The following is a 364,067-nucleotide window of genomic DNA, read 5'->3' as shown; positions in this document are numbered from 1 at the left end:
GCCGTCCACCGGATGCCCTTGACAGGGCACCGCTTAGCTTGGCGTTAGGCTCTATAAGGAGGTTGAGTGGATAAGGTTGACCAGTACAAACAGAGCATCGGTAAGTTCGTATTTAGTGAGCTTGTCATTTTTATGTCGCAGGTCTTGGTTTTTTTCATGGTTGCAGTTTTCACGTCAAACTTTTTGAACAGTGAAGAGAAACTTGTAGAATTTGCTAATCAAAAAATAAACGATGGATCTCTCACTGAAGTAGGGCTGACGTTTTTAGCAATTCTGGTAGTTATTGGGCTGTTCTCTGCGCTAGGCCGAATATTCGATAATAAATATGTCGAGTTTTACGTTAATGAAGTTCTATGTGAAATGCCAAAGACTATTTATGTCTTCGGATCATCTGCCACGGGAACGATGTTGGCGATTTCTTTGTTTATCTATAGGAATCCCGCAGAAGGCGCTTCAGCACAAGGATTTGCTGCGCTCTCATTTCTTTTTGCTTTCATGATGTTTTTGTATGGGGTCGCTTTCAGTTATGCATTTAAGCGGAAAACTCACATTTTAAAAAAGCCTAACAAACCAATGCAGCAGACCGCTGACGCGGCAGCTGATTGAGGCGTTAAGAACAAGAAAACAATATATGGCATCAGGAACATCAAATAAACTAACAGGACAGATTGGCGAACATCTGGTTTCGGCAGTACTGGGTACGTTAGGTTATTATGCTTCTCCGTATTCTGGGAATGTGCCTGGGTTTGATGTTACAGCAGTACATTCCGAGTCATTAAAGTCTTTTCCTGTTCAGGTTAAAGCGAGTACTAAGGGAGCTCTGGTTCAGTCCACAATCGATAAGTGGTGTAATCACAGTATTGATGAGAATAACCGTCAAACACTGGGCGAATTAACACCTCTCAAGCACCCCGATTTGATCTGGATTTTGGTGCGGCTGCCTGACTCAGAAGTCAGTGGATCTAGATTCTTTATCTGTACTGAGCGTGACATACAGAAAAAAATTGTCGATAGGTACGTAGCGTTCATGGAAAAGCACGACTACCGCCGCCCTGGAGGCGGGGATTCACCACAAGCGATACTCAATATCAAAGACGTCGCTGAGTTTGAGAATAACTGGGAAATTCTTTCGGGTTACCAATAACCATGGTTATAAAAGGGCTTCCATGAAAATAGTCTGTGAAACGAAGCGCCTAACTGTCAGGCAGTTTGAGTTCAGCGATGCTGCCTTTGTTATTCAGTTACTCAACGATGACCTATTTATACGGTTCATAGGCGATAAAAACGTTCGTACGCAAGAAGATGCAATTAATTATCTTAAAACGGGACCTATGGCTAGTTATGAGCAGCACGGCTTCAGTCTCAACTTGGTTTGCCTAAAAGAAAACTACACGCCAATTGGCATGTGTGGCTTATTGAAGCGAGACGAATTAGAAAGTCCGGATTTAGGCTACGCTTTTTTACCAGAATACAGCGGCAAAGGTTATGCGAGAGAGGCTGCGGAAAATGCCTTAAAAACCGTTATGAAAACCTGTTCACTCGACAAAGTTGTTGCTGTCACTCATCCCGACAACGTTAGATCAAACAAGCTGCTGGAAACTATTGGTTTCAGATTCAAAGAGACAATAGAATGGTACGGTTCTCAGAATAATTTATACGAATACCTAGGCTGAAAGGCGGCTTCTAATGTACGGCTCACTTTTACTACTCCACATTCTTGCGGCAACCATCTGGACAGGCGGACACATTGTTTTGGCATTCGCTATATTACCCAGAGTCTTGAGAGAGCGCTCTCCTCAGCTACTTTTAAACTTTGAGTCCGCGTACGAAAAAATAGGCATGCCCGCACTCATTGTTCAGATCATTACCGGGGTAATGCTGGCGTACAGGCTACTGCCAGATGTCAGTCAGTGGTTCAATACCAGTAACCCCGTCGCTTATCCAATAATGGCAAAGCTGGGTTTGCTGGCGCTAACAGCTGGTTTTGCTATTAGCGCAAGGTTTCGAGTCATTCCGAACCTTTCACCTGCGAACCTAAACCTCATGGCCTGGCACATTGTGTCAGTCACGGTTATTTCCATCCTATTCGTTGTTGTCGGTGTGTCTTTCCGCACTGGTTGGTTTTATTGAGCGCTTTGCCCCCCCCCAACTCTGGTTGTACCACCAACACTTTCAAGTCTACAATGCTGTTAACTATTCGTTGGGAGCGGGCATTATGGACTTTTCCTACAGTGCGAAAACAAAGGACTATTTGGCGCGGCTTGACGCGTTTATGCGCGAGCATACTGAGCCGTATGAAGACCAGTATCAAAAAGAGAATTATCGGCTGAACAGCACGCCGAACTGGCGCGAGTGGCAGGTGCCGCCGAGGGTGGCTGAGCTTAAGCAGTTAGCGAAAGAGCAGGGACTTTGGAACCTGTTTTTGCCGGACGACGAACTGGGTGCTGGCTTAACGACGCTGGAATACGCACCGCTGGCGGAGCGCATGGGTCGCAGCTTGTTAGCGCCTGAGGTGTTCAACTGTAACGCTCCCGACACCGGCAATATGGAAGTGCTGTATCACTTTGGTGATGACCCGCAGCAAGAGCAGTGGTTAACGCCGCTTTTAAACGGCGACATTCGCTCGGTGTTTTGTATGACCGAACCCGATGTCGCGTCCTCCGATGCTACCAATATGCAAACGACCATTGTTGCCGACGGCTCAGACTGGGTTATTAATGGTCGTAAGTGGTGGAGTACCGGTTTAGGCCACCCTGACGCCGAAATTGCCATTGTTATGGGGTTGACCGACGAAGACGCTGAAAAACATCATCGTCACTCTATGGTATTGGTGCCGCTAAACACTCCGGGCGTTAATATAGAGCGCATGCTGCCGGCGTTAGGCGAGTACGACGCGCCTTATGGTCATGGTGAGGTGGTGTTCGACAACGTGCGCGTTCCCAAAGAGAACATTATTGTCGGCCCCGGTGCGGGTTTTAAAATTGCGCAGGGGCGTTTAGGCCCCGGGCGTATTCATCACTGTATGCGGGCTATTGGTGCGGCAGAGCGGGCGCTGGAATTATTCATTGAGCGCGGTACGTCACGCATCGCTTTCGGCGAACCGTTATTGAAGCTGGGCGGTAACAGTGAACGGTTGGCAGACTTGCGTGTTGCGATTGATCAAGCGCGTTTACTGACCCTGCACGCGGCCTGGCAAATTGACAACATTGGCGCCATGAAAGCCATAAAAGAAATATCGGCCATTAAGCTGGTGGCGCCTAACGTATTGCAGAAAGTGGTAGATGAAACCATGCAGCTGTTTGGTGGCGCTTCTATGTGTCACGACACGCCGTTACCTGGGTTATTAACTGTGGCTCGTTCACTACGTATTGCCGATGGACCCGATGCGGTTCACCGTGCGACCATTGCAAAATCAGAATTGAAACAATGGAAAGGGCGTATTAATGACTGACGCGTCAACAATAACGGATCAAGCTAGCGAGGTTCGCGAAGAGGAAGCGCTGCCGGTTGAAGCACTGGACAACTGGCTGGCTGAGAACATAGGAAACGAGCTGCCGGAAAGCCGAGGTGAGCTCAGAGTTACGCAGTACACCGGCGGTGTGTCAAACTGGACGTATCGTTTGGACTATGATGGTTTAGCGTTAGTGTTGCGTCGCCCGCCGGAGGGCACAAAAGCAAAGTCAGCCCATGACATGGGGCGCGAGTACCGCCTGCAAAAACGTTTGCGTCCGGCGTTTCCTTATGTGCCGCGTATGCTGGCGCATTGTAAGGACGAGTCGGTTATTGGTGCTGAGTTTTACGTTATGGAACACATTACCGGCATTATTCCACGCCGCCGTTTCCCTAAAGAGCTGGACTTAACTGCTGAGCAGGCTCGTCAGCTTTGTACGAACGCACTCGACAAGCTTATTGAATTGCATAATGTCGACTTAGACAGCACAAGGCTTCGTAAAATAGCCAAAGGTAAGGGTTATACCGAGCGTCAGGTCAATGGCTGGTGCAGCCGTTATGAAAAGGCGAAAACCTGGAATGTGTTTGGTGCTAAGTCAGTCATGCGCTGGCTACAAGAAAATCAGCCAGAGAACGAAAAAATATGCCTGGTTCATAACGACTTTCGGTTAGATAACCTGATTCTGAATCCTGAAGACCCAACCGATATTATCGGTATTCTCGACTGGGAGCTGGCGACCCTAGGCAACCCGTTAATGGACTTGGGTAATTCGCTGGCGTACTGGATAGAAGCGGGCGATGACAAAGTGGCGCGCGCGACCAAACGCCAACCCAGCGACTACCCGGGCATGCTAACGCGAAAAGAAATTATCGATTATTACTGCGAACGTACCGGCACCAAGGTCGAAGACTTTGCCTTTTATGAGGTGTTTGGCTTGTTCCGTTTGGCGGTTATTGCGCAGCAAATTTACTATCGGTATCACCATAAACAAACCACGAACAAAGCCTTTAAGAACTTCTGGTTTTTGGTGAACTATTTGCTGTGGCGCTGCCGTCGCCGTATCGCAAAAGCGTAACGAATTATAATAAAAAGAGAGCTCAATAATGCCGCAAGAACGGAAAACCATTTTAATTACCGGTGCCAGCTCAGGTTTAGGGCAGGGTATGGCACGTGAGTTTGCTGCTGAAGGCAAAAATTTGTGTCTGTGCGCCCGCCGGTTAGATCGCTTAGAAGCGCTCAAAAACGAACTGGAAGACAAGCATTCAGGCATAACCGTCAGCATTAAAACGTTGGACGTAAACGCCCACGAAGACGTATTTCGAGTGTTTCAGGAGTTTAGACAAGAGCAGGGCCAAATTGACCGCTTTATTATTAACGCAGGCATGGGCAAAGGTGCGGCGTTAGGTACGGGTTACTTTGAGGCCAATAAAGCCACGGCAGAAACCAACTTTGTGGCGGCGTTGGCGCAATGCGAAGCGGCTATGGAAATTCTGCGCGAGCAAAAGGGCGGGCACTTGGTGACTATTTCTTCCATGAGTGCGTTCCGTGGTATGCCACGTGCCATGACGGTGTATGCAGCAACCAAGGCGGGACTGGCGTCGTTAACCGAGGGCATTCGTGCGGATTTAATGAAAACTTATGGCAGTAACAGCCCGATAAAAGTGTCGACCATTTATCCGGGGTACATTCGCTCTGAAATCAATGAAAAAGTGAAAAACACACCCTTTATGGTCGATACGGAAACGGGGTGTCGGTTACTTGCAAAGGCCATTAATAAAGAGCCAGTAAAAGCCTATGTCCCTTACTGGCCCTGGGCGTTAATGGCATTCCTAATGAAACGTCTGCCATTGAAATGGGTGTTGAAGCTGGCTTAACTCTCGGTTATTCACCAGAACAATCGGCGTCGCCGGCGGTAGACACTTGTACCGACAGTGACTGACTTACTCCGTTGGCGTCGTTATATAAAAATACCGGTTCCACTAAGTTCATATTGCCGCGGTCGCCGTCGTGGTTAATGTCCAGTTGTTGCTCGCTCAGCGTTAATTTCATGCAGCCGTCGTGCTCGGTTGTCAGTATACGCTGCCACTTTTCGACACGCGGCTCATAAAGCCATACTTCATGCCCTTGCCACTGTTTGTCGCTACCGCGCTTACACCAGTAGGTATGCGCTTCTAACGAGCCGTCGCCATTATTCACCAACTGTTGAATGTCGCAGTCTTCGTCGGTCGGCAAGTCGGGCTGCATGGTGGTTTTTTGATAAATAACTGCGCTACCGAGAATAACCCCAACGGTAATAATAATGGCGGCAATTGGTAGCAGAATTCGTTTTAACATATGGCCTCAGAAGCTGATACAGTATAGAGTCATTACAGTAAAACGATTAGTATAAAGCGATTAACAACAAGAACAACTATAAGAACAAACGCGGGGGTATATATGTGGCAAAGGGTACTGGCTCTTCTAATACTAATAGCCGGGCTGCTAATGGCGGTGTTGGGAGTTGTCAGCGACAATGACACCAATGTCCGACTGGCCGGTGCGGCATTGATGTTGGTGGGCATTATTTGGCTGTACCGCCAACCAACGCTCAGCTCGCTGGACACAAAAGGCCAGACAGCGCCGTTGAAATGGTATCAGTCACCTATTTTGTGGATACCCATTATCGCGATTATTATTTTTATTATCAGCCTCTTTGTATAAGAGTCTTAGAACATCGGGAATTATTCATGGATTTAAAAAAACGGATTGTCATTTTAGCCGGCGCAGTGGGCTTATTCTTTTACTCAGCTACTCAAGAGCAGCTCATTAGTGTTATCGCAGACTACAATCTGGGTTGGTATCAGCTGGGCTTACCTATTGCCTGGGGTGTGGTACTTGGCGGTGTGTGTGCGCTGCTGAAATTCCGTTGGTTGCTCTCGTGGTTACCGCCGGTGGTGCTAGTTGCTAGCGCGATAACCACCATGGGCATTATTGGTGGTGTGGCAGTTTATGTGAAGCACCAGCTGTTTGTGCTGGCGTTACCGCCGCTGCAGTTAGGCGCTGTCGGTATTGGCTTGTATTTGTTTGCTGTCAGTTTGACGCGTTTACTGGGCGACATTGAAGCACGCAGTTCAGAGAAAGAGAAAAAGTCGTAAATAAAGAGTCCTTAATGAAGAAAGTAACGCTTAACGCAGACATTGGTGAAAGCTTCGGTGCCTGGAAAATGGGTGCCGACGAACTCATTATGCCGCACATCGATTGTGCGAATATTGCCTGTGGCTTTCATGCGTCTGACCCGTTAACCATGAAGAATACGGTGCGTTTGGCGAAGGAGTATGGTGTTAAAATTGGTGCGCACCCAGCATATCCTGACCTGGTCGGTTTTGGGCGTCGGCACATGGCCTGTAAGCCGGAAGAGGTGACGGCGATGGTGCAGTATCAGCTGGGCGCCTTGCAGGGTATTTGTGCTGGTGAGCGTACCAAAGTGGAATACGTAAAGCCACACGGTGCACTGTATAACGACATGCTGAACGACGGCCCGCTGTTCGATGCTGTATGTCAGGCAATTACGGCATTACAAGGTAATGACGAGTTGCCGCTTATGATGATGGCTACGCCGGAAAACCATGCCTGGAAAGAACGTGCCGCACAGTTTGGTGTGACCCTGTGGTTTGAGGGCTTTGCAGACCGCGCCTACGATGACAATGGAAAGCTGCGTTCGCGCAAGCACGACGATGCCGTACACAGCGATACAGATGCAATGCTGGAGCAGGCACAATCGTTTACTGAAGGTAAGTCGATTACCAGTGTTAACGGTACGTCACTGAGTATTCAAATTGATTCGTTATGTGTGCATGGTGACAACCCAAGAGCCATTGAAACCGTGAAACAGTTGAGACAGATAGTAAAAGGAAGTGATGAGTAACGCAGAAAGCGATTTTCCAAAAATAGTCACCGCCGGCGCTGACGCCATTTTGGTGTATCTGGGCGAAGGCATTGATCCAAAAGTTAACGACAGGGTCATGGCGTTAACAACTCGCGTTGGCGAGTCATTAGGTGACAAACTATACGATCTGGTTCCTTCCTACAACTCAGTAATGATTTACTACAACGTACTGTCACTTTCTGAGAACGAGCTACGTGAACAGGTACGAGAGCTTATTGATGAGCTAGCGCAAAATGGGTTTGCAGACAGCGCCTCTGCAGAGAGCACGCTGCATACCATTGACGTTTATTACGACGCCAGCGTTGGACCTGACTTGGAGCGCGCGGCCGAGCAAACCTCCTTGTCAATTGACGACATTATTCAATTACACACCGAGCAAGAGTATCGGGTGTATGCGATGGGCTTTGCGCCGGGCTTTGCGTATTTAGGCGAACTACCCGAAAAGCTGCGGCTGCCCCGTTTAGATAACCCAAGAACCAAGATTCCAGCGGGCAGTGTGGCCATAGCTGAAGCGCAAACGGCCGTGTACCCGTCAGCGTCACCAGGTGGCTGGAACATTATTGGCCGCACGGCAGAAACCTTATATGACCCTAAGGCCGATAACATTAGCCCGATGAAAGTGGGTGACAGAGTGCAGTTTAAAGCAGTGTCGAAAGACGAATTTGAGCAAGCCGGTGGCTCGCTGGAGTCGTTGTCATGATGAAAGTTCTTGATGCAGGTATGAAAACGGTTGTGCAGGATTTTGGCCGTTTTGGTTATTTGTCCAAAGGCTTAACCCGTGGTGGTCCAGTGGACGAGAATGCGTTTTTATGGGCAAATCGATTACTGGATAATCATTTTAATGCCACTCAGTTGGAAATTACTCTAGGTGGTCTGGAAGTTGAATTTCAGCAAGACGGTTGTTTTGCCCTGACCGGCGCTGATGCCGATGCACACCTGGACGATGAACCGCTAACCCTGTGGCAAAATTTTGAAGTGAAAGCTGGTCAGCGTTTGAAGATAGGTTACGCGAAAGCTGGTTTACGCTTGTATCTGGCGGTGCAGGGTGGCTTTCAAGTTGAGTCGAAATGGGGCAGTTGCGCTACTGTGGAGCGCGACAGTGTGGGCGGGTTGTCAGGTGACGGTTCGGCGTTACAAAGCGGCGATACCCTGCGTTTTCACTGTGATACACCGCAGCCTTCACGGCGTGTGAGCTGGGCTTACCGCAGTGACTACACAAAAACACCCGTGCTGGGGCTTATCCCGGGCTACCAGTATGACGACTTCCCAATGTCGGCGCGTGAAGCCTTTTGCTATGAAGATTTTGAAGTCAGTAAAGACAGTAACCGCATGGGGATTCGTTTAGCTGGTAAATCGCTGGAAACGCCGAAAAAGGGCTTGGTCTCCGAGGGGATTAACATTGGCTCGGTGCAGGTGCCCTCAGACGGACAGCCCATTATTATGATGCACGATAGGCAAACGCTGGGTGGTTACCCCAAGTTGGGTGTTATTAACCCGGTCGACTTAGGAAAGTTGGCGCAATTACAGCCGGGCCAAAAAGTGCGTTTCACTCGTGTAGATGCGTCGGTCGCACAACAGCAATTACGCCGCTTTTATCAGTTTTTTAATGTGCGTCTGCCTTGTCAGGGCGGCGATAACCTGCGATCATAGCGCCTTTCTAATTTCCCGTGTTCATTCTGTAGCGGAGACAACAATTTAATGGCTGATACCGATTCTCGTCCCAGTAACTTTATTCGCCAAATCATCGATAAAGATTTGGCCAGTGGTAAACACTCAACGGTGCATACCCGTTTTCCGCCGGAGCCGAATGGTTTCCTGCATATTGGTCATGCCAAATCAATCGTGCTGAACTTTGGCATTGCGGAAGACTACAACGGTACGTGTAACTTACGTTTTGACGATACCAACCCTTTGAAAGAGAAGGTCGACTACGTTAATTCGATTAAGCAGGACGTTGAGTGGCTTGGGTATCAGTGGGAAGGCGAGCCGCGTTATTCGTCAAATTATTTTGATCAGCTACATGCCTATGCGGTAGAGCTTATCGAGAAAGGATTGGCCTATGTCGACTTCTCGTCGCAGGAAGACATGCGCGAAATGCGTGGCACTTTGAAAGAACCGGGTAAAAACAGTCCGTATCGTGATACTTCAGTGGATGAGAACCTGAAGCACTTTGCCGACATGACCGCAGGTAAATATGAAGAAGGTAAAGCGGCGCTGCGTGCCAAAATCGATATGAGCTCGCCGTTTATGTGTATGCGTGACCCGGTAATTTACCGTGTACGTTTTGCGCATCACCACCAAACGGGCGACAAGTGGTGCGTTTACCCAATGTACGACTTTACCCACTGCATTTCCGATGCGCTGGAAGGCATTACGCATTCTTTATGTACTTTGGAGTTTCAGGACAATCGCCGTTTGTACGACTGGGTACTGGACAACATCAGCATTGACTGCCACCCGCAGCAAATTGAGTTTTCACGCCTAAATCTGCAGTACACGGTAATGAGTAAGCGCATTATTAATACGTTGGTGGAGGAAGGCAAAGTCACTGGATGGGACGACCCGCGTGTTGCCAGTATTGCTGGCTTGCGCCGCCGTGGTTACACACCAGAGTCTATTCGTGAGTTCTGCCGTCGTATTGGTGTCACGAAAATGGATAACCAGGTTGAAATGAGCATGCTCGAAGCCTGTATCCGTGACGACTTAAACGAAAATGCGCCGCGTGCAATGGCAGTGATGGATCCGGTAAAAATCGTTATTGAAAACTACCCGGAAGACCAAACCGAGTCGCTGAATGCGCCAAACCACCCGAATAAACCAGAAATGGGCGAGCGTGACGTTACGTTCAGCCGCGAACTTTGGATAGAGCGCGAAGACTTCCGTGAATCAGCGAATAAGAAGTTCAAACGCCTGGTGTTGGATAAGGAAGTGCGCTTAAGAAATGCGTACGTTATTCGAGCGGATAGAGTTGAAAAGGACGCTGACGGCAACATCACGACCATTTACTGTCACTACGACGCTGATACGCTGGGCAAAGATCCTGCCGACGGTCGTAAGGTCAAAGGTGTCATTCACTGGGTGTCGGCAGAAACGGCGAAGGAAGCGGAGTTCCGTGTGTACGATCGCTTGTTTCAGGTGCCAAACCCTGCCGCCGAGGAAGACTTGTTCTCGACACTGAACCCAGAGTCTTTGATCATAAAGAAAGGTTTTGTGGAAGCGAACCTGGCGAACGCAAAACTGGGTGAAAACTTCCAGTTTGAACGCTTGGGGTACTACTGCTTAGACACAGACGCTGAAAAAGAAGGGCGCCTTATTTTCAACCAGACGGTCGGTTTACGCGACAGCTGGGCGAAAATAGAGCAGCAACAAACTACTGAATCGTAAATTGGTCCAGTAGCTTAGCGCCGTATAAACGAGAGGGGGTGTAAAAGCCCCCTGTGTGTTTCTGGCTTAAGGTATGTACGGCCAACTCAACAGCACCTTCGGCTGTTAACGAGTATCCATTTTTCACTTTCACTCGCAACTCTTTTGTATTGCCGCGATCATCAGAAATTTCTCCCCAAACATAGGTTGGGTTGTCTTTTCGTTCTTTCTCTTCCGGGCCGGCTGGCTGAGATTCGAGCTTTTGCTTCAGTTTTCGCTGTACCCACTTCCAGTTAAAGACAAAGCGGAACCAGTTCATACGGCGCATTTTTTTAACTAAACGCGGGCTGGCTGGAATGTACACTTCAATGTTGGGAATATCAGTGGTGTAATAAGCGGTTGAAACGTCGCCCCACGGAATGGTCATGGCGCACTTTTTACCATTACCAAAGTCTATCCATTGTGAATGCCAGGCGTGCGGTACATCGATAATTTGTCCGTTTACACGAGCAGCGCCGCCGCGACCTAAGCGTTCAATACTGGTTTTAGCCGTACCCCGGCTCATGCGAGAACCTGAATCGAACCCTAGTTTTAGATGCGTCGCTTCCGGCATTTGTGCGTTCAATCGCGCTGCTACACAGTCGGTAGGAATAACGTCGAAGCCCACTCCGGGACACAACACAATACCCGCTGCTTTGGCCTTTTGATGCTTGGAATGCGCATACTCAAATACGTCAATTTCCCCGGTTATATCGAGATAGTGTGTTTGGGTATCAATGCATGCTTGAATAAGCGGGGCGGCAGTTTTGCTAAATGGACCGGCGCAGTTCAGAACTAAGTCGACATCGGTCAGTTGGCTTTTAACTGTGTCGATGTTGTCGAGTGAAAAATTGCGGTATTCAAATTCGAGGTGACGCGCCACTGGCTCCAGTGACGCTTCATTACGACCGGCGAGAATTGGGTGATACCCGCGTCGCTTGGCTTGATGTGCGATGAGCTTTCCTGAATACCCGTAGGCACCATAAATGAGCCATCGCAATGCCATGCTATTCCGCCTCGATTGCCAGTTTGTACTCGCAATTTTCGCCACGCTGGCACTCACCGTATAAATACAAGCTGTGGTTGGTCAGCGTTAGCTTATTAGCCGCGGCTACTTTCTCCTGACGCTCCTCTATGACGTCGTCTTCAAATTCGAAGACATGGCCACAGGTTAGACACACTAGATGATCGTGGTGCTCTTTAGCGCTCAACTCGAACACCGAACGACCGCCTTCAAAATGATGGCGAGTAATAATGCCCGCGTCGTCAAACTGGTTTAGAACACGATAAACCGTGGCCAAGCCGATTTCGTCTTTTTGTTCAAGCAGGATTTTGTACACGTCCTCAGCGCTGATATGCTGATTCTCTGGTTTTTTCAGAATCTCCAGAATTTTCATTCGCGGAGATGTGACTTTTAAACCTGCTTTTTTTAACTGTTCGTCGTTACTCGCCATAATTATTCTTAATCTCAGTCAAACTTAGTTAACAGCATACCCTGTATTAACTGTCATTTGCCAGTTCTGCCAGGCACATTTCTTCGTAGACTTGCTGACACCATTTAGTGACGCGCTCTTTAGTCAGTTCTGGCTGACGGTCTTCGTCAATACCCAGGCCGACAAAATGATCGTCATCGACCAAGCCTTTAGAGTCTTCAAAGTTGTAGCCTTCGGTTGGCCAGTGACCAATAATGATGCCGCCTTTGGCTTCAACAATGTCACGCACCATACCCATAGCGTCAAGAAAGTATTCTGCGTAGTCTTCCTGATCGCCACAACCAAAAATACCGATTAATTTGTCGGTAAAGTCGATTTCTTCCAACTCTGGGAAAAAGTCGTCCCAGTCGCACTGAGCTTCGCCGTAGTACCACGTTGGGATACCGAACAGCAGTAAATCGTAACTGGCAATGTCTTCTTTGCTGGATTTAGCGATGTCTTTTACATCGACCAGCTTTTTTCCAAGCTCTTTTTGAATCATCTGAGCGACAGCTTCTGTGTTGCCTGTGTCGCTACCAAAGAAAATTCCAACCGTTGCCATAAATTATTTTCACCTGTTTATACGAATCAACAATACTGAATGAATTATCGCGTCTTATAACTCACGAACCGCATTCAGTGACGTAAATAATTTTTAAATACCTGACTCCCACAGGACTTGAATAATGCCTTTGGCAATAAAGCCAAAGCAGCCCAGAAATAGCACTAACCAAACAATAATTTGGCCAAACCTGGGTACCGAGGAGCGTTTTAAAACGTCGCGTATCGCCAGACCAATTAGCAAGAAGAGAATTCCCAGCGTGATATTAGTGCCAAGAATTTCCAGTTGTTCATAATATTCAGCCAACATACAACTACTCCTTGCTGGAATCTGCGACTATTACGGGACTTGTTTTAAGCCGCCGTAGAATAGCATAAAGTCGGTAAATTAGCGACCTCAGGCGGTTAGAAAGTCACGCACTAAACGGTTAAATATACGTGGTTTTTCGGCGTGCAACCAATGACCTGTGTCATCAATGACTTTAACGGCCGCTTTAGAAAAACGTTTTTTCACGGCGCCTTCGTGTTTCTCTGTCAGATAATTCGAGTTTCCGCCTTTAATAAAAAGTGCTTTTCCATCGTACGTCTTTTCACTCACCGCACCGGATATTTCGCTATAGCACTCTTTAAGTGCGTCCAGATTCAAGCGCCACTGATAGCCGTCGTCGGTACGTTTTAAGTTTTTCAGCAGAAACTGGCGTACGCCTTTTTCGGCAATGGCGTCGGCTAGTTGCTTGTCAGCGTCACCACGGCTTTTAACCTGAGAAAGGTCAAGCGCACAAAGCGCCTCCATAATGCGGTCATGGGTGCCTTCATAAGCCGCAGGGGATATATCGGCGAACACCGCTGACAAAACTCGTTTGGGAGCGCTCATAGCAACTTCCATAGCAATTTTGCCACCCATCGAGTGACCAACTAAATGAAACGAATCTAAGTTAAGGTCATCCGCAAGCGCAATAATGTCATCAGCCATGCTGGGGTAGGTCATGTCGTTGCTGTGAAATGAATCGCCGTGGTTTCTGACGTCTGGCAACACGCAGTAAAAATCAGGCTCAAGGTCACGTGCCAAACGCTTCAGGTTGTCTTTGTCGCCGAACAGTCCGTGAATGATAATGACTGCGGGGTTCTTAGCGTCGCCCAGCGTTTCATGATTCAATTGTTTAGAGTCTGCCATCGAGTCGCCTTTAGTGATAAACTTTGCGGTCTATTTTCAAGGCTTTGTGATGCCGATGCAAGCGACAAAGCCATACCTAATGGTTTATTAGAGGTCGGTCATAAATAATGAAACGGATAGACATTGACGACGATTTGTACACCTACATAGCAAGCCACACTCAGGAAATTGGTGAGAGCGCTTCCGATATTTTGCGGCGTTTACTGGATGTTGAAAAGGCCAGTAAGCCTGTGCCTTCCAAGCCGGAAAAGGCGAAAGTTGATAACGTGTTTAATCGCTTAAATGAGCAGGACGTGCGTATTCAAAAAAGTGTGGTTGCCCGCTTTTTATACATATTAAGCATGCTGTACAAAAGTCACAGTGACCGTTTTGCGGAGGTGCTGAACATACGTGGTCGTGACCGTCAGTACTTTGCGCGCAGTGAAGACGCGCTGCTGAGCACCGGTAACAGCACCAATCCTAAGCAAATACCCGATGCGCCGTTTTGGGTGATAACCAACACCAATACGACCAAGAAAAAATCAATGCTGACGCAGGTAGCAAAAGCATTAGGCTACAGCTCTGCCGATGCAGAAAAAATAAGGGATTTTTTATAATGGCACATTCATCGCGCGCCGGGCAGTTGGCGCAAGCTAGTGATTTAACCAATATTGCACAGTTGACCAGTGCTTACTATGTGTACGAACCTGACGCTCGTAAAGCTGACCAGAAAGTCAGCTTTGGAACGTCCGGACACCGTGGCAGCTCACTGAAGCGCTCATTTAACGAAGCGCATATTTTAGCGATAGCACAAGCGATTTGTGCCTACCGTGAAGAGCAGGACATTACCGGACCGATATTGGTGGCCAAAGACACGCACGCGCTGTCAGAGTCGGCTTACTTAAGTGCGCTGGATGTGTTTTTAGGTAATGGTCTGGAAGTGCATGTTCAGGCAGAGCACGACTATACGCCAACTCCGGTGCTGAGTCGCGCGGTCATTCAGTGGAATAAGAAAAACAGTGCAAAGGCCGATGGTGTGGTTATCACGCCGTCGCATAATCCGCCACAAGACGGCGGCTTCAAATATAACCCTCCTCACGGCGGGCCTGCTGGTGGCGAGGCCACAAGAGCGATTGAAAAATATGCGAACGCGCTGCTGTCATCCGGTCTTATTGGCGTGAACACGTGCGAAAGCGAAGATGTTCTCGAGCATCCCGCGCTGACATTTGTGGATTGGCGTAAAGACTACATTGAGCATTTAACTGACTGCGTTGATATGGACGCAATTGGCAAAGCTAACTTAACGCTTGGCGTTGATGCGATGGGCGGCTCCGGCGCAAAATACTGGCTGCAAATTGCTGAGCATTATGGCCTGAATATCGACGTGAAAAATGCGGTAGTGGATGCCACTTTTTCTTTTATGTCGCTCGACAAAGACGAGAAAATTCGTATGGACTGCTCGTCACCTCATGCCATGGCTTCGTTGCTGGAGCTAAAAGACAAATACGACTTAGCCATGGGCAACGACCCGGACTATGACCGCCACGGTATTGTGACCCCAACACATGGCTTAATGAATCCGAACCATTATTTATCGGTCGCTATCGATTATTTGTGTAAACACCGCTCGTGGGCTGCCGAGGCCGCTATTGGTAAGACGCTGGTATCCAGCGCAATGATTGACCGCGTTGTTGCTGCGAATGACCGTAACCTGACGGAAGTACCGGTTGGTTTTAAATGGTTCGCAGAAGGATTAGCCAACCAGAGCATTGCGTTTGCGGGCGAGGAAAGTGCCGGGGCAACCATGTTGGATCGCAACGGTGATACCTGGACAACCGACAAAGACGGCATTGTTTTAGCCTTGCTGGCCGCTGAAATTCTGGCAACCACCGGCAAAAACCCCAGTCAGTACTATGATGAATTGTGCGAGCTGCATGGTACGTCTTTTTATCGCCGCGTTGACACCGCGTCGTCTACTGAAATGAACCAGGGCTTTAAAGGTATCCGTGCCTATAAAGTGAAGTTACCGGAGCTTGCTGGCGAAGCCGTGACCGATATTACCACCAAAGCCAAAGGGAACGACGCACAGTTTGGCGGCATTAAAGTGACCACAGAGAACGGTTGGTTTGCAGCGCGACCGTCAGGCACTGAGCCGGTTTATAAGATCTACGCTGAGAGCTTTGTCAGTGACGAGCATTTAGACGCGATACTCCAGCAAGCCGCTGAATGGGTCAACGACTTACTGGCTACAAAATAACCTTCCGACTAGCGGAGGATAGCGTTACTTTCGATTTCGCTATCCTCTTCTTCCTCGTCCTCTTCTGGACTTTCAGGCGCTTCTTCCGCCATTGAGGTCAGTAGCTCGTCAGAGGTTTGTGACGGAGCCAAAATAGCAAAGTTGCTGTGCAACTGGTCTTCTGCTTTTGCGCGGCGAGTGACGCGGTACAGCGTATACAAGCACACCAGAGCGGTAAGACTGGCCAACAATAAGAAGAAGAAATTAATTGCGCCAAACTGCATAAGTGCGGCAACGGCTGGTGCCCCAATGATAGAGCCCGCGCCACCAATTTTGATAATGGCTCCAGTGGCCCCAACCATTTGATCTTTTTCCAGATAGTCATTGGTGTGTGCCATGCCGAGCGAGTAAAGCGGCAAGATAAAGGCGCCCAACAGCCCAACGGCTATGTAAATTAAAATAGCGTTAGAGGCGCCAAGCTGAGAAAGCAGTACAGCTATAGCGGTACCACCAGCGGCACAAATGGCAATAACGAAACGGCGATCAATGCGGTCAGACAGCAAGCCGAAAGGCGTTTGTGATATAAGTCCGCCCAAAATAAAGGCCGCCATAAATAGAGTAATTTGGAAGACACTCAAGCCAATATAAGACGCGTACATGGGACCAATACCGTAGAACATTGCGTAGCAGGCTTGCATGATAAAGGCGTTTACCACCCCTAACGGAACCGTTTTTAATAACAGGGAAACCGGTACTTTTTTGTTTTCATGAGTGGTCGGTTCAACAGTTACGCTGACCAAAATAGGGATAAGCGCCAAGTTAATGAGTAGGGCCACAATAGCAAAGGCGACAAAGCCTGCCGGATCGGCAACGCCCAGTATGAGCTGACCGGCAATTAAGCCGCTGTAAATAATGACTAAATAGATAGAAAGCAGCGTGCCGCGGCTTTTGTTGTCGGCCATGGTATTCAACCAGCTTTCTACAATCACAAAAATGCCGGAGATAGCAAAGCCGGTGATGAAGCGCATAACAAACCAAACAATAGGGTCTACCCAAATTGCCTGGACTAAGATACTTGCTGCTGCGAGTGCCGCTAGGCCACCTAACGATCGGATATAGCCAACACGACGAATGTCTTTAGGGGCACGGGTTGACCCAAACAGGTAGCCAATGAAATAGGCTGACATGATAAAACCGGTTACCAGTGTGCCGAAGTCCTCAATAGTGGCACGTAAACTTAACAGGGTACTGGTCATCCCTACTACAACACCAATGAGACTGATGCTGGTAAGCAGTGAGCTGATTCCCCGAAGTTGTTGTTTTAACATGTCTTTACCGCTGTTTTTGAATTTAGGGCAATAATAGCGTCAGTTGCCTTTTTTTCATAGGGAAGATTCCCACAAGCTTATCCACAAGTTGTTACTTGCTGTTCTGGTTTTGGCTGTTTAATATGCTCTCAAAGTCTCATTAGGATGATGTCATGTCACGGTTGCTAAGTCGCTTTGCGTTTATTGCGTCAATTACATTGCTGACAATGCTATACAACGGCGCTGCTCAGGCAAAGCTGGTTGATAACCTGTACTCGGCAGAGGTGGAAGTTGCTTCACAAAGCAACGCCCATCGCCAGCAAGCCATTCGGGAAGCCTTTGAACGGGTTATTTTGAAAGTAACCGGACAACCGGAATCTATTGAGCATGAAGCTGTTGAGCGAGCATTACGTAGTGTCGGCAATTACCTGATTCAGTATGGCTATAGTGACAATCAGGGGCAGCGTACATTAAGCGCGACGTTTGATGGTACGAAAATTCGTTCGTTGTTGGCAGAACACCAGTTACCTTATTGGGGCAGTCGCCGGCCAGAGCTTTTAATGTGGATAGCAGCTGAGAATGACGACGGACGTCGCGTTATTTTGGACAGCTTTGGGCAATCGGTTTTTGAACAGCAGCTTGAATTCTATTCGCGTCAATTCAGTTTGCCTATTCGTCGGCCGTTAATGGATTTAACGGACTCTTTTACTATTTCCGCTATGGATGTTTGGGCGCGATTTATGCAACCAATAAAAGACACATCCAAGCGCTATGGTACTGACGGTATTTTCGTTGGAAAAATCACCCATAATGCTGAAAGTGAAGAGCCATGGCAGCTGGACTGGTCGGTAGAGGTCGGTGACAAACGCTTATACGGTCAGGTTTCAGCGACCAGTAAAGACTGGCTGGCGGAGCCGCTTATGCAACAGCTGATGGCTAAACTGTCTTCCATATACAGTGTCACGGCGTCAGAGGACAGCGTCAGTCAAACTATGACTATAAAAGTAGAAGGGTTGAATAAGCTTCAGCACGTTTTAGCACTGGAATCGTTTCTGAGAAGTGTTGTGTCGGTTGAGGATGTTGCCTTAAAGCACTATTCGCAGGATCTGTCTGAGTTCGACATTGTTATTAACGGTTCGCTCGATCATGTTATTCAGGCGATAAATCTTGATGGTCGCTTGCAGATTCGAGACATGGGGCCGTTTGTGAGTATGAGTGAAAACCAGGTGCAAACTTATGAATGGCGTGGGGACAATTAATGCCGCCGCAGCAGTTGCCATTAGCCGTTCAACTTCCTGACGATGAAACCTTTGAGACGTTTCATGAGGGCGATAACCGTACTGCTCTAAAATGGCTGCGAGTGCTGCCGGAAAAGCAAGCGCCATTGAACGTAAACGAGCAACTGACCTGGCTTTCGGGTCCTGAGGGCGTTGGTAAAAGCCACTTATTGCATAGCTTAGTCGGTGCCTCTTCTGAAACCAGTCGTGTTTTTTACCTTCCCTTAAAAGAATTGAGTGACGTAGAGCCAGCGGCGGTGCTGCAAGGTGCTGAGCAAGCCAGTATTATCTGCCTGGATGACATCGATAGGGTGACTGAGGACGAAAGCTGGTGTTATGAATTATTTACACTGATTAACCGAGTGACCGATAGCGAATACAGTCGGCTGGTGATGACGGCGAAACAATCGGCGTTAAAAACCGCGGTAAGTTTGCCGGACTTACAGTCTCGTTTTCAATGGGCAACCGCCTTTCAACTGCAGCCACTAACTGATAAGGACAAAGCTCAGGTGTTGTCGTTAAGGGCGCAGTTCCGAGGGCTTGAGTTACCGGATGATGTAGCGGCTTTTATGATTCAACGCTTAGGCCGCTCGATGCGAGAGTTGATGAGCACGCTGAATGAGCTGGATAAGGCGTCGATTACTTATCAACGCCGGTTAACCATTCCTTTTATTAAAAAAGTCCTCTCCGTTTAGTCCTGATCTTTCAGTTTTTTTAGGCCCAAGCCTAATTCACGTCCTTTATAGCGCGCGAATCCTGTTGCCCCAATGAATGCGCCTACTGCAAAAAGTAGCTCTAATGCCGCCCAGATGCGTTCATCAGGATGGGTCCACAGGGTGGTTAACGCATGTAAAAAATACAGCATTAAAATGAAGTTAGCCCAGGCGTGAGTGTAAGGCTTACCTCGAATAAGGCCGGGTAACGGAAATAACAATGGCAATACCCAAAACAATAAAGATAAGATTGTGGGTAAAGAAGCCGGCGCGGAATCGGGCAGGCTGTGCCAAAGCAATACTAAAATCAGTAGTGGCCAGTAACATAAATGAGTTAATACTCGATAAAACTGTGGCGATTTTGGCATTTATCAATCCTAAGACATTAACTTTTGAGCGGCAGAGGCAACGCGTTTACCCAGAGCAACAGCCAATTGACGTTCGTGGTCGGTGAGCTTGCCGGAATGGTCAACATGGCTGGCACCATAAGGTGACCCGCCGGAATCCGTTTGGTGTAATGCCGGTTCAGAGTAGGGCAGGCCGACTAATAGCATGCCATGATGCAACAATGGCAAAGCAAGGCTCAGTAACGTTGACTCCTGGCCGCCATGCAATGAACTGGACGAGGTAAACACCGCGCCTGGCTTGTCGGCTAACGTTGCTGACAGCCATTGTGCTGAGGTGCTTTCCCAAAATTTCTGTAAACCAGAAGCCATATGCCCGAATCGTGTCGGGCTGCCGAGAATAAGTGCATCGCACTGCTCAAGGTCTTTTGTGTTGACCTCTAAATCACGCTCACTGGCGGCGTCACTGGCGGTATTAACCGTTCTCAGCAATGCCTCTCCGCCTGCACTGGCAACGCCTTCTGCAATGGCATCGGCCAACTGCTGAGTTGCGCCACCGCGGCTGTAATAGAGGATTAAAACTTGCGTCATTAAAGAATATCCAGCACAGATTCAGGGGGACGACCAATTGCGGCTTTGTCGCCTTTTATGACTATAGGGCGCTCAATGAGTTTAGGGTTATTGACCATGGCCGTTATCAATTCGTTTTCGTCGCTGACGCCGGCGAGCCCAAGCTCCTTATAGATAGCTTCCTTTTTGCGCATCAGTTCGTCTGCAGAAAGACCAAGTTTATTTAAAATGTCCTTCAACTCCGCAGCGTTTGGCGGGGTTTTGAGGTATTCGACAACTTCTGGTTCAATAGACTTCTCTTTGAGAAGCTCAAGGGTTTGTCTTGATTTTGAACAACGTGGGTTATGATAAATTGTTACTTCGCTCATTTTTGTCGTACCTTGTAGTCTCTCGTAATCCACTAATACTAACTAAACGGGGTTAAGAATGAAACTCGCGGTCATCGCTTTCGCTGCTTCTTTTATGCTGTTGGGCTGCTCTGAGCAGGCCAATGTCACGACTGATAATGGAAAAACCTACGACTGGTCGTCGATGAATGGAAAGACAGTCGTGGTGAATTATTTTGCCGAGTGGTGTGCGCCTTGTTTAAGGGAATTGCCGGAGCTTAACGAGTTTCATCACCAAAAAACTGATAATGTCGAACTGATTGGTGTGAGTTTTGATCCAATGTCGAATGAAGACTTAGCTGCATTGAAAGAAAAGCACGGCATAGAGTTTCCGCTCGTGTTAACTCAGCCTGCTCCTGCTTTCCCTTTTGAGCGTCCCAATATGTTGCCGGCAACTTACGTGATTCGGGCTGATGGCAGTGTCGATGGCCCTCTAATGGGCGAGCAGACGCTGGACTCGCTTAATAACGCTGTGGGTGCCGAATAAAGTTACATCATGTTGCGGGCTTGGTTTTCCATTGCTCGTAGCTGATCGATACGGGCATTGATGCGCTTACGGGTGACGTCATTGTCGGTGTGGTTATGCGCTGTATGCAGCTGGTTAATGGCCAGTGAGAAATTCCCTCTTAATGCCAACGCTTCAGCACGTGTTTCATACATGGCTGCTCGCTTGCCGCTTTTTTCATAGACTCGGGTCAGTAAGTCCAGCGCGAGTGGGTGATTCGGATTTTGCAGCAGAAATTCGCGCAACAGCTTTTCAGCCAATTTACCGTTACCGGAGGTAAGTGCCGCATTAGCGAAGTTAATGGTAATAACCGGTTCGGTTGGCTGACGAATGTATTTGCTTTCTAACCAATCCATAACGTATTGATAGTTTTCCTGCCCCAGTAAAATATCGGTTTGAACGTCAATATAAAATGGGTTGCTGGGGTCGTCCCGGAGCAGCGCTTCCATGTGCTCTGAGGCGGTATTTAACTGACCGCGATCCAAAGCAATAATAGCCAAGCCGTAAGCACCAGCGCGTTGCGTAACTGGGTTGTTACTTTCAGCCATATCCTGAAAATCGGATACGGAAGGGTTTTGGGTGTAACGCGCTTGTACACGTGCCTTAGCCAGAGCAAATTCAAGACTCGGCTTAACGTCGACACGGCGCATAGATTCAGCGCGCGCACGGGTATCGGCAATACGGGACTCAGGCAGCGGGTGCGTCATTAACATTTCAGGAGGTTTGCTGACGTAGCGGTATTTCTCCGCCAAGCGGCCGAAAAAGTCGGGTGCCCCCATCGGATCAAAGCCGGCTGCCAGCAACACCGATAAGCCAATACGGTCCGCTTCTTTTTCATAAAGTCGTGTGTAATTAATTTGTGACTGGCTGGTAGCACCCAGTGTGGTATACAGACCGGCCATACCGGCTTCTGGATTTGCCATACCTAATAGAATGGAGCCAATAACACCGGCAATGGTCATAGGCATATTTTGTTGCTGCTCCTGCATGCGCCGAACAATGTGGCGCTGCGTTACGTGAGCCACTTCGTGTCCCAATACGGCAGCAAGTTCTGACTCGGTGCGAGCTTCTTCTATAAGTCCCGTATGAACACCGACATACCCACCCATAAAGGCGAATGCATTAATTTGCTTATTACGTATCCAGAAAAAGTTAAAGGGATATTTGACGCCGCTGCTGTGACGAACCAAACGTTGTCCCAGGTTGCTTAAGTAGCTATCAAGTACCGGATCGTAAAGAATGGGGGCTTGTGCTCTTACCTGACGCATGTAAAAGTCGCCAACCACTTGTTCGCGTTCAATACTCAGAAAGGCTGCACCGGTTGTGCCTATTTCCGGAAGTCTGCGGCTGTCTTGTGCGCCGTATGCATATGCAGTAAAAAAGGTAGTAACAGCGACAACAGCAGGCAGCAAAGTTTTTAGCAACGTTTTATACATCGACGACTCAATTAATGAAGTTACAAATACTCAGGTTTTGTCACTGATAAGAGTGATTTTCTCATCTTTAGTTCCTTTTTACTCTATGGGGTTATGGAAAGATTGCAAGGACTGATATTATCCTTGTAAGAATCTCCGGGAGATAACAGTTCATGTTTGATTACATAAAGCAGTGGTATCAACGTAAGTTTGCCGATCCTAACGCAGTCACCTTATTCCTGTTGCTGGTGGTGACAGTCGTTGTCATTGTTCTGTTTGGTAACTTACTGGCGCCGCTGATTGTTGCTATTGCGCTGGCTTACTTACTAGACTGGCCGGTAACCCGCCTCATGTATATGGGCATGTCCCGCCTAAGCGCGACTGTTATTACGTTTGTGGCGTTTCTGGCGCTGGCCATTACTGTGCTGTTAACACTGGTTCCGGTAATTTGGCAGCAAAGTATGACTCTTATTCAAGAATTGCCAAATATGATAGGCAACTTACAGATATGGCTGCATAAACTGCCGGAAATGTTTCCAAGCGTTATTGATGAAAGCCAAATTAATGAGCTGACGCAGTCTCTGAAAAACCGTGTTGTTGGCTTTGGGGAAAGTTTGGTGACCGTGTCGCTGACGTCCTTGGTAAACCTGATGGCGATGCTGGTGTATTTAATTGTCGTACCCTTGCTTATTTTCTTCATGCTGAAAGATCGCGACGTGCTAATGGCTAATTTCAGTAAGCTATTGCCATCTAACCGCGCGCTTATTACTCAGGTTGGGCAGGAAATGAATCTGCAAATCATGAATTATATTCGCGGTAAAGTGATTGAAATAATCGTGGTTGCGATAGTGTCTTTTGTGACTTTCAGTCTGTTTGGGCTTCAGTACGCCTTGCTATTAGCTATTTTGGTCGGCTTTTCGGTGCTTATTCCTTACATTGGTGCGGCGGTGGTCACTATTCCCGTTGTGTTAGTAGCATTGTTCCAGTTTGGGCCTACGGCACCGTTTGTGTGGGTGACGGTTGCTTATCTCGTTATCCAGGCGCTTGACGGTAATTTATTAGTACCTCTGCTATTCTCCGAAGCCGTTAGCCTAAACCCGGTCTATATTATCGCTGCGGTATTGATATTCGGTGGTATTTGGGGGTTCTGGGGCGTGTTCTTTGCTATTCCGTTGGCAAGTCTGGTCAAGGCGGTCATTACTGCATGGGATACTGGAGCGAGCGGTATAGAGTCACCAGCAGAAGAAACAAAAAAAGCCTCGTCATAATGGACGAGGCTTTTTTGTTTAATGCGGTCGAACTTAGCCTCTCAGGTGATCTAAGACCACGTCATGGTGTTCTTTGGTTTTGAACTTATTGAAGACCTTTGAAATGGTTCCGTCTTGTTCAACCAAAAAGCTAATACGATGAATGCCGTCGTATTCTTTGCCCATAAATTTCTTTAGACCCCAAACACCGAAATCTTCGGCGACTTTATGATCCTCATCGCTAAGCAAGGTGAAGTTCAATTCGTCACGTTCAGTGAACTTAGCTAAACGTTTAGGTGCGTCAGGGCTAATACCCACGGAAACAACGTTATGCTTTGCCAGCTCATCGCGTTGATCTCGCAGGTTTTGTGCCTGCACGGTACAGCCTGGTGTCATGGCTTTCGGGTAAAAGTAAACCAGTACACGATGCTCTTTCAGTAAGTCTTTTAACGATACTTCGTTTTCATTTGCGTCTAGTAGCGTGAACTCAGGCGCTTTGTCGCCCGCTTGTAATGTATTCATGACTGTCTCCTTAGTCTTCCAGTAAATGAATAGGGGTATCTTAACCAACAGCTTATACGTTAGGAAAGCTTAGTCCGGTTTTTCTTCGGTTTACGGAACCTTCTGACTAAGATACGTTCCTATCTCTTGTGTTTCGTTAGGGCTGGCATTAACATTGGTGCCCAAAATTAAGGACTTGGAGAAGGTATGCTGAAAGGCAGTATCGTTGCACTGGTCACTCCTTTTACCAAATACGGTAATGTGGACTACAGCGAACTTGAGTTTCTGGTAGAACAACATATAAAAGCAGGAACCGACGCTATTGTTGCCGTGGGAACAACCGGCGAGTCAACGACGTTAACCCACGAAGAGCATATTAATGTGGTCAATGCAGTAGTGGAGCTGAGCGCTGGGCGTATTAGCGTTATTGCCGGGAACGGCTCTAACTCAACCAGTGAAGCCGTGCAATTGACTGAAAAGATGACTCAAGCCGGCGTTGATGGCTTTTTAAATGTCACTCCTTATTACAATAAGCCTTCTATGGCCGGGCTGATAGCGCACTTCGAGGCCTGTGCCGATGTCACTGATAAACCTCAAATCCTTTATAACGTACCGGGTAGAACCTGCTCGGACATGACGCCGGATATTATCGAAAAGCTGGCACAAATCCCTGGTATTGTCGGTGTGAAAGAAGCGACCGGTGATGTCAGTCGAGTTGCTGAGCTGAAAAAGCGCTGCGGCGACGACTTTATTTTATTAAGTGGCGACGACCCGACGTCTCGTGAGTTCATGTTTGCAGGGGGCCATGGTGTTATCAGTGTTACCGCCAACATTGCACCTGAGCAGATCAAAGCGATGGTCGATGCCGCGGTAAATGGTGATACAGATACGGCAAATAAAATTGATGAGCAACTTGCCCCCTTACATGAAATGCTCTTTATTGAGTCGAACCCTATACCAGTAAAGTGGGCGTTAGCGCTCATGGGATGGTGTAGTGCTAATTATCGTCTCCCCTTAACTCCACCAGAAGAGGCTAACCAAGCCATTATCGAAGCGGTGTTGGAAAAAGCTAACCTTATAAATACTCAGGAGTCATAATGAAATTGTCCTACCTTGCCCTGGCACTAACCGCAGCAACGCTGGCTGGTTGTTCCGCGGCGGATAGAGAAAGAGCCAGTGGTGGTTTTGATTACGTCAATATTCAACCGACTGATACATTGACGCTGCCCGGCGATCTTGAACGTCCTGAACGAGATTCCGAATACGTTGTCCCTCAAACCGACGTGAAAAATGCGCCGCTTGGTCAGCGCGTTAATATTACGGCTCCTCAGCAAGTGCGTCCGTTAGGCTTAGGTAGCCGCGTACTTGAAACTGAAACAGAAACACGCGTGTATTTCGATATTGTCGAAGGTATGGGTGATTCTGTGACGGAATTTGTAGAAGCGGCGGTTAAAACCGTACTTGAGCGCCGCGGTATTAGCTATGAAGTGCAGAGTAAAGGTCATTGGCTAACAGAAACCATGAGTCTTCAACAGACACTAGACGGTGAAGGTGGTTTCCTTGGCTTTGGTGGTGAGGAAGATCAACTGCAGGAGCGTACTTTCCGTTACGAAATTATTCAGGAAACTGAATCGCATAAGCGTACAACGTCGCTGCGAGTAGCAATTGATGACTTTACTCAACGTGTCGATGGTCGCACGGTAGACGTTGCGCCTGTTGTCAGAAATAATCTTGAAACGGAACTGTTGAATGTATTTATTTCTGAAGTGAACCGTAAACAGCAGCAAGCGGTCGCGCAAATGAAGGCCGAAGGCATTGATACGCAGTTAATTCAGTCTGATGCCGGAGAGAATATACTGTTGGTTGAAGACGACTTTGAACAAGCATGGCCATTAGTGAACTTGGCGCTACAAAGCATAGGCTTTGAAGTGGAAGATTTAAACCGTGAAACTGGCACCTATTTTGTCAGCTACAGCGAGCCTGACAGCGGCTTCTTGTTTATTGGTGGCGATGACTACGAAGCGTTGGATATTGAAGAAGGCGAATACGAGTTTAGATTGCTTGAGTCTGGAGATAATACTGCTGTACGTGTCTATCAAGATGATACAATGGTCTCTAAGCAATGGCTGGAAAGCATTTACGAAAACTTCCGAGCAGCTGTTAAACAGCAAAGTAAACTGTAATTAAGTGCGAGTGAAATAATCAATGGAAAAGCGCAGTGAGTTGTACCGGGGTAAGGCGAAAACGGTTTACCACACCGATGATCCAGATCGTCTTATTCTGGAGTTTCGTAACGATACATCGGCTTTTGACGGTGAAAAGGTTGAGCAGCTTGCCGACAAAGGCAAGGTGAACAATAAGTTTAACCACTTTATTATGAGCAAGCTGGAAGAAGCAGGAATTCCAACTCAGTTGGATGAATGTATCAGTGACACCGAATCGGTGGTGAAAAAGCTCGACATGATTCCGGTCGAATGTGTGGTGCGCAACTACGCTGCGGGCTCTTTGGTTAAACGTTTAGGCGTTAAAGAGGGGATGGAGTTGAACCCGCCGACCTTCGAGTTTTTCCTGAAAAATGACGCATTGCACGATCCAATGATAAACGAATACCACATTCAGGCATTCGGTTGGGCTAAGGCTGAGCAAATTGAAAAAATGAAAGAACTGACGTTTAAAGTCAACGATGTTCTGAAAAAGCTATTTGCCGATGCAGGTCTGCTATTGGTCGACTACAAGCTGGAATTTGGTGTGTTCAACGGCGAAATCATGTTAGGTGACGAGTTCAGTCCTGATGGTTGTCGTTTGTGGGACGCAGAGACTCGTGAAAAGCTCGATAAGGATCGTTTCCGCCAAGGTCTTGGTGGTGTCGTCGAAGCTTACCGGGAAGTCGCTAAGCGATTAGGCGCAGATATTTAATCCGGCTTATCGTTATGGTCCGTTTCAGAGTCGTCTTTTTTCTCTGACGACTTTGTACCGGGCCATTTAAATTTAGCACTGTATTTTAAGACCATCAGATTACTGACAATTACGCCTATGACTAGGGCGATTAGTAACCACACCAGATGTTCGTCCATCCCTCATCCTCTGTTATTGTATCGATATATTGTTTTTTTATCGTTGGCAAGTTATCCAGAATACACGGTTTGCCTTCAATATCGAGTGCACTAATAGTGGCTTCCAGAGCGTCCAATGACAGCAGCTTGAGACACTGACTAGACACTGGCCGGTAACTTAAATGCCAGGGCTCTTGTGCAACACCGCCCTGATAACGGGCATAAGGAAAGAAGAAGCCGTATTCATGGGCATGTTGTGTTAGCCATTGCCACAAAGTATAGCAAGGTCCGGACTCATTGACGTATTCGCCTGGCACCAACTCCAGTTTAAGGCTTTTGTCAGCATCAAAAGGGCGTGGGTCGTATACGTCGAGGTCGCTTCCCCAGTGATGACGACTACCACCGGGCAGCGCTGACCAATGCAGTATTGCCCACAGTTTTTCAATGTCGTTCAAGGCATTAACGTCAATAATCTCGCCATTTTTATCGCGTAAACTCAACTCGCCTCGCCATTTTCGGTTCCATATCGACAGCTGGCGGTCTAGTGAACGAAAACCTGACGCAATACGGATATCAACCCCGTTACCTAAGGCCGCCTGCTTAAGCTTCATGTAGGCTCGGGCGGTCTGCTCTTCCAAACGTTGGCTTTCTATGTCAATTAAATGCGATTCGGTGGCTCCGGTAATGTGCCTGAGACTTAACACAGTAAATTCTCCATACAACGCAGATAAACAGTACTGAGTTTGTCTAAGTCGTCTGCCTTCACCCGTTCATTGACTTTGTGAATGGTGGCGTTAACCGGTCCCAGCTCGACAAGCTGTGCCCCGGTTGGTGCAATAAAACGGCCGTCAGAGGTGCCTCCGCCAGTTGATAACTCTGTCTCGAAACCGCATTCAGTCGCTATCGCTTGGGTGACCGCTTCGATTAAGCTGCCCGACTCGGTTAAAAAAGGTGGACCGTTAAGTTTCCATTTTAGTGAGTATTTTAATTGATGCTTATCCAGGATTGCTTCAGTGCGCTGCTTCAACTCTTCAGCCGTGACCTCGGTGGAAAAGCGAAAGTTAAATTGAGTGTCAATGCGACCTGGTATGACGTTACCTGCCCCGGTTCCAGCGTTGATATTAGATACCTGAAAGGTGGTGGGTGGGAAACTGGCGTTGCCTTCGTCCCATTGCTCGTTGACCAGGTCAGTTAGCGCAGGAGCAACGTTATGCACCGGATTTTCAGCCAGGTGTGGATAAGCAACATGTCCCTGAATACCAAACACCGTTAAGTCACCGGTTAGGCTGCCACGACGCCCGTTTTTAACCACATCACCGAGCTTTTCCGTACTCGACGGCTCACCAACAATACACCATTCAATTGGTTCATTACGCTCTTGCAAGGTCTCGACGACTCGTTTGGTGCCGTTAATAAAGGGGCCTTCCTCGTCACTGGTAATAAGAAAAGCGATGTCGGCATCAACATCGGGATATTTTGTGATAAACGCTTCAGTCGCCGTAACCATGGCGGCTAAACTGCCTTTCATGTCGGCAGCACCGCGACCATATAAATAGCCATCATGGATAGTGGGTTCAAACGGCGGAAATTGCCAGTCATTAACATCACCTGGTGGCACTACATCGGTGTGTCCGGCAAAGCAAAACACCTTACGACCCTGACCTCGACGGGCCCACAAATTGGTGGTGTCTTCAAACACCATGGTTTCCAATTCAAAGCCTAGTGCCGCCAGGCGTTCGCCTATGACTTGCTGGCAACCTTCGTCTTCTGGTGTGACTGAAGGGCGGGCAATGAGCTCTTTGGCTAACGAAAGTGTTTCTGAGCTCATAAGTAGCGGTCACTCCACTCGGTTTCTTTAAATCCGCAGTGATAGCCTTCGTTGTCTTTTACTAGCGGGCGTTTGAATAACGTCGGTTGTTCAGCGACTAATTCCGCTAACGCGTCATGATTGCTTAGCGTTTTCTGGTCATCTGATAGGTTACGCCAACTGGTGCTGCGCTTATTAATTAGTCGGTCGGCGGGTAATTCGCTCAGCCAATTCAGAACCGTTTCTTTTTGCAGTGGTTGCTCACGAACATCAATAAACTGATAGTTAACGCTGTGCTTATCTAACCACTTCAGCGATTTTTTAACAGTGTCACAGTTTTTAATTCCGTAAATGGTCAACATTCTAATTTTACTCCGGTTCTTCATTTAGACAGGTTTCATTGGCTACAACACGTCCCGTTTGTTGCCAGTGTATCGGTAATTCACAAGCTTGTTCAGTTAATGCCGATAATAACACGCTTAGCCCCTGGTGTGACTGGGGTAAACTGCGTAGCCGGGGTAAATTTACAGACATTAACGGTGTGCCTTGCTCCACTTGTTTAGCGTGTCGACAGAGCACTTTTAGAGCATCATGCGTCAGGTATTGTTCGCCAGAGCCCCAAATGAGCTGCAAAGAAAAATGTTCGTTGATTTTAATGGCAATGTAATCGCCGCTCTGGCTTAAGTGCAGTAATTCGCCAGATACTGGCGCATACAAGGTACTGCCTGTTATGCTGAGTTGCAGACCACTGCCAAGCAGTTCGCTTCCGGCAATAGCTGAGGTTGAATGAGCTAACTGAACCCGCCCGGTTATTGGTGCGTATATCAATGGAAGCTGAGGTTGGGGCACTGGGTTTGAGCCTCTTATGGTGTTAATTTTAAGAGTATAGTGACAAAGCACGGGTAGCTTATCAACTGTATCCACATTATCTGTGGATATCTTTGTGCACTACACGGTTGTAACAGTGCAAGTTAATGAAAAATAAGGGTTATTTCTAGAGGTTGAATATCGTACAGCAATCAGTAAATTGATCATTTATGCAGCGTTTTCAGGAGTTATCCAGTTGAGTCAATCGTTTTTTCAAACACTTCGTGACGGAAAAGCCTATTCCGAAAAATGGCCTCACCACTCTGTGGTGGCGGCAATGACGGAATCCAGGGTGATTCCTATGACCCGCAAAGGGGTAAAGTGGGTGCCCGGCATAGCGGTGATTAATGCGGTGTTAACTTGGCAGTTTTTGCCGCAGGAACAGCTGGCAACCGGTATTATGCTGTCACTGATCATGTTGAGTTTACCCTTGCAGGGAATCTATTGGTTAGGTTGGCGTTCACAACAACAGCTGAAGCCGCAGCTGAAACGTTGGTATTTTGAACTTAGGAAGAAGCTTGAGGCGCAAGGCATTGCGGTTAAAACGGCCAATAACAAAGCGCCTCGGTATATGGACTTAGCGATTGTGTTGCGGCAGGCACTTGATCAGCTCCCGCCGCATGAGCATTAACGTTAAACCTTGAAAGTCGACCAAACCGGTGCGTGATCTGACGGTTTTTCAATACCTCTTAACTCGTAGTCAATACCAGTGTCTTCGCATTTTTTTGCCAGGCACTCGGTGGCTAAGATTAAGTCAATGCGCAGACCGCGATTGTCGTCAAAACCACGAGAACGATAGTCAAACCAGCTAAATTCGTTGTCCGTGTCCGGGTTCAGCAAACGGTAAGTATCCTGAAAGCCCCAGTTCATCAGTGTTTGAATCCACTCGCGCTCCTCTGGTAAGAAGCTGCATTTGCCGGTTCGCAGCCATCGCTTGGCATTGTTGTCGCCAATACCAATGTCATGATCAATACGCGAAATGTTCATATCGCCCATAACAATCACCGGGTCGTCGGCAGAAAGCTCTGTATTCAGGTAATTCATTAAATCCTGATAAAACTTCTCTTTTGCCGGGAACTTGGTGGGATGGTCACGACTTTCTCCCTGTGGAAAGTAACCATTCAATACGCGCACGCGTTGACCACTATCGAGTGGGTAGTCACCCATAATCATACGGCGCTGTGCATCTTCGTCGTCCGTTGGATAGCCGAACTGTGGGTTTTCCAATGGCTTTTTACTGAGCATAGCGACGCCATAGTGACCCTTTTGGCCGTGATAAATGACGTGGTAACCCATTGCCTCGACGTCAGCCAGAGGAAATTGGTCGTCATGAACTTTGGTTTCTTGAAGGCCGATGATATCAGGCTGGTGTTTATCGATAACGGCCTGAAGCTGGTGCAAACGTGCGCGAATGCCGTTGATATTGAATGAGATTACTTTCATTAAATGTCCTGTCGTCATGCTATTTTGCCAAAAGCATAACATAAGCCGGGAAAAACTTGGGATGCGAAAATATAAGAAAATTCGTATACTCGAGCGGGCGTTAGGTAGGGAGAATAAGACGTGCAGCAGCTACTTAATAATTTAGGAATGATGATTCGTCCGCATTTTTATGAAATTGCGATGATGATTGTGGCCACGTTGCTGGTCATTTACGGTAATGAAATTAATAAAATGGTAAAACGCCAGGTGGCGCATTGGCATTTCATACTCAGAACTTTAGTATTTGTGGTGGTGTGTGCCTTTGGTTATGGTTGGTTGCTAGTTTGGTTTACGCCGGTTTTAGCCAGCTGGCTGCATCAAATACCGCTTCAATTTGTTGCCGTCAGTGCTATAGGCATTGTCTTTTTACTGGGTATTCTTGCCGAACGGAAAAAACAACTATAAATCAGGGACAGTAGTATGAGCGACTGGATAGATATTAAGGCCGGTGCGCACGCGTATCAGCACATTCAGGAAAAACAACTTACCGCTGACGACATAGGCTTGTTGTTGGGGGCCTCTGGCGGGCCAAAGTGGTTTGTGTTGCAGGGCATCGACCGCTGGATGTTTGGTGACTTTTTTAAAGGCAATGACAAACCGTTGAATACGCTGGGAACGTCGGCAGGCGCTTGGCGTTTTGCTGCGCTTGGTCAGCACGATCCCGTCGCTGCCAGTGATTTGTTTTGTCAGTTGTACAGCACACAAACCTACAGTGAAAAGCCGGACCGAGCGGAAATTACCAGCGAAGCCAAAATACTGCTCGATAAATACATTTCTGACAAAGCCGTTGAAGAGATATTGGGGCAGTCGGCGTTTCGGCACCATTTCATAGTGGCTCGTTGTCGTGGCTGGACCGCATCCGAATCACGGCGCCAAATTGTTGGGTTGCTAAACTCGGCGATAGCTAATGGCATTAATCGACGTTGGCTAGGGCGTTATTATGAACGTGTTATTTTCCATCACCCGGACTCTGACGCAGCATTTACGAGAGACTGGAATGATTTGCCCACCACTCGGGTTGCTTTGAGCCAGGAGAACTTCCAGCCCGCTATTTTGGCGACTGGCTCAATTCCTTTAGTGCTCGATGGAGTTAAGGACATTCCTGGTGCGCCTAAAGGCATTTACCGTGACGGCGGTGTCACTGACTACCACTTCGATCTCGACTTCAGCAATGTCGACGGTTTGGTGCTATACCCGCACTTTAATCGCGACGTTATTCCGGGCTGGTTCGATAAACGACTTACCTGGCGTCGGACTACTGGCAAGAAGTGGCCTAATGTCATTTTTATTAGTCCGTCAGAAGCGTTTATAAAATCGTTACCTTACGGAAAAATTCCGGATAGAACCGACTTTGCTAATTTAGATGCAGAAACACGGATGAACTACTGGCGTAAAGCAATTGACGCTGGACGTCGAATGGGTGACCAATTACAAGACTGGGTAGAAAACGGCACGTTAAGAGAAAAAGTAAAGCTGTGGACGCCGTAGTGTATTGCTAGCTTAGAGTCCATGAGTGTCAAAACTGGCATCGCATAACTGCTCAAAACGCTCTGCGGCTAGGCGCCGGGCGCTATTAAGTTGCTTCGCTGTTAATTGGTGGATCAGTGACTGCAGCAGTTCACTTGCGCCTTCCTCACCCGCATTTTCAGCTAATGTCAGCCAGCAACACGCGTGAAAAGTGCTGTGCGGTAAATCGCGGCCTTGCATAAACATTTGCCCCAAATACAGCATGGCTTTGCTGTGTCCGAACAGTGCGGCGCGGCGGAAATGCTTAGCGGCTTCAAACGCCTGACCCTCTTTCATTAAATCGGCTGCTCGCACGTAGTGGTGTTTAGCAAAGCGCTGCCAGTATTCAGGACCGCGAACTGTGGGTTTGTTTTTAGCGGGCAGGCGAGTTTTGGCCAGCTCAATGAGCTGATCAACCTGTTGTAATAGTGCATTTTGCCATTCGTTGACGTTCGCCTGACTCATCCGGAATTGGTTATTTATGTTATTGTTGGCGTCAGTGTACACTATGTTTTTCAGTGGGCAAACTGCCTGACTCATAAGGACTATTCTCGCTTTCATGAAAACGCCAATTTCAAACGATAACCTTGCTGCACTGTTGAACGCAGGGACGCGGCTGAGTCTTTTTATCTGGGAAGACGTGCCCGGCTGGCCGGTGTTATTTGTTTCTGACAACGTTGAATCTTTATTGGGCTATCCTAAAAGCCGGCTGGTAAGCCGGGAAATTGAGTATAAGTCACTGGTGCACGAGGAAGATTTGCCACGGGTTTTGAAAGAAGTTGAACGGCTTACAAGCCTTGAATCAGGCGAGTCTATTACGCATGAAGACTATCGTTTGAAGCATGCACAGGGACACGACATTTGGGTGTCTGATACTACGGTTGTGATGACCGATGATAATGGCATTAATTACTTGTACGGTTACCTTATTGATATTACTGAGCGTAAACAATTAGAACTGGCGTTAGAAACAGAACGCAACCGCTTAAAGCTGCTATTGGATGCAACACGCTTAGGTACCTGGGAGTGGAACCCGCAAACCGGTGTGACTCTGTATAACGAACGCTGGGCGCAGATGTTTGGGTGGGAGTTACACGAGCTGGAAGCGCACGTAGCCAACTGGTCCAGTATTTTGCATCCGGACGATTATGAGCGGGTGTGGGAGTCGATTAAAAATCATCTTGACGGGGTAACGCCTTATTACGAGAGCGAACACCGTATTCGCCACAGAAACGGCAGCTGGGTGTATGTATTGGACCGGGGGAAGGTTATAGAGCACGACGAAAATGGCAGAGCGACACGTTTCACCGGAACGGTTACTGACTTGACCGAGCAAAAACGGTCAGAGCTTGATGCCAAACGCGCAGCGCACGCTAAAAATGTGTTTTTGGCGAATATGTCTCATGAAATAAGAACACCGCTGCACGGAATTTTGGGCGTGACTTCGGTTTTGGAAGCGTCTGAGCTTGATAGTAAGCAAAGTGAGCTGGTCGAGACGATAAAAGACAGTGGCGATTACCTGCTGACCACCTTGAACGACATTCTGGACTTGACCAAAGCAGAAGAAGGACAGTTAAAGCTGGTACTGGGCTCTCACTCACCGAAAAAAGTGCTTGAACACATTGCGCACTTATTTGAAAAGCCAATAACCGATAAGGGCGTCAAGTTTACTTTGAATATAGCCGATGACATTCCGGCAGTGACACAGATGGATCAGTCGCGTACAGCTCAGGTTGTCAGTAACTTGGTTAACAATGCGATGAAGTTTACTGAAACCGGTGAAATTAGTCTTTCGGCTCGCTGGAACGAAGAGTCGAGTTATGCGGGCGAACTCATTATAGAAGTTAAAGATACCGGCTTGGGCATAGAAGATACACAACGTATTTGGCAATTGTTCGAGCAGGAACAATACGGACTGAACAGGCCAAAAGGTGGTAGTGGTTTGGGTCTGGCTATTGTTCGTAGCCTTGTGCAATTGCTTGATGGCACCATCAGAGTGGATAGCGTGCCGGGTGAGGGGTCTTGCTTTACTGTTGAACTGCCCATGAGAACACAAAGTGGGGCTAGTGCTCATGCGCTTAAAAAAGAGTTACCGAATTTATCCACGCACCGGGTGTTGGTTGTTGATGACAATAGAGTTAACCAATTAATTATTAAAGAAATGCTGAGATCGCTAGGGCAAAAAGTGGAAATTGTCAGTGATGCTAAGCAGGCGTTTAAATTGTTTGCGACACATTCGTACGATGCACTCTTTATGGATGTACACATGCCGGGGATTGATGGGATGCAGGCGACACAGAAATTGCGGGGGATGAATATTAGGCAACCTTATATCGTGGCGCTAACCGCGGATGCTTTCCCGGAAACACGCAAGCAAGCGATGAACGCCGGTATGGATGATTATGTCACTAAACCCTTTGTTAAAATGGATATTGCGCAGGCCCTTAAGCGTTACGAAGCTCGTCAGAACTCGCACTTGCACAAACGTTTGCGATAGTATGTGCATCACTTTTAAGTCAGAACAGATAATAGGATCGCCGAATGGAGTTTAACAGTCGTTCTTACGTCGTATCTAAAGAGCTGGCGACAGCCGTCAATGCAGCAGTAACATTGGAGAAGCCTTTACTATTAAAAGGCGAGCCAGGTACCGGAAAAACACGTTTGGCTGAAGAGTTGGCCGATGCTTTAAATACCGAATTACTAACATGGTCTATCAAATCAACGACCAAAGCTCAGCAAGGGCTGTATGAATACGATGCAGTATCACGTTTGCGCGACAGCCAGTTAGGCAGCGACAAGGTTCACGATATTAGCAACTATATTCGCCCGGGAAAGTTGTGGCAGGCATTTACCGCTGACAGACGTCCTGTGCTGTTAATTGATGAAATTGATAAAGCCGACGTGGAGTTTCCTAACGACCTACTGCATGAGTTGGACCAAATGGCTTTTCATGTTTATGAAACTGGCGAGCAGGTTAAGGCCAGGGTGCGACCGATTGTACTCATCACCTCTAACAACGAAAAAGCGTTGCCGGATGCGTTTCTGAGACGCTGTTTCTTCCATTATATTCAGTTCCCTGATGAGGCAACGCTAAAACAAATTGTCGATGTGCATTATCCGGACATCCAAAAAGAGCTGATAGATGCGGCTTTGTCGCTATTTTTTGACTTGCGTGAAGTGCCGGGGCTTAAGAAAAAACCGTCAACGTCTGAGTTGCTCGACTGGCTGCGCCTGCTGCTGACGGAAGATATCAATGCTGAACAATTACAGCAAAGTCAGCAAACTGGCGACCTCTTACCGTTGTCTGGGGCGTTATTGAAACACGAGCAGGACATTGAACGAGTCACTGAACTTGCCCGCATGAAACGCCGGTAGTTGCCATGTTTGTTGAGTTTTTCCAAACATTACGACGTCATGGTTTAAAAACCAGCATTACCGAATGGCTGGATTTACTGGCGGCCATGAAAGCTAATTTATCGTTTGCTGATGTTGATCAGTTTTACCATTTGTCGCGATTAATACTGGTAAAAGACGAGTCTTACTACGATAAGTTTGACCGGGCGTTCGGCGAGTACGTCGAAAAGGTGTCAAAAACTGATGTTGCTGAAAAAATCCCGAACGACTGGCTTGAAAACGCGTTAAAGCGAGAGCTCAGTGAAGAAGAAAAGCAGAAAATTCAGCAGCTGGGCAGTTTGGAAGAGTTGATTAACACCTTTCATGAACGCTTGAAAGAGCAGCAAAAACGGCATCAGGGTGGCTCAAAATGGATAGGTACCGGGGGCACGTCTCCGTTTGGCGCTTATGGATATCACCCTGGCGGTATTCGCATTGGTCAGGAGGGCAATCGTAATCGCAGTGCCTCCAAGGTCTGGGACAGGCGTGAATTTAAAGACTTAGATCGAAATGCCAGATTAGAGCAACGAGGGTTTCAGGTCGCGTTGCGTAAACTCAGGCAGTTTGCTCGCACCGGCGCCGCATCAGAGCTTGATTTGGATGAAACCATTGCTGCAACGTCAAGAAAAGGCGGTTTACTTGATTTAAAGTGGCGGGCAGAGCGTCACAATGCCGTTAAAATTATATTGCTGTTGGATGTTGGCGGCTCAATGGATGACTACATTTATCAATGTGAACAGCTATTTACCGCATTGAAAAATGAGTTTAAGCATTTAGAACTGTTTTATTTTCATAACTGCGTGTACGAAGGGGTATGGCGCGCGAGCAGTCGCCGCCGGGAAGAGCAAATTCCGACCCAACAGCTGATACAAACGTACGGTGAGGATTATAAGCTGTTGTTTGTGGGGGATGCCACCATGGGCCCGTACGAAATAGCTTACCCGGGCGGCAGTGTCGAGCACTGGAATGAAGAGCCGGGCCAGGCATGGCTGGAGCGTTTAACTCGACATTTTGATAAAGTGGCTTGGCTGAATCCGCAACCTAAACAATACTGGCAGTACTATATGTCGGTTCAAATGATTAACGACTTAATGGCTGGTCGCATGTACCCGCTGACCATTGAAGGACTTGAAGAGGCGATGGAAAAGCTACGATGACATCAAAGGTTAACGTTGCACAGGTAAGTCAGTTTCAGCTGCTGTCAGATGCGCACCAGGCGTTGATCGAGCGGGTGAAATTGCTGCGTTCCGCAAAGAAACATATTGCGATGCAATACTACCTGTGGCGGCCGGACACCAGTGGGTTAACCCTCTTGAAGGAACTGCTGAATGCGGTAGAACGGGGAGTGACTGTCGACTTACTGCTGGATGATCATCACAGCAGACCCATAGAACCATTGTTGCGTGACTTATCCCGCCGTAGCAACTTTAACGTGAAGTTTTTCAATCCGTTTCGACATCGTCGCTGGCGCTGGGTGAATTGGCTGACCGATTTCAAGCGTATGAACCGACGTATGCATAACAAGGCGTTGGTTATTGACCAGCAAATAGCGATAGTGGGCGGGCGTAACGTTGGTGATGAGTACTTCGGAACTCATGCCGGTCAGCTTTTTTCTGATTTGGATGTTATTGCCCGAGGTCCGGTGGTCGCTAAAGTGCTGGAAGATTGGCGTCATTATTGGCAATGCGCTCTGTCTAAATCGGTTGGTTTGATAAAGCGAACTCATCGCAGTCGACTGTTTGAAGAAATATGGAAAGTGTTTGAGTCCAAGCCGGAAACGCAAGATTTAAACAAGTATGTGTTGTCGGACGAACAGTTAAATGATGATACCAAAGCATTGCCTGAATTTTCAGCATCAGCGCAGGTCGTCAGTGATGACCCCTTAAAAGCGGACTTGACCTCAAAACCTAAACGTTCGTTAACGCAGCAAATAGCCAAAACCATCGGCTCTGCGACTCAGTCTATCTTGTTAGTCTCGCCATATTTTGTCCCCACGGCAACCGGTGTAAAAGAATTAGAAAGCTTAGCTGAGCAAGGTGTTGAAGTACGTGTTTTGACAAACTCATTAGCCGTTACCGACGTGCCGGCCGTGCATGCAGGATATCAGCGCCGTCGTCGTCGTTTGTTGTTGGCAGGCATTAAATTGTTTGAGTTACGCCGAACGGAAGAGAAAAAACTACGAAAAGACATGAAACCTTACTTTCGCCGCTCTGCGTCAAGTCTGCATGCCAAAACAGTTACTGTAGACGGCAGCAAAGTCTTCGTAGGTTCATTTAATTTCGATCCACGATCAGCGCAGATCAATACAGAATCCGGAATTATTATTGAGTCGGTCGCTATGGCACAGCGTATTAACTCAATGTTTGATCATGAGCTTCCTATGCGTGCTTATGAAGCAAGATTGAACCGTTTTTATAAACTGTATTGGTTGGATAAAAGCCAAATTCCGGCGCAAAAGCTCTATAAAGAGCCCGGCGCTGGTATTGGCAGACGCTTAACGGTTTGGTTGACTGCGCGTCTGCCGGTGGACCATTTACTCTAAAGCCGTTCGGCTATCCAGCGTCTGACTTTTTGTTCCAGAATGACAAGTGGCACAGCGCCGTCTTCTAAAATGACCCGGTGAAACGCCTTAATATCAAATTTGTCGCCGAGTTTGCTTTCGGCACGGCGGCGTAACTCGCTGATTTTTAGTTCACCCACTTTATAGGCCAGTGCTTGCCCTGGTAATGCCATGAAACGTTCTGCTTCCGAAACAGCACGTGCTTCGGCAACTGGTGCATTTTCGTACATGTAGTCGAGCACTTGCTGACGCGACCAGCCTTTGGAATGAATACCGGTATCGACAACTAATCGAATAGAGCGCCACAATTCAGCAGCGAGTTGGCCAAAGCGTTGGTATGGGTCATCGTATAGGCCTAAATCGTAACCGAGTGCCTCAGAATACAGTCCCCAGCCCTCGGTATAAGCGGTTTCTCGACCGTACTTACGAAACTCGGGTAAGTCTTCAAGCTCCTGTTGAATGGAAATTTGGAAGTGGTGACCCGGCGCTGCTTCATGCAAAAACAGGGCGGTTTTGGCCCAGTTAGGGCGTGACCCTAAATCATAGGTGTTCAGGTAAAATATTGCCGGGCGTGACTCATCTGCAGGCGCTGATTGATAAGAACCTGAACTGGCTGACTGCTCACGAAATTCTTCAACTTTTCTGACTTCGTAGTCGGCTTTCGGAAAAATATTGAAAAGCTTACTAACACGTTCATCAACTGTGCTGCGTAATGCTCGGTAGTCCTCGACCATTGCTTCACGACTTTCGTAAATAAACTGAGGGTCGTTGGTCATAAAGTCAAAGAATTGTGACAGGTCACCGTCGAATTCAATTTCCTCCATAATGTCTCGCATTTGTGAATGAATGCGCGCCACTTCGCTTTTTCCTATTTTATGAATGCGGTCGGCGTTAAGTTGCGTTGACGTATTGGCCTCTATCTTATGTTGGTACCAGGCATCGCCGCCGGGTAATTGGCCAAGACCGAAAGTTTCGGTGCGAGTATGAGGTAAATAGTCATCTTCCAAATAAGTGGCTAACATTTTGTAGGCAGGTATTACGGCATCGCTTAATACCTGTTTATAGCGCTGCTTTATTGCCTCTGCTTCTGAGCCTGAAATAGTCTCAGGCATATTGGCTATGGGCGTCCAAAAGAGAGTGTTCTCCACATTATTATCAATATGTGCCGTAATTTGCGGTATGGCCTTTTCAATTAATACGCGCGGTTGAACAATGTCTTTCTCCACGCCTTTTTTCATGTTGGCAATGGCTTGCTCGAATAGGCGCGGAATTTGTTCCATTCGCGAGGCCCAATTTTCATAGTCCTGAACCGTTTTAAACGGTTGCGCCGACTCACCGGATCCCAGCATGGCTAAACGACCCGCCAGATTATAAAACTGGTTAATTGGAATAAGGTGCTCCGGGTACTGCAGCCCTTCAAGCTCTAACTCCATTTTACGTTTGAAAATGTCGTAGCTGATGCGTTGGCTGCGTGAGAGTTGCTCGGCATTAATGCCGGATATTTTATCCAGGAAGCGTTGGTTTAACTTACGTTGCTTTTCAATGTGTTGTTCGGACAAGTAATTGGGCAGCAGGTCGTTATAGCGCTTGTCGCCAATGTATGTCGCTAGTAGCGGGTTAAGCTTCAGGTTCTGCTCAAAGTAGTCGTTGTAAATGGCATCAAGCTGTTCAGAGACGGACGATTGCTTAATAACGGAACCGGCGTTTTCCGAGCCTGAGTTGTTTGTCGCTTCGCCACAACCGCCTAGAAGTAAAGAAATAGAAACCGCAATCAGTGTCTTTTTCATCGTTGAACCTTTCATTGTCGTTATTGTTGCTAAAATACTAGGTGTTTGGCTGCTATGGTGCAATCCAAAAGGCAAAACGAACAGTAGAAGTAATACACCGTTTCAAGAAGGAGTTTTTATGACTAAGGCATACGCAGCGGAATCTGAACAGTCAGGTTTAGCCCCTTATGGTATTGAGCGTCGTGAATTGAGAAGTGACGACGTTGCTATTGATATTCTTTATTGTGGTGTGTGTCACACCGACATTCACTATGCTGAAAATGACTGGGGCGGCACCATCTACCCGGTGGTTCCGGGTCATGAAATTATTGGCCGTGTGACCTCTGTTGGTAAAGACGTTAACAACTACAAAGAAGGTGACTTGGTTGGTGTTGGCTGTATGGTCGATTCTTGCCGCAAATGCAGTTCTTGCGATCAGGGCCTAGAGCAGTACTGCTTAAACGGCATGGTGCCAACCTATAACGGTGAAGACCTGCACGATAAAAGCATTACCTATGGCGGCTATTCCGAAAAAATTGTGGTCAGCGATCGTTTCGTGGTGCGCGTGCCTGAGAAACTGGATGCGGCAAAAGCGGCTCCCCTGTTATGTGCGGGCATTACTACCTACTCACCGCTGCGTCATTTTGGCGTGAAAGAAGGCCATAAAGTTGGTGTTATTGGTATGGGTGGCTTAGGTCACATGGGTGTAAAATTTGCCAAAGCCATGGGGGCTGAAGTCACTATTTTTACTCGCTCGGAGAGCAAGGTCAGCGAAGCAAAAAAGCAAGGCGCCGACCATGTCATTATATCGACCGATGAAAAGCAAATGGAAGCGGCGGCGGAAACGTTCGATTTCTTGTTAGATACGGTACCTGTTCAGCATGACTTAAATCCGTACATTAACTGCCTGAAAGTCGACGGCACGCATATTCTGGTTGGCTTATTGGAGCCAGTTGATCCTGCTTTGCAGGCTGGGCAACTAGTAATGAAGCGTCGAGTTTTAGCTGGCTCGCTCATTGGTGGTATTCCTGAAACTCAGGAAATGCTCGACTTTTGTGCCGAGCATGACATTCACTGCGACGTTGAAATGCTAGATATCAAAAACATCAATGACGCGTTCAAACGCATGAAGAAAGGCGATGTGAAGTATCGTTTTGTCATTGATATGGACACGTTAAAACAGTCGTAGATTGAATTTAAACCACAATTTGTGGTTTACTAACGTCTGGAAGAGGTGCGGTACTCAGGCAGCTTAGCAAGCATCTACCAAAGAGCTAAGCGAGGGGAGTAACCGCCGAGGCGCAAGTGCATGGAATGGCTTGCGTCGGCCGTCGAGTTTGAACACTTGCGGCTGTCACCGCTAGGTGGAGAGCTTCTGGAGACCCTCCTTTTTAAGCTCTCTGAACGTTGTTGTATTCAGTTCAGGGGAAACTATGTTACCCATTCATGTTGCAAAGTTCGGCGGCACCAGTATGGCTGATGCCGAATCGATACAAGCTTGTGTCGAGGTTGTCGAACGCCAGAACAACCCAAGTCTGGTTGTGGTCAGTGCCTGTGCCGGTGTCACCAACCGTTTAGTGGCAATAAGCTATTCTCATACGCAAACAGAACGGCAACGCTTGTTCGATGAGATTGTCGATATTCATTGCCAGGCGGCGTCCGCATTACCTAAAGAAAATGCGGTGCATCATCATCTCGCGCAGTTGCATCAGCTGTTACACATGTTGGTTCAACAAGCGCCTGATACACTGGAGAGTCATCAACGACAAAAGCGGGATGAGTTGTTAAGTTTTGGTGAGCGTTGTTCGTCGCGATTGTTTGCGGCGTACTGGTCACAAACGGCGGCAGACGTTGAAGTTGCTGATGCGCGCTCTTTGTTAGTCACTAATAGTCATTTTGGTAATGCGTTCCCCGATATAGGAAAGACCCGAGAGCACTGTGCAGATTTACGGGAACAGTTAAGTCAAGGCGCCAGAGTGGTGACTCAGGGCTTTATTGGTTCCAGCGAGGAAGGCAATACTACTACCTTAGGACGCGGTGGCAGTGACTACAGTGCAGCAATACTGGCGTCCGCGCTGGACGCGGAGCAGTTGAATATCTGGACGGATGTGGCTGGCATTTACACAACTGATCCGCGTATTTGCTCAGAGGCGAGACCTTTAGAGCAAATTAGCTTTGCCGAGGCGGCAGAATTGGCGACCTTTGGTGCAAAAGTGCTGCATCCGAAGAGTCTAAAACCGGCTATTGAAAGCGGCATTAAGGTCTTTGTGGGTCATAGTCGTTACCCGGAAAAAGGCGGCACGCTTATTTTGCCTGAGCCCGATGAACGACCCTCTATTCGTGCACTGGCGCGACGTAAAAATCAGACACTGTTGACGGTGAATAGTGTCGATATGTTGCATGCAACTGGCTTTTTAGCACGTCTATTTGACATTCTGGCACGCTATGACATTAGTGTCGATTTGGTGACAACCTCTGAGGTCAGCATTGCATTAACTCTTGACGAAGAAGGGTCTCAGGCAAATGGATTGTCAATGTTACCGGAGGCTATGCTGGATGAGTTGCGGGAATTTGCGACCGTAACGATTGAACAGGGTCTGAGTCTAATTGCGGTCATTGGCAACGATATTGGTCACTTTGGCGATATTTCTCCCTGGGTGTTAGAGGCTGCATCGCCGGTGCCTATACGCTTAATTTGTCAGGGAGCCAGTCGGCATAACCTGTGCTTTTTGGTTGCTGACGAACAGGCGGAAAACATCATTAAAAAACTTCATGCAAAACTATGACGGTAGTGCCTACTTCGGTTTATAATGCTCGCCAATTTTTGGGCAATTAAAGACAAAGAGCGAGTCGTTCAATGGAGCTGTGGCAAGCCATCATACTAGGGATAGTGCAGGGCATTACCGAGTTTTTACCCATTTCCAGTTCAGCGCATTTAATTCTCATGCCAGTGCTGACCGGCTGGGATGATCAGGGTGTTGGGTTTGATTTATCAGTGCATGTAGGAACCTTGCTGGCGGTGATTCTCTATTTCCGTAAAGACGTTACTGCATTGTTTACGGACGGGCTTCGTTCAATTCCTGCTCGCCAAAATGTCGGACAAAGCAAATTGGGTTGGATGGTCGTTATTGCCACCGTTCCGGCCTGCGTTTTCGGCGTACTGCTGCTTGACTATATTGACACAGTATTACGAGCGGTGTGGGTGATTATCACGACCACGGTGGTGTTTGCAGTGCTACTTGCTGTTGCTGACCGTTGGGGACGCGGCCGTCGCCAGCTTGATGCTATTGGCCTGAAAGATGCCATTATTGTCGGTCTGGCTCAGGCCGTTGCGCTTATTCCCGGCACGTCGCGCTCCGGGGCGACCATTACTGCCGGATTATTCATGGGGCTTGATCGCGAAACGGCTTCAAAGTTTTCCTTTTTTATGGCCATCCCCATTACCACAGCGGCCGCTTTAATTAAGCTGCTTAGCATCTACAGCGAAGGGATAGCTGTTGACTGGCATGGCTTTATTGTGGGTGGCGTGGCTTCGTTTGTAACGGCAATTACAGCCATTCACTTCTTTTTGAAGTGGCTTAATGATTTTGGCATGTGGCCATATGTTATTTACCGTTTGGTGCTTGCGGCTGTCCTATTTTGGGTGTTTGTGTAAACCATGTACGAGAACCTAAAAAAACAATTATTTGAGCTTAAAAGCAATCGTATTTTTGAGTTTGCGGTTATTGCTGTCATTATCATTTCTGCACTGGAAATTGGTGCGAAAACTTATGAACTTCCGGGCGTCGCTAATAACCTATTGTTGGGCTTGGACTGGTTTATTACCGTCTTTTTTGTGGTGGAAATTAGCATTCGCTTTATTGCTGACCATGACAAAAAGAACTTTTTTAAAAATGGCTGGAATGTTTTCGATACCTTAGTTGTTGTGGTCAGCCTGATACCAATAAATGATTCAGAACTGGCGCTTTTAGCCCGCTTAGTGCGAATATTCCGAGTGCTTCGGATGATTTCCATTATCCCTGAGCTTCGCACCCTTATTACCTCTCTTTTGAAAGCTCTACCGCAAATGGGTTATGTGGTTTTGCTGATGTTTATCATCTTCTATATTTACGCCGCAGTTGGAAGTTACCTGTTTGCAGATATTAACCCGTTTTTATGGGATAACATTGCGACGTCTATGTTAACGCTTTTTAGGGTCATGACGTTTGAAGACTGGACAGATATTCAATACGAAACCATGGAAGTGTATCCATGGAGCTGGCTGTTTTATATGACGTTTATATTCCTGACCGCTTTTGCTTTTTTGAATATGGTTATTGGTATTGTTGTTAATGTCATGGACAAAGAGAGTCAGGCTGAAGCAGAAGAACTGCGCCAGCAGCTTGAGGAAGAGCAGGGGCCTGAGCCGACCATGCGTGAACTGCAGGATGAGATTCGCGAGCTTAAATTGCTATTGCAGGCTCAACGGCAGAACACTGAGTAAGTTATGCAAATCGGCGGCTGCAAAATTGAAATTACCCGCAAGCGCATAAAACATCTTTATTTAAGGATGAAAGAACCTGGCTGTGTTCAGGTCTCGGCGCCAAAGCATTGGCCGGGAGGTTATATTCAGTCAATTTTAGAAGCGAGAAGTGATTGGATAAAAGAGCAGCAACAAAAGCTATTGCAGCGGCAATTAGCAACCCCTCGGTTTCAATCCTATGAAGATCATGCAGAGGTATTTTTTGAAGGGCAAAGCTATCGCTTGAATGCGGTACTTAAAAGCGCCTTTCCTCACCTTGGCGCAGTGACGCTTTGCCAAAAGAACAAGACATTAACCTTAAGCCTGTCTGATCCTTCGAACTTAGATGCCCGTAAAAAACAGTTAGATAAATGGCTTCGCGCTCAGTTAAAAGGGCGTATTACGCAGCTACTGGAACAGTGGCAACCCATTATGGAGGTTGCCGCCAGTGACTTTGGTGTGAGAAAAATGAAGACTCGCTGGGGCAGCTGCAACATTCGTACTCATAAGATCTGGTTAAATTTCGACTTGATTGCGAAAGCGCCGGAAAGCTTGGAGTACGTGGTCGTGCACGAACTCACACACTTATATGAGCGTTACCATAATAAGCGGTTTTACAGCCTTATGGATCATTATCTACCCGACTGGCGAGAACGAAAACAGCGGCTCAATAGTTAGCGAAGATCTTGCCCTAGCTGATTTTGCGCGATAAGTCTGAAAACATAAGCGACTTTAAATAAGCCCGCTAAAATAACTTGAGATAAGTGCAAAAATACCAGCAGCATAAGTGGCAGGTTTTCTTCCTGAAACCAGGCCAAATAAAACACAACAATTGAAAGTAGTAAGAACACCACCATAGAGGTGTTAGAGGTTTTTTAACAGTGTTAGAGGTTTCATAATAAACATTCCTAATGCATGTTTAATAAGTGCATTTTATATGCATCTTTAATATAGATCAAGAAAAGTGTTCAAGGAGCAGGCAATGCGGTATTTACATACCATGGTTAGAGTGCACGATTTGGAGCGTTCATTGCACTTCTATTGCAATTTACTCGGCATGAAAGAAGTGTCGCGCAAGGAAGTTGAGAAGGGGCGGTTTACCCTAGTTTACCTTGCCGCAGAAGATGATTATGAACGTGCTGAAAGCGAACGTTCTCCTGAACTGGAGCTGACCTATAACTGGGATCCTGAAACGTATAGCGGTGGTCGTAATTTCGGACACTTAGCGTTCGAGGTAGATAATATTTATGATCTTTGCCAGAAGTTGAAGGATAACGGGGTTATTATTAATCGTCCCCCGCGCGACGGTCACATGGCGTTTGTCCGTTCACCCGATAATATTTCTATCGAACTACTCCAAAAAGGCGAAAGCCTTCCGGAACAAGAACCCTGGGCGTCAATGGAGAATATCGGTACATGGTAATTGAGGGCTAAATCGCCTATAATCTTGCCACCTTTTTTTGCATATTTACTTTAGGTCCAACGAATAGGAATGACTATGTCGACTGATAAAGCAAAGATTATTTACACTGAAACGGACGAGGCGCCACGCTTGGCGACATACTCGTTATTACCGATTATTGAAGCTTTCACAAAAGCGGCCGGTGTTTCAGTGGAGACCCGCGATATTTCTTTGGCTGGTCGTATTATTTCGCAGTTTCCGGAGTACCTGACCGAAGAACAACGTCAGTCAGACGCTTTAGCTGAGCTGGGCGAAATGGCGAAAACTGCAGAAGCAAACATTATTAAGCTGCCAAACATTAGTGCGTCTATTCCACAAATGACGGCATGTATTAAAGAGCTACAGGAACAAGGTTACAAACTGCCGGACTTTCCGTTTGACCCGCAAACAGACGAAGAAAAAGACGTTCGTGCACGTTACGACAAAGTAAAAGGCAGTGCGGTAAACCCAGTGTTGCGTGAAGGTAACTCTGACCGCCGTGCACCAAGTGCAGTAAAAAATTATGCGAAAAAGAACCCACATCGTATGGGGGAGTGGTCAAAAGACTCGAAGTCTCACGTTGCGCACATGAGCGATGGCGACTTTTACAGCAGTGAAAAATCAATGACATCGGCTACCGATGACAGCTTCAAAATTGTTTTAGAAGCGAATGGTGAGCAAAAAGTACTGAAAGAGTCTGTGCCTGTGTTAGCAGGTGAAGTGGTTGATGCAGCCACTATGAACAAAAAGCAATTGCAGGCGTTCTTTGAAAAGGAAACCGCTGCGGCAAAAGAAGAAGGCGTTTTACTGTCTCTGCACTTAAAAGCGACCATGATGAAAGTGTCTGACCCAATCATGTTTGGTCATGCGGTACGTGTTTTCTTTAAAGACGTTCTTGAAAAGCATGCCGACGTGATGAAAGACATTGAATTTGACGCCAGCAACGGTATTGGCGATTTGTATAACAAGCTTGAGAAATTGGATGCAGATAAGCGCGCTGAGATTGAGGCTGACCTAGAAGCGGTTTACTCAAGCCAGCCTGAGTTAGCCATGGTTAACTCGCACAAAGGTATTACGAACCTGCACGTTCCAAGTGACGTTATTATTGATGCGTCTATGCCTGCGATGATCCGTGATTCGGGCAAAATGTGGGACAAAAACGATAGCCGTCAAGATGCTAAAGCAATGATTCCTGATCGCTGCTATGCCGGCCTTTATCAAGAAACCATTAACTTCTGCAAAGAAAATGGCGCTTTTGATCCATCGACTATGGGTACCGTACCTAATGTTGGTCTAATGGCACAAAAAGCGGAAGAGTATGGTTCGCATGACAAGACGTTTGAAATTCCAGCTGACGGTGTTGTAAAAGTGCTGAATAAGGCCGGTGATGTTGTGTTCGAACATAACGTTGAGGAAGGTGATATCTGGCGTATGTGTCAGGTAAAAGACGCTCCTATTCGCGACTGGGTGAAACTGGCAGTGACCCGTTCACGCTTAAGCGGCATGCCTGCGGTATTCTGGTTGGACAGCAACCGTGCGCACGACGCTCAGTTAATTAAGAAAGTCGAAGAGTACTTAAAAGAGCACGACACTGACGGTCTTGATATCCAAATTATGGCGCCGGTAGAAGCAACTCGCCACACACTACAGCGTGTGAAAGAAGGCAAAGATACCATTTCTGTAACCGGTAACGTTCTGCGTGACTACCTGACCGACTTATTCCCAATTCTGGAGCTGGGTACGTCAGCGAAAATGTTGTCAATTGTGCCTCTGATGAATGGTGGTGGTCTATTTGAAACAGGCGCTGGCGGTTCTGCACCGAAGCACGTTCAGCAGTTTGTGGAAGAAAACCACTTACGTTGGGACTCTTTAGGTGAGTTCCTGGCGTTAGCGGCCTCTCTTGAACACTTAAGCCGTACGTTTGATAACAAGCGTGCACAAGTTCTGGCTGACAGTCTTGACGTTGCAACGGCTAAGTTCTTAGACGAGAACAAGTCACCGTCGCGTAAAGCTGGTGAAATTGATAACCGCGGTTCTCATTTCTATCTGGCCATGTACTGGGCAGAAGCGTTGGCGAATCAAAACGACGATGCTGAACTGAAAGAACGTTTCAGTAAGCTGTCTGACAAACTGTCTGGTAATGAGCAAGCCATTATTGATGAACTGAACGGCGTTCAGGGCGTGAAAGTGGACATTGGCGGTTACTACCAGCCAAACCCAGAGAAAGTGTCTGCAGCAATGCGTCCTTGCTCTGTATTGAATGAAACCTTAGCTAGCTTATAATTGAGCAGTCTAAGCTAATAAAAAAGCAGGCTTTGGCCTGCTTTTTTTATGCCTATAATTTGTCAATTCGACTTCCGGGAGAAAGAATAGTGACCAATGGCAATTACTTAATAAACTTATACGAACGCTGTTTAAAAATGCCGTTTGGGCGCAAGATATTCTCAACCATGTTTGCCCGAAAAGCGCCTTATTTTGCAACCATTAAGCCGCTTATTACTGAATTAAAACCTAATTTTTGTCAGTTGAGGTTTAAAAAACGCAAAGCGGTACAAAACCATATAGGTACCGTCCATGCAATTGCGGTGTGTAATGGCTTGGAAATGGCCATGGGCGCGGTTGCGGAGGCCTCTATTCCTAAGCATCTGCGCTGGATACCCAAGGGGATGAATGTTCAGTATTTAGCAAAGACTAACAGTGATGTGACTATAGAGGCGAGGGCATCAGAGCAGACCTGGCAAGTGGGTGAGCAGCCCATAGTGGTAGAAGCAAAACGAGATGATGGTACTGTCGTTGCGGCAGGCGAGATCGTTATCTACGTGTCGGAAAAGCCTAAGAAATAAATCGGACATAATAAGAAGGGACCCGAAAGGTCCCTTTTTTACATGCTAAATGATTAGCCTCTATTAAGGCTTGCTAACAGGTTCGTTAGCATCAATAACTGCACCTGGGTGCTCGTCTTCGCCATCGTCCGGCGCTAGCTTTTCCCACTTGCGGGTAAACAGGGCCAGTACGAATACCGCCGCACCAACGCTCACACCGAACACAAAGATAGTCCAGTAAAGCTCAGGCATCGCCTGTGGGTTGTTCGGGTCAAGACCACCAGCCAACAAGCCGGCAACAACGTTACCGATAGAGTAGGTGAGTACGAAGATACCCATCATCTGGCCTGCCATGCGCTTCGGTGACAACTTACTCACAGCACTCAGGGCAACTGGGCTTAAGCACAGCTCACCAACGGTATGAATAAAGTACACCGCAACCAACCAATATGGCGCCACTTTAAGTCCGCTAGCTGCTGCCTGGGACGCAAAGAACATGACAATAAATCCCGTCGCCATAATGATAAGGCCTATCGCACTCTTAAAACCGTACGATGGGTTGATCATGCGCTTGCTTAGGTTAATCCATAGCGCGGCAAAAAACGGCGACATGATGACCAGGAATATCGAGTTCAGTGACTGGAACCAAGTGGTTGGGATTTCAAAGTCACCGACCATACGGTCGGTTAAGTCGCGGGCAAACAGGTTGAATGAAGAACCTGCTTGTTCAAAGCCTGCCCAGAACATAGTTGACGCAATACACACCAGGAATAAAGCGCCCAGGCGCTTCATTTCGTCTCGAGTAAGCTTCCCGAAGATAAAAACGGACAGGTAGTACAGGAAAAATATAACCGTAAAGATAATGGCAACGTTTTCGGCAACGACGGTTGGATCAATCGTGACGTAGTCATTCAAGGCTAAAAAGGTATAAACCGCTAAACCCGCTAGTAATAGCCAAATGATGCTCCAGCTACGCTTAGTCGCTTTTGGCCCCATTGGTTTAGGTGGTTTCTCACCAACGCCTTTCAACTTAGGTTGAGTCAGTTTGTACTGAATAAGACCGAATGCCATACCAACAGCTGCTGCACCAAAGCCCCAATGGTAACCTGCATTTTCCATGAGGTAACCGGTGACGAAGTAACCGATGATTGAACCAATATTGATACCCATGTAATACAGGGTATAGCCGCCATCTCGACGGTCATCATCGGAGCTGTACAGTTGCCCGACCATAGCGGTAATGTTTGGTTTCAATAAGCCTGTACCAAGTACCACTAAAATCATGCCAACGAAGAAGCCGGCTTCACTAGGAATGGCCAAAACAATGTGGCCAAGCATAATGATGATACCGCCGTACCAAGTGGCGCGTTGACCACCTAACAAGCGGTCAGCGATCCAACCACCCGGCAAGCCCATGAAATAGACAGCGCCGGTGTATAGACCGTAAATAGCCGTTGCAGAGGCAACGGTTATCGCGAGGCCACCTTCTTGCAAACTGGCGGTCATGAATAAAACGAGCAGCGCGCGCATGCCGTAGTAACTCATGCGCTCCCACATTTCGGTAAAGAACAGGGTTTGTAATCCCCCTGGCTGTCCGAAAAAGCTTGAGTCTTTATCGACTATATTCTTAGGATCCATTCTTGTTATCCATTTTGTTATTTAACATCAAATAGTTATGTCTATTTTTAGCTTATTCGACTAAAGTCGGAGTCGAAAAAGGTGGCAATACTTTACTAGTGGTCGCCATATAATGGAACCGAAAACGACGAATTCGTTAGTTTTCACGATGCGTCGCCCGGTATTCCTTTGCGTAATTTGACGGGTTCTCGTTTAGAGCGGCGTTTTCTAACTTTTATATTTAGCATTTCTACCGTAAGCGAGAACGCCATAGCGAAGTAAACGTAGCCTTTTGGTACGTGGAAACCAAAACCTTCACCTACCAGTGTCATACCAATAAGAATCAAAAAGCTCAGCGCAAGCATTTTAATCGTTGGGTGTTGGTCGACAAATTCACTCACCGATTTGGCGGCGAGCAGCATAACGCCGACGGAAATAACAACAGCGATAACCATGACGGATAAATGTTCAGCTAAACCAACTGCTGTAATGACAGAGTCAAGGGAAAAAACAATATCCAGAATGGATATTTGAACGATGATGGATACAAAAGACGCTGAAACGATGGCTGTCTTTGTCTCGTCAGGCCCCTCAAGCGAGTGGTGAATTTCTAACGTCGACTTTCCTAAGAGAAAAAGCCCCCCGAGTAAGAGAATCAAGTCTCTTCCGGATATTTCTTCTGAAAACACAGTGAAGAGCGGTTCGGTTAGAGTCATCACCCAAGTAAGAGAAAAGAGCAGTAACAAGCGCGAGACCATTGCTAATACGAGACCAAGGGTTCTTGCTTTATCTCTTTGAGATTCCGGTAAGCGACCAACCAGTATTGAAATAAAGATGATATTATCAATACCCAGCACTATTTCCAGGGCAGTTAAAGTAGCAAGAGCTATCCAAGCCTCTGGCATTGTTACCCATTCAAACATAAAAGCACCCGAGAGAGTTGTTATTTGAAGTGCTTACTATGCTTACGAAAGTCGGGTTCTGCAACTGGCTTACTGAATAAATAGCCCTGAAAGTAATCACAGCCAAGTGAAGAGAGGTAGTCAAAATGCTTCTCTGTTTCAACGCCCTCAGCCACTACTTTAAGACCCAGGTTATGTGCCAACTGAACAATCGTTTGAACAATGGCTTCTTTCTGTACGGACTGAAACATATCACGTACGAAAGACACATCGATTTTGAGCACATCGAACGGCAGCTTCATTAAGTAGGATAGTGATGAATAGCCTGTTCCAAAATCGTCTAGCGCAAATTGGATACCCAGCTGCTTCAACTCCTTAATTTTATGAATAACGTCATCCAGGTTTTGCATTAGTACGCTTTCTGTCAATTCAAGCTTAAGTTGACCAGCAGGCACTTCATATTGTTTTAGCAGAGAGTTTAATTTGTCGACAAAATCCATTTGCTGGAATTGTGGGGCACTGACGTTAATTGAAAGTACCAAGTCGGTTAGCCCTAATTGTTGCCACTGACGTATAATCTGGCAGGCTTGTTCATTAATTAAGTCACCCAAGCCGATAATAAGTCCAGTTTCCTCCGCCAGTGGAATAAACTCTGCTGGCGACACCATGCCTCGTTCACTATGATGCCAGCGAATCAGTGCTTCTGCGCCAATGACTTGACGGTTTGTATCAAGTTGGGGTTGTAAATACAGTTCCAGCCCATCGCGTGTTTCTATAGCCTGGCGCAATTCTGCTTCAAGTTTCACGCGCTTTTCTATCGCGTCGGCCATTTCAGGATGATACAAGCGAATTTCACCCATACCATTACGTTTTGCCTCTGCTAAGGCCAGCGCAGCCTGAACAAGAATGTTCTCAGACGACTTTTTAAAACTATCAACAACAGTGACACCAAAACTCATTGAGCATTGGTGACGGTAGTCTTTGAGGGAGTAGGGGGCTTGCAATTCTTGTTGCAACGTTTTGGCCATACTGAGCGCGTGAGACTGCGCTTGTACTGGATTGTTACTTTTCTGTACCCGGGCGACCACGGCAAATTCGTTGGAACTGGGGCGAGCTACCATGTGTACGTTTAATGCAACACGCTCTAGTCGGTGAGTAACGGACTGCAATAATAAATCACCTAACGTCGGTCCAAGCGTGTTATTCAGCACTTTAAACTTATCGATATCGAGTAAGAACAGGACTAAGTGTTCGTTTTCCGGCGTTTCCTGCTGTTGTTGCGATAAGTAATCAAGCAATGAGCGGCGGTTTGGAAGGCCGGTTAATGTATCATTAAAGGCTAACTCCCGAATACGCTTATCTGACTGCTTGATAGCCCGGTAGTTGTGTTGGAAACGCTTATCGATAACGGATGATACCCAGGAAATCAGTGCGATCAGAGTGACAGCAACGACGATGGCGTAGATCAGCCATAAATGTTGATGTTGAGAATCGATTGGCAGAATTTCCGTAGAGGCCGTCGGATAAAAGCGAGCGGCCAACATGGCGGCGTAATGCATGCCACTAATTGCTGCAGCGATAATCAATGCGGTAACAAACTGGATTTTACGGAATTCGCTTTTTGCACCTCGAATTGCGCTCGAGCGGCTGTAGGTGCTCATGGCGAATACGCCCAGAACGACTGCAATGAGAATTGAGGCGGCGAACCATACCGGTGAGTAGAGCAGTTCGGCGTTCAGCTGCATGGCTTCCATCCCCATGTAGTGCATTAGGCCAATGCCTGCGCCTAAAATTGTGCCGGAGAGAATGTTTGTTTTTAAAGAGACCCGAGCCCGCGCTTTTTTGAAGTTTGCCAACCTGTCTTCTGACAGGTGGAGTGAATACGCGTAATAATTGCCGATAACAGCAGGAACAATAGACGCCAAGGTTAGTCCCACGCTGTGAGAAACCATAACAGGTAACTGAAAAGCAATCATGCCTATAAAATGCATGCTCCATACGCCAATACCGGCGACTATTGCCGTAATCAGAGTCCAGGTTTTTTGTTGACTGACAGAGCGGTGCCGGTGCGCCCGTTCAAAAATCTTTAATGCGGTAAATGACGCGATAAAGGCAACGAGGTAAGACAAAACAACCAGCCAGTGATTGTAATTGCCGGGGAGTGGAGCCTGTGCGTATTGCCCCAAATCAAAAAAGTTCATTAAAACGTCATTCATAAAAGCATCTTATCAGATCATTGGAAGGCTTTGACACGCTTAAATTACGAAAAATTAAGCCATTTAAATTGTCGACAATATCAATCAAACCGAATTGAAAAATGCAGTTATTTCGACTACCCTAGTTGTATTGTCGACAACCAAGACGTTTTTATTAATTAAAATAACCTATGCAGAGCTTTTACGATCAGCCGTACTCATTCAGATCACCCGTCACGTCAGCCGATCGTGTTTTAGTTGCGGTGCAAAAAGCCATTGTTGAAGGCGATATTGCCGCAGGTAGCAAAATCAGCGAAGCGGGCCTTGCTAAACAGTTTAATGTGAGTAGGGCGCCACTGCGTGAAGCACTGGCGCGGTTAGAACGCTGTCATTTGGTGGAACGTACTCCAAACGCCGGCGCTCGCGTTGTCACGCTGACCTACGAAGGCCTAATTGCCTTGTACCAAATACGGGAAGAGCTGGAAGGGTTAGCCTGTCGGCTTGCGGCAGAGCAAATGGCTAATGATGAAATTGAGGCGCTGTCTAAGTTGTTAGAACAGCACTTGGAAAGCCAGCGAGTGCGCGAGGGCGAAAGCTATTATCAAGAAGCGGGCGACGTCGACTTTCATTACCGCATTATTCTTGCCAGCAAAAACCAATACTTAATTAACATGTTGTGTGACGAGCTGTATTTTTTGGTTCGCATGTATCGTGTGCAGTTGGGAATGAACGGGCCGCGGGTGTCGCGGGCCTTTGACGAGCATAAAGCCATTATTACTGCCATTGCTAACCGCGATGGTGAACTTGCCGATTTGTTGATGCGCCGACATATCAGTGCGTCACGAAAAAATATCGAAACAAAACTACAAGCACATAAGGAAGTATCATGAGTCATTTACAAAGCCCAGGCGCTAAATTGCGCCAAGCCGTAGCCGACGAGAGTCCACTACAAATTGTCGGTACCATTAATGCTTACACCGCCATGATGGCAGAAAAGGTGGGTCATAAAGCGCTTTATCTGTCCGGTGCCGGTGTTGCTAACGCTTCGTTTGGCTTACCTGACTTGGGTATGACTTCATTGAACGACGTGTGTGAAGACATTCGCCGTATTACCGGTGCCAGCGACTTGCCACTTTTAGTTGATGCTGATACCGGTTGGGGCGGCGCATTCAACATCGCCCGCACGGTTAAAGAAATGAGCCGCGCTGGTGCTGCTGGCTTCCATATCGAAGATCAGGTCGCGCAAAAGCGTTGTGGTCACCGTCCTAATAAAGAAATTGTCAGCCAGCAGGAAATGGTTGACCGCGTTAAAGCGGCTGTTGACGCGCGTATCGATGAGCAGTTCTACATCATGGCGCGTACGGACGCGTTCCAACAGGAAGGTATCGATGCGGCAATTGAGCGCGCACAAGCTTGTGTTGATGTTGGTGCGGATGCCATTTTTGCTGAAGCGGTGCACACGCTGGAGCACTATAAAGCCTTTACAGACGCATTAGACGTGCCGGTACTGGCTAACATTACTGAGTTTGGTGCTACGCCACTGTTCAATAAACAAGAGTTGGCCGATGTCGGCGTTGAGATTGTGCTTTATCCATTAAGCGCGTTCCGAGCAATGAACAAAGCCGCACTGAACGTCTACAATAGTATTTTAGAAAACGGTGACCAAAAAGCGGTTGTCGATGACATGCAAACCCGTGCGGAATTGTATGACTTTTTGAACTATCACGATTTCGAAGAAAAACTCGACCAATTATTTAAGAAGTAAAAATTTCACATCGGCCTGACGTAATAACGTCAGACTACAGGGTGTTGGTAGCCTGATGCTATTGCATCAGGTGAGATACGGAACAATTTAACAAAATTAAGAAGGGAAAAATCATGGCAGAGAAGAAACTAAGTGGCGCAGGCTTGCGCGGACAATCAGCCGGCGAAACGGCATTATGTACTGTTGGTAAAAGTGGTTCAGGTTTAACCTACCGTGGTTATGACATCAAAGAGCTGGCTGAAAAAGTCAGCTTTGAAGAAGTGGCGTACCTGTTGGCCAAAGGCGAGTTGCCAACCCAGTCACAGCTGGATGATTACCGCAAGCGCCTGAAGTCACTGCGTGTGTTGCCACAGGAAGTGAAAGACGTCTTGGAGCGCATTCCAAAATCAGCGCACCCAATGGACGTTATGCGTACCGGTTGCTCAATGCTGGGTAACCTGGAAACGGAAGAAAGCTTTGACGAAGCCGATGATCATATTGAACGCTTCTTAGCAACCTTCCCGGGTATCGTGCTTTATTGGTATCGTTTCACTCACGACGGCGTTCGTATCGATACGGACTCAGAAGAAGAATCTATCGGCGCGCATTTCTTACGTTTATTGCACGACAAAAAGCCATCGCAATTGCATGCTGATGTAATGAACACGTCATTAATTCTATACGCAGAACACGAATTTAATGCATCAACCTTTACGGCGCGTGTTTGTGCTTCAACACTGTCTGACATTCACTCGTGCGTAACCGGCGCGATTGGTTCACTGCGTGGCCCACTGCACGGCGGTGCGAACGAAGCAGCAATGGAGCTTATCGAAGACATGAAAGACGCGGAAGATGCCGAGCAAACGTTGATGGGCATGTTAGAGCGCAAAGAAAAAATCATGGGCTTCGGTCATGCCATCTACAAAGAGTTTGATCCCCGTAACGACATCATCAAAGCATGGTCTAAGAAACTGTCTGAAGAAGTCGGTGACAGCCGTCTGTATGACGTGTCTGTGCGTTGTGAGGAAGTCATGTGGCGCGAGAAGAAACTATTCCCGAATGCAGACTTTTTCCATGCGTCGGCTTATAACTACATGGGCATTCCAACCAAACTGTTTACCCCAATCTTTGTTATGTCGCGGGTAACCGGCTGGACAGCACACGTTAAAGAACAACGTGCGAATAACCGTATTATTCGTCCGTCGGCGGACTACACTGGTCCAGAGGCACGTCCAGTACCTGCAATTGGTGACCGTTAATATGAATAATGAGTATCGCAAAAAGTTAGACGGCACGACGCTCGAGTATTTTGATACTCGGGCTGCCGTTGAAGATATTGAACCCGGCGCTTATGACAAACTGCCGTACACTTCACGGGTATTGGCAGAAAACTTAGTTCGTCGTTGTCCGCCTGAGATTCTGACCCAGTCGCTAGAGCAACTAATTTACGGCAAAAAAGAGCACGATTTTCCGTGGTTTCCGGCGCGTGTGGTTTGCCATGACATTTTGGGGCAGACAGCATTGGTCGACTTAGCCGGCCTGCGTGATGCGATTGCAGAGAAGGGCGGTGACCCGGCCAAAGTTAATCCGGTGGTGCCAACTCAGCTTATTGTCGACCATTCATTGGCGGTTGAACACGCTGGTTTTGAAAAGGACGCGTTTGAAAAAAACCGTGCTATTGAAGACCGTCGTAACGACGACCGTTTCCACTTTATTAACTGGACCAAAACGGCTTTTAAAAATGTTGACGTGATTCCACCCGGTAACGGAATTATGCACCAGATTAACCTGGAGAAAATGTCGCCAGTGGTGCAGGTTCGTGACAATGTGGCCTTTGTTGATACCTGTGTTGGTACTGACAGTCACACGCCAATGGTAGACGCTTTAGGCGTTATTTCTGTCGGTGTCGGTGGTCTTGAAGCAGAAAGTGTCATGTTAGGCCGTGCCTCTTATATGCGTCTGCCGGATATCGTAGGTGTTGAGTTGAGCGGCAAACTGCGTCCGGGCATTACCGGTACTGATTTGGTTTTAGCGCTGACTGAATTCTTGCGTCGCGAACGTGTGGTTGGTGCTTACCTTGAGTTCTTCGGTGAAGGCGCAGAAGCATTGACCGTTGGCGACCGTGCGACGATTTCGAACATGACGCCGGAGTACGGTGCAACCGCGGCGATGTTCTATATCGATGATCAAACCATCGATTACTTAAAACTGACCGGCCGTGATGATGACCAGGTCGAATTGGTTGAGAAGTTCGCCAAAGAAACCGGCTTGTGGGGCGACAGTCTGAAAACCGCAGAGTACGGTCGTGTCTTACGTTTTGACTTATCTAAAGTCGAACGTAACTTAGCTGGACCGTCTAACCCGCACGCTTTGCTACCAGCAGCAGAGCTTTCTGAGCGCGGCGTAGCTAAGCATATTGAAGACCCTGAAAACGGTAAAATGCCGGATGGCGCAGTCATTATTGCGGCGATTACCAGTTGTACCAATACCAGTAACCCTCGCAATATGATTGCAGCTGGCTTAATTGCGCGTAACGCTAATAAACTAGGCTTAACGCGTAAGCCTTGGGTTAAATCGTCTCTGGCGCCTGGCTCCAAAACCGTCAAAATGTACCTGGAAGAGGCTGACTTATTGCCGGAACTGGAAGATTTAGGTTTTGGTGTGGTGGCGTTTGCTTGTACCACTTGTAACGGCATGAGCGGTGCGTTGGATCCGAAAATTCAGCAAGAGATCATCGATCGTGACCTGTTCTCAACCGCTGTATTGTCGGGTAACCGCAACTTCGACGGACGTATTCATCCGTATGCTAAGCAGGCTTTCCTGGCTTCGCCTCCGTTGGTTGTAGCTTATGCGATTGCGGGTACCATCCGCTTTGATATTGAAAAAGACGTATTGGGTATTGATCCGGACGGCAACCCTGTAACGCTGAAAGACATTTGGCCAAGTGATGAAGAAATTGACGCTATTGTTAAGCAGAGCGTTAAGCCAGAGCAGTTCCGCAAGGTTTACGACCCTATGTTTAACTTGAGCGTTGATTATGGTGAGAAGAACAACCCATTGTATGACTGGCGTGAAATGAGTACCTATATTCGCCGCCCGCCATACTGGGAAGGTGCATTGGCGGCCGAAAATACGCTTACCGGACTGCGTCCGCTGGCGGTATTGGGTGATAACATCACAACCGATCATTTATCGCCGTCAAACGCTATTATGGCGGACAGTGCAGCGGGTGAGTACCTGGCGAAAATGGGCGTACCGGAAGAGGATTTTAACTCTTATGCAACGCACCGGGGTGATCACCTCACTGCGCAACGCGCCACCTTCGCGAATCCAAAACTGTTTAACGAAATGGTGCGTGACGATAATGGCGACATTATTCAGGGCTCGCTGGCACGCATTGAGCCGGAAGGCAAGGTTGTGCGTATGTGGGAAGCGATTGAGCACTACATGACGAATAAACAACCACTGATTATCGTTGCGGGTGCGGATTATGGTCAGGGCTCATCGCGTGACTGGGCTGCTAAAGGTGTTCGCTTAGCTGGAGTTGAAGTGATTGTTGCCGAAGGCTTCGAGCGCATTCACCGCACTAACCTTATTGGTATGGGCGTATTGCCGTTGCAGTTTGAAGAAGGCACCACACGTAAGACGCTGAATATTGATGGCACTGAAACCTTTGACGTGAAAGGGACACCAGCGCCGGGAGCGGTTTTGGAACTGACCATTCACCGTAAAGATGGTTCTTCACAGCAAGTTCCGGTTATTTGTCGTCTGGACACAAAAGAGGAAGTCTCTATTTACGAGGCTGGTGGTGTATTACAGCGCTTTGCGCAAGACTTTTTAGAAGCGGAAGCAAGCTAAGGAGTTTGAGCTATGGCGTTTAAACCACAAATTAAAATTCCCGCCACCTACATGCGTGGCGGGACCTCGAAAGGTGTGTTTTTCCGTTTGCAGGACTTGCCCGAAGCTGCACAGCAACCCGGCGCAGTCCGCGATGCAATTTTACTGCGTGTTATTGGTAGCCCCGATCCTTATGCTAAGCACACTGACGGCATGGGCGGTGCGACGTCGAGCACCAGTAAAACGGTCATCGTTTCTAAGAGCGAACGGCCGGATCATGATGTTGATTACCTGTTTGGTCAGGTGTCGATTGATAAGCCATTCGTCGACTGGAGTGGTAACTGCGGTAACTTATCGTCAGCGGTAGGCCCTTTTGCCATTGCGAATGGTTTGGTAGCGCCTGAACGCATCCCCGAAAACGGTATTTGCGAAGTCCGTATTTGGCAGGCGAATATTGGCAAAACGATTGTCAATAAAGTGCCTATGGTCAATGGTGAAGTGCAGGAGACGGGAGACTTTATTCTCGACGGCGTCACTTTCCCGTCGGCTGAAGTGCCCGTAGAATTTATGGATCCGTCTGCTGATGGTGAATCGATGTTTCCTACCGGTAATCTGATTGATGACCTAGAGGTTCCCGGTATTGGCACGTTAAAAGCAACGCTGATTAATGCGGGAATCCCAACCATTTTTCTGAATGCGGAAGAAATTGGCTACGACGGTACCGAATTACAGGAAGCCATTAATGGCGACTCTGCGGCTTTGGAGCGTTTCGAAACTATTCGTGCGTACGGTGCCTTAAAAATGGGGCTGATTGACGACGTTTCAGAAGCAGCTAATCGCCAGCATACGCCGAAAGTGGCGTTTGTCGCGTCGCCGAAAGACTATATCGCTTCCAGTGGTAAGAAGATTAGAGGGACTGAGGTCGATTTACTGGTACGTGCGATGTCGATGGGGAAACTGCATCATGCCATGATGGGCACGGCAGCAGTGGCTATTGGAACCGCCGCAGCAATTCCCGGCACGACTGTAAACCTTGCGGCGGGTGGCAATGACCGTACCATGGTTAATTTTGGTCACCCTTCAGGTACCTTACAGGTAGGCGCTGAGTGCAACCAGGTTAACGGTCAATGGACCGCCATAAAAGCCATTATGAGCCGTAGCGCGCGGGTCTTAATGGAAGGCAATGTCCGTATTCCGGGTGACGTTCTTTAAATGGAACAAACCACGCAAGTCAAACTGCTTAAAGTTGCCATGATTACAGGTATCAGCCTGATTTTATTAGGTCACGTGGTGTTGGTAGTGACCTTTGGTAATGATGATATTGATTTTCGTGGTTATATTTTGGGGGCAGCGATGAATGCAATAGGTATTATTTTATCGCTGCCCACCAAAATTTATCTCACCTTAGTGCTTATGGAAAAGGAAGAGCGAGATAATAAAAATACGCATTGGAGTGATCGTTAATAAAAAAGGTCGTCAAAGTATGACGACCTTTTGTGCAGACTAGGAAATCATTCACCTATATGTTTATCAAAAAACGTTTCCAACTTTTTATATAGCTCAAATTTATTGCCTTCTTTTTGGAATCCATGTCCTTCGTCTTCTTTGACGAACGTTTGGTAAGGCTTATTTACACGGTCTAATGCTTGAGTGAGTGCATTATAATGTTCAATTGGAACACGAACATCTTTTTCTCCGTGTACAAGTAAAATATCAGCTTTCATCTTCTCAACTAGGTTAACAGGGGAGTTCGCTTTTAATACCTCCATGTCAGTGCCAAGAACTCGCTCTAAATATTTTTCACCTGATTGGTTGCGTGAAATATCACCGGCATCATACATTAGAGGAAGTGAATATACGCCTACATAACCAACTCCGCACTGGTATAAATCAGGCTCTTTAGCTATCCCCATCATGGCTGAATAACCACCATAACTACCGCCATAAATACAAATGCGTTCGGGATCCGCATAACCTTGTTCAATAGCCCATAGGGTGGCATCAGTTACGTCATCTTGCATTGAACGCCCCCATTCTCCATAACCGGCTTGGAGAAATTCAGAACCATAACCTCCAGAGCCTCTGAAGTTAACTTGTAAAACTGCATAACCTCTATTAGCAAAAAACTGGTTTTCTGCGCTAAACCCCCACATGTCACGAGGACCATGTGGACCACCGTGAACATTAACGATCATTGGCAATTTGTCGCCTTTCTCAGCCCCTTTGGGTAACGTGATGTATCCTGGCAGCTCAAGCCCATCACGCGCAGTAATTGTAAATGGGCGCATTGGAGCTAATTGATTAGGGTCGAGCTTTTTATTAGGTGCAGCGATAAAACTGGCTTTCATGGTTTTTGTATTAAATAAAAAGTAAGAACCTGGATTAGTGTCCGAGCGGACATACACGACGGCAAGTTCTCCGTCTTTTGCACTACTGGTAATGGAGACACGTTGTCCGGGAAATGCGTTATCAAGGTTTTTCATTAACGCTGTACTTTCGCTATTGTCAGTGTACACCCGCTTGATTTTATCGGGCATAAAGTCAAAACCAATAATATCGCCTTTGACATCAAGTACTGGCGATAATACATCGGATGATGAATTTTTTGTTAAACGCTCGATGTTGTCGGTCTGAGTATCAAACTGATAAACCTCAGCAACTTTGCTTTCAAAATCAGTACCGAAGTAGGCATAACGGTTATCAGGAGAGAAACCATAAAAATTCAGTGTCTGACCGTCTTCGTAACCTTCGAGCTCTAACTTCTTCCATTCTCCTCCAGTAACGGGTTTAAAGTAAATACTTAAGTCCCCTTTACCATAAGCATCTTCGTCATCCTCTTCATAGGCGAAACTAAGGCGAAGGTTACCATCGTTATCCGCAATGAGTTGATCTGCCTTGGGTGGTTGTTCGCCCATATAATAGGAGCGTGCTGAGTTTACGTTAATTCGGTGGGCTTTGGCTTCACCGCGGTCAGAATAATGGTATTTGTTAATCATGATGTGATCAGGGTCATTTGGCATCATGCTTAACAATGAGTAACCTGATACTCCCCAACTAAACAATTCACGACGATGGCTTCCATCCGCGTTTATTGCATAAAGGTTTGGTGGCTGTTCTTGCTCATCCCAAAGGCCAACGCGCTTGCGACTTTCGAAGATAAAACGTTCATCAGTTACCCAGTTTATTTTACTAAAACGTTGATACTGTCCTAATTCAAAACTTGCGGTTAACTCATTGTCAGACCGTCGAATAACCATTAACTGATCGCGATCTCCTGCGTCGGCTTTTATCGCATAATAAGTGCCTTCTGGAGAAATAACCACATCAGTATAAAGGGTATTAGAGAAGAAATCTTCAACAGGGATTTCAGGGACTGAATCAGCTGAATTTTGTGCTATTACTTCAGCTGACGGTAACGCTAAAGTTATTGACAAGCCAAGCATAAAAGCTGACTTTTGCTTTTTACTCAATAAATCGCTCTGCTTAAATAGTGATAGGAGCATGGTGGTTTACCCGATTTTAATTTGTAGTTTTTATAAAATAATGTGCTTTTCCTTTTCTATTATGTCAGTTCTTCACATTAGCTTTAAACGCAAAATGTTACAAATTGTTGCCATTTTGTTGCATTGATAATTTTAATCAGCATAGCCCCATGGCGTAGGCGGTGTATCAACTGTTTCTGTTAAATCAAAATCAACCCGAAACTCTCTGCCTTCGCGAATTAAGCGGTAAGTAAAAGTGTCGTCATGAATATACATTTGCCAAATATTCGTGTTCGATTGAGGTACTCCGAGTTCAATAAATAATTCCTTTGAATAGGCGTCAGCAGGGAAAGACTGAGCAGTTGGGTAACCCTTATCTATCGTATGTCCCCCGTACATCGTTAACGGATCATAATTTCCGTCCGGTTTGCGATGGTCATGCTTAAGGCTAATACCAGAGCCTGTTTGGGTTAGAATCCAAGTACGTGAATGGTCACTTCCAACGTGAAAAGGAATTTCTATTTTTGCGTCGCCGCATTTGCGCACGTGCATAATGAGTGGGCCTTCAAAACCGTCGCTGGCCGGCGTATCAACAGTCACCTCACCAGCGTATGAATTCCCGCAATGTTCATTAATGGCCGCAAAAAATTCAGCCTGGGCTTGGGTTGTCACCTGTGGCGCCGGTTTTATAACTTGAGCAGAGCTAAAAGGAACAAAGCTTGCGACGGCAATTGACGTAAGAAAAACAATATTCTTCATTTTTAGACCATTGGATAATGTTTAATTTTGAATTATATGAGAAAGTAAAACCTGACACGAATCAAAGGCACATGCCAGTATTTTTACGTAAACTTATGATACCAAGTGCAGTAACCGAAATTTCCGATCTCCAACATATTCTGGATAGTCTCGACGCTCTCAGATAAAAGTAGTCTAGGGCAGCCAAATATCTCCAATGGCGGTTTCTGGCGAAAAGTGATGCGCAATTTGTGCTTGCAGCAACTCACCACAGGCAAGCGCGTCTGTCATGGCATCATGGGGAGCATAAAAGGGCAGGTTATAGCGCTGCCGACTGTCAGCTAAACGGATAGATACGGGCTTTTTACCGGTTATTTTTTCCCATAAACTGCGCTTTTGGCGATGGAAGCGTGCTTCAATTTCCATTGTGTCGATAACTGGAAAATGAATGGTCTCGTTTAAACGCTCTTCAAAGGCCCCTTGTAAAAAGGGGCGCTCAATACCGTTGTAGTGAACCACCCATACCTTGCCGGCGACAGCCTCTAGAAGTGGGTCAATGACTTGGGCTAAATCCGGTGCTCGCTCTATTTCACTGTGCGTTATGCCGTGAATAGTGACCGATTCTTCGGTTAATAACCGTCGGGGTTTTACCACCCATTGCCTGGCCTGACTCATGTCGATTCGTCCCAGTGTCATAGGAATAACCGCGATACTAATAATGCCGTGCTTGTCAGGATCAAGACCGGTCGTTTCGAAGTCAACAGCAACCATCGGCACGTCTTTAATTGGTGTTTCAGCCGCAGCAATTGCGGCTTCGTAGTAGCGCTTAAGGGCGGGGTGCTTTGCTTTCTCCGCAAGTTCCTGAAATCGCTTTGGCCAGTTTACCGTGCTTCTTCTCTGCTTATTCTCGGCGTCTGGTGGCAAATACAGCATAATTAGCCTCCAGAGTATTTATAACGCAGGTATTTCTGCGCATTACTGAGAATTTGGAAAGCGTCTTTCAAGTTTTTACGCTCAAAGTCAGAAAGGTCTTCAGGTGCCACATTGTTATCTGGCGTATCACCTGCCTCCAGAGCTAACGCCTGATGACGAATTCGAACCATAGAAATTAATTCCAATGCATCTCGTAAATCAGGGCCGCGACCTTTGGGTAAGATATTGGCATCAATAATTTCTTCGAGACGGGCAAACGAGTTTTGCCGTTGTGCACCAATAGCTAAAGCGTGCACACGAATTAAGTCCGCTACCGGCCCCGTGCCGCGACGCTTTGTGTTTATACTGTCACGGTGCTTACCGTCTTTTTCCATAACAAAGTCTTTAAAAAAGCCGAGTGGGGGAGTACGGTTTAGTGCATTGCGAGCCATCGATCCTAAAAAACGCTTATGTTTCGGCGCCTTCTTTCGAATGAGCTGGTTTAACTCTTTTGCAAAACGCATCTCACCACTGACGCCATCTAAGTCGAAGAAAATGGACGAATGCAGAAGCTTTTCTGGTGACGGGTTTTCTATCCAGTCGGTAAAATATTCTTTCCATTTTGATAATGGCTGACGCCAATTACGATTGGTTGCCATTATATCGCCTGTGCAATAAGTGTAACCACAGGCGTTTAACCCATCAGAAACAAACTGCGCAATATTTAAAAAATATTTGTCATGTAATTTAGGCTCAAAACTGTCATCCAGAACCATTGCATTGTCCTGGTCGGTCACAACGGTTTGTTCATCGCGAGCCATGGAGCCGAGAGCCAAGAAACAATAAGGTACAGGAGGCGGGCCATACTTTTCCTCAGCCAATTCTAATAAGCGTTGTTTAAAGCTGCGCCCAATGGTTGCCATAGCTGACCCAATAATTCGAGAGTTCGCGTCTTCTTCAACCATGCGCACAAAACTTTTGTGTACATCCGGCACTAATTGGGAAAGTTCTTCAATACTGGTTTGTTTAAAAATACTCGACACAATGTACAGACTGCTTTGTGATTCATGTCTCGCTACGTCTGACAAAGCAATAACACCTATGACTTTGGACTGACGTAATACCGGTAAGTGGTGTAAGTTGGTGCGTAGCATCGTCAAGAACGCTTCAAAAACCCGATTATTATGCTGAACAAAAACTAAATTTTCCGACATAATGTCGGCCACTGGATCGGAGGCGTCTTTGTCCACTGCAAGCACGCGTTTTCGCAAATCTTTGTCGGTTATTATTCCGGTGGGGATATCCCGTTTTTCATCGTCATAAATGAGTAAAGACGAGACCTTCTCATCTGTCATTAGGCAAGCGGCTTCACGTATTGATGCACTTTTATTAATCGCGATTGGCTCGCGCGTAATTAACGTTTCCACCCGAGCGGACAACGTACGATTGCGGCTTTCATGTGTTTTTACCGCGTGACTGACCCGACGTTGCTCTTCAACTTCAACGGCGTCGGCAAAAGCATCGTATTCATCATAAAAACGATTGAATAAATCGCCCGGGATATAGTAGAGCAAAGTGTCTTCAATGGTTTTTACGGGAAAGCGGACTCGGCCTTTGCGAAGTAAGCCGGCTTCTCCAAAAAAACCGCCTTCATCTAAGCGGTTAAACAACGAGCCGTCTTTGTGATAAGTCTCTATAGAGCCACTTCTGACAACGTGAAGTGCATCAATGTGTTGATTAAATTCAAGGATTTGAGTGTCCGCTTTAAAGTAAGCAACAGAGGTGTTTTGTGCCGCTAATTGAAGTTCTTCTTCCGGTAGCTCGTTAAAAGGAGAGTACTTGCGTAAGAAGTTCAGTATTTCTACGTGCTCAGCTTCCATATAAGCACCTTAAAAGGTGAGCGACACCCAGAGGCGCCGCTCGTGGTCGATTATTTTGTGGTTTTACCAACTCGTGGTTCAGAGCGCAAGCCCTGGACTAGCGCAACACACGCCGCGAGTAGAACGATCGTAAATGGAAGTCCCGCTGATACCGCCATCGCCTGCAAGGCAACAAGGCCACCGCCAAGGATTAGAGCAATAGCGACTAATCCTTCAAAAGTACACCAGAATACTTTCTGAGTGGTTGGTGCGTGAACTTTACCGCCCGCACTGATGGTATCAATAACCAATGAGCCAGAGTCAGATGACGTAATGAAGAACACCATGACAAGGACAATGGCTACGAAGGATGTGATGCCCGTCCAGGGCAGGCCTTCCAACATCACAAACAGTTGTAATGATAAGTCAACTTCTGCGACCTTTTCTGCACCGGCAAGGAATTGCTCAATAGCCGCGGTACCAAATACGCTCATCCAGAATACACAGGCAAGCGAAGGAATGAGCAGTACTGAAATTAAGAACTCACGTACTGTACGACCTCTTGAAACGCGGGCAATGAACATGCCGACAAACGGTGACCATGCTATCCACCAAGCCCAATAGAATGAAGTCCAGCCTTGTGAGTAGTTTAAGTCCTCGCGACCAACAGGGTTAGACAGTGCAGGTAAGTTCACAACGTAGTTATACAGGTTATCGACGAAACCAGTCAGAATAGCAACCGTTGGCCCCACTATAATAACAAAGAGCATTAACAGTGCGGCGAGTGTCATATTGATTTGCGATAAACGCTGAACACCAGATTCAAGGCCGGCTAAAACAGAGACTAAAGCGACAGCGGTAATACCGATAACCAGCAACACTTGCGTTGTACTGCCCTGGTCCCAACCGAATAAAAAGTTAAAGCCGGAAGCCGCTTGAGAGGCGCCTAAACCCAGTGATGTAGCTAAGCCGAACAACGTAGCCAAAATGGCAATGATGTCAATGATATGGCCTGGCCAGCCCCAAACACGCTCTCCCAAAATGGGGTAGAAAATAGAGCGAATGGTTAATGGTAATCCCTTATTAAAAGAGAACAGTGCCAAGCCTAAAGCCAGAACTGCGTATATGGCCCAAGGGTGTAAAGCCCAATGGAAAATGGTTGCAGCCATACCAAGGGCAATGGCTTTTTCTTCATTTCCTCCGGCAGCGCCAAGCGGCGCCCAGTCGGTGCGAATACCATCCGCGTTAACTTCCGTTCCGCCAAGAGCGGTACTGAAGTGCGTTATAGGCTCGGACACACCATAAAACATGAGTCCAATACCCATGCCTGCCGCAAATAACATTGAGAACCAGCCCAGGTAAGAGAAGTCAGGTTTTGCTTCTGTACCCCCAATTCGGACTCTTCCTAATGGGGAAAATACTAAGAACAAACAAAGTAAGACAAATATGTTTGCAGCCCCAATAAAGAACCAGTCTAAATTCGCTGTTAACCAGTTTTTCGTGCTGGTAAATATTGGCTCTGCCTGATTCTGAAATGCTAACGTAATAAATACGAAAGCGATAATGGCTAGCCCTGAAATAGCAAAAACGCGGTTATGAAAATCAAGCCCGAATGGACCTACTTTCATGACCACGTTGTCTTGTCCAATTTGGTAGTCCGTATTTATGGGGTTAACTTCCCCGTCTGGAATCATTGGGTCTGACGCTTGGCGCTCTCGTTCTACATCTTTGTCGCCGCGCAGTACCTCTTCTTCTTTTTTTTTGGTCATTTAGCTTCCCCTTTATTAAAAATAGGCGCTATTACGCATTTGAATTTAAAGCTTTATTTTTAAATTCATGAGTAGAGTATAGAAGCTACGGAGAATTCTTAAAGTTAGATCGGTAGGAAATTAGAATTGTTTTTCAAATAACTGATAAACAAAGAAGCAAATGACTGGCGTATAAGCACATATACGCCAGTTTGTCGGTTATTTAGAAGCTGTAACGAACGCTCGCACCGATAGTGTCGATATCCTGATCAATTTCATCTAAATCATACAGTTTATAACCAACCCCCAGCGATAAGTTGCTCGTTAGGTGAAAAAAAGCTGACGCGTCATAACGAATAGCGTTTTCATCTTCAATATCCAGATAGTCAGCTTTGACAGAGAGTTCGAAAAAGTCGGTTATCATAGAGCGTATACCTAGCCCTGCACCATAGCCAGATTCGTCAAATGACTCTGAGCCAATAGCATCGATAGAGCCGACAAGTTCAAGCTTCTCATAGGTTACGGTCGCGAAAATGTCGGTCGAGTCGGTAATACCATGATTGAAACCCAAACCTGCATTCAGTGAATCTAAATCCACGTCACCAAAGTCTGACTCGTCGCCAACTGAGTCGAAGTTGGCTAAAACAAAAACTGAGTCACTGAGTGAAAGCGAGCCAGACACAGCATAACCGTCCATTGATATGTCTTCATCAAGTGGCGTTTCAATGTCCGTTTCGATATAGGTCGCCTGAATTTTATCCCAGTTAGGAGAGTCCGCTAAAGCGCCTGTTGAAGTTCCAATTAAAGCGAGTGCAATGATTGTCTTTTTCATGATGCTTCCTTACTGTTTGGTTTCTATACATGTTGCTTTTCCTTTCACATCAATAACGCTATAGCCTAGGTAGCAAAGCTTCAACGGTATTTACGAAACCTTTAATCGAGGCGATTTATAAGGGAAATTAAAGCGGCTTCTGCGACACGTTTTATGTTATCGCGATCCTCGCTGTCACTGACTTCGTAAGTCACTGCGTGAGCCGCGAACTTGTCAGTAATAAACTGTTTGAACACACCGCTTTCAGGGTGCGCGCCAGGTTGATAATCAAGCTCCACAGAGTCGACCATCTCAGCGATTTCTTCAATCCAGTTATAGACTCGCTGAGGGTTTCTTAAGGGCACACCAGAGCTGGGTTCGTAGTCTTTAGGTATCGTATAAAAAACATTGCGATGAGTAGAATGAAAGTCAATGGCAAACTCAATTCGACCGCCGTCGTTAGTTAACTTTGTTAGGTATTTAGCCAGGGCTTGGGTCTCTGGAAGCGTTTGGTTCTTCCAGTCCCTGTTCATATCAACACCAGCAGCGGTTAAGCGCCAATTGCCGTGATAAACCCCATCGGGATTCATATTAGGGACGAGTAAAATGTTGTATTGCTTACGAAAGTCAGAAACGTATTTTTCATCACTAAATAGCAACTCACCAAAATGGAGAAGGGCTATTGCGCCAGTGACTTCTGGAGGGTGTTGACGACCAATCAGTATCAGCCATTTATTACTTGAAGTAACCGTATGCTCTAATGCTGCCAGGTTTCTTCCTTCGCTGGATACCCCCAGAGAGATAACCTTTGAGCGTTCAGGCTCTTTAATTAAACTACTTAACCACTCTATATAGTGGACGTTATCGATGATTTCCTGTCCGGCAATAATTTCTTTTTCTTTTGCTGGCAGAGTGACTTCAAACTTTAGCCATCCGTCACCTTCTGAGAAAGGGATAGGGTGCCACATGTCTTCGCCTATACTGCTGCGTTTCGGTTTATATCTTGAAATGCCTTTGTCGGCAAATAAGGTAATAGTAAAGGTTCTGCTCTCATCGACCATGTTTTCAACAGCAAATGCGTACCAGGGACTGGGGTTAATATCTTCTTTTTCCGGTTTCAAATAAAGCTTAAATTCACCGTCCTGCTCTTGTTCGCAATGATGCAAACGTCCTGCAGAAAAGTCAGTAGTAAATTCGACTTGCGAGAATGAGCAGCCATCAGGATTATTTGGTTTTTCATCCAGAGGCTGCTGAAGCGTTAACTGACTGAATAATGCAACGCTGGCTAAAGAGAGCATTTATTCCTCTAAAATGCCCAGGACAAGGTTGCGTAAGTGTAACGTCCGCGATTTGAATGGACGTCTGAGAAATAACCAAAGCTTTCATCGGCAATAGGCGGTTTCTTGTTGGCTATGTTTCGGGCCCCTAATCGGATACTGAGCCCGTCGAGAGATCTTTGACTGAAGTGGTAGTCGAGATAAATGTCGGTTGTGGTCCAACTGTCTATCGGCATCATATCTCCTTCAGATGTAGTCACGCTGGTTTCGTAAAAGTCGTCAATATAGTTGACTCGAATGCCGGCACCCCAGTTCCCCAGGTCCCAATCGAGGCGAGTGAACGCACGCCACTTGGGGTTACCGTTCATTTGCCTTAAATCACCAGCGCCAACAACAGGTATGTCAATGGGTACAGCAGGGTTCCCATTTTTCTGAGCCTCCAGAACAATGGCACTGATAGGGTCCGGGGTTTGCATAAATTTACGTAAATGGGCAGCATTTATAGAGAAGTCAAAAAGGCCGTAATTATCACTGTTCACCTGATAACTAACACTAATATCCGTTCCGGAAATTTCTCTAACTTCAAGGTTGTCGTATTGATTATTAACATAAACGACTTCTAATTCGTCGTTGCGAATAACTGCTGGATTTGAGTCACCTTGAGAACGAAGCAACGAATCGTAAAGCAGGTGAGTTTGACTATTTAGAATACCCACGACACCTTCTTGCTCAATGCGCCATCTGTCGACAGTAATGAGGAAGTTTTCGAATGGAGTAATAGCAATACCGAAATTGTATATTTCATCATCTTCCGGGCTGAGTTCGCTGTTACCGCCTCGTACCTCAGTTATGCTGTATCTATCGTCTATGACAGGGTCGGTTCGACTGTTTGTACGCGAGACACTTTCTTCGACGACCTGAGGCAGATTGGGGGCTCTGAAACCACCAGAATAAGAAGCTCTCAATTGGAGCCAATCGACAGGAAGCCAACTTAGAGCCAGTTTAGGCTTGGTCACGCTGCCAACGTCGGAAAAACGTTCATAGCGTAACGCCAGTTGCATATCGAATGTTTCATGCAAGGGGACAAGCAGTTCAGTATAGGCTGAGAATACATTACGACTGCCTTGTGCGTCGGGTGTCGAGCTGCTTCCAAGAACGTCTGAGTCTGTCATCAGTTCGCCCGTTATCTGATCATAGAATGGTGTTGAGCCATCCAGAAGGGGATGTCTGTCGTCAGCGTATGACTCATAGCGATACTCAACTCCCGCTGCAAGTCCAATGTCTCCGGCATACCAGTTGGCAAGCGTTGGGTTTGATAGTTTAAAGTCCCATTGAGCAAGTTCAGTGGAGCTATCCCGGGTTATGTTGTCGGTTAAGTTTGCTATTACGTCAGGCGCGTTGTAGGCAGTAGTTCCGCTGTTTAGGTTATTCGGATCCCCACCAATAAATGGATTATACGCCTCTTCTGGATTGCTTGAGTTTATTGCTTGCTGTAAAGCGCTGACGCGTATCCTGTTATAACCGGTATCCAGAGTATCCGCTCTGGAATAAAGCAAGGCTGATTCCCACTCCCAGGTTTTTGCGTAACCACGCAGTCCCGCTAACAGGCGGTAGCTTGAATCTTCAACTTCAATCCTTCGTGGACCGACATCCATAGGTCGAATATTGCGTAATGTAACGGTTTCGCCAAACGGGTTGTATGCAGCATCTTCACTAATGGTAAAGCGCTGTGCGGTTAAGTTTGCATTTTGTTCTCTGCGACGTTTTGATATTGCCTCGTAGTAAAGTGCTTCGCCGAACAATTCGAGGTTTGGGCTAAGTGAGTGGGTGTAGTAAGCGAATAAGTTTATGCGGTCAACTGCAGAGGTCATGCTTTGATCCTGAAGTGCTGAATCGTAACGCATTTCTCGTGGAATAGACCCTTCCGCGGCACAGACGCCTTCAGAAATAACCTGGAAACAATCTCCCATGGACTCAGGGCGAATATGGAAGCGACCAATGTTTTCGCCGTCAAAAATTGCCCAGGGACTAGAAAGAGAGCGGTTATCTAACTGTGTATCGCCAATAAACTCTGTAGGGACTCTCTCATTAAAACGGCGATCTTCGCTTGCCGAATAAGAGCGTTCGTTAGCACCAATTTCATCTCGGGTATAATAGGCAAATGAGAGGCTTAAATGGCTTTTATTATCATTGAAATAAAAGCCTGTCGAACCGCTAGCCAAATATTGTTGCATTGAGGTTCCTTCAGCATTACCGGCGTTTAGCTTTAATTCTGACTGGGTTACTTCCTTTTTGAGAACATAATTAACAACGCCAGCAACGGCATCAGTGCCATAAAGCGCGGATGCCCCGTCTCTTAATACTTCTAGTCGACGTAACCCCGATACCGGCAAAGTGTTTGAATTGACCGTTGCAACTGGAACGAAGTTTTCGGTTTGAGTCCCAGGGTGTAAAACTAAGCGACGGCCGTTTAGAAGGGTTAGCGTATTACCAGTACCTATGCCTCTTAAATTGATGGAAGCCACGTCGCCGCGGGCGTCATTAACGCCACCAATGGCCCGTTCGTTGTTAAAGCTAATGTCTCCTATTTGAGGCACTGAGCGTAATAACTCGTCCCCGGTTACTGCTCCGGTATTGGTTATGTCGTCGGCATTGAGGACTGTAACCGGCAGTCTTCCGGCAGCTTGCGCACCTCTAATATTACTGCCTACGACAGTAATTTTTTCCATGGACTCTGTTTGATCAGGGCTGGGTTGAGGTGGTTCTTCTGCTTCACGTTGGATAATAAATGTATTTTCAGACTGACGTATAACCTCAAGGTCGGTTCCTGTTAGTAAACGCTCTAGTGCCTCTAGAGGTACAAAGTCCCCCTCTAAGGGCGTAGCACTGTAACCATCAACAACCTCTGGAGAAAATATAACTTGCGTGCCTGTTTGCTCGGCGAGATCAAGTAACGACGCGCTTAACGGTTGTTCTGCAAGCGATATTGACTGGACGGGGTCTTGAGGAATAATCGGCGCTGCTTGAGCTGGTAGGGAAATACAGCTTAACGCCGCGCAGGTACAAAGTGCGATGTAACTTTGTTTATGCTTAATCATAATCAGTACCTTTTTATTTATTGAAGGTTTACTGCGTCTTTAAAGGCATATACGCACTGAACTTGAATGTCCTCCATTATTTTTTGGAAAGCTCAATAGCATGCTCTGTTTCGTGAACTTTAACTGGAAGAGTTGCTGTGATGGCGTTTAAAACACTATCATCGTCACTCAGCCGGAATACGCCACTAATGCGGAATTGCTCTTGTTGAGCAAAAACCATTTGAATTTGTTTCGTGCGATAGCGATTCAATTCCGCGATGACTTCACTTAAAGGGGCATTATCAAACCTAAGAACGCCTTTAATCCAACCCGGCTGCTGATTGTTTCTGTTTGCGCGAGTTAATGAGATTTTTTTGTGTTTGTTCTCGTACGTTGCGATATCACCTGATGTTAATAGGCGAATGGTTTTGTTTGTGTTGGTTTTAAGGGTATCAAATTCAACGACACCCTCTATAACCGATATTTTTAGTGAGTCTTCAGCGGTGTTCTTACGAACAGTGAAGCGAGTGCCCAGAACGGTTATTCTTTGTTCCCCGGTGTTAATAATGAAAGGTCTGGAATTTTCCTTTTGAATGTCAAAGAACACTTCACCCCGGTGCAGTTCAACCAAACGTTGTTCACTGGTTAGCATAACGGAAATTTCGCTATCGGTATTTAAAGTAACCGTTGAACCATCCGGCAAGTCAACCTGACGAACTTCACCTACGCTGGACTGAAAGGCTTTAGTCATGATGATTGGGTTGTGAACCTTATTTGTTAAAAGCTGGTTCCTCTTAACTTCTTGAGAAGCGGGTGAAAAATAGGGAAGGGCGTTTATTAAAAAGTAGACAGTGATAGCGGTTATAAGAATAGATGCAGCGAATGAGAAAGATCGTTTTAAATGAGAAGCACGTTTAGTTGAACGGTATGCCACTTCACTGTGTTGCCAAATTGCGAGTATCGCATTGAATTCTCGCTTATGAGAGATGTCTTCATTAAGCCACTTTTGTATCTCGCGCTCTTCACTGGCGGTTAACTCACCGGAAAATAACCGCGTGACATAGTAGGCGGCTTGTTTTTGCACTTTCTCGTCACGGTTCATAACTTAATCTCACCATTTGCCGACTCAAGACCTTCCGTTGCCTTCCTTATTTCACGTAAAGCGGAGGAAATGTATTTTTCTACGGTGCTAACTGAAACATCCAGTTGATCACTTATTTCTCTGTAACTCATTCCGTTAATTCTACTCAATAAAAACGCTTGCCTGTGTTCTTGCTTCAGGTGACCTAAAGCTAGCTCAATACGCTCTAATATGGCTTTGTTGGTATAAGCACGCTCAGGTGATGTTAAGTCTGTAAAGTGAAGTTCTTCAATTTGAGAAATGTGGTCTGACGCGCGCCGTGAAGCACTCCGACGAGCTCTATCAATAATGACGTGATTAGCAATTTGTAGTAGGTAGTTTTTTACTGTGGACATTCTGCCTGACAATCGTTTGTGAAGATCTGAGATTTGACTAAGCTTCACATAAATTTCCTGCATAACGTCATCATCTTCCTCAAATTGGCCTGTTCTAACGCGAACAAAGCGGCGCAAAGTAATATCGTACTCATTGACGAGTCTCTCGATGAGTTTATTACTTGCTGTTGGTGAAAATGCCGCTTTATGTTTAAACAAAATGACGAGATGCCTTATTTATTAAACGTGCTATCTATAGATATATACGCAGCCTGATACTTTTACCTCCACATTTATTTTTTCTTAACAATTGGAAGAATTTCAGGGATAAATAAGAACCTTCCGATTAACCCAATCTATTTTTCGAATCTATTTGAACCTACCGAAATTGTTGGTTTGGTCTATTATTATTTGCGCCCAAACTGGTGTTTAACAAAAAGGTAATAAACCATGTTTATGAAAACACTTCCTTTACTTTCTGCGGTATCAATTGCGGTATCGTTGTCAGTGGCTTCTGGTGTTGCTAGTGCACAGGACAATATGTCTTACGATGTGAACAAGCCAGAGCCTAAATCCAATGAATTCTGGTGGCCTAACAAGTTGAATCTTGAGCCATTGCGTCAGCACAGTCCTGAGTCAGACCCTTACGGTGACGACTTTGATTATGCTGAAGCCTTTAGCAAACTTGACCTTGAGCAGGTTAAAAAAGACATTGAAGAATTAATGACGTCTGACCAAGACTGGTGGCCAGCTGATTATGGACATTACGGTCCTTTCTTTATTCGTATGGCTTGGCACGGTGCTGGTACTTATCGCGTGCAAGATGGTCGTGGTGGTGCAGCTGGCGCTCAACAACGGTTTGAACCTCTAAACAGCTGGCCGGACAATGTCAGCTTAGACAAAGCGCGCCGTTTATTATGGCCTGTGAAACAAAAATACGGTCGCAGCTTATCGTGGGCTGACTTAATGGTGTTAACAGGAAACGTCGCTTTAGAGTCGATGGGTTTTGAAACCTATGGCTTTGCTGGTGGCCGGGAAGATGCATGGGAGCCTGATATTGTTTACTGGGGACCAGAGACTGAATGGCTTGGCGGCGACAAACGCTACAAAGGCGATCGCAAGCTGGAAAACCCATTAGCAGCAGTACAGATGGGACTCATTTACGTAAACCCAGAAGGTCCTAACGGTAAACCTGACCCGTTATTAGCGGCAAAAGACATTCGCGATACCTTTGGCCGTATGGCTATGAACGACGAAGAAACCGTGGCGCTTATTGCCGGTGGTCACACTTTTGGTAAAGCGCACGGTGCGCACAAGCCTGAAGAGTGTCTAGAAGCTGAGCCTGCGGCAGCTCCTGTTGAACAGCAAGGTCTTGGCTGGAAAAATAAGTGTGGTAAGGGTAATGCGGAAGACACTATTACCAGCGGCTTAGAAGGTGCGTGGTCGGTAAACCCAACCGCATGGACGACGCAATACCTCGACAACCTGTTTGGCTTTGAGTGGGAACAAACTAAGAGTCCGGCGGGCGCTATTCAGTGGATTCCTGTTGATGGCCAGGCGTCTAACTTGGTGCCGGATGCGCACGTAGAAGGTAAACGTCATGCGCCGATTATGTTTACTACGGACTTGTCACTGAAGTTTGACCCTGAGTATCGCAAAATAGCGAAACGCTTCCATGAGAATCCGGAAGAGTTTGAAAAGGCGTTTGCAAAAGCCTGGTTTAAACTGACTCACCGTGACATGGGGCCGAACCAGCGTTACTTAGGTGACATGGCACCAACAGAAGATTTGATTTGGCAGGATCCTATTCCAGATGCTGATTTCGAACTGATTGACTCAAACGATGTAGCTGAGTTGAAAGAAGCATTACTGGATTCAGGTCTGACGGTTCAGCAGTTAGTTCGTACAGCTTGGGCGTCGGCTTCAAGCTTCCGCGGAACGGACATGCGTGGCGGTGCAAATGGCGCACGTATTGCGTTAGAGCCGCAAATTAACTGGGAAGCGAACAACCCGGAAGAGCTAAAAGAGGTTCTGGCAACACTGAAAGAAGTGCACGAGGACTTTAATGATGACCTGTCAGGCGACAAGTACGTGTCACTGGCTGACGTTATTGTGTTGGGCGGTGCCGCAGCTATTGAGAAAGCGGCTGCAGACGCGGGCTACGATGTAACAGTGCCATTCGAGCCGGGTCGTACTGATGCCACTCAGGAAATGACCGATGTCAATTCGTTCTCTTTCCTGGAGCCAAAAGCTGATGCATTTCGCAACTACTTTGGTGAAGGCAACCGCTTGTCACCAGCTCAGATGATGGTTGATAAAGCCGACCAATTAACTCTGACGGTACCTGAAATGACAGTCCTGATTGGTGGTTTACGCACCATTGGAGCGAATTACGACGGCTCTGAGCACGGCGTATTAACTGACCAACCCGGTACGTTGAATAATGACTTCTTTGTTAACCTGCTAACGATGGATAACGAGTGGAAGAAATCAGAAGACAACGAAGCGGTGTATGAAGGTTATGATCGCGAAACGGGCGAACTGAAGTTCACAGCAAGCCCGGTTGATCTTATCTTTGGTTCAAACTCTGAACTGCGTGCAGTCTCTGAAGTCTACGCAATGAGCGATGCTAACGAGAAGTTCGTCAACGATTTTGTTCAGGCATGGACAAAAGTGATGCAGCTAGACCGTTTTGACCTGCAATAAGTTAGGTTACATTGGTGAAATAAAAAGCGGCGCTATGAGTTAGCGCCGCTTTTTTTATGGTTCTTGCCAATACCAGCGCTAATAGTCAGTTGTAAGGCTTCTGCCGGCTTCATGTCGAGTGATTCAACACAGTCTTTCGGCACCATAATCATGTAACCACCAACGTTGTAACTCATCGGCAAAAAGACGGCGACTTGTTCGTCATCGAGAATTTCCGATAGCTTGTCGTCGCTAGCACCTGCTTTTTTCGTCACAATGCCTATTAGTTTTGTATTGCTGTTTGGTAATGTCACCATCACAACGGACTCATCGGCAAAGTCCTTACCTGACATCATTTCAAAAACGTCATTAACCGTGCCGTATAAGCTTCGCAGCAGCGGCATTTTGTTCATGAGTTTGCCCGGCAACTGCCAAATAGAATTGAACAGGTTCCAACGAGAACTAAAGCCAACGAGTAGGGCAAGTACTAAGAAACTTATAAACGCGAGACCTGGGAAATAGTAAGCGTCACCACCGAGCGCCATCCAAACCGGTTTTAGGGACTGCTCAATGGTGACCAGCAACCAGCGAATGAGGTAAACGGTAATGACTATCGGCAGTAAGATTGCCAAGCCCTTCAGAAAGTAATTCAGTATTTTTTTCATAAGCCTGCTTTTTTATGAGGTTCGGATACAAGCTTAGCGTTTTTTTACCGTTCGTGAAATTCTTTACGGTTTGTTAATGTAAGAGGAGATTAATACACAACTGATAAAAGGGACGGGCTACGCGTTAGCGCTGTTCAGCGGAAATAACGAACTTAGATAAATTTATTATGGTATAGCATCTTTCAGCGCCGGACGGTTACTGATAGCCCGCACGTAAAGTGCGGGCAATTCATGAACAAGATGGTGGTATAACATCTATTACTAATATTACAGTTTAACCAGCAACTTCCCTTTATTGTCCCCGGTTAGGAACAGGTTTAAGCCTTCAATAGCAGATTCGAGCCCTTCCAGCGTATGCGAGCGGTATTTGATTTTGCCGCCCATGACATACGGGGTCAGTTTTTCCAGTAGACTAGGCACTTCATGGAAGTGATCGGGCATGGTGAACCCCTGAATTGTTAGGCGCTTTTTAATTATGGGGATCCAGCTTGGGCCGGGCGCTGGTTCAGCTTTGTCGTAGTCGGCTATCATGCCGCAGACCACAATACGACCGTGGGCATTCATGCGCTGCATGACGTGATGCTGAATAGGGCCGCCGGTGTTCTCAAAGTACAAGTCAATGCCTTCGGGCGTTAGCTCTTTCAGTTCGGCGTCTAAGTCGTCGGTTTTGTAGTTTATAGCGCCGTCAAAGCCTAATTCGTTGGTTATCCATTCGGCTTTTTCGTCGCTGCCGACCACGCCAATTACCCGCAAGCCGTCAGCTTTAGCCAGCTGCCCGACAATGGATCCCACAGAGCCAGCTGCACCGGTGACTACCAGGGTTTCACCAGATTTTGGTTTGCCGACGTTGAATAAACCTTGGGTGGCGGTTAAACCAGGTAGGGCAAACACGGAAAGTACCATTTCGTCGGGCACGTCAGCTTGTACTTTATTAATGCCTTGGCCGTCGCTTAGCGCGTATTCTTGCCAGCCCATCATGCCCATCACACGGTCGCCTTTGGAGAAATCCGGATGCTTGCTTTCCACGACTTCACCAACGCCCGAGCTGCGCATGACAGTATTGAGCTCAACCGGTGGGATGTAACTTTCGGTATCCGGGCTCATCCAACCGAACATTGCGGGGTCGAGCGACATGTGAGTTTGCTTAATTAAAAACTGACCGTCGTTAACTGTTGGTAGTTCTTTTTCCACCACTTCAAAAATATCGGCACTGACAGGGCCCGGGTTTGGGCGCTTGACCAGGTTAATCGCTTTGTAAGTTGTCATGTTGTTCCTTATTACGTCTTTATTGTGTCCCATTAGCTTAACGCTGAGGCTTGCCTAGGTAAAAGGAAAATAAACGGGTGTTTGAATTGATTGAACTCTGTTTAGAAAAAATGATTTAGCAGGAGAAGTCCGACATTGCCCGAGGTTATTACTGTTTGTTTGAATAGAAACGTTAAAAATGAATTTAAAAGAAGCCTGATGGTAAAGCTTAGAAAAGTGGTGCGTCCTAGTAGACTCGAACTACCGACCTCTGCCATGTCAAGGCAGCGCTCTAACCAACTGAGCTAAGGACGCACATTTTGAGGTGTGTCGTGAAGACGGGCGGTATATTAGTTATTTGCGGCCGCTCGTGCAAGTCATTTTTTGCAAAAAGTCACTGTTTGTCGAATTTCTAGTCAGGCGCAGGGGTGAAATTACACGCGCTGTAAAAACGCTGCCAGGGGCGAACAAAATGAACAGTGGCATCGGTCAATACTTTGCTGAGCTTACCGAGCTCTGCAATATAGTCTTTCAGCGCTGGCTGCGGAGCTATTCCTTGTAAGTTTTCAAGGGTCATTAAGAGCCGCTGATGTTGCTCAATCACTTCGGCAATGTCGCCCTGCATTTCTTTTATGTATATGTGGTTAAACGCGTCGCGCAATTGCTCGGCTTTTTTTGGAACGTTTCCATTACGGCAGTGCAGGAACTCTGGAATTTCCGGTAACTGTTCACGCATGGCCTCTAGCTTGTGTGCATAGTCCAGCATGGTTCTGAATAAGTCGGGTAAATAGTTACTGCGTTCAAGTCGGCCCAGCATTTTTATCATCTCGGACGGATCATCCGCTTCTTTTGTGTAATTCCAACGCTCTAAAATTCGGGTGAAGCGCTCTAGCGCGTTAACGGCATAGTTGTACTCGGTGACATGAATTTGTGGCAGAGAATTGTTGCCAATAGACAGCGCTTTACGCAGGCCTTCTTCGTAGGCAAAGGCATTGGCGAGGCTGGCATTTAACTGCGACTGTTTGTGTGTTAACGCTTCTTCTAACTGGGGTTTAATATCGCCAGACTCAGGGTGTTCAATGCACTCTTTTAGTGCTTGTATCATGGTTAAGTCGGCATGATACCTGCTGAAGCCGTCTTTTAATTTGCCCAGCGAGCTGTTGTTTTCAGCAATTTCCTGACCCAGCCTACAATGATTCAAGCGCATACTGTCCATAAGACCAAGGCTGGTGCGCGAGGTGTCACGTTTTAGTTCACTTTTTGCCGGATACTGAAGTTCTGGCTTTTCAGGTGTTATAGAACGCGCAGGTAACTCGAGTGTTTGGTGTACTTCACTATGTAGCGTGTCTGCGTATTCGGTTAAGCCGGGTTTGTCGGAGCAGGCGGCCATACTCAGTGCGCTAAAGGCAATGAGTGCATAGCCAACGGGCTTAAAAATAAGTACACTTCGAGTCATTTCTCCGGTTCCTTGTCACACGGGTGGTTCATGTTTACAGGTATTGTTCAAACACAAGCTACGATATTTTCAGTCTCTGACCAAACTTCTTTTCGACATATTGCGGTCGAAACTGAACCTAAATTCTTAAAAGACTTAGCTATTGGTGCCAGTATAGCGATTAACGGTTGCTGTTTAACGGTCGTTGAATTCGGTGACAGACAGGTGCATTTTGATGTTATCGATGAAACCCTGCGTCTAACCAACTTAGGCAAGTTGAAAGAAGGTGACAAGGTTAATTTCGAGCGTTCACTGCGGGTTGGTGATGAAATCGGCGGCCACGGTGTGTCTGGACATATTCACTGTAAGGGCGAAGTAACTGAAGTTCAGCTGTCAGAAAACAATTGCGCGATGTGGATACAAATACCGGAAAAGCACAGTCGCTACCTGTTTGATAAGGGGTTTATCAGCGTCAACGGTGCCAGTTTGACCATTGGTCAGGTTGAAAACAATCGCTTTTCCTTACACCTTATTCCAGAAACCTTACGCATTACCAATTTAGGTGAATGCGAAGCTGGCTCAGAGGTCAACATTGAGCTTGACCAGCAGACGATAACAACGGTTGATACGGTAGAGCGAGTGTTGGCGAAACGTCAGTAAAATTGCTCATCGTTACCGTCGACTTTAATGCGCGCCTGTTGGTTAATTTCATCGACTTGTAATTGCACATGAATGAGATCACCACAGGCCGAGCACTCTTCCTGATAGTCCTGGTTTCCCTCTGACGCATCAACATCCAAAAAGGTATTGTGGCCACAATGCGGGCATTTCACGGGGACGCTTTTTAAATTCTCTTCGTTCATACAGAGCTCCTTATTTTCTTTTACTATAGAAATAAAATAGCTATTCCGCCTAATGATACCAAGGCACCAGTGGCTGAGCGCACGGTAATACGTTGTTTTTTCAGTAAAGAAATCGGTATTAAAAAGAGAGGCGCGGTAGAGAGCAGTGTTTGGGTGAGGCCCGGGTTGATATTGGCAATAGATACCTGTTGTAACCAAATAGCCAGGAAGGTGCCAAAAACAATGGCGCCTAGCAGTGGCAAGGGGTTAATGGTGCGAAACTGTTTGATGATAGCTTTGTAGGCTCCTTGTTTTGACAGGCCGACAATGGCAGCAAGTAAAATAGAGCCTGCAGCAAGTCGAACAAAGGCCGCGTCAATGGCATTCATTTGCTCGCTTTGTAATACGGAAAAAGCCATGACCAGTCCGGTTGCCTGACACAATGCCGCGCCGCACCCGAAAAAAATCCCTGACAAGGAAAGAGCCGGCTGTTTGTCTGGTGCTTTTTCAGTAACCACCCATAGCACGCCACTTAACGTGATAACAGCGCCGGTTATTTCAATGGTAGAGAGGCTATCGGTTAAAAATACCCAGGCCATAAAAGCAGCCAGCGGCGGAGCTAAATATTCAAGCAGCATCGCGTGCCAGGGCCCGAGTCTGCGTAACGCAGCAAAATGACAGCTGTCACCAATAGTAATACCTATAACGCCGCTTAGCGCTAATACCCAGAAACCGGAGCTTACGACCAGAGAATTACCCAGCAACAAACTAACAATAAATAACAGGGGGGTAGCAATAACGCCTTTAACCAAGTTCATTTGTAGTGGCGAAAAATGACTACCCGCACGGTGATATAAAATCGTAGCGACCGCCCAAAAGCTAGCGGCCAGTAAGGCGGCAAGTTGTCCGGTTATTTCGGCCGTAAACTCTGACATTGAAAGGCTCTAAGGTTGCTCAAAAGTAAGCGGTCGATTATAGTAGCGTCTTGCGTTCGATGGTACCGAACGCACCAAATTTCAATAAATAGAGCATGTGGCACTTGGTAGGTGTCACCACTGGATAGGAAGGAAGTTTCATGCCTGTAATTACTCTCCCTGACGGAAGTCAACGCGAATTTGATAAACCGGTTTCAATCATGGATATCGCTATGGATATCGGGCCTGGTCTGGCGAAAGCGACTGTTGCTGGTCGCATCGACGGTGAGTTGGCCGACGCCTGCGATATGATTGAACACGACGCTAAAGTAGAAATTGTCACACCGAAAGACGATGACGGCGTGCATATTATTCGTCACTCGTGCGCGCATTTAATGGGTCACGCGGTTAAGCAGCTGTGGCCGGACGCGAAAATGGCGATTGGTCCGGTTATCGACAACGGTTTTTACTATGATATCGACGTTGACCATACCTTCACCGACGAAGATTTAGAGAAAATTGAAAAGCGGATGAAGGAGTTGGCGAAAACCAACTACCAAGTCATTAAAAAGAACGTCAGTTGGAAAGAGGCGCGTGAAACCTTCGTAGACCGCCACGAACCCTACAAAACTGAGATTTTAGACGAGAATATTCCAACCGACTCTCGTCCGGCGCTTTATCATCACGAAGAATACATTGATATGTGCCGCGGTCCGCATGTGCCTAGCATGAAGTTCTGCGAGCACTTTAAAGTGATGAAAATGGCCGGTGCGTATTGGCGCGGCAACTCTGATAACAAAATGTTGCAGCGTATTTACGGCACAGCCTGGGCAGACAAAAAACAATTAAAAGCCTATTTGAAGCGCCTGGAAGAAGCAGAAAAGCGCGACCATCGTAAAATTGGTAAGAACCAGGACTTATTCCATTGGCAGGAAGAAGCGCCGGGTATGGTGTTCTGGCACCACAATGGTTGGACTATTTTCCGTGAACTCGAAGACTTTGTGCGCGAGAAACTGCGTGAGTACGACTATCAGGAAGTAAAAGGTCCAATGATGATGGACCGTGTGCTGTGGGAAAAATCAGGCCACTGGGAGAAGTTCTCTGATTTGATGTTCACGACCGCTTCAGAAAACCGTGAATATGCCGTTAAGCCTATGAACTGCCCGGGGCACGTACAAATATTTAACCAGGGTTTGAAGTCTTACCGTGATTTACCGTTGCGCATGGCAGAATTTGGATCGTGCCATCGAAATGAACCTTCTGGGGCATTGCATGGTCTGATGCGTGTACGTGGCTTTACTCAGGATGACGCGCACGTTTTCTGTACTGAAGACCAAGTGCAGCCTGAGGTCGCAGCCTGTATTAAGATGGTTTACGAGACCTATGAAACCTTTGGTTTCGACAAAATCGACGTAAAACTGTCAACGCGTCCTGAAAAGCGTTTAGGCGACGATGCAACCTGGGATCGCAGTGAAAAAGCCTTGGCCGACGCACTGAAAGCGCACGATATCGACTTTGAATACCTGCCAGGCGAGGGCGCATTCTACGGTCCGAAAATTGAATTTACTTTGTTCGATTGCTTAGGCCGTGCTTGGCAGTGCGGGACGATTCAGCTGGACTTTGCACTACCAGGCCGCTTAGGCGCTACCTACGTGGGTGAAGACAACGAGCGTCATACTCCGGTGATGATTCACCGTGCTATTCTGGGCTCGCTGGAACGCTTTATGGGTATTCTTATTGAAGAATACGCCGGACATTTCCCGGTTTGGTTAGCACCGACACAGGTTGTTTTGATGAATATCACCGATAATCAGAGCGATTATGTGAAAAAGGTGGTAAAATCACTGAATGAAAAGGGAATTCGTGCCACGGCTGACTTGAGAAATGAGAAGATTGGCTTTAAAATCCGTGAGCATACTCTTAAACGAGTTCCTTATTTGCTGGTTGTCGGCGATAAAGAAGTCGAAGCTGGCGAGGTTGCGGTTCGTACTCGTAGCGGTGAAGACCTGGGTAAACTGGCTCTGGAAGACTTCATTGCAAAAATTGAAGACGAAGTACGTACACGCAAAATTTAATAATTAGTTGGAGGAATAAACCATTAAAGGCGGAAAAAGAACTCAAAAAGCTGCAGATAAAAACCGTATCAACGACCAAATTACGGGCGTTGATGAAGTTCGCTTAATCGGAACCGATGGTGAACAAGCTGGTGTCGTCAGTATTAACGAGGCTCTTGATGCAGCAGCAGAAGCTGGTGTTGATTTGGTGGAAATGAGCCCTAACGCGGAGCCACCTGTCTGCCGCTTAATGGATTACGGCAAGTTCCTCTTCGAGAAGAGTAAAGAACAGAAAGAGCAAAAGAAAAAGCAGAAACAGATTCAGGTTAAGGAAGTTAAATTCCGACCTGGCACAGATGAGGGCGACTACCAGGTAAAACTGCGCAACCTGCGTCGCTTCCTCGAGGGAGGTGACAAAACTAAAGTCACTATCCGTTTCCGTGGCCGGGAAATGGCACACCAAGAGTTGGGTATTGAATTGCTAAACCGTGTTAAAGCGGACTTAGAAGAAATCTCAACTGTTGAGTCGTTCCCTAAAAGGGCCGAAGGTCGTCAGATGATTATGGTTCTGGCACCGGTTAAGAAGTGATCGTGGTTTACAAGTAGGCAGCTTGCTGTCTCACCCTTTCACACTTTCAATCAACAATGCGGAGTTTAATTTCATGCCAAAAATGAAATCAAACAAAGGCGCTTCTAAGCGCTTCAAAAAGACTGCTTCAGGCGGTTATAAGTGCAAGCAATCTCACTTGCGTCACATTCTGACTAAGAAAACTCCTAAGCGTAAGCGTCAGCTGCGTGCTAAGAGCATGGTCCACGAAGCGGACATTAAATTAGTCGATCGTATGTTACCGTACGCATAAGAGGAGATTAGCAAATGGCACGAGTAAAACGTGGTGTAATCGCGAGAGCGCGTCACAAGAAAGTCCTGAAGCAGGCGAAAGGTTATTATGGTGCCCGTAGTCGCGTTTATCGCGTTGCGGTACAGGCAGTCACTAAAGCAGGTCAATATGCATACCGTGACCGTCGCAACAAGAAACGTCAATTCCGTCAATTATGGATTGTGCGTATCAACGCTGCGGCACGTCAAAACGGTTTGTCTTACAGCCGCTTTATCAACGGCCTTAAGAAAGCATCAGTAGAAATCGATCGCAAGATCCTTGCTGATATCGCAGTTCACGATCAAAACGGCTTTGCTGCTTTGGTTGAGAAAGCGAAAGGCGCACTGTAAACAACGACTTTTTAAGTTCGTTTAAACAGATTTCAAAGGGAGCCATTAGGCTCCCTTTTTTGATCGTTTTTCTGATAGAATAACGCCTTTAAAAATCACGCTATAAAAGCCTATTGTCAGTGTTGAGGGAAACAATGCAATTAGAGGAAATCGTCGCACAAGCCGAAGCGGCCATCGCCAATGCGGATAACCCGCAAGCGTTGGATGACGTTCGTGTTCAATACATGGGGAAAAAAGGCCAATTAACAGAGCTGTTAAAAGGCTTAGGAAAACTTGACCCGTCAGAGCGTCGCGAAGCCGGCCAAAAAATTAACGAAGCTAAGCAACAGGTTCAAACCAGCATCAATTCGCGCAAAGAGTTGCTAAAAGCCGAAGAGCTAAAAGCCAAGCTAGAGGCAGAGCGTATTGATGTCACATTGCCTGGACGCAACTCTGCGGTTGGTGGTGTCCACCCGGTTACGCAGACTATTCGCCGTATTGAACAGTTCTTTGGTGATTTGGGCTTTAGTGTTAAAGAAGGTCCTGAAGTGGAAGACGGTTTCCATAACTTCGATGCATTGAACATTCCGGCGAACCATCCGGCTCGTGCAGACCACGATACCTTCTATTTTACTCCCTCAACGATGCTGCGTACTCAGACTTCGGGTGTTCAAATTCGTACCATGGAAGTGGAAAAGCCGCCATTGCGTATTATTTCGCCTGGTCGCGTTTATCGTAACGACTACGATCAGACCCACACCCCAATGTTTCATCAGGTCGAAGGCTTGATGGTAGACACTGACGTATCCTTTACGCAGTTAAAAGGCATTTTAGAAGATTTCCTGACTCACTTTTTTGAAGAGTCATTGCAAGTGCGTTTCCGTCCGTCGTACTTCCCATTTACAGAGCCTTCAGCAGAAGTGGATGTCATGGGTAAAGACGGTAAATGGTTAGAAGTACTGGGCTGCGGCATGGTGCATCCTAACGTGTTGAAAGCGGTTGGCATTGACCCGGAAAAATACACCGGCTTTGCCTTTGGTATGGGCGTTGAGCGCCTAACCATGTTGCGCTACGGCGTAACCGACCTGCGTGCGTTTTTCGAAAACGACTTACGTTTCTTAAAACAATTCAACTAATCCAGAATTCAGAAGGCATTTGCAGCATGAAATTAAGTGAACAGTGGTTAAGAGAGTGGGTTAACCCAGCCGTAGACAGCAACGAGCTTAGCGAGCAGCTGAGCATGGCTGGCCTTGAAGTCGACGGCGTCGAGCCAGTTGCAGCAGACTTCCATACAGTTGTGGTGGGTGAAGTGGTCGAGTGTGGCCCTCATCCCGATGCGGACAAGTTGCAGGTTACCAAAGTGAACACCAACGACGGCGAGTTGCTAGACATTGTGTGTGGTGCGCCAAACTGTCGTCAGGGTATTAAGGTGGTTGTCGCTAAGGTTGGCGCAGTTCTGCCGGGCGACTTCAAAATTAAAAAAGCGAAACTACGTGGGCATCCGTCACACGGTATGCTTTGCTCGTTCAAAGAGCTGGGCTTAATTGACGACCATGAAGGTATTATCGAGTTGCCGGAAGATGCCCCAGTAGGCAAAGATTACCGAGAGTATTTAGGCCTTGAAGACCACAGCATTGATATCGATTTAACACCAAACCGCGGTGACTGTTTGAGTGTTCGTGGTATTGCTCGTGAGCTGGGTGTATTGAATCGAATGGATGTTAACGAGCCTGAAATTAAGGACGTTGCAGCCAAAGTTGATGAGCAAAAGGCGATTCATTTAGACGCACCGGAGCAGTGCCCACGTTATTTAGGTCGTGTTATTAAAGGCATTGATGTGTCACGCCCAACACCTATCTGGATGAGTGAAAAGCTGCGTCGTAGTGGCATCCGTAGTATTGACCCTGTGGTCGATATTACCAACTACGTACTGCTCGAGTTGGGGCACCCAATGCACGCGTTCGACTTAGATACACTGGAGGGTGATATCCACGTGCGCTTGGCGGCGGCTAAAGAAAAGCTGACGCTGCTAGATGGTGAAGAAGTTGAGCTGGATGAAGACGTCTTAGTGATAGCCGACGAACAAAAAGCATTGGCAATGGCTGGTGTCTACGGCGGTAAAGACAGTGGTGTGACCGTTGAAAGCAAAAACCTTTTCTTAGAAAGTGCGTTCTTTGCACCGGACGCAATTTTAGGTAAAGCGCGTCGTTTTGGTCTGCATACGGATGCTTCTCATCGCTACGAGCGTGGTGTTGACCCTCAATTGCAACGCACGGCTATGGAACGTGCAACGCAGTTATTGCTGGAGATTTGTGGCGGCGAAGCAGGGCCGGTTACTGAAGCCGTTTCTGAAACGCATCTTCCCGAGCGTGCGAACGTCAAGCTACGCAGCGCTCGTTTGGCCAAAGTGCTGGGCGTGCAAATTGCCGATGACGAAGTAACAGAAATTCTTCAGCGTCTGGGTCTGGAAGCAACCTATAACAGCGGCGAATGGCAGGTTCAGGTTCCGTCATACCGTTTCGACATCGCCATTGAAGAAGACTTAATTGAAGAAGTGGCGCGTGTGTACGGTTACAATGCGATTAAGGCAGCGGCGCCGGCGGCACAGCTTCGCATGACTGATCGCAAAGAAGCTTCGGTTAGCCGCCATACTTTAACGAATGCGCTGGTTGAGCGAGGTTATCAGGAAGCCATTACTTACAGCTTTGTTGATCCGAAGCATCAGGCCATGTTGTTTAACGAAACCGCAGCATTAACCTTGCCGCACCCAATTTCGGTCGATATGTCGTCTATGCGTGTCAGCTTGTGGCCTGGGTTGGCGGGTGCTGTTGCGCACAACCAGAAACGTCAGCAGGCGGTATTGGCGTTTGTCGAAACAGGCTTACGTTTTATTCCAGATGAAAGCGCTGAGAACGGCGTTCGTCAGGAGCCGGTGCTTGGCGGTATTCGTGCCGGAAAAGCACATACTGAACACTGGTCGGAAGGTGAGCGTGCGGTCGACTTTTTCGATGTAAAAGGCGACGTTGAAGCTTTATTGGAAAAGACAGGCGAGGCGCATTTATTCCGCTTTGTGGCTGACCAGCACGATGCTTTGCACCCAGGGCAGTCTGCGGCAATTTATAAAGGTGAGCGTAAAGTCGGTTTCATGGGCGCTTTGCACCCGCAGCATGAAAAGGCGCTAGGCTTAAATCAGCGTGCTTTTGTGTTTGAAATTGAGCTGGACGCGATAGCTGTACGTCGTATTCCGGCAGCCCAGCCTGTGTCGCGTTATCCGAGTATTCGTCGTGACTTAGCCGTTATCGTTGATAAGCATATTGCGGCGGGTGAACTCTTAGCTGCGATGGAAAATATTGGCGTAAAACAGTTAGTTGACCTAAACTTATTTGACGTATACGAAGGTGACGGTGTGCCAGAGAACAAACGTAGTTTAGCATTGTCTGTAACATTACAGGATGCAGACAAGACGTTAGAAGAGGTCGACGTTACCGAAATAATGACTCAATTTGTAGAAACCTTAGAAAGTGAGTTTAATGCAACACTGAGGGATTAAACTATGGCGCTAACCAAAGCAGAATTGGCGGAAGTCCTGTTCGAGAAACACGGTATTAGTAAACAAGACGCTAAAGCGCTTGTTGAAGAATTTTTTGAGGAAATACGCGCTGCTTTGGAGAGTGGTGAGCAGGTCAAATTATCAGGTTTTGGTAACTTTGAGCTGCGAACTAAAGGCCAACGTCCGGGAAGAAACCCTAAAACGGGTGAAGAAATCCCAATTAAAGCTCGCCGTGTGGTGAGCTTTAAACCAGGGCAGAAATTTAAGAGTCGTGTAGAAAATGCAGAGCCTGAGTAAAATCAGGCTCTTTTTTATTGCAGCGCTTAAGCTCTAAAGAATAAGCTGCTGAATGGGTTAAGTAACCGACTGATGCCTGAGGTGAAATGCAGTGGGGCATCCAGAGTTGCTAACGTCAGACAGTCTTGCTCTTGAGTTTCAGGTGTATGTGTTTTTGATGGATCAAGCAACACAAAGTCACCGTCTTTATACTCATCTTTTTCGTCATTAAACACACCATCCAACACCAGTGTTGCTTCCTGACCCTTGTGTGTATGCTCAGGAACTTTGGCACCAGGCGCCATATAAATTAGGTTCGTCTGGTTACCATTTTCAAGCGTCAGCGGCGCTCGCCATAGTTTCCCAACCAATTTTGACCAGTCGCCAATACGGTGACTATTGTGCGCCAAGGTTCTCGGTAGTGTGAAACGGCGACCTTCAAGATATAAGATATCGTTAGGCTCGTTTTCTACTTTGTTGCAAACCGAAGACTGAAAAATAGCTTCGAGCATTTGGTCACACTGACTTTTGGTCATCGCGTGGTTAGCCACATTGACAATAGTGTCCAGGTTATCCTCACACAATTTCTGTTCAATGTCGCACACCGTTCGACGACACGCCTTACACATATCGACGTGAGTCCCTACGACTATCGTCATGGCTGCACTTAAATCACCTGCAGCGTATTGGTATAAAAGGGCTTCGCCCGGGTGCGATTTAATCATCATTGACTATCAACTCTTTTAATTTCTTAAGTGCTAAACGAGTTCGGGACTTGATAGTCCCTAAAGGCACGCCAAGAGCATCAGAAACTTCCTGCTGTGACTTACCTTCAATGTAAATTTTTTCAATGACAATACGTTGAGCGTCTGGAAGTTGCGCATAATATTGCGAAATTTCCTGCATCAACACGTCGTTGTCCAAACTGTAACCATCGTCTAAATTGTCGTTCTGCTCTGACAAAATAGGCCAAAGTTCATCGGCACTGATGTCATCTTTACGTTTTTTGTTTTTACGTAAAAGATCAAAACGAATATTACGAGCAATGGTAAATATCCAAGTTGACGGTGAACCTTTATCTGGCTTAAACAAATGCGCTTTATGCCAAACATTCGTCATGGTTTCCTGAACGAGATCCATGGCGGTTTGTTCGTTGCCAAATTGCCGTGTTGCGTAAGATTGCAGTTTGGGCGCGAAATGTCGAAACAGTTCACTGAAAGCCGCTCGGCTTCGAGTTTCAGCTATACTTGCAAGCAGTTCGGCTGCGCGTTCTGCAGCGTCTGTTTGGGTGGTATTCATAGACCCCCGAGTCGATGTTCTTCCTGACACCATCTGCATAATTAGACCTGCTATCTTTCCACAATGTACCAATTAATACTTAAGCTCCGAATATTCGGATCACTCGATGACAGAAATTTATTTATTTGCCCATTAAGTTTAGCAAATATTCCTGCGTTTTTAGACAACTTTCCTCTTTTATTAAAGATTGTTTCGTGTCTGTGTCGAGTGGGAGAATTTCAAGCCAGCGCGAGCAAAGCCAGTCAAGCCTGTCGTAGCTTAAATCTGGCAGTAATTCAGAGAGCTCAGGATAGGTTTCATAAGCTTCCTGAAGCTTTTCTTTTAGGTTTATACAAGAGTCCGGCAAAGCTGCTTGTGGCCAAGCTGGTAAGTGTTCAATGTTGCCAACTCTCAAATTATCAGACTCTAACCAATGGCCAAGAATGCGAACTCGGCTCTGACCTTCGACAGTAATACCAAGCAAACCGTCGTCGCGTGGCTCAAAATCGATGATTTTTACCGAAGTGCCATAAGGACGAATGTAGTCGTCTTCCGCCGGTGACTTGTCGTTATCAAACATGGCTATGACAAACTCCGCGTCGCGTTGCAATGAGTCCTTAACCAAACGAATGTAGCGAGGCTCAAATATACGCAGCTTCATACGCCCCTCAGGTAATACTTGAGAGGTGAGGGGAAAAATCGGTAACTGCTCAGACAACGACATAACACCTCTTTCCGCTGAACTCGTGTTAATTACCCTCTTCTACGTGCGTTAAATCAAAGTTGGATCTATTTTTGTTACAAGAAACGAAACTATTTTTTACAAAGCGCCGTAAATTAAACCAGCACAATACTGGAATGACGTTATAAGAGGGAAGCACAGTGCGTTTAAAAGTTGGTATTAGCTCTTGCCTTATGGGCGATGAGGTTCGCTTTGATGGCGGTCATAAGCGCTCTGCGTTTGCGACCGATGAGCTGACTCGTCATATTGATTTAGTTCGTTTTTGTCCCGAAGTCGGCATTGGCATGCCAGTGCCCAGACCCACGATTCGATTGGAAAAGCACGCTAACGACGGCAGCGAGACCGTTGAAGCGGTCGTACCGAAAACTGGTGAAATAGTCACAACGAAGCTGTCTGACTTTGCTGATAAAATTCAGATTAAGGCAAAAGATCTGAGTGGCTACATTCTTTGCGCAAAGTCACCCAGTTGTGGAATGGAGCGTGTGAAGCTTTATGATCCCGACACAGGACATGCCCGCAAAGAAGCTACTGGTATTTTTGCTTCTCGTCTGCAAGAAAATAACCCGGCCATGCCACTAGAGGAAGACGGTCGTTTAAATGATCCGCATCTGCGTGAAAATTTTATTATGCGGGTTTATGTCTACGGTCAGTGGAAGCAAATAGAGGACACGCCAACGAAGAATAACCTGTTGAGCTTCCATAGTTCCTGCAAACTGTTGCTGTTAGCACACAACCAGCAACGTTATAGAGAGTTGGGCAAGCGTCTGGGCGAAGCCGAAATTGTCGATGCTGAGTTTGCTACGCAGTATATTCGGAACGTCATGGAGGCATTATCGGAACCAGCATCGCGTCGTAACCACACCAATGTGTTACAACATATTCAAGGGTATTTTAAAGGCGACTTAGACCCCCAACAACGTGAAGAACTCAGCGATATTATTTTGCAGTATCACGATGGCATTCTACCGTTAATGTCACCGCTAACGCTTATAAAGCACTATCTACGTGAGTTTCCGAAAGCGTATCTCGATAACCAATGGTACCTGAACCCGTATCCGGTCGATTTGAAACTTCGTTATGGTCTATAAAGGGCAGAACCAATGAAAAAGGCAATTTGGTTTCGAAGCGACTTACGTACGTTAGATAACGAAGCATTATATTTGGCGACCCAGTCAGAGGTAGCTCCTGAAGCGATTTTTCTGGTGTGTGAGGACACCTGGCAGTGTCACCATTGGGCACCAATTAAGCAGGACTTTTTGTGGCGTACTCTCGAAGTGCTCAACGAAAAGTTGGCGGCATTGGGTATAAAACTCCATATTAAAAATATTGGTAAGTTTTCAAAAGCAGGTGGTGCGCTTCGCGAATTTTGTAAAACGCATAATATCAATAAGCTGTATTTTAATGCCGAATATGCGCTGGATGAAAAAAATCGCGATAGGGCGGTAACCGCGGTTTTAGAAAATGACGGTGTCGAGGTGAGTAAGCACCATGGCAACCTGCTTATTAAGCCGGGAATGGTGAAAACTCAGCAGGGTGAGTACTATAAAAAGTTCACGCCTTTTAACAAGCGTTGGCGAGCGATTTTAGCTCAAGAAACAGACGTCACACCGCTTAAACCGAACCCTTTCCCGAACATTAACCCCGAACCTTTACCGAACGTTTCGCTGAAAGCTCAGGACTCATCAGATTATCCAGCTAGCGAAGAGGCGGCTTTAAGTAAGCTGGGGCAGTTTGTAGGGCATTCGGTAGAAGTTTACCAGGCTGGTCGCGACCGACCTGATCAAAACCACACCTCTGAGCTTTCTGCCTATCTTGCGATTGGCGCGATTTCACCAGTAACTGCAGCCAGAGCATTGCAGCAGTTCTCGCCGGAATTTCCGTACGGGTTACCGGAAGGTCCCGATACCTGGCTTACCGAACTGGCCTGGCGCGAGTTTTATCAACACTTAATAGACTTTGAGCCGAGACTGTCGAAAGGGGAAAGCTTCCAGCGAGAAACGGACAGTATTCAATGGCGCGATGACGAAAAAGGGTTTATCGCATGGAGCGAAGGAAAGACCGGGTACCCGATTGTTGATGCGGGTATGCGTCAGCTGAATGAAACTGGCTGGATGCATAACCGCTTACGCATGATAACGGCTAACTTTTTGGTTAAAGACTTACTCATTGATTGGCGTAAAGGCGAAGCTTATTTCATGCAAAATCTAATAGACGGAAGCTTTCCGGCGAATAATGGAGGCTGGCAGTGGAGCGCCTCTGTGGGTACTGACGCGGTGCCTTATTTTCGAGTGTTTAACCCGGTTAGGCAGAGCGAAAAGTTTGATCCGCAGGGGGCCTATATTCGTAAATGGGTGAAAGAGCTCGATAGTGTGCCAGATAAGCACATCCATTGGCCACATGAGTGGCTCAAGAATATGAGTAATACTGAGTATTATCCGCCGATCGTCGAGCACAAAGCGGCTCGCGAACGTTTTTTAACAACCTTTAAGCAGGTGAAACATGGATAACAAAGAGTTGGTCGACGCATTAAAGTCTTTTTACGACGAATTAAAAACCGACAACCTTGATGACATGGACGATATGTATCACGACGAGGTCAGTTTCACTGACCCGATTCATCAGGTTGTTGGACTAGAGGACTTAAAAAAATACTTTAAAGGCACAATGGAGAACGTTGAGTACTGTCATTTCACATTTGATGATGAGTGCGTGAGCGAAGAAAGAGCCTATTTGTCGTGGCAGATGCGCTACTCACATCCCAAAATTGGCAATGGTATGGAAGTTATTCTGCCGGGCGTTTCTTATATTAGCTTCGAAGACGGCAAAATTCGTGAGCAGCGCGACTATTATGACTTGGGTGCAATGCTTTATGAACACGTGCCGTTGGTTGGCTACGTTATTGATAAAATTAAAAGCAGGTTGGTCAGCGAATGAGCATTCTAATTACCGGCGCGTCGTCAGGTATCGGCCGTCAACTGGCATTGGACTACGCTGCAAGAAGTGAACACGTTATCGTGTGTGGACGTAATCAGGAGGCACTGGAAGAAGTACAGTCTAAATACCCTGAGTTTATCGACACATTGGCGTTTGATATTACCGATAAGAACGCGACAATTGAGGCTTTGAGTAGTGTTGAGACGTTGAACCGCGTTATTTTGTGTGCTGGTGTCTGTGAGTATTTGGACACTAACAGCTTCGACGCAGATATGTTTGAGCGCGTATTCCGGGTGAACGTATTTGGCACCATGAATTGCGTGGAAGCGGCGTTACCGAAAATGGGGCAGGGCTCAAAGCTTGTCATTGTGGATAGTTTGGCACGGCTGCTGCCCTTCACCAAAGCGCAGGCTTACGGTGGCTCGAAAGCGGCCATGCACTACATTACGCGCAGCCTGGAAGTGGATCTGAAAAAACGCGGTATTCGAGTGCAAAGTGTTTCCCCCGGTTTTGTTAAAACACCGATGACCGACGCAAACGACTTTGAAATGCCAATGCGCGTTACCGTAGAAACCGCATCGAAAGCCATTATTAACGGCATTGACAAAAACAAAAGAGATATCGCATTTCCGAAGCTTTTCAGTGGTATGCTCAAGTTTATGGGACTTCTTCCGGAAGGCATGCAAGTGAAGCTTTCCGAATACATGGCAAGGAAGCAGTAAATGAAAATAGCAGTTATAGGTAGTGGTATTGCAGGGCTAACCTGCGCCTATTATTTAAGTCGAGAACATGAAGTAAGTGTGTTTGAGAAGCGAGACCGCATTGGCGGGCACACCTGTACTAATGACGTAAAAATCAATAATACGATGTACGCGGTGGATACTGGTTTTATTGTCTTTAATGACAAGACATATCCACGTTTTAAGCGTTTATTGCGTGAGTTAAAAGTGGCATGGCGAGACACCGAAATGAGTTTCAGTGTGACTGACCCCGAATCGGGGCTTGAATACAACGGTCACAATTTAAACACGCTGTTTGCGCAACGCAGTAACCTTTTCAGCCCTAAGTTTTACCGTCTGGTGTCGGGTATATTGGCTTTTAACAAAGCAGCCAAAAAAGCGTATGGGCAAGACAGCGAGACGCTGGATCAAGTCACTTTGGGTGAGTTTTTAAGAAAAAACGATATTCCACAGGCGGTGTCGGACTATTATCTGCTACCCATGGTGTCAGCCATTTGGTCGTCCACATTGGCAGACGCAGAAGCGTTCCCGTTAGGCTTTTTTCTGCGCTTTTTTAATAACCATGGTTTGTTAAACGTGAGCGACAGACCGCAATGGCATACGCTTGTTGGCGGTTCAAAAGCCTATATTCCCATGCTTACAGAGCCTTATGCGGAGCGTATACACCTGGGCAGCGAAATTACCGCGGTCACGCGTCAGTCCGATCAGGTGACGTTGACGTTTTCTGACGGCAAGCAACAGTTTTTCGATGAGGTTGTTTTTGCTTGTCACAGCGATCAGACATTGCAATTACTGGGCGACGCAACTGATGATGAAAAGGCGATTCTCGGTGGTATTCCTTATCAACCGAATGAAGTGGTGTTGCATACAGATACCACTTTATTACCGAAGAAAAAGCGCGCATGGGCAAGCTGGAACTATTTGCTGAGAACCGATGAGGGTGCAGAGCAGCAACCCAGCTCGGTGACCTACAACATGAATATTCTTCAGGGCATTCAGTGTGAGGATACTTTGTGCGTAACGCTCAATAACACGGCAATGATAGACCCTGAAAAAATCATAAAAACCATGACGTTTGACCATCCACAATATTCAGTGTCGTCAATGAAAGCTCGCGGGCAGCGTGACAGAATTTGTGGTAAGCGCAATACGCATTTTTGTGGCGCATACTGGTACAACGGGTTTCACGAAGACGGGGTACGCAGCGCCATCGATGTTGTTAACCGCTTGAATAGCGAGCAGGTTCCCAACCAATGAAAAGTGGCATTTATTGGGGGGATTTATTCCACGCCCGATACAAACCTAAAAAGCATGAGTTCCATTATAAATTCTTTCAGTGGGCAATTGATCTGTCGGAGCTGAAAGAAGCTCATCAGTTGAGTCGTTGGTTTTCGTGTAAAGGTTTTGCTCCGCTGTGGTTTCGCCGAAAAGACTACCTTAAAAAAGAGCCAGGCACCTTACATGAGGCAGCGCTGTCTAAAATGTCAGCGCTGGCGGGAAGAAAGCTAGATGGCCGGGTTATGTTTGTCGGCAACATTCGAACCTTCGGTTTGTTTTTCAGCCCGGTTAACCTTTACTTTTTAGATCAGCAGGGCACTTATACCTATATGCTGGCTGAAGTCAGCAATACCCCCTGGCTGCAGAGGCATTATTATTTAGTCGATTTAAGCGAAAAGGAACCCACAAGCCAAAAGGTGTTTCATGTATCGCCTTTTAACCCCATCGATATGACCTACCACTGGCGCATTCTGCCGCCTGCAGAAAAATTGTTTGTGCAAATAAGTGCGCATCAGAAAGAAAAGGACTTCGTGGCTGGTATGAATTTATTACGTTCACCGCTAAACCAAGAAAGTATCCACAGCGTATTAAAGAAAACGCCTGTTATGGCTTTGAAAATAATCGGCGGTATTTATTGGGAAGCGTTAAAGCTATTTATAAAGCGGGTACCGTTCTACGGTCATCCAGGAAAATAATCTTAGTAAAGGAAAGTATTATGCCTGGCAGTGAAGTGGCATTGGAAACTCAAGTTCAGCGCGGGTTTTGGAATAATCAATTTCGCAACGTGGCGTTTACGTTATTACGCCATTTAAAAAAAGGCGAGTTGGTTATCGCTGAAAACGGACGTACGATAGAGCGTTTTGGTGAGAAAAACGCTGACTTAAGCGCGACAATTAACGTGCTGTCCGCGGACTTTTATCGCCGCTTAGTGACCGGTGGAAGCATAGGTGCGGCCGAGCTTTATACTGATAGGAGTTGGGAAACCGATGACTTAACGTCCGTTATTCGCGTGTTTGCCCGTAACCTGCCCGCACTGGACAAGCTTGAAACGCGACTCGCGTGGCTGACGTATCCGTTCAATAAGTACCAACATTGGTCAAACAGAAACCATAAGTCACAAGCAAAGAAAAACATTTCGGCTCACTATGACTTGGGTAACGAACTGTACACTCGTTTTCTAGATGACGCGATGCAGTACTCCAGTGCGTTGTTTTCAAGTGAAGAAGACACCTTAGATACCGCGCAGCAAAACAAAATGAAACGTCTGTGCGACGCTTTAGAGCTGACAAAAGACGATCATTTACTGGAAGTTGGTACCGGCTGGGGCGGTTTGGCCGTTTTTGCGGCCAAAAACTACGGTTGCAAAGTAACCACCACGACCATTTCAGAAGAGCAGTTCCAGTATGCAAAAGCTCGAGTTGAGAAAGAAGGCTTAGAAAAGCAAGTGACTTTGCTCAAAAGCGATTATAGGGACTTAAAAGGCCAGTACGACAAGTTAGTGTCGGTTGAAATGATAGAGGCGGTCGGTAAGCAGTATTTGCCAACCTTCTTCAAAACTTGCAACCGATTATTAAAGCCCCACGGTAAAATGGCGTTGCAGGCCATTACCATAGCGGACCAGCGTGAGAAAGCGTATGCCCGCTCTGTCGACTTTATTCAGAAGCACATATTCCCGGGTGGCTTTCTACCGTCGCTAAGCCAGATGACTCAGTTGTTTAAAAAGCATACCAATATGGTGGTCAGAGATACGTTTGACTTTGGTCTAAGCTACGCGAAAACGCTGAATATCTGGGCGGAGAACTTTAATGCAAAGGCAGATGAGTTAGCCAAGTTTGGTTATGACGAGCGTTTCTCAAGACTGTGGAACTATTACTTTAGTTATTGCGAAGGTGGCTTCTTGGAAAAACGCGTGTCGGTGGTACAAGTTGTTGCGGACAAGAGTCAGCTTTAATCAAGACCTGGGCGGAAGGTATTTATGCACAAGATTATTAGTTTTGTTTTGTTCAATGGTATTTGGTTCAGCGCGGTTGTTGGGCGTGGCGATTACCTTTGGCTGACAGTCGCGTTAGTGCTGATACAAGTCGTCTATAGCTTACGTATTGGCAATACTCACTGGACAGTTATGGCTCGCCTGTTTGCGGTGGGCCTTTTATTGGAAGCTATTAGCATTAGTTTGGGAGTCATTGATTTTGAAGGCGGTTATTTCCCGCTATGGCTGGCTTTATTGTGGCTTGGTTTCGCAGCTATGGCACCAGTTGCACTTGACTGGCTGGCAAAAAAGACGTGGCTGGCGTTGATCGCGGGCGCGGTTTCAGGGCCCGTGACTTATATGACCGGCGTTCAGTTCGGTGCCGCCGCTATTGAGTCAACGCTGGTAACGGTTGTGACCTATGCCGCTGTATGGTCATTGATGATGGGCTACTTCGTCTATCTTATGACATCTAAGCCTAATGAACGTAAGGAGATATTGCCATGAAACGTTATCTGACAGCGGCATTGACGCTGATATTAAGTGCCGTGAATGCTTCTGCGTTGGCGGCCAGTTGCGAGGCGTCGGTGCCCGGGGATTTTTCTAAAGTCGGAGAAACCCGGCTCAGTGTTCTGTTTTGGGATGTCTATGATGCGACGCTTTATAGCCCATCGGGTGCGTATGAAAAAAGTGAACGTCAGGCGCTTAAGCTGAATTATTTGCGAGATATTGACGCTGATGAGCTCATCGAAACGACCGAAGAAGAGTGGCAAAAGTTAGAGCTGGACGCTTCAGAGCATGACGAATGGTTAGCAAAATTAAAGACTATCTGGCCTGACATTAAAGAAGGTGACTGTCTGCTCCTGGTGGAAAGTGATAACGGCTATGCCGAGTTCTATCAAGGCGAAGAATTGTTAGGCACAGTTGAGAGCCAGGCGTTTACCGATCAGTTTTTAGCGATATGGTTGTCTCCGGAAAGTCGCTTCAAAGAAGAGCGTAACGAACTTGTGGGAGCGAAATAATGGTTAAGTTAATAAAAGTACTTGTTCTGGTCAGTGTTGCTACCTTGTTAGCCGCTTGCTCAACTAGCATAGACACTTACAAGTCAGCCAAGCCTGTCTTAAAGCTCGAAGATTTTTTCAAAGGCGACTTAGTGGCTTATGGCATGGTTCAGGACTACAGCGGTGAAGTGATACAACGCTTCACTGTTGAAATGACTGGAACCTGGGACGGTAACGAAGGAAAGCTGGACGAATATTTTACCTACGCCGACGGCCGTGAACAGCGTCGTATTTGGTACATTACCAAAACCGGTGAAAATAGTTATGAAGGGCGAGCCGATGACGTTGAAGGCGTGGCAAAAGGTACAACCGCAGGTAACGTTCTTAACTGGGAGTATCAGTTAGAAGTACAAATGGACGGCGAGCCTCTGGTACTGACTTTAGATGACTGGCTGTATTTGGTTGATGAAGATAATATGATCAACCGTACCAACATGTATAAGTGGGGCATTCCGGTTGGTGAAATCACGCTTTATATTGGTAAAAAATAAAGGTTAAGAAACCCTGTCATAAGCCGATAACAAACGTATAATGCACGTGAGTGTTAAACTGTAATCTGGGAATCGGCTGTGGCAATTAATTATCCGTCATTTACCTACAATAACCCGCGTATTCAGGGACAAACAGTATTTATCAAGCGAGGTCCTCATCAGGGCAAGCTTGGCATTATTGCTAAGGTCATGGATAACGAGCGTTATTTAGTGTCACAGGCAGACTTTGGCTCTGAGCAAGTCATTTTCAAACGCAGCGACTTTTTGGTGCATCGTTACCGAAAAATTAAGGTGCCGATTGACCGTGTGGCGGGCAAAAATCCAGACGTTCTGTAATAGACAATGCATTAAATAATAAAAAAGCGACATTGAATGTCGCTTTTTTATTGGATTAGAGGGCTGTGTTTATGCGCTACCACGGGGGAGACGGCAGTCAGTGCCTTTGTCATCTAACTTCTGTTTCCACAGTTCTTTCGCAGTTAAGCCACCAGAGTTTGATTTTTTAACAGCAGGCTTTTTCGCGGCCGCTTTTTTAGGCGCCTCTTTCTTAGTAGCGCTTTTCTTAGGGGCTGTTTTTTTGCTTTCAGGCTTAGTTTCCGTCTTTTTCGCCGTTGCCTTTTTAGGCGCTGCTTTCTCAGCTTTAGCCGATTTGCCTTTTGCTAACGCTTTGGCTTCTTCGTCAAGCTGAGCCAAGCGGACGTTTTTGCCACCATCAACGCTGTACCAACCGTTGCTTGCTTCAATTTTTGGCTTTTTACCATGAGCTTTTTCGTAAGCTTCGGTATATTCCGCCAGTACCTTTTCTTTATCCAGTTTGCTCATGCAAATTTTCCTTTATTCAAGGGTTACTTTAAAACTCTGCTTAAAAAAGCTTCACACTTTGTTTATACCGTTTTTTCGGATTATTGTCTAATTTACGTTAATATAACGTTTTTTCAGGCCTTTTAAGCGAGAAAGCAGTATGACAGTTAAGCGTTCTGAACTTCACCAGTATTTAAATTCGTATTTAAACAGTGGAGCAATAAAAGATTATTGCCCAAACGGGTTACAGGTTGAGGGTACCGAATCTATTGGTAAAGTCATTACTGGAGTGACAGCGTGTCAGGCGCTCATAGATAAGGCCGTGGAAGAGCAGGCCGATGCTATTCTCGTGCATCATGGTTATTTCTGGAAGGGAGAACCTGAGCCTATCACCGGCATGAAAAAAAACCGTATAAAGCAATTGCTGAAGCACGACATTAACTTGTTTGCCTATCACTTACCGCTCGATGTTCATTCTGAGGTAGGTAATAACGCTCAGTTAGCAAAGCTGATGGGGTGGCAAATGGATGGGCCGGTCGACTCGAGTGACCCGGCGTGCCCTTTAGTGATTGGTTCGGTAAGTGAATCAATGACAGGGCAGCTATTCGCAAATGAACTTGAGAGCAAATTACAACGCCCACTCACGTGCTGGGTAGAGCCGACTCGCCCTATTCAGACATTAGCTTGGTGTACCGGCGGTGGGCAAGGCTTTATCGACAGGGCCGCCGCATTGGGCGTCGACGCTTTTATTACTGGCGAGGTCTCAGAGCCGACAATTCATAGCGCTCGCGAGCAGGGTATTGGTTTTTATGCCGCAGGGCATCATGCCACTGAGCGTTATGGCGCGAAAGCACTGGGTGAACATCTTGCTGGCAAGTTTGGTTTGGATGTACGCTTTATCGATATAGACAGTCCGGCCTAGGCGATGCATGAATGAACAACGAAAAACGCCAACGTGGCGACTTTAGTGGTATTAGCAAAAAGTTTTCTAAGAACATTTATGACAGCACAAAAGGGCGCTTGAGAATGGCGGTTCTTAAAAGAGATTTGCAGCCTTTTTTGAGCGGTCAGACGCGTAGCGTGTTGGATGTCGGCGCGGGTCTTGGTCAGGCGAACGAGTGGTTTTTAGAAAGAGGCTTCGATGTGTTGCATACGGACATTTCTGAAGAAATGGTTGAAGCCGCTCGGTTGCGTCATGAAGAGCTCGGGTTAGCCGCTAACTGCCGCTACCAAACTGCCGATTTAGCGACGTTAGCAAGTAATGATAGCCAATTTCCAATAGTGCTTTGCCACGCAGTTTTGGAATGGGTGCCAGATGCCGAAACAGCATTGACTCAATTGAATGCGTTGCTAGAGCCGGGCGGTACACTTTCACTGATGTTTTACAACCGTAATGCCAAACTGTTTGCTAATGCGGTTTACGGTAACTTTGATTATATCGAGCGAGGCTTAAAGGTTAAAAAAACGGTGCGGTTAAGTCCACAGAACCCGTTGGTACCGAAAGACGTTGAAAACATCGTGCATAAGCTTGGGCTGGAAGTGACCCAAAAAACCGGGGTTCGTTGCTTTCATGACTACTTGAGAAACCTTGATGATCAGCAGCGTTTCGACGAGCTGCTCGCCATCGAGTTGAAATATAACCAGCAACCCCCTTATCGCGACTTAGGGCGCTACCAACATTGGTTGATAAAAAAACCGGAGAACGAACAATGACAAAACAGTGCGCATTTATTGGTTTAGGTGTTATGGGCTACCCTATGGCGGGCCATTTGCAAAAGCAGGGCTTTGATACGTGTGTGTATAACCGTACGGAAAGCAAAGCGAAAGCCTGGGTAAACGAGTACCAGGGGTGCTATGGTGAAACACCGGCACAAGCGGTTAAAAGTGCGGATGTTGTTTTGGTTTGCGTTGGCAACGATGACGATGTGCGCAGTGTATTTTATGGAGACGATGGTATTTTAGCTGGCTTAAAAAATGGCGCTATTGTTATTGACCATACCACCGCGTCGGCAGAGTTGGCTCGAGAGCTTAACGAAGCGGTTGCCCAACAAGGTGGTCACTTTATGGACGCGCCGGTATCTGGTGGACAAGCTGGTGCTGAAAATGGCGTGTTAACGGCAATGATTGGCGGTGAACAGGCGGTTTTTGATGCAGCCAGCGATGTATTGGCGTGTTATAGCAAAACACGTGAATTAATGGGCGACGCTGGAGCCGGGCAATTAGCTAAAATGGTGAACCAAATTTGTATTGCCGGCGTGGTTCAAGGCTTGTCCGAAGGTTTACAGTTAGCGCGCAAAGTAGGGCTAGATCCTGACAAACTTATTGCTGCAATAAGTCAAGGCGCTGCGGGCTCCTGGCAAATGGAGAACCGTTATAAAACGATGTGGAATAACGAATATGAGCATGGCTTTGCGGTAGACTGGATGCGCAAAGACCTAAAAATTGCGTTGAACGAAGCCGACAGACAAGGTCTCTCCATGCCATTAACTGCATTAGTCGATCAGTTTTACGCTGACGTCCAGAAGATGGGCGGCAACCGCTGGGACACCTCAAGCCTGTTGGCCCGCCTGGAAAAATAAAATAACCGCGGTAGCCTGATGCTATTGCATCAGGTGAGATGCTGAAGGTTAGGACCTGACGTAATAACGTCAGGCTACAGCACACAGGCGGTAGCCTGATGCTACTGCATCAGGTGAGGTGTCAAAAAAGAGCATCTGGCAATAAAAAAGGAGACTCATGAGAGTCTCCTTTTATGATGGTTTGCCGCCTGTTTCGACTTATCTAAAGCCTTTACGGCGCAGAGCGTTAGTAGTGAACTCGTCACGGCTTACTTCAATATCCCACTCCATATATGGGTCTTCTTCGTTACCCAAGCCAAGCGAGATGTAACGACCAGAGTTTAAGTCGTACAGTGCTTCGGCAGCCATCCATGGTACGTCTTGGTTATAGAACTGAGTATTCAGAGCTTCACCAACACGCCATAGCTCGCCACGACCGTCATAATGGTCGATGATAGACGCTGTCCAGCTATCTTCGTCAATGTACATAGTACGTTTTGAGTAGATGTGGCGTTCGCCTTCTTTCAGGCTGCCTTCAACGACCCAGACACGGTGTTTTTCGTAACGAATAAGATCCTGGTTCATATGACCAGCCTGAATGATATCTTCATAATTTAATTCAGGGTTCATGATCTTAAAGTTGTTGTAAGGGATATAAATCTCTTTTTTACCCTTAAGCTCCCAGTTGTACTTGTCAGGAGCACCGTTGTACATATCAAGGTTATCTGAGGTACGCAGACCATCGGACGCGGTACCCGGACCGTCATAAGCTACGTTAGGCGCGCGACGAACGCGGCGTTGACCTGCGTTATAAATCCACGCACGACGACCTTCTTTAACCTGGTTAATGGTTTCGTGAACCAACAGAACGGTACCGGTTAAGCGCGAAGGTGCTTCAACTTCCTGCATAAAGTAAAACAGGATGTTGTCGTCAGCTTCCTGGCGACCTGTTTCTAAGTATTCAGGAAATGCCAGTGTTTCTTTCAGCTCAACGGTTACGTAATCACCATTCGCCAATACTGGAAATTGTGCAATGTTACGTGTTACTGCACCACCGCGATAACGAGTAATATGGTTCCAAACAACCTCTAAACCGTTCTGAGGAATAGGGAACGGAATGGTGGTGTCGAAGTTTTCCAGGCCGTTACCGCCTGCAACCATTTCTGCGTTTTCAGCATTTGACTTGATTTTTGGCCACAACTCGTCGGGGTAAGTCGCCGTACGGTGTGTCGGGTAAACATGCATTTTATAGTCCGGATACTTCTCGAACATTGCAACCTGACCCGGCGTTAAGTTGTCTTTGTACTCAGCCAGGTTATCTTTAGTAATCGTGAATAGTGGCTTCTCGTCAGCAAACGGGTCATTACCGCGAACAACTTCTACGGAGTGATCAGAGTAACCACCGTCCCATGCGGGGATAGAACCGTCGGCATTTGCTGCCTTCTCAGCACCAATAGGGGTTAAGTCTTGACCAAGCCGTGCGGCTTCTTCAGGTGATACTTTAGCCGCAACGCTCGCGGAAATCACCGACATGGCGAAAACGCCAGCTTTTAGCATCAGTTTATTCATTATGATTTTCCTTGTTGTTCTACTTTCCAACATCACTTTGCCAGAGGACTGACCTCTCAGGCAATACTTTAACGAAAAAAAGCACGAAATTAACGAAAAAAGGTTTTCAAATTATCTTGAGCTTATACAATCCTATGACATTTTGAGTACCCAGGAGGTTCCATGCGTTCGTCTTTTGCCCTGTCCGGGCTGTTGTTGGGGGCGTTTTTTAGCACCGCGGTATATGCCCAGGACGGCGATACAACAACAAACACTGACTACGAAGTTATCAGTGCACCAGCGCTGTCGTCTGACGAAATACGAAGTGAAGTACTTATTGAAATTGCTTCTAATGGTCAACAACTTGTTGCTGTTGGCGCACACGGGAATGTGATTCGTCAGGACAGTGATGGCAATTGGGTGCAGGCAGATGTTGATAGCAGCGTACTCATTACCAGTGTTGATTTTGCGAACGCTGAAAAGGGTTGGGCGACGGGGCATCATGGTGTCATTTTAACAACTGAAGATGGCGGCCAAAGCTGGACACGTCAATTAGATGGTTTTCAATTAATGGAGTTGGAAAAGGCGTTTTATCAGAAAAAAGTGTCAGCTCTTCAAGCTCAAATTGAAAAAGAAGAAGATCCAGAGGTTATCGGCGAACTGGAGTGGCAGCTGGAAGAAGCTCAGTTTCAAATCAGTAATATTGAAGTGGCAGAGGAAGAAGGTCCCAGCAAACCATTTTTAGACATACTGGCACTCAATGAACAAACGGCGTTTGCTATCGGCGCTTACGGAACCTTCCTGAAAACCACTGATGGTGGAGCAAACTGGCAGGTTATTTCCGACAAGCTGGACAACCCCGGTGGTTATCATTTAAATGCCATTATTGCTCGTGGCGATGACTTTTTCATTGTTGGCGAAGCAGGACTGTTATTTAGCAGTGACGATAAAGGCGAAAACTGGACGCGTTTAGAGTCGCCCTACAGGGGCTCGCTATTTGGCGCACATTTAGATAATGCGGATAACTTATGGATTTATGGTCTTCGTGGGAACGCTTATGTTTCGTCGGACAAAGGTCAGTCTTTTGAGCAAATTGAAACGGGCACTGGCGTTAACCTGTCTGCTGGTGTTGCAACGGAGTCGGGCGATCAGCTCATTGTCGGACATTCTGGAACGATTTTAAAAGTTGATGCCGAGCTTAATGTTGAGGCGCTCAGACACCCTAGTGGCTCCGTAATGACAGACATTGTCGTCGTTAACGACGGAGAGTGGTTAATGACGGGACGTAGCGGGTTATTACATTGGCCGGCTAAAGTGACTGAGGACGAAGCGTTGGCATCTCAACAAGGAGCGCAGTAACAATGGATAATCCAATATCGAAAAAGCCGGCGGGAATTATCGAGAAGTTACTTTTCGGATTTCGTGCGCCCTGGCTGGTTATATTCTTACTGATTACCGTTTTTCTTGGTTACAACGCGGCGCAGGTTCGTCCCGATGCCAGCCTGACCAAGATGATTCCAACGCATCATCCGTTTATTCAAAACTATTTTGAGTATCAGGATGACCTTGCCAGCTTAGGTAACGTTGTCCGTATTGCTGTTGAGCATAAAAACGGTGATATTTTTGACGCCGAGTTTCAAAAGAAACTGCAGGAAATTACGGATGAGGTCTTTTTTATTCCGGGCGTTAATCGTTCAGGCTTAAGAAGTTTATGGACGCCTAATGTCCGCTGGATGGAAGTGACCGAAGAAGGCTTTGTGGGTGGCCCGGTTATTCCGGACAGTTATGATGGCAGCGAGGAGTCGCTAGAGAAGCTACGAACTAACGTTCTGCGCTCTGGTGAAGTCGGTAACCTCGTTGCAAATAACTTTGAATCAACCATCATTTATGTACCACTTGATGAAGTTAATCCGGAAACGGGCAAAAAGCTCGACTATCAGGAGTTTTCAGAAAAGCTGGAAACCTTGGTCCGCGAAAAATACCAAAGTGAAGACATTGCTATTCACATTACCGGCTTCGCCAAGCTCATTGGTGATCTCATTGAAGGCGCTGAGCAGGTCGGTTTGTTCTTCTTGCTGGCTATTGCTATTACGTTAGCGATGCTTTATGCCTACAGTCGCTGCTGGCGAAGTACTTTTACAGTACTTGGCTGCTCTATTATCGCGGTACTTTGGCAGCTGGGCATTATTAAGCTGATAGGCAGTGGTATTAACCCCTATTCGATGCTGGTACCATTCCTGGTCTTTGCGATAGGAGTATCGCACGGTGTTCAGGTTATCAATGCGATTAGTCATAACCGCGTTGCCGGTTTTGACAAGCTTGAATCTGCCAAGCTAGCGTTCCGCGGGCTTTATGTTGCGGGTCTAACGGCACTGGCAAGTGACGCCATTGGCTTTACCACACTCATGGTTATTGACATAGAAGTCATTAAAGAGCTGGCGATTGCCGCAAGTATTGGTGTTGCGGTTGTCGTGTTGACTAACTTGGGTCTACTGCCAATTTTAATGTCGTACCTGGGCACTTCTAAAAATGGCGTAGAGTATGAGAAGCGCATAGAAGGCGAACGTCACCCCATATTTGAGTTGTTTGCTAAGTTCACTCAACCTAAATGGGCTTATTCCGCAGTAGCCGTTGCATTAGCAATGTTGGCCTGGGGCTTAATTAATAGCCAGAACATGGAGATTGGCGACCTTGATAAAGGGGCGCCAGAGTTGCGTCCTGACAGTCGTTACAATCAGGATAACGCCTTTATTGTCGACAACTACAGCTCAAGTACTGATATCTTTGTTGTTATGGCAGCGTCAGCGCCAGAGCAATGCATTGCTTATGACAATCTGGAGCTAATGGAGCGCTTTAGTTGGCACATGGAAAACACCCCGGGTGTGCAAGACGTTAAATCCGTCGTCTACGTGTCAAAGATGGGCATGTTCGGTATTAATGAGGGGAACCTGAAGTGGTTCAGTCTGAACCGCAACAAATATGTTATTAACGCATCATTAAGCCGCATTCCTGATGGTTTAATTAATAACGATTGCTCAATGGCGCCTATCATCATTTATCTGGATGATCACAAAGCAAAAACTCTGCAAACCGTTGTCGACTCAGTGGAAAGCTTCAATAACCGTTACCAACAGGAAGGGCTAGATTTGCTCATGGCTGCCGGTAACTCGGGTATTGAAGCGGCAACGAACGATGTTATCTCCAAAGCTCAGAACAAAATGCTGTTGTGGGTGTATGGTGTGGTTATTGTGCTTTGTTTCATCAGTTTCCGCAGCTTAAGAGCTGTTGCCTGTATTATTTTACCGTTGGCGTTTACCACCGTCATGAGTCAAGGCTTAATGGCCGTGCTGGGCATTGGCATTAAAGTCGCAACTTTACCGGTTATTGCCTTGGGTGTCGGTATTGGTGTCGACTACGGCATTTATATTTACAGTAAAGTGAAAGAAGGCTTACAGCAGGGAATGTCACTGCAGGACACCTATAAATATTCGCTGGATAATACGGGTAAGGCCGTTGGTTTTACGGGGCTTACTCTGGCAATAGGTGTGGCAACCTGGATATTCTCGCCCATTAAATTCCAGGCGGATATGGGCATACTGCTGACCTTCATGTTCCTTTGGAATATGTTGGGTGCGCTCATTCTTATTCCGGCATTGGCGCGTTTATTCCGAGTAGGCAGTAAAAACGAGCAGTAACTTCGGTTAACGGAAAAATGGTGGAAAAAACTAAGCGTCGGCTTTTATTAAGTCGGCGCTTTTTTCTGCAATGGCGATAGTGGGGGCGTTGGTGTTACCGCTAATAACCGTGGGCATAATTGACGCATCGACGACCCGTAAATGCTTAATGCCATGTACTTTCAGCGACGCATCGACAACGGCTTCTGAATCATTGTCAGGACCCATCTTACACGTGCCGACTGGGTGGTAAATAAGCCCTGTCCTCGACTTAATTTCTTCAAGTAGTAGCGAATCGTTTGTCGCCCCTTCGGTTGGAAATAAACGCCCACCATTGTGTTTTGCGAGCGCTGGTTGTTTCATTATCTCAAAGGCTTTTTTTATTCCATGTAACAGCGCTTGTTGATCGTCTTTTTCTTTTAAAAAGCCATAAGTTATTGTCGGCTTTCCCATTGGACTATCTGGACTTAACTGAACCTGGCCACGAGACTTAGGTCGAAGCAGGCAGACGTGACAGGTGAAGCCGTTGACTAGCGTGGGTAGCCAGTCATAACCACTGTCATTGAACATTACGGGCAGTAAATGGACTTGTATGTCGGGCTCGTTAACCGCCTCTGATGAGCGATAAAAGGCGCCAACTTCAGCAATCGAATGCGCCAATTGGCCTTTACCGGTAAACAGGTATTTTAAGAAAGGCACCGAAAGCTTCAGTAAATTCCAGGGCGTCAGAGTCAATCCGTCTTTGGCTTTGTTTTTGTAATGCAGACTGATGTCGACGTGCTCTTGTAAGTTTTTACCTACACCGGGTAACTCATGAACGAGGTTAATACCTGCATTCTCTATTTCATTAGCCGGACCAACACCAGAGCGCAGTAGAATCTGCGGTGAGTTAAAAGCGCCAGCGCTTAAAATAACCTCTTTATTCGCCATTGTGATATAAGACTGACCAGACCTTTGATAAGCAATGCCAGTGGCGGTTTTGCCACAGAATAAAACACGTTCAGTTAGGCAGCCAGTTAACACTGTTAGATTCGCTCTGTGTAACGCGGGTTTTAGGTAAGCGTGATAGGCACTGCAACGCTTACCATCTTTCATCGTAAACTGATAAGGGCCATGACCCTCGAATTGCGAGCCGTTAAAGTCAGTATTTTGAGGTAGACCGTATTCCTCACAGGCGCTTAGAAATTGCCTTGAAACGGAGTAGTAAGGTATTACGTCAGAAACATGCAACGGGCCACTGGCGCCATGGTAGGTGTTAGCGCCACGACTGTTGCTTTCACTTTTGATAAAGTAGGGCATTAAGTCGCTATAACTCCAGCCGCTGTTGCCTAAAGCGGCCCAGTGATCATAGTCGGATGCAAGGCCGCGAGTGTATATCATGGCATTGATTCCACTACTGCCACCGAGCATTTTTCCGCGCGGTGTATAACTGCCTTTAGGCGTGGTTAAATGCGGCTCTTTTTCGGCGCGGTACAACCAATTAAATTTGCGGCTGTGCATAAAGCGGGCAAACCCCGATGGCATGTCAGAAAACAGCCCACCATGAGATGTTCCGGCCTCTAATAGCAAAACGCTGCATTTACCGCTTTCAGTAAGCCTATTGGCGAGCGTACAGCCGGCAGAGCCGGCTCCGACAATAATGTAGTCGTATGACTTTTGAGTGTTAGAGTGAGGCGACGTAGTCATACAATGATTTTAAAAGGCGCAACTTGTGGGCGTCTTCCTGATGCTGGTTAGCCAACTCTTCCAGGCGCAACGCAAAAGCGTCCGCAGAGAGCATCCCTTGCGGCGGGTCAATGAGACGTTGCTGACAGAACTGACGCCACTGATTCAGTTCCTTGTCTGTTAAAGTTGAAGGATAGTTACGGGCCCGGTACCGTAGCAATAACTTCTCCATGCGAGAGTCTTCAAAAGCCAAATCTAACCCGGCCAGCTGTTGTGGCTCAGACGTCCTAATAATCTCCATGTGTTTTTTGTCTTGCGGTGAGAAAAAGCCGTCGTAAATTTGGTGGTCAACATCGGCTCTCGGTGCGAACGCTTTCGTTTGTTCGAACACCTGCATCAGTTTGTCTCTGAACTCACTGTTTTCTTGTAACCATTGCGCATTCTGAGCTACCGCATTCATGTCGAGTTCGGCTTTCTTTGAAGCATCATCAGAAATTGTTTTGATGGGTGCAAGAAACGGGCTGCGACCTAAATGAATATTCTGAAGACCACTTTTTTGTTCACCTTGGGCTTCAAGCTCTTTTCGGTTGGTGTAAGTCAGCTCAACAAGTTCATCGACTGATTTATCGGCAAAGAGCTTAGGATCAATGCGCAAGTCCCAGGCAATAACATTACTGTTTTGTTTGGGGTGAAAGCCCAGGGGCAATATTGCGGACAAGTACCGGTTTACGGTGCCGTAAAAGCCGCTGACGTGTGCTAGAGGTTCAGGTACTTGCCAGTTAAAAAGGTTAAGCAGCTTTTGCTTACGGCGAATACTGTAAGCCCACTGCCATAACTTTGGCTGCTTTTCTTTAATGAGTTTAGCCAGCCCAATGGTCGCGTAGACGTCGGACATTGCATCGTGCGCTTGGCCGTGTTCAATGTTATTAGCGACACTTAAATGCTCGAGTTTCAAGCTGGGCTGACCGTCCTCATTGTCTGGCCAGTTAATACCTTCAGGCCGTAATGCGAAGCAGGCTCGGGTGACATCAATTAAGTCCCATCGGGAATTACCATTTTGCCAGCTGTATTCATAAGGGTCATAGAAGTTGCGATAGAACAGGGAGCGGGTTACTTCGTCGTCAAAGCGAATATTGTTGTAACCAATAATGGTGGTGTTGGGCTTTTGAAACTCTTCGGCAATGGCTTTACTGAACGCCGCCTCACTAACACCCTGTTTTAGCGCCAACTGCGGCGTTATTCCGGTAACTAAGGTTGCCTCAGGGTTCGGCAGAAAATCAGGCGTGGGCTGCACATACAGCGTTAACGGGCGGCCAACCACATTAAAGTCAGTGTCGGTGCGAAGCCCCGCAAATTGCGCCGGACGGTCAACTAATGGATTGGCTCCCCAAGTTTCATAGTCGTGCCAGTAAAAGGTCTCTTGTTCGTTTTGTGCCATAACCTAAGCTTACGCTGCTCTATAGAAAAGAAAAACTATAGCATGAGCTTGTCCGCGAATTCAGCCATTATTAACGGTTTGCTTGAGCTTATGACTAAGCGTCCAAAAGCTACTCATGTATAGGTATCTGAGCTACTAATTATTCTCTTTAGTTTGCGTTATCTCAAAATGTTACACTTGAAAGGATCTTACTACCTGAACGACTGAATGAAGCTTTTTAATTTACAGCGCAGAATTAGCTTGGCCATAGTATTGGCAATTCTCACCTCTGGCATTGTTGTTTCAGTGACCGTTGCTTATCCTTTAGTGACGGAGCTCTATCAGCAAACGATTCGTTTAACGCGAAGCTCGGTAGATTTAAAAGCGTTTAATATTCAACAGGTTTATGACCACCAGTTGGCGGTTGCTAAGCAAGTTAGCAGCCGTTCCAGAATAGCCTATAAGCTCAAAGAATTAGCAGACGAAGCAACAACTCGAAAAGAAGCGCAAGCATTTATAGAGCCAAAATTAAAACATGCCATGTCGGTAGAGAACGATATTTTTGCCATTATTGAGCTCGACGCTGACGGCAAGCTACTGGTGACAATCAATGAAAGTAGCGCTTCCTTACCGCTGGTAAAAAGCACTGACGCCGTATTTAACTTTATCGAAATTCAAACGCCTGACGTGTCTGCGTATATGACAAGTCGTTTTATTACGCCAATCAAGATGGGTGACAGAGTTGTTGGGTATAGCATTGTATTTTTCAAACCGAAACAGTGGGTAACTGCTTTAGACTACCTACCGTCGGCTGAAACATGTTTCATTAACGACAAAACAAAAGAGCGGATAGCGTTAGCCGGACAAAAGCTGATAGCGTCGAAACAAGAAGCTTGTTTACGGGGGAGAGGTAAGGTCGAAGAGCTTCGCCCCAATGACGCTTATTTAGTGACGTTGGGTTCTGGTGATCGTTTTGTCAGTTACGACAGAGATATTACTATTGATGATTGGAAGTTGATGCTAAACATACCTGTGCCGGTTATGTTTAAAGACGTTATTAATAAAGCGGTTTGGGGCGGCTTGGCATTACTTGGCTTGAGCTTGTTCTTTAGTTGGCTCGGTATTCGAATTATAAAACCCTTAACCCGGAAGTTAATAGAACAAACTTCGCAAATAGCGCAGTCTGCCAATGAGCTAAAAGTGTCTAATCTAGCGTTTGAGCAAAGTGAAGGCTTATTGGTGATAACAACGGCCGACTTGACTATTTACCGTGCGAACAGGAGTTTTGCGGCACTTCTTAATAGACGCCCTCAAAAGTTATATAAACAACCGCTAATCCATTTGTTAGATCCTGAATTTTGTAATCCTAAGGCTTTTTCTGAACAGCTGATAAAGGACAGTGTTTGGCAGGGTGAGGTTTGGTTGAAACAAGATGGTGCTGACTCGTTACCTTGTTTGCTGACTGCATCTCCCGTTCGTGATGAAGACGGCCATTTAAATTACTATGTCATGACATTCACTGATATCAGTGAGCGTTTAGCCGAAGAGGATGCATTAACCGAACAGGTGAACCATGATGAGCTGACCCACTTATTCAATCGCTCGGCCTTTGACCGCCATTTGGAGAAATACCTTCAGCAAGCGAAGGTCGGTAATCGTCGTTTCGCTATTTTGTTTATGGACTTAGACAAATTTAAACCGGTGAATGATACCTACGGGCACGATGCAGGTGATGAGTTACTCTGTCAGGTTGCAAACCGAATGGAAAATAGCCTGCGTAAGAGCGATATGATTGCAAGGCGTGGCGGCGATGAATTCGTTGTGTGTACCAGCTTTTTAGACGAGCCTCAGGACGAAGCCCTTCGAATTGCGTCAAAGATACACAGTGAAATGAACCGTCCTTTTGTATTGAAACAGGCGCAAGTGACTATTGGTATTTCCATTGGAATTGCGATTTATCCTGAACATGGCAATTCAGCAGAGCTGCTTCTTAAAGCCGCAGATAAAGCGATGTATCAGGTCAAAGAGCGGCAGCGCAACAGTATTTTAATAGCAGAAAGTGATAAGTTGTACCCATAGCTTACGGGTATCGCAAGCTATGGGAAAAGTCTATACCCGCTCATAATCCTCAATAATCAAGTCGTAAGCTTTTTTCAATTTTTCTGTCAGAGATCGGTTGTCGTCGTGACGAAAGGCAAGTTCTGCGTGTGGCAATATCCGTTCGCCTACGCGACGGGCAATGGCGTCTTCTAACTGCTGCTGGTCGCCCGATGAGGCCTCGGTTGGTACTTCAACGGTAATGTCGCCTTTTGAACCAATGTGCTCATAGTTAACACGATAAGTTGGCATAATCCCTCCATCAATCGCATTGCTAAATGCGTGTTTATCCCCTCTAATAAGACTAGACGAAATACAATAAAAAGCAGGGGACATGAGTTATGAAAAAAATATTTATCTTATCGGTACTGGCTGGCGCACTGATTGGATCAGCGCCGTTGCAGGCGGATGACCACGGTGCTGAATACGCAATGGCGATTCACGGTGGTGCCGGAACCATTACGCGTGCGAATTTAACGGATGAACAAGAGCAAGCCTACAAAGACAAACTGAACGAAGCGTTAGAGGCCGGTCGGGCAGTATTGAAAGACGGAGGTGACAGCACCACTGCGGTTATTGCGGCTATCCAAGTGATGGAAGAGTCCCCTTTGTTTAACTCGGGCAAGGGCGCTGTTTATACCTGGGACGGTGAACACGAACTGGATGCGTCATTAATGGAAGGCGAAAAGGGTAACGCGGGCGCAGTCGCTGGTGTAAAAACCGTGAAAAGTCCTATTGAACTGGCACGTGAGGTGATGGAAGAGTCGGTACACGTCATGCTCAGTGGCGAAGGCGCTGAACAATTTGCCAAACAGCAAGGTTTAGAGCTGGTCGATAACAGCTATTTTAATACGGAACGTCGCTATCAACAGCTGTTAAAAGCCAAAGAAAAAATTAAGGCAAGTGAGCAGCCAGAGCAGCAAGCCTGGGAGTATCTCGATTTAGATTATAAATACGGTACGGTTGGCGCTGTAGCGGTCGATAAAAACGGTTTATTAAGCGCCGGTACGTCAACAGGCGGCATGACGGCGAAGCGTTATGGTAGAATAGGTGATTCCCCTATTATTGGTGCTGGCACTTGGGCGGATAACGACAGTTGTGCGGTATCCGCTACTGGGCACGGTGAGTATTTTATTCGCTTTCACGTGGCAGCAGATATTTGTTCGCGGGTTAAGTACAAAGGCCTCTCGGTCAGTGAAGCCGGCGACGAAGTCATTCATGGCGTGCTGGAGCAAGCCGGAGGTACCGGTGGCGTGATTATTATTGATGCCGAGGGCAATGTGGCCATGCCGTTCAATACCGAAGGTATGTATCGTGGCTACTTTAAAGGCGACGGTAACACGCACATTGCTATTTATAACGAGGAAGAATAAGTTCGGAGTTTATGAGTCGTAACAAAACGAATACCAACCCTTTCGTTAAAAAATATCAGTCTCAATTAGAGCAATGTACGTACCAAAAGGCCGCGCAACTGCGCGGTCGTTTGCGTGGGCTGGTGAAAATAAAAGATGAAAAGAAGCAGCAAAAAGTGCTCAGAGCCATCGAGGCCGACATTGAGCAGGCGGAGCTGAATTACTTACAGCGCTGTGAGCAGTCTTTTCATATTGAATACCCTGAAAATTTACCGGTTGCACAGCAGCGAGATGATATAAAAAAAACCATTGAGGACAATCAGGTGGTGGTTGTCGCTGGTGAAACCGGATCGGGTAAAACGACTCAGCTACCGAAAATGCTGTTGGAGCTTGGTTATGGTCGCCAAGGTGTCATAGGTCATACACAGCCAAGACGTTTAGCGGCCCGAAGTGTTGCCGCGCGCATTGGCGACGAGCTTCAGGATTACGCTAAACAGCAAGTCGGTTACAAAATTCGCTTTCAGGATGAAACGGCACCGACGACTGCTGTGAAGCTAATGACCGATGGTATGTTGCTTTCCGAGCTGCAGCAGGATCCGTTATTACTGCAATACGACGCGATTATTATCGATGAGGCGCACGAACGCTCGTTAAATATCGACTTTTTGCTGGGTGTTTTACACACCTTGCTGCCCAAACGTCCGGACTTAAAAGTTGTTATTACTTCCGCAACTATCGAGACAGAACGCTTTTCTAAACACTTCCATGACGCACCGGTGTTAACGGTTAGCGGTCGGACTTATCCGGTGGAAGTGCGTTATCGCGACCCGTCAGAAGGAAATAAAACCTCTGAAACGGATATTTTGCAAGGTGTTTGCGATGCGGTAGAAGAGCTGCAAAGTGAAGGGGACGGCGATATTCTCATTTTTGCCAGTGGAGAGCGGGAAATTCGTGATTATGCCGACGCTATTGGTGATTTAAAACTGAGAAACACCGAAATACTGCCGCTTTATGCCCGGTTGTCCTCTCACGAGCAAAACCGAGTGTTTCAATCACATTCTCAGCGCCGTATTGTCATTGCTACCAATGTGGCGGAAACGTCATTGACGGTGCCGGGCATTCGCTATGTTATCGACCCGGGAACAGTACGGATTAGTCGTTACAGCTACCGAACTAAGGTTCAGCGCTTGCCGATTGAGCCAATCTCTCAAGCCAGCGCGAATCAGCGTAAAGGCCGTTGTGGACGTATTGGCCCGGGCATTTGTATTCGCTTGTACAGTGAGGATGATTTTTTACAGCGCCCGGAATATACCGACCCGGAGATACTACGGACGAACTTAGCTGCCGTTATTCTTCAAATGTCGACGTTGCGCCTCGGCGATATTCGAGACTTTCCGTTTGTGCAAAAGCCGGATGAACGCTTTGTTAAAGACGGTTTGAATTTGTTGGAAGAGCTCAATGCCATAGAGCCGGGTAAAAAGCGGGAAAAGCCAAGGCTCACTGAAATAGGGCGGCAGCTTTCTCGTTTACCGTTAGACCCGCGGTTGGCGCGAATGGTGTTGGCAGCAAAACAGTATGGCTGTGTGCGGGAAATGCTGGTGATAACAGCCGCTTTGAGCATACAGGATCCGCGTGAGCGGCCGCATGAGTTTAAACAAAAAGCCGATGAGTGGCATCAGCGGTTCCATGACAAGCAGTCCGACTTCATGGCGTATCTGAACCTATGGAATTACATAAAAGACAAGCAAAAAGAGCTGTCAGGTAATCAGCTTCGCAAACAGGTAGGCCGGGAGTTTATTCATTTTATGCGGTTGCGTGAATGGCAGGACATTTACACGCAAAGTCGCCAGACGGTGCGGGAACTGGGTTTTTCCATTAATGAAGAGCCAGCAACTTATGAACAAGTGCATCGCGCGCTCATTTCTGGCTTGGTGTCGCAAGTGGGGATGAAAGAAGACCGGCATGAATATCAGGGTACGCGGCAAACTAAGTTTCATATTTTTCCAGGCTCAGGACTTTTTGGTAAACCGCCTAAATGGGTGGTTACCGCTGAACTTGTCGAAACCTCGAAGCTGTATGCGCGTATTAATGCGGATATAGACCCTTTATGGGTGGAGGAGGCAGCTTCTCACTTGGTGAAGAAAAGCTATTTAGAGCCGCACTTTGAGAAGAAAAAAGGCAGTGTGGTGGCAGACGAGCAGGTCACTATGCTGGGGCTGGTGCTGGTACCCAGACGCCGAGTGCAGTATGGACCGGTGGCGCCAACTAAGGCGCGAGAGATATTCATCCGCGAGGGCTTGGTCAACAACCAGCTGCAGCGTAAATTACCGTTTATCCAGCACAACTTGAAACTCATTCAAGATGTTCAGGCTCTAGAAGCCAAGTCACGGCGTCGCGATATTCTGGTGGACGAGGAAGTGCTTTTTGAAGCGTACGAACGGCGCATTCCCGATGGCATTTACAATGAGAAACTATTAGCTGGCTGGTGGCATAAAGCCGCCAAGGAAGAGCCGAAGCTATTGTTTTTTGAACGAGATGATCTTATTGCCGGTGAGACAGAGCACATTACCGAGAACGATTATCCGGAGTTCTGGCGACAGGGTAACTTGCGTTTGCCGCTAACCTATCACTTTGAGCCCAATGCGGTTGATGATGGTGTCAGTGTCAATATTCCATTAGGGGTGCTTAATCAGGTAAAACCAGAAGGCTTTGATTGGCATATACCGGCACTGCGCGAAGAGCGCATTGCTCACTTAATTAAGTCACTACCTAAGGCGTTGCGCAGAAACTTTGTGCCTGCCCCTAACTTTGCTGGCGCCATAATGGCCGACGTTGAGCCCTTTGAAATGTCGTTGTTAGAAGCCATGACACACAAACTTCGCCGTATGACCGGTGTAACCGTACCGGACGACAGTTGGGACGAAAGCAGCTTACCATTGCATTTGCGCATGAATTTTAAAGTGTTAGATAGCAAAAAGCTCATAAAGCAGGGCAGAGATTTACAACGTTTACAAGACGAGCTGTCCGGGAAAGTTCAGCAACGTCTGGAAAAGGCCGCCGGTGATGACATCAGCCGCGATGATGTTGAAAGCTGGGACTTTGACGATTTGCCGGAGGTGGTGACAGAAGCACAACAGGGGTTTGAAATAAAAGCTTATCCTGGCTTAGCGATTAAAGGTAGCCGTGAGGTTGCGTTGCAGTTGTTTGACTCGAAAGAGGAAGCCGAACAGCAACACCGACAGGGTCTGCGTCGACTATTGTTAAAGCAAATTCCGTCGCCAGTAAAGCATTTGCAAAAATCGCTATCGAATAAAGCGAAGCTGGCGATGTACTTTAACCCCTGGGGTAAGGTAGAAACTCTAATTGAAGACTGTATTGCCGCAGCGGTTGATGCGGTGATTGACGAGCAACTTGAAGCGGGAAATAGGCTAAGAGACGAACAAGGTTTTGAACGCTTAAAAGAGCAAGTACGAGGCGAATTGAACGAACGAGTTGAACAGATAGCGCTTAGGGTTGAACAATGCCTGACACATTCGCAGGATGTTCGAAAAGCGCTGAAAGGTAAAATTCCGCTCGATCAAATTCAGTCGCGAGGCGACATTCAGGAACAGCTGGATAACTTAATTTTTCCGGGCTTTGTCGCGAGATTTGGTGAACGACGGCTCGAGGATATTGTGCGCTACTTAAAGGCCATGCAACGCCGTCTGGAAAAACTGCCGGTGGATCCCAATAAAGATCGCTTAATGACCATAGCGCTCAGTAATTTACAGGAAGCGTATAGTGCGGTCTTAAAACGTTATAAAACCGGCGCTTTGATTCCTGAAGATGTAGCTGAAATTCGCTGGATGATAGAGGAGCTGAGAGTTTCGTTCTTTGCTCAGACGTTAGGAACGAAATATCCAGTGTCTGAGAAGCGAGTGAAGCAGGCCATAGAGGCGATCAAAAAAGGCGGCTGAAATAAGCCGCCTTTCTCAAGCTAACGCTCGAAATATTAAGCCGTGTATAGGCCTAAGTTCTCTTTTGCGTATGCTTCAAACTCAGTGAAGCCGCCAACGTGTGACTCGTCAACAAAAATTTGAGGTACTGTGTGTACCGGCTTTCCAACCGTTTTTTCTAAGTCCGCTTTAGAAATGCCTTCTGCGTGAATATCAACGTAGCGATAATCGAAGTCATCGCGGTCTGCTTTTAACTGTTCGGCAACTTCTTTTGCGCGTACGCAGAACGGGCAGCCAGGGCGTCCAAAAATTACTGTAAACATGAAATACCTCTTCCTTAATCAGTGTTATCGGGAATTATCCATTTTTTAGGCATAAAAACAAATGGCTCTTACCGATGACTGTAATCGATTCTGTGAATAGCCAATACGCTCTGTGCTAGTGTTCAATATCCAGGTCGGATTCCGGTACGCAACAGCAGAGCAAAATATCGCCCTTTCGAACGTAAGCTAACGGCTCAGTGGTATAACGTACTTGACCAGAATTTAGTTTAGTCCGGCATGCACCACAAAATCCACTACGACAATGGTAGTGCATTTCCAGCTGGTGTTTTTCCAGTGTCTCCAGCAACGTTCCTTCAGTCGCGTCAACGGCAAGCTCAGGCCCACCGTTAACTTTGACGTTAAAGGTTTTAGTCATAGCTTAGAGATCAAAGTCCCCAAGATCGGAGGCGTTAACTTCGCTATCAATTTGGCCAACCAGGTAAGAGGTAATTTCCGCTTCCTGAGGAGCCACCTGCACGTTGTCAGAAACCAAATACTTGTTCATCCACGGCAGCGGGTTAGAGCGCATATTTTCGAAAGGAGCGTCAAAGCCAATTGCCTGCATACGTAGGTTGGCGATGTACTCAACGTACTGACATAACATGCTCTCGTTCAGACCAATCATTGATCCGTCTTTGAACAGGTAGTGAGCCCATTGCTTTTCCTGCTTCACTGCGGTCATGAAAATTTCATAAGCTTCGTCACGCAGCTCTTCGGCAATTTCTTTCATTTCTGGGTCGTCTTCGCCGTACTGCCATAAGTTCAGAATATGCTGAGTTGAAGTTAAATGGACGTTTTCATCGCGTGCAATCAGCTTAATGATTTTGGCGTTACCTTCCATGAGCTCACGCTCAGCGAATGCGAAAGTACAGGCAAAGCTGACATAGAAACGAATGGCTTCCAGTGCGTTCACCGAGTTAATGCACAAGAACAGTTTCTTTTTAATTTCGCGCTGAGTCACATTGTACGTTTCACCGTCGATCGTTACTTCACCTTCACCGTGGGTTTGCCACAGCTGTGTGTAGAAAATAAGGTCGTCGTAGTATTGCGAAATATCGTTCGCACGAATTTTAATTTGCTCGTTAATAACGATGTCTTCAAACACTTCGCTTGGGTCAGTAAACAAGTTACGCAAAATATGCGTGTATGAGCGAGAGTGAATGGTCTCAAAGAATGACCAGGTCTCAATCCAGGTTTCTAACTCTGGAATCGACACAATCGGTAACAACGCAATATTTGGTGAACGACCCTGAATAGAATCCAGCAGTGTTTGATATTTCAGGTTTGAAATAAACACGTGCTTTTCGCTGTCAGTGAGTTTATTAAAGTCGACTCGGTCACGGCTTACGTCAATTTCTTCAGGGCGCCAGAAAAAGCTAATTTGTTTTTCTATAAGCTTTTCAAAAATACTGTGTTTTTGTTGATCGTATCGAGCCACGTTAACCGAGTTACCTAAAAACATAGGTTCGGTTAACGGGTTCGTTTGTTCCTGGTTAAACGTTGAGTACGACATTTCGCAAAATCCTTCTTTTAAATTTTACAAGCGCCGCCGGCACAGTCGTCATCTTCTTCAATGATGACTTCAGATGGCTGTGCACCAGGCTTTTCTGCTGTTTTACGGGCTGCGATATCTGATTGATTATCGGCCGCACCGTCACGCGTGTTGTGATAATAGAGGGTCTTAACGCCCAGCTTGTAAGATGTCAGCAGGTCTTGTAACAACTGTTTCATCGGTACTTTACCCGCATCGAACTTGCCTGGATCGTAGTTGGTGTTGGCAGAAATAGTTTGGTCGACAAACTTCTGCATAATACCGACTAACTCTAAGTAACCTTTATTATTCGGAATTTGCCACAGCAGTTCATATTTATCTTTCAGGGTTTCGTAGTCCGGAACTACTTGCTTAGTAACACCATCTTTTGACGCTTTTACGCTGACAAAACCGCGCGGTGGCTCGATGCCATTGGTCGCATTTGAAATTTGCGAAGACGTTTCAGATGGCATAAGCGCTGAAAGGGTAGAGTTGCGCATACCGTGCTGCTTAATATCAGCGCGCAGTTGATCCCAGTCGAGATGCAGAGGCTCATTACAAACACTGTCCAGCTCTTTCTTATAAGTATCTGTCGGCATAATGCCTTGCGAGTAGGTAGTCTCGTTAAACTTCGGACAGGCCCCTTTTTCTTTTGCCAGGTTCATTGAGGCTTTCATCAGGTAATACTGTATAGCTTCGAAGGTTTTGTGAACCAGACTGTTCGCCGAGCCGTCAGAGTATTTAACACCGTGCTTAGCCAAGTAATAAGCGAAGTTAATGACACCAATACCTAAAGTACGACGGTTCATAGTCGCATTATACGCTGCTGGAACTGGGTATTCCTGATAATCCAGTAGGCTGTCGAGCGCACGAACGGCTAAGTCAGCCAGTTCTTCAAACTCGCCTAAGTCGTTAATTTTACCCAGGTTGAATGCTGACAGGGTACACAGCGCGATTTCACCTTCTTCGTCATTGACGTGTTGTAACGGCTTAGTTGGCAGAGCAATTTCCAGACACAGATTGCTTTGACGAATAGGCGCAACTTTCGAGTCAAACGGGCTATGGGTATTGCAGTGGTCAACGTTTTGCACATAAATACGACCTGTGCTGGCACGCTCCTGCATAAACAGGCTGAATAGCTCAATGGCTTTAATGCGTTTTTTACGAATGCTTTCGTCTTGCTCGTACTGAACATAGAGTTGTTCGAACTTCTCTTGATCTTCGAAGAAAGCGTCGTACAGGCCCGGTACGTCAGACGGGCTGAATAGCGTAATGTAGTCGTCTTTAATTAAGCGTTGATACATTAAGCGGTTGAATTGAACTCCGTAGTCCAAATGACGAACACGGTTTTCTTCAACACCACGGTTGTTCTTAAGCACCAGCAAGCTTTCTACTTCTAAATGCCACAGTGGGTAGAACAGGGTTGCTGCGCCACCACGAACACCGCCTTGCGAACAGCTCTTAACCGCTGTCTGGAAGTATTTGTAAAAAGGAATACAGCCAGTATGGAAAGCCTCACCATTACGAATTGGGCTGCCCAGCGCACGAATGCGACCGGCATTAATACCGATACCGGCGCGTTGAGAAACGTACTTCACAATGGCGCTGGCTGTTGCATTGATAGAATCCAGGCTGTCGCCAGTTTCAATTAATACGCATGAGCTGAACTGACGGGTTGGCGTACGAACGCCAGACATAATTGGCGTTGGTAGTGAAATTTTAAACTCAGACGTCGCATCATAGAAACGCTTGATGTAATCCATGCGAGTTGCTTTCGGATAGTTCGCGAATAAGCAGGCAGCGACTAAAATGTATAAGAACTGGGCGCTTTCATAAATATCGCCAGTCACACGGTTCTGCACTAAATATTTATTTTCAAGCTGCTTGACCGCTGCATAGGAGAAATTCATGTCGCGCCAGTGGTCGACAATCTCGTCCATCTGATCAAACTCAGCTTCGCTGTAGTCTTCCAGCAAGTGCTCGTCATAACGGTGCTCTGCCACCATTTTCTTGACGTGATCGAATAAACGAGGGGGTTCAAATTTCCCGTAAGCACGCTTACGTAAATGAAAGATAGCCAGACGCGCGGCCATGTACTGATAGTCAGGAGCTTCTTCCGAGATTAAATCAGCTGCAGCCTTAATAATGGTCTCGTGAATGTCTTCGGTTTTAATGCCATCGTAAAACTGAATATGAGACTTAATTTCGACTTGAGAAGCGGAAACATTATGCAGGCCTTCCGCTGCCCACATGATCACTCGATGGATTTTATCTAGGTTTAGCGGCTCACGCTCTCCGCTACGTTTGGTGACATACAGTTGCTCGTTCATTTTGCGCCGACTCTTAGCTTTTTGTTATAGAGGTGTACCCACAAGATATTGTGGTCATTAGTTATACAGAGTGAAATTCACACAATATCTAGTGTCTTTGATTTTTCAGTATGCTAGGTCTTAGTCAGACTTTGATCAAGCGAATTTATCGAGAAAATGAAAAGAAATTTGACGTTTAATTGTTGATTTTTTTCTAGCCTTTAATAGACGTGAGTTTGCGAGGACCTCGGCTTTTTATAACTTTTTTGTCTTTAAAAATGGGTTAATAGATCAAGGTTGTGGTAGTCCAATAATATCCAGTAATTCTAATGGTGTGCTAATTCCATAGTCGGCTTTCCAATCGGCTGGTGAGTCACTGTCGCTAATATACCCATAATGAGCCAGTACCGTTGTCATTTCAGCGTTACGGCCAGCCTGAATGTCTCGTTCAGCGTCACCCACGTAGATACAGCTTGTAGGATTAACCCCCAACTGCTCTGCGGCAAGAAGTAAGGGCGCAGGGTCGGGTTTTGATACACTTAGAGTGTCTCCGCAAACAACTGATTCAAAGACATCAAACTCGGGAAAGCTAGGCAGTAATTCTTGGGTCAACTGCTTAGGTTTGTTAGTAACAATTGCTACTTTTACTTGAGCTTGAATCAGAGCATTGAGTAGCGGTACAACACCTTCGTACACATGGGTCTTAGCGGCAATACTGTTCGAATAGGCGTCCAAAAAAGCTTTCCGTAACTCGCTTTCATGGGTCTGCAGCTCTTCTGAAAAGGCTAGCTTTAGCAAACCTCTGGAACCATGGGAGGCAACTGGCGTGTAAATGTCTTCATGAACAGGTTCTTTAGCATATAAAGCGCACACATTATTTAGTGCCGCGCCGAGATCAGGAGCTGTGTTCAGCAAGGTGCCATCGAGATCGAATAGCACGCCTTCGGGAAGCTTGGGGTTATTAGCGAGATTTTTCATGAGCTAGGTCAGAGGCTTTTGTAAAACAGTAATGTAATTCACGTCTATGTCGGTTTCTGACAAAGTGAATCCTTTTAATGGATGGAAAATTAATCCATTAATATCAATCTCATTAAGTCCGGCTTCATCGGTCATACGAAGAAGTTCCGACGGCTTAATAAAACGCTGATGCTGGTGTGTGCCTTTGGGCACCCAACCCAGTATATGTTCAGCAGCCAAAATACCCAGCAGCCAGGACTTAACGTTACGGTTTAGGGTTGAGAAAAACACTAAACCGCCGGGGTTAACCGCTTTTGCGCAGGCATTAACTATAGAGGCTGGGTCAGGCACGTGTTCCAGCATTTCTAAACAGGTTACCGCATCATACTGACTTTCATGTTCGGCCGCGTGATTTTCAACGGCGACACATTGATAATCGACAGAAATGTCGCTTTCCAATGCATGCAGACGAGCAATTTTTAGTGACTCTTCGGCTAAATCGATACCGGTAACTTTGGCGCCACGCTCTGCCATAGCTTCGCTGAGCAGACCACCACCACAACCAACATCGAGAATGTTTTTGCCAAATAAGCCATTAGCGTGTTGCTCAATAAAAGACAGCCGAACCGGGTTAATTTCGTGCAAAGGTTTGAATTCGCCTTCCGGGTCCCACCAACGCGAGGCTAGGGCCGAGAACTTAGCGATTTCTTCTAAATCGACGTTTTTTTGTTCAGTATTTTTGTTTTCTTGAGTCATGGAGTGCACTGTTGTGAGCGATAAATAACGCGGCTAGTCTACCCTAGCTAAAGAATAAGAAAAAGAGGGTGCGAGACTCGTTTCGGATGGGTACAATGACTGCATCAAAATAACAAAGATATGCGGATTTTTATTTTAGGGACTGAACTATGAGCGATCTAGCCAGAGAAGTGTCACCGGTTAATATCGAAGATGAATTAAAAAGCTCTTATCTCGATTATGCGATGAGCGTTATCGTCGGGCGTGCATTGCCTGACGTCAGGGACGGATTAAAACCGGTACACCGACGTGTCTTATTCGCAATGAACGAGTTGCGTAACGACTACAACAAACCCTATAAAAAGTCAGCGCGTGTGGTCGGTGACGTTATCGGTAAATATCACCCGCACGGTGACAGCGCGGTGTATGACACTATTGTTCGTATGGCGCAGGACTTTTCATTGCGTTACATGCTGGTTGACGGGCAGGGTAACTTTGGTTCGGTCGATGGCGACTCAGCAGCGGCGATGCGTTACACCGAAATTCGCATGGCTAAAATCTCTCACCAGTTACTGGCCGATTTAGACAAGGAAACCGTCGACTTTGTCGATAACTATGACGGTACTGAACGCATTCCTGACGTACTGCCAACACGTGTTCCTAACCTTTTGGTTAACGGTTCTTCCGGTATCGCGGTTGGTATGGCGACCAATATTCCGCCGCATAACCTGACTGAGGTCATTAACGGCTCTCTGGCGATGATCGACAACCCAGATATCGATGTTGATGGGTTAATGGAATACATCCCGGGTCCGGACTTCCCAACGGCTGCCACCATTTCAGGCCGGAGCGGCATTGTAGAAGCGTACAAAACGGGTCGTGGTCGCATTCACTTGCGTGCTAAAGCGGAAGTAGAAGTTGACGAAAAAACCGGCAAAGAAACCATTGTTGTTACGGAAATTCCGTATCAAGTGAACAAAGCGCGCTTAATTGAAAAAATTGCTGAACTAGTAAAAGAGAAGCGCGTTGAAGGTATTAGCGCCTTGCGCGACGAGTCTGACAAAGACGGTATGCGCATTGTCATTGAAATACGCCGTGGTGATGTTGGCGAGGTGGTACTGAATCACTTATACGCAAACACCCAATTACAAGTGGTGTTTGGTATTAACATGGTGGCGCTGGATAAAAATCAGCCGCGTCTATTTAATTTGCGCGACATGCTGGATTGCTTTATCCGTCACCGTCGCGAAGTTGTAACTCGCCGCTCGGTTTACGAGTTACGTAAGGCGCGTGAACGTGCTCATATCTTGGAAGGTCTGGCGATATCGCTGGCGAATATAGATGAAGTTATTGAGTTAATTCGTCGCTCTCCAACACCTGCGGAAGCGAAAGCCGGGCTTATTTCCCGTGCCTGGAAACTGGGTGACGTTGCTGCCATGCTGGAAACGGCTGGTGTTGATGCGGCACGTCCGGATCACTTGCCGGAAGAGTACGGCATTAAAGGTGACAACTATCATCTGACCGAAGCACAAGCGCAAGCCATTCTTGATTTACGTTTACACAAACTCACAGGCTTAGAGCACGAGAAAATTCTTGATGAATACAAAGGTCTGTTAGAGCAAATCGCTGAACTATTGCACATTTTGCGTAGCTCAGAGCGTCTAATGGAAGTGATTCGCGAAGAGCTTGTTGAAATTCGTGATAACTTTGGTGACGAACGTAAGACAGATATTACTGCTGCAGCGCACGACATCAGCATGGAAGACCTGATTAATGAAGAAGATGTTGTGTTGACGCTCTCTCATGAAGGTTATGTGAAATATCAGCCGCTGACTGAGTACGAAGCACAGCGCCGTGGCGGTAAAGGTAAAGCCGCAACGAAAATGAAGGACGAAGACTTCATTGAACGTCTGTGGGTTGCGAATACGCACGACACCATTTTGTGCTTCTCGACTCGTGGTCGTATTTACTGGATGAAGGTGTATCAGTTGCCGTTAGCAAGCCGAGCATCGCGCGGTAAGCCGATTGTTAACTTGCTGCCTCTTGAAGAGGATGAACGCATTACCGCTATTCTGCCAACCCGCGACTATCCGGAAGACAAGTTCGTGGTTATGGCAACGAAGAACGGCACGATTAAGAAGACACCATTGCCTGAGTATTCTCGCCCACGTAATGGTGGAATCATTGCTCTTAACCTGGTGGAAGGCGACGAGCTTATCGGTGTTGATATTACTGACGGTAATGGCGACATCATGTTGTTCTCAGATGCGGGTAAAGTGGTTCGCTTTGCGGAAGAGCAGGTTCGCTCTATGGGTCGCACTGCAACGGGTGTTCGCGGTATTCGTTTGGAAGAAGGCCAGCGTGTGGTGTCACTTATAGTGCCGCGTGAGTACGAAGACCAGGAAGCGGCCGTTCTGACGGTTACAGAGAATGGTTATGGTAAGCGTACGCCATTGAGTGAATACCCAGCTAAGAGCCGTGCAACCAAAGGTGTGGTTTCTATTAAAGTGAGTGAGCGAAATGGCTCGGTTGTCGGTGCGATGGAAGTTATCGATGGCAACGAAATTATGCTTATCAGTAATAAAGGCACATTGGTTAGAACTCGCGTCAACGAAGTATCTACGGTTGGTCGTAACACGCAAGGTGTCCGCCTAATTCGCACTGGTGATGACGAAAAAGTTGTCGGCTTGCAGCGCATTGATGAAATTGATGAAGACGAAGAGCTGATTGAAGGTGACGTTGTTGCCGATAATGGCGAAGAAGACGGAGCCAACCAAGAAGGAGCTTCTGAAGAATAATGAGTGACGTATTTAACTTTTCAGCAGGACCGGCAATGTTGCCGGTCGATGTTTTAAAGCAAGCTCAGAAAGAACTTCTCAACTGGAATAACCAAGGCGTTTCTGTGATGGAAATGTCGCACCGTGACCCGGCGTATGTGCGCATGGCACGAGAGGCTGAGCAAGACTTACGTGACTTACTGGATGTTCCGGATGACTACGATGTCTTGTTTTTACAAGGCGGTGGTCGCGGCCAGTTTTCCGCAGTACCGCAGAATATTGCCGCGCCTGATTCAACGGTCGATTACCTGGATACCGGTATTTGGTCGGGTTTTGCTATACGCGAGGCTGAAAAGTTTGTTGCTAAAGTTAACGTGGCAGGCCAGGTGAAAGAGGGCGTTAAAGGTAAAGAGATTGAGTCTCCGGATGATTGGCAGTTGTCTGACAATGCAGCGTATTTTCATTATTGCCCCAATGAAACCGTGGACGGTATTGCACTTCACGATATTCCTAATGTTAATGCGCCCATTGTGGCAGACATGTCGTCAAATATACTATCAGAGCCGCTGGACGTATCTAAATTTGGTGTTATTTACGCTGGTGCGCAAAAGAATATTGGTCCGTCAGGCTTCGCTATTGCCATCGTAAAACGAGACTTGCTGGGGTCACCACAGAAGCAGGTTTCATCGATTATGGACTATCAGTTACAGGCGAAAGACGGGTCTATGTATAACACGCCTAACACTTTTGCCTGGTATTTAGCTGGGTTGGTGTTCAAATGGCTTAAGGCGCAAGGTGGTTTGTCCGAAATGGGTCGAATCAACCATGAAAAGGCGCAGTTATTGTATGACTTTATCGACAAGTCTGACTTTTATCGAAATACCGTTAACCCGCAATATCGCTCTATTATGAACGTGCCTTTCCAGCTTGCTGATGACAAATTGGATGCTGAGTTTTTAGCTCAGGCCGAAGCCGCAGGTTTCAAAGGCTTGAAAGGGCACCGTTTTGTGGGTGGCATGCGAGCAAGTATTTATAATGCAATGCCGATAGGCGGTGTTAAAGCGTTACTGAGTTTTATGGCGGATTTTGAGAGAAGTCAAAGCTAGAATCAAAATAGAGTTAAGTTCCAAAAATAATAAAACAAAAGGCTTACGAGAATTATGAGTAATTTTGATGCATTGTCATTGGTTAACCCTGGTGTAAAACAGCTTCGACCTTATCAGGCGGGCAAACCGGTGTCTGAATTGCAGCGCGAACTGGGTTTAAAGCACGTCGTCAAATTAGCGTCAAACGAGAATCCATTAGGTTTGAGCGAGAAAGTCAAAACCGCACTGGAAGCCGAGCTTAATGACTTAGTGCGTTATCCGGACGCGAACGGGTATTACCTGAAAAGCCGCCTGGCTGAACTGAACTCAGTGACAACGCAACAAATTACTTTAGGCAATGGCTCTAATGACGTGTTGGAAATTCTGGCGCGTACGTTCGTATCTGACCAGGACGAAGTCATTTTCTCACAGCATGCGTTTGTCGTTTATCCGTTAGTTACCCAGGCCATTGGAGCAAAACCTGTTGCAGTACCCGCGGTTGATTACGGGCACGATCTTGACGGTATGGCGGCTGCTATAACCAGCAAGACCAAGATGATTTTCATCGCTAACCCAAATAACCCAACGGGCACTTTTTTAACGACCGCGTCAATTAAAGCGTTTTTGGACAAAGTGCCTCAAAATGTCATTATTGTGTTAGATGAAGCCTATTATGAGTACGTACCTGAAGCAGAACGGGCGCCATCGGTTGAGTGGATTAAGGAGTATCCCAACCTTGTAGTAAGCCGCACGTTTTCAAAAGCCTACGGGTTGGCTGGATTACGCGCAGGTTATGCAGTAAGCCATGAAAACATTGCTGATGTATTAAACCGTATTCGTCAGCCATTTAATATGAATTCACTGTCCTTAAAAGCGGCAGAAGTCGTGTTGGATGATCATGCTTACTTGCAAAAAGCCGTCGAGATTAATGCCCATGGCATGAAACAGCTAACTAACTTTTGTGAGAGCGCAGGCTTAAACTATATTCCGTCTTACGGCAACTTCCTGACCATTGAAGTCGGTCCGGATGCGGAGAAACTGTACGATGAGCTTCTGCACGAAGGCGTGATTGTTCGTCCGGTTACTGGCTATGAGCTGCCGAACCATTTACGTGTCAGTATTGGTTTACCAGAAGAAAACGATGCGTTTATTAAGGCGATGAAAAAGCTGCGTGGCTGAATCGATTTTCCTTGAATCCCGGAGTCAATGCAGCGGAACCGTTGTGCTTCCGGGCTCTAAAAGTATTGCCAACAGGGCGTTGTTAATGTCAGCGCTCTGCTCTGAACCTGTCCGGTTACACAATTTACTCAACAGCGAAGATACTGAACACATGCTCAATGCCTTGGTAGCCTTGGGTGTTCAGTGTGAAAAAGTCGATAATACGATGGTGGTTACCGGGCTTTCCGGGCGTTGGAAGCCTACCGAAACATCGTTGCCTTTAGGTAATGCTGGAACCGCCATGCGACCGCTAATAGCGGTGCTTGCTGCTACGTTAAACGTCAATCAACAAGTTGAGCTGACAGGCGATGCCCGTATGCAGGAACGTCCCGTTCAACACCTGGTTGAAGCGTTGCAAGCGCAAGGCGCAGGGGTAATCTATCAAAAGACATCCGGTTTTCCCCCCGTTCTAATTAAATCGGGTCTGAACGCTGGTGATTTCTTTATTGACGGTTCCGTTTCTAGCCAATTTATTTCCGCGTTGCTCATGGCATTACCGCTGCTAAAAGGCGACTCCACCTTAACTTTGGTGGGCGAGGTGGTGTCGAAACCTTATATCGAACTCACGTTAAAAATGTTAGCTGACTTTGGTGTTGTGATTGAGCGCGCTTCTGAAAATTGCTTTCACATAGAAGGGAGGCAGTCGTATATGTCGCCCGGAGACTATCATGTTGAAGGCGACGCTAGCGGTGCTTCCTATTGGATGGCTGCGGCATTGCTCGGTGGGGGACCGGTTACTATCGAAGGTGTCGGCGCTGCGTCTATTCAGGGTGATAAAGCGTTTGCAGAAGTCATTCAGGCAATGGGTGGTAACGTTGACATGGGTCAGCATCAAATAACAGTAACAGGCTCAGGACATATTAAAGGTATTGAGCAAGACTTTAATGCTATTCCTGACGCTGCTATGACGGTTGCCCCGTTAGCGCTATTTGCCGATAAACCAACCATTATTCGCAACGTTGCTAACTGGCGTGTAAAGGAAACAGACCGATTATCGGCAATGGCGACAGAGTTACGAAAGCTGGGTGCAGAGATAGAAGAAGGTGCCGATTATATAAAAATACACCCGGTTCAGCATTGGCAAAGCGCTGAAATAGACACCTATAAAGACCATCGGATGGCCATGTGTTTCTCATTGGTCGCTTTTTCTCCCGTTGGTATCACTATTAATGATCCTGACTGTTGTCGTAAAACGTACCCTACTTATTTCCAAGAGTTTTCACGAATCTGTCAAAGTTACTGATTAAACTCAGCCTTCCTGTTATTTCGTGCTCCTGATTAATGCAATTTTTTCACAAATGCGTATAATTGCGCCGCTAAAAGCTGCAATACGCAGAGCAAATTGAGGATTTTATGGCAACGCATATCCCCGTCATTACAATTGATGGTCCTAGTGGTGCAGGGAAAGGCACTATCAGTCGGTTACTCGCAGAAAAGCTGGGGTGGCACTTGCTCGACAGCGGTGCAATTTACCGCGTTTTGGCCTTGGCTGCGATACATCACGACTTCACGCCGGAGGATGAGGAAAGCCTGGTGGCTTTAGCCGCTCATTTGGATGTAAAATTTGAAGCCGACGAAGAAAAGTCACTGACACATATTATTTTGGAAGGCGAAGACGTTACGTTAACGATACGCACGGAAGAAGTCGGTAATATGGCGTCGAAGATTGCCGCGCTCCCGCGTGTACGCGAGGCGCTATTGCGTCGTCAACGTGGCTTTAAGGAATTGCCAGGCTTAGTCGCTGATGGTCGCGATATGGGAACAGTGGTGTTCACTGACGCCGATGCAAAAGTGTTTTTAACTGCGTCTGCCGAAGAACGTGCCCAAAGACGCTTTGATCAATTGAAGGAAAAGGGCTTTGATGCTAATATTGATCAATTAGTAAACGAAATTAAAGAACGCGATGATCGCGATATGAATCGCTCTGTGGCGCCATTGAAGCCCGCGGAGGATTCTTTGTATTTGGATTCTACTGATACGCCGATTAAAGACGTATTGGAACAAGTATTGACGTTTGCCCACAGCAAACTCTCAGAAACTAGCTAGGGCTTGGCCCTAATTAGGGGTTCACAGTAAGGATACAGGTGAACATTTTTAATAACCCCGCTGCATATGGAATTTCAGTGGACGTCATTTATTAAGCGAAGTTAATTATTATGTCAGAAAATTTTGCACAGCTGTTTGAAGAAAGCCTGAAAGAAGTCGAAACTCGTCCGGGCTCCATCGTAAAAGGCACAATCGTTGCTATCGAAAAAGACTTAGTATTAGTTGATGCAGGTCTTAAATCTGAAAGTGCGATTCCTGCAGAACAATTCCGCAATGCTGAAGGTGAGCTTGAAATCAACGTCGGTGACGAAGTTGATGTAGCCCTTGACGCTGTTGAGGACGGCTTCGGTGAAACGATTCTTTCACGTGAAAAAGCGAAGCGCTATGAAGCTTGGCTGCAGCTGGAAAAAGCACACGAAGAAAACGCAACGGTTACCGGTTACATCTCTGGTAAAGTTAAAGGCGGCTTCACGGTTGACCTTGGCGGCGTTCGTGCGTTCTTACCTGGTTCATTGGTTGACGTACGTCCAGTACGTGAAACGACTCACCTTGAGAACAAAGACTTAGAATTCAAAGTTATCAAGCTTGATCAGAAGCGCAACAACGTTGTTGTTTCTCGTCGTGCTGTTATCGAGAAAGAAAACAGTGCAGAGCGCGAAGAGCTGCTTGAGAACTTGCAAGAAGGTCAGGAAGTACAAGGTATTGTTAAGAACCTGACTGACTACGGCGCATTCGTAGATTTAGGCGGCGTAGACGGCCTATTGCACATCACCGATATGGCTTGGAAACGTGTTAAACACCCAAGCGAAATCGTGAACGTTGGCGATGAAATCACAGTTAAAGTATTGAAGTTTGACCGTGAGCGCACTCGTGTATCTCTTGGCCTGAAACAATTAGGCGAAGATCCATGGGCAGATATCGCAAACCGTTACCCAGAAGGTCACCGTTTAACTGGTCGTGTTACGAACTTGACTGATTACGGCTGCTTCGTAGAAATCGAAGAGGGTGTTGAAGGTCTTGTTCACGTTTCTGAAATGGACTGGACTAACAAAAACGTTCATCCTTCTAAAGTGGTTAACCTTGATGACACTGTTGAAGTTATGGTTCTGGAAATTGACGAAGAACGTCGTCGTATTTCTCTTGGCCTTAAACAGTGCAAACCTAACCCTTGGGAAGAGTTTGCTAAGAACCACAATAAAGGCGAGAAAGTTACTGGTAAAATCAAGTCAATCACTGACTTCGGTATCTTCATTGGCCTGGACGGTGGCATCGACGGCTTGGTTCACTTGTCAGACATCAGCTGGAACACTCCAGGTGAAGAAGCGGTTCGCGACTATAAGAAAGGCGAAGAAGTTACCGCTGTTGTCATGCAGGTTGACGCAGAGCGTGAGCGTATCTCTCTAGGTATCAAGCAATTAGAAGAAGATCCGTTTAACAATTACCTGGCAGCTAACAAAAAAGGTGCTATTGTTGAAGGTACAGTAACTGAAGTTGACGCTAAAGGTGCTAAAGTTGAGTTAGCAGAAAGCGTTGAAGGTTACGTACGTGCAGCAGACATCGCACGCGACCGCGTTGAAGATGCAAGCACTGAATTAAGCGTTGGTGATAAGATCGAAGCTCGCTTTATGGGCGTTGACCGCAAAAACCGCACTCTGAGCCTGTCTATCAAAGCGAAAGACGAAGCTGAAGAGAAAGAAGCGGTAGAAAGCGTTAACAAACAGCAAGATAGCTCTGGTATCAACAGTGCTATGGCTGACGCGTTCAAAGCGGCAAAAACTGACGACTAAGACAGTTTTTAGTCGGAATAAACGGCTTTATCAGGAGGTAAGTTATGACAAAATCAGAGCTAATTGAACGGTTAACTTTGAAGCATGAGTTGCCTCCTAAGCAAGTTGAAGCTTCTGTTAAAGAAATTCTCGAACAAATGGTGCAGTCCTTGTCTCAAGGAAAGCGCGTTGAAATTCGCGGTTTTGGAAGCTTCTCTTTGCATTATCGTGCGCCACGTGTTGGCCGAAACCCGAAAACCGGGGAGCCGGTGAACTTAGATGGGAAATACGTTCCTCATTTTAAAGCCGGCAAGGAGTTGCGTGAGCGCGTCGATTTATAAAGTGGTTTTTACGCTCGATTGATAAAAACGGCATGCTATACTGGCATGCCGTTTTTTTATAAATAACAGGTAAGCGAACATGCTCAGGAAGTTGCTTATTCTTATTCCCGTTTTGGCTATATTCCTTTTAGCCTTAGCGTTCGGAGCCCAAAATACGCAAGTCATTAATGTCAATTTATTGGTTCTGAATGCCGACATGACTGTTGCGTCGTTATTGGCAATCTTCTTTGGTAGCGGTGTATTAGTCGGATTACTGGCGATGTTTTTATCCAATTTATATTGGCGTTATCGCTGTCGAAAGCTCTCAAAGCTGTTGTCTAAACAGCAAAGTAAGTGAGACAGCGCTGAATGTTAGAGCTTCTTTTCTTACTTCTTCCAATTGCTGCCGCCTATGGTTGGTTCATGGGGCGCAACAGCGTGCGTACAGAAGAAAGGAAAGAGCAAAAGCGATTTTCAAAACAATACGCAACCGGTATTAATTTACTGCTCTCTGATCAGCCCGATAAAGCGGTCGATTTATTCGTCGAGTTGCTTGATGTCGATAGTGAAACCATAGAGACACACTGGACGTTGGGTAAGCTATTTCGTCGTCGGGGTGAAGTAGAGCGGGCTATTAAAATACATAAGAACCTGACATCATTACCTAATTTGTCTGAAACCGACCGCCTTACTGCTATGTACGAGTTAGGTAAAGATTATTTGGCGGCGGGTATCTATGATCGCGCAGAAAAAATGTTTCATGGCTTACAAAGCAATAAGCTTTTTAAAGAACGTAGCCAAAAGCATTTGCTCGAGCTGTATGAAGCCACCCATGAGTGGGATAAAGCCATTATTGTTGCGTTAAAGCTGATAAAGCAGGATGCATCGGTAAAAGTAACGTTGGGACAGTTATATTGCGAGGTGGCTGAAACTGTCGACCCGATTTCGGGTAAAATAAAATACTTCAATAAAGCCTTAAAGCAAGATTCTGGGTGTGTTCGGGCATCGTTATCGTTGGGGAAAATCTATCTGGAGCAGGGCGAGAATATCCTAGCGATAGAGCATCTAACGAGAATAATTGAACAAGACAAGGCATACGTTTGCGAAACTATTCCGTTATTAGAGAAAGCATTTGCAGCTAAGAAAAACAGTCACGGCTTTGTCGACTACTTGCATACCTGTGTGGAACAGGAAGCGGGTATTACTGCGGTTATCAAGTTGTCGGAAAAAATGGCTGAATCGCAAAGTATCGAAGATGCCGAAAGCTTCATGGCGACTGCGCTAGAGAAACATCCAACGATGCGCGGGTTCCACCATTTGATGGGGCTTCATATACAGGCAGCCGACGTAGGCAGCGCCAGAGACAGCCTTAAACGATTGCAAAGAATGGTGCACGAACACATAGTGCAGCGACCAAATTATAAGTGTTATCACTGTGGTTTTTCAGGACACACACTGTATTGGCAGTGTCCGTCATGTAAAAGCTGGTCAACAACAAAACCGATATTTGGATTAGATGGTGAATAGTCGAATGGAATTACCGAAAGTTTATGTCGCTCTCGATTACCAAAATGCGTCCGATGCAGATGTATTAATTAACCAGCTTGCTCCCGGAAAAGTGGGTTTAAAGGTTGGGAAAGAGTTGTTTACATCTGCGGGTCCGGAGTGGGTGAGAGGGCTTGTACAAAAAGGCTTTTCTATTTTTTTAGATTTAAAGTTTCATGATATTCCTAATACAGTCGCGAAAGCCGTTACAGCGGCGGCCAAGCTTGGTGTTGATGTTGTTAACGTTCATGCCAGTGGCGGTAGCCGCATGATGAAGTCGGCTGCAGAAGCGTTAAAAGATTTAGAAGCTCAGCCGTTGTTAATCGGTGTTACGGTATTGACCAGTATGGACGACGATGATTTAAAAGAGTTGGGCATTTCTAAGACAGTTACTGAGCAAGTTGAATACTTAGCGAACTTGGCCAAATCATCAGGCTTGCAAGGAGTGGTTTGCTCCGCTCAGGAAGCAAAAATGTTGAAAGCAGCTTGCGGTAAGGACTTTAAACTTATGACCCCTGGCATTCGTCCTGAAGGCAGCAATAAAGATGACCAGCGTCGCACGATGACGCCTCCTGAAGCAGTCTCGGCGGGAGTTGATTACATGGTGATAGGGCGACCTATTACACAGTCCCCAGACCCGGCAAAAGCGGTGGACGATATACTTGCGAGTATAGCTTAGTGACTTATCAAGCTGTCTTATAAGTCGTAATTTGAATTAGCCTCAACAAAAAGCGTTTATAGTATGGCCACTGCAGTGACGCAGTGGTTTTCAAAAAGGATGAACATACTATGAAATTAAAAATGCTACCAATTGTTGTGGCTTCATTTATTGGTTTTTCAGTTCAGGCAGTACCAATTGTTTCTCCCTCGCCAATTGCTTTGCAAGCAGAAGCTCAAACCGGCGTAAACATTAATACCGCTTCGGCTCAGGAAATAGCGTCAGCATTGGTCGGTATTGGTGTTAAAAAAGCAGAAAAGCTGATTGAAATGCGAGAGCAGCTTGGCGGGTTTACCGAGTTAGAGCAGTTATTAGATGTAAAAGGGATAGGCTTGAAAACGCTTGAGAAGAATCGAGCCAATATTCGTTTGAATTAGTGATAATGAAGAGAATAAAAAAGCCAGTAAACAGGGAGTGTTTACTGGCTTTTTTGTGTTAGTCACACTTTGTCATTTCAGAAAATGAACGTGAGCGGGCATTTGCATAGCCTGCAGTTTGTTCATCTTTCACGAACGCTAAGCGTGTTTCCTTTGAGGCAACGTTTAGTGCCTGAAAAGGAGCCTGTCTTTCAACGGCTGAGGCTTTAGTCATTGGAGAAAATGCAGAGCCGCTCAACTTACGTGCCGGAATAATAGGCGCATCGTCTTGCTCTTTATTTTCACGGTTTTGCTTGCGTTGTTGACCAGCTGCCCTTTGATGTCTTGGGGAGCGACGCGCTCGGCTGCGTGCTTTTTTCTCTTCGGCATCACCTTTAGGCGTATTCTCAGCAGACTCTGTTGAGTCACCTTTCAATGGCGCTTCTTTCTCAGAGTCAGTTGTTTCTGACTCAGTCACATCTTTTGACTCAGAAGCATCTGTCTGTTCGCTGCCAGTTTCAGGCGTTTGATCAGTCATTTCCTGAACATCAGGCTCTGGAGTCGATTCGGCTTTAGTCGCGACTTCTTCCGGAGTAGAGTTTTCCTCTGTTTGTTCGTCGGACTCTTTGCCGGGTTCAGCAGTCGCTTCTTCAGCGGGCTTCTGCTCATTTACTGGCAGGTGCTCGTTGTTTTCAACAAGTTCCGCCGCTGCCTTCATACGAGGATCTAGTGCTCGTTGTTGAGTCGCTTCGCTACCGCCTTTTTCAGACTCAGCATTTTTCTTAATACTAGTTGAATCGGCTTTTTGTTCAGGCGCTTGGCGAGTCTCATCGCTTTTAACCGCCGGTTCTTCTTGCTTTGCCGAAGACGATTGCACTTGTTGCTCTAAACCTCTCTCATCTCCTTTTACGCGAACGGACTTATCCATCGGTTTACGTTGACGACGAGGTTTCACTTCGTGTGCTTTCTCCGCAACAGCTTGCGGCTGAGCGTTTTGCTCAGCCGTTTGTTGCTGATTTTGAGCACTAGCATTTTGAGTATTCTGTTGATTACGATTGCGGCCACCGCGACGGCGGCGATCATTTCTGTTGCGGTTCGGCTTATTATTGGTCCCTTTTGCGTCATCCGTATTTTTATCGGATTTAGCAGAGTCTTCAGCTGCCTTGTCGGCTGCATTATTACGACCTTGCTGTAGGCGGTTAGCAGGGCGACGGCCTCGGCCACGTCGGTTATTGTTGTTGCGACGTTGGTTAGGGCGACGTTGATTTGAACTCTGCTTATTCTTGTCGTTCTCTTCTTCGCTTTCAAAAAGCTTGCTTAACCAAGTTGATAAGCGCTTCAATAAAGAAGGCTTTTCAGGTTGTTTCGGCGCCGGTGCTGGAGAAGGTGCGGCATTTGGCGCCTGCAGACCTTTAAGAGCTGGCTCATCAAATTTAGCCGACTCTTGGGTTAACGTAATAGAAACCGGTGATTCGTGTTGCTCAGGCTTCTGAACCAATTCAAAGCTGGCCGCTTCCGGCACTTCATCATCGCGAATACGCATTACTTCAAAGTGTGGCGTTTCTAAATGATGATTTGGAATAATAACGATTTTAACGTCATGGCGTTTTTCAATATGGTTCAGCGACTGACGTTTCTCATTCAACAAATAGGTAGCAACGTCAACGGGCACCTGCGCATGAACTTGTATCGTGTTGTCTTTCAGCGCCTCTTCTTCAATAAGACGCAAAATAGACAGTGCTAAAGAGTCGCTAGAACGAATGGTCCCCTGGCCGTTACAGCGTGGACAAACGTTATTGGCAGACTCACCCAGCGACGGGCGTAATCGTTGGCGCGACATCTCCATTAAGCCAAAGCGAGAAATACGAGCCACCTGAATGCGTGCACGATCTTGCGCAAGGCTGTCACGTAAACGATTTTCGACATCACGTTGGTGTCTGGCTGGTGTCATGTCAATAAAGTCAATAACGACCAGGCCACCTACATCACGAAGTCTCAGTTGACGAGCAATTTCTTCTGCCGCTTCCAGGTTTGTCTGCAAAGCGGTTTCTTCAATGTCACCGCCCTTGGTCGCACGAGATGAGTTGATGTCAATTGAGGTTAGAGCTTCCGTAGGATCGATAACGATTGACCCACCTGAAGGTAGGCGAACTTCACGTTGGAACGCTGACTCAATTTGGCTCTCTATTTGGTAATGGCTGAATAAAGGGACATCGCCTTCATATTGCTTAACGCGCTGCAAGAAGTCAGGGCGAATAATTTGAATATGATTACGCACCTGTTCGTAGACTTTCGGGCTATCGATAAGCACTTCGCCAATGTCACGGCGTAAATAGTCACGAAGGGCGCGGAAAATGACATTACTTTCCTGATGAATCAAGAATGGAGCAGGGCGCTCGGTAGCCGCTTTGCTAATGGCTTCCCAGTGATGAATAAGAACATTTAAGTCCCATTCTAATTCTTCTTTTGATTTGCCAACGCCTGCGGTACGGACGATAAGACCCATTTCTTTCGGGACATTAATTTCCGATAAAGCTTCTTTTAAAGCTGAACGCTCGTCACCTTCTATACGGCGAGAAATACCGCCTGCACGAGGGTTGTTAGGCATTAATACCAGATAGCTGCCCGCCAAAGAAATGAAGGTAGTTAGTGCTGCACCTTTTTGGCCACGCTCTTCTTTATCAATTTGAACGATAACTTCCTGACCTTCAGAAACAACGTCTTTAATGTTTGGACGCCCCTGGAAGGTATAGCCTTCAGGAAAATAGGTTTTGGCAATTTCTTTTAATGGAAGGAAGCCGTGACGCTCTGCGCCATAGTCGACAAAAGCAGCTTCTAGGCTAGGCTCTATGCGGGTTATTTTACCTTTGTAGATATTTGCTTTTTTCTGTTCATGTCCCGGGCTTTCAATGTCCAGGTCGTAAAGGCGCTGGCCATCTACCAGTGCTACACGCAACTCTTCTAATTGCGTGGCATTTATTAGCATTCTTTTCATTACTGTGACTCAATGTTTTCGGGCCACAATATGACACACGCACTCTGGTGTCCGTGCGATTATCGAATTCGTCTGTTGTACAGGCTTATGACCTGTGCCACCCGTTATTGAAACGTGTGGTTAAAATGATTTTGACTGTGCCGATAACACCATTATGTCCGGTGTCATATTGTCGCTATATTATACGTCTGCAATCGCTCTTTCTTTTGAGCGAGGTTCTCTGTTCTTTTTCCGTGCCATCAACATCTCGGATTTTGTTTATTGTCTTTGAAAGACTTTTCAACCGTACGCTGATGTGGATAATGCGTCGCTCTGTTGACACGATTGCGCGAATTAGTTTCTCTGTCTGCCATCCACGATGGACTTTGACACTTAATTATTTCACGAAAAACGCCGAAAATACAAGCGCTAATTTCACTGAATATTACTAGGAAGCGTGCTAAAATACCGCCATGAAAAGCATTCAACAAAAAGTCCGCTGGCATACTGTTCTGACCGATGAATCGGGTCAGCGTTTGGACAATTTCCTTATTGCACAGTTAAACAAAGTACCAAAGTCGTTGGTTTATCGAATTATTCGCAAAGGCGAGGTGCGTGTTAATAAAAAGCGTGCGAAGCCAGATTATAAAATTAACAGTGGTGACTTAATTCGAATTCCTCCAGTTAAAGTCGCTGAAAAAGCGCCTTTGCCGTCGGCTAAGCTCGATAAAATAGCGAAACTTGAAGCGCATATCCTTTATGAAGATGCATCTTTGATAGTAGTTAATAAGCCATCAGGTCTCGCTGTTCATGGTGGTTCAGGTTTAAATTTCGGGCTTATTGAGGGGCTAAGGGCACTGCGACCTAAAGATAAACATCTGGAGCTGGTTCACAGAATCGACCGCGATACCAGTGGCATTTTGCTCGTCGCAAAAAAGCGTTCAGTATTGAAGGCGCTGCATGAACAACTGCGTAACAAAGAAATGAATAAGCAGTATTTAGCATTGGTTCGTGGTCAGTGGCAGAAGCGGGTAAGGTTAATTGAAGCGCCATTGCAGAAAAACACACTGCTATCTGGTGAGCGAATAGTTCGGGTGAGTGCGGAAGGGAAACCGTCACAAACGCGCTTTAGAATTGAACAACGCTATGCTGAAGGGACACTTATTGAGGCATCACCATTAACAGGCCGTACACATCAAATTCGTGTGCATTGCCTGCATGCGGGCCATCCTATCGCTAAAGATCCTAAGTATGGTGACAATGACTTTGATGAGTTAATCGCGTCGAAAGGGCTCACTCGATTGTTTCTACATGCCTGGAAACTTTCGTTTAAGCATCCGGAAACCGGCAAAGATGTCCAGTTTGAAGCTCCCTTAGATGAAAACTTAACCGTTACGTTGTCCCAATTAACAAAGCAATAATGCGGTAATCAACTGAGTAGTAGTCATGTCGCAATTTAAATTCATTATTTTTGACTGGGACGGCACCTTAATGGACTCCATCGGACGCATTGTTTCTTCAATGCAACGAACCGCAGAGTACGTTGGCTTAACACCGCCGTCTGAGCAAGCAACAAAAGACATTATTGGGTTAAGTTTGGAGCCTGCCATTGAAGCCTTATTTGGGAAATTGAATTCAGTGCAAAAACAACGATTTTTAGATCGTTACAAAGATGAGTATGTGACGTTAAATACGGTAGCATCGCCTTTATTCGATGATGCAATTACGTCATTGGAGCGGTTGAAAGAACGCAATTTGAAACTTGCAGTAGCGACAGGAAAAGCGCGCAGAGGTTTGGATCGAGTTTGGCAGGAAACAAATATGGCGTCTTTCTTTCCTTATTCACGATGCGCTAATGAATCAAAAGGCAAACCCAACCCAGACATGCTGCTTGAACTTATGGATGAGGCCGGACACAGCCCCAAGGACACCGTTATGGTCGGTGACTCAATTCATGACATAAAAATGGGCTCTGCCGCAGGTGTGTTTCCAATCGGTGTGACGATGGGCGCCCATCAAGCGGAGCAACTAGAAGCGGCCGGAGCAAAGTATATTGCGTCATCTTTAACGGAACTTTCGAACTTTATATTAAAGGAGAGGTTATGACACTCCCACTGGTGCTTGGCTCAGGTTCAAAATATCGTCGGGCGATAATGGATAAGCTGCATTTAATTTATAATGTCGTGAAGCCTGATATTGATGAGTCAGCGGTTAATGAAGAGCAACCAGAGCAGCTGGTCGGACGCCTAGCAGAAGAAAAAGCGCAAGCGGTAGCTAAAAAGCTCAACGGAGAGCCGGCTATTATTATCGGCTCTGACCAAGTGGCCGTATGTGATGGTAATATTCTTGGGAAACCCGGAACCACACAGAAAGCCATTGAGCAATTACAGAGCTTCGTTGGTAAAACAGTTACTTTTTACACCGGACTTGCGGTGTTAAATTCAAAAACATCGCAGTGCGAAGTCCGTATTGAGCCTTTCTTCGTGACATTTCGGGGCAACCTTACTGACAGAGAGATTGCGCGCTATGTCGAGCTTGAACAGCCGCTGGACTGTGCTGGCAGCTTTAAAAGTGAAGGGTTAGGCGTAAGTCTTTTTAGTCAAATGAAAGGGAATGATCCCAATACGTTGATAGGACTTCCCACTATTGCGCTGTTGGATATGCTAAGATCTCAAGGGATTAACCCATTGAACTAATTATTGAAGATAATAGGCGTTCAAGCCCGATTTATCTTGTCACTTGACACCAACTTAAGGTAACATTCGCGCGCTATGCAAAAGGTTCGTATTCCCGTAACGGTAGACCCCGTAAAATGTGCCAATAAAAAGGTGACTTACGAGGGCTTAGTACCAGCTAAAACGTTAACCCGGTTTCAGGAGTTACTCGTAGAGTCATGTCCTGATCCTGACGTTAAGGTTGAATTTGGTATTGATGAACAAGGCATAAGCTATTTTGCAGGTGACGCAAAAGTACAGATTCAGGTGCTTTGCGAACGCTGCAATACGCCTTTAACAGTTGATATTTGTGCGCAATTTGCGTATGCTCCTGTCACTAAGCGGCAGGTGGCCGATGATTTCCCGGAAAGCTATGAAGCTATCGAGGTGAATGAGTTTGGTGAGGTCAATCTGCATGGGCTTATTGAAGATGAATTAATTCTGGCAATGCCTTTAGTACCCAAGCACGATGCTAAATCTTGTCAGGTAGACCGTGATGCGATGACATGGGGTGAAATCGACGAGTCTGAGAAAGACGAATCTGATAACCCGTTTGCCGTATTACAAGAATTAAAGCGTAAATAATCAGGAGATAGCGTAAATGGCTGTTCAAAAAAGTAAGAAAAGTCGTTCAAGACGCGACATGCGTCGTTCACACGATGCGATAGACGGCCCAACACTGTCGGTTGACTCAACTACTGGTGAGACTCATCGTCGTCACCACGTAACAGCCGACGGTTATTATAAAGGTCGCAAGGTCGTTAACAAGTAAGACAGGCTATGCCTGAGCTTAATATAGCGATTGATGCAATGGGGGGCGATAATGGCCCCTCTATTGTTATTGAAGCTCTGGAACGAGCTGTTTCAACTTACCCCAATACTCACTTCACAGTTTTTGGTCACGAAGACCAAATTAACCCGCTCTTAAAGCAATACAAGCTTAATGAAAGCACTGCTGTCAGCTTTGTTCATGCTGAACAAACCATTCTCATGGATGACAAACCCGGTCAGTCGTTACGTAGCAAGCCGAATTCGTCTATGCGTCTTGCCCTACAAGCACTTGCCAATGAGCAATGCCATGCAATGGTTTGTGGTGGTAATACTGGCGCCTTAATGACTAATGCGTATTTTACGGTGAAAACCTTACCCGGGGTTTTAAGGCCTGCCCTCATGACGGCGATTCCTAATCAGGTTGGGGGAAAGTCGTTTTTATTGGATTTGGGTGCAAACGCCAGCTGCGATTCCGACACCTTATTTCAGTTTGGTGTAATGGGAGCGGTTGCCGCGGAGCATTTACTGGGTATAGAAAGACCGAAAATCAGCCTGTTAAACATGGGCGAGGAAGATATTAAAGGCAGCGATGTTGTCCGCAATGCCGCCGCTAGGTTGAGTCAGTGCGAAGGGTTGAACTATAACGGCTTTATTGAAGGCAACCACTTATTCAGCGGTCGTTCAGACGTTATCGTTTGCGATGGCTTTGTCGGTAACATTGCGTTGAAAAGCTGCGAAGGCTTAGCAACCTTTATTATAGAGCAAATGAGAGAGACGCTGAATTCTCATTGGCTCTATCGTTTTTTCTTCAAGTTTCTGCAACGACGTACCCACAAGTCCTGGGACAGGCTGAAGCCCGACCACTACAACGGAGCAAGTTTGATAGGATTGCGCCATGTGGTTATTAAAAGCCACGGAAGTGCCAATGCGGAAGCATTCTACAGTGCAATTCAACAAGCTGTAGCGGAGGCGCACGAGCAGCTTCCTGACCGAATTAAGAACAGGGTCGAAGCGGTCTTATCTGAACAGCCTTAAAACGCAGAGTTGTTATGACATACTCAAGAATCGTTGGTACCGGTCACTATTTACCGGAGCAACGTCTTACAAACAATGACCTTGCCAGCCGTGTTGATACCTCAGACGAATGGATTACGGAACGCACAGGTATCAAGGAACGCCGTATTGCGTCTTCTACTGAGTCGGCGGCAACGCTGGGCGCCGAAGCAGCCAAACAAGCATTACTAAGTAGCCAATTAAACGCTCATGACATCGACGTTATTGTGGTTGCGACAACCTCTGCGGAGCATGCGTTTCCAAGCGCCGCTTGTGAAATCCAGCGTATGCTAAATGTGACCAATATTCCTGCTTTTGACGTTGGCGCGGCGTGTTCCGGCTTTATTTTTGCGCTGTCAGTGGCCGACAACTTTATAAAAACCGGTCAATATAAGCGTGCGCTGGTGATAGGCACCGATGTACTTGCCAGACTTTGTGATCCGAACGACAGAAATACATTGGTATTGTTCGGTGACGGTGCTGGAGCGGTTATATTAGAAGAGAGTCATGAGCCTGGTGTTATTTCTACTCATTTATACAGCGCAGGTGAGTACAGCCATTTACTGGGCGCCAAGCAGGCAAGCCGAATAAAAGAATTCGAAAACGATGCCTGGATGTACATGAAAGGCAACGAAGTGTTCAAAGTTGCGGTGGCTAAATTAAGCAGTCTGGTGACGGACACGTTAGCGGCAAATGATATGTCGCCTGAAGACTTAGATTGGTTAGTACCGCATCAGGCGAATCTACGCATTATTAAAGCAACCGCAAAAAAATTAAAGATGTCGATGGAACAAGTGGTGATTACTTTAGACAAAACCGGTAATACCTCTGCCGCATCGGTACCAATTGCGTTAGACTGGGCGGTTAAAGATGGTCGAGTGAAACGTGGACATAATTTGTTATTAGAAGCCTTTGGTGGCGGATTCGCCTGGGGCTCAGCATTAATTCGATATTAAGAGGGTAGTTATGACAACGGCGTTATTTTTCCCGGGACAAGGCTCTCAGAGCGTTGGTATGCTTGGCGAGTTAGCCGATGAGTTCGCAATAATAAAGGAGACTTTCGCACAAGCAAGCGACGCGCTTGGCTATGATTTGTGGGAACTTGTGCAGCAAGATCCCAACAATCAGCTTAATGATACGCAATTTACTCAGCCCGCATTATTAACCGCTAGCGTAGCCTTGTATCGCGTAGCTAAAGATAAAGGCTTAGGTGATAATGTCGTTATGGCAGGTCATAGTCTTGGGGAATATTCAGCTTTGGTTTGTGCCGACGCCATTGACTTTAAAGATGCGGTTAAACTCGTCGAAGCTCGCGGCAAGTTTATGCAGGAATCTGTTGCTGAAGGCGAAGGTGCTATGGCAGCGGTTATCGGTTTAGACGACGATGTTATTAAGCAAATCTGTGAAGAGCAGACCCAAGGCGAGGTTGTTACTCCGGTGAACTACAATTCGCCTGGTCAGGTGGTTATAGCGGGTCATGCCTCAGCGGTTTCCCGTGCAGGAGAAGCACTAAAAGAAGCCGGTGCTAAGCGGGTATTGCCACTTCCTGTCAGTGTGCCGTCTCATTGTGCATTAATGAAGCCGGCGGCGGATAAGTTAAAAGCGGAACTTGAGAAAATAACCATCAAGTCGCCTATTGTGGATGTGATCAACAATGTTGATGTGAATATCGAAACAGACGCAGCTGCTATAAAAGATGCATTAGTCCGACAACTTTATTGTCCGGTGCGCTGGACTGAGTCTGTTGAAAAAGCCGCAGAAATGGGCGTGGAAAGCGCGTTTGAAGTGGGTCCGGGGAAAGTATTAACGGGCTTAAATAAGCGTATAACAAAATCATTTAGTTGTTCAGCACTGAACACCGCTGATGCATTGAATTCAATTTAGAAGGTGAGTAATTCATGAGCTTTGAGAATAAAGTTGCTTTAGTAACAGGTGCAAGTCGAGGAATTGGTAAAGCGATTGCGCAGCAGCTCGTTAAAGAGGGCGCTAAAGTAATCGGTACTGCGACTTCTGATAAAGGCGCTTTAGCGATTTCTGATTATTTGGGCGACAACGGTAAGGGTATGGCGTTGGATGTAACCGATGCAGATAGTGTGCAGGAAACGGTCAAGTCCCTTGAAAAAGAGTTTGGCAGCATCGATATCCTGGTTAATAACGCCGGTATCACCCGTGATAATTTAATGATGCGTATGAAAGATGACGAGTGGAACTCTGTTATCGATACCAACTTAACGGCTATTTTCCGTGTTTGTAAGGCGGTGGTTCGCGGCATGATGAAACGTCGTCATGGTCGCATTATTAATATCAGTTCGGTTGTTGGCACGACAGGCAACCCCGGTCAAGTCAACTACTGTGCAGCAAAAGCTGGGCTCGTCGGCTTCAGTAAGTCGCTGGCCAAAGAGGTGGCTGCACGCGGAATAACCGTGAACTGTGTGTCGCCAGGGTTTATTGATACCGACATGACAAAGGCCTTAACGGAGGAGCAAAAAGAAAGTATTTTTGCTAATATTCCTGCTGCAAGACTGGGTAAACCCGATGAAATTGCGTCTGCAGTGACATTTTTGGCGTCCGATGGCGCAGCTTATATTACGGGTGAAACCATTCACGTTAATGGCGGAATGGCGATGGTTTAAGTGGTCAGCGGTACGACCTCTTAATTTTATCCGAATTTTTACTTTATTAATGAGGCTGGTTTCACTAAACTACGGCCAACTTTCACTCTCGCGACGACTATTTGAGGGATTTTATAAATGAGTACTATCGAAGAACGCGTAAAGAAAATCATTGTTGAACAACTGGGTGTTAAAGAAGAAGAAGTTAAGCCTGAAGCGTCATTTGAAAATGACCTGGGTGCTGACTCTTTGGACACAGTTGAGTTGGTAATGGCTTTGGAAGAAGAATTTGAAACTGAAATTCCTGATGAAGAAGCTGAAAAAATCAAAACTGTTCAAGCAGCAATTGATTACGTAAATAATCACTCTGACGATTAATTTTTCAGAGAATTATTGAGACAATAGGCGGAACTTTGGTTCCGCCTATTTTCGTTATGACATTGATAAAACAGTTTTTTAATACTCAAGCCACTGATATTGGTGCTCTTGACCGAGGGCTTCAGTTTGGTGATGGTCATTTCACCACACTTCGTATTCTTAATGCTGCTCCCGAACATTTAGAGGCCCACCTTGCCCGATTAGCTCATGCGAATAAGACTCTTCGCATTTACCATTCGACCTTTACGACCTTAAGAAATCGACTGACAGAACTGGCGAAAGACGTTGAACAAGGAGTGTGTAAGGTTATTGTTACTCGTGGCAATAGTGCTCAAGGCTATGGGTATGATCATCGCATAGAAGCGAACGAATACATTCAGATCAGTACGTTACCGGAACCTCAGAACCCACTTGACGTAGGGCTTGCTAACGTGACTTTAGCCGAGCAAACCGTTCTGGCAGGGCTTAAAACACTTAATCGTTTAGAACAGGTGTTGCTGAGTGCTGAGAAATCAGAAAAGGGCCTTGATGATTTAGTCGTCTGTACCAATGACGGACGTGTTATAGAGGCTGTGCAGGGAAACCTTTTTTGGAAGAAGCGTGGGCGCTGGCAGACACCCTCACTAACGTCGGCTGGTATAGACGGAGTCATGCGACAACACATCATTAACAGTAACGCTCTTGGCAACCTCGATATAAAAGAGGGAAGAGTGGCCGATCTTGAACAGGCTGAGCAAATTTTCGTTTGTAACAGTGTCCGTGGTGCTGTCCCTGTTCGCTCATTTAATGGTAAAGTATTTGAAGATCTTCCGTTACCTGAGAAAGTAAAACGCCTGGCTTTATGACTTTGCTAAAACGTTTGTTTGTTATTGCTTTTTTCTTTGTTGTCATTGGTGCAGGCGCGCTTAGCTATGGTTATTACTATTTGTCTCAGCCCTTTACCAGTAGTTCAGTAAATGAGCCGTTAATACTGGAGTTTCCCAAAGGCAAACATGCTCGGTATGTCATTACACAAGTCAGTGAGCATTACGCTTTGGGTGAGTCCATATTGGATAATAAACAGCTGCGTTATGGTTTTAGTCGGCTATTGGGCGGTGTTAGCCATTTGCGGGCGGGGGTTTATGAGGTTAAGCCGGAACATAATTGGTTTGACGTCTGGTCCATGGTTTCAAACGGTGACGAGCTTCAATTTTCAGTCACTCTTGTAGAAGGTCATACATTGCAACAATGGTTGTTCACGCTCAATTCGGCGCCTTACTTGAGTGGCGACGCAAAATCTGCAGCGAATGCCTTACAAGAAAGTCTTGGACCAACCGTTGATTCTTTAGAAGGTCTATTATTGCCGGAAACCTATACTTACCGAGCCTACTCGACGGTTTCCGGTATTTTAAAAAATGCTTATGAGTCAATGCAAAAAACGTTAGCCGACGTTTGGAGCAATCGCTCTGAAGCTTGTCCGGTAGAATCTCCTTATGAGCTGCTGATTTTAGCGTCAATAATAGAAAAAGAGACAGGTATCTCGGGTGAAAGAAGTTTGGTTGCCAGCGTTTTTGCTAATCGTTTGGCTATTGGTATGCGGCTGCAGTCCGATCCAACTACAATTTATGGCATTGAGGATTTTGACGGCAACTTGACCCGTGCACATTTGCGTGAGAAAACGGTCTATAACACCTATCGAATTAATGGCTTACCTCCGACCCCCATTGCTATGCCAGGCAAGGCGTCACTCGAGGCAGCCGCTAACCCAGATGACTCGCCGTTTTATTACTTTGTCGCTGATGACACTGGTGGTCACGTATTTTCAGAAACGCTGGAAGAGCATAATAAAGCGGTGCGCCGCTACCAACTAAATAAAGAGTGAATATGAAAGGGAAGTTTGTTGTTATTGAAGGCCTGGAAGGGGCAGGTAAAAGCTCTGCTATTGCGAATGTCATTACTCATTTGCAAGCGAAAGGTATTCAGACAGAAGCGGTTCGAGAGCCAGGTGGAACTCCTCTAGCCGAGTCTTTGCGGGACTTGGTTAAGAAAAAATGGGATGAAACCGTAGTGCCGACAACTGAGTTGCTGCTAATGTACGCCAGTCGAGTTCAGTTGGTGGAGAATATTATTAAGCCTCACTTGATGGATGGAACATGGGTTATTGGCGACAGGCACGATTTATCCTCCCGGGCCTATCAAGGGGGCGGTCGCCAGCTTGGAGATGATTTATTGCAAAAGCTTAGAGCGATAACATTGGGAAACTTCTACCCGGACTTGACCATTTTATTGGACGTTGACGAGGAAGCTGGTTTAAAGCGTGCGCGTGAGCGAGGGCAGCTGGATAGAATTGAAGAAGAAGATTTGGCGTTTTTTAAACGAACTCGACAAGCCTACTTAAACATTGCAGCGAAAGACCCTTCTGTTTTTGTAATTGATGCAAACCAACCGATGTTAAAAGTTCACGAAGCTATTCTACGAACTCTAGAGGAGAACTTGTTTTAATGGCGGCTCCCTGGCTACGAGATGCATGGTTACGGTTAGTCAATGCTTATGAAAGCAATAGACTGGCTCATGCTTACTATTTAAAGCACAACCTGGCACACGGCAGTAACAGCTTCATTGAGCAGTTCACCAAGTATTTGCTGTGCCAGTCGAAAGGGAAAAGTGCTTGTAACCAATGTAAATCGTGCTTGCTGTATGCTGCGGGAAACCATCCGGATACATGGACACTTGATGGTGACGAAACCAGTCGGATAGGTGTTGATGAAATTCGGGGCCTGCAAAAAAACATTGTCAATAAAGCAAATCAGGGGGGCTTTAAAGTTGCGGTAATTTTGCAAGCTGAGAAAATGACTGAGCAGGCATCTAACGCGTTGCTAAAAGTGCTGGAAGAGCCACCAGAAGACACCTGCTGGTTGGTATCAACAAAACAACCTGAACAACTATTGCCAACCCTGCGAAGCCGTATGCAATGGTTAAACATCCCTTACCCCGAGGCGGCACAAACGGAAGAGCAAAACGCACAGGCAGCCGAATTATTTGATGCGTTGCATAAACTAGCGCCGTTACCCGAGCTAAAGGACAAAGCAATGGCTGCTGACTGGTTGATGCTCTCTGAGCGCTTGGTTTCTGATATGTTAGCTGAGTTAAATCGCCTCCCGGAAGAGCGTTTTTACTTTCCTGGCTTACTCGATAACGACAAGAGATTGGTAGAGTGCTCATGGCTGGATGCGCGCCATTTAAGCGAATGGGTATCAGAATGCCGACAGTTACGTCAGATATATCAGGGCTCACCAGGCATTAATTTACCGTTATTATTAACCCTTGCCTGGAGCCGCTGGTCAAACTTTCTTTTAGGTGAGGAATAAGGCTCCAGATTTTATAAAAGGGGTCTTATGTCTAAATCGGTTCGCATTGATATTGATTCAGTTCGTGAATTAGCGGCACGAACGGTGCCTTTCTTTAAATATACCTCAATTTTAGTGACAGAGCTTGATGATGGCGATTACGTATTAGGCAAGAGCGTTGATGTTGAGCTGTTTTTACCTGACATAGCGGCATCGCCGTTTCATTTCAGTGCCCAGGTATCCTGGCTGTTTGATGACAAATCTTTTCCTTATGTTATAAGCCTATTACCGCAAGACATCGCCACCGGGCATCGACTGAGTTACCTGACTAACCAGTACAAAGCCGAATATGGTAAACTCTTTGATTCGTTAATAAATTCTTGCGCAACTTAATTGCAACGGAGCATTGGATGTTTGTTGATTCGCATTGCCATTTAGATCGTATTGACCCGAACAAAGTGGGGACGGACTTGGCCGGCTTAGTAGAGAACGCCCGCAAAAATAACGTTGAGCACATGTTGTGTGTTTGTGTAACGCTGGATGAGTATCCTAAGATGCGTGACACGGTATCAGCGTATGACAATGTTTCGTTATCCTGTGGCGTGCATCCGCTTTATGTTAATGAAGAGAGTCATAACGCCGATGAAATGACGGCAACGTTAACTGAACTTGCCAGTGAGCCGAAAGTGGTGGCGATTGGCGAAACTGGTCTCGACTATTTCTATGATCCGGACTCAAAAGTAAAGCAGCAGAACAACTTTGAGCAACATATTGCCGTAGCAGGGGAGTTGAATAAACCCCTTATTATTCATACTCGTGACGCACGCGAAGATACTCTGGCAATGTTAAAGCAGGGTCATGCCGACAAGCCCGGTGGCGTCCTGCACTGTTTTACTGAATCTTATGAGATGGCAAAAGAAGCCATCGACGCGTTGGACTTTTATATTTCTATTTCCGGCATTGCGTCTTTTCGAAGTGCATCGGAGCTACGCGATACCGTCAAAGCGTTACCACTTGATAAGCTGCTCATTGAAACCGACAGCCCATGGTTAGCACCGGTACCTCATCGTGGAAAAGTGAACCAGCCTGCTTATGTAACTGAGGTTGCTAAATGCGTTGCTGACGTTAAAGGTATGACGCTTGAAGAGGTCGCCAGAGTCACGACTGAGAACTTTTATAAGCTGTTCAAAGCCTCTTAATGAGCTGTGTGTAACTTGTGAGTAAAAGAGGTTTAGTACTTCAAAAACATTAAGTTAAAAGAAACTGTAAAAAAATTAGACATCCATCAATTATTGTCTACACTAGAAATTGTTGGATGAATTTTAAGCAGGATAAATGAGACTGTTTTATCATGAGTTAGCGCACGGCTCATCCCATGAGCCATTCCCCTATACCCGGAACAATCTGGATTGGTTCCGGGTTTTTTTTATCCAAAATAAACGTAAAAAGCGATCAATCAACCGACCGATTCCGTAGCTGTTTGAGTAAGCCTTTGAATTAAGGAGTGATAATGTCTACGACTGTTGAACAAAACAAACGTCCAGATTACGACAGGGTTATCGTCGATATTGCCGACTATGTCATGAACTATAAAGTCACCAGCGAAGAAGCCTGGAGCACAGCCCGGTATTGTTTGATGGATACGTTGGGGTGTGGAATGTTGGCATTAGGCTATCCCGAATGTGCGAAGCATTTAGGCCCTATGGTTCAGGGAACGTCAGTGCCTAATGGAGCCCGGGTTCCCGGAACTCAGTTCACATTAGATCCGGTTAAAGCTGCCTGGGACATTGGTTGTATAGTTCGCTGGTTAGACTTTAACGACACATGGCTGGCGGCGGAGTGGGGTCATCCGTCGGACAATTTGGGTGGTATATTAGCGACAGCTGACTTTATTTCTCAGCAACGCCGAAGTCGGGGACTTGAGCCTCTGACAATAAAGAACGTTCTGGAAGGAATGATTAAAGCGCATGAGATTCAGGGAAACCTGGCGATTGAGAACAGCTTTAATCGGGTTGGGCTCGACCATGTTGTACTGGTAAAAGTCGCTTCAACTGCGGTGGTCAGTTGGTTAATGGGCGCAAGCAAAGAGCAAATTATGGCCGCGCTGTCTCAGGCTTGGGTAGACGGTCAGTCGCTGAGAACCTATCGTCACGCCCCAAATGCAGGGTCGCGTAAGTCGTGGGCTGCGGGCGACGCAACGTCACGAGCCGTTCGACTGGCAGACATTACCCAACGAGGAGAAATGGGTATTCCCGGCGCTTTAACAGCACCGCAGTGGGGCTTTTACGATGTGCTGTTCAGTAAAACGAATAGAGATCAGAAACTTAAGGATAAAAAAGACAGAGAGTTTAAGTTTCAGCGTGACTACGGCAGCTATGTTATGGAAAACATTTTATTCAAGTTGTCTTTCCCAGCTGAGTTTCATGCCCAAACAGCCTGTGAAGCTGCCGTAAAACTTCACTCTGATGTGAAAGGTCGAATTGACGACATAGAAAAGATCGTGATTACCACGCATGAGTCAGCGATTCGTATTATTTCTAAAGAAGGTAAGCTTGCTAATCCCGCGGATCGGGATCATTGCTTGCAGTATATGACTGCTGTTCCTCTCATTTGGGGCGAGTTGAATGCGGATCATTATGAAGACAACTTTCATAGTGCACACCCAGAAATTGACGAGCTTAGGGAGAAAATGTTTGTTGAAGAGGACGAGCAGTACAGCAAAGATTATCTCAATCCGGACAAACGCTCTATTGCGAACGCGGTGCAGGTGTTTTTTAAAGACGGCAGTAAAACAGAAAAGGTGGCTGTCGAATATCCGATTGGTCATCGTAAACGCCGTGACGAGGGCATACCGGTTTTAAAAGAGAAGTTTAAAAGCAGCTTGAAAAAACGCTTTCCAGCCAGTCATGCGGATGAAATATTTTCACTCTGTACGACCGACGAAACGACGTTTGATCAATTAGCTGTGGATACTTTCATGGACAAATGGGTCATTTAGTTACTTAGGCGTTATCAAGAGCCGGGCGGTGCAATTAAGAAGCACCGCCCGGTTAGCTATTAGCCTTGCCAAATAATCAGGAGAATAAGGACTGGGCAAACAAACTTTACGTACCAGGGCCAAACTTTCCAGAATAGACTTTTATCAATATCCGGAGAGCCTTGTTTCAAGGCTTTCAATAGGTGGTTTTGACGTAAAACCCAGGTCAGCATAACAGCAAAAACAAGAGCCATTATTGGCTGCATATAAACTGTGCTAAAGGTGACAACGGCACCAAAAAGCGACTCGAAATTATAGATAATCGTAGTAGAAATCGCCGTAACCACCAGTGTTACTATCCATACGCCGGAACTTCTGTCGCAGCGGGCTTCTTCACGTAATGCATTAACCGGCGCTTCCAGCATTGAAATAGACGACGTAATAGCGGCAATAACCATGAGTAAGAAAAAGCCAAAGGATACAAATAAACCAGCAGTACCAAGGGTATCAAACATGGCTGGCAATACAGTGAATACGAGTGTGTCCGCTGAAAGTAAGGTACCGTCATCGGCGTATATTTGAACGCCATTGGACTGAGCCACGAACATAGCCGGTAGAATTAAAAGCCCCGCTAAAAACGCTACGCTGGTATCGATACCTGCCACCCAGGCAGCCGTTTTAGGAATATTTTCTTTGTTTGATAGATAAGCGCCGTAGGTCATCATGACACATACGCCCAATGACAACGAGAAAAAGGCCTGACCCATGGCGCGTATAATGAGTTGTGGGTCGCTAATTTGAGAGAAGTCTGGAACTAAATACATTTTGAGGCCATCGATAGCCCCGTCTTGGGTCAAAATGTACGCTGACATGCCAATAAGCAAAACAAACAACATCGGCATGAGCCGACGTGACCAGCGCTCAATGCCATTATTCACGCCTGAGCGCACAACATAGACGGTCAGCAGCATGAAAAATATCATGGTGGCCATGTTGCGAGCTTCCGAAAACTCGACAAACCAGGCTGCAGTCGAGGGCAACCCGACAAAGATAAGTAATGGCGATATCATGTATGAGATCAGCCAACCCGAAACAATCGCATAAAAGCTTAAAATTAAACTTAGCACGACAAGACCAACAACGCCGGCGATAGCACCGGTTCCCCGGAAAAAAGCTTTGTCAGACAGATTTCTTAGCGCTTCAATCGGGTTGTTCTGTCGAATACGACCGATGGTGACTTCTGCCACAAGCATAGGGTAAGCAAGAATCGCGATCATAACGAGGTAAACCAACAAGAACGCACCGCCACCATTACTGGCTGCCTGCGTTGGAAAGCCCCAAATATTGCCTACTCCAACAGCGGAGCCGGCAGCAGCGAGAATAAAGCCTAATCGCGAGGCAAAAGCCGGAGACGTATTTTTAGCCATGATATTGTTATTATTATTGATTAAAGTCAGTGCTCGATTATGGCGGAGTTAATTCGCCGCGTAAATTCTTCTGTAACAGTTTTTGAATCTCGCTATGAGAAATGTCTTGCGAAAGCAGATAATGCAACTTGGTCAATGCTGCTTCAATGGTCATATCAGAGCCGGATACTAAGCCGAGCTTAGCCAATGCATTACCCGTCGCATAACCATCCATGTCGACCCGGCCCTTAAAGCATTGGGTGCAGTTTAAAATGGTAATACCGTTATCAATACCGCGCTTTAATACAGAAAGTAGAGCATCGTTTTGCGGCGCATTGCCGACACCATAACTTTGTAAAATAAGCGCTTTTACTGGTTGTTTTAACTGATTGTCGATAATGTCTGGTGAAATACCGGGGTAAAGCATCACGACACCAATAGGCTGAGGAGTCATTTCTACAACATTAAGTTTTCGCGGGGGCTCTTGTGTTTCGGTTAACTGACCTGCATTAAGACGAATTTGTATACCCGCTTCCAGCAGTGAAGGGAAATTAGGGGACGAAAACGCATTAAAGCCGTTAGCATCAGACTTAGTCGACCGGTTGCCACGGAACAGTGTGTTGTTGAAGAACAAGCCAACTTCGGGAATAGGGTAGTTAGCCGCAACATATAGCGCATTCAGCAAGTTAGTTTGACCGTCTGAGCGCAGTGCGGCCAAAGGAATTTGAGAACCAGTAACGATGACCGGTTTCGCTAGGTTTTGTAGCATGAACGACAGTGCAGAGGCGGTATAAGCCATGGTGTCAGTACCATGCAAAATCACGAAACCGTCATATTCAGCGTAGTTGTTTTCAATATCGCGAGCTATGGTGACCCAATCTGCCGGGGTCATATTTGATGAGTCCATTAAAGGACAGTATTCGTGGATAACAAATTCCGGCATTTCTTCCCTGAAAAATTCCGGCATTTTTTGTACACAATCACTTAAGTGCCCCGCGACCGGAACGTATCCCTGTTCCGATTTTTTCATACCTATGGTTCCGCCAGTATAAGCGACATATATCTTTTTACGAGGCACTTGCGTCTCCTGTCGACATTCTTATGAACGAATGTCGATTATTCTAACGCGGTTGTGGACACAGTGCACAGTAAGAGTAAATGTTTTTCGGATCGTTGAAGTTTCTCAGCACGGCTGTTTCAGACTGTACGTCACTGAATAACTTCAATAGCCAGTCACTGCTGTTATCACGGCTTACTTTAGGTAACAGGTCGCTTGCAGCACTATTGCTGAATAACTCAGCCAAAAATTGCTCTTGCGGAGACAGCTTTTGCTTAACAATAGTCACATCGTAGTCTTCAATAGCGGCTAACTCAGCGGCCAGTTTAATGGCGTCGTCATAGTCACCTAACGTATCAACCAAACCACGCTTCATTGCTTGACGGCCCGTCCAGATACGTCCTTGTGCAATCTCGTGAACGTCGTCTTTACTCATATTACGAGCATTGGCGACCAGGCTTAAGAAGTTGTCGTAAGTGTTTTCAACGGACTTCTGAATCATTGTTTGCTGGTAGTCAGTCATTTCTTCCAGCGGGTTTATGGATTCAATTTCTGTGGTGCTGACAGAGTCGCTATGGATACCAATCGCAGCCAGGCTGTCCTCGAGGTTCATTAATAACCCAAATACACCGATAGAGCCGGTAATGGTCGTAGGGGAGGCAACGATCTTGTCTGCATCGGCAGCAATCCAGTAACCGCCTGACGCTGCGACGGAGCTCATTGATGCCACCACAGGTATACCGTCTTCTTTTGCCTGCAACAACTCCTGACGAATAATTTCAGAGGCAAACGCACTACCGCCCGGACTATCAATGCGAAGTACAATGGCTTTGGTATTTTCATCAGTGCGTGCATCGCGAATCAGCTTAGCGGTGCTGTCGCCACCAATCATGCCGGCTTTTTGTGAGCCATCCACTATTTGTCCGCGCGCCACAACAACGCTTACTTTTGGTTTATCTTTCGCTTTTGGTGCTGGCATCGGCGGTTTTTGTGCGGTTAGATAGTTATCAAAAGTAATGTGTTTGAAGGTTTCTTTTTCTTCATCTAAACCAGCCAGGTTAATGAGCTCGTTACGAACTTCAGTACGTGTTTTCAATGCATCGACTAAGTTATTATCTAACGCCATACGAGCCATATCACCATTAGCTTCGTTGAAGGCCGCCATATAGTCGTCAATTTTACCGCTGGTAAGACGCGGATTAATATTGCGCGTTGCGGTAACACTGCCACGAAACTCTTCCCATAGCTCGTTATACAGCGTTTCATTAGCTTCACGAGCTTCGTCTGACATGTCATTGCGAATGAACGGTTCTACGGCCGCTTTAAATTTACCGACTTTAAACACGTGAGGCTTCACTTTTAGCTTTTCGAGCAATTCTTTAAAGTAGACCTGAGTGTAGTCGAGTCCTTCAAAAACAACGCCACCCATTGGGTTTAGGTACAGTTGGTCGGCGTGTGCAGCAATATAGTATTGGTGTTGCCCGTAGTAATCGGCATTACTGATAATTGGCTTGCCTGAGGTTCTGAACTCTTCCAGCGCTTCTGTAACGGCATTGAGTTTATTAATGCCGCTGGGGTAAAGATCCTGCAGATCCAAATAAAGCGCGCCTATACGATCATCGTTTTGAGCCATCTCAATACTTTTAACGATATCAGCAACCAGAACCTCTGGCACTTCGTCGCCGCCGCCGAACGCTTCCGAGAAGAATTTATCAACAGGGTCGACCCAAGTTTCTTCCTCAACAAGAATGCCGTGCGGGTTAAGCACCATAATACCATTCTCAGGCACTTCAATAGGGTCATCCCCACTTATCATGCTGGCTAGGAAAATAGCCAAAACAATAAAGAAGACCAAATTAATAATAACCTTTCGGGTACCGTTGATTATTCGCCAAATATATTTAAAGATTGAGCTCACTGAACGCATAGCTATCACTCATTGTTATTTAAGAAATGTCTTAAGCATATCGAAAGTGACCTATGCAAGCTAGCCAGAGAATGTAACGAACCGTTACATAATGAGAAAGGTTGATATATGGATGCAGTAGAATTATTAACAACGCGTTCTTCAATGCCACGTCTGATAGAGCCTGGGCCGAATGTCGAACAATTAGAGCTAATAAAAAAGGCTGCGGTGAGAGCGCCCGATCACATGTCCTTAGCACCATACGAGTTTATACAATTTCAGGGAAAGGATCGTGGAATCTTGGCTGACATCTATCAGCAGGCGGCGCGTATCAATGATTTTTCTGACACGATTGTTGAGCAAGCGGGGCAGTTACCGTTCCGCGCTCCTTTGGTGATAGCGGCCTGCTTAAGGTATCAAGAGCATCCGAAAGTACCCCGTGAAGAGCAGCTTTGTACTGTTGCCTGTGCTGCTCATGGCATGCAGCAAGCGGCTTTTGTGCAGGGGCTTGGGGCAATCTGGCGTACCGGTTGGACTGCGGAAGACGACTACGTCAAAGAGCAACTGGGACTAGCTGAAGACGATGCTATTGTTGGTTTTTTGTACGTAGGCACACCTGCTGTACCTACGCCAATAAAACCTGAAAAGGACGCTGAACCGTATTTTGTGTCAGCAAAAGACAAAGTGCTGAGTTAAAACTCAGCACTTTTTGGTGCGCGTGGGAATGGAATAACGTCACGAATGTTTTGTACCCCGGTAACGTAAGCCACCAGACGTTCAAAACCTAATCCGAACCCGGCATGAGGAACCGTGCCATAACGACGTAAGTCTCGGTAGAACTCATATTCTTCCATTGGCAGGTTCATCTCTTCGATACGTTTATCAAGAATATCTAAACGCTCTTCACGAGCAGAACCGCCAATGATTTCTCCGATGCCAGGCGCCAGCACGTCCATTGCCGCTACCGTTTTTCCATCTTCGTTTTGACGCATGTAGAACGCTTTAATATCACGCGGGTAATTTTTCAGAATAATCGGTGCCCCAACGTGCTCTTCTGCCAGATACCGTTCGTGCTCAGATTGTAAATCAACGCCCCATTCAACCGGGTATTCAAACTTCTTGCCGCAGTTTTTCAAAATCTCAATAGCGTCGGTGTAATCCATGTGCACAAAGTTACTGTTCACAATGGCTTCTAAACGGCTAACGGCTTCTGAATTAATGCGTTTAGCGAAAAACTCCATGTCGTCTGGACGCTCCTGAAGAACTGCTTTGAACACATACTTCAGCATGTCTTCCGCTAAGTCAGCGACATCATCGAGTGATGCAAAGGCAAGCTCAGGTTCTACCATCCAAAACTCAGATAAGTGACGGCTGGTGTTCGAGTTTTCAGCGCGGAAGGTCGGGCCGAAAGTGTAAACCTTTGACAGTGAGCATGCATAAGACTCAACGTTTAACTGACCGGATACCGTCAAAAAGGCTTCTTTACCAAAAAAGTCCTGTGAAAAATCAACATCACCTTTGTCCGTTTTAGGCACATTGAGCAGGTCGAGTGTCGACACACGGAACATTTCTCCGGCACCTTCACAGTCAGAAGTGGTAATAATAGGGGTGCTAACCCATAAATAACCATTTTCGTGAAAGAAACGGTGAATCGCCTGAGATAATGTGTTACGAACACGCATAACCGCGCCGGTAATGTTGGTTCTCGGGCGTAAATGAGCGTACTCGCGTAAATATTCCATGCTATGGCGTTTGGGCGCCATAGGGTAAGTGTCAGGATCTTCAACCCAGCCGTACACATGCACTTTAGTGGCTTGCAGCTCAAATGACTGCCCCTGGCCCTGAGATGGAACCACGACGCCGGTAATAGCAACAGAACAACCGGTTGTCAGCTTTTGCACTTCATTACTGTAGTTTGGAAGTTCAGCAGGTACAACGGCTTGAACTGCTTCAAAGCAAGAGCCGTCATGTACATTAATAAAAGAAATACCCGCTTTGGAGTCACGGCGAGTACGTACCCAACCGCGAACCGTTACCGTTTCGTCGACCGGGATTTTGCCTTCCAGAATATCCACTACAGAAGCATACGACATGGGTTTCTATTCTCCGAAATTTACACTATTTTGCGAATCAAAGGTTGCTATGTTACCTCGGATTGGCGCAGACTCAAGTATAACCCCGTCAACAGAGAGAAAAATTATGAAAAGGGGCTCTATAGACGACTTAAAAAAAGTACCCTTTTGGTCAAGGGTACTTGGCTTATTATGCATTTTTGGCTGGGTCATATTTGTCATTGCCACCATCGTTTTTAACTACGCCAAGCCAGAACGTAACACCATACTGACGCAAATCTTCGGTATTCCGGTCCGGGATTACTGGCATATAACACTGGGTGACCTGTTTGTGATCACGCTGTGTATTGGTTTGGTCATTAGTCTAATAAGCCTGGCACTCAACTTTGTGCTCTTCAGGCAACATAAACAGCATATTTGGGTGAATCTGGTAATACTCGTTTTAAGCTGCCTGGGCGGTTTGTCGCTTTACTTCTTCGGCTTTTGAACGCTTCTTGCGTATTCCGCCATAGCGGAGCACAAAGCTGACAATTCCTGTTTGCTAATAATGTAAGGCGGCATGATGTAAAGCAGTCTGCCGAACGGACGTATCCAAACACCGCGCTTAATGAATAAGCGCTGTGCTTCAGCAACGTCAATGGTTTGTTCCATTTCCAAAACGCCAATAGCGCCAAAGACTCTGGCATCACGTACTGAACTTAACTTATTTAACGGAAGCAGTTGTTCCTTCAACTGTGCTTCTATTGTTTTTACCTGTTGTTGCCAATTCCCTTCATTGATAATAGCGAGCGATTCTGAGGCGACGGCGCAAGCCAATGGATTTCCCATAAAGGTTGGTCCGTGCATTAGTGCTCCACCGGCCGGACCTTGTCCAATAGTATTCGCTACCTTTTCAGTGGTTACGGTTGCGGCCAGGGTCATATAGCCACCCGTTAGCGCTTTACCCAAACAGATAATGTCAGGGGTGATCCCCGCATGTTCGCAAGCGAACAACTTTCCGGTACGACCAAACCCGGTAGCAATTTCATCGGCAATGAGCAGTACATCGTATTTATCGCAAAGAGCACGAATGAGTTTCAGGTAATTAGGGTGATAAAACCGCATACCACCGGCGCCTTGCACAATTGGTTCGAGTATGACGGCTGCTACTTCTTTATGGAATTGTTCAAACCATAGTGTCAACTGCTGACCTGAGGCTTCATCCCATTCATCGGCGGGTGTTAATTCCGGAGCGTCAGCAAAAATCTGGGTGGCAATGGCTTTATTAAAGAAGCTGTGCATGCCATTTTCCGGATCACACACTGACATGGCTTTAAAAGTGTCGCCATGATAACCACCTTTTATGGTTAACAGCTTGGACTTTTCAGGGCGTGATTGAGCCAACCAGTACTGCAACGCCATTTTTATGGCGACTTCAACGCTAATAGAGCCAGAGTCAGCAATGAATACTTTTTCCAGCGGTTTTGGCAACATGTCGACGAGCTGTCGACCCAGTTTTATCGCTGGTTCGTGAGTAAGGCCGCCGAACATGACGTGGCTGACGGTATCAATCTGCTGGTGCGCAGCCTTATCCAGTCTCGGGTGACGATAACCGTGAATGACCGCCCACCAGGAAGACATTCCATCTATGAGTTGCTCCCCGTTTTTTAATGTGATGGTGGCGCCTTTCGCAGAGCTTACTTCATAGGAAGGCAAGGGGTTGCTCATGGACGTATAAGGGTGCCACAAATGTTGGCGATCAAATTCTTCGTTATTCAAACGACTTGATAAGGTCATAAAATACCCAGTTGTAAAGTTTGTATTCTTGTGTAAATTGACAGGGCAATGATAACGCATATTCTATGCGACATTAACTGTTCAAAACACGAGATTCTATTATGCCAGCCATCCGCAACGACTGGACCGTTGACGAGGTTCAACAACTTCTACAATTGCCGTTTAATGATCTAATGTTTAAAGCCCAGAGTGTTCACAGAGAACACTTTAGCCCGAATGAAGTACAGGTCAGTACGCTTCTGTCGATTAAAACCGGCGCGTGCCCAGAAGACTGCAAATACTGTCCGCAAAGTGCGCATTATCACACCGGGCTTGATCGAGAGCGCCTCATGGCCGTTGAGAAAGTATTGCAAGAGGCGCAAGCGGCCAAAGACAAGGGAGCGAGCCGTTTTTGTATGGGCGCCGCCTGGCGTAACCCGAAAGACCGTGACATGCCTTACATTATGGAAATGATCAAAGGTGTTAAAGAGCTGGGGCTAGAGAGCTGCATGACGCTGGGGATGCTGTCTGCTGAACAGGCGAAGTTGCTGCAACAAGCCGGTCTTGATTACTACAACCATAACCTCGACACCTCGCCTGAGTTCTATGGTGACATTATTACCACGCGCACCTATCAGGATCGCATTGATACGCTGGCTAATGTTCGCGATGCGGGTATGAAAGTGTGCGCCGGCGGTATCGTGGGTATGGGAGAAAGTGTGAAAGATCGCGCCTCATTATTGGTGCAGCTTGCTAACTTACCCAAGCACCCGGAAAGTGTGCCGATTAATATGTTGGTGAAAGTTGAAGGAACGCCATTTGCTAAACTCGAAGACTTAGATAACTTTGAGTTTGTGCGTACAGTGGCCGTGGCACGTATTCTCATGCCGCAATCGCATGTGCGCTTATCGGCTGGCCGTGAAGATATGAATGATGAGATGCAGGCGCTGTGCTTTTTGGCCGGGGCTAACTCGATATTTTATGGTGAAAAGCTACTGACAACTGCAAATCCGGAAGCCGACGCTGACCTTCGTTTATTTGAGCGTTTAGGTATAACACCGGAGCAAGCCGATGGTTATGATGACGAAGTGCATACCGCTGTCATTGAAGACGCCATTGCAGAGCAAGAGCAACCGGTTCGTTTCTACGACGCCTCCTAAGCGATAGAACAATGCGTGACTCCCTTAAGGAGAAGTTGAAGCAACGCAGAGCGTCGACACAAATGCGTCGACGTCGTTGTCGTGCCGCAAAAGAAGTCAGTGTCGTTGTCGACTTTTCTAAAAACGATTACCTCGGTTTAAGTCAGCATGAAGGGGTTGTTAAGCGCTTTACCGATGCAGCGAATCAATGGGGAGTTGGCAGTACAGGGTCGCCGTTATTAAGTGGTTATTGTCGAGAGCACCAGCGACTTGAATCTGAGCTGTGTGAGTGGCTGGAAAAGCCCGCTGCGCTTTTGTTCTCCTCCGGTTTTGCGGCAAACACAGGGGTGTTAAATACCCTGACAGATGAAAGCGGTAAAATATACGCAGATAAGCTTGTTCATGCGTCTCTAATTGACGGTATCAAGCAAAGTCGTCAGCGCTTTAAGCGCTATGCTCACAGTCAGCCGTTAACCATTGCTGGCATGCTGCAACCCGAAGACTGGATTGTCACCGAAGGGGTTTTCAGTATGGACGGGGACGACGGCGGTATTGCGCAATTAACCGAGCTGAAAAACCAACAGCCTGACGCCACATTCATGGTCGACGACGCGCACGGCATTGGTGTTTTAGGTCAAGAGGGGAAAGGCGCTCTGGCGAATAACTTGAACTTGATCGACGTCATGACGGGGACCTTTGGCAAAGCATTCGGCGTTGGTGGGGCGTTTGTCTGTGCTGATAACGACACCATTGAAGCGTTAATTCAGTTTTGTCGGGAATACATCTATTCAACAGCCATGCCTCCCCCACAAGCTGCCGCTGCCAGCGCCGCACTAACGGTTATTCGCAGTAATGAAGGGCGAGAGAAGCGAGAGCATTTAGCACAGCTAGCGCAACAGTTTCAGCTGGAAATGTCTCGTCGTGGCTTAGCGTGTATAGAGTCCTCAACGCCTATTCAAACCTGGCTTTTTGAAAGTGAAGAGACAGCTCGACGCATTGCTGGAGAGCTGACGAGCCTGGGGTATTTGTGCCGAGCGATTGTTTATCCCACTGTGCCTAAGCATTTACCAAGAATTCGCTTTAGCCTGAACAGTAATATGCAGTCAGCGCACATTAGTCAATTCTGGCATGTGGTTGATGAGCTACTGGAATCGAATAGGGCAGTATGAAACCGCTAAATTTTGATAAAGCTGTGGCGCAGCACTTTGATCGTGCCGCTATCAGTTATACTCAACACGATGAAATTCAAAGGAGAGCGGCGCACGATCTCTTGGCTTGCGCTAAGCCCGCTATTCCTCAACATACGGGAACACTGGTTGATATTGGTTGTGGTCCCGCAGCTGAGACCGCTACACTGCTAAGCCGCTGCCAGTATTATATGGGCATTGATATTTCCCCAGCCATGCTGGTACAAGCACGTCGTTTATACCCGGGCTTGAATTGGGCGCATGGACACTGGGCTGAGTTGCCATTAGCCAGTGCAAGTACCGATTGGGCATTTGCGAATTTATCATTGCAGTGGGTTGATGACTTGAGTTGTGCGTTTAACGAGGTCTACCGTATTCTTAAGCCCGGTGGTGTTGCGACGGTTAATACGCTGTTACCCGGTACCTTCTCGTCGTTGAAGGAAAGTTGGGCGAGAGTCGATCGCCGCCCCCATATTAACCAGTTTTCGCTATTAACCGATGTTGTCTCTGCGGTTAAGAAACACGCTTGGTCAAGTGCTGGTTTTCATGGCTACAGCTATACCCAATATTTTAATAACTTGAGAGAACTGCTAGGCAGTATTAAAGGTGTTGGTGCAAGCTTAGTAAAACGGGAAAGCTCGTCTGGTTTGATGACGAGATCAAAGCTTCAAAATCTGGAAAAGAGCTATGAAATCTTTCGACAAAGCCAGGGGTTACCACTGGAATGGCAGATTATTAACATCGTTTTAGTTAAGTAGGGTTGAATAATAGTTAATATGGACACTTATTTTATAACAGGTACCGATACTGACGCTGGTAAAACCGTGGCTGCCTGTGGCTTTGTGCAATACTTGGTAAGCAGTGGTCGCAACGTGGCTGTTATGAAGCCTGTTGCTTCTGGCTGCGAAATGCACGATGGGCAATTAAAAAATTCAGATGCTTTAGCCTTAATGAAGGTTGCGAATATTAAACAACCTTATGAACAGGTAAACCCTTACACGTTTGAGCCAGCCATAGCGCCTCATATTGCAGCCGCCGAAAAGGGCGTTGAAATCACCATCAATAGGCTTCAAAAGACCGTTGATGAGATTCGCCAAACTGGTGCTGATGTCTTGGTGATAGAAGGTGCCGGAGGCTGGCAGTTACCGTTATCGAACACCTTCTTTATGCCAGATTTGGTTAAGCAACTGTCCGCCAAAGTTATTCTCACGGTGGGTTTAAAGCTGGGCTGCTTAAATCATGCGTTACTTAGCGCTCTGTCAATTCGAGCATCGGGCTGTGAACTGGCAGGCTGGGTTGCCGTACAGACCGGCGAAACGCCAATGCCCAGACAAGAAGAAAACCTTAAAACATTAATCCGGGTTCTGAAATCAGAGCCAATTGCCACACTGCCTTATATGCCTGACTGGCAAAGCCAAAATTTTGCCGGTAAATTTTTACTGGTGCATTGAACTTAATGTGAGGCGCCTACATATCAGTTAGCGTAGACATTCTTAACGGAGACTAGGATGAAAAGGATCCTGCTATTTTTAGCCACTAACATTGCTGTTTTATTGGTCGTTAGTGTTGTTTTTAATATCGTTATTGCGGCAACGGGTATAGACGCTCGTGGCTCTGCAGGGTTGTTAATTTTCTGTGCGCTGTTTGGTTTTGGCGGTGCTTTTGTTTCACTATGGATTTCCCGTTGGATGGCTATTCGTTCAACTGGAGCACGGGTTATCGAGCGTCCACAGAATCAGTCTGAAGAATGGCTGTTAAGAACGGTTCAGCAGCAGGCGCAAAAAGCCGGCATACCGATGCCTCAGGTTGCTGTATATCAGTCACCGTCGCCCAATGCGTTTGCCACCGGACGCAGCAAAAACCATTCACTGGTTGCGGTCAGCACTGGCTTGTTACAAAGCATGAACGCAGATGAAGTCGAAGCGGTGTTGGCGCACGAAGTCAGTCACATTGCGAACGGCGACATGGTCACGCTGACGTTAATTCAGGGCGTGGTGAACACCTTTGTAATGTTCTTTGCGCGGATCATCGCCAGCGCCATCGCTCGCGGTGATAACCAACGTGGCGGACTCGCGTATTTCGGTTTAGTCATGTTGCTGGAAGTTGTTTTTGGCATTCTCGCCAGCGTGATAGTGATGTGGTTCTCCCGTCAGCGTGAGTTCCGAGCAGACGCTGGTTCCGCAGATATTGCGGGTAAACAGAAAATGATTGCAGCGTTGCGTCGCTTACAACAAGGCCGCGAATCAGAACTGGACGGTACCATGTTAGCTTTCGGCATTAAGGGAAAACGCTCAACGATTGGTAAACTCTTTATGAGTCATCCGCCTTTGGAAGAGCGTATTCATGCACTTGAGCAACGGCGTTAGTCGTTGCTTTTCAATGGCGGACACCGTACATTCGTACATCTTATACAGTGAAAAAGTCGGAAGTTAACTTTATGGCACAGTGGAGTGCGCGCAGCTGGCGCGATAAGCCAATTCAACAACAACCCAGCTACCAAAACGAACAACAGCTGCATGATGTCGAGAGGCAACTAAGCCAGTTCCCGCCGTTGGTGTTCGCGGAAGAAATCCGTGCGCTGAGAAATCAACTAAGCGATGTCTGTCAGGGAAACGGTTTTCTGCTCCAAGGCGGTGACTGCGCTGAGTCGTTTAGCGATTTTAATGCCCCAAAAATAAGAGATACTTTTAAAGTTATTCTGCAAATGGCCATTGTAATGACCTTTGCGGGTTCGTGTCCGGTGACCAAAGTAGCGCGAATGGCGGGGCAGTATGCTAAGCCACGCTCCAGTGACTTTGAGTCTGTTGACGGTGTTAACCTTCCAAGTTATCGCGGGGATATTATTAATGGCTCTGAGTTTACAGAGAGTTCTCGAGAGCCGGATCCTGAGCGTATGCTTAAGGCGTATCATCATTCGGCGGCGACGTTGAATTTGTTGCGGGCGTTTGCACAGGGTGGTTTGGCAAACTTACATAAGGTTCATAAGTGGAACTTAAGCTTCATTGCATCAAACCCGTTGAAAGAACGCTATCAGCAAATCGCGGAAGAAATTCAGTCAGCGCTGCGTTTTATGGAAGTATTGGGCATCAATGCAGATAATAATGCGACCATCCACGAAACTTCGCTGTTTACCTCTCATGAGGCCTTGTTGTTGCCATATGAGCAAGCGTTAACTCGTACAGATACACTAACCGGCTTACCTTACGACTGTTCTGCCCATATGGTTTGGATAGGGGAGCGTACGCGGCAGTTAGACCATGCGCATGTCGAATTTATGCGCGGCATCAATAACCCGATAGGCGTAAAAGTCGGACCGAAAATGCCTGAAGACGAGCTTATTCGTTTAATCGATGCCCTTAATCCCGATAACGAAGCTGGGCGCTTAACGCTTATTACGCGTATGGGAGCAGATAACCTGGCTGAAAATATGCCACGTCTGGTACGTCGAGTAAAAGAAGAAGGTCGCAACGTTATTTGGTCCAGCGATCCAATGCACGGCAACACTATAAAAGCGGACAATGGCTTGAAAACACGTTCTTTCGACGCCATTCATAAAGAGTTGAGACAGTTTTTCGCCATTCACCAGTCAGAAGGTACATATCCTGGCGGCATTCATTTAGAAATGACCGGGGAAGACGTTACAGAATGTACAGGTGGAGCTTATAAAATCAGCGAAGAAGATCTGTCGAGTCGTTACCGTACACAGTGCGATCCACGACTTAATGCCGATCAAGTGTTAGAATTGGCGTTTTTAGTGGCCGAGTCGCTTAAAGCAGCGCGCAATGGCGAAGGCTAATTTTCTATTTCATTGAACGTATAAGAGGACAACCGTTGTATGTCACAGCAGGTAGAGCAGTTATTTGAGAATTTGTGGCAAGATTACTTATCTCGCACGCCGTCGGCAGAAAAAGTTCACAAAATACTGGGTGAAGGGCATCCGATCATTAATGATCACGTTGCCTTCAGAACATTCGATATTGCTCCGGTTGGCTTAGAAGTTCTGGCTCAGCACTTTCTGGATTTAGGTTACAAAGAAGGCGGCGATTATCATTTCGAGGCTAAAAAGCTTCGTGCGAAACACTTTGAGCATGATGACCCTGAGCTGCCTAAAGTGTTCATCAGCGAATTAATGACAAGCGAGTTTTCTGACGATTTGCAAGCCAAAGTCAAAGACATGGTGGCGCAAGTATCGGAAGCCGATACGAAAAAGTCTGACTTTCTTTACTCAGGCACCCATTGGAAAGTTAGCCATGACGATTACCTGGCGCTGCTGGAAGAAAGTGAATACGCTGCATGGATGTCGGCGTTCGGTTACTGCGCTAACCACTTTACGGTGAGTGTTAATCAGTTGCCGGGCTACGAATCATTAGAGCAGGTAAATCAGAAGCTGAAAGACAATGGCTTTACACTCAATAGTTCAGGTGGCGAAATTAAAGGCTCGCCAGAGGTTTATCTAGAGCAGTCATCAACAATGGCTGACCGTCATGACGTTGAGTTCTCAGACAAAACGGTCAGTATTCCAAGCTGTTTTTATGAGTTCGCGAAGCGGTACGAGATTGAGCCGGGTAAACTTTACACTGGTTTTGTTGCGGCTTCTGCAGACAAAATCTTTGAAAGTACTAACGCAAAATAAGCGTTAGTAACAGAACGGCACTAATAGCGGTGCCGTTCTAAGTTGGTCTTCGCAAGAATCTTCGCGGCAATTTCTTCCACTGAATAATGGGTTGAATTGATAAAAGGTATCGCTTCGCGGCGATACAGTTTTTCGACTTCAGCCAACTCAAAACGACACTGTGCTAACGACGCATAACGGCTGCCTTCTCTGCGTTGACTGCGTATTTCATGCAGGCGCTGAGAACTGAGCGTTAGACCAAAAATCTTATGCCTGTGCATTTTAAGTTCTTTGGGTAACTGCAAACGTTCAAAATCATCGTCGTCGGTAAGCGGATAGTTGGCGACCTTAATACCGTATTGCATGGCCAAATATAGGCTGGTCGGCGTTTTACCCGTTCTTGAAACGCCTACCAAAATAAGATCCGCCTTATCAAGCTGGTTAAGGCGCTTGCCGTCGTCGTTATCAAGGGCGTAGTTAATTGCATCAATACGGAAGTTATAATTTTTATGAACACCGTGAGTCCGATGCGTTTTCGGCTCCGCTTTAACGTTGAGCTCTTTCTCTACCGGTGCCACAAAGTGATCGAGGAAGTCATAGCAAACGCCCCCGCAATTCGTTATTTTTGACTTTAGCGTTTCATTAACGAAGGTATGGAATATCAGCGGCGGCTCGCCACTCTCTTCTTTTGCCTTTTGAATGGTTTTACAGACATTTTCTGCTTTTTTTTGTGTATCAATAAAGGGCAGCGTTTTATGCTCGAATTTTACAGGAAACATTGAGAGCAGGGCATGACCAAAGGCCTCAGCGGTCAGTGCCGTGCCGTCAGAAATATAAAAGGCGTAGCGCACGGTAAGTCTCTTTTACAAAGGATTAATACAGCGATATTAACTTGTTGAGCTATAAAGTGTAAAATACCCGGCACTTCCATGCCTAAAAAATTAATTGAGGACTGTGACGTGCAAGAATACGTAGTGTGGTACCAAGATCTGGGAATGCAGGACGTTAATCGTGTGGGGGGCAAAAACGCCTCTCTGGGTGAAATGATCAGCAACTTATCCGGTGCTGGAGTAGAAGTTCCCGGAGGTTTTGCGACCACAGCCGAAGCTTATAACCAGTTTTTGGAGCAAAGTGGTCTTAACGATCGCATTCACGATTTGCTCGACAGCCTCGATGTCGATGATGTTCAAGCACTGACGCAAGCCGGTCAAAAAATTCGTCAGTGGATAATTGACACGCCATTCCAGTCTGAGTTCGAACAGGCCATTAAATCAGCATTTGAAACGCTGAGCGAAAACAACGACGAATTCAGTTTCGCAGTACGTAGCTCAGCCACGGCTGAAGACATGCCTGATGCATCATTTGCGGGACAGCAAGAAACATTCCTGAACGTTCGTGGCTTAGACAATGTGATGGAAGCCATAAAACATGTCTTCGCTTCATTATTTAACGACCGGGCAATTTCTTATCGAGTTCACCAAGGTTATGACCACCGGGGTGTTGCGCTTTCGGCGGGTATTCAACGTATGGTGCGCAGCGATATTTCATCGTCAGGCGTTATGTTCAGTATCGATACCGAGTCAGGTTTCGAAGATGTTGTCTTCATTACCTCGTCTTTTGGACTGGGCGAAATGGTCGTTCAAGGCGCAGTTAACCCTGATGAATTCTACGTTCATAAGCCAACGTTAGAAGCGGGCCGTCCGTCGGTATTACGACGCACGCTGGGCAGTAAGAAAATCCAGATGATTTTCTCAGAAGACCGCGCGCACGGTAAGCAGACATTAATTGAAGACATCGACGTAGAGAAAAGCCGCACGTTCTCAATTACTGACGACGAAGTAGAAGCACTAGCGAAACAAGCACTAATTATTGAGAAGCACTACGGTCGCCCAATGGATATTGAATGGGCGAAGGATGGTGTTGATGGCAAGCTCTATATTGTTCAGGCACGTCCTGAAACGGTGCAGTCAAACCAGAAAGGTCAGGCTATAGAGCGCTTCGCTCTGAAAAGTAAAAGTGACGTAGTATGCCAGGGACGTGCTATCGGTCAGCGTATTGGCCGAGGTGTTGCGCGTGTTCTTAATGACATTAGTGAAATGGATAAAGTGCAGCCGGGCGATGTGCTGGTAACAGACATGACGGATCCTGACTGGGAACCTATTATGAAGCGCGCCGCTGCCATTGTGACGAACCGAGGTGGCCGGACTTGCCACGCTGCTATTATCGCACGTGAACTGGGCATTCCTGCGGTTGTCGGTTGTGGTGATGCCACTGACCATATTGCGAATGGCCAGGAAGTGACTGTTTCTTGTGCTGAGGGCGATACTGGATATATCTATCAAGGACAACTTGATTTCGATGTCACCGAGTCTCGCATTGATGCGATGCCGCCGTTGCCGCTGAAAATTATGATGAACGTAGGTAACCCGGATCGCGCGTTTGATTTTGCTGGCTTGCCTCATGCTGGTATTGGCCTGGCACGTTTAGAGTTCATTATTAACCGCATGATAGGCGTGCACCCGAAAGCGCTATTAAATTACGATGCACAAAGTGATGACTTAAAAGCGACTATCGATCAAATGATGGCGGGTTATAGCAGCCCTCGTGAGTATTACGTTGCGCGTTTGGCTGAAGGTATTGCGACACTGGGCGCGGCTTTCTCACCAGAGCGAGTCATTGTTCGCATGTCTGACTTTAAGTCAAACGAATACGCGAACCTTATTGGTGGTAGTCAATATGAGCCGGGTGAAGAGAACCCTATGCTCGGCTTCCGTGGCGCTTCACGCTATATCTCAGAAGAATTCCGTGACTGCTTTGCGTTAGAGTGTGAAGCCATTAAACGGGTTCGTAATGACATGGGGCTCACGAACGTCGAAATTATGATTCCGTTCGTGCGTACTTTAGAAGAAGGCCGGAAAGTTATCGAGCTTCTGGAAGAGCAAGGTTTAAAACAAGGCGAAAATGGGCTGCGGGTCATTATGATGTGCGAGTTGCCGTCGAATGCCCTGTTAGCCGATGAGTTCCTCGATATCTTTGACGGTTTCTCTATTGGTTCTAACGACTTAACTCAGCTAACCTTAGGGCTTGACCGCGATTCGGGTGTTATTGCACACTTATTTGATGAGCGTAATGAAGCCGTTAAGAAGTTGCTGGCAATGGCCATTCAAACGGCTAAGAAGCGTGGTAAATACGTTGGTATTTGTGGCCAGGGACCATCGGATCATCCGGATTTTGCCGCTTGGTTGGTTGAGCAGGGCATTGACTCTGTGTCGCTGAACCCTGACACCGTTATTGAAACCTGGATGTACCTGTCGGAACACCTATAAGTATGACCGCATTACCGAATGTTTCAGCGGAAAGTGCGTTACCGGACAATTACCAGAGCTTTTTAAAAGCATTAAAAGGCTCTGGTTTCTCCGGCGAAATTGATGTGAGCTACTCGGGGCGGCTAATTGCCGCTACCGACAATAGTGTTTACCAACAACTCCCACAAGCCGTTTTATACCCTAAAAAGCAATCAGATCTTGCTCTGGTGATGAAGTTCGCCGGACAAGATGCGTATTCTGATATTCAGTTTTCCCCACGAGGCGGTGGCACTGGTACGAATGGCCAGTCATTAACGTCCGGCATTGTCGTCGATATGAGCCGACACATGAACAAAGTGCTGGAAGTGAATGCTGAAGAAGGTTGGGTTAGGGTGCAATCAGGAGTCGTGAAAGATCAGTTAAACGATGCGTTGCGGCCACACGGTTATTTTTTCTCACCTGATTTGTCGACCAGTAACCGAGCAACGTTGGGTGGCATGATTAACACCGATGCGTCTGGTCAGGGCTCTTTGGTGTACGGCAAAACCAGCGATCATATCCTGGAACTGAAAACCGTGTTATTGGACGGTAACGTTCTGGACAGCGGACCGGTATCACTTGAGCAAGCAGAAAGCATTGCACAAGGGAGTGACCGCGTAGCCAGAATCTATAGGCAGATAATAGACACTTGTGTTGGCGAAGAGCAGTTAATAGCGGATAAATTCCCGCCGCTGAATCGCTTTCTTACCGGTTACGATTTAAAACACGCCTACAATCCGAAAGAGCAGCTTATTGATGTATCACGTATCATCGCCGGCTCTGAGGGAACACTCGGATTTGTCAGCGAAGCGCGTCTAAATATTACGCCGATTCCTAAGCATCGTGTGCTGGTTAACGTTAAGTACTCTAATTTCCAGGCTGCCTTAGAAAATGCGCCATTCTTGGTGGAAGCAAACGCAACGTCGGTTGAAACCGTTGACAGTAAAGTATTGAACCTTGCTCGGGAAGACATTATTTGGAAGTCGGTCTCGCACTTGCTTGAAGATGTTGAAGGCAAGCGCATGGACGGTATTAACATGGTCGAGTTTACCGGACTTGACCAAAATGACATTGATACCAAGGTCAACACACTTTGTCAGCGTTTGGATAAACTCATTAAGAGTAAAGACAATCAGGGCGTTATTGGCTATCAAATTTGTGATGACTTGCCGAGCATACAACTGATTTACGCAATGCGTAAAAAGTCAGTTGGTCTACTGGGCGCAACAAAAGGACGCCGCAAGCCGGTCGCTTTTGCAGAAGACACGGCCGTTCCGCCTGAAAAACTGGCGCCATTTATTAATGAATTCCGGGCATTACTCGATAGCAAAGGTTTGGATTATGGCATGTTTGGCCACGCTGATGCCGGAGTCCTGCATGTTCGTCCGGCACTCGATTTAACCGAGCCTGCTGATGAGAGTTTACTGCGTGAGGTCAGTGATGAAGTCGCTAAGCTGACGCAAAAGTATGGCGGTTTGATGTGGGGAGAGCATGGCAAAGGCTACCGCTCGGAGTATGCCCCTAAGTTCTTCGGTGACGATCTCTACAAAGAGCTACAAAAAATAAAAGCCAGCTTTGATGCTTGTAACCAGTTGAACCCCGGTAAGATCTGTACACCACTAAATACGGAAGCAGAGCTGGTTTCTGTCGACGCAATAAAGCGTGGCTACTATGACCGGCAAATCCCCGTAGCTACGCGCGAGAGCTACCAAAACGCAATGGATTGTAACGGTAACGGCTTGTGTTTTAACTATGACACGTCGTCGGCTATGTGTCCGTCTTATAAAGTCACTCGCGACAGACGATACTCTCCGAAAGGTAGAGCGGGTCTCGTGCGTGAATGGTTACGATTGACTCAAAAAGAAGGCTACGATGCAGCGAAAACGCCTCAGCAAAGCCATTTTTTTGAGAAGCTTTCACGTCAACTTAAGGCGTCGGATGACTTTAACCATGAAGTGAAAGACTCCATGGATAAGTGCTTAGCCTGTAAGGCGTGTACCAATCAGTGTCCGGTCAAAGTCGATGTGCCGACGTTTCGGGCGCGTTTTTACGAACATTACTACAGCCGTTATTTCCGTCCACTAAAAGACTATCTGGTAAAAAATGTTGAAAGAACCGGACGCATAGCCAGCCGCTACCCAACCGCCAGTAATGTGCTGATTAATAACCCCGTTTCTCGCTGGGTGCTTAAACATATTGTGGGTTACGTTGATACGCCGAGCTTTTCGACGCCGGATTTATTAACGGGCTGGAGCCAAAGCGGCTTCGATGTTCTAGATACTGGCGATATTCTGGCGTTAAGTGAGGCGGAAATAAGCAAAACTGTTGTTATTGTTCAGGATCCATTCACCAGCTTTTACGAAGCTGAATTTGTTTTAGCTTTGGGTCACTTGGTATCGAAGTTGGGTTATAGACCAATACTACTGCCTTTTGCAGGGCATGGTAAAGCGCAACATGTGAAAGGCTTTTTGAAAGACTTTGATGAAACCGCGCGTAAGGTTACTGAACAGTTACAACCGCTTTCAGAGGCGGGTATTCCTCTAATTGGCCCCGATTCGTCGACAGCACTGATTTTTAGGGATGAATATCGAAAGGCCTGTAATGGCGAATTACCATCAGTCAATGTCAGCACCGTGATTGAATGGCTTATGTCTGTAGACTTTGAGACGCACGATCAAAAGCGATCAAGTCACTATGGTCTGCTGCTACACTGCACTGAACAAAGCTTCGTGCCTGAATCAGCGAAACAATGGCAAACGCTGTTCGCTAAGCTGGGCCTTACTCTGGATATTGTTAATGTCGGTTGTTGCGGTATGGCCGGTACTTTTGGTCATGAGGTTAAAAACCTGGATGACAGTATGGGCTTGTATCACATGGGTTGGCACGACGCGGTTCAACGTTACGGTAGTTCAGGAATTTTGGTAACGGGGTTCTCCTGCCGCTCGCAAGTTAAGCGGGTAGAAAAAAAGCGGGTGAAACACCCGCTTGAAGTTATCTTACAAAGCCTGGTTTAATCACCAGGCTTTTTTATAGGTTTTACTGCTTACCTTTGGCGATGATCTCTCTTGCCATTTCATCAGCAATAACGCCGGTTGGGCGGTCTTCTTCTTTAGCTCGTGCAAACAGCTTGTCTAGCGTGTCGTAAATAGCGCGAACACGCTTATCCGTTTCTTCTAAGCTCATGTTTGCCGCTTCAGAGCAGACATGAATAACACCGCCGGCATTAATGACATAGTCTGGTGCATACAAAATGCCCATGTCTTTAACTGCCTGATCATGCTTAGGATTCGCTAATTGATTGTTAGCGCTACCCGCAATAACTTTAACCTTAAGCTGCTTCAGCGTTTCGTCATTAATGGTTGCGCCCAAAGCACACGGAGCGTAAATGTCAGCGTCAACGCTGTATATTTCATCCAAACCAACTGCTTTTGCGCCTAATTCGTTAACCGCACGTTCAATAGACTCTTCGTTAATATCGGTCACGATAAGCTCAGCACCATCTTCTGCACAATATTTAGCAAAGTCATAACCGACCGAGCCTAAACCTTGCACCGCAATTTTTACGCCTTTTAAGTCTTCGCTGCCTAAACGGTGTTTCGCAGCTGCTTTTAAGCCCAGGTAGGTACCTAAAGCCGTGTGCGGAGAAGGGTCGCCGGCTTTGTCAGCAGTACCAGCAACGTGGCTGGTTTCTTTGGCAACAATATCGATGTCTTCAGTACGAATGTTGACGTCTTCCGCGGTAATATAACGACCACTTAACGACTCAATGAAGTGGCCATACGCACGGAACAGGTCTTCGCTCTTAATCTTCTTAGCGTCGCCAATAATAACTGCTTTACCACCGCCTAACGGCAAGCCAGCCATTGCGCTTTTATATGTCATACCGCGAGACAGGCGCAGTACGTCAGTTAGTGCTTCTGCTGATGAGCTATAGTTCCAAAGGCGAGTACCGCCAAGGCTTGGGCCTAATGTAGTGTCATGAATAGCAATAATTGCTTTCAAGCCAGATTCCTGGTCGTGACAGAATACAACTTGCTCGTGATTATCAAATTCAGGATGCTCGAATAGAGACATGAATTCTAATTCCTTATTGCTTAAAAAATTGCGCGAACATTACCACGTAGGGCAACCGTTCGCTACTGAATAAAATCAATAAATACGCGTATTCAAACAGGTGTTTATCAACTTCTCTTTACAGAATTATTCAGGGGCTTCTTCGACGAAGAAGTAGTATCCACCTAAGTTGATAACGTCAGCCAAAAGTGCCTGGCTTTCGGCGGTTAAAAAGGTTTCATTTAGCTCGGAAACCCCACAGCTACCATGCATTTCAGCAAGCTGAATCGCCGCTTGTTGTGCTGGCTCAGGTACATCGAGCCTTTCACCGTTTAAGTAGAAGCTGTCATTGTCCAGTCGCAGTAGGCGGGCACCCGGTGCACGTTCAATAAACGCGTTGCTTTGCTCCAGCATAGCGGGTATTTGCTCGGCGGTTACCGGCAGCTCAGGTTCGACGAGTGGACGTTTAGACTGAGACAGCAAACGAGCAATAATGTCGTTGGCGTCATCAGATTGAATAGCCTCTATCAATAATGACTTCATGGCGTCGAGCTGTGGTGCTGTAATGTCATAGCTTGGCGATAAATCGGAGCTGTCAGGATCGGTGTAACGTTTAGTCAGAACATCATTCGCCATAGCACTGTCGCCGAGTTGCCACAGAAGCTCTGCTTGTGACGGCGCTCGAAAACCAACGGAATAATTTAGCGAGGGTTCAAGTGCGATGCCGTCGTGCGGGCAGCCGGCGGGAATGTAAAGTACATCACCGCTTTCGAGTTCTTCGTCAATAAGAACGCTAAAATCGTTATTAACTAAGCAAAGATCTTCAGTTGGCTGTGACTGCTGAAGTGCTTGACGCTCACCAACGCGCCAGCGTCGTTTGCCTGCGCCCTGGATAATGAACACATCGTACTGATCAACATGCGGACCTACGCCGCCGTTTTCACAGGAAAAGCTCACCATGACATCATCCAGGCGCCAGTCAGGCAGGAAGCGAAACGGCTGCAACAGCTCACCAACCTCAGGTACCCATTCATTCACGGACTGGACCAGTAAGGTCCAGTCGCTTTCGCCGAACGAGTCGTACTCCTCGAACGGACCGTGAGTGACCAGCCAGCCTGATTCGGTATCCGTATTCGTTTGCACAATACGGGAGTCAGCGCCTTCTTCCATGGCCAACCCGGCCAATATTTCCGGGCTAATAAGGTCTGAAAATGCAGTAAAGCCTTGTTTAATTAAACAAGGTTTTTTCTGCCAGCTATTCGCCAGAAACTCTTTTATATCGAGATTTAATGTCATACTAAGTCGTCAACGAATTGAATGGCACGCCCAATGTAGTTTGCCGGGCTTAGTGCTTTCATTTCATCTTTGGCGGCGTCAGGAATATCTAACGCGTCAATAAAATCACTCAGATCGGCTGGTGTAATGCGTTTACCGCGAGTTAAGGCTTTGAGCTTTTCATAAGGCTTCTCAACACCGTAGCGGCGCATAACGGTTTGCACTGGCTCTGCCATTAGCTCCCAGTTGTCATCCAATTCGGCGGCCAGTTTAGCGTCATTCACTTCCAATTTGCTCAAACCTTTTTGTGTCGCCTGATAAGCAATTACCGCATAAGCTAAGCCGACGCCCAAGTTGCGCAATACCGTTGAGTCAGTCAGGTCACGCTGCCAGCGTGAGATAGGTAGCTTCTGCGCTAAATGCTGCATAATGCTGTTGGCAATGCCCAGGTTGCCTTCTGAATTTTCAAAGTCGATTGGGTTAACTTTGTGAGGCATGGTCGAAGAGCCGACTTCGCCTTCAATCGTTTTTTGTTTGAAGTGGTTCAGAGCAATGTAACCCCAGACATCGCGATCAAAATCGATAAGTACAGTATTAAAGCGTGACAGGGCGTCAAAATACTCAGCAATGTAATCGTGCGGTTCGATTTGAGTGGTATAAGCGTTCCAGTTCAAGCCTAAAGACTCAACAAAACGCTCAGAAATACCATGCCAATCGACGTTCGGGTAAGCGGCAAGGTGAGCATTGTAGTTACCCACCGCACCGTTGATTTTGCCCATAATGTTAACCGCTTTAAATTGCTCAATTTGACGTTCTAAGCGAACGGCTACATTGGCGAATTCTTTACCCATGGTCGTTGGCGTTGCCGGTTGACCATGGGTGCGAGCCATCATTGGCACCGCTCGGTACTCTTTGGCCTTGAATTTTACGTCATTGAGGAGCTGTGTCATCATTGGCACTAGTACGTCGTCTCGTGCCGTTGCCAGCATTAAACCATGAGAAAGGTTATTGATGTCTTCCGAGGTGCACGCAAAATGAATGAACTCAGACACATTATTGAGTTCGTCGTTTGATGCCACAGACTCTTTTAAAAAGTACTCAACCGCTTTAACGTCGTGGTTGGTCGTTCTCTCAATTTCTTTAATGCGTTCCGCATCTTCAACAGAGAAGTTTTCAACAATACCATCGAGTACTGCAGTCGCTTCGTCGCTTAATGCGGGCACTTCTTTAATGCCATCGACAGTTGCTAGCAATTGTAGCCAGCGCACTTCAACGGTTACTCGGAACTTGATAAGACCATATTCGCTGAAAATAGGGCGTAGCATTTCAGCTTTTGACGCATATCGACCGTCAACAGGGGATATCGCAGTGAGTGAAGATAAGGGCAACATACAAGGTTCTCCGAGTTATATATTAAGCAAGTTGAAGGAGCTGCTGAGCGGCTTTCAGCATCTGTTTTCTTGAAAAAATGAAATGGCGGCGCTTACCACCGACTTGATTCCAGAGTATGGCACTGCGTACGCCAGCAAGTAACAGGGCACGGATATGATGCTGATTAGCATCGGATTTTAACACCTCTGGTTTACCATTGATTCGAATAGGCTGACCCAATGGGCTTATTAACTCACGGTATACGCCAGCCATACTCTCTAAAATGCGGTATTGTTCAAAGCCAAACTCTTCTTTTTGGCGCTTTATTTGTGAAATGCGCTGACCCAGTTCGTCCAAAACTTTAGGTTCCTTTAATAAACGTCTTGAAAGGTGCAGCATACCAATTAAATAGCGTGTCACCTCAACGTCTTTTTGGGAACTGCTGCCAATTTGGCGAACAAATGTCTGTAAACCGGGCTGGATATTCGCTAGTCCACCGTAAACCTGTTCGATGGAATCGGGCGACTGTTGTAACACACTGTGAACTAATGTGTCGGTAATGGATTCTGGATACAAACTGCCGCTGCGCGCTATTTTTTGTACCGCAGCGGCACTTAATGACATACCGGCTAATGCAATAACTCGCTGTTGCCTGTCGTTCATAGTTTTACCTCAAAATCGGTCAGGCGTTTTTCAATAATACCGCCCCCAAGGCAGACGTTATCGATATAGAACACCGCTGACTGGCCTGGTGTAACTGCCGCAACGGGGTCGTCAAACTCAACATGAACGTCACCATTGTTTAATGGTGTTACCTGACAGGCGATATCGTTTTGGCGATAACGCGTTTTTACGGCACAGCGGAACGGCTCCACAGGCGTTTCCCGGTTCACCCAATGCAGCTGACCGGCAATTAAGCCTTTAGAGTATAGGCGAGGGTGGTTCTTGCCTTGTGCAACAATCAGTACGTTACGTTCAACGTCCTTATCGACCACATACCAAGGGTCGTCAGAAGCGTTAGCCAGTCCACCAATATGTAAACCTTTGCGTTGACCAAGCGTGTGGTACATCAAGCCTTCATGTTGCCCAAGAACATCACCGTCGACGGTTTCGATGTCACCAGGCTTAGCCGGCAGATACTGCTGTAGAAAATCTTTAAACTTACGTTCACCAATAAAACAAATACCGGTAGAGTCTTTTTTATCCGCCGTTACTAAGCCTTGTTCCTCGGCAATACGTCGAACTTCAGGCTTTTCCAATTCGCCAACCGGAAATAGTGTCTGCGCGATATGCTCATGACTCAGTGTATACAAGAAGTAGCTTTGATCTTTGTTATTGTCCAATCCACGCAGCATTTGCCATTTTTTGCCGTCATATTGGCGGCGAACATAATGGCCTGTGGCGATATAATCGGCGTCCAGCGCTTCGGCAGCAAACTCAAGAAAGGCTTTAAACTTAATCTCTTTGTTGCACATGATGTCCGGGTTCGGAGTACGGCCGGCTTTGTACTCTTCCAGGAAATACTCAAACACGTTATCCCAGTATTCCGCAGCAAAGTTAATGGTGTGCAGTTCAATACCCAGGGTTTCGCAAACTTTTTCAGCGTCAGCCAAGTCGTCGGCGGCCGCACAATACTCGTCCGTGTCGTCTTCTTCCCAGTTTTTCATAAACAGGCCTTCAACATGGTAGCCCTGTTGTTTTAGAAGATATGCTGAGACAGAGGAGTCGACTCCTCCGGACATTCCGACAATGACTTTTTTTACTGCTTCACTCATAAATTTGCTCGGACGTTTTGGCGTACTAAAATTGGCGCGTATTCTATCATTTTCACCGTCACAGCGGTAGTCAAAGGTTTACCAAACCGGAGGCTCTTCACGCCATTGTCCCGGCTGTAATCCTTTTAACTGAAAAGGGCCGACTGCGGCTCTTATCAACCTTAACGTTGGTAGTCCAACGTGTGCTGTCATGCGACGAACCTGTCTGTTTTTGCCTTCTCTTATTTTTATGCAAAGCCATGTGTCCGGAATCGACTTTCGCTCTCTAATCGGCGGGTTACGAGGCCATAAGTTATGAGGCTCGGGCATAACAAAAGCTTCTGCCGGGCGGGTTAGGCCATCTTTTAGCTCAACACCGTGACGAAGTGCTTCCAGTTGCTCTTCAGTCGGCTCGCCTTCGACCTGAACCCAATATGTCTTCCATACCTTATACTTAGGGTTCGCAAGTCTCGCCTGATAGACACCGTCGTTGGTAAGCAGCAGCAAGCCTTCGCTGTCTTTGTCGAGACGGCCGGCAGGATAAACATCCTTATGAGGAATATAATTTTTTAAGGTATCATCGTCAGCGTCACCACTAAATTGCGATAGAACACCGTAAGGTTTATTAAGCAAAACCAATTTGGGGTTCGCAGGACGTTCTTTACGCTTTTTCTGCATGATACTCCTTCAGGGGTTATCGAATTTATTGGATTGTCGATGCGTATGCTCTAGTATAGCGGGCGCTATTTTAACCGACTCAGCAATTAAAGTGTGGTAATTTTTGTGAATGATAACAAGCTAATAGTAGGCGGCTCATTAACCGATGCGTTAACTGGTAAGTACGATTTTTCGTTAAAAAGTGTCATAGAGCAATCATTTAATGTCACTAAGAACCATCTTGGCTCTTTGTTAGGCGGCTTTTTAATTTTATTCGGCATTAACGTGTTAATGGTACTGGTGCTGATTAATTTCTTCTCGTTGGAAAGTTTTGAAAACTCGCTGGAACTGCAGTTTGTCACCAGTATTATTCAAGCGGTTATTAATGCGCCATTGCTCGGTGGCCTTATGCTGATGGGCATAAAACACAGCGTTGATATAAAAACAAAAGCGACACAAGTATTTGACGGTTTTCAGCGCTTAATGCCGCTTATTGTAGTCTCATTAATTGCGACCGTTTTAAATATTATTCTGACTTTGCTACTGGGGCAATTACATCCGAATTTAGGGCTACTTGGCTCGTTGTATTTGACCGTGGTTCTGGCTTTAGCTATGCCATTGGTTATCGAACGTGGTACCAGCCCATTGAATGCACTGTACTACTCTTTCCGCATTACCCATTACAAGCTGCCAAAATTTATTGTGCTATTTTTACTCATTATGGGGGCTTTGTTTTTGGCGATTATTCCATTCGGCTTAGGTCTGATTTGGATGTTGCCAATGATTTATAACCTGATTGGTGTGGTCTATAAAGATATTATTGGCGTAACTATTATTAATAACGATGACCCAGATCGGTCTGACAATATTTCTATTTAAGGCTTATTTGAGGAATATATGCGAATAGTTACGATAATTTTATTCATTGTTCTTTGTATTGCGGCGCTGTTAACGCCTTGGTTTATTCCAAAGGAGCCAGCTAAAGAGGAAGACGCTTCAGTGGTTGCGCATTTACCGCCAATTCCTGAGGTGAAAACGCAGACGACGATGCCAGAGTTTTCGGCAATGACGGATGTGTCGGAGAAAAAGGAATCATTTTTCCGGTTTTTACTGCCAATGGTTGAAGCGGAGAATATTCGCATTTTGCACGAGCGTGCTTATTTAAAAGACGTTTATAATCGCTATAAAGAGGGCAATTTAACAGCCGAAGATCAGCAGAAAATTGACGAGTGGATAGATTACTACCGTCTGGAAGAAGACATTGAAGTCGATGACAACCTGTTTGGTTTGTTGAAACGTCGTATGGACATTATTCCGGAGATGATGGTTCTTGTTCAGGCGGCTAATGAGTCAGGCTGGGGAACTTCTCGTTTCTCTCGGATGGGACTTAATTTGTTTGGCCAATGGTGTTACGTCAGAGGTTGTGGGCTTGTTCCTAAGGGCCGTGAAGAAGACGGTCGTCACGAAGTCGCTAAATTCGACTCAGTGAATGATTCGGTAAAAAGTTACATGCGTAACATAAATACTCACGGTGCTTATTTAGACTTGCGTTTATTACGAGAGCAAAAACGTCTCGAGAATAAGGCGATTACAGCCAGTGACCTCATTGTAGGGCTCGAAAGCTACTCGGAGCGAGGCGTTGAGTACATTGAAGAGTTACGAGCGATGATTCGTATCAACCGTCCGATTGTCAATGAAGTACGTCAGCAGTTAGATACGGAAGCGAGCAGTGAGGCGGCGCCGCAGTAGCCTCATCCGCGACAAAACAAAAAAGCCCCGACAGGGGCTTTTTTATTGGGCAACAGTAGAACTCATTCAGGCCAGTTGTTTTATATTGATACTCTTTACACTGGTTTCTGTGTCGACTGCCGTTGCAAAGTTATTATTTTGAATCGGCTCATTATCAAAGGCTTTATCGCCATCTTCTTTTGCTACGCCATCAGCCATTACCGCCAGAAAATCAAACAGATTATTGTCAGCAAGGTGAGAAGGTGCGACATTTTGCATTGCTGTAAAAATGCTTTCTATTCGTCCGGGAAATTGTCTATCCCACTGGTTTAGCATTTGTTTTATTTGTTTACGCTGCAAGTTTTCCTGAGATCCGCACAAGTTACACGGAATAATGGGGAACTCCATGGCTTGCGAGTACTGTTCAATGTCTTTTTCTTTGTTATACGCGAGCGGTCGAATGACAACATGCTCGCCGTTATCGCTGGCAAGTTTTGGGGGCATCGACTTCAGTTTACCGCCGTGAAACAGATTCAAAAATAAGGTTTCGATCATATCATCGCGATGGTGTCCCAGCGCTATTTTGGTGGCTTTCAGCTCTTTCGCTGTTCGATACAAAATCCCACGTCGCAAGCGAGAGCAGAGAGAGCAAGTCGTTTTGCCTTCAGGGATTTTGTCCTTAACGATACTGTAAGTGTCTTCTTCTACAATTTTGTAGTCGACACCAAGTGAGTTTAGATAATTAGGCAATACGTGCTCAGGAAAGCCTGGTTGCTTCTGGTCAAGATTAACGGCAACGAGAGAGAATTTAATAGGTGCCACACGCTGCAAGTACATGAGAGTGTCGAGTAAAGTGTAGCTGTCTTTACCGCCAGAGAGACACACCATTATGTGATCGCCGTCTTCAATCATGCCAAAGTCTTGAATGGCTTTGCCTGTTTCGCGGCGAATTCGTTTTTGCAGCTTATTAAAACTGTACTGACTGCTGTTTGCCATTGTGGCTCCCGTTTACCCAACTTGCTTAAAATAACGCGCGGATTATACCTAAGCGGTGCGCATCAAGCGAGAGGGCATTTAAAATCATCCGGTTTTATTGCCAGTACATCGCAGTTTATTTGGTCTAATACATGCTCTGCGGTATTGCCAAGTAGGGCGGCACTAATACCAGTACGACCAATTGTGCCTAACACCACCAGCTCCGCATCCAGTTGCTTCGCAAAATCGGGGATTACTTGTTCCGGCAAGCCTTGAGAAAGATGTTGTGCATGGGAGGATATGCCAAACTCACGACCTAACGCTGCCATTCTATTAACATGGTGTTGCTCCAATGCGTCGGAATATTCAGTGACATCGAACTCTGGAATTTCGACAGCAATGTTCACCGGTGCGCTTGGGTAAGCATTTACCAAATGCACGCTGGCATCCAGTGTTTTGCTCATGGCTTGGGCGTGCTCAATAATCCGTTTATTTAACTGTTGGTGATGTTCGTCTTCGGAGCCTGTGTGGACGGCTGCGATAATTTGACCATGGCTTGGCCATTCGTGTTCTTTCACAAGTAGCACGGCACAAGGCGCTTTTCTTAATAAATGCCAATCGGTCGGTGTAAACAGAAGGTTTTGAAAGCTTGGGCTTACCTGAGTGCCTTTAATCAGAAGTTCGTGGTTATTCTTCAGCACTTCTTCGATAATCGCTTCAAAAGGACGGTTGTGCCAAACCACTTCTTTCTCTATCTGTACATTCTCAGTATCAAACTCACTGAGTAAGTCATCAATCCAGGCCTTCCTGTCAGCTATGAGGTTTGAGCGCATAATGTCTCGCTCTTCACTCGATAGCATGGTGGTCATTTCGTACGAAAAGTCGTAAATAGAAAGGAATAAAGTGAGTTTACAATCGGGGTTAAGACGCGCCATATGCATCGCCCGTTTGAGTGCTTTATGCTGTTCATCAGCAGGGTCCAGGACGACCAGTAACTTATTAAAGCTATTCATCTGTATTCCTTAATTAGAGAGTCATGCTTCTTACTTAAGAATAGCTGATGAATAGCGAATTTGAAGCCTTTAATGACCAGCTGAATGGAAAAAAGGTTTGATCAGCGTCACGAAACTCCAAAGAGCATAAACAATCAGGAGTATTCCCATTGCGATTCGGACACCACGGGCTTTTAGAAAGTTGTGCAGAAACTGACTAAAGTGGCCGGCAGCTATCATGGCAGGGAGGGTGCCGAGACCAAAGAAAGCCATTGTTAACGCGCCACCATGCGCAGTACCGCTAATGGCGGCCCAACTTAATGCAGTGTAAACCATGCCACAAGGCAACCAACCCCATAACGCACCGGCCAAGAAGGTATTAACAAGACCCTGCCTATTCTTTAAACGTCCTGCAAACGGCTGTATTTTTCGCCACAGTGGAGCCGCAAGTTTTTCAATATAAACGAGTCCGGAAAACCAGCCTGTAAAGTACAAACCAAGCAACAATAAAAATAGGGCGGCGAGCCAGCGGAGTATGACCGTCGTGTATGAACCATCGGGAGATATTAGTCCTATCGCAGCACCAACAAGCGTCCCAATGACAATGTAAGACGTAATACGTCCAAGGTTATAAACCCAGACCATATAAGGCTTAGAGCGGACGCCAATTGCGCTGGCTATACCACCGCACATGACTAAGCAATGCCCGGCGCCCGCTAAGCCCATCATCAGGGCTGTTATATAATCAGCGCTTGATGTCATCATCACTATCCGGCTTGTTATTTTGCTCGTTCGACTCTTCGTTATCCGTCCCCTTAGGCTTATCGTCATCCATTAAAATATTAAGACCCTGACGCTCAATATCTTCAAACTGATCGGAACGAACCGCCCAGAAAAAGACGGCTATGGCGATAATCACAAAAATAATTGCTACCGGAATTAATGCGTAAATAACACTCATTTTTTATAAAGCCTTAATGAATTGGCGATAACCAATAAGGAACTTAGTGACATACCCAACGCGGCTGCCCATGGCGCAACAAAGCCAAGCGCTGCAAAGGGTAATATGCTGACATTATACAGCAAAGCCCAACTGAAATTCTGCCGCATAATGCTGCGTACTTTTGTCGCACCCTTAATAACCGTTTCAATTTGCCAAAGCGACTCACCCATTAAAATAATATCCGCTGACGTTTGAGCAAGGTCAGACGCACTTGAAAAGGTCATAGAAAGGTCAGCCTGCGCGAGCACCGGACTGTCGTTTATGCCATCACCAACCATCCACACCGTTTGACCGCTGCTTTGCGCATCAATAATCAAGCTAAGCTTGTCTTCAGGCTTTGTTTCACCGTGCCATTTTTTTATGCCTAGTCTGTTAGCGACGTTCTCAACTCTGTCTTTGCTGTCTCCACTGACAATAATCGGTGTGTACCCTTGTTGCTTCAGCGTTGCGATTGTTTCTGACGCACCTGAGCGCAACTGATCATCGACATGGTACTCGGCTAACACTTGCGCTTCGCTGGCAAGCACAACCTGATGTTGACCGTCAGGCTGGTGTTGAGGGTGCCACTGCTGAATAAAAGTCCGGCTACCAATCCGGTAGCGGACACCGTTTGCAATACCTTCTAACCCAAGACCTTGATAGTTCTCGACGCTCTCGAAGCTGACTGGCTGTACTGAAAGCTGCTTTAATGGTGCGGCAATAGGGTGCTCAGAGTGACTCTCAAGACCTGCTGTCAGAGCATCATTGTGATGAGACTTTGCATAATCTCGCTTTGACAGTAACTTAAATTTACCTTCAGTTAAGGTGCCGGTTTTATCCAGAAAGACTGTTTTTAAGCTTTTTACCGACTCAATCACATCGGCATTTTTTAACAAGATGCCATCATTATTCAATCGATGAATAATGCCGGTTAGCGCGGTTGGAGCGGCTAACGACAGTGCACAAGGGCAGGTGGCCACCAATACCGCCAATGTCACCCACAAAGCATGCTCAGGATTGATAAACCACCAAGCTAAGAAGGTAACTGTTGCGGTTAAAAGAATACCGGCAATGAAATAGCCCGCAACTTTATCAATCACTTGTTGAACTTTGGGTTTGTCGGCTAAAGCGGCGTCTTGCATCGCAATGATACCGGCAAGCACCGTTTGCTGAGCCACCTCAGTCACTTCTACACGAATAGGAGAGCTCTGATTCAGACTGCCGGCAACCACTTTGGCGCCTTTTATTTTTGATGCGGGACGACTTTCACCGGTTAAAAGGCTTTCATCTACTTGCGCTTTGTCAGTGAGCAGGTTTCCATCGGCCGGTAGCGTTTCTCCGGGCTTAACCCGAATAATATCGCCTACCTTTAACTGGCGAACTGCGATTTCTTCTGTGCCTTCGCCAACCTCGCGAACGGCGAGCTTGGGAAGCAACGTTAGCCGGTTTGTCGCAAAACGTAACGCCTTTTCTTTGGCTAATAACTCTAAAAAGCGGCCGGTTAATAAGAAGAAGGTAAACATTGAGATAGACTCAAAGTACACTTCTCCGGTATTGGTGATAGTTGCATACACACTAGCGCTGTACGCTCCTAATAACGCAATAGATACCGGAATATCCATATTTAGTTTACTTGCCTGAAGGCCTCTCAAGGCTCCGGCATAAAATGGCTGTGCACTGTATAAAATAACGGGAGTAGCAAATACCAGGCTAACAACCCAAAGAAAGCGTTGTAAGCTTTCCGATAGGTCACCGCCGACACCAAAATATAATCCAAAGGCCACCATCATCACTTGCATCGTGGCGATACCGGCAACACCTAAGCGCTTAATGTATCCCTTGCGTTGCTTCTCGTATTGATGCTCTGCTTCGTTGGGTTGAAAGGGAAGCGCTTTATATCCAATGCGGGCTAAAGTTTGCAGTATTTCACTCAACTTTAAAGCGCTGTCGTTCCAGTGTACCTGCAAACGGCGGCTGCTAACATTAACGACCGCTTTATGTACTCCCTGCAAGCGCATTAGCTCTTGTTCTATTAACCATCCGCAGGCACCGCAGGTAATGTTTTCAACGGTCAGTGTCGCGATTTGTATGTTGTCGCCAGTGTCACGAATAAACTCTTTTTGAATATCCGGGTGGTCATAAAGCGTTAATTGTTTGAGCTCGTCCGGAAGGAGCGGTGTTTCCAGAGGCTTTTCATCGCGGTGTTGATAATACGCGTCGAGGTTGTGCTGAATTATCGTATTAGCCACTGCCTCACAGCCAGCACAACAAACGGCTTTTTCTTCACCTCTATACCGGACGGTTAAATCGACGCCCCTTGGTACTGGCTGTAAACAGTGAAAACATTCCATTGCTTAAACGCCATATAAAAGAGGGCGCAGCGGCGTAAATTCAGCTTTTGGCAATTGATATTTTTCGCTGACTTTCCAGACACCATCGAATGGTTCAACCGTAATGGTCCATTTACCACCAATATCTTTTGGTATTTCCGTACGGTAAGTTCCGTCCGCGCTGCCTGTCACCATTAAATCGAAATCTTTGGACGCCTGTGTTGCGTGTACGAAATGAACTTTCAAAGCACTCAGTTCTTCCGGTTTTCCTGTTTTATAGCGCAGCTCAAAAACACCATTGTTGGCGATAAATTCAAAGCTAATATTACGTCTCTGCGCTTCTTCAACGTGCTCAATAATCGCATTAATGGTTTTGCCGCGTTTGTAGTAGTCATCAACGACCATTGAAAAATTACCCTGACTTACGGATAGATAAATAATAACGCCGCAAACGATCATTACCGTAACAGGAAGAGAAATGAGAAACCAAGGCCAGAACTGCTTATACCAAGGTTGTTGCATAGTAAACCTCTTACAAAAAACCCCGCCGTAGCGGGGCTTGTGATTTCCTTTTACTCGTCATCAGAGAGCGAGTAAACATAAGCCGATATAACGTGTATTTTATCCTCACCCAGAATATCTTTCCAGGCAGGCATAACACCATTACGGCCATGCTTCAGCGTTTCTTCAATCTTATTAATTGAACCGCCGTATAACCAAACGTTATCGGTTAAGTTTGGAGCACCTAATTGCTGATTGCCTTTACCGTCAGCACCGTGGCATGCACTGCAAACCGCGAAGTTGGCTTTGCCAGCTTCAACCAAGTCAGGATCACGGTCACGGCCACTTAGACTCGCAACGTAGTTAGCAAGCTCTGTAATTTGCTTGTCACTAAACTGCTCGCCAAATGCCGGCATGTTGCCTTGACGACCTTGTAATAGCGTCGTTTTAATAGCGTCCGGGGAACCACCGTATAGCCAAGCATCATCAGTTAGGTTAGGGAAGCCCTGACCACCCATTGCGTTTGAACCGTGACACTGAGCACAATTTTGCAAGAACAAGCGCTGGCCGACATCCAATGCGTCTTCGTTATGAGCCAACTCTTCGATAGGCTGTTGAGCATAAGCTTCAAAGATTGGTCCATACTTTTCTTCAGCGTCGCGAACCGCTCGGTCATATTCAACAATCAAGCCTTGTTCTTTGGCTTCTTTCATTGCCTGACGAGATTCTTCTAACGACTGAACGTCTTGGTTAGAGCTTTTCCATCCTAATAGTCCCTGAAAGTTACCTAGACCAGGGTATAGTGCTAAGTATATAAAGCCCCAGGCAAAACACGCCCAAAATAAGTAAGTCCACCACTTAGGAAGTGGGTTATTCATCTCCACAATGCCATCGAATTCGTGGTCCATTTCCTGACCTTCTTCGATGTGTGTGTAGTTTTTCATGTTCCAACGCAGTAGCCATATCAGAACGAATAAAAGGCCTAGCGTTAAAACAATGATCCATGCACTCCAGAAGCTACTCATCTTTCTTCGACTCCGGTTTGTCGCTATTAGTCGTTGATGAAGTCTCATCCTCAAAAATAGAGTTGGCGGCTTCATCAAATTGTTTTTTACTGCGGCGGCTGAAAGCCCAGAACACAATGGCAATAAAAATTGCCAGAATGATCAGGCTAAATACACCGCGCCAAGTTCCGTAATCCATTATTTATCGGCCTGCTGTAAAGCGGTACCCAGGGACTGAAGATACGCAATAAGTGCATTCATTTCAGTTTCACCCTGAACGGCTTCTTTTGCACCCGCAATATCTTCATCGGTATACGGAACGCCGAGAGAACGCATAACTTCCATTTTCTTTGCCGTTTTCTCGCCAGTCAGTTTATTTTCAGCTAACCAAGGGAAGGCTGGCATATTTGACTCAGGTACAACGTTACGCGGATTCATTAGATGAACATAATGCCATTCATCACTATAACGACCGCCAACACGAGCCAAATCTGGTCCGGTACGCTTAGAGCCCCACAAGTGAGGGAATTCCCAAACGTGTTCACCCGCTAATGAGTAGTGACCATAACGCTCTGTTTCTGCACGGAATGGACGAATCATCTGGCTGTGACAGTTATTACAACCTTCGCGGATATAAATATCGCGACCTTCAAGTTCAAGCGCGGTGTATGGTTTTAAGCCTTTAATAGGCTCGTTAGTTTGGTTTTGAAATAACAACGGTGTAATTTCAACCAAACCACCAATAGACACTGCGATTATCATGAAGATAGAAAGCCAGCCTAAGTTCTTTTCAACAAATTCGTGTTTAAAGCGACTCATTTCCTTCCCCCTCAGGCTGTTTGTACGACGTTGCCTGCGGCAGTCTCACGACGGCCAGCACGAATGGTTTTATAACAGTTATATGCCATTAACAGCATACCGACGACAATAAATACACCACCAATAAAGCGACCAGTCCAGAACGGGTAAGACGCCTGAACACTTTCTACAAAGCTGTAGGTGAGAGTTCCGTCAGAGTTAGTCGCGCGCCACATCAGACCTTGCATGACACCTGAAATCCACATAGAGACGATGTAGAAGACAACACCGATGGTGTGCAACCAGAAATGTACGTTCACTAATTTAATGCTGTGAATTTCTTTCTGGTTAAACAAGCGTGGAACTAAGTAGTACATAGAACCAATGGTAATCATCGCGACCCAACCAAGGGCACCTGAGTGGACGTGACCTACTGTCCAGTCAGTGTAGTGGGACAGGGCGTTTACTGACTTGATTGCCATCATTGGACCTTCAAAGGTCGACATGCCGTAGAACGACAGAGACACAATCAAGAAGCGCAGGATTGGGTCAGTACGCAGTTTATGCCATGCACCAGAAAGCGTCATGATACCGTTGATCATGCCGCCCCAGGAAGGTACGAACAAGATAACTGACATAACCATACCGACGGACTGAGTCCAGTCAGGTAAAGCGGTATAGTGGAGATGGTGAGGGCCAGCCCAAATATACAGTGAAATAAGTGCCCAGAAGTGGACAACGGATAAACGGTATGAGTAAACCGGACGTTCTGCTTGCTTAGGTACGAAGTAATACATCATACCCAGGAAACCAGCGGTCAGTAGGAAGCCAACAGCGTTGTGCCCGTACCACCACTGAACCATAGCGTCGACAGCACCTGAGTACATAGAGTATGACTTAGTGAAGTCCACCGGTACTGCCAGGCTGTTAACGATGTGTAGCATCGCAATAACGACAATAAAGCCGCCGTAGAACCAGTTTGCAACATAAATGTGCGAGGTTTTACGGATGGCCAAAGTGCCGAAAAATACGATGAGGTAAGCAATCCAGACAATCGCGATAAGAATATCGATTGGCCATTCAAGCTCAGCGTATTCTTTGGTGCTGGTTAAACCGAGTGGCAGCGTAATAACTGCGGCAACAATAACGGCTTGCCAACCCCAAAAGGTAAAAGCAGCAAGTTTGTCCGAGAAAAGACTCACTTTACAGGTTTTTTGCACCACATAATAAGAGGTGGCAAAAAGCGCACTGGTACCAAACGCAAAAATAACGGCGTTGGTATGAAGAGGGCGAAGACGTGAGTAGGTTAGCCAAGGTGTATTAAAGTTAAGTTCAGGCCAGACGAGCTGGGCTGCAATTAACACACCTAACGCCATACCGACGATACCCCAAATAATGGTCATGACAGTAAACTGCCGGACGACCTTCATATTATATTCGTTCGGTTGTTGTGGAATAGTTTGACTCATCTTTTAAATCCGCAATGATTAAGATCAGGAAAAAGGAGACTTTTACCAGACACACTCCTTGTAAAAGTACCTTCATTTTACGCTTTATGTTCAAAAAGGTACAGGGGGATATTGCCAGTATCCCCATAACTTTCAAGGTTATTGCGTTTTAAAGCGGCTAACAAGTTGACTTAAATCAACACTGTTTTTATTAAGATCCTGACTGACTTCAGCAACTTGGGCATTTGCTTCCTGATTTGCGTGAGAAAGATCAGAAATACCAGTGATGTTTTCGTTCAAATCCTTGGTGACTCGGCTTTGTTCGTCTGTGGCCGAAGCTATCTGAACATTCATGGTCGAGATGTTTGCAACAGCTTCCTGGATTTGACTAATAGCCTGTTCTGCTTTTAGCGCTTCCTCATTGGTTGAAGCAGAACGACCTTCAACGTCCGTAATGATTTGGCTGACGTCTTTTATGGCGCCCTGAATGCTGTCAACAATGCCGGAGATTTCATCGGTTGAGTGTTGTGTTCGAGTTGCTAACGTTCTGACTTCGTCAGCAACAACCGCAAATCCACGACCGGCCTCACCGGCACGCGCCGCTTCAATAGCGGCATTTAGTGCCAATAAGTTGGTCTGTTCGGCAATAGCGACTATGACTCCAAGAATATTGCCGATTTTTTCCGAGCCGTCCTGAAGCAGGCGCGCTTGCTCTCCGGCTTTCTTAAGCTCATTAGTCAGTGCCTCGATATTATTGACCGACTCTCGCACAATAACAGCAGAGCGGCCGGCTTCTTCATCAGCGGTATTTGCGGAATCAGCAGCCTGACGAGCATGATCCGCGACCTCTGCCGCAGACGATGAGAGCTCAGTAATCGCGGTTGCGACAGAGCCCGTTTGTGAACTCAACTCGTCGCTTTGCTGGCTACTGCTGGAAGACAGTTCTATCAGCTTTTTCGCGGCCTCACTTTCACGTTGAGCACTTTCCTGAACACTTTGCACTAACTGTTGTATTTTATGCACAAAGGTATTAAATGACGCGGCCAGTCTCGCTAGTTCATCAGATCCCGTATCATTTAGGCGACGAGTTAAGTCGCCTTCACCTTCGGCTATATCGACCATGGCGTTGTTAATGGTTTTAAGCGGTCGTGTAATCGATCGGATAATGAGGATAAACAAGAGCATTAAAGGAACAGCCAGCACCAGAGCTAAACCGGCCAGTTTAAAAAACTCCTGCCATAAAATAGTCGCAATATTATCGGTGTATTGTCCTGTGCCAAGAATGATGTTCCAGGGCTCAAAAACCCGAATTCGGCTGACCTTTGAAACCAAATTGTTACTATCGCTGCCTTTTTGCCAAATGTACTCGACAGTGCCCCGATCGCTCGAGCGCGCCTTATTGATCATCTCCTGGAACAAGCGAGTACCTTCAGGGTCTTCATAGGACAACACATTCTTACCAACTAAAGATTTAGTAAAAGGATGCTGAACCATTTCGCCTTGGCGGTTAAGCGTAAAAATATATTCCGCTCCTTCATACCGAATTTCATCAAGGCGGTTAAAAGCTTGCTGACGGGCTTGCTGTTCTGTCAATTGGCCGCTTTCAGCTTGTTCGTGATAATAACTAACAATGGTGTGGGCGGCGTCTAATACAGCATCAAGCTTGCGCTTTTCTTCATCGATTAGAAGTCCGTTTAAAATAAACATCATAAAAGCCACCATTAGGGCGGTGCCGAAAGCAGCGATTCCTAATAAAGTGACAAGCCGCTGGGTAATGCTAAGACGCTGTATTAGCTTCATGGCCGTTCCTTAACTTTTTTAATTATGTTTTTATATCGTCTTAATTTACCTTTTCTTTACGCAAAGGAAAGTAGACCAAAGTCAAAGAACGTGTTTAAAAAGCATCCTATTCAGTTTTAGCGTTTCGTTGTTCCTTCAAAAGTAGGGCAGAAAGCGCCGGTAATGTAACAATAGTAACGATAGCCGCGCCTATTAAACCAAACATCACAATAATGCCAACGCCACGGTAAAGCTCGGTCCCTTCGCCAGGAATAAATACCAATGGTGCAATCCCACATAAGGTTGTCAAAGTGGTAATCGTGATAGGGCGTACACGAGAGCGTAGGCCTTCTTTTATAGCATCAATAAGTGCGTAGTTTTCTTTATCACGCAAATAAACGGCACGCTCAACGACCAATATCGGGTTGTTGATAACGGTTCCCATGAGTATCAAAAAGCCCAGCATGGTTATCATATCGAACGGCTGACTCAACGGTTTCATACCCAGTAGTGGCAGTAAATCGCCAACACCATTCATTAGGGCTAGTCCAAGAATACCGGCACTGATACCCATCGGAATGGTCAACATAATAAGCAGTGGGTATCCCCAATGCGCGAATATTGCCACCATGAGTAAATAAACGATGGCGACTGAAAGCAGATAGTTTTGGCTAAGAGCTGCCTGCGTTTCTGCTAGCTGATCCGCCGCTCCCGACAACTGCGTTGTGATGTCTTTACTAATAACACCTTGATCGCGCAGGTGTTGAATCACGTCACTTTGAACGGTCTGCACCCCCGATTCCAACGGTACGTCATCGGGTGGAATAATATTTAAGGTGACCGTTCTGCGGCTATCGACCCGACGCACCGTGCTGGTATCGACTGTTTCTTTAACTTCAGCTAGCGCCGATAGCGGCAGGGGACGTCCCTGATACTGAAGAACGGGCATGGTATTTAAGTCATCCGGTTTGACGTTAGTTTCGTCCTGACTGAATAAATACATATCGATTTTGTCGTCCCCCTGAAAGAACTCGCCGACAAAAGCGCCATCGGTCAGTGCGGCAACGGCAAACCCCAGACTCTCTGCATCACTATTAATTTCAGCCAAACGGTCAAAATCAGGTTTCACTTCCAGTAACGGTTGTTGTAACGTCAAAGAGCTGGGGTTACTTTGAATGCGAGGGTTACCAAAAACCTTCTCCGAGCGGGCATAAATGGCACGCGCAGCGTTATAGACCTCGGCTAAATTACTGCCCCCAACATCAACGTTAATGCTTCGGGTTCCACCGTCATTGCTGCTAATAATAGAACCCTTAGTGGCAAACGTACGCATTCCAGGGTAACGCTCATAAACCGTGGTTATCGCATCCATTAGCTCCTCGATACGATCTGGGTTTCGAGTCTCAGCAATAATTCGCATACTGGTTGGCGATATGCTGTAACTGATAGTTTTTAATGCCGGTATAGTGAGTCCGCCGGGGCTTTGCACTTCATTTCTCTCGGTAATAAGAGCCGGGTCGAAGATCGCCCGAATTTCATCGCCGATCGCTGACATGGTTTGCAAGTTATAACCCGGTGGTGCATTCATCGAGGCAAACGTTTTCGCTTCTTCACCCTCCGGTAAGTATTCCGCAGGCGGTGTTAAAATCAACCAAGTGACCACTACCGCAATAAAGGTAACGCCTACGGTCAGTAATTGACGGCTTTTACTGGCTAATGTTGATTCCGCTATTTTATCGACGTTAGTTAATAGTTTGTCGGTTACATCGGTTTTTGCTTTTGCTGGGAAATAGGCTGAGAGTAAAGGAACCAATGTGACCGAAACGGCCATAGAAGCAATAATAGCGGACGAGATGGCAATAGCTATGTCGGAATAGAGTTGTCCGGCTTCCTGGACGATAAACAGGATAGGCAGGAAAACCATCACGGTTGTTAAGGTTGACGCAAGAACTGCCGTCCATACTCGCTGGACGCCTAATATTGCGGCCTTTTTGGGCGAAGCGCCTTTTTGTCTTTCCAGCTCAATACTTTCCAACACGACAATGGTGTTATCCAATGTCATGCCGATGGCAAAGGCAATACCTGCCAGCGAAATAACATTGATGGTTCGTTCGAGGAGAAGTAAACCGATAAAGCCAGCCAATGTGCATATTGGGATACCAATAACGGCGATGAGTGTCGCACGACCTGAACGCATTAGGGCATACATGACTAAGGTGGCAAACAATGCGCCCAGCGCCAGGTTAAAAAGCACATTTTGAATAGAGGCTTCCACGTAGCGAACATCATCCGAGTTCAGAATGATTTGCATCCCGGCGGGACGTAAAAGTTCTTCATTAATACGCTCAACCTCTTCAAGCATAGCGTACTTTATATCAATAACATTGGACCCTGACTCGCGCTTTACCTGAAGGCTTAATACTTGTTCGTCCTTGAACCAAGACTCACTGTTGGTTTCAAAATGATTTAGGTCGATGCGGGCGATATCGTTTAATCGAATGATACGGTCGCCGTTACGCGCAATAATGGTGCTTTCCATTTCATCCAGGTTGTCGAAACGCCCAACGGTGCGTAGTAAATAGCGACGTTTGTTTTGCTCAAGTTCACCCGCCGAGGTATCCACGTTGCGACGCTGAAGGGCCTGCTGAACATCAATCACCGTTAACCCATAGCTACTTAGCATCTCGCGATCAAGTTGAATGCGAACTTGTCTCTGAGCACCGCCACTGACTTCAACTTGTGACACGCCGGCAACACTCGACATGCGGGGTCGGACATTGTCCTCGATATAATCGCGCATTCGAACCATATCAATATTCTTCGGATTATCGGGTAGGGGAGCCACCCGAAAATACATAAAGGCATTACTTGAAAATGAAGCAGCAAAAATACGAGGTTGATCGACATTGTCTGGATAGTTCGGAACCTGACTTAATGCATTGTTAACCAGAATTAATGTTTCGGTAACATCTATTCCAAAAGGAAAGTCCAACTCGATAGATGCCTGGCCGTTACTGGCACTACTTTCCATGCGTTGTAGATTGGGCACAGTGCGAAGGTATTCTTCTTGCTCTATTAAAATCTCTTTTTCGATATCCTGCGGTGTTGCTCCAGGCCAATTGGTTTGCACCGATATTGTCCTGACTTCCAAATCAGGGATCATTTGCACTGGTATTTTTAAGGCTGCGGAAATGCCTAACAAACAAAGAATGAGAACCGCAACAATGGTGACATGCTTATGGCGTATCAGGGCTTCTATCATAATGGCAGCTCATAGTCTTGACTGGTAGTTGGGGTTACGCTTTCTCCGTCAGTTAATGATTCATTCCCCCGTACGACCACTTTGTCATCTTCACTGAGTCCGGATTCGATAACGATCCAGCCGCCAAACGACTGCCCTAATTCAGCCAATTTCTCTCTTACAATTGATTCGTTGTTTTCACCTTCAATGACCCACACCGAGGTACGGCCGTCACTGTAGCGAATCACAGCGTCTTGCGGCACAACTAACTCCGGGGCGGCGCTGCGTAATTTAATTTTTGCGTTCACAGCAGCGCCGACAACAAGCTGCTCGGGCTTATTGGGTTTCAGCCTTAGCAAAAAAGTTCTGTCATTGGGGTTGATATAGGGGACTTTTGCCTTGATTGTCGCGTTGGTCAGTTGGTTACCGTTTGCTATCTTCACTTCTGTTGAGTCATCTATTTCGCCCAAATAACGCTGCGCAACGTAGACATCAACATAAATATTTTCCAGCTCAACAACTCGAAATGCGGGCTGATCCTGGGTAATCCATTCACCGACATTAACTAGTCTCTCGGCAACGACTGCATTAAAAGGGGCCTTTAGCTGATGGTAGTCCAGGTTAACTTCACGCTCATTTAAACGCGCTGAAATCTCGGATAAATTCGCCTCTGCTACCGACACGGCGGCACGAGCCCGGCGCAATTCGCTTTGGGCGACAAAATCTGTTTTTGCCAGACTTTGGAGCTCTTCTAACTGTTGTTGTTCGTCATTAAGGGTTGCCTGTAGTGATTTTTTTTGCGCTTTTAATGACTCGATACTCGCGTTAATTTGACGTTTATCCAGTTGTGCAATAGTCGAGTTGGCATCAACGTTGTCACCCACATCGTACTCGAAAGACAACAAACGCCCGGAAACGCCGAAACTTAAGTTACTGTTATTGTTCGCGGTTACAGAGGCAGGAATGGACATCATTTGATAAGCGTGTTCCTTTTTAACGTCAACAACATCAACTTTTGTTGAGATTTGAATTGCCAGCGCATCGCTGGTCATAAAGACGCTAAAAGAGACTGCAACTACCAGTGAGTAATATCGAGATGCCAATATTTTCATGATTTAGACAAGCCTTTTAAAATACCTGTCTAACGGATACGTAGGAATAACGCCGACGGATTAACCAGGTTGTCTATAAGTTAATCCGTCGGAGGGTTGGGAACTACGCTATTTCTGCTATCTGAGACTTAGCGTTTAATAAGCCTTGCTCACGGGCTTCGTCACCCATATTCAAGCCTTCTGCACGAACAATTTCGACGTCAGTAATACCGATAAACGACAAAGCGGTTTTTAAATACGCTTCTTGATGGTCTAATGCGATCGCTTCACCTTTAGAATAAACACCGCCGCGACCTGACGCGATATAGGCTTTTTTGCCTTCTAACTGACCTTCAGGACCATTTTCGGTATAGCGAAACGTCACGCCAGCTTGCAAAACCCGGTCAATCCAGGCTTTAAGCTGTGTAGGAATAGTGAAGTTGTACATCGGTGCGCCAATGACTAAAACATCGGCGTTTTTGAGCTCTTCAATCAACTCGTTAATTAATGGCTTATCTTCAGCTAACAATTCATCAGCGCCTAAGTGCGGAATAGCGTCAGTCACTAAGTCACGGTGTTTTACCGAAATATCGCTTTCAGCTTGTAGTTTTTTAATAATGTCAGCACTTAACTGACGGCTCACAGAACCTTCAACAAAAATACCTGAGTCTAAATGCAATACGTTCATAGGGTAGCTCCTTTAAATCTGGTCTTAATTATAATGTTGGCGTTAATACTACGTGTTCCGAATTAAATAAAAAGACGATAAAATGGGACTAAACGTTCCAAAATTAGAACACTTATGTCGATACCTAATATTGCAAATTATTATTTATTCGCGCGCACGGTGCGTGCAGGCAGTATTAATGCGGCCGCAAGAGAATTAGAGCTACCAAAGTCGACCATAAGTCGCCGGCTAAGTCAGCTAGAGAAAGAGCAGGGCGTACGCTTGGTTAATAGGGGGCGTTCCGGGTTAAAACTTACCGATGTTGGCGAAGCATTTTTGGTGCATTGCGAGTCTTTAGTTGATGCCGCGGAATCTGCGCAGATGGTGACTCAGGCATTGTTAGAAAAGCCCAGAGGTCGTGTGAATATGAGTTGTCCGTATGCTATAAGCCAAAGTTTATTGGTGAAAGTATTACCAGAGTTCATGGAGAAATACCCAGAAGTGCAGCTCAATGTCATTGCGACTAATAGGCCGGTTAACCTCATTGATGAAAATATTGATATTGCGCTTCGGGTACGTCCGTATATTGAAGACTCCTCGTTAATTGCGCGGCCGTTAACAGAGTCTCCATCAAGTTTGTTTATTTCTCCTGAGCTGTTAAACGCGCAGCCGGTTAAAGAGCCTCAGGACTTAATACAACACCCGCAACTGAGTCTGCATTACACCAGCGGGCGTTACCATTATCAGCTAACGAATGAACAAGGCGACAAGCAGCAAATTAATTTCCAGCCGAAGCTTATTAGTGACGACATGATGCTCTTAAAAGAAGCCGCCATAAATAACCAGGGAATTGTCGCATTGCCGAATTACATAGGACAGCAAGCGGTATCTGAAGGGCTGCTTGTTCAGTTACTACCGAACTGGAACTTACCGGTTGGTATTATGCACATGACATATTCTCATCGCCGTGGACTTAAACCTGCGGTAAGAACCTTAATAGATTTTCTTGCAGAGAAACTTCCTGAAGTAGCGGAACATACGTTTTAAAGTTAGTGCTTACGGTCTTACTTATCTCTTAATATATCTTATTTAACATAATATACATTATACGCAATTATGTAGTATTAGGTTTTAACGCCCAAATCATCGGTTACTCCAGAATTCTGGTATCATGCGCTCATAGATAATTAAGAGATAATTTTATGAAGTTAGAACACCTGGCGTTGCAGCCAGATATTGATAGCTGGTTGCAAAGCTTCCCGGCAAACTTAACCGAGAATCCGTTAGTTGGTCAGTCTCGCGCAACTAAGGCGTTTGATGATGCGCTGCAGCAACGTGGCACGTATTCGAATATCTATGCGCTGTTTTCGCCTGGTATTTTAAAACGTGATGCGCTTAACGCGTATTTTAGTGAGCACCAATGGGAACACTCCAGTTGGTTCGACTGGGTCTATATGGCAAACCCAAACGATGCGCTACGACCAATTGCGGTTAATATTCCGTCGGGTTCGGCTGAGGCTTTTTTAGAGGCTGTGTGGGCTTTTATTAATTTACCAAAAGACCAACGCGAAACGGCCTATAAAGAAATCACCCAAGCTTATGACACGCACAAGCTCCGGGACTATATGCAGCAAGTACGTAATGTGTCTCCTGAAGAGATACAAGGTGAACAACTGGCCAGTATTTTAGTGGCGCATAAGCACCCTGCTCCTTATTACTACTGCGACAGAGTCACAGAAGAGCGTCTGTTTGGTCATATTGGCGTTCAGGCAATTGAAGGAACCGTTCGTTCTGAGTTGCACTTGATAGAGCCAGGCCTTATTCACAAGGCGAATGGCGGCGTGCTGGCCATTGAGGTTGCTGAGCTATTGGAAGATATTAAGCTTTGGAAGCGCCTGAAAAACGTCATTGAGAGCGGTGAATTAGACTGGTCAACACCCAAACCGGATTCCGGCACTGCTTTTTTCTACCGTCCAGAGCCGGTTCCGGTTAATTTGAAAGTCATTTTACTGGGCTCTCGTAACGAATACGCTCAATTACGCGAATACGACGAAGACTTTGATCATTTCTTTCCGTTTCTGGCAGACTTTCATGGTCATTACGCTACGCAAAATGACCCCGTGGCACCCTACTTTGATTACCTGAATTACGTTTGGCAAATTGCTGACGTGTTGCCGTTAAATCAAAGTGGTTATGCTGGGTTATTAAAAGTGTGTGCTCGATACACCGATTACCAGCAAGAACTCACGCTTAATTCTGTTCGCTTGTTGCAGGTATTAAGGGAGGCCAACAGTTGTGCATTAGAGCGTCAACAAACAGAGATTGATAAGCAAGCCATTGACGATGCGTTGCAGCAGCAGCGTGACCGCGAAGGTAACTTAGCGGAACTGAGTCGCCGCAGTATTCTTGAGCAACAAGTTAGAATAGATACCCACGGCGAAGCTATTGGCCAGCTTAATGGTCTGACTGTTGTCACTATGGGTGGCAGCGAATTTGGGGAACCGTCCCGGATTACCGCCACCATTCACTATGGCGACGGCGATATTATTGATATCGAACGCAAATCGGATTTGTCAGGAAATATTCACACTAAAGGTGTGATGATTCTGAGCGCTTATTTAGCTAATCAGTTCGCACGTTACGCACCGCTGTCGGTGTCAGCCACGGTTGTATTTGAACAGTCTTACTACGAAGTTGACGGTGACAGCGCGTCTTTAGGTGAGCTGTGCTGCTTAATGTCTGCATTAGCTAATATTCCTCTGAAACAGTCTTTAGCAATAACTGGCGCTGTCGATCAGTTTGGTAACGTGCAGTCTATTGGCGCGGTTAACGAAAAAATTGAAGGTTATTATGCACTGTGTAAAGAGCGCGGTTTTAACGGCGATCAAGGTGTTATTATTCCCGTCTCCAATAAGCACCAATTAAACTTGAACGAAGAAGTTATCGACGCGGTAAAACACGGAAACTTCCATATCTATGCCGTTGCTCACGTTGAGGAAGCGTTAGAGATACTCTCTTCCTGTAGAGCGGATGATTTTTTCCAGAAAGTGAAAGAAAACACCTTGGAAGATGATGCGTCAGGTCAACCTATTGGCTTTTGGCGTCGACTTTTTTCATAATTTTTTGTTCATAAGCACTTGTCGGATTTGTTTAGCGTACAGCTGTACGCTAAACTGCGGCACAGATTTTTCAATTATTTAAGGTGTTTATGAAACAGTCGAGTTTTACCCGCGAGGACCTACTCGCATGTAGCCGTGGCGAAATGTTTGGCCCTGGTAACAGCAAACTGCCCGCCCCTGATATGTTAATGATGGATAGAATCATTGAAATTAATGAAGACGGCGGTGCCCATGGTAAAGGCTATATTCATGCAGAATTAGACATTAACCCTGATCTTTGGTTTTTCCAGTGTCACTTTATCGGGGACCCGGTAATGCCTGGCTGCCTTGGCTTAGACGCAATGTGGCAATTACTGGGTTTTCATTTGGCGTGGTCAGGCGGTCCTGGTCGTGGACGTGCATTAGGCGTTGGTGAAGTGAAGTTTACGGGGCAAATTCTTCCTGAACATAAGAAAGTTAGCTATTACATCGATATGAAACGCGTCATAAAACGCAAGTTGTTCATGGGGGTTGGTGACGGTCGCGTCGAAGTCGATGGTCGTGAGATTTATACTGCTAAAGATTTAAAAGTCGGGCTGTTTACGGATACATCTACTTTTTAATAGCGCGACAACTTGCTGAAAACAAAAACGCCGATAGCTGTTACTATCGGCGTTTCTCCTTTAAAGGAATGACAAATTAGCGAAACAAGCCGGTATTCCTTGCTTCCATGGCGTCTCTCCAGCCACCTAACCAATGAGATCTAAACTCGTCTTGAGTTTGATAAGGACAGTTATCTTTTGAGCGCCCATGTAAACCAGCTTTAAAGCCTTGAGTGTGAGCTCTTTCAAAGCGATCGCGTTTTTGTCTTTTCATAAATCTATCCTCGCCTGTTGTTCACAGTTGTTCTTTTTAAGAGGCTTTTTATTTATGCCTCTCTACTATTGATAGACTTATTTGGAGAGAGTTCAATTGTAAAAGTGGCAGAGTCTCAGTTGACATTTTTTAACGAATTGAAACTGTGCCACTTTTTTATATAGAACGTTTAGCTATTAATTTTTGATTTACGACGGAATACAGAAATAAGTGCACCTAAGCTGATAAAGCCAAACAAAGACCCAAAGCCTAAACTCGCCCCCTGCCTTTCTACAAGGTTCTCTTGTTCCGTACAATCGTTCAGCTCACCATCGGCAGCTGAAGGATCAAGTTTTAAAGTAACAACTACGTCCCGCGTTTGAGTTTCACCATCGCTGTCTGTGTACTCCTCCGGCTTAAGTGCTGTTGCAACAATAACACCGCTGTCATTAATGCTGTTTGCTTCAATAATATTGTAGGGAGCCTCACAGCTTATCGCGTTGTTTAAGTTAATAAATTCAGCACCCTCCTTTGTCGAGTCGAACATAAACGCTGCTCTGTCTCGAATAGAAAGACTCGCTTCTATCTCTCCTGTACCGACAACAATGCCATTAGTGTTAATTGCGTTTGCAACAGTTGATGAGCCAGTAAAAAAGCCAGGTAACATGGTCAGCTCTTTACTATTAACATCGAAAACAAAGCTTGTTGTTCTTAACTTTGAGGAAATAACTTCAGCTAAATAACCTGTCGCAATATTATTGTCATTAATATCATTGACAGAGCCCCAGCGATATTTGGGATCTTCTGTTATTGGTAATGCGTCCCCATTCATAAAAATAGCCGGCATTTTTACAGCATCTAAATCGGGGTGATATGTCCAGCTTTGACCGCCCGCTATGCCGTTATTGTTGACTGTATAAGCGTAACTTGAAAAGTCATTTTTATCGTCTTCCTTCCGAGGCATTAAAGTACCTAACCTCTCAGGTTCACCAATAACGTTTCCATTGGCGTCTAGCTGCCACAAAAAACCTCGAACATCGTAAATGGAACGGTTAGCGCCAAATGAGCCACTATTACTTCTCGAATAGAGGCTAAAAGTATAAGGTTCTATGTTTCCAGCCGTGCTATTTTTTAAAGAAAACCAAATTTCCCACACACATACCTGTAAAGGTTTCGTAACAATGGTTTCTTCATCTTCAGGTGTGCACTCTGCAATTCTTTCTTCTGCGCGAGGGCTAACAGCAGTACTCGCGTAACCAGCGGCTAGTCCTGAATCATTAACATCCATCAATGCAGTTTCACCACCAAGGTACTCTGTCTCAGGCGGTGTGACCTGCGTAATCTCACCATTATTAAACCAGACACCGCGGCTAATAAAGTCAGAAATAAAATACTCACGGCTCTGTTCTGCGCCGTCACTATCAGTGTAGGTATACTCAACTAATTCATATGGGGCAGTACTGTAACCCACAGCAGAGTTGGCGTTATTAATGCTGTAAAAAAAACTGTCACTGCTATCAGCCCACTCTTCTCCTGTTGGTGGTATCGGCTCTACTGATTGAAGTGCCGAATCAAAATAAAACGCTCTATTTATACCAACTCTTTGAGGTTGCTCTCGTTCAACACCAATAATCCCTAATTGTTCGTTAGCAAGGGCTTTAATTAAGATTTCTCGCTCCTCTTGAGTTAAAGACTCAAGACTATCAATCTCTAGATTATCCAGGATTCTTTGAGACACCTTTGTTATATCTACGTCAGTTGGTAAGCGCGAAATACCCACCACAAAGTTTTGCGCGTTAATATCCCGAGGAAAGCTATGACGAAAGTTATCGGCTGTCGGTATTTCTTCTACCTGATACAAATCAGCAGCAGCTGACAGTGATAGCGATGACAAAATAGCGGCAGTAACAGCTTTTGTTGTAAATGTTTTCATTATTAATAACTACTCTATTCTGATAAGTTTTCGAGTTCTTCCCAACGCTCAAGATCCTGCATCAGCTGCTCTTCCAGCTCTGTAATTTCATTCATGACAGGCTCTGTTTTCTCTAGCGGTTGTTCAAAAAACCCAGCTTCATTAATTAATTCTTGTAACTCTTCCAGACGCGCTTCTTTTTCAGCAATCACTTTTGGTAGCTCGTCCAGCTCACGCTGCAACTTATAGGATAACTTTTTACGTGGCTTGGCTGAACCGTTGGAAGACGCTTGTTTATCCGCTTCTTTATTTTTGTTGGACTCAGACTCTTTTACTGGTGCTTTGGTTCCCTTTGAAGGGGAAGAATTTGTTGATTCGGAAGGCTTTTTATTTTTTAAATAGTGCTCAAGCTCGGTAAAGCCACCGAAAATTTCAGTAATGATTCCATCGCCTTCAAAATAAAGAACACTTGTGGCGGTATTATCAACGAACTCACGGTCGTGACTTACCAGAAGAACCGTACCTTCGTAATTGGCAATTATCTGTTCTAGAAGTTCGAGTGTTTCAATGTCCAAGTCGTTGGTGGGCTCATCGAGAACCAAAATATTGCTTGGTTTTAGCAGTATTTTCGCCAGTAAGGCGCGATTTCGCTCACCACCAGACAATGCACTAACCGGTGTACGTGCCTGCTTCGGGGTGAATAGAAAGTCCTGCAAGTAACTTAAGATATGTCGCGGACGCCCCTGAAACTCAATGTCTTGTTTGCCGTCACCCACGTTGTCCATAACCGACTGAGCGGGATCGAGCTGCGCCCTGTGCTGATCAAAGTAAGCAACCTCTAGGTTGGTTCCTAAACGTACAACGCCTGAGTCAACCGGCTGATCGCCCAAAATCACCTTTATTAAGGTACTTTTCCCACAGCCGTTGGGACCAACAAGCGCGACTTTGTCACCACGCATCAGCAGCAAATCGAGATCGTTGATAATTCGCTTACCGCCGAAAGACAAGGACATATTCTCGCCTTCAAAGACCTTCTTGCCGGAACGCTGTGACTCATTAACGGATAAATTGGCTTTTCCCTGAAGTTCGCGGCGTTGTTGTCTTTGTTTGCGTAAATCTTGCAAAGCACGCACACGCCCTTCATTACGGGTTCGGCGTGCCTTAATACCTTGTCGTATCCAAGCCTCTTCTTCCGCCAGCTTTTTATCAAATTCCGCATTTTGGGCAGCTTCTACTTCTAAAGCTTCATTTTTCTTAACTAGGTAATTGTCGTAATTACCGGAGTAACTCGTCAATAAACCCCGATCTAAGTCAATGATTCGAGTCGCCAGGCGTCTTATAAAAGCACGGTCATGACTGATAAACAGCACAGCACCTTTAAAAGCGACGATTTGCTCTTCAAGCCAACGAACCATATCAATATCTAAGTGGTTGGTTGGCTCATCCAGTAATAATAAATCGGGATCAACCACAAGCGCACGTGCCAACGCAATACGTCGTAACCAACCACCGGACAAGGATGCCATAGTGTCATCAGCGGGCAGTTGTAAACGCGTTAAAGTTTGCTCTATACGCGTGGCCATTTGCCACCCATTACAAGCATCCAGCGCAGTTTGAACACGCTCTAAGTCCTGCAGTGTTTTATCATTGCTACTTCCGTCTGCCAGTTGCTCTGAGAGTCTATGGTATTCTGACAGGAGTCTTCCGGTGTCGGCTAATCCCTCAGCAACATAATCATAAATAGTTTGTGTCGATTGGGCTGGGGGGTCCTGCGGTAAGCGGGCGACTTTCGTGTCGCCTATTGTTTGCACACTTCCCGAATCCAGTAAGATTTCACCATCAATGGCCTTTAATAACGTCGACTTTCCGGCGCCATTACGACCAACCAAGCAAATACGCTCACCCGCTTCTACCGTAAAGTCGACGCCATCTAGAATAGCATCCGCACCAAAGGCTAAATGAGCATCCTGAACTCGCAATAAACTCATTGCTCAATAAACTCCAATAATTGCTTTTCATCGAACGGCCAACGAAGCTCACTATCATCGCTGGCTTTTACGAATACCGGCACAAGCCAACCATACTCTTCCTGTAAGTCGTCTTGCTCAGAAATATCAACGACACCGAGCTCTACAGGCTCCTCTAGCACCAACTGATGTAGCATTTGCAATGCTTGTGTGCATAACGGGCAGTTAGGCTTAGTAAGTAGGTAAATCGCCGACATTAGTGCGCTCGTGAAATAATAAAATAATGATGTATGCCTTTATGACGTTTAAAGTCTTCAGGTATAGACGCCTGCGTCTGGTCATTGACTTCAAAACCGGCTTTCTCCAGACCTTCAACGTCAATTTTGAATTTCTTACGGTTGTTGGAAAACAAAATAACGCCATCGTCATGCAGCAAGTTTGCCGCGGTTTTTATAAGGCCTACGTGGTCACGTTGTATATCCAGAGTGCCGCTCATTCGTTTGGAGTTACTGAAGGTCGGCGGATCCAGAAAGATCACATCAAAAGCTTGTTTACCACGTTGCTCTCGCATCCAGCTAAAGCAGTCGGCTTGAACAAAGTCGTAATCACCACGCAAGTTATTCAGCTCAAAATTACGTTCGCCCCACTTAAGGTAAGTATTTGACATGTCAACAGATACTACTCGCTTAGCCCCGCTTCTTGCGGCTTGAACTGACGCAGTACAGGTGTAAGCGAACAGGTTTAAGACGTCAAGCTCATTGCATTTTTCTAAAAGTTCTTTGCGCACCAACCGATGATCCATAAACAAACCGGTGTCGAGGTAATCCGTCAAGTTCACCTCGAAGCGTGCACCGTATTCATGAACGGTCAGTATTTTACTCTCCTGAGAGCGTTTCTCATATTGTTGGCGACCGCTCTGACGTTGGCGGCGCTTCAACACAATATTGCTTTCATCAAATGGTAAGGCTTCGCTTAATGTCTCAAGCATGAACCACAGACGATCATTTGCGACGCCGTCAGGAACAGTTTTTGGCGCCGCATACTCTTGAACGACTAAGTAATCGCCGTAAATATCAATGGCTGCATTGTACTCAGGCATGTCAGCGTCGTAGACTCGCCAGCAATCCAGCGCTTCTTTTTCTGCCCACTTGCGTAGTTTTGAGTAATTCTTTTTAAGCCTGTTTAATAAATCGTTACTTTTACTTTCCGTAAAGTCTGGTTGCTCTATTGTTAAGTCGTAAAGCGCTAGAGTAACCGGAATTGCACCGTTTAACAGTGAATATTTCTTATGACTTCTGAGTCGTAAGCGTTTTAATAACTGTTCGTCACCAGCCAGTATCGATAAATGCCAGTTTTGGAAGTTTTCTTTTAATGTTTTGCCAAAACGCTGGTAAAGCAACAGGGTTTCAACAACCTCACCCAGGCGCTCACCGTAAGGCGGGTTGGTCACCAGTAGACCGGATTCAGCCGGTGCTTCCAAGTCGGTCGCATCGCCTTCTTCCCATTCAATAACATCGTTAAGTAGTACTCGATTGGCGTTGCTACTGGCAATTGAAATCATTCGTCCGCTGCTGTCAGACCCTTTAATGATGCCGTTGAAAGCAGCTTTTCCTAATTTAAAACGCTCTTCGGCCTCGTCTAGCACGCTATGCCATGCAGCGGTATCATGCTCCTTCCAACGTAAAAAGCCCCAATGCCCCCGAGCTAAACCCGGCGCATGATCACAGGCCATCATTGCCGCTTCAATAAGCAAAGTGCCTGAGCCACAAAAAGGATCAAAGATAGCAGGTCGGGATTTTTCTAACTCGGTTTTTATACCCGATCGAATAAGAATTGCTGCGGCCAACGTTTCTCGTAACGGCGCGGCGCCCTGCTCGGTTCGATAACCTCGCTTGTGCATGCCGTCACCGGAAAAGTCTAACGACCATACGAGCTTTCCTTTGTGCAGACGAACGGCAATACGAATATCGGGTTGCTCTTTTTCTATATTCGGTCGTGCAAGCCCCTTATTGCGAAAGTGATCAACAATGCAATCCTTAACCAGCTGTGCGCCAAACTGGGTGTGACGAATATCGTCATTACTACCGGAGAAGTCGATAATAAAAGTATCGTTATTACTAAAAACTCGCTGCCAGTTAAACTGAGTCAATGTCAGTTTTATATCGTCCAGGCTGCTGGGTTCGTGCTCGCCTAACTGCAGCAACATACGGCTGGCTAATCGCGACCACATCACAATGCGGTAGGCCTGCTCTAAAGAAGCATCAATATAGCAGCCCGCAACTGTTTGTTTTAAATAAGGTAATTCGTAAGCCTGCAATTCTTCATGAAGTAGCTCTTCGAGCCCTTTGGCACAGGCGATAAAAAAACGATGCATAAATTCCGACTTGTTCATTCAGTAAACCGCAATTATAACGGAGAGCCACTTGGCTGTCTTTAATAACCCGGGAAATAACCTTAAATGACTAATTAATAATCACTTAAGCCGGATTTGGCTGAATAGTAGGCGGTTAAGTAAAATAAGGCTTGCGCTAAGGGGGGGACAGGTATAGTATTCGCCTCATCGGACGCGGGGTGGAGCAGTCTGGTAGCTCGTCGGGCTCATAACCCGAAGGTCGTAGGTTCAAATCCTGCCCCCGCAACCAATTTCCTTTCTAAGATAATTTCCCTAAATAATTTTCCGGACATACTTCCAAAAAGAATCTCTGAAGTTTAAAGCAATAACGCTTATGCTAAGCGTTGTCCCCAAGAGGACTGTGATGACATTGCTAAGTCAATAGTGGCAGGCAATAAGCGATTTAAAGTGACCTTTATGACTTGGAACTGCCGCATGGTTTTAATCGCAGACAGTTGCATTGATTCGTCAAGTAAGACACAGGACGCAAACTCATCATCCGCGTCTATTATCATAAACACCCCCTGGTCGAACCCGGAATTGAGTTCGCACAAACGCCGTTCGGCTGGCCATTCGCTTATGTCTGACTTCTGAAAGTGCCAACTTTGCGGCATTTGAGGGCGACCAAAGCGATTCCACGCCATTGCATGCAATGCTGCATTATCAATAGCACATGGGAGTTTGTCGCTAGGATAAGCTTCTAATAACTCGGTAGTTGATTGGAACACACTCGCATCTTCAATATCTAATTCTGAATTTTCAAAATGGATATTGACCAACTGACTGGCTTTATAAGCAATCTGACGAGAATCGTCTTCCGAAAGCTTCACAAAAAGCTCACCAGACTCTTGATTGTATAGCCATAACCAATGCGGTTGTGATTCCACGCTGTTGCCCTTTTATTCTTCTTGTATGAGCGAAATGATTCGAATGCGACTAATGATATACGGCTAAAGATACTAGACTCAAGTATCTATTACAAGCCGTTAACAATGTCTTTAATAAGTTTGGGGCCGTGATAGATAAACCCAGTATACACCTGAACTAAACTTGCTCCGGCAGCTAATTTCTCTTTAGCAGCAGCGGCACTATTGATACCCCCTACCCCAATAATGGGCATTTTACCCTGTAACTCACTGTGCAGTTGTCGAATAACATCGGAACTCTTATCTTGCAACGGACGCCCACTAAGGCCACCGGCTTCAGACGCTTGTGAGTCGGTTAAATGATCACGGGACAGTGTGGTGTTCGTGGCGATCACACCATCAATATTGGCATTAAGCAGCGACTTTGCCATTACTGAAATCTCTTCGCCTGTTAAGTCAGGCGCGATTTTTACCACCAATGGCACATAACAACCGTGCTTTTTATGCAGCTCTGACTGAGAGTTTTTCAATGTCGTCAGCAAGTCATCCAACGCACTGCCATGTTGTAAGTTTCGTAACCCAGGCGTGTTCGGCGATGAAATATTAATGGTGACATAATCAGCGTATGGATAAACTTTCTCGAGACAAATGAGATAATCGTTAATGGCCTCTTCTTCAGGAGTGACTTTGTTTTTCCCGATGTTTATACCAAGCACGCCTTTATAAGACGTCGCTTTTACATTCTCTAACAGCTTATCGACGCCTTCGTTATTGAAACCCATTCGATTAATAATTGCTTCGTCATCTACTAATCGGAATAAGCGTGGCTTGTCATTACCCGGCTGTGCCACCGGCGTGATAGTCCCTATTTCAATAAAGCCAAACCCCATTTGGCCGAAAGCGTCAATGCATTCGCCATTTTTGTCCAACCCGGCAGCTAAACCAACTGGGTTGGGAAAGCGAATACCCATTACCTCGCTGGGCTTCTCTGGAACACTTTGTTTCCAAAATAATGATAAAGGCGTGTTATACCAGCGTTTTAAAACACCGAGCGCAAACTCATGCGTGCGCTCGGCATCTTGGCGAAACAGCCATGAACGAATGACTCCGTACATCAGCTGGACACTTTCGGTGCGCAGTTATGGCTAAGCAACATTAATTCACGTAATGCGACTGAGAACTTAGCAAATTCGTGACTCTTAGTGGTTTTGAAGTCTGAAAGCATTTGCTGCCAACGGTACAGCAAGGTTTCGTTCTTCTCGACCCATTCGCTTATCATATTCTCTGGATCTTTCGCATCAGACGTTGCTTTTAGTACGACCTGCGTTAGCGAGCGTTGCTGCCAATCCAGCTCTTCACGGAAAGCGGCACGCGCCAATGCTTGCCAGTGATTAGCAACAGGCTGGTTATTAATTTGCGTTAAGAACCAGTGCAAGTTCAGTTCTGCGCCTAAGCGGAAATACAGCGTTCCAACCGTCTTCAGGTTTTGCCCACTATCATTTGCCACCTCAGCTAAGTCCATTGCAGAGAATATCGTACTCAAGCTAGCTACGTGCTTAGCGAGTTCAGCCGGGAAGCCATGCTCTTTGTATTTCTCAATGGTCTCTTCAATAACTTTCGCTTCGTCTTCAATCATGTACTTCAGACAGTTTTTGCGAAGGTCATCAAACGCGCCCATGTAGAAATCTAAATGTTCCTGGATGCCGTTTAACGTTGGGTTACGATGGCGCAAGAACCAACGCGTTGCGCGGCGTACCATGCGGCGTAGCTGGAATAGAACATCGTTCTGAACTTCCGCTGGGACTTTGTTGTTAAGCGCTTCAATTTTGTCGGTTAGCTCTTCAACTTTAAAACATTCACGAGCAACAACATAAGCAGACGCAACTTCCGCAACACTGGCACCTGTTGCTTCTTGCTTACGGAATACAAAGTTTGGCCCCATGTCATTAACAATGTTGTTGGCCAGCTTAGTTGCAATGATTTGCCCTTTCAGCGGGTGCGATGTCATTGCTTCAGCGAAGCGCTCACGCAGTGGTTCCGGGAACGAATCAAACAGCTCACGCGCGTGGTAAGGATCTTCAGTGATCTCGTCAGTGATCAACTGCTCTTTCAGTACCATTTTACCGTAAGCGGTCAATACTGAAAGCTCTGGACGAGTTAAGCCCTGGTTCGACGCCTGACGTTCTGCAAGTTCATCATCATCCGGTAAGAACTCTAGTTGGCGGTTAAGTGCGCCATCACGTTCCAACTGATGGATAAAGCGTTGCAACTCTTTAACTTGATCAGCGCCACGCAGCGCTGTGACCGATAACGACTGCGTTTGACGATTACAGTCATCCAGAACAATCTCAGCGACTTCTTCAGTCATGTCATACAGTAACTTGTCACGCTGCTTCTGTGTTAGATCGCCACTGTTGACCAAACCGTTCAGCAAAATCTTAATGTTAACTTCGTTATCCGAGCAGTCGACGCCACCGACGTTATCGACAAAGTCGGTATTAATGCGTCCACCTTTCTGCGCAAATTCAATACGACCAAGTTGGGTGAAGCCAAGGTTACCGCCCTCACCCACAACTTTTGCTTTGAGTTCGCGGCCGTTAACACGTAACGCGTCATTTGCGCGGTCGCCGACGTCAGTGTCGGTTTCCGCTTTACCTTTAACATAAGTGCCAATGCCGCCGTTCCAAATAAGATCGACCTCCATGGTCAAGCAAGCTTTGATCAGCTCGTTCGGTGTCATGGACTTCTTGTTGGTGCCAATCATCTTTTTAATTTCAGGTGTCAGCTCGATGGCTTTCGCGCTCCGCGAGAAAACTCCGCCGCCTTTTGAAATTAACTCTCTGTTGTAATCATCCCAGCTTGAGCGTGGCATTTTGAAAAGGCGGTCTCGCTCTTTCCAGGAGCTGGCTGCATCTGGTTCAGGGTCAATGAAAATATGCATATGGTTAAACGCTGCTTGCAAGCGTGTGTGCTTCGACAACAGCATACCGTTACCAAATACATCACCACCCATATCGCCGACAGCAACACAGGTAAAATCAGTAGCTTGGCAATCAATGCCCATTTCACGGAAATGACGTTTAACTGATTCCCAGGCACCACGTGCGGTAATCCCCATCTTCTTGTGGTCATAACCGACTGAGCCACCAGAGGCAAACGCATCACCCAGCCAGAAATTATACTCAGCAGAAATGCCGTTAGCGATATCAGAGAATGTCGCGGTGCCTTTATCGGCTGCAACAACTAAATACGGATCGTCTTCGTCATGACGCACAACATCTTTAGGCGGAATAATTTCGCCTTCAACAATGTTGTCAGTAATATCCAGCAATGCGCGAATGAAAGTTTTGTAGCACGCCTGGCCTTCTGCCATGAAGCCTTCACGGTCTTCCGGTAGCGCCTTACAAATAAAGCCACCCTTTGCTCCGACCGGAACTATAACGGTGTTCTTCACTTGCTGGGCTTTGACCAAGCCTAAAATTTCAGTACGGAAGTCTTCACGTCTGTCGGACCAACGCAGACCACCACGGGCTACCTTACCTCCACGTAAGTGAACACCTTCAACACGCGGTGAGTAAACAAAAATTTCAAACTTCGGTAATGGTAACGGCATTTCCGGTACCATTTCCGGTAAAAACTTCAGTGAGATATAAGGTTTGTCTTTGCCACCTTCATCACTTTGGAAAAAGTTTGTTCTAAGCGCCGCGTCAATTAACTCGACGTAACGACGAATAATACGGTCATCATCTAAGTTAGCAACGTTATCCAGCTCGGTATTAATACGCGTGTGCAACGCCTCAAGCTTTTTATCAACGTCTTTTGTGCCTGGCTCAAACTTGGTGTAGAACATTTTTACAACCAATTTAGCCAGTAACGGGTATTTGCTGAATGTACTTTCAATGTAGCTTTGGCTGAAAGTGGTACCAATTTGACGCATGTACTTAGCCAGCATACGTAAAATGGTCGCTTGGCGGCCATTCATCCCGGCCCCTAGCACTAAACGGTTGAAGCCGTCGTCTTCAAGCTGCCCGTCCCATACTTTGGCAAAAGCATTCTGGAAGGTTTCGCGACTTTCTTCTAAATCAAGTGAACCAGCCGTATGAAGCATTTGGAAATCCAGCACCCAAAATACATTGCCGTCAGCTGCTTTTATTTGATACGGGCTTTCGCCAATGACACGCAAGCCAAAGTTCTCAAGCATTGGCAGCACGTCAGATAGATGAATCGGTTCGTCTTTATGGAATAGCTTTAAATGCAGATGTTTGCTGTCATCTTTTTCTTCCTGAGCCCGGTACAGCACCATACCCAGCTTGTGATCGTCGTCTAGCGACTCAAGCTGCTTAATATCTGAAATGGCCACCGATGGCAGAACATCTTCTTTGTAGGCGCGTGGGAACGCGGAAGAATAACGCTTATTGAGTCGTGTCGCCTGAGCTTCACCATACGTTGACTGCAGAATTCTTTCGAAGTTATCTTCCCAGGTGCGTGCTGCTTCAATCAAGTTTTGCTCCAAATCTTTCACGTTAATCATCTGATGACTATCGCTTAAGCGAACCGTATAGTGGGTTCTTGCCAGCGATGACTCGGAAAAATACGTTGTAAAATCAACATCGTATTCCGTTTTGAACGTTCTTGCTAAAATGCTTTGCGTACGTTCACGCAGTAAAGTGTTATAGCGTTCTTTAGGTACGTACACCATGCACGACATAAAACGACCAAAGATATCGCGACGCAAGAACACCCGCGTCATATCACGCTCTTGCATTTGCAGCACACCAAGTCCGACCTCTAATAAGTCATCTTCCTCAGCCTGTACTATCTCGTCACGTGGATAGGTTTCCAAAATATTCAGTAACGCTTTAGCCGCATGAGACTGTGGCGCAAAACCTGACATTTCCAACACGCGAGAGATTTTTTCACTGACCAGGGGAATATCGGAGGTACTGTTATTGTAGAAGCTGGCAGAGTAAAGCCCGATAAAACGGTGCTCGCCAATAACCTCGCCCTTTTCATTGAAACGTTTAATGCCAATATAGTCAGAATACGCTGGGCGGTGAACTCTTGATTTAGAATTCGTCTTCGTCAGCAGCAACAATCGATCATTCTGGATGATTTCACGGGCATCTTCCGGCAGCGATGAGACCAGACGGCCTTTATCGCTGACCGAGTTCTTCATTAAGCCAAGACTGGAATCTTTAATTTGTTTTAGCTCATAGTCACCTTTTACAGGGCTGAGCTCGTATTTACGGTAACCAGTTAATGTGAAGTTGTCGTCGGCTAGCCACTTTAAAAACTTTTTCGCTTCGTTTTTGTAGACTTTGTCACCTGGGTAGAAATCGTTATCGAGCTCTTTAGCGACATCCTGTAAACGCTCACGCATGAGCTTCCAATCTTCCACCGCAAGGCTAATTTCTTCCATGACAGAAACCAGCTCTTTTTTCAGTGTTTTAATTTCCTCTTTGCTGGTTTGACGGTCAATTTCGATTAAAAATACGGTATCCACGTAGTTATCGTTGCTACGTGTGCCCGGCTTTTGTAACTCTGTAACTTGATGGCTCTTGTCGCGCTTATGGCTAATCGGCATATGCAACAGCAAGTGTGATGTAATGCCCAGACGCGATAACGCCATGCGAACTGAGTCGACCATAAACGGCATATCGCTTTGGATAATTTCGACGATAGTATGCGGCGATTCCCAACCATCAGTTGGCACATCTGGGTTATAAACTTTTATGAGTGCTTTATCGCCCGGAGTATATTCGTTAAAACTATGCCAAAGCCCTAAGACAGCACCGTACATATCGCTGTCGTGACGATTGGTTAAATCATCACTCGCTATGTTTCGGTATAACCGTTTGGCAAAATCTGCAACTAAATGCGCCTGAGGAGCTGGAACTTTCTTATTTATCAATTCAACGACTTTTTCCAGTAAAACCGGAGATTGACTATCGACCAACGACATAATTACAGAGTCCTTGAGGTTGTTGGTGAAACGTCGCAGGCAAGCCAAATGCGGCCCGCGGCCAATGAATCTATGATTGATGTTATTGTCGGACATTTATCATAGGCTTTCAACGCTATTTCGCATTAAAAACCAGTGTTTAGACCAGATATTTCGGGGATTGAGAAATAACTATGTTATTTAACTGAATGGAAGTCTTTAAATGCGACTTAAATCAACAAATTTTTGATTTTCATCGACTTGTAAGCGAAAGCGACCTCTTATGCCTTGGCTATCAATAAACTTTATAAAGCGGCCCGCGGGAATAGCGACCCGCGTGCCATTATCAGTGGTTACAACGACTTGCTGAAACCCTTTATTGTAGTAAACATCACAGTATTCCTGATAGCTCATTGACAAACTAAAGACATACTCGATGATCACGTTACTTGCCTGCCTTAAATAATTATTCAGTTAGACAACTTTCGACTTTTTCAAACAAGTCGCTGGCTAAGTTCGGTAAAGACTGAATGCCTTTCAACTCGGCTTTCATTAGCTCTTGACGTTTTTCGTCATAGCGACGCCAGCTAACAAACGCAGATAATAGCCGTGATGCTACCTGAGGGTTAAAGTCATTCAATACTTTAATTTGTTCTGCAACCAACTGATAGCCCTTACCATCCGCCCGATGGAACTGAGCCTGATTCTGTGAGAAAGCCGCCAGCAACGAATAAACTCGGTTTGGATTCTTAATGCTGAAGTCCGGATGAGACATGAGCTCAGTAACCCGCTCGACAGTAGTTTCGCTATTAGAAACCGCCTGAGTACTGAACCACTTGTCCATCACCAACTTTTCCCCCCTCCACTGTTTATCAAAAGCGTCCAGGAACGTTTTCGACAACGAATGATTGGACCAAACCACAGCTTGTAGCGCCGCTAGCTGATCAGTCAGGTTATCGGCCTGATTAAATTCATGCTCAATTAGGTCATTATTACCATCAGTTAATGCGAGATAACTCAAACAGACTTTCTTGAGTTGTCGTGCAGCAATATCTTGAGCCGATAACTCATAAGGATGACGGGTTGTACTGCGTTTATAGACGCGAATAAAGTCCTCTTTTAATGCACTCGCCAGTTTTTGCTTAAGACTATCTAAGCTTCTGTTGATGTTCTCAACTGGAATGACCTCAAAGTTTTCACCAATAGTTGCAGGGCTTGGCAACGTTAAAGCTAACGATATCAACGCCGGATCACTGTCACCGAGCAGTAAGTTACGACAAGACGTCTCCGTTTGATCGTCTAACTCAACCTCCGCGTCATTTGATATCGCCTGCTCTACTATCCGAGCAAACAAAGTTTGCGCTGCGTCCCAGCGGCTAAACTCATCTTGACTATGTGCCATTAATACTCGTAACTCATCGTCACTGATATCACGTTTTACTTTCACAGGGGCTGAGAAATTCTCGAATAACGACAAAACGGGTTGCTCTGAAACACCTTCAAACTTCAGTGTGAGCTCATTGTCTTTAAGGTGAATTAAGTGTTCGTCGGACAACTCCAATGGCTGGCCTTGTAACGTGTATGCCGACCATTTAATCGGAATATGAAAAGGTGCTTTTTCTTTTTGTCCAGGGGTTGCCGGCGTGTCCTGACGCAAGGTTAAGGTCAGTTTTTTTGTTGCTGAGTCGTACGCTTGCTCTACGGCAACGGTTGGAGTGCCCGCTTGTGAATACCAGTTGCGAAAGCGACCGAAGTCTGCGTCGTTAGCGTCTTCCATGGCGGCAACAAAGTCTTCACAAGTAACGGCTTGGCCGTCAAAGCGCTCAAAGTACAGCGCCATGCCCTTTTGAAAACCCTCTTCGCCTAACAAGGTATGAATCATACGAATGACTTCTGCGCCCTTGTTATACACCGTGACAGTATAAAAGTTGTTCATTTGAACAACTTTATCCGGGCGAATAGGATGCGCCATTGGACTCGCGTCTTCTGCAAACTGATGGCTTCTAATGATCTTCACATCGTTAATGCGATTGACTGCGCGAGAGCCTAAATCCGAACTGAACTCTTGGTCACGAAAAACAGTTAAACCTTCTTTCAGCGATAACTGAAACCAATCACGGCAAGTCACCCGGTTACCCGTCCAGTTATGAAAATATTCATGACCGATAACCGATTCAATGTTCAAAAAGTCCTGGTCTGTCGCTGTTTCCGGATTTGCTAATACATATTTGGCGTTAAAGACGTTTAAGCCTTTGTTTTCCATCGCACCCATATTAAAGAAATCGACAGCAACAACCATATAAATGTCGAGGTCATACACTAAGTTAAAGCGCTCTTCGTCCCACTTCATGGCATTTTTAAGCGATTCCATGGCGTGTGGTGCTCGATGTAGATTTCCCTTATCAACAAAGAGCTGAAGCTCAACGTTTCTGCCGTCTTTGGTTGTGAATTGGTCTTCCAGCAAATCGAAGTTCCCTGCGACCAAGGCAAATAAATAGCTGGGTTTTGGGTGGGGGTCTTCCCAGACGGCTAAATGTTTACCATTGTCCAGTTCCTGATATTCAACACGATTACCATTTGAGAGCAAATACGGGTACCCGTCTTTATCGGCTATGACAGTTGTGCGGTATGTTGCCAAGACGTCAGGACGGTCCATGAAGTAACTGATGCGGCGAAACCCTTCGGCTTCGCACTGAGTACAGTAAGTACCCTCAGCTAAATACAAGCCTTCAAGCGCTTCATTAGCGCTTGGGTTTACTGTATTTTCAATGGTTAACTCAAAGCTATCGAGTGCGATATCGAGTATCAACTGGTTGTTATCAATCTTCCACTTTTCGGCTGGAATAACCTCATTATTCACTTTGACGCTATTCAGCGTTATGTCTTCGCCATCAAGCACCAACGGCTTACTGTGGTTGCCCTGGCGCTCAACCTTCATGACATTAGTGACCTGAGTATTTTCAGGGTGTAACTCAAAGGTCAAATCAACCGTTGAAATAGTGAATTCGGGTTGTTGATAATCTTTTCTATACTTCGCTTTCGGTAACTGTGTCATAACTTCCTTTCAGTACTGATTAAGCCGTTGCTTCTTCTGGCTCTGGCTTTTTATAGAGAATAGTCCAGCCGGTATAGGCAAACACTACCGCAATTAGCGGTGTTAAATAGTTGAAGAACGCAAAGATACCATATTCGAATGGGCTAACCGCAAGTACCGAGAACATATAAGCACCACAGGTATTCCACGGAATTAGCGCTGACGTAATAGTACCACTGTCCTCCAGCGTACGAGACAGTACGCGTGGATCAAGATTTCGGCGCTCGTACTCTTCTCTGAACATACGACCAGGCAAGACAATAGCCATATATTGGTCAGCGGTTAAGACGTTGGCGCCAAAGCAAGTAAATAACGTACCGGTAATCAATGAACCAACCGACTTGCTGGCTTTTAGCATGCCCCGAATAAAGCGCTCAAGCAGCCCTATTTTTTCCATAATAGCGCCGAACGTCATTGCGCTAAGAATGAGCCAAACAGTATTGAGCATGGACACCATACCACCGCCACTTAGCAAAGAGTCCAGATTAGCACTGCCTGTACTAACGATCGTGCCATCGGACAACGCAAGCCAAACTACCTTCAGAGAAGCTACCCAACCTTCTTCACCAGCAATTTGCGTCACCATCTCAGGCTGGAAAATAAGCGCCCAGGCACCACCTAATAATGCACCAAAGAATACGGTAGGTAATGCCGGTTTACGGGTTGCTGCTAAGTATAAAAGTATGGCAAGTGGTACCAACATTTCCCAGCCAATGTTAAAGGTTGCCTGAAGTTGGGTTTGCATTTGTTCTAATCGCTGAAGGCTAACGTTAGTATCTGCGTTTAGACCGAGAATGAGGAAAATGATAACGGATATTACAAACGCTGGGCCTGCGGTGTATCCCATGTAACGAATATGAGCAAACAGCTCTGTGCCTGCAACTGCAGGAGCCAGGTTCGTAGTATCGGAGAGCGGTGACATTTTATCACCAAAATACGCCCCTGAAACTATCGCACCTGCGGCAATAGCAGGTTCAAGTCCCATACCGGAAGCAACCCCCATTAATGCCACACCGATGGTCGCAGCCGTTGTCCATGAGCTACCAATTGAAAGCGCGACAATACCGCAAATAATACAACTCGCGGCATAAAACAGACCGGGATTTAAGAGCTCCAGACCAAAATAGATAAGCGTTGGTACGGTACCCGATAACAACCAGGTTCCAATTAATGAGCCAACCGCAAGAATGATTAGCATAGCGCCTAGCGCAACTGAAATACCTTCAGTAATACCCTCTTCTATTTGCGACCAACTAAAACCATTGCGAAAACCAATGATAACGGCAATGCCGGATGCAACTAATAACGCAATTTGGTTAGGCCCATAAGACGAGTCCTCGCCGAATAAATAAACGGACGAAGCCAGCATGACAATCAGCGCCATTAGTGGAACTAACGCCTGGAATAAACTTGGTTGTTTTGTTGTATGACTCATTAATTTTTAACCTAAAGTTTTATAAAACCAATTAACTGCAAGAAAATAATAATAATGGCTACGGGCGCAATGTATTTAACGCACAACAACCAAATGTCAAAAACCGGTTTGTGGCTGTCTAATTCATTTTCGCTGAGCTCTCTTTTCATCACCCAACCAGCCAAAATAGCCAGTAACAACCCGCCTAATGGCAGTAAGATACTGGACGTCAAAAGGTCAATAATATCAAAAATTGAGTTAATGGGTTTACCCAGCCACTCACCGCTAAGTTGAGCCCATTCGCTCCCTGCAAATGAGTGAATGGTTAGCTGCCCTAATAACCAAAGCACAAAACCGGAAACAAGCGTCGCTGGCCAGCGCTTTAAAGAGAACTTCTCTGCTACAAAAGCAACAGAAGACTCAATCATTGCGATAGCCGATGTAAAAGCCGCTATAACAAGCATAATGAAAAATACGGTACCAAGCAGTGTGCCAGCAGGCATTTCCGCAAATGCCAAAGGTAACGTGGTGAAAATAAGACCAGGCCCCTCACTCGGGGGCAGCCCAAAGCCAAAGACCAAAGGAAATATTGCTAAGCCGGCCAGCAACGCAACAATGGTATCAATAACGGCTATCCAGAGGCTGGTTTGTACTATCGATGTTTCACGGGGCAAGTAAGCCCCGTACATAATGACCACACCCGACGCTAAGCCTAATGTGAAGAACGAATGTCCCAAGGCAATCATCACACCGTTTACCGAGAGCTTGCTAAAGTCGGGTTCGAACATAAAGGTTATTGCTGCAGAAAAGTCACCAATATTGCCGACGTATATGGCGATGCCGACAAGCAGCAAAATCATGGCTGGTAATAGCAAGCGGACAGAGCGCTCCAAACCATTTTTTACGCCGTTGCCAACCACTAAAACTGTCGCGATAATAATAAGGCTGTGCCATAACATCAATTCGCCCGGTGACGACAATAGCCCGGTGAAAACACTACCCACCTGTTCTGCTGAAGCACCTTCAAATAACCCTTGTCCGGCTTTAAATACATAAGCTAACGCCCAGCCCGCGATAACGGCATAAAAACTCAGCACTAAATAACCCGTCAGCATACCTAGCCAGCCAGCGCTTTGCCAGAAAGAGCTTTTTCCTGATTCCTGCGCAACCGACTTTGCCGCATACCCTGGTGAATGCCGACCTCGACGACCAATAATGACCTCGGCAATCATGATAGGGATGCCAATTCCCAGAATACATAGCAGGTAAATAAGAACGAAAGCACCGCCGCCATTTTCTCCCATGACATACGGAAACTTCCAAATGTTACCCAAACCAACAGCGGCAGCGGAAGATGCGAGAATGAAACTGAGCCGGCTTGACCAGCGGCTTGAGATTGTCTGATTGTTTGTCATTGTTTTTTAGTTATTGTTGTTATTTTATTGAGTTATATCACAACCGCCTATGTTGTTGTCGGCTGTGTTAAAAAAATACCGCCAATCAAGGCGGTATTTAAATCATGCGTTAGCGACTAATTATTCGCTGCAAGCTCCTCACCATGAATAAAGTCCATTGCAACAAGCAACGCTTGCTCAAGGTAAGGATCAACTTCTGTCATTTCTTCCGGAGCATCATCAATGCTTTCCACTGGTTCTTTACCAGCTCTTTTTAGACGAGCATTAACTCGCTCAAGCTGGCGGTTTTTTTGTTCATCTTCTTTGTTCTTACGTTCTTCAGCTTCCAGGCTTACCCAGGTTTTATCTTTTTCTAAACGGTAACGCTCAATGTCTTCGAAGATAAACTTAAACTCAGGCTCGCTTTCAATACGCTTGTTTAAGCGAGTTTGAAGTAGCTCAATTTCTGAGTCGCCAACTCTATTAACCGGTTTAAAGTCGGTCTTTTTAATTTTATCCCAGGGTAGCGCGTTATCTTCTTTGCTTTCGCCCCACTCCGATGCTTCTACAAAAGATGGAAATACGATATCAGGTTGAACCCCTTTGAGTTGCGTACTACCGCCATCTATACGATAAAACTTTGCAATAGTGTACTGAACACTGCCTAGCGGCTCATCAAAAAAGTCAAAACGACGTGCCAGTCCACGATGTTGCTGAACCGTTCCTTTACCGAAGGTATTTTCGCCCAATATAAGCGCCCGTTCGTAGTCTTGCATTGCGGCTGCGAATATCTCAGAAGCCGAGGCACTGTAACGGTCAACCATGACAAATAAGGGGCCTGAATAGAACACTTTACCGTCTTTGTCTTCGCTAACATCAACGCGTCCGCGCCCGTCACTGACCTGAACGACCGGCCCTTTATCAATAAATAGCCCCGTCAAACCAATGGCTTCTGTTAAAGCGCCGCCGCCGTTACCGCGTAAGTCAATAATCAAGCCTTCTACGTCTTCTGACTGCATGTCATTTATCAGCTTTTTAACATCGGCTGTCAGGTTGTTATAGAAGCCGGGTATTTCAATGACGCCCATCTTCTGGCCTTCGTAAATACCCTCTTCGATGGTTTTCACTTCCGCTTTTGCAGCACGGTCTTCCAGTTTAACTTTGTCACGAGTGACCTTGACAACGTTAGGCGTTCCGCCCGCGCCTTGGCTGGCTTTCAACACCTGCAAACGTACAGTCGTGCCTTTAGGCCCTTTGATTAGTTCAACCACATCGTCTAAGCGCATGCCGATAATATCGACAAACTCTTCCTTGTCCTCACCTTCGCCCTGTCCAACAGCAATAATTTTGTCTTCCGGTGACAGCTTACCTGTTTTGTCCGCCGGACCGCCTGGCACCAAGCTACGAATAACGGTGTAGTCATATTCCGACTGTAAAACGGCGCCAATTCCCTCAAGCTCGAGGTTCATGTTTTGTTTGAAACGCTCAGAGTTTGATGGCGACAAATAGCTCGTGTGCGGTTCAACCGAGCGCGCAAACGCATTCATTAATGTCTGAAATACATCTTCGCTCTTAGACTTGGTTAAACGATTAAGAGCACTGTTGTAGCGTTTACCCAAAGTTTCAACAATTTCAGGCCACTCTTTACCCGCTAGTTTTAAATTAAGCGCATCGTACTTAACGCGGCTTTGCCAGAGATCATTAAGTTCTTTTTCGGTTGTTGCCCACTCCGCATCTTCGCGATCGTAATAATACTTATCGCCCTCAACTGAAAAGTCCATTGGCTTTTCGTCGTCCAGCAAAGAAAGCGCATAAGTATATCGGTCAAAACGGCGTTCTAAGCTGTTTTGATAAATATCGTAGGCGACATCGAGCTCACCGCTTTTCAGCATGTCATCGAATAAGTGTTGGTATTCAGACGCACTTTCTACATCCTCTTTCAGCAAAAACATTTTGCTGTAGTCGAGCATTTCGAAATAACGGTCGTATATTTGCTCAGACAACTCGTTATCAAGCGTCATACCGCTATAGTGATAACGAGTAAAGTAGGAAGTAATTCGTTCACTGGCTGTATCGTGTTGAGACTCTTGCTCTAATTCCGGCAACTCATCGACACTGTGTTTGGGAGGTATTGCGTAAGCCGTTGGTACGGCAACAGCTAACGCTAATAAATAACTTCTTACAGCCAAGTGTTTCATTCAATGCTCCTAAGCGCGCAAAAATATCTTATCCGCTTTTACTTTCATGCTGAGACCATTGGCCAGTTGAACTTGAACGTCGTTCTTATCCAGCTCAGTAATGGTTCCCGTCATAGGCTGGTTTCCAGCCTTCACCTGTACCTGTTGACCTACAGACAGCTTGCTAAGTTCCACTTCTTCCAGTTTTAACTCAGGTTTGGGCTTTTTCTTGGCCGCTTTCGGCTTACTGGGTTTCGCCGATTCAGTAATTTTCTTTTTCACCGGCGCTTTTGGCTTAGCGGCATTTTTTTCTTTTGCTTTCTGAGCAGCTTTTGCTTTTGACTCTTTTAATGACTCTTGTGCATGTTCCTGATGCTCTTCAGTCACTTTATCAGCTTCGTTACCATCAAGATCAACACGAGCCTCCCCGGCTTTTATGCTGTAAAGGTAACGCCAGCTATTGGTGTAATGACGAAGTGCCGTTCTCAAACGGGTTTTACTGACTTTTTCATCGTCTTCTAAACGTTTTGCTAAGTCTTCAAAAATGCCTATTTTTAGTGGCTTGGCATCACCTTTTAACGAAAAGCAGTTAGGGAACTGTTCTGCAAGGTAGGCAATAACGTCTTTGCTCTTCGTCAGTTTTTCCGGTTCAGTCATTCTGTTCTTCTTCCTGTTCTCGAACGTCGTCCATTAGGTTTTGAACGTATTCGTCCATTTCATCAAATGATAATTCCAAAAGAGCGGGTTCTTCTATCCAGTCATACAACGTACGACGAACCATCTCTTCTAATTGTTCTGTGTTATCGTCATCTGTGCGCAGCGCATTAATGTGATGCAGCATTTCATTGATTTGATCTGCCGCTTCTTCTGCGTCGTCATCAAAAAACACGGCGTCTTCGCGCGTTACCAAATAGCTGTGAATATCAAACTCGTCAAACATAAAGATTACTTCTGCCAGTTCAGGTTGCTACAAAAGTCAGCTATTTTTTGAAAGCCTGCAGCGTCCTCATTATCGAAGCGACCAATAGACGGGCTGTCTATATCGAGCACCGCCACTGTTTTTCCATTAACAACAATAGGCGCAACAATTTCACTGTTAGACGCTGAATCACACGCAATGTGCCCTTCGAATTCATGAACATTTTTAACGCACTGTGTCTGCTGGGTTTTAGCACCGACACCGCAAACGCCTTTTCCAAAGGGAATTCGCACACAAGCTACTTTGCCCTGGAATGGACCTAAAACAAGTTCTTCGCTTGATTCAGCCAGATAAAAGCCAAGCCAATTAATGTCGTCAATTGCGTCATACAAAAGAGCGGAAATATTAGAAAGGTTCGCAATGAGATTAGACTCACCCTCTGTAATAGCTTGAGCCTGGCGTAAAAGGTCGGAATACAACTGCGCTTTCATCATTTGTTCAACTTAATTATCGAGCTTAAATCGGGCTATAGAAGCCGTGTCGTTGCCAGTACGAAACTGGTCTTTTAATTCACGTTTAGACTTAGAAATAATATTTCCATCCGGTCCAACCGTGTAGGCCTCGTCAGAATTAGCAAACTTTGCTTGATAAGCCATCACTAACTGCAGCGAGTTTTCGCGTTGTTCTTCGGTCAGTCTATTTCCGTCCGGCCACTTGCCTGTTTCTACCGATTGCACCAAGCGCTCATAGACCTCTGGCGTCATACTATTAATTAAGTCATCAAACTGCATGAGTTATTGCTTCTTCTTTAAGAACATCAACTGTACCCGGTTTATAACAAACCATATTAAACCGACAACAATGCCACCAATAGCAATGTTATAGCCCCATGACAGTGGTTGTGGCTGTTGCATAAACAAATAGGTAAAAGCCGCTATGGCAATAATTAGAGCCAACATGGAACGGGATACCAGCTTGTCAGACTTTTCCTGCTTTAAGCGACGCCGTTCTCTCTCTATATCGTCCTTACTTTGTCCAGCTAAAACGAATTGACAGTGGGGGCATTCTCGCGCCTTTGACGATATTCGCTTATTACAAGATGGGCATTTCGTTAACGCCATAATTTCATAACCTACCTCTTATGCAGTCCTTGCAATATAAGGCTTTTGCGCTGAATTTCAAGCAAAGTGAATAAGAAAATAAAAAACGGCCAGCAATAACTGGCCGTTTTACAGAGCTCATTAGCGCTTATTTCTTCTTGTCAGCATCGCCGAAGTCTTTCCAGTAAGACTTCACCGTTGACTTCATTTCTTTATGAAGCAGCAACATACCGAGTAAGTTAGGTAGGGTCATGAGTACAATAGCGACTGCTGACGCTGTCCAAACGAGCGTGGTGTCCGCAAATGACGCCCAGAAGAAGCCCGCAACGTATAAAATGCGGTACGGCATAACGCCTTTCTGGCCGACCAGATAGACAACCGCCCTGTCACCATAGTATGACCAGGCTATCGCTGTCGAAAACGCGAACATAAGTAACGTCAGTGGAATAATGTATTGTCCGTAATCGCCGAAGTAACCGTTAGCAAAGGCTAATGAAGTCAACGCAGCCGAGTGCACCAGCGATTTACCAACCACTTCGATGTCTTCTTTGATTAAGTTACCGTTCTTAATCTCAACGGTACCGTTATAAGCATCTTCACCGGCAACAATAAAGCGAACGTCTTCAGCCACTGAACGTGCGTGCAAGATAGTGACTTCACCATTGGTCTGTGCTTCACCATTAACCACTTCCAGCTTGCCTGAATAACGTTCAATTTCAGTATCGCTAAAATCGTTCAGGTATCTGTAAAGCTGCTCGCGATCGTCGGTATCAACATCGTTGTATTGCCCGACAACGAAGTCTAAATCACTACGTGCGAATACGTTTTCGTGCTTTTCAGTCCAAACACCGGAAGACAATATAACCAAACCAGTTAAAGTACAGATAAGAATGGTATCCAGGAAAGGCTCCAGAATTGAAACCAGACCTTCTGCAACCGGGTCTTTCGCTTTTGCTGATGCGTGCGCAATCGGTGCCGAACCCTGACCTGCCTCGTTCGAGAATAAGCCACGGTTAACGCCCCGGTTAAACGCATACGCAAAACTAGCACCTAAGAAGCCGCCTGCAGCCGCTGAACCAGTAAAGGCATCACGGAAAATCGAGACAAACGCCTCACCAATATTGTCGATGTTGAAGAAAATAACGCTCAAAGAGCCAATCACGTAAAGAATACCCATTATAGGAACAATCTTTGATGTAACGGCTGCAATGCGTTTAATACCGCCAATAATAACCATCGCTAGCAGTATTGATAGAATAGCACCTGTCCAAACTGGATCGATCTGGAAAGTCTGTTCCATTGACTGAGCAATGTTATTAATTTGCGGCATATTGCCCGTACCAAACGAGCTAATAATGGTTGCAATGGCAAAAATGACGGCAAGCCACTTCATGTTTAGACGACGGTCCATGTAATACATTGGGCCGCCCGCCATAGTGCCATCTTCGGTTTTTACGCGGTATTTGTGGGACAAGGTGACTTCGACAAACTTTGTGGTCATACCTAAGAAGGCTGTCATCCACATCCAAAAAATCGCTGCGGGGCCCCCCAAGAAAACCGCGAGAGCAACACCACCAATATTACCAGTACCAACGGTACCCGATAGCGCCGTTGATAAGGCCTGGAAGTGACTGGTGTCACCTTGTGAGTCTTTACGGTCAAATTTGCCCGCCAACACCCGCCATGCGTGTCTGAAGTACCTTACTTGTGGAAAGCCAAGGTATAACGTAAAGAATAGACCCACACCAAGTAAGATGAACGGGAAGTAGGCAGCAGAGCCTAAGAACCCATCAATCCATAATAGAAAGTTATTGAGCGCTTCCAAGGAAGACCCCCTCTTGTTGTTATTATTGTTAATTCACTCTAGTTTTAACGCAATTTTGGCGATACTGCCAATATTGCGGTTAATACATCTTCACCTAAGCGATGCGAACGAGGAGCAGACCAGCCAAAATCTTCATCAGGCAAGTCGGCGTTATCTTTAAACGGCATTTCTAACGTATAAGAAAGGCATTTGAACTTCTCACCTATCGCCGAATTAGCAACCGTCATGTTTGCTTTACCCGGTTCGTCCAGCTCATACCCATACTTGGTTTGAAACTCTGGCGTTGTCGTCAGTAAAGCCGCTTTGAAGGTGTCTTCCAGGTCTTTGTGGCGATCATCGTAAGAAGGAATACCCTCACATCCTGCAACAAAGTTATATGGCAGAGCTTCGTCACCATGCACATCCAAAAACATATCCACGCCAGTTTGCTCCATACGTTTTAGAACGTAGAAAACTTCCGGGCTTTTTTCCAAGCTGGGTTCCGCCCACTCGCGATTCAGGTTGGTACCTACTGCGTTTGTGCGTAAATGGCCACGGACACTACCGTCTGGGTTCATATTCGGAACAACGTAAAATACATTATTGTCTAGCAGCTTACGAGCAACACCATCTTCGTCGTCCAATAAGCGTCCAATGAAACCTTCCATAAACCATTCAGCCATCGACTCGCCCGGATGCTGACGTGCAGTAACCCAAATAGTGTTTTTATGCTCTGCCGGCTCACCAATCACCAATAAGTTAAGCTCACGGCCATCGATAGTTTCACCTAACAGCTCGTGGTAACAGTCGACAGATTGTTGAGCGGATTGAATTAAGTCCTGATGACGTTCATAAGAATAAGGAACAAAGTAAGCGTAATAGACGCTTTCCTGTTCCGGAGTGTGACGAATTGTGAGCTCTTTACCATTGTAGTCTGTCGGTACCCGGAACCAAGTTTCGCGGTCATAAGACGCTAATGCCTGGTAGCCGTCCCAGCCGTCAGGATAAGCTGAGCCGGCGGCATTTTCGATAACCATGACATGCTCGGTGCCGGCTTCGGCAAACAGTTTAAAATGGAACCACTGATAAAAGTCAGACTGGTTGTCTTTATTAATTGCGAGACGGATATTGTCGGCGCTGTCCGCGCTGATAACCTGAATGTTGCCACTATCGAAATTAGCAGAAATACGCATAATTCACCTTTTATTAAAGCAATACTGTTACAACAAAAAAGCGCCCGGCGGGCGCTCTTTTAACGTTATTTAGGCAGATTCGGAACCTTAAGTCCCGCCATAGATTCTGCAACACGAACCACCTGACAGCTATAACCAAACTCGTTGTCATACCATACGTAAAGTACAGCACGGTCTTCGTCGACAATCGTTGCCTGCGAGTCTACAACGCCCGCATGGCGTGAACCAACCAAGTCAGAAGAGACAATTTCGGTTGATGCAGTATAGTCGATTTGGTTAACCAGCTCCGAGTGTAAAGCGGTGTCACGCAAAAAGTCATTTAACTCATCGCGAGATGTCGCTTTTTCTAAATTCAGGTTCATGATAGCCATCGATACGTTAGGCGTTGGAACACGAATAGCGTTCCCCGTAAGCTTGCCCGCCATTTCTGGCAATGCTTTGGCTACCGCTTTTGCTGCACCTGTTGAGGTGATAACCATGTTCAGCGGTGCTGAACGACCGCGGCGATCCGCTTTATGGTAGTTATCAATCAGGTTTTGGTCATTAGTGTATGAGTGAACGGTTTCAACGTGACCATTGCGAATACCGTATTTGTCATTTACGGCTTTTAGCACTGGCGTAATCGCATTAGTTGTGCAGCTTGCAGCTGAAACAATCGCATCGCCGTCTTCAATGTCACCGTCGTTAACTCCAAATACGATGTTTTTGATATCGCCTTTTGAAGGTGCTGTCAGTAATACTTTGCTGACACCTTTTGATTTCAGGTGCAGACCAAGACCGGCTTCGTCCTTCCAAATACCGGTGTTGTCGATAACAATCGCATTATTAATGCCGTATTGAGTATAGTCGACTTGGTCTGGGCCGTCAGAGTAGATGACTTTGATGTTGGTGCCATTGGCTTTAATGCTTTGGTTTTCATTATCAACCGTGATGGAGCCATTAAATTGACCATGGATAGAGTCACGGCGTAACAAGCTTGCACGTTTTTCCAAGTCACCGTCACGACCACCGCGAACAACCACGGCTCTTAAGCGCATTTTATTGTTAGCACCATTACGCTCAATAAGCTGGCGCGCTAATAAACGACCGATACGACCAAAGCCATAAAGAACAACGTCACGCGGCTCAATATCATCTTCTCTGTCAATAATATCGGCCAGCTCACGCTTCACATAGTCTTTAATTGACAAGTCGCCAGCTTTACCGCCAAACAGATAACCATAAGCCAGCTTGCCTAAATCAACACGTGCTGGAGACAGTTTCAACTCAGCCATAGCTTCTAAAAATGGAAAGCTCTCACGTAAACGAATTTTTTGACCTTCGTAACGGCGAATTAAACGGTGAGACTTGATGATATTAATGGTTGAAACGTTCAGCAGAGAACGTCCGTAAACAAGGATTTCAACACCAAAGTTACGATAAAGCTTGCCGAGAATCGGCTGCATTTGTTCTGCGTATTCCTGGCGTTCTTGCCAGCTTGCTAAAGTAGGATCTTGCTGGTTAGCATTCATATTGAGCCCTGTCCTCTGTACTTAATGTTCAGTGAGCGTGTTCAGTAAGCAAATAAAGTGCTACGCTTAAAAATCCGCAGTATTGTACTGAAAAGGTCGGCATGAAGCCAACTTTAAGAGAAAATCCGCTTTTAATGATACCGTAAACGGGTGACTATGATTAAAAAATACGCAGCTCTTATTGCTCTACTCCCTCTTGCGGGATGCTATGACAGCGCCCCTACCGTTCGGGAAATTTGTCAAAACACGCCTTCTATGTGCAGTGATTTAAACGATGATAACTGGTGTAACTCAGAGCGACGCCAGCTAATTTTCAGTCGTTACGGTGTCAGTCAAAACAAAACCCCGGAAAATCAGTATTACCTGATGCAGGACTTGCAGGAATACAGTAAATGTATCGAACTGGCGTCAACCATTGAGCACAAAAAACTAAAACAAAAACAGTCTAACCGTATTGAAGCGTATATAAATTCTCAGAAGAATATTAAAGCGCTCGCCAACGAAACCAGAAGCTCTGAACACCCACTCTGGTTATATTGGCATTGGTCTAACCAAGGCAATGACGAGGCTCTTCAAAAGCTATTAGCGATGGAAGGCTCTAAGCGTATGCAAACACCAGAGCTGCAACTGGCGTTAGCGACTTACTACACGAAGCAAGATTCCGAAAAAACTTTCAAGCTGCTTTATAACGCACTTCGCTTATACAAAGAAGGTGACCGCATCAATCCAGAGATTCCTTCAACGCTCGTATCGATGTACCTTAAAGAAGGCGAAGCCGAAAAAGCCTACGTATGGTCACAAGTCGCCTGGCAACTGGGCCAGGAGAACCTCGATAAAAGCAGCATGAAGAATATTGTCACCGCATCGGAAGATGAATACAGTGACTGGGACGAACAGGCTGAAGACATCGTTGACCAAATAAAAGAAGGTCGGTTTAAAGGTCGCTACTCGTCTTCGTAACGCATAGCGACCGAGTTAATGCAGTAGCGCTGCCCGGTTTCCGTCGGTCCATCGTCAAAGACATGGCCCAAGTGTCCGTCGCAGCGGCTGCATAACACCTCAACTCTGACCATGCCGTGAGTGGTATCTTTTTCATAGCGAACGGCACCTTCAATCGCTGAGTCAAAACTTGGCCATCCACAATGCGAGTCAAACTGAGTGTCGCCTGCAAATATCGCCTGCCCACACCCTGCGCAGCGATAAATTCCGTCTTTATCCGCTGTCATGTATTTGCCGGTAAATGGGCGCTCTGTACCTTTTTGTCTCAACACATAATACGCATCGTCTGACAGTTCATTTTTCCATTCATCATCAGATAGGTGTTTCCAGTCCTTTTCCGCCATAAGTCGCTCCTTATTTATTCGGTAAACAGGCGTTATGTCATACTACTGATATAAAGCCTATGCTAAGATTATTGTTACATATATTGTCATATTGCTGGAGTTAAGCATGCTTCGACGTACCAAAATTGTAACCACCCTTGGTCCTGCCACAGATTCAAAAGACACCCTAAGGTCACTGATACAGGCTGGCGCTAATGTGGTTCGCCTTAATTTCTCTCATGGCAATGCAGAAGATCATAAGAAACGGGCGTCTATGGTTCGCGAAATAGCTGCCGAGCTAAATGCCCATGTCGCTATTCTTGGTGACCTGCAAGGACCTAAAATTCGTATCGCCCGTTTTAAAAATGACTACGTTAATTTAAACGCGGGCGATCAGTTTACGCTTGATGCTGAAATGCCCAAAGACGCCGGTGACGAGCATGCCGTTGGGCTAGACTACAAACAGTTACCAGAGGACGTTGCACCGGACGATATTCTCTTACTTGATGACGGCCGTTTACAGCTCAAAGTAACGGAAATTGAAGGCAGTAAAGTTCACACGGTAGTAACCATTGGTGGCACCCTGTCGAACAATAAAGGCATTAACCGTCAAGGCGGCGGACTTTCCGCGGCTGCATTAACCGAAAAAGACTTCGCCGACATAAAAACAGCGGCTGAAATTGGTGTCGACTATCTCGCGGTTTCATTCCCTCGTAGTGGCGACGATATTAACCAGGCGCGTCATTTGCTTCGTAATGCCGGTGGTAAAGGCCTACTTTGTGCAAAAATAGAACGCGCGGAAGCTGTTGCCAGTGAACATGCGCTGGACGATATTATTCGCGCTTCGGATGCCGTTATGGTTGCCCGTGGTGACTTAGGGGTAGAAATTGGTGACGCTCAGCTGGTGGGTAAACAAAAGCTTATTATTTCCCGTGCACGCCAGTTAAATCGTGTTGTTATTACGGCAACACAAATGATGGAATCGATGATAGAGAATCCAATGCCTACTCGAGCCGAGGTTATGGACGTTGCCAACGCCGTGCTTGACGGTACCGATGCGGTTATGTTGTCTGCGGAAACTGCTGCGGGGAAACACCCTATTGCCACAGTTAAAGCCATGGCGGAAATATGTCTCGGCGCCGAAACTCACCCGTCAGCCAAGTTGGATCATAAAGATCTGGAGGAAGTCTTCTCGAGCATCACCGAAGCCACAGCGATGTCAGCAATGTATGCTGCAACACATTTAAGTGGCGTCGCCGCTATTGTCGCATTGACCGAGTCAGGGTTTACTGCAAAGCTTATGTCGCGTATTACCTCGCACTTGCCAATTTTTTCGTTATCGCGTCACGCTGAAAGTCGCAATAAGTCGGCCATGTACCGCGGTGTTTATCCCATTAATTTTGACTCAACCAAAACCGAAAACCCTATTCTTGAGGCCGTCGCAGTTTTGAAATCTCAAGGGCATCTAAAAGCCGGTGACTTGGTTATCCTGACTCACGGTGACGTCATGGAAACCGTTGGGTCAAGCAATACCTGTAAGATTATTGAAGTGAGCTAGTCTTTAAAGTCTTCAGTAATACCATCAAGAAGGTCGATGTATTCATCGGCCTTTGCAACCGCCGCCTTGCGTTGCTTTTCAGATAAGCTTACATACATATTCCACAAAAACGTATTTCTCGCGTCGCTACTTTGTTCTATCTTTTCCTGAAGTGCTTCAGAACGCAGTTGCTTAGGGTTCTTGATAAGAGCGCTTAATTTACCAATATCGGTTGGCTCAGTCAGCAGCACGGTCTCAAATTCGGTTAACCACATTGTCCGATAATTGAGCCAATCTTCTTGTATTGATGGACTGTTTGCAACCCAGTCACGCAGCAACTTATCTTGTTGCTCAGTCAAGTCACCAATAATATCTTCCAGGTCACTTTCAACCTCATTCGCTCGTTCAAGTTGCCTTAAAATGGGGTTTTCGGACTGCTTTTCTTCAAATTTCTCAAAACGCTCCTGTTGCTTTTCTTCAATTCTCTCCACCAGCTGTTGCTTTTGCCTCACTGACAGCTGATTAATGAGTACTGTTTCAGTCGCGATTCTGTCGAGTAAATTTTGCCAAAAACCGAGAAGCGTTTGCTCAAATTCAACAATATCGGATTTTTCTAAAGTTTTGTTGTCTACCTTTTGACGCAAATTAAACAGCGCCTCGCGGTATTTTGGAATTTGTGTACGGGCATGCCATAAATGGAGTTCATCGACTTTCTTTGCAAGCGTTTCTTCCTGCTCACTATTTAAGTCTACGTATTCTTTTACGCGCCACTCAACCAGAGTATCCGCAAACTGATAACCGATATTGGCGGTACAACCGGATAGCATCAGCAAAGCCAACAGAGTAAAACCAAGATAGCGCATAATCGTCGCCCGTTACTGACCTAAAATCAGCTGTTTAATTTTGTCCTTGTAACTGCGACTCACCTTCAGTTGCTGACCATTTTTTAACTGCAAATGGTATTCACCGTTTTGTTGGTTACACAGTTTCTCGACTTGATTAACATTAACAATAGCAGAGCGGTGTACGCGTTGGAATAACTGTGGGCTTAACTCTCTTTCCAGCTCTTTCATAGTGCGCCGCAGAATATAGGTATCCTCATTCGCATGGATACACATATAGTCGCCAGCAGCATCAATCCATTTAATGTCCTTAATGGCGACCCTTGTAATTTCGCCACTGTCTTTAATGGCAATGTGCTCGGGATATTGGTTTGTTGCTATATCGCCCCCCTCAGACAGCGTTTTCAGGAGCTCCTCTGCGTTTTGACCCGTAACCTCCGCCACCAGACCAACAAGCTTTTCATGTTGCTCTGCGTCAAGTGTATTTTTCTCCGCAATAACACGCTCAACACACTCTTTGAGACGTTCGTCATCTACTGGCTTTAACAGGTAGTCTAGTGCTCTGACTTCAAATGCTTTAATGGCGTACTCGTCATAAGCAGTAACAAAGACAACGGCTGGCAAATCGCCGCCCTGCTCTTTAACTGCTTTTAATACCTCGAAACCATTAAGTCCGGGCATTTGTATATCAAGAAACACTAAGTCCGGTTTGTCTTTTACAATAACGTCCACTGCCACACGGCTTGTTGGGCACTCAGCCACTAGCTCAAGTTCTTCAAATGCCTCCAGGCGCACTGACAGCCCTTTTCGTGCTAAAGGCTCATCGTCAACTACAAGCGTTTTTAAGCGTTGACTCATACTTTCTCCAGTGTTTCAAAAGGTATAACCATGGTGACACAAAGGCCAGAGCCTTCATTTCTGCTCATATTAAATGTAAAACTTTTACCGTACAGTGACTTTAGACGTTGTTGAGTGTTATTCAGACCGACCCCTTCCTTTCTAAATAATTTATTAGGGTCTGATTCAAGCTCCGGACCGTTGTCACAAATAATAATTTCTAAATCGTCGCCCACTTTTCGCGAGCGAATCGTTATTTTACCAACACCCTCGACCTGAGCTATTGCGTACTTAATTGAATTTTCAATTAGCGGCTGGCAAATTAAGCTGGGCACCAGAGCTTGCCTGGTTTCTTCCCCCATACTGATATCAACTTCCAGCTGTTCATCAAAACGAACCTTTTCAATATCCAGGTACAACAAAAGCGCATCAATTTCTTTTTCTAAAGGCACTTTTTTAATCGGGTCATTGTCGAGTGAAAAGCGTAAGAACCGACTGAGTTTATTAACCATCTTGTTGGCTTTGTCTGAGTCTTTTATCAGAATAAGCGTCGATATGGCGTTCAGTGTATTAAACAGAAAGTGCGGGTTTAGCTGATAACGCAACATTTTCAGCTGCGCCTGGTGCGCCATTGATGAAGCCAGCAGCGCCTTTTGTTTCTCCTCCTGCAACATCTGGTAATACTTGATACCAAAATACAGACCGCTCCAGCTTAAAATAATATAAAACTTCGCCAGGCTATTTTTTAAATAAAAGAAAGGACTGTCAGGTCTGAAGCCGAACTTATAAATTTCCCAGTAAGTGGCATTGTCAATAATCGCCCACAAAACTGAAATAACGTACGACGCCACAATAGCAATGAGCACCATCAATGGTGGTGCCATCTCCCATATTCTGCGATAAAAGTATCGCAAAGGGATCGTCAGAAGAAAGCCTGCGTACGCGCCAAGAATAATAATAAGCGTGTAAATATCGCGCATTTCATGCATCAGTGAGCCAATATAATTCACTAACGCATAGCCAATCCAACCGCCCGCCTGCAACAACCAAAAAAATCGGTTTCTATTTTCCATCAGCATTTGCCACTGATTCAACAACTGCTTCATGCGTTACCTGACGCCTCTAATTTAGACAGCTCTTCAATGTCAACTAAGCTTCCGGAAAACAGTGCGTTAATTTGTTCTTTCTGGTTGCCTAAAAATTGTAAGCCCAATTCGTAGTGATCGTTTCGTTTCACCTGACGAACAATCGCCTTTAATGTCACTTGGCGATTATTTTTCTGTTCAATAAGCAAGTCGACTTTACTGCCGTTTTCCCACAGCACCTTGTCATTGCCTTCCGGCAGCTCATGCTTAACACGGCACCCCGTTTCAGATACGTCTAACACATGACCTTTCAAAGAAATATTAGCGCCTTCGCTCGATTGCCCCTCAACAACCGTTGCCAAAAACGCATCAAAACGGCGTCCTTTTCGAATAACACGGTACTCAACCTCGTTTGGCCAACGAATAAACAGCATCTTCGTTGGGTGCGAAACGATGTAATTGATGTCACTCCGAAATGCACAAATTTCGCCATTACCCGCTTCTAACACAAACCGCACTACGACGGGAATCGCTTCCTCGATATAGTCCCGTAAGTCACTGTATTTTCTTGCATCCGGCATATTAAGAATAAGCCAGCGATCTTTTAAGGCACCGATAAACTCAGTAAAAAACCGTGCGGGCACATTTGAATTAGTCAGTTGTACTTCAATTCTTTGTCCGGGAACCAGTTCAGTGATTTTTTTGGTGCTCATACGGGTCTCGTGCTAGCTGTCTGTATGCTACTATGATCGCTAGATGTCAGTCAGTGTCAAGCAAAGGAGACGCTCTTGATCGCTTACGATATAACACCTATCGATTTAAATGGTCACCTATTCGAAGTTATTCTGACCATCGATGCTCCCGAGCCATTGCAGGAGCTGTGGTTACCTAACTGGATTCCGGGCAGTTATTTGATCCGGGACTTCTCCAAACACATTATCGGTTTGTATGCTGAGTCAAACGGAAAGCCTGTCCCAGTCAAACAAATCACCAAGAACCGCTGGCAACTCAAAAGCGTTGCGGCTAATGAAGTCACAGTGAAATATCAAGTGTACGCTTGGGATCTCTCTGTACGCTCAGTCTATTTAGATCAGCTACAAGGATTCTTTAATAACACCAGTTTGTGTCTTGCTGTCGTTGGGCAAGAAGATGAACACTGCCAACTGACTCTGCATCCACCCGTTGAAAAGTTTAACTGGAAAGTCGCAACCGGTATGCCGCGGGTATCCGGGCAGCCCCATTCATGGGGAACTTTCGAAGCAGAAAACTATGACGCGCTCATTGACTACCCGTTTTTGATAGGTGACTTAACCATTGAAGAATTTATTGCGCACGGCATTAAACACTCCTTGGTATTAAGCGGCCGTCACTTTGCCGACACCTCCAAAATTTGCTCTGACTTAGCGCGCATTTGCGAAACTCAAATATCGATGTTTGATGAAGCACCTTTTACGTCTTACACATTCCTAACCATGGTAGTCGGTGATGGTTTTGGTGGTCTTGAGCATCGTAACTCAACCGCCCTTCTATGCAGCCGTAAAAGCCTTATTGGCGAACATGACCACGAGGTTAACGACGATTATCAAACCTTCCTGAGTCTTTGTTGCCATGAATATTTCCATAGCTGGAATGTAAAAACATTAAAACCCAAAGCGTTTATTCCTTATCAGCTGGACAAAGAAAGCTATACCGAACAGCTCTGGTTTTATGAAGGCATGACATCATACTTTGATGACTACCTCTTACACGCCAGCGGCATAGTCAGCGCCGAGCAATACTTAAACGTGCTGTCCGAAACCTTAGCTCGGGTCGAGCGTGGCGCGGGTCAGTACCAACAAAGCGTGACGGAGTCTAGTTACCTGGCCTGGACGAAGTTTTATCAGCAAAATGAGAATGCACCAAACAGTATTGTCAGCTACTATTCAAAAGGGGCGCTTATTGCGCTTAGCCTGGATTTAATGCTGCGCTTACAAAGCAGCCATTCGTTGACGCTGGCGCACGTGATGAAAAAACTTTGGCATGAATTTGGCAAAACCGGCGTGGGTACTGCCGATGACACCGTTCTGAATGTGCTGGACAGTTATTCAGGTATTGATATTGCCGACTTTTTGCGAGAGCAGCTTTACGCTAAAGAAAGTTTACCGTTAGAGAGTCTACTCAATCAGTTTGGGCTTCAAATAACACGATCGGTCCCATCGGACGACAACTCGCTAAAAGCCTCCGACGAGTCCGCATCGGTCAGCTTAGGCGCGAAGTACAAAGCGTCCTCTACTGGCTTAGAACTCACGAGCGTATATCACGACGAAACCGCCTACAACGCGGGACTTTCGGCCAATGATCGCATTATTGCGATTGATCATCTGCAAGTAACTGATACGACGGTTAAGTCTGTATTATCGCGCTATCGTCCTGGAGAAAAAGTAACTGTCCATGCGTTTCGCCGTGACGAACTGTTAACTCTGGACTTAATTTGGGAAGAGCCAACGCCAGCTTGCTGGAAGCTTTCAATAAAAGACGCCAGCAAACTTAATGGTTGGCTAACACCAGAGAGTTAATCTTCGTATAACTGGGGGAGCAATGCCGGATCTAACCGAGTGTTTCCCCAGTTAACCCGCCAATCTAAATGAGGGCCGGTTGCTCGTCCGGTGGCTCCCACCTCACCAATAACGTCACCTTGTTTTACCGTATCACCGGCTTTCACATGCAACTTGCTCAGGTGCAGATAGGTGGTGTTTACCTTATAACCATGCTCAATAATGATAGTACCACCTGAGTAAAATAAATCGGGCTCTGCCAGCACCACTTTACCTGTCCATGGCGCTGTTACCGGTGTGCCGGTAGGTACCGCAATATCTTCACCATAATGCGGGTTACGAGGCTCGCCATTAAAAATACGCTGGCTGCCGTAAACCCCACTGATGCGCCCTTCAGCCGGCTTTGCTACTGGCGTCAGAAAATGTTTGTTTTTAGAAGCGTTCTGTCTCGCCAACCAAACTTTCTCTGCTTCTTTGCGCGCACGTTTGACTTGCTCGGGATCCGGCGTCACCGTTTTTTGCGGAACACCGTCCACACGATCAATATCATATTCACGCTCACTCAGTGTAAGAGTCTGAGTGTGAGTTTCACCTTTGGCGGAAACGGTTAATTCGTGCTCCAACTTTGCTTTACGTCCAAAACCAAAGACAAAATAACCGTTATCGGTTACCTCAATGGGTTCACCATTTAAAGTCACCTCAGCACCCGCAACCGTTTTGCCTAAATGCAGCGCCCCTTGTGTGAAAGGCCCTTTTATTTCAAGTGGCAAAGAATTGTTGGCAAAGACTGAGGTTGATGCGATTAAACCAATCAATAAACCCCAAATACGCAGTTTAAGCATAAGCAATGGCTCCTTTACCAACACCCTCGTAAGCTCTGACTTCAACCGACTTGCCAATGCAGTCTTGGCTTATTGTCGACGCCAAATACTGCGCAATACACTCGACAGTCGAATCATTCTTTATTACGTAGTTTTCGCTGTGCGGTAACACCAGTTCAAACAGTCCCTGAATTGACGTATAGCTATAAGCAACATGGGTATTTTCATCGACAGACTCAGCAGCTTTAGAAAGTGTCATTTTGTTAAAATCGGCAATATCTTCTTCCGTGCCAACATAGATGTCTTCCCACTTATCGCACCACTGTTTTTCCAGTGCGGGCTGGCGAATGCCTTCAATAAATATCTGCAGTTTCGAACGGTGCCCGTGAGCAATGCGCTGACAGTTGCCATCGTGCTTTTTCAAGCCGTGTGTGTAGTGATAATAAAAGCCATCAATTTGCTCAGGACGCAGGGTTAACTTCAACCCTTCCACATTGACCGGCAGCTCTTGCTTTATTACCGCTTTTACGTAATCAGTAACGGTATCAATGTTTACCGTATCGGCATCAATAAATGCGAACGAGTCAGACGGGCAAAATAAGTGTATCGACCGCGAATTACCGCGATTAAAGTCAACCCAGTACGAGCTGTCATCATCATTGTGAGTGACTTTCGTGTAGGAATGCTCAACAGGGATCAGTAACTTATGGTCAACAGAATCATCGATAATGGCTTTCACCTGCTTTTTGACCTTACCAAAGTCGAGCACCATCGACTGTTCGTTCAAATTTCCGTCCAGAATAATATCGACAATCCAGCTTTCACCAACAATACCACGCTGCGGGCAAAGGTAAGAGCAATCGATAACGGTAAGGTCATTCACAAATAACTGCATATAAACGGTGACTCATTCAGTTCTTTAAAATTTTATTCAGTATAACCCGAAAGCACCGCTCAGATAAGCTCGATAAGTAAAAACCATTCCCATAACAACTTTGCCGACAACAGAATAAGCGCCAGCCCCATTGTCCGATCGACCCAGTGACTATAACGCCACACGCGTTTGAAAATGACAGGTTGAGTTAGTAGCCAGGTTAAAAATATAAACCAGGCGCCAGTTGCTATGACTAAATACACCCCGTAGCCAAACTTAATCGAAAAGGGAGTGTCGGGTGAAATAATGGTGGTAAAGAGCGTTAAAAAAAACAATGTCGCTTTAACATTTAAGCCGTTGGTAATAAAGCCAACAATGAAAGCTTTACGTTTTCTCGGTTGTATCGAATCAAATTCATCGCCGGACATCGACGTTCTCGGCTTCGCTGTTATCGCCTGCGTACCAATAAACCCCAGGTACAACGCACCAATAACCAGCAGCGTCTGATATAACCATGGCGTTTGGTGAATAATAAGGGCGACGCCCACCAATGAATACGCAACATGTATAATAATGCCGGCGGCTATACCGAGCGCAACCAAATACCCCGCTTTACGGCCAAAGCTCAAACTATAACGAGACACTACCGCAAAATCGGGACCGGGGCTTGCTACCGCAAATAAATGAATGACAGCTATTGTTAAAAACTCATTCCAATAAGACAATGTGAGCTTCCTTGTTTTCTATTAACTTACCTGCGAGAATTAAAGTTACATTTTGTTAATTATAAATGCGAAATAATTAATATGAAAAAAACCAAGTTTCCATCACTGAATGCACTCAGAGTGTTCGATGTCGCTGCCAGATGTGGTTCGTTCAAACAAGCTGCACAGCAGCTCGGCGTCACTCAGTCTGCGGTTACCCGACAAATTCAAGCGCTTGAAGAGCAGCTCGACATGCGACTTTTTCAGCGCGATAACCGAGTACACTCATTAACTCCGGTGGCGCTTGAGTTAGCGCCTCAAATTGAACAAATTTTTGATCAACTTGAGCGTGCCATAGAGCGTACCCGAAGTGTTAGCGACAACACAACAACCCAACTAACGGTCGCTATTAGTTCCGAGCGTTTTCGCTTCTGGCTCGCCGATAAACTTGAGGACTTCCACTCTCTTTATCCGCATATTCAATTAAACTTTGCGCGTTGCGCTGACTATTTCTCGGGTGAACATGTCGCCGACATGGTATCCGCCGTGCAACACCAAAGCTGGGACATTGCAATAGGCTATGGCTCAATAAACGACAAGCACCTACAAAGCCAACGTTTATCGAAAACGCAACTGGTGCCGGTATCGAGCCTTTCGACCAATGAGACGCCCTTCCAGCAAAACTGGATAATCAACCCTGACAACCCTGAGCACTTAAAGCTGACAGAACATTACCAGTCAAAACTTAAAAACCAACGCATTATACACTGCGACGACTTTTATATGTCGCTGGACTTAGCTCAAACAGAAAAAGCGGTCACCCTAGTCGACAGCAGCTTGCTGACAACGCAGTTTTCGCATTTAACACCTTTCAGAGAATATGCTCAAGCAACTAAGTCACCACTCTCGGTATTTTATAAAAAGCGGAAACGCCAGCCTGTTGCTCTTGTTGCTTTTATCAAATGGTTACAGTTAATTAATCAATAAATTATTTTACATACAGTCATGACTGTATGTAAAATAAGGGCACTTTTTTCACCAACCAGTAAGAGAGCGACATGTTAAGACGTCTTTCGCTTTTAAGTGCCGTATTATTATCAAGTGGTTTCGCGCCAGCTTCTGCGCTGGCTGATGAAGTAAGCTATACCGCTTCCTATTCAACCGATCAGTTTCGCGGCGCGCGTGTAGCCTACCGGTTTACCGGCATCCCGCTAGAAATGCCCGGCTTTTTTGGCTCACCTAAGCTGTATGTGGATATGGGGATAAATCATTGGCAAGACTCGAATGATACATCAGATAACATTACCGCATTTACCGTTAGCCCTGTTGTTTCTTGGCATATCGCCGGCTCAGAACGTCCGCTTTACTTAGAAGCAGGCATTGGCGGCAGTTATTTCGACAAGACGAGTCTTGGAAACAGAAACCTTTCGACCAAATTCCAATTTGAAGATCGCATTTCATTGTCCTGGCAGTTCAGTAAAAACTCTGACGCCCGCATTGACTTTGGCTATACTCATTACTCTAATGGTGACATTAAGCGCCCTAACGATGGCCTTGATTTTTTCTGGCTCAGTTGGGTTCACCCTTTTTAAAGCATAAAGGTCTTTATGAGCAGCGACACGCCTTCACGAGATAGAGTTTATCAGGTATCCAGTAACAGAGAGAGTGCCTCACATAAACTCCGGTATGTTGAGGGCTCTGCACCTGACACTGACGAGTGCCGGCTTTGTGTTGGTTCGCTGCCTCAGGCGAACAAAAGTGATCCCTTGGTGACGGTGCAAATTGCTGCTTCCGAGGATATCGCCCGCCTCGCTTTTTTTGAGAAACAGCTTTACGACAAAGACGCCTATTCCAGCTTGTTCTTTTATCAAGCCCTGCGCCAATGGCCAAGCGGCTTTTTAACCATAAAAAGTGACGGAAAAGTCGCCGGTTACAGCCTGGTCGTGCCACTCGATGGTCGCCGCGCAACCTTAATGTCCTTGCTTGTTGGTAAGAGCTTTCAAGGTCAGGGGCTCGGGCGGGTATTGCTGGAACAGGCTATAAACGCTGGCCAAGCGGAAGAATGGCAAGAGCTGGAACTCAGTGTCTCTCCTGACAATGCGCCGGCGATAAAGCTATACAAGCGAGCTGGCTTTCAGTCTGTTAACACCGTTAAGGACTATCTCGGTCCTGGTGAAGACCGTCTCATTATGCGCCGAACACTTTAACTCTTCTTTGGTGAGCTATGGCGTCTCTCAATTTATTTGCAGGTGGAAATAACGACATTACGCAATTTAGCGAGCGCGCCTACTTACTTCATGGCTACGTCAAACCCCATGCTGACGCTATTTTAGAGCAGTTGCGAGAGGTGATTAAACAGTCACCATTACGGCAATTCGTCACTCCCGGTGGCAGAAAAATGTCAGTACGCACCAGCAGTTGTGGCGACTTTGGCTGGATAACCGACCGCAAAGGCTACCGCTATACAGACACCGATCCAATAACCGAAGAGCCCTGGCCTGCTATGCCCGTAGAGTTAAAAAAACTTGCCGAAACGGCTGCCAGGAAATGCGGCTTCGGGTCATTTTCTCCCAATGCCTGTTTAATTAACGTTTACCACCCAGGCGCTGCTATGGGACTTCATCAGGACAAAGACGAATCCGACTTCTCACAACCTATTGTTTCATTCTCCCTGGGCTTGCCTGCCACTTTCTTATGGGGCGGGCTAAAGCGCAGTGGCAGCCCACAAAAAATTACGTTACAACATGGGGACGTTCTGGTCTGGGGCGGACCTGATCGCTTACGATACCACGGAGTTAAAAAATTGGCGGATGGTCAACACCCTTTAACCGGGAACGTACGTGTTAATTTAACGTTTAGGGTAAGGTAAATGCCGAACACCAGTTCCAGAGTTTATCGATTACTGGCCATTACCGGCAGTACAGTGCTGACGCTTGCTCTGTTTATTGGTATTGCATTACTAATAGGCCTGTCGATAGCCGATCGTAAATTGGCAAAAGCTGGTATCGAGGACTGGTCGATAAGCATTGGTTCGCTGTCCGAGGAACGAGTAGTCATTGAGCAGTTGAGTGTGACAATGAGCGAATTACCGTCATCTTCCACTTCTAACTCAAATGCCACACCGACTACCATTAAAGAGCTACTTAACACACCGATACCAAACTGGTTGCCCGAGGTTATCGTTATTAAAAATATAACGTTGAAAGGCGGGTTGTTAACGCAGTACGCGCCAATTATCGGTGAACTAAAATTGGACACCAAGCGCCAAAACGTGAGTTTACACCTACTTCAGCCTGAAGCACTCAACGTTAATTTATCTCGCAATAACTCGACTTTATCGGCCGATATCACCCACAGTCTAGGAAGCTTCAACGCCAATTATGGTTTTTCTACCGGGCAATGGGACATAAAAGGGTCAGCAAAAGTACCGACAAAATATCTTGCTCAGGCAGCTGGGTTTGTAAAAAGTGAACAGATTGCCTTATCACTCAGCGCTGACGGCTCTCTTTCCCCAGAGACTGAAATGACAGGTGCAGAAAGCCTCATTAGCGCCATTTCCGGTAAACTCACTGTCAGTTTACAACAGCCCATTAATGTCACTTCACCGGGTGTTGCTTCTGTTGAGACATTGGTCTCCAAAGGCGATGTGGGACTTGACTTTAATCGTGGCGTTATCGAAAACTACGCTCTAAAGCTTAGTGGCGAGCTCACTCAGTGGCCTTCCCTACCTTTAGAAATAAGCTCGGTGAAGTGGCAATTTGCCAGCCAGGATACTCTGACACTTGAACCATTAAACTATCAGCAGCTGTTCAGTAAAACCGAATGGCCGGTTCAACTCAGTTTGGCCGTTGAGGGAGAAGATATCAGTGGTGCTCAGCTAACGATGGCTGGTCACGTTATGCAACTCGACGCACAGTTTGTTCGGCTCAGCCTCCCTAAAACAAGGTTAACCGCCGACAAGATCATAACAACTAGTATCGATGCCTTGGATCCACTAACGCTTGATTCATTGAATAAGTTAGACTTAAACACCGATATAATGGTCGAACACGACCAGGTCATGTTTTACTCAGAGCAACCTTCTTCGCTTTTTATTAAATCGCATTTTGCTAACGCCAACTTCTTAATTTCGACGTTTTCCGCCGCTATCCCTTTTACTACCCCCAACGAGGCAACCGTAAAACTCTCAACGAAAATTAATAATGTCGCTATAAAAGTTGAAGAGCTAGAAAGTTTAAAGCCTAAGCTCTCGCATAGAGTTCAATACAAAGGCGGCAGTATTAAAGCCCTGGGAACCATTGAATTAGCGCAAGGTACTCGCCTAAATCACCACAGCACACTGACACCAACACAAGACCTAGTCTCTAATGTCGATGTAAATCTTGATGATTTAACGCAAACAGAGCTACAGTCACAGTTGTCACCGCTATTACAAAACACCCTGCCACTACTCACGTTAGACAAAGGCGGGGCTAAGGTTGGCTTGAAATTGTCAGGCAATTTAAAGACAGGTCAATGGAGAATTGATGAAGGAGAAGTCGATCTAAATAACGTTAGTGCAATATACGACACAACGTCCGTGACCAATGCGAATTTGAACGCTAACTTTACCGCCAATTCAGAACATTTGAACCTTCAACAGGCGGACTTGTCCCTAGCTACTATTCAACAAGGCTTCACCATTGGTCCTGTTAGCGCCGAACTGGCTGCGAAGGTTCCTTATAAAAACCAACAAAACAGCACTGTGACTCTCAAAAACCATAGCATTAAAGCGTTGGGAGGCTCCGTCCGAATCCCCGAACAAATCTATGACTTTTCTGAGCCATTGCGTATTCCCGTTGTTTTCGAGCGTATTAACTTAGGTGAACTGATGCGCCAATACCCTACGAATAGAATCGCTATTGACGGTAATGTATCGGGAACCATTCCCCTGCTTTGGGACTCTCAGCAATTAACAGTAGAAAAAGGTTATTTAAGCGCAGTAGCACCCGGTGGTCACCTGAAAGTCGACTCATCTGCATTACGCTCAGCCGTTGGTAGCAACCCCAGTTTAAAAACGCTTGCCAGCGTGTTGGAAGACTTTTACTACCAAGAACTGTCAAGTGTTGTTGGCTATGACAAAAACGGTGAGCTAACCTTAGAATTACAGCTGAATGGTTATAATCCGGCTGTTGAGAATGGTCGTAAGGTAAAATTAAACGTCACATTAGAAGAAGACTTGCCCGCGCTGATAAAAGGTATACAACTGAGTAATAGCGTGAGTGATGTTATTCGTAAACGGATCCAGCAACGGGTCAATTAATCAGAGGACGATATGAAACATCTGCTAGTCATTACAGCATCTGCGCTGCTTATGTCCGCCTGTACGCCAACAGTTCAGGTGGCGGCTCCGAAAGAGCCGATAACCATTAATTTGAACGTAAAAATTGAGCACGAAATTTACGTCAAAGTCGACAAAGCACTCGACGACGTTATTTCAGAGTCGAGTGGTTTATTTTAATTTTCAAAGGATTGTGACATGAAAAAACTAACAATTAGCGCGTTTGTCGCCCTACTCTCTATTTCGGGTATGACTGTGTCGACAGCAAGTTACGCGCAGGAAATTACCTTACAAGAAGCCATGGAACAGCTGTCAGCAGCTAAAGATAAAGGTTGGGTTGGCGAACAACCAAACGGTTACTTAGGCGTTGTGACGTCTTCATTACAGGCAAAGCAAATAGCAGAACAAATAAATGAAGCCAGACGTCAGGAGTACGCCCGCATAGCAGAAGAAAACGACATTGCCGTTGCTGATGTTGAGCTACTGGCCGGTAAGCGTGCTATTGAACGCACACAGCCAGGACATTACGTGAAAGTTGATGGCCAGTGGAAGAAGAAGCCTTAGTGCTTCTTTTTTCAGCTAAGATATAAATCGGAATTGGTGCCCGGGGCCGGACTTGAACCGGCACGCTGTTACCAGCGAGGGATTTTAAATCCCTTGTGTCTACCAATTCCACCACCCGGGCACTACAAAGAAGTGTTCTCGAATAATGGAGGCGGGTCCCGGAGTCGAACCGAGATCCACGGATTTGCAATCCGCTGCATAGCCATTCTGCCAACCCGCCAGAATTTGGAGCGGGAAACGAGATTCGAACTCGCGACCCCAACCTTGGCAAGGTTGTGCTCTACCAGCTGAGCTATTCCCGCACCGTCATCTGCCGAGGCATTCTACTGTTTAATCTTTTTCAGTCAATGACTTTTTATCAAATTTATGACTGTTTGCGCAAATTTACGGCAAAGCTGCTAATTTCTGGTCAATTCCTTGCTGGCGCCACGTAAATATTCCCACATTGACCACACAGTCAAAACGAAAGCACCGTAGAATAAAACAATAGAAATCCAGAAAATATAGATATTCGCGTTCCAAATTAAACCTATAAGCGCGACCATTTGCGCAATGGTTTTCAACTTACCCAAATTTGATACTGCGACTTTACCACGGTTGCCACTTTGTGCCATCCACTCGCGCAATGCACTAACAATTAACTCTCGGCAAATCATAGTCAACGCAGGTATCGTTATATAAGCGGCGTTAAAGTCTTCAACTATCACCACCAACGCAGCCACCACCATGGCTTTATCGGCTACGGGATCTAAAAACTCACCGAATTTAGTGAATTGGTTGAAACGACGCGCAATAAAGCCATCCAACGCATCAGTAATAGCAGCCAGCCAGAAAATAAACGCCGCCCAAAAGCGTGCATCTTCAAAGGGCAAGTAAAACACCACCAGAAATACCGGAATCAGAAAAATCCGAAAGCTGGTCAAAATATTAGGGATATTCCACTTCATTATCCGCTGTTTCCTTATTTGGTTTTACTCATCCCGGAACGAGTAATAAATTTTTTCTGCCATGGCCTGACTAATGCCGGGCACGCTAGAAAGTTTACTAATACTAGCGTTTTTTACCTCTTGTAATCCACCCAGATTTTTCAAAAGCGTTTGTCGACGTTTAGCACCAATACCTTCTATTTTCTCCAATGTCGATGTTTTCTGCACTTTCGCCCGTTTCTGACGGTGTCCGGTTATTGCAAAACGGTGAGACTCGTCACGAATGTGCTGAATTAAATGCAACGCACTGGCGTCTTTATTCAGCGCAATGGTCTCGTGGCTGCCGGCCATAATGAGCGTCTCGAGCCCTGGCTTGCGAGACTCGCCTTTAGCAACCCCTATCAGCATGGGGGCGTCACTGCCCCAATCTTCAAAGTACTTTTCAGCTTGGGATAGCTGCCCTTTGCCACCGTCAATAAAGAGAATGTCGGGTATATTGCCCTGTTCCCGCGCTTTGTCATAGCGCCTCGCCAATGCTTTCGCCATCGCTGCATAGTCATCGCCTGGCGTAATTCCGGTAATGTTGTAGCGCCTATAGTCGGATTTCTTCGGCCCGTTTTGGTCAAACACCACGCAAGAAGCGACCGTTTGCTGGCCCATGGTATGGCTGATATCAAAACACTCCATACGCTGAATCGGAACGCCAAAATCCAGCACCTGTTGCAAGGCCGACGTACGACGGTTCATGGTGCTTTGCTGGTTTAAGCGACTTTCCAGGGCATTCACCGCGTTTTTTGCCGCTAATTGCTGATACTGTTTCCGTTCACCACGAACATTGTTTTGCATTTTAACCGAGCGATTTAGCGCCTGCCCCATCACTTGCGCTAATACCTCGTCAGGTTCTACTGAGTCCGGTAAAATAATCTCTCTCGGTGTTTTACGACCGGCGTTATCAGACAGGTAAAATTGCAGTAAGAATGCGCGCAAAACTTCCTCGTCACTCGTATCCGCTGGCACTTTAGGAAAGTAACTGCGACTCCCTTGCAAATGATTGTCCCGAATGAACATCATTTGAATAGTTGTCATGCCGTTACCACGAGCCATACCGATAACGTCAAGCTCTTGCTGGGCGCCAGTAACCGAGTTGCGCTCCTGAGTTTTACGAAGTGCCGCTATTTGGTCACGAAAACGAGCTGCTTTTTCGAACTCCAGCGCTTCACTGGCCTGTTCCATTTTTGTTACAAGCTCATCAATAACCTGTTGGTTCTTGCCATTGAGAAAGTGCTTAGCCAATTGAACCTGCTCGTTGTACTCGTCATCGGTACACTTGCTCACGCAAGGCGCCAGGCAGCGCTTAAGCTGATACTGCAAACAAGGCCGAGTACGCGCTCGGTAATAGGAATCCTGACACTGACGAATCGGAAATAACTTCTGCATCAAGTTCAGGCTTTCGCGCACCGCACTGCCGTTTGGGAAAGGTCCGAAGTAGTCGCCCTTCTCTCGGCGCGCACCTCTGTGAAAACCCAGCCGGGGGTGTTCGTGAGACGTCAAAATAATATAAGGATAAGATTTATCATCGCGTAGTAAAACGTTGTAGCGCGGTCGGTATTTTTTTATAAAGCTGTTTTCGAGAATAAGAGCATCTGCTTCCGTGTCGGTCACAGTGACATCCATTGACGCTATTTGCTTCACCAGCACTTGCGTTTTAACCGCATCGACCTTTTCGCGGAAGTAACTGGACACTCGCTTTTTGAGATCTTTCGCCTTTCCAACATAAATAACGTCGCCCGACTCATCATACATACGGTATACACCGGGTTGATGAGTCAGGTTCCGAAGAAAGTCTTTGTAATTAAAGGTTATTGAATTGCTGTCTGTCATTACCTTCAAACTGGATTAGGTCAACAAGACCCGATTGAATTGCCATATGTGACAATTGTACATCACCATCAATGCCAAGTTTAGAGAAAATGCGGTAACGAAAGGTATTAATTGTTTTACTGCTGATGCATAAATGCTTCGCTATTTCTCGAACGCGAATACCTCGACTCAGCATTTGCGCGACTTGCAGCTCTCTTTCCGATAGAGAGTCAACCATGTCTTGTTTGTGGCGACTGCGAGGGTTGCTCGCTAAGTATTCAGCAACGGGAGCTGCCACATAAATACTACCGGTTTTCAGCGTCTTGAGCGCTTGCACTAACTCTTTACTGTTCGATGACTCCAGTAAATAGCCATCGACCTGGCTCACACTGCATTGAAAATTGAGAATATCCTGCTGGCTCCTGCCCCACACAATGAGCTGTAAGTCGACATGACGCCTTTTTATGCGCCGCCAGTGCTCAACCGTTGCAACGCCTGATAGTTGACTACTGAGAATAACCAGTGCATCGTCGTATTTATAGCAACATTGTCTCAAATCGTTCATAGAGCTAACCACTTCAATTTGTGTATGAAAATGCTGCTGTATTACCGTTTCCATACCAGCACTGGTAATCGGGTTGGGTATTGCCAAAATAATACGGTTCATTAGCCACGTTCCTTATCGCGTATTGGTAATATGATTGTCCTTAAATTGATGAACTCGTACCGCTTTATCCGAATTCGGGAGCGAATATTCAACAGTTTTTTAACGATTGGCAAATGGCTTTTACAAACCTTTACGGTAACGCGTAAATTTGCACGGTTCCTACGTCAACAACTTTAACTCTGAGTTTCTACACAACTCGGTTGGTGTGGTCTTTATCGGCGGGACTGATCTAACATGTCCCACAAATAACAGGCTAAATAAGTCCGGTAAGGCGTGGCTCTTTCGGGAATAATAAAGACATCTTGCTCTTTAAGCTGGCCTATGGCTTTTCTTAGCGAGGAGTCCTGAATAGGAAATAAGTCTTCATGCGCAAAATGAAACATCGCGAGTATTGACGCGGTCCAGGGACCAATCCCTTTTAACTTCGTCACATCTTTCAATAATTCTTCTGAGGACATACTCGCCCAACTTGCGATTCTTTCCGGCTCGGTTTGCTGACAGTGAGCAACGCTCTGAATTGCGGCAGCTTTCGTGCGACTCACTCCGCAATTTAATAGGTTATCGGCTGGTAAATAAGCAATCGACTGTAAGCCTAACGACTTTGCTTCTTTCTCAGTGCGTTCAATGATTGTTGCAGACGCTTTCAATGACAGCATTTGCCGAATAATAATTCTCGGTAAAGCATCAATGACTGGAGTATTTGAAGGCTTAAGCGGCGCTCTTTCCGTCAATTGTAACAACACCAAATCGAAGCCTGGTTGAGTATCGATAAGGTGTTGCCTGATAGACTGAGCAGTTGTTTGCATAGAGTTAAGCAAATACAGTGAAGGTTTGACGGCTTATGGCGAGGAGTTCGCCTTTTTCTGACCAGAGGCCTGCTCGACTGTGCCCGTAACCATTTTCAGCATGCTCAATAAACGCTTCGTACTGATACCAGTTGTGAGTATTGAAGTTTTCCAGTGGCTTATCCGGAAACTCTATGGTCCAGGTCAATGAAGACGCCGGTGCCGGCTGCTTTAAGTGCGGCAATACAGCTGGTGGCCAGGCATCGACTAAAGCGAGAATAGCGGCAATGGTCAGCTGTTGTTGCTCTTGTCTAAAACGCACCCACCCGCCAAAGCTTCTGCCCGGTTGCCCACTAAACGGCATGCCACCGGAGGTAATGCGGTAGTCAAAGTTCTTAGCAAACTCAGGAACAATATCGGCTTCCGGCAGGCCGGGCCCATCGTTAGTCGTCTTTAAGTCAGGCGGATTTTCTCCGCTGACAGACACTGACGATTCGCGCCCCTTACCCAGGCTCGCTAACCCTGCAAGCATGACGTCATCGTTTTGCGTTAACTCAACGGCCACTTGCAAAACTGAGGACCCCTGGCGCAACACCCGATAATTTAGCGTTGCATCTCCCGGTGCTGCCGGGGCAACAAAAGAAATAGCAAAGCTACGCAGGTGATAATCCTTCGGGAATTGCTGCAATAAGAACTGTGCTGCTATTGCTGCACTAAAACCACCAAAAAGCGCTCGCCCTTGTGCCCAACCTTCAGGCAGACTTATCGTTTGGTTGTTCTTGTCACTTTCTATTAACGCTAACGTCTCATGAAATTGCATGGTGCTTCCCTGTTAAACAGCTGTTTGAATTAACTATTAAGAATACCAATTATCACCATAATGACAAAGGATGATGTTAATAGCGCAAAATAAACCATGCCAGATATGAGGTATTTTACCGCGGTGAGGGGCCAGCTCTGCTGATAAAAGCGCTTCTGAGTAATAAATAGGTAGACAAAAAGCCAAATAATGAACAAATCAGTGACCCAATCACCGATGGTCGCAACCCAGTTCCAACCAGCAACGCCAATAAGCGGTGATACGGCCTGACTTATGATGGTAACTAGTGTTAACGTCAACAGCATAAAGGCATGCGTATGAAGCGCCACCGTCAAATGTTCGAGGTAATAGCGGTGCCCAAATAGGTAAATAAGTTTTAAGAACAACGCCCAGAACGGCAGCATAAGTAACATCATTTGAGGGGTCATCGAAATGATCTTTTTCGTAAACTGTGCTGGGTTATCAGCTAATTGCCTTAGCTTTATTTCCAATTCAACTTCTTCAGCCTCACTGAGAAAGGGAATGTCGGTGTCATCTAAAGAAAGCCGTAAAGGTTCAGAAGGCTCTGCGCTGCTTACTACCAATCCTTTTGCCTCATCCGGCAACGATGCCTGCACATCTTGCTGAACTTGGTTAACGCGCTCGATGTCTTCTGGTGTCGGTGGTCTGATATCGATATCAATTAACGACGTCATCACCATAAAAGCAATTAATGAGATAAAGAAATAGAGTCTTAATGGTGGTACGTAAGAGGCGTGGCGACCTTGAACGAATTCCAGTGACAAAAAGCCCGGATTAAGAAAAAGCCCGCGAAGCGTTCGGTAAAAGCGTGAATCCCAGTGACCTATTTCACCAAATAAGTCGCCAACAACAGCAAAAATACTCCGCATATATTGCTTATCTTGCTGACCGCAACGATGGCAATATTCTCCGTGGAGTTCCGTATCGCAATTCTTACAAAGGTTTTGGGTCGAGGTGTTCATGACAAATTCCGTTTTTGATAAATATATCAGCAATTAAGGAATTGTCGAATGAAGCACTTACTGACGAGAAACAAAAAAGCCCAACTCGATGAGCTGGGCTTTTTTGTTTAAATTTGGCGGAGAGGGAGGGATTCGAACCCCCGGTGGGTATGAACCCACGCCTGATTTCAAGTCAGGTGCATTCAACCGAGCTCTGCCACCTCTCCGAATTGTTGTTTCCAATGACTGCGTCGTTGAGAACGATGCGAATATTAAAGACCTAAATTCCGCTTGTAAAGGAAAAATTTAAATAAAGCTACTGTTTGGGCGTTTATTAGACAAACTGTCTACTTTTTACTGGAAATTACTGCCCTAACCCCCCATTTATGCTGTAGTATTCAGGAAACTTTTTTAATAATAAAGCGTCTTAACAGACAGTCGTTCAACACGGAGAAATCTATGAACAATCGCAGTCAGGTATATGTCGGTCAGAATGAATCGGCTCTGGCCGTCAATAAGGTACTACGTAACACTTACACGTTATTAGCAATGACATTAGCCTTTAGTGCTGTTGTTGCCGCTATTAGCAGTACAATGAACTGGCCACACCCGGGTCTTATTCTCACTTTGGTTGGCTACTTCGGACTGCTCTTTGGTGTTTATAAAACCAAAGACAGCGCTATGGGCTTGGTTTTCACCTTCGCTCTGACAGGCTTTCTGGGATACACCTTAGGTCCAATTATTAATATGGCCCTATCAATGCCAGGCGGCGGTGAGATGGTTGCAACTGCCCTAGGTGGTACTGCACTTACCTTCTTTGCAACGTCAGCTTACGTACTGACGACGAAGAAGGACATGTCAAAGCTTGGTGGTTTAGTAACGGCCGGTATCATCATGGTTATCGTTGCTGCTATCGCTAACCTGTTCTTCCAAATGCCAGCTCTGCACTTAGCCTTGTCAGCAATCATGATTCCGCTGATGGCTATGCTTATTATGTGGCAAACCAGCGACATCATTAACGGTGGCGAGCGCAATTACATACTGGCAACCGTTACCTTGTATGTCTCTATTTATAACTTGTTCGTCAATTTGCTAACATTACTGATGGCATTTGGCGGCGACGAGTAATCGTCATTTACACATAATGTAATGCGCCCCGCAATGCGGGGCGTTTTTGTATCTAAGCTATTAACGGTTGGAAAGTGTGGCTAAATTCACTCTTATTGTTCAAAGCTCGGCATCGAACCAGAAGCGTTCATTGGATGCTCTGACCTTTGCAAAGAATGCTATTAAGCAAGGGCATGAAATAACCTGCCTGTTTTTTTACCGACAAGCGGTTGATCACGCCGTTGCGCAAACACCTGCAGAAAATGAGACGCTGATTCAACAATGGAGTGATTTTAAAAACCAGTCCGGCACTCCCTTGGTCGTTTGCCATACCGTTGCTGAGCGTTTGGGCATTGAGGATTTTCATCCTAGCTTTGATGCAACAGGACTCACCGCCCTCTCAAAAGCCCTAGCGACAAGCGACCGGACGTTACAGTTTTAAGCCATGAGGAAAATAGCCATTTTACAAAGCAGCAATACCCCTAACATAGCAACTGAAGCGCTTGATGTTGCGCTTGCATTAGCAAGCTTTGATATACCAGTGCAGCTTATTCTTATTGATGATGCTGTCAATGTGTTACTGAGCTCACCATCAAAACGCTACGCCATGTTGGAGTTATTGGACGCTGAGCCTATTGCACTATGTTCGAGCTTGGCCATAAAAACTAATACCCTGCCGACCAATATTGAGGCTATCACTATTTCGAAAGAAAACTTGAAGCAACACCTGAAACAGTTTGACGAGGTACTGCAGTTCTCATGAAAACATTGCATTGGGTACGGGACGGTTCACTGCCAGCTTGGTTGGAAACGCACAAACACCTGCTCGGAAAAACAGATGCTTTTTTAGTGTCAGAAAGCGCTCTAGGAACCCTTCCTGACAGTTCCCCCGTATTGCAGATTATTTATGCGCGTAAAAGTGATATTGAAAACTCAAAAGCGACCGTACCTAATTACGTTGTGTTAAAATCCGACGCAGAGTGGGTTGAGCTGGTACTCAGCTTTCAACAACAAGTTACCTGGTAATAGCATGATTGAATTCAACGGCAAAACGTACGAGACCGATAAGCACGAATACTTAGCAAACATTGATGATTGGGACGAAGAGCTGGCATTGCATATTGCGGAGCTTGAAAGCATTGATATGACACCGGCTCACTGGGAAGTCGTCAATTTCGTACAAAACTTTTATCGTGAATTTGATACCAGCCCGGCAATGCGTGTTCTGGTAAAAGCCATGAAGAAGCAACTGGGAGAAGAGAAAGGCAACAGCCGCTATTTGTATAAACTATTCCCCAAAGGCCCAGCTAAGCAGGCCACACGCATTGCGGGCCTGCCTAAACCAGCTAAATGTATTTAGGGCTTTAGCTCTTAATAACGTCAATACCACCCATGTAAGTGCGCAGTACTTCAGGAACGACTATTGAACCATCTTCCTGCTGATAGTTTTCCAGCACAGCAACTAATGCGCGGCCTACTGCTAAACCCGAGCCGTTCAATGTGTGCATAAGCTCCGGTTTTTTTGCGCCCTTACGACGGAAACGAGCCTGCATACGACGTGCCTGAAAGTCCTGCATATTTGAGCAAGAGCTGATTTCACGGTACGCCTGTTGCGCTGGTAACCATACTTCTAAGTCGTAAGTTTTAGCGGCGCCAAAGCCCATATCACCAGTGCAGAGCAATACCTTACGATAAGGCAGCTCCAGCTTTTGCAGCACCGTCTCAGCGTGGCCAGTCAGTTGCTCTAAAGCATCCATTGACTCTTCCGGTTTTACTAACCAAACCAACTCGACTTTATCGAACTGATGTTGACGAATAAGGCCCCGGGTGTCACGACCGTGTGAGCCGGCTTCACTGCGGAAACACGGAGTGTGCGCGGTAAACTTAAGTGGCAGTTCGTCTTCATCAGCTATCTCGTCACGATACAAATTCGTTAACGGGACTTCGGCCGTTGGAATCAGTGACATTGGAATTTGATCTTGTGACTCGCCTTCAATGTGGAATAAGTCTTTACCAAATTTTGGTAACTGACCGGTGCCCAGTAAAGAGTCCTGATTCACCATATAAGGCACGTAGGTTTCTAAGTACCCGTGTTCTTGAGTATGCAAATCCAACATGAACTGAGTCAGTGCACGATGTAGACGAGCAATGCCACCACGCATAACAACAAAGCGCGCACCGGTTAACTTCGCTGCAGCTTCAAAGTCCATCCCTTTGGCTAGCGCTTCGCCAAGATCAACGTGATCTTTTACTTCAAAGTCGAACGACTTAGGTTCGCCCCAGGTCAGTATTTCTTGGTTTTCACTTTCGTCTTCACCTTGCGGCACTTCGTCTGCCGGCAGATTAGGGACACCCATAATAATGTCGTTAAGTTCCAGCTGAATGGCTTTAAGTTCTTCTTTCGCGCTATCCAGCTGGTCACCTAAATCGCTCACCGCATCGAGTAACGGCTGTATATCTTCACCCGCTGCTTTCGCTTTACCAATCGCTTTGGAGCGACTATTACGTTCAGCCTGAAGTTGTTCAGTACGTACCTGTACCTCTTTACGTTGCTCTTCAAGCTTGCTGAGTTTAGCAACGTCTAAGTCGAAGCCTCTTTTAGCAAGTGCTTTTGCGGTATTGTCTAATTCCTCACGGAAGTATTTAGCGTCTAGCATGAGTGTCCTATTTAACCGTTGTTGAGTACAACATCATTGCTGCAACAACAGCAGCAATACAGATAATTACGTTTAAGCCTATGTGTAAGGCGGCTTTTAGCATTTCGCCCTGGCTGGCCAGCGTTACAACCTCAACCGAAAAAGTTGAAAAGGTTGTAAATGCGCCTAAAACGCCAACACCAAGGAATAAGCGGGTTGTCTCTGACACGGATTGTTGTTGTCCATATGCCAATAACAGCCCCAGTAAAAAAGAGCCTAATATGTTAACGGTCAGCGTCGCAAAAGGGAATGCCCGCAGCCCAATTGATTGCATTGCAAGGCCAATAGCGTAACGTCCCGAGGCGCCAACAGCACCACCAGCGGCTACGCAGAAAAAATGCAGCAATAAGTTATTCATCGGGTTCTCTTTTCCAGTCTGACTTAGCGTCCATATCCTGAAGCCAGCGCAGTTTTTCCTGCAACTTAATTTCTAAGCCGCGCGGCTCGGGTTGATAAAACGTCATGTCCGCGAGTTCTGACGGTAAATAACGCTCACCGGGTACATACGCATTCGGGTAGTTGTGCGCATATTGATAGTCAGCCCCGTAGCCTTGCTCTTTATGCACTTTGGTGGGTGCATTGCGTAAATGCTCAGGTACCGGAGCGTCGCTATGTTCTTTCGCCGTTCTGAGCGCGCTCTTGAACGCATTGTACACCGCATTACTTTTTGCCGCACAAGCGCAATAAATGGTCGCTTGAGCTATCGCTCGCTCGCCTTCTGCCGGGCCTACTCTGTGGTACGTATCCCAGGCATTTAACGCTAACTGCAAGGCTCTCGGGTCGGCATTGCCAATGTCTTCAGAGGCTATGGCCAGTAGCCTGCGCGCAATCACCAGAGCATCACCACCACCCGTTAATAACCGAGCGTACCAATATAAGGCACCGTCCGGTGAAGAGCCCCGTACCGATTTATGAAACGCCGATAGAATATCGTAATAATGGTCACCCTGATGATCGAATGCGGTGGCCTTTTCTCCAATAGCTGCGGTAATTAACTCAGGCGTAATAGGCTGACTGCTACTTTCAACAAAGTCGGCCACCACTTCCAGATAATTCAACAGTCGGCGAGCATCGCCACCCGCTAAGTCCAACAGCTTTGCCCGGGCTTCACCTTCTAACCTTAATCCACGCTGACCCAGGCCTCGCTCTGTATCTTCCAGCGCTCGTTTTAAGGCCAGCTCAAGGTCTGCTTTTGAAAGCCCCTGCAAGCGATACACCCGTGCACGTGATAACAGCGCATTGTTTAACTCGAAGCCCGGATTTTCGGTAGTCGCACCAACAAACACAATGGTGCCGTCTTCAATATGTGGTAAAAAGGCGTCCTGCTGGCTTTTATTAAAACGGTGCACCTCGTCGACAAACAAAATCGTTCGGCGCCCCTGCTGTTGGGCAACCTGCTTTGCTTCCTCAATGGCTTGTCTTATGTCTTTTACACCAGAAGTAACCGCACTTATGCGACTAACAGTGGCATTGGCGGTAGTGGCGATGAGCTCAGCTAAGGTGGTTTTACCGGTACCCGGAGGCCCCCAGAGAATCATTGAATGTAAATGACCTTGTTCAACCGCCACTCGCAGTGGCTTTCCGGGGGCTAATAGATGCTGTTGCCCGACATACTCTTCAATGGTTTGCGGACGCATACGCGCCGCAAGAGGTTTAAAATCAGGCTGAAAGTCGAGATCAAGGCTGGCCACAACAATTAACTTTGATCGTCCACATCGACACCAGCCGGCACTTTGAATGTGAATTGCTGGTCGTCAATTTGAGTATTTAATGCCACGTCGTTCAATATCAGTTCAGTACGCTCGCCATGCGCCTGTACCATTGTTATTTCTTTAAGCTTATTGCCATCGAAAGCCAACTCTAACTGGCTGTTATCGTTGTTATGTTTAATAAGATAGCGCTCATCAGTATAAGTTACCGAGTAGTTCTGCCATTGGTTGGTGTTACTGTCCAGTACTAACAGCAACGGACTGTTATCAACCATGTCCTGTTGCGCATAGATAGTGACCTGATCAACGAACGGGTTGTAATACCAAACCTTCTCTCCGTTTGCGACCATCACCGTTTCATCGGGGCGCATTGTGTGCCAATACAAGTTCGCTGGGCGCTTTAACGTCATAGTACCACTTAAACTTTGCAGAACATTGCCCTGCTCGTCTTTCACTTGCTGTTCGAATTCTGCCGATAAACTTTGAGTTTGCTCTAACAGCTGCTGCAGCTCTTTTTTATCCGAGTTATTGTCGCTGGCAAATGCATTCATTGATACCGCCATAACGGCGGCGAACCATACTGCTTTCATGAATTAATCCCTTGGTGGTTTAGGTGCCAGAACATCGCGCTGGCCGTTATTACCTGCACTACTTACGACACCACTCATTTCCATTTGTTCGACAATTCGAGCCGCACGGTTGTAACCGATACGGAATTTGCGTTGAACACTCGACACAGATACACGCTGTGTTTCAGTCACGAAGGCAACCGCTTCGTCATAAAGTGGATCTGATTCGGCGTCGTCCATTTCCTGTTGCTCACCCGGCAATAACGCCTCTTCGCCTTGATCACCTGAGAGGATCTCTTCCAGGTAGTTAGGACGACCGCGCTTCTTCCAGTCTTTTACAACGGCATGCACTTCATGGTCATCAACAAAGGCGCCGTGCACACGTATTGGCGAACCACTACCTGGTGGTAGATAGAGCATATCCCCCTGCCCTAACAGCTGGTCGGCTCCAGGCTGATCCAAAATAGTACGGGAGTCAACTTTTGACGACACTTGAAACGCAATACGCGTTGGAATGTTCGCTTTAATTAAACCGGTAATAACGTCAACTGACGGACGCTGTGTTGCCAAAATAAGGTGAATGCCAGCTGCTCGTGCTTTTTGAGCAATACGGGCAATCAGCTCTTCGACTTTTTTACCAACAATCATCATCATGTCGGCAAACTCATCAATAACCACAACAATGTTAGGTAGTTTCTCTAACACCGGAGGGAGTTCATCCATCGAATCGCCCGGTTTCCATATTGGGTCACGCAATGGTTCACCGGCTTCTTCAGCGGCTTTGACTTTTGCGTTATATCCCTTCAGGTTACGCACACCAAGTGCTGACATTAGCTTATAGCGGCGTTCCATTTCTCCGACACACCAACGCAGTGCATTGGCCGCATCTTTCATATCGGTAACCACTTCCGTCAATAAGTGTGGAATGCCTTCATAAACTGACAGTTCCAGCATCTTGGGGTCTATCATAATCAGACGAACGTCTTCCGGTGTGCTCTTGTAAAGCAAGCTTAGAATCATGACGTTCACACCCACCGACTTACCCGACCCGGTCGTACCTGCGACCAATAGATGTGGCATCTTCGCTAAATCAACGACGACTGATTTACCGGCAATATCCTTGCCCAAAATCATGGTCAGTGGCGACTGGCTGTTACTGAACTGGTCACTGTTAATCACCTCGCTCAGTTGCACAATTTCACGGTGTTTGTTCGGCAACTCCAGTCCCACGTATGACTTGCCGGGAATAACCTCAACCACGCGCACCGCAACAGCCGACAAGGTACGAGCAATGTCTTTAGCCAGGTTAGAAATTTTTGATACTTTAACGCCTGGCGCTAAATCCAGCTCAAAACGAGTAATAACCGGTCCAGGCTGAACATGTGCTACACGAACGTCGACACCAAAATCTTTCAGAACGGTTTCAACCGTTCGTGATACTTGATCAAGTTCGTCCTGGGTAATAGGGTTTTCTTTTTTATTGGGACGGTCCAGTAATTCAATTGACGGCAACGGTGGTAACACCTCGGGGTCAACATCGCTTTCTGCGACTTCCGGCTCGTCATTTTTATCGTCCTGCTTTGCGGCTTTCGCCTGACGCTTGCGCTCCGCCGCTTCTTTACTAAAACGCGGTGCCTTTTCCCCCTCCACAACGTCCTCAGCGGCTTCGTCTTCGTCCATTGCACTCATTGACGGCAAACTCAATACCGGCTCTTGCTTATCGGAGCCGAATAAGTCACTGGTTAGCGATTTTGTTTCTTTCTCGTCTTTATCCGGTAATGCTTCTTTGGTTTCGTCTTCTGGCTCTCGCTCATTGTCACGGGTATCGCGCTTTTGCCAGGTCTGTTTAATTCTGTCGACCAACCACAATACCCCGACAATAGCCCACTCCCCCAACTTGTCAGCCACTTGCAGCCAACTAATACCGGTAACCAGCGTAACCCCCGTGAAAAAAAACGTGAGTAACAATAAGGTACTGCCGACAAAGTTCAGGTACGGCAGGAGTGACGCAGCAATAACGTCGCCAATGACCCCGCCGGCGGAGAAGTAATAAATGTCGTCGAAGTTAATGGAAGAAAGCGCAGAAGCGCCAATGAGTGCCAGTAACGCACCTATCATCCGAAGGCTGACCGCCAAATAATCCATTTCCAGTAAATGGTAGGTTTTGCGGAACAACAAATAACCTAAGCCCGCAAAGCCAAAGGGAATAAGGTATGCAACAAAACCAAATGCAAACAACAGGACATCAGACACCCAGGCACCAACCGCACCACCGGCATTATGAATACTGCCCTCATAGCCTGTTTGCGACCAACTAGGGTCGGCCGGGTTAAAGCTAACTAAGGACAAGAAAATAAAAATAGCTAAAGCACCGCTAATAAGCAGTCCGGCTTCTAGAACTCTCTGTACACCTGTCATTATTCTGTTATAGCGCCTTCGTTAGTTATTGTTTTAATAATCGCATGATTGTAGCGAATGTCAGCCCTAATGTTACCCCTTTACTAATACTTTATTTTCTTGTTTGACCTCTTCCATCACCACATAAGTGCGGGATTCATCAACCCCCGGCATCATTAGCAACGTTTCACCGAGTAGCTTTCTGTAGGCCCGCATATCGGGCACACGAGCTTTAATCAGGAAGTCGAAGTCTCCAGCCACCAAATGACATTCCAATATTTCATCGGTTTTACGTGCCGCTTCACTAAACTCGGCAAAGGCATCGGCTGACGTTCGAGTGAGTGTAATTTCCACGAACACCATCAGGTTAGCCCCTAATTTAGCAGGGTTTATTTTGGCATGATAGCTTTCAATGACCTGCTCACGCTCCAGCTTGCGAACTCGCTCCAAACACGCGGTTTGACTGAGCCCGACCCGCTTCGCCAATTCCACATTAGACATGCGCCCGTCCTCTTGCAGCAAGCGCAAGATCTTCCTGTCTATTTTATCAACAGTGATTTCTGTGGGGATTTCCGCATTAAACATAATAAATCTCGAAAAATTAGCTTATTTATAGAATATCACACTAAAAAATAACTTAAAAAAAGTAACTCATGCACTTAGTTTTACGTCTATAATTTGCGCCAAATTATTTCACCGAAAACCGTTAACTAAGTAAGAGGCAGACAATGCTAATTGGTGTACCAAAAGAGATTAAAAACCACGAATATCGCATCGGCTTAACCCCAGCTGCGGTTCGCGAATACGTTGAGAACGGTCACGACGTTATTATTGAAAATAATGGTGGCGCTGCAATCGGTTTTACTAACGAACAATATACTGAGGCAGGCGCAAGCATTGTCGATACGCCTGAAGAAATTTTTGAACGCGCTGACATGATTGTTAAGGTAAAAGAGCCTCAGCCAAATGAGTGCAAAATGCTGCGCGAAGGCCAAATTCTTTATACCTTCTTGCACTTAGCCCCTGATCCAACTCAAACCGAGTTATTAGGTAAGGCTGGCTGTACAGCTATTGCTTATGAAACAGTTACTGACAACCGCAATGGTTTACCGCTGTTAGCACCAATGAGCGAAGTTGCTGGCCGTATGTCTATTCAGGCGGGTGCACACTACTTAGAAAAAGCTCACGGCGGCAGCGGTACTTTGTTGGGCGGCGTACCAGGCGTTGCGCCGGGTAAAGTATTAATTATTGGCGGCGGTGTTGTCGGTACTAACGCAGCAAAAATGGCGATTGGCCTTGGCGCAGAAGTCACTATTTTGGACCGTTCACTACCTCGTCTGCGTGAGCTGGACGATATTTTCGCCGGTCGCGTACAAACCGTTTATTCAACCGTTGATGCTATCGACAAATATTCACGCGAAGCAGATTTAGTCGTTGGCGCGGTACTGATTCCAGGCGCAGCGGCTCCGAAGCTACTCACTCGTGAGAACATCAAAAACATGAAGCCAGGCTCTGTATTGGTTGATGTGGCTATCGATCAGGGCGGTTGTTTTGAAACGTCAAAAGCGACGACTCACCAAGACCCAGTTTATGTCATTGATGATGTGGTTCACTACTGTGTTGCTAACATGCCAGGCGGCGTGGCTCGTACCTCAACTATCGCGCTGAATAATGCGACCTTGCCTTATGGTATTGCGTTGGCCAACAAAGGCGTGAAAGCAATGCTGGAGAACGACCACTTGCTGAAAGGTCTGAACATGCACAAAGGTAAAATCACCTACAAAGCGATTCACGATGACTTAGGTGAACAGCTGGGCCTTGACTATCAAGATCCGCGCGAAGCGTTACAGGGTTAATAGATCCCAAACAACTCAGAAGCTTCTAAAGAGCCCTGGTGAATGCGTTCACCGGGGCTTTTTTATAACTTATTCATCATCGGTCTGCGCCTGAACCTCAAATTCACCATTGCCTGTTTCCTGAATCCATAATTCAATCGGCTGACAACAGACTTGGCAATCAACAATTTGGTGTTGCCCAAGATCATTAATCGGATCAACCTCTAAAGAGTTCGGTGCCATACAATAAGGACAACTGAAACTGGTTTCGTGCGCTAACGACATAAAGACCTCACTCTGCGTGATTTAAACAACCGCGTGCTTTTTTATTTTTGACTTGTTCCACAGGCTTGCAAACCCTACAATCAGTCCCCATAAACTACTTATCTTACATTAAAAGAATACAAGCAGTCAGGAGTTATCAATGGCAGACGCCAAGCATTGCAAGTTATTAATTTTAGGTTCAGGTCCTGCGGGCTATACCGCCGCGGTCTACGCAGCTCGCGCTAATTTAGACCCGGTCATGGTGACCGGTATGCAACAAGGCGGTCAGTTGACGACTACCACCGACGTTGAAAACTGGCCTGGCGACGCTGAAGGTTTAACCGGCCCTGACCTGATGGTTCGCATGCAGCAGCACGCAGAGCGCTTTAACACTGAAATTGTGTTTGACCATATTAACAGTGTCGATTTCTCCAAGCGTCCTTTCCAACTGAAAGGTGATGTGGGTGAATATACCGCGGACTCAGTGATTATCAGTACTGGCGCATCAGCTAAGTATCTAGGTTTAGACTCTGAAGAAGCGTTTATGGGCAAAGGCGTATCAGCCTGTGCAACGTGTGACGGCTTCTTTTATAAAAAACAGAAAGTTTGTGTTGTTGGCGGTGGTAATACGGCGGTTGAAGAAGCCCTTTACCTGTCTAACATTGCCAGTGAAGTTCACGTTATTCACCGTCGCGACACGTTCCGCGCTGAGAAAATTTTGGTTGATCGCCTGCATGAAAAAGAGAAAAACGGCAATATCACCTTCCACTTGAACAAAACCTTAGACGAGGTTTTAGGCGACGACGCTGGCGTAACAGGTGTTCGTATTAAGGACACACAAACCGGCGGCACTGAAGAGCTGGACGTCGCAGGCTGTTTTATTGCCATTGGCCACCAACCTAATACCGGCATTTTTGACGGTCAATTGGACATGCAGAATGGTTACATCAGTGTCCAAAGTGGTTTAGAAGGTAACGCAACGGCGACCAGCGTACCTGGCGTATTCGCAGCCGGTGACGTTATGGATCATGTTTATCGTCAAGCTATTACGTCTGCCGGCACCGGCTGTATGGCAGCGCTCGACGCTGAACGCTATCTGGATGCGTTAACCAAGTCCTGATACGACCGTGATCGTTCAGCTTGATCCATTATCGATAAGCTTTCCTCCCGCAGCGACAGCACTACACGAGCCTAACGGGCTCCTCGCTGTTGGAGGTGACTTATCGGCTGAACGGTTACTGTACGCTTATCAAAACGGTATTTTCCCGTGGTTTTCAGAGAACGATCCTATTTTATGGTGGTCTCCCAACCCCCGCGCTGTATTTTATCCTGACCAAATTCACGTTAGCCGCTCATTAGCTAAGGCCGCTCGCCAAAAACCCTGGCGGGTGACTATAAACAACCGCTTCGCTGAAGTTATCGACGCTTGTGCCCGCCTACGCGCAGACAAAGAAGGCACCTGGATAACCGACGAAATGATGAACGCTTATCTAAACCTGCACAACTTGGGTCACGCTCATTCTGTCGAGGTGTGGTTAGACGAACACTTGGTTGGCGGTTTATACGGCATTTCAATTGGCCGAACATTCTGTGGTGAAAGTATGTTTCATACCGCCACCAACGCGTCAAAAATTGCGTTAATGCGGTTTGCAGACGCTTTTCATAATGACGGCGGACAGCTCATTGACTGCCAGGTCGGCAACCCTCATTTATTCTCACTAGGTGCACATGAGCTTTCTCGTGAGCGCTTCTTGGTAAAACTACACTCCTCGCAGACATCGACGATGCCCAGTCAGTTCTGGACACCAAGGCAGCTAGAATCCTCCGGGAGCCCCACATGCAGTTCGGATTAACCCATGAGTCAAACTGCAACTATCTTAAGGACAAGCAAGAGCGCCTGATTGTTGCGGTTCCTGAAGAACAACAACGGCTAAACCCGGAAGCTTACGAGTACTTTATGGCAAACGGCTTCAGACGCAGCCATAACGATGTCTATCGTCCGCATTGCCGGTTATGCAGTGCGTGTGAGTCACTACGAGTCATTGTGAGCGAGTTTACGGCCAGTAAAAATCAGAAACGCATCGCGAACAAAAATAAAGACTTGTTCTTAACGATAGTGACAGAGCCAACCGACGAACACAGCCGTTTATTTTGCGAGTTTATCGAGCAGCGTCATGCAGACGGAGAGATGTACCCACCTGATCCTGATAACTTCTGGCGGTGGGTCTCCTGTGACTGGATGACGCCACTTATTTTTGAATGGAGAGACCAAGAAGGAAAATTGTTGGCGGTCTCAGTGGCCGATCAAACTCCGAGTGCTTTGTCAGCGGTTTACACGTTTTTTGATCCAACCGCTCACAAGCGTTCATTAGGTACCTATGCCATTTTACAGTTAATTGAATACAGTCGTCAGCAAGAGCTTGAGTATTTGTATCTCGGGTATCAAATCGATGCCTGCAATAAAATGAATTACAAAACTCGTTTTGCCCCATATGAACGACTGGTTGGCAATCATTGGAAAAAAGCGCTAAAATCGCACACACTTTAGGCTACTAACAGAAATCAGAGGATTTTAATGGCGAAAGAAGACAATATTGAGATGCAGGGAACGGTTCTGGAAACGCTTCCCAACACTATGTTCCGCGTAGAATTGGAAAATGGTCACGTGGTTACTGCACACATCTCTGGTAAAATGCGTAAGCACTACATCCGCATCTTAACCGGCGACACAGTAACGGTTCAGTTGACTCCATACGACCTAACTAAAGGCCGCATCGTCTTCCGCGCACGTTAATCCGTTCGGGGTTAAGGCCGGTTCAACCGAACCGGCCTTAAGCACTGCTTCTAACTCTCCACCGTTTCGCTGTTGCTGTCGTAGTCAAACTTCAGCTCGCCTTTATCAGACACACTCACTTTTACACTGCCACCTTTGGACAGCTGACCAAACAGAATTTCGTTCGCTAACGGCTTCTTCAAGTGCTCTTGAATTACGCGGCTCATTGGACGCGCGCCCATTTCCTTATCGTAACCTTTTTCAGCTATCCAGGCATGCGCACTCGGATCGACTTCCAACGACACGCCTTTTTTATCTAACTGAGCCTGTAATTCGCAAATAAACTTGTCGACGACTTGCTCCAGCACTTCTGGCGTTAGATGGTTAAACCAAACAACACCATCTAAGCGGTTACGAAACTCTGGCGTGAACGTATTATTAATTTCCGCCATGGCATCGTGGCTGTGATCCTGTTGTTTAAAGCCAATCGATTTTCTAACGGTTTCGCGCACGCCAGCGTTGGTCGTCATGACAATAATGACATTTCGGAAGTCCGCTTTACGGCCATTATTATCAGTCAAAGTACCATTATCCATAACCTGAAGCAGGATATTAAAGACATCCGGATGTGCTTTTTCCAACTCGTCCAGCAACAGAACACAGTGTGGATTCTTAATGATCGCATCGGTCAATAAACCACCCTGCTCATAGCCTACATAGCCCGGAGGGGCACCTATTAAACGACTGACCGCATGGCGCTCCATGTACTCCGACATGTCAAAACGCACTAACTCAATGCCCATGGCTTTAGCCAGTTGCTGAGTCACCTCCGTTTTGCCAACGCCGGTAGGCCCTGCAAACAAGAACGAACCAATAGGCTGATTTTCATTCGCTAAGCCAGAGCGCGACAGACGTATAGAAGCAGTTAACTTATCAATGGCTTCATCCTGACCGAACACGACCATCTTCAAGTTACGGTCCAACTGTTTCAGTGTTTCCTGATCAGACTGAGAGACCGATTGCTCAGGTACACGAGCAATTTTCGCAATAATCGTCTCAATGTCAGAAACGCCCACCGTTTTACGACGTTTTGATGGCGGCAACAAACGTTGGGAAGCACCCGCTTCGTCCATCACATCGATAGCCTTGTCCGGTAAGTGACGCTCGTTAATATACTTAGCAGACAACTCTGCTGCCGCTTTTATAGCGGGCTGTGTGTAACGAATGCCATGATGGCTTTCGTAACGATCTTTCAAGCCCATGAGAATTTTAGTCGTGTCTTCAACCGACGGCTCTACGACATCCACTTTCTGGAACCGGCGCACCAAAGCACGATCTTTCTCGAAGACATTCTTAAATTCGTTATAAGTTGTCGAACCAATACATTTCAGCTGACCACTCGATAATAACGGCTTAATGAGGTTTGATGCATCCAGCACACCGCCGCTGGCAGCACCTGCGCCAATAATGGTATGAATTTCATCAATAAACAGAATGGCGTGTTCTTGCTTTTGCAGCTCTTTCAATAAGAGCTTAAAGCGTTTTTCAAAATCGCCCCGGTATTTAGTCCCGGCCAGCAAGTCGCCCATATCCAATGAGTAAATTTTTGCGTCCAGCAAAATCTCCGGTACATCGCCTTTGACAATACGATACGCCAAACCTTCAGCAATGGCCGTTTTACCCACCCCCGCTTCACCAACCAATAAAGGGTTATTCTTGCGACGACGGCAAAGTATTTGCGCACAGCGCTCTACTTCGAAGTCACGACCAATCAATGGGTCAATCTTGCCTTCTTTGGCTTGCTCATTCAGGTTAGTACAGAACTTTTGTAAATAACTCTGCTGTTCTTCCTGCTGAGTTTCAATGGTTTCGTCTTCCAGCGACTCTTCTGCAGGCTCTTCGTCGATTCGCGAAATACCGTGTGAGATATAATTCACAATATCCAGACGAGTAATGTCGTGTTTGTTCAGTAAATAAACGGCCTGAGACTCTTGCTCACTGAAAATGGCGACCAATACGTTAGCCCCGGTAACTTCCGCGTTACCCGATGACTGCACATGAAAAACCGCACGCTGCAGAACACGCTGGAAGCCTAGCGTCGGCTGTGTGTCCGGCTCTTCTTCGTCAGGTCCAAATAGCGGAGTACTGCGGTCAATATAGCTCAACAGCTCTTCTTTAAGCTGCTGGAAATTAGCCCCACAAGCACGCAACGCTTTCGACGCATCGGGGTTATCCAGAAGCGCCACCAATAAATGTTCAACAGTCATAAGCTCATGACTGCGCTCTCGTGCTAGCCGAAACGCATCATTCAACGTCAGTTCAAGGGCCTTGTTCAACATACACCACTCCTTACCATCTCACTCACTTACTCTTGCTCCATTGTGCATAACAATGGGTGTTGATTTTCGCGAGCGTACTGGTTGACTTGTACTACTTTTGTTTCGGCGATTTCCGCAGAATAAACACCGCAAACGGCCTTTCCTTTATAATGTACCTGCAACATCGTATCTGTTGCTCTTTCCTGATCCATCTTAAAAAATTTCATCAACACTTCAATCACAAAATCCATGGGTGTGTAGTCATCATTATTTAAAATGACTTTATACATGGACGGTGGCTTGAGCTCTTGCTTTTCCTCTGTGTCGCTAAGATGTTGTTGGTCAAATTGACTCATTTGTTAACAACCTATCATAAATTGTAGTCTAAAAATTCGTAATTACTTGCAAAAAACCACTCAAATTTTTAACAACAGAGCGCATTTTTTAACCAAAAAAGCTTGACTAATAACTCATCTCACCTAGAGTTAAAGATGGTGTTTGAACAGCTTAATTTCAAGTTAACACCTTTAATAATAATAAACATAGTCTGTTGCAAAAGAAGGAAGTAGATGTATGGCTACCGGAAAAGTCAAATGGTTCAATAATTCGAAAGGCTTCGGCTTTATCGAGAGCGAAGATCGCGAAGGCGATATCTTTGCACATTACTCAACCATTGAAATGGAAGGTTATCGCACGCTCAAAGCCGGGCAACCTGTCGAATTTGAACTCGAAGAAGGCCCTAAAGGTTTACACGCCTCCAACATTGTCCCCGGTTCCTCAGAAAAATAACCGAGGTAGAACCAAATAGAATAAAGGCGCTGACTAACCATCAGCGCCTTTATTTTATCGGCAATCAAAAACATCCAACAAGCCATTAACTGTCTATACCAAAGTAACGTCGCAGCTGATCACGTAAATTCGGCGGTGTACCATTAATAGTCAGCGTATCGGTCGTTGGATCATAATGAACTCGCTCACCCAGTACCGTATGGTCGAAGCCGACACTGACACCACCACCTTGCCCCTGAAACTTAACCAGCTTCCTTAGCGTCGATTTATCAGCTGGAAAGTCATCGGCAATTTCCTTTTCCCGTTGCTCAGCAAACTCTTTAGAAAACATTTCGAAAGAATTGTCTGACGGGTACTGCTCGGCAAATTGCTCTGACAAGTCTTTAATTTTGACCGAGTCGCCCTGCTTCCATTGTTCATCACAATATTCATACGCCGTTTTACTCAAAGCCTGACGCTGCTCAGCTTCCAGACCCGATTGTTTCGCATATTCCTGAACGGTATCCACCAGCTGCTGAGTCTGCTCTTTGGTATTCACACGCTCAGTACAACCTAAAAAGTCCAGGAAAAAGTCAGATACTTTGCGCCCCGCGCGCCCTTTTATAAAGGAAATATAGCGCTCGGCGTCGGGCGCGGTTCGCCATTCAGTCAAATCAATGCGAGCCGCCAACTGCACTTTGCTTATGTCTAACTGTGAGGACCGATCGACCCCTAAGTCCGGGCTGATAGTCACGCCTTCTTTTACCGGAAGAAAGCAAACCAGTAAGTACTCTGAACTCAAATGCTGATAACGGGTAATCAATAAAAACCCGGCTTCCAGCAGGTTATAACTTTGCAGCTGCTCTAATAGTAGCTTAGCCGACTGCTGACTGAACTCAACAAAGTCGAGCGCTTTGTCATACCAGGACTTCAGCTGCTCAGGAAACGGGCTGGCGTCGCCCTCATCGTTTTCGGTCAGAAAACTGGCATAACCTTTAGCCGGTTTACTGGTATAAACGTCGGTTAACTCGACCAGTAAATCATGCAATTGCTCGTCTTCGTTCAGCGCTGAAGGTGCCAGCCGCAACCCAACCTGACCATCATTTTGATAAAACTGGTGAATAATACTTTCTTCAATTCGCAATTGCATATCAGGGACTATCCTTGCTGTTTTGCTGTGTTACTATAAGCGGATTGTAACACGAGACTGGTAAACAATGGGAAAGGACCAACGCGGAAAATACCAACGCCGGGACAAAATAGCGCGGCTGATTAGCTGGGGGCATTGGTTCACATTTGCCAACATTATTCTGTGCTTATTTGTTGGTTTACTCTATGTTGAAGCGTCATCAGAGTCACCTACCGCTATTGGTACCTTATACATGCTGGTCAGCTGGCTGGGGCATTTCGCTTTCCTGCCATTCGTCTTCTTTATTATTCTCATATTCCCATTCTGCCTTATTATTCCTTACTCAAAGGTATTGCGGGGTTTAGCTGCGTTGGTCGCCTCGTTTGGGCTTATCGCGCTTATTGCCGACGCTCTGTTTTTTAGACAATACGGTTATCATTTAAATACCTATTCACTGGCGCAAATGACCAAAGACGCTGAAGCGGTATTTACCGGTGCCAGCTTTGTCATTATTTCCGCCGTGTTGTTGGGCTTTTTGTTGATTGTCGGTATCGAGTTGCTGCTCGCTAACCTTGCCTGGAAACGATTGAATGAATTGCAACGCAAAAAGATAGGCGCGCCGGCAACCGCTGTTTTTGTTTTGTGTTTCTTTGTCAGCCATAGTGTGCATGTCTGGGCAGATGCGTCCTTATACACTCCCATTACTCAACAGGACGATATGTTTCCTTTGTCTTACCCCACAACTGCCAAAACATTAATGGCCAAACATGGGGTTATTGACGTAGAAAGCTACCAGGCACGCCAACAAATGCTTATGGCCACGGATAAAATTAAGCTGAAATACCCAAAACAGCCACTGTTGTGCTCCAAAAAAGACTTTGAACAAACAGCGACTATTATTCTGTTTGAAGAGTACACACAAGACATTAGCGCAGTATTGGCTACCACCTCTTTACAAGAAACTGAAGTCAGCATGCTGGCTCACCCGAAACGAGAAGGTGGCTTATTCCAGTTCTTATACGGACTCCCTGACTTTTATCAAGATACAATAGAGCGTCAGAAAGTCGCCCCTGCGTATTTAAAACCGTTGAATGACTTTAATATCGAAATGAATTGGTACACCAGTGACAGTTGGCAAGAAAGTCTTTCATTGTCACAGTTTGCCAATGAATTTGAACCACAAAGCCTCAACAGTTTTAATGGGCGCAATAATCAGCGTATCAATGTCATATTACTGACCGCTGATGATACCAAGCAGTTAACCCACATTCTGGAAAAAGCAAAACAGCATCAGGTGCTCGTAAGTTACCTATCACCTGAAAATAAAACCGAGTTACTGGGTAAAGAGCAGTTTGCACTAGAAAATATGACGGTGCCTCTATGGCAATTGAATATGCCGTTACCGAAGCAACCCATTGCCGGTCTTATGGATATTATTCCAACCGTTTTAGATGACAGAATCTCTTGCGCCGGCTCGTTTAATAACTACACAAACGGCGAAAGTTTACGCGAACAGAAAGACAGATGGCCACTGATAGAAACCTACAGCCCTTATATTGTCATATACGACAAAACTGAAATAACCATTTTAGATAACAGCGGACAGTTTAACGTATACAGCAGCCCTGAATTCGTCCTGAAGAAAGGCGACGAGCCACCGGTTCCGGTATTAATTGATGCGTTAAAAGATCTCAAACGCTTTACTGAAACACCAGATAAGGCAAATTGATGAAAATAGAAGCAGTTGAGCACCAAACACACCGCTGAGGCTTGCGTAATACGTCAAATACAGTAAGATAGCTTCCCTCGGTCGGCGTGTAGCGCAGCCTGGTAGCGCACTGTCATGGGGTGTCAGGGGTCGGAGGTTCAAATCCTCTCACGCCGACCAATTCTTCCTTTAACTTTCTCCCTGAAGTAAACCCAACTGTTCATTCAATGGCGCAACCACTCGCCAGTATCCACCTCGTGCTGAGCCAACTCGCTTTAATTGTCCACGAGACTTTAATTTGGCTAGGTGCTTTTCAACGGCACGATCAGAAATTCCGAGTACTTCTGATAATCGTGCGGCACTCCACTCCGGGTGCTCCTGTAGTAGCGCTAAAATATTTTCGCGTGTGGTGAAATAAGGCTTTATTCCATTAAAATGCGAATTATCCGAACAAATAACCGAACTTAAATCCGAACTTTTTGGTGAACCTGTCCGAGTATTTTGGTCTTTCGCTGCTTTTTTAACCCCATCAAGAAGCTCATCAAAAGCCTCATCTAAGCGCTGTAATACGAACTCAACCATGATACAGAGGTCGTTATTACCAATTGACGCTCTTAAACAATCGTAATATTCACCACGCCGTTCTTTCAGTTTACTTTCAAAGTTAAGCCAGCGCAGCAGACCGTGCCACTGCCCCAGTATTAAACTGACCCAGAGATGAGCAATACTGCTATTACCTACTGAAAAAGGTTGAATGAATTCATATTGGCGTAAGAATACCGCCGCTTTGACCAACGGGTGATCATTGGCTTGCTCCAGCCACTCCAATAGCGCGCGAAGCTGTCTAGCAACCTGCCCAGCTGGAGCTGTGGTATGAACCAACTTGTTGTACTGGTAAATACCCATACCTGCAGAGCGATAATGCCCAGCTTCAGGAGAGAACGCGGCATAAATACTCCGATGAGCGTCTTGAATACTTTCCTCCGAGCCCAAGCGCCAGCGCGAACAAGACTCGTAAGCTTCATCTAAAGAAACCCCTGTTAATTGTGAAGCGTTCAAGTCCATACCAATAGACGCATTCAACTTCTTCTGACGCGAGGCTTTACTTAATCTTGTCTGCTCAGCAGCTGTATGCTCAAGCAAGCACTCCAGATATCCTAATTTATGACTGATTTGCGCAACTAAATTCACGCTTTTTATCGACAAGACACCTTCAGTATTTACCATTATTCTACCACCACTACCCTATTTCGCCCATTTTCTTTAGCGTCATACAGGGCATCATCAACACGTTTAACCAGGGACGTCCTTGACTCACCGTCTTTGTAAAAAGTAACGCCAAAGCTTGCAGTCACTACACCAACATCATCAAAGGTTGCAGCTTCAAGACGCTGTCGCAGTCGCTCAGCGAGCGCAACAGTGGCCTCTAAATTAGAATGCTTTGCGACAATAAAGAACTCTTCACCGCCCCAACGACCAAAATCGTCGGTATCCCTCAGCTCTTTTGCAAACAGCTTAGCTAAGCCAATTAACACAGTATCGCCGGCGTCGTGACCGTAATTGTCGTTAACGTCTTTAAAGTTGTCGATATCAAAAAGAATAACACCCAATTCATGGTTGTAACGCTTCGCCGCACTGATTTGCTCATCAAGTACATATTCCATGTGGTAGCGATTCCAAATTTGGGTCAGTGCGTCGGTATGAACCAGGTGTTCCAGTTTGTCATTGGCCGCGCTGAGCTGCTCATTCAATATTTCTACCTCGAATGCTGATAACGCAATAGCCAAGTCTTCGGCTAAACTGATGGCTGCCTTTCGTTCACTATCGAGCCACAGAGATGACTGCCCTTTTATGGTTTCTTTCCAGCTTTCAAAAGACGTACGCGGCGACATCACCGTCTTACCTTTATAATGCTCAATCGTATCTTTATTTGGTCTTCCCGCCCATTCAAGCTCTTCTAGTTGCTCTGGACGAAAGAACATTAACCACCCTTGCTGACTGCTGGACCCAGCTGGCAAAGCAATAGCCATAACCCCTGTCACAGCGGTTTCTTCAAAGTATTCGGCAACCTCTGAGTCCATTACGTTTCGGGAAACAAAAGTGCCTACTAGCCGGCACTTCTTATTCAACCACTTTTTAAATGCCAGGATCCTTTCATCGGCCAATTCAGCTCCGCACTTCAGTACGTTATTTCCATACGCGAGTGCAACGAGGTTCCCCCTAAACAATTCCAGCCATTTGTTGCCTTCTCTTTCAAATAACGCCTTAGGTTCATTAATTTCCTGATTGTCACTAATTAAAGCACCGCGCGTATTTTCAATGGCTTCGAAAAACGCAGCCGTCTCATACTGCTGCTGTAAAATCAGCCTCTGGCTCGCTAGCGTCACTAACGCCTGTGCTGCGTGACGCTGCTGAATGTTCAACGGGTGTGCTTCCAGTCCGTGGCAGGACAACAGACCCCATAGTTTATTTTCCTGGAATATCGCAATCGACAACGAACTGTGAAGTCCCATATTTTGCATATAAGTCAGGTGGATAGGTGAAACTGCTCGCAAGACTCCTTTGGTTAGATCCAACGAGCGTTTATCTTCATAGGCTATAATACCAGCTGGCTGTTGGGTTGAATTAACAATGCTTCTCAAAGGGTTTTTGCTGTACAGCTCTCGTACCTGCTTGGGTATATCTGACGCAGGAAAGCGTTGATGCAAATAACGACGTATGGTGGACTGCTTGCACAGTTCAGCAATTACCTGACCATTCCACTCCTCATCGAACTTATACACCATCACACGCTCAAAACCGATGATCTCGCCGATACTTTTCGTCAACCCATTTAAAGTCTCATCGAGAGACTTTGAGGACCGAATTTGCTCCTGATGCGCTTGTAACTCTGACAAAAAAGTTGAGCTAAGGCGCCCAACTAAAGGCTCAATTTCAACGCATATAGAGTCACCTGAGACATACATGGTGCAATAAACTTCGTTGTTATTGATTTCATCGCCAAAACCCACCGAGTCAGAAGCCAACTGACGCAACCTTAATAGGTGTTCTTTCCAACTGGATTTCAGGTAATCGGGCGCACTATGTCCAAGCAAATGCTCTGCGGAAACACCCAGAAGCGCTTCGATATTTTCACTGCAATGGGTCAATACCTCAAAGTTATTATTGAACGCTAGAAAATAACCGTGCGGTTGAATGGCACCAGGCGTGTGCACTGGCTCAGTAGCACAGTTTTCCATTGCTTGTTGCAGCTGTTCTTTAGTCAGTTCGGTCAATGCCGTACTCCCGGTTAGCGCTGTATAGGTCTGTGCCCTTAGAGCTGCATTCGAGCAGTAACTCGAACGCATGAGTTGCTCCCAGGCAAATACTGTCAATTGCCTCAGATTTAAATGACTGTTTTTCTAACCACCCAATATAGTCTGACCACGTGTTATTTCTATAAAAACTAAAGTAGCTCAGGGCGCTAGCTTTAGCAATGAAATCCTGCTTTTGCAGCCGCTTGTACAGGAGCTTTCCTCCAAGAGTCGATCCCTCGATAACATAAGCAGCGCCAATAGCCTCGTGATAAGTCAAATCAGTTGGTTCTATTGTCGGATAAGTCAAACCATTTAATGACGCTAAATCACGCTCCACACACCATAGGCGGCGCTGATACAGGTACTCGTCGTCCGATAGATGGGATGCTATTGAGGGTTCCAGCACTGACAGAAAATAGTGCAAATTTTTCAATGCGCTGACGTACTGATCGTAACTTACCGTTACTTTCATTAGGTTACTAAAACCGGATTCTCGTTCAAGCTGACTGTGCAGTTTTTGAGTCTTTGTTCTAAGCTCAGTTAGTACAGGGAATGACACCAGCAACTTCTCCTAATTATTTGGCGTTTTTGACCGATATCAATAATAGATACGTCACCGGCAAGCAAATAGTTCGTATTAACTGAGGTAAGCATGAATTTGCAAAATAAATTAACCCTGAGCATGGCCATTGCCTTAACAACGCTACTCGTTATCGCCCTCGGCATTTCTACTTACATGATGCGCTCACTGATTGAAGAGCGAGTCATTGAGCAGGAATTGCCCGCTACCTTAGGTGAAATAAGAGGTGAAATCAGCGAGCTGATTAATACCCCTATCTTAGTTTCACAAGAAATTGCCAACAATCAATACCTTATTAATGCGTTAAAAAACGACAACAGTAAACAGGTTCAGGACGACATCACGCAGTACCTGAGTCGCATCTATACAAATAGAAACGCTGTTGCCGCCTTTGCAGTCAGCACCCGAAGCCGTAATTACTACACCGCGGATGGTATCTTAAAGCAAGTCTCCCCATCGGTAGAACGCGATGACTGGTTTTACAACTTTGTCGAAAGTGACGACAAGCAAGCATTGAATTTTGACGTTGATGAAAACTCTGGCACACCGACAGTATTTGTTAACGTCCGCATTAGCGATAATGGTGAAACCTTAGGTGTGGGTGGTATTGGGCAAAGCCTGAAAGCATTACAGGACGCCATTGCAAACTTCCAGGTGGGTCAGACGGGTATCGCTTACCTCGTTAACGAAAGTGGCAAAATTCAGGTACACCCGTCTATTAATGACTTTAGAAGTCTCTCTTCAGAAGTAGACGCTGACGTCGCCAATCAAATGTTGAGCAACTCCGAATTCGAAGCTGGCTACAGTTCTCACGGAGGTGAAGACTGGATTGTTGCCAGCACTGACCTGCCTAACACCAACTGGCGCATTATTATTGAAATGCCAGAGTCTGAGCTATATTCCGGCCTCAATCAGACCATTACCGCCATCGTTATTCTCAGTATTGTTATTGGCACAGCCTTTGTTGTGGGTAGCTGGTTCTACGCTAAGAAAATTGTCCGCCCTATCAAATACGTGGCCAAAAACCTTAACCGTATGTCCAACGAAGGCGGCGATTTGACGCAACGCCTGGATATCGACAGCAATGACGAAATTGGCGACTTAGCAAAAGGGTTCAATGCGTTTGTGGCAAATTTGGGCAGTATCATTACCCACTTTCGCAATACCGCGTATGAAGTCAATGAAAAAGTCACATCGATTGATAAATCGATGACGCAAATTGACGGACTATCGAACGAGCAGGAAAACAAAACGGATCAGGTTGCGGTTGCCATGAATGAAATGGAAACCACAGTTCGTGAGATTGCTGAAAATGCGAACCAGACCGCCAGCCATGCGTCAGAATCTCGTTCGACAACTGAGCAGAACCAAGAACAGTTGCGCCAAGCAGTCAATACCATGCACGAGCTGTCTGACTCGATGCAAAAAGCAGCTAGCTCGGTAGAAAGTCTGGCCAACGATGTCGAAAGCATTGTGACCGTCATTGATACAATTGAGGGTATTTCGGAGCAAACCAACCTGCTTGCGCTTAACGCGGCAATTGAATCAGCCCGGGCAGGTGAAGCGGGTCGTGGTTTTGCTGTTGTTGCTGACGAGGTTAGAACCTTGTCACAGCGAACCAGTCAATCAACAGAAGAAATTCGCCAGAAAATAACGCGTTTACAAGATGGCTCCCGCAATGCGGTTTCAGCAATGGAGCATAATCGTAAGCAAGCTCAAAGCACCAGTGAAAAACTCAGCGATGCTGATAATAAACTGAATGAACTTGTGAACTTAATTCAGGAAACAGCGGATATGAGCACGCAAATAGCGACCGCAACAGAAGAGCAAGCGTCAGTGAGTCAGGACGTCGCGGCCAATATCCAGTCCATTGCTGATTTTGCGACACAAGTATCGACAGCAGTTCGTGAAAGCCATAGCGAGTGCGAACAAATGTCTTCACTGGCTGATAGCCTTCGCAAACAACTGGAACAGTTTAAAACGTAATGTCGGCAAACAACTCTTGCAGCCGCGCCACTTCTTTATCAGAGAGCGGCTGCATTGGATGTTTGCCCCATACCGGGTCAGGCCAGGAAACGTCACTAATAAACCGCGCAATATGATGAATATGCAGTTGTGGTACTCTATTCCCCAATGCCGCCACATTGAGTTTATCGGGCTTGTATTCAGCCTTTAGCCAATGACTTAAAAACGAACTTTCGTGCAAAAATTGCAGTTGCTGCTCTTCGTTCAGGTCACAGATTTCGCGGGCATCCTCCACTCGTGGAATGAGCAGAAACCAAGGATACTGAGCGTCATCCATTACCCTCACCTGACACAACGGCCAGTCCGTTAAAAAATAACTGTCTTCGAGCAGTGCTTTTGCAATCGGAAATGCGCTCATCAATCACTCCTTTTGGATCTTTTACGCCTCAATGTCATCTAAAAACTGAGAAAACAACTCAGTAATTTTAGGTAGCGTCGTAATTAAACGATGGCCATCATTCAGTATATGCAATTCTGTTGAATGTTGCTTTGCAAAGCGCCAGCTATTTTCGACGGGCACTATATCGTCCAGCCAGCCATGCACAACTGTCGTGCGTTTAGGTACTGTCACCGCATCAAAGTCCACTTTCCCCCCCAAGTAAAAAGCCGGCGCCAGAACAAACAACCCCTTGCAGGCCAAAGATTCGGAACAGGCTGTGGCCACGTACCCTCCCATGCTGGAGCCAACTAAAACGACAGAACCATCAACTAATGTTAAGTTTTCTCGAAGTTTATTAACGCGATTATCAACATCATTAATTCCCTGATAATCGATACTGTCCACCTTAAACCCTTTACTTTCAGCAATCTTGGCCATTTCTTTGATTTTAGTTCCCCATGGGCCACTTTCCTTACCATGACTAAAAACAACATTCATATATCAAAGCCCTATATTTTTTGTTTAACTTACGCTAAAACTAAGAGTATGGATTCAGCTAAAAAGCACAGTGCGCATAGGAGATGATTATGCCTATAAAAAACGGTTTCTCGCTACTTGCGTTAGTACCCGCTTTATCGGGTGCCCTCCTGTCGGCAAGCGCTGTGGCGAACAACGATATTACCTGGGGCGTTAACTCGGCACCACCTTTTCATATTTACGATGGTGAATACAAAAACGCTGGCGTTTGCGATGCTTTGGTCAGTGCGTTTCAACAAGAATTACCCCAACATGTCCATAATATAAGAAAGCTTCCGTCGCGACGCATCACCATGATAATGAAACGCAACAAGAACCTGTGCTTTCCCTGCGTCATTAAAAACAGCGCTTATAACACCACTTTTCTCTACAGTGATACGACACACAAATATGCCCCACATGGGGTGATCACCGATCGCGACACCGGTCAGTACATCACCGCCAAATATGGTTACCCGATTCAGTTTGAACAGCTTGCGAAAGACACCGATTTACGCTTTGGGCAACCGGATGAACGGCGCTATGGAAAATTACAGCCATTTATCGACGACTACCTGCTTAACGCCAGTAACTTCAGTTTCATTAGCGGACAACAATCGCATGTTAATGTTCTGGCCATGATACTCAACGACCGAATTGATTACACCGTCGACTACGAAATGGTTAAAACTTATTATCAACGCACCCACGACGACGGTGATAAACTCAGCTTTATTCCGATAGCAGAATACGCCGACGAGGTCATAGAGGGCGCTGTTGGCTGTACACGAAACGAATGGGGTAAACGCACCATAGAAACTCTGAACAGCGCTATTAGCTCGGTGCAAAGCAATTCAGAGTTTCAACGGGCTTTAGAGCGTTGGTTAGGCCCAAACCGACCACGTTAATGCGGTTACTTTAGCCGAAGCGCTTTTCCAAATACTGGTTGATATCATCAGACTCATACATCCAGGTGGTTGAGCCGTCGTCTTCACTAATACGTAAACAAGGCACTTTCACCTTACCGCCGCCCTGCTCCAGATCCGCTCTGTGAGTCTTATCGTGTTGGGCATCACGGGTTTCAATAGGCAATGACAAGCGCGCAATGGTTTTGCGAACCTTTATACAGAATGGACAGGTTTTGAATTGGTATAACGCCAAATTTTTACATTGTTCATCAACTTTACTCTGCTCTTCTGCGCTGCGTTCAACACCCTTTGGCGTTGTTAGCTTTTCGCCAATAATCATGAACGGCATCAAAATAAGACGAACCAAGCGGAAGAAATAACGAATAACGATACGCATAAATCGAAAACTCAACTAAAGGCAAATTAAGGACGACAGCTTAGCACATATCAGGCTCTTGCTTAACGCTCGTTTAATGCCTCACTGGCAATTTCCAAGCTTCTCAAGCGAGCCTGATGGTCGTACGCGTGACAGGTTAAAATGAGCTCATCAATGCCAGTTTCCTCGATAAACTGATTCATATGACGGCTGATCGTGTCTTTGGTACCTAAGGCAGTATAAGTGAGCGCATGGTTTGCGCCGGCAATTTCCTGAGGTGAGCCAACACGACTGATGTCATTAACCGGCGCTTTCAACTTACCCGGCATGCCCCGTCTAAGAGCAATAAACTGTTGCTGCATAGAGCTCATCATCTGCCTTGCGTCGTTTTCTGTATCGGCAGCAAATACGTTCATCGCGGCGGCAGCGTAAGGCTTCTCTAAATATTGTGACGGTTTAAAGTTGTCCCGATAGGCTTTTAGTGCATGATGCAAATAATCCGGCGCGAAGTGAGAAGCAAAGGCGTAAGGCAACCCTAAATGGGCAGCCAATTGTGCGCCAAAGGAGCTCGAGCCTAGTAACCAAACTGGTATCTTCTGCCCATAACCCGGCACCGCTTTTATCACATCGGCGGGCTGAGCCTCAGCAAGGTAACTCAGCAGTTCTTGTACATCACGCGGAAAGTTTTCCGCATCATTTGGACTACGGCGTAAGGCTCGTAGTGTTGCGCCATCCGTCCCCGGTGCTCTGCCTAATCCTAAGTCCACTCGGTCCGGATATAGCGCATTTAACGTGCCAAACTGCTCTGCCACCACAAAAGGAGCATGGTTCGGCAACATGATTCCGGCCGATCCTACTCTGATATGCTCCGTTTTACTGGCAACATACCCTAAAGCAACCGCCGTTGCGGCTGACGCTATACCCTCCATATTGTGATGCTCTGCCATCCAGAAGCGGGAGTAACCCCATTTTTCTGCGTGCTGGGCTAAATCCGCCGAGTTTTGTAACGCCTGTGCAACCGATCCTTCTTCGGTTACTGGTGCTAAATCCAATAACGAATATTTCATATCAACTCAAAAACAGTGATTCATACTGTTTATATTGGCATGGTCTCTTTATTTTCAAGGTCGGCACGCAATGACTGAGTAACGGCGTCCGGCCAAACACTTGCCTGCACTCTGGCTATATGGCTTTCTTGCATCAAAAACATTGCGACGCGTGACTGACCAATGCCACCGCCAATCGTTAACGGCATCATCCCGTTCAAAAGCGACTGATGCCAGGGTAGTAAAAGCTTAAATTGTTGCTCACTCAATTCGAGTTGACGTTTTAGTGCCGCTTCATCAACCCGAATCCCCATCGATGAAAGCTCCAACGCATCATCAATCGCGTCATGCCATACCAATAAGTCACCGTTTAATCCGGTTTCTCCACTTTCTGATACGCTGCTCCAGTCGTCGTAGTCCGGCGCTCGCGCATCGTGTGCCTGACCATCATTTAATGGCGCACCTATACCAATAATAAATACGGCCCCATGCGCTTTGGTGATTGCGCGCTCGCGCTGCTTAGAGCTGAGTTCCGGATATTGCTGAGCCAAGGTTTCACTATGAATAAAATAAACCTTTTTCGGTAACGCTGTCCCGACAGCGCGAATGTCAGGAATACGCTCGATAGTGTTCAGCAACGCTGAATAGATAAGCCCAACCGTGTGTTTCAAATAGCCCACACTTCGTTGTTTATCAGTGATGACTTTTTCCCAGTCCCATTGATCGACATAAACGGAGTGCTTTTGCCCCAGCATTTCCTCATCCGGCCGTAACGCCGTCATGTGCGTTAAAATGCCTTCACCTTCGCTAAAGCCATATTCGCCTAACACCTGTCGCTTCCACTTCGCTAACGAATGCACCACTTCGTAGGTTTTATTCGGAATCGCCTTTATGGCCACTTTGACGGACTGTTCTTGTCCTGAGAGATCATCCTGCACGCCGGTTCCGCACTCGCTTAGTAACGGCGCCTGAACCTCTGCAAGGTTGAGCGCCTGAGCCAGTTGCTGAGTAAATTGCGCTTTAATGTCTTTAATGAGTTGTTGTCGCTTTATAAATGAATGCTTCATAAGTATCTCCCGCCGTTTGTTAACTTATTAACACTAAAAACCGGCAGGCATTCAACAGCTAAAAATAAAATTAGCGTTCCACTGTGAATAATTTAAAATTAAACACACTATATTCATTAAAACGTTAACGCATCATGAAAAAAGCAACGCAAAATTATCAAATCGATAGTTTGGACAAAAATATACTATCAGAATTATTAGCCGACGCTCGCAAAGCCTACAGCGACATCGCTAAGCGCTACAAAGTGAGCCCCGCAACCATTCATGTTCGTGTCGAAAAGATGCGCACCGCAGGCATTATAGACGGTACGCATTTGCTGGTTAACTCAAAGGCATTGGGTTATGAAGTTTGCTGCTTTATTGGTATTACTTTGCGTCAGGCCGGTGATTATCCGGCAGCTATCGCTAAGCTTGAAAAGTTAGAGGAAGTCATCGAGGCACACTACACCACCGGTCAGTACAACGTGTTTATCAAAATACTGACCCGCTCAATTGACGACTTACAGCATATTCTGATTAACCGAATTCAAGCCATACCGGAAATACAGTCAACAGAGACATTAATTTCGTTACAACAGCCAATAAAGCGAGACTTACAGCCTTAACCTGTGTGGTCATTTACCTCAGGAATGAAACGAAACACCGAAAAAGAAGCGCTTATATATCAGTATCTGTTAGGGTAAAGTCACTCATAATAGTCACTAGAATAAGAAGGAAGCCCGTATGTTACGAAAGTGCATTCGTTACGTCAGTGCGCTCACAGTCGCTATCGTTGCGGTACCATCGATAGCCTCTGCCGAGAACTTGTCGTACTACTTACCCTCGGATGTCAGCTATGACGAAAGCATAACCAAGCCTAAAGAAGCGCTGGGTTATAACGTTGGCGACTGGCACGCCCGCCCAGAGCAGATTGTTAACTACATGAAGCTACTGGCAAAAGAGTCTGATCGCATCACTATTGAAGAAACCGGGCGCACTCACGAGCAGCGCCCATTGGTCTTACTAACGGTGACTTCACCGGATAACCACAAAAACATTGAAGACGTCCGCGAGCGCCACTTAGCGGCTGCCGATACTTCACGTGATGCCGATCCCGACAACACGCCCTTAGTCTTGTACATGGGCTACAGTATTCACGGTGACGAGTCCAGTGGCAGTAATGCAGCCATTTTATTGGCTTATTACCTAGCGGCAGCACAAGGCGAAGCTATTGACGCAGTATTAAACGATTCAGTGGTGCTTTTAGACCCGTCATTCAACCCGGACGGCTTGGCGCGTTTTGCACAATGGGCAAATCAGCATAAAAGCCAAAACCTGGTCGCAGACCCACAAAGTCGTGAACACGTACAGCCGTTTGTTCGTGGCCGCGTGAATCACTACTGGTTTGATCTGAACCGTGACTGGCTGCTGTTGCAACACCCTGAGTCACGAGCTCGAATCGCTAACTTCCAGAAATGGAAGCCAAACGTGCTCACCGATTACCACGAAATGGGCACTAACAGCACTTACTTCTTTCAGCCAGGCATCCCGTCACGAAAAAATCCGCTGACACCGGATGAAAATGTACGTTTGACCGAGATATTAGCAGCAGAGCATGCTGATTCGCTGGATGATATTGGTAGCCTTTATTATACCGAAGAGTCATTTGATGATTTCTACTACGGTAAAGGTTCAACCTACCCTGATATTCAGGGTGCCGTTGGTATTTTATTTGAGCAGGCATCAAGTCGTGGGCACCTGCAGGATTCCGTAAACGGTGAAGTGGCCTTCCCATTTACGATTCGCAATCAGTTTGTTGCCTCACTTAGCACCATTTACGGCGCTCATAAAAGCAAAGCTCGCTTTATTCGTTTTCAAGAACAAGCGTACGACAATGCACTGGAAGCAGCGGCTAGTCAGAACTTCGATGGCTATCTGGTTGGCGATGCAACAGACGCATCACGCCTGCAGGGCTTCATTGATATTTTGAAACAGCACGGCATTGAAGGCTATCGAATTGAAAAAGACATCGAAAAAGACGGTGAAGTCTACAAAGCCGGCCAAAGCTACTTCATTCCAGCGAAGCAAGACCAGTTTGGCTTAATTCAGGGTATCTTCAGCACTCGCAAAGACTTCCCGGACAACACTTTCTACGATGTGTCGGGCTGGACCTTAGCGCACGCATTCAACTTGCCGTTTACGACCCACCGTGGGCGCATCCAAATTGCAGACAATGCGTGGGATGCACCGGCTAAACAGCAAACGACACTGGAAGACGCCTACGCCTATGCTTTCAACTGGGATAACTACAACGCACCGGCGCTGTTACAAAGCTTGCTTGAAAACGACATTCACGCTCGTCAATCAACCAAGTCATTTGCCGTAAAAGCTCAGGGCGAACGTAAAACCTTTGAGCCGGGTGCTGTTGTTGTGCCTAAAGCGTACCAAAACAAAGAGTGGCGCCAGGTGCAACGCCTTCTGGCAACCCTGGCAAAAGAGCACAAAGTGGCGGTTACCTCAATTGGCACAGGCCTGACACCTGAAGGCGTCGATTTAGGCAGCCGTAACATTCAGCCGGTCGAAAAGCCGAGCGTGATGATGATGACTGGTGACGGCGTTAATCTTTACGAAGCTGGCGAAGCTTGGTACTACCTGGATCGCCATGTGGGTATTCCGCTTTCAATGGTCGATACCGATCGCCTCTCAGGTGTTGATTTAAGCCGCTATTCTCACATTATTATGGTCGATGGCTGGTACAACAGTTACCTGTCAGACGACATCAAAGAGAAGCTAAAACAGTGGGTTCAGCAAGGTGGCGTCGTTATTGGTCAACGTGGCGGCGCTGAGTGGTTGTCAAACAATGGCTTGCTGCACGCTCGATATGTAGACAGCGACGTGTTTAAAAATGCGTTTAAACAGGACGGTCTCACCTACCAGGAACGTGATGACTTCTACGCAGAGCAACGTATTGCCGGCGCTATTTTCTCGATGGACGTAGACACTTCACACCCATTGTTCTACGGCTTTCCGCGCGAAAATATGCCGGTATTCAAAAGCTCATTAGAAGCGTTTGAAACACCAGAGTCACCTTTTGTGTCTGTTGCAAAATACAGCAACAAGCCCTTATTGAGTGGCTATGCAGACGAGCGCAACCGCGATATTTTGAAAGGTAAAACCAACATTGCGGCACATCGCTTTGGTGACGGCCATGTTATCGCCTTCACGGATAACGTAAACTTCCGTGCTTATTTCTGGGGCACGGCAAAGCTGTTAAGCAATGCGATTTACCTGGGTGATCGCATCGACGTTTACGCACAACCGCTAAAAGATAAAGCGGCAGCAGATGAAGAAGCTGCGGAGCAGTCACACTAAAACTTTATAGAACCGTAAAGTCAGACGCTGCCTGGTATACCAGGCAGTGTCTTTTATCTCCTTCCTATCATCCCTATTTCCTCGCTATCTTTACATTTCCTTTGCTGGCAAAGCGGAAACTCCTGGTCTACCTTAACTAGTGACACTTAAAATCTCATAAAAAAGAGGTGCTTATGTTACGTTGGGTATTAATCTTTTTAGTCGTCGCTGTCATCGCTGCGATATTTGGTTTTGGCGGAATTGCAGGTGCTGCTGCTGAAATCGCCAAAATCATTTTCTATATCTTTATCATTCTGTTTGCGATATCTCTGGTTGTTCGCCTCATGAGAGGATCTGGAAGGTAATTAAGGGGTTAGACAAACAATTAGACATTGGTCGAATGCACACTATTATTGAATATGCGCTACACTAGCGCGCTGTATTTGATCAATGTCCTTCTAACCCAATAACAACGAGGCTAACGCCATGAACGCTATCGTCATGATGCTTTTAGGTTTAGGCGCAATGTTTCTCGGTTATGTGTTTTACTCAAAATTCATTGCCGAAAAAATCTTTAAGCTTGATCCTAATTTTAAAACCCCCGCCCATGAACTCGAAGACGGCGTCGACTTTGTTCCGACCAATAAATACGTACTTTGGGGTCACCATTTTACTTCTGTTGCAGGCGCTGCTCCTATCATCGGACCGGCAATTGCGGTTATCTGGGGCTGGGTCCCCGCATTTCTGTGGGTCGTTTTTGGTACGATTTTCTTCGCGGGGGTTCATGACGCTGGCGCTATTTGGGCAAGTAACCGCAACAAAGCTAAGTCTATCGGTAATTTAACCGGTGATGTTGTTGGCAAACGCTCGCAAACATTATTCATGATTGTCATTTTCCTGGTATTGCTGATGGTTAACGCAGTATTTGCCACCGCAATTTCAGGTTTGCTGATTAAATTCTCAAGCTCCGTTGTGCCGGTATGGGGTGCCATCTTTGTTGCGCTTATTATCGGTCAAATCATTTTCCGTAAGTGGATGGGGCTGGGCATGGTTTCCGTGCTTGGTGTCATCGCTTTGTACGTGCTGATTTGGGTTGGACCGTCAGTGCCTCTGGAGTTACCTGAGACCGTTATGGGTGTCAGCGACAATGCTCAGTGGGTGCTTATTCTGTTTGGTTACGCGGCTATTGCTTCGTTACTGCCAGTTTGGATGTTGCTGCAACCACGTGACTACATCAACGGCTTGCAGCTGTTTATCGGTCTTATTCTCCTTTACGGCGCCACCCTGCTATTAGGACCTGAAATTTCAGCGCCGGCGTTCAATAGCAATACACCGGAAGGCACGCCATCAATGCTGCCGCTGCTTTTTGTAACCATTGCCTGTGGTGCAATTTCCGGTTTCCACGGTCTGGTGGCTTCAGGAACCACATCTAAACAGCTAGACAAAGAAACTGACGCTCGTTTTGTTGGCTACTTTGGTGCTATTGGCGAAGGTTCGCTGTCACTGGCGACCATTATTGCGGCTACCGCAGGTTTTGCGACACTGGCTGACTGGGAAGCCGTATATTCGTCATTTGGTCAAGGCGGTGTTTCGGCATTCGTTGAAGGTGGTGCCAACATTATTAGTCAGGGTATTGGTCTGGAAGCCGATATTGCAGAAACATTATTGACCGTCATGGCGGTGTTATTTGCCGGTACAACAATGGATACCGGTCTTCGTCTTCAGCGCTATATATTCCAGGAGTGGGGTGGCCTATACAACATCCGTTGGATGCAAAAAGCCTTACCTGCAACCTTGCTGGCAGTCGGTTCATGTTTATTGCTTGCCTTCGGTGCCGGCGGAGCTGATGGTACAGGCGGCCTGGTCATTTGGCCTCTGTTTGGTACGACTAACCAGCTACTTGCCGGTCTGACTCTGTTGGTTATTACCGTGATGCTGGTGCGCTTAGGTCGTCCAATGTATTACACCTTATTGCCGCTTATTTTCTTGTTAATAATGACAGTGTTCGCACTTATTGTTCAGCTGAAAGGCTTTTACGATAAAGGCGACTGGTTCCTGTTAACACTTGACCTTGTGGTTCTTGTGGCGGCTATCTGGATAGCTCTGGAAGCAAGTGCCAGCTTGGCTAAAATTAAAAAAGAACAAAAGGCGGAGAAGACGAAAGGGTAATGAACATGAGCATGAACATTCATTCGGTAAAACGTTGGCTCAGTCGTGCAGGCGAGTTGGTAAACGAGTTTTATAACGCGCCCTACCGCTCCGCCATTGCCCGCGCTAAACGCGACGAAGATGACTTGTTCATGCTCTTAGTTTACTCCGAGATAATGGGCGTGCCGAATCCGGCCGCCTATTACACCTTAGAGTTGCAACCGTTAATGTTAGAGCGCTTTCACGAATGGCACAAAAGAATGGGGATGGAGCACTCACCGCTCGACCATTTTCGTTGTTGCTGATTCGCTTATTTTTCACCTTCCCGAAAAGAGTCCGTTGTATGCAGTTATCCAGTAAAAAAGTGCTACTTGTTGGAGGCAAAGGTGGTGTTGGTAAAACCACAGTATCGTCTTCATTAGCCATGTTAGCAGCTAAAAGTGGCAAAAAAGTCTTACTGGTATCTACGGACCCTGCTCACAGCCTGTCCGACGTCTTCAATATGGACATTGGTGATCGTTTGCACCACGTTTCTGACAACCTCACAGTTATGGAGATTGATCCGGACAAAGAGGTGAAAGAACATATCGAACGTGTTAGTGCACAAATGAAGCGCTTTACCAACCCTGATTTATTCCCTGAAATTGAACGGCAAATGCGATTGACACAGCAGTCACCGGGTGCGCAGGAAGCCGCCATGCTCGAGCGCATTTGCAAGATTATTGATCAAGCCGAGCAAGACTCTGATTTGCTCGTTTTCGATACGGCACCAACAGGTCATACATTGCGGCTACTGTCTTTACCTGAAGCTATGGCGGCCTGGACACAAGGCATGCTACGTTCGCAAAAACGCTCCGAGGAACTCGACAGTGTGTTAGAGCACTTGTCACCTAAAGCAGGTAAAGATATTAATAACCCCATGGCAGACCCCTCTGAAAATGCCAGCGACGGTATGACAGAAAAGACCAAGGCCATTACTGAACAGTTATTGAATCGTCAACGCCTCTTTCAGCGTACCCGTCGATTGTTGCAAGACCCAACTTACACCGGCATTTTATTCGTACTGACGCCTGAGCGCTTACCAATTAACGAAACTCAGCGTGCATTGCAGTCCTTAACCGAGGAGAAGCTACCGGTTTCTGGTGTGATCATTAATCGTATACTGCCTGAATCAATAGATGGTGGCTTCCTGGCGAAACGAAAAGAGCAGGAACAAACCTACCTCAAGCTCATTGAAAGTACTTTCTCTCAATGGCCAAATTTCAAACTGTATTTACAAGAAGAAGACATTCAAGGCGTCGATGCCCTGTCAGCATTTGCAAAAGAGCTAGAGCAAAGCGGCCTTTCTGTCTAAACCTTTCTAATTTCTTTCATCGCAAAGTCATCGTTTTGACCTAAACTGCGTATATATAACTATTTAACCTCAAGAATAAGGAGTAGACGATGCGTGCTGTCGGATACCACCGCTCTCTTCCTATTGATGACCCTAAGTCGCTAGAAGACATTGAAATTGACAAACCAACGGCCGGTGACCATGACTTATTGGTCAAAGTGAAAGCCGTTGCCGTTAACCCGGTTGATACTAAAATCAGGATGCGCGCGGAGCCAGAGTCCGGCTATAAAGTCATCGGTTGGGACGCAGTCGGCGAAGTCGTCGAAACAGGAAGCAAGGTGAAAGGCTTCAGCGCCGGCGATCGAGTCTGGTATGCGGGCGATCTGACACGCCCGGGCTGCAATGCCGAGTACCAGGCGGTTGATTACCGTATAGCCTCACACGCTCCGGACACTTTAGACGACACTCAGGCAGCCGCCATGCCCCTAACGACAATTACCGCATGGGAACTGTTGTTTGATCGGTTACAAATTGATGCGCCCTCACCTCACGAAAAGCGTACGTTACTGATTGTTGGCGGTGCCGGCGGTGTTGGTTCAATACTTACGCAATTGGCGGTACAGCTGACCGATGCTACCGTTATCGCAACCGCTTCCCGCCCTGAGTCGCAACAGTGGGTGAAGGCATTAGGCGCACACCATGTTATCGATCACAGTAAGCCATTGGATGAGCAAATTAAACACCTCGATATTGGCCAGGTAACCGATGTGGCTTGTTTAACGCACAGCGAGCAGTATTTCGAACAAAGCATGGACTTTATGGCACCGCAAGGTCGCTTTAGCTTAATTGATGACCCCGCAGAGCCTTTGGATATTCGCTTAATGAAACAGAAGAGCATCAGTTTGCATTGGGAATTTATGTATACCCGGTCGATGTTCACAACCACCGACATGATAAAGCAGCAGGAATTGTTACAGTCGGTAGCAAATCTAGTCGACAACCATCAGATACGCTCTACGCTAGGCCAGAACCTTGGGTCAATGAATGCAGAGAACTTGAAACAGGCGCATGCGGCGTTAGAAACGCATAAAACGATAGGCAAAATCGTCCTAACCGTCGACGAATAGTTTTACAAACATACATGAATGTATGTATAATTCTGCGGTACTTAAAAATAGACCAGCTAGAGGTATTTTGATGAAAAAGCGCTTTCAATTTGCGCCGTTATTTGCAGCGGGTATTTTTGCTTCCGCCGTCCTTAGTGGCTGTGGTGACGCGCCGCAGCAAGGCCAGCAACAGCAAGCTCCACAGGTTGAAGTGATAACGGTTCAACCTGAGTCTCTTGAACTCAGCACTCAGTTGCCTGGCCGTACCGCCGCGTTTCGCGTCGCGGAAGTTCGCCCACAGGTCAGCGGTGTATTACTAGAACGCACCTTTGAAGAAGGTACTTTTGTCGAAAAAGGCCAGCAACTGTATCAGATTGATCCAGCCACTTATGAAGCGGAGTTGGCCAGTGCCAAAGCAGAAGTACAGCGGGCAAAAGCGGTTTTACGCAGCTCAGAGCTTCGCTATAACCGTTTTCAGGAGCTTATCGAAGAAAATGCGGTCAGTCAGGACGAGTTTGACAGTGCCGAAGCCACTTATCTCCAAAATAAAGCGGCGGTGGCATTAGCCGAAGCACAGCTTAAAAACGCTCGTATTAACCTTGAGTACACAAAGGTCAATGCCCCAATTAACGGTATTATTGGTCGTTCAAACTTTACCGAAGGTGCTTTAGTGACTGCTTCACAGCAAGAACCTCTGGTCACTATTAATCAGCTTGATCCTATTTACGTGGACATTAGTCAATCCAGCAAGCAATTCATGCAACTTCAGGCTGACATCCAGTCTGGTCGAATTGAAGCGAATGAATCAGGCAATGCGCCGGTTCGTTTAGAGCTGAACGGTTTAGACTTTAACCAGCAAGGCGAGCTGCTGTTTTCAGAAGTCAGCGTTGAGGAAGATACTGGCGCCATTTTATTAAGAGCTGTCTTCCCAAACCCGGACAAAACCTTATATCCCGGTATGTTTGTTAGAGCCGCAGTCCGTGAAGGTACAATCAACACGGCTCTCCTACTACCACAAAAGGCCGTCACCCGTGATCCTCGTGGTCGCCCTTATGTCATGCTGGTTAACGATAAAAACCAAGTCGAGCAGCGTATGATAACGACCGAACGAGCCATAGGCAGTGATTGGCTGGTCAGCAGCGGTGTTAAAGAAGGTGACACCATTATAGTGTCTGGCCTTCAAAAAGTTCGTCCGGGCGCGACGGTCCAAATTACAAACTCTGCCTCTAATGAACAGCAGTAAAGGATTCATCAATGGCTAAGTTTTTTATCAATCGACCCATATTTGCCTGGGTTATCGCGCTATTAGTCATGATGGCAGGTGCTATCGCGACCATTCAGTTACCGGTAGCTCAGTACCCCACCATTGCGCCGCCAGCGGTTGAAATACAAGTTAACTACCCGGGAGCCAATGCGGAAACCGTTTCCGATACGGTTACTAAAGTAATTGAGCAGAATATGACAGGTATTGATAACCTGCTTTACTTCTCATCGCAAAGTAACTTTGGTAACGCGACTATCAGCCTGACCTTTGCCTCTGGCACTGACCCTGACATTGCACAGGTACAGGTTCAGAATAAGCTCTCCCAGGCCACGCCTCAGCTTCCTCAGGAGGTTCAGGCGCAAGGTATAACCGTCAGTAAGTCCAGTAGCTCCTTCCTTATGGTTTTAGCGCTGGTTGCAACTGATGATCGTTATAATCAAACCGATTTAAGCGACTATATCGCCTCAAACATCCAGGATCCTATTGCCCGTACAACTGGCGTTGGTAATGTGCAACTGTTTGGTGCGCCTTACGCTATGCGTATTTGGGTTGACCCTTCAGCATTAGTTAACTATGGCATGACCATGGACGACTTGAAGTCGTCAATTCGCGCACAGAATGCGCAAGTGGCAGCAGGTGAACTTGGCGGGACTCCGGCTGTTGACGGTCAACAGCTGAACGCAACGATTATTGCGCAAACACGTTTATCAGAAGCGTCTGAGTTTGAGAATATTACTCTTAAAGTCATGCCAGACGGTTCTCAAGTACGCTTGAAGGACGTAGCACGCGTTGAAAAAGGCGCTGAAAACTACTCAATTGAAGCGAACTATAACGGTAAACCAGCAACCGGTTTAGCAATTAATCTGCAAACTGGCGCCAATGCACTTGAAACGGCTGAAGCGGTTAACGCTCGTATAGAAGAACTACAAGCATTTTTCCCCGATGGCATGAAAATGGTAACGGCCTATGACACCACGCCGTTTATCAAAATATCCATTTCGGAAGTGGCTCAGGTTTTAATAGAAGCGATTATTCTCGTATTCCTGTTAATGTTCGTTTTCTTACAAAACCTGCGAGCAACACTGATCCCTACTCTGGCTATACCTGTCGTTATTCTTGGTACCATGGGTGTTATGGCACTGGCTGGCTTTTCTATCAACACGCTAACCATGTTTGGCATGGTGTTATCGATAGGTCTTTTGGTGGATGATGCCATCGTTGTTGTCGAGAACGTCGAGCGACTGATGTCAGAAGAAGGCTTGTCACCTAAACAGGCAACCATTAAGTCGATGGGACAAATTACCGGCGCGTTGATTGCTATCGGCGTGGTTATGGCGGCCGTATTTGCACCAATGGCATTCTTCCCCGGCTCAACCGGTGCCGTTTACCGACAGTTCTCACTGACAATTATTACCTCTATGGGTCTGTCTGTACTTGTCGCAATTATTTTCTCACCAGCCTTGTGTGCGACACTATTAAAGCCGGTCAAGCACGACAAAAACGACGGCTGGGGTCCACTGGGTTGGTTTAACCGTACTTTGGAAAAGTGGACAGTTAAGTACACCAACTCTGTCGGTTATATATTACGCCGAACCATGCGTTTCGGGCTTATTTATTTAGGTATTATTGGCGTATTAATTTTCTTATTCACGCGCCTGCCGGCCGCATTCCTACCGGATGAAGACCGTGGTGTTTTCCTAACGCAAATGCAGCTTCCTGTTGGATCAACGCTGCAACAATCAGTAGACACCATGGACAAAATTGAGAACTACTATCTCAATCAGGAAGACGCCGTTCAGTCGGTATTCTCTGTGGTTGGTTTTAGTTTCTCTGGCCGTAGTCAGGCCAATGGTATCGCGTTTGTTCGCTTGAAAGATTGGAGCGAGCGTGACGAGAGCCAGAGCGTCGAAGCTGTGATTGGACGGGCTTTTGGGTTCTTCGCTGGTATTAAAGAAGCCATGATCTTCGCTTTTAACCTTCCACCAATTCCGGAACTTGGTGTAGCCAGTGGTTTCAACTTGTTCTTACAAGATCGCGGCAACATTGGTCACGCAGGTCTTATTGAAGCGCGTAATCAATTACTAGGCATGGCCTCTCAAAGCGATAAATTAGTACAGGTTCGTCCTAACGGTCTGCCTGACGCGCCACAGTTGCGCATTGATATCGACTTTGAAAAAGCACAAGCGCTGGGCTTAACGATTGCCAGTATTAACGACACTTTAAGTACGGCCTGGGGCTCTGCCTATGTCAACGACTTTATCGACCGAGGTCGAGTGAAAAAAGTTTACATACAAGGCGAAGCGGATGATCGCATGCTACCTGAGGATATCAACGAATGGTACGTGCGCAACAACCAGGGCGATATGGTGCCGTTTAGCTCTTTCGCAAGTTGGGAATGGACGTATGGTCCACAACGTGTCGAAAGTTATAACGGTGTCGCAGCACTTGAAATACAAGGTCAGGCGGCGCCTGGTATCAGTACCGGTGAAGCCATGACCGAAATTGAGAACCTTATTGCTCAATTGCCACCAGGTATTGGCTTTGAATGGACGGGTATCTCATTGCAGGAGCGTCAATCTGGTAACTTTGCGCCGATACTCTACACCGTCTCTATTGTCGTGGTATTCCTGTTCCTGGCTGCACTGTACGAGAGTTGGTCAATTCCGTTCTCCGTCATGCTGGTTGTGCCCTTGGGGATCTTAGGGGCGGTAATCGCCGTGATGCTGCGTGGCATTTCCAACGACGTATACTTCCAGGTGGGTCTATTGACAACTGTCGGGGTATCGGCACGTAATGCCATACTCATTGTCGAGTTCGCCAAAGACCTACAAGCTCAGGGCAAAGAGCTGCTCGACGCTACAATGGAAGCGGTCAGATTGCGTCTACGCCCTATTTTAATGACCTCACTGGCGTTTATCTTCGGTGTTATGCCATTAGCGTTAAGTGATGGTGCCGGCGCTGCCAGTCGTAATGCCATTGGTACTGGGGTTATCGGCGGTATGATAGGCGGAACGGTACTGGCAATATTTTTTGTACCGTTATTCTTCTATGTGGTGAGAAAAATCTTCCCACCGAAAGAAGTGGAAGAATAGCCTAAGTCAGGCGACCAGCAATAAACTGCCATAAAAAAACCGGAGCACTAGCAGCTCCGGTTTTCTTTTATGCGAGACAAATTGAACTAACGCTTTGTTTCGTCTTCATCTTTTACTTCATATTCACCGTCAATAACCGAACCGTCTGAATAATCACTTTGATGATTCCTCTGCTGACGATAACTTTCCTGCTGTTCATATTGACGTTGTTGGTTTTGATAGTGTTGTTTGGCTTGTTTACGCATACGCCACACTTGCTTGATGGTATGACGCTGACGCCAAAGCACAGGAATCATTAACAACACTAAAATTCCGGCAATCACTAAACCGAAAGCTAACCCTAAGCCAACAATAACAATCAGCAGTAATAACCCAAGAATTCGGGTAAGCCAGTTTCCTGAGGTCGGTGAACCTCCGGTTCGGCTGTTTTGTCCGCCTTGGCTGAAACGTATATAAAGCTTATCTCGTTTATCTGTCATAACGACTCCTACAACTCTCCATCAGTTAAGACAACAAGACAGAATATCTGTTCCAGCCAAGTCATCTACGGTTTTACTTGCGCATATCTTCAGTCGCTTTACGAGCAGCTTCAAATTCATTACCCGGTGCCCACTTCGGCCACTCACGTGAATTAGCTAACTCTTTACCAACCGAATAAAATAACGACATATCCTGCTGTACGCCGCGTAAATCCCAGTTTTCATCAAACTCGTCGGCAGGCTTATGGTAAGCATCGCGATTAAAAATAGCACGCTGCTCTTCGCCCCATTCACGTCCTTTCGTGAAGTGATCATTCCCGCCTTTTGCATACAGCATTGGCACACCTTTCTTCGCGAGATTGAAATGATCAGAGCGATAGAAAAAGCCTTTTTCCGGTGTCGGCTCTGGTGATATATATCTATCTTGGGCCTCTACGTAAGGTTTCAAGTAGTCATCCATATTTGAGTTACCGTAACCCACAACCACCATGTCTTTCATTGGACCGTAAACATTCATCACATCCATGTTAATACCGCCGACAGCTTTGCCCAATGGTAGCAACGGGTTGTTGGCATACCAGGCCGAGCCTAACAGACCACTCTCTTCGGCACCCACTGCGGCAAAAACAATTGAGCGCTCAGGACGGGGTTCTTTCGAGAACTCTTCTGCCATAGCCATCAATGCAGCCGTACCTGATGCGTTGTCTTGCGCACCATTATAAATAGGGTCATCTTCGCGCACCGGATCCATACCTAAATGATCATGATGAGCCATATAAATAACGTGCTCTTCGGGGTACTTAGTGCCTTCAATGTAACCAATAACGTTGTTGGTATTTAAGTATTCATACTTGTTATTGATGGTCATGGACGCCTGGATACCCAGCGACTGAGGCTTAAACTTACTGCTAATCGCCTGCTCTTTCATTTGCTCAACATTTTTGCCAACCGATGCAAACAAGGCATTGGCGCTTTCTTCAGTAATCCAGCCTTCAACAGCGGCGCGATCCATGTTTTTATTGTCGCGCTTTAAGTCAAATTTTACGGGTGAACCACCCGCTACAACGCCCCAACCGTAACCAGCAGGACCTGTTTCGTGAATAACAAAAGCAGCTTTTGCCCCCTGGCGCGCCGCTTCTTCATACTTGTATGTCCAGCGGCCGTAGTAAGTCATCGCGTTGCCGTTAAAAAGTTCCGGGTCGCCTGTTGCATAGCCCGGATCATTGACAAACATCACCACGGTTTTGCCTTCTACATCCAGCCCCTCGTAGTCATTCCAGTCATATTCCGGTGCGACAATACCGTACCCCACAAAAACAACATCGCTGTTATCTAAGCTCACTTCTTCAACAACACGAGGCGTCCACGCCATCATCTCTGTGCGATATTGCATAGGCTCCGGAGCTGCCTCACCCGAGAAACTCAGCGAGCTGACTTTATAAGGCATTAATTTAACCAGCGGCAGTGGCTGGCGATACGAGTTATTCTCTTCGTCGTATGGCTTTAAACCCCACTCGCGGAAATGGTTTTCAATAAAGCTTACCGCTTTCTCACCGCCTTCTGATGCCGGCGCACGACCTTCGAACTCATCTGACGCCAAGGTTTTTAGATAATTTTTATAATTAGGGTTAAATGCGGAATCTTTAATATCAGCAGTCGCCTTTTCAGTCGGCTTAGCTTCTTCATTCGCCGGCCCACAGCCGGTTAATACGGTAAGGCCAATCAGACCTGCTAGTGCGTATTTCATTGTATCTCCTTTTATCTGTTTATTATTTCTTGTTCTTACATGAACCGTTTTCATCAGCTAAGTAAATACGGTCGCCCAAGCGCACATTGTGCTCCTCGAAAAAACCAGCATTCACTTCTAATACACTCCAATACGGTTTACCCGGCGAGTAACTTCTGCATTGATTTGGATCGTTGCTACCACAAGGTCTCATCGTAAAAGTTTTGACGATTTTTCCTTGTTTGTCTAAATACGCAATGTCGAGAGGAATTAAGGTTTGGTACATCCAAAAACCGCCGTAGCCTGGTCTTTTATGATCGTATCGAAAAAGCATCCCCTCATATTTTCCTAAATATTCTCGTTGCATTAGCCCACGAGCCTGCTGAGCCTGAGTATCGGCCAGTTCAACCAACAGAGGTGATTGAACGCCTTCCAGGCAAGCCACGGCTCTGTCAAACTGCTGAGGTGCTGGTACTGACCACTGCTGAGACCATGCCGATACCGACACCAAGGCCAGTATAGCCATTAAACCCGTGCTGATACGTCCCATGATGTATTCCCTTTTTAAATGAGCTAGACGTTATTTATTGATTTTGTCCTATCACAGCGCTAACCGCAATGTTCATTAACTTGAACACGACAGCTCAGCAGGAGGTTGCCCCGACTCCGGAGGGACAACCCAGCGAGTGTTTTTATGTTTTTCCTCAAATGGAGTCATCAGTGCGCTAATATACTCGTTAAGAGCCTCATCACTTCCTTGTTCAGCCTGCTCAATAACGTATTGAGCATGATGAGTACGTAAAATCACCAGTGGATTTACTCGCTTCATTGTTTCCGTATCGGGCTTATTCGCAATGGCTTCTGTGTAATCATTCAGCCAGCTCTGCCCGTTTTCATTTATTCGCTGGGCGATTTCTCCTAAATTGCCGCTCAGTGATTGCCAATTACCTTCCAATATAGCGCTCAATGCCCGGTAGCTCAGGTTATAGTCGAGCTGATAAGTTTCCAAAAGCATTAGCCAGCCGCTAATTAACGACCAACAGGTGTCATTATTAGAAACATCAGTGAGTCCGAGCCGTTGTTTCATAACGTTTAAAAAGGTTTCTCTTAGCACGGGTTCATAACCTTCCAGTACATCATTAACAGACTGGTCGTCAGTAAACCCTCCTAACGCATGAGCTAGTCGTTTCAAGTTCCATAACCCCACACCGGGTTGTTGCATAAAACCATACCGTCCAGCGTGATCAGTATGATTAAAAATATGGTTAGGTTTATATTCATCAAAAAAGGCATAGGGGCCATAATCAAACGTTTCTCCGGCCAGGCTCATGTTGTCCGTATTCATCACCCCATGCACAAAACCGTAAGCCTGCCATTTTGCTATCATCTCAGCGGTAGCTTCGACCACATGGCGGAATTGTTCAGATACGGATTTGTTTGCTGCGCCAGGCCATATAGACTCAATACTGTATTGCCACAAGCGCTTGGCACTGTCTTCTAAGTTTCGGTAAAGGCAATGTTCAAAATGACCAAAGCGAATGTGCGTTCGGGCAACCCGAACCAGCATAGCACCGGGCTCGACGGTCTCTCGTTGAATTTGACCTTCAGTGGAGACTAACGCCAACGCGCGAGTCGTTGGAATACCAAGCGCATAAAAGGCTTCACTGGCAAGCAGTTCGCGAATGGATGAGCGCAAAACCGCGCGGCCATCGCCACCGCGGCTATAAGGCGTTGGCCCGGCACCTTTAACATGTAAATCATAGAGGGCATCCGGCGCCTGTACCTGCCCGACAAGGAGTCCTCGTCCATCACCTAAATAAGGGTTAAAGTGACCAAACTGATGTCCTGCGTATTTCTGCGCGATGGGTTTAGTGCCCGGCCAGTCTTTGTTACCTGAAACCCAATCCACTAACGCTCCCGGCGCACTGTCACCACCGCTCAACGCCTTCCACAAGGCGTCATTTACCCAACGTAAGCGGCCTTTGCCGTCAGGTTGTATTGACTGAGCGTGGCCCAGTTCGGGGAACTTATCAGCGAATTGATTATCGAAACGTAGTGGCATACATCCTCCTGATGTATCTATTGTTACACAGTAGACGAGGCTTGCATAACTAACAAAAAATCAGCTAAGGTGCGCTAAAAGACAATAACAGCACGGCCTTGGCAGTAAAAGGAGCCACATGCAACTTCAATCTTTAAGATGTATCACCGCGATTGGCGGCGGGCACGGTCTGGGTCGTGTACTTTCAACGTTGTCTTTTATGAAGCATAAGCTGGTTGGTATTGTTGCTACAACCGATAACGGAGGTGCAACCGGCCTTCTTAGAGCCTCCCAGCACTGCATAGCCTGGGGTGACATCCGAAACTGCCTGTCTCAATTGGTAGAGCAACCGTTAGCGGCTGAAGTTTTGAATTACCGCTTTGACTCAGATTCAGCATTAAAAGGCCACAACTTCGGAAATTTGCTGCTTTATACGCTGGACCAACTCAGCGCCCGTCCACTTGATGGCATTCAGCTCCTAAGTCGCTTACTCAATGTCGACAACCGTATTCTTCCCATGTCGGAATGTCCGACCGATCTTATCGCAACAACCAGCGATGGCATTCAGTGCCACGGTGAAATTCATATCGACAAACTGCCCAGCATGCCGCACAAGCTGGAGCTTTCCGGTCAGGTTAAAGCCACCCCTGAGGCTGTTCGCCATATTAAAAACAGTCAGCTCATTCTTATAGGACCGGGCAGTTTTATGACCTCCGTCATGCCACCGCTATTAGTGCCGGAAATTTGTGAGGCGCTGAAAAACACTCGAGCCAAGATCGTATTTATTGATAATTTGGTCGACGAGCATGGCCCTGCGGGCGAGTTATCACTAGCAGAAAAACTGGAATTTATGAAATTTGAATTAGGCCAGCAGGTAGTTGACCTAATTTTGAGTAACAAGCAAGAAAAGGGGTTACCGGTGCCGGTTATTGGCGGCCTGACAAGCGACACCGACGTTCATTATCGCCATAATACCAACAGCTTGCTGAATACCTTAGAACAGGCGGCACACCAACTGCTGGTAGAAAGCGCTTAACCGCCGTCGGCAGAAATACGTGAGGCAACTGCGCCGTGCTGATCTTTGTATTTGGCGTCATCCCTTTTGTTGTATGGACGCGCACATTCCTGCCCTAACGGCTCAAAGCTGATGGCACCAATTTTCATTCCAGGGCGCAACGCCAACGGCAGTTTCCCACTGTTGTAAAATTCAAGAACAATCTGCCCAGACCAACCCGGATCGATGCGGTGAGCCGTAACGTGTACCATTAATCCTAAGCGCGCCAATGACGAACGGCCATCAAGCCAACCGACCATGTCAGCAGGAAGCTGAATAGACTCATGCGTGACCGCTAACGCAAACTCGCCCGGATGGATGAAAAACGCCTGACCATCTTTGAGTTTAATTTCATCACTCATGACCTCATGGATAGCCGCCTCAATCGCTTCCCGGGATCCGCTTATGTCAATAAATGGCGCGGCGTGATCCTGCAAAACCCGAAATTCATTACCGAGATGGATATCCAGGGTAACACCTGAAATATCCGTCACCTTAGGTGCCGGTGTTACCCCTATTTTTCCTTCCGCCAAATGTTGTTCGATTTCGGTATCGGTTAAGCGCATTCTTATTCACCTGTGACTGTTGTCTTTATCTTTTGTCTAGCGCGTACTATAGCGAATTTTTCCGCTGATAATAGAGGCTGGCAGCAACATGTTGTGCTGACGCCATAATTATTTGACTTAACTTATGTTCCGGCTGTTTTAACAGCAACGGTTCATTGCCATCAAGGCTATCGCGCAATTCTGTCGACAGTGGCCATTGCCCCAATACCGGCAGCTTATTTTCTTCGGCAATAGCAACACCACCACCCTCGCCAAACACCGGGTCTTCATGCCCACAACTCGGGCACTGATAATAACTCATGTTTTCCAACACGCCTATCATCGGAATGTTCAGTTTATTAAACATGGCAATGCCTTTTTCAGCGTCTCGCAATGCCACCGACTGAGGCGTTGTCACCACAACCGCACCGGTTACCGGCAGTTTTTGAGCCATAGTCAGCTGAATATCGCCGGTACCCGGAGGCATATCGACAATCAGATAATCGAGATTTGGCCATGCGGTGTCTTTGTAGAGCTGCTGCAAGGCGCCACTGGCCATTGGTCCACGCCAAATTGTAGCGTCCTTTTCGTCCACCAAATAACCCAGTGAATGCACGTAAATACCATGGCGCTCCAAAGGAACCATCTTGTTATTTGCGGTTAGCTCAGGTTCTTTATGAGCTTTACCCAGCATGGTTGGTATAGACGGTCCGTAAATATCGGCATCTAACAAACCCACTTTGGCTCCCAGCTGACTGAGTGCTAATGCCAAATTCACGCTAACAGACGACTTACCAACACCGCCTTTGCCCGACGACACCACAATGACATTACCGGTAGTTAACGGCAAATCGGGCTGCGAATTTTTAAGCTTTTCAACTTGGCTGTTTATTTCCCAGTCAAACCCAGCAAGCTCGTCTTGCTCTTTTAACGACCTTAACAGCGGCTCACCAGCAGCAAAAGGCACATTCAGTACTCGAGTATTACCAGAGCCAGTTACCCACTCATTCGGTATCCCGTTCGGGAATATTTTGTCGAAAAAATTTGCCATTGGACGTCCTGTTGTAGCTGTGTATCGAGCATAGCCTATGGTAACATGAGTCTCAGTAACTTTGGGTTTGACTTAAATTAATTAACGAATACGGAAGCATAATTTCGCATGAGCCAATCCGCACGAAAAATTCTAGTGACCAATGCATTACCATACGCTAACGGACCTATTCATATAGGTCACATGTTAGGCTACATTCAAGCCGATATCTGGGTACGTTTCCAGAAACTAAGAGGCCATGAATGTCATTTCATGTGCGCCGATGACGCACACGGCACTCCTATTATGCTGAAAGCTCAGCAAATGGGTATTACGCCGGAACAAATGATAGGCGATATGCAGCGCTCACACGAAGCGGACTTCAGTGATTTTTTGGTGGGCTTTGACCACTACTACAGCACCCACAGTGACGAAAACAAAGAGCTGGCCGAAACGATTTATAACCGTCTCGACAAAGCAGGACACATAAAAACCAAAGTTATCGAACAGCTGTATGACCCGCAAAAAGAAATGTTTCTGCCCGACCGCTTTGTTAAAGGGGAATGCCCTGACTGCGGCGCAGAAGACCAGTACGGCGACAACTGTGACGTTTGTGGCGCAACTTATGCTCCAACGGACTTAAAAAACCCCAAGTCTGTTGTCTCTGGCGCAGAGCCAGAGCTGCGAAACTCAGAGCATTACTTTTTTGACTTACCCGCGTTCGGGGACATGCTGAAAAGCTGGACACGCTCAGGCTCGTTACAAAATGAAATGGCCAACAAACTTAACGAATGGTTTGAGCAAGGATTGCAACGCTGGGATATTTCCCGCGACGCACCCTACTTTGGCTTTAAAATCCCAGGTACCGAAAACAAGTATTTTTATGTTTGGCTAGATGCGCCAATTGGCTACATGAGTAGCTTTAAAAACTACTGTGATACTACCGGCAAGGCTGACTGGGACACTTACTGGCAAGCCAACAGCGAGGCAGAGCTGTATCACTTTATTGGCAAAGACATTATCTATTTCCATAGCTTGTTCTGGCCTGCCATGCTTAAAGGTGCGGACTTCCGCCAGCCAACTAACGTCTGGGCGCACGGGTTTATTACCGTTAACGGCACTAAAATGTCGAAGTCGAAAGGTACTTTTATAAAGGCACGAACTTACCTTGATCACTTAGATCCTGAGTATCTGCGCTATTATTTTGCCGCTAAATTAACAAGCCGTATTGATGATTTAGACCTGAACCTGACGGACTTCGCGCAACGCGTGAACTCTGACTTAGTGGGTAAAGTCATTAATATCGCCAGCCGCTGCGCTGGTTTTATTCAGAAGAAGTTTGACGGTAAATTGTCTTCCAATGTAGCTGATTCAGCGCTAATGGAAGACTTTCAAACAGCAGGCGCAGATATTGCTGAGCTTTATGAAAAGCGTGAGTTTTCAAGAGCGATGCGCGACATAATGGCTCTTGCCGATCGCGCTAACCAGTACATTGCTGACAAAGAACCCTGGCAGCTTATTAAGAAAGAAGGTGCCGAGCAGGAAGTTCATGAAATTTGCTCGTTAGGCATTAACTTATTCCGCGTTTTGATGGTTTACCTAACTCCGGTACTGCCAAAATTGTCAGCAGACGTTCAGCACTTCCTGAATGACACCTTCACTTGGGAAAGTCATAAAACCGTATTAACTGATCACCCAATTAACAAGTTTAAAGCGCTTATGCAGCGTATTGATATGAAAGACATTGACGCCATGATTGAAGACTCAAAGCAGCAGCAACCACAGACGGCTGAGCAGACTGCAGTAGTAAATGACGAACTAAAGAAAGAACCGCTCGCCGATGAAATTTCTTTTGACGACTTTGCGAAAGTTGACTTACGTGTAGCACTTATTGCTAACGCTGAACATGTTGAAGGCGCCGATAAACTGTTGAAATTAACGCTGGATTTAGGTGGCGAAAAGCGTCAGGTATTCGCGGGTATTAAATCCGCTTACAAACCGGAAGAATTAATTGGTCAACACACTGTTATGGTGGCTAATTTAGCGCCGAGAAAAATGCGCTTTGGTATGTCTGAAGGCATGGTGTTGGCAGCGGGCCCAGGGAAAGATGAGATCTACATTCTTAACCCTCACAAAGGCGCGAAACCTGGCATGAGAGTAATGTAATAACTGACGATTAATCCATTGAGATAATTCGACAACCTAGCAAGTAATCACCGCTGTTGTCTTCCAGTCTTTGGCTGTGAACGACTTCAGCGGTTGCTTTTAACGAAGGCACCCCACCACCAGAAACTATAGCCACTGATAGTTGCTGGCCTTTCTCCAGTTCAATCGGTACTTTCAAAGACAGTCCTTCCGCACTTAAATCTAAACATACCGCATCAAGAGACTGTACCTCGCCAGATTTATCAAAGCTGACTTTCGCATCGGCGTTTATCGACATTCTCATAAAGTTTCGATTGTCATTCGACTCAAGCATGAGTTTCCTTAACTGTTATTAAAGTGTAAATGTCACTTCAGTTTTAGCACGCTTTGGCCGATAAAAAAACATTGTTGGATAACAAGGAACCGTCATCATGGTTGAGGCCAAATTTTCAATAGGACAACTGGTAACCCATTCAATTTACGGATATCGCGGAGTTATTATTGACGCCGACCCGGAGTTTACCCTGTCTGACAGTTGGTATGAGAAAATGGCAACCACCAAACCTTCCAAGCAACAGCCTTGGTATCATATCCTGGTGAATAACTCATCCATACAAACGTATGTTAGTGAAAGCAGCTTGGATGTCGATTTATCAGAGCAGGAAATTCAACACCCCATGATAGATCTGGTATTTTGTGGCAAGTCACACGGACAGTACAAACTCGCCGAAAACCTTAACTAAAGTTGCTCCTTTTCATCGCTGTGGTTACCATTAAGTGACACTAAGACACAAGGAACTGGGCATGGCAGAAGAAACCCTTTTTTCGAAAATTATAAATCGCGAAATCCCGGCGGATATCGTCTACGAAGACGAGAGCGCGCTTGCCTTTAAGGACATTAACCCACAGGCACCGGTGCATTTTTTGATTATTCCGAAAGAGCCCATCGCAACCGTTAACGACATTGACGAAGACAATGCGCATTTAGTGGGACATTTATACGTGGTTGCGTCGAAACTTGCTGCTCAATACGGCTTTGCCGAAGACGGGTACCGATTAGTCATGAATTGTAATGAGAATGGCGGCCAGTCCGTTTATCACATTCACCTGCATTTGTTAGCAGGCAAACCGCTTGGATGGCCACCGTACACAGACACCCCAAAGCAGGGCTAGGTCAAGGACGGTATCTGGGGTCAAGAATTCTATCGACTAACCAGCTATCTCCGTTTTCAATGAGTACAACATCGCGGCTGTCTTTGTTGTACTCACCTTTGTATTCCCCTTCAAACAGCACTGTCGCGCGAAGTTCATCTGAATGGTTCAGGTAATCACCGAGTGAATCACTGACTACTTCCAACTCTACTTTGTCGTAATAACGACCCAGCACATAGCGCTGTACCGAGCTGACAGCCGCATAGTGGTTAATCAGATCAACCATGCGTGGCGATGCAAAACGCTTGGCTTTCTCTAAGTCTCGCTCTTCATAAATCGCCTGATAAAATCCCTGAATGACTTCTGTTGGCGTTGCTGTACTTAAATCCACCGCTTCTTCGTCACTACAGCCCGCAAGGCCCATTAAAGCGCAAACCACTAATAGACCGCTTAACAGTTTTCTCATTTTATTCTCCCTTTGCGATACCTTCCCTGCGCGGGTCAGCTGCTCCAATTAATTTACCACTGTCAGTTAGGGTTATACCATGCAAACCACTATTTAAATCAAGTACTTTGACATTATGCCCTCGAGCTTCAAGCGCATCTTTTAAGTTGCTGATTTCGCGTCCTTTCTCGAGCGACGTATAGTCATTTCGGTTGGTCACATGCCCCAGGTTGACAGCGTTCTGAATGTCCATGTCCCAGTCAAGTAACGCCACTAAGCTTTGTGTCACATAATTAATAATGCGACTACCGCCGGGTGAGCCTATTGCGTGCACCACCTGTTTACCTTCTTCATTGAGCACGATAGCCGGCGCCATAGAGCTACGAGGCCGTTTACCCGGCTCCACTCGGTTGGCATACTTTTGCTCACCATCACCGGGTGCTAATGAAAAGTCAGTCAGTTGGTTATTCAGCAAAAAACCTCTCACCATAACCGTTGAGCCAAAGCCCATCTCAATACTGGTGGTCATCGACACCACATTACCTTCATCATCGACAATAGAAACATGGCTAGTATTTGGCAATTCGTAAGCAATGTCCTGCTGGTATTTAGGCAGCAATTCGGTACCCGGTTGTGCTTTGCCTAAATCCTTATCAGTAATCAGCTTTGCCCGCTGAGCTAAGTAATTTTTATTCAACATAGCCTCAACAGGGACTTCCACAAAGTCAGTATCAGCTATCCATTGGTTTCGATCCGCAAACGCTAACTTAGACGCCTGAGTAAACAGATGAACAAACTCTTCGCTATTCGGCTCTAAATTGCCAATTTCAAAGTTTTCCAAAATACCTAAGGTTTGTTGCGTAGTAATACCGCCCGAACTTGGTGGCCCCATACCGCAAACCTGATAAGCACGGTATTCGCTGCAGACCGGCTCACGCAGTTTCGCTTCGTAATTTGCCAAGTCATCTAAGGCTAACACGCCCGGTTCAATTGGGCTGTTTTGTACTGCCTCGACAATGTCTTTTGCTATTTCGCCTTGGTAAAAGACATCGACACCCTCTGAAGCAATTAAGCTTAGGCTTGTCGCGTATTCTTCATTTTTTAAAAGCTGTCCGACTTTTAGCGGTTCACCGTTTGGAAAGAAATAATCACTGGCTCTCGGCATTTTCTTAACACCAGGGTTAATCTCCAGCTCGACCAATTTAGCAAGACGCGGAGATACCTCAAAACCTTGTTCCGCCAGCTTAATCGTGTCGTCAAACAAGCTGCCCCACTCTTTCTCACCCCACTTAGAATGGGCTAGCTCGAGTCCTCTTAAAATGCCAGGGGTGCCAACAGAACGTCCACCAACAACAGCGTCTATCCACTTAGCTGGTTTGCCGTTTTCATCCAAAAACAATGCTTCCGTCGCCGCCATTGGTGCAGTTTCCCGAGCATCAATGGAATACAGCTTTTTAGCCTCATTGTCCCAATATAAAATAAAGGCACCGCCACCAATACCGGACGACTGCGGTTCAACAAGACCCAGCATTGCCTGAACTGCAATAGCCGCATCCACCGCTGAGCCTCCTGCCTTTAAGACGTTATAGCCAGCCTCAACCGCATGCGGGTTGGCTGCTGCAACCATAAACTCGTCAGTTTTTACTGATTGTTTTTGTTGAAAGCCAGTCGCCGCCTCGGGCTCACGAACCTCCTGCTGTTGGGGTTGGCAGGCGCTAACAGCTAGTAACGCCGCCGCTAAAGCAGTAATGCGATATTTCATATAACCTCATTCATATTCACATTTAATTCCCCTATCATACGAAGCTGAGTTTGCCCACGCAATGAAAAGGACGTTGGATGCACTATTTAAATCGATACTGGGTTGGTCTGGTTCTCATTTTGGCCATTTCTTGCTTTTTACAGCTTATGCCCGATTGGCATCAACAGCTAACATTCCACAGTGAAACCGTTATGTCACAAGGCTGGCCGCTAATTACGACGCATTTTATTCACCTAAACTGGACCCATGCCTTATTTAATTTTGCCGGGCTAGCATTGATTGTGGTTATTTGGCGGGAGTACTGGAATACGCGCTGGCTCGTCAATGCACTACTATTGAGTTCGGCTGCCACGTCGCTCATTTTGTGGCTGCTGCCCTTTACCATTATTTTTGTGGGTCTGTCCGGCGTACTGCACGGACTACTGGGCTATTGCTTAATTAAAGATATAAAAGCCGGAAAAAAATGGATGTGGCTCATTGTTATTGCTCTCATCGGCAAAGTGGTTGTTGAGCTTTTAGGTTGGCAGCCCGACCATTTCGTGGGCCAGCACGTCAGCGTCATTCATGCAGCAGGGCTATTAACCGCTTTATTACTTTATAAACTAGAACGGCGCCGTATTAGCGACGCCGTTCCCCATAAAGATTAAGCGTTTTCGCTTACTTTAGGTTTTCCTCGAACAGTTTGAAAATACGACGGTATTCGTTCAGCCAGCTTTCTGGCTGACGGAAACCGTGTGGTTCAACCGGGTAGATAGCCGTTTCCCAGTCTTCTTTCTTAAGTTCGATTAAACGTTGTACCAAGCGCACGCTGTCCTGGAAAAACACGTTGTCATCAATCATTGGCGAGTTGATGAGCAACGCATCTTCAAGTCCTTCTGCGAAGTAAATCGGTGAACTTTGGCGGTACGCAATGGTATCGTCCTGCGGTAGGTTCAGAATGTTCGACGTGTAGCCAACATTGTAGTGAGCCCAGTCCGTTACCGGTCGCAATGCAGAGCCCGCTTCAAACAGCCCCGGCTCTTTAAACAACGCCATAAAAGTCAGGAAACCACCGTAAGAACCGCCATAAGTACCAAGGCGATCGCCATCGACATTCAGGTTGGTTTCCAGGTAGCTGGCTACATCGACCAAGTCTTCCACTTCTGGCGTGCCCATTTGGCGATAAATAGCCGTACGCCAGTCGCGTCCGTAACCTTTCGAGCCACGGTAATCAAGATCTGCGACCACGTAGCCGTGCTTGTTCAGCAGGCTATGGAACATAAACTCACGGAAGTAACCAGACCAGCCCATGTGCGCATTTTGCAAGTAGCCCGCACCGTGGATAAACACGACTGCTGGGTACTCCTCTGCACGCTCGGCATCAAAACCTTCCGGCGTGTATATACGCGTATAAATAGGTTCATCAACATGGCTAGACTCTACTCCGACAACGTCCGGCGCTGTCCAGTCAATGCTTAAGAACTTCTCAGACACCGTCTGGGTCATGCGCTCAGGTTCGTCGCTGACGTTAGCCTCTTTATGATAAAGCTCCGGCGGCATCAATGGCGTTGAGTGCGTCAGAATCAGTTCGTCTGCTTGCGGGCTCAACTCAAACGCGGTCATACCATCTAAATCGGTCATAGCTTCCGGCTCACCGCTACCATCGGTTTTTACTCGGTAAACTTCGTAAATACCGGGGTGCTCAATGTTCGCCTGAAAATACAGGTACTCGGCATCGCTGCTTAACTCTGCAGTTTCAACAACATAGTTGCCTTCAGTGAGCTGCTGAGTGTCGCCATTCAGCGGCTTCACATACAAATGCGAATAACCATCGGCTTCAGACATGAACCACAGGCTGTTGTCGTTTAACCAACCAAACTCGTTATGGGTATAGTTAATCCAGGCATCATCGTGCAGACGATCCTGAGGCACTAATTTTTTGCCAGCGAAATCAACGGTCGCAATCCAGCGATCTTTGTTGTCCCAGGCTTCCAGCATAACCGCCAACTCAGTGCCGTTGTCATTCCACTGAATCGCGCCATTTTCCCAGCCCCAGTCGGCCATCAAATGAATCGGACGTGGTTTTTCTTCCGATTCATAGTCTTCGCCACGCGCTTCGTGGTTCTCACGCTTAACGTCAGCTAAAACGTCTTCATTCCAGCCAGGCAATGTATTGTAAGTCAGTGCTGTGTCAGTGTGGTTTTCCAAATCCAGAATCACTAACTGATCTTCATCCGGCTGCGCATCAGCAACACGGCGACGTACCTGTTCGCTGGATATACGACCGTCTTCGTTAATATAGTTTGGCATGATATCGCCGTCTTCACGCCATTTGTTGGGTTCGCTAATCGCTGCAACAACTTTATCGCCGCGAGGTGATAAGCGTGCCTGAACTAACTGCTTCGACTTATCCAGATAGAAAGGCTTAGGTGCTAAGCTTGCGTTTTGAGACTGCAGCTGCTGTTGGCGTTCAAAACGCTCTTCAGCCGCTTTACGCTCTTTCTGCACATACTGAATGAGCTGCTGCTCTTCTTTTGCTAAGTAGTCCTTTGGCTCTTCATTCGCTTTTGGCGCATCTTCAAATTTAATCGAGGCAACCTGACGCGTCAGACCGGAATTCACATCGACCACATAAAAGTCATTGCCTTGCTGATAGCTTAAAGAGCCATCCGTCATGGCTTGTAAGTTATGCTGGCGGGCTTCGTCGCGGGTCAATTGCTTAACGCTACCGTCGCCAAAGCGAGCAAAAACATTGCCTTCATAGGTATAGGCCAGCCAATTACCTGCAACTGACTGTTCTTTTTCATCCGCCACGTAAAGATGATAGTCCGACAGTGCCACTTTAGAAGCTTCGCCTTCAGCATTGTTGATAATCATCAGGTCACGAATGTCACTGCCTTCGCGCTTCTGATAAAACAGAATATGCTCACCGTCCATGCTCCAAAAAGCATTTTCCGGGAAGCGACCCATCCAGTCAGGGTCAGCCATAATCTGTTCCATGGTAAGTTCTGCAGTGCCTTGTGCGGAAGCTAGCGGGTCAGCACTTAACGTTTGTACCTGTGGCGCCGTTGCATTGCTTGTGTTTGCGGTTTCATTTGCAGGGGTTGTAGATGCGCAAGAGGCGGCCATTAATGCCGCCCCTATTGCCATCACTAGACGTGATTTGACCATTTAGTTATTCCTTATTGTGCGTCTGGCTGATTCTCTGGGCGTGCTTGTTGTACCGCATTTAATTCTTGTAAGCGGTCATGCACTGCCACCAGCGTTGGGTAGTTATCTAACGGTACCTTAAAACGCTCGGCATTGTACACTTGAGGCAACAAGCAGATATCTGCTAATGTTACCGAATCTCCATAGCAATAATCACCCGCTGTTTCGGTCAGGCGCTGCTCAAATGCGGTGAAACTCTGATGAACCCAATGGTGAATCCAATCATTGCGCTGTTCGTCACTGCAATTCAGTTCACCAGTAAGGTATTTCAGCACCCGCAAGTTTGTGACCGGCTGTAACTCACACGCCAAGTCATAGGCTAAAGCCCTGGCGCGAGCCTTATCAACGGTAGCACTTGGCAATAGCGGATGTTGCTCATAGCGTTCATCCAAGTACTCAATAATGGCTAACGATTGATTCAGCGTGACTTTGTCATCGACAAAGGTTGGCACTAAGCCCGCTGGGTTCAACTTGCGGTATTCTGGAGTATGTTGCTCGCCGCCGTCTTTGACCAAGTGAACCGGATGGTACTCAAATTCAAGTTCTTTTAAATAAAGCGCCAGCCTGACACGAAAACTGGCGCTAGAGCGCCAGTATCCATAGAGCTTCATCATTCTGAAGGTCCTTTGTATTCAACCACTTTCTGATCAATCGCACCGAAGATAGATTCGCCATTGGCATCTTTCATTTCCATATGAATAGTGTCGCCAAACTTCATAAACTCAGTCGTTGGCTTGCCATCACGGATAGTTTCTATCATTCGAACTTCGGCGATACAGCTATAACCAACACCGCCTTCTTCTATTGACGTACCGTGGTCTGTACCTTGTTTATTCGACACCGTTCCCGACCCAATAATAGCACCGGCACCCAAGTTACGAGTTTTAGCGGCATGCGCAACCAGCTGACCAAAATCGAAGGTCATGTCTTCACCTGCGTTTGGCTTGCCGAACGGCTTGCCGTTGTAATGCGATAACAGGGGCAAATGCACCTTACTGTCTTTCCATGCACTTCCTAACTCGTCGGGGGTTACCGCAACCGGAGAAAATGCTGAAGAAGGCTTACTTTGGAAGAAGCCAAAACCTTTACCAAGCTCGCCCGGAATCAGACCACGTAGTGATACGTCATTTACCAACATCAATAATTTAATATGACTGGCTGCTGATTTTGCATCAACACCCATGGGCACGTCGTCAGTCACGACAGCTATCTCGCCTTCAAAGTCAATGCCCCAATCGGTGCTGCCCATTTGAATTTCGTCGTGCGGACCTAAGAAATCGTCTGAGCCGCCTTGATACATCAGTGGGTCTTCCCAGAAGCTTGGCGGCATTTCGGCGCCACGCGCACGGCGAACCAACTCAACGTGGTTAACATAGGCACTACCGTCAGCCCACTGGTAAGCACGAGGGAATGGTGATTCGCACATAACCTGTTCAAAGGTCACTTCACCATCAACATTGCCCTTATTCAGCTGCATGTAGACTTCGTTCAGCTTTGACTCAACGTCATCCCAATTATCAATGGCTTCCTGCATACACGAGGCAATAGCCGGTACGGCAACAGCACGTGTTAAATCTTTGCTGACTACCATTAACTGGCCGTCACGCGTTCCGTTTCTGTATGTGGCTAATTTCATAAATTATTATTTCTCCTGCCAGCTGTAGACATAATCTGGATTTTCGACCTTCATCGCCGCTTCACTCATTTCCAGAGCATCGCGCGTATCCAGCATGACTGCGACTTCATCAGTGAATTTCTTTTTATGCTCCCGACCGGCCTTAAAGGCTTTCGGATGCGGACCATGAGTAAACCCTGCGGGATGGAAGGTTACCATACCACGGTCGATATTATCGCGACTAAAGAAGTCGCCTTCGTGGTAGAACAACACTTCATCATAGTCGTCGTTATTGTGGTAGAACGGCACTTTCAGCGCGCCCGGATCCGACTCAATTGGACGCGGCACAAAAGTACAGACCACAAACCGCTCCGCTACAAAGGTTGTGTGCGCCGACGGCGGCAGATGATAACGGTGGCTCATCAGCGGTCGAATATCACGCCAGTTTAAGCGCACCGGTGCTAAGTCACCGTGCCAACCAATGGCATCTAATGGATTATACGGATAAGTAATGACACTCACCTGCTGATGACGCTTAACATACACTTTCCAGCTATCCTCGCTGTACTGTGCTTTAAACTCGTCATTAATGGCAGGCGTATCCAGAACCGCTGGGTCAAATACCGCGTGGTTACCGACAATGCCCTTCTCTGGCAGCTGATACGAACCATTAGTGGTTTCAATCATCAGCAACTCCATTTTCTCGTCGGGCTCTAAGCGCCAGTTAGTTGAGCGTGGCACTAAGAAGTAGTCACCTTTAACCAGATGAATATGGCCATAGTCGCAATACAAATGCCCACTGCCCTCATGTACAAACAATAAGTCGTCGCCATCTGCATTACGCACCAGGTACTGCATATTTTCAGTACAGTGCCAAATACGGAACTTACAACTGCTGTTTGACAACAAGTCCGGGGTTAACCACGGGTTTTCCGGCGCTTGTTCAGTAAGCTGATTAAAGTCGAAGGCACGAGGTTTCAGCGGACCTTCCCATTCCGACCAGCCGGTCGGCGCATGTTGATGATGGAAGTGTGTCGCAGGGCCAAAAAAGCCGCTGCGACCTGCTTCACGCTCATAAATGGCCTGCTCCGGAAAGTCAGCATGGGCTTGTCGTGACGACGTCCCTTCCTGCTTCGGGAAGCTGATCCATTTACGCATCGTCTAATACTCCTCGACGGATTTGGTCTTCTTCAATACTCTCGAACAGCGCTTTAAAGTTACCTTCACCAAAGCCTTCGTTACCTTTACGCTGAATAATTTCAAAGAATACCGGACCGATCACAGTTTGCGTGAAGATTTGCAGTAAAATACCGTCTTTCATTGGCGCACCGTCAATAAGAATACGCTGCTTACGCAGAGCATCGACGTCTTCCTCATGGCCTTCAACACGCTCGTTGATCTTCTCGTAGTACGTATCTGGTGTGTCCATGAACTCCATACCGATTGAGCGTAAGTCTTCGACGGTTTTGTAGATGTTGTCCGACGTCAGTGCAATGTGCTGAATGCCTTCGCCTTTGTACTCGCGCAGGTATTCCTCAATTTGTGACTTGTCGTCATGCGACTCGTTAATAGGAATACGGATTTTGCCGCAAGGTGCAGTCATTGCTCGGCTCAGCAGGCCAGTCAGCTTGCCTTCAATGTCGAAATAACGAATTTCGCGGAAGTTACCAATGCGCTCATAAAAACCAGCCCAAGTATCCATGTTGCCGCGGAAGACGTTATGCGTCAGATGATCAATCTCATAAAGACCTGCCGCATGCTCTTTCATTTTGCTTTCCCAGTTGTCGTAGAAGTCAAAATGTTGCTTATAAATTTCATTGTTTTCATAGTTATCAATGAAGTAAAGCGCACTTTCACCAATACCAAAAACCGCTGGAATGTTTTCAACAACACCTTTGTCTTCAGGGAAGGCTTTAGCTCCATTCTCTAAAGAGTGTTTTAATGCGTGGTTAGCATCTTTAACACGCCACGCCATGCCACAAACGCTTGGACCGTGATCTTTTGCAAAGTCTTCAGCCTGACCGCCTGGCTCCGCATTTACCACAAAGTTAATGTCGTTTTGCTTGAATAGCCAAGCTTGTTTTGACTTATGCTTTGCTACTTCAGTAAAACCAAGCTTGTCGAATAAATCTTTTAATGCGTCAATGCCTTTTTGATCCGGAGCTGTGTACTCAACGAACTCAAAGCCGTCTGTATTTAGGGGATTAGTGACTTGTTCTGACATTATTACTTCCTCTTGTTATTCGTTTATTAACCCTAAGACTGTAGCCCTAAAGGCGTTAACAATGCGAACTCAGAGAAGAAATAGTGTCAGTTGGACAAAAGTGTTTTATTGTAAAGTAATTGTTACAGGATAAATCCTTGCTCTGCATCAAGGTTTACCCTGTTGTTATCGTAAACTTAACTGTACAAGCCAGCTTTTTTGGCACTCTAAGTTTACGAATTAAGTTTCTGTTTTAGGTTTTCTAGGGCGACCTTTACGCTGTTTGCCAATACCGTAATCTCGCAATTTATTGGCAACGGCAGTATGAGAGAGTCCTAAGCGCTTCGCTAACTGCCGGGTACTTGGGTAATTCGGGTACAGTCGCTTCATGATATGGCTTTCAAACTGGCGTAACGCTTCTTCCAGGCTAATGTCCTCAATATCTACCGCCAGGCGCTCGTCGTTTCTTTCCAGTTCCGGCAAACGAATATCTGCAGGCTCCAGCGTTTGCCCTTCCAGCATGGAAACAGAGCGGAACATGGTATTTTCTAACTGACGAACATTGCCCGGCCAATGATAATTTTTCAGGCGATCTTTGGCAGTTCGACTAATTTGAACCTGGCTTCGCCCGAGTTTTTTACACGCTTGTGCGACAAAATGTTCAGCGAGTAAAACAATATCCGCTTTACGCTCACGTAATGGCGGCACCGTTAGCGCTAAAACATTTAAGCGATAGTACAGGTCTTCGCGGAAATCACCGTTCTCCACCAGCTCGAAAAGGTTACCCTGAGCCGTACAAATGACTCGCACATCGACACTGACTTCCTGCTCTTCACCAATGCGGCGAAATACACCGTCCTCCAGAAAGCGCAGTAATTTTGCCTGAAGGCCAATCGACATTTCACCCACAGAATCGAGCAACACGGTTCCGCCGGCGGCTTGCTCAAGCACTCCGGTTTTCTTAGCGCTTTGGGCACTAATACTGCCTTCCGCATGACCAAACAGTTCACTCTCCGCAACATTATCGGGCAGTGCAGCACAATTAATAGCTAGAAAGGGTTGCTCATGGCGCGGGCTGGCCAAGTGGCAAGCTTTTGCGAGCAACTCTTTACCCACCCCTGTTTCCCCCTCCAATAACAAGGGCGCATCCAGCTCCGCCATACGTTGGGCATCGCTAATGACTCGTTTCATCGCAGGTGTTTCAGTAAGCAGACGCTCGAAGGCCGCTTTATTACTGGCTTGCTGCCAGTTTTCGGTAACCGGCTCCGACTTGCAGGTCATCACGGCGCCCGCAAAGACTTCCGTCCCCTCCTCGTCATTAACCCAAATCGGTAGCAATTGCGCGTAATATTGATCACTGCCTATGGTTACGGCTTCATAGATTGGCATTTTGGGTTGTTTATCGAGCCAGCGTTGTAGTGCAATTCCCTGCACAAACTGTGACAGAGGTTCACCTTTAAGCACGTCATGACTGTCAGATAGCAGCTTCAAACCCGCGTCGTTAATAATATCGATAACGCCTTTGGTGTCTATGGACAGGACCGGATCCGGTAACGTAGAAAGCAGCAGATTAAACTCGTAATGCTCTCGTTCAAACGGCATGTATGGAATGGTTTTTACGTCGATAACATTAGGAATACGACGGATTTGCGGCATTAAATGACGAAAATCATCGAAGTCCAGCTCAGGAAAGTTAAGAAAGATTTTTCCTTTAGGGTCAACTTCAATGCCACGTAGGTCTATTTCGTGATCACGCAGAATCTGCAGGACATCCTGACAAATACCAAGCCTGTCATCACAGGTAATTTCTAGCCGCATAACACCTTGCTTTACCGTCTAAATGTAAAGCAAATGATACACCAAAGGCGCGCATTTAAAAACAAAAAACCCCGAGCGCGTTCTCTCGGGGTTTTAACATCGATTGATTAAACGTGTTTACTTACGCGTCTACTACTTTGTCGGTTTTTGCCGCCATAATAAAGTCGTTTTTGTGCAGACCATTAATCGCGTGAGTCCACCAAGTTACGGTGACTTTGCCCCACTCAGTAGTGATTTCCGGGTGGTGCTTTTCTTCTTCCGCAATTTCACCAACACGGTTAGTGAACGCCAAAGCCTGCTTAAAGTTTTTAAACTTGTATTCGCGCTGCAACATCATCACACCGTCATTCGTGACCGGCGTCCAGTCAGGAATTTCACGCATTAACTCTTTCAACTCGTCGTCACTCACTTTAGGTGCGTCAGCATGACAAGCTTCACAACGTTCTTTATCTAATTGTGCCATTTAACTTTACTCCTCGTTGTTCTTCATTTTTGGCAAAACTAAGCTGCGTCTTTTGGCGGGAACTTCGGTTCAAATAAGCCAAGTTCCATCGCTTCATGAACCAATGACATAATATCCATGTCAGAAATTTCAAACAGCTCATCAACACTCTCTATGGTATAGTAAATGGGCTGAATAATATCAATCCGGTACGGTGTTCTTAACGCATCAAGCGCTTTTAACGGTTTCCGCTCCGGCTTATCGCTGTTCACGGCATATTCAGTCTCCGCCGGAGATGACAAGATACCACCACCATAAATACGCGTGCCTTCTTTGGTTTGTAATAAGCCAAATTCAACCGTAAACCAGTAAAGGCGAGCCAAATAGACACGCTCTTTCGGCGTTGCTGCATAACCGAGTTTACCGTACTGATGTGTAAAATGGGCGAATGCTGGATTCGTTAACAGCGGGCAGTGACCAAATATCTCGTGAAAGATATCCGGCTCTTGCAAGTAATCAAACTCTTCGCGAGTTCGGATAAAGGTCGCGACCGGGAATTGTTTATTCGCCAGTAGACGGAAAAACTCATCGAACGGAATAAGCGCAGGTACCGCGGCAACCTGCCACCCCGTTTCCCGCTCCAGAACTTCATTCAGTTCGTGCAACTGCGGTAAGCGATCTTTTGGTAAGTTGAGTAATTCAAGTCCCTTCATATACTCGTCACAAGCTTTACCCGGAATGCATTCTAGCTGACGTTCAACGAGATCTTTCCATATCGCGTTTTCTTCGTCAGTCCAGTGAATAATACCGTTTTCGTCCGGTTGCTTCGATACGTATTGACTTTCTTTACCCATAATTCAACCTTGTTGCTTCCTCATTAAATTTTGATAGTTATTGTTATTATTAGTTCAGAATTACGCTGACTGTTGCCACTGCGCTTTACACGCATCCAACGCTTGCTCAATGTCAGCGATAATATCGTCTGCGGCTTCTAAGCCGACAGCGATACGAATTAAGGTATCGGAGATGCCTGCTTTCGCCCGTGCTTCCGGCGTATAAGGCGAATGTGTCATCGACGCTGGGTGTTGAATCAGCGTTTCAGCATCCCCTAAACTCACGGCGAGTTTTATCATTCGCAGCTGATCTAGAAAATAGCGCGCCATAGCTTCATCGCCATCCAGTTCAAACGCAATAACCGCTCCGTTCGCTTTCATTTGATGACCCATCAACTTCTGAGCACTATGATCAGGCGCTCCTGGGAAGTAGATGGTCTTTACATCGCTGCGCTGAGTTAAAAATTCATACACCTTATTGGCGTTTTCGCAGTGTCGCTGCATGCGTACGTCGAGCGTCTTTAAGCCACGCAAAATAAGCCAAGCGTCATGTGGACTCATGGTAGCGCCCATATCTTTTAATGTCGTACCTTTAATTGTCGCTATATCTTCGGCACTTCCGCATACAATGCCTGCAACGACATCACCATGACCATTAAGAAACTTCGTCGCACTATGAACTACAATATCCGCGCCGTGCTGTTTCGGCTGCTGCAATAGCGGGGTCATAAAGGTATTGTCGACAATCAGTCGAATGTCTTTGTCTTTTATAACCGCATGTACAGCATCAATATCCACTGTTTTTAAATGCGGGTTCGCCGGCGTTTCTAAAAACACCAGACGCGTATTGTCTTTGATGGTCGATGCTAATAACTCGGTGTCGGTTAAATCAATAAAGTCAGCATGCACACCAAAACGCTCGAACAGCTCGCTAAACAACGCAAAACTGCAACCATAAATCGCATCAGACACAATAATATGATCGCCAGCTTTCACAAACGCTATCGTGGTTGCCGCTATCGCTCCCATGCCAGTGGCGGCAGCCGCAGCGGCTTCATAGCCCTCTAACTCAGCCATGCGTTGTTCAAGTTCGTTGGTGGTCGGATTGCCTAAGCGACTGTAAATATAGCCTTCTTCCTCTCCGGCGAAACGGCGTGAGCCCTGCTCTGAAGAAGAAAAAGCAAAGGTTGATGTTTGGTATAATGGACTGCTCAGCGCACCATGAGGGTCGTCATGGTTCGCACCAGCATGAATCACCTGAGTTGCAGGTTGCCACTTATTATTAGAATGATTGTGGTTGCTCTTGGCAGACATACAAATTGCACTCGTTTGTCAGTAAAATGTTAACGAGCAACAGAGTGCAACGAGCAACCCAATATTGGCAATCTTTGCGCTATCTCAAACCTTTTATAAAGTGTAACGCTAGTTTTCCACTTTACTTTCCGGCGTCTTTACACCCTTAGAAAAATGGGCTTTATACAGCGACGGAAGAACGCCTTTTAATTGGCTCAGCAAGTCTTTTTGAAGCTGCCCATACCCTGGCTTTTTGGTGTGTTGAAATGGCAGCGGCCGGCACAGCGACATTACTTGATAACCCAGTCTTGCTGTTAAAAGACCCGCCCCCAGCCCCTGCCCGGCACGTACGGAAAGTTTCGTTATCAGTTCAGCGCTCACCCATTGTGTGCCTAAATCGACAGCAGCCTCACTTATTCCTGAATAGGCGATATTCGCCAGAACTTGCCGCCATAACCGGATACGCGCTAAGTACCCGAGTTTCACACCGTATAATGCGGCAATACGATGGATCATACGCTGGTTACGCCATAAAATAATCAGCATATCTAAGACCGCAAACGGACTGACCGCTATCATGGCAGCCGCTTCTGCGGACCAGCGGCTGATAAGTCGGCTAGCTTGTTGGTCAACCCGACTTAAAATGTCGCATTCAAATCGCTCACGCTTTTCACTGTCAGACCAGTAGGGTTGGTAGATTTGCATCCAGCGTTCTTCTAAATCAGGATGATCCAGCAGCTTCAATTGCTGTTCAATACTTTCTGTACCCTGACTCTGAGCATGCCAGCGACGTTTTAACTGGCGAAGCTGCCAGAATTCTTTGACAAAAAAACCAACAAGCAAGCCGAGTATTAACGTAAAGCCAGCACTCCATAGCGTCCCCAATACCCAACTTTGCTGCCATGATTCAATAATTGCCAACACGAGTTCGATGATTCCGGCAACCGATGCCAAGACAACACCCAGCAGTAACCAACGTCCCCACCGGCGAGGTTTTCTCTCGAACTCAGTCTGCACTTGCACCGTTGATAGCACCTCGCCCATTTCATCAACGGGTTCGGTATTTGCTTGAGGCTCTGCGTCCTCTTCTACGGAATAATAAGTGAGCTCGCGATGTTTGCTCATCGTAATTTATCTCCAATGACAGCATTCAGCAGTTTATCTAAACGAATATGCGGCAACGGCGAATCGGCCAACGTAAAGTTTGGAAGAAAATGTGGATAGACATAGCCTTGCTGCCAATCATCTTTCGTAGGTAAGCGGCCCGGAACATGCGGAGCGCCGACACGAACTAACGCGCCCGACTCATCAACTCCCTCAAGGACATTCGTACCGTTTTTAAGCTGTTTCCACTGGCTCGTGGACACGCCTGCAACGCTGAATAATTCAAAAGGAATACGTTCAAACTGGAGTTGTTGTCTTCCCTCTAATGTCAGTGCGTTGAGCAACCCAGTTAACTTAGTATGATCACTCGGAATAATACTGTCTGCCTTCGTCGCCACAAAGGCGACTTTATCAATCTGCGGCGAAAACAAGCGTTTTAACAGACTGTTCTGACCGTAGTTAAAGCTTTGCATGATTTCAGTCAACGCCAGTTTCAATTCATCAAAATGAGACTCGCCCCCCTCAAGTGCCCCCAGCACATCGACCAGTATTAACTGTCGGTTAAAATGCCTGAAGTAATTTTGATAAAAAGGTTTGATAACGTGTTCTTTATAATACTCAAACTTCTGCTCTAACAAACCTTGCCATGCGTTGGGTATGGGTTGCTTTAATGGCCATGGGAAAAAGTCCAGAGACGGCGTACCCTCAAGCTCTCCGGGTAACACTAAACGCCCCGGCTGCAAAAGCTTCAGCCCTCGTGTTTTACACTCAGATAAGTACGCTCGGTAGGCACTGGCAACTATTTTCAACTGATTTTCGGCGTTGTCCTCTGTGGCGACTTCACTCAGCTCATGGAGCTTTTTTAACCACACTTCAGCCATCTCTTGTCGAGGCTTTGAGTCAATCAGTGTGCGTTGCTTTTCGGACCATTGCCTGTACGTGAGCGACAACAAAGGTAAATCAAGCAGCCACTCGCCCGGATAATCAATAATATCGACCGTCAGGCGACGCTCATCCAGCACTCTACCGGCAATTCCCCGTTCTGGGTGGTACTTCAGCTCCAATCGAATTTCACTGACATCACGGGTCGACGCCGGCCACTTTCCTTGTGCGCTGGTCAGGCACTCCACTGCCTTTTCATAGTCAAAGCGCGGAGTATCCCAATTAGGGCTGGTGTGCAGCCGGCAACCGATAAGCCTTTGATGTTGGCGTACATTGAAATAAGGCAGGTTTTGCGACTCATTGGCATACAGCAACTGCTCTAAGACACCGGTTATTAATGCGGTTTTACCGGCACCACTTAAGCCTGTTACGGCCAACTTAATATGACGATCAAACCCGCGATGGATAAGATCGCGGGTCTGGCTTTTAAACTGCTTGATACGGCTCACAGACGATTAAATTCTCGCTGAAGGTTATAGTGATTGGAGGTTACGTACTTTTCCATCGATTGCAACTGTGCCTCCAACTCATCGAACTCACGCTTTATGTCATGTATGGCGTCTCTTGGTGGCTCACCGCCTTGCCAAACTCTGGTTTTAACGTCGACTCGGTGCGAGTTCATATCGGGCTTTTTTTTGTCGAGAATCAACCACCCTGCTAAATACAACACAAAGAAAAAGCCTGATGCAAAGATTAACCCAGTAAAGAATACGACTCGTACTAACCAAGGCTCAATATTGAGGTAGTCCCCTAAGCCAGCGCAAACACCAGCTATTTTGCCTTTTTCTGCATCACGAGTCAGCTCCCTGCGTGACTTGGAAATACTCATTGTCTGTCCCTCCAGCCTGGTGAGTCAGCATCCAGAATGCGTTCAAGCGTCTGCACGCGCTCACGAATACGTTTCGCCTGGTCGGCTAAGAGCGCAAGTGACTCGCGCTCTTCCTCATTCAGCCCCTGGTTCATTTGGCGTTTGCTGCGGTAATGCAAGATTATCCAAATTGGCGCAACAATCAGTACAAACAGAATCAGCGGCGCAACTAACATCCCGAAAATAGCTTCAATATCCATCTTGATTTGCCTATTTATTCAGAGTCTTTAGACGACTTTGATTTCATGCGAGCGCGCAGAGCTTCCAACTCTTCATCAACTTTGCCTTCATTTTCCAATTCAGCAAACTCGTCGCGCAAGCTGCGTTTACCCATATCATAAGACTCTACTTGTGCTTCTAAGTCATCAATTTTTGCCTCGTAGCGGTCAAAACGCTGCATGGCATCATCTACTTTAGAGCTATCGACCTGTTTTTTCACCTGTAATCGGCTACTTGCAGTCTTCTGACGCATAAGGATTGCTTTTTGACGCGACTTAGCATCAGCCAATTTTTCTTGAAGCTGCGCAATTTCATCGTTCAGTTTATCCAGCGACTCATCAACACGCTGCATTTCATTCTGTAACGCATCGACATTATCCTGCGCGCGGCTTTTTTCAATCAGCGCCTGTCGAGCTAAGTCTTCGCGTTCCTTACTTAAAGCAAGCTCCGCTTTCGCTTCCCAGTCCGCGACTTCTTTTTCCATGCGCTCCTGTTGGCGTTGAATATCTTTTTTCTCAGCTAACAGTCGAGCTGATGTTGAACGAACTTCAACCAATGTGTCTTCCATTTCCTGGATAATCAGACGCACCATTTTTTGCGGATCTTCGGCTTTATCTAATAACGCATTGATATTAGAGTTCACGATATCGCTAAAACGTGAAAAAATACCCATAATAAATTACCTCTTACATAGCTAATGATTTATTCGCTCATACATTATTCAAGTATCGAGCCAACTTTTTAAAAATTAGTAATTAGCTGAATATTAAGGTTTTTTATATTTTGTGACAGAGTCGGGTATTGCCCCGGTTCGTGAAATAGACTAATAATTAGCAAAAATAACTATAATTAAGGCTCAGTCGATGAGTAACTCGCGTCCGTCAGACAATTTAATTGGCCAATCCAACAGCTTTGTTGAAGTTCTGGAGCAGGTTTCGCAAATAGCTCCGCTGAATAAGCCCGTACTTATCATTGGTGAACGCGGTACCGGTAAAGAACTCATAGCAGCGCGTTGTCATTACCTATCGCAACGCTGGCAACAACAATACCTAACGCTCAACTGCGCAGCCTTAAACGAAAATTTATTAGACAGCGAGCTGTTCGGGCACGAGGCCGGCGCGTTTACCGGCGCCGCTAAGCGTCATGAGGGGCGTTTTGAAAGAGCCGATGGTGGCTCTTTATTTTTAGATGAGCTGGCGAACACATCATTACGAGTTCAGGAAAAGCTGTTGCGCGTCATCGAATACGGTCAATTTGAACGTGTCGGAGGACGTCAGCCGGTAAAAGTCGATACTCGCTTAATTGCGGCAACCAATGAAGATTTACCGACGCTTGCAGCGCAGGGTGAGTTTCGCTCTGATTTACTCGACCGTTTAGCCTTCGACGTTATAACACTGCCTCCGCTTAGAGAGCGACGTGAAGACATTATGTTGTTAGCGGAGCATTTTGCGGTGTCTATGGCTCGGGAAATGGAATTAGAATTGTTCAGTGGTTTTACCGAAAAAGCGCGTAAAATCATGCTGAATTATGACTGGCCCGGCAACGTTCGGGAGCTTAAAAATACGGTGGAACGGAGCCTTTACCGCTTAGGCAATGGTCATGTTCCTATCAATGATATTGTCTTGGATCCGTTTGACAGCCCATTTCGTCCCGGCGTTTCAGCAACGGCACGCACAGCCGCTTCGTCAGCGCTGAGATCAGCACCTGAAGCGTCTGGCGATGCTAATGACTCAAGAGTCACTTCTGTATTAAAAGCCGATGAGCCGGTCGAATTTAAGCAGCTGTCGCAGGACTATGAAAAAGAATTACTCAAACAAGCGCTGCGTCTATCGCAGTTTAATCAAAAAAAGACAGCATCTTATCTTGGTTTAACCTATCATCAGCTCAGAGGCTATTTAAAGAAATACCAACTGCTGGACGGGGCGGCCGCAAATAATGACTAAAGCGCTTTCTTTACTCATTTCAGCAACAACGATATTACTTGCTGGCTGCGAGCCTGGTACAGAAGAAGTGACTCCATTATCAGAAGGCATTATTTATTGCTCAGAGGGAAATCCTGATACTTTCAACCCACAGCTCATCACATCGGGCACGACTGTTGATGCGACCGCCGCCCAACTTTATGACCGACTGATTGACTACGACGCTGAAAAGCAAACCTTTGTACCGGCGCTCGCCAAGCGCTGGGAGCCGCTCGACAACGGCACCCGTTATCGCTTCTATTTGCGTGAAGACGTCAAGTTTCACTCAACCGATTACTTTTCACCAACCCGTGACTTTAACGCAGAAGACGTTCGCTTTAGCTTTAACCGCTGGCTTGATGAAACCAGCCTTTATCACAACGTCGGTGGCGGCAGCTATCCATTCTTTAGCGCTACCGGTCTGGATAAACTGATTCAGAAGGTTATCAAAGTCGATGAAATGACCGTCGACATCGTGCTGAATAACGCCGATAGCTCCTTTTTGGCAAATTTGGCTACCGACTTTGCGATTATTCTCTCAGCAGAGTATGCACAACAACTCTCAGTAAAAGACGTACCTTATTTAATTGACTTAAAGCCGATAGGCACCGGACCTTATCGTTTCGAAAGCTTCCGCAAAGATGTATTGATACGCTACACAAAGCACCCTGAATATTGGCGGGAGGGTCCGGGTATTGAGCAGCTTGTTTACTCAATTACCCCTAACGCCAACAAGCGAATGCTGAAGTTAGTGACCGGCGAATGTGATGTTATTCCCTACCCGCTAATCAGTGAGCTTCAAGCGCTCAATCGCGACGATATTGTGGTCACAAATGAAGTAAGCCCTAATGTCTCTTTTTGGGCTTTTAATACAAAAAAGCCACCGTTTGATGACCCGTTAGTTCGACAGGCGCTTAGTCATGCTATTAACCGCCAGGCGATTATTGACACTATTTATTACGGTAACGCAGAGCTGGCACGCTCAATATTACCCCCAACATCCTGGGCTTACGACAACCAGGGCATTCAATACGGCTACGATCCCGAAAAAGCCAGAAAGCTACTTGAAGAAGCCGGATATGAGCAATTGACTATTAATATTTGGGCAATGCCGGTACAACGGGTTTACAACCCTAACGCACGCCGCATGGCCGAACTCATGCAGTCAGATCTTGCCCAGGTTGGCGTCAATGCACGTATTGTCTCTTATGAGTGGAATACCTTCAGACGACGCTTGTCACGCGGCGAGCACGATACCGTTTTAATCGGTTGGTACGCTGATAACGCTGACCCTGATAACTTCTTCAGGCCACTGCTAAGCTGCGCTGCCGTCGCTACCGGAGGAAATCGCGCCAACTGGTGTCATCCAGGCTTTGATGAGTTGCTCTACGAAGCCATATCAACCACTGATGCCGCAGAGCGAAAAGCGTTGTATCAAAGTGCACAACACATTCTGAATCAACAATTACCCCTTTTGCCTATTGCTCACTCACGTCGCTACCAGGCGCAAAAAAAGACGGTTCGAGGTGTGCAGTTACCGCCGTATGGCGGCATTAACTTTCGTTTAGCCACCAAAGTGACACCGGCTGAGGAGAACGCCCAATGATTCGTTACCTTAGCAGCCGTTTATTTGTCTTTATTATCGCGTTCTTTTTGCTGACGGTATTCACCTTCTCATTGAACTTCTTCTTCCCTGGCGACGCACTCACTAACATGACTGGGGTACGGACTTTTAGTGATTACTACCCGATCCTATCGGAGGCCAGAGGCACCGATAAAAATATTGCCTTACAATACATTAATTACATGCAGCACCTTCTCTCAGGCAATTGGGGAGCGTCATTGAGTTCAGGAGACTATGTCTTTAAACAGGCGTACCAACACCTCTTCGCATCGCTTGAGCTCATTATCGGCGCTTTGGTTCTGGCGGTTCTTATTGGCGTACCCAGCGGCGTTTTGGCCGCCACGCAGTTTCGGGGGCCTATTGACAAAAGCGTCATCAGCCTGGCAATGGCCGGCTATTCAATTCCCGTGTTCTGGCTTGCTCAGCTACTGATTCTATTTTTCGCCGTCAAACTTGACTGGCTGCCTATAACTGGACAAATAAATCCACTGTATGGCATCGCGCCTAAATCCGGAGCCATTTTGCTTGATATTGCATTGAGCCACTCGGACTATAAAGCGGCGGCCTTTCAAGATGCACTCAAACACTTGATTCTGCCAGTCATTATATTATCGATAATGCCAATGATGCTGCTTCTAAGGCTGATGCGTAATGCCACTCAGGAAATGCTACAAAAACCCTATGTGAAAGCGGCACGAGCACGTGGTCTTAATGAGTTTCAGGTCTTATTAAAACACGCGGTGCCCAACGCAACGCAATCGGTTTTGCAGCAAGTACCACTGATTTTCAGCCTTCTACTCAGTAACAGTATTGTTATTGAGTCCATATTTAACTGGCCCGGCATAGGCAACTGGCTGGTACGAGCGATATTCGAAAGGGACTTTCCGGTCATACAGGCTTGTGTACTTATCATCGCCTTTACCATTTTACTGTTTAACTTAATCGTGGATCTCTATCGTGGATGGCGATTCCCTATTGTAAGGCACGAATAACATGCCGCATATTAACCTTTACTACAAAGACGAGAACCCAAGCCCGCTGACGTTAGTTTGGCGGCGCTTTAATCAGCGTCTGCTGTCCATGACGGCATTGTACATACTGCTGGCAATGATTCTCGTGGTTATTTTCTCGCCCCTACTTGCGCCATATAGCACCTCCATGCAGTTTGCTAACGCAGTGTCTTTGCCGCCCTCCTGGACGGATCAAGGCAATATTCAGTTCCTTATGGGAACCGATGATTTGGGCCGGGACATGTTGTCTCGGTTGCTCATTGGCAGTATTTACAGTTTAGGACTGCCTATTCTTATGGTCGCCAGTTCATCGATCGTTGGCATGATTATCGGCGCTGTGTTGGGCATTGACCGGACCATTAAATATCAAACATTCTCGCGGGTATTTGACACCCTGCTGTCTATTCCGTCTTTTTTAATGGCGCTTATCATCATTGCAATACTGGGCACCGGATTATTTAACGTTGCGCTGGCCATTACGTTGTCATTGATACCGCAGTTTATTTTCGTGACCCGCAACGCCGTGCATCAGGAATGGCAAAAAGACTATGTCACCGCTTCACGCCTTAACGGTTGTTCTAAACGCTATCTGTTGTATCGGGTGATTTTGCCTAATATAACGCCCATATTGGTCATGCAACTGACGGTGTCTTTATCGGTTGCCATTATGGATATTGCGGCACTAAGTTTCCTCGGTCTTGGCATACAGTCCCCAACGCCTGAGTGGGGCAGCATGCTTGCACGCAGCCTGGACGAAGTTTATTTATCGCCTTGGTCAATGGTGTTGCCGGGCGTTACCCTATTCGTCACGATAATGTCGATAAATATTGTTGGCGACAGCTTACGCCGCGCGCTCAGCGAAAGGGTGAACAGTTAATGCAGTTACTTGATATCCGCAATTTAACCGTTGAAATGAAAACGCCGCACGGCACCGTCCGGGTGTTAGATAAAGTGAACTTACAACTCGGTAAAGGCGAAATTCACAGTCTTGTCGGCGAGTCCGGTTCGGGTAAAAGCCTGCTGGCAAAAGCCATTGTTGGTTTTGCCAGCCCTAACTGGGATGTCACGGCAGATAGGCTTTGGTGGAATGGCAAAGACTTATTAGCAATGACCACTAAGCAACGCCGCGCCATTACCGGCCGTGACATGGCGATGATTTTTCAAGACCCCTATTCCTATTTAGACCCAAACAGTACTGTCGAACAGCAAATTGTTGAAGCCATTCCTGAGGGCGACGTGCGCGGTACCTTTATGAGACGCCGTGTGGACAGAAAAACACGTGTTAAACGATTATTGCACCGCGTAGGTATTCGCGATCACGAGTCAGTTATTGATAGTTACCCATTTGAGCTTTCACAAGGGGTCGCACAAAAAGTCAGTATCGCTATTGCCATCGCTCACCGCCCTCGTCTTCTTATTGCAGACGAACCAACCACAGCAATGGAGCCATCGACAAAACTACAAATTCATCGGTTGTTAGCCCGGCTGGCGGTTAGCCAAGATATGTCAGTGCTGCTCATATCGCAGGATTTAACCTCAATTTTGCCCGAAACCAAACAGTTGACCTTGTTGTATTGTGGTCAGCTCATGGAAACCGGGCCAGCAGAAGCGCTCATAACGAACCCTGCTCACCCTTACACTGACTCAATGTTAAGAATGTCACTACAAACTCAGCAGGAGCTGCCCCATAAAGCGCGTTTGCCAACTCTGCCCGGAGCTATTCCTACATTACGTCACATGCCCATTGGCTGCCGACTCGGACCGCGTTGTCCTTATGCTCAAAAGCAGTGCGTTAAAGCGCCCCTGGCAACACACCAACAACAGCGGGTTTTTCATTGTCACTTCCCACTTGTGGAGCCTGAGTCATGAGCCATCTACTGGAAGTGAAAAATCTGGGAAAAACCTACCGCCCTCGCAAAGCGTGGCCATGGAGCAAAAAATCCGTGGCGATTGAGCCTTTGTCTTTTCATATTGAGGCAGGCGAAACACTGGCGGTCATGGGGGAGACAGGCTCTGGTAAATCAACACTGGCTAAGATCATTGCCGGCGTTGACAGCCCCAGCTCAGGCGAGCTCTGGTTGAATGGGCAAAAGCTCCATAACCAGCATTATCAGCAGCGTTGCCATAATATTCGAATGATTTTCCAGGACAGCGAAAACTCATTGAATACCCATTTGACGCTTCGAAAACAACTCGAAGAGCCGTTAAAATTTAATACGGACTTAACCGCGCAAGAACGCAATGAAAAAGTCGACATTGCGCTGCGTCGCGTAGGAATGCTGACTGAACACGGTGAATTTTATCCGCATATGCTGTCGAGCGGTCAAAAGCAGCGTGTTTGTATTGCTCGGGCTATCATTCTGGAGCCTCAGATTGTCGTTGCCGATGAAGCCTTGGTTGGGCTCGACCCATCCGTTAGAGCTCAAATTATTAACCTTATGCTCGATCTCCAGCAAGATATGGGTATTTCGTATATTTTAGTGACCCATTCACCGCAAATCGTGAAACACATTGCTGATAAGATATTAATTTTATATCGTGGTAAAATGATCGTGTTTGATAAAACAGACATAGTACTAGGTGATGATCAGCAACCTTATGTTCATCAGTTGCTGCATGACCACTTAAATAAGCAGATTAAATTCAAAAGCGACAAAGCAAAAAAGATCGCTGACTAAAAACCAAAACAACAGGAGTTTAATGTGGAAACAGGTACTCTGATATCACTAGCAGCGTATTTTATCGTCATGCTAGGTATTGGTCTTTACGCCTACAAAAAGTCAACTGACTCAGTATCAGGCTACATGCTAGGTGGTCGAGGCCTCGGTCCTGGCGTTACCGCGTTATCTGCGGGTGCATCTGACATGAGTGGTTGGATGCTGATGGGCTTACCCGGTGCAATTTATGTCTCAGGCGTCTCGCAGCTGTGGATTGCAGTGGGTCTGGTCATTGGCGCGTATCTTAACTACGTTATCGTGGCACCGCGTTTAAGAACCTATACCGAAGTCGCAAACGACTCCATTACGATTCCCGATTACTTTGCGAACCGCTTTAATGATAAAGGCCGCAGACTACGTATATTCTCGTCGGTGGTTATTATCATATTCTTCACCTTGTACACTTCTGCCAGCTTGGTTGCCGGCGGTAAGCTATTCGACAGCTCGTTTGGCATGGATTACACCACGGGTCTATGGGTAACGGCCGGTGTTGTGTGTGCTTATACCTTATTTGGCGGTTTCTTAGCCGTGAGCATGACCGATTTTGTACAAGGCTGCATCATGTTCGTTGCTCTGGTCCTGGTGCCTATCGTCGCCTTTGCTGAGCTTGGTGGTTATAGCAGTGTTGTCGGTCAGGTGAGTGAAATAAATCCTGACTTCTTAGCCTTTTTTAAAGACGGCGCAACCGGCGAAATACTGGGTACCTTAGGTATTATCTCGCTGCTTGCATGGGGTCTTGGTTATTTTGGTCAGCCGCACATTATTGTGCGTTTCATGGCAATTCGCTCAGTCAGTGATGTAAAAGCCGCACGCCGCATTGGTATCTCGTGGATGACGGTATCTATTATCGGTGCTATGGCAACGGGCTTCGTCGGCATTGCTTATGTTGCGGAAACCAAAATGAGCTTGCCGGATGCTGAAACTATCTTCATCATTTTCTCGCAGTTCTTATTCCATCCATTAATTGGTGGTTTCCTGCTAGCCGCTATTTTAGCCGCTATTATGAGTACCATTTCTTCACAGCTACTGGTTAGCTCGAGCTCGCTGACAGAAGACTTTTATAAAGCTTTCTTACGTAAAGACGCGAGTGAAAAAGAACTGGTATTCGTCGGTCGCATGTCAGTATTGGCTGTTTCGTTAGTGGCTATTTGGTTGGCATGGAACCCAGAAAATACCATTCTAAGCTTAGTCAGTAACGCATGGGCTGGCTTCGGTGCCGCATTTGGCCCGGTGGTTATTCTGAGCCTGTTCTGGAAACGTATGAACCGTAATGGTGCGCTCGCCGGTATGCTGGCAGGTGCTATCACAGTGCTATTCTGGATTTACGGCCCAACCTTTGGTGGCGAGCAGTTATCTGCTTACGTCTACGAAATTGTTCCAGGCTTTATCCTGTCAACGTTAGCTATCATCATTTTCAGTAAATTAACTGCTGAACCTGAAAAAGAGCTACAAGACAAGTTTGAAGAAATGGAAAGTGTTATCGATGATTACTATCACGGTGACAAAAAAGGCTAACTAGCCACTCGCCTTGAACCTATAAAAAGACCAGCCCATCGTGCTGGTCTTTTTTGTTTCTAATTGTCAGTCTATAGTGAGTACAACACGACTAACAAGGTAAACACTATGGCACGACTGAATATTATTGCTTCAGCCGCTCTTGCTTTTACATGTGCGGCTTCAACCCTCCCCGCAGCGGCCAGTGACCGCATTACCGGTCATCATTTTGCCACTCGCTCAGAGGCTATGGCACCAACGGCAATGGCGGCGACAAGCCAACCGTTAGCAACTCAAGTCGCACTGGATATTATGCAAGAAGGCGGAAACGCTATTGATGCCGCTATTGCAGCAAACGCAGTTCTTGGCTTAGTTGAACCGACTGGAAATGGTATTGGTGGCGATTTATTTGCCATTGTATGGGATGCCGAATCAGAAAAACTCTATGGGCTCAATGCTTCAGGCCGTTCTCCAAAGAGTTTGTCGCTGGAGTACTTTAAGGAAAACGGCTATGAGTCAATTCCTCCTCGTGGTGTACTACCTCTATCGGTTCCTGGCGCAGTCGATGGATGGTTTGAACTTCATGACCGTTTCGGTCAATTAGACATGGAAAGCGTGCTGCAGCCGGCTATTAACTACGCAGAGTCAGGCTTTCCGGTAACTGAAGTTATCGCCTACTACATGGATCGAAACGCCTCAGTACTCGCTGACCAACCCGGGTTCGCTGACGTGTTTATGAAAGACGGCGACGTCCCTGAAAAAGGCGAGCGCTTTAAAAACCCCGACTTAGCTAACACTTACAAACTGTTGGCCAATAAAGGTCGTGACGCATTCTATAAAGGCGAAATTGCCCGTACTATCGACGAGTTTGTAGAGAAACACGGGGGCTTTCTGTCATACGAAGATTTAGCAGAGCATGAATCGACTTGGGTTAACCCTGTTTCTACTAATTATCGCGGATATAATCTTTGGGAGTTACCTCCTAACACCCAAGGTATAGCAGCGCAGCAAATACTCAATATACTTGAGCAATATGACCTGAGTGCCATGGGCTTTGACAGTCCTGAGTATATTCATCATTTTGTCGAGGCTAAGAAGCTGGCATTTGAGGATCGTGCAAAATACTATTCTGATCCAGCATTTAACGATGTGCCGGTAGAAGGTTTATTAGATAAAGGTTACGCCAAGGAGCGCGCTGAACTCATTAACCCAAACAAAGCAGGCCGCTCATACGAGCCGGGTAATCCACCGACACAAGGCGATACCATTTATTTAACAACCGCTGACAAAGACGGCAATATGGTCTCGCTCATTCAAAGTAACTACCGGGGGATGGGCTCAGGAGTGACACCAACAGGCCTAGGCTTTGTTTTGCAGAACCGCGGCGAACTGTTTGCACTGGATGCGAATCATCGCAATGTGTTTGAACCAGGCAAACGCCCTTTCCACACCATCATTCCCGCTTTTGTGACCAAAGACGGGAAACCATTAATGAGTTACGGCGTTATGGGCGGCGCCACACAACCTCAAATGCATGCACAAATCCTCATTAACCTGATTGATTTTGGCATGAACCTGCAAGAAGCCGGCGATGCGCCTCGCATTCTGCATACAGGTTCAAGCCAGCCAACTGGCTCTGTCATGTCCGACGGCGGTGTTGTCAGTCTGGAAAACGGCTTCTCTAAGAACACTCGACGCGAACTGATAAAAATGGGACATACGCTGCAGGAAGCAGTCGGTCCTTATGGCGGCTATCAGGCTATTTGGAAAGACCACGAACAGGATGTTTATATTGGCGCCTCTGAAAGCCGCAAAGACGGGCACGCAGCTGGCTATTAAAGAACACGTTTAAAAGTTTGGGCGCCGCTTAACCGCGGCGCTCTCTGTATAACTCAATTTCATCCATGATCAAATCACGCATCCGTGTAGTCGTGTCATAACCAATATCAATAGCCTCCTGCCCACGATAAAACTCCATAATACCGATGTGGCCAAGTTTGGGCTGCACTAAAATATCCGGCGGATCGCCCGCCATACGAGCCTTAGTAATACGCTCCTGCATAATATCAATAGAACTTGCCATGACACTAAACATACCTGGCGCTTTATGCCCGTTATTTCTAAAACGTTCTTTGAAGCTATCCAAATATTCTTTGCTACCTGACCATAGGTTATCGAAAAAGCCGTTTTCGTTATCTTCGTCATGGCTATGTGGCATGCCTTTTTCTTTCTCAAGCTGCTCGGCTTCCGTTTGGGGTGGAATACTCCGTGCACGTTTCTCCATGGCTTTTGCATTGAGTTGTGAATTTAGGTGTACCGCTATGACAAAATCAGCTCCTAATGCGCGACACAGTGAGACCGGTACAGGATTAACAAGCCCACCATCAATTAGCCAACGCCCGTCAAACGCCTTGGGAGAGAGAACGCCTGGCATGGCGCAAGAAGCTCGGGAGGCGTCATATAAGTCGCCCTCTCGAAGCCAAATCTCCCGACCACTGTATAAGTCGGTAGCCACCGCACCATAGGTAATCGGTAGATCTTCTATATTTCGTTGTCCAAACGCCTCCCGCGCATGATTAAACACTTTTTCGCCACCAATAATACCGCCTTGGTTAAAACCAAAGTCCAGTAGATTGAAAACTTCCCAGCGACTCATGCCCTGCACCCATTGCTCTATTTCAGCCAGGCGTCCAGACGCATAACCCGCTCCAACTAGTGAGCCAATGGAAGTACCTGCCACCATATTAATGCGCACACCCATTTCTTCGAGGGCTTTAATAACCCCAATATGTGACCAACCACGAGCCGCTCCAGAGCCTAGAGCTAATGCAACTTTCACTTCCGACATGTGATTTTTCCCACTTTTTTAATTTGTTTAAGTATCGTACTATGATTACTGAGTTTTCAACAACCTACCTGAGCTATCTATGCCCTGGACTGACCGTCAAGTTAACACATCAAGCACGCGACCCAATGACACCCGTACCCCATTCCAGCGAGATAAAGCCAGAATATTGCATAGCGCCGCATTTAGACGGCTACAGGCAAAAACTCAGGTTATGTACGTGGGTATGCACGACTTTCCAAGAACTCGCTTAACCCACTCATTAGAGGCCAGCCAAATTGGCGCAAGTCTTATTGTTCATTTAAGTCACCAACACCCAGAGCTTTCAGCATCTCTTGAGTTTTCAGAACCATTATTAGAGTCTCTGTGCTTAGCGCATGACATTGGACATCCACCTTTTGGACATGGCGGTGAAATTGCTTTGAACTACATGATGCGCAATAACGGTGGCTTTGAGGGTAACGGCCAAACTTTCCGTATAGTCACCAGACTTGAAGCCTACACGCCAGAGCATGGCATGAATTTAACCCGTCGCACTTTACTCGGGCTATTGAAGTACCCTGTTCTAGCCAGCCAGGTTCGCCGCGAACAATTACCTGAAGATGTCAGTAACTTTAAGCATTTACCGACCCGGCAATGGTTACCCCCTAAAGCCTTATATAACGATGACACAGCCCAATTAGACTGGGTGCTTGCCCCATTATCGACTAGTGACAAACAAGCCTTTCAGTCACTTTCAGCAGAGCCACAAACCACTAAACACGGCCGCAGCGCTTTAAAAAGCGTTGATGCGTCTATTATGGAAGCGGCCGATGATATTGCCTATGGTGTACATGACCTAGAAGACGCCATAGTTGTTGGTCTTATTCAGCGTGAGCACTGGATGAAGTATATGTTTGACAGGTTGCAGTCTTTAGAAAGCGCTCTGCCTGACTTTAACGCTGAATCACTGACTCATGCACTGTTTTCCGATGATCATTATGAGCGCAAAGGAGCCATTGGTAGCTTGGTCAACCGCCTGGTTACTTCTGCAACCTTGATAAAAACAGACAACGACTTTGAATGTCCGTTGTTACAGTACCAAGTTACACTTGGAGATGCCGAGAAGCAGTTGCTTAATGCATTAAAAGAATTCATTTTTAAGTGGGTTATTCGCAAACCTGAAATGCAGGCGCAGGAGTTTAAAGGGCAGCAAATAATCATGGAGTTGTTTGATGTGCTTTCTGTCGAGCCAGAAAGACTGCTTCCAGCAAATACTCGCTTACGCTACCTGCACGAGCAAGAGCATGGAAACAATGCCCCTCGGGTTATTTCAGATTACTTATCCGGCATGACCGACGCTTATGCGGCAAAACTGTATCAACAACTCTTTGCAATAAACCCATCAATTTAAAAGGCCCCGGATACATCCGGGGCCTTTTTACTTTCACCATTAACAATTCAACTTACAAAACATTGTCATCGCTTGGCTCTGGAGAGTTTTCTGCTTCTTTTGCAGCCGCTCTCTCTGCTTCACGATCTTCTTTTGTTTTCTTTTCAGGCTTAGACAGCAAAAGTTCACGTATTCTGCTTTCCAATTCATCCGCTATTTTAGGGTTTTCTTGCAAGAACTTCATTGAGTTTGCTTTGCCCTGGCCAATTTTATCGCCTTTATAGCTGTACCAAGCCCCCGCTTTATCAACCATCTTGTGTTTAACACCCAAGTCAATCAACTCACCCTCTTTAGAGATGCCCTTACCATACAAAATTTGGAAGTTTGCTTCTTTAAACGGAGGTGCAACCTTGTTCTTAACCACTTTCACACGAGTTTCGTTACCGACAACTTCATCACCTTCTTTCAAGGCACCCGTACGGCGAATATCCAAACGAACAGAGGAATAAAATTTCAGTGCGTTACCACCGGTTGTGGTTTCAGGGTTACCGAACATCACACCAATTTTCATACGAATCTGGTTGATGAAAATACACATGGTGTTCGACTTTTTAATATTTGACGTTAATTTACGAAGCGCTTGTGACATTAAACGAGCCTGCAAGCCAACATGACTATCACCCATTTCGCCTTCTATCTCGGCCTTAGGTGTTAAGGCAGCTACCGAGTCAACAATCACAACATCAACAGCACCGGAACGAACCAACATATCGCAAATTTCCAGTGCTTGCTCTCCCGTATCAGGCTGAGACACAAGCAAGTCATCTACGTTAACGCCTAGAGCTTCAGCGTAGATAGGATCGAGTGCGTGCTCAGCGTCAACAAAAGCGCAGGTTTTCCCCATTTTTTGGGCTTCAGCAATAACTTCTAAAGTCATTGTCGTTTTACCACTGGACTCCGGTCCATAAATTTCTATGACTCGTCCAAAGGGTAAACCACCAATGCCAAGAGCAATATCTAGCCCTAACGAACCTGTTGAAACAGAGGCAATATCCAACGTCTGGTTGTCACCCAACCGCATGATAGATCCTTTACCAAATTGACGTTCGATTTGCCCGAGCGCTGCATCCAACGCTTTTTGACGATCATTGCTCATTTTAAGCTCCGCATTAATTACTGGTTTTATACACAGTATACTGTACGTTTTTACAGTATCAAGTGTTCATTAAAAAGTTTTCCATAATTACAGGTAAGCCACTGTAATCAAAGATTTTTTATTGCCTTTTTTAAGACCTCGTCGATAGTTTGGGCTCTTACCCTCTGTCTGTTACCAGAAAAGACTTGCGACCAAACTTCCTCGCATCCGGGTCCCAATAAAGCCATCCAAACCAATCCGACCGGCTTGTCAGCACTCCCACCACTTGGTCCTGCCACACCACTGACTGCAATCGCCCATGACGAATTGCACTGCGCCTGCGCGCCAAGTGCCATTTGCTTAACGCACTCTGCTGACACAGCCCCATCTTTTTCAAGCGTTCTCTGACTCACATTCAGTAGCTGTCGCTTCAGGTCGTTAGTATAGGTGATTAATCCGCCATTAAACCAAGCAGAACTTCCCGCCACTTCCGTAATAGCGTATCCTATTCCCCCTCCGGTACAGGACTCTGCAGTGGCAATTGTTTGCTGTTTTTCCAACAAGCATTGACCGAGCTGTTCCGCGAGTTCTAAGGTTTGCGGCGTAATAACTGTGGTTGTTACCATAACATTGGCTCCAGATAAAAATAACTCAACTATGCCTGATTTTTCTGAAAAACATATCCAATCACATACCCCAATGATGCAGCAATACTTACGTATAAAAGCGCAACATACGGACATGCTTTTATTCTATCGTATGGGGGATTTTTATGAGCTATTTTTCGACGACGCAAAACGTTCAGCAGAACTTCTCGATATTTCACTGACCGCTCGCGGACAAAGCAACGGCGAACCCATTCCAATGGCCGGCGTTCCCTACCACGCGGTTGAAAACTATTTAGCGCGACTCGTCAATTTAGGTGAGTCTGTCGCTATTTGTGAGCAAATTGGCGACCCTGCCACGAGTAAAGGGCCTGTCGAACGCGAGGTCGTTCGCATTGTTACGCCGGGTACAGTAACCGATGAGTCGCTACTGACCGAACGACAACAAAAACTGTTAGTCGCTATATCGGCCTTGAAAGACGACCTGTATGCAATTTCTAGTCTAGAGCTTAGCAGCGGACGTTTTTGGTTAACGCAAGCTAACTCCCACGAGCAACTTGCCGCAGAAATGCAACGTCTGGAACCGGCCGAGTTGCTGTATCCCGATACCATGTCACTGGCCGGATTACCGCTTGCTAAGGCGAACTGCAAACGCCGTCCAACCTGGGAGTTTGAACAAAAAACCGCATTCGAATTATTAACTCGACAGTTCGCTACGCAGCACTTGGAAGGTTTTGGGCTTAAAGCTGACGAACCAACACTAGGCGCGGCAGGGGCTATTCTTCACTATGTAAAAGAAACTCAGCGCTCGGCGTTACCGCATATCCAGTCGATTGTTACAGAGCACCCTAGTGATGCCCTTATTCTAGATGCAGCTACTCGCCGTAACCTTGAATTACAACAAAGCCTGGGCGACGCTAACACACATTTATCGGCAGTATTGGATAAAACAGCCTCGGCCATGGGCAGCCGCCAGTTTCAACGTTGGCTACAGCGTCCAATTCGAAATCAGCACGCCTTAAATAAACGCTACGATGCGGTTGCAGCCCTATTGGAAAATAACGCTTACGAGCCTTTGCAAACCAGCCTGAAGTCGCTATCAGACATTGAGCGTATCGTTGCGCGGGTTGGCTTAAGAACCGCCCGACCTAAAGACTTTGCCCGTTTAAGAGACAGTCTGAAGCAGCTGCCTGATATTAAAAGCCAATTACAGCACCAAAGCCTCAACCAATTGAACGAGGCTATTTTGCTTTTCCCTGAAGTGGTTGATCGCTTAGAGCGTGCTGTTATCGATAATCCGCCTTTATTGATTAGAGATGGCGGCGTTATTGCCGAAGGCTACGACAGTGAGCTGGATGACCTGCGGGATCTAGCCACCGGGGCCACCGACTACCTTCATCAGCTGGAGCAGCGGGAGCGCCAACAAACCGGTATTACGACCTTAAAGGTCGGTTATAACAAGGTACATGGCTATTTTATTGAAGTGAGCCGGCAAAACGCGGAATTAGTGCCTGATCATTACCAACGACGCCAAACATTAAAAAACACAGAGCGTTACATTGTGCCTGAGCTTAAAGAGCATGAAGACAAGGTTCTTAACGCACAAGCGCGATCACTGGCAAGAGAAAAATGGTTATACGATCAACTCTTCGAACAGCTAATGCCTTACGTTGCTGATTTGCAAAGAACAGCATCATCGTTAGCGCAACTGGATACCCTCAGCTGCTTCGCCCAGCTGGCTAACAATTGGGACTACTGCCGGCCTGAACTTACCGACGACTCCAGTCTGGTCGAGCTTGAACAGGCACGACACCCCGTTATTGAGCAACTCAGCGAAACCCCATTCATAGCAAATGATGTTGCCTTAAATAATTCACAGCGCATGCTCATGATCACCGGCCCCAATATGGGCGGTAAATCAACCTATATGCGTCAGGCCGCACTTATTGTGATTCTGGCGCACATGGGTTGCTATGTTCCGGCTAAGACAGCTCGCATTGGCTGTATTGACCGAATTTTCACGCGTATCGGAGCATCTGATGACCTGGCTTCTGGCCGCTCGACTTTTATGGTTGAAATGACGGAAACCGCAAACATTTTGCATAATGCTACGCCAAATAGCCTTGTACTTATGGACGAAATTGGTCGCGGCACATCAACCTACGACGGTTTGTCGCTAGCATGGTCCTGTGCTGATTATCTGGCGCAGAAACTGCAATGTTTAACGCTGTTCGCAACTCACTATTTTGAACTGACGGAACTGGCAGACGAATTGCCTGCGACCAGCAACGTTCACGTGAATGCCAAAGAGCACGGCGATACCATTGCCTTTTTGCACACGGTCAGTGAGGGCGCGGCAAACCAAAGCTTTGGCTTGCAAGTGGCAAAACTGGCCGGTGTACCAGAGCATGTTATTCAACAAGCAAAACTTAAATTAAAAGAGTTGGAAACAGCGCATCATGGTAGCCACAAATCAATGCCAGCAAAGCCCACTGAAAAGCAGCCGAGTTTGCCGCTTGAACCTGAAAGACCAAACCCAATTATCGAACAGCTTCAAACCACCGACTTAAACGATTTAAGTCCAAGGCAAGCGCTTGAATTACTCTTTACTTGGAAAAGTAAACTATAAAAAGAGAAAGGGCTCGGTAAGTACCGAGCCCTTCGTTTTTCTCCGATAGCTAGTAGCCATTATTGTCCGGCAAAAAGAGAGTCCAACGTTAGTCCCTGCTGCTTGAGTGAATCTCTTAGCTTTCTTAACGCTTCCACCTGGATTTGACGAACACGCTCTCGAGTTAAGCCGATTTCACGACCGACGTCTTCAAGCGTTGATGCTTCATATCCCAGCAAGCCGAAGCGACGCGCAAGCACTTCTTTTTGCTTATCGTTGAGTGACTCCAGCCAGTCAGTAATATTCGTTTTCAGGTTTTCATCCTGAAGCACACCTTCTGGACCGTGATCATCTTCGTCCGCCAGAATATCCAGCAAAGCTTTATCGTTTTCGCCTCCCACTGGCGTATCGACCGATGCTATGCGCTCATTCAAACGCAGCATTTTAGTAATATCACCAACCGGCTTATCCAGACTCTTAGCAATATCTTCCGCTGTTGGCTCATGGTCAAGCTTGTGCGCCAGTTCACGTGCTGCTCGCAGGTAGATATTCAGCTCTTTAACCACATGAATGGGTAAACGAATGGTGCGGGTTTGGTTCATAATTGCCCGCTCAATGGTTTGGCGTATCCACCAAGTGGCGTAGGTTGAAAAACGGAATCCTCGTTCCGGATCAAACTTTTCAACCGCACGAATAAGACCTAAATTCCCCTCTTCCACTAAATCCAGTAACGCTAAGCCCCGGTTTGAATAGCGGCGGGCAATTTTAACCACCAATCGAAGATTACTTTCAATCATGCGCCGACGAGCGGCTTTATCGCCTTTTAACGCACGTCGTGAATAAAAGACCTCTTCTTCAGCGGTCAGTAATGGAGAAAAGCCTATCTCACCTAAGTAAAGCTGAGTGGCATCCATTTTCTTTTGATATTGACTCGAGGACGATGATAGCGCCTCTTCTAACTCCTCATCAGAGCTCGTTGCGGACTGTTGCGCTTCATCTGCGTTTTCAAGTAGCGCTTCTTCCTCGTTGATTTCGATAGTGTCGACAGCTTCTTCCTTTATCTGGCTCATAACAAGCTCCTGTTAATCTGAAAACCGTGTTAATGCACACGTCGACCTCCATATCTTGTTATTATTATTTCCACGTCACTAGCGAGAGCTCGGCAAATAATGCTCAGGATTCACCGACTTACCTCTGAAACGAACCTCAAAATGCAATTTAACACCTTTTGCACCCGAGTCCCCCATGCGGGCTATCGTTTCACCTGTGTCCACCCATTCTTGTTCTTTGACGAGAATGTCCTCATTGTGGGCATAGGCAGTAATATAATCATCGTTATGTTTCAAAATGATTAAATTACCAAAACCTCTAAGCGCATTTCCGACATAAACCACTTTACCCGCTGCGGCAGCTTTTACCGGGTCACCCCTGTTACCCGCAAAATCGAGCCCTTTATTTCCTCTGTCTTTCAGTGAAAAACGTTCAATAACCTTTCCTGTCGACGGCCACTCCCAAGCTAACTCGGCGTTGCTCGGCATTGCCGCTTCAGTCCTTACCCGTACCGACTTTTGGCGCCTTTGTTTGCGAGTATCGGCTTGTTTTTTCACTGTTTTTTTTGTGCCTACTTTTTGACCATACTCTTTCTTCTGAGTCTTGGCAACGGGCGTTTTTATATTATTTTGTGCGCGATCTGCTGTTTTTTTATTACTTTGAGATCTTTGAGTTGGTTCACTGGTACCGGTACTTTTTGCACTGCCCACCAAGTCCAGTGTCTGACCCGGGTATATGGTGTAAGGTCTTGCTAAGTTATTCAACCGAGCTATGTCATCAACGTCCATGTTGGCGCGAAACGCAATTGAATAAAGGGTTTCTCCTTTTTGTACTTCGTACTTTTTGGCATCTAACGAGTTAGGCTGAAAATCCCGGTATGTTTTGCCGGTATACAAGGTATCAACAGGAGCCGGCTGAGAGCGACTGCTGCACCCTTGCAGCACAATTGGCAGCAAGGCAAACATAATTAAGCTTGTTAGCACCCCGTTTTTCAGTCGCATCCCTAAACCAATTGCATCACTAAGTAAGCTATTAGCAATAGTATTACCAGTGACCAGCCTATTCGATCAACATATTCACGAAGTTTTACAGCCATTTTCGGCCCACCGGTTTTAAGCAGCCACGCCACCAGATAAAAACGCAAACCGCGACTAATAACCGACGCTAATAAAAACGGGAAAAACGCAATTTGCATAACGCCCGCGGTCACCGTAAACAACTTATAAGGAATCGGCGAAAAACCCGCAATAAAGACAATCCAAAAACCCCAGGTTGCAAACCAGCTTTTGACAACTTCGAGTTTGCTTTCATAACCCAAAGTTTCAACGGCAGGCAAAACCACGGTTTCAAACGCCCAGAACCCAAGAAAATAACCAAGCACCCCACCGGCAGCTGAGCTTACCGTTGTTAAGAACGCCAAGCGCCAGGCTTTGTCCGGTTGCGTCATCGCCATTGGCGCCAACATGACGTCTGGTGGAATGGGAAAAATAACGGACTCCGAAAAGCTGAGTAAAGCCAAAATAGCTTTTGCTCGAGGATGTTCAGACCAACTTAACACTCTGTCATAAAGCGCAGAAAACAGCTTCAACTGAGCTCTCCTTTCACTAAAGGCACAAACCGAACATCACCAATTTGCTGCTGTTCAACGCTGTCACCAAAACGACGAATAACCGTCAGACTTTGGGATTCATTTGTACCGCCAACCGGGATAATCATGACGCCACCATCGGCTAGCTGTGCCACTAAGTCGGTTGGCACTTCACTAGCGGCCGCTGTGACAATAATACCGTCAAAAGGCGCTTTACTGCTCCAACCTTTCCAACCATCACCATGTCGCATTGACACATTGTGCAAGTCTAATTGACGCAGTCGGCGCTTGGCCTGATATTGCAGCTGAGCAATGCGCTCTACGCTAAAAACTTTATCGACCAACTGAGCCAGTATCGCGGTTTGATAGCCAGAACCAGTACCAATTTCCAATACATTGTGACAGTCGTGTTGCATCAATAACTGGGTCATTGTCGCGACCATTAATGGCTGCGAAATAGTCTGTCCATTACCAATAGGCAGTGCGGTATTCTCGTACGCCTTATGGGCTAATGACTCCGGCATAAATACATGGCGCGGCGTTTCAGCTATAACCTGCAACACTTGCTGGTTGGTAATACCCAGATCGCTCAATTGCTGGATAAGCTTTTTGGCTCGCGCCTGTCCACTGATTGTCTTCATCATTTTTTCTGATCTAACCACTCCGTTAACGTATCGGTATGGCGCTGAGCCGTCATATCGAGACTTAATGGCGTAATGGACACATATCCGTCATGAATTGCCGCAAAATCAGTTTGAGGCTCATCACTCGTATGATGTCCGATTGGACCATACCAAAAAATTTCGTTACCAAAAGGGTCGCGATCGTGCACCATCGTATCCGCACGGTGACGACGTCCTAGCTTCGTTACCTTCGTACCTTTCAACTTATCGTAAGTGGTATAGGGCACATTAATGTTAAGCACGGTATCTAAACGCAACGGCGCTTTTTCCATGTCAGACACAATATCTGCAACAATTTTTGCCGCCGTCTCATAATAGTCGTGACCTCGACCCCCCATAGAAACAGCAATTGACGGCAATCCCATAAAGCGCCCCTCCATCGCCGCAGCCACCGTGCCGGAATACAAAACGTCGTCACCCATGTTTGGACTGTCATTAATACCCGAAACCACTAAATCGACGTCTTCCGCTATGGGTGAGTTTGTGCCTAAGTGAACACAGTCTGTTGGTGTGCCATTCACCGAGTAAAAGCCATTATCCAGCTTGCGAATACGAAGTGGGTTGTGCAGCGTTAACGAGTTACTTGCGCCAGAGCAGTTTCTATCCGGCGCAATGACCCGCACTTCAGCTACTTCTTTTAATGCCAGGTAAAGCGCCCGAATTCCCGGAGCATGCACACCATCATCATTACTCAGCAAAATTTTCATCATTTGGGTTCACCACTTATTGTCGCAATTTCATTTAAAATCGTTGTTGCATAAGCACCGGAAGGCAGAGTAAAACTCAACTCAACGGTAGCTTCGTCAAGTTCATTAAGTTCCGCTTCAGCGGGAATGACTTTCCAGGCACGCCGGGCTTCATCAACCCGAAGCTTGGCTAACGCCTCTATCCAGCTTTCGTAAGGCGCCAACAGTCTATTTTCAAACGCTGCCGACTCACCTGCAGTCATCGTCTTTTTAGCCGAACCTGGCAGAGGCAATGCAATTTCAATATCGTTACTGCTAAGCCGTTGCTTAAGTTCGTCGTCCCACTGTTCAACCGTAAACATCGAGTTAGAACCAGCCAATACTGCACAGTCTCCGTCTAATAAAGCGTCTGCACCCAATTGCTTAACGCGCTCTGACGCTATTAAATTAAACAGATAACTCCGCAACGCCGATAAATAAAGCCCTCGTTTGGTTTTCGATAGTCGTTTAGGACGGCTAGCCAATATCCACTTTTCGGCTTCGGCCACGTTATCGCCGAAACGGCCAAAGCGCTGCTCACCAAAGTAGTTGATAGCACCGCTCTGTGTGACTTGATGCCAGCGTTTTTTCAAAAGCGCCATATCGCTGACATTGTGTAAGCGAATGACAAAGCGGTTGCCGGTATGTAGGCCACTGCGTAACTTTTTCGTGCGCCTGATAACACGCTCAACTGTCATTTCGTCATCGTTGAGTTGCTGCCAGTCCAACGTGTCTTTACCCGGTAGCTGTATGGAGAACCATTGCCAGGTAATCGCTTGTCTGTCTTTCAGACCAGAGTAACTGACTTGCTTTGGCGACACGCCGGCAAAACGGGCAATTTTCTCAGCGCAAAAGGCCGTATTGGCTCCCCTCTTTTTCACCCATAGCCATTGATGCTCACCCTCTTGCTCATCGTCAACATTGAGTTGTTCGATAACCTGAAAGTCTTCGGGCGACGCTTTAAAAGCAACGTTTGGCTTTTCACCGGCGTTTAGAGCCGCTAACTCCTGACAATTAACTTGTTCTGGTGCCAACATTAAAACGACTCCATCAGCACGACTGCATGGCAGGCAATGCCTTCTTCCCGCCCAACAAACCCCAGCTTCTCCGTTGTGGTTGCTTTAACATTGACGTTATCTACGCAGGTTTTTAAACAGCCCGCGATACGCGAACGCATGTCGTCAATGTAAGGGGCCATCTTCGGTGCTTGAGCGACAATAGTAATATCGATGTTGCCGACCTGAAATTCTTTCTGCTGACACAAATTAACAGCATGCTCTAAAAGTTGTGCGCTGTCCGCGCCTTTGTATTTGTCATCAGTATCAGGAAAGAGCTTGCCAATATCGCCCAATGCCATAGCACCCAACAACGCATCGGTCACAGCATGGAGAACCACGTCACCATCAGAGTGCGCCTCCAGCCCCTGTGAATGAGGAATTTCAATCCCACCTAAAATCAACGGTTTATCAGCGCCCCACCGGTGCACGTCATAACCATGACCCACTCGAATTTTCATTGAGTTATTTCCTTATTCTGTCGTTACGGGTGCCAACAGCCAGCTGACAACACATTCAAAGTCTTCCGGGTGAGTGACCTTTAGATTTTTAAAAGCGCCCTCAATCAAAACCGGTTGATACCCCAACCACTGCATTGCCGAGGCCTCATCGGTCAGTTGCGGATTGTGCACGCCCATGTGATTGATACCATTCAATAACGTTCGTGCATGAAACACTTGCGGAGTCTGTGCTTGCCATAAGTGCTCACGTTCAACACTTTCTTCGATATGTGCAGCTTGGTCGTTCAAGGACATGGCTCGCTTTAAAGAGTCTCGAACCGGAATGGCTAAAATAGCGCCGTGCTGACTGGCAACCCCGCTATCAATGACCCGGGCTAGCGCCTCTTTAGGTAAGCAAGGCCTTGCCGCATCATGAACCAGTGCGTGCGTTGCCCCCTGAACCAATGCGTATTCAACTCCCTTGCACACTGATTCAGCGCGTGTTTCGCCGCCACGAACATAAGTAACGGTCTGCGACACCGCTAACTCTGAAACATCAGGTAAGTCGTTTGAATCCGGATCAGACACCGCAACTATCACTTCGGTTACACGCGGGTCAGCGCATACCGCTTCAATGCTGTACTGTAATAAGGTTTTACCGCCAACGGTTAAAAACTGTTTAGGAATATTGCTTTGCATTCGGCTGCCGTGGCCGGCTGCCGGTATAACCGCTTTAACGTTGCAGTGTTCGGTGGGGTCGGTGCTTGTCATATCGCTATTGTGCTCTGTCCGGAACCAGACGGAAGAACACTTCGTCCTTTTTAATCATTCCCAGTTCATTACGAGCACGCTCTTCTAACGCATCTTCACCGTCACGCAAGTCTTCAATATCTGCGTAAATCAGTTGGTTGCGCCGTTCGAGATTTTCATTCGTTATTTTTTGGTTGCTGACTTCCTGTTGCAAACGCCAATAATCTGGCAAACTGTTTTTCCCAAACCAGAGACGGTATTGTAGCGCCAGGAATAAGGTCAACAACACAACCAGAGTCACCCGCATGCTCAGCTCCGTTGTTATTATTGTTATCATTATGAAGACTATTGCAGCGACTGAAAAGCCGTTTTCAAACATTAGCGATAAAAGAGGTTAATTTGGAGTATTTTGCCGCCGCATTGGTATTCTTTTTCGCCGCTATGCTGCAAGGCATTAGTGGTTTTGGCTCTGGCCTACTCGCCGTTCCCATTTTGGCTTTGTGGTTTCCTATCAGCGTTCTGACACCAGCCTTGTCGGTCATAAATATCATGGTAGGTGCCTGGATCTATTGGAAAAACCGTGAAGCCGCCCGCCCGTCACAATGGAAGTGGCTGATTATATCGGGCGTTATCACATCAATTATTGCCGGTTCCTTGTTACTCGCTATTGATGACAAACTCATTAAGTTGGTTCTTGGCGGTGTTATTTTAGCAGTGGCGCTTGCTCTTGCCAGCGGCAAACAGTTCCCAACCGCAGAACACGCACCAGGTCACATTGCGGTAGGCAGTAGTTCAGGCGTTTTAAACGGCTTAATGACCCTCGGAGGCCCGCCCATTGTTCTGTTTCTGGCAAACGCCCGTATTCCTAAGCAGCAGTTCAGAGCCACTTTAAGCCTGTTTTTTTGCTGTATTGCCATCGCTAACGTGTTCAACTTTTCACGTCAGGCCATCTACGCAGAAGCACACTTTTACCTTATTTTGAGCCTATTGCCGGGCGCACTGATTGGCGCAACCGTCGGTCACAAGCTCCAGCATCATGTTTCCGAGTATCGTTTCCGTCAATTAACGCTCGTATTAATGATGCTATCCGGTGTGAGTGTATTGGCTCAAAGTATTCGCCTGTAAACCAACTGAAGGTCGCTATGACGTTAATTTATACCCATGAAAACAAACTTTTAGTGGAAAACGTGCGTAATATGTTACGCATGAATGGTATAGAAACCGTTATGAAAAATGAGTTTTCAAGTGGTGCAGCTGGCGACTTAGCGCCACTGGACACGTGGCCAGAGCTTTGGTTAGTTGACGACACTCAACTTGCCACAGCGCAGAAACTCATAGAGCAAATAGAAGTACAGGCAAATGGTGACGACTGGCGTTGTAACCAATGCCAGGAATTAAACGGCTCAGCCTTTGAGGTTTGCTGGAATTGCGGTGCTGCAGCCAATTGACGAAAATATGCATTAAAAATAATAACGAAGGAGACATCGATGAATGGAACTGAAACCTATTTATTAGCTTACTGGGGCGTTTTTACGGCTCTGGTTATTTTATTACTTCAGTGGTTCGTTGCCAGTGGGCGCAAAGCCAAACAACCCGGCGCCGTGCCAGGAAAAATTAACGAGTCACTCAGTCACGACTCGTTTGTTTTTCGTGCGCATCGAACCTTTATGAACTCACTTGAAAACTATCCTCTTATGCTGGGCACGACTTTTCTGGCGTTCTTTGTTGGCGCAAGTGCGTTCTGGACAGCGCTGCTGGTTTGGATATTTGTGGGTGCACGTCTTATTCACATGGTGCTTTACTACGTTATTGCCACTGAGAAGAACCCAAGTCCACGCAGCTACTTTTTTATGATTGGTCTGTTCGCCAATATCGCTTTGCTGATAGTTTGTGGTGTCACCTTAGCGGGCTAAAACAGTACTGTGGGCGGCATTAAATGTCCGCCCACTCTCTCATTAGGTTATGAAACACTTTCGTCAACCGATCAAAGTTTGCCGACTTACCGTTCGCCTCAAACTCAGCTTTCAAGGACTGCTCAACGTCAAACAAAAGCTCCCGGTGGCTGGGGTGTTTTATCACGCTTTGCACCCAGCCTATCATTGCCAGACGCGCCCCTTGGGTCACCTCATTAACCCGATGTAGGTAGTGGCTTGGGTATATCAATATATCCCCTTTCCCCAGCCGCCAGCTTCGCTCTCCGCTGGAGTCCTCAATAACCAGTTCACCGCCCTCAAAGGCTTCAGGTTCGGATAACCCCAACGTAAAAGAAATGTCAGTACGCACACCGTTCATTAAAGAGTCATCCATGTGGGTACCATAATACTGACCCGGCTCATAGCGGTTAATGCTGCAACGAGCCACATGTTTTGGTCGCATAGCCGACTGCACCAATGGGTTAGTATGGAGCTTTTCAAGCAATAAGTCGGTGGCCGCTTTGGCTTTTTTGCCGGTCAGTTGCTGATTGTTTTTAACCTCTTTGGCTGCCCAGCCCGCCGTGGCTTTACCGTCACTAAATTGTACTGCAGACAGCCCTGCAATGAGATTGTCTATAACGACCTCATCAATCGCTTTTTGAACGTGAAATATCATAGCCTAAACTTGCGAATAGTTATCATTTCTGCAAATATACACGAGATCATTCTTTCAAAAAAGCACATAAGGTTTTTTCTATGTTTGAGAAGAGAAAAGTTTGGGTTGGTGTCGGCAGTGTCTTAGCGTCAACAATGGCCGCCTCAACCGTTAATGCAGCGCCATTAACTCAGCCAAACGCGGCACCGGCTTCTTTTATGGCGGCCCCCATGGCGGAAGGTGAAATGGCCGCACCTGAAATAGATTTAAGCACTAATGACACCGCATTTTTGGCGCAACTTGGTTTTATTCGTGGTCACCTTTGGGTTGGCATGAAGCTTTATGAGCAAGGCCACATTGAAATGGCAAAAACCCATATGAAGCACCCTGGCGATGAGCTTTACGCAGGTCTCAAGGAAGCTTTTTCAGATCGTGGACAACCGGGTTTTGCTGATGAACTGGAAGCGTTAGCTGACAGCGTTATCAACGACAACAGCAAAGACGTTGTCATGAATAATTACAACGTACTACTTGATGCTATCAGCGCACACGAACCTATCGCTGATATGTCCGCAAAGAGTGTTCTATTAAGCATAGCGACTATGCTGATGGCAACTGCCGATGAGTACGCCGTGGGTATCCAGAATGGCAAAGTAGCGCAAGTACATGAATATCAGGATGCACTCGGCTTTAAGGAAATTGCCCTTAATCGTTTGGAGCGAATTAAGCACGAGGAAGCCGAAAAAGCATCAGGCGCCATTGAGGAAACGCGCAATGTGTTGATGTCTTTAGCAGACCTTTGGCCAACCATTACTCCGGAAGGTGAGTTGCAAGGTGATGCCAGCAAAATCTATGGCGCAGCATCACGTATTGAATTGGAAGCTCGCAGTATTTAAAACCACTTTCTACCTCTTTGCTTACCCCTGGGTATACTCCTCAATATACCCATTCTATACCCCAGGGAGTAAGCAAGTTTTACCTCTTCGTTTCACTCGTAAAAAGCCAACAAAACAGTAACCTATAGACATCTTAAGTCAGTCACTGAGGTGTCATTATGAACATTCAATCTACTTTAAAAGTAGGCGCAGTAGCAGCCTCTGTTGTCGCCTTTTTTCTAGCACAACCTGCTGAAGCGGCAGATGGCAAGAACGCCTATAAAAAATACTGCCAGGCGTGTCACCAACCAGCAGGTAAAGGTTTAGCTGGTGTTTTTCCTCCGCTTGCGGACAACCCAAATATTAAAGACAAAACAGACTACATCGCCCAGACCATAATAAACGGCAAATCAGGCGCAGTCACTGTCAATGGTGCTACATACAACGGCGCTATGCCTCCTATGTCATACCTAAAAGACGCTGACATTGCCGCCATTGTGAACTATGTCAATACCGAACTGGCTAACGGCAGCAGCACTATTGAAGCAAGCGCTGTCGCAGGCTCTCGTTAATTTTTAACTATCCTATGAACAAGGAAGAACAATTATGAAATCACTCAGTCTCTCAGTTATCAGTGCGTCTATTTTGGCAGCCGCTGCCTCCGTTTCAGCTCCTGTTGCTTTCGCTGACACCGAATTAAAGCACGACAGCGAATACGTCATTGACGGCAAAGTCTATGGCCTACCTGAAGCTAAGGTTTACCGCGAAGACTACACTGGTCCTGCGGTTGTCGGTGACTACCTGACTCAAGTGCCTAACTTGGCCAAGCTTGATTATAAAGGTAACAAAACACATGACGTTCGCATGGACGTGTTTTCACAAAAAGTGGAAGTTGCTCCTGGCGTGAGCTACTCAGCATGGACTTTTGGTGGTTCTGTACCGGGGCCTGTATTGCACGTGCGTGAAGGTGATCGAGTTATTTTCAAGATGAAAAACCGCTCTGACGAAGAGGTCACTATTACTAAGCCGGTGAAAAATGGCTCACCATTCTTCCAGCAGTTACAGGCAAACACTTACCAAAATAACCAACCAGTTATTAATCCAATGCCACACTCTATGGACTTCCATAGCGGAACCGTTGCGGCTGAAGACAAGTGGCGCACTATTTCACCAGGCGAAACTATTGAGTTTGAATGGATTGCTAACTATGCCGGTACTTACATGTATCACTGTGGTACTTCCAGCGTGTTAATGCACACTGCAATGGGCCAGTACGGTGCGGTCGTTGTATCACCAAAAGACGGTTACCCAACTGACGCCGACAAGGAATACGTGCTGGTTCAGTCTGAACACTACTTAGAAGAAGTGGGTGACGGTGAATTTATTTACAATCATGACGCTGCACTTAATCGTCAGCCCAGCCACGTTACGTTTAATGGGCATGTCGGTGCACTGAGTGACTCGCCATTACGCGCTGATGAAGGCGACCGTGTGCGCTTACACGTACTAAATGCAGGACCTTCTGGTACTTCCAGCTTCCATGTTATTGGCGCTATCTTTGACCGCGTTTGGTACGAAGGCGACCCACGTAACGATTGGTACGGCATGCAAACCGTTTTACTCGGCGCAAGTAATAGCGCAACTATCGAGTTTGTCGTACCAGAAGAAGGCATCTACAAGCTAGTCGATCATGAGTTTGCTGATGCTGAGCTTGGCGCTGCTGGTGCCCTTATTGCGGGTCCACGTAAAGACAAGTAAGGAGACGGTTATGGTTAAGTGGCTTGGAGTTGCGGGACTTATGTTCTCTACGCTGACAGCGTCACCGCTAGTACTCTCAGACCCAGTCCGTATTAATGGTGGCGAGTTTGAACCGCCGGTTTTGTTGGACAAGGAACGTCTTAGCATTGAAATTAATAGCTTCATGCTTGACGCAACTCCGGTCACTAACCAACTTTTTCTCGACTTTGTTAACAGCCACCCTAAATGGCAGCGAGACAACATCGCTGCCCTGTTTCACGACGGAAATTACCTAAAGCACTGGCCTAAAAAAGACGCTTACCCTAACGGCCAGGCGGATCATCCAGTCACTTATGTGTCATGGTTTGCGGCACGTGAATATTGTGCTGCACAAGGTGGTCGTTTACCCAGCCTCAATGAATGGGAATACGCCTCTGTTCAATATCGTCAGCAACAAAACATCAGCGATGACGATTATGCACGCAACTTATTTGCCTGGTACAGCCAACCGAAAAGCGACGAACAAACCGTGGACATTAATGCCACTGAGCTCAGTCATATGTATGACCGGGTTAACGAGTGGGTTGAAGACTATCAGTTACTGTTAACCAACGGTGATGATGTCGACTTATTATCGGGCTCTTGCGGCGATGGAGCGCGTTTCTTATCGAGCTTTACCAAAGCCAATTACGCCACATTTTTTCGCTATCAGTCTCGTAGCGACTACGCACCACAGAGCTCAACCAGCACCATGGGTTTTCGCTGTGCTTACGACATTCATTCCGACAACGGAGACCAATTATGAACAACTTATTTAAACCATCCGCTTATGCGGCACTGATTCTATCAAGCGCCCTGCTTGCATTGGCTCCGGCAGTCGCACAAGATCACTCTCAACACAAATCTGGACATGGGAACCACGCAAGTCATAAAAACCACACCAGCATGAAAGCCGCGAAAGTATCGCATTCTTCATCGGTGTATCAGGTTGATGGGCATTGGATAACACACAAAGGTGAGCATATGACACTAGCTGACTTACAAGGGCAGCCGGTCATTGTCTCAATGATATATGGCAGCTGCACCACCGCCTGTCCGGTTCTCGTCAATGACGCTAAACGTCTGTACACCAGTTTGAGTAACGAAGCTCAAAAGCAAGTGAAACTGGTGATGGTCAGCTTCGACAACTCTCGCGATACACCAAAAGCGTTGGCTGACTACGTTAAGCAGTACAAGCTAAACAGCAATAGATGGATCTTTCTACACGGCGAAGATCAAGATATTCGGACCTTGGCAACCGTGCTGGGTGTTCGCTACAGAAAGCGGCCTGACGGGGATTTTGACCACAGCAATCTGATTACCGTGCTCGATGAAAATGGCGTTATTCAACACCGTGTTGAAGGCTTAGGCCAGCCAATGGAAGACGCTGCCAAAGTCGTTAATAAATTGACACAGAAGTAATGAATAATGCATTCGTTGTTGCAATAAGCTAAGTATTTTGTTCCACTAAAAAAGAATCTTGTCGGAGTGCCTCGTTACTTAAAGAGTGACAGGCTGAGACCGCAAAGCGGGATCCGTTGAACCTGATCAGGCTAATACCTGCGAAGGGAACAAGAGAGCAATGGCCAGGGAGTCTCCCTTTTTCAGTGCTATTGTTCCTTTCAACACTCCTGACAAGCATCTCTAAACCCTGTTATTTTTTAGCTGGAGAGAATGCTATGTCATCAACTAATCGTCAAAATCGCCAACAAGCAGAATCGTTTTTAACGTCCGTTTCGGGCCGCTATTTTCCTAATTCAACCCGTGAATTTCTTCAAGGCAGTCAGCCTGATATTCATGTGCCATTTCGCCGTATTCATTTAAGCGAAACTTTGCATCAGCCAACACCAGGCGTAACGCTCCCCCCCAATTTACCCGTAGACGTTTACGATACATCCAGTGTCTATGGTGACCCTAACTCAGTCGTCGATGTAAAAACCGGACTAAAACCACTGCGATCAGGCTGGATAAGCGCAAGGGCTAAAAATGCCGACAAAAGCGGCGTGACACAGCTAGCTTATGCGCGCCGTGGCATTGTGACTCCCGAAATGGAATTTATTGCGTTGCGGGAAAACATGGGTCGGGAGCATTTAGACAACCCGGTAACCCCGGAATTTGTTCGTGATGAGGTTGCCAAAGGTCGCGCCATTATTCCGGCCAATGTGAACCACCCGGAATCTGAGCCTATGATCATAGGTCGCAACTTTTTAGTGAAAGTAAACGCGAATATCGGCAACTCATCGGTCAGTTCATCGATTGAAGAAGAAGTTGAAAAGCTGATTTGGGCCACTCGTTGGGGGGCGGATACGGTAATGGACTTGTCGACCGGACGTAATATTCACCAAACCCGAGAATGGATTCTACGCAACAGCCCGGTTCCCATTGGTACCGTTCCTATTTATCAGGCACTGGAGCGCGTTAATGGTATCGCCAAAGACCTAACCTGGCCGATATTTAAGGAAGTGCTTTTGGAGCAAGCTGAGCAAGGCGTTGACTACTTCACTATTCATGCGGGCGTGTTACATGACTTTATCGAACTGACGGCTAACCGAGTGACGGGTATTGTATCGCGCGGTGGTTCGATTATGGCTAAGTGGTGCATGGCGCACCGTAAAGAGAGCTTCCTGTACGAACATTTCCGCGATATTTGTGAGATATGTGCAAAATATGATGTTTCGCTGTCATTGGGTGACGGCTTACGTCCGGGGTCTATTGCTGATGCCAATGACAAGGCTCAGTTCGCTGAGCTCCGTGTTTTAGGTGAGCTGACTACGATAGCCTGGGAATATGACGTACAAGTCATGATTGAAGGTCCGGGCCATGTCCCCATGCATAAAATTCAGGAAAACATGGACGAACAGCTAAAACATTGCCATGAAGCGCCTTTTTATACACTCGGACCCTTAACCACAGACATAGCCCCCGGCTATGATCATATTACGTCCGGTATCGGAGCCGCCATGATAGGTGCCTTTGGCTGCGCCATGCTCTGTTACGTTACACCGAAAGAGCACTTAGGTCTGCCCAATAAAGAAGACGTTAAGCAAGGGCTCATTGCGTACAAAATTGCAGCACACGCCGCTGATTTAGCGAAAGGACACCCGGGTGCCCAGGCAAGAGACGACGCCATGTCCAAAGCTCGCTTTGAGTTTCGTTGGGAGGATCAGTTCAACCTCGCATTAGATCCTGTAACCGCGCGCAATTATCACGATGAAACCTTGCCACAGGAGTCCAATAAAACGGCGCAGTTTTGTTCCATGTGCGGTCCTAAATTCTGCTCCATGAAAATTTCCCATGAGGTAAGGCAGTATTCAGGGCATTTAGCGAATGAGCGCATCGATGTCACCTTTAAAGATGCAGCGGCTGATGAAGTTGGAGCTGAGTCATGACTGACGCACGCTCTGAACAGCCTGTGGTATGGACTATCGCAGGCTCTGACAGCGGCGGTGGAGCGGGTATTCAGGCCGATCTGCACACCGCTAGAAGCTTTGATTGCCACGGTTGCAGCGTTATTACTACAGTAACGGCACAGAATTCGGTCGCAGTAACAGGGTTGTATGAATTAAGTGATCAGGCGGTTAGCCAACAACTTAACTGTCTGCTGAAGGATATGCCTCCAGCGGCCATTAAAATTGGCTTGCTCAGTAACAGCGAGCAATTGGATGCCATTGTCGAATTTTTGCAAGCCTGGCCTAAAACCGTTGAGAAGCCTTTTGTAGTCTGGGATCCGGTCATGATCACCACCCAAAATGATCCGTTGTCGACCTTAACGCAAAAACAAAGCCATAGACTGTTAACGCTTGTTGACCTGATAACCCCCAATACCGATGAGGTGTCATGGCTGAGCGGCATTAGAGTCGCCGATAAAGAAAGTGCTTTAACCGCTGCGTCAAAACTCGTTAACTTGGGTGCAAACGGTGTGCTGATAACCGGCGTCGAAGATGAGCTGCACGATAACGAAGCGATAGCTGATATTTACGTACCTAAAACACCAATTTATGACCAACCGTATCTGACCTATTTACAGAAGAAAGTGACAACCAGTCATGACCACGGCACCGGCTGCACCCTCTCATCAGCAATTGCTGCCGTTGCTGCGCACGATTATCCGGTGGAAGACGCTATAACACTGGCTAATGCCTATGTTCACAAGGGTTTACTGGAGGCGACGCGGGTTGGCAAAGGCCCAGGCCCGGTTGCTCATACTCGTTGGCCTAACAATCTTAAACACTTTCCGAATATACAGGCTACTCATCTTCCGCCCCAAACTTCAGCATTTCCCAAACTCGACGAGTCGCCTGGGTTATATCCCGTTGTTGATTCCTTTGAGTGGGTTCAACATTTGCTGCAGCTGGGCGTAAAAACCTTGCAGCTGCGGATAAAATCCGCCCCCACGGAGGCGGTTGAGTTAGCGATAAAACGCGGTATCGAGCTGGCTCAGTCGTATCAAGCACAACTGTTTATTAATGACCACTGGCAGCTTGCCATAAAACACGGTGCTTACGGTGTCCATTTAGGACAGGAAGACTTACAAACGGTGGATTTAGAAGCGTTACGCTCAAGTGAAGTTCGATTAGGAATTTCTACACACAGTTACACCGAGGTTCTTATCGCCCTGCAATACGCGCCATCGTATATTGCGCTTGGTCATATTTTCCCAACCCAAACTAAGGAGATGCCGTCCAAACCACAAGGACTGGAGCGTTTGGCACGTTATGTCGCTTTATTAAAACCGACCGGTATACCTACGGTCGCTATCGGTGGTATTTCCAAAGCGCGCATTGCGAAAGTAAAACAAACCGGTGTTAACGGCATTGCTTTAGTTAGCGCCATTACAAAAGCCGCGAACACCGAAGCCGCCATTAACGAACTTCATCAAGAGTTGGAGGCTGCTCATGCTGACTGATCAACAAGCTCTGCGCTACAGCAGCAACCTACTTATTGGCTCCATTGGAGAAAGTGGACAGCAACGTTTACTGGACAGCCAAGTACTCATTATTGGGCTTGGAGGTTTAGGCACTCCTGCCAGTCAATATCTGGCGTCATCTGGCGTTGGCCAGCTGACACTCATGGATCACGATAAAGTATCGCTAAGTAACCTACAACGGCAAATGCTGTACAGTAGTTTGGATATTGGCTTACCTAAAGTCACACAAGCTGCACAGCGCTTAGCCGATATAAATCCAGACGTCGATATAACAACATTATCGCAGGCGGCGTCCGAAGATACTCTGAGAGAGCACATTGGTACGTGCGATATCGTGCTCGATTGCACCGATAACCGTGACACTCGTTATCTCATTAACCGTTACTGCTATTGGTTCAACAAACCACTGATTAGTGGCGCTGCCCGAGGTTTTAACGGACAGGTCGTCGCTTTACATCCTGGTCACGATCATGGGTGCTATCAATGCCTTTACCCTACTGAAGTTAAAGAACCCCTGGACTGCAGTAACGCCGGCATTGCTGCCCCTGTCGTCGGCATTATTGGCGCCATGCAGTCGCTTCTTGCGATTCAATACTTAACACAACACGAATTGCCCTGGGGGTTGCTTAAGTCATTTGATGGTCTCGGTCACCAATGGCACGTAGCTGAATTACCCAAGTCAGCAACGTGCCCAATTTGCGGAGGTGAAAATGCAAATAACCGTTAATGGTAAACCAATGCGATTCGATGGCGTTTTGCGTTTGTCGGAGTTTTTTGAACATCAACAAATCAACACTGCTGCTATTGCTGTTGCCGTCAACGGCGTTGTTATCCATCGTGAGAATTGGCATGAACATAGGCTGAATCACGACGACTCATTGACCATTATTCAAGCGGTTGCAGGAGGGTAAAATGCTAACCATTGCGAATAAAACCTTTAGCTCAAGGTTGTTCATTGGTAGTGGCAAATACAGTAGCGCCGACGTAATGAAATCGTCTATTCGTGCGTCCGGCAGCGAACTGATTACGCTGGCCTTAAAGCGCGTTGACTTCAATCAGCCAACCGATGACATTGTCACTCCAATTAAGGAGTTGGGTCTCGATATATTGCCCAATACGTCGGGTGCAAAAACCGCTGACGAAGCCATTTACGCTGCAAGATTGGCACGCGAGGCACTGCAAACCCATTGGTTGAAGTTGGAGATACACCCTGATCCTAATTACCTACTGCCCGACCCTATCGAGACACTGAAAGCAGCCGAACAGCTGGTTAAAGAAGGCTTTGTTGTTATGCCGTACTGTGGCGCCGATCCCGTGTTATGCAAACGGTTGGAGGAAGTAGGCTGTGAGGCGGTAATGCCACTTGGTTCCCCTATCGGCTCTAACAAAGGGTTGGTCACCCGGGACTTCTTAAACATTATTATCGAACAAGCGTCAGTACCTGTTGTGGTCGATGCGGGCATTGGTGCTCCCAGCCATGCGGCTGAAGCCATGGAGATAGGTGCTGACGCTGTTTTGGTCAACACGGCCATCGCAACGGCACATGATCCGATAGCGATGTCCAACGCGTTTCGTCAGACCGTTGATGCCGGTAGAACCGCCTTTGAAGCCGGCCTTTCGGGCATACTTTCGGGAACAGCCCCGAACAATCGCAACAGCTCAATGCATGCCCAAGCCTCCAGCCCACTGACCGAGTTTATAGAAACGTTATGAGCAACAGTTTTTACGATGTCTGGAAACAGCTTAGCTGGGATGACATGACGCTCAAGTTATACAGTTCAAACGCTGATGACGTCGAGCGTGCACTCAATAAGAACAGACTAAACAATGATGACTTTATGGCGCTGCTATCGCCGGCAGCAGAGCGCTATCTACCAGCCTTGGCTGAGCGATCACAAATGCTCACGAGACAGCGCTTTGGTAATACGTTACAGCTTTTCATTCCTTTGTATTTGTCCAACTTGTGCGCCAACGATTGCAGCTACTGCGGCTTTTCAATGAGCAACCGGCTCAAGCGAAAAACCTTGTCGGTGGCTGAAATTGAACAAGAATGCCGCGCTATAAAGGCCAAGGGCTTTGATACCATTTTGATTGTCACCGGAGAACACGAGACCAAGGTCGGCATCGAGTACTTCCGGCAAGCCATGCCAATTATTAAACGCTATTTTAGCTACGTGATGTTTGAAGTTCAGCCGCTGTCTTCTCATGAATACAACCAGCTTCGGCAACACGGTTTAGACGCAGTAATGGTGTACCAGGAAACTTATAGCTCCCTAACCTACTCTCAACACCATTTAAAAGGCAAAAAACGCGACTTCCGTTGGCGTCTTGAAACACCGGATAGGCTCGGTGCATGTGGCATGGACAAAATAGGTCTTGGATCGTTGATTGGACTGGAAGACTGGCGTACCGACAGTACCTTCACGGCAATACACCTCGACTATATGCGTAAACGCTACTGGCGCAGTCGGTATTCTTTGTCGTTTCCTCGTTTGCGCCCGTGTACTGGTGGCGTTTCAGGTGTAAAAGACATGACCAACAAACAGCTGGTACAGCTTATTTGCGCCTATCGATTACGGTTTCCCGATGTCGAGCTTAGCCTCTCAACCCGTGAGGAACAAAGTTTACGAGATGGTCTGTTCAGTTTAGGGGTGACTTCCGTCAGTGCAGAGTCCAAAACTCAGCCTGGTGGGTATGCTAATGAAAATGAGGAGCTAGAGCAGTTTTCTATCGACGATGAGCGTTCAGTTAATGAGGTGGCTAATGCGATAAAGGCAAAAGGATTACAGCCTGTTTGGACCGACTGGCTTAATGAGCTATCCGCAACGCCACCTGAAACTTTTTCCAGTCCAGAGTAGCAACCAATAACAGCTCGCGCAGCGTGAGAGTGCGCGGGTTAATTCGACCTTTGTGATTCCACTGATGCCCACAACAGGCAGCTGTCATAACTCGCTTATTGGGCTTGAGTAACGTATCTTCTTCATGCTCGCCCTGCCCGGCAAAGTCTAACCAGCCTCGGTAGTTCAACCGCAAACGCTGTTTATCGGTGTCCACCCGATCAATGCTGTCGAGCATGATAGTCGTAAATTCCGGAGTTTTATAAAGTACCGGCACCACCAGACCTAACGCGGCATGCTTTGAGAACCAGGAGACTTGTTTTTCAACTGAGGTCCCCGATGACGGGACTTTCGTTGGCTGCGGAGCCTGCCAACTCGCATTTTGAACATCCAGTTTCAGAGGAGACTGCTTAGCGGCATTCAAACAACCGTGAGCAGCATGGCGAATATAGTTCGGAAGACTGGCTAATCGGCGTTGCAGTGCGGCAACTGGCATGTCATCGACTTGCGACAGTTGCTGCAATTCACGCTCATACAGCGCTGAGCACAGCTCGGCAAAATCGCCTTGCTGTGCCAGCGGCTGAAATATGTCAGCTTGTTGATTAGCCAGCGTTGACTTCCTGTCGTCCGCGGTAAGGCGCTTGGCCATTCAAATCGCCCTCTATACGCAATAATTGGTTGTACTTAGCAACGCGGTCAGAGCGGCACAGTGAACCCGTTTTAATTTGTCCGGCGGCTGTACCCACTGCTAAGTCTGCAATAGTGGCGTCTTCGGTTTCACCAGAGCGATGAGAAATAACTGCCGTGTAACCTGCTTCACGTGCCATTGCAATCGCTGCTAAGGTTTCTGTCAGGCTACCAATCTGATTAAATTTAATCAAAATTGAATTAGCGATCGACTTGTCGATGCCTTCTTTCAGAATACGCGTATTGGTCACAAACAAGTCATCACCGACCAACTGAACTTTGCTGCCCAGTTTTTCGGTTAAGACTTTCCAGCCGTCCCAGTCACTTTCGTCCAGGCCATCTTCAATAGAGATGATTGGGTAACGGTCGCAAAGCTCTGCCAGGTAGTCGGCAAACTCTTCCGCAGTAAATGATTTGCCTTCACCAGACAACTCATATTTATCATCACGGTAGAATTCCGAGGCTGCACAGTCTAATGCTAACGTAATGTCGCTGCCCATTTTGTAGCCCGCGTTTTCAACCGCTTCAACAATGACCTGTAAAGCTTCTTCGTTCGACGCCAAGTTTGGTGCAAAACCACCTTCGTCACCAACCGCCGTGCTTAAGCCTCGCTTCTGCAGAACCTTTTTCAGAGCATGGAATACTTCAGCGCCCATACGCAGTCCTTCTTTAAAGCTGTCAGCGCCAACCGGTTGAATCATAAACTCTTGAATGTCGACGTTATTGTCTGCGTGCTCACCACCATTAAGAATATTCATCATAGGCAATGGCATGCTGTATTTACCGCTGGTGTTGTTCAGGTTCGCAATGTGCTCATAAAGCTCAACGCCCTGACTCAAAGCTGCTGCTTTAGCTACCGCCAAAGACACCGCCAAAATTGCGTTTGCGCCCAACTTTTCTTTATTGTCAGTACCGTCTAACTTCAACATGATGTTGTCGATAGCGTCCTGGCTGTCAGCGTCTTTACCCATTAAAGCTTCAGCAATAGCGCCATTAATATTAGCAACAGCGGTTTGTACGCCTTTACCGAGGTAACGCGACTTGTCACCGTCACGCAGCTCTAATGCTTCGCGTGAGCCGGTTGACGCACCGCTTGGTGCTGCGGCACGACCCATGTGACCAGACTCTAAATACACATCGGCTTCTACGGTTGGGTTACCGCGAGAATCCATAATTTCGCGACCAACAACTTTAACAATCTTGCTCATTCTTCAATCCTGTTTAATACGTAACGTTTCGTTAAGTGACTAAAATTAAGCCATGCGCTCTTTACGGAATTTACCCGCGGCTTCAATAAAGCCTTTAAATAACGGATGCCCGTCACGCGGTGTTGATGTGAACTCCGGATGGAACTGTACCGCCACAAACCATGGGTGTTTCGGGTTTTCCAGAATCTCAACTAACTGCTTGTCGTGCGAGTAACCAGTAATTTTTAAACCGGCTTTTTCCAACGGCTCAATATAATGGTTGTTCACTTCATAACGGTGACGATGGCGCTCTTCAATCACCTCTTTACCGTACATTTCAAGCGCTTTCGAGCCTTTTTCTAAGTGGCATTCCTGTGACCCAAGGCGCATAGTACCGCCTAAATCAGAGTGCTTATCACGCAGTTCCTTCTGACCGTTTGCGTCCATCCACTCGGTAATAAGTCCCACGACAGGATCGCTGCAATTTTCGTCAAACTCAGTGCTGTTTGCGCCCGTTAAGCCAGCAACGTTACGAGCAAACTCAATCATGGCCACTTGCATACCTAAACAAATGCCTAAGTACGGAATATTGTTCTCACGTGCGTATTTCGCCGCAATAAGCTTGCCTTCAATACCGCGATCACCAAAACCACCTGGGACTAAAATAGCGTCCACATCTTCTAGTTTGGACGTACCTTTGGTTTCTAAATCTTGTGAATCGATGTAACGAATATTAACGGTTAAGCGATTTTTAAGCCCAGCATGCGCCAGCGCCTCGTTTACCGATTTGTAGGCATCCGGCAGCTCAACGTACTTACCGACAAAACCAACCGTTACTTCACCATTCGGGTTCGACTCTTGATACAGAACCTCTTCCCACTCGTGCAAGTCGGCTTCAGGACACTCTAAACGGAAACGATGCGTCACAATTTCATCCAGCCCCTGCGCTTTTAGCATAGACGGGATTTTGTAAATACTGTCAACGTCGCGTAAGCCGATGACTGCACGCTCTTCTACATTGGTAAATAGAGCAATTTTCGAGCGTTCAGATGCTGGCAGTGAGCGGTCAGAGCGACAGACCAGAACGTCTGGCTGAATACCAATAGAACGCAGCTCTTTTACTGAGTGCTGAGTTGGTTTGGTTTTCACCTCACCTGCAGCACCTAAGAACGGCACTAAGGTCAGATGCATAAACAAGGTATGGTCACGCCCGATTTCCGTGCCTAACTGGCGAATAGCTTCCAGGAAAGGTTGAGACTCTATATCACCTACCGTGCCGCCAATCTCAATGATGGCAATATCAAAGCCTTCGCTGCCTTCAATAACACGGCGCTTAATTTCGTTGGTGATGTGCGGAATGACCTGAATGGTCGCCCCTAAAAACTCTCCTTTACGCTCACGGCGAATAATGTCTTCATAGACACGGCCGGTGGTAAAGTTGTTGTTGCTGGTCATGCGAGTACGAATGAAACGCTCGTAATGACCAAGGTCAAGGTCGGTCTCAGCCCCGTCTACGGTAACGAATACTTCACCGTGCTGAGTCGGGCTCATGGTGCCTGGATCTACGTTAATGTAGGGGTCCAGTTTCATGATAGTTACGTTTAAGCCCCGTGCTTCAAGAATTGCCGCCAAGGAGGCTGCAGCAATGCCTTTACCCAGCGAGGATACAACTCCGCCGGTTACGAAAATATAGTTTGTCGCCATGTGATACCCAGTTGGTCAGGTCGAATTTGGGATTGCTTTAAGACGGGAAAGTAGTATACCGAAAGTCGGTCATGACGACAAATGAAAAAGCACGCAACCTAGTCTTTAAGTACGCCGGTTTGCTAGTATAGCACCAGCAAAAGTCTATTTGGGAGTTAGTTTATGTCATCCTGCTGTGGCAGTTCATGCAGTACCACGCAAGATCATATCGATAAATCACAGCGAAAACTGCTTTGGACAGTATTAGTCCTTAACGGGGTTATGTTTTTTGTGGAGTTCATTGCCGGTTGGTTAGCACAGTCCAGTGGACTTATTGCCGATTCGCTTGACATGCTGGCCGATACACTCGTTTATGCCGTCAGTTTGTACGCGGTTGGTAAAGCCATTAAATACAAAGCCAACGCAGCTATTTTTAATGGTACGCTGCAAACTTTATTAGCATTATTAGTGTTAGCAGACGTACTCCAGCGTTTAGTTTTTGGCAGCCAACCCAATGCCAACATGATGTTGTGGATTGCGGGTTTAGCATTAGTGGTTAACGTCGCTTGCTTTGCCCTTCTTTACAGCTCCCGCAACGGTGATATTAATATTCGCGCCAGCTGGATATGTTCTCGCAACGACATGCTCATGAACACCGGTGTCATTATTTCTGCGCTTCTGGTCGCTCAGCTCAATATGGCCTGGCCCGACTTAGTGATAGCCACAATAATTGCCGTCGTTGTGTTGCGTTCTGCAATACGCATTATTCGTGATGCGCGAGCAGTAAAAGCAGGTGATAAAGCCGATATTTCCGGGTGTTGTGGTTAAAACCCCAACACCCTGGATCGTAATTAATTAGTTTGGCCGTTAGATTGGTCTATATCTTCGAATTTAAACGGTCCTTTGGTTTCACTTCTGACAACCACACTGCCTGCTAACAGATCATGCCAACCCTGCTTGCGCTTCGCCCATCCAATCCAGAAAAAGCCAAAAAATAACGGAATAGCCGCTGGAATATAAGCAAAGTAACGGCCAATCGCCTTACCTACGCTCAGCTTGTCACCCGTTTTTTCATCCACAACGCGCAGCTTTAAAAGCATTTTTCCCGGAGTCCCTAAATATTTCACCCAGAAGAAAACCGTAAGAACCACAGGCAAAATATAATTCAATAATAAATCCCAGAAGCCGTAAATCATTTCATTGCCTTCCCAATACACCTGGCCGTATATAAACGACGTTGGTAAAGCAAAAACAATGAGCATAATGACTGAGTCAATAATGACCGCTAGCAATCGAATCCAAAAACCGGCGTATTCTGCGTGTTGTTCCATAGAGAGACTCCTTTTTTATTATCTTGATTCAGAAACAATAAAATGTTCACCCGTATAAATTTAAATTTTATAGTTTCTTAAGTTGATCATCGTGATAATGCGACAGTAGAAGTACTGAAAGAATCGCGCCAAGTAAGGCAAACCCCATGTCAGATTGGGTATCCCAAGCGTAACCCTGAGTACCAAGAAAGGCTTCAGCATCCTCGCCGGTTGCAAGGCCAACCCACCATTCCAGTAACTCGTAAAAGGCGCTAAAGGCCAGGCATATTGAAACTATAATAATGTTGCGCCAGACAGCCCCGTTCACAATATTTTTTCGAATTAATATTTCTCTTGCCAATAGCGCAGGCACAAAGCCCTGAAAGAAGTGACCTAACTTGTCATAGTTATTTCGTTCTGCGCCGAATAATCCGTCAAAAAAAGGTACTTCCGCGTATGTGTAGTGTCC

At 46.5% G+C, this 364,067-nt stretch carries 351 protein-coding genes, 7 tRNA genes and 2 riboswitches (1 of these 360 cut by a window edge); of the genes, 180 read left to right on the top strand and 178 right to left on the bottom strand.

What is annotated here, in order from left to right:
* The first annotated feature begins 66 nt into the window (after positions 1-66).
* The 7 genes from EST55_RS03770 to EST55_RS03740 all read left to right on the top strand — a co-directional run bounded on the left by EST55_RS03770 (position 67) and on the right by EST55_RS03740 (position 5,325).
* Positions 67-606, top strand: a complete 540-nt coding sequence (locus EST55_RS03770; RefSeq protein ID WP_129496548.1) for a hypothetical protein — start codon at positions 67-69, stop codon at positions 604-606.
* Between the two features lie 25 nt (positions 607-631).
* Positions 632-1,144, top strand: a complete 513-nt coding sequence (locus tag EST55_RS03765) for a hypothetical protein (RefSeq protein ID WP_129496547.1) — start codon at positions 632-634, stop codon at positions 1,142-1,144.
* A gap of 22 nt (positions 1,145-1,166) precedes the next feature.
* Positions 1,167-1,673, top strand: a complete 507-nt coding sequence (locus EST55_RS03760) for a GNAT family N-acetyltransferase (RefSeq protein WP_129496546.1) — start codon at positions 1,167-1,169, stop codon at positions 1,671-1,673.
* 13 nt (positions 1,674-1,686) lie between these two features.
* Entirely contained in the window at positions 1,687-2,130 is a 444-nt protein-coding gene (locus EST55_RS03755) for a CopD family protein (protein WP_058578972.1), read from the top strand.
* Positions 2,131-2,215: 85 nt separating this feature from the next.
* Positions 2,216-3,451: an acyl-CoA dehydrogenase family protein gene (locus EST55_RS03750; RefSeq protein ID WP_129496545.1), complete on the top strand. Its 1,236-nt coding sequence runs from the start codon at positions 2,216-2,218 to the stop codon at positions 3,449-3,451.
* A complete protein-coding gene (locus tag EST55_RS03745) occupies positions 3,444-4,526 on the top strand; it encodes a phosphotransferase family protein (protein ID WP_129496544.1) in 1,083 nt (360 codons plus the stop codon). Before EST55_RS03750 ends, EST55_RS03745 begins: the two co-directional genes overlap by 8 nt.
* A gap of 28 nt (positions 4,527-4,554) precedes the next feature.
* Positions 4,555-5,325: an SDR family oxidoreductase gene (locus EST55_RS03740; RefSeq protein WP_129496543.1), complete on the top strand. Its 771-nt coding sequence runs from the start codon at positions 4,555-4,557 to the stop codon at positions 5,323-5,325.
* 7 nt (positions 5,326-5,332) lie between these two features.
* On the opposite strand, the gene EST55_RS03735 is transcribed toward EST55_RS03740, so the two are convergent.
* Positions 5,333-5,785 (bottom strand): hypothetical protein, encoded by a 453-nt coding sequence (locus tag EST55_RS03735; protein WP_129496542.1) that lies wholly within the window; start codon positions 5,783-5,785, stop codon positions 5,333-5,335.
* A gap of 102 nt (positions 5,786-5,887) precedes the next feature.
* On the opposite strand from EST55_RS03735, the gene EST55_RS03730 reads away from it, so the two are divergent.
* From EST55_RS03730 to glnS, 6 genes are read left to right on the top strand one after another with little or no spacing between them, the layout of a single operon-like run.
* Positions 5,888-6,151: a hypothetical protein gene (locus EST55_RS03730; RefSeq protein WP_088768003.1), complete on the top strand. Its 264-nt coding sequence runs from the start codon at positions 5,888-5,890 to the stop codon at positions 6,149-6,151.
* Positions 6,152-6,177: 26 nt separating this feature from the next.
* A complete protein-coding gene (locus EST55_RS03725) occupies positions 6,178-6,585 on the top strand; it encodes a hypothetical protein (RefSeq protein WP_088768004.1) in 408 nt (135 codons plus the stop codon).
* 14 nt (positions 6,586-6,599) lie between these two features.
* The gene (locus EST55_RS03720) at positions 6,600-7,355 is read left to right on the top strand and encodes a 5-oxoprolinase subunit PxpA (protein ID WP_129496541.1); all 756 of its coding nucleotides are present in this window, start codon (positions 6,600-6,602) and stop codon (positions 7,353-7,355) included.
* Positions 7,348-8,076 carry a 5-oxoprolinase subunit PxpB gene (gene pxpB, locus EST55_RS03715; RefSeq protein ID WP_129496540.1) on the top strand — a complete coding sequence of 243 codons (729 nt, stop codon included), beginning with the start codon at positions 7,348-7,350 and terminating at the stop codon, positions 8,074-8,076. The genes EST55_RS03720 and pxpB overlap by 8 nt, the downstream gene beginning before the upstream one ends.
* Positions 8,073-9,026 (top strand): biotin-dependent carboxyltransferase family protein, encoded by a 954-nt coding sequence (locus tag EST55_RS03710; protein WP_129496539.1) that lies wholly within the window; start codon positions 8,073-8,075, stop codon positions 9,024-9,026. The genes pxpB and EST55_RS03710 overlap by 4 nt, the downstream gene beginning before the upstream one ends.
* Positions 9,027-9,074: 48 nt before the next feature.
* Positions 9,075-10,760, top strand: a complete 1,686-nt coding sequence (gene glnS, locus EST55_RS03705) for a glutamine--tRNA ligase (protein ID WP_129496538.1) — start codon at positions 9,075-9,077, stop codon at positions 10,758-10,760.
* On the opposite strand, the gene EST55_RS03700 is transcribed toward glnS, so the two are convergent.
* The 5 genes from EST55_RS03700 to EST55_RS03680 all read right to left on the bottom strand — a co-directional run bounded on the left by EST55_RS03700 (position 10,747) and on the right by EST55_RS03680 (position 13,985).
* Entirely contained in the window at positions 10,747-11,784 is a 1,038-nt protein-coding gene (locus EST55_RS03700) for a saccharopine dehydrogenase NADP-binding domain-containing protein (RefSeq protein WP_129496537.1), read from the bottom strand. The two genes, glnS and EST55_RS03700, sit on opposite strands and share 14 nt — an antisense overlap.
* Before the next feature lies 1 nt (position 11,785).
* The gene (gene fur / locus EST55_RS03695) at positions 11,786-12,232 is read right to left on the bottom strand and encodes a ferric iron uptake transcriptional regulator (RefSeq protein WP_088768010.1); all 447 of its coding nucleotides are present in this window, start codon (positions 12,230-12,232) and stop codon (positions 11,786-11,788) included.
* Positions 12,233-12,278: 46 nt separating this feature from the next.
* The gene (fldA, locus tag EST55_RS03690; protein WP_100691959.1) at positions 12,279-12,812 is read right to left on the bottom strand and encodes a flavodoxin FldA; all 534 of its coding nucleotides are present in this window, start codon (positions 12,810-12,812) and stop codon (positions 12,279-12,281) included.
* Between the two features lie 93 nt (positions 12,813-12,905).
* Complete coding sequence (locus tag EST55_RS03685) at positions 12,906-13,121, bottom strand: DUF2788 domain-containing protein (protein ID WP_088768012.1); 216 nt, start codon at positions 13,119-13,121, stop codon at positions 12,906-12,908.
* A gap of 87 nt (positions 13,122-13,208) precedes the next feature.
* A complete protein-coding gene (locus EST55_RS03680; RefSeq protein ID WP_100691960.1) occupies positions 13,209-13,985 on the bottom strand; it encodes an alpha/beta fold hydrolase in 777 nt (258 codons plus the stop codon).
* Between the two features lie 107 nt (positions 13,986-14,092).
* On the opposite strand from EST55_RS03680, the gene seqA reads away from it, so the two are divergent.
* The gene (seqA, locus tag EST55_RS03675) at positions 14,093-14,581 is read left to right on the top strand and encodes a replication initiation negative regulator SeqA (RefSeq protein ID WP_100691961.1); all 489 of its coding nucleotides are present in this window, start codon (positions 14,093-14,095) and stop codon (positions 14,579-14,581) included.
* Complete coding sequence (gene pgm, locus EST55_RS03670; protein ID WP_129496536.1) at positions 14,581-16,221, top strand: phosphoglucomutase (alpha-D-glucose-1,6-bisphosphate-dependent); 1,641 nt, start codon at positions 14,581-14,583, stop codon at positions 16,219-16,221. Before seqA ends, pgm begins: the two co-directional genes overlap by 1 nt.
* Before the next feature lie 8 nt (positions 16,222-16,229).
* On the opposite strand, the gene EST55_RS03665 is transcribed toward pgm, so the two are convergent.
* On the bottom strand, positions 16,230-17,528 hold the full coding sequence (locus tag EST55_RS03665; RefSeq protein WP_088768016.1) for an MFS transporter: 1,299 nt from the start codon (positions 17,526-17,528) through the stop codon (positions 16,230-16,232).
* Between the two features lie 152 nt (positions 17,529-17,680).
* On the opposite strand from EST55_RS03665, the gene EST55_RS03660 reads away from it, so the two are divergent.
* Together EST55_RS03660 and hda are read left to right on the top strand one after the other, a co-directional pair.
* Complete coding sequence (locus EST55_RS03660) at positions 17,681-18,766, top strand: DUF2066 domain-containing protein (protein ID WP_129496535.1); 1,086 nt, start codon at positions 17,681-17,683, stop codon at positions 18,764-18,766.
* Positions 18,748-19,479 carry a DnaA regulatory inactivator Hda gene (gene hda, locus EST55_RS03655; RefSeq protein ID WP_240665231.1) on the top strand — a complete coding sequence of 244 codons (732 nt, stop codon included), beginning with the start codon at positions 18,748-18,750 and terminating at the stop codon, positions 19,477-19,479. The genes EST55_RS03660 and hda overlap by 19 nt, the downstream gene beginning before the upstream one ends.
* Here the strand turns inward: hda and EST55_RS03650 are convergent.
* Genes EST55_RS03650 through arsC form a run of 3 tightly spaced genes read right to left on the bottom strand, consistent with a single transcriptional unit; the run spans position 19,476 to position 20,779 of the window.
* On the bottom strand, positions 19,476-19,865 hold the full coding sequence (locus tag EST55_RS03650) for a DUF2069 domain-containing protein (protein ID WP_129496534.1): 390 nt from the start codon (positions 19,863-19,865) through the stop codon (positions 19,476-19,478). The two genes, hda and EST55_RS03650, sit on opposite strands and share 4 nt — an antisense overlap.
* A 9-nt stretch (positions 19,866-19,874) precedes the next feature.
* Positions 19,875-20,432, bottom strand: a complete 558-nt coding sequence (gene wrbA / locus EST55_RS03645) for an NAD(P)H:quinone oxidoreductase (RefSeq protein WP_100691966.1) — start codon at positions 20,430-20,432, stop codon at positions 19,875-19,877.
* Complete coding sequence (arsC, locus tag EST55_RS03640) at positions 20,432-20,779, bottom strand: arsenate reductase (glutaredoxin) (RefSeq protein WP_088768021.1); 348 nt, start codon at positions 20,777-20,779, stop codon at positions 20,432-20,434. Before arsC ends, wrbA begins: the two co-directional genes overlap by 1 nt.
* Before the next feature lie 58 nt (positions 20,780-20,837).
* Between arsC and EST55_RS03635 the strand changes: the two genes are divergently transcribed.
* Complete coding sequence (locus tag EST55_RS03635; protein WP_129496533.1) at positions 20,838-21,284, top strand: TlpA disulfide reductase family protein; 447 nt, start codon at positions 20,838-20,840, stop codon at positions 21,282-21,284.
* A gap of 2 nt (positions 21,285-21,286) precedes the next feature.
* Here the strand turns inward: EST55_RS03635 and EST55_RS03630 are convergent, their stop codons facing one another.
* Positions 21,287-22,738 (bottom strand): M48 family metalloprotease, encoded by a 1,452-nt coding sequence (locus EST55_RS03630; protein WP_129496532.1) that lies wholly within the window; start codon positions 22,736-22,738, stop codon positions 21,287-21,289.
* A gap of 152 nt (positions 22,739-22,890) precedes the next feature.
* Between EST55_RS03630 and EST55_RS03625 the strand changes: the two genes are divergently transcribed.
* Entirely contained in the window at positions 22,891-23,985 is a 1,095-nt protein-coding gene (locus EST55_RS03625; protein ID WP_129496531.1) for an AI-2E family transporter, read from the top strand.
* A gap of 33 nt (positions 23,986-24,018) precedes the next feature.
* Here EST55_RS03625 and bcp read toward each other — a convergent pair whose 3' ends face one another.
* Positions 24,019-24,486 (bottom strand): thioredoxin-dependent thiol peroxidase, encoded by a 468-nt coding sequence (gene bcp / locus EST55_RS03620; protein WP_129496530.1) that lies wholly within the window; start codon positions 24,484-24,486, stop codon positions 24,019-24,021.
* Between the two features lie 186 nt (positions 24,487-24,672).
* Here bcp and dapA point away from each other — a divergent pair, with 186 nt between their 5' ends.
* Genes dapA through purC form a run of 3 tightly spaced genes read left to right on the top strand, consistent with a single transcriptional unit; the run spans position 24,673 to position 27,381 of the window.
* Positions 24,673-25,563 (top strand): 4-hydroxy-tetrahydrodipicolinate synthase, encoded by an 891-nt coding sequence (gene dapA / locus EST55_RS03615; protein ID WP_100691972.1) that lies wholly within the window; start codon positions 24,673-24,675, stop codon positions 25,561-25,563.
* Positions 25,563-26,648, top strand: coding sequence for an outer membrane protein assembly factor BamC (bamC, locus tag EST55_RS03610; RefSeq protein WP_129496529.1), 1,086 nt, complete (start codon positions 25,563-25,565; stop codon positions 26,646-26,648). Before dapA ends, bamC begins: the two co-directional genes overlap by 1 nt.
* 22 nt (positions 26,649-26,670) lie before the next feature.
* The gene (gene purC / locus EST55_RS03605) at positions 26,671-27,381 is read left to right on the top strand and encodes a phosphoribosylaminoimidazolesuccinocarboxamide synthase (RefSeq protein WP_088768028.1); all 711 of its coding nucleotides are present in this window, start codon (positions 26,671-26,673) and stop codon (positions 27,379-27,381) included.
* On the opposite strand, the gene EST55_RS12320 is transcribed toward purC, so the two are convergent.
* The 5 genes from EST55_RS12320 to EST55_RS03580 are packed head-to-tail and all read right to left on the bottom strand — an operon-like array spanning position 27,378 to position 30,249.
* On the bottom strand, positions 27,378-27,476 hold the full coding sequence (locus tag EST55_RS12320; protein ID WP_240665238.1) for a hypothetical protein: 99 nt from the start codon (positions 27,474-27,476) through the stop codon (positions 27,378-27,380). The genes purC and EST55_RS12320 overlap by 4 nt on opposite strands.
* Positions 27,477-27,511: 35 nt before the next feature.
* Positions 27,512-28,222, bottom strand: a complete 711-nt coding sequence (locus EST55_RS03595; protein WP_129496527.1) for a M15 family metallopeptidase — start codon at positions 28,220-28,222, stop codon at positions 27,512-27,514.
* Complete coding sequence (dapE, locus tag EST55_RS03590; RefSeq protein ID WP_129496526.1) at positions 28,216-29,346, bottom strand: succinyl-diaminopimelate desuccinylase; 1,131 nt, start codon at positions 29,344-29,346, stop codon at positions 28,216-28,218. Before dapE ends, EST55_RS03595 begins: the two co-directional genes overlap by 7 nt.
* Complete coding sequence (locus EST55_RS03585; RefSeq protein WP_100691976.1) at positions 29,343-29,687, bottom strand: Spx/MgsR family RNA polymerase-binding regulatory protein; 345 nt, start codon at positions 29,685-29,687, stop codon at positions 29,343-29,345. Before EST55_RS03585 ends, dapE begins: the two co-directional genes overlap by 4 nt.
* Before the next feature lie 7 nt (positions 29,688-29,694).
* Positions 29,695-30,249: a PTS glucose transporter subunit IIA gene (locus tag EST55_RS03580; protein ID WP_157803493.1), complete on the bottom strand. Its 555-nt coding sequence runs from the start codon at positions 30,247-30,249 to the stop codon at positions 29,695-29,697.
* Between the two features lie 139 nt (positions 30,250-30,388).
* Between EST55_RS03580 and yfbV the strand changes: the two genes are divergently transcribed.
* Complete coding sequence (yfbV, locus tag EST55_RS03575; RefSeq protein WP_100691978.1) at positions 30,389-30,823, top strand: terminus macrodomain insulation protein YfbV; 435 nt, start codon at positions 30,389-30,391, stop codon at positions 30,821-30,823.
* Positions 30,824-30,825: 2 nt separating this feature from the next.
* On the opposite strand, the gene xthA is transcribed toward yfbV, so the two are convergent.
* Positions 30,826-31,635 carry an exodeoxyribonuclease III gene (gene xthA / locus EST55_RS03570; RefSeq protein ID WP_129496525.1) on the bottom strand — a complete coding sequence of 270 codons (810 nt, stop codon included), beginning with the start codon at positions 31,633-31,635 and terminating at the stop codon, positions 30,826-30,828.
* A 120-nt stretch (positions 31,636-31,755) separates the two neighbouring features.
* On the opposite strand from xthA, the gene EST55_RS03565 reads away from it, so the two are divergent.
* Entirely contained in the window at positions 31,756-32,079 is a 324-nt protein-coding gene (locus EST55_RS03565; protein ID WP_100691980.1) for a DUF3392 domain-containing protein, read from the top strand.
* Between the two features lie 15 nt (positions 32,080-32,094).
* Positions 32,095-33,162 carry an alpha/beta hydrolase gene (locus tag EST55_RS03560; protein ID WP_129496524.1) on the top strand — a complete coding sequence of 356 codons (1,068 nt, stop codon included), beginning with the start codon at positions 32,095-32,097 and terminating at the stop codon, positions 33,160-33,162.
* 12 nt (positions 33,163-33,174) lie between these two features.
* On the opposite strand, the gene EST55_RS03555 is transcribed toward EST55_RS03560, so the two are convergent.
* Positions 33,175-33,720, bottom strand: coding sequence for a hypothetical protein (locus tag EST55_RS03555; protein ID WP_240665230.1), 546 nt, complete (start codon positions 33,718-33,720; stop codon positions 33,175-33,177).
* A 19-nt stretch (positions 33,721-33,739) separates the two neighbouring features.
* Between EST55_RS03555 and EST55_RS03550 the strand changes: the two genes are divergently transcribed.
* Genes EST55_RS03550 through EST55_RS03535 form a run of 4 tightly spaced genes read left to right on the top strand, consistent with a single transcriptional unit; the run spans position 33,740 to position 39,115 of the window.
* On the top strand, positions 33,740-35,677 hold the full coding sequence (locus EST55_RS03550) for a PAS domain-containing hybrid sensor histidine kinase/response regulator (protein ID WP_100691983.1): 1,938 nt from the start codon (positions 33,740-33,742) through the stop codon (positions 35,675-35,677).
* 44 nt (positions 35,678-35,721) lie between these two features.
* Positions 35,722-36,555, top strand: a complete 834-nt coding sequence (locus EST55_RS03545; protein WP_100691984.1) for a MoxR family ATPase — start codon at positions 35,722-35,724, stop codon at positions 36,553-36,555.
* Positions 36,556-36,560: 5 nt separating this feature from the next.
* Positions 36,561-37,730 carry a VWA domain-containing protein gene (locus tag EST55_RS03540; protein ID WP_129496523.1) on the top strand — a complete coding sequence of 390 codons (1,170 nt, stop codon included), beginning with the start codon at positions 36,561-36,563 and terminating at the stop codon, positions 37,728-37,730.
* A complete protein-coding gene (locus tag EST55_RS03535) occupies positions 37,727-39,115 on the top strand; it encodes a phospholipase D family protein (protein ID WP_129496522.1) in 1,389 nt (462 codons plus the stop codon). The genes EST55_RS03540 and EST55_RS03535 overlap by 4 nt, the downstream gene beginning before the upstream one ends.
* Here EST55_RS03535 and EST55_RS03530 read toward each other — a convergent pair.
* Positions 39,112-40,920 (bottom strand): DUF885 domain-containing protein, encoded by a 1,809-nt coding sequence (locus tag EST55_RS03530; protein WP_129496521.1) that lies wholly within the window; start codon positions 40,918-40,920, stop codon positions 39,112-39,114. The genes EST55_RS03535 and EST55_RS03530 overlap by 4 nt on opposite strands.
* 118 nt (positions 40,921-41,038) lie before the next feature.
* Here EST55_RS03530 and EST55_RS03525 point away from each other — a divergent pair, with 118 nt between their 5' ends.
* The 8 genes from EST55_RS03525 to EST55_RS03485 all read left to right on the top strand — a co-directional run bounded on the left by EST55_RS03525 (position 41,039) and on the right by EST55_RS03485 (position 49,684).
* Positions 41,039-42,088 (top strand): NAD(P)-dependent alcohol dehydrogenase, encoded by a 1,050-nt coding sequence (locus EST55_RS03525; RefSeq protein WP_129496520.1) that lies wholly within the window; start codon positions 41,039-41,041, stop codon positions 42,086-42,088.
* A gap of 32 nt (positions 42,089-42,120) precedes the next feature.
* Positions 42,121-42,282, top strand: a riboswitch (Lysine riboswitch).
* Positions 42,283-42,332: 50 nt separating this feature from the next.
* Complete coding sequence (gene lysC / locus EST55_RS03520) at positions 42,333-43,685, top strand: lysine-sensitive aspartokinase 3 (protein WP_129496519.1); 1,353 nt, start codon at positions 42,333-42,335, stop codon at positions 43,683-43,685.
* 71 nt (positions 43,686-43,756) lie between these two features.
* Positions 43,757-44,554, top strand: coding sequence for an undecaprenyl-diphosphate phosphatase (locus EST55_RS03515; RefSeq protein ID WP_129496518.1), 798 nt, complete (start codon positions 43,757-43,759; stop codon positions 44,552-44,554).
* A gap of 3 nt (positions 44,555-44,557) precedes the next feature.
* Positions 44,558-45,382: an ion transporter gene (locus EST55_RS03510; protein ID WP_129496517.1), complete on the top strand. Its 825-nt coding sequence runs from the start codon at positions 44,558-44,560 to the stop codon at positions 45,380-45,382.
* A gap of 3 nt (positions 45,383-45,385) precedes the next feature.
* A complete protein-coding gene (locus EST55_RS03505) occupies positions 45,386-46,078 on the top strand; it encodes a SprT family zinc-dependent metalloprotease (RefSeq protein ID WP_129496516.1) in 693 nt (230 codons plus the stop codon).
* A gap of 304 nt (positions 46,079-46,382) precedes the next feature.
* The gene (gene gloA, locus EST55_RS03495) at positions 46,383-46,823 is read left to right on the top strand and encodes a lactoylglutathione lyase (protein WP_088768049.1); all 441 of its coding nucleotides are present in this window, start codon (positions 46,383-46,385) and stop codon (positions 46,821-46,823) included.
* 75 nt (positions 46,824-46,898) lie between these two features.
* Positions 46,899-49,124, top strand: coding sequence for an NADP-dependent isocitrate dehydrogenase (locus EST55_RS03490; RefSeq protein WP_129496514.1), 2,226 nt, complete (start codon positions 46,899-46,901; stop codon positions 49,122-49,124).
* 89 nt (positions 49,125-49,213) lie between these two features.
* Positions 49,214-49,684, top strand: coding sequence for a hotdog fold domain-containing protein (locus EST55_RS03485; RefSeq protein WP_129496513.1), 471 nt, complete (start codon positions 49,214-49,216; stop codon positions 49,682-49,684).
* A gap of 63 nt (positions 49,685-49,747) precedes the next feature.
* Here EST55_RS03485 and EST55_RS03480 read toward each other — a convergent pair whose 3' ends face one another.
* From EST55_RS03480 to EST55_RS03470, 3 genes are all read right to left on the bottom strand, one after another.
* Complete coding sequence (locus EST55_RS03480; protein WP_129496512.1) at positions 49,748-51,301, bottom strand: peptide MFS transporter; 1,554 nt, start codon at positions 51,299-51,301, stop codon at positions 49,748-49,750.
* 143 nt (positions 51,302-51,444) lie between these two features.
* Positions 51,445-52,203 carry a TerC family protein gene (locus EST55_RS03475; RefSeq protein WP_088768053.1) on the bottom strand — a complete coding sequence of 253 codons (759 nt, stop codon included), beginning with the start codon at positions 52,201-52,203 and terminating at the stop codon, positions 51,445-51,447.
* 20 nt (positions 52,204-52,223) lie between these two features.
* Complete coding sequence (locus EST55_RS03470) at positions 52,224-54,398, bottom strand: EAL domain-containing protein (RefSeq protein WP_129496511.1); 2,175 nt, start codon at positions 54,396-54,398, stop codon at positions 52,224-52,226.
* Between the two features lie 170 nt (positions 54,399-54,568).
* Here EST55_RS03470 and EST55_RS03465 point away from each other — a divergent pair, with 170 nt between their 5' ends.
* From EST55_RS03465 to EST55_RS03440, 6 genes are all read left to right on the top strand, one after another.
* Complete coding sequence (locus EST55_RS03465; RefSeq protein WP_129496510.1) at positions 54,569-55,267, top strand: GntR family transcriptional regulator; 699 nt, start codon at positions 54,569-54,571, stop codon at positions 55,265-55,267.
* Positions 55,264-56,142 carry a methylisocitrate lyase gene (gene prpB, locus EST55_RS03460; RefSeq protein WP_129496509.1) on the top strand — a complete coding sequence of 293 codons (879 nt, stop codon included), beginning with the start codon at positions 55,264-55,266 and terminating at the stop codon, positions 56,140-56,142. The genes EST55_RS03465 and prpB overlap by 4 nt, the downstream gene beginning before the upstream one ends.
* 113 nt (positions 56,143-56,255) lie before the next feature.
* Positions 56,256-57,380: a 2-methylcitrate synthase gene (gene prpC, locus EST55_RS03455; protein ID WP_100691999.1), complete on the top strand. Its 1,125-nt coding sequence runs from the start codon at positions 56,256-56,258 to the stop codon at positions 57,378-57,380.
* Position 57,381: 1 nt separating this feature from the next.
* The gene (gene acnD / locus EST55_RS03450; RefSeq protein ID WP_129496508.1) at positions 57,382-59,979 is read left to right on the top strand and encodes a Fe/S-dependent 2-methylisocitrate dehydratase AcnD; all 2,598 of its coding nucleotides are present in this window, start codon (positions 57,382-57,384) and stop codon (positions 59,977-59,979) included.
* 12 nt (positions 59,980-59,991) lie between these two features.
* Positions 59,992-61,170, top strand: coding sequence for a 2-methylaconitate cis-trans isomerase PrpF (gene prpF, locus EST55_RS03445; RefSeq protein ID WP_129496507.1), 1,179 nt, complete (start codon positions 59,992-59,994; stop codon positions 61,168-61,170).
* Positions 61,171-61,422: a hypothetical protein gene (locus EST55_RS03440; protein WP_129496506.1), complete on the top strand. Its 252-nt coding sequence runs from the start codon at positions 61,171-61,173 to the stop codon at positions 61,420-61,422.
* Between the two features lie 47 nt (positions 61,423-61,469).
* On the opposite strand, the gene EST55_RS03435 is transcribed toward EST55_RS03440, so the two are convergent.
* The 10 genes from EST55_RS03435 to EST55_RS03390 all read right to left on the bottom strand — a co-directional run bounded on the left by EST55_RS03435 (position 61,470) and on the right by EST55_RS03390 (position 75,536).
* Complete coding sequence (locus tag EST55_RS03435) at positions 61,470-63,461, bottom strand: S9 family peptidase (RefSeq protein ID WP_129496505.1); 1,992 nt, start codon at positions 63,459-63,461, stop codon at positions 61,470-61,472.
* Between the two features lie 132 nt (positions 63,462-63,593).
* A complete protein-coding gene (locus EST55_RS03430; RefSeq protein WP_100692004.1) occupies positions 63,594-64,199 on the bottom strand; it encodes a hypothetical protein in 606 nt (201 codons plus the stop codon).
* Between the two features lie 174 nt (positions 64,200-64,373).
* Entirely contained in the window at positions 64,374-65,111 is a 738-nt protein-coding gene (locus tag EST55_RS03425; protein ID WP_129496504.1) for a 3'-5' exonuclease, read from the bottom strand.
* Between the two features lie 2 nt (positions 65,112-65,113).
* A complete protein-coding gene (locus EST55_RS03420; protein ID WP_129496503.1) occupies positions 65,114-66,970 on the bottom strand; it encodes a DUF294 nucleotidyltransferase-like domain-containing protein in 1,857 nt (618 codons plus the stop codon).
* Between the two features lie 50 nt (positions 66,971-67,020).
* The gene (locus EST55_RS03415) at positions 67,021-68,643 is read right to left on the bottom strand and encodes a BCCT family transporter (protein WP_240665237.1); all 1,623 of its coding nucleotides are present in this window, start codon (positions 68,641-68,643) and stop codon (positions 67,021-67,023) included.
* Positions 68,644-68,920: 277 nt separating this feature from the next.
* Complete coding sequence (locus tag EST55_RS03410) at positions 68,921-69,529, bottom strand: outer membrane beta-barrel protein (RefSeq protein WP_129496501.1); 609 nt, start codon at positions 69,527-69,529, stop codon at positions 68,921-68,923.
* A gap of 101 nt (positions 69,530-69,630) precedes the next feature.
* On the bottom strand, positions 69,631-70,806 hold the full coding sequence (locus tag EST55_RS03405; protein WP_129496500.1) for a M14 family metallopeptidase: 1,176 nt from the start codon (positions 70,804-70,806) through the stop codon (positions 69,631-69,633).
* Positions 70,807-70,814: 8 nt separating this feature from the next.
* Positions 70,815-73,883, bottom strand: coding sequence for a TonB-dependent receptor (locus tag EST55_RS03400; protein WP_240665229.1), 3,069 nt, complete (start codon positions 73,881-73,883; stop codon positions 70,815-70,817).
* A 76-nt stretch (positions 73,884-73,959) separates the two neighbouring features.
* Positions 73,960-74,964, bottom strand: a complete 1,005-nt coding sequence (locus tag EST55_RS03395; protein WP_129496499.1) for a FecR domain-containing protein — start codon at positions 74,962-74,964, stop codon at positions 73,960-73,962.
* The gene (locus tag EST55_RS03390; protein ID WP_240665228.1) at positions 74,961-75,536 is read right to left on the bottom strand and encodes an RNA polymerase sigma factor; all 576 of its coding nucleotides are present in this window, start codon (positions 75,534-75,536) and stop codon (positions 74,961-74,963) included. Before EST55_RS03390 ends, EST55_RS03395 begins: the two co-directional genes overlap by 4 nt.
* A 231-nt stretch (positions 75,537-75,767) precedes the next feature.
* On the opposite strand from EST55_RS03390, the gene katG reads away from it, so the two are divergent.
* Positions 75,768-78,023 carry a catalase/peroxidase HPI gene (gene katG / locus EST55_RS03385; RefSeq protein WP_129496497.1) on the top strand — a complete coding sequence of 752 codons (2,256 nt, stop codon included), beginning with the start codon at positions 75,768-75,770 and terminating at the stop codon, positions 78,021-78,023.
* Between the two features lie 32 nt (positions 78,024-78,055).
* Here the strand turns inward: katG and EST55_RS03380 are convergent, their stop codons facing one another.
* From EST55_RS03380 to EST55_RS03365, 4 genes are all read right to left on the bottom strand, one after another.
* Positions 78,056-78,667: a DUF502 domain-containing protein gene (locus tag EST55_RS03380; protein ID WP_129496496.1), complete on the bottom strand. Its 612-nt coding sequence runs from the start codon at positions 78,665-78,667 to the stop codon at positions 78,056-78,058.
* Between the two features lie 267 nt (positions 78,668-78,934).
* Positions 78,935-79,933, bottom strand: a complete 999-nt coding sequence (locus EST55_RS03375) for an NADP-dependent oxidoreductase (protein ID WP_129496495.1) — start codon at positions 79,931-79,933, stop codon at positions 78,935-78,937.
* 217 nt (positions 79,934-80,150) lie between these two features.
* Positions 80,151-80,227, bottom strand: a tRNA-Val gene (locus EST55_RS03370).
* Between the two features lie 97 nt (positions 80,228-80,324).
* Positions 80,325-81,368, bottom strand: coding sequence for a DUF3080 domain-containing protein (locus tag EST55_RS03365; RefSeq protein ID WP_129496494.1), 1,044 nt, complete (start codon positions 81,366-81,368; stop codon positions 80,325-80,327).
* 30 nt (positions 81,369-81,398) lie between these two features.
* Here EST55_RS03365 and EST55_RS03360 point away from each other — a divergent pair, with 30 nt between their 5' ends.
* Positions 81,399-82,007, top strand: a complete 609-nt coding sequence (locus EST55_RS03360) for a riboflavin synthase subunit alpha (RefSeq protein WP_129496493.1) — start codon at positions 81,399-81,401, stop codon at positions 82,005-82,007.
* Here EST55_RS03360 and EST55_RS03355 read toward each other — a convergent pair.
* On the bottom strand, positions 82,001-82,210 hold the full coding sequence (locus EST55_RS03355) for a CPXCG motif-containing cysteine-rich protein (RefSeq protein WP_129496492.1): 210 nt from the start codon (positions 82,208-82,210) through the stop codon (positions 82,001-82,003). The genes EST55_RS03360 and EST55_RS03355 overlap by 7 nt on opposite strands.
* Positions 82,211-82,233: 23 nt before the next feature.
* Positions 82,234-83,124 carry a DMT family transporter gene (locus tag EST55_RS03350; RefSeq protein WP_129496491.1) on the bottom strand — a complete coding sequence of 297 codons (891 nt, stop codon included), beginning with the start codon at positions 83,122-83,124 and terminating at the stop codon, positions 82,234-82,236.
* Positions 83,125-83,264: 140 nt separating this feature from the next.
* Here EST55_RS03350 and thrS point away from each other — a divergent pair, with 140 nt between their 5' ends.
* From thrS to EST55_RS03315, 7 genes are all read left to right on the top strand, one after another.
* Positions 83,265-85,178: a threonine--tRNA ligase gene (gene thrS / locus EST55_RS03345; RefSeq protein ID WP_129496490.1), complete on the top strand. Its 1,914-nt coding sequence runs from the start codon at positions 83,265-83,267 to the stop codon at positions 85,176-85,178.
* Between the two features lie 22 nt (positions 85,179-85,200).
* A complete protein-coding gene (infC, locus tag EST55_RS03340; RefSeq protein WP_129496489.1) occupies positions 85,201-85,746 on the top strand; it encodes a translation initiation factor IF-3 in 546 nt (181 codons plus the stop codon).
* 73 nt (positions 85,747-85,819) lie between these two features.
* A complete protein-coding gene (gene rpmI, locus EST55_RS03335; protein WP_053953836.1) occupies positions 85,820-86,017 on the top strand; it encodes a 50S ribosomal protein L35 in 198 nt (65 codons plus the stop codon).
* A gap of 14 nt (positions 86,018-86,031) precedes the next feature.
* On the top strand, positions 86,032-86,385 hold the full coding sequence (rplT, locus tag EST55_RS03330) for a 50S ribosomal protein L20 (protein WP_053953835.1): 354 nt from the start codon (positions 86,032-86,034) through the stop codon (positions 86,383-86,385).
* A gap of 134 nt (positions 86,386-86,519) precedes the next feature.
* Positions 86,520-87,500, top strand: a complete 981-nt coding sequence (pheS, locus tag EST55_RS03325; protein ID WP_053953834.1) for a phenylalanine--tRNA ligase subunit alpha — start codon at positions 86,520-86,522, stop codon at positions 87,498-87,500.
* A 26-nt stretch (positions 87,501-87,526) separates the two neighbouring features.
* Positions 87,527-89,914 carry a phenylalanine--tRNA ligase subunit beta gene (gene pheT / locus EST55_RS03320; RefSeq protein ID WP_129496488.1) on the top strand — a complete coding sequence of 796 codons (2,388 nt, stop codon included), beginning with the start codon at positions 87,527-87,529 and terminating at the stop codon, positions 89,912-89,914.
* Between the two features lie 3 nt (positions 89,915-89,917).
* Positions 89,918-90,211, top strand: coding sequence for an integration host factor subunit alpha (locus EST55_RS03315; RefSeq protein WP_126751387.1), 294 nt, complete (start codon positions 89,918-89,920; stop codon positions 90,209-90,211).
* 26 nt (positions 90,212-90,237) lie between these two features.
* On the opposite strand, the gene EST55_RS03310 is transcribed toward EST55_RS03315, so the two are convergent.
* The 3 genes from EST55_RS03310 to EST55_RS03300 form a co-directional block, all read right to left on the bottom strand.
* The gene (locus tag EST55_RS03310; protein ID WP_129496487.1) at positions 90,238-90,918 is read right to left on the bottom strand and encodes a ChrR family anti-sigma-E factor; all 681 of its coding nucleotides are present in this window, start codon (positions 90,916-90,918) and stop codon (positions 90,238-90,240) included.
* A complete protein-coding gene (locus EST55_RS03305; protein WP_240665227.1) occupies positions 90,908-91,489 on the bottom strand; it encodes a sigma-70 family RNA polymerase sigma factor in 582 nt (193 codons plus the stop codon). The genes EST55_RS03310 and EST55_RS03305 overlap by 11 nt, the downstream gene beginning before the upstream one ends.
* 121 nt (positions 91,490-91,610) lie before the next feature.
* A complete protein-coding gene (locus tag EST55_RS03300; protein ID WP_129496485.1) occupies positions 91,611-92,192 on the bottom strand; it encodes an LON peptidase substrate-binding domain-containing protein in 582 nt (193 codons plus the stop codon).
* A gap of 158 nt (positions 92,193-92,350) precedes the next feature.
* Between EST55_RS03300 and EST55_RS03295 the strand changes: the two genes are divergently transcribed.
* The 11 genes from EST55_RS03295 to EST55_RS03245 all read left to right on the top strand — a co-directional run bounded on the left by EST55_RS03295 (position 92,351) and on the right by EST55_RS03245 (position 101,019).
* Positions 92,351-93,298, top strand: coding sequence for a DUF523 and DUF1722 domain-containing protein (locus EST55_RS03295; protein WP_129496484.1), 948 nt, complete (start codon positions 92,351-92,353; stop codon positions 93,296-93,298).
* 12 nt (positions 93,299-93,310) lie between these two features.
* Entirely contained in the window at positions 93,311-94,717 is a 1,407-nt protein-coding gene (gene phrB / locus EST55_RS03290; protein ID WP_129496483.1) for a deoxyribodipyrimidine photo-lyase, read from the top strand.
* The gene (locus tag EST55_RS03285; protein WP_100692027.1) at positions 94,710-95,144 is read left to right on the top strand and encodes a nuclear transport factor 2 family protein; all 435 of its coding nucleotides are present in this window, start codon (positions 94,710-94,712) and stop codon (positions 95,142-95,144) included. The genes phrB and EST55_RS03285 overlap by 8 nt, the downstream gene beginning before the upstream one ends.
* Positions 95,141-95,866 (top strand): SDR family NAD(P)-dependent oxidoreductase, encoded by a 726-nt coding sequence (locus EST55_RS03280; protein WP_129496482.1) that lies wholly within the window; start codon positions 95,141-95,143, stop codon positions 95,864-95,866. The genes EST55_RS03285 and EST55_RS03280 overlap by 4 nt, the downstream gene beginning before the upstream one ends.
* The gene (locus tag EST55_RS03275) at positions 95,867-97,141 is read left to right on the top strand and encodes an FAD-dependent oxidoreductase (RefSeq protein WP_129496481.1); all 1,275 of its coding nucleotides are present in this window, start codon (positions 95,867-95,869) and stop codon (positions 97,139-97,141) included.
* Complete coding sequence (locus EST55_RS03270; RefSeq protein WP_129496480.1) at positions 97,138-97,857, top strand: DUF1365 domain-containing protein; 720 nt, start codon at positions 97,138-97,140, stop codon at positions 97,855-97,857. Before EST55_RS03275 ends, EST55_RS03270 begins: the two co-directional genes overlap by 4 nt.
* Positions 97,858-97,877: 20 nt before the next feature.
* Positions 97,878-99,113, top strand: a complete 1,236-nt coding sequence (locus EST55_RS03265) for a cyclopropane-fatty-acyl-phospholipid synthase family protein (protein ID WP_129496479.1) — start codon at positions 97,878-97,880, stop codon at positions 99,111-99,113.
* Between the two features lie 24 nt (positions 99,114-99,137).
* Positions 99,138-99,638, top strand: a complete 501-nt coding sequence (locus EST55_RS03260; protein ID WP_100692032.1) for a DUF2878 domain-containing protein — start codon at positions 99,138-99,140, stop codon at positions 99,636-99,638.
* Positions 99,635-100,153, top strand: a complete 519-nt coding sequence (locus EST55_RS03255; protein WP_129496478.1) for a chalcone isomerase family protein — start codon at positions 99,635-99,637, stop codon at positions 100,151-100,153. The genes EST55_RS03260 and EST55_RS03255 overlap by 4 nt, the downstream gene beginning before the upstream one ends.
* Positions 100,153-100,683: a DUF3833 domain-containing protein gene (locus tag EST55_RS03250; RefSeq protein WP_129496477.1), complete on the top strand. Its 531-nt coding sequence runs from the start codon at positions 100,153-100,155 to the stop codon at positions 100,681-100,683. Before EST55_RS03255 ends, EST55_RS03250 begins: the two co-directional genes overlap by 1 nt.
* A 78-nt stretch (positions 100,684-100,761) precedes the next feature.
* Positions 100,762-101,019 carry a DUF3912 family protein gene (locus EST55_RS03245; RefSeq protein ID WP_088768092.1) on the top strand — a complete coding sequence of 86 codons (258 nt, stop codon included), beginning with the start codon at positions 100,762-100,764 and terminating at the stop codon, positions 101,017-101,019.
* Positions 101,020-101,088: 69 nt separating this feature from the next.
* Here EST55_RS03245 and EST55_RS03240 read toward each other — a convergent pair whose 3' ends face one another.
* Positions 101,089-101,505 carry a hypothetical protein gene (locus EST55_RS03240; protein ID WP_129496476.1) on the bottom strand — a complete coding sequence of 139 codons (417 nt, stop codon included), beginning with the start codon at positions 101,503-101,505 and terminating at the stop codon, positions 101,089-101,091.
* A 139-nt stretch (positions 101,506-101,644) separates the two neighbouring features.
* On the opposite strand from EST55_RS03240, the gene EST55_RS03235 reads away from it, so the two are divergent.
* From EST55_RS03235 to EST55_RS03225, 3 genes are read left to right on the top strand one after another with little or no spacing between them, the layout of a single operon-like run.
* Positions 101,645-102,406 (top strand): Nif3-like dinuclear metal center hexameric protein, encoded by a 762-nt coding sequence (locus EST55_RS03235; protein ID WP_129496475.1) that lies wholly within the window; start codon positions 101,645-101,647, stop codon positions 102,404-102,406.
* 11 nt (positions 102,407-102,417) lie between these two features.
* A complete protein-coding gene (locus EST55_RS03230; RefSeq protein ID WP_129496474.1) occupies positions 102,418-103,197 on the top strand; it encodes a methyltransferase domain-containing protein in 780 nt (259 codons plus the stop codon).
* The gene (locus EST55_RS03225) at positions 103,194-104,063 is read left to right on the top strand and encodes an NAD(P)-dependent oxidoreductase (protein WP_129496473.1); all 870 of its coding nucleotides are present in this window, start codon (positions 103,194-103,196) and stop codon (positions 104,061-104,063) included. The genes EST55_RS03230 and EST55_RS03225 overlap by 4 nt, the downstream gene beginning before the upstream one ends.
* A 198-nt stretch (positions 104,064-104,261) precedes the next feature.
* Here the strand turns inward: EST55_RS03225 and EST55_RS03220 are convergent, their stop codons facing one another.
* Positions 104,262-105,611 carry a DUF1329 domain-containing protein gene (locus EST55_RS03220; protein WP_100692039.1) on the bottom strand — a complete coding sequence of 450 codons (1,350 nt, stop codon included), beginning with the start codon at positions 105,609-105,611 and terminating at the stop codon, positions 104,262-104,264.
* Positions 105,612-105,773: 162 nt separating this feature from the next.
* On the opposite strand from EST55_RS03220, the gene EST55_RS03215 reads away from it, so the two are divergent.
* Complete coding sequence (locus tag EST55_RS03215; RefSeq protein WP_129496472.1) at positions 105,774-106,949, top strand: YCF48-related protein; 1,176 nt, start codon at positions 105,774-105,776, stop codon at positions 106,947-106,949.
* Between the two features lie 2 nt (positions 106,950-106,951).
* A complete protein-coding gene (locus tag EST55_RS03210; protein ID WP_129496471.1) occupies positions 106,952-109,285 on the top strand; it encodes an MMPL family transporter in 2,334 nt (777 codons plus the stop codon).
* 30 nt (positions 109,286-109,315) lie between these two features.
* On the opposite strand, the gene EST55_RS03205 is transcribed toward EST55_RS03210, so the two are convergent.
* Both EST55_RS03205 and sbcB read right to left on the bottom strand, forming a co-directional pair.
* Positions 109,316-110,950: a GMC family oxidoreductase N-terminal domain-containing protein gene (locus EST55_RS03205; protein ID WP_129496470.1), complete on the bottom strand. Its 1,635-nt coding sequence runs from the start codon at positions 110,948-110,950 to the stop codon at positions 109,316-109,318.
* Positions 110,928-112,367 (bottom strand): exodeoxyribonuclease I, encoded by a 1,440-nt coding sequence (gene sbcB / locus EST55_RS03200; protein ID WP_129496469.1) that lies wholly within the window; start codon positions 112,365-112,367, stop codon positions 110,928-110,930. Before sbcB ends, EST55_RS03205 begins: the two co-directional genes overlap by 23 nt.
* A gap of 207 nt (positions 112,368-112,574) precedes the next feature.
* On the opposite strand from sbcB, the gene EST55_RS03195 reads away from it, so the two are divergent.
* Positions 112,575-114,425, top strand: coding sequence for a sensor domain-containing diguanylate cyclase (locus EST55_RS03195; RefSeq protein WP_129496468.1), 1,851 nt, complete (start codon positions 112,575-112,577; stop codon positions 114,423-114,425).
* Between the two features lie 30 nt (positions 114,426-114,455).
* On the opposite strand, the gene EST55_RS03190 is transcribed toward EST55_RS03195, so the two are convergent.
* Complete coding sequence (locus EST55_RS03190; protein WP_100692045.1) at positions 114,456-114,695, bottom strand: hypothetical protein; 240 nt, start codon at positions 114,693-114,695, stop codon at positions 114,456-114,458.
* Between the two features lie 89 nt (positions 114,696-114,784).
* On the opposite strand from EST55_RS03190, the gene EST55_RS03185 reads away from it, so the two are divergent.
* On the top strand, positions 114,785-115,816 hold the full coding sequence (locus EST55_RS03185; RefSeq protein WP_100692046.1) for an isoaspartyl peptidase/L-asparaginase: 1,032 nt from the start codon (positions 114,785-114,787) through the stop codon (positions 115,814-115,816).
* Between the two features lie 11 nt (positions 115,817-115,827).
* A complete protein-coding gene (gene hrpA / locus EST55_RS03180; RefSeq protein WP_129496467.1) occupies positions 115,828-119,751 on the top strand; it encodes an ATP-dependent RNA helicase HrpA in 3,924 nt (1,307 codons plus the stop codon).
* Between the two features lie 35 nt (positions 119,752-119,786).
* Here the strand turns inward: hrpA and EST55_RS03175 are convergent, their stop codons facing one another.
* From EST55_RS03175 to ubiG, 6 genes are all read right to left on the bottom strand, one after another.
* Positions 119,787-120,053 carry a GrxA family glutaredoxin gene (locus EST55_RS03175; protein WP_100692048.1) on the bottom strand — a complete coding sequence of 89 codons (267 nt, stop codon included), beginning with the start codon at positions 120,051-120,053 and terminating at the stop codon, positions 119,787-119,789.
* Positions 120,054-120,168: 115 nt separating this feature from the next.
* Positions 120,169-120,429 (bottom strand): class I ribonucleotide reductase maintenance protein YfaE, encoded by a 261-nt coding sequence (gene yfaE, locus EST55_RS03170; RefSeq protein ID WP_129496466.1) that lies wholly within the window; start codon positions 120,427-120,429, stop codon positions 120,169-120,171.
* A gap of 3 nt (positions 120,430-120,432) precedes the next feature.
* Positions 120,433-121,566, bottom strand: coding sequence for a class Ia ribonucleoside-diphosphate reductase subunit beta (gene nrdB, locus EST55_RS03165; RefSeq protein ID WP_100692050.1), 1,134 nt, complete (start codon positions 121,564-121,566; stop codon positions 120,433-120,435).
* Between the two features lie 17 nt (positions 121,567-121,583).
* Complete coding sequence (gene nrdA, locus EST55_RS03160) at positions 121,584-123,914, bottom strand: class 1a ribonucleoside-diphosphate reductase subunit alpha (protein WP_129496465.1); 2,331 nt, start codon at positions 123,912-123,914, stop codon at positions 121,584-121,586.
* 270 nt (positions 123,915-124,184) lie between these two features.
* Positions 124,185-124,871 carry an HAD-IA family hydrolase gene (locus EST55_RS03155; RefSeq protein ID WP_129496464.1) on the bottom strand — a complete coding sequence of 229 codons (687 nt, stop codon included), beginning with the start codon at positions 124,869-124,871 and terminating at the stop codon, positions 124,185-124,187.
* A gap of 3 nt (positions 124,872-124,874) precedes the next feature.
* Complete coding sequence (gene ubiG / locus EST55_RS03150) at positions 124,875-125,606, bottom strand: bifunctional 2-polyprenyl-6-hydroxyphenol methylase/3-demethylubiquinol 3-O-methyltransferase UbiG (RefSeq protein WP_129496463.1); 732 nt, start codon at positions 125,604-125,606, stop codon at positions 124,875-124,877.
* A gap of 149 nt (positions 125,607-125,755) precedes the next feature.
* On the opposite strand from ubiG, the gene gyrA reads away from it, so the two are divergent.
* The 11 genes from gyrA (at position 125,756) to EST55_RS03095 (ending at position 137,437) form a co-directional block, all read left to right on the top strand.
* Positions 125,756-128,383 (top strand): DNA gyrase subunit A, encoded by a 2,628-nt coding sequence (gyrA, locus tag EST55_RS03145; protein ID WP_129496462.1) that lies wholly within the window; start codon positions 125,756-125,758, stop codon positions 128,381-128,383.
* Entirely contained in the window at positions 128,383-129,468 is a 1,086-nt protein-coding gene (serC, locus tag EST55_RS03140) for a 3-phosphoserine/phosphohydroxythreonine transaminase (protein ID WP_129496461.1), read from the top strand. The genes gyrA and serC overlap by 1 nt, the downstream gene beginning before the upstream one ends.
* Before the next feature lie 54 nt (positions 129,469-129,522).
* Complete coding sequence (gene hisC / locus EST55_RS03135) at positions 129,523-130,626, top strand: histidinol-phosphate transaminase (protein ID WP_129496460.1); 1,104 nt, start codon at positions 129,523-129,525, stop codon at positions 130,624-130,626.
* Positions 130,619-131,908 (top strand): 3-phosphoshikimate 1-carboxyvinyltransferase, encoded by a 1,290-nt coding sequence (gene aroA, locus EST55_RS03130; protein WP_129496459.1) that lies wholly within the window; start codon positions 130,619-130,621, stop codon positions 131,906-131,908. Before hisC ends, aroA begins: the two co-directional genes overlap by 8 nt.
* Positions 131,909-132,018: 110 nt before the next feature.
* Positions 132,019-132,711 (top strand): (d)CMP kinase, encoded by a 693-nt coding sequence (cmk, locus tag EST55_RS03125; RefSeq protein ID WP_100692058.1) that lies wholly within the window; start codon positions 132,019-132,021, stop codon positions 132,709-132,711.
* A gap of 110 nt (positions 132,712-132,821) precedes the next feature.
* The gene (gene rpsA / locus EST55_RS03120) at positions 132,822-134,498 is read left to right on the top strand and encodes a 30S ribosomal protein S1 (protein WP_088768115.1); all 1,677 of its coding nucleotides are present in this window, start codon (positions 132,822-132,824) and stop codon (positions 134,496-134,498) included.
* Positions 134,499-134,542: 44 nt separating this feature from the next.
* On the top strand, positions 134,543-134,818 hold the full coding sequence (locus EST55_RS03115) for an integration host factor subunit beta (protein WP_088768116.1): 276 nt from the start codon (positions 134,543-134,545) through the stop codon (positions 134,816-134,818).
* 79 nt (positions 134,819-134,897) lie between these two features.
* Complete coding sequence (locus EST55_RS03110; RefSeq protein WP_100692059.1) at positions 134,898-135,155, top strand: lipopolysaccharide assembly protein LapA domain-containing protein; 258 nt, start codon at positions 134,898-134,900, stop codon at positions 135,153-135,155.
* A gap of 11 nt (positions 135,156-135,166) precedes the next feature.
* Positions 135,167-136,324, top strand: a complete 1,158-nt coding sequence (gene lapB / locus EST55_RS03105; RefSeq protein WP_129496458.1) for a lipopolysaccharide assembly protein LapB — start codon at positions 135,167-135,169, stop codon at positions 136,322-136,324.
* A gap of 4 nt (positions 136,325-136,328) precedes the next feature.
* Complete coding sequence (pyrF, locus tag EST55_RS03100; RefSeq protein WP_129496457.1) at positions 136,329-137,021, top strand: orotidine-5'-phosphate decarboxylase; 693 nt, start codon at positions 136,329-136,331, stop codon at positions 137,019-137,021.
* A gap of 110 nt (positions 137,022-137,131) precedes the next feature.
* Positions 137,132-137,437 carry a helix-hairpin-helix domain-containing protein gene (locus EST55_RS03095; RefSeq protein ID WP_100692062.1) on the top strand — a complete coding sequence of 102 codons (306 nt, stop codon included), beginning with the start codon at positions 137,132-137,134 and terminating at the stop codon, positions 137,435-137,437.
* Between the two features lie 58 nt (positions 137,438-137,495).
* Here the strand turns inward: EST55_RS03095 and rne are convergent, their stop codons facing one another.
* Positions 137,496-140,411 (bottom strand): ribonuclease E, encoded by a 2,916-nt coding sequence (gene rne, locus EST55_RS03090; protein ID WP_129496456.1) that lies wholly within the window; start codon positions 140,409-140,411, stop codon positions 137,496-137,498.
* Positions 140,412-140,863: 452 nt separating this feature from the next.
* Here rne and rluC point away from each other — a divergent pair, with 452 nt between their 5' ends.
* The 17 genes from rluC (at position 140,864) to EST55_RS03005 (ending at position 154,242) form a co-directional block, all read left to right on the top strand.
* Positions 140,864-141,811, top strand: coding sequence for a 23S rRNA pseudouridine(955/2504/2580) synthase RluC (gene rluC / locus EST55_RS03085; protein ID WP_100692064.1), 948 nt, complete (start codon positions 140,864-140,866; stop codon positions 141,809-141,811).
* 25 nt (positions 141,812-141,836) lie between these two features.
* Complete coding sequence (locus tag EST55_RS03080; RefSeq protein ID WP_100692065.1) at positions 141,837-142,496, top strand: HAD-IA family hydrolase; 660 nt, start codon at positions 141,837-141,839, stop codon at positions 142,494-142,496.
* Positions 142,493-143,086 carry a Maf family protein gene (locus tag EST55_RS03075; protein WP_100692066.1) on the top strand — a complete coding sequence of 198 codons (594 nt, stop codon included), beginning with the start codon at positions 142,493-142,495 and terminating at the stop codon, positions 143,084-143,086. Before EST55_RS03080 ends, EST55_RS03075 begins: the two co-directional genes overlap by 4 nt.
* A gap of 75 nt (positions 143,087-143,161) precedes the next feature.
* Positions 143,162-143,689 (top strand): 23S rRNA accumulation protein YceD, encoded by a 528-nt coding sequence (gene yceD / locus EST55_RS03070; RefSeq protein ID WP_100692067.1) that lies wholly within the window; start codon positions 143,162-143,164, stop codon positions 143,687-143,689.
* A gap of 16 nt (positions 143,690-143,705) precedes the next feature.
* The gene (rpmF, locus tag EST55_RS03065; RefSeq protein ID WP_011234590.1) at positions 143,706-143,876 is read left to right on the top strand and encodes a 50S ribosomal protein L32; all 171 of its coding nucleotides are present in this window, start codon (positions 143,706-143,708) and stop codon (positions 143,874-143,876) included.
* A gap of 8 nt (positions 143,877-143,884) precedes the next feature.
* Positions 143,885-144,910, top strand: coding sequence for a phosphate acyltransferase PlsX (plsX, locus tag EST55_RS03060; protein ID WP_129496455.1), 1,026 nt, complete (start codon positions 143,885-143,887; stop codon positions 144,908-144,910).
* Between the two features lie 14 nt (positions 144,911-144,924).
* On the top strand, positions 144,925-145,884 hold the full coding sequence (locus tag EST55_RS03055) for a beta-ketoacyl-ACP synthase III (protein WP_088768127.1): 960 nt from the start codon (positions 144,925-144,927) through the stop codon (positions 145,882-145,884).
* A gap of 10 nt (positions 145,885-145,894) precedes the next feature.
* Positions 145,895-146,812: an ACP S-malonyltransferase gene (fabD, locus tag EST55_RS03050; RefSeq protein ID WP_129496454.1), complete on the top strand. Its 918-nt coding sequence runs from the start codon at positions 145,895-145,897 to the stop codon at positions 146,810-146,812.
* A gap of 14 nt (positions 146,813-146,826) precedes the next feature.
* On the top strand, positions 146,827-147,561 hold the full coding sequence (fabG, locus tag EST55_RS03045; protein ID WP_129496453.1) for a 3-oxoacyl-ACP reductase FabG: 735 nt from the start codon (positions 146,827-146,829) through the stop codon (positions 147,559-147,561).
* A gap of 117 nt (positions 147,562-147,678) precedes the next feature.
* The gene (gene acpP, locus EST55_RS03040; protein WP_088768130.1) at positions 147,679-147,918 is read left to right on the top strand and encodes an acyl carrier protein; all 240 of its coding nucleotides are present in this window, start codon (positions 147,679-147,681) and stop codon (positions 147,916-147,918) included.
* Positions 147,919-147,974: 56 nt separating this feature from the next.
* A complete protein-coding gene (gene pabC / locus EST55_RS03035; RefSeq protein WP_129496452.1) occupies positions 147,975-148,763 on the top strand; it encodes an aminodeoxychorismate lyase in 789 nt (262 codons plus the stop codon).
* The gene (gene mltG / locus EST55_RS03030) at positions 148,760-149,779 is read left to right on the top strand and encodes an endolytic transglycosylase MltG (RefSeq protein WP_129496451.1); all 1,020 of its coding nucleotides are present in this window, start codon (positions 148,760-148,762) and stop codon (positions 149,777-149,779) included. Before pabC ends, mltG begins: the two co-directional genes overlap by 4 nt.
* Positions 149,780-149,781: 2 nt before the next feature.
* On the top strand, positions 149,782-150,399 hold the full coding sequence (gene tmk, locus EST55_RS03025) for a dTMP kinase (protein WP_100692074.1): 618 nt from the start codon (positions 149,782-149,784) through the stop codon (positions 150,397-150,399).
* Positions 150,399-151,265, top strand: coding sequence for a DNA polymerase III subunit delta' (locus tag EST55_RS03020; RefSeq protein WP_129496450.1), 867 nt, complete (start codon positions 150,399-150,401; stop codon positions 151,263-151,265). The genes tmk and EST55_RS03020 overlap by 1 nt, the downstream gene beginning before the upstream one ends.
* 27 nt (positions 151,266-151,292) lie before the next feature.
* Positions 151,293-151,637: a hypothetical protein gene (locus tag EST55_RS03015; protein ID WP_129496449.1), complete on the top strand. Its 345-nt coding sequence runs from the start codon at positions 151,293-151,295 to the stop codon at positions 151,635-151,637.
* A gap of 17 nt (positions 151,638-151,654) precedes the next feature.
* The gene (locus EST55_RS03010; protein WP_129496448.1) at positions 151,655-152,443 is read left to right on the top strand and encodes a TatD family hydrolase; all 789 of its coding nucleotides are present in this window, start codon (positions 151,655-151,657) and stop codon (positions 152,441-152,443) included.
* Positions 152,444-152,754: 311 nt separating this feature from the next.
* Positions 152,755-154,242 carry a bifunctional 2-methylcitrate dehydratase/aconitate hydratase gene (locus EST55_RS03005; protein WP_129496447.1) on the top strand — a complete coding sequence of 496 codons (1,488 nt, stop codon included), beginning with the start codon at positions 152,755-152,757 and terminating at the stop codon, positions 154,240-154,242.
* Positions 154,243-154,301: 59 nt separating this feature from the next.
* Here the strand turns inward: EST55_RS03005 and EST55_RS03000 are convergent, their stop codons facing one another.
* The 3 genes from EST55_RS03000 to sppA are packed head-to-tail and all read right to left on the bottom strand — an operon-like array spanning position 154,302 to position 158,611.
* On the bottom strand, positions 154,302-155,648 hold the full coding sequence (locus EST55_RS03000; RefSeq protein ID WP_100692079.1) for a sodium-dependent transporter: 1,347 nt from the start codon (positions 155,646-155,648) through the stop codon (positions 154,302-154,304).
* A gap of 37 nt (positions 155,649-155,685) precedes the next feature.
* Positions 155,686-156,705, bottom strand: coding sequence for an asparaginase (ansA, locus tag EST55_RS02995; RefSeq protein ID WP_129496446.1), 1,020 nt, complete (start codon positions 156,703-156,705; stop codon positions 155,686-155,688).
* Positions 156,706-156,748: 43 nt separating this feature from the next.
* Positions 156,749-158,611, bottom strand: coding sequence for a signal peptide peptidase SppA (gene sppA, locus EST55_RS02990; RefSeq protein ID WP_240665226.1), 1,863 nt, complete (start codon positions 158,609-158,611; stop codon positions 156,749-156,751).
* A 108-nt stretch (positions 158,612-158,719) separates the two neighbouring features.
* On the opposite strand from sppA, the gene EST55_RS02985 reads away from it, so the two are divergent.
* Positions 158,720-159,286: a nitroreductase family protein gene (locus EST55_RS02985; RefSeq protein WP_129496445.1), complete on the top strand. Its 567-nt coding sequence runs from the start codon at positions 158,720-158,722 to the stop codon at positions 159,284-159,286.
* Here EST55_RS02985 and asnS read toward each other — a convergent pair.
* Positions 159,283-160,683: an asparagine--tRNA ligase gene (gene asnS, locus EST55_RS02980; RefSeq protein WP_129496444.1), complete on the bottom strand. Its 1,401-nt coding sequence runs from the start codon at positions 160,681-160,683 to the stop codon at positions 159,283-159,285. The two genes, EST55_RS02985 and asnS, sit on opposite strands and share 4 nt — an antisense overlap.
* Positions 160,684-160,789: 106 nt before the next feature.
* Between asnS and EST55_RS02975 the strand changes: the two genes are divergently transcribed.
* Complete coding sequence (locus EST55_RS02975; protein ID WP_100692334.1) at positions 160,790-161,149, top strand: hypothetical protein; 360 nt, start codon at positions 160,790-160,792, stop codon at positions 161,147-161,149.
* Here EST55_RS02975 and bioA read toward each other — a convergent pair.
* Positions 161,131-162,438: an adenosylmethionine--8-amino-7-oxononanoate transaminase gene (gene bioA / locus EST55_RS02970; protein ID WP_129496443.1), complete on the bottom strand. Its 1,308-nt coding sequence runs from the start codon at positions 162,436-162,438 to the stop codon at positions 161,131-161,133. The two genes, EST55_RS02975 and bioA, sit on opposite strands and share 19 nt — an antisense overlap.
* A 101-nt stretch (positions 162,439-162,539) precedes the next feature.
* Between bioA and bioB the strand changes: the two genes are divergently transcribed.
* The 7 genes from bioB to EST55_RS02935 all read left to right on the top strand — a co-directional run bounded on the left by bioB (position 162,540) and on the right by EST55_RS02935 (position 169,376).
* Entirely contained in the window at positions 162,540-163,577 is a 1,038-nt protein-coding gene (bioB, locus tag EST55_RS02965) for a biotin synthase BioB (RefSeq protein ID WP_129496442.1), read from the top strand.
* 11 nt (positions 163,578-163,588) lie between these two features.
* Positions 163,589-164,725 carry an 8-amino-7-oxononanoate synthase gene (locus tag EST55_RS02960; protein ID WP_129496441.1) on the top strand — a complete coding sequence of 379 codons (1,137 nt, stop codon included), beginning with the start codon at positions 163,589-163,591 and terminating at the stop codon, positions 164,723-164,725.
* Entirely contained in the window at positions 164,722-165,501 is a 780-nt protein-coding gene (locus tag EST55_RS02955) for a methyltransferase domain-containing protein (protein ID WP_129496440.1), read from the top strand. The genes EST55_RS02960 and EST55_RS02955 overlap by 4 nt, the downstream gene beginning before the upstream one ends.
* 18 nt (positions 165,502-165,519) lie before the next feature.
* Positions 165,520-166,194: a dethiobiotin synthase gene (gene bioD, locus EST55_RS02950; RefSeq protein ID WP_129496439.1), complete on the top strand. Its 675-nt coding sequence runs from the start codon at positions 165,520-165,522 to the stop codon at positions 166,192-166,194.
* Between the two features lie 57 nt (positions 166,195-166,251).
* Positions 166,252-167,109, top strand: coding sequence for a protease HtpX (gene htpX, locus EST55_RS02945; RefSeq protein ID WP_088768147.1), 858 nt, complete (start codon positions 166,252-166,254; stop codon positions 167,107-167,109).
* 71 nt (positions 167,110-167,180) lie between these two features.
* Positions 167,181-168,539 carry a 3-deoxy-7-phosphoheptulonate synthase class II gene (locus tag EST55_RS02940; protein ID WP_100692089.1) on the top strand — a complete coding sequence of 453 codons (1,359 nt, stop codon included), beginning with the start codon at positions 167,181-167,183 and terminating at the stop codon, positions 168,537-168,539.
* A 39-nt stretch (positions 168,540-168,578) separates the two neighbouring features.
* Positions 168,579-169,376: a DUF1338 domain-containing protein gene (locus tag EST55_RS02935; RefSeq protein WP_129496438.1), complete on the top strand. Its 798-nt coding sequence runs from the start codon at positions 168,579-168,581 to the stop codon at positions 169,374-169,376.
* 20 nt (positions 169,377-169,396) lie between these two features.
* Here EST55_RS02935 and EST55_RS02930 read toward each other — a convergent pair whose 3' ends face one another.
* On the bottom strand, positions 169,397-170,206 hold the full coding sequence (locus EST55_RS02930; RefSeq protein ID WP_129496437.1) for a pyruvate, water dikinase regulatory protein: 810 nt from the start codon (positions 170,204-170,206) through the stop codon (positions 169,397-169,399).
* A gap of 108 nt (positions 170,207-170,314) precedes the next feature.
* Here EST55_RS02930 and ppsA point away from each other — a divergent pair, with 108 nt between their 5' ends.
* On the top strand, positions 170,315-172,681 hold the full coding sequence (gene ppsA, locus EST55_RS02925) for a phosphoenolpyruvate synthase (RefSeq protein WP_129496563.1): 2,367 nt from the start codon (positions 170,315-170,317) through the stop codon (positions 172,679-172,681).
* Positions 172,682-172,683: 2 nt separating this feature from the next.
* On the top strand, positions 172,684-175,713 hold the full coding sequence (locus tag EST55_RS02920; RefSeq protein WP_129496436.1) for an FAD-binding and (Fe-S)-binding domain-containing protein: 3,030 nt from the start codon (positions 172,684-172,686) through the stop codon (positions 175,711-175,713).
* A 22-nt stretch (positions 175,714-175,735) separates the two neighbouring features.
* Here the strand turns inward: EST55_RS02920 and EST55_RS02915 are convergent, their stop codons facing one another.
* The 6 genes from EST55_RS02915 to EST55_RS02890 form a co-directional block, all read right to left on the bottom strand.
* Positions 175,736-176,773, bottom strand: a complete 1,038-nt coding sequence (locus EST55_RS02915; protein ID WP_129496435.1) for a Glu/Leu/Phe/Val dehydrogenase dimerization domain-containing protein — start codon at positions 176,771-176,773, stop codon at positions 175,736-175,738.
* Between the two features lie 126 nt (positions 176,774-176,899).
* The gene (locus EST55_RS02910; RefSeq protein ID WP_129496434.1) at positions 176,900-178,048 is read right to left on the bottom strand and encodes a cupin domain-containing protein; all 1,149 of its coding nucleotides are present in this window, start codon (positions 178,046-178,048) and stop codon (positions 176,900-176,902) included.
* Positions 178,045-179,415, bottom strand: a complete 1,371-nt coding sequence (gene purB / locus EST55_RS02905; protein ID WP_129496562.1) for an adenylosuccinate lyase — start codon at positions 179,413-179,415, stop codon at positions 178,045-178,047. Before purB ends, EST55_RS02910 begins: the two co-directional genes overlap by 4 nt.
* A gap of 25 nt (positions 179,416-179,440) precedes the next feature.
* The gene (hflD, locus tag EST55_RS02900; protein ID WP_129496433.1) at positions 179,441-180,061 is read right to left on the bottom strand and encodes a high frequency lysogenization protein HflD; all 621 of its coding nucleotides are present in this window, start codon (positions 180,059-180,061) and stop codon (positions 179,441-179,443) included.
* The gene (gene mnmA, locus EST55_RS02895) at positions 180,058-181,173 is read right to left on the bottom strand and encodes a tRNA 2-thiouridine(34) synthase MnmA (RefSeq protein ID WP_129496432.1); all 1,116 of its coding nucleotides are present in this window, start codon (positions 181,171-181,173) and stop codon (positions 180,058-180,060) included. Before mnmA ends, hflD begins: the two co-directional genes overlap by 4 nt.
* Positions 181,174-181,251: 78 nt before the next feature.
* On the bottom strand, positions 181,252-181,830 hold the full coding sequence (locus EST55_RS02890; protein WP_129496431.1) for a pseudouridine synthase: 579 nt from the start codon (positions 181,828-181,830) through the stop codon (positions 181,252-181,254).
* Positions 181,831-181,935: 105 nt separating this feature from the next.
* Between EST55_RS02890 and EST55_RS02885 the strand changes: the two genes are divergently transcribed.
* Both EST55_RS02885 and EST55_RS02880 read left to right on the top strand, forming a co-directional pair.
* Entirely contained in the window at positions 181,936-182,688 is a 753-nt protein-coding gene (locus EST55_RS02885) for a hypothetical protein (protein WP_129496430.1), read from the top strand.
* A gap of 18 nt (positions 182,689-182,706) precedes the next feature.
* On the top strand, positions 182,707-183,558 hold the full coding sequence (locus EST55_RS02880) for a glucosaminidase domain-containing protein (protein ID WP_129496429.1): 852 nt from the start codon (positions 182,707-182,709) through the stop codon (positions 183,556-183,558).
* Between the two features lie 66 nt (positions 183,559-183,624).
* Here the strand turns inward: EST55_RS02880 and ttcA are convergent, their stop codons facing one another.
* The 14 genes from ttcA to EST55_RS02810 form a co-directional block, all read right to left on the bottom strand.
* Positions 183,625-184,533, bottom strand: coding sequence for a tRNA 2-thiocytidine(32) synthetase TtcA (gene ttcA / locus EST55_RS02875; protein WP_129496428.1), 909 nt, complete (start codon positions 184,531-184,533; stop codon positions 183,625-183,627).
* A 62-nt stretch (positions 184,534-184,595) separates the two neighbouring features.
* Positions 184,596-185,525: a universal stress protein UspE gene (gene uspE, locus EST55_RS02870; protein WP_129496427.1), complete on the bottom strand. Its 930-nt coding sequence runs from the start codon at positions 185,523-185,525 to the stop codon at positions 184,596-184,598.
* A 69-nt stretch (positions 185,526-185,594) separates the two neighbouring features.
* Complete coding sequence (locus EST55_RS02865; protein WP_232507038.1) at positions 185,595-186,269, bottom strand: sulfite exporter TauE/SafE family protein; 675 nt, start codon at positions 186,267-186,269, stop codon at positions 185,595-185,597.
* Positions 186,250-186,465, bottom strand: coding sequence for a cbb3-type cytochrome oxidase assembly protein CcoS (gene ccoS, locus EST55_RS02860; RefSeq protein WP_129496426.1), 216 nt, complete (start codon positions 186,463-186,465; stop codon positions 186,250-186,252). Before ccoS ends, EST55_RS02865 begins: the two co-directional genes overlap by 20 nt.
* Entirely contained in the window at positions 186,462-188,837 is a 2,376-nt protein-coding gene (locus tag EST55_RS02855) for a heavy metal translocating P-type ATPase metal-binding domain-containing protein (RefSeq protein ID WP_129496425.1), read from the bottom strand. Before EST55_RS02855 ends, ccoS begins: the two co-directional genes overlap by 4 nt.
* Positions 188,838-188,840: 3 nt before the next feature.
* On the bottom strand, positions 188,841-189,338 hold the full coding sequence (locus EST55_RS02850; RefSeq protein WP_129496424.1) for a FixH family protein: 498 nt from the start codon (positions 189,336-189,338) through the stop codon (positions 188,841-188,843).
* Between the two features lie 50 nt (positions 189,339-189,388).
* On the bottom strand, positions 189,389-190,342 hold the full coding sequence (gene ccoP / locus EST55_RS02845; protein WP_129496423.1) for a cytochrome-c oxidase, cbb3-type subunit III: 954 nt from the start codon (positions 190,340-190,342) through the stop codon (positions 189,389-189,391).
* Complete coding sequence (locus tag EST55_RS02840; RefSeq protein ID WP_100692103.1) at positions 190,335-190,520, bottom strand: cbb3-type cytochrome c oxidase subunit 3; 186 nt, start codon at positions 190,518-190,520, stop codon at positions 190,335-190,337. The genes ccoP and EST55_RS02840 overlap by 8 nt, the downstream gene beginning before the upstream one ends.
* Entirely contained in the window at positions 190,520-191,140 is a 621-nt protein-coding gene (gene ccoO / locus EST55_RS02835; protein WP_129496422.1) for a cytochrome-c oxidase, cbb3-type subunit II, read from the bottom strand. Before ccoO ends, EST55_RS02840 begins: the two co-directional genes overlap by 1 nt.
* 11 nt (positions 191,141-191,151) lie before the next feature.
* Complete coding sequence (gene ccoN, locus EST55_RS02830; protein WP_058579175.1) at positions 191,152-192,588, bottom strand: cytochrome-c oxidase, cbb3-type subunit I; 1,437 nt, start codon at positions 192,586-192,588, stop codon at positions 191,152-191,154.
* A 138-nt stretch (positions 192,589-192,726) separates the two neighbouring features.
* Complete coding sequence (locus EST55_RS02825; protein WP_129496421.1) at positions 192,727-194,367, bottom strand: methyl-accepting chemotaxis protein; 1,641 nt, start codon at positions 194,365-194,367, stop codon at positions 192,727-192,729.
* A gap of 106 nt (positions 194,368-194,473) precedes the next feature.
* Positions 194,474-197,608, bottom strand: coding sequence for an efflux RND transporter permease subunit (locus tag EST55_RS02820; RefSeq protein ID WP_129496420.1), 3,135 nt, complete (start codon positions 197,606-197,608; stop codon positions 194,474-194,476).
* A complete protein-coding gene (locus EST55_RS02815) occupies positions 197,605-198,699 on the bottom strand; it encodes an efflux RND transporter periplasmic adaptor subunit (protein WP_129496419.1) in 1,095 nt (364 codons plus the stop codon). Before EST55_RS02815 ends, EST55_RS02820 begins: the two co-directional genes overlap by 4 nt.
* A gap of 103 nt (positions 198,700-198,802) precedes the next feature.
* A complete protein-coding gene (locus EST55_RS02810) occupies positions 198,803-199,366 on the bottom strand; it encodes an NAD(P)H-dependent oxidoreductase (protein ID WP_129496418.1) in 564 nt (187 codons plus the stop codon).
* A gap of 114 nt (positions 199,367-199,480) precedes the next feature.
* On the opposite strand from EST55_RS02810, the gene EST55_RS02805 reads away from it, so the two are divergent.
* From EST55_RS02805 to fabA, 3 genes are all read left to right on the top strand, one after another.
* Positions 199,481-200,392, top strand: coding sequence for a LysR family transcriptional regulator (locus tag EST55_RS02805; protein ID WP_088769370.1), 912 nt, complete (start codon positions 199,481-199,483; stop codon positions 200,390-200,392).
* Between the two features lie 155 nt (positions 200,393-200,547).
* Positions 200,548-202,464: an AAA family ATPase gene (locus tag EST55_RS02800; RefSeq protein ID WP_129496417.1), complete on the top strand. Its 1,917-nt coding sequence runs from the start codon at positions 200,548-200,550 to the stop codon at positions 202,462-202,464.
* An 89-nt stretch (positions 202,465-202,553) separates the two neighbouring features.
* Positions 202,554-203,066 carry a 3-hydroxyacyl-[acyl-carrier-protein] dehydratase FabA gene (gene fabA / locus EST55_RS02795; RefSeq protein ID WP_198400858.1) on the top strand — a complete coding sequence of 171 codons (513 nt, stop codon included), beginning with the start codon at positions 202,554-202,556 and terminating at the stop codon, positions 203,064-203,066.
* A 76-nt stretch (positions 203,067-203,142) separates the two neighbouring features.
* Here fabA and rmf read toward each other — a convergent pair whose 3' ends face one another.
* The 5 genes from rmf to rlmKL all read right to left on the bottom strand — a co-directional run bounded on the left by rmf (position 203,143) and on the right by rlmKL (position 209,551).
* Positions 203,143-203,319: a ribosome modulation factor gene (rmf, locus tag EST55_RS02790; protein ID WP_053953642.1), complete on the bottom strand. Its 177-nt coding sequence runs from the start codon at positions 203,317-203,319 to the stop codon at positions 203,143-203,145.
* A gap of 169 nt (positions 203,320-203,488) precedes the next feature.
* Positions 203,489-205,231: a DUF3466 family protein gene (locus tag EST55_RS02785; protein ID WP_129496416.1), complete on the bottom strand. Its 1,743-nt coding sequence runs from the start codon at positions 205,229-205,231 to the stop codon at positions 203,489-203,491.
* 14 nt (positions 205,232-205,245) lie between these two features.
* Positions 205,246-207,198: an ATP-binding cassette domain-containing protein gene (locus EST55_RS02780; protein ID WP_129496415.1), complete on the bottom strand. Its 1,953-nt coding sequence runs from the start codon at positions 207,196-207,198 to the stop codon at positions 205,246-205,248.
* Complete coding sequence (locus tag EST55_RS02775) at positions 207,195-207,434, bottom strand: glutaredoxin family protein (protein ID WP_100692116.1); 240 nt, start codon at positions 207,432-207,434, stop codon at positions 207,195-207,197. The genes EST55_RS02780 and EST55_RS02775 overlap by 4 nt, the downstream gene beginning before the upstream one ends.
* On the bottom strand, positions 207,434-209,551 hold the full coding sequence (rlmKL, locus tag EST55_RS02770) for a bifunctional 23S rRNA (guanine(2069)-N(7))-methyltransferase RlmK/23S rRNA (guanine(2445)-N(2))-methyltransferase RlmL (protein WP_129496561.1): 2,118 nt from the start codon (positions 209,549-209,551) through the stop codon (positions 207,434-207,436). The genes EST55_RS02775 and rlmKL overlap by 1 nt, the downstream gene beginning before the upstream one ends.
* A gap of 191 nt (positions 209,552-209,742) precedes the next feature.
* On the opposite strand from rlmKL, the gene EST55_RS02765 reads away from it, so the two are divergent.
* A tRNA-Met gene (locus tag EST55_RS02765) sits at positions 209,743-209,819 on the top strand.
* A gap of 82 nt (positions 209,820-209,901) precedes the next feature.
* On the opposite strand, the gene EST55_RS02760 is transcribed toward EST55_RS02765, so the two are convergent.
* From EST55_RS02760 to EST55_RS02685, 16 genes are all read right to left on the bottom strand, one after another.
* Positions 209,902-210,456: a cell division protein ZapC domain-containing protein gene (locus EST55_RS02760; RefSeq protein WP_129496414.1), complete on the bottom strand. Its 555-nt coding sequence runs from the start codon at positions 210,454-210,456 to the stop codon at positions 209,902-209,904.
* 89 nt (positions 210,457-210,545) lie between these two features.
* Positions 210,546-211,550 (bottom strand): quinone-dependent dihydroorotate dehydrogenase, encoded by a 1,005-nt coding sequence (gene pyrD / locus EST55_RS02755; protein ID WP_129496413.1) that lies wholly within the window; start codon positions 211,548-211,550, stop codon positions 210,546-210,548.
* Entirely contained in the window at positions 211,550-216,397 is a 4,848-nt protein-coding gene (locus tag EST55_RS02750) for an NAD-glutamate dehydrogenase (RefSeq protein WP_129496412.1), read from the bottom strand. Before EST55_RS02750 ends, pyrD begins: the two co-directional genes overlap by 1 nt.
* 198 nt (positions 216,398-216,595) lie before the next feature.
* Positions 216,596-216,820, bottom strand: coding sequence for a DUF2835 family protein (locus EST55_RS02745; RefSeq protein WP_100692121.1), 225 nt, complete (start codon positions 216,818-216,820; stop codon positions 216,596-216,598).
* Between the two features lie 22 nt (positions 216,821-216,842).
* A complete protein-coding gene (pepN, locus tag EST55_RS02740; protein ID WP_129496411.1) occupies positions 216,843-219,431 on the bottom strand; it encodes an aminopeptidase N in 2,589 nt (862 codons plus the stop codon).
* Positions 219,432-219,450: 19 nt separating this feature from the next.
* Positions 219,451-220,905 carry a Na+/H+ antiporter NhaC gene (nhaC, locus tag EST55_RS02735; protein WP_100692123.1) on the bottom strand — a complete coding sequence of 485 codons (1,455 nt, stop codon included), beginning with the start codon at positions 220,903-220,905 and terminating at the stop codon, positions 219,451-219,453.
* An 11-nt stretch (positions 220,906-220,916) separates the two neighbouring features.
* Positions 220,917-222,299, bottom strand: a complete 1,383-nt coding sequence (locus EST55_RS02730; RefSeq protein WP_129496410.1) for a sodium-dependent transporter — start codon at positions 222,297-222,299, stop codon at positions 220,917-220,919.
* A gap of 116 nt (positions 222,300-222,415) precedes the next feature.
* Positions 222,416-224,476, bottom strand: coding sequence for a carboxy terminal-processing peptidase (gene prc / locus EST55_RS02725; RefSeq protein ID WP_100692125.1), 2,061 nt, complete (start codon positions 224,474-224,476; stop codon positions 222,416-222,418).
* 9 nt (positions 224,477-224,485) lie between these two features.
* Positions 224,486-225,112 carry an RNA chaperone ProQ gene (proQ, locus tag EST55_RS02720; RefSeq protein ID WP_129496409.1) on the bottom strand — a complete coding sequence of 209 codons (627 nt, stop codon included), beginning with the start codon at positions 225,110-225,112 and terminating at the stop codon, positions 224,486-224,488.
* Positions 225,105-225,395: a hypothetical protein gene (locus EST55_RS02715; protein WP_100692127.1), complete on the bottom strand. Its 291-nt coding sequence runs from the start codon at positions 225,393-225,395 to the stop codon at positions 225,105-225,107. Before EST55_RS02715 ends, proQ begins: the two co-directional genes overlap by 8 nt.
* A 5-nt stretch (positions 225,396-225,400) precedes the next feature.
* Complete coding sequence (locus EST55_RS02710; RefSeq protein ID WP_100692338.1) at positions 225,401-225,865, bottom strand: GAF domain-containing protein; 465 nt, start codon at positions 225,863-225,865, stop codon at positions 225,401-225,403.
* A 12-nt stretch (positions 225,866-225,877) separates the two neighbouring features.
* The gene (locus EST55_RS02705) at positions 225,878-226,165 is read right to left on the bottom strand and encodes a DUF1315 family protein (protein WP_100692128.1); all 288 of its coding nucleotides are present in this window, start codon (positions 226,163-226,165) and stop codon (positions 225,878-225,880) included.
* Between the two features lie 3 nt (positions 226,166-226,168).
* Positions 226,169-226,495 carry a hypothetical protein gene (locus EST55_RS02700; protein WP_100692129.1) on the bottom strand — a complete coding sequence of 109 codons (327 nt, stop codon included), beginning with the start codon at positions 226,493-226,495 and terminating at the stop codon, positions 226,169-226,171.
* A 127-nt stretch (positions 226,496-226,622) separates the two neighbouring features.
* The gene (locus tag EST55_RS02695; RefSeq protein WP_100692130.1) at positions 226,623-228,299 is read right to left on the bottom strand and encodes an AGCS family amino acid carrier protein; all 1,677 of its coding nucleotides are present in this window, start codon (positions 228,297-228,299) and stop codon (positions 226,623-226,625) included.
* Positions 228,300-228,343: 44 nt separating this feature from the next.
* Positions 228,344-229,471: a M14-type cytosolic carboxypeptidase gene (locus EST55_RS02690; RefSeq protein ID WP_129496408.1), complete on the bottom strand. Its 1,128-nt coding sequence runs from the start codon at positions 229,469-229,471 to the stop codon at positions 228,344-228,346.
* A gap of 65 nt (positions 229,472-229,536) precedes the next feature.
* Complete coding sequence (locus EST55_RS02685; protein WP_100692132.1) at positions 229,537-230,982, bottom strand: glyceraldehyde-3-phosphate dehydrogenase; 1,446 nt, start codon at positions 230,980-230,982, stop codon at positions 229,537-229,539.
* A gap of 156 nt (positions 230,983-231,138) precedes the next feature.
* Here EST55_RS02685 and EST55_RS02680 point away from each other — a divergent pair, with 156 nt between their 5' ends.
* Positions 231,139-231,942: a DUF2989 domain-containing protein gene (locus EST55_RS02680; protein WP_100692133.1), complete on the top strand. Its 804-nt coding sequence runs from the start codon at positions 231,139-231,141 to the stop codon at positions 231,940-231,942.
* On the opposite strand, the gene msrB is transcribed toward EST55_RS02680, so the two are convergent.
* On the bottom strand, positions 231,927-232,325 hold the full coding sequence (msrB, locus tag EST55_RS02675) for a peptide-methionine (R)-S-oxide reductase MsrB (protein ID WP_129496407.1): 399 nt from the start codon (positions 232,323-232,325) through the stop codon (positions 231,927-231,929). The genes EST55_RS02680 and msrB overlap by 16 nt on opposite strands.
* A gap of 106 nt (positions 232,326-232,431) precedes the next feature.
* Here msrB and pyk point away from each other — a divergent pair, with 106 nt between their 5' ends.
* Positions 232,432-233,862, top strand: a complete 1,431-nt coding sequence (gene pyk, locus EST55_RS02670) for a pyruvate kinase (RefSeq protein WP_100692135.1) — start codon at positions 232,432-232,434, stop codon at positions 233,860-233,862.
* Here pyk and EST55_RS02665 read toward each other — a convergent pair.
* Genes EST55_RS02665 through EST55_RS02650 form a run of 4 tightly spaced genes read right to left on the bottom strand, consistent with a single transcriptional unit; the run spans position 233,859 to position 237,318 of the window.
* Positions 233,859-234,704: a DUF6279 family lipoprotein gene (locus EST55_RS02665; protein ID WP_129496406.1), complete on the bottom strand. Its 846-nt coding sequence runs from the start codon at positions 234,702-234,704 to the stop codon at positions 233,859-233,861. The two genes, pyk and EST55_RS02665, sit on opposite strands and share 4 nt — an antisense overlap.
* Before the next feature lie 12 nt (positions 234,705-234,716).
* Positions 234,717-235,541, bottom strand: coding sequence for a LytTR family DNA-binding domain-containing protein (locus EST55_RS02660; RefSeq protein ID WP_129496405.1), 825 nt, complete (start codon positions 235,539-235,541; stop codon positions 234,717-234,719).
* On the bottom strand, positions 235,538-236,626 hold the full coding sequence (locus EST55_RS02655) for a histidine kinase (RefSeq protein ID WP_100692138.1): 1,089 nt from the start codon (positions 236,624-236,626) through the stop codon (positions 235,538-235,540). The genes EST55_RS02660 and EST55_RS02655 overlap by 4 nt, the downstream gene beginning before the upstream one ends.
* Positions 236,623-237,318, bottom strand: a complete 696-nt coding sequence (locus tag EST55_RS02650; RefSeq protein WP_100692139.1) for a flagellar brake protein — start codon at positions 237,316-237,318, stop codon at positions 236,623-236,625. The genes EST55_RS02655 and EST55_RS02650 overlap by 4 nt, the downstream gene beginning before the upstream one ends.
* A 75-nt stretch (positions 237,319-237,393) precedes the next feature.
* Here EST55_RS02650 and EST55_RS02645 point away from each other — a divergent pair, with 75 nt between their 5' ends.
* A complete protein-coding gene (locus tag EST55_RS02645) occupies positions 237,394-239,160 on the top strand; it encodes a PDZ domain-containing protein (RefSeq protein WP_129496404.1) in 1,767 nt (588 codons plus the stop codon).
* Here the strand turns inward: EST55_RS02645 and EST55_RS02640 are convergent.
* Genes EST55_RS02640 through EST55_RS02630 form a run of 3 tightly spaced genes read right to left on the bottom strand, consistent with a single transcriptional unit; the run spans position 239,157 to position 241,559 of the window.
* Positions 239,157-239,981 carry a M23 family metallopeptidase gene (locus EST55_RS02640; protein WP_129496403.1) on the bottom strand — a complete coding sequence of 275 codons (825 nt, stop codon included), beginning with the start codon at positions 239,979-239,981 and terminating at the stop codon, positions 239,157-239,159. The two genes, EST55_RS02645 and EST55_RS02640, sit on opposite strands and share 4 nt — an antisense overlap.
* Positions 239,974-240,855, bottom strand: a complete 882-nt coding sequence (locus EST55_RS02635; protein WP_100692142.1) for a 6-carboxytetrahydropterin synthase — start codon at positions 240,853-240,855, stop codon at positions 239,974-239,976. Before EST55_RS02635 ends, EST55_RS02640 begins: the two co-directional genes overlap by 8 nt.
* A gap of 59 nt (positions 240,856-240,914) precedes the next feature.
* Entirely contained in the window at positions 240,915-241,559 is a 645-nt protein-coding gene (locus tag EST55_RS02630) for a LysE family translocator (RefSeq protein ID WP_100692143.1), read from the bottom strand.
* A gap of 81 nt (positions 241,560-241,640) precedes the next feature.
* Between EST55_RS02630 and EST55_RS02625 the strand changes: the two genes are divergently transcribed.
* The 7 genes from EST55_RS02625 (at position 241,641) to EST55_RS02595 (ending at position 247,422) form a co-directional block, all read left to right on the top strand.
* On the top strand, positions 241,641-242,525 hold the full coding sequence (locus tag EST55_RS02625) for a LysR family transcriptional regulator (RefSeq protein WP_240665224.1): 885 nt from the start codon (positions 241,641-241,643) through the stop codon (positions 242,523-242,525).
* Positions 242,526-242,596: 71 nt separating this feature from the next.
* Complete coding sequence (locus EST55_RS02620; protein WP_129496402.1) at positions 242,597-243,130, top strand: acyloxyacyl hydrolase; 534 nt, start codon at positions 242,597-242,599, stop codon at positions 243,128-243,130.
* A gap of 15 nt (positions 243,131-243,145) precedes the next feature.
* Positions 243,146-243,745, top strand: a complete 600-nt coding sequence (locus tag EST55_RS02615) for an N-acetyltransferase (RefSeq protein ID WP_129496401.1) — start codon at positions 243,146-243,148, stop codon at positions 243,743-243,745.
* Between the two features lie 17 nt (positions 243,746-243,762).
* On the top strand, positions 243,763-244,407 hold the full coding sequence (gene alkB / locus EST55_RS02610; protein WP_129496400.1) for a DNA oxidative demethylase AlkB: 645 nt from the start codon (positions 243,763-243,765) through the stop codon (positions 244,405-244,407).
* A complete protein-coding gene (locus tag EST55_RS02605; protein ID WP_129496399.1) occupies positions 244,408-246,840 on the top strand; it encodes a YdbH domain-containing protein in 2,433 nt (810 codons plus the stop codon). It begins immediately after the preceding gene.
* A 12-nt stretch (positions 246,841-246,852) separates the two neighbouring features.
* Positions 246,853-247,038 carry a YnbE family lipoprotein gene (locus EST55_RS02600; RefSeq protein ID WP_100692147.1) on the top strand — a complete coding sequence of 62 codons (186 nt, stop codon included), beginning with the start codon at positions 246,853-246,855 and terminating at the stop codon, positions 247,036-247,038.
* Between the two features lie 18 nt (positions 247,039-247,056).
* Positions 247,057-247,422, top strand: coding sequence for a YdbL family protein (locus EST55_RS02595; RefSeq protein ID WP_129496398.1), 366 nt, complete (start codon positions 247,057-247,059; stop codon positions 247,420-247,422).
* Between the two features lie 34 nt (positions 247,423-247,456).
* Here EST55_RS02595 and EST55_RS02590 read toward each other — a convergent pair.
* The 10 genes from EST55_RS02590 to EST55_RS02545 form a co-directional block, all read right to left on the bottom strand.
* Positions 247,457-247,543: transfer RNA gene (locus EST55_RS02590), tRNA-Leu, on the bottom strand.
* Positions 247,544-247,568: 25 nt separating this feature from the next.
* Positions 247,569-247,642 (bottom strand) — tRNA-Cys (locus tag EST55_RS02585).
* Positions 247,643-247,648: 6 nt separating this feature from the next.
* Positions 247,649-247,724, bottom strand: a tRNA-Gly gene (locus tag EST55_RS02580).
* Positions 247,725-247,820: 96 nt separating this feature from the next.
* Positions 247,821-248,369 carry a CDP-diacylglycerol--glycerol-3-phosphate 3-phosphatidyltransferase gene (gene pgsA, locus EST55_RS02575; RefSeq protein WP_129496397.1) on the bottom strand — a complete coding sequence of 183 codons (549 nt, stop codon included), beginning with the start codon at positions 248,367-248,369 and terminating at the stop codon, positions 247,821-247,823.
* A gap of 24 nt (positions 248,370-248,393) precedes the next feature.
* Positions 248,394-250,229, bottom strand: coding sequence for an excinuclease ABC subunit UvrC (gene uvrC, locus EST55_RS02570; protein ID WP_129496396.1), 1,836 nt, complete (start codon positions 250,227-250,229; stop codon positions 248,394-248,396).
* Positions 250,201-250,875, bottom strand: a complete 675-nt coding sequence (locus EST55_RS02565) for a LuxR C-terminal-related transcriptional regulator (protein ID WP_129496395.1) — start codon at positions 250,873-250,875, stop codon at positions 250,201-250,203. Before EST55_RS02565 ends, uvrC begins: the two co-directional genes overlap by 29 nt.
* Before the next feature lie 212 nt (positions 250,876-251,087).
* Positions 251,088-251,681, bottom strand: coding sequence for a 3-methyladenine DNA glycosylase (locus tag EST55_RS02560; RefSeq protein WP_129496394.1), 594 nt, complete (start codon positions 251,679-251,681; stop codon positions 251,088-251,090).
* 4 nt (positions 251,682-251,685) lie between these two features.
* On the bottom strand, positions 251,686-252,480 hold the full coding sequence (locus EST55_RS02555) for a thioesterase family protein (RefSeq protein WP_129496393.1): 795 nt from the start codon (positions 252,478-252,480) through the stop codon (positions 251,686-251,688).
* A 29-nt stretch (positions 252,481-252,509) separates the two neighbouring features.
* Positions 252,510-253,463, bottom strand: coding sequence for a DUF3667 domain-containing protein (locus tag EST55_RS02550; RefSeq protein WP_129496392.1), 954 nt, complete (start codon positions 253,461-253,463; stop codon positions 252,510-252,512).
* A 114-nt stretch (positions 253,464-253,577) separates the two neighbouring features.
* Positions 253,578-253,669: transfer RNA gene (locus tag EST55_RS02545), tRNA-Ser, on the bottom strand.
* Positions 253,670-253,901: 232 nt separating this feature from the next.
* Between EST55_RS02545 and EST55_RS02540 the strand changes: the two genes are divergently transcribed.
* From EST55_RS02540 to EST55_RS02520, 5 genes are all read left to right on the top strand, one after another.
* Positions 253,902-254,570, top strand: coding sequence for a Bax inhibitor-1/YccA family protein (locus EST55_RS02540; RefSeq protein WP_129496391.1), 669 nt, complete (start codon positions 253,902-253,904; stop codon positions 254,568-254,570).
* 76 nt (positions 254,571-254,646) lie between these two features.
* Positions 254,647-254,991 (top strand): sulfurtransferase complex subunit TusD, encoded by a 345-nt coding sequence (gene tusD / locus EST55_RS02535; RefSeq protein WP_129496390.1) that lies wholly within the window; start codon positions 254,647-254,649, stop codon positions 254,989-254,991.
* A 3-nt stretch (positions 254,992-254,994) separates the two neighbouring features.
* Positions 254,995-255,312: a DsrE family protein gene (locus EST55_RS02530; RefSeq protein WP_100692154.1), complete on the top strand. Its 318-nt coding sequence runs from the start codon at positions 254,995-254,997 to the stop codon at positions 255,310-255,312.
* Positions 255,309-255,575, top strand: a complete 267-nt coding sequence (locus EST55_RS02525) for a hypothetical protein (protein ID WP_129496389.1) — start codon at positions 255,309-255,311, stop codon at positions 255,573-255,575. Before EST55_RS02530 ends, EST55_RS02525 begins: the two co-directional genes overlap by 4 nt.
* A gap of 4 nt (positions 255,576-255,579) precedes the next feature.
* Positions 255,580-255,909 (top strand): TusE/DsrC/DsvC family sulfur relay protein, encoded by a 330-nt coding sequence (locus EST55_RS02520; RefSeq protein ID WP_100692156.1) that lies wholly within the window; start codon positions 255,580-255,582, stop codon positions 255,907-255,909.
* A 4-nt stretch (positions 255,910-255,913) separates the two neighbouring features.
* Here the strand turns inward: EST55_RS02520 and serS are convergent, their stop codons facing one another.
* From serS to lrp, 6 genes are all read right to left on the bottom strand, one after another.
* Positions 255,914-257,206: a serine--tRNA ligase gene (gene serS / locus EST55_RS02515; RefSeq protein WP_129496388.1), complete on the bottom strand. Its 1,293-nt coding sequence runs from the start codon at positions 257,204-257,206 to the stop codon at positions 255,914-255,916.
* 7 nt (positions 257,207-257,213) lie between these two features.
* Positions 257,214-257,603, bottom strand: coding sequence for a fluoride efflux transporter CrcB (gene crcB / locus EST55_RS02510; RefSeq protein WP_088768232.1), 390 nt, complete (start codon positions 257,601-257,603; stop codon positions 257,214-257,216).
* Entirely contained in the window at positions 257,596-258,882 is a 1,287-nt protein-coding gene (locus EST55_RS02505; protein WP_276318891.1) for a replication-associated recombination protein A, read from the bottom strand. The genes crcB and EST55_RS02505 overlap by 8 nt, the downstream gene beginning before the upstream one ends.
* A 59-nt stretch (positions 258,883-258,941) precedes the next feature.
* Entirely contained in the window at positions 258,942-259,544 is a 603-nt protein-coding gene (gene lolA, locus EST55_RS02500; protein WP_129496386.1) for an outer membrane lipoprotein chaperone LolA, read from the bottom strand.
* A gap of 3 nt (positions 259,545-259,547) precedes the next feature.
* The gene (locus EST55_RS02495; protein ID WP_129496385.1) at positions 259,548-261,941 is read right to left on the bottom strand and encodes a DNA translocase FtsK; all 2,394 of its coding nucleotides are present in this window, start codon (positions 261,939-261,941) and stop codon (positions 259,548-259,550) included.
* A gap of 72 nt (positions 261,942-262,013) precedes the next feature.
* Positions 262,014-262,508, bottom strand: coding sequence for a leucine-responsive transcriptional regulator Lrp (lrp, locus tag EST55_RS02490; RefSeq protein WP_232507050.1), 495 nt, complete (start codon positions 262,506-262,508; stop codon positions 262,014-262,016).
* Between the two features lie 140 nt (positions 262,509-262,648).
* Here lrp and ald point away from each other — a divergent pair, with 140 nt between their 5' ends.
* Positions 262,649-263,776, top strand: coding sequence for an alanine dehydrogenase (ald, locus tag EST55_RS02485; RefSeq protein ID WP_088768237.1), 1,128 nt, complete (start codon positions 262,649-262,651; stop codon positions 263,774-263,776).
* Between the two features lie 69 nt (positions 263,777-263,845).
* Here ald and EST55_RS02480 read toward each other — a convergent pair whose 3' ends face one another.
* Positions 263,846-264,040, bottom strand: a complete 195-nt coding sequence (locus EST55_RS02480; protein ID WP_129496384.1) for a CPXCG motif-containing cysteine-rich protein — start codon at positions 264,038-264,040, stop codon at positions 263,846-263,848.
* A gap of 139 nt (positions 264,041-264,179) precedes the next feature.
* Between EST55_RS02480 and trxB the strand changes: the two genes are divergently transcribed.
* The 4 genes from trxB to infA are packed head-to-tail and all read left to right on the top strand — an operon-like array spanning position 264,180 to position 266,813.
* Positions 264,180-265,139 (top strand): thioredoxin-disulfide reductase, encoded by a 960-nt coding sequence (gene trxB / locus EST55_RS02475; RefSeq protein WP_053953586.1) that lies wholly within the window; start codon positions 264,180-264,182, stop codon positions 265,137-265,139.
* A gap of 7 nt (positions 265,140-265,146) precedes the next feature.
* Complete coding sequence (aat, locus tag EST55_RS02470; RefSeq protein ID WP_129496383.1) at positions 265,147-265,872, top strand: leucyl/phenylalanyl-tRNA--protein transferase; 726 nt, start codon at positions 265,147-265,149, stop codon at positions 265,870-265,872.
* Complete coding sequence (locus tag EST55_RS02465; protein WP_129496382.1) at positions 265,857-266,567, top strand: arginyltransferase; 711 nt, start codon at positions 265,857-265,859, stop codon at positions 266,565-266,567. The genes aat and EST55_RS02465 overlap by 16 nt, the downstream gene beginning before the upstream one ends.
* A gap of 27 nt (positions 266,568-266,594) precedes the next feature.
* Positions 266,595-266,813: a translation initiation factor IF-1 gene (infA, locus tag EST55_RS02460; protein ID WP_053953583.1), complete on the top strand. Its 219-nt coding sequence runs from the start codon at positions 266,595-266,597 to the stop codon at positions 266,811-266,813.
* A 50-nt stretch (positions 266,814-266,863) separates the two neighbouring features.
* Here the strand turns inward: infA and clpA are convergent, their stop codons facing one another.
* Together clpA and clpS are read right to left on the bottom strand one after the other, a co-directional pair.
* Positions 266,864-269,131 carry an ATP-dependent Clp protease ATP-binding subunit ClpA gene (gene clpA, locus EST55_RS02455; protein WP_129496381.1) on the bottom strand — a complete coding sequence of 756 codons (2,268 nt, stop codon included), beginning with the start codon at positions 269,129-269,131 and terminating at the stop codon, positions 266,864-266,866.
* Between the two features lie 26 nt (positions 269,132-269,157).
* A complete protein-coding gene (clpS, locus tag EST55_RS02450) occupies positions 269,158-269,466 on the bottom strand; it encodes an ATP-dependent Clp protease adapter ClpS (RefSeq protein ID WP_088768244.1) in 309 nt (102 codons plus the stop codon).
* 217 nt (positions 269,467-269,683) lie between these two features.
* Here clpS and cspD point away from each other — a divergent pair, with 217 nt between their 5' ends.
* Entirely contained in the window at positions 269,684-269,899 is a 216-nt protein-coding gene (gene cspD / locus EST55_RS02445) for a cold shock domain-containing protein CspD (RefSeq protein ID WP_100692167.1), read from the top strand.
* Between the two features lie 85 nt (positions 269,900-269,984).
* Here cspD and yejK read toward each other — a convergent pair whose 3' ends face one another.
* Positions 269,985-271,028: a nucleoid-associated protein YejK gene (yejK, locus tag EST55_RS02440; RefSeq protein WP_100692168.1), complete on the bottom strand. Its 1,044-nt coding sequence runs from the start codon at positions 271,026-271,028 to the stop codon at positions 269,985-269,987.
* Between the two features lie 67 nt (positions 271,029-271,095).
* On the opposite strand from yejK, the gene EST55_RS02435 reads away from it, so the two are divergent.
* Together EST55_RS02435 and EST55_RS02430 are read left to right on the top strand one after the other, a co-directional pair.
* A complete protein-coding gene (locus EST55_RS02435; RefSeq protein WP_129496380.1) occupies positions 271,096-272,736 on the top strand; it encodes a DUF3413 domain-containing protein in 1,641 nt (546 codons plus the stop codon).
* A gap of 82 nt (positions 272,737-272,818) precedes the next feature.
* A tRNA-Pro gene (locus EST55_RS02430) sits at positions 272,819-272,895 on the top strand.
* A gap of 9 nt (positions 272,896-272,904) precedes the next feature.
* Here EST55_RS02430 and EST55_RS02425 read toward each other — a convergent pair.
* Genes EST55_RS02425 through EST55_RS02415 form a run of 3 tightly spaced genes read right to left on the bottom strand, consistent with a single transcriptional unit; the run spans position 272,905 to position 276,570 of the window.
* A complete protein-coding gene (locus EST55_RS02425; RefSeq protein ID WP_100692185.1) occupies positions 272,905-273,942 on the bottom strand; it encodes a Fic family protein in 1,038 nt (345 codons plus the stop codon).
* Positions 273,942-275,990: a sensor domain-containing diguanylate cyclase gene (locus tag EST55_RS02420; RefSeq protein ID WP_164976520.1), complete on the bottom strand. Its 2,049-nt coding sequence runs from the start codon at positions 275,988-275,990 to the stop codon at positions 273,942-273,944. Before EST55_RS02420 ends, EST55_RS02425 begins: the two co-directional genes overlap by 1 nt.
* Positions 275,974-276,570 carry a biliverdin-producing heme oxygenase gene (locus tag EST55_RS02415; protein WP_157803496.1) on the bottom strand — a complete coding sequence of 199 codons (597 nt, stop codon included), beginning with the start codon at positions 276,568-276,570 and terminating at the stop codon, positions 275,974-275,976. The genes EST55_RS02420 and EST55_RS02415 overlap by 17 nt, the downstream gene beginning before the upstream one ends.
* Before the next feature lie 93 nt (positions 276,571-276,663).
* On the opposite strand from EST55_RS02415, the gene EST55_RS02410 reads away from it, so the two are divergent.
* The gene (locus EST55_RS02410) at positions 276,664-278,577 is read left to right on the top strand and encodes a methyl-accepting chemotaxis protein (protein ID WP_129496378.1); all 1,914 of its coding nucleotides are present in this window, start codon (positions 276,664-276,666) and stop codon (positions 278,575-278,577) included.
* Here EST55_RS02410 and EST55_RS02405 read toward each other — a convergent pair.
* On the bottom strand, positions 278,567-278,974 hold the full coding sequence (locus tag EST55_RS02405; RefSeq protein WP_129496377.1) for an HIT family protein: 408 nt from the start codon (positions 278,972-278,974) through the stop codon (positions 278,567-278,569). The genes EST55_RS02410 and EST55_RS02405 overlap by 11 nt on opposite strands.
* Before the next feature lie 21 nt (positions 278,975-278,995).
* Entirely contained in the window at positions 278,996-279,493 is a 498-nt protein-coding gene (locus tag EST55_RS02400) for an alpha/beta hydrolase (RefSeq protein ID WP_100692190.1), read from the bottom strand.
* An 89-nt stretch (positions 279,494-279,582) separates the two neighbouring features.
* Here EST55_RS02400 and EST55_RS02395 point away from each other — a divergent pair, with 89 nt between their 5' ends.
* The gene (locus EST55_RS02395; RefSeq protein ID WP_129496376.1) at positions 279,583-280,419 is read left to right on the top strand and encodes a hypothetical protein; all 837 of its coding nucleotides are present in this window, start codon (positions 279,583-279,585) and stop codon (positions 280,417-280,419) included.
* Between the two features lie 10 nt (positions 280,420-280,429).
* Here EST55_RS02395 and EST55_RS02390 read toward each other — a convergent pair whose 3' ends face one another.
* The 3 genes from EST55_RS02390 to asnA all read right to left on the bottom strand — a co-directional run bounded on the left by EST55_RS02390 (position 280,430) and on the right by asnA (position 282,908).
* A complete protein-coding gene (locus EST55_RS02390; protein WP_129496375.1) occupies positions 280,430-280,816 on the bottom strand; it encodes a glutathione S-transferase N-terminal domain-containing protein in 387 nt (128 codons plus the stop codon).
* A gap of 62 nt (positions 280,817-280,878) precedes the next feature.
* On the bottom strand, positions 280,879-281,862 hold the full coding sequence (locus tag EST55_RS02385) for an LLM class flavin-dependent oxidoreductase (RefSeq protein WP_129496374.1): 984 nt from the start codon (positions 281,860-281,862) through the stop codon (positions 280,879-280,881).
* 29 nt (positions 281,863-281,891) lie between these two features.
* Complete coding sequence (asnA, locus tag EST55_RS02380; protein WP_100692194.1) at positions 281,892-282,908, bottom strand: aspartate--ammonia ligase; 1,017 nt, start codon at positions 282,906-282,908, stop codon at positions 281,892-281,894.
* Between the two features lie 134 nt (positions 282,909-283,042).
* On the opposite strand from asnA, the gene asnC reads away from it, so the two are divergent.
* The 9 genes from asnC to EST55_RS02335 all read left to right on the top strand — a co-directional run bounded on the left by asnC (position 283,043) and on the right by EST55_RS02335 (position 295,181).
* Positions 283,043-283,513: a transcriptional regulator AsnC gene (gene asnC / locus EST55_RS02375; RefSeq protein WP_100692195.1), complete on the top strand. Its 471-nt coding sequence runs from the start codon at positions 283,043-283,045 to the stop codon at positions 283,511-283,513.
* Positions 283,514-283,631: 118 nt separating this feature from the next.
* Positions 283,632-286,259 (top strand): M14 metallopeptidase family protein, encoded by a 2,628-nt coding sequence (locus tag EST55_RS02370; RefSeq protein WP_129496373.1) that lies wholly within the window; start codon positions 283,632-283,634, stop codon positions 286,257-286,259.
* Between the two features lie 173 nt (positions 286,260-286,432).
* Positions 286,433-286,603, top strand: coding sequence for a DUF1328 family protein (locus EST55_RS02365; protein ID WP_088768289.1), 171 nt, complete (start codon positions 286,433-286,435; stop codon positions 286,601-286,603).
* Between the two features lie 121 nt (positions 286,604-286,724).
* Complete coding sequence (locus EST55_RS02360) at positions 286,725-288,407, top strand: carbon starvation protein A (protein WP_129496372.1); 1,683 nt, start codon at positions 286,725-286,727, stop codon at positions 288,405-288,407.
* An 11-nt stretch (positions 288,408-288,418) separates the two neighbouring features.
* The gene (locus tag EST55_RS02355; RefSeq protein WP_100692341.1) at positions 288,419-288,691 is read left to right on the top strand and encodes a cory-CC-star protein; all 273 of its coding nucleotides are present in this window, start codon (positions 288,419-288,421) and stop codon (positions 288,689-288,691) included.
* Between the two features lie 38 nt (positions 288,692-288,729).
* Positions 288,730-289,740, top strand: a complete 1,011-nt coding sequence (locus tag EST55_RS02350; RefSeq protein WP_129496371.1) for an ArsA family ATPase — start codon at positions 288,730-288,732, stop codon at positions 289,738-289,740.
* 89 nt (positions 289,741-289,829) lie between these two features.
* A complete protein-coding gene (locus EST55_RS02345; RefSeq protein WP_129496370.1) occupies positions 289,830-290,846 on the top strand; it encodes a zinc-binding alcohol dehydrogenase family protein in 1,017 nt (338 codons plus the stop codon).
* A gap of 70 nt (positions 290,847-290,916) precedes the next feature.
* A complete protein-coding gene (locus tag EST55_RS02340) occupies positions 290,917-292,068 on the top strand; it encodes an efflux RND transporter periplasmic adaptor subunit (RefSeq protein ID WP_129496369.1) in 1,152 nt (383 codons plus the stop codon).
* Positions 292,069-292,079: 11 nt separating this feature from the next.
* Positions 292,080-295,181: an efflux RND transporter permease subunit gene (locus EST55_RS02335; RefSeq protein WP_100692202.1), complete on the top strand. Its 3,102-nt coding sequence runs from the start codon at positions 292,080-292,082 to the stop codon at positions 295,179-295,181.
* Between the two features lie 86 nt (positions 295,182-295,267).
* Here the strand turns inward: EST55_RS02335 and EST55_RS02330 are convergent, their stop codons facing one another.
* From EST55_RS02330 to EST55_RS02315, 4 genes are all read right to left on the bottom strand, one after another.
* Positions 295,268-295,660, bottom strand: a complete 393-nt coding sequence (locus EST55_RS02330; RefSeq protein ID WP_058579237.1) for a hypothetical protein — start codon at positions 295,658-295,660, stop codon at positions 295,268-295,270.
* 73 nt (positions 295,661-295,733) lie between these two features.
* Positions 295,734-297,407, bottom strand: coding sequence for a M28 family metallopeptidase (locus tag EST55_RS02325; RefSeq protein ID WP_129496368.1), 1,674 nt, complete (start codon positions 297,405-297,407; stop codon positions 295,734-295,736).
* A gap of 22 nt (positions 297,408-297,429) precedes the next feature.
* Positions 297,430-297,936, bottom strand: a complete 507-nt coding sequence (locus EST55_RS02320; RefSeq protein ID WP_205702575.1) for a DUF192 domain-containing protein — start codon at positions 297,934-297,936, stop codon at positions 297,430-297,432.
* Between the two features lie 75 nt (positions 297,937-298,011).
* The gene (locus EST55_RS02315) at positions 298,012-299,448 is read right to left on the bottom strand and encodes a protein adenylyltransferase SelO family protein (protein WP_129496367.1); all 1,437 of its coding nucleotides are present in this window, start codon (positions 299,446-299,448) and stop codon (positions 298,012-298,014) included.
* 118 nt (positions 299,449-299,566) lie between these two features.
* Between EST55_RS02315 and yvcK the strand changes: the two genes are divergently transcribed.
* On the top strand, positions 299,567-300,463 hold the full coding sequence (yvcK, locus tag EST55_RS02310) for a uridine diphosphate-N-acetylglucosamine-binding protein YvcK (RefSeq protein ID WP_129496366.1): 897 nt from the start codon (positions 299,567-299,569) through the stop codon (positions 300,461-300,463).
* On the opposite strand, the gene dcd is transcribed toward yvcK, so the two are convergent.
* A complete protein-coding gene (gene dcd / locus EST55_RS02305; RefSeq protein ID WP_088768298.1) occupies positions 300,460-301,047 on the bottom strand; it encodes a dCTP deaminase in 588 nt (195 codons plus the stop codon). The two genes, yvcK and dcd, sit on opposite strands and share 4 nt — an antisense overlap.
* Positions 301,048-301,093: 46 nt before the next feature.
* Positions 301,094-302,077: an iron-sulfur cluster carrier protein ApbC gene (gene apbC, locus EST55_RS02300; protein ID WP_129496365.1), complete on the bottom strand. Its 984-nt coding sequence runs from the start codon at positions 302,075-302,077 to the stop codon at positions 301,094-301,096.
* A gap of 108 nt (positions 302,078-302,185) precedes the next feature.
* Between apbC and metG the strand changes: the two genes are divergently transcribed.
* Positions 302,186-304,222 carry a methionine--tRNA ligase gene (gene metG / locus EST55_RS02295; RefSeq protein WP_129496364.1) on the top strand — a complete coding sequence of 679 codons (2,037 nt, stop codon included), beginning with the start codon at positions 302,186-302,188 and terminating at the stop codon, positions 304,220-304,222.
* Between the two features lie 10 nt (positions 304,223-304,232).
* On the opposite strand, the gene EST55_RS02290 is transcribed toward metG, so the two are convergent.
* Positions 304,233-304,535, bottom strand: a complete 303-nt coding sequence (locus EST55_RS02290; RefSeq protein WP_129496363.1) for a PilZ domain-containing protein — start codon at positions 304,533-304,535, stop codon at positions 304,233-304,235.
* Between the two features lie 97 nt (positions 304,536-304,632).
* On the opposite strand from EST55_RS02290, the gene hspQ reads away from it, so the two are divergent.
* Entirely contained in the window at positions 304,633-304,944 is a 312-nt protein-coding gene (gene hspQ / locus EST55_RS02285) for a heat shock protein HspQ (protein WP_088768302.1), read from the top strand.
* Positions 304,945-305,005: 61 nt separating this feature from the next.
* Positions 305,006-305,374: a histidine triad nucleotide-binding protein gene (locus EST55_RS02280; RefSeq protein ID WP_129496362.1), complete on the top strand. Its 369-nt coding sequence runs from the start codon at positions 305,006-305,008 to the stop codon at positions 305,372-305,374.
* A 1-nt stretch (position 305,375) separates the two neighbouring features.
* Here the strand turns inward: EST55_RS02280 and EST55_RS02275 are convergent, their stop codons facing one another.
* Together EST55_RS02275 and ggt (EST55_RS02270) are read right to left on the bottom strand one after the other, a co-directional pair.
* Entirely contained in the window at positions 305,376-305,819 is a 444-nt protein-coding gene (locus EST55_RS02275; protein ID WP_129496361.1) for a hypothetical protein, read from the bottom strand.
* A 1-nt stretch (position 305,820) separates the two neighbouring features.
* A complete protein-coding gene (gene ggt, locus EST55_RS02270; protein WP_129496360.1) occupies positions 305,821-307,560 on the bottom strand; it encodes a gamma-glutamyltransferase in 1,740 nt (579 codons plus the stop codon).
* A 77-nt stretch (positions 307,561-307,637) separates the two neighbouring features.
* Here ggt (EST55_RS02270) and rrtA point away from each other — a divergent pair, with 77 nt between their 5' ends.
* Positions 307,638-308,207, top strand: a complete 570-nt coding sequence (gene rrtA / locus EST55_RS02265) for a rhombosortase (RefSeq protein WP_100692212.1) — start codon at positions 307,638-307,640, stop codon at positions 308,205-308,207.
* Positions 308,208-308,217: 10 nt separating this feature from the next.
* On the opposite strand, the gene EST55_RS02260 is transcribed toward rrtA, so the two are convergent.
* The 14 genes from EST55_RS02260 to pspA all read right to left on the bottom strand — a co-directional run bounded on the left by EST55_RS02260 (position 308,218) and on the right by pspA (position 322,759).
* Positions 308,218-310,710, bottom strand: coding sequence for a prolyl oligopeptidase family serine peptidase (locus tag EST55_RS02260; protein WP_129496359.1), 2,493 nt, complete (start codon positions 310,708-310,710; stop codon positions 308,218-308,220).
* An 11-nt stretch (positions 310,711-310,721) separates the two neighbouring features.
* Positions 310,722-311,360: a maleylacetoacetate isomerase gene (gene maiA / locus EST55_RS02255; RefSeq protein WP_088769377.1), complete on the bottom strand. Its 639-nt coding sequence runs from the start codon at positions 311,358-311,360 to the stop codon at positions 310,722-310,724.
* Positions 311,360-312,385: a fumarylacetoacetate hydrolase family protein gene (locus EST55_RS02250; RefSeq protein WP_129496358.1), complete on the bottom strand. Its 1,026-nt coding sequence runs from the start codon at positions 312,383-312,385 to the stop codon at positions 311,360-311,362. Before EST55_RS02250 ends, maiA begins: the two co-directional genes overlap by 1 nt.
* Positions 312,386-312,391: 6 nt before the next feature.
* Positions 312,392-313,522 (bottom strand): homogentisate 1,2-dioxygenase, encoded by a 1,131-nt coding sequence (locus EST55_RS02245; RefSeq protein ID WP_129496357.1) that lies wholly within the window; start codon positions 313,520-313,522, stop codon positions 312,392-312,394.
* Entirely contained in the window at positions 313,515-314,588 is a 1,074-nt protein-coding gene (gene hppD / locus EST55_RS02240) for a 4-hydroxyphenylpyruvate dioxygenase (protein WP_100692216.1), read from the bottom strand. The genes EST55_RS02245 and hppD overlap by 8 nt, the downstream gene beginning before the upstream one ends.
* Before the next feature lie 219 nt (positions 314,589-314,807).
* Positions 314,808-316,385 (bottom strand): transcriptional regulator TyrR, encoded by a 1,578-nt coding sequence (tyrR, locus tag EST55_RS02235; protein ID WP_129496356.1) that lies wholly within the window; start codon positions 316,383-316,385, stop codon positions 314,808-314,810.
* 121 nt (positions 316,386-316,506) lie between these two features.
* On the bottom strand, positions 316,507-316,848 hold the full coding sequence (locus EST55_RS02230) for a 4a-hydroxytetrahydrobiopterin dehydratase (protein WP_129496355.1): 342 nt from the start codon (positions 316,846-316,848) through the stop codon (positions 316,507-316,509).
* A gap of 38 nt (positions 316,849-316,886) precedes the next feature.
* The gene (gene phhA / locus EST55_RS02225) at positions 316,887-317,681 is read right to left on the bottom strand and encodes a phenylalanine 4-monooxygenase (protein ID WP_053953543.1); all 795 of its coding nucleotides are present in this window, start codon (positions 317,679-317,681) and stop codon (positions 316,887-316,889) included.
* A gap of 60 nt (positions 317,682-317,741) precedes the next feature.
* A complete protein-coding gene (gene megL, locus EST55_RS02220) occupies positions 317,742-318,974 on the bottom strand; it encodes a methionine gamma-lyase (protein WP_129496354.1) in 1,233 nt (410 codons plus the stop codon).
* Positions 318,975-319,082: 108 nt separating this feature from the next.
* Entirely contained in the window at positions 319,083-320,078 is a 996-nt protein-coding gene (locus EST55_RS02215; RefSeq protein WP_129496353.1) for a TIGR01620 family protein, read from the bottom strand.
* Positions 320,075-321,448: a YcjX family protein gene (locus EST55_RS02210; RefSeq protein ID WP_129496352.1), complete on the bottom strand. Its 1,374-nt coding sequence runs from the start codon at positions 321,446-321,448 to the stop codon at positions 320,075-320,077. Before EST55_RS02210 ends, EST55_RS02215 begins: the two co-directional genes overlap by 4 nt.
* A complete protein-coding gene (gene pspC / locus EST55_RS02205) occupies positions 321,445-321,828 on the bottom strand; it encodes an envelope stress response membrane protein PspC (RefSeq protein WP_088768316.1) in 384 nt (127 codons plus the stop codon). Before pspC ends, EST55_RS02210 begins: the two co-directional genes overlap by 4 nt.
* Positions 321,825-322,067 carry an envelope stress response membrane protein PspB gene (gene pspB / locus EST55_RS02200; RefSeq protein ID WP_088768317.1) on the bottom strand — a complete coding sequence of 81 codons (243 nt, stop codon included), beginning with the start codon at positions 322,065-322,067 and terminating at the stop codon, positions 321,825-321,827. The genes pspC and pspB overlap by 4 nt, the downstream gene beginning before the upstream one ends.
* 14 nt (positions 322,068-322,081) lie before the next feature.
* On the bottom strand, positions 322,082-322,759 hold the full coding sequence (gene pspA, locus EST55_RS02195) for a phage shock protein PspA (protein ID WP_088768318.1): 678 nt from the start codon (positions 322,757-322,759) through the stop codon (positions 322,082-322,084).
* Between the two features lie 190 nt (positions 322,760-322,949).
* Here pspA and pspF point away from each other — a divergent pair, with 190 nt between their 5' ends.
* From pspF to ggt (EST55_RS02155), 8 genes are all read left to right on the top strand, one after another.
* Positions 322,950-324,029, top strand: a complete 1,080-nt coding sequence (gene pspF, locus EST55_RS02190; RefSeq protein ID WP_129496351.1) for a phage shock protein operon transcriptional activator — start codon at positions 322,950-322,952, stop codon at positions 324,027-324,029.
* Complete coding sequence (locus EST55_RS02185) at positions 324,022-325,653, top strand: ABC transporter substrate-binding protein (protein WP_129496350.1); 1,632 nt, start codon at positions 324,022-324,024, stop codon at positions 325,651-325,653. Before pspF ends, EST55_RS02185 begins: the two co-directional genes overlap by 8 nt.
* The gene (locus tag EST55_RS02180; RefSeq protein ID WP_100692225.1) at positions 325,650-326,663 is read left to right on the top strand and encodes an ABC transporter permease; all 1,014 of its coding nucleotides are present in this window, start codon (positions 325,650-325,652) and stop codon (positions 326,661-326,663) included. Before EST55_RS02185 ends, EST55_RS02180 begins: the two co-directional genes overlap by 4 nt.
* Position 326,664: 1 nt before the next feature.
* A complete protein-coding gene (locus EST55_RS02175; RefSeq protein ID WP_100692226.1) occupies positions 326,665-327,558 on the top strand; it encodes an ABC transporter permease subunit in 894 nt (297 codons plus the stop codon).
* A complete protein-coding gene (locus EST55_RS02170) occupies positions 327,558-328,550 on the top strand; it encodes an oligopeptide/dipeptide ABC transporter ATP-binding protein (protein ID WP_129496349.1) in 993 nt (330 codons plus the stop codon). The genes EST55_RS02175 and EST55_RS02170 overlap by 1 nt, the downstream gene beginning before the upstream one ends.
* Positions 328,547-329,359, top strand: coding sequence for an ATP-binding cassette domain-containing protein (locus EST55_RS02165; RefSeq protein ID WP_100692228.1), 813 nt, complete (start codon positions 328,547-328,549; stop codon positions 329,357-329,359). Before EST55_RS02170 ends, EST55_RS02165 begins: the two co-directional genes overlap by 4 nt.
* Positions 329,360-329,383: 24 nt before the next feature.
* Positions 329,384-330,913 (top strand): sodium/proline symporter PutP, encoded by a 1,530-nt coding sequence (putP, locus tag EST55_RS02160; RefSeq protein WP_129496348.1) that lies wholly within the window; start codon positions 329,384-329,386, stop codon positions 330,911-330,913.
* Between the two features lie 108 nt (positions 330,914-331,021).
* Complete coding sequence (gene ggt, locus EST55_RS02155; protein ID WP_129496347.1) at positions 331,022-332,731, top strand: gamma-glutamyltransferase; 1,710 nt, start codon at positions 331,022-331,024, stop codon at positions 332,729-332,731.
* A gap of 28 nt (positions 332,732-332,759) precedes the next feature.
* On the opposite strand, the gene rssA is transcribed toward ggt (EST55_RS02155), so the two are convergent.
* Positions 332,760-333,740, bottom strand: a complete 981-nt coding sequence (gene rssA, locus EST55_RS02150) for a patatin-like phospholipase RssA (RefSeq protein WP_100692231.1) — start codon at positions 333,738-333,740, stop codon at positions 332,760-332,762.
* Between the two features lie 79 nt (positions 333,741-333,819).
* Here rssA and EST55_RS02145 point away from each other — a divergent pair, with 79 nt between their 5' ends.
* Positions 333,820-335,130 carry an anti-phage deoxyguanosine triphosphatase gene (locus EST55_RS02145; RefSeq protein WP_129496346.1) on the top strand — a complete coding sequence of 437 codons (1,311 nt, stop codon included), beginning with the start codon at positions 333,820-333,822 and terminating at the stop codon, positions 335,128-335,130.
* Between the two features lie 52 nt (positions 335,131-335,182).
* Here the strand turns inward: EST55_RS02145 and recA are convergent, their stop codons facing one another.
* Together recA and EST55_RS02135 are read right to left on the bottom strand one after the other, a co-directional pair.
* A complete protein-coding gene (gene recA, locus EST55_RS02140; protein ID WP_088768329.1) occupies positions 335,183-336,265 on the bottom strand; it encodes a recombinase RecA in 1,083 nt (360 codons plus the stop codon).
* 107 nt (positions 336,266-336,372) lie between these two features.
* On the bottom strand, positions 336,373-336,870 hold the full coding sequence (locus tag EST55_RS02135) for a CinA family protein (protein ID WP_129496345.1): 498 nt from the start codon (positions 336,868-336,870) through the stop codon (positions 336,373-336,375).
* A gap of 31 nt (positions 336,871-336,901) precedes the next feature.
* Here EST55_RS02135 and mutS point away from each other — a divergent pair, with 31 nt between their 5' ends.
* Positions 336,902-339,478 carry a DNA mismatch repair protein MutS gene (gene mutS / locus EST55_RS02130; RefSeq protein WP_129496344.1) on the top strand — a complete coding sequence of 859 codons (2,577 nt, stop codon included), beginning with the start codon at positions 336,902-336,904 and terminating at the stop codon, positions 339,476-339,478.
* 59 nt (positions 339,479-339,537) lie between these two features.
* Here the strand turns inward: mutS and rpoS are convergent, their stop codons facing one another.
* The 9 genes from rpoS to ftsB form a co-directional block, all read right to left on the bottom strand.
* Positions 339,538-340,527: an RNA polymerase sigma factor RpoS gene (gene rpoS, locus EST55_RS02125; protein WP_100690271.1), complete on the bottom strand. Its 990-nt coding sequence runs from the start codon at positions 340,525-340,527 to the stop codon at positions 339,538-339,540.
* A 78-nt stretch (positions 340,528-340,605) separates the two neighbouring features.
* Positions 340,606-341,508, bottom strand: a complete 903-nt coding sequence (locus EST55_RS02120; RefSeq protein ID WP_129496343.1) for a peptidoglycan DD-metalloendopeptidase family protein — start codon at positions 341,506-341,508, stop codon at positions 340,606-340,608.
* 2 nt (positions 341,509-341,510) lie between these two features.
* Positions 341,511-342,095 (bottom strand): YqaA family protein, encoded by a 585-nt coding sequence (locus EST55_RS02115; protein WP_100690273.1) that lies wholly within the window; start codon positions 342,093-342,095, stop codon positions 341,511-341,513.
* The gene (locus EST55_RS02110; RefSeq protein WP_129496558.1) at positions 342,092-342,736 is read right to left on the bottom strand and encodes a protein-L-isoaspartate(D-aspartate) O-methyltransferase; all 645 of its coding nucleotides are present in this window, start codon (positions 342,734-342,736) and stop codon (positions 342,092-342,094) included. Before EST55_RS02110 ends, EST55_RS02115 begins: the two co-directional genes overlap by 4 nt.
* Positions 342,736-343,488, bottom strand: a complete 753-nt coding sequence (surE, locus tag EST55_RS02105; protein WP_088768334.1) for a 5'/3'-nucleotidase SurE — start codon at positions 343,486-343,488, stop codon at positions 342,736-342,738. Before surE ends, EST55_RS02110 begins: the two co-directional genes overlap by 1 nt.
* Complete coding sequence (locus EST55_RS02100) at positions 343,485-344,540, bottom strand: tRNA pseudouridine(13) synthase TruD (protein WP_129496342.1); 1,056 nt, start codon at positions 344,538-344,540, stop codon at positions 343,485-343,487. Before EST55_RS02100 ends, surE begins: the two co-directional genes overlap by 4 nt.
* Positions 344,540-345,019 carry a 2-C-methyl-D-erythritol 2,4-cyclodiphosphate synthase gene (ispF, locus tag EST55_RS02095; RefSeq protein ID WP_129496341.1) on the bottom strand — a complete coding sequence of 160 codons (480 nt, stop codon included), beginning with the start codon at positions 345,017-345,019 and terminating at the stop codon, positions 344,540-344,542. The genes EST55_RS02100 and ispF overlap by 1 nt, the downstream gene beginning before the upstream one ends.
* Positions 345,020-345,031: 12 nt before the next feature.
* A complete protein-coding gene (ispD, locus tag EST55_RS02090) occupies positions 345,032-345,769 on the bottom strand; it encodes a 2-C-methyl-D-erythritol 4-phosphate cytidylyltransferase (protein ID WP_129496340.1) in 738 nt (245 codons plus the stop codon).
* Between the two features lie 4 nt (positions 345,770-345,773).
* Complete coding sequence (gene ftsB / locus EST55_RS02085) at positions 345,774-346,055, bottom strand: cell division protein FtsB (RefSeq protein ID WP_100690277.1); 282 nt, start codon at positions 346,053-346,055, stop codon at positions 345,774-345,776.
* A 41-nt stretch (positions 346,056-346,096) separates the two neighbouring features.
* Here ftsB and EST55_RS02080 point away from each other — a divergent pair, with 41 nt between their 5' ends.
* From EST55_RS02080 to EST55_RS02070, 3 genes are read left to right on the top strand one after another with little or no spacing between them, the layout of a single operon-like run.
* The gene (locus EST55_RS02080) at positions 346,097-346,873 is read left to right on the top strand and encodes a sulfite exporter TauE/SafE family protein (RefSeq protein ID WP_240665223.1); all 777 of its coding nucleotides are present in this window, start codon (positions 346,097-346,099) and stop codon (positions 346,871-346,873) included.
* Between the two features lie 17 nt (positions 346,874-346,890).
* Complete coding sequence (locus EST55_RS02075) at positions 346,891-347,196, top strand: DUF2007 domain-containing protein (RefSeq protein ID WP_129496339.1); 306 nt, start codon at positions 346,891-346,893, stop codon at positions 347,194-347,196.
* Between the two features lie 39 nt (positions 347,197-347,235).
* Positions 347,236-347,661 carry an MAPEG family protein gene (locus EST55_RS02070; RefSeq protein ID WP_129496338.1) on the top strand — a complete coding sequence of 142 codons (426 nt, stop codon included), beginning with the start codon at positions 347,236-347,238 and terminating at the stop codon, positions 347,659-347,661.
* 19 nt (positions 347,662-347,680) lie between these two features.
* Here the strand turns inward: EST55_RS02070 and EST55_RS02065 are convergent, their stop codons facing one another.
* Positions 347,681-348,337, bottom strand: a complete 657-nt coding sequence (locus EST55_RS02065; RefSeq protein ID WP_129496337.1) for a Fe2+-dependent dioxygenase — start codon at positions 348,335-348,337, stop codon at positions 347,681-347,683.
* Between the two features lie 80 nt (positions 348,338-348,417).
* On the opposite strand from EST55_RS02065, the gene EST55_RS02060 reads away from it, so the two are divergent.
* The 11 genes from EST55_RS02060 to thiH all read left to right on the top strand — a co-directional run bounded on the left by EST55_RS02060 (position 348,418) and on the right by thiH (position 358,752).
* Positions 348,418-349,212: a hypothetical protein gene (locus tag EST55_RS02060; protein ID WP_129496336.1), complete on the top strand. Its 795-nt coding sequence runs from the start codon at positions 348,418-348,420 to the stop codon at positions 349,210-349,212.
* Positions 349,213-349,370: 158 nt separating this feature from the next.
* On the top strand, positions 349,371-349,763 hold the full coding sequence (locus EST55_RS02055) for a cytochrome c (RefSeq protein ID WP_129496335.1): 393 nt from the start codon (positions 349,371-349,373) through the stop codon (positions 349,761-349,763).
* 34 nt (positions 349,764-349,797) lie between these two features.
* A complete protein-coding gene (locus EST55_RS02050; protein WP_100690284.1) occupies positions 349,798-350,949 on the top strand; it encodes a multicopper oxidase domain-containing protein in 1,152 nt (383 codons plus the stop codon).
* A gap of 10 nt (positions 350,950-350,959) precedes the next feature.
* Complete coding sequence (locus tag EST55_RS02045; protein WP_129496334.1) at positions 350,960-351,733, top strand: formylglycine-generating enzyme family protein; 774 nt, start codon at positions 350,960-350,962, stop codon at positions 351,731-351,733.
* Positions 351,730-352,389 carry an SCO family protein gene (locus EST55_RS02040; RefSeq protein ID WP_129496333.1) on the top strand — a complete coding sequence of 220 codons (660 nt, stop codon included), beginning with the start codon at positions 351,730-351,732 and terminating at the stop codon, positions 352,387-352,389. Before EST55_RS02045 ends, EST55_RS02040 begins: the two co-directional genes overlap by 4 nt.
* A 52-nt stretch (positions 352,390-352,441) precedes the next feature.
* Positions 352,442-352,555: riboswitch (TPP riboswitch) on the top strand.
* A 91-nt stretch (positions 352,556-352,646) separates the two neighbouring features.
* The gene (thiC, locus tag EST55_RS02035; RefSeq protein WP_129496332.1) at positions 352,647-354,356 is read left to right on the top strand and encodes a phosphomethylpyrimidine synthase ThiC; all 1,710 of its coding nucleotides are present in this window, start codon (positions 352,647-352,649) and stop codon (positions 354,354-354,356) included.
* On the top strand, positions 354,353-355,873 hold the full coding sequence (gene thiE, locus EST55_RS02030; protein ID WP_129496331.1) for a thiamine phosphate synthase: 1,521 nt from the start codon (positions 354,353-354,355) through the stop codon (positions 355,871-355,873). The genes thiC and thiE overlap by 4 nt, the downstream gene beginning before the upstream one ends.
* Positions 355,863-356,621, top strand: a complete 759-nt coding sequence (locus EST55_RS02025) for a HesA/MoeB/ThiF family protein (RefSeq protein WP_129496330.1) — start codon at positions 355,863-355,865, stop codon at positions 356,619-356,621. Before thiE ends, EST55_RS02025 begins: the two co-directional genes overlap by 11 nt.
* Positions 356,605-356,805: a sulfur carrier protein ThiS gene (gene thiS, locus EST55_RS02020; protein ID WP_088768346.1), complete on the top strand. Its 201-nt coding sequence runs from the start codon at positions 356,605-356,607 to the stop codon at positions 356,803-356,805. Before EST55_RS02025 ends, thiS begins: the two co-directional genes overlap by 17 nt.
* A 1-nt stretch (position 356,806) precedes the next feature.
* A complete protein-coding gene (locus tag EST55_RS02015; protein ID WP_129496329.1) occupies positions 356,807-357,607 on the top strand; it encodes a thiazole synthase in 801 nt (266 codons plus the stop codon).
* Positions 357,604-358,752 (top strand): 2-iminoacetate synthase ThiH, encoded by a 1,149-nt coding sequence (gene thiH, locus EST55_RS02010; protein ID WP_129496328.1) that lies wholly within the window; start codon positions 357,604-357,606, stop codon positions 358,750-358,752. The genes EST55_RS02015 and thiH overlap by 4 nt, the downstream gene beginning before the upstream one ends.
* Here the strand turns inward: thiH and EST55_RS02005 are convergent.
* Genes EST55_RS02005 through EST55_RS01995 form a run of 3 tightly spaced genes read right to left on the bottom strand, consistent with a single transcriptional unit; the run spans position 358,703 to position 362,309 of the window.
* A complete protein-coding gene (locus EST55_RS02005) occupies positions 358,703-359,380 on the bottom strand; it encodes a hypothetical protein (RefSeq protein ID WP_129496327.1) in 678 nt (225 codons plus the stop codon). The two genes, thiH and EST55_RS02005, sit on opposite strands and share 50 nt — an antisense overlap.
* Positions 359,334-360,626 carry a phosphopyruvate hydratase gene (gene eno, locus EST55_RS02000; protein ID WP_129496326.1) on the bottom strand — a complete coding sequence of 431 codons (1,293 nt, stop codon included), beginning with the start codon at positions 360,624-360,626 and terminating at the stop codon, positions 359,334-359,336. Before eno ends, EST55_RS02005 begins: the two co-directional genes overlap by 47 nt.
* A 45-nt stretch (positions 360,627-360,671) precedes the next feature.
* Positions 360,672-362,309 (bottom strand): CTP synthase, encoded by a 1,638-nt coding sequence (locus tag EST55_RS01995; RefSeq protein ID WP_129496325.1) that lies wholly within the window; start codon positions 362,307-362,309, stop codon positions 360,672-360,674.
* 162 nt (positions 362,310-362,471) lie between these two features.
* On the opposite strand from EST55_RS01995, the gene EST55_RS01990 reads away from it, so the two are divergent.
* Positions 362,472-363,116, top strand: a complete 645-nt coding sequence (locus EST55_RS01990) for a cation diffusion facilitator family transporter (RefSeq protein WP_129496324.1) — start codon at positions 362,472-362,474, stop codon at positions 363,114-363,116.
* Between the two features lie 23 nt (positions 363,117-363,139).
* Here EST55_RS01990 and EST55_RS01985 read toward each other — a convergent pair whose 3' ends face one another.
* Together EST55_RS01985 and EST55_RS01980 are read right to left on the bottom strand one after the other, a co-directional pair.
* Positions 363,140-363,619, bottom strand: a complete 480-nt coding sequence (locus EST55_RS01985) for an RDD family protein (RefSeq protein WP_129496323.1) — start codon at positions 363,617-363,619, stop codon at positions 363,140-363,142.
* 67 nt (positions 363,620-363,686) lie between these two features.
* Positions 363,687-364,067, bottom strand: the 3' portion of a protein-coding gene (locus EST55_RS01980) for a DUF2238 domain-containing protein (RefSeq protein ID WP_129496322.1). Its footprint extends 201 nt past the window's final position; 381 of the gene's 582 nt are visible here — the last part of the coding sequence; its start codon lies beyond the right edge, outside the window; its stop codon occupies positions 363,687-363,689.

Source organism: Idiomarina sp. 29L (assembly GCF_004123135.1).
Taxonomy (GTDB): Bacteria; Pseudomonadota; Gammaproteobacteria; order Enterobacterales; family Alteromonadaceae; genus Idiomarina.
This window is presented reverse-complemented; position numbering and strand designations above follow the sequence as displayed.

Coding starts and splice junctions, on each gene's coding strand:
- EST55_RS03765 (WP_129496547.1), top strand. CDS start 632: ATGGCATCAGGAACATCAAATAAACTAACAGGACAGATTGGCGAACAT.
- EST55_RS03760 (WP_129496546.1), top strand. CDS start 1,167: ATGAAAATAGTCTGTGAAACGAAGCGCCTAACTGTCAGGCAGTTTGAG.
- EST55_RS03755 (WP_058578972.1), top strand. CDS start 1,687: ATGTACGGCTCACTTTTACTACTCCACATTCTTGCGGCAACCATCTGG.
- EST55_RS03750 (WP_129496545.1), top strand. CDS start 2,216: ATGGACTTTTCCTACAGTGCGAAAACAAAGGACTATTTGGCGCGGCTT.
- EST55_RS03745 (WP_129496544.1), top strand. CDS start 3,444: ATGACTGACGCGTCAACAATAACGGATCAAGCTAGCGAGGTTCGCGAA.
- EST55_RS03740 (WP_129496543.1), top strand. CDS start 4,555: ATGCCGCAAGAACGGAAAACCATTTTAATTACCGGTGCCAGCTCAGGT.
- EST55_RS03735 (WP_129496542.1), bottom strand. CDS start 5,785: ATGTTAAAACGAATTCTGCTACCAATTGCCGCCATTATTATTACCGTT.
- EST55_RS03730 (WP_088768003.1), top strand. CDS start 5,888: ATGTGGCAAAGGGTACTGGCTCTTCTAATACTAATAGCCGGGCTGCTA.
- EST55_RS03725 (WP_088768004.1), top strand. CDS start 6,178: ATGGATTTAAAAAAACGGATTGTCATTTTAGCCGGCGCAGTGGGCTTA.
- EST55_RS03720 (WP_129496541.1), top strand. CDS start 6,600: ATGAAGAAAGTAACGCTTAACGCAGACATTGGTGAAAGCTTCGGTGCC.
- pxpB (WP_129496540.1), top strand. CDS start 7,348: ATGAGTAACGCAGAAAGCGATTTTCCAAAAATAGTCACCGCCGGCGCT.
- EST55_RS03710 (WP_129496539.1), top strand. CDS start 8,073: ATGATGAAAGTTCTTGATGCAGGTATGAAAACGGTTGTGCAGGATTTT.
- glnS (WP_129496538.1), top strand. CDS start 9,075: ATGGCTGATACCGATTCTCGTCCCAGTAACTTTATTCGCCAAATCATC.
- EST55_RS03700 (WP_129496537.1), bottom strand. CDS start 11,784: ATGGCATTGCGATGGCTCATTTATGGTGCCTACGGGTATTCAGGAAAG.
- fur (WP_088768010.1), bottom strand. CDS start 12,232: ATGGCGAGTAACGACGAACAGTTAAAAAAAGCAGGTTTAAAAGTCACA.
- fldA (WP_100691959.1), bottom strand. CDS start 12,812: ATGGCAACGGTTGGAATTTTCTTTGGTAGCGACACAGGCAACACAGAA.
- EST55_RS03685 (WP_088768012.1), bottom strand. CDS start 13,121: ATGTTGGCTGAATATTATGAACAACTGGAAATTCTTGGCACTAATATC.
- EST55_RS03680 (WP_100691960.1), bottom strand. CDS start 13,985: ATGGCAGACTCTAAACAATTGAATCATGAAACGCTGGGCGACGCTAAG.
- seqA (WP_100691961.1), top strand. CDS start 14,093: ATGAAACGGATAGACATTGACGACGATTTGTACACCTACATAGCAAGC.
- pgm (WP_129496536.1), top strand. CDS start 14,581: ATGGCACATTCATCGCGCGCCGGGCAGTTGGCGCAAGCTAGTGATTTA.
- EST55_RS03665 (WP_088768016.1), bottom strand. CDS start 17,528: ATGTTAAAACAACAACTTCGGGGAATCAGCTCACTGCTTACCAGCATC.
- EST55_RS03660 (WP_129496535.1), top strand. CDS start 17,681: ATGTCACGGTTGCTAAGTCGCTTTGCGTTTATTGCGTCAATTACATTG.
- hda (WP_240665231.1), top strand. CDS start 18,748: ATGGCGTGGGGACAATTAATGCCGCCGCAGCAGTTGCCATTAGCCGTT.
- EST55_RS03650 (WP_129496534.1), bottom strand. CDS start 19,865: ATGCCAAAATCGCCACAGTTTTATCGAGTATTAACTCATTTATGTTAC.
- wrbA (WP_100691966.1), bottom strand. CDS start 20,432: ATGACGCAAGTTTTAATCCTCTATTACAGCCGCGGTGGCGCAACTCAG.
- arsC (WP_088768021.1), bottom strand. CDS start 20,779: ATGAGCGAAGTAACAATTTATCATAACCCACGTTGTTCAAAATCAAGA.
- EST55_RS03635 (WP_129496533.1), top strand. CDS start 20,838: ATGAAACTCGCGGTCATCGCTTTCGCTGCTTCTTTTATGCTGTTGGGC.
- EST55_RS03630 (WP_129496532.1), bottom strand. CDS start 22,738: ATGTATAAAACGTTGCTAAAAACTTTGCTGCCTGCTGTTGTCGCTGTT.
- EST55_RS03625 (WP_129496531.1), top strand. CDS start 22,891: ATGTTTGATTACATAAAGCAGTGGTATCAACGTAAGTTTGCCGATCCT.
- bcp (WP_129496530.1), bottom strand. CDS start 24,486: ATGAATACATTACAAGCGGGCGACAAAGCGCCTGAGTTCACGCTACTA.
- dapA (WP_100691972.1), top strand. CDS start 24,673: ATGCTGAAAGGCAGTATCGTTGCACTGGTCACTCCTTTTACCAAATAC.
- bamC (WP_129496529.1), top strand. CDS start 25,563: ATGAAATTGTCCTACCTTGCCCTGGCACTAACCGCAGCAACGCTGGCT.
- purC (WP_088768028.1), top strand. CDS start 26,671: ATGGAAAAGCGCAGTGAGTTGTACCGGGGTAAGGCGAAAACGGTTTAC.
- EST55_RS12320 (WP_240665238.1), bottom strand. CDS start 27,476: ATGGTCTTAAAATACAGTGCTAAATTTAAATGGCCCGGTACAAAGTCG.
- dapE (WP_129496526.1), bottom strand. CDS start 29,346: ATGAGCTCAGAAACACTTTCGTTAGCCAAAGAGCTCATTGCCCGCCCT.
- EST55_RS03585 (WP_100691976.1), bottom strand. CDS start 29,687: ATGTTGACCATTTACGGAATTAAAAACTGTGACACTGTTAAAAAATCG.
- xthA (WP_129496525.1), bottom strand. CDS start 31,635: ATGAAAGTAATCTCATTCAATATCAACGGCATTCGCGCACGTTTGCAC.
- EST55_RS03560 (WP_129496524.1), top strand. CDS start 32,095: ATGAGCGACTGGATAGATATTAAGGCCGGTGCGCACGCGTATCAGCAC.
- EST55_RS03555 (WP_240665230.1), bottom strand. CDS start 33,720: ATGAGTCAGGCAGTTTGCCCACTGAAAAACATAGTGTACACTGACGCC.
- EST55_RS03550 (WP_100691983.1), top strand. CDS start 33,740: ATGAAAACGCCAATTTCAAACGATAACCTTGCTGCACTGTTGAACGCA.
- EST55_RS03545 (WP_100691984.1), top strand. CDS start 35,722: ATGGAGTTTAACAGTCGTTCTTACGTCGTATCTAAAGAGCTGGCGACA.
- EST55_RS03540 (WP_129496523.1), top strand. CDS start 36,561: ATGTTTGTTGAGTTTTTCCAAACATTACGACGTCATGGTTTAAAAACC.
- EST55_RS03535 (WP_129496522.1), top strand. CDS start 37,727: ATGACATCAAAGGTTAACGTTGCACAGGTAAGTCAGTTTCAGCTGCTG.
- EST55_RS03530 (WP_129496521.1), bottom strand. CDS start 40,920: ATGAAAAAGACACTGATTGCGGTTTCTATTTCTTTACTTCTAGGCGGT.
- EST55_RS03525 (WP_129496520.1), top strand. CDS start 41,039: ATGACTAAGGCATACGCAGCGGAATCTGAACAGTCAGGTTTAGCCCCT.
- lysC (WP_129496519.1), top strand. CDS start 42,333: ATGTTACCCATTCATGTTGCAAAGTTCGGCGGCACCAGTATGGCTGAT.
- EST55_RS03515 (WP_129496518.1), top strand. CDS start 43,757: ATGGAGCTGTGGCAAGCCATCATACTAGGGATAGTGCAGGGCATTACC.
- EST55_RS03510 (WP_129496517.1), top strand. CDS start 44,558: ATGTACGAGAACCTAAAAAAACAATTATTTGAGCTTAAAAGCAATCGT.
- EST55_RS03505 (WP_129496516.1), top strand. CDS start 45,386: ATGCAAATCGGCGGCTGCAAAATTGAAATTACCCGCAAGCGCATAAAA.
- gloA (WP_088768049.1), top strand. CDS start 46,383: ATGCGGTATTTACATACCATGGTTAGAGTGCACGATTTGGAGCGTTCA.
- EST55_RS03490 (WP_129496514.1), top strand. CDS start 46,899: ATGTCGACTGATAAAGCAAAGATTATTTACACTGAAACGGACGAGGCG.
- EST55_RS03480 (WP_129496512.1), bottom strand. CDS start 51,301: ATGGATCCTAAGAATATAGTCGATAAAGACTCAAGCTTTTTCGGACAG.
- EST55_RS03475 (WP_088768053.1), bottom strand. CDS start 52,203: ATGTTTGAATGGGTAACAATGCCAGAGGCTTGGATAGCTCTTGCTACT.
- EST55_RS03470 (WP_129496511.1), bottom strand. CDS start 54,398: ATGAATGACGTTTTAATGAACTTTTTTGATTTGGGGCAATACGCACAG.
- EST55_RS03465 (WP_129496510.1), top strand. CDS start 54,569: ATGCAGAGCTTTTACGATCAGCCGTACTCATTCAGATCACCCGTCACG.
- prpB (WP_129496509.1), top strand. CDS start 55,264: ATGAGTCATTTACAAAGCCCAGGCGCTAAATTGCGCCAAGCCGTAGCC.
- prpC (WP_100691999.1), top strand. CDS start 56,256: ATGGCAGAGAAGAAACTAAGTGGCGCAGGCTTGCGCGGACAATCAGCC.
- acnD (WP_129496508.1), top strand. CDS start 57,382: ATGAATAATGAGTATCGCAAAAAGTTAGACGGCACGACGCTCGAGTAT.
- prpF (WP_129496507.1), top strand. CDS start 59,992: ATGGCGTTTAAACCACAAATTAAAATTCCCGCCACCTACATGCGTGGC.
- EST55_RS03440 (WP_129496506.1), top strand. CDS start 61,171: ATGGAACAAACCACGCAAGTCAAACTGCTTAAAGTTGCCATGATTACA.
- EST55_RS03435 (WP_129496505.1), bottom strand. CDS start 63,461: ATGCTCCTATCACTATTTAAGCAGAGCGATTTATTGAGTAAAAAGCAA.
- EST55_RS03430 (WP_100692004.1), bottom strand. CDS start 64,199: ATGAAGAATATTGTTTTTCTTACGTCAATTGCCGTCGCAAGCTTTGTT.
- EST55_RS03425 (WP_129496504.1), bottom strand. CDS start 65,111: ATGCTGTATTTGCCACCAGACGCCGAGAATAAGCAGAGAAGAAGCACG.
- EST55_RS03420 (WP_129496503.1), bottom strand. CDS start 66,970: ATGGAAGCTGAGCACGTAGAAATACTGAACTTCTTACGCAAGTACTCT.
- EST55_RS03415 (WP_240665237.1), bottom strand. CDS start 68,643: ATGATTCCAGACGGGGAAGTTAACCCCATAAATACGGACTACCAAATT.
- EST55_RS03410 (WP_129496501.1), bottom strand. CDS start 69,529: ATGAAAAAGACAATCATTGCACTCGCTTTAATTGGAACTTCAACAGGC.
- EST55_RS03405 (WP_129496500.1), bottom strand. CDS start 70,806: ATGCTCTCTTTAGCCAGCGTTGCATTATTCAGTCAGTTAACGCTTCAG.
- EST55_RS03400 (WP_240665229.1), bottom strand. CDS start 73,883: ATGATTAAGCATAAACAAAGTTACATCGCACTTTGTACCTGCGCGGCG.
- EST55_RS03395 (WP_129496499.1), bottom strand. CDS start 74,964: ATGAACCGTGACGAGAAAGTGCAAAAACAAGCCGCCTACTATGTCACG.
- katG (WP_129496497.1), top strand. CDS start 75,768: ATGTTTATGAAAACACTTCCTTTACTTTCTGCGGTATCAATTGCGGTA.
- EST55_RS03380 (WP_129496496.1), bottom strand. CDS start 78,667: ATGAAAAAAATACTGAATTACTTTCTGAAGGGCTTGGCAATCTTACTG.
- EST55_RS03375 (WP_129496495.1), bottom strand. CDS start 79,933: ATGACAACTTACAAAGCGATTAACCTGGTCAAGCGCCCAAACCCGGGC.
- EST55_RS03365 (WP_129496494.1), bottom strand. CDS start 81,368: ATGACTCGAAGTGTACTTATTTTTAAGCCCGTTGGCTATGCACTCATT.
- EST55_RS03360 (WP_129496493.1), top strand. CDS start 81,399: ATGTTTACAGGTATTGTTCAAACACAAGCTACGATATTTTCAGTCTCT.
- EST55_RS03355 (WP_129496492.1), bottom strand. CDS start 82,210: ATGAACGAAGAGAATTTAAAAAGCGTCCCCGTGAAATGCCCGCATTGT.
- EST55_RS03350 (WP_129496491.1), bottom strand. CDS start 83,124: ATGTCAGAGTTTACGGCCGAAATAACCGGACAACTTGCCGCCTTACTG.
- thrS (WP_129496490.1), top strand. CDS start 83,265: ATGCCTGTAATTACTCTCCCTGACGGAAGTCAACGCGAATTTGATAAA.
- rpmI (WP_053953836.1), top strand. CDS start 85,820: ATGCCAAAAATGAAATCAAACAAAGGCGCTTCTAAGCGCTTCAAAAAG.
- rplT (WP_053953835.1), top strand. CDS start 86,032: ATGGCACGAGTAAAACGTGGTGTAATCGCGAGAGCGCGTCACAAGAAA.
- pheS (WP_053953834.1), top strand. CDS start 86,520: ATGCAATTAGAGGAAATCGTCGCACAAGCCGAAGCGGCCATCGCCAAT.
- pheT (WP_129496488.1), top strand. CDS start 87,527: ATGAAATTAAGTGAACAGTGGTTAAGAGAGTGGGTTAACCCAGCCGTA.
- EST55_RS03315 (WP_126751387.1), top strand. CDS start 89,918: ATGGCGCTAACCAAAGCAGAATTGGCGGAAGTCCTGTTCGAGAAACAC.
- EST55_RS03310 (WP_129496487.1), bottom strand. CDS start 90,918: ATGATGATTAAATCGCACCCGGGCGAAGCCCTTTTATACCAATACGCT.
- EST55_RS03305 (WP_240665227.1), bottom strand. CDS start 91,489: ATGAATACCACCCAAACAGACGCTGCAGAACGCGCAGCCGAACTGCTT.
- EST55_RS03300 (WP_129496485.1), bottom strand. CDS start 92,192: ATGTCGTTGTCTGAGCAGTTACCGATTTTTCCCCTCACCTCTCAAGTA.
- phrB (WP_129496483.1), top strand. CDS start 93,311: ATGAAAAAGGCAATTTGGTTTCGAAGCGACTTACGTACGTTAGATAAC.
- EST55_RS03285 (WP_100692027.1), top strand. CDS start 94,710: ATGGATAACAAAGAGTTGGTCGACGCATTAAAGTCTTTTTACGACGAA.
- EST55_RS03280 (WP_129496482.1), top strand. CDS start 95,141: ATGAGCATTCTAATTACCGGCGCGTCGTCAGGTATCGGCCGTCAACTG.
- EST55_RS03275 (WP_129496481.1), top strand. CDS start 95,867: ATGAAAATAGCAGTTATAGGTAGTGGTATTGCAGGGCTAACCTGCGCC.
- EST55_RS03270 (WP_129496480.1), top strand. CDS start 97,138: ATGAAAAGTGGCATTTATTGGGGGGATTTATTCCACGCCCGATACAAA.
- EST55_RS03265 (WP_129496479.1), top strand. CDS start 97,878: ATGCCTGGCAGTGAAGTGGCATTGGAAACTCAAGTTCAGCGCGGGTTT.
- EST55_RS03260 (WP_100692032.1), top strand. CDS start 99,138: ATGCACAAGATTATTAGTTTTGTTTTGTTCAATGGTATTTGGTTCAGC.
- EST55_RS03255 (WP_129496478.1), top strand. CDS start 99,635: ATGAAACGTTATCTGACAGCGGCATTGACGCTGATATTAAGTGCCGTG.
- EST55_RS03250 (WP_129496477.1), top strand. CDS start 100,153: ATGGTTAAGTTAATAAAAGTACTTGTTCTGGTCAGTGTTGCTACCTTG.
- EST55_RS03240 (WP_129496476.1), bottom strand. CDS start 101,505: ATGAGCAAACTGGATAAAGAAAAGGTACTGGCGGAATATACCGAAGCT.
- EST55_RS03235 (WP_129496475.1), top strand. CDS start 101,645: ATGACAGTTAAGCGTTCTGAACTTCACCAGTATTTAAATTCGTATTTA.
- EST55_RS03230 (WP_129496474.1), top strand. CDS start 102,418: ATGAACAACGAAAAACGCCAACGTGGCGACTTTAGTGGTATTAGCAAA.
- EST55_RS03225 (WP_129496473.1), top strand. CDS start 103,194: ATGACAAAACAGTGCGCATTTATTGGTTTAGGTGTTATGGGCTACCCT.
- EST55_RS03220 (WP_100692039.1), bottom strand. CDS start 105,611: ATGAATAAACTGATGCTAAAAGCTGGCGTTTTCGCCATGTCGGTGATT.
- EST55_RS03215 (WP_129496472.1), top strand. CDS start 105,774: ATGCGTTCGTCTTTTGCCCTGTCCGGGCTGTTGTTGGGGGCGTTTTTT.
- EST55_RS03210 (WP_129496471.1), top strand. CDS start 106,952: ATGGATAATCCAATATCGAAAAAGCCGGCGGGAATTATCGAGAAGTTA.
- EST55_RS03205 (WP_129496470.1), bottom strand. CDS start 110,950: ATGACTACGTCGCCTCACTCTAACACTCAAAAGTCATACGACTACATT.
- sbcB (WP_129496469.1), bottom strand. CDS start 112,367: ATGGCACAAAACGAACAAGAGACCTTTTACTGGCACGACTATGAAACT.
- EST55_RS03195 (WP_129496468.1), top strand. CDS start 112,575: ATGAAGCTTTTTAATTTACAGCGCAGAATTAGCTTGGCCATAGTATTG.
- EST55_RS03190 (WP_100692045.1), bottom strand. CDS start 114,695: ATGCCAACTTATCGTGTTAACTATGAGCACATTGGTTCAAAAGGCGAC.
- EST55_RS03185 (WP_100692046.1), top strand. CDS start 114,785: ATGAAAAAAATATTTATCTTATCGGTACTGGCTGGCGCACTGATTGGA.
- hrpA (WP_129496467.1), top strand. CDS start 115,828: ATGAGTCGTAACAAAACGAATACCAACCCTTTCGTTAAAAAATATCAG.
- EST55_RS03175 (WP_100692048.1), bottom strand. CDS start 120,053: ATGTTTACAGTAATTTTTGGACGCCCTGGCTGCCCGTTCTGCGTACGC.
- yfaE (WP_129496466.1), bottom strand. CDS start 120,429: ATGACTAAAACCTTTAACGTCAAAGTTAACGGTGGGCCTGAGCTTGCC.
- nrdB (WP_100692050.1), bottom strand. CDS start 121,566: ATGTCGTACTCAACGTTTAACCAGGAACAAACGAACCCGTTAACCGAA.
- nrdA (WP_129496465.1), bottom strand. CDS start 123,914: ATGAACGAGCAACTGTATGTCACCAAACGTAGCGGAGAGCGTGAGCCG.
- EST55_RS03155 (WP_129496464.1), bottom strand. CDS start 124,871: ATGAAAAATCTCGCTAATAACCCCAAGCTTCCCGAAGGCGTGCTATTC.
- ubiG (WP_129496463.1), bottom strand. CDS start 125,606: ATGACTCAAGAAAACAAAAATACTGAACAAAAAAACGTCGATTTAGAA.
- gyrA (WP_129496462.1), top strand. CDS start 125,756: ATGAGCGATCTAGCCAGAGAAGTGTCACCGGTTAATATCGAAGATGAA.
- serC (WP_129496461.1), top strand. CDS start 128,383: ATGAGTGACGTATTTAACTTTTCAGCAGGACCGGCAATGTTGCCGGTC.
- hisC (WP_129496460.1), top strand. CDS start 129,523: ATGAGTAATTTTGATGCATTGTCATTGGTTAACCCTGGTGTAAAACAG.
- cmk (WP_100692058.1), top strand. CDS start 132,019: ATGGCAACGCATATCCCCGTCATTACAATTGATGGTCCTAGTGGTGCA.
- rpsA (WP_088768115.1), top strand. CDS start 132,822: ATGTCAGAAAATTTTGCACAGCTGTTTGAAGAAAGCCTGAAAGAAGTC.
- EST55_RS03115 (WP_088768116.1), top strand. CDS start 134,543: ATGACAAAATCAGAGCTAATTGAACGGTTAACTTTGAAGCATGAGTTG.
- EST55_RS03110 (WP_100692059.1), top strand. CDS start 134,898: ATGCTCAGGAAGTTGCTTATTCTTATTCCCGTTTTGGCTATATTCCTT.
- lapB (WP_129496458.1), top strand. CDS start 135,167: ATGTTAGAGCTTCTTTTCTTACTTCTTCCAATTGCTGCCGCCTATGGT.
- pyrF (WP_129496457.1), top strand. CDS start 136,329: ATGGAATTACCGAAAGTTTATGTCGCTCTCGATTACCAAAATGCGTCC.
- EST55_RS03095 (WP_100692062.1), top strand. CDS start 137,132: ATGAAATTAAAAATGCTACCAATTGTTGTGGCTTCATTTATTGGTTTT.
- rne (WP_129496456.1), bottom strand. CDS start 140,411: ATGAAAAGAATGCTAATAAATGCCACGCAATTAGAAGAGTTGCGTGTA.
- rluC (WP_100692064.1), top strand. CDS start 140,864: ATGAAAAGCATTCAACAAAAAGTCCGCTGGCATACTGTTCTGACCGAT.
- EST55_RS03080 (WP_100692065.1), top strand. CDS start 141,837: ATGTCGCAATTTAAATTCATTATTTTTGACTGGGACGGCACCTTAATG.
- EST55_RS03075 (WP_100692066.1), top strand. CDS start 142,493: ATGACACTCCCACTGGTGCTTGGCTCAGGTTCAAAATATCGTCGGGCG.
- yceD (WP_100692067.1), top strand. CDS start 143,162: ATGCAAAAGGTTCGTATTCCCGTAACGGTAGACCCCGTAAAATGTGCC.
- rpmF (WP_011234590.1), top strand. CDS start 143,706: ATGGCTGTTCAAAAAAGTAAGAAAAGTCGTTCAAGACGCGACATGCGT.
- plsX (WP_129496455.1), top strand. CDS start 143,885: ATGCCTGAGCTTAATATAGCGATTGATGCAATGGGGGGCGATAATGGC.
- EST55_RS03055 (WP_088768127.1), top strand. CDS start 144,925: ATGACATACTCAAGAATCGTTGGTACCGGTCACTATTTACCGGAGCAA.
- fabD (WP_129496454.1), top strand. CDS start 145,895: ATGACAACGGCGTTATTTTTCCCGGGACAAGGCTCTCAGAGCGTTGGT.
- fabG (WP_129496453.1), top strand. CDS start 146,827: ATGAGCTTTGAGAATAAAGTTGCTTTAGTAACAGGTGCAAGTCGAGGA.
- acpP (WP_088768130.1), top strand. CDS start 147,679: ATGAGTACTATCGAAGAACGCGTAAAGAAAATCATTGTTGAACAACTG.
- pabC (WP_129496452.1), top strand. CDS start 147,975: ATGACATTGATAAAACAGTTTTTTAATACTCAAGCCACTGATATTGGT.
- mltG (WP_129496451.1), top strand. CDS start 148,760: ATGACTTTGCTAAAACGTTTGTTTGTTATTGCTTTTTTCTTTGTTGTC.
- tmk (WP_100692074.1), top strand. CDS start 149,782: ATGAAAGGGAAGTTTGTTGTTATTGAAGGCCTGGAAGGGGCAGGTAAA.
- EST55_RS03020 (WP_129496450.1), top strand. CDS start 150,399: ATGGCGGCTCCCTGGCTACGAGATGCATGGTTACGGTTAGTCAATGCT.
- EST55_RS03015 (WP_129496449.1), top strand. CDS start 151,293: ATGTCTAAATCGGTTCGCATTGATATTGATTCAGTTCGTGAATTAGCG.
- EST55_RS03010 (WP_129496448.1), top strand. CDS start 151,655: ATGTTTGTTGATTCGCATTGCCATTTAGATCGTATTGACCCGAACAAA.
- EST55_RS03005 (WP_129496447.1), top strand. CDS start 152,755: ATGTCTACGACTGTTGAACAAAACAAACGTCCAGATTACGACAGGGTT.
- EST55_RS03000 (WP_100692079.1), bottom strand. CDS start 155,648: ATGGCTAAAAATACGTCTCCGGCTTTTGCCTCGCGATTAGGCTTTATT.
- sppA (WP_240665226.1), bottom strand. CDS start 158,611: ATGCGTTCAGTGAGCTCAATCTTTAAATATATTTGGCGAATAATCAAC.
- EST55_RS02985 (WP_129496445.1), top strand. CDS start 158,720: ATGGATGCAGTAGAATTATTAACAACGCGTTCTTCAATGCCACGTCTG.
- asnS (WP_129496444.1), bottom strand. CDS start 160,683: ATGTCGTATGCTTCTGTAGTGGATATTCTGGAAGGCAAAATCCCGGTC.
- EST55_RS02975 (WP_100692334.1), top strand. CDS start 160,790: ATGAAAAGGGGCTCTATAGACGACTTAAAAAAAGTACCCTTTTGGTCA.
- bioA (WP_129496443.1), bottom strand. CDS start 162,438: ATGACCTTATCAAGTCGTTTGAATAACGAAGAATTTGATCGCCAACAT.
- bioB (WP_129496442.1), top strand. CDS start 162,540: ATGCCAGCCATCCGCAACGACTGGACCGTTGACGAGGTTCAACAACTT.
- EST55_RS02960 (WP_129496441.1), top strand. CDS start 163,589: ATGCGTGACTCCCTTAAGGAGAAGTTGAAGCAACGCAGAGCGTCGACA.
- EST55_RS02955 (WP_129496440.1), top strand. CDS start 164,722: ATGAAACCGCTAAATTTTGATAAAGCTGTGGCGCAGCACTTTGATCGT.
- bioD (WP_129496439.1), top strand. CDS start 165,520: ATGGACACTTATTTTATAACAGGTACCGATACTGACGCTGGTAAAACC.
- htpX (WP_088768147.1), top strand. CDS start 166,252: ATGAAAAGGATCCTGCTATTTTTAGCCACTAACATTGCTGTTTTATTG.
- EST55_RS02940 (WP_100692089.1), top strand. CDS start 167,181: ATGGCACAGTGGAGTGCGCGCAGCTGGCGCGATAAGCCAATTCAACAA.
- EST55_RS02935 (WP_129496438.1), top strand. CDS start 168,579: ATGTCACAGCAGGTAGAGCAGTTATTTGAGAATTTGTGGCAAGATTAC.
- EST55_RS02920 (WP_129496436.1), top strand. CDS start 172,684: ATGACCGCATTACCGAATGTTTCAGCGGAAAGTGCGTTACCGGACAAT.
- EST55_RS02915 (WP_129496435.1), bottom strand. CDS start 176,773: ATGTCTCTATTCGAGCATCCTGAATTTGATAATCACGAGCAAGTTGTA.
- EST55_RS02910 (WP_129496434.1), bottom strand. CDS start 178,048: ATGACATTAAATCTCGATATAAAAGAGTTTCTGGCGAATAGCTGGCAG.
- hflD (WP_129496433.1), bottom strand. CDS start 180,061: ATGAACGACAGGCAACAGCGAGTTATTGCATTAGCCGGTATGTCATTA.
- mnmA (WP_129496432.1), bottom strand. CDS start 181,173: ATGAGTGAAGCAGTAAAAAAAGTCATTGTCGGAATGTCCGGAGGAGTC.
- EST55_RS02890 (WP_129496431.1), bottom strand. CDS start 181,830: ATGCAGAAAAAGCGTAAAGAACGTCCTGCGAACCCCAAATTGGTTTTG.
- EST55_RS02880 (WP_129496429.1), top strand. CDS start 182,707: ATGCGAATAGTTACGATAATTTTATTCATTGTTCTTTGTATTGCGGCG.
- ttcA (WP_129496428.1), bottom strand. CDS start 184,533: ATGGCAAACAGCAGTCAGTACAGTTTTAATAAGCTGCAAAAACGAATT.
- uspE (WP_129496427.1), bottom strand. CDS start 185,525: ATGAATAGCTTTAATAAGTTACTGGTCGTCCTGGACCCTGCTGATGAA.
- EST55_RS02865 (WP_232507038.1), bottom strand. CDS start 186,269: ATGATGACATCAAGCGCTGATTATATAACAGCCCTGATGATGGGCTTA.
- ccoS (WP_129496426.1), bottom strand. CDS start 186,465: ATGAGTGTTATTTACGCATTAATTCCGGTAGCAATTATTTTTGTGATT.
- EST55_RS02855 (WP_129496425.1), bottom strand. CDS start 188,837: ATGGAATGTTTTCACTGTTTACAGCCAGTACCAAGGGGCGTCGATTTA.
- EST55_RS02850 (WP_129496424.1), bottom strand. CDS start 189,338: ATGCAACAACCTTGGTATAAGCAGTTCTGGCCTTGGTTTCTCATTTCT.
- ccoP (WP_129496423.1), bottom strand. CDS start 190,342: ATGAGTAGCTTCTGGAGTGCATGGATCATTGTTTTAACGCTAGGCCTT.
- EST55_RS02840 (WP_100692103.1), bottom strand. CDS start 190,520: ATGGATTACGGAACTTGGCGCGGTGTATTTAGCCTGATCATTCTGGCA.
- ccoO (WP_129496422.1), bottom strand. CDS start 191,140: ATGAGTCGCTTTAAACACGAATTTGTTGAAAAGAACTTAGGCTGGCTT.
- ccoN (WP_058579175.1), bottom strand. CDS start 192,588: ATGAGTCAAACTATTCCACAACAACCGAACGAATATAATATGAAGGTC.
- EST55_RS02825 (WP_129496421.1), bottom strand. CDS start 194,367: ATGAAGCTAATACAGCGTCTTAGCATTACCCAGCGGCTTGTCACTTTA.
- EST55_RS02820 (WP_129496420.1), bottom strand. CDS start 197,608: ATGATAGAAGCCCTGATACGCCATAAGCATGTCACCATTGTTGCGGTT.
- EST55_RS02815 (WP_129496419.1), bottom strand. CDS start 198,699: ATGAAAATATTGGCATCTCGATATTACTCACTGGTAGTTGCAGTCTCT.
- EST55_RS02810 (WP_129496418.1), bottom strand. CDS start 199,366: ATGAACGTATTGCATTTAGACTCAGGTATTTTTGTTGAAGGTTCTGTG.
- EST55_RS02805 (WP_088769370.1), top strand. CDS start 199,481: ATGTCGATACCTAATATTGCAAATTATTATTTATTCGCGCGCACGGTG.
- EST55_RS02800 (WP_129496417.1), top strand. CDS start 200,548: ATGAAGTTAGAACACCTGGCGTTGCAGCCAGATATTGATAGCTGGTTG.
- fabA (WP_198400858.1), top strand. CDS start 202,554: ATGAAACAGTCGAGTTTTACCCGCGAGGACCTACTCGCATGTAGCCGT.
- rmf (WP_053953642.1), bottom strand. CDS start 203,319: ATGAAAAGACAAAAACGCGATCGCTTTGAAAGAGCTCACACTCAAGGC.
- EST55_RS02785 (WP_129496416.1), bottom strand. CDS start 205,231: ATGAAAACATTTACAACAAAAGCTGTTACTGCCGCTATTTTGTCATCG.
- EST55_RS02780 (WP_129496415.1), bottom strand. CDS start 207,198: ATGAGTTTATTGCGAGTTCAGGATGCTCATTTAGCCTTTGGTGCGGAT.
- EST55_RS02775 (WP_100692116.1), bottom strand. CDS start 207,434: ATGTCGGCGATTTACCTACTTACTAAGCCTAACTGCCCGTTATGCACA.
- rlmKL (WP_129496561.1), bottom strand. CDS start 209,551: ATGCATCGTTTTTTTATCGCCTGTGCCAAAGGGCTCGAAGAGCTACTT.
- pyrD (WP_129496413.1), bottom strand. CDS start 211,550: ATGTACGGAGTCATTCGTTCATGGCTGTTTCGCCAAGATGCCGAGCGC.
- EST55_RS02750 (WP_129496412.1), bottom strand. CDS start 216,397: ATGTCGTTGGTCGATAGTCAATCTCCGGTTTTACTGGAAAAAGTCGTT.
- pepN (WP_129496411.1), bottom strand. CDS start 219,431: ATGACACAGTTACCGAAAGCGAAGTATAGAAAAGATTATCAACAACCC.
- nhaC (WP_100692123.1), bottom strand. CDS start 220,905: ATGAGTCATACAACAAAACAACCAAGTTTATTCCAGGCGTTAGTTCCA.
- EST55_RS02730 (WP_129496410.1), bottom strand. CDS start 222,299: ATGACAAACAATCAGACAATCTCAAGCCGCTGGTCAAGCCGGCTCAGT.
- prc (WP_100692125.1), bottom strand. CDS start 224,476: ATGAAACACTTGGCTGTAAGAAGTTATTTATTAGCGTTAGCTGTTGCC.
- proQ (WP_129496409.1), bottom strand. CDS start 225,112: ATGACTGAACCGGAAAAACTGACGAAGAGCAAAGACGTTATTGCCTAC.
- EST55_RS02715 (WP_100692127.1), bottom strand. CDS start 225,395: ATGTTTGACGAGTTTGATATTCACAGCTATTTGGTAACGCGCGAAGAC.
- EST55_RS02710 (WP_100692338.1), bottom strand. CDS start 225,865: ATGAAAGCGCAGTTGTATTCCGACCTTTTACGCCAGGCTCAAGCTATT.
- EST55_RS02705 (WP_100692128.1), bottom strand. CDS start 226,165: ATGCAGTTTGATGACTTAATTAATAGTATGACGCCAGAGGTCTATGAG.
- EST55_RS02700 (WP_100692129.1), bottom strand. CDS start 226,495: ATGGCGTTAACGAAATGCCCATCTTGTAATAAGCGAATATCGTCAAAG.
- EST55_RS02690 (WP_129496408.1), bottom strand. CDS start 229,471: ATGCGTATTTCTGCTAATTTCGATAGTGGCAACATTCAGGTTATCAGC.
- EST55_RS02685 (WP_100692132.1), bottom strand. CDS start 230,982: ATGAATGCTAACCAGCAAGATCCTACTTTAGCAAGCTGGCAAGAACGC.
- EST55_RS02680 (WP_100692133.1), top strand. CDS start 231,139: ATGATTAAAAAATACGCAGCTCTTATTGCTCTACTCCCTCTTGCGGGA.
- msrB (WP_129496407.1), bottom strand. CDS start 232,325: ATGGCGGAAAAGGACTGGAAACACCTATCTGATGATGAATGGAAAAAT.
- pyk (WP_100692135.1), top strand. CDS start 232,432: ATGCTTCGACGTACCAAAATTGTAACCACCCTTGGTCCTGCCACAGAT.
- EST55_RS02665 (WP_129496406.1), bottom strand. CDS start 234,704: ATGCGCTATCTTGGTTTTACTCTGTTGGCTTTGCTGATGCTATCCGGT.
- EST55_RS02660 (WP_129496405.1), bottom strand. CDS start 235,541: ATGAGTCAACGCTTAAAAACGCTTGTAGTTGACGATGAGCCTTTAGCA.
- EST55_RS02655 (WP_100692138.1), bottom strand. CDS start 236,626: ATGAAGCAGTTGTTGAATCAGTGGCAAATGCTGATGGAAAATAGAAAC.
- EST55_RS02650 (WP_100692139.1), bottom strand. CDS start 237,318: ATGAGCACCAAAAAAATCACTGAACTGGTTCCCGGACAAAGAATTGAA.
- EST55_RS02640 (WP_129496403.1), bottom strand. CDS start 239,981: ATGCTTAAACTGCGTATTTGGGGTTTATTGATTGGTTTAATCGCATCA.
- EST55_RS02635 (WP_100692142.1), bottom strand. CDS start 240,855: ATGCAGTTATTTGTGAATGACCTTACCGTTATCGATTGCTCTTACCTT.
- EST55_RS02625 (WP_240665224.1), top strand. CDS start 241,641: ATGAAAAAAACCAAGTTTCCATCACTGAATGCACTCAGAGTGTTCGAT.
- EST55_RS02620 (WP_129496402.1), top strand. CDS start 242,597: ATGTTAAGACGTCTTTCGCTTTTAAGTGCCGTATTATTATCAAGTGGT.
- EST55_RS02615 (WP_129496401.1), top strand. CDS start 243,146: ATGAGCAGCGACACGCCTTCACGAGATAGAGTTTATCAGGTATCCAGT.
- alkB (WP_129496400.1), top strand. CDS start 243,763: ATGGCGTCTCTCAATTTATTTGCAGGTGGAAATAACGACATTACGCAA.
- EST55_RS02605 (WP_129496399.1), top strand. CDS start 244,408: ATGCCGAACACCAGTTCCAGAGTTTATCGATTACTGGCCATTACCGGC.
- EST55_RS02600 (WP_100692147.1), top strand. CDS start 246,853: ATGAAACATCTGCTAGTCATTACAGCATCTGCGCTGCTTATGTCCGCC.
- EST55_RS02595 (WP_129496398.1), top strand. CDS start 247,057: ATGAAAAAACTAACAATTAGCGCGTTTGTCGCCCTACTCTCTATTTCG.
- pgsA (WP_129496397.1), bottom strand. CDS start 248,369: ATGAAGTGGAATATCCCTAATATTTTGACCAGCTTTCGGATTTTTCTG.
- uvrC (WP_129496396.1), bottom strand. CDS start 250,229: ATGACAGACAGCAATTCAATAACCTTTAATTACAAAGACTTTCTTCGG.
- EST55_RS02565 (WP_129496395.1), bottom strand. CDS start 250,875: ATGAACCGTATTATTTTGGCAATACCCAACCCGATTACCAGTGCTGGT.
- EST55_RS02560 (WP_129496394.1), bottom strand. CDS start 251,681: ATGCAAACAACTGCTCAGTCTATCAGGCAACACCTTATCGATACTCAA.
- EST55_RS02555 (WP_129496393.1), bottom strand. CDS start 252,480: ATGCAATTTCATGAGACGTTAGCGTTAATAGAAAGTGACAAGAACAAC.
- EST55_RS02550 (WP_129496392.1), bottom strand. CDS start 253,463: ATGAACACCTCGACCCAAAACCTTTGTAAGAATTGCGATACGGAACTC.
- EST55_RS02540 (WP_129496391.1), top strand. CDS start 253,902: ATGAACAATCGCAGTCAGGTATATGTCGGTCAGAATGAATCGGCTCTG.
- EST55_RS02530 (WP_100692154.1), top strand. CDS start 254,995: ATGAGGAAAATAGCCATTTTACAAAGCAGCAATACCCCTAACATAGCA.
- EST55_RS02525 (WP_129496389.1), top strand. CDS start 255,309: ATGAAAACATTGCATTGGGTACGGGACGGTTCACTGCCAGCTTGGTTG.
- EST55_RS02520 (WP_100692156.1), top strand. CDS start 255,580: ATGATTGAATTCAACGGCAAAACGTACGAGACCGATAAGCACGAATAC.
- serS (WP_129496388.1), bottom strand. CDS start 257,206: ATGCTAGACGCTAAATACTTCCGTGAGGAATTAGACAATACCGCAAAA.
- crcB (WP_088768232.1), bottom strand. CDS start 257,603: ATGAATAACTTATTGCTGCATTTTTTCTGCGTAGCCGCTGGTGGTGCT.
- EST55_RS02505 (WP_276318891.1), bottom strand. CDS start 258,882: ATGCGTCCGCAAACCATTGAAGAGTATGTCGGGCAACAGCATCTATTA.
- lolA (WP_129496386.1), bottom strand. CDS start 259,544: ATGAAAGCAGTATGGTTCGCCGCCGTTATGGCGGTATCAATGAATGCA.
- EST55_RS02495 (WP_129496385.1), bottom strand. CDS start 261,941: ATGACAGGTGTACAGAGAGTTCTAGAAGCCGGACTGCTTATTAGCGGT.
- ald (WP_088768237.1), top strand. CDS start 262,649: ATGCTAATTGGTGTACCAAAAGAGATTAAAAACCACGAATATCGCATC.
- EST55_RS02480 (WP_129496384.1), bottom strand. CDS start 264,040: ATGTCGTTAGCGCACGAAACCAGTTTCAGTTGTCCTTATTGTATGGCA.
- trxB (WP_053953586.1), top strand. CDS start 264,180: ATGGCAGACGCCAAGCATTGCAAGTTATTAATTTTAGGTTCAGGTCCT.
- EST55_RS02465 (WP_129496382.1), top strand. CDS start 265,857: ATGCAGTTCGGATTAACCCATGAGTCAAACTGCAACTATCTTAAGGAC.
- infA (WP_053953583.1), top strand. CDS start 266,595: ATGGCGAAAGAAGACAATATTGAGATGCAGGGAACGGTTCTGGAAACG.
- clpA (WP_129496381.1), bottom strand. CDS start 269,131: ATGTTGAACAAGGCCCTTGAACTGACGTTGAATGATGCGTTTCGGCTA.
- clpS (WP_088768244.1), bottom strand. CDS start 269,466: ATGAGTCAATTTGACCAACAACATCTTAGCGACACAGAGGAAAAGCAA.
- cspD (WP_100692167.1), top strand. CDS start 269,684: ATGGCTACCGGAAAAGTCAAATGGTTCAATAATTCGAAAGGCTTCGGC.
- yejK (WP_100692168.1), bottom strand. CDS start 271,028: ATGCAATTGCGAATTGAAGAAAGTATTATTCACCAGTTTTATCAAAAT.
- EST55_RS02435 (WP_129496380.1), top strand. CDS start 271,096: ATGGGAAAGGACCAACGCGGAAAATACCAACGCCGGGACAAAATAGCG.
- EST55_RS02425 (WP_100692185.1), bottom strand. CDS start 273,942: ATGGTAAATACTGAAGGTGTCTTGTCGATAAAAAGCGTGAATTTAGTT.
- EST55_RS02410 (WP_129496378.1), top strand. CDS start 276,664: ATGAATTTGCAAAATAAATTAACCCTGAGCATGGCCATTGCCTTAACA.
- EST55_RS02405 (WP_129496377.1), bottom strand. CDS start 278,974: ATGAGCGCATTTCCGATTGCAAAAGCACTGCTCGAAGACAGTTATTTT.
- EST55_RS02400 (WP_100692190.1), bottom strand. CDS start 279,493: ATGAATGTTGTTTTTAGTCATGGTAAGGAAAGTGGCCCATGGGGAACT.
- EST55_RS02395 (WP_129496376.1), top strand. CDS start 279,583: ATGCCTATAAAAAACGGTTTCTCGCTACTTGCGTTAGTACCCGCTTTA.
- EST55_RS02390 (WP_129496375.1), bottom strand. CDS start 280,816: ATGCGTATCGTTATTCGTTATTTCTTCCGCTTGGTTCGTCTTATTTTG.
- EST55_RS02385 (WP_129496374.1), bottom strand. CDS start 281,862: ATGAAATATTCGTTATTGGATTTAGCACCAGTAACCGAAGAAGGATCG.
- asnA (WP_100692194.1), bottom strand. CDS start 282,908: ATGAAGCATTCATTTATAAAGCGACAACAACTCATTAAAGACATTAAA.
- asnC (WP_100692195.1), top strand. CDS start 283,043: ATGAAAAAAGCAACGCAAAATTATCAAATCGATAGTTTGGACAAAAAT.
- EST55_RS02370 (WP_129496373.1), top strand. CDS start 283,632: ATGTTACGAAAGTGCATTCGTTACGTCAGTGCGCTCACAGTCGCTATC.
- EST55_RS02365 (WP_088768289.1), top strand. CDS start 286,433: ATGTTACGTTGGGTATTAATCTTTTTAGTCGTCGCTGTCATCGCTGCG.
- EST55_RS02360 (WP_129496372.1), top strand. CDS start 286,725: ATGAACGCTATCGTCATGATGCTTTTAGGTTTAGGCGCAATGTTTCTC.
- EST55_RS02355 (WP_100692341.1), top strand. CDS start 288,419: ATGAACATTCATTCGGTAAAACGTTGGCTCAGTCGTGCAGGCGAGTTG.
- EST55_RS02350 (WP_129496371.1), top strand. CDS start 288,730: ATGCAGTTATCCAGTAAAAAAGTGCTACTTGTTGGAGGCAAAGGTGGT.
- EST55_RS02345 (WP_129496370.1), top strand. CDS start 289,830: ATGCGTGCTGTCGGATACCACCGCTCTCTTCCTATTGATGACCCTAAG.
- EST55_RS02340 (WP_129496369.1), top strand. CDS start 290,917: ATGAAAAAGCGCTTTCAATTTGCGCCGTTATTTGCAGCGGGTATTTTT.
- EST55_RS02335 (WP_100692202.1), top strand. CDS start 292,080: ATGGCTAAGTTTTTTATCAATCGACCCATATTTGCCTGGGTTATCGCG.
- EST55_RS02330 (WP_058579237.1), bottom strand. CDS start 295,660: ATGACAGATAAACGAGATAAGCTTTATATACGTTTCAGCCAAGGCGGA.
- EST55_RS02325 (WP_129496368.1), bottom strand. CDS start 297,407: ATGAAATACGCACTAGCAGGTCTGATTGGCCTTACCGTATTAACCGGC.
- EST55_RS02320 (WP_205702575.1), bottom strand. CDS start 297,936: ATGGGACGTATCAGCACGGGTTTAATGGCTATACTGGCCTTGGTGTCG.
- EST55_RS02315 (WP_129496367.1), bottom strand. CDS start 299,448: ATGCCACTACGTTTCGATAATCAATTCGCTGATAAGTTCCCCGAACTG.
- yvcK (WP_129496366.1), top strand. CDS start 299,567: ATGCAACTTCAATCTTTAAGATGTATCACCGCGATTGGCGGCGGGCAC.
- dcd (WP_088768298.1), bottom strand. CDS start 301,047: ATGCGCTTAACCGATACCGAAATCGAACAACATTTGGCGGAAGGAAAA.
- apbC (WP_129496365.1), bottom strand. CDS start 302,077: ATGGCAAATTTTTTCGACAAAATATTCCCGAACGGGATACCGAATGAG.
- metG (WP_129496364.1), top strand. CDS start 302,186: ATGAGCCAATCCGCACGAAAAATTCTAGTGACCAATGCATTACCATAC.
- EST55_RS02290 (WP_129496363.1), bottom strand. CDS start 304,535: ATGCTTGAGTCGAATGACAATCGAAACTTTATGAGAATGTCGATAAAC.
- hspQ (WP_088768302.1), top strand. CDS start 304,633: ATGGTTGAGGCCAAATTTTCAATAGGACAACTGGTAACCCATTCAATT.
- EST55_RS02280 (WP_129496362.1), top strand. CDS start 305,006: ATGGCAGAAGAAACCCTTTTTTCGAAAATTATAAATCGCGAAATCCCG.
- EST55_RS02275 (WP_129496361.1), bottom strand. CDS start 305,819: ATGAGAAAACTGTTAAGCGGTCTATTAGTGGTTTGCGCTTTAATGGGC.
- ggt (WP_129496360.1), bottom strand. CDS start 307,560: ATGAAATATCGCATTACTGCTTTAGCGGCGGCGTTACTAGCTGTTAGC.
- rrtA (WP_100692212.1), top strand. CDS start 307,638: ATGCACTATTTAAATCGATACTGGGTTGGTCTGGTTCTCATTTTGGCC.
- EST55_RS02260 (WP_129496359.1), bottom strand. CDS start 310,710: ATGGTCAAATCACGTCTAGTGATGGCAATAGGGGCGGCATTAATGGCC.
- maiA (WP_088769377.1), bottom strand. CDS start 311,360: ATGAAGCTCTATGGATACTGGCGCTCTAGCGCCAGTTTTCGTGTCAGG.
- EST55_RS02250 (WP_129496358.1), bottom strand. CDS start 312,385: ATGAAATTAGCCACATACAGAAACGGAACGCGTGACGGCCAGTTAATG.
- EST55_RS02245 (WP_129496357.1), bottom strand. CDS start 313,522: ATGCGTAAATGGATCAGCTTCCCGAAGCAGGAAGGGACGTCGTCACGA.
- hppD (WP_100692216.1), bottom strand. CDS start 314,588: ATGTCAGAACAAGTCACTAATCCCCTAAATACAGACGGCTTTGAGTTC.
- tyrR (WP_129496356.1), bottom strand. CDS start 316,385: ATGCGGCTAGAAATTACCTGTGATGACAGGCTTGGTATTTGTCAGGAT.
- EST55_RS02230 (WP_129496355.1), bottom strand. CDS start 316,848: ATGGCACAATTAGATAAAGAACGTTGTGAAGCTTGTCATGCTGACGCA.
- phhA (WP_053953543.1), bottom strand. CDS start 317,681: ATGGGTAAAGAAAGTCAATACGTATCGAAGCAACCGGACGAAAACGGT.
- megL (WP_129496354.1), bottom strand. CDS start 318,974: ATGTCTGCCAAGAGCAACCACAATCATTCTAATAATAAGTGGCAACCT.
- EST55_RS02215 (WP_129496353.1), bottom strand. CDS start 320,078: ATGAGCAAACATCGCGAGCTCACTTATTATTCCGTAGAAGAGGACGCA.
- pspC (WP_088768316.1), bottom strand. CDS start 321,828: ATGAGTATTTCCAAGTCACGCAGGGAGCTGACTCGTGATGCAGAAAAA.
- pspB (WP_088768317.1), bottom strand. CDS start 322,067: ATGGATATTGAAGCTATTTTCGGGATGTTAGTTGCGCCGCTGATTCTG.
- pspA (WP_088768318.1), bottom strand. CDS start 322,759: ATGGGTATTTTTTCACGTTTTAGCGATATCGTGAACTCTAATATCAAT.
- pspF (WP_129496351.1), top strand. CDS start 322,950: ATGAGTAACTCGCGTCCGTCAGACAATTTAATTGGCCAATCCAACAGC.
- EST55_RS02185 (WP_129496350.1), top strand. CDS start 324,022: ATGACTAAAGCGCTTTCTTTACTCATTTCAGCAACAACGATATTACTT.
- EST55_RS02180 (WP_100692225.1), top strand. CDS start 325,650: ATGATTCGTTACCTTAGCAGCCGTTTATTTGTCTTTATTATCGCGTTC.
- EST55_RS02175 (WP_100692226.1), top strand. CDS start 326,665: ATGCCGCATATTAACCTTTACTACAAAGACGAGAACCCAAGCCCGCTG.
- EST55_RS02170 (WP_129496349.1), top strand. CDS start 327,558: ATGCAGTTACTTGATATCCGCAATTTAACCGTTGAAATGAAAACGCCG.
- EST55_RS02165 (WP_100692228.1), top strand. CDS start 328,547: ATGAGCCATCTACTGGAAGTGAAAAATCTGGGAAAAACCTACCGCCCT.
- ggt (WP_129496347.1), top strand. CDS start 331,022: ATGGCACGACTGAATATTATTGCTTCAGCCGCTCTTGCTTTTACATGT.
- rssA (WP_100692231.1), bottom strand. CDS start 333,740: ATGTCGGAAGTGAAAGTTGCATTAGCTCTAGGCTCTGGAGCGGCTCGT.
- EST55_RS02145 (WP_129496346.1), top strand. CDS start 333,820: ATGCCCTGGACTGACCGTCAAGTTAACACATCAAGCACGCGACCCAAT.
- recA (WP_088768329.1), bottom strand. CDS start 336,265: ATGAGCAATGATCGTCAAAAAGCGTTGGATGCAGCGCTCGGGCAAATC.
- EST55_RS02135 (WP_129496345.1), bottom strand. CDS start 336,870: ATGGTAACAACCACAGTTATTACGCCGCAAACCTTAGAACTCGCGGAA.
- mutS (WP_129496344.1), top strand. CDS start 336,902: ATGCCTGATTTTTCTGAAAAACATATCCAATCACATACCCCAATGATG.
- rpoS (WP_100690271.1), bottom strand. CDS start 340,527: ATGAGCCAGATAAAGGAAGAAGCTGTCGACACTATCGAAATCAACGAG.
- EST55_RS02120 (WP_129496343.1), bottom strand. CDS start 341,508: ATGCGACTGAAAAACGGGGTGCTAACAAGCTTAATTATGTTTGCCTTG.
- EST55_RS02110 (WP_129496558.1), bottom strand. CDS start 342,736: ATGAAGACAATCAGTGGACAGGCGCGAGCCAAAAAGCTTATCCAGCAA.
- surE (WP_088768334.1), bottom strand. CDS start 343,488: ATGATGAAAATTTTGCTGAGTAATGATGATGGTGTGCATGCTCCGGGA.
- EST55_RS02100 (WP_129496342.1), bottom strand. CDS start 344,540: ATGTTGGCACCAGAACAAGTTAATTGTCAGGAGTTAGCGGCTCTAAAC.
- ispF (WP_129496341.1), bottom strand. CDS start 345,019: ATGAAAATTCGAGTGGGTCATGGTTATGACGTGCACCGGTGGGGCGCT.
- ispD (WP_129496340.1), bottom strand. CDS start 345,769: ATGACAAGCACCGACCCCACCGAACACTGCAACGTTAAAGCGGTTATA.
- ftsB (WP_100690277.1), bottom strand. CDS start 346,055: ATGCGGGTGACTCTGGTTGTGTTGTTGACCTTATTCCTGGCGCTACAA.
- EST55_RS02075 (WP_129496339.1), top strand. CDS start 346,891: ATGACGTTAATTTATACCCATGAAAACAAACTTTTAGTGGAAAACGTG.
- EST55_RS02070 (WP_129496338.1), top strand. CDS start 347,236: ATGAATGGAACTGAAACCTATTTATTAGCTTACTGGGGCGTTTTTACG.
- EST55_RS02065 (WP_129496337.1), bottom strand. CDS start 348,337: ATGATATTTCACGTTCAAAAAGCGATTGATGAGGTCGTTATAGACAAT.
- EST55_RS02060 (WP_129496336.1), top strand. CDS start 348,418: ATGTTTGAGAAGAGAAAAGTTTGGGTTGGTGTCGGCAGTGTCTTAGCG.
- EST55_RS02055 (WP_129496335.1), top strand. CDS start 349,371: ATGAACATTCAATCTACTTTAAAAGTAGGCGCAGTAGCAGCCTCTGTT.
- EST55_RS02050 (WP_100690284.1), top strand. CDS start 349,798: ATGAAATCACTCAGTCTCTCAGTTATCAGTGCGTCTATTTTGGCAGCC.
- EST55_RS02045 (WP_129496334.1), top strand. CDS start 350,960: ATGGTTAAGTGGCTTGGAGTTGCGGGACTTATGTTCTCTACGCTGACA.
- EST55_RS02040 (WP_129496333.1), top strand. CDS start 351,730: ATGAACAACTTATTTAAACCATCCGCTTATGCGGCACTGATTCTATCA.
- thiC (WP_129496332.1), top strand. CDS start 352,647: ATGTCATCAACTAATCGTCAAAATCGCCAACAAGCAGAATCGTTTTTA.
- thiE (WP_129496331.1), top strand. CDS start 354,353: ATGACTGACGCACGCTCTGAACAGCCTGTGGTATGGACTATCGCAGGC.
- EST55_RS02025 (WP_129496330.1), top strand. CDS start 355,863: ATGCTGACTGATCAACAAGCTCTGCGCTACAGCAGCAACCTACTTATT.
- thiS (WP_088768346.1), top strand. CDS start 356,605: ATGCAAATAACCGTTAATGGTAAACCAATGCGATTCGATGGCGTTTTG.
- EST55_RS02015 (WP_129496329.1), top strand. CDS start 356,807: ATGCTAACCATTGCGAATAAAACCTTTAGCTCAAGGTTGTTCATTGGT.
- thiH (WP_129496328.1), top strand. CDS start 357,604: ATGAGCAACAGTTTTTACGATGTCTGGAAACAGCTTAGCTGGGATGAC.
- EST55_RS02005 (WP_129496327.1), bottom strand. CDS start 359,380: ATGGCCAAGCGCCTTACCGCGGACGACAGGAAGTCAACGCTGGCTAAT.
- eno (WP_129496326.1), bottom strand. CDS start 360,626: ATGAGCAAGATTGTTAAAGTTGTTGGTCGCGAAATTATGGATTCTCGC.
- EST55_RS01995 (WP_129496325.1), bottom strand. CDS start 362,309: ATGGCGACAAACTATATTTTCGTAACCGGCGGAGTTGTATCCTCGCTG.
- EST55_RS01990 (WP_129496324.1), top strand. CDS start 362,472: ATGTCATCCTGCTGTGGCAGTTCATGCAGTACCACGCAAGATCATATC.
- EST55_RS01985 (WP_129496323.1), bottom strand. CDS start 363,619: ATGGAACAACACGCAGAATACGCCGGTTTTTGGATTCGATTGCTAGCG.